The sequence below is a fragment of the Janthinobacterium sp. Bl 1 genome (genome assembly GCF_058215535.1).
Genome location: NZ_CM177086.1, coordinates 2,788,010 through 3,249,382 on the forward strand (window position 1 = coordinate 2,788,010; position 461,373 = coordinate 3,249,382).

Sequence of the window (461,373 nt, forward strand, 5' to 3'; positions counted from 1 at the left end):
GCTGCCGCTGCTCGATGCCTCGCTGTCCCAGCTGGACAGCACCCTGTCCGAAATGGAGTTCTGGTTCCCCAGCGAGCATTTGTCCACGGCCGCGCTTGACCAGCTGTGCACGCGCTTGCTGCTCGACGGCGCACCGCGTCCCGTGCTACCGCGTCGCCAGCTGCACGGCATGCTGAAGGGTTTTGCCGACCTGGTCATCGAACACGATGGCCGCTACTGGGTGCTCGACTACAAGTCGAACGCGCTGGGCGCCAACGACGCGGCCTACCACACGCAGGCGCTGGCGGCCGGCATGGCGCAGCACCGCTACGATATCCAGGGCGCCATCTACATGCTGGCCCTGCACCGGTTGCTGAAAAGCCGGCTCGGTGACGCCTACGATCCGGCCGAGCACCTGGGCGGCGCCATCTTCCTGTTCCTGCGCGGCATCGCGAATGCGGATACGCATGGCTGCTACTGGTTGGCGCCGCAGCTGGAACTGCTGGACGGCCTCGATCAACTGTTAGAAGAAACGGAACACCATGCAGCATAACGCGCAGTTGGATACCCTGCAGATGGATGCCTTGTTCAGCCATATCGATGGCGTTGCCGAGGGGGGGCACCTGCGCCGCCTGAGCGCCGCCTTTGCCCGCTTCATCGGCACGCTGGACGAGGGCGCGCCGAATGCGTCCGCCGTGGCCGTGGCCTGCGTCGTGCTGTCCGAGCTGGAAGGACGGGGGCACAGCTGCCTGATGCTGGCAGACCTGGCCAGCGAACCGTCGCAGTTGCTGGGCTGGAGCGAGGAGCTGTGGCATGCGGTGCTGGCCGTCTCCGGTCCGCTGCCGGACAGTGTCGAGGGCTGGCGCGCGCTGCTGGCCGGCGCGCCGCAAGTGTGGCAGGTGGGCGCGGCCGACGTGCGCCAGCCGCTGGTGCTCGATGGCGACCGTCTGTATTTGCGCCGCTACTGGCGCGACGAAAGCCTGGTGGGCGAAAAAATCGCTGCGCGCGCGCAGGATTTGACCAATCCGCCGCTGGCGCAGGTGCGGCAATGGCTCGACATCCTGTTCGACCAGCCTACGCAGGACGGTGGGCCGGACTGGCAAAAAGTGGCGTGCGCCATCGCGCTGCGCGGCAAGGTGGCCATCATCACGGGCGGCCCGGGGACGGGCAAGACGTACACGGTGGCCAGTTTGCTGACCTTGCTGTTTGCCGTCTCGCCGCAGCCGGAGCAGTTGCGCATCGCGCTGGCCGCGCCGACGGGCAAGGCGGCCGCGCGCCTGAAGCAGTCGATCGACAAGGCTTTGGAGGGGCTGGCGGCCAAGGCGGGCGATGCGTTGCCCCTGCTGGAACTGGCGCGGCGCATGGGCGCGGCGCGTACCCTGCATAGCTTGCTGGGCGCGCGGCCCGATACGCGCGCCTTTGCCCACCACGCGGGCAATCCGCTCGACGTCGACGTGCTGATCGTCGATGAAGCGTCGATGGTGCACCTGGAGATGATGGCGTCCGTGCTCGACGCCTTGCCGCCCACGGCGATATTGATCCTGCTCGGCGACAAGGATCAATTGGCGTCCGTGGAAGCGGGCGCCGTGCTCGGTGACTTGTGCCACGACGCGCAGGCAGGCGGCTACACGCCGGCCACCATCGCGTATGCGCAGGCGGCCAGCGGCGTGGCCATTCCGCCCGACTTTGCGGGGGCGGCCGGCGCGCTGGCGCAGCAGACGGTGATGCTGCGCCACAGCCACCGTTTCAGCGGTCCGATCGGCGAACTGGCCTTGGCCGTGAATGGCGGCAGGCCCGATCTGGCCAAAGCGTGTTTTGCCGGCGACAGCGGCGGCCAGCTGGCGTGGAGCGTGAGCGCGCAGCCGGACGAGGTGCTGCGCCTTGCCTTGCGCGGGCGGGCCGATGCGCCGGGCGGCTACCAGCCTTACCTGGCGCTGGTCAATGCCGGCGAAGCGGCGTACGCGCAGCATGACGACTGGGTGCGCGCCGTGCTGCACGCTTTCGAGTCGTTCCGCATCCTGTGCGCCGTGCGCGAAGGCGAGTGGGGCGTGGCGGGCTTGAACACGGCCATTGAGCTGCGGCTGGAAAAGGAAGGCCTGATACGCCGCAGCGAATGGTATGTGGGCCGCCCCGTGATGGTCACGCGTAATGATTACGGTACGGGCGTGTTCAATGGCGACATCGGGTTGACCTTGCGCGATCCGGCGCGGCCGGGATCATTGCGCGTGTACTTCCTGGAAGGCGAGAACGTGCGCAGCGTGCTGGCCACGCGCTTGCGCCACGTGGAGACGGCGTTCGCCATGACCGTGCATAAATCGCAGGGTTCGGAATTCCGGCACACGGTGCTGGTGCTGCCGCAGGAAGGCGGCGCCATGCTGGCGCGCGAACTGGTCTACACGGGCATCACGCGCGCGCGCAACTTCTTTACCCTCGTCTCGTCCACGCAGGCCGTGCTGTTCGACGCGATCTTGCGCCGCACGCAGCGGGCCAGCGGCTTGAGGGGGCTGATCGGCTGATAGGGTTCGACAGGTTTCTACACGGAAATATATGTGTTGTATTCCGAATATTGATGATAATTGTTCCGATTTTTGTGTGAGAATGCTTTCATAGAGAAAGTAGTGCAGAGCACTGTTTCTCGTCACTAAAATCGAAACGAGGAGTCCATCATGTTGTCTTCCCTTCGCACGCGGCTGGTGCTCATTTGCGTGGCCATCGTCGTACTGTCCATGCTGGCCTTGTCGGTCGCCAATTACGTCACCACGCGCAGCAGCATGCTGGCGTCGTCGGACCAGCAGATGCAGCAGCTGCTGCAAAGCCAGTCGGCCGTGTTGGCGCAATGGGTCGATGGCAAGAAAAAGGTCATGGCGTCCGTCGTCATGTCGGCCGAGACGCCCGATCCGCTGCGCGCTTTCGAGATCGCGGAAAAGGCTGGCGATTTTGCTGAAGTGTTCATCGGTTACGCGGACAAGCGCTCCGTGTTTACCCATCCGGGCCGCCCGGCCGATTTCGACCCCACGGCGCGCGCCTGGTACACGGACACGGTCAAGGCGGGCGTGCCGATGCTCACGCCGCCATACGTGGACGCGGCCAGCCACAAACTCGTGGTGTCGTTCACGGCGCCCGTCGGGCCGAAAGAGGCATTGGTCGGCGTGGCGGGCGCGGACGTGCTGCTCGATACGGTGATTGCCAACGTGGTGGCGATCAAGCCGACGCCGCACAGCTTTGCCTTCCTCGTCGACCAGAGCGGCACCATCATCGCCCACGCAAACAAGGACCTGAGCCTGCAGCCGGTGGCGAAACTCGATGCGTCGCTGTCGGCCGCGCAGGTCAACCGCCTGGAAAGCGCGCGGACCAGCGAGGCCGTGCGCCTGAATGACCGCGACGGCAAGCTGTACGTCACGCGCGTGGCCGGCACCGACTGGCTGCTGGCCGTGGTGCTCGACCAGCAGGAAGCCATGCAAGCCTTGCAGACGATGCTGACGACGGCCACCGTCACGGCCGCGCTGCTGACGGGGCTGGCTGCGCTGCTGCTGTCGCTGCTGGTGTTCAAGATGCTCAAGCGCCTGGAACTGGTGCGCGACGCGCTCGAAGACATCGCTTCGGGCGAGGGCGATCTGACGCGACGCCTCGATGCTTCCGGCGTGGATGAACTGGCGCAGATCGCCGGCGCCTTCAACCGTTTCATCGACAAGATCGCCGCCGTGCTCGTGAAAATCCGCACGGCCAGCGAATCGGTCAAGGTGTCGTCGTCGGAAATCGCCGCCGGCAACCAGGACCTGTCGTCGCGCACGGAACAGCAGGCGAGCTCGCTGGAAGAGACGGCCGCCTCGATGGAGGAGCTGACCAGCACCGTCAAGCAAAATGCCGACAATGCGCGCCAGGCGAATCAGATGGCGCAATCGGCGTCCGGCGTGGCCAGCAAGGGTGGGCAAGTGGTGGCGCAGGTGGTTGATACCATGGCGTCGATCAACGATTCGTCGAAGAAGATCGTCGACATCATCAGCGTCATCGACGGCATCGCCTTCCAGACGAATATCCTTGCGCTCAATGCGGCCGTGGAAGCGGCGCGCGCGGGCGAGCAGGGACGGGGCTTTGCCGTGGTGGCGACCGAAGTGCGCAGTCTGGCCCAGCGTTCCGCGGGCGCGGCGAAGGAAATCAAGCTGCTGATCGACGATTCCGTGAGCAAGGTCGATTCGGGCGCGCGCCTCGTCGACGAGGCTGGCGCGACGATGCAGGAAATCGTCGACAGCGTGCGCCGCGTCACCGACATCATGGGCGAGATCACGGCCGCCAGCGTCGAGCAGAGTTCCGGCATCGAACAGGTGAACCAGGCGATTGCGCAAATGGACCAGGTGACGCAGCAGAACGCGGCCCTGGTGGAAGAGGCGGCCGCCGCGGCGGAAAGCCTGCAGGACCAGGCCAGTACCCTGGCGCAGGTGGTGGGCGTGTTCAAGCTCGATGAAGGGCAGGCGCCGGCGCCTGTCAAACCGGTGGTGCGCACCGCCATCGCGCCACGCCTCGCCAGCAGTCCGGCAAGGACGGCGACCGTCAAGCCGGAACGCAGCGAAGAGTGGGAGACTTTCTAAGTAGCGTTCAAGCGCGCCGGGGCGCCAGGGTCGGCGCCATCTGTTTCGCCACGTCGAAAAAAGCGTTGGTGGCCGGCGTATTCTGGCGCCGGTCGCGCACGGCCAAGCCCACCTTGCGGCTGACGGGCGGATTCAAGGGCAGGGCGACCAGCTCCGGATACTGCTCGCGCAGCCGCTGCGGCAGCGCCAGTTCGGCGACGATGGACAGGCCGTCGCCGCGGCTGACCATGTCGAGGATGGTGATGACCTGGCTGATGCGGTAGGGCACCTGCGGCTGCAGGCCCGCGTTGGCGAACAGCGGCTCGATCAGGCAGGCGCAGCCCGCCTCGGACATGATGAACGGCCCTTCGCACAATTGGGCCAGGGTGATGGCCGTTTCGCTGGACAGCGGGTGGCTGCGCGGCACCAGCGCCATCATCTGGTCTTCCACCAGCGGTGCCGTATCGAAACGTTCGTCGGGCAGCACGACGAAGCCCACGTCGACCCGCCGCTCGCGTATCCACTGCACCACTTCATGGTCGGCGCCTTCGTCGATGCGCAAGTCGATGCCCGGATAGCGCAGGCGGAATTGCGCCGTGATGGCAGGCAGCAGATTCAGGGACGACGTCGGGCCGAATGAACCGATGCGCAGGCTGCCCTGGCGCTGGCCCAGCACGTCGGCCGCTTCCTGGCGCATGGCTTCGGAAAGCCCGAGGATTTCGCGCGCGCGCACGAGCAACTGGCGGCCCACGTCGGTCAGCTCGGCCGAGGCCTGGTGGCGCACGATCAGGTCCACGCCCATTTCCTTTTCCAGCGCTTTTAATGCATGGGAGACGGCCGACTGGCTGATACCCAGCTGCGCGGCGGCGGCGGAAAAGCCGTGCAGTTCGGCCACCAAGGTAAAAATTTCCAGTTGCGTGAAGGTCATGGTGTGGTTTCTTTGTGTTATGAGTATTTACTCATTATTTCATGAGTTGATATTAGTATTAATATATAAGTGTACAGCAACTACACCACCCGCCGCGCAAGCGTCATAACAGGATATCCCATGTCTTCTTCCGCCATACCATCAGCCGCTTTGCCTGCCGTGCAATCGCCGCTCGTCTACCTCAAACTGATTTTCGTCGCCCTGTTCTGGGGCGGTACCTTTATCGCCGGGCGCGTACTGGCGCAGCAGATGCCGCCCATGACGGCCGCCAGCGGACGTTTCGGCGTGGCCGTGCTGCTGCTGCTTGTGCTGGCCTGGAAACTGGAAGGGGGCTTGCCGCGCCTGGACCGCAAGCAATTGATGACGACGGCGGCCCTGGGCCTGACGGGCATCTTCTTGTACAACCTGTGCTTCCTGGCCGCGCTGTCGCGCATGCCGGCGGGGCGCACGGCTTTATTTGTCGCGCTGAACCCCATCGTGACGGCGCTGGCCTCGGCCATGCTGTTCCGCGAACGGCTCGGATCGTTCAAGTGGCTGGGCATCATGCTGGCGTTCTGCGGCACGGCGATCGTCATCACGCGCGGCGATCTGGCCGGCGTGCTGCACGGCACGGGCGGCGGCATCGGCATGGGCGAAGTGTTCATGTTCTGCGGCATTTCCAGCTGGGCAGCCTATACCCTGATCGGCCGGGTCGCGCTGAAGGGCTTGTCGCCGATTGCCGCCACCACGTATGCGTCGATGTGGGGCCTGGCCTTTTTGCTGGTGGGGGCGGCCGTGGAATTCCCGAGCGTGCCATGGCACAGCTTCGGCTGGCAGGTGTGGGCCGCCATCGGCTACCTGGGCGTGTTTGGCACGGTGATCGGCTTTGTCTGGTATTACGAGGGCGTGAAGGCGCTTGGCCCGTCGCGCACGGCCGTGTTCAACAACCTCGTGCCCGTGTTCGGCATCGTGCTGGCGGCGGTGTTGCTGGGCGAGCCGGTGCTTGCCTCAATGTTGGTGGGCGGGGCGGTGACGATTGCCGGCGTCATCATGGCCAACCGGCAATCGGCTTAGACCCTAAGCAAGTACCGTGGGGTCGGACCCGGGCAACTAGCAGTAATCAGCGGGCGCGGCGGCGTTTACTTGGCTTCGCCGGCGCCTTCTTGTGCCGGCTGACCGAGGCGCGCATCACCTTCGGCTCTTCGATGCCGTTCTCGGCCGCCAGCATGCGGCGGATGTTGACGGCGTCCATGGCGCGCACGGAATTGGCGCGCGCGTTGAGCAAGATCATCGTGGCGAACTTGCCGGCCGACTTGATGCGCATGATCAGGCAGCGGCCCGCTTCATTCGTGTAGCCCGTTTTCGACAGGCCGATGTCCCAGCCCTTGGCGCCCACCAGGCGGTTCGTGTTGTGGTATTCCACGTCGCGGCCCTTGATCTGGATCACGTCCTTCGAATCCGTGGTGATGCGGCTGATTTCCGGGTAGCGCGAGGCGGCCACGGCCATCTTGACGAGGTCGGCCGCCGTCGACTGGTTGTTCGGCGACAAGCCCGTGGGCTCTTCGATCACGGTCTGGCGCATGCCCAGGGCCTTGATCTTGGCGTTGACGGCCACGGCAAACGCCGTCGGGCCGCCGGGGAAGGTGCGTGCCAGCGAAGCGGCGGCGCGGTTGTCGGATGACATCAGCGCCAGTTGCAGCACGTCGTGGCGGCTCAGGCTGGCGCCCACGGGCACGCGCGAGGTGCTGTGTTTCAAGGTATCGACGTCCTCGCGGTCGATGCTGATTTCTTCCTCCATGTTCGCCTTGGAGTCGAGCACGACCATGGCTGTCATGAGTTTGGTCAGCGAGGCGATGGGCACCACCACGTTGGAATTTTTTTCAAGCAAGACTTTGCCTGTGCCGTCTTCGACCACCAGTATCGACTGGGAACCGAAGGGCACGGCGATGGCCGCTGTCGAAAGCGTCATCAGCACCGCGGCGAACATTTTTTTGAGCATGGGATTGTATGTGGAAAAGCAGTTTTGGGGCGCCATCGTGGGCGCTGCGCGCAAATCCGGAATGGGGCCGCGTGGCGACGCGGCGTGTATCTCGGAGGCAATATTTGCCAAGCTTAGACAATACCATTAAAGATCAAGCGATGTCTACGGTACAGGCCCGCAACAGGCGGCGTTGCGGCCAATTTGGCAAATAAAAACGGCTATTCTTGCCGTAGTGAAAATTGTTGCGCAATTATTGATTTCATCTTGGAAACTTCGTATGATTTGAGCAATATTGGCGACGGGCCACGGCGGGCGCCGCGCGCTTCGTCGTTGATGCCTGCCGCTTCGTGCTTCGTCGCCCCGCGCTATGCCCCGCAACAGGGGCGCCGTAGACTGCGTTCATGCCTGAATCACAGACCACGGAGAACGCATCGTGTTAAAAAAATATACGGACTGGTACCGCAGCGTCGATGAGGAATCGCTGCTGGTGCTGAAACACCCCGAGATGGCGGAGCAGGTCCAGGGACGGATGCGCCGCTACATCGCCATAAAGCTGGCCAAGCTGACGCCGATCGAGCGCCAGCAGTTGCACGATTTCCTGCTCAAGTACCGCGGCGCCGGTTTTTACATCGCCGCGTGCAAGCTGATGCTGTTGTTCAGCGCCATCGGCGTTGCACTGCACTTGCTGCTGCCGGCCAAGTTCGAATTGCTCAAGGCCCTGGTCTTCAGCAACGGCCTGGGGTTTGCGCTGGTGTGGGGCCTGGTGGGCGTCTGGTTCAATTACCGCAGTTCCGTGCGCAACAAGCTCAAGAAACTCTTGCTGATCGTGTCGACCTGCGTAGCCGGGGTGGCGGTTGGCGTGCTGCTGGCCGGCTTCAGCGATACCGGTTCCATGGACATGGCCTTCGAGCGCTTGTTGCGCGTGGGCGGCACGGCCTTGCTCGTAGCTTGCCTGTTTTACATGGTGCCGCTGGCGATCGTGACCACCTGGCGCAACCGCCAGTACGAAGCGCTGACCCTGCAACTGCAGCAGGATGCCGAGCGCGACCGTCTGGCGCGCGAACTGAGCGAATCGCAGCTGCGCCTGCTGCGCGCGCAGATCGAGCCGCATTTCCTGTTCAATACCTTGGGCGCCGTGCAGCAACTGGCCGAGCAGGGAGTGCAAGGCGCCGGCAAGGCCGCGGCATTGACGGCCGACCTGATCGCCTTCTTGCGCGCCAGCCTGGCGGAAATGCGCAGCGAGCAGGTACCCTTGCAAAGCGAGTTCGACATGGTGGCCGCGTATTTGCGCGTGATGCAGGCACGCATGGGCTCGCGTTTGCGCTATGCGCTGGACTTGCCGGCCGAGTTTGCGCACGCGACGATTCCCAGCATGATCTTGCTGACCCTGGCGGAAAATGCCATCAAGCACGGTATTGAACCATCGTTGCGTGGCGGCGAGATCCGCCTGTCGGCGCTGCGGGTGGACGGCATGCTGCGCCTGCGCGTGCAGGATACTGGCATGGGTTTGCCGGCCAGCGGCACGGGCAGCGCACAGGGCGGTGGCTTGGGCCTGGAAAACGTGCGCAGCCGGCTGTTGCTGTCCGATCCGTCCGCCAGTTTGATCCTGCGCGATGGCGAAGAGGGCGGCGTGATCGCCGAAATATTGCTACCCATTAAAATTGCATCGAGCCAGAAAGAAGCTGCCGTATGAATACCACCATCCTGATCGCTGAAGACGAACCGTTGATGCGCGAGCGCCTGCAAATGCTGCTGGTGCAAGCCTGGCCCGAAGCGCAAGTCGTGCTGGTGGCGGAAAACGGCAACGATGCCTGGGACGGTTTCCTTGAGCATGAGCCAGACGTGGTCTTTCTCGACATCCGCATGCCAGGCCTGTCGGGCCTGGAAGTTGCCGAACGCATCGGCAAGCGCGCCCACGTGGTGTTCGTCACGGCGTACGACCAGTACGCCGTCGATGCGTTCGACGCAGGCGCCGTCGACTACCTGTTGAAACCCGTGCAGCCCGAGCGCTTGCAGCGGGCGCTGGCGCGGCTGCGCGACAAGCTCGGCGCGCAGCCGGCCGACATGGCCAATTTACTGCAGTCGCTGCGCGCGGCCTTGCCGGCGCCGCCGCGCGACAAGTTGAAATGGATCAAGGCCAGCGTGGGCAAGCAGATCCGCCTGATCGACATCGACGACGTGCTGTTCTTCCAGGCCGACACCAAGTACACGCGCGTCGTGCTGGCCGGCTCGGAAGCGCTGGTGCGCACGCCGCTCAAGGATTTATTGGGCGGCCTCGACCCGGAACAGTTCTGGCAAATCCACCGCGGCACCATGGTCAACGTGAAAGCCATCGAGGCGGCCGAACGCATTGACGCCGAGCGCATGCAGGTGCTGGTGCGCGGCAGCACGGAAAAGCTGCCCGTCAGCCGCACGTTTACATATCTGTTCCGCGATTAGCGACTAGCTGGCAAGGCAAACGCCGCGCGCTTACTGGATCTTGGCGATCGACACTTCCGTCGATTTGACCAAGGCGATGACTTCGCTGCCCACCTTCAAGTCCAGGTCCTTGATCGAGCGCGAGGTGATCACCGACGTGACGATGCCGTGCGGCGTTTCCACGTCCACTTCCGAGACCACGGGCCCAAAGATGATTTCCTTGATCTTGCCGCGAAACTGGTTGCGTACATTCACTTCCGAGATAGCCATGATTTTTCCTTTGTGCCCGTAATACGCCATGCGGCGCGACAAGGCCAGAGTACGGCCCGCGCGCGCTTTTGACCACGAATCGATGCGCATATCGATATGCGCAAAGCGTGCGTCTGCGCTGACGCAAGCACATTATTCGCCTATACTTGGTTGCAACATCCTGGAGGTTGGCCATGCGTCCATTGCCCTTGTTGCTGCTCTTGCCCTCATTTGCCGCGCTGGCGGAACCGGCTGCGGCGCTGCAGCCGATGGCTTTCCTGGCCGGCCATTGCTGGAAGGGTGAGTTCCCTGGCGGCAAGCAAACGGATGAGCACTGTTTCCAGTGGCTGTATGGCGGCCGGATGCTGCGCGACGTGCACACGGTGCGCAGCCCCGGCAAGCCTGACTACATGGGCGAAACCACGTATTACCACGATCCCGCCGCAAACAAGGTCGCCTTCCTGTATCTGGAAAACAGCGGCGGCCACAGCCGTGGCACGATGCTGTCGGCGGACGGCGGCCTCGACTTTCCCGCTACCGAGTACGTGGGCGCCAAGGGCAAGACCTTGACTTACCGCGTGCGCTGGACGCCCTCGGACGATGCCTATGAGGCGGCCAGCGAGATGCTGGTGGACGGCCGCTGGGTGCCGCAGTTCAAGCTGCTGCTGAAGAAGCAGTAAGGCTGGTTTCCCTTATTCCAGTTCCGGCTTGGCCTGCGTGGCATCCCTGGGCCCAGGCATGGTGTGGCTGTATGGATGAGCAGTACCCGGGAGCAAATCCGCCGCCAGTACCGACTTGCATTGGTCCATGACTTCCTTGTAGTGCTGCCACATTTCCACATACTTCTTCGGATGATTGATAAAGGTGATGCACATATCGGTCAAGTGCCCCTTGTTCAAGATCATCTTGACGATGTCGGTACTGGCCCTGGCAAGGTGTTCTGCCGTTCCTGCATTGATGGTGCTGGTACCGGGCTGGCTTTGCGCCAGCTTGTCGGCCAGTTCCTCTTCGAGCGCGACACGCTCGGCCTGTGCTTGCGCCAGCCCCGCGTTCGCCTCCACCTGTCCGGCCTTGCCGTCCGTGGCGCTGGCGGAACTTGCACCTTCCTGGGCTGTCTTAAGCATGACGACTTCCTTGCCCGTAGTGGCCAGGGCCGTTGGCTTGACTTGAACGGCGGCATCGGCATCGGCATTGGCTTGCAGGGCTTGTTCTTTTTTGATGGCAAGATCCAGTTTCGCTTGCGTTGCCAAGGCATCCTGGGACGCCTTGAGGCGCCGTTGTGCCTCTGCGGTTATGTCGGTATGGTCTGCCAGCACCGGCTGGCGCGCCACCACGGCGCCAGTCAGTTGCTCGATGGCCAGGATACCCAGGGTCAGGTCTTGCGAACGCTCCATGAGCAGCATGACGTCAGCATCGTTGAGCCATTTGTTTTGCGCGTATTCGCAGATATTGAACAGTTGCTGGCGCATCAGGGTGATGCTTTGGGAGTGCAGGCCCACGCTGGCGGCATTGGCGCGCAGGGCATTCGAGACGGCGGCGCTGTCGGGGCCGGCGCTAAGGGTGCCACCGAAGGAGGAGGCATACGATTGCAGGGCATCAGGTGTCGGCTCGGCACAGGCTTTGCCGTCTTTGGTGACATGAATCACGCGCTGGGCCGCGTCGAGGTGGACGGCCATGCCATCGCCTGGCAAGTCGGTCGTGCGGTGGATGGTGTGCAGGTTGGCGCAGGCCGATAGCGCCAGCAGGAGGGACGCGCTCGCGGCCATGCGCAAGGGCTTGTTGCCTGCATGGATCAACTGGAGAGTGTGGCGACCGGTATCGATTGAAGGCATGATGCTACTCCTTGATGAGGACGAGGTTAGGGAGAACACTGGCGATGGCATGCGCATGGCGGCAGCCGTCGATGCCATGGTGCGTGCCGGCCCGTTGCCACGCATCCTTCAAGTGAAGGATGCGGTACTGGTTTGCCGTTTTTTTTACAGGTAGGGCAATGATGGACAAGGAAGGCGCGGATCCCGTTATCGCCGCCTTTTACCGGGCGGCATTGGAACCGTTGCAGTGGAGCGTGGCCATGCGCGCGTTCGCCCGGCTGGCGGGCGGCGATGTGGCCTGCTGTTTCCTGAAAGCGGAAACGGGCGCGGTACCGTCGCGTGGCTATGTGACCGGGCTGGACCAAAGCGCCTGGGAGGACGGCTACCGGCGCTACTACCATGCGCTTGATCCCGGCTATGCGGTGCTCACGCGCGGGCCGCCCGGGCGCATGCATCTGATGCAGGATTATTTCAGCGAGCAGGCCGTGGCGCGCAGCGAGTATTTCCAGGATTTCTATTTGCGCGCGGGTGTGCGCTATTCGTGCAGCGGCGTCGTGCGCGACAACGGCGCGCTCACCATCCTGTCCGCGCACCGCGCCGCGGGCCAGGGTCCGTATGACCGGAACACGTGCGGCCAGCTGCAGCGCGTGCTTGACCATCTGCCGAATGTTTTTTGCCTGCGCGATACGGCGCAGCAAGCCCAGGCGCATGGCGCGCTGGCCTGGGAGGCGCTCGATGCCTTGCCGCGCGCCATCTTGCTGGCCGATGCCTGCCTGCGGCTGGTTTTCATGAACCTGGCGGCGCAGCGCTTGCTGGCCGCGACGTCGCCGCTCGCCTCCGTGATCACCTTGCATGGCGGTAAGGTGGCTGTGCGCGTGAGCCAGCTGCAACAGCAACTGGCGCAGCGCGTGCGGCAGGCTTGCGTCGGACTGGCGTGCCACCGTCCCGCTCCCTTGTATGCGAGTGACGCAGACGGCCGGCCGGCGCTGGAAATCGGCATCCTGCCGCTGCCCGTGCGTATCGGCCCGGCAGACGGGGAGGGCGCCAGCCTGGCCATGCTGTCCTTGCGGCCACTGTTCAGGAGCGCGCGGCGGCATTGGCCCGGCGCGGCCGAGCGGCCATGCGGCTTGACGGGCGCGGAGTGGTCGCTGGCGCTGGCCCTGGCCGACGGCATGGAGCCAGCCGAGTACGCGCAGCGCCAGGGCGTGTGCATCAGTACCGTACGCAGCCAGATCCAGGCCATCCTGGCCAAGACAGGCACGCACCGCAGCAGCGAGATCGCCAGCCTGTTCAGCGCGCTTGAATGGCACGCTGGCGCGCAGCCATAAAAAAACCGGGACATGTCCCGGTTTTGTGCTGATACGGCAGAGATTACTTCTGATAAATCTTGTCGAACTCGCCGCCATCGTCAAAGTGTTTCTTTTGCGCTTGTTTCCAGCCGCCAAACACGTCATCGATGGTGAACAGGGTGATCGGCTTGAAGCTGGCCGCGTATTTCTTCGCGACTGCTGCCGAACGGGGGCGCAGATAGTGCTTGGCGACCAGTTCCTGGCCTGGTTCGGAGTACAGGTATTGCAGGTAGGCCGTGGCTTCCTTGCGGATGCCGCGGCGGTCGACGACCTTGTCGACGACGGCCACCGGCGACTCGGCCAGGATGGAGATGCTTGGATACACCACTTCGAAGTTGTCGCCGAATTCGGCGCGCACCAGTTGCACTTCATTTTCAAACGTCACCAGCACGTCGCCGATTTCACGCTGTGTGAAGGTGGTCGTGGCGCCGCGGCCGCCGCCGTCCAGCACAGGTACGTTCTTGAACAGCTTGGTAACGAGGTCGCGCGCCTGCGCTTCGCTGCCGCCTTTTTTCACGGCATAGCCCCAGGCCGCCAAGTAAGTATAACGGCCATTGCCCGAGGTTTTCGGGTTCGGCACGATGACCTTGATGCCGGGCTTGGCCAAGTCGTCCCAATCCTTGATGCGTTTCGGGTTGCCTTTGCGCACCAAGTACACCATGGTCGAGTAAAACGGCGCCGCATTGTTCGGGAATTTCTTGGCCCAGTCGGCCACCACGAGGCCGCGGTCGACGAGGATATCGATGTCATTGGCCTGGTTCATGGTCACGACGGACGCTTCCAGGCCATCGGCGACGGAGCGCGCCTGCTTGCTCGAGCCGCCATGCGACTGCTTGATGGTAATGGTTTCGCCCGTTTTGGCTTTCCAGTCAGCAATAAATGCGGGATTCACATCCTTGAACAGTTCGCGCATCACGTCGTACGAGGCGTTCAGCAAGACCACGGGTTCGGCGGCGCTGGCGGCCATCGGCAGGCTCATGGCGGCTGCGGAAGCGGCCAGGGCGCTAGCCAGGAACCAGCGGCGCGAGCGTTGGGTGAGCGTCGCTGCGGTAGTCGATACGGCGTTGGAATGGGGCATGTTGAACTCTTGTTGTGAGAATAGATAGACATAGTCTAAAATTCCGGCCGGAAAAGAAACGAATTTTTCGTAATATGCTTAGATTTGATTCCCGTTTACGCTAAAAAACAGATATCGATTTTTGGAAACATTCGTGGGCAAGGCGCGCATCAGCACTTAGTCTGCAGGCATGGCGCCATAGGCAAAACCGGTCTGTGGCGTGCGGCAAAAAACCCGATTGCGCCGCTTGGTGTATAGTCGAATCGCACGATACAGGGGTGAAACCGTCTGCATCGGCAACTGGAATATTTTGTGAGCGTACATGAGTCTTGAAATTCGTATTGCAACATCGACCGACGCTTTCGAGGCGTGCAACGTATTACGACGCTCCATCGTCGAATGCTGCAGCCTCGATCATCGGGACGATCCGGCCATCCTGGAAGCCTGGCTGGGCAATAAAACACCGCAGATGGTGGCGTGCTGGTTTGCGTCGCCCACCAATTTTTCGCTGGTCGCAGTCGAGGCGGGCGCCGTGGTCGGCGTCGGCTTGCTGACGCGCGCCGGCAAGCTGGCCCTATGCTATCTGCTGCCCGAGGCGCAAGGCCGTGGTGCGGGCAAGGCACTGGTGGAGCAGCTGGAAGCGCAGGCGCGCGAGTGGGGCATCAAGGCCCTGCAGCTGCACAGCACGGCCAGCAGCCAGGCCTTTTTCGTCAAGCGAGGCTATGTCGAGGCGGGCAATGTGCGTTCGCCATATGGCGTGGAAACGATTTTTTGCTGGAAACAGATTGATCCCGCAGGCATTGCCAGTGGCGACCCCAAGCGCAAGCGCTTTTGCAACTGCAATTCGGCCTGACGGCTATCCTGCATTTCAGCCCGCACATCCGGCGGCGGGCCTTTCCTCCCTTTGAATTATTCCCTTCAGTAACTGATCTGGATATACACGCCTTGTGGCACGCTATCGTTTGCTGGCAGCAAGGTGCCGCCGGCAAACAGTTTCAGTTCGCCGGGCGCGAAGGGCAGCCAGTCCTCGTTTTGCGTCAGCGGATGGGTGGCGATGACGGCGATGCGGTCGTCCAAGTGGTTATGCTGGCGAAAGTCGATGCTGCGCTCGCAGTCGATCAGTTGCGCGACGGAAAATGGGTATTCGCGTATCACATAGTGCAAATGCGTGGAGCAGTGGGCAAACAGCAGTTCGCCGTCCGACAGGATGAAATTGAAGCTGCCGTGCGCGGCGATGTCCGTGGCGACCTCGGCGATGGCGGCGCGCAAGTCGGCGCGCGCAGGTTCACCAGCGGGAAACTGCGTGTGCAAGCTGGGTAGCAAGTGGCAAAACGCCTGCTCGCTATCCGTGTCGCCGCTGGCGCGATAGTGCGCATTGGCGGGCGCGCGCCACGTTTTCAAGTCGCCATTGTGGGCGAAGGACCAGGTCTTGCCCCACAGTTCGCGGGCGAACGGGTGGGTGTTTTCCGGCGCGATGCGGCCCTGCGTGGCCTTACGGATGTGCGCGACGATGTTTTTCGCCTTCACGGGATGCTGCTGCACCTGCGCCGCCAGCGGCGAATCGATGGCGGCCAGGTGATCCGTCAGCAGGGTGCAGCCGCTACTGGAATGATAGGCGATACCCCAGCCGTCGCGGTGCTCGTCCGTGCGTCCGCCCCGCTCGGCAAAGCCGGCAAAGGAAAATCCCAGCGCTGCCGGCTTGCTGCTGTTCATTGCGAGTAACTGGCACATGGCGGCCCTTCCTGATGGTATCGGTACATGCCCACAGTAAAGGCGGGTGCCGGGCGCGGGAACGAATGTTTCCGACTATCGTTATGCGCTGGCCGTCGCATCCCTTATGTGCTGGGCGCATATCAAATGGCGAAACCATTCGTTCTCCTTTGCTTTGCGCTGCCTTAGTCTGCACACTTTGGCGCCGTCTTCCCCACGAGGGCAGCCGGCGCAGCCCGATGAAGGAGCACGTATGCCATTTCCCGTCCTGAAAAATTACCTGGCCCGCCTGTCGCACCAAACCCAGGCCGGCACCAGCGTCTGGCTCGACGGGGAGGGCAGGGCGCTGGGGCGCTTTTTCAATTGCACCATGACGAGCGCCTTCCAGCCGCTGCGCGAACTGGGCAGCGGCAAGCTGGTGGCGTTCGAGGGCCTGGCGCGCAGCGTGTCGAAGGCGGACGAGGGCTTGTCGCTGTGGCGCTTGCTTGACCACGCGGCCAGCGACGACGAATCCGTGGAGCTGGACCGGCTGTGCCGCATGCTGCACGCGATCAATTTCTTCCGCCAGGGCGAAGCGGAGCAGTCGGACCTGTACCTGAACGTGCACGACCGCCTACTAAGCGCCGTCAGCAGCAATCACGGCCACGCCTTCCAGCGCATCCTCGACGCGCTGGGCTTGCCCATCGAGCGCATCGTGCTGCAATTGCCGACGGTCACGACTAACCAGGGCTGGCTGCTCAACTATGTGGCTGACAATTACCGGCGCAACGGTTTCCGCCTGGCCATCAACGTGGCCAGCGTGCAGGAAGCAACAGGCATGCTGGAGCGCTTGCACCCGCATGCGTTCAAGCTCGATGCGGGCAACCTCAGCGACGAGCAGGCCGTCGCCAGCTTCGTCACCGTGTGCCATGCGGCGAAAATCCGCGTCATCTTCAAGCGCCTCGACACGCCGCCGGCGCTGGCCGCGCTGCAGCGCATCGCCGCCATCACGGGCTTGCCCATCGTGGCCCAGGGTTATCTGCTCGACAAGCCTTTGACGGCGCTGGCGCAGGCGAAAGGAGGCGTCGCGTCCGTCGCTGCCGCCGCATAGGGCGCCCAATACCTGAAATGAGGGCGACACGATAGGCACGGAGGGTTTTTCTTCGCAGCACAATACGCTATAGTATTCCCATCGTTAAATTGGACTGACTATGGCATCGCGCAGAAATTTTCTACATCACGGTATGGGCCTGGCCGCGCTGGGCCTGGTAGCCACCCCTCTCATCGGCTGCGCCTCGCGCACGGCCGCTCCTGCGTCGGCTTCGGCCAGCGCCAAGCCGCGCGCGCCGCGCACGGCCGTGCCACCGCAGCCGACGCAACTGGCCAGCGTCGACCGCTCGATCACGTCGCAGTCGCGCCAGGCCATCACCGAGATGGAACCGCCTCCCGATATCTTCGACGCGCAGGCGCTGGACCTGGAATTCTGGCTCAAGCCCCGCACCCTGGAAGTGGTGCGCCCGGCCAGCAATGAAAAGGCCAAGCTGCTGTACTGGAAAGATGGCGAAGTCATCGATTCTGCCTACCAGGAACTGTGCCACTTGCTGCGCGACGTGAACGGCAAGAAGACGGCGCCGATCGACCCGAAACTGCTGGAAACCCTGTGGGGCACGCAAGCGTTCGTGGCCCGTTACGGCATCGAGCAGCCGCTGGAGATCCTGTCGGGCTACCGCACGGCCGAGTCGAACAGCCGCCTGCGCGAAGCGGGCGTGCCGGCCGCGCGCCAGTCGCTGCACATCTCGGGCCGCGCCGCCGACATCCGCGTGGCGAATCTGAACGCGGAAGTGCTCGGCTCGCTCGTGCGCAGCTTCAAGCAGGGCGGCGTGGGCTTTTATTACCGCAACGGCCCGCGTGGTGGCTGGATTCATGCGGATACCGGATTGCAGCGCGTCTGGAAAGGTTAAACGAAAGATTAAACACCTGACAAAACCGTCGCGAGCGGTAGTGATTTGTGGCCGAGACGCGCAGCCGTACGAAGGTACGGCGAGCATCGCAGGCCGCAAGGCGCACCGCGCAGTAGGTTTGGTCAGGCGTTTTTAGTCGTAGTGGTAGGGCGGCTCCGGCACGCTGTCGGCGTGGATCAGTTCCAGTTCGCGCAGCTTGGCCGGGCGCTCCCACCAGATGCGCCAGCCGCGGCGCTGGCTTTCCAGTACTTCCGGGTGCGTCTGCAGATAGCCGTCGATAAAGCGGGTAAAGTCCGAGACATAGCCGCTGCGGCGGTAAGGTAGTCGATGGCGCATGCGCGTCCTCCCATGGTTTTTCCTTTTGACCGCCCTTGCGCGCAAAAGTGCCGCACTTTCCACTTTCCCCATGAAACTGTCCAGCCATAACATCGAACTGTTCCTGGCCGTCGTCGACGGCGGCTCGTTCTCGGCCGCCGCGCGCACCTTGCGGCGGGCGCCATCGGCCGTCAGCATGGCGATGGCCAATATCGAGGCGGAACTGGGCATCGCCCTGTTCGACCGGGGCGCGCGCGAAGCAGTGCCTACGCCGGCCGCCACGGCGCTGCTTCCCCATGCGCGCCTGATCGCCGAGCAGTTGAAGCAGTTACACCTGCACGTGCAGGAGTTGTCGCAGGGACTGGAAAGCCGCATTTCGCTGGGCATCGCGGCCGAGCTCGACCATACGCCCTTCCTGGCCGCCGTGCGCGCGCTGTCGCAGCGTCATCCGCTGCTCGACATCGAAGTGCTGACGGCGCCGCAGGACGATGTGCTCGACATGCTGCACCGGGGCCGCATCAGTGCCTGCATGGCTTTCGCTGGCGGACGCATCAATCACGAAGAACAGTTCCAGCTGGTGGGCAGCGATGCCTTGCTGGCGATTATCTCCACCCAGCATCCGCCCGACGTGGCGGGGCGGCCCTTGTATATCGAGGAATTGGTGAATTTGCGCCAGATCATCGTCGCCAGCCGCGAACTCGACCTGGCCGATGCGCGCCCCGTGGTGGGGCTGTCCTATTGGCGCACGGACAGTTTGCCGATGGCGTTATCGATGGTGGAGGCGGGACTAGGCTGGGGCAACTTTGCCGCCTCGGCCATCAAGGATTCGCTGGCGGCGGGGCGGGTGCGCTGCGTGGCGTTCAAGAATACGGGCAATGGCCTCGTCGTGCCCATCCACCTCGTGTGGATGAAGGACCGGCCGCTGGGCATGGCGGCGCGGTCCTTTCTTCAGTTGCTCAGCGAAGCGGCCTGAACATTCGCTGGCTCTTCCTTCGGCTGCTGCGCCGACAGGGGCACGCCGAACAGGCCGTCGAAGAAGTAATTGAAGATGAAGCTGTAGCACGGGATGATCAGCATCAGCGCGAAATCGAGCACGAACGCTTGCCACAGGCTGATGTCGAGCCACCAGGCGATCAACGGGATCAGGTAGATGACCAGGGTGATCTGGAAGCCGATCGCATGCAGGATGCGGCGCCAGACGGTGCGCGTGCGTGATACCTGGCGGATTTCCCAATATTCGAACGCCGTGTTGTAGAGCAGGTTCCAGATCACGGCGATGGTGGTGATCATGATCGCCAGCGGTCCCGTGCTGGTGGGCGATTCGCCCGAAAGCAGGGTCAGCCAGGCCGTGGAAATGGCCATGCCGATGATTTCAAAGGCGGTGACGTAGACGATTTTTCGTTTGATGCCTTGCATGTAAAGCCTGTAAAGAAGAGATGGTGGCCATTTTAAGTCAGGTGTGCTGATGTTTGAAGTCGATAGCTGTCAGTTTTTCTGATCGATTCAGCGTGGGAATACCATGCGCCCCGCGAACGGTGGATAATGGCGGCTGGCGGGCAACCGGTCCCGCCGCATCACCGCAGAAAAGGTCAACGAGCATGCAAGGCGCAGCAGACAGCAACATCCCCGATACCCCCGCCAGCCAGGAAGAACGTCCCCGTTTCCGTCCCCGTCCGTGGGAACACCTGGAAACGCCGTACGACGTGGAAGTGTGGATCGAGGAACATAACCGCAGCATGCAGGACAATATCCGCGCCACGGAAACGGGCGTGGGCATCTGCTTTACCCTGGCCGAAGGGGGCGATATCTATATGCAGACGAGCGCCGATGGCGCCGTCGTATTGGACGTCACGCCGGACGCGGCCTGGGTGTCGCCGCTGATCAGCGCGGCCACTGGCTGCGAGGCGCCGGACTCGTCCTTGTGGGTCTTGCCCGACGATAAGCTGATCCAGCTGATCGTCGGGCTGTCGAGCCTGGTGGCTAGTACTTTGCTGGTGGTCGGCCATGATTTCGGCTTGCGCCGGCGCGGTATGGGGCTGGGCCGCTGAGCGGCCTTGTTGCGGAAACGGCATCCATGGCTCGACACTGTGCGTGGCGCGTGCTAGTCTCGCTACTGCACCCACCTGTTTTCCAGGGCGGCCGTGCAAAGGACAGCCATGGATACACCACCGCAAGCGGTACCTGCTCTGGATTCCTCCCCGCCCGGCCACGACGGCGTGCCGCGGCATGTCGCGCCCCTGCTTGACGATGGCGTCTTCAGTCCGGAACGGATGAAGGCCGAACGCGAACAAGCGTATTTCAACGATTTATACCTGCTGGCGCCCGTCGCCTATTTCGTGCTGGGCCTCGATGGCGTGATCCTGCAGGTCAACCTGGTGGCGGCCGAACTGTTCGGCCTGGCGCGCGGGCGTCCCGGCCACGTGTTGTTCCGTTCTTTTGTGCACGAGGCGTTCCGCCGCGATTACGAACAGTTCGTGGAGCGCGTGCTCAATAGCAGCGAGCCCGAGCGTATCCAGCTGCAGGTGCAACTGCCCCCGCCGCGTCCCGGCGTGCGCGAGGCGGGCTTGCCCGTCAGCCTGCTGGGCAGCGCCGACCCGAACGGCCAGGCGCTGCGCCTGGTGCTCGAGCAAGCCGAGGGCAAGCTGGCCGCGCTCGAACGCAGCGAAGAGCGCTTCCGGCGCATCGTGCACAGCGCCGAGGAAGGCATCTGGGAAATCGATGCGCAGGCGCTGACCAGCTTTGTCAATCCGAAGATGGCGCACATGCTCGATTGCCAGATTGAGGATATGCTGGGCCAACCGCTGGCGGCCTTCATGGATGAGGAGGGGCGCGCCATCCTCGAGCGCAACATCGCGCGGCGCCAGGACGGCATCGTCGAACGCCACGAATTCAAGTTCCTGCGGCGCGACGGCAGCACCTTGTGGGCCACCCTGGCCACCAATCCCATCTTCGACTCCAGCGGCACCTACCTGGGGGCGCTGGCGCTGGTCAGCGACATCACGGCGCAGCGCGCCGCGTCCGAGCGCATCTGGCGGCAAGCCAATTTTGACCAGCTGACGGGCTTGCCGAACCGCCACATGTTTCTCGACCGCTTGCAGCACGAGGCGGCCCATGCCAAACGCGAGGGCGCTTGCCTGGCCCTGCTGTTCATCGACCTCGACCATTTCAAGCAGGTGAATGACAGCCTCGGCCACGAGAAGGGCGACATGCTGCTGCGCCAGGCGGCGCGGCGCATCAGCGAGCGGGTGCGCGCCACCGACACGGTCGCGCGCCTGGGCGGCGACGAGTTCACCGTCATCCTCGCAGGCGTGGGGCAGCTGGGCGGCATCGAGCGCGTGCTGCAGGAATTGACGGCCGCGCTGGCCCTGCCGTTCGTGCTCGACGGCGACACGGCGCAAGTGTCGGCCAGCGTGGGCGTGGCCCTGTATCCGGCCGACGCCGAGTCGCCGGACACCTTGCTGCGGCATGCCGACCAGGCCATGTATGCGGCCAAGAGCGCGGGGCGCAACGGCTACAGTTATTTCACGCCGGCATTGCAGCAGGCGGCCGAATTGCGCCGCAGCACGGTGCGCGAAATGCGCCTGGCGCTGGCGCAGGACCAGTTCGAAGTCCATTACCAGCCCATCATCCGCCTGTGCGATGGCAGCATCGAGCGGGCCGAGGCGCTGTTGCGCTGGCGTCATCCGCTGCGCGGCTTGCTGGCACCCGCCGATTTCATCGGCTTTGCCGAGGCGAACGGCTTGATCATCGATATCGGCGAGTGGGTGTTTCGCCAGGTCGTGCGCCAGGCGCGGCAGTGGCAGGACGAGCATGGCACCGCGTTCCAGATCAGCATCAACAAGTCGGCCGTGGAATTTCGCTGCGACGCCGCGCTGTACCAGGACTGGGGCGGGCATCTGGCGCGCCAGGGCCTGGCGCCGGGCGCCATCGTCATCGAAACAACGGAAGCGGTACTGCTCGACGAAGCGCGCCAGGTGGTCGACCGGCTGCGCCAGTTCCGCGCCATGGGCCTGGCGCTGGCGCTCGACGATTTCGGCAGCGGCCAGGTGTCGCTCGCGTGCATACAGAAGGCCGATATCGACTTTCTCAAGATCGACCGTTCGCTGGTCGGCGAACTGGGAGGCGATGGCGCGGGGCAGGGCCTGTGCGAGGCGATCATTGCCCTGGCGCAGCGCCTGGGCTTGAAAGTCGTGGCCGAAGGCGTGGAGACGGCGTCGCAGCGCGATTTGCTGCGCGCCGCCGGCTGCGACTATGCGCAGGGATATTTCTTTTCCCGCGCGCTGCCGGTGGGGCAGATGGACCGCCTGCTGGCATCTCAGTCGGCGGCCTGAACTGTCTCCTGCGCCGGGCCGGCGCCCTCCATCAGTTGTTCCACGGCGGCCACGGTTTCGGCATCGCTGACGGTGGCCAGGGTCAGACCGGGCGCCAGGATGACGCGGTAATGGCGGCTGGCTGGATAAAACCAGCGGTAGTTGTCGGTGCGGATGTAGTAGCCGACGATTTTCTTGTCATACGCCGAAGCGATGTGGATCACCGACGTGTCGGGAGACAGCACCAGCTCGCAGCGGCGTATCAGGGCCGCCAGCTCCAGGATGTGGCCGGTGGGCGGCGCGCTCATCACGTTGGCATGGCCGGCGCCGCGCACGATCTCGGCGGCGCGCGCCTCGGTGCCCGGCGCGGCGATCACCAGCAGTGCATGGTGCGGATAGCGTGCCGCCAGGGCGGCGCAGCAGCGCTGTGCATCGGCCACGCTGACCGTGCGTTGCGCATTGCTGCCCTGGAAGTTGAGGCAGAACAAGCCTTCATGGGTGCGCAGCAGGCTGTCGCAGGCGGCGTCGACCCGTGCCGCATGCGCATCCACGCCGAACAGTTCATAGCGCATATCGATGTCGCGCAGACCAAACTCCTCGAACGTGGCGAAAAAGCTGTGCAGGATGTGGCGGCTGCGATCGCACTGTACCGTATGGTCGAACATGCCCAGCTTCGCCGTCGAGGTGCCGTACTTGGGAATGGCAAAGCCCGTCAAATAGCGCGCACCGAGCCATTTGATACGCAGCAGCAAGGGAATCGAAAAGCGGTTGTAGGGGTTGAAGATGACGTCGTAGCGGCGCCGGCGCAGGTCGGCGATGGTGGTGCGCAAGTCGCGCAGCAGCGGCTGCTTGTCCCAGATGAGGATCTCGTTCACATGCGGGTTGTCGGCGATGACATCGCGGTTGGCGCTGCTGGCGGCCACGTCGATCTGCCAGTGCGGATAGTTTTTTTTCAGTTCGCGCAGCAGGGCCGACGTGACGATCATGTCGCCGATCTTGTCGTTGCGCAAAATCAGCACCTTGCGCACCTTGGCGATATCGAGGGGCTGCTTGCCGGATTTGCCCAGCAGGGCATAGCTGATCAGCCGGGCGGCGGTTTTTATCAATGGAACTCCGGAGGTGGATGACGGGATGCGCCGGCGTATTGGTGAATCAGCCAGCGACAGCAGCATCTTACGGATAGGCTCTGTCATCGGCAAGAGGGGCATGCCCCTATTATTGCCGCGTGCGCCAGGGCGGCGCACGCGCAGGAAGCGGTTATTCCAGGCCCAGCAGGGCGACGACTCTCTCGCGGCTGATGCCGACCAATGCCGAGCTGATTGCCAGCAGCGATTCATAGCCGGGTTCGCTGGCCTTTTGCGTGAAGTTTTCCGCCAGGGTATCCATGCTGACGTTCACTTGCACCGGTTGCGCGCGGGCAACCCGTCCTGTTGCTTGCGCCAGGGCCAGGCTGACGGAACTGCGCGCCGCCTGCAACTGCGCCAGCGCCTGCACCACTTGTTGCAAGGTGGCGCGCAGGGCTTCCACGTCGCCGGTATTCCATTCTTCCGGGGCGATGGCGGCCGGTTCCGCATCCGTGCGCACGCGGCTCATCTGGCCGGTCGGGTAGCGGATACCGCTGCCGCGCACGGACAGGCTGTCGCGCACGTTGGCCCAGGCCGCTTCCGACGTACTGAACACCAGTTCGCCATTTTCGCCCAGCTTGACGCCGATGCCCGATGGCATCAAAGCGCGGTCAAAGCGCGAGACGATTTCGTTCGTGCTCAGGCCAGGTTCGATATTGACCGAGCGCAAGGCCTGGTTCGCGCCGCCGACGGAAAACGCCAGCACTTCCTGCGGGCCTTCCTGCAGGCTGGCCATGGTCAGGCCGCGAATACTGAAGTTTTGCTGTGCCGCTTGCGGGCTGGTATAGCTGAGCTGTGCGTCGAGCGTGCCGCCCGAGGCGCTGGCGCGCTGGCGCCAGGTATTGCTGAACTGGCGTACTCTTGCCTCGACTTGCCCTTCGCGGCCCTGGCGCGCGGCCAGCTTGGCCGCCAGTTCGCTTTTCAGCGCTTGCAACTGGCTGCTGCTGCGTTCCAGGTAGTCGAGTGTTTGCTGCGCGTTGGAAATCTCCCCCTGCAGTTGGTGATCCCAGTTGCTCAGGCCACGTTGCAGGCTCGCCGTCGACCTCTTCGCCGCTGGCGCATCGCTGCGCGCACTGGCGCTGCCGTTGATGGCGGCGGACGCGTCATCGACGGCGCGGGCTGTGCCGGCGCCTTTGGCATTGACGCCGGAAGAGGAGGAGGTCTGAACGATTTGCATGATGGTCAGAGAAGATCAAACAGGGAAATGGTGCCAACCTTGGCGTATGCCTTGTATGTTGCCTGGAGGGCAGTCTGGTAGCCGGTCAGTTCGATGGCGGCCGCGCCCATGTCGGTTTTTTTCAAATCGGACAAGGCCGATGTATTCGACAGCGCCACATTGGCCAGGTTGCCGGACAAAGTGGACAGAATGTTCTGCGCGCCGCCGAAGATGGCGATCTTGCCCGAGAGCAGATCCATGCCGTCATCCGTGCCGTTCAGGCCTGCGCCCACCACGGCGCGCACGGCCGGGTCGTTCGGACTGACGCCCGGGGTGCCAAGGGTGGTGATGACCTGGTCGATCTTGTTGAGCCATACTTCCAGGTTCTTCACGTCGACGTTGGCCGCCTGCGTCACGCCATTGCCCACCACCACGGTTTGCGTGTCGGTGTTGCCGATGTAGCTGTAGCGCGAACCGGCAGCCGCCGTCGCGTCGTACTTGATCGCCGGTTGGTCGGTAGCGGTGCCGGAAAACATGTAGCGGCCTTCCTGGTCCTTCAGATTGGCCGTGTACAGCACGCTGTCGCGCATGGCGACCAGCGATTGCGTCATTGCATTCAGATCGTCGGGGGCATTGCTGCCGTCGGCCGCCCACACCAGCAGGTCGCGCGCCTGGCCCATGTCGGTAACCATGCTCGACAGGTAGTTTTCGTTTTTCAGCAGGCGCACTTTCACCGTGGCGATATTGTCCTGATATTGCGAGACCATGGCTTGCTCGCGCGTCAGGCGAGAAATGCGCACGTTGCCGATCGGATCGTCCGATGGCAGCTGGATGCGCAAGCCCGAGGCCATCTGCTGGGTCAGGTAATTGATGCGTTCCTGGTTTTGCTGAAGCGAAATATTGATCAGCGATTGGTACTGACTACTGGCGATACGCATGATCTTCTCCTTAACCCATCATTTGCAAAGTGGCATCAAACAAGGTATTCGCCACGGAAATGACTTTCATGTTTGCCTGGTACATATTCTGGAATTCGACCAGGTTCATTGCTTCCTCGTCCTTGTTCACGCCGCTCGTGGATTTCCAGTCGTCGATCGCTTGCGCGCGCACCGTGTTGGCCGTCTTCAGCAAGGACTGGTTCTGCTGGCTGTAGATAGCCAGCTTGCCGACAAGCTGCGTGTCCGCGTCGCTCATCAGGACGGAACCCACCCAGCTCACGGTGATCGGTTGATTCTTGATGTCGATCAATTTCTGCAGGTTGCCGCTGTCGCCAGCCTGGCCCGTCAGCGACAAGGCCAGGTCCTTGGCGTTGAAGCCCGGGGTAATGCTCAGCTTGCCATTCGCGTAGGCCAGCAGTGGGGCACCGGGAGTGCCGGCCATGGTTGTTCCCAGCGCCAGCTGCGCGTTGACCTTGCTGGTCAATTGGGTAGCCATGTCTTGCAGCGACTGTTGCAGCGGTTTCAGGGTATTTTTCTCGAATTCGCCGAGGCCGCCCATCTGGCCGCCGATGGCGACCAGATCGAGCGTGTACGAGGACTTGGCGAAATCGAGGCTCAGGGTTTGGTCGCCCGTGTTCGTCATGCTGCTGGTCAGCGTGCCAGCCAGGCTGCCGATGACGAGCGGCTGGCCCGACTTCAGCGAAACATTGCGCGAGCCATCCGGCTGGTCGAGTACCTCGATGCCCATTTGCGCCGCCAGGCCATCGATCAGCTGGTCGCGCGCATCCATCAGCGACGACACATTCGTGCCAGACGCCGTGGAGGTGCTGATGCGCTGGTTCAACGCGGCGATATTGGCCAGCGCGGTATTAGCTTGCGGCACGATCGCTGCCCGTTGCTGCTGCAGCGACAGCAACTGGTTGCCCATGACGGTGCTGATGCTGTTGAAGCGCTGCGCCATGGCGTCGGCCGAGGTGACGATCTGCTGGCGCAGCGGCGTCGACGTCGGGTCGACGGCGGCCGCGTTCAGGGCCTTGAAGAAACCGTCGATGCCATTGCTGATGCTCGACGCATCGTCGCCCATCACGCGTTCGAGCTGGGTCAGGTAAGGCTGGGTCTGCGAACGGGCGCCCTGGTCGGACGCGGCGCGCCACATTTGCTGGCTTTTATAAGCATCGGCAAAGCGCAGCAGGGCGGACACTTCCACGCCATTGCCGGCCGAGCGCACACCGGCGGTGGCGCCAAGCGATGACAGCAGCACACCCTGACGCGTGTAGCCCGCCGTTTGCAGGTTGGCGATGTTCTGGCTGGCCGCATTGAGTGCGGCCTGGGCGGCGATGCTGCCTGACAATGCATTGCTGATGATGCTCATTGGGCAAGTTTCTTTCGTGAAGAGTGTGGCGCGTGCGGGTGGGCGGGCATTGAGTCCTTGTTACCTTGTACAGGCGACACTTCAGACGGATTTATTAAGCGGCGTTGCAATATTGTCGGTCTTGGCGGCGCTTTTGGCTGCCACGGGGGCGCTGGCCGCCGGCAGCAACTGGCGCAGGATGGCGTCGGCGATGCCGAAGGCGCGCTGGCCGGCCATTTTGTCGGCCACCAGGTTGTCGGCCATTTCCAGCATGTCGCTGTTGACCGGGTCCTTGAAGACGCTGTCTTCGCCCGCCATCTCGCGCGTGCCCGAACGCATCTGGCGCAGCATGTGCGAGATGAAAAAGGCTTCGAACTTGACGGCCGCCTCGGTGGCCTTGGCCGCATAGCGGGGATCGGCCGGCGTGGCGGCTGCGGGAGAGCGGTCGTCGAGCGCCGAGGGCAGGGCGCTGCTGCTGTCGTTGATATTAAGCATCATATAACCACCAGTTCGCCTTCGATGGCCCCGGCTTGGTCCAGGGCTTGCAAAATTGCCATGATGTCATCGGGCGAAGCGCCCAGACTGTTGACGACGTCGATGATGGCCTGCAGCTTGGCGCCGGCCGGCCATTTGAACATATTGCCGTTGCCCTGGTCGACGGACACCTTCGATTGCGGCGTGACGGTGGTCTGGCCGCGGCCGAACGGCGCCGGCTGGCTTACTGCCGAGCTTTCGGAAATGACCACTTTCAGCGAGCCGTGCGTGACGGCGGCCGCCTTCACGCGCAAGCCTTCGGCGATGACCACGGTGCCGGTGCGCGAATTGAACACCACTTTCGGCGTATCGACGCCGACGTCGACGGAGAGCGCTTCCAGCTTGGCCATGAAGGCCACGCGCTGGGTCGGGTTTTCCGGCGCCAGCACTTCCACGCTGGTGGCGTCGCGCGTGGTGGCGACGGCGCCAAAGCGGCGGTTGACGGCTTCGACGATATTGATGGCCGTCTCGAAATGCGGGTGGCGCAAGTTCAGGGTGACCGTCGGCTTGGTCGAGAAATCGCTGAGGATTTCGCGCTCGATGTTGGCGCCGTTGGGAATGCGTCCCGAGGTGGGCGTGTTGACGGTGACGGACGAGCCGCTCTTGCCCGTGGCGTTCAAGCCGCCGACGACGACGTTGCCTTGCGCCAGCGCATACGTTTCATTGTCGGCCGCGCGCAATTGCGTCAGCAGCAAGGTGCCGCCACGCAAGCTTTTCGCATCGCCAAGCGACGAGACGGTGACGTCGATGGCCTGGCCACGGCGGTATCCCGGGGGGAATACGGCGCTGACCATGACGGTGGCGACGTTCTTGCTTTTCGATTCGGCGCCATCCGGCATCTTCACGCCGAACTGCTTGAGCATGTTGACCACGGACTGGCTGGAAAATTTGACCTGGGTGGTGTCGCCGCTGCCGTTCAGGCCCACGACGAGGCCGTAGCCGACCAGCGGGTTGTCGCGCACGCCCTCGATGCTGACCAGGTTGCGCAGCACTTGCGCGGCGCTGGCGGGCAGGGCAAAGCCGGACAAGGCAGCGAGCATGGCTGCCAGGGGCAGGGCGGAACGAAATTTCATGAGCTCACCTTAAAACGGCATCCATGGGCCGACGAAGAAGCGCGTCAGCCAGCCTGGTTTGTTGGCTTCGGCCAGGGTGCCCTGGCCGGAATAGGCGATCTGCGCATTGGCAATGCGCAACGATGACACCTGGTTGTTCGAATCGATGTCGGCCGCGCGCAGGTAGCCGCGCAGGCGCACGAATTCCTCGCCCTGGTTCAGGGTCAGGGTTTTCTCGCCCTGCACGCGCAGCAAGCCGTTCGGCAGCACTTCCTGCACGATCACCGTGATCGCACCGGATAGCGCGTTTTGCTGCGTGCTGGTCGAGTCGCCGGCGAAGTTGCGGTCGGCCGACAGGTCGATGCCCGTCTTGGGGAAGGTCTTGCCGAGGAGATTGGCCGCCTGCACGCCGACGGACGAGCCCTTGTTGAACGAGGTGCCCGCCTTCTTGCTGGCCTGCGTGGTTTCCTGCAGTGCCACCGTGACGACGTCGCCGACGCGGAAGGCGCGGCTGTCGGAAGTCAGGGCCAGGCCCGCGTCGGGATTGAAGACGCCGCCGCCCACGCCGCCTTGCGCAGCGCTGCGCGGTGCCACGGGCAGCGGCGTATCGGAAAAGCTGGGCGCCAGGGGCGCCATCGGCTGGCTGGCGCAACCGGCCATCAACACCAGCAGCATGGCGGCCGTGGCTTTCATGGCGGCTGTCATCAGCGTGCCGCTTGCGCCAGGTATTGCAGCATATTGTCGGCGGCCGACAGCACCTTGGTGTTCATTTCATAGGTGCGCTGGGCAGCGATCATGTCGACCATCTCTTCGACCACCTGCACATTCGAGCCTTCCAGCGCGAACTGCTTCAGCTTGCCCAAGGCGCCTTCGCCGGGACGGCCTTCCGTCGGCGTGCCGCTCGATGCCGTTTCCTGGAACAGGTTTTCGCCGAGTGCCAGCAGGCCCGTCGGGTTGACGAAGCTGGAAAGGTTCAACTGGCCCAGTTCGGTACCGGCGACATTGCCCGGCACGGTGGCCGTGACCATGCCGTTTTCGCCGATGGTGATCGCCGTGGCGTTGTTCGGCACGGTGATCTGCGGCACCAGCGGCAGGCCCTGGGCGTTGACCATCACGCCGTTTTCATTCAGGCTCAACTGGCCGGCGCGCGTGTAAGCCGCTTCGCCGTTCGGGCGCAGCACTTGCAAAAAGCCGTTGCCGGTGATGGCGACGTCGAATTCGCGGCTCGTCGTTTGCAGGCTGCCGGTGGTAAACACCTTTTGCGTGCCCACCATGTGGGTGCCGTTACCCAGCTGTACGCCCGATGGCGAGAGGGTATTGTCGGCGCGCTGCGTACCCGGCTGCTGCTCGACCTGGTAAAACAGGTCTTCGAAGACGACGCGGTCGCGCTTGAAGCCAACGGTATTGACGTTGGCCAGGTTATTCGCGATGGCTTGCAGTTTGGCATCTTGTGCCTGCACGCCGGTCTTGCTGATCCACATTGCTGGATTCATGATGTACTCCTGGTAATTGGTTGGCGTTGGGCTTAGGCGCCCAGCAGGCGGTTGCCGGACTCAGTCATCGCGTCGCTGGCCTTGAAAATTTTCATCTGCATCTCGAAACTGCGGTTCAGGCTCATGGTGGCGACCATTTCCTCGACGGCCGAGACGTTGCTGCCTTCCAGATGGCGGTCGCGCAGGCGTACCGCCGGGTCGGCCTGCAAGTCTTCGCCACTGCGCGCCACGATCAGGCCTGCCTCGTTCTTCGTCAGCTCGCCCGATTCCGCATTGACCAGCTTGAGCTTGTCGACGGTCTGCATTTGCGCGGTGCCCGGCACCTGGATGGAAATCGTGCCATCGCCGCCGATCGACAGGCTGGTGTGCTCGGGAATCGTGATGGGTCCGCCTTCGCCCAGCACGGGCCGGCCGTTGATGGTCAGCGCGCCCGTTTCATCGAGGTCCATGGCGCCGGCGCGCGTGTAGGCTTCGCCGTTTTGCCATTGCACCGCGAGAAAACCGGGACCCGTGACGGCCACGTCGAGTTCGCGTCCCGTTTCCTTGATGGCGCCCGTGCGCGTGCCGATGGCGCTCGACTGCGTCTGCGTCATGTGGCGGTCGTCGTAACCATAGCCGTTTTGCAGCGGCTGGGCAGTGGACACTTCCAGATTGGCGCGAAAGCCGCCCGTCTCGATATTGGCCAGATTGTTGGCGTGTACCTGCTGTGCCCGCAGGGCACGGTCGGCCCCGCTCATGGCGGTATAAATCAGCGCATCCATTGCTCTTTACCTTTGCGTATCGTGGATTACAGCGCTTGCATCAGCGATTGCAGCATGGCGTTCTCGGTCGAGATGACCTTCGAGTTGGCCTGGTAATTACGCTGCGACGTCATCAGGCCCACCAGTTCGGAAGTGATGTCGACGTTCGACTGTTCCAGCGAGCTCGTCACCAGTTTGCCGGCCATGCCGACGCCCGGACGGTCATAGATGGCGGTGCCGGACGAGGTCGAAGCGACCCAGCTGGTATCGTTGACGGCCGTCAGCGCGCCTTCGTCGGGGAAGGTGGCCAGGGCGATCACGCCGATGCTTTGCTTTTGGCCGTTCGTGTATTTCGCCACGACGGAGCCGTCATCGGCCAGTTCCACGCCCGTGTAGGTGCCCGAGGCATAGCCGTCGGCGCGGTCGGTCGAGGTCGTCGCTTCGCCCGCGTACTGGGTGGTGCCCGTGTAGTCGATGGCGACCGTCAGCGCTGCGGCGCCAGCCGGCGTCGGCAGCACTGGCGTGGCGGCCGTGCCGGTCACCAGCTTGCCATTCGTGTCGAAGGTCATGCTCGTCACCGGCGTCACATCGGCGTTGTCGAAGGTGTAGTGCACATCCACGCCCGTTGCCGTCTTGACGAAGTACTGGCCCAGCGAGTGCTTGGCGCCCAGCGAATCGTAGACGATCGAGGACTTGGCGCTGTTGTAGCTCAGTTCGTTGGTCTTGTTGAAGGGCACGGCCTTGATGGTCCATTCGGACGACATGTTGGCGGCATACGCCAGCTTGGTCGACGCCTCTGCGGGAATCTGGCCCGTTGGAATGTTCATGTCGCCCATGGTGCCCAGGGTGGTGCTGCCCTTGACGGCGACGTAACCCTGTACCAGGCGGCCGTTCGAGTCGATCAGCTTGCCTTCATTGCTGGCCGAGAAGATACCGACACGGCTGTAGCTCATGGTGTTTTGCGCATCGCGCGCGACGAAATAGCCGCGGCCATCGATGGCTGCGTCGAGCGCGCGGCCCGTGTTCAGCACGCCGCCATTGAGCGACATGCTTTGCGTGATCGAGCCGATTTCCGTACCCGTGGCGCGCGAACCGGCGTACATGGCCGAAAAGTTGGCGCGGCTGCTCTTGAAACCGTAGGTGCCGGCATTGGCGATATTGTTACTGGTGCTGTTCAACTGTTGGTTGATGGACTGGATACCGGACAGGGCGATGTCGAAACTCATGTTGATTTCCTTTAGTGAAGGACGAGATTAGTGTGCAAGAAACGAAGGGGCGAGCGGATCAGGCCGTCTTGCCGTTAAAGCCGGTGATCGCGCCAGGGTTGACTTCGCCCAGGTTCGACACGCTCAGTATCATGCTGCCGCCGGACGACAGGCGCACGCTGTTGAGTTTGCCTGCGATATCGACCGATGGTTTTTCGGCGCCGCTGGTGGTGACCTTCATGCTGTAGGTACCGGCAGGCAAGCCCAAGGCCACGGGATCGATGGTGAACGGCACCGTGCCGGCCGACTTGGCGCCCAGTTCGATCTTGTATTCCTTGTCGTCCAGCCCTTTCAGGGTCACCGTGGTCTTGGTGGTGCTGGCGGCCAGCGCGATGCTGCCGCTGACCTTACTCTTGTCGAGCTGCACCGTTTCACTGTTGACCATCACTTCGGAACCCACTTGCGCACCCAGCGCCAGTACTTGCATCGATTGCAGCACGCTGGCATTGGCGCTGGTCAGCGCCGACAGGTTTTGCATCGCTTCCGTCTGCGCCTGCTGCGTCAATTGATTGACGAACTGGCTCGGATCGGTCGGTGCCAGGGGATCCTGGTTCTTGATCTGGGCGACCAGCAATTTGGTGAACATATCCTGGGTGGCATTGCTTTGCGACTTGACTGCATTGCTGTTGCTGCCGCTGCCGCTGGTATTGTTTGTAAAGAGATTGGTTTCCATGGATTATGCTTCACCTAATTTGAGGAGCGATTGCTGCATCGACTTGATGCGGCCCAGAACTTCGACATTGGTTTCAAAGGCGCGCGACGCCGACATCATGTCGGTCATCTCGGCTACCTGGTTGACGTTGGGGTAGAACACCATGCCATCGGCATTGGCCATCGGGTGGCCCGGCTCGTACACCTTGCGCAGGGGCTCGTCGCTTTGCACCACGTCGAGCACCTGTACTCTTCCGCCGGCACCGCTGGCGCCAGGACCATCCATCACGGCCGCAAACACGGGTTTGCGCGCGCGATAGGTTTCGCCTTCGGAACCGGCAACGGAATCGGCATTGGCCAGGTTGCTGGCGATGGTATTGAGGCGCACGGTTTGCGCAGCCATCGCCGAACCGGCGATCTTGGAAATATCCTGGAAGCTCATGCTGATCCTTATTGTCCGGAAATGGCCTTGGACAGACCCTTCAGTTTCATGTTGACGAAAGTGAGGCTGGTCTGGAAGTCGGTGGCATTCTGCGAGAATGCCGCCTGCTCGACGCCGATTTCGACGGTATTGCCGTCGCGGCTAGGGTGGTAGGGGACGCGGTACAGGGCGCTCGCATCGTCATCGGTCGACAGCAGGCCGGCCTCGTTGTCCTGCAACTGTTGCAGGGCGCTGCCGAAATCCATGTCCATGGCCTGGAAGCCGGGCGTGTTTTCATTGGCGATGTTGGCCGCCAGCACGCGTGTACGGTCGGCACGCAGCGCGAGTGCATCGGCGTGCACGCCCAGCGCATCCTTGAAATTAATCCCCATGGTCATCCTTTGTGTTGAATTCGATCGTGCTTTTTGCGGTTCGGGCCAGAAAACAGGTGGTGCAGAGGTAAAATCTCAGCCAGGTCATGTTGACGCATGGTAAGGTCATGCCGCTTCAGTATCTTTGATTAAGGTTAGCAATGATTTACTTTGAGAACTATTTCGTGATGTGGAACAAGGCGCAATGTCGTCAAATACTGCTTCCAGGCCTCTTTTTACTGGCCAGCCTATATAGTAGTGCAGGTCGCGCAGAATTGCCAGCCGACAATATATTTTCACGTGTGGAACAGTTGGCGCGTGAGCAATTGGCGCAGCAGGCAGACAAGGCGGGGCTGCTGGAACCCCAGTTTCAGGTGACCGTCGTGAAAAGCACGCGCCCCGTGCCAGCGTGCGCGGCGCCCGTGGCGCTGGAGACGGCGGACAGCCGCTCGGCGCAGCGCATGCGCTTTGTCGCGGTGTGTCCTGGAAGCAACGGTTGGCGTTACGAAATGCTGGCACGCGGCAGCATCACGGCCCAGGTGGCCGTTACCAGCGTGCCCGTCACGGCCAATACACCGTTGCAATCGGGCGACGTAACGTTGGCGCGGCGCGACGTGACGATGGTGCCGGACAGTATTGCTTCCTTGCCCGGCGCGATTGGCCTGTCGAGCCGGCGCAGCTTGCGTGCCGGCGAAGTGCTGCGCCAGGGGCAGCTGGCGTCGCCCGTGCTGATCAAGCGGGGCAGTGCGGTCAGCATCGTGGCGCGCAAGGAACAGGTGGAAGTGAGCATGGCCGGCGAAGCGATGGATCCGGGCGCGCTGGGCGAGGTGATCCGCGTGCGCAACGCCACCAGCGGCACGGTGATACGCGCCAGGGTGGTCGATGCGGGCGTGGTGGAACCGGCCGATATTCCCGGCCGTTAAGGAGATCAGTCTGCGGCGGCCGTGCGCTGCAGACGTGTCGCCAGCTGCGTCAGCTTGGCGGCGTAGTTGGGATCGGTGGCATAGCCGCCGCGCGCCAGACCTTGCGCGAAGGCACCCGCGTCGGCGCCCGTGTTCAGGGCGGCGCGGTAGCGTGGGTTGTCGAGCAGCACTTGCGCATAATCGCGGAAGGCGCTGGCCTGGTCCGGGTAGCTGCGGAAACGCTCGGTTTTCTTCAGCGCCGTGCCGCTGCCCGCTTCGTACTCGGTGGTCATGTTGCTGGCCACGTCGCCCTGCCATTTGCCGCCGGCCTTGATGCCGAACAGATTATTCGTGTCCGCGCCCGTGCCCTGGCGCAGCGGACGCTGGCCCCAGCCCGATTCCAGCGCCGCGTGGGCGGCGACGATTTCCGGCGCCACACCCAGGCGTGCGCCCGTTTCTTCCGTCCACGGCTTGATCGAGGCGAGGAATTGCTGCTGCGTTTCGCCGATCTCGCCACCCTGGTTGATGCTGCCCAGCACATTGACGGGATGGCTTTGCTCCAGATAGGCGCGTCCTTGCGGGCTCAGGCTGGTGGCGTTGCCGCCGCCCTGTTCGATGAAGCGGGCCACTTCGCCCTGCACTTGCCGGAACACGCTGCTGAAGCTGCCGCTGGAGCCGGTGGCGTCGGTGGAGCGCATATTGCTCTGCACAGCGGAGGTGGGCGCCGTCGATGGCGTCGCCGCCGTGGCGCGGGTGGTCAGGAAATCAGCCTGGCGCATACGTATCTTCCTCGCCATGCAGCACGCGCTGCATGATGCTGTACTGCTCTGTTAATAAATCGCTGTTGCGGGCGTTCAGGCGCTTGCATTCGAGCACCATCTGCTCGAGCGCGGCCCAGTCGCGCTGGGCGGTCGTACGCGCGTCTTCTTGCAACATCGCAAACAATTGCGCCATATCGCCTTGCGGGCCCAGCAGGGCAGTGACGAGGCTGACCCGCTGGCGGCGGCGCGCATCGAGCGGTTCGACGGCGGCGACGACCTGGTCGGCCAGCGCCGTCAGCCGGGTGCTCTGGTGGTGCAAGGTAGCCTGGAATTGCTCTTCCAATAAGGTTTGCAGGGCCGCATAGCCGGCGCGGTCCTCCGTCATGCCTTGCAGCACGCGGCGCACGGCTTCCTGGCGCGTGATGCCCTTGCGCGGCGCGGTCACGATTCACCGCCGTGGAAACGCTGGATCAAGCCTGCCAGTTTCGATGGATCGAACGGCAATTCGCCCTTGGCCAGCGCATCGCGCAGCATGGCCACTCTTTCATGGTCGATCTCGGGCATGGCGCGCAGGGCGGCCATGGCCGGTTGCAGCACGGCCGATTGCAGTTCCGCCCCGGCCGACGAGCCGCCCATGGCGCCTGCGGCGCCCGCGTTCTCGGCGATCGCCTCGGCAGGCGCGACGGCGCTGCTGCGCACGGCAGCACCGGTATTGCCGGAGGAGATTTTCATACGTTGTCCCTTGCCCTTAATTTGCATGCTCGTCCCGATCTTTCTTTGCGGGCAGGCCCAGTTTTTCGCGCAGCCGTTGCAGGGTACCGGAGTCCGGTTCACCCACCTGCAATTCGTCGCCTTGCGGCTTTTGTCCGGCCATGCCGAACATGGCGGCGATGCTGTCGGCCTGGCCACGCGTCAATATTAACAGTTCGATGCGGCGGTTGATGCCGGCGCTGGCATTTTTCACGTCCAGCGGCGCGCGGTCGGCCATGCCCACCACTTGCAGCACGCTGTCCGGACTCATGCTGCCGATCAACAATTGCGCGCGCGCCGACATGGCGCGGTTGGCCGACAGGGTCCAGTTCGAAAAGCCTTCATAGCCGGTATTGGCGTATTGCATCGAGTCCGTGTGGCCGACGATCAGCATCTGGTTTTCCATTTGCGCAAACACGGGGCCCATCTGGCGCAGCAGCTTGCGGAAACGGTCGGTCGGCACGGCGCTGCCGCGCACGAACATGCCTTGCTTGTCCGTATCGTGCAGCATGACGCGCAAGCCGTACGGCGTGATCACCGATTGCAGGTTGCTCTTCAGTCCAGCTTCGTCGCTGAGCTTGTCGAGCGCGCGCGACAGCGACAGCAAGTCTTCCGGCGACTGGTAGCTGACCTTGGTCTGGTTTTGCGGCGCGGCGCCGGCCTTGCCGTCCTGCATCTGCTTGCCTTCCGTGCGCGTATCGCCCGAACCCTTGCGGGGCATGGGGAAGCGCTCGATCAGGCTGCCGCGCGTACCGCCGCTCTGTTCCGGCATGACGCCCTGGCCTTCGCCCTGGCGGCTGCTGGCCGACGCATCCATCATGATTTCCTTCATCGCCTGCTGCTCGCGCGCGGCCATCAGCCACAACACGAGGAACAGCGACAGCAGGGCCAGGCAAAAGTCGGCGAACGCTACTTTCCAGGCGCCGCCATGGCCATCGTCGTCGTGCTTGCGTCCCGCACGCTTGATGATGGCCTGTTCATGTTTCTCATGCGGCTTTAGCACGGCGGCCTCCCCGGCCTTGGCCTTGCTCTTGTTCGGCGCCGCCATCTTCCAGCGCATTGATCCAGCTTTCCAGCTGGGCGAAGCTCGGCTTGATGTTCAGCTGCACCAGGCGGCGGCCCGCATCGATGGCCAGCAGCGGCGGTTTGCCCGCCACGTGCGTGACCAGCACGACCTTCACGCACTCCATGGTCGAGCCTTCCTCGCCCACCAGCTGCTTCATCATGTTGCACATCGGATCGAGCACGCCGTAGCAGAAGAAAATACCGATGAAGGTACCGACCATGGCGGCACCCACTTTTTCCGAAATTTCCGCCGCATCGGCGCCGTCGGCCACGGAATTCATGGCCATCACGATACCGAGAACGGCGGCCAGAATACCGAAACCGGGCATCGCTTCGGCGATCTTGTGCAGGGACTTCGACGGTTGCAGCAATTCATCGTGGATGGCTTCCAGTTCCTGCTCCAGCACGCCTTCGAGTTCATGCGCGTTGATCTTGCCCATCGCCATCAAACGGAAGTTGTCGACGATGAAGGCCAGCAGTTTCGGCTCTTCCAGCACCAGCGGGTAGCGCTGGAACAGGGCGCTTTCGCGCGGCGCCTCGACGTGGGCGTCGAGCGCCTTCAGGCCGCCGGCGGCCGTTTGCAGCAGTTCATACATCAGCAGCAGCAACTGGCGCTGGAATTCCGAGCCTTGCTTCTTGTGCGTGACGATCTTGCGCATCTGGTGCAGCATTTCACCGAGTACATGCTTCGGGTTGCCCAGCACCAGGGCGCCGACGGCGGCGCCGATGATGATGATCAGCTCGACCGGTTGCCAGATCGCGTGGACGGTGCCGCCCATCAGGGCGAAGCCTCCGAATACACACCCCATCACGATTAAGATACCGATAATTACCATGTCAACTGCCTTTCTGCGTCATTGTGCTGCGTCAATTTGATGGATAGTGCTGAAACTTATGCGTCTTGCAGCATGGCTTTCATCTTGCCCAGCGCCGTCTTGTTGAGCTGGCAGACGCGGGCGTCGCTCAGGTCCAGTACGGCGGCTATTTCTTTGTAGCTCAGTTCGAATTCGTAATACATCTGGATCACGCGCTGCTCGCGTTCGTCCAGCGCGCGCAGCGCCTGCTCCAGGCTGCGCCGCACCATCAATTGCTCTTCCGGGCTCGGTGCGCTGTCAGCCTGTCCCAGGCTTTCCTGCAGCACTTCGTCGAAACTGGCGATCAGCTCGGCGTTTTCCGCCAATTGATATTCCTGGAAGGCTTCCGGCGTCAGCTTCAGGGCGGCCATGATTTCCGCGTCCAGCGGCTCGCGTCCAAGGCGGCGGGTCAGGGCGCGCACGCTGTCGCGCAGGCGGTGGCTTTCCTGGCGCACGGCGCGCGGACGCCAGTCCTGGCGCCGCAGTTCGTCGAGGATGGCGCCGCGGATGCGCAGGCTGGCATAGCTGCCGAAAGACTGGTCCGGCACGCCGTAGCGGCGCAAGGCTTCGAGCAAGCCCATCAGGCCAATCTGTTCCATGTCGTCGCGGTCGATGGCGCCCGACACCTGCGAATTGAGCTGGCGCACGATGCGTTTCACCAAAGGGGAGTACGCCACCAGATGTTGTTGCTCTTCGGCAACGCTGAGCACGGCCGCGCAAGCGCTGGCGGCGGCATATTCGCCGGCGCCGTACGCTTCCTGGTATTGCTCTACATAGGCCAAGGGATCTCCCACTAGGTCGGCTGGCGTGTTGGCTTATTCAATGATCAGCTTGCCGACCATGACTTCGGTGAACGGTTTTTCCATCTGTTCGCGCTCGTAGCTGACGTTGAAGGCCTTGTTGATCTGCTCGGCATATTGCTCCACGGTCATGGTCTGCGCCTTGTCCAGCGGAAAGCTCGACAGGGTGCTGACGGCGATCGAGCGCATCAGCGGCAAGTGGTCCTTCGTCAGTTTTTCCTTTTCCTCGGTGGTGGCAATCACCAGGTCGGCCGACAGATAATGCGTTTCGCCTTCGCCGGGGCCGCGGCGCAGCATCACGATGACTTTGTCGAGCGTGAGGAACTTGCGCGCCTTCTTGCCCGTAGCCGGCGGTGGCGGGGCTTTCGCTTCGGCGGCATCGGCATGGCCGGCGACCGGCTTGGCCAGATACCACATGGCGCCGCCAGCCGCACCGGCGGCCAGCACGGCCACGCCGACAAAGCCGGCTATCAGTTTCATTTTCATATTCATCAGGCGGTCTCTCGCTCGTGCATGGCGTAAGTGGTGGCGGCAGTGCTGCCGTCGGACAGGGCGCGGCCCGGCTCGGCATCATCATGCTGGCGGCCCGGTTGACGCTGGCCGCGCGCATCGCCTTCGGCAAACGCCTGGGCGGCGGGGCTGCGCGGGGTGGCGCTGATATTGACGGCCACGTCGGTGTACTGGCGCTGCGCCAGGTCGCTGCGCATGTTTTCGCCGATGCCTTGCAACTGGCGCAACACTTCCGAGTTCGACGCCGTGACGTTCACCTGCAGCGCACCGGCCGTGTGGCGGATGGAAATTTCAATGCGTCCCAGCATGGGCGGGTCGAGGCGGATCGTCGCGTGTTCGCTGTTGCGGCCGATCTGCGTCTGCAGGCGTTCGCCCAGCGCTTCGCGCAGCGGTTCCTGCCATTGCTGGGCAGGGCCGTTGAGCTTGATGGTGTCGCCGGCCGGGGCCGCTGTGGCTGTATTGCCGACGGCGCCCGTCAGACCCAGGTTGGGCGTGGCCGGCGCCACGTTCGTGGCGCCACGTTCGCCCTCGCGCGCGGCAACGGCAATGGCAGGGGCCGCGACGGCTGTGGCAGGAGCGCTTTGCTGCAGCAGCGATTCGAACGGCTGTGCCGGCGCGCTGCCTTTGGCGGGCGCCGCCGGATTGGCGGCGGCCAGCGGCTCGCGCGTGTCGCGGCCTGGCGCTGGCGCCGCTGCCGGCGCATTCAAGGTGATCGCCGCCGGATGCAGGCTGATGTTGAGTGCCGGGTTGGCTTGCGCCACATTCGCCTGCACTTGTGTCTGTGCTTGAGTCTGTTCTTGCGCCTGCGCGTAGGCGCGTGCTTCGGCCGCAGCGGCGTCCGCCGGCGGCAGCATGTTTACCGGCAAGCCGATGACGGGGGCGGCCATGGCTGGCAGGCTGCTGTCGGCCGGGCTGTCGGTATCGCCGTCCTTGCCGGGCGCGGGCGTGTCGGCGTCGGGCGTTGCCACGCCGGTCACATCGAGCACCTGCGCAAACAGGGGCAGGGCGGAGGGGGCGGCGCCATTGCCGGCATAGCCTGGCATGCCGGGCAATGCGGCGGCTTGTGACGGCGCTGTCGCCGGTGTTGGTGCGGATGCGGCTGGTGCCGCTGGTGCCGGAGCGGCCGGCGCCGTGTTGAAGTTCATGATCATGCTTGATTCCCGTCCGAGTCGTATTCGCCGAGCGCGGCGTAGGCGACCCAACCTTCCTTATTTGCCTGTAATGCACCCAGGTGTTGACCCAGGCGTTCTTTTTCCTCAGAGCAAATTTTAACCGCTTGCGCGTGAATTTTGCGCAAATGCAACAATTCTGTTTGTTCCTGCGCATTCCATGCGCCCCGTTCGGCCAGCAGCGGGATGTTTTTCGCCAGGCTGGCCGAGAGTTTTTCCATCGCATCCCAGTCCGGCTGAGCGACCGCCGCGCTCAATTGCCGGCTCAGCTGCTGCAGCGCCGCGCGCCTAGGCATTGTTGGCCTGGACGCCCACCCAGCCGCGCTTGATGGTCGTCATCAAGGTCGTCACTTCGTCGATCAGGGTGGGGTCGAGCTTGATGCCGGCCGTGTACAGGCGCGCCACGCAATAGTCGTACAGACGCGCCAGGTTGACCACCACTTCGCCGCCATTGTCGAAATCGAGCGAGCTCGACAAACCGTTGATGATTTGCGTGCACTTGTCCAGGCTGACAGCCTTTTGCTCGTAGCGCTTGCCCACGATGTGCCCGCGCGCGCGCGCCAGTTCTTCCAGCAGTCCGTCCGTCAGCACCAGTACCAGCTCGACCGGTGTGGCGCGGGCGGTCTGGGCATCCAGGTTGACGGCGTGGTAGTTGCCGTAAGCTTCATTGTTTAACATTTTTATCTTCTCACTGTATAAACTTGCGGCGGCGCGGCAGGCACGCTCGCCTTAGGATTTATCGTTGCCGAACATGGCGTCGAACATGTCGGACCGTCTTGTCATTTGCTCCTGCATCACCTGCAGGCGCGTGAACTGGTCCAGGAAACGCTTGTAGGCCGTGTCGTATTGCGTTGTCAGCAGGGCAGTGCTCTTGCCCAGCGATTTCTGCAGCTGGTCGTTCGCATCAAGGCGCTGCACCAGCTGACCCTTGGTAATGTTGCTCCATTGACTCAGGGCTTTGTCCAGGCTGCCGAGCACGCCGGAAGGCGCCGACAGGCTGTTGTTGCCAAACAACTTGTCCAGGTCGCCCGGGTTCGACGCCAGCTTGGCGGTCAATTTGGCCGTATTCAGGCTCAGCGTGCCATCGCGGTTGGCGGTAACGCCGTATGACACCAGCGACACGCCGCCGACGCTTTGGCGCAGCAGGTTATTCATGTTGCTGCGCAGGGCGTTCAAGCCCGAATCGTGGGCAAAGATGCCTGCCGCTACATTCTTGTCCGGGTCGCCCGAGCTGGCCAAACCGTCCAGTACGCTTTTCAGCTTGTTGTAGGCATCGACGAAGGCTTGCACATTGGTTGCCGTGCCGCCGCTGTCGGTGCCGACGGTGACCGTGACCTGGCGCTCGCCCGTGTTCATGGCCTTCGTGAACGTCATCTTCACGCCCGTCACGTTGGTGAAGGTATTCGAGGCTTGCGTGATTTGCGTGCCGGTGTCTTTCGCGCCCAGCCAGACGATGGCGTCCTGCGCCTTGACGATCCTTGACTTGCCGCTCTCCAGCGCTGTCAGCAGTGGCGAATTCGTCACGCTGATGGCATCCAGGGTGACGGCGTTATCCTTGCCCGTCAGGTTGGAGGTCATGACGAGCTGCGACTGGTTGCCGATGGTGACGATGGAGGCCGTCACGCGTGAATTGTTCTTGCTGTCGCCATTGATGGCGGCGGCGATTTCCTGTGGCGTCAGGGTGCCGTCGGCATCCTTGTCGGCGGCGCTCAGGTCGATCTGGAAGCTGTTGTCGGCGGTGGCGGCGGCCAGCGGGTCGCCGATGCGGACGGTCAGGGAACCGCTGCCGGCAGGCCGGGTGCTGGTCAGGCCGGCATACGACGTCTGGCTTGCCGTGGCAAGTTGCTGTACAAAAAAGGAATAGCTGCCCGGCACAGCCTGGATGCCGGCCGAACCGCTGCCATAGGTCGTATTGCTGAAGGTGGCGGACTGGCTCAGCAGCGATTTGCTGGCTGTCATGGTCGACATCGAACTCTGGAAGGCGCTCATGGCCAGTTTCAGGTTGTTCAGCGCCGTGGCCGTGTTGTTTGCCAGTGCGGTCTGCTTTGTCAACTTGTCCTGCTGCGCCGCAACCGCCTTGGTGGCCAGATTCTTTGCGGTGACGATCGGATCGTATTGCGGTGCAGTAATTACGTTTGCCATGCCAGACTCCTGAATAAAGGGATATACCGGTACAAGGCGACCCCTATTCCCGTTTTGTGAAGTTTTCCTGAAAGAAACTTACACACACTCATTTTACCTGCCCGCGGAACCAGAATTGCGTTGCCAGCTCGTCTTGTCGCTTGGCATCGACACGTTGTTGCTCGTTCGCAACATGCTTTTGTTTTTGTGTCAGCACCTGGTCCAGCACCTCGCGCTTGGCCCAGGCAGTATTCAGGGCGCGTTGCGAAACGGCCATGTTGGCTTCGTGCAAATGCAGGTCGGTACGGTGCTGGTCGGCCAACTGCATGACGGCTTGCTTGAAGTTGCCGCAGTTGACGGACAGGGCCAGGGGCAGGGCGCCGCTGGGGCCGCTATCCGTATACAGGCCCGTCAGGCGTTCCAGGTTTTTCTGGTAGCGCTCGCGCACGGCCGTCTGCGCCGCCATTTCGCTTTGCAGGCGTTCCACTTCGGTGCTGCGCAGGCCGACCAGGGTGGTCAGGTTGCGGATGGTATGCGCGTTGCTCACGTATGCTCCTAGCCCATGATCTGTTCAAGTTGTTCGATGCACGGCGCCATCGGCGCTTCTTCCTTGGTGCCCTGGCACAGGAACGCTTCGATGGGCGCGTGCAACTGCACGGCGCGGTCGGTGATCGGGTCGGCGCCGGGCACGTAGGCGCCCAGCGGGATTAGATCGCGCACGCGCGCATGGCGCGCCATCGACGCTTTCAGCGCGCGCGACGCCTGCATGTGGGTGGGCGTGATAACCTGGGCCATGCAGCGGCTGATCGAGGCGGCGATGTCGATGGCGGGGTAGTGGCCCCGCTCGGCCAGTTCGCGCGTGAGCACGATGTGGCCGTCGAGAATCGCGCGCGCCGTGTCGACCACCGGGTCCTGCTGGTCGTCGCCTTCGGCCAGTACCGTGTAGATGGCGCTCATGCTGCCTTCCGGGTGGGCGCCATTGCCGGCGCTTTCCACCAGTTGCGGCAAGTTCGAGAAGACGGACGGCGGATAGCCGCGCGTGGCCGGCGGCTCGCCCAGGGCCAGCGCCACTTCGCGCAAGGCCATCGCATAGCGCGTCAGCGAATCGACCAGCAGCAGCACGTGCTTGCCCTGGTCGCGGTAATGGGCTGCGATCGAATGGCACAGTTCGGTCGCCATGATGCGCATCAGCGGCGATTCATCGGCTGGCGCGATCACGAGCACGGCTTTCTTCAAGCCTTCGGCGCCCAGTGACTTTTCGACGAATTCGCGCACTTCGCGGCCCCGCTCGCCGATCAGGCCGACGACGACGACATCGGCCACCGTCTGGCGCGTGATCAGGCCCAGCAGTACGCTCTTGCCCACGCCGGAACCGGCCATCAGGCCCACGCGCTGGCCCTTGCCCAGGGTCAGCATACTGTTGATGGCGCGTACGCCCACGTCGAGCGGTTCGACTACCGGTTGTTTCTTCAGGGGATTGACCTTCGGCGGCGTCACTTCCAGGATGTGTTCGCCGCCGAGGCGGCCCAGGTCGTCGATCGGTTCGCCGAGGCCATTGACCATGCGGCCCAGCCACGACGGGCCGATCTGCAGGCTGGCCTTGTCGGGCAGGGGCAGGACCCTTGCGCCCGTGGTCAGTCCCGTCGCCTTCTTGAACGGCATCAGGTAGGACAATTTTTCGCGGAAACCGACGACTTGCGCATCGAGCCACTCGCCGCTCACAGTTTCAATTTGACAACGCTGGCCCGTGTGCAGGCGGCAGCCGGCGCTTTCCAGCAGCAGGCCGGAAGCGCCGACCAGGCGGCCGGTCGGTGTCGCGACCGGGATATCGCCGATCTCGAAGCTGCGCAGCGTGTCGGCGATCATGCAGGCGCGCCGTGGTCAGCGTGTTCGGCGGCCAGCGCCAGGTGGCTGCTGACCTGCTCCATGCAGGCCGACAGGCGCTGATGGCAGCCCGCGTCGACTTCATTGTCGCCCGCCTTGATGCGGCATTCGCCTGCGTCGAGGCGTGCGTCGGCGATCAGGTTCCAGCGTTTGGCGCGCTTCGGATCGAGTTCGCTGATGCGTTTCAATTCTTCCGGATTGAGGAAGACGTCGATTTCCTCGCGCGTGGGCGGCATCGAGGCGAGGGTCTCGTCGACCAGGGCCAGCAATTGCACCGGCTGCAGCGCCAGTTCCGCGCGGATCACCTGGCGCGCCACCTTGGCCACCAGGTCGACCACTTCCTTGCGCTGCGCTTCGCGGTAATCGGCGCGCACTTTTTTCAGGTCGCGCAAGATGGCGTCGACGGGGCGGGCCAGGCGGTCCAGCGCCACCAGGGTTTCATTACGGCCTTCTTCGCGGCCCTGCGCCATGCCATCGTTGCGTCCGGTGTCGTAGCCGTCTTGCTGGCCTTGCACCAGGCCCACTTCGTAGCCGTCGCGCTGGCCCTGCTCGAAGCCTTCCGAGACGGACGCTTGCCACTGGCCATCCGTGTCCTCGTTGGAGGCACGCTGGCCGGCGGCGATGAATTGCGACAGCGGCGGGAAACGATACGAGCGGAAGTGTTTCATTCGATCACCGCTTCTGCAAACAGTTGCACTTCGATCTCGCCCGCATCGGCGAGGCCCTTGACGGTGGCCATGATTTCCTGGCGCGTCTGTTCGATGCGCGACAGCGGCACGGGGCCCGAGCGGCGCATCATGTCTTCGAAGCTCTGCGCCTGGCGGCGCGGCATGGTTTTCAGCACGGCGTCGCGGATCGACGGTTCCGCGCCCTTGAGGGCGATCGCCCACTGTTCCATCGGCACGTCTTCCAGGATGCGCGTGAGCGTGACATCGCTCTGCGTGGCCAGGATCAGGAAGTCGTACATGCTCAGTTCGATTTCCGAGACGACGTCCGGGTCGTGCGCGCGCAGCAGTTCGACCAGCGCGGCGCGGTTGCCCGGCATGCGGTTGAGGATCTCGGCCGCCTGGCGGATGCCTTCCACGCTGGTGCTTTGCGTGTCGAGCGTGCCCAGGCAGCGGCCCACCAGTTCGTCGAGCTCGACCAGCAGGTCGCGGTCGATCTCGTCCAGGCGTGCCAGGTTCAGCAAGACCAGGTCGCGGCCTTCGACGGGCAGGGCGTCGAGAATCTGGCCGGCCAGCGCGGGCGGCAAAAAGGCCAGGAACACGGCTTGCATCTGCACGTGCTCGTTGACGATGTATTCGGCCAGCCACTTTGGCGAGGCCCACTGCAGACGCGCCATTTTGGGGCGGATCGCATCGCCATAAATATTGTTCAGGACGCTATTGGCGATATCGCTGCCCAGCGCCATGTCCAGCGAGCGCTTCAGGTAGCTGCGCGAGGCGCCATGCACGCCACTTTGCTGGCGGTAGTCGTCGAAGAAGGTCTGCATGGCCGTTTTCACGGACTCGACCTTGATGCCGCTCATGCGCGACATCACTTGCGTGACTTCCAGCAATTCTTCACGCGACAGGCAGCGCAGCACGTTGGCGGCCTGCTCTTCGCCGATGCTCAGCAGCACGATGGCGGCCTGTTCCACGGGATTCAGACTGGCGCTTTCGTATTCGGCGCCGTCGGAGGGATTACTGTTGTTGAGTTCGGCCATTTTTCTGCATCCATTGTTTGACGACTTCGGCGACACGCTCGGGTTCTTTTTCCGCCAGCACTTTCAGGTGGTCGACCATCACGTCGACCGCCGAGCCTGGTGGCGGCAAGTCATAGTTTTCCAGCAGCGGCACGACCGGCATGCTGCCGGCGGCAGCGGCGCCTTCCAGCGGCAGCGGCAAGCCGTTCACGCCCAGGGCCGGTGCGCCGGCAGCGGCCGCGCCATTGGCGGCCGCGGCGGCGTTGCTGCCGCCCAATGCCAGAGCCGGATCGAGCTGTTTCAGTGGCGGCGGCGCCAGGCGCGAGGTCAGCAGGCGCAGCAGAGGACGCAGGATCAGGAAGTAGCCGAGCACGGCGCCCAGCGCGTACAGCAGCCAGCTGCTGAAATCGACGACGGTGTCGCGCTCTTCCCACCATTGCGCCACAGGCGGCTTGGCAGGGAAGGCCAGTGCCGTCAGGCTCAGGCTGTCACCGCGCTGGGCGTTGATGCCCAGGCCGCTGGTCAGCATTTTTTCGATATTGCCCAGTTCGGCAGGGGTCCAGCCGGTTTTTGGATTCGGTGCGGCAGCGCTGTTGAGGACGACGGCGACGCTGAGTTTTTCCAGGCGGCCGCGGCTGCGCTTGATCTGCGTGATGCTGCGGTCATACGCGTACTGGCGCGTGGTGGCGTTCTTGCGGGCCGTGCCATCGTCGGACGGCTTCGGCGCGCCATCGGCGGGTGCCGCGCCGGCGGCGTCGGCCGGTGCCGGCACGGCTGCCGCTGGCGGACGGTTCGACAGGCTGCCGGGAATGCCGGCCACGGTGCGGTTGCGTTCCTGCTCTTCGCGCATCGCCTCGCTCGTCACTTTCGGGGCTTCGCCGTATTTTTCCAGCGTTTCGTCCACGCGGTCGTTGTTCACGGCGGCCGTCACGCTGAGCTTGAAGTTGTCTTCGCCGATGACGGGACCCAGCAAGCCCGTGACGTTGCGGCGGATATCATCCTGGAAGCGTTTCGCGCCTTCATTGCCGGCGGCCGACGCGTCGAAGCCGTCCGTCAGGTCGACGTGCGAGGACAGCAGGTTGCCGCCCTGGTCGACCAGGCTTACGCGCGTGGGCGCCAGGCTGGCGACGCTGCCGGCCACCATGTTGATGACGGCGGCGATCTGTTCCGGTGCCAGGGTGCGGCCCGGTTTCAGTGCCACGACGATGGAAGCCGACGATTTGTCGCCATCGCTGGCGACGAACGACGTCGACTTGGCAATCGACAGATGGACGCGCGCCGAAGCAATCGCGTCCATCGTCATGATGCTTTGCGCCAGTTCGCCTTCCAGGCCGCGGCGGAAACGCACGTCCTGCACGAATTGCGACACGCCCAGCGGGTCATTCTTGTCCATCAGCTCCAGGCCGGCCGGCAGCTGCGCCGTCACGCCTTTCGACGCGAGCAGCATGCGCACCTTGCCCAGCATGGCGTCGGGCACCAGCACCTGGCCGCTGTCCGGATGCAAACGGTAAGGGATGTGTTCGGCATCCAGGGTGGCCATCATGTCCGTCACGGCCACTTTTTCGCGCGCGCCAAACACCGGCTTGTAGTTGGCCTGGTCGCGCCACGCGTACATGGTCACCATGGCGGTGATGCCGATGGCCAGCACGACGATGGGAACCAGGTTTTTCAGCAGGGCGGGCGGGATGGCGGGCTGGGCGCCAGGGCGCCAGCGCGCAAATGCGGACTTCATGGTGGTAATCACTTGGGGTAACTTTCGCTGGGAGGCTGGGCGTGGATCAGGACGTGAAGATTACAGAGGCAGTTTGATGAGTTCGTCGACGGCGCCCATGACCTTGTTGCGCACTTGCATCAACATGGAGAAGGACAGGCTCGCTTCCTGGCTGGCCAGCATGGCGCCGACCATGTCGTCGCTCTTGCCGCTGTCGACGTCGCTCATTTTTTGCGCGGCCAGGCGGTCGTCGCCGTTGACCTTGCCGATGGCGTCTTTCATGCTTTGCGCAAACGAGAAGCCGGATTGTTCCGGTGTGCCGAACTGGGCGGCGGGCGCGATACTGGCGCCCAGGGCGCGCGCGTCATTACTCAGTGCTGCCAGATCGGCCTTGATCAGACCTGCGAGTTCGTTGCTCATCTTGCCCTCTACTTTCAATATGCGGTGACGTATCAATCAGAAATTACTGGTTTGCCATTCCGGCAGGCATTACATCCAATGCCATCTTGCCCGGCCCGATTTCAATTGGGCTCATCAGTTTTATCAGTTGCCACACCATCCGCTGAGCAGATTCAAACAAACCCGGCAGACTTGCGCCGACATGATTTACATGGCCATGACAACTAATAATTATCTGATAAAAGTTTCTTCTGGTGGCAATAAGAGGGGCTGGGAACTGCCATAAAAACCGGAATCAGGTAAGCGGAATGGCGCACTGCAAATCACTATTTTGTCGCTATAAGCTTACCTCGGGGCAACTATAAAGTAAAGAGAGAATTGCCTCAAGGAATATTGATACATGGCAATATTTGGCTTTTTCATGTATTGTTCAGCACCGTAGTCATCGAGCATGCGATACGATGCGCAATCGTTTGCTTGCAGACCTGTTGGCAAAGCCAAGATGATGCTGTATTTAATTTCGGGCGATCCGTATAATTTGTTCTGCCACCGCAATACCGACATGACCACTACATGACAATCATTACCAAGACAGATCAAACTGTGCGCCATCAAGTCCTCGATTCCTGTCTGCTTGGACGTCCTGTCCATTTGCTGCATGTATTCGGCGCCCAGCTGCGCGACGACCTGGCCGTGGCCCTGCGCCAGCCAATGAACCGTCGCTACTGGGGCAATTTCCAGATCGACGCCGTGACCTTGTCGCGCGTGGACAACGAAGACAGCGTGAACCGCTGGCTGAGTTTTTCCACGCCGGCCGGTCAGCCGGGCTTTGCGCTCGAACGGCAGATACTGTTGAGCGTGCTGAACTATCGCTACGGTAGTGCCGGCGCCAAAGGCGCGCTGCCCGATCCGGCGCAAGTGCGCGTGACGGCAACGGAAGAGCGCCTCGCTGTGGTGCTGGGACAACAGCTGGTCCACAGTTTGTTCACCCGCATCCACAAGAACCTGCAAACCCTGGGCAAGAGCAGCGACATCGACACCAGTGCCGAGGTCGCCGTGCAGTCCGGCGTGCATCCGGCACGCGGCAGCTGGATCGTCACCGTGGCGCTCAGCGACGTCGAGGCGGGGCAGAGCGGCCAGTTCTGGTTCTCGCTGGACAAGCGCCTGATGGCCGACGTGCTGCGCGGCCTGCTGCCCGAGCGCGCGCAAGCGAAGAAAGCCTTGCGAGGCAGCGTACGCCCGCTCGCTTCGCGCCTGCAAGTAACCCTGGAAGGCCGTCTGGTCAGCAAGCAGGTACAGCTGGGCGCCTTGTTCGACCTGCGCGTGGGCGACGTGATTCCCGTCAGCCTGAGCCGTACCGACGTCATGCTTGATGACTCCCGTTTATTTACGGCGGCTGTTTCCGAACACAAGGGCAAGCTGTGTTTAACCTCATTTGAAGATGTCGAATAATATGAATATCACCGATACCAACCAGAGCGAAACCCTGCTGGAAGACCTGGGCGATGACATGATCATCGACCAGGGCGACGTCTCCGACGTGGCCAGCACCCGCGCGCGCCGCGACATTCCGCAGATGATGCGCAAAATTCCCGTCACCCTGACCCTGGAAGTGGGTTCGGCCCGCATTTCACTGGAAGAGTTGATGGCCATCGGCCCGGAAAGCGTGATCGAACTCGACATGCTGGCCGGCGAACCGCTGGTGATCAAGGTCAACGGCACACCGATTGGCCGTGCCGAAGTGGTGGTGGCCGGCGAGAACTATGGCCTGAAAGTCATCGACCTCGACGGCCTCAATCTCGACCTGATGACAGCATGAAGCTGGCGGTACCCGGCTTGAGCCGGCGCCGCGGCGCGCTGGCTGCCGCGCTGGCTGTCCCTGTCCTGATGCTGTGCTGCAGCGCGGCCGGCGCGCAGGACCTGCTCGCTGGCGTGGTGCCGGGCGCGAAGACCGACCTGTCGGTGAAGATGCAGATCCTCGTCGTCATGACCCTGCTCGGGCTGCTGCCCGTGATGGTCATGATGATGACCAGCTTTACCCGCTTCGTCATCGTGCTGTCCCTGCTGCGCCAGGCTCTGGGCCTGCAGCAGGGCTTGCCCAACCGTATCGTCACGGGCATCGCCCTGATTCTCACCTTGCTCGTCATGCGTCCCATCGGCGACCAGGTGTGGAAGGAAGCGTTCGTGCCTTATGACCGCGACCAGATCGGCATGCAGGAAGCCTTGAAAATTGCCGAAGTGCCGATTTCGCGCTTCATGCTGGCGCAGACGAGCAAGGCCGCGCTGGCGCAGATCGCGCACCTGGCCGGCGAACCGTCGAGCACGCGTCCGCAAGACCATAGTTTCACGGTCAAGCTGGCCGCGTTTGTATTGTCCGAACTCAAGACGGCGTTCCAGATTGGCTGCATGCTGTTCATCCCCTTCCTCATCATCGACCTGGTGGTGGCATCCGTGCTGATGGCCATGGGTATGATGATGCTGTCGCCGCTCGTCATCTCGCTGCCGTTCAAGCTGCTGCTGTTCGTGCTCGTCGATGGCTGGACCCTGACCGTCAACACCTTAGTTACCAGCATACAGGGCTATTGACCGATGTTTACCCCTGAAGTCGCCGTCGACCTGATCATCGAAGCATTGCATGTCGTCATGCTGCTGGTGGTGATCCTGGTCGTGCCGGGTTTGCTCATGGGCTTGCTGGTCGCGCTGGTGCAGGCGGCCACCTCGATCAATGAACAGACCATGAGTTTCCTGCCGCGCCTGCTGGTCACCCTGCTGGCCCTGATCTTGGCCGGACGCTGGATGGCCGGTTACCTGATGGATTATTGCGTGTCCATTTTTCAGCGCGCCGCCACCCTGGTCGGATAGCCCCGCGCCATGGATCAGATTTTCAATCAGGTGCTGCCGTTTCTGCTGGCCGTGTGGTGGCCGTTCTGCCGCATCCTGGCCATGCTCAGCGCCTCACCCGTGATCGGCGACGCCATGGTGCCCGTTCCCGTGCGGGTGCTGCTGTCGCTGGTGCTGGCGATCCTGATGCTGCCCGTGATGCAGGCGTCTGGCGTGTCGCAGGAATTGCTGAAGATCGATCCGTTTTCCCTGCACGCCCTCGTCGCCACCCTGGAGCAGGCCATCATCGGCTTCGTCCTGGGCCTGGCTTTCCACTTCGCCATGTCCGTCATGTCGGTGCTCGGTTACCTCGTGTCGAGCCAGGTGGGCTTTTCCATGGCCGTCATGAACGACCCGCTCAACGGCACTTCGTCTGATGTGATCACGGGTTTGCTCACCATCATGTGCATGATCGTGTTTTTCGCCATCGACGGCCACCTTGTGCTGACGGGCGTGATTGGCGCCAGTTTCACGGCCTGGCCCGTGGGGCAGGGCTACGGGCCGATGCTGCTGCAGACGGTGGCGTACAACGTGGCGTGGATCTTCGCCGCCGCCATGCTGCTGGCCTTGCCCATCGTCTTTTCCACCATGGTGGTGCAGCTGGGCTTTGGCTTCCTGAACCGGGTGGCGCCGTCGCTGAACCTGTTTTCGCTGGGTTTTTCCATGATCACCATGTTCGGGCTGCTGATGCTGATACAGATCGTGCGCTTTATCCCGGAGCACTATGTCGCCATGACGAACCGCGTGCTCGACATGATCGCCGAACAGATGCGGGTGGCCCATGGCGGATAGCAGCACTGGCGACAAAACAGAAAAGGCTTCAGCGCAGAAGCTGAAGAAATCGCGCCAGGAAGGGCAGGTGGTGCGTTCGCGCGACCTGTCAACGGCGCTGGGCATCCTGATCAGCATGAAGGTCTTCATTTACCTGCTGCCCGGTTATCTGCTCAGTTTTCGCGAGCTGTTCGCCATGGCCTTCATGCCGCTCGACAGCAAGGGCGCGCTGGAAAATGCCATGTCGATGGCGTTTACCACGTCGGTGGGCTTGCTGATCAAGATGATCGTGCCACTGTTCTGCGTACCGTTGTTCGTCGTGCTCGGTTCCTTGATCCCCGGTGGCTGGGTCATCAGCACGAAGAACTGGGCGCCGAAGATGGAGCGCCTGAGTCCGGCCAAGAATCTGGGCCGCCTCGTGTCGCCCAAGCACGGTTTTGAATTCGGCTTGTCGATCGCCAAGGCCGCCGTGCTGGGCATGGTGCTCGTGCACGTGAGCCGCTCCAGCCTGACGCAGTATGTGGATTTGCAACACCGGCCCTTGCAGCAAGCCATGCTTGATGGTTCGGCGCTGATGCTCGACGGCTTGATGGCGCTCATTTCCGTCTTCGTGCTGTTTGCCATCATCGACGTGCCGGCGCAGGCATTTTTCTTTGCCCGCAACCAGCGCATGAGCAAGCAGGACGTCAAGGAAGAACATAAAAGCAGCGAGGGGCGGCCCGAAGTGCGCCAGCGCATCCGCCAGCTGCAGCAGCAGATCGGCCGGCGCAGCGTGCGCAAGACCGTGCCCGACGCCGACGTGGTGATCGTCAACCCCGAGCATTATGCCGTCGCATTGAAGTATGACCAGGACCGCGCCGAGGCGCCGTTCGTCGTTGCCAAGGGCGTCGATGAGATGGCGCTGTATATCCGGCAAGTGGCGAAGGAACACAATATCGAAACGCTGGAGTTGCCGCCGCTGGCGCGCGCCATCTACAACACCAGCCAAGTGCAGCAGCAGATTCCCGTGCAGCTGTACCAGGCCGTGTCGCAGGTGCTCAACTACATACTGCAGCTGAAAGCATTCCGTACTGGGCAGCGCGCTGCCCAGCCCCCATTTCCCACCGAGGTGGTCGTGCCATCTCATTTGAGCGAGGTAGTACCTTCATGAATTTCCTGAACCGGTTGGTTGCCGAAATGCGCCGCCACAAGTTCGCCACGCCGCTGTTCCTGCTGGTGATCCTGGCGATGATCATCTTGCCGCTGCCGCCCGTGCTGCTCGATATCTTGTTCACTTTCAATATCGTGCTGGCACTGATCGTCATCCTCGTCAGCGTGTCGGCCAAGCGGCCGCTCGATTTCTCCGTCTTCCCGACGGTGATCCTGGCCACCACCATGCTCAGGCTGACCCTGAACGTGGCGTCCACGCGCGTGGTGTTGCTGCACGGCCATACGGGCGCGGATGCGGCCGGTAAGGTGATCGAGGCCTTCGGTAACGTGGTCATTGGCGGTAACTTCGTCGTCGGTATCGTGGTCTTCGTGATCTTGATGATCATCAACTTCGCGGTCGTTACCAAGGGTGCCGAGCGCATCTCGGAAGTGTCGGCGCGCTTTACCCTCGATGCCTTGCCGGGCAAGCAGATGGCGATCGACGCCGACCTGAACGCCGGCCTGATCAACCAGGAAAAAGCCCAGATCCGCCGCAAGGACGTGGCCGCCGAAGCGGATTTCTATGGCGCCATGGACGGCGCGTCGAAGTTCGTGCGCGGCGATGCCGTCGCCAGTATTTTGATTTTGATCATCAACATGGTCGGCGGCGTGGCCATCGGCTCGCTGATGCACGACCTGTCGTTCGGCGACGCCTTCCGCCAGTACGCACTGCTGACCATCGGTGATGGCCTGGTGGCGCAGATCCCGGCGCTGCTGCTGTCGGCCGCGGCCGCCATCCTCGTGACCCGCATCAGCGATTCGGGCGATTTCGAACAGCAAGTGGCAGGCCAGGTGCTGACCTCGCCAACGGTAATCTACAGCGCGGCCGGCATGATGGTGGCGCTGGCTTTGATTCCTGGCATGCCGTGGTTCATGTTCATGACCTTTGCCGGCGTGCTGGCCTTTGTTGCCTGGCGCCTGACCAAGCGCGTGAAGGGGCCCGACGCGGCCGGTTTGGCCGCCATCGAAGCGGCCTTGCGTGACGACAAGCCGGCCGAACTGGAGTGGCAGCAATTGCCGGCCGTGCAGCCGCTGATGGTGATGCTCGGCTACAAGCTGGTCGGCATGGTGGACAAAACCCAGGGCGAACCGTTGAACAAGCGCGTCAAGGGCGTGCGCCAGAGCCTGTCCGAATCGATGGGTTTGCTGCTGCCGAATATCGGCGTGCGCGACGACCTGGCCCTGAAGCCGTCGCAGTACGCGATCGTGCTGTCGGGTACCGTGGTGGCACAGGCGGAAGTGCAGGCCGACCGCCTGATGGCGATCCCGTCGCCGAACGTATATGGCCAGCTCGACGGCATTCCCGGCATCGAGCCGGCCTACGGCATGCCCGTCACGTGGATTGAACCGAGCGAAAAGGCGCATGCGCTGGGCCTCGGCTACCAGGTCATCGAGGCGCCCAGCGTGATCGCCACGCACTTGTCGAAGATGGTGCGCGAATACCTGCCGGAACTGTTCCGCCACGAAGACGTGTCGAACATGATGGAGCGCCTGACGGCCCTGTCGCCGAAACTGGCCGGCGCGCTGGACAAGGCGCTGACGCACACGCAGCTGCTGCGCGTGTTCCGCGTCTTGCTGGCGGAAAATGTGTCACTGAAAGATATCGTACCCATCGCCACCACCTTGCTCGACAGTTCGGAAACGACCAAGGACCCGATCCTGCTGGCCGCTGAAGTGCGCTGCGCGCTGCGGCGCCAGATCGTCAGCGGCCTGTTCGGCCAGAAGATGGAGATGCAGGCGTTTAACCTGGGCGGCGAACTGGAAAACATGCTGCTTGGTTCCTTGAACCAGGCGCGCCAGTCGGGCAAGGTGACCCTCGATAACTATCCGATCGACCCGCATCTGCTGTCGCAGCTGCAGGTGAACATGCCGGTGGCGCGCGAGCAGATGAAGCAGCAGGCCACGCCGCCGCTGCTGCTGGTGCTGCCGCAGATCCGTCCGCTGCTGGCCCGCTATGCGCGCCTGTTCGCGCCGGGCCTGCATGTGCTGTCGTACAACGAAATCCCGGAAAACCGCGAAGTGAGCATCATCGGCACGGTAGGGTAAATTGCTGGAATGAAAAAAAACGGCGCTGCGGGCGCCGTTTTTTTATGCCGCGTCAATCCTGCTCGTCGATGGGCGGCAGCAACTCGTGCTCCTGGCCGTCGGCCAGCAGCAGCACGGTGGCGCCTTGCGCCGACTCTTCCTCGTCGCCATAGTCGTAACCGAACGGCGCCGCCACTTCCTTCGAGACGATGATGGGCTCTTCTTCGGCTTCGGCGGCGGGTGCCGCAGGCGCATCGGGATCGGCCGCCGCTTCCGCTTCCGGCTGCGTCAGCAGCAGGGCTACCTCGGCCATGGCGCGGAACAGGGGCAGCGACAGCGAAGCGGCGCCCGCCTGCATCGGGTAGTTGCCGTGCACGCGCTGCGCATGCAGCTGGCGGTTCAGGCGGCAGCGCACCAGGCGCAGTCCCGCGCGCCGCACGGCGTCGGCGATCTCGGGCAGGGCCAGGCGCAAATGGCGCAGCGCCGCTTCCTCGTCGGCGGCCAGTTCCAGCAGCACGCCGTCGCCGGACGGCTCCATCTGGATCACCACCCGGCCGATGCCGATGATGATCAGTTCGACGCGCAGCGCCACCTTGCCGCGCCGCCTTGGTGTTGTCTCTTCGTCTTCGTCGCTGGCCAGCACGCGCAGCAGCAGGCGCTGGCCGCCCCAGCCATACACGGCAAAGCGCCACGCTTCGCTGTCGACCGTCAACGGTGGACGTGCGCCTTCGCGCAGCAGGGCCGGCTGCTGTTCGGCCATGAACAGATTGCCCGGCACGTGCTGGCCGCGCGCCTGTTCCTGCAGGGCTGCATATTGTTCGCCTTACGTGCGCACCATCACGCGCCACGACGCGGCCAGCTGCGCAGCGTCGGGCGGCTGCCATATGAGCTGGCGCGTGAAGAACAGCTGGTTGACCTGCATGGCGCTGCTGTCGCGCGGCAGGGCGCCGCCCGTACCCTCGGCATTGGGTTTGATGAGGGACGCCAGGCTGTCCTGTCCCTTCTGCTGCAGCTGGGCGGGCAGGGTGCCGGCGTCGGGCGCGGGCGCCATGTAGGGGCCGATCGGCACCAGCGGCTGGACCACGCCCGGCACCATCGGCGTAGCGGGGCTGACGTCGAAGCGCTGGGTAATCAGGGGCACCGGGTTGCCCGATGCAATGCGGTCTATCGCCATGCCATTGCTTCCTGCTGATACATATTCATCCGATCCGCCATCGCGTCCTGCCGGTAATTATTGTAATAAAGAAAGAATCAGCTTGCTCATGCTCTGGCTTTGCTTGAGCATGGCCGTACTCGCTTGCATCAGCATTTGCGCCGACGTCATGTTGGCGCTTTCAGCCGCGTAGTCGACGTCCATGATGCGGCCGATGGCGGCCTTGGTGTTGGTGACCATGTTGGACAGGTTATTGTAGATGTGTCCAAGCCGGTTCGCGGTGGCGCCCAGCGCCGAGCGCACGCTGCCGACCTTGTCGACGGCCGCCGCCAGCATGTCGATCATGCCATTGGCGCTGCTGTTGCTGGCAAATTCGCTGCCGGCGGTGGCGCCTGGCGCGAAATTGACGGAGATCGCCTGTAGTGCCGCGTTGAGCGCGCCCATGTCGCCCGCCACGCTGAACTGCATGGTTTCGCTGCCGGTGGCGCCGATCTGGAACGTCATGGCTTGCGACAAGGTACCCACGCCGGCGCTGCCGTTGCCCAGCAATAAAGTGCCGCCGTAGCGGGTGTTCGTTATGACGTTGTACAGCTCGGCGCCCAGCGCATCGTATTCGCCCTGCATGGCCTCGCGGTCCTTCTGGTTCGACGAGGCGTCAGCTGCCTGGGTGGCCAGGTCCTTCATGCGCACGAGCATGCTGGTCACTTCGCCAAACGCGCCTTCGGCCGTCTGCAGCAGGGAAGTACTGTTTTGCGTGTTGCGCATGGCCACCGCCATGCCGCTGGTCTGGGCGCTCAGCCGGGTAGCGATCTGCAAGCCGGCCGCGTCGTCCATGGCCGAGTTGATGCGAAAGCCCGTGGAGAGGCGCGTCATCGACGTCGACAGCATTTGCTGTGCCCAGCCCATGGCCCGCTGGGCTGACAGTGCGGCAGTATTGGTATGAATGCTCAGCACGCGGCGGCTCCAGTGGACGATTGTTCGGTGTTCTACCTTGTATAGGCGACTATGCCGGCAACATCGTTAAACGTGATGGCAATTTAGTTCAATATGCCGGAAAGACCAAGAACCGCAGACGAAAAAAAAGCCAGACCGGAGTCTGGCTTCGATGAACTGGCCGCAAGCGGCCAAGTCGATATTATTGCAGCAGGGACATGACCATCGAGGACATGCTGTTGCTTTGTTTCAGCATCGCGGTACCAGCTTGCAGCAGCATTTGCGACGACGTCATGTTCGAGCTTTCGGTAGCGAAGTCGGTGTCCATGATGCGGCCGGTAGCGGCTTTGGTGTTGGTGGCGATGTTCGACAAGTTGGTGTTGACGTGGTCCAGACGGTTAGCCGTCGCGCCCAGTGCCGAACGCACGGTGCTGACGCTGTCGATGGCGGTAGCCAGCAGGCCGATGGTGGCGTTGGCGGTGGCGGTCAGTTCCGTTGCGCCCGTCGATGCTGCCGACGAGAAGTTTTTGCTCAGGCCGGTCAGGGCTGCGTTCAGCGCGGTCAGGTTGCCGGAAACGTCAAAGCTCATTTTTTCCGTCGAGCTTGCACCGATCTGGAACGTCATCGACGTCGACAGCGTGCCGGAGGCGGCAGCTGCGCCGTCGCCCAGCAGCTTGGTGCCGCCGAACGTGGTGTTGGTCATCACGTTGTACAGCTCTTGACCCAGTGCATTGTATTCAGCTTGCATGGCGGTCTTGTCGGCGCCGGTCGACGAAGCATCGGAAGCCTGGGTTGCCAAGTCTTTCATGCGCACCAGCATGTTGGTGACTTCAGCGAAAGCGCCTTCAGCCGTTTGCAGCAGCGAGGTGCTGTTTTGCGTGTTGTTCATCGCAACGGTCATGCCGCTGGTTTGTGCTTTCAGGCGGGTGGCGATTTGCAGACCGGCAGCGTCATCCATTGCCGAGTTGATACGGAAGCCGGTGCTCAGGCGCGTCATCGAAGTCGACAGTTTGGATTGGGTATTCGAGATCGAATTTTGTGCCGACAGGGAAGCAGCGTTGGTGTGAAGGCTCAGCATGGTGTCATTCCTAATTGGGTGGTTACGGTGAGGAGCGACGGTTTATCTGCTCCTATCAGTACAAGACGACCGTGCCGCCACCTTAATTAAATGCTTTAAGGAAATTTTTTAAAATAAATGGTATTTGTTGCTTCGCCGGCCTGTTTTGCTGGTGTTGCGACATGCTTGTGCCAGCCGCAGGCGAAAAAAAAGCCAGACCGGAGTCTGGCTTCGATGAGCTGGCCGCAAGCGGCAGGCCGATATTATTGCAGCAGGGACATGACCATCGAGGACATGCTGTTGCTTTGTTTCAGCATCGCGGTGCCAGCTTGCAGCAGCATTTGCGACGACGTCATGTTCGAGCTTTCGGTAGCGAAGTCGGTGTCCATGATGCGGCCGGTAGCGGCTTTGGTGTTGGTGGCGATGTTCGACAAGTTGGTGTTGACGTGGTCCAGACGGTTAGCCGTCGCGCCCAGTGCCGAACGCACGGTGCTGACGCTGTCGATGGCGGTAGCCAGCAGGCCGATGGTGGCGTTGGCGGAAGCGGTCAGTTCCGTCGCGCCGGTCGATGCGCCGCTCGAGAAGTTCGCGCTCAGGCCGCTCAGGGCAGTGTTCAAGGTCGACAGGTTGCCCGATACGTCGAAAGTCATTTTTTCGGTCGAGCTTGCACCGATCTGGAACGTCATCGACGTCGACAGCGTGCCGTCGGCAGCAGCGCTACCTTTGCCCAGCAGCTTGGTGCCGCCGAACGTGGTGTTGGTCATCACGTTGTACAGCTCTTGACCCAATGCATTGTATTCAGCTTGCATGGCGGTCTTGTCGGCTGCGGTCGACGAGGCATCGGAAGCCTGGGTTGCCAGGTCTTTCATGCGCACCAGCATGTTGGTGACTTCAGCGAACGCGCCTTCGGCCGTTTGCAGCAGCGAGGTGCTGTTTTGCGTGTTGTTCATCGCAACGGTCATGCCGCTGGTTTGTGCTTTCAGGCGGGTGGCGATTTGCAGGCCGGCAGCGTCATCCATTGCCGAGTTGATGCGGAAGCCGGTGCTCAGGCGCGTCATCGAAGTCGACAGTTTGGATTGGGTATTCGAGATCGAATTTTGTGCCGACAGGGAAGCAGCGTTGGTGTGAAGACTCAGCATGGTGTCATTCCTAATTGGGTGGTTATGGTGAGGAGCGACGGTTTATCTGCTCCTACCAGTACAAGACGACCATTCCTTCCGCTTTATTAAATGCCGCGTGGAAATATATTTTTTCTTTCCTTAGTGGCAAGTTGCATCAGGTTCAATCGGCCACGCCGCCGTGTTCCGCTTCCCATTGCTGGCGGCTGCTTTTCAGGATGTTAATGACCAGCAATGCCTTCGCTTCGTCTGCGCACAGGTCCTCCAGGAACATGGCGTTGTTGTTGCGTACCCATTCCAGCGGCATTTCCCACCAGGCCAGCTCCAGCAGCGCGGCACGGACTTTTTCCGTGAAGCGGTAGCGGATCAGGCGCGCTGGCGAACCCGCATAAATTCCATAGGGTTCCGAACGGAAATTCGGTGGCAGCAGCGAGCGGGCGCCGATGACGCAGCCGTTTTCGATCACGCTGCCGCCCAGCACCATCACTTCGTCGCCGATCCACACATCGTTCTTGATCACCGTGTCGGCATACTGTGGCGGCGGCGTATTTTTCAATCCGCCGCCAAGGATCGACAGCATGAAGGTCGAGACCGTGCGCATTTCATGCTGGCCATTGAGGATGAAACTCAGGCGCGAGCCACCGGCTACATAGCGTCCGACGCACAGGCTTTGCTGTCCGCTGTCATATTTCACCAGCGAACCGACGCCGAAACAGGAGCCGCGCCCAATATAAAAGTGGCCGTTCTCCGGTTCCTGGTCCAGCCAGTTGCGGAAAAATTGATGGGGCAGGGTGCTGATGGCGCCATCCGCGTAGCCCAGCACCGTGAATTGGCCCGACCAGGCATGGTTCTCCGCTACGCCGGAAAAATTGGTTTCGGTGGAAATTTGCATCAGGCGATGTTCCGTATCACTTCTTGTTGCAGTGCGGGCGCGGCGATCATGGCGATAATGGCGTCCACGGTCGCCATCTCCAGATCCGGATAGATGGGCAGGCAGATCACTTGCGATGAGGCGAGCCGCGCCACGGGCAGGTTCGCGTGCGCGGCGGACGGCATGCCGCGGTACATGGGGAAGTCGCTGATGAGCGGGTAAAAATAGCGGCGCGCATAGATTTCCTGGTCGCGCAGGCGCTGGAACAGGGCGTCGCGCGACAGCGGATAATCGGGGCCGACCAGGATGGGGAAATACGCGTTGTTGGCGGCCTCGGCATCGCCTTGCTGCACGCAGGTGATGCCATCGATGCCAGCCAGTTGCTGGCGGTAATGCGCATCGATCGCCTTGCGTTTCTGGCGCGCGCCGTCGATGCCCTTGAGCTGCAGCAAGCCGAAGGCGGCATTGATTTCGCTCATCTTGCCATTGATGCCGGCGGCAACGACCGTGACCTCATCGACGAAGCCGAAGTTTTTCAGGTGGTCGATCCGTTGCTTGGTCTTGGCGTCGGGGCAGACGATGGCGCCGCCTTCGAAGGTGTTGAAGATCTTGGTGGCATGAAAGCTGATTACGGAAAGGTCGCCGTGATTGAGCACGCTGCCGCCCCGGTGGCGCACGCCAAACGCATGCGCGGCATCGTAGATCACCTTCAGGTTGTAGTTGTCGGCAATTTTCTCGATGGCTTCGATATCGCATGGCCGGCCGTAGCAATGCACGGGCATGATGGCGGTGGTCTGCGGCGTGATGGCCGCCTCGATTTTGCTCGGGTCGAGGTTCAGGCTGTGCGGCTCGATGTCGGCAAAGACGGGCTTGATGTTATTCCACAGCAGCGAATGAGCGGTGGCGACAAACGAATACGGCGTCGTGATGACTTCGCCGTTGATGCGCAGCGCCTGCAAGGCCGTCATCAATGCCAAGGTGCCATTGGCGAACAGGCAGATGTGCTTGACGCCCAGGTAGTCGCACAGCGCCTGTTCCAGTTGCTGGTGGAACGGGCCGCCATTGGTCAGGATCTTGTTGTTCCAGATCGTTTCCAGATACGGCAGGAAATCCTCCAGCGGCGGCAGCAGGGGCTGGGTGACATACACGGGTTTGTTTTTTTGAGCGCTCATCATAATCCGATCGGCGGGTTGGGTACGGCCACGGGTGCTTCGAACGAGATGGGCGGCAAGCCCTCGCACCAGCGTTGCCAGATGATGCGCAAGCCATTTTCCAGGCCTTCCGTAATCAGCTTGGGTTTGCCCAGGACCGAGCGTTCCAGGCGGTGCCGCATGCTGAAGCGGTAGGCGCCCAGCAGCATGGGGTTGGCCGCCATGGCCACGCTCTTGCGCACGAGATCATCTTCGTCGGTGGCAATAAAGTCATCGAGTTCGACCTGGCGCATGATCATGTTGCCGGCGCGGCTAGGCATGGTCGGGCCTGCTGTCGTGAGGGTGGGCACGCCCATCCACAGCGCATGCAGCGTTGTCGTGCTGCCGCAATACGGGAAGGCGTCGAGGCAGATATCGATTCGGTGATGGATGGCCATGAATTGGGCCATGCCCGTGCGTCCTTCGAAGGTCAGGCGTTCCGGCGCAATGCCTTCCTCCGCGAACCAGGCCGCCAGTTGCGGCGGCGCTTCCGATTTCGGCATGGCCGCCACGATCATCTTGGAATCGGGGACGGCGCGCAGCACCCTGGCCCAGCGCGCGATGACCTGGCGATTGATTTTATTGGTACGGTTGAAACTGCCAAACGTGATGTGGCCATTGGTCAATACGGGCGCGGGCTGGACGCTGGGCGCCAGCTTGGACGGCAGGAAGGGCACACAGGCGGGCAGCAGCAGCAGTTTCTCGGAGAATTGGTCGCCCAATTCGTCCGGTGGCGTGAAGTGCTGATCGCCCAGATAGTAATCGATCGATTGCAGTCCCGTCGTGAGCGGGTAGCCGATCCAGCTGGCCTGGACAGGGGCGGGCTTGGCGGCAAACATCAGCAGCCGGTTCTTGCCCGTATGGCCGGACAAATCGATGAGGATGTCGATGCCATCGTCGCGGATCAGCTGGCCCAGGTCCGGATCGGACAGGTGCTCGACCTGGCGCCAGTGGGGAATGACTTCCCGCAGGCGCTCCGTGATGTCGTCATTGCACGGATTGTTGTGGTAGGCATACAGCGACAACTTGGCGTCATTGGCGATATTTTCCAGTATCGGAATGAGGAAGTGCGGCACCGGATGGTTGTGCAGGTCGCCCGACACGAAGCCAACTTTCAGGGTGCGCAGCGGGTCGCGGCTGTTGCTGTGCCCGGCGCTTCCTTTGGCAATGTGCGTTTCAAAGGTGTCGCTGAAGCGCTGATGCTCGGCAAAGAGCGCCTGCGGATCGATCTCGGTGCTATGCGACAACAGGAACAGGTAGTTGCTGAACAGGGTTTCCCACAGCGGGCAGACGGCCAGGCCCTTGCGGCAGGCTTCGATCGCTTCTTCTATCCTGCCGATATTGCTGAACGTTGCGCTGATGTTGACGTAGGCGTCGCGATAGTCGGGATTGATTTCCAGTGTCTTGTGGTAGCACTCGAGCGCGAGCAGCTGCTCGTTCATGAGCACGTAGCAATTGCCGAGTGCGAAGTGGGCGCGCTCGAATGCTGGATCGATAGCGAGTGCTGCCAGATAAGTCTGTTTTGCGTGTTCCAGTTGCTTCTGCGCCTGCTGCGTCGAGCCCAGGTTGCACAGCGCCGAGATGTTTTTCGGTTCCAGTTCGAGCGCGCACTCATAGGCGGCGGTGGCCGCCTCGTATTGCTCCAGCTCTTGCAGGGCGACGCCCAGGTGGTTATGCGTTTCGCTGTCGCTGGCATCGCGTTCCAGGGTGCGGCGGTAGGCCTCCACCGCGAGCGGATAGCGCTTGATGGTGCTGTAGTAATCGGCCAGCTGCCTGTGGTTCGCGGCATTGTCCGGGGCCAGATCGATGGCTTGCTGGAAATACTTGAGGGCATTGTCCCGGTCCTCGGCCGCTCCGTAGGCGATGGCGAGCTGGCCGCAGGCTTGCGCATCGTCCGGCTGCAGGCGCAGCACTCTTGCGCAGTACTCGATGGCCGCCGTGTAATTCTTCTGTTTGCATTGAAGCAATCCCAGATTGCTCAGCGCCTGGGTGAAATCGCTATCGAGCGCGATCGCCTGCTCGTACGCGGCGATCGCTTCCTCCGGCTGCTCCAGCGACTGGAGGGCGCGTCCCAGGTTGTTGTGCAGTTTGGCGTCGTCGGGATGCAGTGCGATGGCGCGGCGGTAGCTGGTCACGGCGCCCGCGTAGTCTTGGGCTCCATGCAGCGCCGCGGCCAGATTGGCATGCGCCGCCGTGGTCTGGGGCGCCAATTGCAGTACGGCCCGGTAGCTGACGATGGCCGCTTGCCATTGCTGCAGGTCTTGCTGGGCGTTGCCCAGATTCAGATAGATGTCGGCGTCGCCCGGTAGCAGGGCCAGCGCGCTTTGATAGCAGGCGATGGCTTCGGCGCTGCGCTGCATCGCTTGCAGTGTATTGCCGAGATTGAAGTGGCCCTTGGCGTAATCGGGACGCAGTGCCAGCGCTTGCCGGTATGCCTGTTCAGCCTGCTCCAGCTTGCCTTGCGCCTGCAGGGCCGCCGCCAGGTTGCCATGCGCTTCGACAAAGTCCGGATTCAGTTCCAGCGCCCTGGTATAGCTGTCGATCGCCTGGTCGTACATGCCTCGTTCCTGCCATGCGGTACCCAGGTTGCCATGCGCTTCGGCATCGTTGGGCGCCAATTGCGCGGTTTTTTGCAAGGCCTCGAACGCATCCTTGCCCTGTAATTGCAGGGCGGTGCCCAGCACGCTCCAGGCAAAATCGGAATCGGGATAGCGCTGCGTCAGGGTGTGACTGGCCGCCTCCAGTTCGGCATGGTGGCCGGCTTGATACAGCGCAATGACGTGCTGCGTTTCCTGCGCTGTCGGCGTGCCGGCGATCGCCGTTTCGATGCGGCTGCGCAAGCCTTGCGACTGCTCGTTGTCGAGACCGCGCGCGATGGCCGACGTGACGATCTCCAGCGCCTGTTCGCGTTCGCCGGCCTTGAGCAAACCATCCGCATACGACAGCCAGAACTGGCCTTCGTCGGGGTTGACCGACAGCGCCTTGTGCAGATACGGCAAGCCGGCCTCGTATTGCCCGACCTGTCCTGCCAATAAGCCCATATTGTGGTTGGCGATGGCGTGATACGGCTGCGCCTGCAAAATCGCCAGGTAAAGCTCTTCCGCCTCCGCAAAACGGCCAGCCTGGTGTTCGGTAATTGCCTGCTGCAATTCGGCGTCGAGGGGCACTGCGGGAAGGGCGTTTGCGTTCATGGGCGGGCGGAAGGTGAAATAGTTAGCAGAGGGAATTGTAACTGGTGAAAGTGCTTCTGAGAAACTTTCCAGGTGGAATTTATCCAGGAATGCTGTCGCAATGCAAACTTGGTGTTGCTGGCTGGTCAAAGCGCGGGGAAAAGTGGCTGTTTTAAAAACCTTGCAGGCGGATGGGCGGCATGCCTTGTGCCGGGCTGCTGGTATGATGCCCGTGAATTGGCGCCTTCCTTGCCGGGCGGTCGCTGTCCGATATCGTTCACTTTTCAGCTGGGATATGCAAAACATTTTAATCATTGGCTCGTCGGGCCATGCGAAGGTCGTCATTGACGTGGTCGAACGCCAGGGGGTCTTTCATATCGCCGGCTTGATCGATGCGTTCCGGACGATCGGTGAGGAAACCTCGGGCTATCGCGTCCTGGGCGCCGAGTCCGATCTACCGGTCCTGGTGGAGCAGCTGGCCGTGGCAGGATTACTGGTGGCCATCGGCGACAACTTCGTGCGGGCAAGCGTGACGGCCCGCGTGGCGGCATTGTGCCCGCAACTGCCATTCGTCAGCGCCGTGCATCCGCAGGCCTGTGTCGCCAGGACCGTGCACATCGGTGCGGGCAGCGTGGTGATGGCAGGGGCGGTGATCAATCCCGGCTGCGACGTCGGGCATGGCTGTATCGTCAACACGCGCGCCTCGCTTGATCACGATTCCGTGATGGAGGCGTTTTCCAGCCTGGCGCCTGCCGCTGCGACAGGCGGCAGTTGCTTCATCGGCACGTGCAGCGCCCTGGGCATGGGCGCCTTGCTGCTGCAGCGCATGCGCATAGGCAGTCACTGCGTGGTCGGCGCCGGTGCCGTGGTGACGCGGCCCGTGGCCGATTTGTGCGTCAGCTATGGCGCGCCGGCAAAAACGATACGCAGCCGCCTGGCTGGCGACAAGTATCTGTAAGCTCGCGGCAGCCGCAGCGCGGTAGCGCTGCCGCTGCATGCCGGGCGACCGGCTTACATGTTGGGATAGTTCGGTCCGCCGCCGCCTTCCGGTGTTACCCACACGATGTTTTGCGTCGGATCCTTGATGTCGCAGGTCTTGCAGTGCACGCAGTTTTGCGCATTGATCTGCAGGCGTTCGGCGCCGTCGTCGTTTTTCACGAACTCGTACACGCCGGCGGGACAGTAACGCGCTTCCGGACCCGCATAGGTGGCCAGGTTGACGTCGACGGGCACGCTGGCGTTCTTCAACGTCAGGTGGATGGGCTGGTCTTCCGCGTGGTTCGTGTTCGAGATGAAGACGGACGACATCTTGTCGAAGGTCAGCTTGCCATCGGGTTTCGGATACACGATCTTTTTCGACTGGGCTGCCGGTTTCAGGCATTCGTGGTCGCCATGCGAGTGGTGCAGGGTCCACGGCGCCTTGCCGCGGAAGATCAGCTGGTCGATGCCCGTCATCAGGCTGCCCAGGTACAAACCTTTCGACAGCCAAGGCTTGACGTTGCGCGCCACGTGCAGCTCTTCATGCAGCCACGATTTTTCAAAGGCGACAGGGTAGCTCGTCAGTTCGTCGTGCTGGCGCTGTTCGCCCAGCGCGCCGAAGGCCGCGTCCGCCGCCAGCATGCCGCTCTTGATGGCCGCGTGGCTGCCCTTGATGCGGCTCATGTTCAAAAAGCCCGCATCGCAGCCGATCAGCGCGCCGCCGGCAAACACCAGTTTCGGCAACGATTGCAGGCCGCCGGCCGCGATCGCCCGCGCGCCGTAGGAAATGCGCTTGCCGCCTTCGAAGAACTTGCGGATTTCCGGATGCGTCTTGTAGCGCTGGAATTCCTCGTACGGCGACAAATACGGGTTTTCGTAGTTCAGGCCCACCACGTAGCCGACCATCACCTGGTTGTTTTCCAGGTGGTACAGGAAGGAGCCGCCATAGGTTTTCGTGTCCAGCGGCCAGCCGCTCGAGTGGATCACCAGGCCCGGCTTGTGCTGGGCCGGGTCGATTTCCCACAATTCCTTGATGCCGATGCCGTACGATTGCGGATCCTTGCCGGCGTTCAAGTCATACTTGGTCATCAATTGCTTGCCCAGGTGGCCGCGCGCGCCTTCGGCGAACAGCGTGTACTTGGCGTGCAATTCCATGCCCAGCTGGAAGTCGGGACCCGGTTCGCCATCGCGCTTGACGCCCATGTTGCCGGTCGCTACGCCTTTGACGGAGCCGTCGTCGTTGTAGAGGATTTCCGCGGCAGGGAAGCCGGGGAAGATTTCCACGCCCAGGTTTTCCGCCTGCTGGCCCATCCAGCGCACCACATTGCCCAGGGAGACGATGTAGTTGCCGTGGTTTTCAAAGCAGGCCGGCACGGCGAAGCCTGGCGTTTTATACGCTTTCGTTTCGGTCAGGAACAGGATGCGGTCTTCCGTCACTTCCGTGTTCAGGGGCGCGCCCAGTTCTTTCCAGTTCGGTATCAGTTCGCTCAAAGCTTTCGGATCCATGATGGCGCCCGACAGGATATGCGCGCCCAGTTCGCCGCCTTTTTCCAGCACGCAGACGGACACTTCCTGGCTCTTTTCAGCGGCCAGCTGCTTCAGGCGGATCGCCGCGGCCAGGCCTGCGGGGCCACCGCCGACGATCACCACGTCATACTCCATGGTTTCGCGCGGTCCGTACTGTTCAACTAAGTTATTAGGCTGTGTCATGGTCTCGATTTATAGTCACTCAATTAGGTAGCAAGGATAGGGAATAAAGCATCATCGGGGAAATTTAAGCACGAGTGTGCTTGTTTTTGACGAGGATTGCAACTTTGGCGCCATTTTGCGTGACATTGCCCCTCGCCGCAATCTAAATCCGGCCATTTTGTGTAATGATGGCGTTTACTTTTGCTCGAGTGCGCTGCGGGGGAATTTGCCCGATTGCCATAGGCACGGCGTAAAGTGTTGTCTAAAATAAAACAGGAGTAGCTCGTGGGCATAGAAGTCAATTTCGAGGGCAAGATTGCCCTGATTACCGGCGCATCGAGCGGCCTCGGCGCGCGCTTTGCGAAAGTGCTGGCCCAGGCTGGCGCACAGGTCGTGCTGGCGTCGCGCCGCACCGAACGCCTGAAGGAATTGCGCGCCGAAATCGAAGCGGACGGCGGCGCCGCGCACGTGGTGTCGCTCGACGTGACCGACTTCGCCAGCATCAAGTCGGCCATCGCGCATGCGGAAACGGAAGCGGGCCCCATCGATATCCTCGTCAACAATTCAGGTGTCTCCACCACGCAACGCCTAGTCGACGTCACGCCCGAAGATTACTCGTTCGTGATGGACACCAATCTGCGCGGTTCGTTCTTCGTCGCCCAGCAAACGGCCAAGCGCATGATCGCGCGCGCCAAGGGCGACCCGAAGAAACAGCACCGCATCATCAATATCGCCTCGATGGCGGGCTTGCAGGTGCTGCCGCAGATCGGCGTGTATTGCATGAGCAAGGCGGGCATGGTGCACATGACGCGCGCCATGGCCGTGGAGTGGGGCAAATACGGCATCAACACGAACGCCATCTGCCCTGGCTACATTTCCACGGAAATCAATGAAGATTACTTTGCCACCGAGCAGGGCAAGAAGCTGATCGAAATGCTGCCCAATAAACGTCCGGGCAAGCCGGAAGACCTTGATGGGCTATTGCTGTTGCTGGCGGGCGAGGATTCGCACTTCATCAATGGCGCCATTATTTCCGCCGATGGCGGCATGAGCACGTTCTAAACCGKCAACTGCAGTCCCACCAGCTTGTGCACGAGCTCGGACGACGTCGATGCGGCGAACTTGCGCATCAGCTTGGCGCGGTGCATTTCCACCGTGCGGGGGCTGAGGTCGATCTGGCGGGCGATGACCTTGCTGGTCTTGCCTTCCACCAGCAGGGCGGCGATTTCGCGCTCGCGCGGGGTCAGCTCCGCCGTCACGGGACGTTTCTCGCTGACATCCTCGAACGTCCAGATGCCCGGCCCCAGCGGTTCCTTCGGCAGCATGGCGTGGCCCGTCACGTGGCACCAGAACAATTCTCCATTACTGCGGCGCATGATGCGCTCGTCCGAATAGCGTCCCCTGGCGTTCATGATGGGAATGATGCGGTCACCGGTGCGCAGGAATTCGTCGTGCGTGGGGTAGAGTACCTCGAACGACTGGTCGTCCAGCTGGGCGCGCGCATAGCCGAACATGGCCGCCAGCGCTTCGTTGCAGCTACGCATGATACGGTTTTCCGACATGCACATGCCCACGGGCGCGTGCAGGAAGATGCTTTCATAATCGATGGCTGACGCGGCGTTCATCTGATACGTATCACTCTCACAGGGGGATTGCCGGCACGGCGCCGGTAGTTCTACGGTATTGTACTTTCCACTCGCGTATTTTATGCTGAGTCGCTGCCTGAGTCATGGACTCAAGACCAAAGCTTAACAAAAGATAGAGGGACACCCATGAATAAAGTTTATCCTGACGCCGCCTCGGCGCTGGCCGGTATCGTCCAAGATGGCCAGACCATCGCCGTCGGCGGCTTCGGCCTGTGCGGCATTCCCGAAGCCCTGATCGGCGCCTTGCGCGATTCGGGCGTGACGGGCCTGACCGCCATTTCGAATAACGCAGGCGTGGACGGCTTCGGCCTGGGCCAGTTGCTCACCACGCGCCAGATCAAGAAAATGATCGCCTCCTACGTGGGCGAAAACAAGGAATTCGCGCGCCAGTACCTGGCCGGCGAACTGGAACTGGAATTCACGCCGCAAGGCACCCTGGCCGAAAAACTGCGCGCCGGCGGCGCCGGCATCCCGGCCTTCTTCACCAAGACGGGCGTGGGCACCATCGTTGCCGACGGCAAGGAGCTCCGCGAATTCGACGGTGAGCAATACGTGATGGAACGCAGCCTCGTGGCCGACGTGTCGCTGGTCAAAGCCTACATGGCCGACCGCGCCGGCAATTTGGTCTACCGCAAAACGGCGCGCAATTTCAACCCGAACGTGGCGATGGCCGGCAAGATCACCATCGTCGAAGTGGAAAAACTGGTGGAAGTGGGCGAGATCGACCCGGACCAGGTCCACACGCCGAGCATCTTCGTGCACCGCATCGTGGTCAACGCGAACCCGGAAAAACGCATCGAGCAGCGCACCGTGCGCAGCGAAGCATAAAACAGAATACGGAGATTACTATGGCTTGGACACGTGACGAAATGGCCGCGCGCGCGGCAAAGGAATTGCAGGATGGCTTTTATGTGAACCTGGGCATCGGCTTGCCGACCCTGGTGGCCAACTATGTGCCGGACAACATCGAGGTATTCCTGCAGTCGGAAAACGGGTTATTGGGCATCGGCCCGTTCCCGACCGACGCGGAAGTCGATGCCGACCTGATCAACGCTGGCAAGCAGACGGTGACGGCCTTGCCAGGCGCCGCCTACTTCAGCTCGGCTGATTCCTTCGGCATGATTCGCGGCGGCAAGATCAACCTGGCCATCCTGGGCGCCATGCAAGTGTCGGAAAAGGGCGACCTGGCGAACTGGATGATTCCAGGCAAGATGGTCAAGGGCATGGGCGGCGCGATGGATCTTGTCGCCGGCGTCAAGCGCGTTGTCGTGCTGATGGAGCACGTGGCCACGGCCAAGGATGGCACGACGTCGCACAAGCTGCTGAAACAGTGCGACTTGCCGCTGACGGGCGTGGGCGTGGTTGACGTCATCATCAGTGACCTGGGCGTCATTGACGTGACGGAAAACGGCTTGAAGCTGGTGGAACTGGCGCCGGGCGTGACCAAGGAGCAGGTGCAGGCGGCCACGGGCGCGGAACTGGACGTCTCCGCCGTGTAAGCCAGGCGTAGCGTCGTATGGAAGCGGGGCGGACAGCGATGTCCGCCCTTTTTTTATGCGCTCGCCTTGCCGCGCAATGCGTCCAGGCTGTAGGCGCCGGCGCCCGCTGCCGCGAAGTACAGGAAAGTGAAGCAATACATCACGGCCATTTCGCCGCCGTTCAGGATCGGCAGGAAACCGGCGGGCGCGTGCGCCATGAAATAGGCGGCCGCCATCTGTCCCGACAGGATGAAGGCGACGGGGCGCGTGAACAGGCCCACCAGCAGCAAGGTGCCGCCGACCAGCTCGATGACGCCGGCCGCGCCCATCACGGAAAACAGTTGCAAGCCGTCGAACATGGCCACGTGCGGCGCGCCGAACAGCTTGGCCGTGCCGTGTTGCAGGAAGAGAAAGCCGAGGATGATGCGCAGCACGCCCAGCAGGCGTGGGCTCCAGGTGGCGTAAAAGGCGGGCGAGAGGGACATGCGTACTCCATTCAGAAGTGAGGATGGTTCGGTGTCAGGCTTGCATTAACGCAATGTCATTATGCGGGAGCTTGACGGCGAACAGGTGACAGTACTGTAATGGTTTTTCATTCATTGATCATCGTGCTAAATATTGATGCATGATTTACTGTGTGTTGATGATGCGAGAATCCCACGCGCAATGAAAAAAACCCCGCAGATCGCTCTGCGGGGCTTTCAATGGTGAGTAGTACGGCTTACTTGACGATATTTACGGCCGGGGCGACATACGCGTCTTCGGTCGGGTGGGTGGGGTGGGCCAGCTCGCTATGCAGCTTGTCCATGTCCAGTTCTTTTTCCCATTTCGACACGACGATGGTGGCCACGCCGTTGCCCACAAAATTCGTCAGCGCGCGGCATTCGCTCATGAAGCGGTCGATGCCCAGGATCAGTGCCATGCCGGCCACGGGGATCGTCGGCACCACGGCCAAGGTCGCGGCCAGGGTGATGAAGCCGGCGCCCGTGATGCCGGACGCGCCTTTCGAGGTCAGCATCGCCACGCCCAGGATGGTCAGTTCCTGCCAGATGGTCAGTTCCGTGTTGGTCGCTTGCGCCACGAACAGGGCGGCCATGGTCATGTAGATGTTGGTACCGTCCAGGTTGAACGAGTAGCCGGTCGGCACGACCAGGCCGACGACTGGCTTGGAGCAGCCCAGGCGCTCGAGTTTTTTCATCAGGGCCGGCAGGGCCGATTCCGACGAGCTGGTACCGAGCACGATCAGCAGTTCTTCCTTGATGTACAGCAGGAAGCGGCCGATCGAGAAGCCCGTGTACTTGGCGATCAGGCCCAGCACGATGAAGACGAACAGGAAGCAGGTCAGGTAGAACGAACCCATCAGCTTGGCCAGCGGAATCAGCGAAGCCAGGCCGTATTTGCCGATGGTAAAGGCCATCGCACCGAACGCGCCGATCGGAGCGACTTTCATGATGATGTTGACCATGCCAAAGATGGCATGCGACAGTTCGTCGATCAGCTTGGTGACCGGACGGCCGCGCTCGCCCAGCAGGGACAGCGAAAAGCCGAACAGGATGGCGATCAGCAGCACTTGCAGGATGTCGCCCTTGGCGAAAGCGTCAACGAAGGTTTTCGGGATGATGTTCATCACGAAGTCGATGGTCGACATGCCTTCGGCATGCGTGTATTGCGCGATCGACTTGGCGTCCAGGTGGGCCGGATCGGCGTTGAAGCCGGCGCCCGGTTTGAGGATGTTAGCAACCAGCAAGCCGATGGCCAGCGCGAAGGTGGAAACCACTTCAAAGTACAGCAGCGCCTTGCCGCCCACTCGGCCGATTTTCTTGACGTCCTGCATGCCTGCGATGCCGGAGACCACGGTGCAGAAGATCACCGGGGCGATGATCATCTTGATCAGTTTGATAAAGCCGTCGCCCAGCGGTTTCATGTCGACGGCGTTGGAAGGGTAGAACACCCCCAGCAGCACGCCGGCCACGATGGCGAACAGCACCTGTACGTACAGGATTTTATAGAATGGTTTTTTCACGAGTGGTCTCCTCTTGCGGGTTGATGCTGCGATCATCCGCGCATTGCCAGGCCGGCTCAATTGTGGATAACCGCAGATATGCATTTTCGCTATATCGGGTATTGCGCCATGGCGGGCGTGCCAGTAGTGTGCTGCGGCGCAGCATTTCAGGCGCGCGCTTGGAGCATTGCCCGCGCTGCGCTACACTGCCGTAGCGTCGCGCGCGAGGCAACCGGCAAATCGCCGGTTTCTTTATTTTTTACTACCAAATAACGACGCCGGACAAAACCGTAGCTCCGGTGTTAAAGGAATCGCATGATCGAAGCGAGCATCAAATCCGTGCAGTGCATCTCCCCCGCAGGCTTGCATACCATGTCGTACAAGGAGTGGGGCGCTGCCGATAATCCGAACGTGCTCGTCTGCGCCCACGGCGTGACGCGCGTGGCGGACGACTTCGATAACCTGGCGCGCGCCATGGCCAGTGATTACCGCGTGATCTGCCCCGACGTGGTGGGACGCGGGCGCTCGGGCTGGCTGGCCAATCCCCAGTTCTACCGCGTGCCGCAATATGTGAGCGACATGGTGACCCTGCTGGCGCGCGTGCTGGCCAACGGTGAACGCCAGACGGTGGACTGGTTCGGCACGTCGATGGGCGGCTTGATCGGCCTGGGCCTGGCATCGTTGCCGCACAGCCCGATCAGCAAGCTGGTCCTGAACGATATCGGCCCGACCCTGGCGCCCGAAGCCTTGCAGCGCATCGGCGATTACATCGGCCAGGACTTGCGTTTCGAGACGTTCGAGCAGGGCGCCAAGTTCGTGCGCGACGTGTCCGCCAGCTTCGGTCCGCACACGGACGCGGAATGGCATAAACTGGCGGTGGATGTGTTGCGGCAAGATAAGGATGGCCACTGGCGCCGCCACTATGATATGGGACTGGCCATGCCGTTCCGCTCGGCTACGCCGGAATCGGCGGCCAGCGACGAAGCCATGCTGTGGGCCGCGTATGATGCCGTGCGCTGCCCGACTCTGCTGGTGCGCGGCTCGGAATCCGATTTGCTGTCGCACGAAACGGCCACGTGCATGCTCGGTCGTGGCCCGAAGGCGGAACTGGTGGAAATCGCCGGCGTGGGTCATGCGCCCACTTTCGTCCACGACGACCAGATCGCCATCGCCCGCAAGTTTTTGCTGGGCAAGTAAGAAGGCAACAAGCAATACCGCTGTACAGATTTTGAAACAACCGAAAGAAGAAGCATGGAAATTACACGACTGCACGTAGGCAAACGCCTCTCCGAAGTAGCGATACACAACAACACCATCTACCTGGCTGGCCAGATCGCGGAAGACACCACGCAAGGCATCGTCGGCCAGACGCGCGAAGTGCTGGGCCACGTCGACCGTTTGCTGATGGAAGCGGGCAGCGACAAGACTTGCATCCTGTCGTGCCAGATCTACATCGCCGACATGAAGGATTTCCCCGGCATGAATGAAGTGTGGGACGACTGGGTCGCCTCCGGCCACACGCCGCCGCGCGCCACGGTGGAAGCGAAACTGGCCAATCCGGCATGCCTGGTTGAAATCGTCGTCATCGCTGCAGAACGTTAAGTTTTCAAGTTGTTCAGTCATCAAGTTTAAAGGTAATACATGGTTTCCATCTCGGCCCCGAATAGCGCCACATCGGAACAACTGGTAGAGGGCTTGAGTGCGCCGGACTGCGCGCGCGTGCTGGACGCGCTCGCGTATGCCACCGAAGCATATGGCGACAAGCAGACCTTTGCCGGCCGCTCCGCGCTGGAGTTCGCCATCGGCGTGGCCACCACCCTGGCTTTCCTGCGCAGCGATGCGGAAACGCGCATCGCCGGCCTGATGTTCGAGCTGACCTTGCTGGAACCGGACACGGCGGCCGACATCGAGCCCCGCTTCGGCAAGCAGGTGTGCGACCTGGCAACAGGCGTGCGCCAGCTGATCCGCTTGCGCGCGCTGACCCAGGCGCAGCACGGCAGCGCTGGCGGGCGCGGCAAGAATGCGGCGCAGCAAGCCGTGGCCCAGGTGGAAACCTTGCGCAAGATGTTGCTGGCGATGGCTTCCGACATGCGTGTCGTGCTGGTGCGCCTGGCCGCCTGCGTGACGACCTTGCGTTACTTTGCCGACTTGAAGCTGTTCAACGAAATGACGTGTGAATACGGCAAGGAAACCCTGGACCTGTACGCGCCGCTGGCCAATCGCCTCGGTATCTGGCAGCTGAAGTGGGAACTGGAAGACTTGTCGTTCCGCTTCATCGAACCGGAAGCGTATAAACGCATCGCCAAGATGCTGGAAGAAAAGCGCATGATGCGCGAGGGCTTCGTGTCCTCGGCGATTTTGCGCCTGCAGACGGAACTGGCCTCGGCCGGTATCCAGGCGGAAGTATTTGGCCGCCCGAAACACATTTACAGCATCTGGAACAAGATGCGCGGCAAGGAGCTCGATTTCACGGCCCTGTACGACGTGCGCGCCTTCCGCGTCATCGTTGCCGACGTGAAAACCTGCTACACGGTCCTGGGCGTGGTTCACAATATCTGGACCCCCATCCCGAAAGAATTCGACGATTACATTTCACGGCCGAAACCGAACGGTTACCAGTCGCTGCACACGGTGGTGACCGCCGAAGATGGCCGTCCGCTGGAAGTGCAAATCCGCACCAATGAAATGCACAGCTTTGCCGAATACGGTGTGGCCGCGCACTGGCGCTACAAGGAAGAGGGCGGCTCGAACTTTGCCGGCCAGAAATACGACGAAAAGATCGCCTGGCTGCGCCAGCTGCTGGCCTGGAAAACGGAGGTGGCCGACGCCGTCGTGGGCCAGGAAGAAATCCAGCGCGAGTGGGTGGAAAAGTTGAAATCCGCCACCCTGGATGACCGCATCTTCGTCATGACGCCGCAAGCGCGCGTGCTGGAATTGCCCGTGGGTGCCACGCCCGTCGATTTTGCCTATCACCTGCACACGGACGTGGGCCACCGCTGCCGCGGCGCCAAGGTCGACGGCATCATGGTGCCCTTGAATACCCAGCTGAAAAACGGCCAGACCTGCGAAATCATCACGGCCAAGGGCGCGCCGGGCACGGCCGGGCCGTCGCGCGACTGGCTCAGCGCCGGCTACGCCGTCAGCACGCGCACGCGCTCGAAAATCCGCGCCTGGTTCCACGCCATCGACATGCAGGAAACCCTGGCCCATGGCCGCGCGCTGGTGGAAAAGTCGCTGCAGCGCGAAGGCAAGACGGCCGTCAATCTGGAAGCGCTGGCGCAAAAGCTGGGCTTTGCGAAAGTCGACGAGCTGTTCCTGTCGGTGGGCAAGGATGAATTCAGCCTGCGCCACGTGGAGCAGGCGCTGCACGACAATGGCGAAGTGGTGGTGCCGGAAGACGCCGTGCTGGTCGGCAAAAGCCGCGCTTCCAGCGTGGAGCAGGGCGCCAAGTCCGGCGTGCTGGTGGTGGGCACGGAAGGCTTGATGACGGTGCTGGCCAAGTGCTGCAAGCCGGCGCCGCCGGACAGCATCGTCGGTTTCGTCACGCGCGGCAAGGGTGTCTCCATCCACCGCGCCACCTGCAAGAATTTCGAGGAAATGCGCGCCAAGTCGCCAGAGCGCGTGATCTTCACGGAGTGGGGCAGCACGGGCGGGCACGACACCGTGTATCCGGTTGACATCTTTATTCTCGCCGGCGACCGCCAGGGCTTGCTGCGCGACATCTCCGAAATCTTTTCGCGTGAAAAGATCAACGTCATCGGCGTCAACACCCAAAGCGCCAAGGGCCAGGCCCGCATGACCTTTACGGCCGAGATCAGTTCGACGGCGCAGTTGTTGAAGGCGCTGAATGTGATCAAGGATGTGAGCGGGGTACTTGAGGCAAGGCGCAGTTAGTCTTGTTGAACCCAAAGGACTGATGCCGGGGTCGTACCCAGCGGTACTGACCCCAGTCCTTGCTAGTGGGTTTTGTCATCAGCATGCAACCCCGCCATCGCCTCCGTCTCCGGCTGCAGAGTGATGTGGTCTATCCCATGCTTGGATAACAGCATCTTCTTGATCGCCCGCAATACCTTCGGCCAATGGTCGAGGTGTTCGATTTCCACGTGGCCGATCAGGGCTGGCTGGCCTGGCGACATGTCCCATACGTGCAGGTCGTGCACGGAAATCACGCCGTCCACCTGCTCCACGTCCGCGCCCACCTGGACGTAGTCGATGTGCATGGGCACGCCTTCCATCAGGAAGTGGTACGACTCTTTCAATACCCCGAACGTGGATTTCAGGATCAGCAGCGACACTAGCACGGACAGCAGCGGGTCGATCTGCATCCAGCCCGTGAAGTAAATCACGGCGCCGGCGACGATGGCGGCGACCGAGCCCAGCAAATCGCCCATCACGTGCACAAGGGCGGCGCGCGTGTTCACGCTTTGCTTGTCTTTCGACAAGACCCACGCCACCACTAGGTTGATCGCCAGGCCGATGAAGGCGACGATGAAGACCATGCCGCCTTGCACGGTTTGCGGGGCGGAAAAGCGCAGCACGGCTTCATAGCAGATCCAGCCCACGACGCACAGCATGGCCAGGCCGTTGACGAAGGCGGCCAGCGCTTCGGCGCGGCCAAAGCCGAACGAGTGGCGCGGCGACGGCGGACGGCGGGCGATCAGCTGCGCCAACAGGGCCAGGCCCAGCGCGGCCGCGTCCGTGACCATGTGGCCCGCGTCGGAAATCAGGGCCAGCGAATTGGACAGGAAACCGGCGATGACCTCGATGCCGGCAAACGACAGGGTCAGCCCCAGCGCCCACGCGAGGATGCTCTGGCTGCGCCCCTCGAACGAGTGGGTGTGCTTGGCGTCGCCTTTCAGGTGGGCGTGCAAATGGGTGGCGTCGTGTTCGGTGTTGTCGTGCGTGGGATGCATGGAATGCTTTGTGGAATGATCTTGCCGTCAGTGTAATTGAAAAGCAACAAAACAGTCAGCGCGTAAAAAAACCTGCAGGCCGCGAGGCACTGCAGGTTTTACCTGGAGCAAATAATTTTACTGTGCCGCCGTCTCGCCAAATTTCCCTTCGCGGAAATCCTCTACGGCCTGGAATACTTCCGCCTGGGTATTCATGACGAACGGGCCGTACTGCGCGATGGGCTCGTTCAAAGGCTGGCCGGCGACGAGGATCACGCGTCCGCCTTCTGGCGCCTCGATGCGCACGCCATCGCTGCCCGGCGTGTTGGCGAAGATGGCCATGCGCAGGGCGGGTACGGCCTTGCCGTCGACCTGCACTTCGCCACGGAACGTATAGATGAAAGCGTTATGGCCTGGCGGCAGCGGCTGCTCGAAGCTGGCGCCGGCCGGCAAGTCGATATCGAGGTACAACGGTTCCGTCAGTTCGCGCTGCACGGCGCCCGTCACGCCATGGCTCTCGCCGGCGATCACTTGCACGGCTACGCCTGCGTCCGTCGTGTAGCGGGGGATCTCGCTGCTCGTGAAATCGCGGTACCACGGCGTGCGCATCTTGTCGCGCGCTGGCAGGTTCAGCCACAGCTGAAAACCTTCCATCACGCCTTCCTCCTGCTCCGGCATTTCCGAGTGGATCACACCGCTGCCGGCGGTCATCCATTGCACGCCGCCCGACGTCAGCAAGCCTTCGTTGCCCGCGCTGTCCTTGTGGCGCATGCGCCCTGTGATCATGTACGAGACCGTTTCAAAGCCGCGGTGCGGATGCTCGGGGAAGCCGGCGATATAGTCGTTCGGCTTGTCGCTGGCGAAATTGTCGAGCATCAAAAACGGGTCGAGACGGCGCTGCAGCTGCTGCGTCAGCACGCGGTTGATCTTCACGCCGGCGCCATCCATGACGGCCTGGCCGGCGATCACGCGCTCGACGGCGCGTGGCTTGTTGACGGTGGTGGTATCGCTCATTGCTTTCTCCTCTATGGCGTCAGACGCGCTAGTGGCCGGCGGCGCTGTGCGCCCCCCTGTTGCAGCTGCTGGAAATTACACCAGGATGGCGTTGATCTCGGCGTCCGCTTGCGCTTGCGCCTTGGCCACGGCTTCCGGACCCATGCCCATGCCTTCCGAATACACGTATTGCACGTCGGTCATGCCCAGGAAACCGAACATGGTGTTCAGGTAAGGCACCTGGCTATCGTTGGCGCTGTCGCGGTGCAAGCCGCCGCGGGACAGGCCCACATAGACTTTCTTGCCGCTCAGCAGGCCAACTGGGCCGTTTTCCGTGTACTTGAAGGTGACGTTGGCGCGGGCAATCGCGTCGAACCAGCTTTTCAGTTGCACGGTGATGCCGAAGTTGTACATCGGCGCGCCGATGACGATCACGTCAGCTGCTTGCACTTGCGCAATCAGCGCGTCGTCCAGGGCGATGCGGGCCGCTTGCTCCGGCGTGCGTTTGTCGGCTGGCGTGAACAGCGCTTGCAGGGTTGGCTCGTCGAGCACGGGGTGCGGTGCGGCAGCGAGGTCGCGTCGGACGAGGGCTGCGCCAGGGTTGGCCGCTTGTACGCGGGCGACGATGGCGTCAGCCAGGCGGGTCGAGGCGGAACCGGTGCTGCGGGCGCTGGAATTGATTTGCAGGATGTTCATCTTGTTTTCTCCGTTGTGAGGTGTCTTGCGATGGATGAACTATATCAATTCCAAAATTGATGCGGAAGCCGTTAAAATGGATAACATTAATCCACCAATGGAACAATTGAGTGTTAAGGTCAACATATGGATATCGATCCCGGAGATTTGCTGCTGTTCGCCAGAGTCGTCGAATGCGGCAGTTTCAGTCGCGCCGCCGTGCGCGTGGACTTGCCCAAGTCGACCCTGTCGCGGCGCATCTCGCTGCTGGAAGCGAAGTTGGGTGAACGGCTGCTGCTGCGCACGACGCGCAAGCTGGCGCTGACGGAGTTTGGCGCCAGCCTGCTCGAGCATGCGCGCAAGGTGGTGGAAGAAACGGAGGCGGCCGGCGCCCTGGCGCAGCACCGCCAGGCCGGGCCCAGCGGCTTGCTGCGCATTTCCATGCCGGCCGATTTCGGCGACACCCTGATGCGCCAGGTGCTGGCCGAGTTCGTGCGCCGCTATCCTGCCATTTCGCTGGAGCTGGACTTGTCGGCGCGCCGGGTGGACTTATTGGAAGAGAACTTCGACCTGGCCATCCGCATGGGTAACTTGCCCGACGACGCCAGCCTGTCCGCGCGCCGCGTGGCCTTCAGCACCCTGGCACTGTATGCCTCGCCGAAATATACGAGCGTGCATGGCTTGCCCGAGCACCCCGACGATCTGTACGGTCATGATTTACTGAGCTTGCCGCGTGCCGTGCATGGCCTCGTGCATTGGACTTTGATCCGCGGCAAGACGACGTGGGAGCGCGATCTGCCCGTGCGCCTGCTGGCCAACTCGCCGGAATTACTGGTGCGCATGGCCTGCACGGGCGTGGGCATCGCGGCCAGCACGGACCGCTTTGCCAAGGCCTATGTGGCGACGGGGGAATTGGTGCGCGTGCTGCCGGAGTGGAGTTTCCCGCTGGTCACGGGCTGGGCCGTGTTTCCCGGCCGGCGTTTGATGCCGGCCAAGACGCGCGCATTTCTGGACTTGATGGAAGAGATGTATCGCACGGACGCACCCGTATAGGCGCGCGTCCGGATGCCTTACTTGGGCAGGTTGCCCATGACTTCGCCCAGCTGCACGGGGCCGGCCGGTTGCCAGCTGGCGTTGAATTGCACGGTGTCTTTCGGAAACAGCATGACGACGGTGGAACCGAGCAGGAAGCGGCCCAGCTCTTCGCCCTGTTTCAGCACGACATTGTCGTTCGCATAGCTCCAGTCGCGCACTTGGCCCGTGCGGGGCGGGTTGACGACGCCGTGCCAGACGGTGGCCATGCTGCCGACGATGGTGGCGCCGACCAGGGTCATGACGAAGGGGCCGTTGGCCGTGTCGAACACGCAGACGACGCGCTCGTTGCGGGCGAACAGGCCGGGAATGCCGCGCGCCGTCGTCGGGTTGACGGAAAACAATTCACCGGGCACATAGATCATGCGCGTCAGACGGCCGTCGCACGGCATGTGGATGCGGTGGTAGTCGCGCGGGCTCAGGTACAGATTGGCGAAGCTGCCGTGTTCGAACTGGGCCGCCAGGGCCGCATCGCCGCCGACCAGGGCCGTGGTGCTGAAGTTGTGGCCCTTGGCCTGGAAGATCTGGTCCTTGTCGATGATGCCGAACTGGCTGATGCGGCCATCGACGGGGCAGATGTAGTCGGCCTGGGCCAGCGGACGGGCACCGGGGCGCAATGCGCGCGTGAAAAAGTCGTTGAAGCTCGTGTAGTGCGTGATGTCCGGGTCCAGCGCCTCATCCATGTTGACGTTGTAGCGGCCGACGAACCAGCGGATCAAACGCGTAGTCATGGCGCCGCCTTTGGCACCGGCGATCCGGCCGGCAAAGTTGGTCAACGCTCCTTTTGGAAGCAGATATTGAGGCAGGACGGCAAGACGGTCAGACACGATGGGAAGCCTTTGACGGGGTGATGGGAACAATGGTGAAAACGCATTATAGCGGCGATGTGGCGCGCAATGATATGCGCCGTATGCAAGGGTGCGTATCGCAGCCCGCCGCCGAATTTAATTTGCCGTAAGAAATATTTTCGGGAAACTGCGCCGCTCGGAAAAAATTGCAGCACAATACAGCGGCCTGTTTTTTAGCTTTTAGCCATTTTTATTCAGCCAACTTTTTTCAGCCAGGTCATGATGCCACGCCGTTGCCTCCGCCTTACCGTTGTTTGTTCCGCCGTTTTACTTGCCTGGAATGCCCAGGCCCAGCAATCCGAAGCGCCAGCCGACACGGCTGCTGTCACCGCCACTGCACCGCTGAAGACTGAAAAGCCCGCCGCACCGGCCATGCAAACCGTCGAAGTCAAGGGCAGCGGCTATGATCCGCGCCGCGACGATACGGCCAGCAAGATGGTCGTCGGCAGCGAGGAAATCCTCAAGTATGGCGACACGAATGTTACCGACGTGCTCAAGCGCTTGCCCGGCATTACCGTTTCCGGCGCGGCCGGGCGCTCGGGCGGCGAAATCCGCATGCGCGGGCTGGGCAGCGGCTACACGCAGATACTGCTCAATGGCGAGCGAGCGCCGGCCGGGTTCTCGCTCGACACCCTGTCGCCGGACGTGATCGAACGCATCGAGATTCTGCATGCGGCCAGCGCCGAATACAGCACGCAATCGATCGCCGGCACCATCAATGTGGTGCTCAAGAAAGCCGTGAAGACGGCGCAGCGCGAGCTCAAGCTGGGCGTGCAGGGCAGCGACGTGAGCTTCTCGCCCAGCGTCAACGTGCAACTGTCCGACCGCGACGGCAATTTTTCGTATTCGATGGCCGGCTCGCTGTTCCGCTACGACTACCATTACGACAATCCCGGACTGGAACTGGGCTACGCGCCCGATGGCCGGCAAAACCTGTTGCGCCGCACGAATGGCACGGGCGACGGCCGTCCGGAAGGCATCAATCTGTCGCCGCGCCTGAACTGGGTGCTGGCCAACGGCGACAATGTGACGGCGCAATTCTTTTTCAATGGCGGGCGCTCGAATCACCGCAATTTCAGCCGCGCCGAAACGGAGCAGGGCGTGCGTCCCGACTACGACACCAATACCGGCAGCTCGAGCAACCACAACGCCTTCGGCCGCAGCGACCTGACATGGATGCACAAGCTGGCTGGCGGCGCCAGACTGGAACTGAAAATAGGCGCCTCGGCTGCCCGCAATACGTCCGACAGCCTGCAGCAAGGCTTTATCGACGGCAGCGGCCTGTCGCTTGAGCGCAAGGTGGGCGTGAAGGCGACGGAAAACGGCGTCAGTTCGACGGGCAAATATTCGTCGCCTTTGCTGCCCGGCCATGCCTTGTCGATGGGCTGGGATGGCGCCTACACGGAGCGCGACGAAACGCGCCGGCAGCGCGAAGCGGCGCTGGCTGCCTTGGGCGCGCGTCCGCCCGTCAACAGCGACGAAGGTTTTGACGCCACCATCAAGCGCCTGGCCCTGTACGTGCAGGATGACTGGGAAATCACGCCGCGCTGGTCCATGTATGCGGGCGTACGCTGGGAAGGCATCGATACGCGCAGCGCGGGCGATACCTATGACGAAGTGAACCAGCGCACCAGCGTGTGGAGCCCGCTGCTGCAAACCCTGTGGAAGCTGCCCGATACCAAGGGCGACCAGCTACGTTTGGCCCTGACGCGCACCTACAAGGCGCAGCCTACGGCAAGCCTGATACCGCGCCGCAATACCTCGACCAACAATAGTCAGACGGACCCTGACCGTGAAGGCAATCCCTACCTGAAACCGGAGCTGGCGCTGGGCATCGACGCCTCGTATGAGCACTACTGGGCGGAAGGCGCCTTGCTCAGCGCGCGCGCCTCGGCCCGCCGTATCGATGGCTATACGCGCCAGGGATTGCTATTCATCAATGACCGCTGGGTATCGACGCCCGTCAACGATGGCCGTGCCAATACTCAGACATTGGAACTGGAAGCGAAGTTCCCGCTGCGCGCCGTGATGGCCGCGCCCGTGCCCGCCATCGACTTGCGCGCCAGCATCAGCCGCAACTGGTCGCAGGTGGACCAGGTGCCGGGACCGAACAACCGGCTCGACCAGCAAACCCCCGTCAGCGGCAACTTCGGCCTCGACTACAAGACGCCGGACGGCGTGCTGACGACGGGCGGCAGCTTCAACTTCCGCAATGGCGGCCCCGTGCGCATCACCGAGAGGCAGAGCGCCTACACCTCGCCGCGGCGCGACGTCGACATTTATGCGCTGTGGAAATTCGATGCAAAGAACCAGCTGCGTCTGGCCGTGTCGAACTTGCTGGCGCAAGACTTCGAGAGCACCACCACGTATGCGGACGCCAGCGGTACGATAGCCCGCAACAGCATTTCGCCGAGTTCGCCGCAGGCGCGCGCGACCCTGGAAATGAAGTTCTGAGCGCGCTGTTTTCATGTTGAAAACCCCGGCCGGCATCCCCGCTGGCCTATAATCTCGGCAATTGCGCGCACGGCCAGTTCGTGCGCGCCACCTTTTACTTTGCCAAGATTGCTTTCCCCATGACGTTTTCCTCCCTCGGCCTGATCGATCCCCTGGTCCGCAAACTTGACGAGCTCGGCTATGCCAAGCCCACGCCCGTGCAGGCGCAAGCGATTCCTGCCGTGCTGGCCGGGCGCGACCTGATGGCCGCCGCCCAAACGGGTACGGGCAAGACGGCCGGTTTCGCCGTGCCGCTGCTGCAGCGCCTGACCTTGGAAGGCGTGGTGGCACCGCAGTGCGTGCGCGTGCTGGTGCTCGTGCCCACGCGCGAACTGGCCGAGCAAGTCTATGCCAGCTTCCGCAGCTATGGCGGCAACTTGCCGCTGCGCAGCTTTGTCGCGTATGGCGGCGTGCCCATCGAGCCGCAGATCAGCAAATTGCGCAAGGGCCTCGACGTACTGGTGGCCACGCCGGGCCGCTTGCTGGACTTGCAGACGCAGGGCGCTGTCAAGTTCGAGCAAGTGCAAACCCTGGTGCTGGACGAGGCCGACCGCATGCTGGACCTGGGCTTCGAGCGCGAGCTCGATATATTGCTGATGACCATGCCCAAGCAGCGCCAGACCCTGCTGTTTTCGGCCACCTTCTCGGATGCGATTCGCGCCATGGCTAAAACCATGCTGAAGGATCCCGTCTCGGTCGAGGTCAGCGCGCGCAACAGCACGGTCAAGGCCGTGAAGCAATCGTTGATCGTGTGCGACAAGAAACGCAAGCCGGAACTGTTTTTGCACTTGCTGAAGAAAAAGCGCTGGGGCCAGGTATTGGTTTTCGTCAAGACGCGCAAGGGTGTCGAGTTGCTGGTGAACACCTTGCTGGAGCAGGGCGTGCGCGCCGATTCGATTCACGGCGACAAGACGCAGCCGAACCGCTTGCGCGCGCTGGCCCGTTTCAAATCCGCCGAAGTGCAGGTGCTGGTGGCTACCGACGTGGCCGCCCGCGGCCTCGATATCGACCAATTGCCCGTCGTCGTCAATTTCGACTTGCCGACCGTGGCGGAAGACTATATCCACCGCATCGGCCGCACGGGCCGCGCGGGCGCCTCGGGCGAAGCGATCTCGCTCGTTTGCGCCGACGAGGTGGAGTTGCTGTCGGCCGTCGAAGCGCTGACGCGGCAAACCCTGAAACGCAACGAGGAGCCCGGGTTCGAGGCCGAACACCGCGTGCCGGGCACGTCCGCCGGCGGCACGATCCAGAAAAAGGCCGTGAAAGTGCTGGCGCCGAAGGCGGCGGAGCGAGCCAAGAAAAGGCGCTTCTACAAATAACCGGCGCAGTTAAGCTGACAAGGCAAAGCGCGCTGCACGGATATGCCATTCATGCCATCATGCGCCATGACCTCGATACCTTTGTTCCCGCTCAATACGGTGCTGTATCCCGACGGCTATCTGCCCCTGCAGATCTTCGAGGTACGCTATCTGGACATGATACGTCAGTGCATCATGGGCGAGCAGCCGTTCGGCGTGGTGCAACTGCTGGACGGCACGGAAGTGCGCAAGCCGGGCCAGCTGGAAACCCTGGCGCCCGTGGGCACCCTGGCGCGCGTCGTCGACTGGGCCGCGCCCCTGTCAGGCCTGCTGCAAATCAAATGCATGGGCACGCAGCGCTTTCACATCGTTTCCAGCGAACAGCTGAAGCATGGCTTGTGGGTGGCGCAAGTCGACACCTTGCCGCCCGATAAAGCCATCCCCATCCCGCAAGAGCAGCAGAACGTGGCCGACGCGCTCGGCGCCCTGATCCGCACCTTGCAGGAGCAAAAGATTCCGCCCGAGCAAATGCCCCTGCAGCCACCGTACCGCCTCGACGAGTGCGGCTGGGTGGCGAACCGCTGGTGCGAGCTGCTGTCCTTGAGCGCCATGCAAAAACAGCTATTGCTGAGCCAAGACAATCCCGTGCTGCGCCTGGAACTGGTGCAAGATATGCTCACGGAAAATGGTCTGCTTGAAGAGTAAAACATCCCAAGCCGCATGTTTGCACAACGTTCTGTTGTGCAATTGCAATCACTATTGAGAAATACTTTACGCTTTGCCGCCGCTGGCATAAGATAATGCCCCTGGGCAAGATTGCCCTGGGCAACATTCAAGAGCACACGACATGGCAAAAGTAAGCGCGGAACAGATCAATGCGGCAATGGAAGCGATGGCGGGCGAAGGCCAGTCCATCACGGTGCGCGCCTTGCGCGAACGGCTGGGCAACGGCGCCTGTCTGGGCACCATCAGCAAGCTATTGCAGCGCCGCAAGGCTGGTGCGCAGCGCCAGATCGCTGCTGCCGCCGAGCTGTCACCCGTGCTGCAGCAAGCCATCCTCGATTATGTAGGACAGGAATTAAGCGCCAGCCACAGCGCGCATGAAGCCGAGATGAACGACAATCAACAGGAATTGATGGACCTGGCCAGCGAGAACGAGCGCCAGCAAGAACTGCTCGACCTGCAGGCGGGCGAGCTGGAAACCTTGCGCGAGGAGCTCGAGCGCGAGCGGCAAGTGGCGAACCAGGCCCGCACGGACCTGGCCAAGGCGCAGCTTCGCCTGGAAGGCTTGCCGCGCCTGGAAGAGGCGGCAGAGCAGGCCCGCATGGACCTGGCCAAGGCGCAGTTCAAGCTCGAAGGCATCCCCCGTCTGGAAGAGGCCGCCGAAGCGGCGCGCGCGGAGCTGATCCAGGCCCAGTTGAAGCTGGAAAGCCTGACGCGCGTGGAAACGGAACTGGCGGCCGCGCGCCTGGAACTGGAAGCGGAACGCGAAGAGCTGGGCGAAACGCGCGCCGAGCTGGACGAGGAGCGCACACTGCGCATCAAGGCGCAGCAGTTCATCGTGGACCCGATCTTCAAAACACCTGTCTGAAGACACCTGACCAAACCTGCTGCACGTCGTTCCTAACCTAACGCTGCGTACAGTGTTAGTCGGCGCACGGAATCGTGTCGCCAGGCGCGGCAAAATAGTTCAGTGATCCGGGCGCGAAAGGGGCAGGCATGGAAACGCTGATCGTCATGGGGGCTTCCGTGGGCGGCGTAAGCGCGCTGTCCACCATCTTCGCCACCTTGCCGGCGGACCTGCCCGCGGCGATACTGGCTGTCATGCACGTGGGGGCGCGCAACAGCGTGCTGCCCGAGATCCTCAGCAAAACCTCCGCCTTGCCCGTGCGCTTTGCCGAAGAGCGCGAACCCGTACGCGCGGGGCGCATCCTGCTGGCGCCGCCGGACCGGCACATGCTCGTTGCCAACCTGGCCGGCCAGGCGATGGTCGAGCTGACCCGGGGGCCGAAGGAAAACCATACGCGTCCCGCCATCGACCCCCTGTTTCGCACCGCGGCCGCCGCTTTTGGGCCGAAGGTGGTGGGCGTGATTCTCAGCGGCTACCTCGACGATGGCACGGCGGGCTTGCAGGCCATCAAGGCCTGCGGCGGCAAGGCGCTGGTGCAGGAGCCGCAGGACGCGGTGGCGCCGTCGATGCCGCAAAGCGCGATCGACCATGCCGGAGTGGACTGGCGCCTGCCGTGCGCCGAGATCGGGCCGGCCCTGCTGGCGCTGGCCAGCGGCGCGCCAGCGCCAGCCGGCGCCGCGCAATCCTCGCCGCCCGTGCCCCAGTGGGTTGCCGTGGAAAACCGTTTTGCCCGGGGAGTGGGAAATATGGAGCAACTGGAAAAAATTGCCACGCCATCGACGTTCACTTGCCCCGAATGCCAGGGCACGCTGTGGGAGCTGCATGGCCAGAAGCCGCAGCGTTTTCGATGCCATACGGGCCACAGTTTCACGGCGCGGACGCTTGGCGAGTTGCAGCATGAAAAGGCGGAAGACGCCATCTGGGCCGCCGTCAGGGCGCTGCAGGAAAAAGAAAAGCTGTACCTGAACCTTGCCGCCAAGGCCCAGGCCTGGCTGCATCCGGGCACGGCCAGCGAGTATGCAGCCAAGGCGCGCCAGGCAGGCGAGCAGGCCGATATGTTGAAACGGGCCTTGCTGGCTTAAAATAGCGCACTGTCGCGCCATGCCGCGCGGCGCCTGATCGCAAAGAAGGTTTATGTCCGCAGAAAAAAAAGAGCCGCTCCCGCTTGCGGCAGCCCCCGTATTGCCGCGTGCACTGCCGCCCAGGCCGCCAGCCGAATTCAGTTCGCCTGAAGCGGCCCTGGCCCGCAAGCAGGCGCGCGAAGACAAGGGTGCGCAGGTGCGCGGCGTTACCTCTATCGACGCCATGCGCGAGGCCATCAAGCTGGCGGCGCGCGACTTGCCTGTCATCACCGAGGTGCCGCGCCTGGCCATGCTGGACGCCGCCGCCTTCCGTGCGCGCGCCGCGCAGGGCTTGCCTTTCCTGATGCGCGGACTGGTGCGGCGCTGGCCCCTGTCGGCATTGGGCCCCGAAGTCTTGCGCGAGCAGTTCAGCCACGTGCCCGTGCGTGCGCGGGTGGGCGACTACATCAACACGGCCTTTGCGGCCGACCGCGCCATGCAGGACATGTCGATGGGGCAATATCTGGATCTGGTGGCAGAGGGCAAGTACGTGCTGCCGCCTTACCTGGGCAATCTGGAATTGCGCGAGCTGAACCGTTTGTGCCACTGGCCCACGTATTTCGACAAGATGGGCCCGCCGCGCTTCTGGGTGGGGCCGGCCGGCACGGTGACGCCCTTGCACTGCGATTACGACGACAATATCTTCGCCCAGGTGTGGGGCCGCAAGCGCATCATTTTGTCGCCGCCGCACCACGACGCTTTTCTTTATCCTAGCGAAGCGAACGCCATCCTGTTCGGTTCGCCATTCGATCCGGAAGCGCCTGATTTCCAGCGTTTTCCCCTGGCACGCCAGGCGACGATGATCGAATGCATCGTCGAGCCGGGCGACATGTTGTACGTGCCCGCCGGCTGGTACCACCAGGTGCGCGCGCTGACGTTTTCGCTGTCCTCGAACCGCTGGGCCAGGGCCGTGCCGCTGGCCTTGCATGGCGGCGCGGCGTTGCGGCGTACCGAATTAATCTGATGGCATGACGGCCTTGCCGTCGGCACGCAAGCGCCTGGGCCTCCACTCGCTGAGGATGCCCGCACAAATAATCAATATCGCGCCGACGATGGCCAGGGCCGGCAGCCGTTCGCCGGCGATGCGCCCGATCACGCCCGCCCAGACAGGCTCGCCCGCATAGATCAGGGTCGCCTTCGTGGCGGAGATGCGCTTTTGCGCCCAGTTCATCACATACTGGATCAGCGCGCTGGCGCAGCCCAGGGCCAGCACGCTGAGGATGAAAGTCTTGCCGAGAACCGGTGGTGCTTCGCCCATGACGGGCATCAGCAGCAGGGCGATCAATGATGCCGTCGCCAGTTGCACGATGGTCACGCGCAAGATGTTCAATTGCGGCGAGACGCGGCTGATGAGGATGATTTCCAACGCGATCGCGATGGCGCCCACGGCCGTGATCAGCTCGCCCGTGCCGAAGGCCATGTTCAAGCCGTCCGTGCCCGTGAGCAGCAGCAAGCCGACGAACGCCAGCACCACGGCCGCCCACACGGCAGGGTGGGGCCGCTGCTTGAAGACCAGCCACTGGACCAGCGGCACGATGGGCACATAAAAGGCCGTGATGAAGGCCGATTTGCTGCTTGTGATATGCATCAAGCCATAGGTTTGCAGCGCGTAGCCGCCAAAGATGCTCACGCCGATGGCCATCCCTGTCAGCAACTCCGCCTTCGCCAAATGCCGCAACTGGCCCCGGCAAATCAGGGCGCCGATGCTGGCGGCCACGGCAAAGCGGGCGGCCACGAAGGCCAGCGGGCCGCTGACCGTCACGGCATGCTGCACGACGAGAAACGTGCCGCCCCAGATGAAGGTGATGGCAATCAGGGCCAGTTCGGGCATGCCGAGGGCGGGCGGGGGACTTGCGTGTGTTTTCATGGGACGCTATGCTATGAGCAAAATATTTCCCATCATCATAGGAGCAATATATTGCGCAGTCAAGCCGAGGCCGGTGGCGTGCTGGCACACCTGGCCACCAATCTACGGCGCTTGCGCCTTGCCGCCGGCCTCAGCCAGGAGGAACTGGCGCGCCAGTCTGGCCTGAGCCGGCGCATGGTCAACGGCGTCGAGGCGGGCAGCACCAATATCAGCCTGGCCAACCTCGACCACGTGGCCGCCGCCTTGAACGTGGCCTTTGTCGACCTCGTCCAGCCGCCGCAGCAGCCGCACGACAGCCTGCGCGTGCTGATGTGGCAAAGCGCATCGCAGGCCAGCCAGGCAGTACTGCTGGGCGCGGCGCCCGCCAGCCGCCAGGTCGAGCTGTGGTCGTGGACCCTGGCGCCAGGCGAGCGCTACGATGCGCGAGCCGATCCGGCCGGCTTCAGCGAAATGCTCTACGTGCTCGAAGGGACGCTGCAGCTCGTGCTGGCGGCGGAAACCAGGCAGTTGGCCACGGGCGAATTTTTTGTCTTCAGTAGCGCGCAAGCGTATGCCTATGTGAATGCGGGCGCGTCCACCTTGCGCTTTACGCGCAATGTGGCCAGCTGACGGCGCAATCAGGGCAGGCTACATCCTCCGGCAACAGTATCGGCTGTTCATTGCGGGGACGCTGTCGAGACCGCCGATGGCGTGGGGTTGAAAAAGCGTCGTTATCTAGATGTTCTATGTCATGCGTCGATACCCTTGGCAGGGTGGCGCTTGGCATGCCCACCCCGTTGCGCCCGGTAAATGCCCGCGTGGCCGGAAAACAGGTAGGCGACGACGCAGGCGATGGCCGCGTACACGCCGATTTCGGCGCCGAACAGTTCCATGGCCATCAGGGTCGAGGCGATCGGCGTGTTGGCCGCGCCCGCAAAGACGGCAACGAAGCCGATGGCGGCCAGCAGGGTGACGGGCTGGTGCAGCACAGGTCCCAGCGCATTGCCCAGGGTCGCGCCGATGTAGAACAGGGGCGTCACTTCGCCGCCCTTGAAACCTGTGCCCAGTGAAACAATGGTAAATGCCATCTTGCCGAGGAAGTCGTATGCGGGCAGCGGTTCCTTCAGCGCGTCGGCGATGGTGGGAATGCCCAGACCGATATACTTGTCCGTGCCGATCAGCCACACGGCGATGGCGACGACGAGGCCGCCGGCCAGCGGACGCAGCGGCGCGTAGCTGATCCAGCGCTTCATCAGGCCGCTCAAACCGTGCGTGGCTTGCGCAAACAGTTTACCGGTCACGCCGAACAGCACGCCGGCGAGCACCATGGCGCACAAGGTCCAGGCGGAGAGGGCGGGGATCAACGGCACGGCGTAATGCGTATGGTGGACTCCCCACAGCAAGCCCACCTGGTCGGCGATGATGGCGGCAGCCAGGCAGGGCAGCATGGCTTCGTAGCGCAGGCGGCCGATGGCCAGCACCTCCAGGCCGAAGATGGCGCCCGCCAGCGGCGTGCCGAAGACGGAGGCAAAGCCGGCGCTGATGCCGGCCATCAGGATGATGCGGCGGTCTTCGTTGTTCAGGCGGAACAAGCGCGTGAGCTGGTCGGCCAGCGCGCCGCCCATCTGCACGGCCGTGCCCTCGCGTCCGACGGAGGCGCCGAACAGATGCGAGATGACGGTGCCGCCCAGCACCAGCGGCGCCATGCGCAGCGGAATGATTTTTTTCGGGTCGTGGATTTCATCGATCAGGAGATTCGCGCCGCCTTCGACGCTGCTGCCGTAGCGCAAATACAGCCAGCCGACGGCAAAGCCCGCCACGGGCAGCAGCCAGATCAGCCAGGCGTGTGCCATCCGCGTGTGCGTGGCCCAGTCGAGGGCGAACAGGAAACCGGCCGAAGCCGTGCCGGCCAGCACGGCCACGACCAAGGCCAGCAGCAGCCATTTCAACAGATGCTTTAGTAGATCGGTGAGGGCGCTAAGACGCTGCATCGTGCATCCAGTCAAGGCTGATGGGTGGGGGATTCCTTACAGGCCCAGTTCCGCCACCAGCGCCTGGCCGATGGCGCGCTGCTCGGCCAAAATGGCGCGCAAGTGGTGGGGGCGTGTCTTGACGTTGGTCATGACCACGCGCAGCACGTTGGTCGGTCCAGGGTAGCGCGTCGATTCCAGTACCGTACGCGACACGAAGCTGTGGCCTTGCGCCTTTTGCCGGTTCTGCAGCTTGGCGTTCAAGGTGTTCAGTTGCTTGTTCAGTTCGGTGGCAGCCTCCACCTGGCCGCTGGTCAGCAAGGCCTCCATGCGCTGGCGCAAGTGCACGGGCACGTAGCGGTAGGTCAGAATGAAGGTATCGGAGCGCGTGACCAGTTCGAAATCCTGCTGGTCGGCCAATAAATCCTGCAACTGGCCGGACAGGGTGGCCGCCTGCTGCAGCAAGGTCGTGTAGCCGGACACGCCGAGCACCTTGAACGAGGTCCACAGTTTCAAGGCATCGAAGCGGCGCGAACCTTCCAGCGAAGTCTGGCCCAGGTCGCCCGAGTTGTCACGCAATATGTAGTTGGCGTTGTGCTTCAGCAAGTTCAGGCTGGCGCTATCCTTGAACAGCACCATGCTTTGCGCCATCGGCACCCATAGCAGCTTATGCCCGTCGATGACGACGGAGTCGGCCAGGGCAATCCCGTCGTACAGCGCGCGGTACTGTTCCCCGATCAAGAGGGCGCCGCCCCAGGCTGCATCCACGTGAAACCAGATGCTTTCGCGCGCGGCAATGGCCGCCATGGCGGCCAGCGGGTCGATGGCGCCCGTTTCCGTCGTGCCGGCGATGCCGATCATGGCGACGACCTTGATCTTGCGCAGTTTTAAATCGGCAATGGTCGCTTCCAGCGCGGCGACGTCGATGCGGTTGTCGCGGTCGACGGCCACCAGCTGCAAGGCGTTTTCGCCGAGGCCCAGAGTTGCCAAGGCCTTTTTCACGGAGTAATGGCTGCGGGCCGAGCCGATCACGGCCAGCCCCACATGGCTAGAATCCTGCATGGCGGCAAACAGGCCCCGTTTGCGCGTGCCGGGCAGCTGCTGCTCGAGCGCCACGGCCAGCGCCGTCAAGTTGCCCATGGTGCCGCCATTGACGACATTGCCCAGCGCGCCGCTGGTGGCGGCCATGGCCTGCGTGTAGACGGCATCGGGCTGCTGGTACACCTGGCGGTGCAGCCAGCCGAGGATCTGCTTTTCGATCAGGGTCGACACATATGCCGTCTCGATCTTGACCTGGTTCTGGTTCAGGGTGGCCGTAAACGCTTCGGCCAGCACGCTGATCCAGGGCAGGGCCTGCGTCATGTGGCCGATGTATTGCGGGTGGTTCAGCTGGGCCGTATTGGCCAGCACGGTGGTGTCGAGTTCTTGCAGGAAATCCGCCACGGGCATGCCGTGTGCGGGCAGGCTGGTGTCGGACAGTTGCGTCAGCAGTTCCGCATATGGCGTGTGCGGATAGGGCGTGTCGCGTTCCGCGGCCAGCCAGCCGCCCAGCATGCCCAGCGCCTGCCGCAGGGGCGCGGGTGCCTGCTGCAGCGCATCGATGGAAAAATGCTGCTGCAGCAGCTGTTCGATAGCGGTATCGGTCATTGCACGTTGTTTTCTTTGCTGATTGCTGAGGCCATGGCGACATAAATGCACTGCGCCCAGGCGGAGACGGGATTCTACCCGACTCCGCCTGAGCGCATCAGTTTGCTGACTGTCTGTGATCAGAAGTAGTTGAGGCCCAGCGCCGATTTGACTTCATCGGCCGTGCGGGCCGCCACTTCGCGTGCCTTGAACGTGCCTTCTTTCAGCATCTGGATGACTTGCCCCTTGTCCTTGGCGAACTCTTCGCGGCGGGCGCGGATCGGCGCCAGCATTTCCTGCAAGACCACGTCCAGGCGTTTCTTGACGATGCTGTCGCCCAGGCCGCCGCGCACGTAATGGGCCTTCATTTCGGCCAGCGCCGCTTTTTCCGGATCGAAGGCGTCCAGATACGTAAAGGCGATATTGCCTTCCAGGTGGCCCGGGTCTTCCACGCGCAAGTGCAGCGGGTCGGTATAGACTTTTTTCACGGCGGCCGTGATTTCGGCCGAGGTCGCGCCCAGGTTGATGGTATTGCCCAGCGACTTGCTCATCTTCGCCTTGCCGTCGATGCCGGGCAGGCGGCCGATGTCCGGTACCAGCGCCTTGCATTCCATCAGCACTTCGCGGTTGTACATGCGGTTGAAGCGGCGCACGATTTCATTCGTTTGCTCGATCATCGGGATCTGGTCTTCGCCCACGGGCACCACGCCCGCCTTGAAGGCCGTGATGTCGGCCGCCTGGCTGGCAGGGTAGGTCAAAAAGCCGGCCGGAATGTCGCGCTCGAAGCCGCGCAGGCGGATTTCTTCCTTGACTGTAGGGTTGCGCTCGAGGCGCGCCACGGTGACGATATTCAGATAGTAAAAGGTCAGCTCGGCCAGTTCCGGGATCTGCGACTGGATGAACACCGTGGTTTTCGTCGGGTCAATGCCGACGGCCAGGTAGTCGAGCGCCACTTCGACGACATTGCGGTGCACCTTGTCGATGTCTTCCATATTGTCCGTCAGCGCCTGCGCATCGGCCAGCATGATGAATTGCTTGTAGCTGTTCTGGTAGCGGACCCTGTCGCGCAGGCTGCCCACGTAGTGACCCAGGTGCAAGGGACCGGTCGGGCGGTCGCCCGTCAGGATCACGGATTGCGAAGCGATGGCGGCGGGCGACAGCGGTGCTGCCGGTGCGTCGTTCTGGTCTTGGGTATCGGGGGTATTAGGCAAGCTCATCAAGTTTCCTTTTGAGCCGCCTGCATCGGGGATGATCCAGGCTGAGCCTGTTACGCCACCGATCGAGGCGGCGTGGATCAGATTCACATCACTATGCAGTGGCCGCGCGAAAGTGAGCAGGACCACCAATTCAAGCAGGCGTGTTGTGAAGGGATAAATTTCATGGCGTTATGGTTGCAGTTCGGGCGCGTTCTGTCAAGTTTGCGCCCCGATTTATCTGCTGCGCTGCGTCAGAGGCCAGCCTACTGCAGGACTTGCTTTCCGGGTACTATTGCTATTCGGCCACTTTTGCGTGGCATGAATCCATTGGAGAACAGTATGCACGTGTCGTCCCCCGTCCGGCTCACCGGCCTGGCCTTGGTTATCAGTTCCCTCTTTGCTGCGCCCGTGCTGGCGCAAACGCCGAAAACGCCGCCCATGACGCCCGATATCGGCGCCAAGCTGGTGATGCCCGACGTCAATGATTACGTCAAGCGCGTGGTGATGATCCCCATGCGAGACGGCGTCAAGCTGTACACGGTGATCGTCGTGCCGAAAGACGCCAAACGGGCGCCCATCATGCTCACGCGCACGCCCTATAACGCTGCCCGCCGGGCCCAACGCGCCACCAGCGCCAGCATGCTGGCCACCTTGCCGCAAGGCGACGACACCCTGGTGGAAAACAGCTACATCCGCGTATTCCAGGACGTGCGCGGCAAGCATGGCTCCGAAGGCGATTACGTGATGACGCGCCCCGTGCGCGGCCCGCTGAACAATACCAAGGTCGACAACGTCACCGATGCGTGGGACACCATCGATTGGCTGTCGAAGAATATTCCGGAAAGCAATGGCAAGGTGGGCATGCTCGGTTCCTCGTATGAAGGGCACACGGTGCTGATGGCGCTGGTCGACCCGCATCCGGCGCTGAAGGTGGCCATTCCCATGAGCGCCATGGTCGATGGCTGGCGCGGCGACGACTGGTTCCATAACGGCGCCTTCCGTATGCCCAGCTTGTCCTATCTGGCGTGGCAGACGAGCGTGCGCGGCAGCGGCGAGGCGCCCGTGCTGGGCGCCTACGACGATTACGATGCCTATCTGCGCATCGGCTCGGCCGGCGACTTTGCAAAGAAATTCGGCATCGACAAGCTGACCTACACGAAAAAGCTGTTCGAGCACCCGGCCTACGACAGCTACTGGCAGGAACAGGCGCTCGACAAGATCCTCGCCAAGCGCCCGCTGATCGTGCCCACCATGCACGTGGTAGGACAGTGGGACCAGGAAGACATCTATGGCCCCTACGCCAGCTACTGGGCGATGGAAGGGCGCGACACGCGCAACAATCTCAATTACCTGGCCATCGGCCCGTGGCGCCACAGCGGCGTCAACTACGAAGGTTCCAGCCTGGGCGCACTGAAGTTTGACGGCGACACGGCGCGCCAGTTCCGTGAAAAAGTCATGCAGCCATTCCTCAATCAATACCTGAAGGATGGCGCGCCGGAAGCGAACACGGCACCCGTCGTGTCGTACCAGAGCGGCACGAACCAGTGGCAGCGCCTGCAGCAGTGGCCGCTGGCCTGCGAGACGTGCGACACCAAGCTGACGCCGATCTATCTGCAGGATGGCTACAAGCTGGGCTTTGCCGCGTCATCGGCCACCGCCGATGCAGCCAGCGGTGCGTTCGATGAATACGTGGCCGATCCGGCGAAACCCGTGCCCTTCGTGGCGCGTCCCGTGCGCCTGAACGATGGCGACGTGTGGAAACCATGGCTGGTCAGCGACCAGCGCGGCTATGCGGACCGCACGGACGTGCTCAGCTATGTCTCCGAGCCGTTGAAGACGGCCGTGCGCATCGCCGGCGCGCCGATGGTCAATCTGTTTGCCGCCACCAGCGGCACGGATGCCGACTGGGTGGTGAAGCTGATTGACGTGTATCCGGACGAAGTGCCGTCGCAGCCGGCCATGGGCGGGTATCAATTGGGCGTGGCGATGGACATCTTCCGCGGCCGCTACCGCGACAGCCTCGAACACCCGACGGCGATTCCTGCCGGCAAGGTCGAGCGCTACCGTTTCGCCTTGCCGAACGCGAATCACGTCTTCCTGCCCGGCCACCGCATTGCCGTGCAAGTGCAGTCGAGCTGGTTCCCCCTGTACGACCGCAACCCGCAAACCTTCGTGCCGAACATCTTCCTGGCCCAGCCAGGCGATTATAAAAAGGCGACGCAGCGCGTGTACCACGCGGCAGGGGCGGCCAGCGCCATCGAGTTGCCGATCGCGCCGCTCGACGCACGCTAGCCGGCGCGCATGAGCACAGCTCCTGCCGCGATCAGGCCGATAGCCAGGTAGCGGCGGGGGCTGATTTTTTCGCGCAGGAACAGGGCCGCAATGGCGATGGCGAACAGGATCGACGTTTCGCGCAAGGCCGCGATGGCGGCCACGGGCGCCTGCGTCATGGCCCACAGGGCCAGGCCGTACGAAGCGAGCGTGCCGAAACCGCCAAAGGCGGCCAGGCGCCATTGCGTTTGCGCATAGGCGAGCAAGTCGGCAGGGCGGCGCAACGCCGTCCACAGCAGCAGGCCCGTTCCGTTCAAGACAAAAATCCACATGGTATAGGCGGCCGGGGCGCCGGACAGGCGCACGCCGATGCCGTCGATCAGGGTATAGCTGGCGATAACGCAGGCGTTGCACAGCGCAAAGGCCGTGGCGCGCCCCGTGTGTTTCACTGCACCAGGCGTGGCGGGTAATCGCGCGGCAACATACAGGCCGAGGATGCCCGCGCAGATGCAGGCGACGGCAGCCATCTGCATGGCGGACAGCCGTTCGCCGATCAGCGGCCAGCTGGCCAGCGCCACGATGAGCGGCGCGCTGCCGCGCATCAAGGGGTAGGCATGGCTCATGTCGCCCGCCTTGTAGGCGGCCGCCAGCAGAGAATAGTAGGCCAGCTGTGCCACGGCCGAGGCGGCCAGCCAGGGCCAGCTGGCTGGCGCGGGACTATTGACGAAGGGCAGCACGGCCAGCGAGATCAGGGCCGCGCCCACGGAGACGAGCACGGTGCTGAGAAAGGTATCCTTGCCCGACTTGACGATGGCGTTCCAGCTGGCATGCAGCAAGGCGGCAAACAGGACGACGGCGACGACCAGACCGGACATGTGGGCCTTAGCGGGGACGTATGCTCAGCGACAGCAATTCCTGGCGGTGGTGGCGCTGGAAGCCTTCCATCAGGGTGCCCGAGCGGCCCGCCTTGTCCAGCAATTCGCGCAAGGTGGCCTGGTCTTCCGCCGTCAGCGACTTGCGCGACAGGTAGACGCCGCTCATGCCCCACGGCAATTCCGGCAGCGCTTCCAGGCGCAGGCGGTCGGCCAGGCCATACACGCGCGCATCGTTTTGTGCCACGCCGGCGAGGATGGTGGGGGCCATGATGGTGGCATCGATGAAGCCGCTTTGCATCAGGCGCGCCACGGAGAGCGCGTCGACTTCGTAGAACAGGCGTCCCTGGCTGCTCAGCTCCTTCGCCAGCGTCTGGTACGGTGCGCCATAGTCATAGCCGCGCACGAGCGCCACGCGCAATTCGCGCCGCTCAATCAGTTCCTGCATGGTGTTGATGGGCGCGCGCGCGCCTTGCAGCGAGATCAGCAGGGGACGGCTGCCCAGCATGGGGATGAACAGGCCATGCTGGTCGCGCCGCGGCGTGCTGCTGGCCGGAATCAGCAAGTCGGCCTTGCCCGCCTCGAACATCGCTTCCAGGCGCGCGCGGGGCACGGCCGTGAAGATGAAATTGCAGCCGAGCTTGGCGCCCATGCTGCGCAGCAAGTCGGGATAGATGCCGCTGATCGTGGCGCCATTGACCACCACGCTGGCACCGACCGCCGAGACGGGCACCTGGATGTCGCGCGAGCATTGCGCGCCCGCCAGCGTCGGCAACGCCAGCGCCAGTATGGCCATGCTTCGGCGCCAGGCGCTGGAATAAAAGTCAGTCATACCCATCCTTGCTTGCCAACGAATGCCGGACGTTGGTAACGCCCCGCTGATTATCCCATTCTCGCCTATTTATTTCTCGAATGCAATATTACGCCGTCGACTACTTTGTGGTGGAAACCGCAAGTCTGGCCAGGCGCTGCGCCTTGAAGTAGCGCCAGGCCACCACGATGCCCAGGGTTTGCATGATGGCGCACAGGTAGAAGGTGCTGCCGATGCGCCAGTCCTGCGGCGGCAAATGGCTCACTTCGCCGAGGATCATGCTGCCGAGCAAAGGCATGAGGATGATGCCCAGGCTGCTGATCGATTGCAGGGAACCCATCAATTCTCCCTGTTCGCCGGCATTCGATGACTTCGAGATGATGCCTTGCAGAGCCGGGCCGGCGGCAAAAGCCAGCAGGTTGCACAGGATCAGCGCATACATCATCCAGCCCTGAGTCGCCAGCCCGTACAGCAAATAGGTGAGGGCGCCCGAGGCCATGCCCAGCAGGGATAAACGCACTTCGCCAAAGCGCTTGATCAGTATGCCCAGCAAGCCCGCCTGCACGACGGCCGCGCACAGGCCTACGCAGAACAGGGCGATGCCGTTCTGGCGCGGCGTCCAGTCGAAGCGGAAGTGGGTGTACAGCACCCACGTGGTGTTGAGCATCATTTGCGCAAACGTCATCAGGCCGAAGGCCAGCACCAGGCCGCGAATTTCCACGCGGCGCACCAGTTTCAGCAGGGCGGCGAACGGGTTGATACGGGCCAGGGTGAACGGTGCGCGCGGACCCGGCTGCAGCGATTCGGGCACGCAGAAATAGCCGTAGATGAAATTGGCCGCCGACAGGCCCGCCGCCACGTAAAACGGCAGGCGCAGATCGATTTCGCCCAGCAGGCCGCCCAGCATAGGCCCGCAAATGAAGCCCAGGCCGAAGGCGGCGCCGATCTTGCCGAAGCTCTTGGCGCGGTTGTCGGGCGTGGAAACGTCGGAGGCGTAGGCGGACGCGACCGACATGCTGGCTGACGAGACGCCGCCGATGACCCTGCCGATGAACAGGCAGGCCAGGTTCGGCGCCCAGCCCGTGGCGAGAAAGTTGATGCCCATGCCGGCCATCGAGTACAGCAGCACGGGACGGCGTCCCACGCGGTCGCTGATGGCGCCCAGCATGGGCATGAAAATGAATTGCAGCAAGCCGAAGAGGGCCGCCATGATGCCGTACCAGAATGCCTGGGCATCCTTGCCGTCGACAAAGTTGCCGATCAGGATGGGCAGGACGGGCACCACCAGGCCGATGCCCAGCATGTCGATGAAGACGCAGACGAGGATGAAATTGAGATTGCCGGCGCGCGCGGGCGCGGCGGGCGAGGACGGGGAATGACTGTCGGGGCTGGTTTTATCGGACATGCATGCTTTCGGCGCGCACCCCTTGCGCCGCCGTGTGGCAGGATGCTGCTGACGCGCGGCGCGATAGCTGAGGCTTGCATTATAGACAGCATGCGCGTTGCTGGCTATCGCCACCAAACTCAGGCGCTCATTCCCCACTCGTCCGCAAAGGCGGCGCGGAAATCCGTCAGCACGGCCAGCCGTTGTTCGGCCAGCGCGCGGCCTGCCGCCGTCTGCATCTTGCCGGGCAGTTTGTCGAGCTTGGTGACGATATGGTCGAGCGCGTAGGCCTTGTCGTCGAGCGGGCGATGCCGGGCCAGCGGATCCGTGCCATGCGCGAGCGCGCTATCCATGCGCGCGGCCGTGTAGAACAGGCGCGCCAGTCCCACGGCGCCCAAGGCGTCGATGCGGTCTGCATCCTGCACGATTTGCGCTTCGATCGTGTGCGGCGGCAGGTTGGCGGAAAAACTGTGCGTCTCGATGGCGTGGGCCACGCCGGCCAATTTTTCTGCCGGGAAATCCAGTTCCGCCAGCTGGCGGCAAGCCAGCGCGGCTGCCTGGCGCGAGGCCAGATGGCGCTCGGGATGGTTTTTCGGCAGATTGACGAGGTCGTGCAGGTAGCACGCTGCCATCACGGTGAGGGCGTCGGCCTGCGCATATTCTTCCAGCAGGACGCTGGCATTGCGCCAGACGCGGTGCAGATGGTTGATGTCGTGGGCGCTGTCATCGCCCAGGCCGGCCGTGGCCAGCGCCAGCAGGCGTGGCTGCCATTGAGAAAGCAAGGAATGCATAGTTCAAAGTCGTTAAAAAGCAGGGGCCGCCAGTGTGGCATAAAACGCCGCCGCGTGGGGCGGGGCGCCCGGCACTTCGGCGTGCCGTATTTGCCACATAAATTGTATTTTTGAAAAGCGCTGGTCAGACGAATGCTCTTTTTTAGTGCATGTAAAATTTACATGGGGTAACATTGCCGCACGGAAATTAGAAGCATAAGCTAATTGCGAGAAAGTATTTGCAAAAACATACAAGTGACAGCCATTCCATCGTGCTTGGCGCGTCACATCCAGGGCTTGCATGCAGCGCGCCCTGGCCTGCGCCCCAGGCGAGTTAACGAAAGGATCATCATGAACACCAATTCCAGCGATACTGGCGCAACCGTTGCCAAGGCTGCCGAATACCTGGCCTTTACCCTGGGCCAGGAAGAATATGGCATCGACATCCAGAAAGTCAGCGAAATCCGCAGCTATGAAACGCCGACCCGCATCGCCAACGCCCCCGAGTTCGTCAAGGGCGTGGTCAACCTGCGCGGCATCATCGTGCCGATCGTCGACATGCGCATCAAGTTCAACCTGGGCACGCCCAGCTATGACCAGTTCACCGTCGTCATCATCCTCAACATCGGCAACCGCGTTGTTGGCATGGTCGTCGATCGCGTCTCCGACGTCACCACCCTGATGCCGGAACAGATCAAGCCGGCGCCGGACATGGGCCGTTCGATCAACACGGAATACGTGATCGGCCTGGGTACCATCGACGAGCGCATGTTGATACTGGTTGATATCGACCAGCTGATGTCCAGCGCCGATATGGGTTTGATCGAAAAACTAGCCGCTTGATTTTCCCCCGGTGGTCATTTTGACTGGGTTTGTCGAAAACAATTGACTCCGAGCATTGCCTGGTTTTTCTGCAGGGCGCACCCTAGCGCCTTTCCTGGCGCACGGTTCAACCGAACCGTGCGCCAGTTTCACTTTGGTTTCACTTTTCATGCCCGCTTTGATACCGCAGCCACTCAGCGCTCCAAAGGATGCCGCCAGCCGTTCGGCGCGTTGCATCAGGGCTTTTTAGGATAGTCACATGAATGTATTACGCAACGTCAGCATCGGTGTCCGCCTCGGACTCGGTTTTGCCGTGATCTTGCTGTTTTCCATGCTCATTACGGGCATCAGCGTCTGGCGCCTGCACGACGTGGCCAGCGCCACGCGCGTCATGATGGAGCAGCCGCTGGCCAAGGAACGCTATATTTCCGACTGGTATGGCCGCATCGACAGCGCCGTGCGCCGCACCATCGCCATTGCCCGCAGCAGCGATACTTCGCTCAGCGGCTATTTCGCCGAAGAATCGAAAGTCTCGTCGTCCAGCTCGGCCGAACTGCAAAAGAAGATCGAGGCACTGATCGACTTGCCAGCCGAAAAAGCCATGTTCGCGGGCTTGCTGGAACAGCGCAAGGTGTACATCAGTTCGCGCGACCAGGTCTACAAGCTGAAGGGCGAAGCGCAGGTCGACGCCGCCAATGAAGTGTTTGAAAAGACCTTCGTGCCGGCCGCCGCCAAGTACCAGAAGATGGTGCTGGACTTGCTGGAACACCAGCGCGCCAGCATCGACAAGACGGCGCGCGAGATCGACGCCGTCGCCACTACCAGCCGTAACCTGCTGCTGGTGCTGGCCGTGCTGGCGCTGGGCTTTGGCGTCGTCTGCGCCTGGTTGTTGACGATGGGCATTGTGCGCCCCCTGCGCACGGCCGTGGACATTGCCCGCAAGGTAGCCGATGGCGATTTGACGGCGCAGATCGATGCCAGCGCCAACGATGAAACCGGGCAATTGCTGCAAGCGCTGAAGGACATGAACACGAGCCTGCTCAACATCGTGGGCGAAGTGCGCAGCGGCACGGACAGCATCGCGACGTCGTCGACGCAGATTGCCGCCGGCAACCAGGATCTGTCTTCCCGCACGGAAGAGCAGGCCGGTTCGCTGGAAGAAACGGCGTCGTCGATGGAAGAGCTGACCAGCACCGTGAAACAGAATGCGGACAATGCGCGCCAGGCGAACCAGTTGGCGGCGTCGGCCGCGCAAGTGGCCGTCAAGGGCGGCGAAGTCGTGGCGCAGGTGGTGGGCACGATGGAATCGATCAATGCTTCGTCGAACAAGATCGTCGACATCATTTCCGTCATCGATGGCATCGCTTTCCAGACGAATATCCTGGCGCTGAACGCGGCCGTGGAAGCGGCCCGTGCCGGCGAGCAGGGCCGTGGTTTTGCCGTCGTGGCATCCGAAGTGCGCAACCTGGCCCAACGTTCAGCCAGTGCCGCGAAAGAAATCAAGACCCTGATCGGCGCCTCCGTGGAGCAAGTCAATGCGGGCAGCATGCTGGTGGCGCAAGCCGGTTCGACCATGAACGATATCGTCGACAGCGTGCAGCGCGTGAGCGACATCATCACGGAAATCACGGCGGCCAGCAGCGAGCAAAGCGTGGGCATCGACGAGATCAACCGGGCCATCGGCCAGATGGATGCCGTCACGCAGCAAAATGCGGCGCTGGTGGAAGAATCGGCCGCCGCCGCCGAATCCATGCAGCACCAGGCACACAACCTGGCGCAAGTGGTGAGCGTCTTTAAACTCAATGGCCAGCAGGCGCTGAAACGCCCGGCAGCGCCACAAACCGCCTTGCGCATCGGCACACGCTGATGTGGCTGCGGCTGTCCCGTGCAGCCGCTTTCTGCTGTTCCCCTTTTATATAGTCTGGTTCCGCTTTTTTAGGATATTCACATGAATTTGTTAAGAAACGTCAGTATTGGTGTGCGCCTCGGCCTGGGTTTTGCCGTGATCTTGCTGTTTTCCATGCTCATCACGGGCATCAGCGTGTGGCGCTTGCATGACGTGGCCACGGCCACGCGTTCCATGATGGAATTGCCGCTGACGAAGGAACGCTATATTTCCGACTGGTACGCGAAAATCGACAGCGGCGTGCGCCGCACCACGGCCATCGCGCGCAGCAGCGACACGAGCTTGGGCGCGTATTTTGCGGAAGAGGCCAAGCAATCGTCGGTGGTCTCGGGCGAATTGCAAAAGAAGATCGAAGCCTTGATTTCCAGCCCGGAAGAAAAGGAGTTGTTTCGCCTGGTGAGCGAACAGCGCAAGGTCTACCTCGATTCGCGTGCGCAAGTGTCGAAGCTGAAGGCGGATGGACAGGAAGCGGAAGCGGAGCAAGCTTTCAGTGGGATCTTCGTGCCCGGTTCGACGAAATACCTGAAAGTGGTCAACGACATGCTGCAGCACCAGCGCGCCAGCATCGATAAAACTGCGCGCGAGATCGACGAGGTCGCCAAGACGAGCCGCAACTTGCTGCTGACCCTGGCCGTGCTGGCGCTGGGATTTGGCGTCGTGTGCGCCTGGTTGTTGACGATGGGCATCGTGCGCCCCCTGCGCACGGCCGTGGAGATTGCCCGCAAGGTGGCCGATGGCGACTTGACGGCGCAGATCGATGCCAGCGCCAAGGATGAAACCGGGCAATTGCTGCAAGCGTTGAAGGACATGAACACGAGCTTGCTCAACATCGTGGGTGAAGTACGCAGCGGCACCGATAGCATCGCGACGTCGTCGACGCAGATTGCTGCCGGTAACCAGGACCTGTCGAGCCGCACGGAAGAGCAGGCCGGTTCCCTAGAAGAGACGGCGTCGTCGATGGAAGAACTGACGCAGACCGTGAAACAGAATGCGGACAATGCGCGCCAGGCGAACCAGTTGGCGGCGTCGGCCGCGCAAGTGGCCGTCAAGGGCGGCGAAGTCGTGGCGCAGGTGGTCGGCACGATGGAATCGATCAATGCTTCGTCGAACAAGATCGTCGACATCATTTCCGTCATCGATGGCATCGCTTTCCAGACGAATATCCTGGCGCTGAACGCGGCCGTGGAAGCGGCACGCGCCGGCGAGCAGGGCCGTGGTTTTGCCGTCGTGGCATCCGAAGTGCGCAACCTGGCCCAACGTTCAGCCAGCGCCGCGAAAGAAATCAAGACCCTGATCGGCGCCTCGGTCGAGCAAGTCAATGCGGGCAGCATGCTGGTGGCGCAAGCCGGTTCGACCATGAACGATATCGTCGACAGCGTGCAGCGCGTGAGCGACATCATCACGGAAATCACGGCGGCCAGCAGCGAGCAAAGCGTGGGCATCGACGAGATCAACCGGGCCATCGGCCAGATGGATGCCGTTACGCAGCAAAATGCGGCGCTGGTGGAAGAGTCGGCGGCGGCCGCCGAATCGATGCAGCATCAGGCGCATAACTTGGCGCAAGTCGTCAGCGTGTTCAAACTGAATGGGCAGCAGGCCAGTGTCAGCGGTTTGAAGGGTGACAAGCGTCCGGTGGCGAAAGAGCAGAAGGATGCGTTGCGCATCGGTCGCGCCGCTTAATTTTCTCGACCCAGCCGGTAATCAGCCACTGCATCGTCGGCTCGCGCCAGCTTAATCTTGTCTGACCCCCGGTAGATCGCCATCTGCGATAGTTTGTCCGCCTCGCCATTCCTGTGGCGTGGCAGCCAGCGCAAGCTGACCTTATTGAATTGTTCCAGCAGGGCCACCACGGTGGCCCTCTGCGTTTCCAGTCCCTTGGCGCCGACCGGCGTCGTTCCCAGCACGTCGTTGATCACCACCTGGCTATCGCCGAACAGCAGCAACTGCACGGGCGGCGGGCGCACCTTGAGTGCCGCTTGCAGCACGGCCGTCAGGGCCGCATATTCCGCGTCGCTGCTGCTGCCATAGCCAGCCGACTCGCTCACTTCGATGCGCTCGCCGTTCGGCCCCAGCAGCAGCGCGCCTATGCCCAGCTTGCCCGGGTTCGGGTGGGCGGAACCATCGAACCAGCCGCGCCAGGCCAGCGGGCCGCCATGGTCCTGGCGGCTGAGCGCCAGTTGGGCGCGGCGCGCCTGCATCTTGGCTTCCTTGCGTGCTTTGCGCTCCTGCGCCTCCGCCGTCATGGCTTGATCAGGAAGGTGTCGACGAGGCTGCCTATCCAGCACGCCACCAGCACACCAACGGCCACCGTCATGGCGGGCCCGTCATTGGCGGACAGCGCATCGACTTTTTCCACGATCAGCTGCACGTCGAGGGGCAGGGCGCCGCTGTCGATCTGTGCCATTACCTGGTCCAAACGTGCCATGATCTGGCGCAATACGAGTACCAGCGCGATCAGGGCCGGCACGAGGAAGAGGCAGCCACGCGCCTTGCGTTGTAATACAAAATGCCCGCTGCCGGGGAAGACGAGGGCCGACAGCAGCAGGGCTTGCGTGCGTTTGGAAAGGGGGGAGCCGCTCATGCGCGCCTTTGTGAGGGGAAAGAGCGGCTCATCATACTATTGCCAGCCGAATTTGCGCAGATACACGCGTTTCATGAACGTCGTCAGCATCGTGTAGCAGACGAGGATGCCCAGCAGCCATGGGAAATATCCCAATGGCAAGGCTTGCAGCTTGAAGTAGGTCGCCAGCGGTCCCATCGGCAGGAACACGCCCACGGCCATGATGGCGGTGGTGGCCACCAGCAGGGGGACGGAAGCGATGCTGTCGATGAAGGGCAGCTTGGGCGTGCGGATCAGGTGCACGATCAGGGTTTGCGTCAGCAGCCCCACGACGAACCAGCCGGACTGGAACAGCGTCTGCTGCTCGGGCGTATTCGCGCCAAAGACATGCCACATCAAAATAAACGTGCTGATGTCGAAGATCGAGCTGATGGGCCCGAAGAACACCATGAAGCGGCCGATGTCGCGCGGGTTCCAGCTCAAAGGCTGCTGGATCAGTTCGGCGTCGACATTGTCGAAGGGGATGGCGATCTGCGACACGTCGTACAGCAGGTTTTGCACCAGCAAGTGCAGCGGCAGCATGGGCAAAAATGGCAAAAAGGCGCTGGCCACCAGCACGGAAAACACATTGCCGAAGTTCGAGCTGGCCGTCATGCGGATGTATTTGAGCATGTTGCTGAAGGTGCGCCGGCCTTCCAGCACGCCTTCTTCCAGCACCATCAGACTCTTTTCCAGCAGGATGATGTCGGCCGCTTCCTTGGCGATATCGACGGCCGAATCGACGGAAATGCCAATGTCGGCCGCGCGCAGGGCGGGCGCGTCGTTGATGCCGTCGCCCATGAAGCCGACGATATGGCCATTGCCGCGCAGCGCGCGCACGAGGCGCTCCTTGTGCAGCGGGCTGAGCTTGGCAAACACGGTATTGTCTTCGGCCGCGCGGGCCAAAGTGGCGTCGTCCATGTCGTCGAGCTGCGGGCCTTGCAGCACGCCATGCACGGCCAGGCCCACTTCGCGGCAAATTTTTGCTGTCACGAGATGGTTATCACCCGTCAAGACTTTCACGGTCACGCCATGTTCGGCCAGCGCGCGCAGGGCGGGCGCCGTCGATTCTTTCGGAGGGTCCAGAAACGCGACATAGCCGATCAGGGTCAGCGCCGTTTCATCGGCCACGCCATACACGGTTTTGTGCGGCGGCACTTCCTTGACGGCCACGGCCACCACGCGCAAGCCCTCCGCATTGAGGCCATGCGTGGTTTCCAGCACCTTGTCCAGCAGGGCCGCATCGAGCGGAATGTTCACCCCACCGAGGCGCAAATGGCTGCAGGCGGCGAGGATTTCCTCGACGGCGCCCTTGCAGATCAGCTCATGATGATCATTCTTTTCGGAAACGACGACGGACATGCGGCGGCGCACGAAATCGAACGGGATTTCATCGACCTTGACGTAATCGCGGGCCAGCTGCATTTCCGTCTGCAATTCCACGTGGTCGAGCACGGCGCGGTCGAGCAGATTCTTCAAGCCCGTCTGGTAGTGGCTGTTCAAATAGGCGAATTGCAGCACCTCATCGGACGGCTGGCCGAACACGTCCGTGTGGCGCTCGAGCACGATCTTGTCTTGCGTCAAGGTGCCCGTCTTGTCCGTGCACAGCACATCCATGGCGCCGAAGTTCTGGATCGCATCGAGGCGCTTCACGACGACTTTCTTTTTCGACAGTTTCACGGCGCCCTTGGCCAAGGTGCTGGTGACGATCATGGGCAGCATTTCCGGCGTCAGGCCCACGGCCACGGACAGCGCGAACAAAAACGCTTCCATCCAGTCGCCCTTGGTCCAGCCATTGATGAGGAACACGAGCGGTGCCATCACGAGGGCGAAGCGGATCAGCAGCCAGCTGACGCTGTTGACGCCCGCTTCAAACGCCGTCGGCGTGCGCTCGGTGGCCGTGACTCGCGTGGCGATGGTGCCGAAGTAGGTGCGGTTGCCGGTCGCCAAGACCAGCGCCGTGGCCGCGCCCGAGATCACGTTCGTGCCCATGAACAGCAAATTGGCCAGCTCCACGGGGTCGCGGCCATGCGTGTCGGCCAGTTCGGCCATCTTTTCCACGGGCAAGGATTCACCGGTCATGGCGGCCTGGCTGACGAACAGGTCTTTCGCGGACAGCAGACGGCAGTCGGCGGGGATCATGTCGCCGGCCGACAGCACGATGATGTCGCCCTGCACCAGCTGGCGGATCGGCAGCTCGATCTGCTGGCCATTGCGCAGCACGGTGGCCGTATTGCTGACCATGGCTTTCAGGCGCTCGGCGGCGCGGTTCGAGCGACCCTCCTGCACGAAGCGCAGCAGGGTCGACAAAATCACCATGGTGCCGATGACGATGGTCGCCTTCGGGTCTTCTGTCAGGTAGGAAACGATGGCCAGCACGGTGAGCAGCAGGTTGAACGGATTCTTGTAGCACAGCCACAGGTGCTGGTACCAGGCCAGCGGTTTTTCATGCTCGACCTCGTTCGGCCCCGTTTGCGCGCCGATGACTTGCGCCTCGGCATCGCGCAAGCCTTCCAGACGCGTGTGCAGGCGGTTCAGGGCGCCAGCCAGGTCTTCATGGGCGGCGGCCAGCAACTGGCGCGCCAGGTGGTCGGGCACGGGGCGGGCCGTGCTGTTTTCCAGCGGCATGGCGCGCCGGCGGAAATGGCCGGCCGTATGGCGCTTGCGCAGGAACGATTCGAATAAGCGGGTGAAGAGATTCATGGCTCTTCCTTTCACGGCGAGGTGTTGACGGGCGGCGCAGCCGCAGGCAAGACTTGCGTGCCGCCAGCGCAACATGGCGAACCATGACGCAGGCGGGCAATCCGGGTCAGTAGCCGGTCGCGATCGGAAAGAGGGAGGAGGCGCGCAGCCGGACTGGCCGCGCGAGACACCGCACCTTGCTCAGCAAGGCACGGAGGAAACAGAGTTCCGCGTTGCTTGCTGCTTAGCTGCCGAGGCAATCACCGATACAAGATCGGCTACTGTCACTAGAACAAGTACCCACGTGGGACTCCGTAAATGAATAATGAGGGCATCTTATGGATGGGCTGCCAGGGTGTCAACTGAAGAAATCTTAGGTTTCCAAAGTGTAATGTTGACGTCAAGGTGCCTGCAATTGCGCGAGCGCCCGCGCCACACCGAGCGATGGGCTCGACAGTACCGGCACGCCCAGTTTCTGCAGTGTTTGCGCTGCCGGCGCCATCGATGCTTGCGCCAGCACGATCACGTCGGCTGCCGGCGTTGCTGTCTTTATGCAGCCGGCGATGGCGTCGATGTACGTCGCGTGATCACCCGCCTGGAAGTGCGTCCACGCGCCTTCGGCCAGCAGCGACTGCAACTGGATAGGCCTGTCCAGCGCGGCAGCCGATTCCTGCAGCAGGCGCGTGGTGGGCGCCAGCGTGCTGGCCAGGGCCGCCACGACCAGGATGCACGAGCCTGCCAGCACGGCGGCATCGGCCATGGCGCGGTCGATGCGCATGGCGGTGTAGCGTCCGCCGGTCGGCGTGCGTTCGGCGGCGGCTCCGATGGTGGAGCACGTGCAGACCACGACGGCCGCCCCGTTGGCAGCGGCAGCCGCCATGGCGGCGTGGATGCGCCGTTCCAGCGCGGCCTCGTCGGCGCCGGCTTGCTGCGCCGCCGCCAGCAAGGCTTCATCTACATGGTGTTCGGCGAGCATGCCTGGCGCTTGCGTGTCGAGAAGGCGTGCGAAGCTGGCCACATGCACGGGAGACGTGTGCAGGAAGGAAATGAATGATGTCATGAGGAAGGCGTAGCCGTTTGCGCCATCGCCAGCGAATCGGACAGGATGTGCCATAAGGCCGCATGCCTCTGCTGCAGCGCGGCGCCGCCCGCGTAGATCAGTTCCACGTGCAGGCTGTCGACGATGCCCAGGTAGGCTTGCGCATACAGCTCGATGCGCTGCGGCGCCAGGGTGGGTGCCATGCGGCCCAGGCTGGTCACGTAATGTTGCTGCAATTGCGCCAGCAAGGCTTCATAACCCGTGCCGACTTCGATGCGCAGGGGCGCGGGCGGTAAATACACCGTACGCAGCAAAAAGCGCAGGTGGGCCGACTCCGCGTAGCGCTGCGCCATGCGGTCGCAGTACAGGGCGCCGGCCAGCTGGCCGCCGGGCTCCGTCAGTGCCGCCTCGTCGGCGAAGCAGGCGTCCATGAACGCTTGCTCTTCGGCCAGTGCGTCGGCAAACACGTCGAGGAACAGGGCATCCTTGCCAGCGAAGTGCGAATACAGCGAAGCCTTGCGCATGCCCGCCTGTTCGGCGATGTCGCTCAGCGACGATGCGTCGTAGCCGTGTTCGGAAAAATGGACGACGGCGACGGCGCAGATGTTATCGGCCGAGGCCGAGCGTTTCTTCATATAAGGCTAGTGGTTGGGTGAAGCGTCAGTGCGCTCCCAGGCTGCCGGCATGGACCGGATGGATGCGCGCAGTGGCCAGGGTCAGCCATGATACCAGCAGGCCGGCCGCGGTCAAGAACAGCAGCCAGGGCAATGGCCCCCATTCGGACAGGCTGGCCGCCAGCGGCGTGGCCAGCGACGACAAGGTCATCTGGATGGCGCCCAGCAGGGCGGCCGTGGAGCCGAGCGCACGCTGTTGCGAACCCATGGCCATAGCCATCAGCGCCGCTTCCGCGATGCCCAGGCCAAACAGGGCCACGAACATGCCGGGCACGACGGCGGCGATGCCCGCTCCCGCCCACGCGCCGAGCAGGGCCAGTGCCGCGCCGCCCAGCATGGCTACGCTGCCCGCCACGCTCAGGCGCGCCACGCCATGCTTTTCCACCATCCTGCCGCTGGCCATGGCGCCGAGCAGCACGGCCACGCCAGTTGCGCCGAACACGAGGCCGAAACTGCTGGCGGACAGGCCGAAGTCGCGCTGGTACACGAGCGACGCGCCGCCGATATACGCAAACAGGAAAAAGAAAGTGGCGGACAGGGCCAGCGCAGGCAGCAGGAAGGCGCGGTCCAGTGCGATGCGCGCGTACGTGTGGTGCATGCCGCGTGGCGAAACGCGGCGCGCAGGCGGCAAGGTTTCCGGCAGGAACAGCACGCTGTTGAGCAGGGTCAAGGTGCCCAGCGCGGCCAGGGCCAGCATCACGGCGCGCCAGCCGTAGTGCGCGTCGAGCAAGCCGCCCACGGCGGGCGCCAGCACGGGCGCCAGGCCGACGATGGTCATCAACAGGGCAAACAGTTGCGCCGCTTTGACCCCGTCGGCCACGTCGCGCACCATACTCATCACCACGACCAGGGTCAGCGCCGCGCCCAGGCCCTGCAGGGTGCGCGCCAGCAGCAGGGTGCTCAATTGATCCGCCTGCGACGCCCACACGGCCGCCACGATGTAGACGGCGATACCGGCCAAGAGCGGACGGCGCCGGCCCAGCATGTCGGTGAGCGGCCCGCACAGCAATTGACCTGCGCCCAGGGCCAGTAGGAAAACGGTCAGGCTCAGCTGCACGTTCGCATACGAGGTGTGCAGCTCGCGCGCCATGGCCGGCATCGAGGCCAGGTACATGTCGATACCCGCCGGACCAAGCACGGCCACGAGAGCCAGGGAAGCCGCCAGCCCGAGACCGGCGGCGGGAACAGTGGTTTGCTGCTGCATTGCGATTCCTTTTATCGTCAAAAAACGGGGCATGGACGCCGCCGTGTTTTTTATTGTACACTTACTGCCTACCGGTAGGTAGCTTGTTCAATCAATGAAAAGGATGAGAACGATGAAAGAAGAAACGATGACGGGAGAGCTGGCATGACGGAAGTGGGAATTTCGCTCAGCGGCGTTGCCGTGGCGCTGCTGTTCGCCGCCTGGAGTTCGCACCGCGCCCGCTGCGAGCGGCGCGATGTCGTGTGTTTGACGATACTGGGCACCGTGCTGGGCTTGCCCGGCGCGGTCTTGCTGGCGTTGCCAATCGCGTAGGTCGGATTAGCGGAGCGTAATCCGACGTCACCATATACGCCAACCATGTTGTCGGATTACGGCCCTTCGGGCCTAATCCGACCTACGATAAAAAAAAGCAGGCCGCGTGGCCTGCCTTTCTGTCGCTGACATGCCCGCCTAAGCGGGCGCGTGGCGCTTATTCCTCCTCGTAAGAGCTGATCGGGGCGCAACCGCAGAACAGATTGCGGTCGCCGTACACGTTGTCGGCGCGGCCGACCGGTGGCCAGTATTTGCGCTGACGCAGGGAGGCAACCGGATAGGCCGCGATTTCACGGCTGTACTTGTGTTCCCAGCTGTCCGACATCAATACTTGCGCCGTGTGCGGTGCGTTTTTCAAAGGGTTGTCGTCGTGGTCGAATTCACCGCTGGCGACCTTGGCGATTTCCGCGCGGATGGCGATCATGGCGTCGATGAAGCGGTCGATTTCCACTTTCGATTCGCTTTCCGTCGGCTCGATCATCAGGGTGCCCGGCACGGGGAAGCTCATGGTCGGCGCATGGAAACCGAAGTCCATCAAGCGCTTGGCCACGTCTTCGTTGCTGATGCCGGTGGCGTCCGTGATCGGGCGCAGGTCCAGGATGCACTCGTGCGCGACCAGGCCGTCGTGGCCCGAGTACAGCACGGGGTAGTGCGGCGCCAGGCGGCGGGCGATATAGTTCGCCGCCAGAATCGCCGTCTCGGTCGCTGCGGTTAATCCCTCTGCGCCCATCATGGCAATATACATCCACGAAATCGGCAGGATGCTGGCCGAGCCGAATGGCGCGGCGCTGACGGCGCCGATGCCTGCAACGTCGCGCTGGTAGCCCGACGAACGCTGGTTCGGCAGGAATTTCGCCAGGTGGGCGCCGACACCGATCGGGCCGACGCCTGGTCCGCCACCGCCGTGCGGGATGCAGAAGGTCTTGTGCAGGTTCAGGTGCGACACGTCGCCGCCAAACGAGCCGGGAGCGGCCACGCCGACCAGTGCGTTCATGTTGGCGCCGTCGATGTAGACCTGGCCGCCGTGCGAGTGGATGATTTCGCACAGTTCCTGGATGCCTTCTTCAAACACGCCGTGGGTCGATGGGTAGGTGACCATCACGCAAGCCAGGTTGGCGCTGTGCTTTTCCGCTTTCGCTTTCAGGTCGGCCAGGTCCACGTTGCCATTGGCGTCGCAGCTGGTGACGACGACCTGCATGCCGACCATGTTGGCCGATGCCGGGTTGGTGCCGTGCGCCGACGATGGAATCAGGCAGATGTTGCGGTGGCCTTCGCCGCGCGATTCGTGATACGCCTTGATCACCAGCAAACCCGCATATTCGCCCTGCGAGCCGGCGTTCGGCTGCAGCGAGACGGCCGCGTAGCCCGTCAGCGCGCACAGCATTTCTTCCAGCTGCGCGATCATTTCACGGTAGCCGACCGTTTGCGCATCGGGCGCGAACGGGTGGATGTTCGAGAACTCGGGCCAGGTGACGGGAATCATTTCCGACGTGGCGTTCAGCTTCATCGTGCACGAACCGAGCGGGATCATGGTACGGTCCAGCGCCAGGTCCTTGTCGGCCAGGCTGCGCAGGTAGCGCAGCATTTCGTGTTCCGAATGGTAGCTGTTGAAGACCGGGTGGGTCAGGTAGGCGCTTTCGCGCGCCAGGTTGGCCGGCAGCGCGCTGGTCACAGTTGCTTCAACGGCGTCCAGGTCCGGGGCGGCAGGCGCGTTGGCCAGGCCGTGCGCGAACACCTTCCACAGCAGCGCGATATCGTCGCGCGTGGTGGTTTCGTCGAGCGACACGCCGACGTGGGTGTTGTCGATCTTGCGCAAGTTGACGCCGTGGTGCATGGCCGTCGCGTGCAGCTGCGCCGCATCGGCGACGTTGATGGTCAGGGTGTCGAAGTAGCTCGCGTTGACGACGCCATAGCCGAGGGTCTTCAGGTTGGCGGCCAGCACGCCCGTAAAGCGGTGCACGCGCTGGGCGATCTGCAGCAGGCCGGCGGGGCCATGGTAGACGGCGTACATCGAGGCCATCACGGCCAGCAGCACCTGCGCCGTGCAGATGTTGGACGTCGCTTTTTCGCGGCGGATATGCTGTTCGCGCGTTTGCAGGGCCAGACGATAGGCCTTGTTGCCTTGGGCATCGACGGTCACGCCCACCAGGCGGCCCGACATATTGCGCTTGAATTCATCGCGCGTGGACAGATAGCCCGCGTGCGGGCCGCCGAAACCGAGCGGCACGCCGAAGCGCTGGCTGTTGCCGACGACGACGTCGGCGCCCCATTCGCCCGGTGGCGTGAGCATGGTCAGGGCCAGCAGGTCGGCCGCGACGATGACCATGGCGCCGTTCGCGTGCAGTTTTTCCACGCCGGCGCGGTAGTCGCGCACGACGCCGTTCACGCCAGGGTATTGCAGCAGCACGCCGAAGCAGGCGTCCAGCGACTCGATTTCCGCCGGGTCGAACGTGCGCACCTCGATGCCGATCGGCTGGGCGCGCGTCTGCACCACTTCCAGGGTTTGCGGCAGCACGTCGTTGGCGACGTACAGCACGTTCGACTTCGACTTGCCCACGCGCTGGATCAGCGTCATCGCTTCGGCGGCGGCCGTGCCTTCGTCCAGCATCGAGGCGTTCGAGATGCCCATGCCGGTCAGGTCCGTGATGACTTGCTGGAAGTTCAAAATCGCTTCCAGGCGGCCTTGCGAAATCTCTGGCTGGTAAGGTGTGTAGGCCGTGTACCAGGCCGGGTTTTCAAAGATGTTGCGCAGCACGACGCCAGGGGTGAACGTGTTGTAGTAGCCCTGGCCGATCAGGGACTTCAGTACCTGGTTCTTGCCGGCGATGGCTTTCAGGCGCGACAGGGCTTCCTGTTCCGGCATCGGCTGCGAGTACGCGCCCAGGGGCAGGGCGCCCTTGTTGCGGATGTTGGCCGGTACCAGGGCGTCGATCAGCGCGGCGCGCGATGGATAGCCGAGGGTCGCCAGCATGGCTTGCTGTTCGGTGGCGGAAGGGCCGATGTGGCGGGCGATGAAGGCATCGCGTGCTTCGAGTTGGGTCAGGCTGGTGCGGGTCATGATATAGAGGCCAAAAAAGACTGAAAAACCGGGATGCGGCGCGCGGGCGCGGCGCCGGGGCATAGCTACAAAATTAAATGCAAACGGGCCGCAAACGCGGCCCGTGAGTCAAACGCGATTACGCGCTGGTGGTGGCGCCATAGGCGGCAGCGTCGAGCAAGCCGTCCAGGGCCGACACGTCGGCTGGCTTGATCTTGAACAGCCAGTTGGCGTAGGCGTCTGCGTTGATCGATTCAGGCGCATTGACCACGTCGTCGTTCACGGCCACGACTTCGCCCGACAGCGGCGCATAGATGTCGCTCGCTGCCTTGACCGATTCCACCACGGCGGCGTCGTCGCCGGCGGTGAAGGTGGCGCCGACGTCAGGCAATTCGACGAAGACGATGTCGCCCAGCGCGTCCTGCGCGTACTCGGTGATGCCGACGGTGATGGTGCCGTCGGCTTCCAGGCGTACCCATTCGTGGGAAGCGGTGTACTTCAGGTCTGCAGGAATGTTCATGTGTGGCTCCAGATGGTAAATGTTCGTTATTGATTATGGTTGTTCGGTCTTGCGGGCGGCTCTATAAATACGCTTACGCAACCAGGATTTTACCGTTACGCACGAAAGGCAGCTTGACTACCGAGGCGGCCAGCTGCTTGCCGCGGATTTCCACGTGCACGGTGTCGCCTACGCTGACGCCGTTGGGCACGCGCGCCAGGGCGATTGCTTCCTGCATCGTCGGGCTGAAGGTACCGCTGGTGATTTCGCCTGTTTGCTCGTTACCGGCGATGATGACTTTTTGATGGGCGCGCAGCACGCCGCCTTTTTCGCGCAGGATCAGACCGACGAATTGCGCGTTCTGGCCTTTGGCCAGCAGGGCGCTCTTGCCGATGAAGTCGCGCTCGCTGACCAGGTCGATCGTCCACGCCAGGCCCGCGTCGAGCGGGTTGACGGTTTCGTCCATGTCCTGGCCGTACAGATTCATGCCCGCTTCCAGGCGCAGGGTGTCGCGCGCACCGAGGCCGGCCGGCTTGACGCCCGCCGCTGCCAGGGCGTTCCACAGCGCTTCCACCTGGGTGGCGGCCACGCCGATTTCAAAACCGTCTTCGCCCGTGTAGCCGGTGCGCGCCAGCATGACTTCGCCAAATGGCGTGTCCTTGACGATGACGACGTTGAACGGTTTGATGGCTTCGGATGCGGCTTGCGTTTGCGGCAGCACTTGCCACACCTTGGCGCGCGCGTTCGGGCCTTGCACGGCCACCAGGGCCATGGCGTCATTGCCGTCGCGGCGCTGCGTGATCGTCAGGCCGCTGTTGGTGCTGGCATTTTGCTGCTGCATCCAGGCCACGTCTTTTTCAGCCGTGCCCGCGTTGACGACGAGGCGGAACCAGTTTTCGTTGAAGAAGTAGACGATCAGGTCATCGATGACGGTGCCTTCGGCATTCAGCATGCACGAGTACAGCGCCTTGCCCGACACTTGCAGCTTGTCGACGTTATTGGCCAGCAAGCCGCGCAGGAAGGCGCGCACGTTCTGGCCCTCGATATCGACCACGCACATATGGGACACGTCGAACATGCCGGCATCGCCGCGCACGGCGTTATGCTCTTCGATTTGCGAGCCGTAGTTGACAGGCATGTCCCAGCCGCCGAAATCGACCATGCGGGCGCCGAGGGCACGGTGGGCGTTATTGAGTGGGGTCGCTTTGAGCGTCATGGATTCCTCGGGACGAAGGTAATAGGGGAGTTAACAAAACATAGAATAGCCAAACACGGCTTTCCAGCGTGATCACTGACCCCCCTGTCCTTTGTACCTGAGAGATTACGGGGGCTTGCCCCGTGCGCCCCTTCGGTGGGCCGCCGGCAATAGCCGCGGCCGCTCTCCAGAGTTGAGCTAAAGATGTCGCCAAAGCAACAAATTCAGTCCGCCTGATCGGTCCTTTTGCCTGAGAGTTTTTGGGTAGTGCCCCTTCGGCGGCAACGCTGGGTTGCCCTCTCCCGATCAAGTGGGAGGAATATATGCCAGCGGGGTGTTTCTGTCAATCTGTAAAGACGTTGCCAAATTGCAGCAAAAGCCGCAGTTTGCGGGGCTGGGAGCGGTGCTGGCCCGTTGCAAAAGGGCGCCCGGCCGCGCGGGAATGCGCTATGATGAAATCCTGGCTTTCTTGCGGGTGCCTGCCATGAACACGACACAAAGCGAGACACAAAACAACACCGAGCAGCACGGTTACTTTACCCTCTCGGGCGACGTCAACAGTGACATGGTGCGGCGCGTCTTCAACGCCGTGGCCGACATCACGGAAGACAAGCTCACCACAGCGCACATTTTGATCCAGTCCAACGGCGGCTATGTCAGCGATGGCATCTGTCTGTACAACTTTCTCAGCAAGTTGCCGCTCGACATCATTACCTATAACGCGGGCGCCGTGGCGTCCATCGCCGTCACCCTGTTCCTGGCGGGACGGCAGCGCCACGCCAGCGACACGGCCCGCTTCATGGTGCACAAGTCGCATGCGACAGCTTCGCCCGGTTCGCGTCCCGATGCGCTCAGCATCATCGTCGAGGGCTTGCGCGCCGACGACATGCGTACCGAGCGCATCCTGCGCGGCCAGGTCAACCTGACGGAAGAGCAGTGGCAGGTGCATGCGTATTCCGACCTGCACCTGACGGCCGACCAGGCGCTGGAGGTGGGCCTGATCGAATCGATCCGTGACTTTGCGCCGCCCAAGGGCAAGCGCCTGACGAATATCTGACGCCCGGGCGGCTGGTCTTGACGAGGAAATTTTGTAATCGAATGTAATTCTTCGCTGCAGCACAGCAAAAGCCGCGCGGAACAGGGCAGAGTCGTGGCATAGTGCAAGCTGATCATGAAATAAGCGCATGCACGATGACTTGGTGGAACGGGATTTCTTTTGCGGCCGACATGTCCGTGATGGGGCCGGCTGGTGTGGCGATTGCCCTGTGGCTGCTGGTGTCGCGCCAGTGGCGTTTGGTGCTCAGCTGGAGCTTGTGGTACGGCTGCGGCCTGGCCCTCGTGGTGCTGTCGAAGCTGGCGTTCATGAGTTGGGGCGTGGGCAGCAGCGCGCTCGATTTTACGGGTTTCAGCGGCCACGCCATGCGCGCCGGCGCCGTGTTTCCCGTGCTGATGTATGTGCTGTTGCAGCGGGCCGAACCGCGATGGCGCCATGCCGGCGTGCTCGTCGGCGTGGCCTTTGCCGTGCTGGTGGCCATTTCCCGCGTGGTCGTGCATGCGCACAGCGTGTCGGAAGCCGTCAGCGGTTGCGTGCTGGGCCTGGCGGTGGCGCTGGGCTTCCTGTGGAATGCCCGCGGCGCCGTCAATTTCGCCGTCAGCCATGCGCTGGCCCTGGCCAGCCTGGCGCTGATGGTGGCGCTGAGCTTCAAGGCCGAACCCATGCCGACCGAGCAATGGCTGCAAAAACTGGCCATCGTGCTGTCCGGTCACGAGCGCGTTTTTTCCCGCGCGGACTGGAAACTGGCGCAGGATGGCCGTCCGGCCCGTTGATGCGCTGCCCGCTGGTGCTTGACGCCGCTGTTTTTTGGCCAGAAAAGCATCAGGAAATGGTATGATGAACCACTTTTTTTGCGGTGCATGGCCAGACAGCCGTCGCGATGCTGCATCTGAACTGAATATGAACCGGGTTCACCCATAATATAACCGCCAGCATAGGCCAGGAACTCTAAAACACGTGCGTCTCTCTTCCATCAAGTTGTCGGGATTTAAGTCTTTCGTCGATCCCACCAATTTCCAGGTGCCAGGCCAGCTCGTGGGCGTGGTTGGGCCGAATGGCTGCGGCAAGTCGAACATCATCGATGCCGTGCGCTGGGTGCTGGGCGAATCGAAAGCGTCGGAATTGCGCGGCGAATCGATGCAGGACGTCATTTTCAATGGCTCCACCCACCGTAAACCAGCCGGGCGCGCTTCCGTGGAACTGGTGTTCGACAACAACGATGGCAAGGCGTCCGGCCAGTGGGGCCAGTACGCCGAGATCGCCGTCAAGCGCACCCTGACGCGCGACGGCACCTCCACCTATTACATCAATGGCCAGCCCGTGCGCCGGCGCGACATCCAGGATATCTTCCTCGGCACGGGCCTCGGTCCGCGCGCCTACGCCATCATCGGCCAAGGCATGATTTCGCGCATCATCGAATCGCGCCCCGAAGAATTGCGCGTTTTCCTCGAAGAAGCGGCTGGCGTGTCGAAATACAAGGAACGCCGCCGCGAGACGGAAAACCGCCTGCAGGACACGCGCGAGAATTTGCTGCGCGTGGAAGACATCTTGCGCGAACTCAACGCCAACCTGGAAAAGCTGGAAGCGCAGGCGGCTGTGGCCACCCGTTTCCACGCCTTGCAGGCGGACCAGGAAGAAAAGCAGAAACTGTTGTGGCTGCTGCGCAAGAACGAGGCGCAAAACGAGCAGACGCGCTATTTCCGCGAAGTGGAACAGGCGCAGACAGACCTGGAAGAGCAGACGGCCAAGCTGCGCAACGTGGAACTGACCCTCGAGCAAATGCGCCAGGCGCACTTTGCCGTGGGCGACCGCCTGCATACGGCGCAAGGCCATCTGTACCAGACGAATGCGGAAATCGGCAGCCTGGAAGCGCAGATCAAGTTCGTCATCGAATCGCGCGCCCGCCTGCAGGCGCAGCTGGCGACCCTGACGGCCCAGCGCGACCAGTGGAAGCAGCAAGGCGGCGAATACCAGGAACAGATCGAAGAGGCGGAATTCCACCTCGAAGAGCTGGCCGCGAAGGTCGAGCAATCGCAAATGATGGCCGAGCAGAAGGGCGAGCAATTGCCCGAACTGGATGCCGCCTGGCGCGCCGCGCAAAACAAGAGCACGGAATCGCGGGCGCGGATTATGCAGGCCCAGCAGCAGCTGGAACTGGAATCGGCGCACCAGCGCAACGCCTCGAACATCCTGACCAGCCTGTTGACGCGACGCGAGCGGCTGCAGCAGGAAAAGAACAGCCTCAGTTTGCCTGACAGCAGCCATCTGGAAAACCTGAAACTGCAGCTGGAAGAAAAGCAGCAAACCCTGGAAGAGCAGGGTTTCTACCTGGAAGAAGCGCTGGAGCAGCAGCCGAAGCTGGAGCAGGAACGGGCCGAAGCCCAGGCGCAGGTGAATGCCGAAACGGCCGCCAACGCCCAGCTGGAAGCGCGTCTTTCCGCCTTGAAACAACTGCAGGAGCGGGTGCAAACCCAGGGCAAGGTCCAGCCATGGCTGAAAAAGCACGAGCTCGACACCTTGCCGCGCCTGTGGCAAAAGCTGCAGATCGAAGCGGGCTGGGAAGCGGCCATGGAATCGATCTTGCGCGAGCGCACGTCGGCTCTGCAACTGTCGAACATCGACTGGGCCAAGGCCTTCTTTGCCGATGCGCCACCAGCCAAGCTGGCCCTGTACGCGCCATCGACCGTGGCGCCGTTGCCCTTGCCGGAAGTGCCGGGCCTGAAGCCTTTCCTGAACTTGCTCAAACTGAACGATCCAGGCTTGCGCGGCTTGCTGCAGGATTGGCTGTACAACGCCTACGCCGTGGAAGACGCGGGCGAAGCGCTGGCCGAACGGAGTAAATTGCCGCCGGGCGGCTATTTCGTCACGCGCGCCGGTCACGTGGTCACGGCCACCAGCGTGCGCTTCTATGCGGCCGATTCGGAGCAGGAAGGCATGCTGGGCCGCCAGCAGGAAATCGAGAATATCGGCAAACAGCTGCGCGCGCAGCAATTGCTGGCCGAAGAGGCGCGCGCCCGTTCCGTGCGGGCCGACGCTGCCGTCGCCACCTTGACGCGCAACCTGTCCGACTTGCGCCTGCGCATACAGCAGCTCACTTCCTCCGTGCACACCTTGCAGCTCGACGTGGTCAAACTGTCGGAAGTGGAAGCGCGCTTCAACCAGCGCAGCACGCAGATCGGCGCCGATCTGGCGGAAATCGCCGCACAGGAAGCGGAGCAGCAGCAGATCAAGGCCGAGTCGGAAGAGAAATTCGAACAGTTGGACATGGAACTGGGCAACTTGCAGGAAGCCCACGAAGACGGCCATACGGACTTCCTGCAAAAGGAACAGCGGCTGGCCGAGGCGCGCGAAGCCTTGCGCGACCTGGAGCGGGCCGCCAAGGATACGGAATACGCGGAAAAAGCCCACCGCGCAAAGATCGAGGAGTTGCGCCGCAACATCGCCACGGCCAGTACGCAGGCCCAGCAAGTGACGGCCAGCCTGCAGGCGGGCGAACTGGAACTGGCCAACCTGGAAAGCGGCGCGGCCGCCGACGGCTTGCAGGATCTGCTCGAGCGCCGCACCACGCAGGAGCGGGCGCTGGCCGATGCGCGCCACGAACTCGATCAAATTACGCAGCAGCTGCGTCTGTCCGAAGATGCGCGCACGCAGTCGGAACGCAGCTTGCAGCCGCAGCGTGACAAGATCATGGAAATGCAACTCAAGGAACAGGCCGCGCGCCTGAACCAGGAGCAATTCGCCCAGCAACTGCTGGAATCGGGCGCCGATGAAGCGGCCCTGACGGAAAAGCTGCATCCGGACATGCGCCCGTCGTATCTGCAGGGCGAAGTGACGCGCCTGACCAATGCCATCACGGCCCTGGGCGCCGTCAACCTGGCCGCGCTGGACGAACTGGCGCAGGCATCGGAGCGCAAGAATTTCCTCGACGCCCAGAATGCCGACCTGACGGAAGCGATCAATACCCTGGAAGACGCGATCCACAAGATCGACAAGGAAACGCGCGACTTGCTGCAAGACACGTTCGACAAGGTCAACCATCACTTTTCAGAGCTGTTCCCGATCCTGTTCGGTGGCGGCCAGGCGAAGCTGACCATGACGGGCGACGAGATTCTCGATTCCGGTGTACAAGTCATGGCGCAGCCTCCCGGCAAGAAAAATGCCACCATCCACCTGTTGTCAGGTGGAGAGAAGGCGCTGACCGCGACCGCATTGGTGTTTTCCATGTTCCGCCTGAATCCGGCGCCGTTCTGCCTGCTCGACGAAGTCGATGCACCGCTGGACGATTCGAACACGGAACGCTTCTGCCGCATGGTCAAGCGCATGTCCGACCAGACCCAATTCCTTTTCATTTCGCATAACAAGATTGCGATGGAAATGGCCCATCAATTGATCGGTGTGACGATGCAGGAGCAGGGCGTATCGCGCATCGTGGCGGTGGACATGGAGTCCGCCGCAAATTTTGCAACCGAGGCACAAGCAGCATGACAGACCTTCAAATTACCTTGTTCGGCGCCGGCGGCGTCTTTATCGTCGGCGTTTTTTCGTACAACAAATGGCAGGAATACAAGGCCAAGAAAAGCGTGGAACGGGCCTTTTCCACCGACCATGACGACGTGCTGATGCGCGAAGGCGATGCGCCCGCAGTGGAGGCCCAGGAACCCGTGCTGCGCCAGGAGCCGCGCTTTGATGCCGCGCCCGTCGCCAAGGCCGAACCGTCGTTCGGCGCACCGCCAGCGGCGCCCGTGCCCGACGCCCCCGTGCATGCGGAACCATCATTGGGTGGTGCGGGCATGGACGCGCCTCCCGCCGTCCCTGCCGCGCCGGTGCAGCAGGAAGTCAGCGCCGCCAGCGAACAGGCAACCAGCCTGGTCGACCCGCTCATCGATTGCCTGCTGCCTTTGTCGCTGGAAGCGCCCGTACGCGGCGACAAGATCCTGCCCGTGCTGCAAACCCTGCGCCTGGTGGGCAACAAGCCCGTGCACTTCATCGGTTTGCACGTGAATGGCGACTGGGAACCGATCACGCATGGCGGTGTCTATACCAAGATGCAGGGCGGCGTGCAACTGGCCAGCCGCAGCACGGCCTTGAATGAATTGGAATACTCGGAACTGGTCACGCGCCTGCGCGGTGTGGCCGACGAGATCGGCGCCGAGCCGGAAGTGCCGGACATGATGGAAGTGATGGCCGAAGCGCGCAATCTGCACCGTTTCGTTGCCGGCCACGATGCCCAGCTGGGCGTGAACCTGCACACGAATGGCGCGCCATGGGCTATCTCCACCTTGCTGTTCGCGCTGGAAAAGCAGGGCTTTGACGTGCGTCCGGACGGCCGCTTCGTCATGCCCGATGGCGAGGGCGGCTATCTGTTCTCGCTGTCGACGAATGTCACCCTGGCCGAGGAAACGACGCCCCGTTTGACCTTGCTGCTGGACGTGCCATGCGTGGCGCCCGCGCGCGACGGTTTCGGCGCCATGGTCGCTTGCGCCAAGGCACTGGTGGGCCGCCTCGACGCCACCATCGTCGACGATTACAACCAGGCCCTGTCCGATGCGGCGCTGGCCGAGATCGCCGGCCAGGTGCAAGAGTTTTACCAGGAAATGGACGCGGCCGACATTCCGGCCGGTTCCACCCGCGCCCTGCGTTTATTTAGCTGAAGAATCCCGCAACAATGACTGATCCGATCAACCAGGACGCCGCCCAGCGCGTCCTGGCACTTACGGCCGAACTCAATCGGCATCTGCACGCCTACCACGTGCTCGACAATCCCACCATCCCCGACGCCGAGTATGACAAGCTGTTTGTCGAACTGCAGGTGCTGGAAGCGGCTCATCCCGACTTGCGCACGCCCGACTCGCCTACCTTGCGCGTGGGCGCGGCGCCCTTGCCGCAATTCGAGCAAGTCACGCACACGGTGCCGATGTTGTCGTTGAATAATGGTTTCTCCGATGACGATATCGTCAATTTTGACCGCCGCGTGCGCGAAGGCCTGGGCCTCGATGGACAGGACGTCGCGTATGCGGCCGAAGTGAAATTCGATGGCCTGGCCATCAACTTGCGCTATGAAAACGGCCTGTTCGTGCAGGCGGCCACGCGCGGCGATGGCGCCACGGGCGAAGACGTGACGGCCAATATCCGCACCATTTCCGGCATCCCTTTGCGCCTGCATGGCGACAAGATTCCGGCCCTGCTCGACGTGCGCGGCGAAGTGATGATGTTCAAGGGCGATTTTGCCCGCCTGAACGAACGCCAGCGCGAAGCGGGGCAGAAGGAATTCGCCAACCCGCGCAATGCGGCGGCCGGCAGCCTGCGCCAGCTCGATTCGCGCATCACGGCCCAGCGCAAGCTGCGTTTCTATGCGTATGGCATCGGCGCCCTCGATGGCGCCGCCATGCCGGCCTCGCATTCGGCCTTGCTGGACTGGTACGAGACCCTGGGCATCCCCGTGTCAAAAGAGCGCAAGGTGGTGCGGGGCGCGCAGGGCTTGCTTGCCTACTACGCCGATATCGGCGCGCGCCGCCCCGCCTTGCCGTATGAAATCGACGGCGTCGTCTACAAGGTGAACGCGACGGAAGACCAGCAGGAGCTGGGTTTTGTCTCGCGTGCACCGCGTTTTGCGCTGGCGCACAAGTTCCCCGCCGAAGAAGCGCTGACGCAAGTGCTGGGCATCGATATCCAGGTGGGCCGCACGGGTGCCATGACGCCCGTGGCGCGCCTGGCGCCCGTCTCCGTGGGCGGCGTGACAGTGACGAACGCCACCTTGCACAATGAAGACGAAGTGCTGCGCAAGGATGTGCGCGTGGGCGACACCGTCGTCGTGCGCCGCGCCGGCGACGTGATTCCCGAAGTGCTGAGCGTGGTGCTGGAAAAACGCCCGGAACCTGCGCCGCTGCCTTTCAAGATGCTCGAAGCGTGCCCCGTGTGCGGCTCGCACGTGGTGCGCGAAGAGGGCGAGGCCATCGCCCGCTGCTCGGGCGGCCTGTTCTGCTCGGCTCAGCGCAAGGAAGCGTTCCGTCATTTCGCGGGCCGCCGCATGATGGATATCGAAGGCCTGGGGGAACGTTATATCGATACCCTGGTCGAACTCGAATACGTGCATGGCTTGGCTGACCTGTACAGCCTGACGCTTGATAAATTGCTGGAAATGAAGCTGCGTGCGGACGAGCGTGACGGTTCGACGCCAGAGACAGTGCAACAAGGCAAGATCCCCACGAAATGGGCGGAAAACCTGCTGGCCGGCATAGAAGCAAGCAAGCGCCCGCCGCTCGAACGTTTCCTGTTCGCGCTGGGCATCCGTCACGTGGGCGAATCGACGGCGAAGACTCTGGCCGAGTGGCTGGGCAGCCTGGCCTATGTGCGTCAAGCGCCAGCGGCCTTGCTGCGCGTGCTGCCCGATATCGGCGGTACGGTGGCGGAATCGATTGCCGATTTCTTTGCCGAAGAAAAGAATCAGCAGGCGTTGCAGGCATTGCTGGACGCTGGTGTCATGCCGCAGGGCGAACATGCGCCCAGCGCCAAGCTGCGCACGCAGCTTGAGGAAACCAAATTGCTGGCGGCCATCGGTATCCCGAAACTGACGGAGCCGCGCAGCAAGCAATTGGTGGAGCGGGGTGTGACCCTGGCCAGCCTGGCCGCGCAAGGTGCCAGCTTCCACGCGGGCTTGCCGGCTGCCGTGGCCGAAGCGCTGGCGCAATGGCTGGCCGATGAGAGCAATGTCAAGCTGCTTGCTCAACTGGACGCCCTGCGAAATGAATTAATGTCACAATTGCCTGAAATGCCAGCCGCTGGCGGCAAGCTGGACGGCAAAACCTTCGTCTTGACGGGCACTTTGCCCAACATGAGCCGCGACGAGGCTGCCGAGCTGATCGAGGCGGCCGGTGGCAAGGTCAGCGGTTCCGTGTCGAAGAAGACAGCTTATGTCGTGGCTGGTTCGGACGCTGGCAGCAAGCTGGTCAAGGCCCAGGAGCTGGGCGTGGCCATACTCGATGAAGCGGGTTTGCTGGCCCTGCTGGCGCAAGACTAATCATTCAAATATTGCAGAGGACCCATGAAAAAAATCAGAAAAGCAGTCTTTCCCGTCGCCGGCCTGGGCAGCCGTTTCTTGCCCGCGACCAAGGCGCAACCGAAGGAAATGTTGCCCATCGTTGACAAGCCGTTGATCCAGTACGCGGTGGAAGAAGCCGTGGCGGCGGGCGTCACGGAAATGATCTTCATCACGGGCCGCAACAAGCGCGCCATCGAAGACCATTTCGATACGGCCTATGAACTCGAGTCGGAACTCGAAGCGGCTGGCAAGCGCCAGTTGCTCGAGATGGTGCAAAACGTCATTCCCAAGCACATCAATTGCATTTACATTCGCCAGTCGGCGCCGCTGGGCCTGGGGCATGCCGTGCTGTGTGCCCGTCCCGTGATCGGCGACGAGCCGTTTGCCGTCTTGCTGGCCGACGATTTCATGGATGTGGAAGAGGGTGTGCGCCCCGTGCTGGCGCAGATGGCCGATGTCTTCCAGTACGAAAATTGCTCGCTGCTGGCGGTGCAGGATGTGCCACGCGCGGAAACCAGGCAATACGGTATTGTCACGGCAACGAATTATCAGCCTGACCTGGAGCTGGTTTCGGGGATCGTGGAAAAGCCCGTGCCGGAAGAGGCGCCGTCGACCCTGGCCGTGGTGGGCCGCTATGTGCTGACCAGCCGCATCTTCGAGCACCTGGAAAACATCGGTACGGGCGCCGGCGGCGAGATCCAGCTGACGGACGGCATCGCCGCCCTGATGCGCGAAGAGCGCGTGCTGGCTTACCGTTACAAGGGGCAGCGTTATGATTGCGGCTCCAAGCTTGGTTATCTGAAGGCAACGACGGCGATGGGCATGAAACATCCGGAAACGGGCGCCGCCTTCCGCGCTTACCTGCAAGAACTGCAATCGGCACTGGAAGCAAAATGACCGTACGTGAAATTCTCAAGATGGGCGATCCGCGCTTGTTGCGGATGGCCGAACCCGTGCGCGAATTCGATACACCCGAATTGCATGCCCTGATCGCCGACATGTTCGACACCATGCATGCGGCCAATGGCGCGGGTCTGGCGGCGCCGCAGATCGGCGTCAACCTGCAACTGGTGATCTACGGCTTCAAGCAAAATCTGCGCTATCCGGACGCGCCGCAAGTGCCGGAAACCGTGCTGATCAACCCGGTGCTGACGCCTTTATCGGAACGCAAGGAAGAGGGCTTCGAAGGTTGCCTGTCCGTGCCCGGCTTGCGCGGCAGCGTGCCGCGCTGGAGCGAGCTGCACTATGAAGGCGTGGACCAGTTCGGCCAGCCCATCAGCCGCGACTGCGACGGCTTCCATGCGCGCGTGGTGCAGCATGAAGTGGACCATTTGCACGGCATTCTGTATCCGATGCGCATCGTCGACTTCACGCAGTTTGGTTATACCGAGGTCATGTTCCCGGACCTCGATCCAAACGACGACGACTGATCGGTGCCTGAGAAAACGCCCATGGCGGCGTTGCATTGCCCTGACGTTCTATTCGAGGTGCCTTCGTCTTTGCGCATTGCCCTGAACATTTTTCAGGTGCCTCGTACTTGTGACTATCACACATAAAAAATGGCCGCGCAGCAATCAGCTGGGCGGCCATTTTTATGTGTGAAGCGAACCTAGCGCACTTTGCGGTTGCTGCCCAGGTTATCGAGCAAGTTCTTCAACTCATCCTGCATGGCATCCGTCAGGTTCAGGAAGCGGCAGCCGATCTGCACCTGCTCGCCCAGCAGGAAGGAGCGGAAGGTGCGCGACAGGCGTATTTCCAGGTCCGCGATCATGACCTTGTTTGGCCCCAGTTCCAGGCGCACGCGCGACAGCTTGCGGCCCACGTACAGACCGACCGTGTCGCGCGGGTGGGCGCGCATGCCGATGCCGCCGGCCGAGAAATCATACAGCTGCAATTCATACGGCCGCCCCTCAAGCACGAAGGCGGCCAGATAGTAAACGCCCAGCGGCGTTTCCAGGCGCGTCGATTCACGCCGTTCCAGTACCAGGCAATGACTGGGGAAGTTTGTCAGGTAGACGTTGGGGCGGTCGGGATACGCTTGCCATTCGCCATTGATGGTAAATTGCAGCTTGGCGCTTTGCACCCACGACACGAACGTGGCGCCACCGGGCGGCAGGGTCGCGCCTTCATTGAGCTCCAGCACGAATTGCGGCAGGTCATCGTCGACGGACAGGATGCGCCCCAGGATGACGTCTTCGCCGCCCGTCGGGTAGATGGAAATGGCGTCGCCGTTGTCAGCCAGGCTGCACAGGGTTTCGCCGATATCCCACGGATCGCTCATATGGTGCGGCTTGGTGCCGGGGGCCATCGGTTCGGCCACGTCAGCCAGACTGGGCGCGCCCTTGCGCAGGGGATTGGGGATGGGATCGTTCACGACAGCGTATCTCTTTTGTTCTGATGGGGAATAGTGTATAGGTTTAAGGCAATATTTACTAAGTAAATCACAATAATTGATTTTATATCACTATATTCCTGTTGCTTATGTGTCCTGGCATGCGAGGCGCGCGCTTAAAATTGCTCGTCCGCACTCAAGTAACGCCATTGGCCCGTCGGCAAGTCACCGAGTTTGACCTTGCCGATGCGTACGCGTTTCAATCCCAGCACTTTCAGCCCCACGGCTTCGCACATGCGGCGGATCTGGCGTTTCTTGCCTTCACGCAGGGTAAAGCTCAGCTGGTCTTCGTTTTGCCAGCGCACTTTGGCCGGCAGCAGCGGTTTGCCATCGAGCCACAGCCCGTGGTTGAGCTTTTTCAGTTCGCTGTCGGGCAGGGTGCCGCCCTTGGTGTAGCTCACGCGCACCAGGTATTCCTTGTCGATATCGGTATCGTGGCCGATCAGCTGCTTGGCCACGCGGCCATCCTGCGTCAAGACCAGCAAGCCGACGGAATCGATGTCCAGGCGGCCGGCGGCCACCAGGCTGCGCAGCTGGGTCGGATGAAACTGTTCCGGACTGCGGTCTTCGGCCCAGCGGTTTTCCGCCTTGATCAGGGCCACGGCGGGCGTGTAGCCGTCTTCGGCCTGGCCGCTGACGTAGCCGACCGGTTTGTTGATCAGCACGGTGACCCGCTTCGATTGCTCGGCCGCCGCCTGGCGTTCCACGGTGACTCTCTGGCTCGGGTAGACCTTGCTGCCCAGCTCGGACACCACCTTGCCATCCACGCGGACCCAGCCGCGGGCGATCCATTCATCGGCTTCGCGGCGCGAGCACAGGCCCAGTTCGGACATGCGTTTGGACAAGCGTAATAATTCTTCGGTCATGTTGTTTCAGTTTCAGTAAGGGTAGGCGCTGCGCGGAAGGCTTACACCTTCAGCGCATCGAGTAAATCGGTTTCCAGCAATATCTGGTTGCGGGCATTGTTGAGCGCGGGGCCGTCGACGAGGAAGACGTCTTCGACCCGCTCGCCCAGGGTCATGATCTTGGCCGTATGCAAGTTGACGCGGTACTTGGTCAGCACGTTGGCGATCGCATACAGCAGGCCCGTGCGGTCGTTGGCCGCCACCGACAGCAAATAGTATTGGCCCTTTTCATCGGGCCGCAAATCCACGGTCGGCTGGAAGGGGAAGGTGCGCGACAGGCGCGACAGCCGTCCCTTGCCCGGCGGCGGCAGCGGCGTTTGCGACTGCAGCAGCTCGCCCAGCTCATGCTCGATCAGGCTGATGATGTCGCGGTAGCTCTTGGCAAAATTCTGCTCGGTGACGAGGAAGGTGTCGAGCGCATAGCCGTTTTTCGTCGTGTGGATCTTCGCGTCGAGGATGCTGAAATTCTTGCGATCGAAATAGCTGCAGATGCGCGCGAACAGGTCGGGCTGGTCGGGAATGTACACGGCCACCTGCAAGCCTTCGCCGATGGGCGCCAGCCGGCATTTTACCACCGGCAACTTGCTGTCGAGCTTGTCATACAGCGAGCGCGTCTGCCAGGCGATGTCGGACGCGTCGTGGCGCAGGAAATACGCCACGTCCAGCTGCTGCCACAGTTTCAAATGGGCATCCGGCGGCAAGCCGTACAGGCGCAGGGTGGCCAGCGCTTCCTGCTGGCGGTTTTTCAGCTCGCGGTCGGCCGTGTGCGGCTCGCCGCCCAGCACGCGCAGGGTGATCTTGTACAGGTCTTCCAGCAGCTTGCCCTTCCAGGCATTCCACACTTTCGGGCTGGTACCGCGGATGTCGGCCACCGTCAGCAGGTACAGGCCCGTCAGGTGGCGCTCGTCCTTGACCACTTTCGCAAAGGCGGCAATGACGTCGGGATCGGACAAGTCCTGCTTTTGCGCCACTTGCGACATAGTCAGGTGATTTTCCACAAGGAATGCCACCAGTTCCGTGTCTTCTTGCGTCAGGCCGTGGTCCTGGCAGAACTGGGTGGCGTCGGCCACACCCAATTTGGAATGGTCGCCGCCGCGGCCCTTGGCGATGTCGTGGAACAGGGCCGCCACGTACAGCAGCCACGACTGCGAGAAGTCGGCCATCAGCTGGCTGCAGAACGGATATTCGTGCGCGTGTTCGCTCATGGTGAAGCGGCGCATATTGCGCACCACCATCAGAATGTGCTGGTCGACCGTGTACACGTGGAACAGGTCGTGCTGCATCTGGCCCACGATGCGGCGGAAATTCGGCAGGTAGCGCCCCAGGATGCTCATCTCGTTCATGCGCCGCAGCGCGTGGATGATGCCCACAGGCGCCTGCATGATGCGCAGGAAGAGGGCGCGGTTGACGGGGTCCTGGCGGAAGGCGGCGTCGATCTTGAAGCGCGCATGCCACAGGGCCCGCGTGGCGCGCGACGTCATGCCCTTCAGGGCCGGGCGCTCCGTCATCAGGACAAAAATTTCCAGCATGGCCGACGGATATTGTTCGAACGTGTCGTCGGCGCTGATGTCTATCAGGCTGTTGACTTCATTGAAGCGCTCGTTGATGGGCACGGCCACGTCGTCTTGCGGAAACAGCCGTGCCTCGATGTTTTGCAGCAAAATCGTGTTGAGCTGGGTCACCGTCTTGGCGGCCCAGTAGTAGCGCTGCATGAGGAATTCGCTGGCGCGGCGCATGTGCGGCCCGCTGCCCGTCGCTTGCAGGCCCAGCGATTCGGCGATCGCCGTCTGCACGTCGAACACGAGGCGGTCTTCGCGCCGTCCCGCGTGCAGGTGCAGGCGTACGCGGATATCCTTGAAGGCGCGTTCCTTTTCCATCAGCTGGCGCGCTTCCGTCAGGGTGATCAGGCCGCTCGTGGCCAGGGTGCGCCACGAGTTCGCCAGGTCGGCCGCCTTGGCCACCCACAGGATGACCTGCAAGTCGCGCAGGCCGCCCGGGCTTTCCTTGCAATTCGGTTCCAGGCTGAAGGCCGTGTCTTCGTACTTGGCGTGGCGCTGGCGCATTTCCGCCGTTTTTGCCTGGAAGAAGGCCTGCGGGTCCATGGCCGCGTCATAGCGCTGCTGCAATTGCGCGAACAGGTCCGCGTTGCCACACACGAGGCGCGCTTCGAGCAAGCTCGTTTGCACGGTGATGTCGGCCTTCGATTCGACCAGGCATTCATCGACCGTGCGGATGCTGTGGCCGATTTCCAGGCCCAGGTCCCACAGCAGTTGCACCAGTTCCTCGAGCTTTTCCTGCGTGGCGGGGTCCGGCGCCTGTTGCAGCAGGATCAGCAGGTCGACGTCGGAATACGGAAACAGTTCGCCCCGGCCATAGCCGCCCACGCCCACCAGGGCCGTGCCGGGTGGCAAACCCGCTTCCTGCCAGGCACGCGCCAGCACGCCATCGACGCTGTGGCGCAGGCTGCGCAGCAGTTTTTCAGGCTTGCCGTCGGCCTGGAAGGCCGCAATGACGACCTGGCGGTCGGCTTTCAGTTGCTGTTTCAGCTGTTCCCGAACTTGCTTTTTCATCTGGGCCCTGGGTGGCGGTGCGTGGTATGGAAGATCAGGCTTTGTTCAGGATCAAGGCGGGCGGTGGCGGCATGCCGGGCGAGACGGTCAGCACTTCATAGCCCGTTTCCGTGACCAGCACCGTGTGTTCCCATTGCGCCGACAGGCTGCGGTCCTTGGTTTTGATGGTCCAGCCATCGTTCATTTCGCGGATTTCGCGGCGGCCCGAGTTGATCATCGGCTCGACGGTGAAAATCATGCCCGCTTCCAGGCGCTCCAGGGTGCCTGGTTTGCCGTAGTGCAAGACCTGCGGTTCTTCATGGAAGACCTTGCCGATGCCGTGGCCGCAGAATTCGCGCACCACGCTGTAGCCGGCTTTCTCGGCATGCTGCTGGATGGCGTGGCCGATATCGCCCAGGTGGGCGCCCGGCTTGATCTGGTCGATCCCCAGCCACATGCACTCATAGGTGATTTCCGACAGGCGCTTGGCCAGGATGGTCGGCGTGCCGACGAGGAACATGCGGCTGTTGTCGCCATGGTAGCCATCCTTGATGACGGTGATGTCGAGGTTGACGGAGTCGCCGCTTTTCAGGACCTTGTCGCCGGGAATGCCATGGCAGATGACGTCGTTGACGGAGGTGCAGATGGCTTTCGGATAGGGCGTATAGCCGGGTGGGCAATAGTTCAGCGGAGCAGGGATGGTACCTTGCACGTTGACCATGTATTCGTGGCACAGGCGGTCCAGTTCGCCCGTCGTGACGCCGACCTTGACGAAAGGAGTGATGTAGTCGAGTACTTCGGCGCCGAGCTTGCCGGCAACGCGCATGCCTTCGATGTCGGCGGCGGTATTGATACGGATGGTGGACATGGTGTAATTCGCAATCTGCAAGAATTCAGGTGAAAAGCACAGACGATTCCTGCTGTACGGGAAAAGTCTGCAAATATGTCGAAATTATAAACGAGGCGCCCTCAATCCGCCGCCTCCTTCCTATGGCCGGAAGGTGATTGTGGGGAGAAAGCGGATGAAAAGACGGTGTTGCCACGCCTTGCACCATTCTGGTGCGGTGGGTGTTTCCGCAGGGCGCGCGATTTGCAGCGCGGACTTGATGCTGCAGGCATTTCAGTGTAGAATCCCGGGTTGCTTGAATTCTCTTTTAAGCAATGCAGTAAAACAGTGTCTTTAATTTATATAAACACGCGAATCCGGTCGACAAGGGTGCCTGTATGGTGACTGATCGGATTCCAGACCCAACCCTGGAGTTAATAATGTCCGTAACAATGCGCGAAATGCTGGAAGCCGGTGTCCACTTTGGTCACCAAACCCGTTTTTGGAATCCAAAAATGGCACCGTTCATCTTCGGCCATCGCAACAAGATCCACATCATCAACCTGGAAAAAACCATGGCGATGTACCAGGACGCAATGAAGCACGTGCGTCAACTGGCTGCAAACCGTGGCACCATCCTGATGGTTGGCACCAAGCGTCAAGCTCGCGAAATCATCGCTGCTGAAGCACAACGCGCTGGCGTGCCTTTCGTTGATCAACGTTGGTTGGGCGGCATGCTGACCAACTTCAAAACGATCAAAACCTCGATCAAGCGTCTGAAAGACATGGAAGTGATGATCGAAGACGGTTCGATCGAGAAGCTGTCGAAAAAAGAAGCGCTGATGTTCTCCCGCGAAATGATCAAGCTGCAAAAATCGATCGGCGGCATCAAGGACATGGGCGGCGTTCCTGACGCAATCTTCGTCGTCGACGTTGGCTACCACAAAGGTGCGATCACCGAAGCAGCTAAACTGGGTATCCCGGTCATCGGCGTTGTCGATACCAACCACTCCCCAGAAGGCGTGAACTTCGTGATCCCAGGTAACGATGACTCCTCGAAAGCCATCATGTTGTACGCTCGCGGTGTTGCTGATGCAATCATCGAAGGCCGTGCAGCTGCCGGTAACGAAGTTGTTGAAATGGTTAAAGCAGCCGCTGGCGACGAATTCGTCGAAGTTAACGAACAGGCTTAATGGCCAGGCTATCGCAAGATAGCCGTTTGTAAGCACAGCAGTAAGGGAAAAGGGGTGGCAGCAGCTCCCCCTTTTTTTTAACAAAAAAACGATAGTGACCGCTGGCGAGGCATGCATGCCCGGCCGCGACTATCGACTCACCGAATCAGGAGAAACACATGGCAGCGATTACAGCAGCGATGGTAGGCGAATTGCGCGGCAAAACCGACGCACCAATGATGGAATGCAAAAAAGCACTGACCGAAGCCGAAGGCGACATGGCTCGTGCGGAAGAGATCCTGCGCGTCAAACTGGGCGGCAAGGCATCGAAAGCATCGGCACGCATCACCGCTGAAGGCGTCGTGGCAACCTACATCGCCAATGGCGTAGGCGCCTTGGTCGAAGTGAACTCGGAAACCGACTTCGTTGCGAAAAACGACGATTTCCTGGCACTGGCCAACAACGCTGCCCGTCTGGTAGCGGAACACAACCCGGCTGACGTAGCTGCCCTGCTGGCCTTGCCACTCGACGGCAAGACCCTGGAAGACGTGCGCGCTGCCCTGATCGGCAAAATCGGCGAAAACATGACCATCCGCCGCTTCCAGCGTTTCGAAACCAGCGCCAAGCTGGCTTCGTACCTGCACGGTTCGCGCATTGGCGTGATCGTCGAATTCGACGGCGCCGATGAGCAAGTAGGCAAAGACGTGGCCATGCACATCGCTGCCATGAAGCCAGTGTCGCTGTCGTCGAACGAAGTGCCAGCGGAACTGATCGAAAAAGAGCGTTCGGTTGCACAACTGAAAGCCGAAGAAGACGCAGCCAAAGCGGCCGCCGAAGGCAAGCCAGCGCAATCGCCGGAAATCCTGGCCAAGCGCCTGGAAGGTTCCGTACAGAAGTTCCTGAAAGAAGTTTCCCTGCTGAACCAAGCTTTCGTGAAAAACGACAAGCTGTCGGTTGAGCAAATGCTGAAGGCGGCTAACACCAGCGTCAAAGGTTTCGCCATGTACGTAGTGGGCGAGGGCATCGAGAAGAAGCAAGACGACTTCGCAGCAGAAGTCGCAGCACAGATGGCTGCCTCCCAGGGAGCGTAAGTAAAGCGGGCCGAGAGGCCCGTTTTTTTGGCCCGCCCGCACCTGTCGTGCCGGGCGGCGGCATGGGCAGCTTCCTCCCGCCTATCCGGCGCTGCAAGGCGCTGCGCCATGTCATACTCGAATAACCTCATTTATGGAGCCCCAGCTCATGTCAAAACCAGCCTACAAGCGCGTCCTCCTCAAGTTGTCCGGCGAAGCCCTGATGGGCGATGATCCCTACGGCATCAACCGCGCCACGATCGAGCGCATGGTGGCCGATGTGGCCGAGGTGGCGAAGTTGGGTGTGGAACTGGCAATCGTGATTGGCGGCGGCAATATCTTCCGCGGCGTCGCGCCTGGCGCGCAAGGCATGGACCGTGCCACCGCCGACTACATGGGCATGCTCGCCACCGTGATGAACGCACTGGCCCTGGCCGATGCCATGCGCCACGTCGGCATTACCGCGCGCGTCATGTCGGCCATCGGCATCGAACAAGTGGTCGAGCCGTACGTCCGCCCGAAAGCCCTGCAATACCTGGAAGAAGGTAAAGTGGTCGTCTTCGCCGCCGGTACCGGCAATCCGTTCTTCACCACCGACACGGCAGCGGCCCTGCGCGGTTCCGAGATCAGCGCCGAGATCGTCCTGAAGGCCACCAAGGTCGACGGCGTCTACACGGCCGATCCGAAGAAGGATCCGAACGCCACCCTGTTCCACACGATTACGTTCGACGACGCCATCGCCAAGCACCTGCAAGTGATGGACGCCACCGCATTCGCCCTGTGCCGCGACCAGAAACTGCCAATCAAGGTGTTTTCGATCACCAAGCCAGGCGCGCTGATGCGCGTAATTCTCGGTGAAGACGAAGGTACCTTGGTTCACGTATAGAAATAAGGAGCACCGAGAAACCGTCCATGGCTGCGTTGCAGCGCCTCGCCGTACTATTCGTACTGCCTTCGGCGCTGCGCCTTGCCCTGAACGGTTTTCGGCACTCTTGACGGGCGCCAGCCGCTCGTTATATGGATGTAATTGCAAGATTAATTTATCATTAATAACGCCTGACAAAACCGTCGCGAGCGGAAGGGGGTTGTGGCTGAGAAGCGCAACCGTACAATTGTACGGTGAGCATCGCAGGCCGCAAATACCGACACGCAGCAGGTTTTGACAGGCGTCACTACAGGAGTACAGTAATGTCCTTAGCTGACGTTAAAAAGAACGCCCAGGAACGTATGACGAAATCGCTGGAAACACTGCGTGCCGACCTGGCCAAAGTGCGTACCGGCCGCGCCCATACGGGTATCCTGGACCACGTGATGGTCGATTACTACGGTTCGCCGACGGCGCTGACCCAGGTCGCCAACGTGACCCTGATCGACGCGCGCACCATCGGTGTGCAGCCGTATGAAAAGAAAATGGCCTCGACCATCGAAAAAGCCATCCGCGACGCCGACCTGGGCTTGAACCCGTCGGCGCAGGGCGACCTGATCCGCGTTCCGACGCCGCCGCTGACGGAAGAGCGCCGCAAGGAAATGGTCAAGCTGGTCAAGAGCGAAGCGGAAGACGCGAAGATTGCCGTGCGTAACATTCGCCGCGATGCGAACGAGTCGCTGAAGAAGCTGGTCAAGGAAAAAGCCTGCTCCGAGGACGATGAGCGCCGCTCGTCGGAAGAAGTGCAGAAGCTGACGGACAAGTTTATTGCCGATATCGACAAGATGGTTGTCGACAAAGAAAAAGAAGTGCTGACCGTCTAGTTTTCAGTCCTTTTGACGCTGCCCGGGAAAGCATGGCTTTTCCGGGCAGTGCTATTTGGAGCATAATAGTTATCTTTTATTTTTGGTATTCGTGTTTTCATGATCTATTCGAGTTCGACAACGGCAGTGCCTGAAGTGGGTACGGTGCCGCGCCATGTGGCAATCATTATGGATGGCAATGGTCGCTGGGCAACCAAGCGCTTCCTGCCGCGCGTGGCGGGCCACGTCAAGGGCGCGGACGCCGTACGCGGCATCGTCGAGACTTGCCTCGAGCGCGGCGTCGAATACCTGACCCTGTTTGCCTTCAGCTCGGAAAACTGGCGCCGCCCGGAAGAAGAGGTGTCGATGCTGATGCGCCTGTTCGTCACCATGCTGGAGCGCGAAGTGGTGAAGATGCATGCGAACGATATCCGCCTGAAAGTGGTGGGCGACTTGTCGCGCTTTAATGAACAGCTGCAAACGCTGATTGCCGATGCCGAACGCAAGACGGCGCGCAATACGCGCCTGACGGTGTCCATCTGCGCCAATTACGGCGGCCGTTGGGACATCATGCAGGCAGTCAACAAAATGACGGCCGAGGCCGCAGCCAATGGCCAGTCTGCCGGGCACGCTTACACGGAAGAGCAACTGGCGCCGCACCTGGCCATGGCGTACGCGCCCGAGCCCGACCTGTTCATCCGCACGGGCGGCGAGCAGCGCATTTCCAATTTCCTCCTGTGGCAACTGGCGTACACTGAGTTGTTTTTCACCGAGACTTTCTGGCCCGACTTCAATGACGAGTGCCTCGACGCGGCAATCGCGTCTTACCAGCAGCGCGAACGGCGCTTTGGCCGTACCAGCGCGCAATTAACTGAAAAGACAAACTGATGCTGAAAACACGGATAATCACCGCCCTGGTCCTCCTGGCGGTCTTGCTGCCCGTTCTGTATCTGAATTATTTCCCCGCCTTCGCCGTGATCGCCACGGCGTTCTTCGGCGCCGCCGTCTGGGAAAGCTTCCGCATCTTTAAAAATCGCCATGCGCTGCTGATCGCCGCCGTCTGGACTGCCGCCTTCGCGTATACGTTCTTTGTCGGTAACGGCATGGCGCAGCTCAATTTCTGGTTCGCCCTGTGCGTGGCCATCTGGCTGATCCGCTTCGTGCCTTCGCTGGCGACGGGCTTGCCACCGACCGAAGGCCTGGGCAATACCTTGCTCAGCCTCGTGTACCCGGTGACCATCGTCGGTTGCTTCGTTGCCATCATCGCCTTGTTCCTGCATAGCCCTTTGTACCTGCTGTCCGTCATGGCCCTCGTATGGATCGCCGATATCGGCGCCTATTTCTCGGGCAAGGCGTTCGGCAAGCGCAAGCTGGCGCCAAGTATTTCCCCAGGTAAATCCTGGGAAGGCGCCATCGGCGGCGGCATCGCCGTGCTGCTCATCGCCGCCATCACGATTATCGCCGCGCCATCGCTGCCGGTCCTGCAAGACACCTTCGCCGTGCAACTGCAATTGCGCCGCGGCTGGCTCGTGGCCTTGCTGGTGCTGCTGCTGGTCGTTGCCGCCAGCATCGTCGGCGACCTGTTCGAATCCCAATTGAAGCGCCGCGCCGGCATCAAGGACAGCAGCAATCTGCTGCCTGGCCATGGCGGCGTACTTGACCGTATCGACGCGTTGATCCCGGTCCTGCCATTTGCCGCCCTCGTGGCCAGCTGGCTTTAAGGAAACACATGCAATACATCACTATCCTTGGCGCGACCGGCTCGATCGGCGTGTCCACCCTGGACGTGCTCGCGCGTCATCCCGAGCAATACAGCGTGTATGCGCTGAGTGCGCACAGCCGCGTGGCCGAACTGGCCGCCCAGTGTTTGCAATTTCGTCCCCAGCGCGCCGTCGTCGGCACGGCGGATGCCGCTCTTGAACTGACGCGCTTGCTGCGCGGGCAGGGCGTGTCTACCGAAGTCGAGTATGGCGTGGAGGCATTGTGCGCCATCGCCAGCGCACCGCAAGTGACGGGCGTGATGGCGGCCATCGTCGGCGCGGCCGGCCTGGCGCCGACCCTGGCGGCGGCGCGTGCTGGCAAGAAGGTATTGCTGGCCAATAAAGAGGCGCTGGTCATGTCCGGCCAGCTGTTCATCGATGCCGTGCATGACAACGGCGCCGTGCTGCTGCCGATCGACAGCGAACACAACGCCATCTTCCAATGCATGCCGCACGCCCATGGCCGCGCACCAGGCGCCGCGGGCGTGGCGAAAATCGTGCTGACGGCGTCGGGCGGTCCCTTCCTCACGCGCGACGTCGAGACGCTCGACACGGTCACGCCGGACCAGGCGTGCAAGCATCCGACCTGGGCCATGGGACGCAAGATTTCCGTCGATTCGGCCACCATGATGAACAAGGGCTTGGAAGTGATCGAGGCGCACTGGCTGTTTGGCGCGCCAGCGGACCAGATCGAAGTGCTGATCCACCCGCAAAGCGTGATCCATTCGATGGTCTCCTACATCGACGGTTCCGTGCTGGCCCAGCTGGGCAATCCGGACATGCGCACGCCGATCGCCCATGCGCTCGCGTATCCGCAGCGCATCGCTTCGGGCGTGGCGCAGCTGGACCTGGCCCAAGTGGCCACACTGCAGTTCGAACGTCCCGATTTCCGCCGTTTCCCTTGCCTGGCGCTGGCCTTTGATGCCTTGCGCGCGGGCGGCACGGCGCCGGCTTTGCTGAATGCAGCCAATGAAGTGGCCGTGCAAGCGTTTCTTGACGAGCAGATCGGCTTCCGCCAGATCGACCGGGTCATCGCGCACGTGATCGAGACGGTGCCGCACGGCGCCGCTTCCAGCATCGAAGCCGTGATGGAGCAGGACCGCCTGGCCAGAGTGGTCGCGCAAGCATACATCGCGCAAAGGCTGGCTGCATGACCTTGATTACGACATTGCTGGCGTTCATTGTTGCGCTGGGTTCACTGATTACCTTGCATGAGCTGGGCCACTACCTGGTGGCGCGCTGGTGCGGCGTGAAGGTGCTGCGTTTCTCGATCGGCATGGGAAAAGTGGTGTATTCGCGCAAGTTTGGCAAGGACCAGACGGAATGGGCGATTTCCGCGCTGCCGCTGGGCGGTTATGTCAGCATGCTCGACAGCCGCGCGCAAGACCTCAGCGACTTGCCGGAAAGCGAATTGCGCCGCGAATTCACGCGCCAGAGCGTGTGGCGCCGCATCGCCATCGTGGCCGCCGGCCCGCTGGCCAATTTCCTCGTCGCCATCGTGCTGTACGCGGGCCTGTTCATGTATGGCATCGAAGAGCCGTCGAGCAAGCTCGGCCCCGTGGCCGAACAGACTGCCGCCTATGCGGCCGGCCTGCGCAGCGGCGATACCGTTGAAACGGTCAACGGCAAGGCCGTGGCCAGCTGGTCCGAGCTGCGCTGGGAACTGATCCAGGCCACGCTCGACAAACAGCCGGCGCGCATCGAAGTGCGCCGTCCAGACCGTGGCCAGCAGGAAGCGACGTTGCCGACGGCCAGCCTGACGGAGACGGACCTGGAAGGCGACGTGCTGGGCAAGCTGGGCCTGACCCTGGCCCGTTCCGCGCCCACACTGATGGAAATCATGCCCGATGGCGCCGCCGCGCGCGCCGGCCTGCAGAAAAACGACCAGATTCTCGCCATCGACGACCAGCCCGTGCACGACGTGGCTGCCGTCATCGCCACCCTGAGCCAGGCGCCGGGCCGGACCTTGCAATTGCAACTCTTGCGCCAGGGGCAGGACCTGACCCTGTCCATTACGCCGGATGCCGTGCCGGGCGCAGGGGCAGAGGGAGCTGTAACAGTTGGTAAGATACAAGCAAAGCTGGGACAGGTGCCGGATATGATCACCGTGGCATCGGGACCGTTCTCTGCCGTGGGCAAGGCGTCCGCCAAGGTCTGGGATACCAGTGTCATGAGCCTGAAAATGCTGGGCAAAATGGTCACCGGCCAGGTGTCGCTGAAGAATGTGACGGGGCCCATTACCATTGCCGATTACGCGGGCCAGACGGCGCGCATCGGCCTGGTAAGCTACCTGAGCTTCATCGCCTTCATCAGTATCAGTCTGGGCGTGATGAATTTGCTACCCATTCCTGTTCTGGATGGCGGGCATTTGCTGTATTATTCGCTGGAAGTTTTGACCGGACGCCCCTTGCCGGAGCGCGTAGGCGAGATTGCCCAGCGCCTGGGGATCGGTTTGTTGCTGACCTTGATGGTGCTTGCCGTCTTTAATGACGTGTTGCGATTGCTGAATTAGGGCGGTGGTTGATGCCATTGCGTGAGTCGCACAAGCAATCTTTTGTGTATGTTGTCCATTGATTTACCCATTGAATAACCCCAATGAAATTACATTCTGCTCGTTTTGCCTTGCCTTCCTTTCGCCGCAGCCTGATCGGCGCCGCCGTCATGGCTTTCTGTTCCGGCCACGCGCTGGCCGTCCAGCCATTTACTGTCAAGGACATCCGGGTCGAAGGGATCCAGCGTACTGAAGCGGGCACCGTGTTTGCCTACCTGCCGGTGCGGGTCGGCGAAACGTTCTCCGACGAGAAGAGCGTTGCCGCAATCAAGGCCCTGTATGCGACGGGCATGTTCAAGGATGTGCGCCTGGAAGCCGACGGCGACGTGCTGGTGGTGCTGGTCGAGGAACGTCCGGCCATCGCGACCGTGGAGTTTACCGGTACCAAGGAATTTGAAAAGGACGTGCTGGTCAAGGCGCTGAAGGAAATCGGCGTCGGTGAAGCCAAGATTTTCGACAAGGCGTCCGTCGACCGCGCGGAACAGGAGCTCAAGCGCCAGTACCTGTCGCATGGCCTGTACGGCGTGAAGATCACCACCACCGTCACGCCGATCGAGCGTAACCGCGTCAACGTGGTGTTCGCCGTCGACGAGGGCGACGTGGCCCGCATCAAGCAGATCAACATCGTCGGCAACAAGGCCTTCACCGACAAGGAACTGCGCGAGCAGCTGGCCCTGAACACGGGCGGCTGGTTCAGCTGGTACACCAAGGCCGATCAATATTCGAAGACCAAGCTGACGGGGGACATCGAGTCGCTCAAGTCCTACTACCTGGACCGCGGCTATATCGAGATGCAGGTCGACTCGACGCAAGTGTCGATCACGCCTGATAAAAAAGATATCTACCTGACGATCAACATCACCGAAGGTGAAAAGTACAAGATCGCCGGCACCAAGTTCGAAGGCGAGATGTTCGGCCGAGAAGAAGAGCTCAAAGCGCTGAACCTGATGCGCGAAGGCGAAATCTACTCGGGCGCCCGCCTGACTGCCACGAACAAGCGTATCCAGGACCGCCTGGCCACGTTCGGCTACGCGTTTGCCAACGTCAACGCCAATCCCGAGATCAACCGCGAAAAGCATGAAGTCGGCTTTACCTTCTTCATCGATCCGGGCAAGCGCGTGTACGTGCGCCACATGAATATCGCCGGCAATACGACCACGCGCGATGAAGTCATCCGCCGTGAATTCCGCCAGTTCGAATCGTCCTGGTACGACAGCAACAAGATCAAGCTGTCGCGCGACCGTGTCGACCGCCTCGGCTACTTCAAGGACGTGACCATCGACACGCCGGAAGCGCAGGGCACGACCGACCAGGTCGACGTCAACGTGACGGTGGTGGAAAAACCAACCGGTAACTTCCTGATCGGCGGCGCCTTCTCGCAATCGGAGAAGTTCACCCTGTCGGCATCGATTTCGCAAGCCAACTTCGCCGGTAGCGGCAACACGGTCGGCATCGAACTCAATACCAGCCATTACAGCCGCACGATCGCGTTTTCGCAGACCAATCCGTACTACACGGACGATGGCATTTCGCGCAGCTTTGAAGTCTACCTGCGTACGACGGAACCGCCGGCGCTGAACATCGGCAGCTACAAGATCAAGCAGACCGGTGGCCGCGTCAGTTTCGGCGTGCCGTTCTCGGAAGTCGACACCGTCTTCTTCGGCATCGGCGCCGAGCGTTCGCGCATCGAAACCGATGTCACCAGCCCGATCCGCTTCAAGCAGTACGTGGTCGACAATGGCGGCCCGTCCGACGGTATCGGTTCGGCCACGACGAACTCCATCCCGCTGACGGCGGCATGGCAGCGCGACAGCCGCGACAGCGCCCTGACGCCATCGATCGGCCGCTACCAGCGCGTCAACCTGGAGGCTGACCTGATCGGCGACCAGAAATACTTCCGTGCCATTTATGAGCACCAGTATTTCCGTCCGCTGTTCAGCAAGGTCACCCTGGCGCTGAAGGGCGAGCTCGATTACGGCCACGGCATCGGCAAGCACGTGTATCCGGTCTTCAAGAACTTCTACGGCGGCGGCATCGGTTCGGTGCGCGGCTACCTGAGTTCCTCGTTGGGCGCGGTCGAACCGAGCACCAACGATGCCTTGGGCGGTGCTTCGCGCCTGATCGGTAACGCGGAACTGCAGATGCCATTCCCTGGTTCGGGCAATGACCGCAGCTTGCGCTGGTTCGGTTTCCTTGACGGCGGCCAGGTCTACCAGGAAGGCGAAAAAATGCGTCTGTCGCAATTGCGCTATTCTGCTGGCCTGGGCATCAGCTGGATTTCACCGGTGGGCCCGCTCAAGCTGAGCTATGCCAAGCCGCTGAACGCCAAGCCGACGGACCGCCTGGAGCGCTTCCAGTTCCAGATGGGCACCGGTTTCTGACCGGGCCATCTGAACCGGGGCGACAGCTTTTACTTTTTGACCATGGAGTATCATGAACACCGCATCCGCTACCCTGCCCAAGACCCTTGCCGTGATCGCATTGTGCTGGAGTTCGCTGTTGCCGGTGCAGGCGCAGGCTCAGGAGTCGAAGATCGCCTGGATCAGCAGCGAACGTATTTATAACGAATCGAGGCTGGCCAAGCTGGCCAGCGCCAAGCTGGCCGAAGAGTTCCGCTCGCGCGAAAAAGCCGTGCAGGAACTGGCGGCCCGCTTCAAGGTGGCCAATGAAGCCCTGGAAAAGGACATGCCGACCCTGAGCGAGGCGGAGCGCGCCAAGCGCCAGCGCGAGTTTTTCGAGCTGGACAAGGAATTGCAGCGCCGCCAGCGCGAGTTCCGCGAAGACCTGAGCCAGCGCACGAACGAAGAGCGCAGCGCCATCGCGGAAAAAGCCAACACCATCATCCAGCAGATGGCGCATATCGAAGGATATGACATCGTTCTGCAGGAAGCCCTGTGGGCCAGCCCGCGCATCGACATCACCGACAAGGTTTTGAAGGCGCTGGACAAGTAATCGAAACGGTTTCAAGCCTGGCAGTGCCGTAGCGAGCGGATGTGAGTTGTGGTTGAGAAGCGGAACTGTGCTGGAGCACAGTGAGCATCGGAGACCGCAAATCGCGCCGCGCAGTAGGCATAGTCAGGCGTTTTTATAAGGGTCTATAGATGGGCACTCGACTAGGTGACTTGGTCGAACGCTTCGGCGGGCAGTTGACGGGCGATCCTAACCTGGAAGTTTCAGGGATCGCACCGCTGGCCGACGCCGGCGCTTCGCACATCAGCTTTCTCAGCAATAGCAAATTCCGCGCACAGGCGGCCCAGAGCGGCGCTTGCGCGCTGATACTAACGCCGGCCGACGACGCGCTGATCGGCGGCGACTACGCCGGCGCGCGCATCGTCACTCCGAACCCCTATGTGTATTTCGCGCGCGCGGCGCAGTACTTCGCCGCCCTGGCCGAGATCAAGGCGCCCGTGGGTATCCATGCCAGCGCCATCGTCGATGCCAGCGCGCAGGTCGACGCCACTGCCTCGGTCGGGCCGCGCGCCGTGATCGAAGCGGGCGCCGTGATCGGTGCCGGCTGCGTGATCGGTGCCGGCTGCGTGGTGGGGCGCGACGCCGTCATCGGCGCCGGTACCCAGCTGTTCGCCAACGTGACTTTCCACGCGCGCTGCGTGATCGGCCAGCGCGGCATCATCCATTCGGGCGCCGTGATCGGCACCGACGGATTCGGCTTCGCCAACGAAGGCGGCGTGTATATCAAGATTCCGCAGACGGGCAGGGTGGTGATCGGTGACGATGTCGATATCGGCGCCAACACCACCATCGACCGCGGCGCACTGGCCGACACCATCATTGAAGATGGCGTCAAGCTCGATAACCAGATCCAGATCGGCCACAACTGCCATATCGGCGCGCACACGGCCATGGCTGGCTGCGTCGGCGTGGCGGGCAGCGCCATCATCGGCAAGTACTGCACCTTTGGCGGCGCCGCCATGGTGCTGGGCCACCTGACCATCGCCGACCGCGTCCACGTGGGCTCGGGCAGCATGGTCTCGCGTTCGATCGCGGAGCCGGGCCAGTACACGGGCTTCTATCCGCTGGCCAAGAACGCCGACTGGGAAAAGAGCGCCGCCATCGTGCGCAACCTGTCAAGCATGCGCGAGAAAATCCGCGCGCTTGAAAAAACAATTAAAACACTGACCACGCAAGACGAAAAATGACTACTGAAAAAAAGACCCTCGACATCCTCGCCATCAAATCGCTGCTGCCGCACCGCTACCCGCTGCTGCTGGTCGACCGCGTGCTGGACTGGGAAGCGGATAAAACCATCACCGCCATCAAGAACGTGACGGTCAACGAAGAGTTCTTCCAGGGGCATTTCCCGCACAAGCCGGTCATGCCTGGCGTGCTGATGATCGAAGCGCTGGCGCAGACGGCGGCCCTGCTGTCGTTCCTGTCGATGGGCGTGAAACCGGACGAAAATTCGGTCGTGTACTTCGTCGGCATCGACAATGCGCGCTTCAAGCGTCCTGTTGAACCGGGCGACCAGCTGAAGATGGATGTGGAAATCCTGCGCGTCTCGCGCGGCATCTGGAAATACAAGGCCGTTGGTACGGTTGACGGCAAGCTGGCGGTGGAAGCGGAACTGATGTGCACCATCCGCAGCGCGCAAGATGCCAGCCAGTCTGCGAGCCAGCCAGCGGGGCAGTAACATGGCGGCCATCCACTCCACGGCAGTCATCGATCCGAAGGCCGAGCTCGACAGCTCGGTCGAGGTGGGTCCGTACACCATCATCGGTCCGCACGTGCGCATCGGCGCTGGCACCAAGGTTGGCCCGCACGTGGTCATCGATGGCCACACGACGATCGGCAGCGACAACCACCTGTTCCAGTTTTCCTCCATCGGCGCGCAGCCGCAGGATAAAAAATGGGCGGGCGAGGCGACGCGCCTGGAAATCGGCGACCGCAACACCATCCGCGAATTCTGCACCTTCAACACGGGCACCGTGCAGGGCGGCGGCGTCACACGCCTGGGCAACGACAACTGGATCTCGGCGTATGTGCACCTGGCGCACGACTGCCTGGTGGGCAACAACACGATTTTTTCGAACAACGCGCAGCTGGCGGGCCACGTGGAAATCGGCGACTGGGTCATCATGAGCGGCTTCGCCAATGTGCACCAGTTCTGCAAGATCGGCGCGCACGCCTTTGTCGGCATGAGCACCAGCCTGACGCAGGACGTGCCACCGTTCGTCCTGTTGAACGGCAACCCGGCGCAGGCCCATGGCGTCAATATCGAAGGCTTGAAACGCCGCGGCTTTACGCGCGAGCAGATCAACGGTATCCGCACCGCGTATAAACTCATCTACCGCTCGGGACTGACCCTGGAAGAATCCAAGGCAGCTCTGTTCGAAGAAGAGACGGCAGCGGCGCCCGAGGTGGCGGAACACATTCGCGCCATGCGCGAATTCCTTGGCGTGGCGTCGCGTGGCATCGTCCGCTGACCATTCCAGCGGCCTGCCGGTCGCCAATGTCGCCATCGTCGCCGGCGAGGTGTCGGGCGACCTGCTGGCCAGCCGGCTGCTGTCAGGCCTCGTGCCGCAGCTGCCCGGCGCGCGCTTCCACGGCATAGGCGGCGAGCACATGGCCAGGCAGGGTTTTGTTTCCGACTGGCCGCTCGACAAGCTGACCGTGCGCGGCCTGTTCGAGATCATTCCCCGCTACCGCGAGATCAAGGGCATCCAGAACGCGCTGCGCGACCAGCTGCTGGCCGAGCGTCCCGCCGTCTTCATCGGCGCGGACTATCCGGGTTTTAACCTGGGACTGGAACAGCAGCTCAAGGAAGGCGGCATCCCCACCGTGCATTACATCGGGCCGCAGATCTGGGCCTGGCGCGGTGGCCGCATCAAAAAAATCATCAAGGCCGTCTCGCACATGTTGGTGATCTTCCCATTCGAGGAGGATATCTATCGCAAGGCGGGCGTGCCCGTCACCTATGTCGGCCATCCGCTGGCCGAGATGATTCCCTTGCAGCCCGATGAAGCGGCCGCGCGGCGCACCCTGGGTTTGCCCGAAGACGCGAATGTCGTGACCCTGATGCCGGGCAGTCGCATGGGCGAACTCAAATACAATACCGTGGCCTTTGTCGGCGCCTGCAAGCTGCTGCTGGCGCGCGACCGCTCCCTGCGTTTCGTTGCGCCCATGGCCGGCGAAAAGCAGCGCCAGTACTTCCTGCAATTGATAGCGGAAGCGGGCTTGCAGGACGTCGAGATTTTGCTCACGGACGGCGGCTCGCACACGGCCATCTGCGCCGCCGATGCCGTGCTGGTGGCCTCCGGCACGGCGTCGCTGGAAGTGGCGCTGTACAAGAAGCCCATGGTCATCGCCTACAAGATGATGCGCGCCTCGTGGGAAATCATGCGCCACATGGGCTACCAGCCATGGATCGGTTTGCCCAACATCCTGGCGCGCGACTACCTGGTGCCCGAGCTGCTGCAAAACGCGGCCAACCCCGAAGCGCTGGCCGAGGCCATGTGGCGACAGCTGAGCGACGTGCCGGGCCGTTTGCGCCTGGTGCAGCGCTTCACGGACATGCATCACAGCCTGCTGCGCGACAGCGCGCAGGAAAGTGCGAATGCCGTCATGCAGGTCATCGCCGCACACCGCAAGTAAGCACCGTTTCAATCGCAGTTCCTACCAAAGATTCAACGTGAAAAATATCTATCCCGGCCTGTTTGACGACTTGCCATTCTCGCTCGATGAAATCATCTGCGGCGTCGACGAGGCAGGCCGCGGTCCGCTGGCCGGCCCCGTGTTCGCCGCCGCCGTGATCCTCGACCCGCACCAGCCCATCGACGGCTTGCGCGATTCGAAAAAACTCAGCGAAGCGAAACGCGACCTGCTGGCACCGCAGATCAAGGCCAAGGCCCTGGCCTGGGCCATCGCCGAAGCGTCGGAAGAAGAGATCGACCGCCTGAACATCTTGCAGGCGTCGATGCTGGCCATGCGCCGCGCCGTCGAGGCCCTGGCGACCGTGCCGACCCTGGCCCTGATCGACGGCAACCGCTGCCCCGTGATGCCGATACGCGGCATGGCCATCGTCGGTGGCGACGACAAGGTCGATTCGATTTCCGCCGCCTCGATCCTGGCCAAGACGGCGCGCGACGCGGCCCTCGTGCACCTGCATGCGGCCTATCCCGAATACTGCTTCGATCAGCACAAGGGTTATGGCACCAAATTGCACCTGGAGCGCCTGCACCTGCACGGCGCCTCGCCCGTACACCGCCGCTCGTTCGCGCCCGTGCGCAACGTGATCGCCCTGTTTGGCGGGCAGGAGGTGGCGGCATGAAGACGATCACTTCGCGCGACAATGCGCAATACAAGGATTTGCTGAAACTGGCGGGCAGTTCGCAGGCGCGCCGCAAGTCGGGCCGGACCCTGCTCGACGGCGTGCACCTGTGCCAGTCGTATCTGCAGCTGCGCGGCATGCCGGAGCAGTGCATCGTCAGCGAAAGTGCCTTGCAGAACCCGGAAGTGGCGGAGATCGTCGGCCAGCTGGAAAGCCAGCGCGCGCATGTACTGGGTTTGCCCGACGCGCTGTACAACGCCGTGAGCCAGGTCGAACATGGCGTGGGCGTGATGTTCCTCATCGAGACGCCGGAACGGGCCGTTACGCAACCGCTGAGCGTGTCGGCCGTGCTGCTCGATAACCTGCAAGACCCGGGCAACGTGGGGTCGATTTTGCGCAGCGCGGCCGCCGCCGGCATCACGCAGGTCTACTGCAGCGCCGGCACGGCCTTCTGCTGGTCGCCGAAGGTGCTGCGCGCGGCCATGGGCGCGCACTTCGTGCTCGACATCTTTGAAAACGTCGATCTGGCCGCGCTGGTTGCGGGCGCCAAGGTGGCGACCCTGGCCACCAGCGGCTACGCCACGAAGCAGCTGTATGACGTCGACCTGCGCCAGCCCGTCGCCTGGCTGTTCGGCCATGAAGGGCAGGGCGTGGCCGACGACCTGCTGTCGATGGCGACGCACCAGGTGGTCATTCCGCACCTGGGCCAGATTGAATCGCTGAACGTGGCCGCCTGCGCCGCCGTCTGCTTCTTCGAGCAGCTGCGCCAGGGCCGGTCCTGAACAGGGTAGCCATGTCTTTTCCTCTGCTTGCCGACGGTGCTGTACGTGATGAGGCCTGGTGGCGCCAGGTGGCCGCGTTTTATCCCGCGCCGCCGGACGCCATCGTCAATCTCGAACATGGCTATTTCGGCGCCATGGCCGCGCCCGTGCAAGCGGCGTTCGAGCAGGCCGTGCGCTACACCAACGAGCAACTGAGTCCTTTCGTGCGCGGCGAGTTCACGCGCACGCATGTGGACATTCTGCGCCAGCGCGTCGCCGCGCTGATCGGCGCGCAGCCGCACGAGATCCTGCTGACCCGTAGCGGCACCGAGTCCATGCAGGTCCTGATCACGCAATACCATGGCCTGGCGCCCGGCGATACGGTTCTATGGAGTAATCTCGATTATCCGGCGATGCGCACGGCCATGCGCTGGCTGGCGCAGCGTCGTGGCGTCACCAGCACGCAAGTCACACTGAGTTTGCCCGTCAGCGATGACGAGATCGTCGCCCGTTACGCGCAAGCCATGCGCCAGGCCGTCAAGCCCAAGTTGCTGCTGCTGTCGCAGGTGGCGCCGGCCAATGGTCAACAACTACCGCTCAAGGACATCATGGCGCTGGCGCGCGAACACGGCATCGACGTGCTGCTCGACAGCGCCCATGCGCTGGGGCAGGTCGACGTGGACGTGCAGGCCATGGGCGTCGATTTCGCCGGTTTCAATCTGCACAAATGGCTGGGGGCGCCGGCGGGACTCGGTGTCGTGTATATCTGCGCATCGCAGCTGCACAAGATCGAGCCGCACTATGGCGACGATGATTATCCGCTGGACGATATCCGTAGCCGCTTGCACATGGGCATGCCGCCGATCGGCGCCATCCTGGCCGCGCCTGCCGCGTTGGATTTCCATGCGTGCCTGGGCGGCACGCCGGCCAAGAACGAACGCCTGGCCTGGCTGCGCGATTACTGGGTCAGTCGCGCCGCGCAACTGCCCGGCGTGCGCATGTTGTCGCCGCTCGATGCGAGGCGCGGCACGGCGCTGGTCGCCTTTGCCGTCGACGGCATGAGCGCGCGCGATCTGCAGCAAGCCTTGCTGCAGCGCTTCGGCGTCTTTACCGTGCAGCGCAATATCGGCGATACCGATGTCGTGCGCGCCACGGTCGCCATCACGACCACCACCAGTGAACTCGATCAGCTGGTCGCCGCGCTGACGGTGCTCTCCAGCGAGGTGACCACCTGACAAAACCGAAGCGCAGTAGGTTTGGTCAGGTGTTTTTCTCAGTATTCGCGGCGGTTCGGTTTGATTTCCTGCAGGATCGTCGTGGAGATTTCCTCGATCGACTTGGTGGTCGACGACAGCCAGCGTATTCCCTCGCGTTTCATCATTTTTTCCGCCTCGTTGACCTCGTAACGGCAATTTTCGATGGCCGCATACTTGCTGCCAGCGCGTCTTTCGTTGCGTATTTCCGACAAACGTTCGGGCGTAATGCTCAATCCGAAAATTTTATTCTTAAATTCCAGCAGGGCCGACGGCAGCTTGTCGCGCTCGAAATCGTCGGGAATCAGCGGATAATTGGCCGCCTTGATCCCGTATTGCATGGCCAGATACAGGCTGGTCGGGGTCTTGCCAGAGCGCGAAACACCCACCAGAATGACATCGGCCGATGACAGGTTCTTATGCGACTGGCCGTCGTCGTGCGCCAGCGAATAGTTGATCGCCTCGATGCGGTTCTTGTATTCCTCGCTGTCGACGATGTTGTGCGAGCGGCCGATGGTATGGGTCGACATGACGCCCAGTTCCTGCTCCAGCGGGGCGACAAAGGTCTGGATCAGGTCCATGTGCATGCCGCTGGATTTGCGGATCACGGCCGACAGGTCGTTCTTCACCAGGGTGGAGAAAATGATCGGACGCTGGCCGTCGCTGGCAAACGCCTCGTTGATCTTGCGCGCCGCCTCATGGGCCTTGTCCATGGTGTCGATGAAGGGCAGGCGGATCTGGCGGAAGCGCAGATCGAACTGCGTCAGCACCGAGTGGCCGAACGTCTCGGCGGTGATGCCGGTGCCGTCGGAAACGAAGAAGACGGTGCGGGCCGCGGAGGGCAGAGGAGGGCGTGGTTCTTGTGTCATGGGTTTTCGGATCAAGATTGTGCGTCGTCAATTTGCGCCGCACAAGGTAAAATGGCTGCAACGGTATGATTGTGCTGCACGACGCCAAGAATAACAAGAAGACTGTCTGTGCGCCGCGCGTAAAGATTTCTATCATCAGTAAGGGTGTCATTATGACCAACGCAGTATCGCAACAGCAGGAAGACAAGGACGCGGTGTATGTTGCCTCGTTCGAGCATTTGCGCATGACGGATGTCGAATCCGTCGGCGGCAAGAACGCCTCCCTGGGCGAAATGATCAGCCAGCTGGCGGAAGCCGGCGTGCGCGTGCCCGGTGGCTTTGCCACCACGGCGCAGGCATTCCGCGATTTCCTGTCGTATAGCGCCAACGGCGGCTTGCCGCTGGCCGAACGCATCGCCCAGCGCCTCGAAGGGCTGAATATCGATGACGTGCGTTCGCTGGCGCAAGCCGGTGCCGAGATCCGTCAATGGATCGTGGAAACGCCATTCCAGCCACGCCTGGCCGCTGAAATCGACCAGTTCTACGCCAAGCTGGTGGCCGACTCCGACACGGAAATGTCGTTTGCCGTGCGCTCCTCCGCCACGGCGGAAGACTTGCCGGACGCGTCTTTTGCTGGTCAGCAAGAAACCTTCCTGAACGTGGTCGGCATCGACAACGTGCTCGAGGCCATGAAACAGGTGTTCGCGTCGCTGTATAACGACCGCGCCATCTCGTATCGCGTACATAAAGGCTTTACGCACGCTGAAGTGGCATTGTCGGCCGGCGTGCAGCGCATGGTGCGTTCCGACCTGGGTGCGGCCGGCGTGATGTTCACCATCGACACGGAATCGGGCTTCAAGGATGTGGTCTTCGTCACCTCCAGCTATGGCCTCGGTGAAACCGTGGTGCAGGGCGCCGTCAATCCCGACGAATTCTATGTGCACAAGCCGATGCTGGAAAAAGGCAAGTCGCCTGTGATCCGCCGCAATATCGGCTCGAAGCTGCTGAAGATGGAATTCACGAACGAAGCGAAAGCTGGCCGTTCCGTGAAAACCGTCGACGTGCCCGTCGAAATGCGCAACCGCTACTCGCTGAACGACAGCGAAGTGGTGGAGCTGGCCAAATACGCCGTCATCATCGAGAACCACTACGGCCGTCCGATGGACATCGAGTGGGGCAAGGATGGCCGCGACGGCAAGCTGTACATCCTGCAAGCGCGTCCTGAAACCGTCAAGTCGCAGCAAAAGGCGACCGACGTGCAGGAGCGCTTCAAGCTGAAAAGCACGGGCACCGTGCTGACGTCCGGCCGCGCCATCGGCCAGAAGATCGGCGCCGGCCCTGTGCGCGTGATTCACGACCCGGCCGACATGGAGCGTGTGCAGCCAGGCGACGTGCTCGTTGCCGACATGACGGACCCGAACTGGGAACCGGTCATGAAGCGCGCATCGGCCATCGTCACCAACCGTGGCGGCCGTACTTGCCACGCTGCAATTATTGCCCGTGAACTCGGCGTGCCGGCCGTCGTCGGCTGCGGCGACGCGACCGACGTGCTGAAAGACGGCACGTTCGTCACCGTCGTGTGCTCCGAAGGCGACGAAGGCAAGATCTACGATGGCTTGCTGGAAACGGAAGTGTCGGAAGTATCGCGCGGCGAATTGCCGAAGCTCGACACCAAGATCATGCTCAACGTGGGCAATCCGCAGCTGGCGTTCGACTTCCAGTCCGTGCCGAATGCGGGCGTGGGCCTGGCGCGCCTGGAATTCATCATCAATAACAATATTGGTGTGCATCCGCGCGCGATCCTCGAGTACCCGAACATCGATGCCGACCTGAAAAAGGCCGTGGAATCGGTGGCGCGCGGCCACGCTTCGCCGAAAGCGTTCTACATCGACAAGCTGGCCGAAGGCATCGCCACCATCGCCGCCGCGTTCTGGCCGAAAAAAGTCATCGTGCGCCTGTCCGACTTCAAGTCGAACGAGTACAAGAAGCTGATCGGCGGTTCGCGTTACGAGCCGGACGAGGAAAACCCGATGCTGGGCTTCCGCGGCGCGGCGCGCTACCTGTCGGCCGACTTCTCCGAAGCGTTCAACATGGAATGCGAAGCGATGAAGCGCGTGCGTAACGACATGGGCCTGACGAACGTGGAAATCATGGTGCCATTCGTACGTACCCTGGGCCAGGCCGAGAAAGTCATCGACCTGCTGGCAAAGAATGGCCTGAAGCGCGGCGAGAACGACTTGCGCGTCATCATGATGTGCGAAGTACCGTCGAACGCCATCCTGGCCGACCAGTTCCTCGACCATTTCGATGGCTTCTCGATCGGTTCGAACGACCTGACCCAGCTGACCCTGGGCCTGGACCGCGATTCCGGCATGGAATTGCTGGCCGCCGACTTCGACGAGCGCGACCCTGCCGTGAAAGCCCTGCTGGCCCTGGCCATCAAGGCTTGCCTGGCACGCGGCAAGTACATCGGCATTTGCGGCCAGGGTCCTTCGGACCACCCTGACTTCGCCGTCTGGCTGATGGAGCAGGGCATCGAATCGATGTCCCTGAATCCCGACTCGGTGATCGATACCTGGCAAAAGCTCGCTGCGCTGAAAGCGTAAGCATCTTTATCGCCGTCTGAAAACCCGCTGCCGCTCACCCGGCAGCGGGTTTTTTTACGCCTGCCATGCGGCGCACGGCAGTATCCGATGGGCTTGCGCCAGATCAGCTAAAATGATTCCACCAATACATTGAAACGGGAGTTCACATGGCAAGCAAGAAACCGAGCAAAGTTGCAAAGATCGACATCGGCATTTCCGAGGCGGACCGCGCGAAGATTGCGGAAGGCCTGTCCGGCCTGCTGGCCGACAGCTACACCTTGTACCTGATGACCCATAATTTTCACTGGAACGTCAAGGGGCCGATGTTCAACACCCTGCACCTGATGTTCATGACGCAATACACGGAGCAGTGGGCCGCGCTGGACCTGATCGCCGAGCGCATCCGCGCCCTCGGCTACCCGGCGCCGGGCACCTACAAGGAATTCGTCAAGCTCGCTTCGATCAAGGAAATCGACGGTGTGCCGCCGGCGCTGGAGATGGTCAGCCATCTGGTGTCGGCACAGGAAGCGACCGCGCGCACGGCGCGCCGCCTGTTCCCGCTGCTGGAAAAAGCCAATGACCAGCCGACGGCCGACCTGATTACGCAGCGCCTCGATTTGCATGAGAAGACGGCGTGGATGCTGCGCAGCCTGCTCGAGGAATAAATCCCCTACTGGCGGCGCTAATTCGCCCCTGGCTATTGACGCCATCCGGAATTGCGTTAGACTGCTTGTATATAGGTGTTTGGCAAGAATAATATCAGGCAGTACAGCGCATTAAACCCCGTCGCTTATATAGGCTGCGGGGTTTTTTATTTTCGGATTCACAAAGATGGAGGCATCATGGCTGAATGGGTGGGCTGGTTTGTAGCGGCTGGCGCGGTATTGATCCTGGAGCTGTTTACAGGCACGTTTTATTTGCTGATGATCGCCATCGGCGTCAGTGCCGGAGGATTGGTGGCGCTGGCGGGCGGAAATGGCAGCTGGCAGGCCCTGACGGCCGCGATTGTCGGCGTGGCGGCCACGCTGTTATTGCGGCGCAGCCGTTTTGGCAAGGCGGCGCGGCGCGATGCGGCGCAGGATCCGAATGTGAATCTCGATATCGGCCAAAGCGTGGCGGTCGCGCATTGGGTCGATGGCGCGGCGCGCGTCATGTATCGCGGCGCCTTGTGGGATGTGGAACTGATACCCGGCAGCGATACGCAGGCCGGTCATTACACCATACGTGCCGTGCGTGGCAGCCGTTTGATAGTTGGATAACCTGGAGAATAGATTATGGAAGTAAGCATCGGAAGCGTATCGCTGATCTTGTTATTGCTGGCGTTGGTATTTGTCTTCAAGACGGTCAATGTCGTGCCGCAGCAGCATGCCTGGGTGGTGGAACGCCTGGGCAAGTTCCACGCGGTATTGGGTCCTGGCCTGAATATTGTCGTGCCTTTTGTTGACCGTATCGCTTACAAGCATGTGCTCAAGGAAATTCCACTCGATGTGCCGCCGCAGGTGTGCATTACGCGCGACAATACGCAATTGCAGGTCGATGGCATTCTGTATTTCCAGATTACCGATGCCATGCGGGCTTCCTATGGTTCGTCGAATTATATTGCCGCCATTACGCAACTGGCGCAAACGACCTTGCGCTCGGTGATCGGTAAAATGGAACTCGACAAGACATTTGAAGAACGCGACCATATCAATACGGCCATCGTGAATGCCATCGATGAATCGGCGGCGAATTGGGGCGTTAAGGTATTGCGCTATGAAATCAAGGATTTGACGCCGCCCAAGGAAATCTTGCATGCGATGCAGGCGCAGATTACGGCCGAGCGCGAAAAGCGCGCGCTGATTGCCGCGTCGGAAGGGCGCAAGCAGGAGCAGATTAATATCGCCAGCGGCGAGCGCGAAGCGGCCATCGCCCGCTCCGAAGGCGAAAAGCAGGCATCGATCAACCGCGCCGAAGGCCAGGCCACGGCCATCGTCGCGCTGGCGCAGGCCAGCGCCGAGGCGCTGCGCCAGGTGGGGGCCGCCATCCGCGAGCCGGGCGGCGAAGATGCCGTCAATCTGAAAGTAGCCGAGCAGTATGTGGGCGCCTTCGCGCAATTGGCGAAAACGAATAACTCGATTATCGTGCCGGCCAATCTCGGTGATATGAGCGGTTTGATCGCCACGGCGATGCAGGTGGTGAAAACGCAGAAGCCGAAAGGCGGCGTGGCTATTCCCTGATTGCCTGCTGACCGGGTCAATGGTAGCAAGTTTGCTGTCAATACTGCCCGCTGTATAGCGGGCAGTTTTCATTTGCGCGCCCTGATTATCTGGCAGCAGCAGGAGTGGAGTATCTGTGGCTGAGTGTGTAACGCTGAAAATATTTTCTTCATGCTATGCTATGCGCACTTTTGGTATTATGTGCTATCGTGCGGCGCTTGAGGTGATGCGTGAAGGCGAATATGTGGCACCTATGTATATTGTGCATGCCGGTGCGGCGCTTGGAGGTGATGCGTGACAGGCGATAGTATTGGCCCTATGTATATTTTGAATTGCTATTTTTAATTACTATAAATTGCAATGAAACAAAAAGTATTGCAAAATAAATGCGGCCGATGACGTTGTATTGAATCGTTGCCGCACAAAGCAGGGCTACTTGTGCAGAGGGCCCATGTGCGATGTCCGCCCCACTTGATTGAAGACTGCATCGCTTGAAAGCCGGGGAAGTGGGGCTTTGAGTAAAAGAATTGTAAAAAACAATCAAATCTTCAGAAAAATCACCTCAGTCGCGTTACAATTGGATAGAATTTAACTGTTCAGTTATATTTTTCAACTCACACAAGGAAATATCATGGATCTGTCCAGCTTATCCCTGTCCGAACTGCGCACCTTGCAGGACGACATCAAGAAGCAAATGAAAAAACGCGAACAGGACGATCTGTCCAAAGCGCGCGAACAAATCCTGGCGATCGCCCAGAGCGTCGGCGTTTCCGTAAAAGATCTGGTGGGCACGGGTATCCGCGCTAAAACCGGCACGGTTGCGGTACGCTATCGCAATCCGGATGATGCGACGCAACAATGGACAGGCCGTGGCCGTCAACCGAAATGGGTCAAAGAGTGGACCGATTCGGGCAAGTCGCGTGATCTGCTGAAGGTGTAATGTAATACGCCATTCATTCGGATGCTTGTCCTGTGGAGTAGTACAGGTGTAGTACAAGGCAGCATGCAAGCATCCGGCACTTTCCTGATTATCGTCTTTGGCCAGACAGGCAAAGCGGATTCGCATCACTTATCTTCCCGGTATTTTCGCCCATACCAGTCTTATTTCCGCCGTATCTCTTCCTTCTCCTGTTTGCATCCCGTCGCGCCATGCTTTTCATCTTGCCGCAGGCAATCGGCAAAATAAAACCCGGCATATAGCCGGGCTTGCTGGTATAGACGCAGCACGCTGTGCGCAGTGCCGGATCAGCGACGGTGCGACTTCATTGCCGCCTGCACTTCGCGCGCGCCATCGCGGTCGCGTTCCGCAGCCCGTTTGTCGTGCTGCTTCTTGCCTTTGGCCAGGCCGATTTCGCATTTCACGCGGCCGCCCTTGTAGTGCAGGTTGAGTGGTACCAGGGTGTAGCCGGAGCGTTCCACCTTGCCGATCAGTTTATCCATTTCCGTGCGGTGCAGCAGCAGCTTGCGCGTGCGTACGGCTTCCGGATGGATATGGGTAGAGGCGGTCGGCAGGGCGCTGATATGCGCGCCGAACAGGAAGAGTTCATCGCCGCGGACGACGACGTAGGCTTCCTTGATTTGTACGCGGGCGTCGCGGATGGCTTTGACTTCCCAGCCTTCCAGCACGATGCCCGCTTCGTAGCGATCCTCGATAAAGTAGTCGTGGAAGGCTTTTCTGTTGTCTGCTATGGTCATGAGATGGTAAATGTGCGCGGGTCGGTTAAACTACTGTCTCGCGCAAGCGCGATAAAATCAAATGTATCCAACATCATAGCAAATGGTTCTTCAATGGCAGTAGTACATAAATCAGTTTTTCTCGGCTATAGCGCCGAACAAATGTTCGCGCTGGTGGCGGCGGTGGAGGATTATCCCAAATTCCTGCCCTGGTGCGGTGCGGTCGAGATTCGCGAGCGGGGCGAGAACACGGTTGTCGCCAGCGTGGGCATACATTACCACGGCGTGCGCCAAAGCTTCACCACGTCCAACGAGAACGTGCCGCCGTCATCCATCAAGATGAAGCTGGTGGACGGTCCTTTCAAGACCCTCGATGGCGTGTGGACCTTCAAGGCCCTGCGCGAAGACGCCTGCAAGATCGAACTGGACCTGCATTACGAGTTTTCCAGCCGCGTACTGGAACAGATCATCGGCCCCGTCTTTGGCATGATCGCCAACAGCATGGTCGACTCCTTCTGCAAGCGCGCGGAGACCGTGTATGGCTGAGGCCAGCATTCACGTGCAAGTCTGCCATGCCTTGCCGGATAGCAGCTTCCTGCGCGCCTTGACGGTGCCTGCAGGCACCACCATCGAACAGGCAGTGGCGCAGAGCGGCTTGCTGCAAGCCATCCCCGGCATCGACCTTGCCGTCAATATGGTCGGCATCTACGGCAAGAAGAAGCCGCTCGATACGGTATTGCGCGAACATGACCGCGTGGAAGTGTACCGCCCCTTGCAGGCGGACCCGAAAGAGGCGCGCCGGCGCAGGGCTGGCGGCAAGCCTGCCAAGGGCTTAGTTGCCAGCGCATCTGCCGCGCAGCTCAAGCCCAGCGCGCGCGATTCCCAGCTATGTTCAAAGGTCTTGCCGAAGTTGCAAGGACAAAAGATGAGAATTTCCGTATAATCTGCTTTTGCGCCAATAGGAAATGCTATGCGTCTACTTCAAAAAGCACTCACATTCGATGACGTGCTGCTCGTCCCAGCCTACTCCAACGTTCTGCCCGCCGATACGTCCCTCAAAACTCGCCTGACCCGCAATATCACCTTGAATATTCCCTTGCTGTCCGCAGCCATGGATACGGTGACGGAAGCTCGTCTGGCGATCGCGATGGCCCAGGAAGGCGGCATCGGCATCATCCACAAGAATTTGAATCCGAAGGACCAGGCACGTGAAGTGGCCCGCGTAAAGCGTTTCGAAGCAGGCGTGCTGCGTGATCCGATCACGATTCCGCCGGAAATGAAAATCCGCGACGTGATTGCGCTGACGGAACAATACGGCATCAGCGGTTTCCCTGTCGTCAAGGGCAAGGAAGTCGTCGGCATCATCACCAACCGCGATTTGCGTTTTGAGCAGGAACTCGACGCGGAAGCTTCCGCCAAGATGACCCCGCGCGAAAAGCTGGTGGTCGTCAAGGAAGACGCCGATACGGCCGAAGCCAAGCGCCTGATGAACAAGCACCGCCTCGAGCGCGTGCTGGTCGTCAACGACGCATTCGAACTGCGCGGCCTGATTACCGTCAAGGATATCCAGAAGTCGACTTCCCACCCGTTCGCGTCGAAAGACAGCCAGGGCAAACTGCTGGTCGGCGCTGCCGTCGGCGTGGGTGCCAAGGATGAAGAGCGCATCGACCTGCTGGTCGCTGCCGGCGTTGACGTGCTGGTGGTCGACACGGCCCACGGCCACTCGCAAGGCATCCTCGACCGCGTACGCTGGATCAAGACCAAGTATCCGCAAGTCGAAGTGATTGGCGGCAACATCGCTACCGCCGCTGCCGCCAAGGCGCTGGTGGAATACGGCGCCGATGCGGTCAAGGTCGGCATCGGTCCTGGCTCGATCTGCACCACGCGTATCGTCGCCGGTGTGGGCGTGCCGCAAATCACGGCCATCTCGAATGTGGCCGAAGCACTGGAAGGCACGGGCGTGCCATGTATCGCCGACGGCGGTATCCGCTTCTCGGGCGATATCTCGAAAGCGCTGGCCGCTGGCGCCTCGACCGTCATGATGGGTTCCATGTTTGCCGGTACGGAAGAAGCGCCAGGCGAAGTGATCCTGTACCAGGGCCGCAGCTACAAATCGTACCGCGGCATGGGTTCGCTGGGCGCGATGTCCGATGGTTCGGCTGACCGTTATTTCCAGGACGCCACCATGAAGGCCGACAAGTTCGTGCCTGAAGGTATCGAAGGCCGCGTCGCCTACAAGGGCAGCGTGCTGGCGATCATCTTCCAGTTGGTGGGCGGCGTGCGTCAATCGATGGGTTACTGCGGTTGCGCCACCATCGACGAACTGCGCGAAAAAGCGGAATTCGTGGAAATCACCTCGGCCGGCATGCGCGAGTCGCATGTCCATGATGTGCAGATCACGAAAGAAGCCCCGAACTACCGTTCCGAGTAAATAGCGACAGACCAGACCGGCGCCTAGTGCGCCGGTTTTGTAATGACCTCAGATAAAGTCCCCATCATGCATTCTAAAATCCTCATTCTCGATTTCGGTTCCCAAGTCACCCAGTTGATCGCCCGCCGCGTGCGCGATTCCGGCGTGTTTTCCGAAGTCTTCCCGTATGACGTCAGCGACGAGTTCGTGCGCAACTATGGCGCCGCCGGCGTGATCCTGTCGGGCAGCCACAATTCCACCCTGGACGGCGACTCGCCGCGTGCGCCGCAAGCCGTGTTCGAGCTGGGCGTGCCCGTGCTGGGCATCTGCTACGGCATGCAAACCATGGCGGCCCAGCTGGGCGGCAAGGTGGAAAACGGCCTGGTACGCGAATTCGGCTACGCCGAAGTGCGCGCCCGCAGCCACACCAAGTTGCTCAACGGTATCGCCGACTTCGTTACCGACGAAGGCCATGGCATGCTGAAAGTGTGGATGAGCCATGGCGACAAGGTGCTGGAGATGCCGCCAGGCTTCAAGCTGATGGGCAACACCCCGAGCTGCCCTATCGCCGCCATGGCCGATGAAGAGCGCCAGTTCTACGGCGTGCAATTCCACCCGGAGGTAACGCACACGGTGCAGGGCAAGGCCATGCTCGGCCGTTTCGTGCATGAAATCTGCGGCTGCAAATCGGACTGGAACATGCCCGACTACATCAGCGAAGCCGTGGAAAAAATCCGCGCGCAAGTGGGTACCGACGACGTCATCCTTGGCCTGTCCGGCGGCGTCGATTCCTCCGTGGCCGCTGCCCTGATCCACCGCGCCATCGGCGACCAGCTGACCTGCGTCTTCGTCGACCACGGCCTGCTGCGCCTGGACGAAGGCAAGATGGTGATGGACATGTTCGCCAAGAACTTGGGCGTGAAAGTCATCCGCGTCGATGCGGAAGACCAGTTCATGGGCCACCTGGCCGGCGTCACCGATCCTGAGCAAAAGCGCAAGATCATCGGCCGCGAATTCGTCGAAGTGTTCCAGGTGGAATCGGGCAAGCTGGTCAACGCCAAATGGCTGGCGCAAGGAACGATCTACCCGGACGTGATCGAATCGGCCGGCAAAGGTAAAAAAGGCCAGACCATCAAGAGCCACCACAACGTGGGCGGCTTGCCGGACACCATGAAGCTGAAATTGCTCGAGCCGCTGCGCGAACTGTTCAAGGACGAGGTGCGCAAGCTGGGCGTGGCTCTGGGCTTGCCGCATGACATGGTCTACCGCCACCCATTCCCTGGCCCGGGCCTCGGTGTGCGCATCCTCGGCGAAGTCAAGAAAGACTACGCCGACCTGCTGCGCCGCGCCGATGCCATCTTCATCGAAGAACTGCGCAACACGCCGTATGAGCCGGTCGTGGTTCCTGGCTTCGACCAGGATAGCGTTCCGACCAACTGGTACGAAGCGACGAGCCAGGCGTTTGCCGTCTTCCTGCCAGTCAAATCGGTGGGCGTGATGGGCGATGGCCGTACCTACGAATACGTGGTGGCCCTGCGCGCCGTGCAAACGCAGGACTTCATGACGGCCCACTGGGCGCACCTGCCGCACAGCCTGCTGGGCAAGGTCTCGAACCGCATCATCAATGAAGTGCGCGGCATCAACCGCGTCGTCTACGATATCTCTGGCAAGCCGCCGGCGACCATCGAGTGGGAATGATTTTCCACAAGGAAACTTTGCATTTCCGACTAATTGAGTGAGCCAAAGCCCTGTTTTTTACAGGGCTTTTTTTATGCCATCGATGCCGGCTCCCATTGCATGCTCTGCTGTCACAAGGCCGCGTGTTTTTTACTAGTGGTAATTGGATAGATGAAAAGTAGTTACCAAAGAGGTAAAGTTCTCAAGAAATAAATAAAGTTGCCCGATAGAAATAATTAATTTATAATTTCCTTACGTAAATAATTATTTAAGGCAACATATGCACCTGCGCTTGACGCCATGGTGCGGTGTATTTTTGTTTAGCGGCACCCTGTGTGCCGCCGTGTCCGCGCAGACCCGTCCCGAAATCGCGCCGCCCCTTCCCACCACGCCTGGCAGCAGCCAGCGCGACGATGCCAGCCAAGAATTGATACGCCAGCAAGAGCGCGAGCGCGTCCTGCGCCAGCAGCAGGAACGCAATCCCGACGTGCGCCTGCTCGAGGCGCCTGCCGCGGTGTCCGCAAACCGCTTGCCGACGGGCGAATCGCCGTGTTTTACGATTGACCATCTTGTGTTGCGGGGCGAGGATGCGGCGCAGTTCAAGTGGGCATTGAACGCCACCAACCGCGACGACCTGGGCGCGCCGGATTCTCCGCTGGGCCGTTGCCTGGGCACGCAGGCCATCAATGTACTGATGGGCCGCATGCAGAACGCCATCATCGCGCGCGGCTACGTCACTACGCGCGTGCTGGCCGAGCCGCAGGACTTGAGCAAGGGTAGTTTGGCCTTGAGCGTGATACCGGGGCGTATCCGCCAGATCGGTTTTGCGCCCGGCACGAATCCCCGGGCCACCTGGTGGAATGCCGTGCCGGCGCGGCCCGGCGACTTGCTCAACGTGCGCGATACGGAGCAGGCGCTGGAGAACTTCAAGCGCGTGCCGACGGCCGAGGCCGATATCCAGATCATGCCGGCCGAGGGCGGCAACGCCAAGCCGGGCGAGAGCGACCTGCAGATCCAGTGGAAGCAGGGCTTGCCGTTTCGGCTGGCGCTGGGCCTCGATGATGGCGGTTCGCGCTCGACAGGCAAGCTGCAGGGCAGCGTGACCCTGTCGTACGACCACTGGCTGACCCTGAACGACCTGTTTTACCTGAGCCTGAACCAGAACGTCGACGGCGACCGCAACGGCCCGCGCGGCACGGGCGGCATGGTGGCCCACTATTCGATTCCCTACGCCTACTGGCTGTTGGCCTTCACGGCCAGCGACAGCCATTACCACCAGTCCGTGGCCGGCATCAGTCAAGACTACAACTACAGCGGCGCCAGCCAGAACAAGGAAGTGAAACTCTCGCGCCTGGTGTACCGCGATGCGTCGCGCAAGACGACGGTGTCCTTGCGTGGCTGGCAACGCGCCGCGCAGAATTTCATCGACGACACGGAAGTGGAAGTGCAGCGCCGCCGCATGGCGGGCTGGGAACTGGGTATCGGTCATCGCGAATTCATGGGACAGGCCACCTTGGACTTGAACCTGCAATACCGGCGCGGCACGGGCGCGATGCATGCGATGGCGGCGCCCGAGGAAGCATTTGGCGAGGGCACGTCGCGTTTCAAACTCGTCCTGGCCGACGCGGCCCTGTCGGCGCCGTTCAAGCTGGCTGGCCAGCCGCTGCGCTACGCGGGCAGCTGGCGCATGCAGCACAACCGCACGCCGCTGGTGCCGCAAGACCGCTTTGCCATCGGCGGGCGCTACACGGTACGTGGCTACGACGGCGAAAGCAGCTTGTCCGCCGAGCGCGGCTGGCTGCTGCGCAATGAGCTCGGCGTGCCGCTGGGCAGCAGCGGCCAGGAAGCGTATGCCGGGCTGGACCACGGCGAAGTGTCGGGGCCATCCGCCGAATGGCTGATTGCGCGGCGCCTGACGGGCGGCTTCGTCGGTTTGCGCGGCCAGTGGCTGGGCGTGCAGTACGACGCCTTTGTCGGCTGGCCCGTGCGCAAACCCGAGCTGTTCCGTACGGCCAGCCATACGGCCGGCTTCAGCCTGAACGCCAGTTACTAAGACGCCGCCATCGATCAGTTGTCATCTCCCTTTATCGCATCATTTAATTGTCATTAGGACATTTCATGAACAAGAACCTGTACCGCATCATCTTCAATAAACGCCGTGGCCAACTGATGGTCGTCGCCGAAAATGCCTCGTCGCAAGGCAAGGCGGCCAAGGGCGAAGGCGGCCTGGATAGCGGCGTATTTGAGGGTGATGGCGGTGGCGGGCTAAGTTTAAGTGTGAATGGCCGCTTGCGGCCGCTGGCCTTGGCGATATTTGGCGCGCTGGGCATGGTGGCCTTTGTCGCCGGTCCGGCCATGGGGCAGATCGTGGCCGACCCGAACGCGCCGGGCCGCCAGCGTCCGACGGTGGTGCAAAGCGCCAATGGCGTGACCCAGGTGAATATCCAGACGCCGAGCGCGGCGGGTGTCTCGCGCAATACCTACAGCCAGTTCGACGTGACGGCGAATGGCGCCATCCTCAACAACAGCCGCGGCAATGTGCAGACGCAGACGGGCGGCTGGGTGCAGGGCAACCCGTGGCTGGCGGGCGGCAGCGCGCGCGTCATCCTCAACGAGGTCAACTCGGCAAATCCGAGCCAGTTGCGCGGCTATGTGGAAGTGGCGGGCCAGCGCGCCGAAGTCGTCATCGCCAATCCGGCTGGCGTGGCCATCGATGGCGGCGGTTTTATCAATGCCAGCCGGGTCGTGCTGACGACGGGTACGCCGATGCTCAACGATGGCAGCCTGGACGGCTACATGGTGCAGCGCGGCGTGGTCACGATCAATGGTCGCGGCCTCGATACGTCGCTGAGCGACTATACGGCCATCCTGGCGCGCGCCGCGCAAATCAATGGCGGTATCTGGGCGCAGGAACTGAAAGTGGTGACAGGAACGAATCAGATCGATGCGGCGCATGGCGTGGCGGGCGCAGCGTCTGGCGTAGGTCCTGCACCAGCCTACGCGCTGGACGTGGCGCAGCTGGGCGGCATGTATGCGGGCAAGATTACCTTGATCGGCACGGAAGCGGGCCTGGGCGTACGCAACGCGGGCGTGCTGGCGGCGACGGCGGGCAACCTGGTGCTGCAATCGAACGGCTGGCTGAGCAACAGCGGCAACATCCAGTCCGCCGGCAGCGGCAGCCAGACCAGCATCGCCGTCACGGGCGACGTGGCCAACAGCGGTACCGTGTATGCGGGCGGCGACAGCCAGGTGCAGGCGCAGGGCAATATTGCGAACAGCGGCGTGATCGGCGCGCAGAACAATGTCGGCGTGCAAGCCACGGGCGCCGGATCGCGCATCGATGCCACGGCTGGCTCGGTGCTGGCGGCCGGCTTGAATCTGGACAATACATTGACCGTCAGCGGCAAGCTGAACGTTTCCGCTGGCGACACCATTGCCGTGCACGGCACGGCCGTGGCGGGCGGCGACAGCAGCCTGGCGGCGCGCCAGCTGGACCTTGCTGGGGCGCAGGTTTCGGGCGCGAACGTCAGCCTGGGCGCCAGCGCCGGCGACCTCGACGCCAGCCGCGCCCAGGTCAGTGCCCGCGAACGCCTGCAGCTGGACGCGGCACGCACCGTGCGCAGCGATGCAGCGCAGCTGACGGGCCAGCAGTTGGGGCTGAATGCGCACGACTTGTCGAACGTGGGCGGCCAGATCACGCAACTGGGCACGGGCGATCTTTCACTTCAATTGCCGGGTAGCCTGGACAACACACGCGGCGTCATCGCCACGAATAGCCAGGCCTTGCGCCTGCAGGCCGCCAGCCTGAGCAACCAGGACGGACAGATCCAGCATGCGGGCACGGGTGCGCTGGAGCTCGGCGCGGGACAAATCAACTTGCAGCGCGGCAGCATCATCAGCAACGGCGCATTGGCGCTGACGGGAGAGCAGATTGACCACCGCGATGCGCGTACGGTGGCGGGGCAGCTCAGTATCAACGCCGGTAGCTTGGACAACCGGGGCGGCAGCCTGGCGCAGAGCGGCCAGGGGGCGACCGGCGTGCAGGTGCGCGGCGTGCTGGACAACCGCGGCGGTGCACTGGAAAGCAATGGCACGATGACGGTACAGGCGGCCGGCGTGCAGAACCAGAAGGGCCGCATCGTGGCCAGCGGCGACCTGGCACTGTCGACAGGCGCGCTGGACAATACGGAGGCGATCCTGGCGGCGGGCGGCAAGCTGCGCCTCGACAGTGGCGACATCGACAATACGCGCGGCCAGATACAGGCGCTGGCGGGCGATGCGGCCTTGACGGTCGCAAAACTGAACAATACGGCCGGCAGCGTGTTTGCTGGTGGCAATCTTGTCACCAAGGCTGGCGAGGTACTGAACAGCGGCAACCTGTATGCGGCCGGCAGCCAGACGCTGCAGGTGAACGGCGCCGTCAGCAACAGCGGCGTGATCGCTGCGCAGGGCGACAACAGCATCGATGCCAGCCGCATCGACAGCGTGGCCGGCAGCTTGCTGGGCGCCGGGGTCCGCGCCGACGGCAACTTGGCCGGCGGCGGCCAGTTGCAGCTGACGGCCACGCAAGCGATCGCGGCCCATGGCCAGAACTTGGCCGCCGGCAAGACCAGCATGCATGCTGCCGCCATCGACCTGAGCGGCAGCCAGACGGGGGGCGCGGCCATTGAGTTGAATTCCAGCGTAGGCAATGTCGTCACCGATACCGCACTGGTGACGACCACCGGTCTGCTGTCCGTGACGGCGGCCGATAGCGGCCAGATCCTGTCGAACGTGCGCGGCACCTTGAGCGCGGGCCAGTTGGATATCCAAACGGGATCGCTCGACAACCGCAGCGGCACCCTGATTCAGACGGGCAATGGCGACACCACCTTGCAAGGCAGCACCCTGGACAACACGGGCGGACGCATCGCCGTCAACAGCGCCAAGCTGGCGCTGCATGCCGACAAGGTGCTTAACCGCGACGGCAGCATCGAACATGCGGGCACGGGCCGCCTGAGTATTGAGGCGGCGCGCTTCGATGACGAACGCGGCAAGGTGACGGGCAATGGTTTAGTTGATATCCAGGCGGAAACGATCGATCACCGCCATGCCATCACTTCCGGGCAGAACGTAACAGTGCAGGCCGGCCAGCTGGACAATAGCGACGGCACCCTGCAGCAGACGGGACCGGGACAGATGCGCGTGGACGCTGCGCAGACCCTGGACAATACGCGTGGCAACATCGCCAGCAATGGCGACCTGCAAGTGCAGGCGGGCGTGCTGGACAACAGCAAGGGCCGCATTACATCCGCTGCCTCGGCGGATATTGCCAGCAAGGGGGCGCTGAACAATACCGATGGCGTGATGGCAGCGACTGCCGACTTGCATGTCGGTGGTGTGCATGTCGACAACACGCGCGGCGTATTGCAGGCGGAGAATGCACGCCTGGATGCGGCAACTTTGCTGAACCAGCAGGGCACGGTCAGCGCCGGCATGGACCTGACGACGAAAGTGAGCGGCGATCTGAACAACGCGGGCCTGCTGTACGCGGGCCGCAACCAGCAATTGACGGTGGGCGGCTTGCTCAACAACACAGGTTCCATCGCGTCCGTCAACAACACCAATATATCCGCTGGCAAGATCACCAGCAGCGGTCTGCTGGGCGCCGGCGTGAAAGCGGACGGCAGCCTGGGCACGGCGGGCGATCTGACCATCAATGCCGATGGCGTATTGCAGGCCAGTGGCCAGAATCTGGCGGCGGGCACAGCCACGCTGACGGGGGCCAATGTGGACCTGTCGGGCAGCCAGACGGGGGCAAGCAACATCGCCATTACCGCGCGCAGCGGCGATGTGCTGACGAATAAAGCCGTCATCTCGGCCAGCAATGTGCTGGCCATCACGGCCAATGTGAATAACGCCCAGTCGTTGGTGAACGGCCAGGGCCAGCTGGTGGCCGGCCAGCTGCAGTTGAACGTAGCCAACCTGAACAACGCCAGCGGCGAGATCGTGCAGACGGGCACGGGCGACACCGTCATCACCACAGGTAAGTTGGACAACACGGCCGGCCGCATCGCCGTCAACAGCAATAATCTTGCCCTGAACGCCACGGTGTTAACGAACATCAATGGCAAGCTGGACCACGCGGGCGCCGGCATCCTGGCTATCAACGCGGGCCAGTTCAACAACCAGTTCGGCAAGATCACGGGCAATGGCAAGCTCGACATTACCGCTGCGACTCTCGATCACCGCAATGCGATGACGGTGGCGAATCAGCTGACCATCAACGCCGGCAGCCTGGACAATCGCGCTGGCAGCCTGGCACAGACGGGTGCCGGATTGATGACGGTGAGCGCTGCCGGCCAGCTGGACAATACGGGCGGCAAGATCGAAGGCAATGGCGATGCGCTGGTCAAAGCTAACTCCTTGCTGAACAACACGGGCCGCATCGTGGCGGCGCAGGATGCAGTATTGAACGTGGGCAGCCTGGACAACACGGAAGGTACGGTGGCGGCGGGCCGTCACCTGAACCTTTCCGGTGGCGATATCGACAATACCAAGGGCCAGCTGCAGGCCGTGGCGGGTAACGCCACCTTGAATGTGGCGGACTTGAACAATGCGGCGGGCAGTGTGTTTGCCGGAGCAAACCTGAACGCGACACTGGCCAGCCTGACCAACACGGGCAGCTTGTATACTGCCGGCAACCAGACCTTGACCGCCAGTGGCGCCATCGTCAACACGGGCGTGATCGCCGCACAGGGCAACAACAGCATCACGGCAAAGATGCTCGACAGCAGCGCGAGCAGCCTGATCGGTGCCGGCATGCAAGCTAATGGCAAGCTGGGCACAATTGGTGACCTGACGATCAGCACAACACAAACGTTGGCCGCGTATGGCCAAAACCTGGCGGCGGGCAGCGCCAATCTGACAGGTGCCAGCATCGATATCGGCGGTAGCCAGACCAGCGCGGCCAACATCGGCTTGACGGCAACCCAGGGTGACGTCGGCACAAACAAGGCGGTGGTGACGACGCCAGGCACATTGAATGTGACGAGCAGCGCCGCGTTGCACAACACGGACGGTACCTTGCAGGCAGGCCAGCTCGACTTGCATGTGGCCAATCTGGACAACGCAAAAGGTACCATCTTGCAGACGGGCACGGGTGACACGAACATTGTCACCGGCAATCTGGACAATACGGCTGGGCGCATCGCCGTCAACAGCAAAGACTTGAACATCGATGCGGCCACGCTGACGAATCGCGATGGCAAGATCGAACATGCGGGTACGGGCATTTTGTCGGTGCAGGCTGGCGTGGTGGACAACAGCAAGGGCCGTATCACCTCGGCGGCAGCTGCTTCTGTCGTCAGCAAAGATGGGCTGAATAATACCGATGGCGTGATCGCCGCGACTACTGGCCTGCAGGTGGGTAGTACTGCGCTGGACAACACGCGTGGCGTGTTGCAGGCGGACATGTTGCGCATTGATGCGGCAACTTTGCTGAACCAGCAGGGCACGCTCAGCGCCGGCACGGACCTGACGGCGCGCATCAGTGATACGTTGAACAATGCTGGCCTGCTGTATGCGGGCCGCAACCAGCAGCTGACGGTGGGCGGCTTGCTCAACAACACAGGTTCCATCGCTTCCGTCAATAACACGACGATTACCGCTGGCAAAGTGACCAGCAGCGGCTTGCTGGGCGCTGGCGTGAAAGCGGACGGCAACTTGGGCACGGCGGGCGATCTGACCATCAATGCCGATGGTGTGTTGCAGGCCAGTGGCCAGAACCTGGCGGCGGGCACAGCCACGTTGACGGGTGCCAGTGTGGACCTGTCAGGCAGCCAGACGGGGGCAAGCAACATCGCTATTACCGCACGCAGCGGCGATGTGCTGACGAATAAAGCCGTCATCTCGGCGAGCAATGTGCTGGCCATCACCGCCAATGCGACTAACGCCCAGTCGTTGGTGAATACCCAGGGGCAACTGGTGGCCGGCCAGTTGCAGTTGAACGTAGCCAAGCTGAACAACGCCAGCGGCGAGATCGTGCAGACGGGTGCCGGGGATACCGTCATCACCACCGGCAAGCTGGACAACACGGCCGGCCGCATCGCCGCCAACAGCGCGAATCTGGCCCTGAACGCGACGGTCTTGACGAACATCAATGGCAAGCTGGAGCACGCAGGCAGCGGCCTGCTGACCATCAACGCGGGCCAGTTCAACAACCAGTACGGCAAGATCACGGGCAATGGCAAGCTCGACATCACTGCTGTGACGCTGGATCATCGCAATGCGACGACGGTGGCCAATCAGCTGGCCATCAACGCCGGCAGCCTGGATAACCGTGCCGGTAGCCTGGCCCAGACGGGTAGCGGACTGATGACGGTGAGCATCACTGGCCAGCTCGACAACACGGGCGGCAAGATCGAAGGCAATGGCGATGCACTGGTCAAAGCCGCAACCTTGCTGAACAACACGGGCCGCATTGTGGCGGCGCAGGATGCCGAGTTGAACGTCGGTAGCTTGGACAACACGGAAGGGACGGTGGCGGCGGGCCGTCACCTGAACCTTTCCGGTGGCGATATCGACAATACCAAGGGCCAGCTGCAAGCTGTGGCGGGCAACGCCACCTTGAATGTGGCGCACCTGAACAATGCGGCAGGCAGCGTGTTTGCCGGTGCGAATCTGAACACCACGCTCGATACCTTGAGCAATACCGGCAGTCTGTATGCGGCTGGCAATCAGACCCTGAACGCCAGCGGCGCCATCGTGAACACGGGCGTGATCGCGGCACAAGGCAACAGCAACATCACGGCGAAGTCCATCGACAGCAGCGCGAGCAGCTTGATCGGCGCCGGCATCCAGGCCGATGGCAAGCTGGGCACCGCTGGCGATCTGACGATCAGCACCGCGCAAGCGCTGAATGCACATGGCCAGGTCCTGGCGGCAGGCAATGCCAATCTGACCGGCGCTACGCTCGATATCAGCGGCAGCCAGACTGGCGCCGCCAACATCGGGCTGACGGCGACACAGGGCGATGTCAACGCTAGCAAGGCGGCAGTCACGACGCCCGGCACATTGAACATCACTAGCAACGCCACCTTGCACAACACGGAAGGCACCTTGCAGGCAGGTCAACTCGACCTGCACGTGGCAAACCTCGACAACGCCAAAGGCGTCGTGTTGCAAACGGGTACGGGCGACACGACTATCGTTACCGGCAATCTGGACAACACCGCCGGCCGCATCGCCGTCAACAGCAAGGACCTGAACATCGATGCCGTCACGGTCACGAACCAGGATGGCAAGATCGAGCATGCGGGCACAGGCATCTTGAATCTGCAAGCAGGCGTGCTGGATAACAGCAAGGGCCGCATCACGTCCGCTGCCTCGGCGGATATTGCCAGCAAAGGCGTGCTGAATAATACGGACGGCGTGATTGCCGCGACTGCCGACTTGCATGTCGGTGGTGTGAATATCGACAACACGCGCGGCGTGTTGCAGGCGGACAATTTACGTCTGGATGCCGCTAAATTGCTGAACCAGCAGGGCACGGTCAGCGCCGGCACGGACCTGACGGCGAAAGTGAGCGGCGATCTGAACAACGCTGGCCTGCTGTACGCGGGGCGCAACCAGCAACTGACGGTGGGCGGCTTGCTGAACAACACAGGTTCCATTGCCTCCGTTGGCAACACCCATATTACCGCTGGCAAAGTGACCAGCAGCGGCTTGCTGGGCGCCGGCGTGAAAGCGGACGGCAGCCTGGGGACGGCGGGCGATCTCACCATCAACGCCGATGGTGTGCTGCAGGCCAGTGGCCAGAATCTGGCAGCAAGTACGGCCACGTTGACGGGTGCCAGTATGGACCTGTCTGGCAGCCAGACGGGCGCGGCAAACATCGCCATCACGGCAAATACTGATGATGTCGTGACGAACAAGGCCGTGATTTCCGCCAGCAATGTGCTGGCCATTACGGCCAATGCGACTAACGCCCAGTCGTTGGTGAACAGCCAGGGCCAGCTGGTGGCAGGACAGCTGCAGCTGAACGCCGCCAACCTGAACAACGCCAGCGGCGAGATCGTGCAGACGGGCACGGGCGATACCGTCATCACTACAGGTGAGTTGGACAACACGGCCGGCCGCATCGCCGTCAACAGCAATAATCTTGCCCTGAACGCCACGGTGTTAACGAACATCAATGGCAAGCTGGAACATGCTGGTGCCGATGTGCTGGCCATCAACGCGGGTCAATTCAACAACCAGTTCGGCAAGATCACGGGCAATGGCAAGCTGGATATGATGGCTGCCACTCTGGATCATCGCAATGCAACGACGGTGGCGAATCAGCTAACTATCAACGCAGGCAGCCTGGACAACCGCAGCGGCAGCCTGGCCCAGACGGGTACGGGCCTCATGACGGTGAGCACTACGGGCCAGCTCGACAACACGGGCGGCAAGATCGAAGGCAACGGCGATGCGCTGATAAAAGCTAACTCCTTGCTGAACAACACGGGACGCATCGTGGCGGCGCAGGATGCCGAGTTGAACGTCGGTACCTTGGACAACACGGAAGGTACGGTAGCGGCGGGCCGTCACCTGAACCTTTCCGGTGGCGATATCGACAATACCAAGGGCCAGCTGCAGGCCGTGGCGGGCAACGCCACCTTGAACGTAGCGAGCCTGAACAATGCGGCAGGCAGCGTGTTTTCTGGCGCCAACCTGAACACCACGCTCGACACCGTGAATAACACGGGCAGCCTGTATGCGGCAGGGAATCAATCCTTGACCGCAACAGGTGCCATCACGAACACGGGCGTCATTGCGGCACAGGGTAACAACAACCTTACGGCAAAGTCTATCGACAGCAGCGCGAGCAGCTTGATCGGCGCCGGTATCCAGGCCGATGGCAAGCTGGGCACGTCGGGTGACTTGACGATCAGCACTGCGCAGAACCTCGCCGCGCATGGCCAGATTCTCGCCGCAGGTAGTGCCAATCTGACCGGCGCCACGCTCGATATCACCGGCAGCCAGGCCAGCGGTGCCAACGTCGGCCTGACGGCCACCCAAGGTGACGTCAGTACGAACAAGGCGGTCGTGACGACCTCGGGTACGTTGAGTGTGGCGACCAAAGCCACCTTGCATAATACGGAAGGGACATTGCAGGCAGGCCAGCTCGACCTGCACGTGGCAAACTTGGACAACGCCAAAGGCGTCGTGTTGCAAACGGGCACGGGTAATACGGTCATCCAGACCGGCAGTCTGGACAATACGGCCGGCCGCATCGCCGTCAACAGCGCAAACTTGAACATCGATGCCGTCAGCGTCACGAACAAGGACGGCAAGATTGAGCATGCGGGCACGGGCATCTTGAATCTGCAAGCAGGTGTGCTGGATAACCGCAAGGGCCGCATCACGTCCGCAGCCTCGGCGGATATTGTCAGCAAAGGCGTGCTGAATAATACGGACGGCGTGATTGCCGCGACTGCCGACTTGCATGTCGGTGGCGTGCATGTCGACAACACGCGCGGCATATTGCAGGCGGACACCTTGCGTCTGGATACGGCCAGCTTGCTGAACCAGCAGGGCACGCTCAGCGCCGGCACGGACCTGACGGCGCGCATCAATGATACGTTGAACAATGCTGGCCTGTTGTATGCGGGCCGCAACCAGCAACTGACGGTGGGCGGCTTGCTCAACAACACAGGTTCTATCGCGTCCGTCAACAACACCAATATATCCGCTGGCAAGATCACCAGCAGCGGTCTGCTGGGCGCCGGCGTGAAAGCGGACGGCAGCCTGGGCACGGCGGGCGATCTGACCATCAATGCCGATGGCGTATTGCAGGCCAGTGGCCAGAATCTGGCGGCGGGCACAGCCACGTTGACGGGTGCCAGTGTGGACCTGTCAGGCAGCCAGACGGGGGCAAGCAACATCGCTATTACCGCACGCAGCGGCGATGTGCTGACGAATAAAGCCGTCATCTCGGCGAGCAATGTGCTGGCCATCACGGCCAATGCAAACAACGGCCAGTCACTGGTGAATACCCAGGGTCAGCTGGTGGCAGGACAGCTGCAGCTGAACGTAGCCAAGCTGAACAACGCCAGCGGCGAGATCGTGCAGACGGGCACGGGCGACACCGTTATCACCACGGGCAAGCTGGATAACACGGCAGGCCGCATCGCCGCCAACAGCAATAATCTTGCCCTGAACGCGACGGTCTTGACGAACATCAATGGCAAGCTGGAACATGCTGGTGCCGGTGTGCTGGCCATCAACGCGGGCCAGTTCAACAACCAGTCCGGCAAGATCACGGGCAATGGCAAGGTCGATATCACGGCAACCACTCTCGATCATCGCAATGCGATGACGGTGGCGAATCAGCTGACCATCAACGCCGGCAGCCTTGACAACCGTGCCGGTAGCCTGGCCCAGACGGGTAGCGGACTGATGACGGTGAGCATCACTGGCCAGCTCGACAACACGGGCGGCAAGATCGAAGGCAATGGCGATGCACTGGTCAAAGCCGCAACCTTGCTGAACAACACGGGCCGCATTGTGGCGGCGCAGGATGCCGAGTTGAACGTCGGTAGCCTGGACAACACGGAAGGGACGGTGGCGGCGGGCCGTCACCTGAACCTTTCCGGTGGCGATATCGACAATACCAAGGGCCAGCTGCAAGCTGTGGCGGGCAACGCCACCTTGAATGTGGCGCACCTGAACAATGCGGCAGGCAGCGTGTTTGCCGGTGCGAATCTGAACACCACGCTCGATACCTTGAGCAATACCGGCAGTCTGTATGCGGCTGGCAATCAGACCCTGAACGCCAGCGGCGCCATCGTGAACACGGGCGTGATCGCGGCACAAGGCAACAGCAACATCACGGCGAAGTCCATCGACAGCAGCGCGAGCAGCTTGATCGGCGCCGGCATCCAGGCCGATGGCAAGCTGGGTACGACTGGGGACCTGACGATCAGCACAACACAAACGTTGGTCGCGCATGGCCAGACTCTGGCGGCAGGCGGCGCCAATTTGACTGGCGCCAGCGTTGATATCAGCGGTAGCCAGACCGGCGCCGCCACCATCGGTCTGACGGCAACACAGGGCGATGTGAGTACCAATAAAGCCGTAGTGAGCACGCCTGGCGCCTTGACGATCCATGCGCAAGACACCTTGCGCAATACGGAAGGACAACTTAGTGCTGGCCATCTTGAGCTGCACGTAGGTAACCTGGACAACACCAAAGGCACCGTGATCCAAACGGGCACGGGCGACACTGTCATCCAAACGGGCAAGCTGGACAACAGCGCCGGGCGTATCGCCGTCAATAGTAATAATTTGACTCTGGACGCGTCCACCCTGACGAATGCAGGCGGCAAGATCGAGCATGCCGGCAGCGGCACCCTGGCCATCACGGCAGCCACCTTGCAGGGCGCCAGCGGCAGCATCATCGGCAATGGCGCCGTCGATCTGAAGGCCGGTCTGTTCGACCACGCCAACGCCACCACCACGGGACGCTCCCTGAGCGTGCAGGCGGACAGCCTGAGCAACCGGGGCGGCCATCTGCTGCAGACGGGCGCGGGAGGCATGACGGTCGCCGTCACGGGTCTGCTGGACAATACGAATGGAGAAATCGCCGGCAATGGCGTGTTGTCGGTACAGACCGGCAGCCTGGACAACAGCAAAGGCAAGATCACCTCGGCCACTTCCGCCGACATCGTCAGCACTGGCGCACTCGTCAATACCGACGGCGTGATCGCGGCGGCAACCGATCTGCACCTGGGCGGCGCCATCAACAATACGCGCGGCTTGCTGCAGGCGGGTACTGGCGTTCTCAGCCTGGATGCGGCCAGTCTGCGCAATGCGCAAGGTACGCTCAGCGCGGGCACCGATATCACGACCAAGGTCAGCGGTGACGTGCTCAACGCAGGCGTGCTGTACGCAGGACGCAACCAGACCTTGGACATCGGTGGCTTGCTGAGCAATACGGGCTCGCTCGCCGCCCTGGGCAATACGGCGATCACGGCGGGTAGCCTGAGCGGTAACGGTTTGCTGGCGGCAGGCATGCGCGCCGATGGCAGCTTTGCCTCGGCTGGTGACCTGGCGGTGACGGCCCGTGGCGTCTTGCAAGCCGGTGGCCAGAACATGGCGGCGGGCCAGTTGCAGCTGACGGGCGCGTCGGTCGATGCGGGCGGCAGCCAGACCAGCGCAGCGAATATCGGCTTGACGGCCTTGACGGGCAATGTGACGACCAGCAAGGCGGTCGTGTCTACCAATGGCCTATTGAGCATCACGGCGAATGCCGCCAATGGCCAGGCACTGGTCAACCAGGGCGGCAGCCTGAGCGCCGGGCAGCTGGCCTTGCGGGTGGCCAACCTGGACAACACCAAGGGGACCTTGATCCAGACGGGCGCTGGCGACACGGTCATCGAGACGGGCAAGCTGGATAACACCGGCGGGCGCATCGCCGTCAACAGTACCAATCTGCGCCTGCAGGCAGGCGACTTGACGAATATCGACGGCAAGATCGAGCATGCAGGCAAGGGTGTGCTGGACGTCCGCGCCACGAATCTGTATGGCCAGCGGGGCCAGCTGACGGGCAATGGTGCATTGGGCGTGGCGGCCAATTACATCGATCACCGCAACGCGAGCCTGCTGGCGCAGCAGGTGAACGTCTCCGCCGGCATCCTCGATAATCGCCAAGGGCAGATCACGCAGCTGGGCACGAACGCGGCAACAGTGCTGGCCAGCACGCGCCTGGACAATAGCGGTGGCAAGATCGAGGCAAATGGCAATGTGCGCGTGGAAACGGGCGAGTTGCTCAACGATCATGGCCGTATTGCTTCCGCGCAAGATGTTAATGTGGCGGCGACGGGCAAGCTGGACAACACCAGCGGCGTGATCATTGCCGGGCGCGACCTGACGCTGGCTGGCGGCAAGGTGGACAATACCCTGGGACAGCTGCAGGCGGCGGGCGGCAATGCGCAATTGACGATGGACGAGCTGCTCAATGCGCAGGGCAGCATCGTTGCCAGCGGCAATCTGACGACGACGGCGGGCAGCGTGCGCAGCAGTGGCAGCCTGTTTGCCGCCGGTGAGCAAGTGCTGAAGGTGAGCGGCGCGCTGGAGAACACGGGCGTGATCCTGGCCCAGGGCAACAACACCATCAGCGCCAATACCGTCAACAGCGGCGCGTCCAGCCTGATTGGCGCGGGCGTGAAAGCCGACGGCAGCTTGCAGACGAGCGGCAACTTGCAGGTCACGACGCAACAGGCGCTGGGTGCCCATGGCCAGGTGCTGGCGGCAGGCAATGCCGTCCTGAGCGGCGGCAGCGTCGACCTTGGCGGCAGCCGCAGCAGTGCCGGCAATATCAATCTAACGGCGACAACAGGCGACGTCAGCACCAGCGGTGCCGTGGTCACCACGCCGGGCGCCTTGACGATCACGGCCGGTGCGAATAGCCAGGCCTGGAACAACCAGCGCGGCGATATCAGCGCTGGCCAGCTGGCCGTTGGCGTGGGCAACCTGAACAACCAGCAAGGCAGCATCGTGCAGACGGGTACCGGCAATACGGTCATCGAGCTGACATCGCCAGCGGGCGTGCTGGACAACACGGGTGGACGCATCGCCGTCAACAGCGCCAACCTGGGCCTGAAAGCAGGCATCCTGACGAATACGGATGGCAAGATCGAGCACGCGGGCAGCGGTACCTTGAACTTACAGGCCACGCAGTTGAACGACCTGCGCGGACAGATCACGGGCAATGGCGCCCTGGTCGTCACAGCCGGCACCATCGACCACCGCAACGCCAGCACCATCGCGCAGCAAGTGAGCGTGACGGGTAGTACCCTGGACAATGCGGGTGGCAACCTGACGCAGCTGGGTAAAGGTGATACCAGCATTCAATTGACGACCAGCCTGGACAATCGTGGTGGCACGATCGCCAGCAATGGCAACACCAATATCGTTGCCCCGAGCCTGAACAACCAGGGCGGCAAGCTGCAGGCGGCCGGCACGGCCAATCTGACGGTGACGGCGAACAACGTGCTGGACAATAGTCATGGCGGCGCCATCGCTGGCGGCGGCAATGTCGTGCTGGGTGCTGGCAGCCTGCTGAACCAGGGCGGCAGCGCCACGGCGGGTGGGCAGCTGACGGCAAATGTGGCGCAGGCCTTGAACAATGCGGGCGGCTTGCTGGCCGCCACGGGCAATATGACCGTGAACGCGGCCAGCGTCGACAACAGCGCGGGCGGCAAGCTGGCCTCGGTGCAAGGCCAGTTGCAGGTTACCTCCACGGGCGCCACCGTCAATAATGGCGGCACCATGCAAGCGGGTGGCGACATCATCCTGAGCAATGGCGGCCTGTGGAACGCGCAGGGCACCATTGCCGGCGCGAACGTCACGCTCGACACGCATGGTCAACTGTTCAACAACAACCAAGGCACCCTGGCGGGCACGGGAACCGTCAACTTGCAGACGGGCATCCTGGACAACGATGGCGGCCTGCTGCAGTCGGGCGGCGCCATGACCATCGATACGCACGGCAATGCCTTGCTCAACACCAATGCGGGCGCGTATGCGGTGCGCCATCCCGGCAGTGCCGGCGGCATCAGCAGCGGCGCAGGATTGACCCTGCAAACGGGCAGCTGGAACAATGCGGGCGGCTACCTGGGCGCCGCTGGCAACATCACGGGCAGCGTGGGCCCGCTGGATAACCGTGGCGGCCAGATCGTCGGCAAGTCGGCGCTGGATTTGACCTTGAGCGGCTTGCATAACCAGGGCGGACAAATCCAGGTGCTGGGCAAGATCGGCCTGAACGCCGGTGGCGGCAGCGTCAACAACCAGCAAGGCTTGATCCGTTCCGGCGCGGCCGTCACGCTGACGGCTGGTGCGATCGACAATGCCAGCACCCTGGGCGCGAACCAGGGCATCGAAGGCATCCATGTGACCCTGAACAGTGCCAACGTCAGCAATGTGCAGGGCGCGGTGCGCGCCGATGGCAACCTGGCGATCAACAGCGCTGGCAGCATCAACAATACCTTGGGCATGTTCAGCGCTGGCGGCGTGCTGGCGTTGCAGGACACAGGCCCCGGCCGTGGACTGGCCGTGACCAATACGGGCGGCACCATCATCGGCGGCCAGCGTACCGACATCCGGGCGGGCAGCCTGAGCGGCGACGGCAAGGTACTGTCGCAGAAAGACATGGCGCTGGACCTGGCCGGCAACTTTACGCTGAACGCGGGCGCCGAAGTCATGGCCAACGGCAATGCGGATATCACCATCGGCGGGCAACTGGTGAACGCGGGCAAGATACAGGCGCTCAGCATGCTGACCCTTGGCGCCGCCAATTTCGATAACACGGCGACGGGCGACATCAACGCGGGCACGACGCGCGTCAATGTCGGTGGCCTGCTGAACAACCACGGCGTGATCGATGGCATCAGCACACAACTGAACGTCGGCACGCTGAACAACATGGGCACGGGGCGCATCTACGGTGATCATCTGAGCATAGCCGGCGGCACCGTCAACAATGACGTGGAGGGCGGGATTGCAGCCACCATCGCGGCGCGCAGCCGCCTTGACATCGGCGTGACGACGCTGAACAACCGCGAACACGGCCTGATCTTCAGCGGCGGCGACATGGCGATTGGAGGTTACCTGGACGGCAATCGCATCGCCACAGGCTGGGCGGGATCGGTGACGAATGCCAGCGCGACGATTGAGGCGCTGGGGAATCTGGAGATGGGGGCGAGTCAGTTCCGAAATTTAAATACGCATTTCAGGATCGAGACGCTCGATAGCGGGACTGAAAGTGTCATAGAGTACGGGAGCCTGCTCCCTGGCGAAAAGGACAAGCGCTTTCGTAGCGAAGGCGGTAATGTTGTTGATGGAAATGGGATAGTACAAAAAGAGTACGTCATCTACCGGCTGACACGTACCTCGCGTACAGAAACCGTGGTGGATACCGATCCGGCGAAACTACTGGCGGGTGGCAATGTGACGATTCGCTCCAGCGATGCGCGCAATGAGCAAAGCCATGTCATTGCGGGTGGGAGGCTCCTCATGGAAGGAACCAAGCTTGTCAATCCGTCAGTTGATCTGCATACCTATTCTAAGGAGACGGGAACATCCGAGAATGTCTTGTATGTGCCTTCGAGCGCCTGGGGCGGCTATGTTCAGAAACCGATGGGAGAGCAGAACCTGACGCCGGTCGAACATAGCTCGGTGGATCCGGTCAATCAGATTTATCAAAAAACGCCAAACGCACCGCCGTCGTCGGCAGGTGTAAGCGGCGTCACTGGCGGCACCAGCGGCGCCGGCGCCACCAGTGCAAATGTGACGCACACGGCAGTGAATGGTACGCCTGGCAGCGTTGCAGGTGTAAATGCTGCTGGAGGGACAGGCGCGGGGACAGCTAGCGGCACGGGGGCATTGACCGGTGCCAGCGGCACGGGCAATGCCGGTCAGGTGGGCAATGTCGGCGCGCTCAGCGGTTCAGCCGCCGCTGGCGCCACAGGTGCGGGCGTACAGATGGCGACGTCGGGTATCGACACTGGCCGTGCCACGGTGGGTGCCGATGGCAAGAGCGCGGACGCGGTGGTAGCGCAAGGTACCCAAGATGGCAGTGGCCGAATTGGTAACGCGGGGAAAACAGCCGGCCATGGCGCGGTGCAGGGCGGTTCCGCCGGTGCGGCCACAGGAAGCGGCGCTGCCAGCACGGTCGATTCTGCCTTGCTGGCGCGTGACGCGCAGGGTGGTCCCGGCGCGGTCGGCGGGGGCAGCGGCTTGCAAGGTAGCGGACGTCTCGGTAGCGCTGGCCAGTCGGCTGGGCACGGGGGCGTACAGGGCGGCTCTGTTGCTACCGTTGGCGGTGCCGCTGGGGTTGGCACGGTCGATCCCGCCTTGCTGGCAGTTGGGACACAAGGCGGACCCGATGCGGTAGGGGGGACCGGCGGCTTGCGAGGTAGCGGGCGCCTTGGCAGCGGGGGCCAGACAGCAGGCCACGGCAGTGTGCAAGATGGCAGCGTTGCCGCCGTCGGCGGAGTGGCTGGTGACGGCAAGGTAGATGCGGGCTTGCTGGCGAAAAATACGCAAGGTGGCCCTGCCTCAGTGAGTGGCGGCAACGGCTTGCAGGGGAGCGAGCGTGCCGGCAATGCTGGCCAAGCGCTCAGCCTGGCGGGCGTCAAGCAGGAACTTGCGGCAGGTGCTACGGGGCCGGGCAAGGCCACACAGTCTGGCATGGCCGCAGTGAATAGCGCCACAGTCTCGAGCTCCAGCGGTGGTGCATCGCATGTTGCCGGGGCCAGTGGCACTTCCGCCGGACGCATGACGGTCATCGGCCAGATTGCATTGGCGAATCCTTCCGGCCGCGCCCAGGTTGTACGTACGACCTCGCCTTCCACGCAAATTCCGAATGCCAGCCTGTTCAGGACGAGTCCCGGACCTGCATCGCGTTTCCTCGTGGAAACGGATCCCCGTTTTGCCAATTACAAGGACTGGACGGGGTCGGACTACCTGACCAGCAAGGTCCAGCTCGATCCGACAGTGACACAAAAGCGCCTGGGCGATGGTTTTTACGAGCAACGCATGGTGCGCGAGCAGATCGCGGAACTGACGGGACAGCGCTTTGCTGGCGACTATTCCAGTGATGACCAGCAGTATCGCGGGCTGATGGATGCCGGTGCAGCCTTTGCCCAGACCTGGGACCTGCGTCCCGGCCTGGCGCTGACGCCGGCACAGATGGCGGCGCTGACCAGCGATATCGTCTGGCTGGTGGAAAAGGACGTGACCCTGGCCGATGGCTCCACGCAAAAGGTACTGGTGCCGCAAGTGTACGTGCGCGTGCGCGAAGATGATCTCGACGGCGCAGGCAGCCTGCTGGCGGGGAAAGAAGTCGATATCCGCTTGTCGGGCGACTTGGTGAATAGCGGAACCATTGCCGGGCGTGACGTCGTGTTGCTGAATGCCGAGAATGTCAGCAATATGGGTGGCCGTGTTGGTGCTGACAATGTCGGCATTGCGGCGCGCAGCGACTTGAATAATATCGGCGGTACCATCTCGGCCAATAATGCATTGCAGGCGAGCGCTGGACGTGACATTAATATCTCCACGGATACACTTGAGGACGGCCGCTACCTGGGCCGCGTGGCGGGCCTGTACGTAAGCGGCGATGCCGCCGCTGGCGCCAGCCTGGTGCTGTCGGCAGGACGGGATATCAGTATTGCCGGCGGTATTGTCGGCAATGCCGCCAAGGGTGGCGTCACGTCAATTTCCGCAGGGCGCGACCTGAGTGTCGATACGGTGGTGGCTACCTCCGGTAGCGGCTTGTCGGCCAAGCGTATCGAGCAACAGGTAGGCGAAGTCCACGGCGATAAAGTGGCACTAATCGCTGGCAATGACATCAATAACCGTGGCGCCAGTATTGTGGCGGAATCCCAGTTGCTGGCCAGTGCTGGCCGCGATATTAACGTGGTAAGCACCACCGTCAGCAATGCAAGTCAGGAACGGCCAGGTAACAACTCGACCAGTACCACCATCGGCTCGACGGCGGGCCTGTATGTAACGGGTACGGAAGCAGGCAACGCCTTGGTCATCCAGGCTGGCCGGGACGTGACAGTGACGGGCGGCGTCATCGCCAATGCGGGCGTGAACGGCCAGACCAGCGTGATTGCCGGCAATAATCTGACGCTCAACACCGTGAGCGTGGCCTCCACCTACAATGACATACGCAATGCCGACAATTACAGCAAGCAGAGCAAGACTAGCGAAGTGGGCAGCCAGATCATGGGCGCAGGCAATGTCAATTTGCAGGCCGGCCATGACCTGACCGCGCGCGCGGCGGACGTGCAGGCGGGCGGTACCTTGGGATTGGTGGCCGGTAACGATATCAGTTTGATCAATGGCTTCCAGAACGAAGTGACGGATGTCGCCAGCAAATCGACGAAGAAGGGCTCCTGGAACAAGACCACAACGACCAAGCATGACGTGGTCGACACGACCACGGCGATCGGCACCTCGCTTGGTGGCAGCAGCGTGACGGTGCAGGCGGGGCGCGATCTGCAAGTCACGGGGTCGAGCATCTTGAGTGACGATGCGACGAAATTATTCGCGGGTAACAACATCACTATTGATGCGGCCACCAATAGCGTGTACGAACTGCATCATTCCAGCACCAAGAAAAGCGGTTTCATGAGCAGCGGCGGCATCGGCTTCAGCTATGGCACCAAGACCACGACGGTGGATCAGGAGCGCGACGCTATCCTGCAAAGCGGCGAGGCGCGCAGTTCGATTGGCGCCACAAATGGTGCGCTGACGATGGTCGCCGGCAATAACGTGACAATTGGCGGCAGCGATATTCTTGCCGCCACCGATCTCGACATCGTCGGCAAGAGCGTTACCATCAAGCCTGGGCAGGACAATGAGAAGGGCAAGTTCGAAGTCAAGACGACGCAGGATGGCTTGACCCTGGCTCTGGGTGGCAGCGTGATCAGCGCCATCCAGACCCTGCAAACCATGAGTTCCGCGGCCAGTACGGCCAAGGATGGCCGCGTCACGGCGATGGCGGCGGCGACCACGGCCATGGCGGCGAACGCCGCGGCCAAGGACATGATGAAGGAAGGTGGACCAAGCATCAGCATCAGCTTGACGGCAGGCCATTCTGAAAGCATACAGACGCAAACGACGGCGAGCACCACGCATAGCGGCAGCGTATTGACAGGCAACAATATTAATATCACGGCCATGGGTGGCGGCAAGGATAGCAACATCAATATCCTGGGCAGCGACCTGAATGCGAAGAACGATATCCGCCTGCATGCCGATAACAATGTCAACTTGCTGGCGGAACAGGATACGGAAAGCCAGCACAGCAAGAGTTCGAGCATAAGCGCGTCGGCTGGTGTGGCGGCCAGCGTCAGCAGCAAGGGTATGTCCTTCGGTTTCACAGCCAGCGTCAGCGGCAGCAAGGGCCATGAGGATGGCGACGGCACAACGCAGCTCAATACGCATGTGAATGCGGGCGACAAGCTGGTTATCACAAGCGGTGGCGACACCAATATCAAGGGCGCCATCGCCAGCGCCAACCAGGTCATTGTCGACATCAAGGGCAACCTGAACGTGGAAAGCCTGCAGGACACGGCCAAGTTCGACAGCAAGAGCCAGAGCATGTCCGCCAGCGGTACCGTGGGCTTTGGCGCCAGCGTCAGCGGTAGTTATAGCCAGAGCAGCATGCACAACGACTATGCCAGCGTGCAGGAGCAAAGCGGCATCAAGGCGGGCAATGGCGGCTTCCAGATCAAGGTGGCTGGCAATACGGATTTGAAGGGCGCCGTCATCAGCGCCACGGAGGCGGGCAAGCTGGATAGCAGCCTGACCACCGCGACCCTGACGCACAGCGATATCGCCAATCATGCGATATCGAAGGGGAGCAGTGTGGGAGTGTCGGGTGGAATGTCGTTTGCTGGCACGGGAACACGAAATGAGAACCTGACGGATGTCGCTGGCAAAAAAGATGCTACGACAGTGGGCCTGCCAGCTATCGTTTCCCTCAGCGAAAATTCCACCAGCACGACCCGCAGCGGCATCAGCGGCGGCACAATCGTCATCACCGACGATGCGGCTCAGCGCGCGGCGACGGGCAAGGGCGTGGATGAAGCTATTGCCGGTGTGAACCGCGATGTGACGACTGGAGTGGATAGTAGCGGCAAAATTGGCAATAATTTTGACAAGGCTGCGTTGCAGGCGACGATGGACGTGACGAAGGAGTTTGTCAAGGCGGCAGCACCGTTGGTTGCCAACTGGGTAGGTGACATCGGCGCACAAAAGCAAGAAGCCGCCAAGCAGGAAATAATTAAAAATAAGAGTTTGGCTGAAGAAGCGAAGAGAAGCGGTAACGAAGAAGAAGTTGCTCGATTCGAGAAATTGGCCACGCAAGCGAAAGAAAACTACGAATCATGGGGGGATAATGGTGCAAATCGTATTGCTTTACACGCTGGAACGCAGGGTCTGATTGGCGCATTGGCTGGCGGAGGGGCTGGCGCACTTGGTAGCGCTTCCGGAGTTGTGGGTGGGAATCTTGGCCAAAAACTAGGCAAAGAATTGGCCGAGAAGGAAGCTGATCGTCTGAAGTTAGACGATGTGGCGCGCCTATCATTGGTCAATTCTTATCAACAAATGTTTGCAAGCCTTGGTGGCGCAGTCGGTGGTTTAGCCGCAGCAGGTGCTAGCGGCCAGACTGGGGTGGGGGCACTGTCGTCAGTAACGCAAGGGAGTGGCAGTGCGACAGCTGTGGATGTCAACAACCGGCAGTTGCATACGGAAGAGATTCATTTGATTGAAAAGCTGGCGAAAGAAAAAGCCAAAGCGGAATGTCGTGACCCCTCGTGCGAGGCACGGTATGCAATCGCCATGGCCGATGCGATGGAGCGTACCGCCAAGGGATTGGTTGACGACAAGGAGTACGCGAAAAACATGGCCTATTTGCAGAAGTTAGTGCAGGCCTCCAGTGATCCTAACAGCGAGGGCGCACGCGGTGAATTACAGTCGTACTTGACGCGACTGCAAACTGCGGAGAGCATGCTGGAACCATACATGGGAACGCTCATCACGGTGCGGGGCGTCGTTATGACAGGGGACGGCGCGCCGCAGGGCTATTTCGGGGCCACGCCGTCGCAACGGAGCGACCCATATCTCAACGACGTTTTAGGTATGCAACCGCCTGGTTCTGTGATGCCCGGCGTGGAGATTCGCGACCAGAACCGGCTCGATTATTTTGCTGCTTTGAATGGTTCCGCTCAGAAGCAATACTGGGCCGAGGAATGGTTGATGGGGATAAAGCTCGGCAACACCTTGTCGGGCACGATCGGGCGGTGGTGGGCGGGAGCGGATGTGGCCTTGGCCGGGAAGGTGAGTTCGTCGGCGAGCGGCAATCTGAGCGCCAGTAAAATCACCGAGGAAAGCATGGCGTTACGATTGCTCCCGTCGGAACAAGCCATCCTTGCGCAAATAGGCAAACTGCCCAACACGACGCTGCAAGGCGACCTGCGCGAGTATGTTACCAATAGCTATTTCATGCGAAATGGATTCAAGTCGTTTGAGGGGAAATGCGGCACCAATTGCTTTGATGGGGTATATGTCAAGGGGGATCTGGTGTATATCAACGAGGTCAAACCGTTGAATGCAAATGGGTCGATAAAACTTACTGGAGCGAATAGCGGAACTAAACTGGACGCACAGATGACGGATGAATGGATATCTGGAGCGATTGAGCGTCTTGCAAAATCAGGTGACGCGACTTTGATGCAGACCGCCGAGTTGTTGACGAAGGCGAGGGATAACGGTCGACTTGTAAAAATGGTTACAGGTGTTGGTGATGATGGGGCAGTAGTCATAAAATTAAATGGAGGTAGAAAGTGATGGCGGAACGTAGTCCGGCAGACAGGTTGAAAAGTCTTGTGTCATTTTGGGAAGGGCGAATTTCCGACTCCGTTGATAGCTATATGTATCGGCGCAAGCAAGTGCGGCTGGGTGCCGTTCTCACAAGCTTGGCTGCGCACGCGCGTGCTAGCGCCATGTACAGTTTCTTCGTAGAAAGAAATCTCGATAAGTTCAAGCAGAACTGTTATCTCGCTAGCCGGTTGGCACTGGCGAGCATTGGGCAGGATGGTGGCGCGAGCTTCTGTGTTGGGGGGGAATTGTTGTATGGTATGCTTTCCGACAACGAGAAAGTGATCGCAGCAATCGCAGTTGCGGAAACCGAAGAGCTTATTCGACAGCGCAACGGCCCCACCCTCACTGCATTTCATGTCCACATGATCCAACTTGCATTGCGCGGTGACGACGGTGCCTTACTGTCCAAAATTGAGAAGGTGGCCAAGAACGGCCGCAAGCCAGATCGTGCCGATAGTGCTGCAGGCCAGGATTTTTTCTCCCTGCTGCTTAAACGTGACCAAGCTGGCTTGGAGCATTTCATACAGACGCGAAGCGCACGCGTCAAAAGCTCGGATGCGGCCGAGGAAGATTTCCTTTCCTATCTGGGTGTGCTGCAGACTAAGTTATGCTGGATCAGGGGCATTCCTGTCCAAATCGATAGCCTTCTGGTACCGATGGCATTGATGCCGGTGCGCCCCTTGGCGCACTATGACGATGTCTATGAATTCCTTGCGCCTGGATGGGCTCCTCCTCCTCAAGGTGCCGTCGCAGACATTCTCCGTTGGCTAAAAAGACGGTTCGAGTAATTCATTGAGCTACTTTAGCCTTATATGCGGTACGCCTGGGGGGGCGGGGTCAGGTCCGACTTTTGTACACGGTCTCAACCTTTGCCGTCTTGATCGACAGCAAGTTGCGCTTTATTAAATGCCAATACGGCCCGACTGACTGTCTTGCTCGACACGTGAAAAGCGGCGGCGATGTGGGACATGGTAAAAGCGGTTGACAGATAAGCGCGTGCCATGGCCTCGTCTCTGTCGCTATAGCGGAGGCCGGGGTCAGGTCCGGTATTCGTACACGATCTCAGCCTTGGTCGTCTCGATCTGCAGCAGTGAAATAGCCCCTTGATTCACCAGACACAGCCTATGCGTTATTCTTACGGATAGGAATAGGACTGTGCATATGACTAGGAACAAGCAAACAATCGAGGTGGTGACGGTGGGCCAGGAGCGCCGCAGGCGCTGGTCTGCCGAGGAAAAAGCGGCGCTGGTGCGCGAGACTTACGAGCCAGGCATGAACGTGTCGCTGGTCGCTCGCAAGCACGGCGTCGGTGCAAGCCAGTTGTTCAACTGGCGTAAGCTCGAACGGGAAGGCGCGCTAACGGCGGTCACTGCTGGCGAATCGGTGGTACCAGCGAGCGAACTGGCCGCTGCACGCGCGCAGATAGCCCAGTTGCAGCGCATGCTCGGCAAGAAGACGATGGAGGCGGAAATCCTGAAGGAGGCCGTCGAGTTTGCTCGCGAAAAAAAGTGGATTGCGCGCTCGCCCTTGTCGGGCAAGGACGACCAGTGAAGCCGGTCTGCTCTGCCCTTGGCGTAGCGCGCTCACACGTAGCCCAGTTGCTGGTTCGTCCCGCGGACTGGATCGACGGGCGTACCACTCAGACGTTCCACCAACCTACCGACGCCATCCTGGTCGACGCCGTGCGCGCCGAGATTACAGCGCTGCCGACCTATGGCTACCGCCGGGCTGGCGCTCTGGTCAACCGCACGCGCGCCTTGATGGGCTTGCCAGCAATCAATCACAAGCGGTTTTATCGCGTGATGAAGGCGAACAGTCTGCTGCTACCCAAGGCGCCGAAACGCCCAGTGAGCAGCCGCGTGCACAATGGCGCGGTGGCGGTGGACGAACCCAATCAGCGCTGGTGCTCGGACGGCTTCGAGATCGCCTGCGACAACGGCGAAGTGGTGACCGGTGTGTTCATGAAGGATTGCTGTGACCGAGAAATCATTGCCTGGCGTGCGTGGGCCGAACGTGGCCTGCCTGGCGAGCCCGTGCGCGACATGCTGGTGGAAGCGGTCGAGACAAGATTCGGCCAGGCCAGCGTCGGCTCGACCCGGCTGGAATTCTTGAGCGACAACGGCGGCGCCTATCGAGCCCATGAAACGCACGCGCTGGTGCGCGCACTTGGGATTGAACCGGTGCATACACCGGTATGCAGCCCGCAGTCGAACGGCATGGCCGAGAGCTTCGTGAACACGTTTAAACGGGACTACGTGAACTTGATGGACCGCAGCAGCGCAGAAATCGTTCTGGCTCAACTGCCAGACGCCTTTATGCACTTCAACGAGGTCCATCCGCATTCGTCGCTGAAATGGAAATCGCCTCGCATGTTCAGGAGGGAGCTGGCGCGCCGGGCTCAGGAAAGCGGCGCTAACTAAACGATTGGCTGTGTCTGGTTATATTGGGGCAAGATCACGTGGCACCCCGTACATTGTGAGCGCAGCAGATCCAAAAAACTGGCAAGAAATTCCTATCCGGCCCATCTTAGGCTATTGCGTTGCTGCAGACGAAGGTGTTTTGCTTTTATATGACTACACGAAAGTTATGGGGCTATGCGCGAATGGAAAAGCTTGGTCGACACGATCGTTTTCGTGGGACGGGCTCAGGTCAGTGCGCGTCGTCAACGGAGCAGTAGAAGGTGAAGGATGGGATGCGCCAACGTCCGCTTATGTGCCATTCCGCGTTGATATAAAGACAGGGGAAAGTACGGGTGGGGCCTCACCACCGCATTGAAATCAAGAGGGCCGGGGTCAGATACCGTCTTCGCATGGGGGGGCGGAGGGGGCGGGATCAGGTCCGCCTTTCGTACTCGGTCTCAACCTTTGCCATCTCGATCTACAGTAAGATGCGCATTATTAAATGCCGATACGGCCCGACTGACCGTCCTGCTCGACATGTGAAAAGCGGCGGCGATGTGGGACATGGTAAAAGCGGTTGACAGATAAGCGCGTGCCATTGTCTCGTCTCTGTCGCTATAGCGTGCGTGAGACTGCGCGCGTGACAGTGTGACAGCGCGGTGCTGCTGCCTTGGCGCATCTTTGAATGATTGGACCGCTGCGATTGCTAATGTGCCGAAATGAAGGCGTCATCGCCCAGAAGCAACTGGTGGCAGGTATGGGCGAGCGGACTAGTTTTCGCTCATCCCGGCCGCGACTAAGCGGCAACCATAGGTAAATCCGGTGAGGGTATTTTTGAGGGTATCGGTAACTGAATAGTTTGGAAAGCACTGAAAAATCAAACGCTTAACCATCTCATTGACCATCGAGTGGGAATGATTTGATGTCTAGCAACTGCTGGCACTGATAGGCAGGAGGCCACACCTAAGCCCTTGATTTCACGGGCTTTTTTGTTATTTTGTCTGGCACTGCCTGGCAACGATTGGCGCGCTTAAGCACTGTTTTTTTCATGGCGTTATTAATGGTATAATCTCACAACGATGCATGATCGGCGGTCGATACCATGCGATGCTTCCGGATTCTGTCATGGTATCAATTTCGTATAAAGTTCATTAAAATCAAGGACTTGTAAGAAATTTTCATCCGCTTTTTGATCATGGTATTTCAGCTCTTCATGACCAGATGCCATGCTGACCGATACCAAACTGCGCAATCTCAAGCGACAGGACAAACTCTACAAGGTGAACGACCGCGATGGCCTGTATGTGGCCGTCACGACTGCCGGCTCAATCTCGTTCCGTTATAACTATGTAATCAACGGCCGCCAGGAGACCGTTACCTTCGGCCGCTATGGCGTCGGCGGCATGACGCTGGCGGAGGCGCGCGAGAAGCTGGGCGAGGCAAAGAAACTGATCACGGCCGGAAAGTCCCCGGCGAAAGAAAAGGCGCGGAATAAGGCCCGCGTCAAGGACGCCGAGACAAGCGGCGGGATCAGCATCCGTGAAATCATGTACCTGAGTCCCGATATGCTCGCCACCAGAGGCAGACCGCGTTGGTCGATGAGCAGATGGGGCTTGCAGCCAAGCTTGCCCCGGTCGGTTGGATTGGGGCCGGTATGCTGTCCGCCGAGGGGTTTCTTTGGACGACGTTTTGTTTAGGCGTTCCAAGGCAGGCTTTTCCTGCCTCTTGCCTTCAATAAGATCAGGTTTAGGACAGCGCGGTTTAGCAAAAAGATGTGCAACAAAGGTTGGAAATGGAAGCTGGAGAGTCGCAGGCAAGACGCAAGCTTTGGACGGTACGGCAGGTAGGTGGATGATCTATTCGAAACGAAGAATAGCAGGCAATTGAGCGGCAAATTACCTGGACTTGCCTTTGTATCAGGGCAAGATTTCAAGTAAGCTGCCGCCCGACTGTACTTTAGCGGTTGAGGATTGCCTCAGTTGTCGCGCCGTTCTTCACTTCGACTGTTCGCACAACCAGGCCGCCTTGTTGATCAAGAAGGCCCAAACGCCGTGAATATTCATTATCCGAAATGGTTTCCCAATTCACATTACTGAGTACATAGTATTGACCTGGTGGAACTTCATTAAACTCAAAACGACCTTCACCATCAGTAGTTTTAGTTTTATCATAGGTCGAGTAGCGTGGATCCTGAGATACTGCTGCTGCCCGGCCTTCCATGAGTACCGCCTGGTACCACTGTTGCCTGTACTTTGTCACCGGTATTAAAAGTACTGCATTCCCGGCACCTTTTTTCACGGTGCCGCCCACTGTTTTCGCAAAGACTTGACCTTTTACAATACCGGTGCCACTTTTAGGAAGTGCATCATATTCAACGGCGTCAAATGGCAGCGGAGTGAAGCTTGGACGTTGAGGTGCCACGCAGCCTCCAAGTAGTGCTGCAAGGGATGCGACCAGTACAATTTTTGTAATTTTCATCAGTTTATTTTCACTAAGATAGGAGAATCAGCGTTGGGTGTTGCAGTTGACAGTACCGCACTTCAAATTGGCATGACGGAACCTCTTGAATTATTGCATAATTTCACTGACGGTTTTAGATCCTATGTTTAAATTTTAGAGATTTAAATCGATCGCGCGATATACCCAGCAATGATTGGTAATCCTCCATTTTTAGAGCGCTTTAGAAGTAGAGGTTAAGCGGCCATGGCAAGCTTCTGTTTTGGCGTGATGCCGTCAGGTGCCATGTCGCGTCAGCCGTGATCGCTATTGCTACTCCAGCACCAGCGCGCAAAGTCCCCCATCTGGCCGAGCGCACGAAGCAGATGACGGGCTATTTTATCGTAGCCAATTATGCCGTTATTGCTCTCAGAAGCAGATGCTCTGTTGCTTACTCGGGATAGGAAGGCCCGGCACGATCTCGTCGTAGGATCAGACAACGATATCAGCACCCACTTGGTGCTTGGCAGAAAGCCAAAGGTCTCAATACGATTTATCTACTTCTTATTTACGCAGAATTATGGTGCGGGAGAGGCCAAACCACTGGTGACAATTCATTCTGTGGTCCTGTTGGCGCCTCCAAGCGCATCTTTTGATTATTGTTTGACCAATATCAAGGATATCATTACCCTGATGAAATTACCTTCTCTTGCATGAATATCGTTGATCTATAAGACTGCATGTATAGGCTGGTAACACCCCATCTATCCCGCCATAGAGAAAGAACGCAGTATGGAGCATTCATTTGGTGGTTCCTGGACCTAGATTAAGTTCGACATGCTGCGCAGGTGTTCGTTTGCTCGCAGAATTGACCCACTCTGTTTGACGCGCCTTCCACTGCCTGGCAAACGCTGCCACGCGGTCGTATGACCCTGCATAGCCCAGCTCTTTCAGGTCCTCATGGATCTGCTTCAAATTGTGCCGCTGCTTACGCGGCTTCGTCATTTCGGCCTTGAGCCACCCGGATAGCTGCACCGAGTATTTGTCTAATCCGCTAACTGATCGCCGCTCCGCATAGGAGGGCTTAGTGGTTTCCGATCACAGATAGCGTCGGACGGTATTGCGTGATATATGCAGTCGCCTGGCGATTTCTCGTCAGGCAGACCGAGACGAGCATGGCAGCCTATCGTCTCACTCCTCTTTTTCAAAGATGCGGATCTTCGCGCCGCCCTGGTAGTCCTGCAGATCCGTTTCGCCATCGATGCGTATGTCGCCCTTCAATATCACCTCCACGCTGATATCGACTCTTTTGATGCGAAACGTTTCAATGTCGGTTGGGTGTATATCGATTTCCATGGAAATCGAGGCGCCTGGCGCGATCGTGGTGAATTTCGTCTTCAGCGCCGGATTGGCCAGGCCACGGCGGGCATAGGTAACGGCGCCGGTATCGGTGTCGATGAATTTGACGATCGGGCCCGACTTGCGCAGGTAGTCGAGCGGAAAACCGATATCGCGGCTGCCATCGTTGCGGATGGTGACCAGCACGTCGATCGGCTTGCGCTCATAGACGCAGCCAGCGTTGCCCAGGCATTGCAGGGAGATGGAGAGGGGCGCATGGGTGCTCGTCATGGTGTTTGCTTTCAATGGTAGTGCCATCAGCATGGCATAGATAAGGAGGCTCAGACAATATCGCATCGTATTTTCCTGCCAATTTTTTTGCTCAACAATTCCTGCGCTTCAATTGCGATATTCCAGCCGTGGCGTTTCAGGATCAGCGCGCCTTCCGCATACGACATGATCGATTGCGTCAGGTCTTGCGGCGAGGTGCCGTTGACGTGGCAAACAATGGGCGCGTCGAGTGTGCCGTCCGGCTTGAAATAGCGTACCGTTTCTTCGAACTCCGTGTACGAGTATTCGTCGGGCATGCCGACGCAATGTCCGAATTCATGCGCATACGTGGTCAGTTCCGTTGCCAGCGACACGTTCATGACGTCGCCGGTCACGTTTTCGCGGTCATAGCGCTTGTGGATCTGCAGCGTGTAGTGCTGATTCTCGTCAACCCAGAGGACGCGGAAAACCACGGGCAACACCTTTTGTCCGCATTGCGGATCATTGATTTCAAGCCGGAACTTGTTGTTCCAGTTGCCTTCGATGCCGGCCGTCGCGTTTTTCTGCGCCAGCGCCACCACGTAGGCGCGCTGCTTGACGCGCAGCGCCGCCGATTCCGTGCCCTTGTCGCTCTCTTCCAGCGCCTGTCCTGCAGCGTCCAGTACCGTGATGGCCTTGAAACGCACTTCCACCACCACCGGACCGTCCGATTTTGCCGGCACGTACAGCTTGAACCAGATCTTGTCCCTGTATTTGTGCGGCGTGCCGTCGTGCTGGTAAGGCTGGGCATAGCGGCCATACGAGGGGCCGGCGATTTCTTTTTCGTAGTCCGCGATCCAGCAGGCCGGCAGCTTGACCAGCACTTCCTTGCGGCGCTTGTTGTCCACCGGCGTGGTGCTGGAGTCGCCTGCCGGCTTGTATTTCGGTTCCGGCGGGGTGCTGGTTCTGGCTGCCGGCTGCCCTGGCGAACCTGGTACCGGCGCCGGCGCTGAAGAGGGGGCAGGGTCGGGTGCCGGTGCCGAACCCTGGCCGCCCATCGTTTTCAGCAGCTCGATCACCAGCGCCTCGGCGGCCGCCGCTGCAATCACATGCGTCAAGCCCTTTTCGTCGGTCATGCCGCTCTCATAGCTGCCATCTTCGCGCTTGATGCGGTAGGGCTGGCGCGGCATCGGTTCGCCCGTGTCGCGGTCGCGCAGCACAAAGCCTTCGTCGAACAGCTTGATGCGCGTGTCGGGCAGCGCCGGCAGCACGCCGGCCGCGCTGGCGGCGCCGTTGAGCACGTGCTGGCCGCCCTTGACCGTGAAGTTGCCGGGACAGGTAAACGTGATATTGCCGCCTTCAAGCGTGATCGACGATTGCCCGGCCTGCAGCGTGATCTTTTGATTGGCCTTGATGTCGATGCAGTCGTTGACCGAGAGTACGGTAATGGCCTTGTCGGCCAGGATTTCCAGTTGTCCCGTATGCGCCTGCAGCGATACGGGGCCGTTGGCGGCAATCGCCTGGATGCCGCCGGTGTGGCTAAACAAGCCATGCGCACTGGCCGACACGGACGAATAAGTGTGGCCGGCCGTCATGTGCAAGTCCGACTGCGTCGTCCAGTGCAGTTGCTGGGCGGCAAACAACACGGTCGAGCCTGGCGTGGCCCAGTTGATGCTGGCGGGCGCTTCCATCACGACCAGCGGCTGGCCGAATTTTTCCACCGGCTGGTCGGCAGCCAGCTTGCGCTCGCCCGCGCTGGCCTTCAGTGCCTCCTGTCCGCCCACGCTGGCCTGGTATTTGCCATCTTGCTGGGGATCGATCTGCTTGATCAGGTCCAGCTGGGCCTGTTTCGCGTCCTGGCTGAACAGGGCGGTTTGTTGTTGCGCGGCCTCGGCCAACGACTTGTTCAGTTCGGCCGCGCCTTTCAGCTGGGCCAACGCTTCCGTGGTGTCGAGCTGGGTAGATGCAATGCCCGCGCCAGTCTGTGCGCGGGCTGTGGTCGAGATGAGCACGCCTTCGCCGCCGCGCAGTACGGTCCAGGCGTCGGTGCGCAGTTCGAAGCCGCTGCCCCGGTAACTGCCGCGCTGCGCCGTGTTGGGTCCTTGCTGTACCAGGTAACCGAGGTTCAGCTGCGTGGCCGCGCTGCTCGTCGCCAGGCGGGTACGCAACTGGCCAGGCGTGTCGTCGATGACCCACTGGTTATAGCCGCCGCCATCGAAATTGTGGCTGTGAATGCCGGAAATGACGCCGGCGTGATTGACGTCCGAATCGACGCCGGCCGCATAGGGCGGCGTGTCGCTGCCGGTATAGAGCTGGGCCACTACCAGCGGACGGTCCATGTCGCCTTCGATGAAGTCGACCAGCACTTCGGTGCCGATGCGCGGCGTAAATTGTGAACCCCAGTTCGGGCCAGCCAAGGCTTCGGCAACGCGCACCCAGGTGCCTGACGCTTCGTTGCCGGGCGCGTTGCCCTGCTGATCCGTGTTGTGCGCCATGCCGCCGGGATTGGCGGCGGCGCCCCGTTGCCAGGCAAACTGGATGCGTATCTGATGGTCGCGCCCGGTGGTCGCCACGCTGTCGGGCAGGCCGACCACCAGCGCCGTTTGCGGCCCCAGCGCGCTGCTGGCCTGGCGCGCGGCGGTAGCGAGCGGCACGATGGCCACGCTGGTACGCGCGCAAGCGAAGGTATTGCGGTAGGTGCCCGCCTCGAGCTGGCCGGCGATCAGGCTGGCGACGTCGCCCAGGCTGGCCACTGTCGATAATTTCGACAGGAGCGTCGTCAGCGCGCCGCCGGCCGGCCCCAGGTTGTTGCGTGCCTCGTGCTCGACCCAGAGCACGGTGAACTGGTTGGCGCCACCGGCATACTGTTCGTGCTGCAGCAGCTCAAAGGCGTGGCCGGCCGCCATGCGCCGCACCGCGCCAGCGCCCGTGAACTGCTTGTTCTCCAGTTCCAGTGCCTGCAGCATGCGCAAGCCGTGCGGATCGGCGGCAGCACTGTCGGCATGGCGCCGTTCGCCGGACCCGTCGTACAGGGGCAGGGGTGGCAGCTCGCCCGCCTGCAGGCTCGAGCTGTGTTCGGCGGCCGGTGCCACCAGTTGCTGCGGGTCCCAGCTGCTGATGCCGACCGCATTGGCCCGCACCTGGCGCCGCGCGCTGAAGCTGTCGATGGCGTCATCGGTATCGCTGGCGCGCACGCCGTGAAAGCGCAGGCCAGCCACGCCCGGCGTCGGCGGCGCGGCTGCCTTGCTGTCGAAAATCACCAGCTTGTGCTTGGCCTGCTGTGCGTTCTGTTGTTCGCCTTGTTGCGCCGCGCCATCGTCCTGCTCGTGCTCGAAGCGCCAGCTCAGGCCTTCGAAAGCGAGCACGCGGGTCAGGAAGTCCAGGTCGCTTTCGCGGTATTGGGTCCAGACGGGGCGCGGTGCCAGTTCCTGGCTGACATCGAATTCGAAGCGCACCTGCGGATAGTCGGCGAGCAGCTCCGTGATGAGGTCGCGCGCATTCTTGTCCTGGAAGATATAGCTGTCGCGGCGCAAGCCCAGCAAGGCCAAGGCAGGCTCGAGGCGCAGCCGGTAGCGCGCCACGCCGCCGTCGGCGCCGGCAAAGCCGCAGTCGGTGCACAGTCCGTGCCAGGCGCGCCAGCTGCCGTCGGGCTGCAGCAGCTTGAGCGTGATTTCCTCACCGAGAAAGCTGGCAAGGTCCAGGCCCGCCGCCGTGCTCAAGGCATCGACCTCGAAGCGGAACAGCTCGTTGACCGCTTCGCGGCCCCTCATGCGCTCGGCCATCAGCGATTCGGGCAGGTTCGATGCCTGCGCCGTGGCCAGCGTGATCAGCCGCGCATGCTGCGACAGGCCGGTGCCGAACACGCCCTGAGGAGCTTCTGTCGTTGCCGGGCCGCTCATTACGGCAACGTGATGGTCAGGTTGGCCGTGCGCGGCGCCAGCTTGACGATATCGCTGTAGGCGTTCATCTGCTGTTCGGTGTTTTTGGCCAGCATGGTGCGCAGGCCCAGGTAGCCCAGTGCGCAGATCAGCGCGAATACCGAGCACAGCACCCAAAGCGGCACGTCGTTGCGCAACTTGTGCGCGATCTGGTCGGGGCGTTCCGCATGTGGCGCAAAGCCCGCCTTCTTGCCCTTCATCTGGGCGATCTCGTCACCCAGGCGGGCCGTCAGGTAGGCCAGTTTTTCCGAGCCTTCGAGGATGTAGCGACCCTGGAAACCCAGCAGCAGGCACATGTGGAACACTTCCAGCGCCTGCAGGTGCGCGCTGCCGCGCGCGCGCAGCGCTTCAAGCCGGATGAAGAAGTTCTCGCCGGCCAGCTGGTCGCCGAACAGCACCAGTTGCAGCGGGCGGCGCGCCCACTCGTCGCGGATGGCATAGGGCGAGCGCAGGATGATTTCATCGACAGCCGCGCAAAATGCATACTTGGCCGCATCGATATCATCAGCCGAGGCAGCATGTTTTTTCGCCGCGTGCCCGAACTCGTCGAGAAATTGCGTCATTTTTCTGATGAAGTCGGCATTGTCTTGCGGGCCGCTGCCGTTTTTCAGCATGAACAGCGCGTAGAAACCGTCGTACATCAGGTCCGTCAGCGTGTGTTCGGTACCCGGGCCGGCCGGTACGCTCGATGCGTAAGCGGCGGAGCCGCCGGACATCAGGGAGGGGGCGTTTGCATTCATCGTTTATCTTCAGGAAGTGATGGCGACAAGTTCAAGTTTCAGATCCCGCATGCCGGACGGAACGTAGATGGAAATCGACTGGGCCTGCAGCATGCGGTCGTACATCTGGCCCTTCGCCTCGATGGTGAAGTAATAGGTATCGGGCCGCACCGGCACGGCGGCCGGCACCTGCGGCGTGTGCTGCAGGCGCACGCCGGGCAGGGCCGACAGCACGAATTTTTCCACATCGTCGGGTGCGCCGATCTTGAAGCGCAGCGGCACCACGTCCACCAGTTCCACACCCGGCAAATCGGCCGAGACGCCCAGGTAAAACGCCGTCTTGTCGTCGATCTTGCCCGAATCGAGCTTGCCGTGATGGTAAGACGGCTTGACCTCGGTCAATGCAATGGCGAAATATTTTGAAGAGATCACCGTATCGAGCAGTTCGCGGATGATCGCGTGCAGGCGCGCGAACGACGGCCCGGGATCGGCATGCTGATAGGCCGGCAGGTCGGCCAGCGCATGGGTTTTCGAGAACGTCATCAGCGCGCCGGCCAGCGCCAGCAGTGCTTCGTACAGGCGTTCCGGGTGCAGCGCCGGATGATGGAAATAATGACTGAGCGAGGCGAACGCCGAACTGGCCGTGTGCAGCAGCCAGAACGAGGACATGTCGCCGGAGCGAAATTCGATCACATTCTTGCTCGGTTCGCGGTGGTGGCCGTACAGGGCGTTGACCTTTGCCTGCAGCGCATCGATCAGGCGGCGCAGTTGCAGGAACAGCAGCGGGGCGCTGCGGATCGACAGGCTAGGCGGTACGAACGACGGGTCCGGCTCGAAGCCGCCGGTCGACAGGCGACGCAGGCGCAGCAATGGAAAATTCACATACGAATCGCGCGGTTCCGATTCGGCCACCAGGCGCAGCGATTTTTGCAGGTAGGCCAGTTCGGCCTGCGCCGCATGGGTGTACAGGTCGGGCGTTTCCAGGTTGGCCTGACCGTAGCGCGCCGCACCGTTGGGCTGGTCGGGCGCGGCAAAGTTGCCGCCGAAATGCTTGAAGGCGGGCAGGGCGGCATAGAACGTGACGGTTTGCTGCGATTGCAGCAGCTTGCTCAGGTCCAGGGCCTCGGGCAACTCGTCGGCGCCGGGAGCGTTGTAGATTTCGCCGTCCTGGAACACCAGCGACAGTTCCAGCAGCCGCAGCGTGTTATTGCTCAGCGCATCGCGGTCGATCTGCACGTGGTTGACACCCCAGGCGTAGGGATGCAGCGCCTTGATGCTTTCGTGCAGGCGATGTTCATGGTACTGGTCTTGCTGCTGGAAGTGCTGGGGGCGCAGAAACAGACCTTCACCCCATAACAATTTGCTTGTAATGCTCATCGATTGCCCTTTTTTCCGAAGAAGTAAAAGCGCGGAGAACGCTGCCGCTCCCGGGTTATTTTGAAGCGCGATCGGCGCGTTGCCGGAGCGTCCGATCATTCAATCTTTGCAATAGGAAATTATGTGCTTTTTTCGCAACTGCAACAACATTAACATTATCTTGAAGAAAGGTGCGTACGGTACGTTTCCCGCATGGTGCCTGCCTTTGCGGCCGGTTGAAATGTGAGTTTTCGCGTATTTTCTATTGAACGGAGTCAATATTAAATCCATGTTAGTCTCGGCAAAAATACGAATTTAGCAACTATAAATTGCAAGTTTTTTAATGACCGCGCCATCTTTTTTTTGAGGGAAATCAGACCATGTCTCGCCAATTCACATTGCATTTTTTTGCCGCTGTTGCCTGCGCATTGACGCTCAGCGCCTGCAGCACCGCACCTGCGGTCAAGACGGCGGCGCCGCCGCCCTCGCTCGACGAACTGATGGCCAAGGCGACCCAGGCCGCCAGTTCGGGCAACAACGAAGCGGCCATGGGTTTGTGGAAACAAGCCGCCGTCGAATTTCCAGCCGATAAGCATCCATGGGTTCGCATGGCGCAGACCCGCTATGAGGCGGGCCAGTACGGCGACGCCATCATCAATGCCCAGGAAGTGCTGGTGCGCGACCCGGCTGACAAGCTGGCCAACAGCGTCATTGCGATCAGCGGACTGCGCCTGTCGACGCGTGCATTGGCCGACTTGAGCCGCCAGAACAATCTGTCCGGCCCGTTGCGCACCGAATCGCAGGACCTGGCCAAGCTGTTGCGCGAAAGCCTGGGCGAAACCGTGCTGGTACCGGCCCCGGCCGCAGCGCAGGTACGCGACAAGCCGCCGGTGCGTTCGCAGCGCAAGGGACAGAGCAAGACTGCTGACAGCAGTGCCAATCCCTTCGATGGTTTGAAGTGAAGCTGAAGCAGTAAGGCGATCTACCAGGGGCATCGCGGATGCCGCCCATTACTCGTGAAGGGATGTGTCATGTCAAAAAAAGAAAGTGTTCAAAAACGCCTGCAAAAGGTCCGGCCGCCACGCGTGCAGATGACGTATGACGTGGAAATCGGCGATGCGATTGAAAACAAGGAGCTGCCCTTCGTGATGGGCGTCGTGGGCGACTTCGGCGGCAATTCCGAAGTCGAGCAAAAACGGCTGAAGGACCGCAAGTTCATCGGCATCGACCGCGACAATTTCGACGAAGTGCTCAAGGGTGTCGAGCCGCGCGCCGCGTTTGGCGTAGCCAACGAGCTCAGCGATGAGGGCGGCCAGCTGCGCGTCGACCTGCGCTTCAAGTCGCTCAACGACTTCCGTCCCGAGGCGGTGGTGGAGCAGGTGGCACCGTTGCGCCGCCTGCTCGAGGCGCGTACCAAGCTGGCCGACCTGCGCAACAAGCTGGCCGGCAACGACAAACTGGAAGATATCCTGAACGACGTGCTCAACAGCACGGAGAAGCTGGCCCAGCTGGAACAACAATCCACCGCCAAGAAAGACTGATCCCATGTCCGCTCAACTGACCCCCGCGTCCGGCGCCGCCGCGACCACCGATATCGGCTTGCTCGACCAGATCGTCGAACAAAGCAAGGTTGCCAAATCCAGCGTCGAGCATGCGCGCGCCAAGGACCTGATTTCAGAACTGGTCAGCCAGGTGATGGAGGGCACCGTGGTGGTGTCGAACAACCTGGCGGCCACCATCGATGCGCGCGTTGCCGAGCTGGACAGACTGATTTCACGCCAGCTCAGCGTCATCATGCATGCGCCCGAATTCCAGAAGCTGGAAAGCAGCTGGACGGGCCTGCATCACCTGGTCGACAACACGCCCACCGGCACCAACCTGAAGATCAAGCTGCTCAACGCCACCAAGCGCGAGCTGGTGCGCGATTTCCAGAGCGCGCTGGAATTCGACCAGTCGACCATGTTCAAGAAAGTGTATGAGGAAGAGTTCGGCACTTTCGGCGGCGCTCCGTTCGGCGCGCTGCTGGGCGACTTCGAGTTTACGCGCCAGCCCGAGGACATGTATTTCCTCGAACAGATGTCGCATGTGGCCGCTGCGGCCCACGCACCCTTCATTTCGGCCGCATCGCCCGAACTGTTCGGTCTTGAAAGCTATGCCGACCTCGGCAAACCACGCGACCTGGCCAAGGTGTTCGACACGGTCGAATACGCGAAGTGGAAGTCGTTCCGCGAATCGGAAGATGCGCGCTACGTCGGCCTCACGCTGCCGCGCTACCTGGGGCGGCTGCCGTTCAACCCGGCCGATGGCGCCACCGTCGACGGTTTCAATTTCGTCGAGGACGTCGATGGCACCAACCACCAGAAATACCTGTGGTGCAATGCCGCCTATGCCTTCGGCGCCAAGCTGACGGCGGCTTTCGACGACTACGGCTGGTGCGCGGCGATCCGCGGCGTGGAAGGCGGCGGCCTGGTCGAAGACTTGCCGACGCATACCTTCAAGACCGACGAAGGCGAAGTGGCGCTGAAATGCCCGACCGAGATCGCGATTACCGACCGGCGCGAAAAAGAGTTGAGCGACCTGGGTTTCATTTCGCTGGTGCATTGCAAAAACACCGATTACGCGGCGTTCTTCGGCGCCCAGTCGGCGCAGAAGGCCAAGAAATACAACACCGATTCCGCCAATGCGAATGCGGTGCTGTCGTCGCAGCTGCAATACATCTTTGCCGTCTCGCGCATCGCCCATTACATGAAGGCGATGATGCGCGACAAGATCGGCAGCTTTGCCGCCGCGTCCAACGTCGAAGATTTCCTCAACCGCTGGCTGATGCAATACGTGCTGCTCGACGATAACGCCAGCCAGGAACAGAAGGCCCAGTTCCCGCTGCGCGAAGCGTCGGTGCAGGTGTCGGAAGTGCCGGGCCGTCCCGGCGTCTACCGCGCCATTTCCTTCCTGCGTCCCCATTTCCAGCTCGATGAGCTGTCCGTTTCACTCCGTTTGGTCGCGGAGCTGCCGCAATCGACCAAATCCTGATTTTTTCATCAACAACCGAAAGGAATGACATGGCAATCGACGTTTACTTGCAAATTGATGGTATCAAAGGCGAATCCACCGACACCTCCCATAAAGATTGGATCGAATGCAAGTCGGTCCAGTGGGAAGTGCTGCAGCCGAAGTCCGCCACCGCCTCGACCGGCGGCGGCCATACCGCCGAACGTACCGAGCACAAGGATATCGTGGTCGCCAAGCTGGCCGACCTCGCCACGCCTCTGCTGCTGCAAAATTGCTCATCCGGTAAAACGATCCCGAAAGCCAAGTTCGAATTCCTGCGTGCCGACGGCCAGGGCGAGCGCATCAAGTATTTCGAGATCGAGCTGGAAAACGTGCTGATCAGCAGCGTGGCGCCGTCCGTCGCCGCTGGCGACATCCTCGGCGAGAACGTGTCGATCAAGTATTCCAAGGTCAAGTGGAAATACACGCAGCAAAAAGTCGGTGGTGGCTCGGGCGGCAATACCTCTGGCGGTTGGGATCTGTCGGCCAACAAGACGATTTGATCGACAACGGCCCTTGCCGGATGACGCCGTTCCGGCTAGCCGCCGACGGTGACTCCGGCTTGTGCCCGCGTGACTGATGCTTCTGAATCAAAGGGCCGCCGCAGGCCGCCCTTTTGTTCCTTCCCACCGCCAACGACAGGATACCGATGAAGGGTTTTACGCCGGGGTTGTTCGACCGCCTGATGGACACGCCCGTCCAGGGCGCTTCCAGTAGCACCGTCTCGCGCCTGTCGCTGGAGGATTTGAAAGATACCGTGGCACGCGACCTGGAGGCGCTGCTCAACACGCGCACCGTGATACCGGAAGCGCTGCTGAAAAAATTTCCCGAATGCGGCCGTTCGATCGTCACCTACGGCCTCAATGATTTCGCAGGCCTGAGCTTGTCGAGTTCCGACGACCGCGCGTATATCTGCCAGTGCCTGGAAAAAGCCATCGCGCGCCATGAACCGCGCCTGCGCAGCGTGCGCGCTTCGCTGGAAATCCAGGAAGGCTCGATCAACCGCCTCAATTTCGCCATTACCGCGCTACTGGTGGTGCACTCGGCCCAGGAACCTGTCAACTTCGACGCCATCCTGCAGCCGTCCAGCCTGCATTACACGATCAGCAAGGCGCGCCGTACGGCGCAAGGAGCCTGAACTTGGAAGAATTATTGCCGTACTACGAACGTGAACTGGGTTTCCTGCGCCGCTATTCGCGCGAGTTTTCCGAGCGCTACCCGAAGATCGCGGGACGGCTGCTGATCGGCGGCGAAGTCTGCGAAGACCCGCATATCGAGCGCATGATCCAGTCCTTCGCGCTGCTCAATTCGCGCATCTCGAAACGCCTCGATGACGACTACCCGGAATTTACCGAGGCGCTGTTCGAGGTACTGTATCCGCATTACCTGCGGCCATTTCCTTCGTGCTCGATCGCGCGCCTCGACTACAGCGGCGCGGCGGCGCAGCTGACGGCCGCCACCGAGATCGCGCGCGGCACCGAGCTGGCGACACGCCCCGTCAAGGGCGTCGCATGCACCTTCCGCACCGCGTATCCGGTCACCGTGGCGCCGCTGGCGCTGACGCATGCGGCGTTTGCCGCCATCATCGACGCGCCCGAGCAGGTGCAACTGCCGCCAAACGCCACTTCCAGCGTCAGCATCGTCCTCGAAACGACCGCCGATCAGATCAGCCTGGCGCAACTGGGCGTCAAAAAGCTGCGCGTGTTCATCGACGGCGAGCCGTCGTTTTGCGCGGCGCTGCGCGACGCGCTGTTCATGCGCACGGTCAAGGCCTATGTGGAAGCGGACGACGGCGGCCGCTGGAACGCGCTGGCGCAGCTTCCCGTCAGCACCGCCGGCTATGCCGAGGACGATGCGCTGATCCCGTTTTCGGCCCGTTCGCATCCGGCCTACCGGCTGCTGACCGAATATTTCTGCTTTCCCGAAAAATTCAATTTTTTCGACATCGACCTGGCCGCGCTGTGCGCGCCGCTGCCGTCCGGCTGCCGGCGCATCACCTTGCACCTGGCCCTGGCCGGCCTGCGCACCGATTCGAATACGGCGCGCATGCTGGGCACCATGACGACCAATAACCTGCTGCTGGGCTGCACGCCGGTGGTCAACCTGTTCCGCCAGCGCGGCGAGCCGATCCGGCTGACGCACACGGCCGCCAGCTATCCGGTGCTGGCCGATGCGCGCCGCGCCTATGCCTTCGAGGTGCAGGCCATCGAATCGGTCAAGCTGGTGCGCCAGACGCCGCAAGGGGAGTCGATCACCGAATTTCGCCCGTTCTATTCGCTGCGCCACGGCCAGATGCCGGCCAAGGACGGGCATTACTGGGTGATGCGGCGCGATGACACCGTCAGCGAAAAAAGCCCCGGCTACGAGACCGAGATTTCCATCGTCGACATCGATTTCGACCCGGCCTCGATCGAAACCGATACCCTGAGCCTCGAGTTGAGCTGCACCAACCGCGACTTGCCGGCGCAACTCACCTATGGCCTGCGCGGCGGCGACCTGTTCCTGGAAGGCGGATCGAGCGTGCGCAGCATCCACTTCCTGCGCAAACCGACCGAATCGCACCGCTTCGAGCGGGGCCGCGGCGCGCACTGGCGCCTGATCTCGCACCTGTCGCTGAACCATCTGTCGCTGTCGGGCAGCGGCCTGGAAGCGTTCCAGGAGATGCTGACCCTGTATGACTTGCCCCGCTCGGCGGCCTCGCAACGGCAGATCAGCGGCATTGCCGCGATCGACCACAAGGCGGCCAACGCCTGGCTTCCCGGCAATCCCTTCGCCTGTCTGGTGCGCGGCCTGGAAGTGCGGCTGACGCTCGACGAGGAAGCTTTCGTGGGCAGCGGCATCCATGCGTTTGCACATATCGTCGAGTGTTTTCTCGGCCTGTACGTGCATGCCAACAGTTTCACGCAACTGGTGGTGCTGTCGAAAAAATCGGGAGAGGAGTTGTTGCGATGCAAACCACGCAGCGGCGATTTGAGCCTAGTGTAATCGAGCGCCTGTTCGCCGAGCCCTACCGCTTCCAGTACTTCCAGGCGGTGCGCATGCTCGAAATCTGGCTGGTTCGCAACGGCATGGCGCGCGAGGGCGCGGTGGCCAACTACCTGCGCTTTCAAAATTCGGTGTCGCTCAATTTCGCGCCCAGCCAGCTTGAAGCCGTGCAGGCCGAACCGCGCGAGCTGGGCGCCCTGGCGGCCGACATGCGCGCGCTGGGTGAGGCCGTGCGGGGCGGCGGACTGAAATACGTGCGCATCACGCCGGCCTTCATGGGCTTTCTCGGCGTGGCCGGCGCGCTGCCCGCCCATTACACGGAACGCATCGCCGCGCACCAGCTGTATGAAAAGGACGAAGGACCGCGTGCTTTTCTCGACACTTTTTCCAGCCGCGCGCTGGCGCTGTTCTACGAAGCGTGGCGCAAGTACCGCCTGGAACTCAAATACCAGCTCGATGGCAGGGACAAATTCCTGCCGCTGCTGCTGTCGCTGGCAGGCCTGGGCCATGCGTCGCTATGCCAGCGCCTGTACGACGATGGCGATGGCGTCCTCGACGAGTCGGTGGGATTTTTTGTCGCGGCCATGCGGCACCGGCCGCCATCGGCGGTGGCGATCGGCCAGGTATTGTCCGCGTATTTCGGCCAGAGCATCAAGGTGACCCAGTTTGTCGGCTGCTGGTACGACGTGCCGCGCGACCAGCAAAGCAGCCTCGGTGGCATGAACGCGATGCTGGGTTCGACGGCGCTGGTCGGCGCGCGCGTCTGGCAGCGCGATTTGCGCATGCGCCTGGTGGTCGGGCCGCTGGCGCGCGCCCATTTTGACGCCTTTTTGCCGGGCGGGGCGGCCGCGCGCGCGCTGGAAAAAATGCTCACCATGTTTACCGGCCTGTGCCTCGAATACGAAGTGCAGCTGGTGCTGCGCGCCGAGGATGTGCATGGCGTCACCCTGGAGCAGCCGCGCAGCGGCGGGCGGCTGGGCTGGGACAGTTTCCTGATCACCGCCGGCGCCGCGCAGGACCGTGGCGACGTGCGCTACGAATTGCATACGCTGGCATGAACCATCTTTCTTTTTTATCCGTTTCCACACAAGGACCTTTGCCCCATGAGCATCAACCTCAAGACGCTGATCAGCAAGCTCAATGACACCAGCCGTACCGCCGCCACCCGCGCCGCCGGCATTTGCGTCGGCCTCGGACAATACGAGGTCGACCTGGAACACCTGTTCCTGGCCCTGCTGGAACAGCCGGCCAGCGACTTTGCGCTGATCGCCCGCCACAGCGGCATCAGCGTCAGCATGCTCGAAGCGGACTTGCAGGCCGAAGTGGCGCGCCTGCAGACCGGCAATGCGCGCACCCCCGTGTTTTCGCCCCGGCTGCCGAAGCTGTTTGAAAACGCCTGGCTGATCGCGTCGCTCGACGTGCAGGCGGGCCGCCAGGCCAGCATCCGCAGTGCGCATCTGCTGCAGGCGCTGCTGACCGACCCTGAATTGGCGCAGCTGGCTTACCGGGGCTCGAAACTGTTCAACAAATTCAAGCTCGACGACTTGAAGCATAACCTCGACAAGATCACGCAAGGCTCGCAGGAGGCGGCAGGCGCTTCGGCTGCCGATGGCGAGGGCGGCGAGGGAGGAGGAGACCCCGTCGGCGAACTGGCAGGGCGCGCGGCCGCGTCGAAAACTCCGGCGCTGGACCAGTTCACCACCAACCTGACGGCGCGCGCGCGCGACGGCAAGGTCGATCCGGTGATCGGCCGCGATGCGGAGATCCGCCAGGCCATCGATATCCTGATGCGGCGGCGCCAGAACAACCCGATCCTGACGGGCGAGGCGGGCGTGGGCAAGACGGCCGTGGTCGAAGGGCTGGCCCTGCGCATCGCGCTGGACGACGTGCCCGATGTATTGAAGGGCGTCGAGATCCATACGCTGGACATGGGCCTGCTGCAGGCCGGCGCCAGCGTCAAGGGCGAGTTCGAGAACCGTCTGAAAAACGTCATCGACGAAGTCAAGAAAAGCCCGCACGCCATCATCCTGTTCATCGACGAAGCGCACACCATGATCGGCGCAGGCGGCACGGCCGGCCAGAACGACGCGGCCAACCTGCTCAAGCCGGCATTGGCGCGCGGCGAGCTGCGCACGATTGCCGCCACCACCTGGGGTGAATACAAGAAGTATTTTGAAAAGGACGCCGCGCTGGCGCGCCGCTTCCAGGTCGTCAAGATCGAGGAGCCGAGCGAGGAACTGGCCTGCGCCATGTTGCGCGGCATGGCGCCGCTGATGGAAAAGCATTTCAATGTGCGCATCTATGACGAAGCCATCACCGAAGCGGTAAGGCTGTCGCACCGCTACATCATGGGACGCCAGCTGCCCGACAAGGCCATCAGCGTGCTCGATACGGCCTGCGCCAAGGTGGCGCTGGGCCAGAACGCGACGCCGGCCCTGCTGGAAAACCTGGTCAAAAAACTCGACCGCATCGACGCCGAAGTCGCCACGCTCGAACGCGAGGAAAAGAGCGGCGGCAACCACCCGGTGCGTCTGAAAGACTTGCGTGAGCAGCGCAGCGCCGCCGCCGGCGAGCATGCGGCGCTGGCCGCGCGCTGGGAAAACGAAAAGACGCTGACCGGAAAGGTCAGGGCGGCGCGCCAGGACCTGGAAAGCGCCGGCGTCAAACCGGACGCCAGCCAGGCCGGCGATCTGCAGGCCCTGCTCAAGGACTTGCGCGCGCTGCAGGGCGAAACACCGATGGTGCCGGTGCAGGTCGACGGCCACGTGGTGGCGGAAATCGTCGCCGGCTGGACCGGCATCCCGCTGGGAAAAATGGTCAAGGATGAAATCCGCACGGTGCTCAAACTGAAGGACATGCTGGAAGAGCGCGTGCTGGGCCAGTCGCATGCGCTCGAAGCGGTGGCGCAGCGCGTGCGCACCTCGCGCGCCAACCTGGACGATCCGAACAAGCCGAAGGGCGTGTTCCTGTTCGTCGGCCCGTCCGGCGTGGGCAAGACGGAAACGGCGCTGGCGCTGGCCGATGTGCTGTATGGCGGCGAACGCAAGCTGATCACCATCAACATGAGCGAATATCAGGAAGCGCACAGCGTGTCAGGCCTGAAAGGCTCGCCGCCCGGCTATGTCGGCTATGGCGAAGGCGGCGTGCTGACCGAGGCCGTGCGGCGCAATCCGTACAGCGTGGTGCTGCTCGACGAAGTGGAAAAAGCCCACCCGGACGTGCTCGAACTGTTCTTCCAGGTCTTCGACAAGGGCGTGATGGAGGATGCCGAAGGGCGCGAGATCGACTTTAAAAACACCATCATCATTCTCACCTCGAACGTCGGCTCGAGCATCCTGATGCAGGCCTGCCTGAATGTGGCGGCGCCAGACCTGCCGGCGCCGGAGCAGCTGGAGGAAAAGCTTCGCTCGCAACTGATGAAAACCTTCAAGCCGGCCTTTTTGGGGCGCTTGAAAGTGATCCCGTTCTATCCGATCTCGGACGATGTGCTGGTCAATATCATCGGCCTGAAACTGGGCAAGATCGCCCAGCGCATCGCGGCCAATCACAAGGCCGAATTCAGCCACGACGAGGCGCTGGTCGAGGCCGTGCTGGCGCGCTGCACCGAAGTCGATTCGGGCGCGCGCAATGTCGACAATATCCTCAACGGCACGGTGCTGCCCGAGATCGCCGAGTCGGTGCTGGCCAAGATGGCCGAAGGCGCAGCGATTACGAAAATCAAGGTCAGCGCCAGCAAGCAGGGGCAGTTCAAGTACACCATCAAGTAGGCACTGCCGCCATGGTGCGTGGAGAGGAGGGGCGCAATCTGTTCACCCGGTTTCAATCGCGCTCCGGTGATATAAATTCCTCGCTACAATAATTGTTAAATATGCAAAATTTGGTAAACGACTGACGGGAAGCGCATGTCATCCACCTCGACCGACAAGATTGCTGACGCGCTGGCTGCTTTCACGAGCGCCACGCGGCTGTACGAGTTGACCTACGGCGAGGACGCGGACAGCGGCTTGCTGGTCGAAGCCTTTGCCGCCGACGAGCGGCTGCAGGAGGTCGGCGCGCGCGACATCATCGCCTTGTCCACCAGCGCCCATGTGGCGCTGGCGTCCCTGCTGGGCCAGCCGGCCAGTCTGCACGTCAGCCTGGCGGACGGCACGCGCACCCCATTTTCCGGCTATATCAGCGCCGCCGCCACGCTGGGCAGCAATGGCGGCCTGGCGCGCTACCGGCTGCGCATCACCCCATGGCTGTGGTTGCTGACCCAGGCGCGCAACAGCCGCGTCTGGCAAGACCGCAGCGTGACGGCCATCGTCGACGAGGTCTTGCAGGCGTATGCGCCATACGCGCTGTGGCGCTGGAGCGACGAGGTGGCGTCATTCATGCAGGAAGCGGGCGAGCGCAGCTATTGCTGCCAGTACCGCGAATCGGACTACGATTTCGTGCGGCGCCTGCTGACGGAAGAAGGGCTGGCCTGGCGGTTTGACGGTCAGGCCATGATCGTCTTTGCCGACAGCAGCCAGGTGTGCGCCACGCCCGAGGACGCTAGCAGTGCGCAAGGCGGCGGCTTGCGCTTTCATGGCGCCCGCGTCGGCGAGCCGGGCGACAGCGTGCAGGCCTTGAGCGCGCGGCGCAGCCTGCAGGTGGGCCTGAGCAGCGTACTCAGCTATGACTACAAGGCGAAAAAGGCCGTGGCCGCCAGCGTGCCGACCAACACGGCGCTCGGCGGCAAGAATGCGCCTATGCTGGAAAGCTACGATACGCCGGGTCAGTACTGGTACGCCAGCGCCGCCCAGGCGCAGCGCTACGCGCAGTTGCAGATGCAGGCGCATGAAGCGCGCGCCCAGCTGTGGCAAGCGAGCTCGACCGTGCGCACCCTGCGCGCCGGCACGCGCTTTACCCTGACGCAGGGGCCATTGCCGCCCGCCGATGGCGCCGCGTCCGAATATGTCGTGCTGCGCGTGGCCAGCATCGGCGTCAACAACCTGCCGGCGCCGGCACTGGAGGGATTGGCGGAACTGTTCGGCCCGATACCGGAATTGCTGGAGGAAACCGTGGCGCAGTGGGGCGACGGTTTTCCCGATGTCGCCGCCGCGATCGCGCAGGCACAAGCCAGCGGTTACGCCAACTGCATCGAGATGATCAGCGCAAGCACGCCGTGGCGTCCGCTGCAGGATGGCAACGATGCGCGCCAGCACGCCACGCCGACGGCCCTGGGCAGTCAGAGCGCCATCGTCGTGGGAGCCGATGGCCAGGACGCGGCCAGCGGCGCCGATGAAATCTATTGCGACAAGCTGGGCCGGGTGCGCATCCGCTTTCACTGGCAACAGGAAACGGCTGCGACCTGCTGGGTGCGCGTGGCGCAGCGCGCGGCCGGCGGCGGCATGGGCAGCCAGTTCCTGCCGCGCATCGGCCAGGAAGTGCTGGTGCAATTTTTGGAAAACGATATCGACCGGCCCGTCATCGTCGGCGCGCTGTACAACGGCCAGGGCGAGGGCGGAAGCAAACCGACCCCGGGCGGTGTTGGCGGCGAGCCTGGCGACGCCGGCGTGTTCCAGCCCGCACACGATCACGCTGTGGCGGGCCAGGGCAATCTGGCGGGCGGCAACAGTCCCTTGTGGCATGGCGCCGCCGGAGCCAGTGCGGCGCACCGCAATGCCGGCGCGCAATGGGGCATCCGCAGCAAGGAGTTCGGCAAGGCGGGAGGAGCGGCGGGCTACAACCAGCTGTTGTTCGACGACACGGACAGCCAGGGCCGGGTACAGCTGAAAAGCAGCCATGCGGCCAGCGAACTCACTCTTGGCCACTTGATCCACGGCGCCGACAATTACCGGGGCAGCCTGCGCGGCGCGGGCGCCGAATTGCGCACCGATGCGTATGGCGCGGTGCGGGCCAAGGCGGGCTTGCTGGTGAGCAGCTATGTGCTCAGGCACGAGGCCGCGCAACGCGAGCCGGCCGGCGACAATGCCGGTGGCATGGCATTGTTGAAGCAGGCTGTACTGCTGGGCGACACCTTCAGCCAGGCCGCACAAACGCATCAAACGGTGGCCTACGCCAGCCATGTCGGCGCCAGCGCCGCCAATGCCAGCGAACTTGACGAGCAGGCGGCGCCCCTGAAAGCCATGCAGGCCAGCGTGGCGGGCATGCACGAACAACTGCCGCACACCAAGGACTCGCTGATCGCGATTGCCGCCCGGGCCGATCTGGGGCTGATCGCCGGCCAAGACCTGCAGCTGGCCAATGGTGAAAGCGTCATCCTGATGAGCGGACAGGACACGCAATGGAGCAGCGGTGGCCAGTGGCGATTGCACACGGGCCAGGCCATCGGCATGCTGGGCGGCGCGATGAAGGCCGGGGAGGGTGATGCCGGGGTGCAGCTGATCGCCGCCCAGGGCACCATCGACGTGCAGGCGCAAGGCGACACCTTGCGGCTCCAGGCGCGCGACGAGGTCAACGTCATCAGCGCCAACGCGCATGTCGACTGGGCAGCGCTGAAAAGCATCCGTTTGTCGACGGCGGGCGGTGCCAACATCACGATCGAAGGCGGCAACATCACGATCCAGTGTCCGGGCAAGATCACCGTATTTGCAGGCAAGAAGAGTTTTATCGGCCCCACGCGCGCGCCGTATGTGATGCCGCCGCTGCCATCGAGCACGTGTAAAAGCTGCATTTTGAGCGCCATGCAACAGGGTGCAGCGGGAGTACTGCGGTGACGCCCGGCAGCGTTTCGGCATTGCACGGCTGGGTCCGGGCCAGTCTTGGGCGGCAACGCCTGCCTTATTTGCTGCTCGACAGTGCGCAGGCCGAAAACAGTCACCTGACGCTGCAGCGCTGGAAAGTGCCGTATGCCTCGCTGTTCGAGGAAACCCATGAAGCGAGCCTGCCCGAGATCGCGCCGCTGCTGATATCGCTGTCCGGCCTTGCGCCCGCCATGCTGGAGAAAGTCTGCGACTGGGCCGAAAAGCTCGGTTACGGCGCGCCTTGCCTGAGCTGGATGGAAAGTCCGTGGCCCTTGCCCGAACTGGCGCGCCATTTGCGCCAGTTTCACGCCGTCGGCCTGAGCGACGAGCAGCAGATGATGCTGCGCTGGTACGACACGCGCATCCTGCCCGTCTGGCTGGCCTGCCTGGAGCCGCTACAGCGCGAGCAGTTTGTAGCTGGGTTGTTGAGCTTGCAGTACATCAACCGTTTTGGTGACGTTGCCGTCCTGCTCGATGTCGACACCGCCGGTGCTGCGCCGGACGTTGCGCTGATGGGCTCGCCGCTCATCCACCTGGACGATGCGCAATACGGCATGCTGGTCGATGCCGGTGACGCCGATACGCTGATCAGTCATTTACGGCGGGTGATCACGGACGAAACCAACGATACCCCGCCCCGGCTGCTGTACGAATTCGTTGCCCGCTACCAGCAGCGCGCCCTGGCCGCCGGCATCGACGACCTGGACCGCCAGACGCAATACCTGCTGCTGGCCCTGTACACCTCCGGCGCCGGCATCGAACACCCCGATTTCATCGCCCTCATGCAAGACCCACCCACCTCTATCGAAAGTTTCTATGAAGCCATGCAAGCCTTGTCCGACGACGTATGGGAAGCCGGTCCGCCCTTGTGGGGCATTCAACTTGAAGCTTGACCGGCTCCCGGCGCTGGCACTGTGCCTGAGTTTGGCCTTGGTGATTGCCAGCGGCAACGTCGCAGCGCAGACAGCGGTAAAAGCCGCGCCGCAGGCGTCAAGCGCCGTCAAGCACGCCAAGCTGAAACCGGCCGACACCGCCAACTTGGTCAGCCATTTGCGGCGCGTGATCACCGATGAAACCAATGACACGCCGCCGCGCGTCCTGAACGCCTTTGTCGCGAAATACCAGCAGCGCGCGCTCGATGCCGGGATCGATGACCTCGACCGGCAAACGCAATATGTCTTGCTGGCGCTGTATACCTCTGGCAAGGCAATGGAACAGCCCTTGTTTGTTGAATTCATGAAAAACCCACCCGCATCGCTGGACGCCTTTTACGACGCGCTGCAAGCCTTGCCGAAAACCGTTTGGGAAGCGGGGCCGCCGCTGTGGGAGGCGTATGAACCCAAGGGATAAGTTACATCTAAGGTTGATGTAATTTTCATTTCAATCTCGGGATGTATTTGGTCAATGAATTTCAGGAACTCAGATGATAAAAAGGCTATTTCCAAGAAATTTAATCAATGTATTTTTATGTATTTTTATGGCATTTTCAAATACGGCATGTGGCAAGGAAAAAATGGACTTGACAGTCAATTTGAGCGCCTACAATCATACCGAGAATGGAATCGGTGGATATGTCGTGACGCTATCAAATGGGTCAAGGGTGGAAGCCGGATTCCTTGCTCCTGGAAAAGGTGGAGGAGGGATGACTTGCTGCCTTTCCCTGCCGACAATATGGCGTCCGGGAATGACTGCAAATATCATCATGAGTTCAATAGAAAATGGCAAAGAAATTCATGTGGAAGAAAGTGTTCCGGTGCCAAAGTACACTGCTGGCGATGCTGGGATGTTCATTGTACATTTTCTGCACAATGGAAGTTATAAGGTATTTGTGACCAGATACCTGCTGGGACATCGAAAATATCCTCTTTATGGAAAAGAAGCTGAATTGCAGCAAGGCGAGCCGCTTGAGATAATTTGGGAATAATTTTTCTGATATGAATGTTATTTGCGATGAATTATTTTTATTCTTGAGAGGTTATGATGAATTTATTGGGAAAACGATTTTATTGTGTCCTTTTATGTGGGTTTCTTTTGTTTTCAAATATGGCTTGTGGCAAGGGAAAGATGATGTTACCAGTCAATGTAAGTGGATATAATCATACCGAACATGGGATTGGGGGTTACTTAGTGACCTTGTCGACAGGGTCGGAAGTGGAGGTCGGTTATCTCGATGCGGGTTCCGGTGGCGGCGGATACACTTGTTGTCTTGCAATTCCAGCAGTATGGCAGCCGGGAATGACGGCAACAATCCGCATGAGTACCATAAAAAATGGAAAAGAAATTAGTGTGGAAAAAACCGTCCCAGTGCCTAAGTATGTCTCAAGCGATGCTGGAAGATTTATAGTACATTTTCTGCACAATGGAAATTATAAGGTATTTGTAACTAAATATGCATTAGGGCACAGAAAGTATCCACTCTCAGGCAAGGAGGCAGAGCTTGAGCCAGGTGTGCCATTGGAGATTATATGGGAGTAATTCCAAAAAAATTGTTCATGGAGCTTATATAATGTCTATTATTTATACTGGACGTAAAGCCCCCTTGGATGGGCGTCGCAGGCTCACGGCAAAAGAATCGTCACAACGTGCAAAAGCCATGGCATGTGTTAGATCACCTCACAAAACTGAATGCCAAGGGCAAGTTTATATCGGGCTGTTTTATGATGGGAGCGGAAATAATGCTGCATGGAGGCAGGTTGATCCCGTTGTCAATCCGAAAAATCTTACACAGCGGCAACGGAACAAGCACAGCAACGTTGCCAAGTTGTGGGATGCGCATCTTGAGCAAGAGAGAAATGGATATTTTAGTGTCTATATGCCAGGTGTAGGAACTCCGTTTGCTGCTATTGGTGACACTATTTCAGCCCTTACCGATAATGCTGGCGGTGGATTTGGCTATATGGGCGCCGATAGAATAAACTGGGGCATTACCTCGCTGTTCAATGCAGTGCATTCATACTTGACCGGCTTCAACTTAATTGAGTCCGACACACAGCGGGTGCTGGTTAACTTGATGAGTTCTCAGATGCTGCTGGGTAAAGAGGGCGTGCGGCGCTGGGCAATGTTGACCGCTCTGGAAGAGCGTCTTGCAAAGGTCGTAAAAACCCATCAGCGCAAGGTAAAGCAAATTAATGTTTCCATTTTCGGTTTTTCCCGTGGCGCGGCCGAAGCGCGTGCCAGTGCACATTGGCTGCATCAGATATTTGAACGGGAAAATGGCGCATTTGAGCTTGCCGGCGTACCCATTCGGATAGGTTTCCTGGGAATTTTTGATACCGTTGCGGCAGTAGGTGTGGGTGATGTGACACCAGTCACCTTTGGTCATATGGCTTGGGGAGATGGAACGCAGAGTATCCATCCAGTAGTCGAAGAATGTGCCCACTTTATTGCTCTGCATGAACAGCGCGCGAGTTTTCCGTTGGAATCGGCAACTGGACGGGGTAATGTAGGATATCCCGGCATGCATTCCGATGTGGGCGGCGGTTATTACCCGGGAGAGCAGGGCCGATCCATGCCGGCCTGGGGGCCCTCACCTCACTTGTCGCAGATACCGTTGATCGACATGCATTTCGCCGCCCTCAAAGCGGGAGTGCCGTTATTGACGATCAAAGAAATGAACGAAAAACAGCGTGTTGCTGTTCGAAAGTCTTTTTCCACCGACCCAAGACTGATCGCCTCCTACAACAACTGGCTGACGCATAACGGCATCAAGGGCGCAGACGTGAAGACCTTTACCGAGGCGCATACAAAACAATATCTGCGCTGGCGCGGCATGTTGCACGCGCAGGGAACAGCGAAATTGAAGACCAAGCGCTTTTTCAAGGAGTCGGATAAGCCGGGCCAGAAAGACTTGCTGGAGGCCGATAGCGATCTGGGGGTATATCTGCGCTCCTGGCGCGAACGAAAGAATGCCAACGCGACCTTGTCGGGATGGCTCAATGAACGCGCCAAGACGGTCTTGCATCGCGTCAGCCCGGCTGGCATGCTGTTTGTCGAAGAAGGAAAAGACCCGTTAAGCGACTGGGAAGAGCGGTTTTTGAAAATCATGACGGAAGGCGCGCAGCCGCCGGCTGGCTGCGTCACGCTGTTTGAAGATTATGTACACGATTCCCGCGCCGGCTTTCGCATCTTGGGCAAGCACGAGCCGGTATGGCTGACCGGCGGCTATGGCCGCTTCCGCCACGTTTTCGTGCAAAGCGATGATTATTCGAACATGTCGAATATCGCCAATGAATCGCTGAAGGCTGTCAAGGCAGCGGGCGATGCGGCCGTGACCTACTTCCAGAAACTGTATGGCTACACCGTCAGCACCTACCGGGTGGCGCGCAGAAAGATCGCCGCCACCGCGCGGGCGGTGTCCGAGGCCGAAAAGCGGCTGGAACGGCAGGCGGTGGAAACGTACAGGGAAACGAGCCGGATGATCGTCGATGGCGCCACCCGCACCGGTCACGACGTGCACGATGCCGGGGTGGAGGCGGAAAAGAAATTGAAGCACGCAGTCAAAACCGCGAAAAATGCCATGCAGCAAGCCAGCCAGGAAGCCCGGCTTTATTATGAGGCAGAAAAAAAAGTCATTTTGAAGTACGCGAATGCAGAGGCCGAGTTGCTGGAGCAGCTGAAAAAGCGCTGGATCGAGCAAGACCGGGAAAAAACGAAATAAGACGGAGTCAGGTACAGCCGCCTCTGGCGGCGGCAAAGGCACCGCCAGAGGCATGGATATTAGCCATTGCCGGGCGGTTGCACACCCAGCAGCTCTTCAATATGCGCCAGCGAACCGGCATCCTTGACCACCGAACGCAGCCAGCTGTGCAAATCCTGGTCGGCCGCATTGGCGGCCTTGTCGGCAAAATAGGAGACGGGGCTGTGCGGTTCGCTGCGGCGGAAGAATTGCGCCACGGCGCGTAGTTGCTCGATCGCCTGTGCACGCGTGGTGATGGTGCCTGGCGGTCCGGCTGGGATCGCTGGCACGGCCGGCGCCATCGCGCTTTCAGCCATGGCCACACCGCCATCCGCCGCAGCGGCGGGCGCGGCGGGCGCCACGCTGGCACTGGAGGGCATTACGCGCAGCATCGCTTCGACGGCTTCGCGTGCCGTGGAAAAGGCTGGGCTGTCGTTGCCCAGGCGGGCGTCGACGACTCTTTCAAGCTTGCGCAGCGCTTCCAGGCAATCTTGCGCGTCGACGGCGAAACTGGCGCAAAAGGCGGCCGAGTTGTTGCGCCGTGCCGCTTCCATGTCGGACAACTTGACGCCCTCATGCTGCCTGGCGGAATCCCCCGGGGCGGCCTGGCGTCGCGCAGTCTCGAAATCGATGGTGGAAAAAGCGCCGCCTGGGCCGCCCGTGATGGGCACTTCGCGCAGCAGCGCGGGGATGCGCGAGAGTATCCAGCTCAGGTTGCCGATGCGCTGCTCCTGGTCGCCGTCCTCGGCTTCGGGGAACAGACCCCGGTCCCAGAATTTTTCGCACAGCCCCGCCAGCACCAGCAAGCCTTCGGCCATGCCGCGCAGGTGGTGGCGCTTGGTGCCCGCTTCCGTCAGCCAGACGGCCAGGCGCAGATCCTTGCTGCTGCCGGCAAGCAGGCCGGCGCAGCTGCGCACGACGAAGTCCCAGTCGGCCTCCTTCAGGTCGGCAACCCATTCGCCCTGGTCGAGCGTGGGGTCGTCGAACTTGCGCGCCAACGTGATCGCGTCGAGTTCGGGCGAAAACGCCAGGTCCACGCCTGCCGGTTGTTCATTGCTGATCGGAAGTAATAACTGTTCGGCTGAAAACATGTGGTCCTCTGATGGATGGTTATTGCGCCATGCGAAATTCGATGCGGCGGTTGCGCGCGCGGCCGTCGGCGCTGTCATTGCTGGCGATGGGACGGTCCGGGCCCTGCCCGGAAGCGCTGAGCAGGTCGCCGTCGATGCCCTTCCATGCCAGGTAGGTCTTGACCGCCTCGGCACGCGCCTGGCTCAGGTTCTGGTTGCTGGCGCGCAGTCCCAGGTTGTCGGTGTGGCCGATGATGTCGACCTTGCGGCCCGCCAGCTTGTGCAGCGCCGCCGCCATTTCGTCGAGGATGGCGCGGCCCGACGGCGTCAGCGTCGTCTTGCCGCTTTCGAATTCGATGGTGCGGTTGGCCAGCGCACCGTCGAGGATGTTCTGCTCGGAGGCGGACACGCGCAAGCCGTTGTTGACGGTGTACGTGGGATTGAGGCTGGTGGCGAAGTCGCTGGCGATCTTTTGCCGCTGCGCCTCGTTGGCCACTTCGCCGCGCACGCTGACTACGCTGCCTTCGATCTTCAACTGGCCGCGGCGGATCTGCTTGAGGTCCGCCGTCAGCAGCTTTTGCACATAGGCGTTCCAGTTTGCCGGCTGCGCGACCTGGCCGACGGCGATCTGGTCGACTACCTTGTCGGCGCCATACAGTTCGCGCAGGCGCACCAGCACCGCCGCCTTGGCCGCTTCGTCCGGCACCGTGCCGCTGGCGAGTACCTGGCCCGGTTGCGGCGTGGCGGCGGCCGGTACCGCAGCGGCCGCCGGCGCGGCGGCGGCCATGGCGGCCAGCGCCATGCCGAGGCCGAGAAGGAGGCGGGATAGTCGCATGATCAGCTCCCGATGAAGGCTGCACGGAACGTGTCGTGCGCCGATTTGAGTGACAGGTTGGCCTGCGCCAGATAGGTCGAGGCTTTCTTGATGGCGTAGTCGCTGTCGGCCTGTTCCTCGACCCAGGCCAGGTCGTCGAAGGCGATATGGTGCTCCAGCGCCGCCTGCGGTTCCATGATGGCGTGCAGGGTTTGCGCCGAGGCGCCGCAAAAACCCAGCACCAGCGCATGGCGGCCGCGGATGCGGGTGATGAACAGCGCCAGTTCGAAGTCGGCGCGCGCCAGGAACGGGGCGATCAGGTGCATCCAGAAGGCCGCCACCAGGTTGCGGTACAGCGGATCGGCCGGCAGCGGCAGTTCCAGGCTTTTTTCCAGCCGGCTGGAGCTGCTGGCCATGACGGGCTGCAGCAGCATGCCCAGGGCCAGCAGCACCTGGCGCACGGAACCGCCAAAACCCGTGGGCGCCAGCAGGGCGTCGAGCGCGCCCACCGTCTGCAGGCCGAGGAAGTCGTCGAAGGCGGCCTCGTAGGCGCTACCGCGCAAGTCCAGTTCGATGCTGGCGCCGCTGGCAGCGGGCAGCGCGGCGCCGGCCGCCGCGCCGCACATCTCGGCGCTCATGGCATCGAGGCGGTTCCACAGGCGCGACAGTACCAGCGGACTGGTGGCGACGAAGCCGGCCGGCTGCGCCACTTCCATGGCGCCCATCATCAGGAAGGGAAAGCGGCGCGACGAGGCATCGCTGCTGGCGGCGATATGCCCGGCGATGGCGCGGCCGCGGCGCGGGCCGATGAAGGCGAAATGCAGTGGCGGCAGCGCATCGTAGGTGAGCTTCCAGCGCGCATCGGCCGTCATCAGCTCCATGGCGTTGGCCAGCCAGTCGTCGAGCATCTTCAGCAGGGCCGGGTTGTCGCCGTGCTTGATGAAGTCGCCGCGGCTGGGAATCTTGCCGAAATAGCCGATCTGGGTAGCGGTAGGGCGGCTCATGGCGTGTTCCCGGCGATGGCGGTGGCCGTTTCGGGCGGCGCCGGAGTGGCGGCCGTCGGGACGCGCCGGGCTACGATTTCCGGCAGTTTCAGGCCACGGAAACCCTGGTTGCCCGAGGCGGAGGCCGGTGCCGCAACCGGTGCGGCAGCGGCCACGATCTTCAGGTTGGCCGTCACGGTGACGCCGCTGTTTTCCCAGCTCAGTTCAAATACGCCGCCCTCCTTGCGCGTGCGCCTGGCCGAATCGATCATCTTCTTCAGGCCGAAATGCCCGGGTTCGTTCAGCAGCACCACGGTGCGTCCTTCCGGCGTGATGGCGCTGATGCGCGAGCCTGGCACGCCCTGCGGGTTGGGCCAGACCATGTGCACCCAGGGCTGCGGCTGGCCGCGCCAGCGCAGCGCCTGGCCATCGATTTCGATCGTGTATTCGGTGGCGCCGGGCGCGCTCAGCGCCTGCAGGTCGAAGCGCGTCTGCGCTTCGGCGGCGCCGGCCGCCGTGGCAACGCCGTTGGCGCTGAGCGGCGCGACCCAGCCGGGCAGGCTGGCCACCACCGGCGGCGCCAGGGTGATGCCCATCGCGGCCCAGGTCCTGGCACTGAGCGAATCGCCGCGCCGCACCACCAGCGGGCCGATGGTGGTGTTGAAGAACTTGGCGATGGCGCCTTCCGGGCCGAATACCTGGCCGATGTCCGCATTGCTCGCCTCGATGCGCGAGTCGGGCGCGAACGGATATTTCGGCGCCAGGGTTTTCTGGAACGGTTCGAGTACCTGGGCCAGCCATACCTTGTTGATCTCCGTCTCGGTGGGTTTGATGATGACGGCGAAGGTCTGCATCAACGGGCGCACCAGCAGCGGGCGGATGGCCTGCTTTTGCTGGTCACTCATGCCGGTCAGCATCTGCTCGTCCACGTATTTCAGCGCGTCGGCCAGTTCCGAACCGCTGCCGTCGAGCGTCTGCTGCATCAGCTGCTTGGCGCCGGGGCCCGTGTCGCCCTGGTTCTTGATCTGGTTGAAGCGCACGCGCAGCTTCGACAGGGCCGCCAGGTAGCCGCGCATGGGCGACGCTTCCTTGTCGCGCGCCACCACCAGGCGCGCCACGCCGGAAAATTCGCGGCCGACAGGGCCCATCGGCATGGCGCCGCCGGCCTGCGCGCCGCCACCGATGTTGACGTTGATGCCGGACGGTTTCTGGCGCAGCACCGTTTCGCGGAACCAGTCCATTGCCCCGCGCTGTGCCCGCTGCAAGCCCTGGCCCAGCAGCGAAGGGTTGTCCCACGAGGTTTCCTGGTACACCGTCTCGATCAGCTTGTTGAGGGGCGAGGCTTGCGGATCGCCGAGGCGGTTCATCGCCTGCGCCGCATTGTCGAAACCGTTCAATTCGCGGATGCTGACGCCCTGGATGAATTTCTGCCACTCCTTGGCGTAATCGGTCTTGTACAGTTCCACCAGCGCCTTCTGGATCTGTTCCGGGCTGCCTTCCAGGGTCAGGTCATCCTTCGACGCCGTCTTGAGCACCCAGTCGGCGCTTTGCAGTTCGCGGTTGGCCGCTTCCTGGAATGCCTGCTGGATGTATTTTTCCCAGGCGTCGCGCGTGAAGGTGCCGGGGATGGCGTAGCTGCCCAGCACCAGTTCCTTGTCCTGCTCGCCGACGATGCGCGCAACCGTCATCGACGGAAAGCGCGTGGCGGCGCGCGCCTTCACGTCCGCATACACGCGGTCGCGCGCCGGCATGCCGCGCACCACGCGGCGCAGGCTGTCGCGCGACTGGTCGGCCAGGGCCCGCTGGTTCTCGATCTGCGGCCAGGACGGGTCGTCGATCTGCGTCAGGTAGAACGAGATCAGGCGCTCGGCGCTGCGGATCATCTGTTCGCGCGGCATGTTGCCCCGGTTGGCGTCGAGCCAGCCGCGCCAGTAGCGGGTCAGCTGGTCGTTCAGGTGACCGGCTTCGGCGCGCGACTTGTCGCCCAGCATCAAGTAGGTTTTCAGGGCATTGTAGGCATCTTCCACGTTCGTCGGCGCGGCATCCTTGAACTGCTGTGCGCCGAGGTTGACGGCGGCCGCCGTGGCTGGCGGTGCGGCGGCAGGGGCGCTTGCCAGGGCTGGCGTCGGCGTGGCGGCCGCCGGTGCGGCCAGGGTGCCGGCTGGCGCGGGCAGGGTAGCGGCCGCGCCGGCCGACACCGCGCCCGACTGCGGCGTGCTGGCCATCGGCTGCAAGCGGCTGGCGCCGGCATTGACCTCGGCCAGGAAGGCTTCCAGCGATTGCGCGACCGGGGTCAGCATCACTTCACGCACACCCGAGAAATACTCTTCGCGCAGTTTGCGTTCCAGCAGTTCCCCCTGATACAGGCCCAGGCCCAGCGAGATGGGCCGGCTGTTGCGGTAGGCATCGAGCTGTTCGATCCGGTCCTGCATGATTTCCAGCGCTTCGAAACGCGATTGCAGGTCGAGCCGCTTGTCCTGCACCTTGATCGCCTGGTCCAGGTCGGCCTGCACGTTGGCCACCAACTGGCGGTTGGCCATGTAGGACCAGCTCCAGCCGGCCAGCGCCAGGCCCACCAGCGCGGTGGCGGCAAAGAAAGTGGCGTAGCGCAGGCGGGTCTTGGCTGGACTGGCGTACTGGGCGACCAGCTCCCTGTCGGCGAAGATCACCTTGCGAAACAGATTGAGCAGGAAATAGCCGTGCTGGTCCTGCACCGCGTTCTGTTGCTGCGGCTGCAATTTCAAATCGAAGCGCTGCGCCACGCGTTCCGACGAGGCCGATACCGACATGCCTTCCTGCAACGCGCTGGTGAAATAGAAGCCGCGCATGACGGGCTTGAACTGGAACGGGTTTTCCTCGAACAGGGTGGCGATGAAGGCGCGCAGCGAACCCTTGATCGCGCTGAACTCGAGCGGGAAGGTGAACACGCCCGGCGGCATGCGTTCCTGCTGCTGCAGCGCCATGCTGGCCAGGCTCAGCTCTTTCAGGCCGTCATACAGTTCGTCGAAACGCTGGTCGAACTGCTCCAGTACGTCCTGTTTGGAACTGGTCTGGCTGTAGGGCAGGGTGGCGCCCCATACCCGGTCGCGTTCGCCCCGTTCGGTGTCCTGGAAGAATTCGTTGAAACCGGTAATCAGGTCGGCCTTGGTGAACACCACGTAGACGGGCGCGTGCACTTCCAGCTTTTCCGTCAGTTCTTGCACCCGCTGGCGCAGGTTCTTGGCCAGATTGATGGCGAACTCGGGCCGGCTGCCAGTCAGTTCGGCAATGCTGACGGCGATGATGATGCCGTTGATCGGCGCGCGCTTGCGGTGTTTTTTCAGCAGCGCCAGGAAGCCGAACCATTCGGCGCGGTCTTCGTCGTTGACGGAATAGCGGCCCGCCGTGTCGAGCAGGATTCCATCGGTGGTGAAGAACCAGTCGCAATTGCGGGTGCCGCCGATGCCTTGCACGATCTTGCTGTCGGCAAAAGGAAACTGCAGGCCGGAATTGGCGATCGCCGTGCTCTTGCCGGCCGCCGGGTTGCCGATGACCATATACCAGGGCAGCTCATACAGGGCCGCGTCACCTGACAGCTGGCCCAGCTTGGACGTCTTGATGGTACCGATCGCTTCGAGCATGCGCTTGCGGATGGTTTCGGTTTCCTCGCGCTGGGTAGGGCCCGCCTTGGGCGCCGCGCCAGCCGTCTGCTGTTCCAGCATGCCGCCGAACCGTGCGGCATCGCGCTGGCGGCGCCTGCGCTGCAGCCACCATACCGCGCTGGCGATCAGCAGGACCAGCGCCAGCGGCGGCACGATCCATACCAGCGGCCATTCGAAGATGATGGCGCAACTGGCCAGCAGTGCGGCCAGCGCCACGAAGCCGATGGCGAACAGGCTGAAACGGGTAGTAATGGAATGCCAGAATCGTTGCATCATAGTATGAGGGGCGAGAGGTTGATAGGCATGGTGGAGGGAGGGGTCATGTCGCTGCGAGGGCTTCAGGGGCAAGGGTAGGCGCCCCCACCACCACGGCGGCCCGGCGGAAAGCGTCGAGGTTGCTCAGGCATAGCACCTGGCTGGCATTGTCGGCCGCCTCGTGCCGCGCCAGCACCAGCGCCGCCAAGGTGGCCACCTGGCCACTTTGGCCGCAGGCCGCCGCCACGCTCAGTACGTCGTTGCTGAGATCGATATCGGGCAGCAGCGTGCCGGCATTGTTCATCAGTTCGATCATGCGGCTCGAGCGCTGGTCGGCATCGGCGTATAGCCGCGTAATCGCGGCCGGGGCGACAGACGCCGCCGACATCGCCTTGCCGCCCAGCTCGGTCAGCAAGGTGGCATCGCCGTGGCCGCGGCTGTCCGCCGACTGGCCACGTACGGCCATGCTGGTATGGTGCAGCAGTACCGGCGTGTCCACCTGCAGCGCCGCCGCCTGGGCCGCGTCGGCCAGCAAGAGGCCGGCCGCGCCTTCGCCGGGAATTTGCCCGCCCGGCTGGCCCGCATTGAACAGCAGGCCGCGCGAGGTCCAGTCATGCACGGTCAGCTCGCCGATATGCGAACCGCAGGCCAGCACGATGGCCAGGCAAGGCAACTCTTGCAAGGCAGCCTGCGCGGCCAGCTGTTCGATCAGCGCCAGCGGCCCGCTGTCGCCGGCCAAGTGCACGCCGAGCTTGTCGGCAGGCCAGCCTTGCTGTTCCGCCTGTGCTTGCAGCCAGGCGGCGCCTGTGTCGCGCTGCGGCTGCTCCCAATCGGGTGGTAACAGCAGATGCAGTTGCAGGGTCGGCAGCGCCAGCGCGGCGCGCGATCGCGGTTGCGCCGCCTTGTAGTCGTCGAGTTCCGTGTGCATCGCCGCTTCCTGCATCAGTTCGGTCAATACGCCGGCGCCCAGCGCCAGTGCGCGCAAGTGTTCGGCATCGAAATGCGCTGTTGCACCCTGCGCCGTATCGGCTGGACGGGTCCGCAGCCAGTCGTCCAGCAGTGCCTTCTGCTCATGTTCATCGACGTCGGCCACGCGGGCGCTCATCACCGGGTAGCCTTGCGCGTCGGTCAGTTCCGGGTCGAGTTCGGGGCGCTGCTGCTTGTCTTGCAGCGCGGCCGCCAGTTCCGGCGCCGAGGCGCCGCCCGGCATGCGCAGCGCGGCGGCGGTCAGGTGCAGCGGCGCGCGCGGCGCAGGTTCATTGCCGGGCGCCCCGGCGTCGGCCCCGGCGGCGTCAGCCAGCGCGGGAGATGCCGCCGCCGGCGCCGTCAGCCTGGCCAGCAGTTTCTTGCCCAGCCACCAACTGATAAGCAGCGCCAGCGGCAACGCCAGCATGCTACCGGCCAGGTCGCCCGTCGACGGCATGCGCGTGCTGGTGCGCCAGTACCAGATCGCGCCGCCCCAGCACAAGGCGAACACGGCCAATATCAGCAGGCTGCGCCGCAGCCACGCGCGCATCAGCGCGCTCCCTTGCAGTGGCGGCCGGACGTCATAGCTGATCCGTGGTGGCTTGCTGGCTGGCGATCAGCACCGCGCCACAGCTGGTCTTGTCGCCCTGGCGGGCCACCGGCTTGCCATCGACGATCCAGCTGGCGTCGCCGCTGACGATGGGGCAGGTGCCATGGCCTGGCCGTGGACACGAGACCTTGTCGCCCACGCGCGCGATGCCGATGCCGCCGCTGTCCGTCACCGCCGAGGCCTCCAGCACGCTGCCGCCATGCGATGTCTTGTCACCCAATCTGATTACAGGACCAGCCATATGTGCTCCTTAAGTCATCGTTGTTTTTTCATCACACCAGGCACGCGCAGTTCCGTGTGGCCGAAATCCATCATTTTCCAGCGGCCGCCCCAGGTCATGCCGACCGATTCGGCCACTTCGCCATACAGCTGATAGCCGCGCATGGCCCATGGATCTTTTTCCGAGATCACCAGCTTGCCGTCGCGCAAAAAGGCGCAATCGGCCGCCAGGCCATACTGATGCCAGCTCTGGAACGCGGCCGCATTGGTGACATTGCTGCCCATGCCGGCCAGCATGTTTTGCCGTTCCGGACTGCGGTAACCTTCCAGGATGGCCATGTCGTAGCCATGTTTTTCCTTCATGATCTTGAACACCAGCAGCAGCCTTTGTGCGTACTCGGCATTGAGCAGCGTCCAGTTGCGGCTGGCCGATACCAGCATCGGCCGCACTTGCTGTACTTCCTCGGTGGCGAACACCAGCGGCGGCAGATCCACCGGCGGTACCAGCTGTTCGCCTTGCAGCAGGGCAGATACTTGCGTATTCATTTCGCGCGTCGACACTTCGTAGCCGCCCAATACACTCTTGCTGCCTGCCAGCAAGGCGATCGCCGGTGGCAGACACATCACCGCCGCACCGCCCAGGAACAGCAGGTAATGGCGGCGCACGAACGCCGCGCTGCCGAGCAAGGTGCTGGCGCCACCACGGCGCAGCGTGTCCAGGCCGGCGTTCCTGCGCCGGGCAAGCCGATCGAGCCGTGCCCCGATGCCTTGTTCGGCCGTCGCCAGCGCCCGCAGCAGCAGTTCGCGGCCCGATGGAAACAGCACGAGCCAGCTGATCAGGCATGCCAGTAAAAAATAGAGTGCCACCGCCAGTAGAAACACGTCCACCCCGCTTGAAAAAGGCGCCATGCATGGGCAGTGGAATGCGGCTGCGCCAGCGTTTGCGCTAATATTGCCTGTGAGTATATCTTACTAACTTGCTAATTACGGGCGCTTAGTTTCAATTGTGCGCCGGGTGCGCACTGTTGATTTCCTAACATGCGTCACGCTTTTTTTTATTGTCGTAAGGTATTGCAAATATTGACAGGAGTTAAGATTTTGCAAAGCAATGACGACAGCCCACGGCCATCGACACGGCCCAGCTTATTGACGCCAGCGCAACAGGCCGAGGCCGACCGCAGCCGTATCCTCAACCATCTCGAAGGTGGCAGGCGGCCTGCGCCCGTGCCGCATGAAGGCAGGCGCGCCAGCCGGTGGCCCATCTGGGGCGGCATGCTGGCCGGCGCTTTGTTGCTGCTGGCCACCGGCGCCTGGCTGGGGCAACACGAGGCGGCGGCGGTGGCCGAACCCGCGTTGAGCAGTACGGCACCAGCGCCGGAAACACCGGCCGTGGCCGCCGCGCCCGTCACCGCCGCTGCCAGCATCCGGGAGGAGGAACAGCAGGCGCTGCCACGGCAGAGCTTGAGCGAAATGCTGGGCGCCGACTTGCCAGTCCCAGCGCCGGCGTCCGTGCCCGGCCCCAGGGATGTGCTGAGCAAGGCGCTGGAAAGCCCGCAGAAGAGCGCGTCCAAGCCGGCGCGCGCGCCGCAGAAAAAACCGCCAGCCAAACCGCTCAAGCCCGCTGCTCCGGCCAAGCCCGCCGTCACGCCGGAACAGGAAAACGACCTGGCGCTTCTGGCCGCGCTCGTATCGCATGCCCAGGCTGGCACGCCGCCCAAAAAAGCGCCGTCCAGCCTGCAAGTCCAGTTACAGCAATGCAGCAAATTGAAACCGGCGGCCGCCGATAGCTGCCGGCAGAGGACCTGCGCCGGCCGCACCGACAAGCCGTTATGCAAGGCGGCCAGGGCTGCGGCGAAAGGCGCGCGATGAGCGCAGCGCAGCTGGAGCAGGTGGATGCCGCGTTGGGCGCGTTCTCCAGCATCATGCGCTTGTACGAGATCACGCTGGAAGGCGACGGCGCGCAGGATGCGGGCCCCTTGCTGGTGGAAGCGTTCGCCGGTGACGAACAATTGCAGACACAAGGCGCGCGCGATGTCATCGTGCTGTCGACCAGCGCCCAGCTGGCGCTGGCGCCTATGCTGGGCAAGCTGGCCACGCTGCAAGTGAGCCTGTTTGATGGCAGCCGCGCCAGCTTCAGCGGCCATGTCAGCGAGGCGGCCATGCTGGGCAGCTTCGGCGGCCTGGCGCGCTACAGGCTGCGCCTGACACCGTGGCTGTGGCGGTTGGGCCAGGTGCGTAACAGCAGAGTCTGGCAAGACAAGAGCGTGATCGAGATCGTCGAGTCCGTATTCCAGTCCTATGCTCCCGCGGCGAGGTGGCGCTGGAGCGATGACACGCGTCCGTTCATGGATGGCGCCTCGGTGCGCAGCTATTGCTGCCAGTACCGCGAATCGGACCTCGATTTCGTCGGCCGCCTGCTGACCGAAGAAGGACTGGCATGGCGCTTCGAGGAGCAGGAAGGCGGCCATTGCCTGGTGCTGTTTGCCGACAGCAGCGCCGACAGCGCGGTGCCGGAAGATGCTTCCAGCGCGGCCGGCGGCGGCATCCGCTTTCATGGCGCGCGCGCCGGCGAGCAGGGCGATACGCTGCAGGCGTTCAGCACGGCGCGTTCGCTGAACACGGCGCTGGCGACCGTGCTCAGTTATGACTACAAGGCCAAGCAGGCGGTCGCGGCCGGCGTGCCGACCCGGACGGCGGTGGGCGGCCAGCATGCGCCATTGCTGGAAAGCTACGATACGCCTGGCCAGTATTACTATGCCGACGCTGCCCAGGCCAGCCGCTACGCGCTGTTGCGGATGCAGGCGCTCGAAGCGCGCAGCGAACGTTGCGTTGCGCGCTCGACGGTGCGCACCTTGCGCGCCGGTACGCGGTTCAGGCTGACACAGGGGCCGCTGCAGGGGGCGGGCGGCGATGCGCCGGCCCCGGCTTATACGGTGCTGCGCGTCTGCAGCGTGGGCGTCAACAACTTGCCGGCACCGGCCAGGCAAGGTTTGGCTGAATTGTTCGGCCCGATTCCGGAACTGCTGCAGGAAAGCCTGGGCACGCTGAACCTCGGACCGCGCCACATCGAACACTTCGAGCAGGTGATCGCCCAAGCGGTGGCCAGCGGCTATGCCAATCATCTGGAAGCGATTCCCGCCGCCACGCCGTGGCGCCCGGTGCTCGGTGAAAACGGATTGCGCCAGCATCCGAAACCGACCGCCTGCGGCAGCCAGAGCGCCATCGTCGTGGGCGCCGATGGCCAGGACGCGGCCAGCGGCGCCGATGAGATTTATTGCGACAGGCTGGGCCGGGTGCGCATCCGCTTTCACTGGCAACAGGAAACAGGCGCGACCTGCTGGGTGCGGGTGGCGCAGCGCGCGGCTGGCGGCGGCATGGGCAGCCAGTTCCTGCCGCGCATCGGCCAGGAAGTGCTGGTGCAATTCCTGGAAAACGATATCGACCGTCCCGTCATCGTCGGCGCGCTGTACAACGGCCAGGGCGAGGGCGGTACCAAGCCGACCCCGGGCGGTGTTGGCGGCGAGTCGGGCGACGCCGGCGTGTTCCAGCCGGCACACGATCACGCGGTAGCGGGCCAGGGCAATGTGGCGGGCGGCAACAGTCCCCTGTGGCATGGCGCCGCCGGAGCCAGTGCGGCGCACCGCAATGCCAGCGCGCAATGGGGCATCCGCAGCAAGGAATTCGGCAAGGCGGGCGGCCTGGCCGGCTACAACCAGCTGCTGTTCGACGACACCGACAGCCAGGGCCGGGTACAGCTGAAAAGCAGCCATGCGGCCAGCGAACTCACTCTTGGCCACCTGATCCACGCGGCCGACAATTACCGGGGCAGCCTGCGCGGCGCCGGCGCCGAGCTGCGCACCGATGCGTATGGCGCGGTGCGGGCGGGCGCCGGGCTCCTGATTTCCAGCTACCTCGTCAACCACGTCGCGCGGGCGCGCGACCCGGCCGGCGACAATGCGCCCGGCATGGCGCTGCTCAAGCAGGCGGCCAAGCTGGGCGAGACTTTCAGCGAGGCGGCCGTCACGCATCAGGGGGTGGCCTATGCGGCGCACTTGGGGGCGACGGCGCCCGGCAGCAGTGCGCTCGATGCCAAGGCCGCGCCGTTGCCGGCATTCTTGACCAGTGCCTCGGGCATGCTGAGCCGCGACAGCGTGGACGCCGCCAGGAGCGACGCGGCCGGCAAGCCCACGGCGCCAGCCGACGACAAGCTGCCGCACAGCAGCGACGCCATCATCGCGGTGGCGGCCAAGGCTGGCCTGGGCGTGGTGGCCGGCCAGGATATGCAATTGTCGAATGGCGAAACGGCAACACTGATGAGCGGGCTCGATACGCAGTTCGCCAGCGGCGGTCAATGGCGACTGCACACGGGCCAGGCGATCGGCATGCTGGGCGGTGTCGTCAAACCGGGCGAGGGCGAGCTGGGCGTCCAGCTGGTGGCGGCCAGCCAGCCCATCGAGGTGCAGGCCCAGTCCGACGAGATCAAGGTCCAGGCGCGCGAAGAGGTCAATGTCGCCAGCGCCAACGCGCACGTCGACTGGGCGGCGGCGAAAAGCATCCGCCTGTCGACGGCGGGCGGCGCCAACATCACGATCGAGGGCGGCAACATCACGATCCAGTGCCCGGGCAAGATCACCGTGTTTGCGGGCAAGAAGAGTTTTCTGGGGCCGGCAGGACTCGGCTATCCGCTGCAGCGCCTGCCGCGCTCCGAGCTGGCGCTGCGGCCCTTGAAATTCTTGCTGCGCCTGGCCGATACGCCGGGGCTGAAAGGCCATGCACTGGCGCACACGCCGTGGAAGATCGCCCATGGCGCGCAACCCGACGGCATGGATTTCATCGACGACGACAAGCTGGTGGCGCAGGGCAAGACCGATGCATCGGGGAATATCAAGCTCAGCGATGCAGAGGAAGAAAAACTTGCCGCCGTCTATGCGAGCAATCCGGACCATACATGGATCGTGTATCCGGGCCACAGCGTGCGGCTCAACGTGGAAACCGAATCGCCCGACTGGAGCGACAAGGAAAAGCTGTTCCATGCGATGCAGGCGGCGGACTTCAGCGCCGGACGCTACGGCACCATCTTCGAGGCGGCGGCGGCACCGCAGGCGCGCTATGCGAAAGAAGCGCTGGCTTCGCTGACCCTGAAAAATATCCTGCCGAAGGTGAAAGTCTGATGGTGACGCTTTCTTTCCCGCTACGCCACGTCGGCAACAGACCGCGACATGTGTCATGACAAATAAAAATATCTCCCAACTGACGGCCGAGGACGGTACGCCGAGCGCGCCGGCCACGTCGGCGCCCGGCTGTTTCGTGCACGATGGCGAGGAACTGCCGAATTTCCCCAAGCATAAGTGGGGCAGCATCTTTTCCGAACAGCAAAAGGGCAACCGCGTCGAGTTCTATGTCACCGGCGAAGAGTATTTCACGGCCGTGGCCAAGGCCATCGAAGGGGCAAAAAAATCGATTTTCATCACCGGTTGGCAAGTCAATTTCGATGTCGAACTGACGACGACCAAGACCTTGTTCGAATGCCTGGAAACGGCCATCGCCAGCCCCGCCGCGCCGAAAGTGTACGTGATGCCGTGGCTTTCGCCCAAGGTCGGCGTCGACACGGGCGACTTCGAAACCGTGCTGGCGATCTTCCAGCTCAATGCCGGCGTCGACGGCCCCGCCAAGGCGTTCGCCTTGCCGGCGATCGCCCAGAGCGACATGGAAGGCATGCTGGGCATCGGCTTTTCCCATCACCAGAAACTGGTGGTGATCGACGATGAGCGCGCGTTTGTCGGCGGCATCGACCTTGCCTATGGCCGCCGCGACAACGGCAAGTTTGCCCTCAGCCATGGCACGCGCAAGGGCAACGAGGTGTATAACACCTGCATCCCGGCCATCGAGTCCATGAATAATGAAGCGCAAACGGCCTACCTGACGCGCGCCGAACTGCTGGCCGGCTGCATCGGCGGAAAAGTCGGTGGCGTGGCCACGTTCGCCACCTCGGCCATGGCCACGCCGGTCGCCGTCGTGCTTGACGTGGTACAGGATGCCAAGGATGGCATCGTGCGGATATCGAAGAATATGTCCGCCAAATGGCAGGCGATTGACCTGATGCCCGACTTTATCGGCAAGCTGCAGGACATACCGATTGATGTCGCGCAGGATATATCGCGCTGGGCTTACGGCCAGCTCGACAAAGGTTTGCGCGACAAGGTCGATGGCGTGCGCACCACGGGCAGCGCGCATGTGATCGACGGCGGCACGGCGCTGATGTCGTGGTTGAACGCCGGCTCGCTGAACAAGCTGCCGCCTGAATTGCGCAGCGGCACGGTCAAGCTGCTCGAGACCTTCGTGATCGGCGTCCTCACTTATCTGTCGACCTTGGCCGACGCGCGTCCCACGCGCTATGAAAACCTGAAAAAACTGCGCAAGATCATGCCGACCGGGGCCAAGACCTTCGCCGCCACGCAGCCGCGCATGCCATGGCACGACGTGCATGCGGCCATCGTCGGGCCGTCGGTGAGCGACTTGAGCCGCAACTTCATCGAGCGCTGGAATGGCATTGCCCAGCGCTATGAAAAATCGTACCAGGCCAGCATGCCGCCTGCGCTGATCAAGATGTTCCAGGCACTGGGCATGTCCGGCACGCCCAGATTGATCTTGCAGCGCATCGCCGCCGCGCCGCCGCCGAATACGCATGCGCAGCCGGGCGACGCCTGGGTGCAAGTGTTGCGTAGCGCGCCGATGAAGCTGCTTAATGACGAGCGGGCGGCGCATGCGCGCGGTAGGAAACCTGAGGCCAGGCCGGAGTGGCCTCAGAACAATTGCCTCAAGGCGATGTTGACGGCGATTAATGGGGCGCAGAAATTCATCTATATCGAGGGCCAGTTTTTCCAGTCGGAATATGGCGACGATGCGAGCAAGACCAGGCCGCTGTCCGGTCCCATGGCGGCGCTGCTCGATATCAGCAAGTCGCCGGCCTATGAAAAGTACGCGCGGCAGCTCGGCGTGTACGGCGTGCCGCCGGCGGAGATGATCGACAAGCTGATCTGGTCGCAGATCGACGATGTCAGGGCCGACATTACCGGTGGCGGCAGCGATTTCATGGCCGATCTGTTCAATGTGATGAGCAACTATGCCGATATCACCTCGACGCGCATGATGGGCAAGGAAGAGTCGGGCATCCTCAATCCGATCGGCTTGGCATTGTCGCAGCGCATCGAGCGCGCCATCAACGATGGCTTGCCCTTCCATGTCTACATGGTGCTGCCGGTACACCCTGAAGGCACGCTCGACACCCTCAATATCATGACGCAGCTGCATTTGACGATGCAGTCGCTGGTGTTTGGAAAGGATAGCCTGGTCAACCGGATCCGGCGTGCCATCCTCGTGCGGGATTTGCGCAAGAGCAAAAAACTCGGAGCGGAAGAGGCCAGGAAAACCGTTGCCGGCTACGCGCCGGACCGGCTGGCCGAACTGGCCGGTGACAAGTGGACCAGCTACCTGACCTTGCTCAACCTGCGTTCCTGGGAAACCCTGGACAAGCGTCACGTGACGGAGCAGATTTATGTGCACTCCAAATTGCTGATCGCCGACGACCGGGTGGCAATCCTGGGCAGCGCCAATATCAACGACCGCAGCCAGCTTGGCGGGCGCGATTCGGAACTGGCGGTCGTCGTCAGGGATGACAACCAGACCGATGTCGAGCTTGATGGTGTCGATAGCGACAAGGTCAGCGTCAACGTGCATGACTTGCGGGTGCGCCTGTGGAAAAAACTGTTCGGCCTGACCGATGGCGCCACCCCGGCCAAGGACCTGATCAAGCACCTGTTGCGTCCGGCGGCCCCGGACACTTGGGAGGCGATTCAAAAAGTGGCGCTTGCCAATGCGGAAGCGTATGCCAAGGCCTTCGCTTTCCTGGCGCGGCCAAGCGGCAAGCCCAGCTCGATCTGGCCCACCTGGAATGCCAGGACGCGCAGTCTGGAGCACCACATGCCGTTCCACGAGCGCTTTTGGCGCGATGCCGATATCTTGCGCGACAAATCGCATTCCTGGGAGGCGCAAACGCGCGCGCCCGAATCGGCGCCCGTTGGCGTGCAGGGTTTTATCGTGGCCTTGCCGGTTACCTGGACGGCAGGCGAAAACAATATATCTGGCATGAATCTGACCCTGCTGGCCCATCAGGAGAAGAAACGGCTGCACGATGTCGACCATCCATTGCCGCAAGAAACCTACGCCCACGTTGAATCAGGCAAACGCCCGCCAACCGGCCAGAGCGAAAGCGCGGCCTGAAGAATAGTGTATTTTTTGATTGCTACCCATGATGATAGTTCGTTTTCCGCGTAGTGCCGTACGCCATCTCGCCGCTCTCCTGCTGTTTGCAGGCGCGCATGGCGACGGCATGGGCGCTGAGCAGGCCGATCCGGCGGCGCCGTCGCGCAAGCCGACGGCGCAGGAACTGATGCAAGCGACCGCATCCGGTTACGTGACGCCGGCCGGCACGGCGCGCGAATGCCTGGGGCGGCTGGTGTTCGACGTGCATGCGCCGGTGCAATGGCCGACCCGCTACAAGGACGCTTCCGACACGGGTATCTTTTACCGCTCTTTCAGCGAGGAAGTATTTCACCAAGGTGATGAGATACAGGTTGGAAATGTCCGCATCGGCGTGCTGGGGCCGCTAGGCAAGGAAGACCTGGCCGCCTTGCGGGAAGCCATGCCGCAAGCGAGGATCGACAGGCTGCAGGCGCTGCTCAAGGACGATGAGGCGGAACTGGCCCAATTGAAAGGCCAGCCCGCCAACGCCAGGACCCGTCAGGCGAGCTATCTGGCGCAAAAGTCGGTTACCGGCAGGCAGGCGCAGATCAAGGAACTGCAAAGTAACTATCAGGCATTTGATTCCGGCCTGCCCGGCAGTGAAGGCTACCGCAACAGCGAAGGGTCGGGAACGGTCAACCCCATGCGCTACTCCATCTATCGCAGCCACCTGAAGCGCGGCGATTATGTCTACGTGTTTGAATCCACGCAAGAAATACGCGACAAGGATAGCGAGGCAGCGCATGGCCAGCAGTTCATCCGCTTCCTGAAAAGCTTCCGCCCGCGCGCCGCCAACGAAGTGCCGAAAGACTTGGGCCTGTGCATTCCGCATGGCTTTATCGCTGACGATGGCAAGACGGTCAGCGCCATCAAGCAGTCCTTGCGCTGGCCCGACGCGCCCGGCGTGTTGTACACGATCAGCACCGGCAATGTCGATCCGCGCGCCTTGAAAGTGCCGCTGGCCCAGGCGGCCGCCACCGGCGGCATCGGCAAGTTCGGCAGCCGTGGCGAGCAGGAAGCCCAGCCTTTCATTGTCGAACGCATCGCGCCCCGTAGCGCCCGCATCGGCGCGCTGACGGCGCAGCAGGGCGGCGTGGCGCTGAAAGTGAGCCGGCCCGGCAGCATGCCGTTTGAAACCTATACGGTATTTACCGGTTACGCGGGATGGCTGGGTACGGCAGTGCTGCCCTACATCCTGATCGAACTTAACAGCCGCAGCATGGAGCAGGCGCCGGAACTGAAGCAGAATCCGCCGCCGTTCAAGACCAGCTACACGCGCCTGGAAACCTTGTTGAAGAGTACACATTTGCGGCCCACGGAACCGGCCATGCCGGAGCTGCGCGGTCTTAACGGCTCGCAATGATTGCCGCAGTCCGGATTTCAATCGAAACACTCTTGCTATAACGAAATTTCTAGGGTGTAATGGCTTTGATAAAAGTGCTTATTTACTAATTTTATGCGGTAAGCCGCGTGATGGAGTTCCGGATGTCCATGTCCTTGCCCGCCAGTTTCACGCAAGCCAGCAGATTGTTACAGCTGACCACGCCCCTCGGCGCTGACCGCCTGCTGGCCGAATGCGTGCGCGGCGAGGAGGGCTTGAGCACGGGCTTCGTGTTCCAGATCGCGGCCCTGTCGACGGACGCCGCCATTTCCTTGCGTACCCTGATCGGCCAGCCGGCCCTGCTGCAATTGCTGACCGCGACCAGCGCCGACGCGCTGCGCCCGTTCCACGGCCACATCACCGCCGTTGAGCTGGTTGGCGCGAATGGCGGCATGGCGCGCTATCAGTTGACACTGGAACCGTGGAGCACGTTTCTTGCCCACGGCCGCGACAGCCGCGTGTTCCAGGACATGACGGTATTCGACATCCTCGACGCGCTGTTTGCCGCTTATCAGGCGCAAGGCAAGCTGGCGCCGGCCTGGCGTTTCGATATTCTCGACCGAGCGGCATACCCGAAACGCAGCCTGAGCACCCAATACCAGGAAAGCGACTGGGCCTACGCGCAGCGCCTGATGCACGAGGAAGGCCTGTTTTATTACTATGAGCATAGCGGCGATCCGGGCAGCCCCAGCCTGGGCAGCCACTGCCTGGTGATCGCGGACCATAACGGCGCGTTCAAGCCGAATGCCCAGAGCAGCATCGATTTCACGCAGCCGGGTGCCGTGATGAAGGTCGACAGCATCGACCGCTGGCGCACCGAATTGCGCCAGCAGACCAATGCCATCGCCATCGGCAGCTGGGATTACCGCTCGCTCGACCAGCGTGTCGCCAGCGCGACGGGTGAGGCGCAGCAGGTGGAGCTGCTCAGCCGCGACGCGCCCGGGGCCTATGCCTACGCCTCGCGTGAGCAGGGCCAGCGTATCGCGCGCAACCAGTTGCAGGCGCTTGAAGCGGGCAAGGAAGTCCATGTGGCGGCCGGTACCGTGCGTACCTTGTCGCCGGGCACCACGTTCAGCTTGCAGGGACAGCCGGTGTTCGACCAGGGTAGCGACGACGCACGCAACTTCCTGGTCGTGCGCACGGTGCACCTGATGCACAACAACCTGAGCGCGGATCTGCAATCGTCTGTTGTGCAAACGCTCAAGACGGGCTTGCTCGATGCGGCCATCCGCAAGGAGCAAGCGGGCAGCCTGCACCGCATGCCCGCGCTGCTGGGCGCCATTGCCGAGCGGCCCCTGTACCGCAACCGCATCGATGCCATCCGCAGCAACATTCCTTATCGCGCCAGCGGCAAGGACCAGCATGGCCGGCTGCTGCATCCGCGCCCGACCGTGCATGGCCAGCAGACGGCCGTCGTGGTGGGCCCGGCCGGCGCCGCGATTTACACCGACCGCGACCACCGCATCAAGGTGCAATTTCACTGGCAGCGCGGCGTCACGAGCCACAGCCGCCTCGACCATCCGCAAGGCGGCAAGCATACTGGTGCGCCTGGCGATGACAGTGCCGGCACCTGGGTGCGCGTGGCCTCCACCATAGCGCCGGTGGCGGGCGCCAACTGGGGTGGCCATGCCTTGCCGCGCATCGGCCAGGAAGTATTGATTGATTTCCTGGAAGGCAATATCGACCGGCCGCTCGTGATCGGTGCCGTCTACAACGGCCAGGGCACGGCCGATGCCCAGAATAATCGCGTGTCCCATGGCGCCGGGCCCGCCACCGGCAATGCACCGGCCTGGTTTCCCGGTGAGGCGGGCGCGCATGCTCACCCGGCCGCGTTGTCCGGCATCAAGAGCCAGGCCATGCAGGCCAGCCAGCAGGGCGGCGCGGCGTACAGCCAGCTCGTGTTCGACGACAGTCCGGGTCAGCCGCGCGTGGCCCTGCAGCGCCATGCCGGCGCGCACCAGGGTACTGCCGAGCTGAACCTCGGGCACTTGCGCCATCAGACCGACAACCAGCGGCTGGCCGCCGCCGGCTTCGGCGCCGAACTGAAAACCGAGCACAGCGCCGCGCTGCGTGCGGGGCAGGGGCTGCTGCTGTCGACCGACGGGCGTACCAACGCCAGCGGCACACAGATGGATACGAAGGAAGCCACGGCCCAGATCGAACAGAGCCTGGCCTTGCTGACTTCGCTTGCCGAGACGGCGCAAAAGCACAAGGCTGTGTTAGGCGGTGGGCAAGGCCAGGCCGAAACGGCGCCCGATACCTTGCCTGCACTGAAACAATTGGCGAACAGCATCGACATGCTCAAGGGCACGACGGGCACAGGCGACGGCCAGGCAACGGCCTACGGGGCGCCCCAGTTGCAATTGTCCAGTCCGGCCGGCATCGCCGCCACCACGCCGCTCAATGCGCTTTTCGCCGCCGGCAATACGAGCAGCATCGCGGCAGGGCAGGACATCAATTTCGGCGCGCAAGGCAACCATTTTCATGCGATCAGTTCCGGCATCAGCCTGTTCACCTATGGCAAGGCCAGCAAAGCCGATAAACCCAACCAGGAAACCGGCATCCGCCTGCACGCCGCCAGCGGCAAGGTCAGCAGCCAGAGCCAGTCCGATGAAACAAAATTAACCGCAGACAAGGCCGTGACCGTGGCCAGTGTCAGCAAAAGCGTCAATATCAGCGGCAAGCAGCATGTGCTGATGACAGTGCAGGGCGCCTATATCAAGCTCGAGGGTGGCAATATCGAAATCCATGGACCCGGCAAGATGGAATTCAAGGCCGGCATGAAGGAGTTCACGGGGCCGGCCAGTGCCAGCCCTGTACCCCTGGCCTTGCCAATGGGACAATTGAAAGGCTGTGCGCTGAAACTTCTCGATGCCACGATGGCGGGAGCGGCCAGTGTCAAACGATAATTCACCGTCGCCAACCGTATCGGCGGTGCGCGCCGATGAAGTGCTGTACAACGTGGCCCGCGACTATGACAGGACCGTCGTCCTGATCGACCAGTTCATCGACAATCCCCTGCGCGAGGCGATCGAAGCCCTGTCGCCGCCCGCGGCCAGCGTGCTGCTCGATGACCCGATCTTCGAGGATGACTTGCAACGCGCGCCGATGCTGCTCGAACTGTCAAACCGCCGGCCCGAGCACTACGCGCTGGTCGAACAGAGCCTGAAGCTGGCGCTGGAGCAGCAAGCCGAAGCCGGCGCGGTACCCCGGATCTGTGCCTGGCTGTTTGGCCAGGCGACCCTGGAGCGCTTGCGCAGCGCCATGCTGGCGCGCCTGAATGTGCGCTATCCGTCCGGCGACGCCGTCTACCTGCGCTATTTTGACCCGCGCGTCATGCCGCATCTGGCAAGAGTGTTGCCCCCGTCTAGCGTGGCAGGCCCAGGGGGGGGCAGCAGTTTTTCCGATCTGCTCGGTCCTGTTGAAAAATGGTGCCAGCTCGACCGCGATGGGCAGCTGATCCAGCATGGCCATGCGCAGCCGGAGTCGGCGCTACAAGACATTCCCCTGCGTATCGATGAGCCGACCATGCAGGCGATGGAGCGCATCGAGCAGATCAACCTGGTGGTGCGCATCCTGCGCGCAAGGCAAACGGCAATCGGGCCTGGCATCGATGCGCAAATCGACCACCATCTTGTCCACAGCGCAAGTGCGGGCCTGGAGCAGGCTGACGATCAGATCGCCTATGCCTGGCGCGCCGTTGAATACGGCCAGGCCTTCACCTTGCACCCCGCCCTCGGGGAACTGATGCGGATGGCAGCGACGCAAGGCTTGCCGCTGGACATAGTATTGAAAGCCCGTCTGCATTCCCTGGACTGATGCCCAGCAGGATGGCCGCGTGCCGCACACCTAACAGGAAGAGCGATGAAAGACTGTAAATTCTGCGATAAAAACGGCTTGTTCATCTTGCCCTTGCGCTATGCGGCAGTGGTGGGCGAGGGGGCGGCCGGCAGCGTGCCCGCGCTGCCAGGCAAGCTGGGCGACAAGGTCAAGCACATCAAACTGGAAAACGCCAGCTATGCGCCGCGCCTGCTGCGCTCCGGCTTCCTGTACGTGCTGATCAAGCGGTCGGGATTGCTGTATTGGGAGGGCTATTTTGCCGACGACGACGCCTTTCTGTCGAAGTTCCCCGTCGATACACCGCCCTCGGCGGCCGTGACTTTCTCCTGCGACCGCACCACCTGCGGCATCAATGCCAGCCTGATCGCGATCGACAAGATCGAGTTTGTCGAAAAAATTTATCTGCTGTTTACGCCGACTGCCATGACGACAGATCGGCTGGACGCCTATGCGGCCAATGCCGACGCCAGGGTTGGAACTGGACAGATGCAGGTATTCCTGCCGAAGGAATGGGCGGCAGGCAGTACCGAACAGCCGCACAGCCTGAAGCCAGAAGAGCTGGGCAAATACGTGCCGGAATCGATACTGGCCAGGCAGTACCAAAATGCCAGCAAAAGCCAGCTGGGCAAGAATATCATGGGGCAATTGTACCGGGGGACTGCCGATGCGTTTCGCGGCATGTCCAACATGCCCTCGGCGACGCCGGGCGGGCGAATTGGAAAATTGGAAGAAAAGATGGTGGCTGGCAAAGCCGCCGCTTTTGTCGTGTTCGATCCCATTGGCATTACGCAGGAATTGAATGATTATCGCAATGCTGCCATGCAACCGCTGGAAGATTTCCTGAAGCGTGAAGACAAGGACAAGATCAGCAATCAGCGCAAATTGGAGGTCATGGTTGCGATCGAGGACGTCAAGGATGCCGCCATCAAATACGGGGTAGAAATCCGCAAGAAAAACCTTGCCGACCTCGATGCGATCCGCTTGCCGAATCTCGATCAGGATAATGCGCAGATGCTGCGGAAACTGAACCGCGTCAAGGAAGCGGAAATTATCGAGGAGCGCATCAGGAAAAATGAAGAAGCGCGTGAGAATCGGCGCGAGCATATTTTGGCGACCAGCGAGCAAAACGAGCGAGAGAAATTCACCGGCAAATATGAATCATTGATATCGGTCGATGAGATCGATTTGCTCAAGAAAACGCTGGAGAACTTGTCCAACAAAGCTGATGTGGAAACGAAAAAGAGAAATGCGAACCATCTCAAGTGGGTCACCTCTGCGGAACTGGTCGATGCTTTCGACTCCTACGACGAGCAGAACCTGGGCAGTGGTTTTTGCTTCACCCTCGAACATTCCTTGTGCACGTTCGGCATGTTTGCCCATAAAGACAATTTGCCCATTCTGAAAAGTTGGATGGATGTGAAAGCGGTGGAGCGTAAAAACTTGTACATGCGCGCAAATTTCTACAATTTCAAATCGCTGTACGACGAAGCAAAAAAAGCTTTTCAGGAAGCAAAAGACCAGGTCGAGGCGGCTGGTGATATTTCAAAGGTGCAAGGTGCACCTTGGTTGAAAGCTTGCAAGGGACTGGTCGATTCCTTCAAGAAGATCGATTCCGCCTGGGATGAGTGGTTGCGAGATAAAAACATCATCGATATCCATACCGGCAAAACCAAGCCGGACCCGGCCAATAGAATACACAGCCTTTCCAAATATCATCGTAGCGTGGAGGGCATGGTCTACGCACGGATATCGGAATGGACCCAGGCCATGTCCAGCAAGAGCAGCCGGCTGGACAAGGCAATTTCCAGCGTCGTCGGTGCATTGCTTTACTCCAAACTCGCTGATCTGGCCGAGAAAATTGGCTTCGAAGAGTTGATGAATCCGCTGAAGGACAAGATCGCCGGGGAACTGAAGGAAAAGGCGAAAAAGTATGCCGATACCCTGAGGACAGAAAGCGAGAAAAACAAGCTGGAGCAGGGCATCGACAGGAAAGCAGCACGCATGGCGCGCGCGGAAGCGACCAAAATTGCCCAGGCTGATGCGGCAAAGGTGGAAGGGAGCATCGAAAAGCTGATCGAGGATGAACAGCTAAAAGTCAAAAACAAGATCAAGCTGGCGCTGGACGATATCGACAAGGGAAAACGGCCCGAAACCAACAATTTTCGTCATGCCCGGATCGGTGTTGTTTTGATGTCGATCGAAGGTATTTCCTTGACGACCAAACTCCCGCATTTTGCGGATTCCCCACGCATCAAGGCGGAAATTACGGCGTCTATCCTCTCGCTGAGCAGCATGTCATTCGATCTCGTCTATGCGGTGGCAAAATCAATCAGGGAAATTAGCCCTTACAAAAATATTGTAGGTATTAAAGATGCTGCGGATGTGATCCGCGGTGGGCTGAAAATGACGGCAGGAACACTCGGAGCCAGTGCTGGTGCGATTGCATCTTGCCTTGACATGCTTTCTGCTTTTGATGAATACAACAAAGAGCGTGTGAACTGGATTCTGTTTGGGATTTACACGGGACGTGCGATTATGGGCCTGTTCAATACTGGCCTGGGCCTGATCGCTGCATTCTCTTACGCGGCACCACTGCTTTGGCGAATGGCCGGTTCCACTCTCATGAGTAATTCGGTGCTGGCGCTGAGAATGACGCATTTCTTTGCTGAATCGGCAACCCTGGCAGCCAGACTGGGGCTGGAACGTACCCTGTGGTTGATCAGACTTGCACGTTTTAATCTCATCGGCGTAGCCGTTACGGTGGTCGAGGTTGGATATCGTGTGTGGATCATGGATGACGCTTTGGAGAATTGGTTTCAAGCCTGCACCTTCAGAAAGAGCAGGGGGTGGTTCAGTGAAAAACCTTATGACACGGTCGAGAAGGAACTGCTGGAACTGCAAAAGGCGTTCAAGGCAATTCAATCCTAAATAGCTGGAGTTGATTAATGAGTAACAACAGATTTTCTGACGAAGTTTTGTTCAGTGTAGACGGTGTATTGACGGAGCTGCATATATCGGCAACGACCGTTAATTTATTGAAAGAAATTGAGACCAAGCTGGCGGGGAAAAACCTTGCAGGCGGGCTTGCCGCCGCCGCCAATGGCATGTATGGCGCCTTGGCCAACTCCGCCATGTTGAGCTTGTACGATGGCGAAGACATGTTTAATTTTGCCGCCCTGGTCAACGGTAAGGTGGTGTGTGGCGTCTTCGACAAGGCCAACAAACTCAAGAATGGTGATGTCGTGAAACTCGTGGTGTCGGAACGAGGAGAGGTGCTGCACGTGCACAGCTTGCTGCGCATCGAGGACAGCCTGTTGTTGATGCCCTTGAACGTCTACTGTGGAGAACGGGCTTTTTTCAAAGGCTGCATGAGAGTGGCATGGCGGTTTACCTTGTTCGCCTGGCTGGTCATGTTTGCCGGCTTTTTTTACAGCGTCGACATTTCAATGGATGATCTGGTAAAGCCGTTGATAGCAAGTAGCATCATGCTCCTGCTGCCTGTGTTGATCCTGTTTCCATTTGAATACTGGACCTACAAGTCCATGCGCTATTACTCCCTATATGCATCAGCCATATTCACCGCCTATGGTTTCCCCCTGCCGGACGATCTGGATATTCGCAGTGGCATGATTTTATATAAGGACGCAGCTTATGGTTTTGGCGCGATCAATTGTGAAATTGCCCTTCAAAAGCATCGAGATAAATACAAGTTGAATCATGCCTGACTTCCCATTGACGAAAAATTAGATAAATTTAATGGGTGATAAAAATTGCTTCGAAGAGATTTCAAGTGAGTGGTATTTTATTCTGGAAGGGGAAATCACAGAGTTTCAGACTGCTGCAGCAACTATAAACTTACTCAGGAAAATAGAAAAAAATATTGAGGAGAAAAACCTTGCAGGTGGCGTCGCAGCGGCCATCAATGGCATGCCTGGAACATTGGCAACGTCAGCCATGCTAAGTTTTTACGATGGCGAAGATATGCATACTTTTGCCGGGCTGGTCAATGGCGAAGTAGTCTGTGGTGTTTTTGATGATGCGGACAAGATCAGGGATGGCGATGTCGTCAAATTGGTCGTGGCAAGAAGGGGTGATGTCCTGCACGTACACAGCCTTCTTCGTATAGAGGATAGCCTCTTACTGATGCCTCTGAATGCTTATTGCGGACAACGCGCTTTTTTATGGAATTGCATGAGATTTGCAAGAAACATGACGTTATTTGTTTGGGTTGTTTTATTTTCTGGATTTTTTTTATTGATCGATGTATCAATGGAAAAGAAAGAAAATTTAATTACAGCATTTGGCGCAATATTTTTGATACCTCCGTTGTTTTGTTTTCCTTTCGAATACTGGACATATAAGAGTATGCGTGGTTATTCAGTTTGCGCTGAGAAAATTTTCCTCGCTTATGGTTTCCCAAAGCCAGATGTATTTGATGCTCGCAGAGGGATTACTTTTTTCGAAAATAATGGAAATGGATTTTTTGCGACGAATTGTGAGCTGGCTCTGAAAAAACACAGGTTGAAGCATAAGATTCCACCTGCTTGATAAATATGCAACTTTATGAAAAGAAGAGGGGGCTAGCGAATAGTTGTTTGATTCTGGTGAAAAAATCGATGGAGTTACATAAAGCATTAAAGGTGGCTCAAGCATAACTGTTAGGAAGCGCATCATGGCCGAAGAGAATATTGAAAAAACATCTTCCGAAGGGGATTTTTTTACAGTGGAAGGAAAGCTCACGGAATTCCATATGGCTGCAACAAATGTGAATTTACTTGACGAAATCGAAAGCAGCCTTGCGGAAAAAAATTTGGCAGGTGGCGTTGCCGCCCTCATCAACGGCATACCAGGGGCATTGGCAAATGCCGCCATGCTGAGTTTTTACGATGGCGAAGATATGTACAATTTTGCCGGAATGGTCAACGGAAAAGTAGTGTGTGGTGTTTTTAGAGACGCTGATAAAATCAAGGATGGCGATATCGTCAAATTGGTGGTGACACAGAGAAATGACGTGCTGTACGTGCACAGTTTGCTCCGTATTGACGATAGTTTGTTGCTGATGCCATTGAATACCTATTGCGGAAAGCGAGCTTTTTTCTGGAGTTGCATGAAGTTTGCGCGGAATATGATACTGTTTATGTGGGTTATGGCTTTTGCTGCCTTTTTTTCATATGTTGATATATCAGTTGAAAAAAAAGAATATTTAATTGTGGCATGTGGAATTATATTCCTGGCTCCTTTGGTTTTTTGGTTTCCTTTCGAATATTGGAGCTTCAGAACCATGCGTGATTATTCGATATGTGCGACAGAAATTTTCGCTGCCCATGGTTTTCCAAGGCCTAGTGACTTTGATATGCGAATGGGTGCTACTTTATTTAAAAATCAAAGCCATGGCTTTATTGGATATAGTTGTGAGTTGGCTTTGAAGAAACACCGGTTGAAATATAATATTCAATCTTCCTGATAATTTTTTTTAATTTTGAAGTTCGATCTCAGTTACTCTCTGCACGGAATTGATGGGTTATTGGAAATATATTATTGGTATCAATGGAAAAAAAGAAAATTTAATTACAGCATTTGGCGCGATATTGTTGATGCCTCCGTTGTTTTGTTTTCCTTTCGAATACTGGACATATAAGAGCATACGTGATTATTCTGTATGCGCTGAGAAAATTTTCCTCGCTTATGGTTTCCCAAAGTCAGATGTATTTGATGCTCGCAAAGGGATTACTTTTTTCGAAAATAATGGAAATGTATTTTTTGCAACGAATTGTGAGCTGGCTCTGAAAAAACACAGGTTGAAGCACAAGATTCCATCTGCCTGATAAATATGCGACTTGAGGAAAAGAAGTGGGAGCTAGCGAATAGCTGTTTGATTCTGGTGAAAAAATTGATGGAGCTGCATAAGGCATTAAAGGCGGTTCAAGCATAATTGTTAGGAAGCGAATCATGGCCGAAGAGAATATTGAAAATACATCTTCCGAAGGGGATTTTTTTACAGTGGAGGGAAAGCTCACGGAATTCCATATGGCTGCAACAAATGTGAATTTACTTGATGAAATCGAAAGCAGCTTTGTGGAAAAAAATCTGGCTGGTGGCGTTGCAGCCGTGATCAACGGCATGCCAGGAGCCTTGACAAATGCCGCCATGCTGAGTTTTTACGATGGCGAAGATATGTACAATTTTGCCGGAATGGTCAACGGAAAAGTAGTGTGTGGCGTTTTTAGAGACGCTGACAAGATCAAGGATGGCGATATCGTCAAATTAGTGGTGACACAGAAAGAGGATGTGCTGTACGTACACAGTTTGCTGCGCATCGACGATAGCTTTTTTATGATGCCATTGAATGCTTATTGCGGAGAGCGTGCTTTTTTCTGGAGTTGCATGAAATTTGCAAGGAACATGACATTCGCTGTTTGGATAATTCTTTCACTTATGCTTCTTTTTTCTATCGATGTATCGTTAGAAAAAAAAGAGCATTTAATTACGATGTTTGGCATCATATTTCTGATTCCGCTAATTTTTTGTTTTCCTTTTGAGTATTGGAGCTTTAGAACCATGCGTGACTATGCGGTCTATGCGACAGAAATTTTCGCTGTCCATGGTTTTCCAAGGCCAAATGACTTTGATATGCGCGAAGGCGTTACTTTATTCAAGGATCACAGCTATGGTTTTATTGGGTATAGTTGTGAATTGGCATTGAAGAAGCATAGGTCGAAATACAAAATTCAGTCTGCTTGATAATTTCAAAAATAAATTTCCCGTTCAGAAAATATCTAGCTTGGCAGTGATCGTCCAGGCTGCTGCAGGCACGCTAGGTGCTGTTCCAGCGTACAGGCAGCGACAAGTGACGGAGATCTTGTCGCAGGCTTCAGCATGATCTTGGGTGCTCAAGACGATATCTTTGATTACTAGTGGTAATTGGATAGATGAAAAGTAGTTACCAAAGAGGTAAAGTTCTCAAGAAATAAATAAAGTTGCCCGGTAGAAATAATTAATTTATAATTTCCTTACGTAAATAATTATTTAAGGCAACATATGCACCTGCGCTTGACGCCATGGTGCGGTGTATTTTTGTTTAGCGGCACCCTGTGTGCCGCCGTGTCCGCGCAGACCCGTCCCGAAATCGCGCCGCCCCTTCCCACCACGCCTGGCAGCAGCCAGCGCGACGATGCCAGCCAAGAATTGATACGCCAGCAAGAGCGCGAGCGCGTCCTGCGCCAGCAGCAGGAACGCAATCCCGACGTGCGCCTGCTCGATGCGCCTGCCGCGGTGTCAGCAAACCGCTTGCCGACGGGCGAATCGCCGTGTTTTACGATTGACCATCTTGTGTTGCGCGGCGAGGATGCGGCGCAGTTTCAGTTGGCATTGAACGCCACCAACCGCGACGACCTGGGCGCGCTGGATTCTCCGCTGGGCCGTTGCCTGGGCACGCAGGCCATCAATGTACTGATGGGCCGCATGCAGAACGCCATCATCGCGCGCGGCTACGTCACCACGCGCGTGCTGGCCGAGCCGCAGGACTTGAGCAAGGGTAGTTTGGCCTTGAGCGTGATACCGGGGCGTATCCGCCAGATCGGTTTTGCGCCCGGCACGAATCCCCGGGCCACTTGGTGGAATGCCGTGCCGGCGCGGCCCGGCGACTTGCTCAACGTGCGCGATACGGAGCAGGCGCTGGAGAACTTCAAGCGCGTGCCGACGGCCGAGGCCGATATCCAGATCATGCCGGCCGAGGGCGGCAACGCCAAGCCGGGCGAGAGCGACCTGCAGATCCAGTGGAAGCAGGGCTTGCCGTTTCGGCTGGCGCTGGGCCTCGATGATGGCGGTTCGCGCTCGACAGGCAAGCTGCAGGGCAGCGTGACCCTGTCGTACGACCACTGGTTGACCCTGAACGACCTGTTTTACCTGAGCCTGAACCAGAACGTCGACGGTGACCGCAACGGTCCGCGCGGCACGGGCGGCATGGTGGCCCACTATTCGATTCCCTACGCTTACTGGCTGTTGGCCTTCACGGCCAGCGACAGCCATTACCACCAGTCCGTGGCCGGCATCAATCAAGACTACAACTACAGCGGCGCCAGCCAGAACAAGGAAGTGAAACTCTCGCGCATGGTGTACCGCGATGCGTCGCGCAAGACGACGGTGTCCTTGCGTGGCTGGCAACGCGCCGCGCAGAATTTCATCGACGACACGGAAGTGGAAGTGCAGCGCCGCCGCATGGCGGGCTGGGAACTGGGTATCGGTCATCGCGAATTCATGGGACAGGCCACCTTGGACTTGAACCTGCAATACCGGCGCGGCACGGGCGCGATGCATGCGATGGCGGCGCCCGAGGAAGCATTTGGCGAGGGCACGTCGCGTTTCAAACTCATCCTGGCCGACGCGGCCCTGTCCGCGCCGTTCAAGCTGGCTGGCCAGCCGCTGCGCTACGCGGGCAGCTGGCGCATGCAGCACAACCGCACGCCGCTGGTGCCGCAAGACCGCTTTGCCATCGGCGGGCGCTACACGGTACGTGGCTACGACGGCGAAAGCAGCTTGTCCGCCGAGCGCGGCTGGCTGCTGCGCAATGAGCTCGGCGTGCCGCTGGGCAGCAGCGGCCAGGAAGCGTATGCCGGGCTGGACCACGGCGAAGTGTCGGGGCCATCCGCCGAATGGCTGATTGCGCGGCGCCTGACGGGCTGCTTCGTCGGTTTGCGCGGCCAGTGGCTGGGCGTGCAGTACGACGCCTTTGTCGGCTGGCCCGTGCGCAAACCCGAGCTGTTCCGTACGGCCAGCCATACGGCCGGCTTCAGCCTGAACGCCAGTTACTAAGACGCCGCCATCGATCAGTTGTCATCTCCCTTTATCGCATCATTTAATTGTCATTAGGACATTTCATGAACAAGAACCTGTACCGCATCATCTTCAATAAACGCCGTGGCCAACTGATGGTCGTCGCCGAAAATGCTTCGTCGCAAGGCAAGGCGGCCAAGGGAGAAGGCGGCCTGGATAGCGGCGTATTTGAGGGTGATGGCGGTGGCGGGCTAAGTTTAAGTGTGAACGGACGCCTGCGGCCGCTGGCCTTGGCGATATTTGGCGCACTGGGCATGGTGGCCTTTGTGGCCGGACCGGCCATGGGGCAGATCGTGGCCGACCCGAATGCGCCGGGCCGCCAGCGTCCGACGGTGGTGCAAAGCGCCAATGGCGTGACCCAGGTGAATATCCAGACGCCGAGCGCGGCGGGTGTCTCGCGCAATACCTACAGCCAGTTCGACGTGACGGCGAATGGCGCCATCCTCAACAACAGCCGCGGCAATGTGCAGACGCAGACGGGCGGCTGGGTGCAGGGCAATCCATGGCTGGCGGGCGGCAGTGCGCGCGTCATCCTCAACGAGGTCAACTCGGCAAATCCGAGCCAGTTGCGCGGCTATGTGGAAGTGGCGGGCCAGCGGGCAGAGGTTGTGATCGCCAACCCGGCCGGCGTGGCCATCGATGGCGGCGGTTTTATTAATGCCAGCCGGGTCGTGCTGACGACGGGTACGCCGATGCTCAACGATGGCAGCCTGGACGGCTACATGGTGCAGCGCGGCGTGGTCACGATCAATGGTCGCGGCCTCGATACGTCGCTGAGCGACTATACGGCCATCCTGGCGCGCGCCGCGCAAATCAATGGCGGTATCTGGGCGCAGGAACTGAAAGTGGTGACAGGAACGAATCAGATCGATGCGGCGCATGGCGTGGCGGGCGCAGCATCTGGCGTAGGCCCGGCACCAGCCTACGCGCTGGACGTGGCGCAGCTGGGCGGCATGTATGCGGGCAAGATTACCCTGATCGGCACGGAAGCGGGCCTGGGCGTGCGCAACGCGGGCGTCCTGGCGGCCACGGCGGGCAACCTGGTGCTGCAATCGAACGGCTGGCTGAGCAACAGCGGCAACATCCAGTCCGCCGGCAGCGGCAGCCAGACCAGCATCGCCGTCACGGGCGACATGGCCAACAGCGGCACCGTGTATGCGGGCGGCGACAGCCAGGTGCAGGCGCAGGGCAATATTGCGAACAGCGGCGTGATCGGCGCGCAGAACAATGTCGGCGTGCAAGCCACGGGCGCCGGATCGCGCATCGATGCCACGGCTGGCTCGGTGCTGGCGGCCGGCTTGAATCTGGACAATACATTGACCGTCAGCGGCAAGCTGAACGTTTCCGCTGGCGACACCATTGCCGTGCACGGCACGGCCGTGGCGGGCGGCGACAGCAGCCTGGCGGCGCGCCAGCTGGACCTTGCTGGGGCGCAGGTTTCGGGCGCGAACGTCAGCCTGGGCGCCAGCGCCGGCGACCTCGACGCCAGCCGCGCCCAGGTCAGTGCCCGCGAACGCCTGCAGCTGGACGCTGCGCGCACCGTGCGCAGCGATGCAGCGCAGCTGACGGGCCAGCAGTTGGGGCTGAATGCGCACGACTTGTCGAACGTGGGCGGCCAGATCACGCAACTGGGCACGGGCGATCTGTCAATGCAATTGCCGGGGAGCCTGGACAACACGCGCGGCGTCATCGCCACGAATAGCCAGGCCTTGCGCCTGCAGGCCGCCAGCCTGAGCAACCAGGATGGACAGATCCAGCATGCGGGCACGGGTGCGCTGGAGATCGGCGCGGGACAAATCAACTTGCAGCGCGGCAGCATCATCAGCAACGGCGCGATGGCGCTGACGGGAGAACAGGTCGACCACCGCGACGCGCGCACGGTGGCGGGGCAGCTCAGTATCAATGCCGGTAGCTTGGACAACCGGGGCGGCAGCCTGGCGCAGAGCGGCCAGGGCGCGACCGGCGTGCAGGTGCGTGGCGGGCTGGACAACCGCGGCGGTGCACTGGAAAGCAATGGCACGATGACGGTACAGGCGGCCGGCGTGCAGAACCAGAAGGGCCGCATCGTGGCCAGCGGCGACCTGGCACTGTCGACAGGCGCGCTGGACAATACGGAGGCGATCCTGGCGGCGGGCGGCAAGCTGCGCCTCGACAGTGGCGACATCGACAATACGCGCGGCCAGATACAGGCGCTGGCGGGCGATGCGGCCTTGACGGTCGCAAAACTGAACAATACGGCCGGCAGCGTGTTTGCTGGTGGCAATCTTGTCACCAAGGCTGGCGAGGTACTGAACAGCGGCAACCTGTATGCGGCCGGCAGCCAGACGCTGCAGGTGAACGGCGCCGTCAGCAACAGCGGCGTGATCGCTGCGCAGGGCGACAACAGCATCGATGCCAGCCGCATCGACAGCGTGGCCGGCAGCTTGCTGGGCGCCGGGGTCCGCGCCGACGGCAACTTGGCCGGCGGCGGCCAGTTGCAGCTGACGGCCACGCAAGCGATCGCGGCCCATGGCCAGAACTTGGCCGCCGGCAAAACCAGCATGCATGCTGCCGCCATCGACCTGAGCGGCAGCCAGACGGGGGGCGCGGCCATTGAGTTGAATTCCAGCGTAGGCAATGTCGTCACCGATACCGCACTGGTGACGACCACCGGTCTGCTGTCCGTGACGGCGGCCGATAGCGGCCAGATCCTGTCGAACGTGCGCGGCACCTTGAGCGCGGGCCAGTTAGATATCCAAACGGGATCGCTCGACAACCGCAGCGGCACCCTGATTCAGACGGGCAATGGCGACACCACCTTGCAAGGCAGCACCCTAGACAACACGGGCGGACGCATCGCCGTCAACAGCGCCAAGCTGGCGCTGCATGCCGACAAGGTGCTTAACCGCGACGGCAGCATCGAACATGCGGGCACGGGCCGCCTGAGTATTGAGGCGGCGCGCTTCGATGACGAACGCGGCAAGGTGACGGGCAATGGTTTAGTTGATATCCAGGCGGAAACGATCGATCACCGCCATGCCATCACTTCCGGGCAGAACGTAACAGTGCAGGCCGGCCAGCTGGACAATAGCGACGGCACCCTGCAGCAGACGGGACCGGGACAGATGCGCGTGGACGTGGCGCAGACCCTGGACAATACGCGTGGCAACATCGCCAGCAATGGCGGCCTGCAAGTGCAGGCCGGCGTGCTGGACAACAGCAAGGGCCGCATTACATCCGCTGCCTCGGCGGATATTGCCAGCAAGGGGGCGCTGAACAATACCGATGGCGTGATGGCAGCGACTGCCGACTTGCATGTCGGTGGTGTGCATGTCGACAACACGCGCGGCGTATTGCAGGCGGAGAATGCACGCCTGGATGCGGCAACTTTGCTGAACCAGCAGGGCACGGTCAGCGCCGGCATGGACCTGACGACGAAAGTGAGCGGCGATCTGAACAACGCGGGCCTGCTGTACGCGGGCCGCAACCAGCAATTGACGGTGGGCGGCTTGCTCAACAACACAGGTTCCATCGCGTCCGTCAACAACACCAATATATCCGCTGGCAAGATCACCAGCAGCGGTCTGCTGGGCGCCGGCGTGAAAGCGGACGGCAGCCTGGGCACGGCGGGCGATCTGACCATCAATGCCGATGGCGTATTGCAGGCCAGTGGCCAGAATCTGGCGGCGGGCACAGCCACGCTGACGGGGGCCAATGTGGACCTGTCGGGCAGCCAGACGGGGGCAAGCAACATCGCCATTACCGCGCGCAGCGGCGATGTGCTGACGAATAAAGCCGTCATCTCGGCCAGCAATGTGCTGGCCATCACGGCCAATGTGAATAACGCCCAGTCGTTGGTGAACGGCCAGGGCCAGCTGGTGGCCGGCCAGCTGCAGTTGAACGTAGCCAACCTGAACAACGCCAGCGGCGAGATCGTGCAGACGGGCACGGGCGACACCGTCATCACCACAGGTAAGTTGGACAACACGGCGGGCCGCATCGCCGTCAACAGCAATAATCTTTCCCTAAACGCGACGGTCTTGGCGAACATCAATGGCAAGCTGGAACAGGCAGGTGCCGGTGTGCTGGCCATCAACGCGGGTCAATTCAACAACCAGTTCGGCAAGATCACGGGCAATGGCAAGCTCGACATCACGGCAACCACTCTGGATCATCGCAATGCGATGACGGTGGCGAATCAGCTGACCATCAACGCAGGCAGCTTGGACAACCGCAGCGGCAGTCTGGCGCAGACGGGCACGGGCCTCATGACGGTGAGCGCCACAGGCCAGCTGGACAACACGGGCGGCAAGATCGAAGGCAATGGTGATGCGCTGGTGAAAGCGGCTACCTTGCTGAACAACACGGGCCGCATCGTGGCGGCGCAGGATGCCGTATTGAACGTGGGCAGCCTGGACAATACGGAAGGTACGGTGGCGGCGGGCCGTCACCTGAATCTTTCCGGTGGCGACATCGACAATACCAAGGGCCAGCTGCAGGCCGTGGTGGGCAACGCCACCTTGAATGTGGCGAACTTGAACAATGCGGCGGGTAGTATGTTTGCTGGCGCAAGCCTGAACACCACGCTCGACACCCTGAACAACACCGGCAGTCTGTATGCGGCCGGGAACCAATCGCTTACCGCGAAAGGTGCTGTTACGAATACTGGCGTGATTGCAGCGCAGGGCAATAACAGCGTCACGGCCAATAGCCTTGACGGCAGCGCAAGCAGTTTGATCGGTGCGGGCATCCAGGCCGATGGCAAGCTGGGCACGGCAGGCGACTTGACGATTAATACCGCGCAAGCGCTGGCCGCGCATGGCCAGATTCTGGCGGCAGGCAATGCCAATCTGACCGGCGCTACGCTCGATATCAGCGGCAGCCAGGCCAGCGGTGCCAACATCGGCCTGACGGCCACCCAAGGTGACGTCAGTACGAACAAGGCGGTTGTGACGACCTCGGGTACGTTGAGTGTGGCGACCAACGCCACCTTGCATAATACGGAAGGGACATTGCAGGCAGGCCAGCTCGACCTGCACGTGGCAAACTTGGACAACGCCAAAGGCGTCGTGTTGCAAACGGGCACGGGTAATACGGTCATCCAGACCGGCAGTCTGGACAATACGGCCGGCCGCATCGCCGTCAACAGCGCAAACTTGAACATCGATGCCGTCAGCGTCACGAACAAGGACGGCAAGATTGAGCATGCGGGTACGAGCATCTTGAATCTGCAAGCGGGCGTACTGGACAACAGCAAGGGCCGTATCACGTCCGCTGCCTCGGCGGATATTGCCAGCAAGGGGGCGCTGAACAATACAGACGGCGTGATTGCCGCGACTGCCGACTTGCATGTCGGTGGCGTGCATGTCGACAATACGCGCGGCGTATTGCAGGCGGACACCTTGCGTCTGGATACGGCCAGCTTGCTGAACCAGCAGGGCACGGTTAGCGCCGGCACGGACCTGACGGCGAAAGTGAGCGGCGACCTGAACAACGCGGGCCTGCTGTACGCGGGCCGCAACCAGCAACTGACGGTCGGCGGCTTACTGAACAACACAGGTTCCATCGCCTCCGTTGGCAACACCCATATTACCGCGGGCAAAGTGACCAGCAGCGGCCTGCTGGGCGCCGGCGTGAAAGCGGATGGCAGTCTGGGGACGGCTGGCGATCTGATCATCAATGCCGATGGTGTGTTGCAGGCCAGTGGCCAGAATCTGGCAGCAGGTACGGCCACGTTGACGGGTGCCAGTATGGACCTGTCTGGCAGCCAGACGGGGGCGGCGAATATCGCCATCACGGCAAATACTGGTGATGTCGTGACGAACAAGGCCGTCATCTCGGCCAGCAATGTGCTGGCCATCACCGCCAATGCGACTAACGCCCAGTCGTTGGTGAATACCCAGGGGCAACTGGTGGCCGGCCAGTTGCAGTTGAACGTAGCCAGCCTGAACAACGCCAGCGGCGACATCGTGCAGACGGGTGCCGGCGATACCGTCATTACCACAGGCAAGCTCGACAACACGGCCGGCCGCATCGCCGCCAACAGCGCTAATTTGGCCCTGAACGCGACGATATTGACGAACGTTAATGGCAAGCTGGAGCACGCTGGTGCCGGTGTGCTGGCCATCAACGCGGGCCAGTTTAACAACCAGTTCGGCAAGATCACGGGCAATGGCAAGCTGGATATGATGGCTGCCACCCTGGATCACCGCAATGCGACGACGGTGGCCAATCAGCTGGCCATCAACGCCAGCAGCCTGGACAACCGCGCCGGCAGCCTGGCACAGACGGGCGCCGGACTGATGACGGTGAGCGCCACCGGCCAGCTGGACAACACGGGTGGCAAGATCGAGGGCAATGGTGATGCGCTGGTGAAGGCAGCCACCTTGCTGAACAGCACCGGCCGCATCGTGGCGGCGCAGGATGCCACGTTGAATGTAAATCGCCTGGACAACACGGAAGGCACGGTGGCGGCAGGACGTCATCTGCAACTGTCCGGTGGCGACATCGACAATACCAAAGGCCAATTGCAAGCTGTGATCGGCAATGCCACCTTGAATGTGGCGAACCTGAACAACACCGCAGGCAACGTGTTTGCCGGCGGTAACCTGAACACCGCACTCGATACCTTGAGCAACACGGGCAGTCTGTATGCGGCCGGCAACCAGACCTTGACCGCCAGCGGCGCCATTGTGAACACGGGTGTCATCGCGGCGCAGGGCAACACCAGCATCACGGCAAAGACGCTCGACAGCAGCGCAAGTAGCTTGCTCGGTGCTGGCATGCAGGCTGATGGCAAGCTGGGCACGGCTGGCGACCTGACGATCAGCACTACACAAACGCTGGCTGCGCATGGCCAAAACCTGGCGGCAGGCAATGCCAAACTGATTGGCGGCACGCTCGATATCGGCGGCAGCCAGACCAGCGCGGCGAACATCGGTCTGACGGCAACAACGGGTGACGTCAGCACGAACAAGGCGGTGGTCACGACGCCAGGCGCGCTCAACATCACGACGAACTCCACCTTGCACAACACGGAAGGCACGGTGCAGGCGGGCCAGCTGGATCTACATTTAGGCAATCTCGACAACGCCAAGGGTACGGTATTGCAGACGGGCACGGGCGACACGAGCATCGTCACCGGCAATCTGGACAATACAGCGGGCCGCATTGCCGTCAACAGCGCAAACTTGAACATCGATGCCGTCACCATCACGAACCAGGATGGCAAGATCGAGCATGCGGGCACGGGCATCTTGAATCTGCAAGCGGGCCTACTGGACAACCGCAAGGGCCGCATCACCTCGGCTGCGGCGGCCGATATCGTCAGCAAAGGTGTATTGAATAACACCGATGGCGTGATGGCAGCGACTGCCGACTTGCATGTCGGTGGCGTGAATGTCGACAACACGCGCGGCGTGTTGCAGGCGGACACCTTGCATCTGGATGCATCCAGCTTGCTGAACCAGCAGGGCACGGTTAGCGCCGGCACGGACCTGACGGCGAAAGTGAGCGGCGACCTGAACAACGCGGGCCTGCTGTACGCGGGCCGCAACCAGCAACTGACGGTGGGCGGCTTGCTCAACAACACAGGTTCTATCGCTTCCGTCAATAACACGATGATTACCGCTGGCAAAGTGATCAGCAGCGGTCTGCTGGGCGCCGGCGTGAAAGCGGATGGCAGCCTGGGGACGGCTGGCGATCTGATCATCAATGCCGATGGTGTGTTGCAGGCCAGTGGCCAGAATCTGGCAGCAGGTACAGCCACGTTGACGGGTGCCGGTGTCGACCTGTCGGGCAGCCAGACGGGGGCAGACAACATCGCCATCACCGCGCGCAGCGGCGATGTGCTGACGAACAAAGCCGTCGTCTCGGCCAGCAACGTGCTGGCCATCACGGCCAATGCAAATAACGCCCAGTCGCTGGTGAATACCCAGGGTCAGTTGGTGGCGGGACAACTGCAGCTGAACGTCGCCAACCTGAACAACGCCAGCGGCGAGATCGTGCAGACGGGTGCCGGCGACACCGCCATCACGACAGGTAAGCTGGACAACACGGCGGGCCGCATCGCCGCCAACAGCGCTAACTTGGCCCTGAACGCGACGGTCTTGACGAACATCAATGGCAAGCTGGAGCACGCAGGCAGCGGCCTGCTGGCCATCAATGCGGGCCAGTTCAACAACCAGTACGGCAAGATCACGGGCAATGGCAAGCTCGACATCACGGCAAACACTCTGGATCATCGCAATGCGACGACGGTGGCGAATCAGCTGACCATCAACGCCGGCAGCCTGGACAACCGCAGCGGCAGCCTGGCCCAGACGGGTACGGGCCTCATGACGGTCGCTGCCACGGGTCAGCTGGACAACACGGGCGGCAAGATCGAAGGCAACGGCGATGCACTGGTAAAAGCCGCAATCTTGCTGAACAACACCGGCCGCATCGTGGCGGCGCAGGATGCCGTATTGAACGTGGGCAGCCTGGACAATACGGAAGGGACAGTGGCGGCAGGGCGTCATCTGCAACTGTCCGGTGGCGATATCGATAATACCAAGGGCCAATTGCAGGCCGTGGCCGGTAATGCCACCCTAAATGTGGCGAACTTGAACAACACCGCAGGCAACGTGTTTGCCGGTGCCAACCTGAACGCGACACTGTCCAGTCTGGACAATACGGGCAGCCTGTATGCGGCAGGGAATCAATCCTTGACCGCAACAGGTGCCATCACGAACACGGGCGTCATCGCGGCGCAGGGCAATATCAGCATCACGGCAAAGACCCTCGACAGCAGCGCAAGCAGCTTGATCGGCGCGGGTGTTCAGGCCGATGGCAAGCTAGGCACGGCTGGTGACTTGACGATCACTACCGCGCAAACGCTGGTCGCACATGGCCAGACTCTGGCGGCAGGCGGCGCCAATTTGACTGGCGCCAACGTTGATATCAGCGGTAGCCAGACCGGCGCCGCCAACATCGGCCTGACGGCAACACAGGGCGATGTGAGTACCAATAAAGCCGTAGTGAGCACGCCTGGCGCCTTGACGATCCATGCGCAAGACACCTTGCGCAATACGGAAGGACAACTTAGTGCTGGCCATCTTGAGCTGCACGTAGGTAACCTGGACAACACCAAAGGCACCGTGATCCAAACGGGCACGGGCGACACTGTCATCCAAACGGGCAAGCTGGACAACAGCGCCGGGCGTATCGCCGTCAATAGTAATAATTTGACTCTGGACGCGTCCACCCTGACGAATGCAGGCGGCAAGATCGAGCATGCCGGCAGCGGCACCCTGGCCATCACGGCAGCCACCTTGCAGGGCGCCAGCGGCAGCATCATCGGCAATGGCGCCGTCGATCTGAAGGCCGGTCTGTTCGACCACGCCAACGCCACCACCACGGGACGCTCCCTGAGCGTGCAGGCGGACAGCCTGAGCAACCGGGGCGGCCATCTGCTGCAGACGGGCGCGGGAGGCATGACGGTCGCCGTCACGGGTCTGCTGGACAATACGAATGGAGAAATCGCCGGCAATGGCGTGTTGTCGGTACAGACCGGCAGCCTGGACAACAGCAAAGGCAAGATTACCTCGGCCATGTCCGCCAACATCGTCAGCACTGGCGCACTCGTCAATACCGACGGCGTGATCGCGTCGGCAACCGATTTGCACCTGGGCGGCGCCATCGACAATACGCGCGGCTTGCTGCAGGCGGGTACTGGCGCTCTCAGCCTGGATGCGGCCAGTCTGCGCAATGCGCAAGGTACGCTCAGCGCGGGCATGGATATCACGGCCAAGGTCAGCGGTGACGTGCTCAACGCAGGCGTGCTGTACGCAGGACGCAACCAGACCTTGGACATCGGTGGCTTGCTGAGCAATACAGGCTCGCTTGCCGCCCTGGGCAATACGGCGATCACGGCGGGTAGCCTGAGCGGTAACGGTTTGCTGGCGGCAGGCATGCGCGCCGATGGCAGCTTTGCCTCGGCTGGTGACCTGGCGGTGACGGCCCGTGGCGTCTTGCAAGCCGGTGGCCAGAACATGGCGGCCGGCCAGTTGCAGCTGACGGGCGCGTCGGTCGATGCGGGCGGCAGCCAGAGCAGCGCGGCCAATATCGGCTTGACGGCCTTGACGGGCAATGTGACGACCAGCAAGGCGGTCGTGTCTACCAATGGCCTATTGAGCATCACGGCGAATGCCGCCAATGGCCAGGCACTGGTCAACCAGGGCGGCAGCCTGAGCGCCGGGCAGCTGGCCTTGCGGGTGGCCAACCTGGACAACACCAAGGGGACCTTGATCCAGACGGGCGCTGGCGACACGGTCATCGAGACGGGCAAGCTGGACAATACGGGCGGGCGCATCGCCGTCAACAGCGCCAATCTGCGTCTGCAGGCGGGCGACCTGACGAATGTGGATGGCAAGATCGAACACGCGGGCAAGGGTGTGCTGGACATTCGCGCCACGAATCTGTACGGCCAACGGGGCCAGCTCACGGGCAATGGTGCATTGGGTGTGGCGGCCAATTACATCGATCACCGCAACGCCAGCCTGTTGGCGCAGCAAGTGGGCGTCACCGCCGGCATCCTCGACAACCGCCAGGGACAGATCACGCAGCTGGGCACGAGTGCGGCAACAGTACTGGCCAGCACGCGCCTGGACAATAGCGGGGGCAAGATCGAGGCGAATGGCAATGTGCGCGTGGAAACGGGCGAGTTGCTCAACGATCACGGCCGTATTGCGTCCGCGCAGGACGTCAATGTGGCGGCGACGGGCAAGCTTGACAACACCAGCGGCGTGATCATTACAGGGCGCGACCTGACGCTGGCTGGCGGCAAGGTGGACAATACCCTGGGACAATTGCAGGCAGCGGGCGGCAATGCGCAATTGAGCATGGACGAGCTGCTCAATGCGCAGGGCAGCATCGTTGCTAGCGGCAATCTGACGACCACGGCGGGCAGCGTGCGCAACAGCGGCAGTCTGTTTGCCGGCGGCGAGCAAGTGCTGAAGGTGAGCGGCGCGCTGGAGAACACCGGCGTGATCCTGGCCCAGGGCAACAACACCATCAACGCCAACAGCGTCAACAGCGGCGCGTCCAGCCTGATCGGCGCGGGCGTGAAAGCCGACGGCAGCTTGCAGACGAGCGGCAACTTGCAGGTCACGGCGCAGCAGGCGCTGGGTGCCCATGGGCAGGTGCTAGCGGCAGGCAATGCCGTCCTGGGCGGTGGCAGCGTCGACCTTGGCGGCAGCCGCAGCAGTGCCGGCAATATCAATCTAACGGCGACAACAGGCGACGTCAGCACCAGCGGTGCCGTGGTCACCACGCCGGGCGCCTTGACGATCACGGCCGGTGCGAATAGCCAGGCCTGGAACAACCAGCGCGGCGATATCAGCGCTGGCCAGCTGGCCGTTGGCGTGGGCAACCTGAACAACCAGCAAGGCAGCATCGTGCAGACGGGTACCGGCAATACGGTCATCGAGCTGACATCGCCAGCGGGCGTGCTGGACAACACGGGTGGACGCATCGCCGTCAACAGCGCCAACCTGGGCCTGAAAGCAGGCATCCTGACGAATACGGATGGCAAGATCGAGCACGCGGGCAGCGGTACCTTGAACTTACAGGCCACGCAGTTGAACGACCTGCGCGGACAGATCACGGGCAATGGCGCCCTGGTTGTCACAGCCGGCACCATCGACCACCGCAACGCCAGCACCATCGCGCAGCAAGTGAGCGTGACGGGTAGTACCCTGGACAATGCGGGTGGCAACCTGACGCAGCTGGGTAAAGGTGATACCAGCATTCAATTGACGACCAGCCTGGATAACAGTGGCGGCACGATCGCCAGCAATGGCAACACCAATATCGTTGCCCCGAGCCTGAACAACCAGGGCGGCAAGCTGCAGGCGGCCGGCACGGCCAATCTGACGGTGACGGCGAACAACGTGCTGGACAATAGTCATGGCGGCGCCATCGCCGGCGGCGGCAATGTCGTGCTGGGTGCTGGCAGCCTGCTGAACCAGGGCGGCAGCGCCACGGCGGGCGGGCAGCTGACGGCAAATGTGGCGCAGGCCTTGAACAATGCGGGCGGCTTGCTGGCCGCCACGGGCAATATGACCGTGAACGCAGCCAGCGTCGACAACAGCGCCGGCGGCAAGCTGGCCTCGGTGCAAGGCCAGTTGCAGGTTACCTCCACGGGCGCCACCGTCAATAATGGCGGCACCATGCAAGCGGGTGGCGACATCATCCTGAGCAATGGCGGCCTGTGGAACGCGCAGGGCACCATTGCCGGCGCGAACGTCACGCTCGACACGCATGGTCAACTGTTCAACAACAACCAAGGCACCCTGGCGGGCACGGGAACCGTCAACTTGCAGACGGGCATCCTGGACAACGATGGCGGCCTGCTGCAGTCGGGCGGCGCCATGACCATCGATACGCACGGCAATGCCTTGCTCAACACCAATGCGGGCGCGTATGCGGTGCGCCATCCCGGCAGTGCCGGCGGCATCAGCAGCGGCGCAGGATTGACCCTGCAAACGGGCAGCTGGAACAATGCGGGCGGCTACCTGGGCGCCGCTGGCAACATCACGGGCAGCGTGGGCCCGCTGGATAACCGTGGCGGCCAGATCGTCGGCAAGTCGGCGCTGGATTTGACCTTGAGCGGCTTGCATAACCAGGGCGGACAAATCCAGGTGCTGGGCAAGATCGGCCTGAACGCCGGTGGCGGCAGCGTCAACAACCAGCAAGGCTTGATCCGTTCCGGCGCGGCGGTAACATTAACAGGCGGCGCAATTGACAATGCCAGCACCCTGGGCGCGAACCAGGGCATCGAAGGCATCCATGTGACCCTGAACAGTGCCAACGTCAGCAATGTGCAGGGCGCGGTGCGCGCCGATGGCAACCTGGCGATCAACAGCGCTGGCAGCATCAACAATACCTTGGGCATGTTCAGCGCCGGTGGCGCGCTGGCGTTGCAGGACACCGGCCCCGGCCGTGGACTGGCCGTGACCAATACGGGCGGCACCATCATCGGCGGCCAGCGTACCGACATCCGGGCGGGCAGCCTGAGCGGCGACGGCAAGGTGCTGTCGCAGAAAGACATGGCGCTGGACCTGGCCGGCAACTTTACCTTGAGCGCAGGGGCCGAAGTCATGGCCAACGGCAATGCGGATATCACCATCGGCGGGCAACTGGTGAACGCGGGCAAGATACAGGCGCTCAGCATGCTGACCCTTGGCGCCGCCAATTTCGATAACACGGCGACGGGCGACATCAACGCGGGCACGACGCGCGTCAATGTCGGTGGCCTGCTGAACAACCACGGCGTGATCGATGGCATCAGCACACAACTGAACGTCGGCACGCTGAACAACATGGGCACGGGGCGCATCTACGGTGATCATCTGAGCATAGCCGGCGGCACCGTCAACAATGACGTGGAGGGCGGGATTGCAGCCACCATCGCGGCGCGCAGCCGCCTTGACATCGGCGTGACGACGCTGAACAACCGCGAACACGGCCTGATCTTCAGCGGCGGCGACATGGCGATTGGAGGTTACCTGGACGGCAATCGCATCGCCACAGGCTGGGCGGGATCGGTGACGAATGCCAGCGCGACGATTGAGGCGCTGGGGAATCTGGACATGGCGGCTGGCCAGTTCAGGAATCTGAATGCCCATTTCAGGGTCGAGACGTTAGATAATGGTACGGAAGACATCATTGAGTATGAATACAATGGCCAGCGTTATCGAGCGGGCACACCGGGCGTTAGCGAGGAAACACGCGGGTCTTCCTCAGCAAATTATGGGATGGCGCTCAACTACCCGGGCGGTAGCACAACCAATTATAAACGGTATGTGATCAGGCGTACGTCGCGTTCGGATGTAATTGTTGAGTCTGATCCTGGAAAAATACTAGCAGGCGGGAACTTGACCATCAGCTCCAACGATGCCTTGAATCAGCAAAGTCATGTCATAGCGGGAGGTAAGTTGACCATGACGGGGGCGGTGCTGAGGAATCCGGACGTGATGCTCACGACTTTCATCCGAGAGTCGGGGACTGTTACGACGATGATGTATGGAGCAGGAGGAGGCGCGGGTGGCAGTTCTTCTGGAGGCGGGCAACGTACCGAGGCGTATAACCCGGCCGATTATATTTCGACGGCGCCGGCCCACGAAACAGTGCAAAGAAGCAATTACACATCGCCATCAGGAAAAGCCGCGGACGGTGTTGACACTGGTGCTGGCGGCGCCACTGCTGCCAGTGCCAGTATAGCTTTCGCAACTGTTGACAGTACTGCTGTGGGCGTCGCAGGCGTTGGCGCGGCAAATGGCAAGAGTGCAGGTAAGGCGGCGGGGAGCACGATCCCGAATGGCGCAGGAGACACAGGCAATGCAGGCCAGACGGGACCTGTCGGCGGCGCGAGCGGCGCCCTTGTCGGCAAGGTCAGCGGCGTGAACAGTTCTGCCACAGCGTCATCCATGCAACTTGGCGCCGCCGTTACCGATACCGTTGGCCAGGGCGTTGGCGCTGTGGCTGACCATGAGGGCCTTCACGGCAGTACTCGCATCGGAGATGCAGGGAAAACTGAATCATATGGCAAGGTGACCGGCGTTCAAACCGGTGCCGCGAGTGGCGTGAGCGGCGCCGATACGGTCGATGCCTCTGTGCTGGCCAGTACTTGGCATGGTGGCGCACACGCTGTCGATGGTGCCGCTGGCGTGAGTGCAAGTGAGCGTACGGGCAACGCAGGCAGGGCTGGGGGACTGAGTAATGTGCATGGCAGTCATGTCGATACGGCCCGTGGAGGTGGCGGAAGCGCCAACCTCGATCCTGGTTTGCTTGTTTCCACAAAGCAGAGTGGCCCGTCAACCGTTTTGGGGGCTACGACGGCCGATGGCAGCGAGCGTATTGGTAAGTCGGGACAATATCTGACGCTCGCCTCCGTGGCACAAGCGCGTGCAGTAGACGCTGCAGGCACTAGCGGGTCAATGGAGGTAAACATTGCCGTGGCAGACGGCACGACGATTCAATCAAGCACTGGAAATGCGGTGCGGGTTTCTGCCGCCAATGGCGTATCGCGGGGGCAGATCAATAGCATTGAGCAGGTCGCGTTGGCCAACTCGTCTGGCCGTGCACAATTGGTGCGTACGGTTTCTCCATCGATGCAGTTGCCGAATGCTAGCCTGTTCAAGACCAATGGAGGTCAGACCGCACGGTATCTGGTGGAAACTGATCCGCGGTTTACCAACTATCGAGACTGGACCGGCTCTGATTACATGTCGGCACAGGTGCAAATGGATCCTTCCGTGACGCAAAAGCGCCTCGGAGATGGATTTTATGAGCAGCGCCTCGTCCGCGAGCAGGTTGCGGAATTGACGGGCCAGCGTTTTGTAGGCGATTACACGAGTGATGAACAGCAGTATCGAGCCCTGATGGACGCGGGTGTTTTGTTTGCCAGAGCGCATGACTTAAAACCTGGCGTCATGCTCACGCCGGCGCAAATGGCTGTTCTCACCAGCGACATTGTCTGGCTGGTGGAGCAGGACGTCACCTTGGCGGACGGTTCCATCGAGAAGGCGCTGGTGCCGCAAGTGTTTGTGCGTTTGCGCGAGGGTGACCTGGATGGTTCCGGAAGCTTGCTGGCCGGTAAGGATGTCGAGATCAGTATGTCTGGTGATCTGGTGAACGGTGGCTCGATTGCCGGACGCAATGTGGTCAAGTTGAACGCGGAGAATGTGGACAACCTGAATGGGCGTATCCATAGTGACGCCGTCGCGATCGCGGTACTAAATGATTTGAACAATGTAGGGGGCACAATCTCTGCCAATAGCGAGATGGTCTTGTCGGCAGGGCGCGATATCAACGTGACGAGCTCGGCCTATAGCTCTTCCCGCAATGTCGCCGAGAGCAGTTCCAGCCGTACGGCGGCCGACCGTATCGCGGGTCTGTATGTGACTGGTGATGGCACCACTGGCAGTGGATTATTGCTCGCTTCGGCGGGGCGGGACGTGAATCTGCTGGCGGGCGTCATTGGAAATGCTGGCGAGGCAGGCAATACGCTGCTCAATGCTAGCCGGGATATCAACTTCGCGACGCTGGCGACGGCCAGCGCTGAAAGCAGAACTTACGATGCGAAGAATTACAACAAGGAAAACAATACAGGTGAAATTGGCAGCGAGATACAGGGATTAGGCAATGTTATATTAAGCGCAGGAAATGATGTGAATGCCAGGGCTGCCACCATGCAAGCTGGCGATCTATTGGCCGTGAGTGCTGGACATGACATTCATATTGTCGCGGGTAACGCGAGTAACAAGGTCGAGTCTGCCAGCCAGCAAACGGAGAGTGGATTTCTTTCAAAGAAAGTGACGACCCGGCACGATATTGTCGATACCAACACGGCCATCGGCAGCTCTTTTGGCGGCAATACAGTGGTATTTTTCGCGGGGAATGACATTAAAGTCATTGGCTCCGATATTCTCAGCGATGCGGCAACAAGCCTAGTGGCGAAAAATAATATCAGCATTGAGGCCGGAACCAATACCGTCTATGAGTTGCATCATAGCGAAGTTAAGGAAAGCGGATTGTTGAGCGGCGGCAGTGGTCTGGGTATCAGCTATGGCAAACGTATGACCACCATGGACCAGCAACGCGACGGCACCATGGAAAGTGGGCAGGCGCGCAGTTTGATAGGTTCGGTGAATGGTAATCTGACCATCAGCGCCAGCAACGCACTTAATATCAAGGGAAGTGATGTCGGTGCCGGGGGCGACCTTGGCCTTTCCGGCAAGAGTGTGACGATTGCTGCTGGGCAGGATACAGAGAAAGGTAAAATTGTCACCAAGACAGTGCAAGACGGCTTCAGCCTAGCTTTGGGTGGCACCGTGGTCAGCGCCATTCAGACCGTGCAAGGCATGGGCGAGGCCATGGGCAAGACCAGCAATGGTCGGGTGCAGGCCATGGCCGCGGCTACAGCCGCCTTGGCCGCTAACAACGCCAAATCGGCTAATGCCCAGCAAGGCCCGAGCGTGAGTATCAGTCTGACCTATGGCCACTCGGAAAGCGAACAGACGCAAATGACCGCTAGCACGACGCACAGCGGCAGCATACTGAGCGGTAAAAACATCAACATCACGGCAACGGGCGGCGGCAAGGATAGCAATATCAATATCCTCGGCAGCGAGCTCAATGCCAGCAATATTATCCGTCTGAGTGCCGATAATCAGGTCAATTTACTGGCAGTTCAGGATACGGAAAGTCAGCACACTACAAGTTCGAGCCTGAGTGCCTCCGCAGGCGTCTCGGCCAACATCAGCAAGAGCGGGGCGGCGTTTGGTTTGACCGGCAGCGTCAGCGCTAGTCAGGGCAAGCAGGATGGCGAGGGCAGTACTCAGCTCAATACCCACATCAATGCGGGCAAGTTGCTGGTTATTCATAGTGGTGGCGACACCACGATCAAGGGGGCGGTGGCGAATGCCGGTCAGGTGATCGCCAATATCGGGGGCAATCTGAATCTGGAAAGCTTGCAGGATACGGCCAAGTTCGACAGCAAGAACCAGAGTGTCAGCGTGAGCGGAACCTATGGCGCCGGCGCCAGTGTGAATGCCAGTTTCAGCCAGAGCAAGATGCATAGCGATTATGCCAACGTGCAGGAGCAAAGCGGCATCCAGGCCGGCGCGGGCGGTTTCCAGATTACGGTTGGCGGCAATACTGACTTGAAGGGCGCCATAATCAGCAGCAGCGCCGCGCCCGGCGCCAACAGCCTGAATACGGGCACGCTCACGCAGAGCGATATCAAGAACCATTCGGTGGCACAAGCCAGCACCATGGGACTGAGCGGCGGCTTTAGCTTTGCCGATCCGGACGCCAAGAAAGACAAGGAGCCGGCCACCAAGGACGGGACTGACAAGGTGGCTGACAACAAGGATGTCGGCAAGGGCAAGGGACCGGGTGGCACAGATTTGATCAACGCAGGCCGCAGGCCGAATGCCACCGACAATCTGTACGAGGGCAGCAAGCTGGTGGCGAAAAACTTGCTCAATAACAGTTCCGATTCCGCTTCCTCGAACGGGCTCACGCGCAGTACCGTCAGCAATGGCGTACTGACGATACGCGACAATGCGCAGCAGCAGGCATTGACGGGGAAAGATGGCGCGGCGGCCATCGCGGCGCTGAACCGTGATACGGGCGTGGCGCATACGGCGGCGGAAAAACAGAATGTCCAGGAACTGGCGAAAAATGCCGAGATCGTGCAAGGCTTCAAGAATGCCATGTATGGCGAGGCCACCTACTACACGGATCAGACCTTTATTGCGGCAAATACACCCAGCAAGTTCTACAAGCTGAGCTGTCCAGGCGACCGCAATGCCTGCATCAAGGAACCTGGTTTGCTTGTCAAGGAAGAGATCACCAAGGAGGAGGCCATCGCCATGAAAGGAGTGCTGGCCGTGAATGGCATTCGCAATGGCATGGACCGCGCTGCGGAACTGGCCTACCAGAACGTGCTTCTTGATGCCGAGAATAAAAAGCCGGAAGTCATTGTCCTGATGCATATCGAGCAGACGCAAGCTGGTTTCGCGGATGTGCTGCTGGCTGGATATGAGAAATTGCTGGCGCCGGTATTGGGTTATTCTGCTGGCGACAAGGAGCTGGCGCAGGTGCTGATGGGGCGCCAGGACACGGAAAACCTGCTGTTGGCGCATAGCCGCGGCGCAATTGTCGCCAGGAATGGACTGGACATCGCGGCAAGCAACGGCTTTGTCAACCCGAACCTGACGCTGCAGGCATTCGGTCCCGGCATTTCGAATACGGACCTGTATTCCTCGTTTGGCAAGGTGAACACACAAACGTCGTCGGACAAGGAACTGTACCGCTATACGTACATGAAAAATGATCCGATTCCTGTCCTGACGACCATGAATCCTGGCAACGTCATCGCTTCCATGTTCGAGTTTATCAATGTGTACAACACTTCATACAGCGCGCATAGCTGCTATGGCACCGGCGCTGCAGGATGCGCCACGGTGAGCAACCCGATAGCTGGCGACACGTTTGCCACAAAACAGGACCCGGGCAATATCATTACCTTTATTAATGGGAAATTGGTGAAAAAGGAGGAAAAGAAAACGCAATAGCGGGTGCTTCCTTGGTTCTGCGGACTCTGGTTGCGCTTATGTGCAGCAAGGTGCAGTTTTCAAAGGCAGATACGGTTAGATTGCATATTTCCGCTCGCTCAAGTACGCGGGTGGGATCATGCGTGGTGCGGGAGCGGGAAGCGGTTGAGGTGGCCCAAAGGTATTCCAGGGTTCATGGCTATCCAGGCGAAACGCTGGCAAGATTAACCTCAGTTTCAGAATAATATTTCCTTAATAAAATTTATCTTGCTGCTTTAAATTTAAATTTACTGAATAAAAATGGAATCAAAAGATATTGAACTAACTAATGAGATTGGACAATGTTTGTATAAGATTGCTCCAGCGGATGCAAAAATAATTTTGATGATTGCTGCCCTTTCTCCGGAAGGCGATGTCAGTCAGTTTGAATTTTATTCGAACAACGGAGTTAATGAGAGCGAGTTCTCCATCGGTGATTCGGATACGATGAAGCTCCATTACTTGGCTACCGCACATCAGAAATTCATGGTTGCTAATAATCAGCCTGCATGGACACGTTGCGAATTTACAGTAAATGTTGATGCCAATAAATTCTCTATGGAGCTGGGTTATGAGGAGGATGCATTTAGAGATGGTTCGTTGCGATAATTTATAGGTGACTTAGCATTGGCATGGCGAGGTTGTGTCGAAATGGCAAGCCCTTGTTTTCGCCGTGAAATTCTTATTGATGCTCGGGGCAGCAACACCGGGGCAGATCAGACCGCCGCATTCACGCAGTCTGCCCCAAACTGACCAGGCGGCCCAGCGTCTCCTGCGCATTCATGCTCTTGGCCAGTGAAACGGCGGTCATGCCGCGGCTGTCCACGGCATCGATGCGGGCGCCGGGTCGGCCGGGGTCAGGTCCGGTATTCGTACACGATCTCAGCCTTGGTCGTCTCGATCTGCAGCAGGTTGCGTTTTACTAAATGCCGATACGGCTCGACTGACTGTCCTGCTTGAGACGTGAAAAGCGGCGGCGATGTGGGACATGGTAAAAGCGGTTGAGAGATAGGCGCGTGCCATTGCCTCGTCTCTGTTTCTATAGAGGGCTTTGTATTGCGCTAGTGATAGCGCGACAGCGCGGCGCTGCTGCCTTGGCGTATCTTTGTATGGATCGGAGCGCTGCGATTGCTGATGTGCCGAAACGAAGGCGACATCGCCCAGAAGCATCTGGTGGCAGGTATGGATGAGCGGACTAGTTTCGCCCATCCCGGCAGCGACAAATCGAGAATAGTTGGCGACCGCCTCGTCACGCGTAGCGCCAAACTGGCTCAAGAGCCAGTCACGCGTCAACCAGCATGGAGGCATTGCATCGTCCAAAACGTAGTGATGGCTGCTCCAGTACCAGTCGTCGGGTGATGCCACCATGTGCGCCCGGACTGGATTCAAGACGATGTAGCGGGCTAATTCCAATAGATAATTTTCTTTCTGCACCAAGATGGCTTTGTAGCGGCCTTGTAATACGTGCCCGACAAGCTTGTGGCGTCGATTGAAATGCTGGGTATAAACGCCATTGAGTTGGCGCATGCCTTGTGACAGATTTGCCTCGACCGTTTCAACGAGAAGATGATAATGATTGCTCATCTGGCAGAAACTGTGCACGATAAAATGGTGCCGTTCACACACATGTTCTAATACTTCTTGCCAAGCAAGGCGATCAGTATCGTCACGATAAATTGCGCAACGCCGGTCGCCGCGCGAAGTAACGTGGTAGAGAGCACCGGTAAACTCAAGTCGTAGTGGTCGCGTCATACGGTACAGGATATCTGAGCCTTATGCATTGGCACTGAAATTGCGCAGAGGTTTTAGGTTGGGTATGGCTGGGGCCGTGTCGGAATGGCGGACCTGACCCCGCCTCTTTGAGTGATGAGGCGTACGTTTTTGCAGAAAGAAAAGCAAGAACTAGCCAGCAGTTTGTAGATGCGACAGCTACCGCAACAACTGGGAGAGCCCAGGTTGAAATTCCATTGCGCGATATTTTTGGTGATAATTTCAGGAATTACGTTAATGGCGTTACGCGATATGGCCCAAAGAATGCGCCGCTCGGTTCGGGAAATACAGTCTTTGGCAATGATTCCTATATGATCACTCGTTATAAACAGGATGCCAACGGAAACTGGAATTTCAACACTATGTTCCCACAGCCAAAATAGCTATAAAAGGATTAATTATGAACGACTTGCCTGAGCCAATTAAATCAATCTTGCGCGACTACTGTCACGTTGAATGGTTCGAAATCAATGAACTTGCTGATGACGTCCGAAGTGGAAATAGAAAATTTGATGTGGTGGCACTTAAGGAGCAATTTGAATCAATGATTTCGGAAGAAAATGATATAACGCAACTCGTGAATTCGCTTACGTTCAATGAGTTTGTTTCAATGGATGAGGTGCGTTCTTGGTTGCGTGAAATATATTCCGTAGTGTTTCCGAAGTAACGGAAAACGGAGAGGCCGGGGTCAGGTCCGGCATTCGTACACGATCTCAGCCTTAGTCGTCTCGATCTGCAGCAGGTTGCACGCGGGCGGGGTCAGGTCCGACTTTTGTACACGGTCTCAACCTTTGCCGTCTTGATCGACAGCAAGTTGCGCTTTATTAAATGCCAATACGGCCCGACTGACTGTCTTGCTCGACACGTGAAAAGCGGCGGCGATGTGGGACATGGTAAAAGCGGTTGACAGATAAGCGCGTGCCATGGCCTCGTCTCTGTCGCTATAGCGTGCGTGATACTGCGCGCGTGACAGTGTGACAGCGCGGTGCTGCTGCCTTGGCGCATCTTTGAATGATTGGACCACTGCGATTGCTGATGTGCTGAAATGAAGGCGGCGTCGCCCAGAAGAATCTGATGGCTGCTGTGAGTGAGTGGACTTTCCTCTCCTCTCGCGCCCGCGACAAACTGGCAATGACGGGTTTTGCTGGTGAGGGTATTGTTGAGGGTATCGGCAACTGAATGGTTTGGAAATCACTGAAAAATCAAGCGCTTAGCCACCTCGTTGACCATCGAGTGGGAATAATCTCCCGTCCAGAACCTTAGGCTAATGCCGGGTCAATGAAACAGCTAAGCTCTGGCTATTAGGTTTTTTTGCCTAGTGGCCGTCGCAAACTACTGGCGATATCTGCATCGGCTATGCCATCTGCCCCAAGCTGATCAGCCGGGCCGAAGTCTCCTGCGCATTCATGCTCTTGGCCAGTTGAACGGCAGTCATGCCGCGGCTATCCACGGCATCGATGCGGGCGCCGTGTTGCAGTAGCAGGTCGAGGATAGTGAGGCGGTTGAACATGGCGGCCATCATCAACGGTGTCTTGCCGTCCGGGCTGGCGCCTTCCACATTCGCGCCGTGCTTGAGCAGCAGCTCGGCGATGTCCAGGTAGCCTTTGTAGGCCACGCCGGCCAGCGGTGTCTGGCCCTGGTCGTTGGGGACGTTGGCGTCGGCGCCCGCTTCGAGCAGCAGGCGCGACGTTTCCAGGTGGCCATGGTAGCTGGCCAGCATGATCAGGCTGTCGCCTTTTTCGTTGCGGAAGTTGACCGGCACGCCTTGGGCAAGCATGGCGCCCAGTTGTTGCGTGTCGCCTTCGCGCACCAGGGCAAACAGGCCTTGGATGAATTCCAGGGTTTCGGAATCTATCGTTGGGGGGAGTTTTCGTGCATCGGTGTTCATCGTGTTCTTTCTGCGAAGGTTAAATGGATATTGAAGTAGTGGCCGGGAAGTGTCAATTGTACGAGTCCGGCTTCTCACTTGAGGCAAATGCAACAAGGTGCTCCGCTTGTAAATTTCCATTATTAAACTATATTGGAAAATGATGTGATTTTTATATCATGTCAGTTATTCCGATTCGGAAATTGAATACTTCCAGAAATTCCAAAAGGGGGGACGAGTCATGAGTGCAATGTTAGAAAAGAAATCCATGGATACGCCGGACGAAGTGCGTCCATTCAAGGACGGGGCAGGTCGGATGGCTGTCTTTACGCTAGGCGAACAGACCATGGGGCGCGGCGAATTTGAGCCTGGCTGGCGTTGGAGCCTGCATGTCAAACCGATTGCGGGAACGGATTCGTGCCAGGCAGCGCATACCGGCATGGTTCTCGAGGGGCGGATGGTGGTACGGATGAATGATGGCGCCGAAATGGAATATGGACCGGGTGACGTCTTCTATATGCCACCGGGACATGATGCCTGGGTCATTGGAGATCAGCGTTGTGTCCTGTTCGATGTCACCGGTGTCGCAAGGTATGCCAAACCGCAATAAGGGCGGCAGCTGAAGACAGCCGCTCACGCGCCCGCCGCCAGCGCCTTTTGCCGCGATGCCAATGCGGCGCCGATGAAGAGGGCGATGGCCGAGGCGATCAAGCCCCGCTCCAGTCCGGCGGGGCCGTCGGCGATCCAGCCGACGACGATGGGGCCGACGATCTGGCCCAGCGCGAATACCGTCGTGTAGGCGCTGATGCCGGCCGTCCAGGATTGCGGTGGCAAGTTATGCCGCACGAGGGCCGTGGTTGACGCCACCACCGACAGAAACACTGCGCCGAAGACGAGGCCCGAAATGAACACGACGGGCGCAAAGCTCGTCAGTGCGGGCAGGATCGTAACTGCGCCCAGCACGCCGTTCAATATCGCCAGCGATTCGCCGCCCTTGTAGCGGTCGAGCATGCGCGCCCAGATGCGCGACGACGCTACCACCGCCAGCCCCAGCAAGGTGTAGAACACGGTGATCAGGGTGGCGCTCATGCCTTGCTGCTTGAGCAGGGCGATGACGAAGGTCATGTAGCCGATGTAGCCGACGCCAAACATGAAGTAGCCGGCCAGACTGGGGGCAAAGTCGCGCCAGGCGAAGCGCCGCGGCGTGTCGAGGGCGCGCGGCGCTTCGCCGATCGCCTTCGCCGGCACGGCCATGATGGCGGTGGCGGCCAGGCAGGCTAGCCCCAAGGCCAGCCACGGCCATTGCCAGGCATGCGCGGCGCCGTGGTCTTGCGCAGCGGCCAATGCGGCTGGCACCAGCAGGGCCGACAGTGCAATACCAAAACCCGTGCCGCCGTAATACAGGCCGATGTAGAAGCCGGCGCGCTGGCTGTGCATGGAACCGAGCCGTGCCGCCAGCACGCCGCCGGCGATGAAAATGAAGGCGCTGGCCACGCCCGCGCACACGCGCTGCAGGAACAGGGTGGTCGTGTCGCTGACGAGGCCCGACATCAGCATGAAGATGCTGGCCAGCACGGAACCAATGATGAGCAAGCGCCACACGCCCAGGCGGCGCATCAGCGCCGGCGTGGCCAGGGCGCCGAGAAAATAGCCGAGCGCATTAAACGTGTTCATGGCCCCGGCCAGCAGGTAGGACCAGCCCAGGTCGTCACGCATGGGCGGCAGCAGCAAGCCATAGGAAAAGCGCGACAGGCCCAGGGCGACGGCGGCGCCCAGCGACAGCGCCAGCGCGGTGAACAGCGGATGGGACGGGGAATGATCGTGTGTCGGCATGTCCAGGATACCCGTCTATATGAAAAGCGTGGAGTTGGCGCCGGGGCAGGCCGGCGGGCAAGGTCTGTGCGGGACAGTGGCATAGGGCGCTGACGACACGCTTTTTTACTGCCAAGTTAGCGAATCGTGCCTGGGAAGTCAAGCAGGGACGTGCCTGGACATGGCGGGAGGCAATGCGATTTTTCTATCATTGCTTGTGGAGATTCGCCTTTCGCGCCAGCTAGAGCGCCGGGACGCGCCGGCTCCAGAACGGCGCCATCGGCCAGCGCGTTTCCTGGCCATAGCAATATGCCAGGTGCCGTTCGTACGCCCCGCCGATGGCCGCCAGTTCCCCATTGTAGTCTTGGCAGGCTTGCAGTTCGCCCTGCAGCGTGCGGTCGGCTGCCTCGGCGGCGGCCAGGCCCGTATACAGGGCGTTGAAGATGCCTTGCGACGACAGCGGATCGAAGCTCAGGGCGGCGTCGCCGACGGCGAACCAGCCTGGGCCGGCGCCGGCGTCCAGGCTGGCCGTATGCGCGGGCGTCGCCATGGCGAGCGTATCGGCCGCATAGCCTTGCTGCTCCAGCAATTCCCCCGTAGCGGGCTGCCGGCGCGCCGCCGCTTCCAGCCAGCCGGCGTCGCGCAAGGCGCTGCTGGCAAGCAAGTCCGCATCCGTATGCAGGGCCAGCACGCGGCGCTGGCCGGGCAGGGGGGCGCTGTACCACCAGCCGTATTCGCAAGCCTCGATGTGGGCAAAGCCCCGTGCCGATGGCGTGCGGTCGTGTCCGTATTGCCATACTGAAACCAGCCGGTCGCCGCGCTGGCGCCGCGCCCCGACTTTGCGGGCCAGCCGGGCGCTGCGTCCCGTGGCATCGATGACGATGCGCGCGGCCGCGTCGCAAGGGCCATGCTGCGTTTGCAGCCGTACTCTCCAGCCGCCATTTTCCGGCGTGATGCCCGCGAGTGTGGCCGAGGCCAGCAGGGCGGCGCCGCGCCGGCGCGCTTCGTCGCGCAGCCACAGGTCGAAGGTGCCGCGCGCCAGGTGCCAGCCGTGGCCATCGGGATCGCTGAGGAAATGGTGTTCCGTCCATGCGCCGTTCCACCAGGCGCGGTTGCCGTGGTAGGGCGCATGGCCCTGCCGCAGGAAGGCGTCAAGCAAGCCCATGTCCTGCAGCAGGCGCGCGGTGGCCGGCGGCAACGATTCGCCGATGCGCGCCAGCGGCGCGGCCAGCCGGTCGACCAGCAACACCCGGTGCCGCCCCGCCAGGTTCAGGGCGGCCGTGGCGCCGGCCGGACCGGCGCCGACGATGAGCACGTCGGCCTGCAGCAAGGTCACAAGCGGTGCCGCTGCAGATGGCGCGCTTTTTCCGTGCCTTCCAGTTCGACGTCGACGAACTCGTCCGGTATGGCTGTCGCCGCGCGCAGCTGGTGCTTGCCGGCTATCGGCTGCGGCAGGTTTTCCACCTGCAGGAAGGCGGGGAAGCCGGTCACGTCCGCAGGGCCGGGGCGCACCTCGACCACGCCCACTTGCGCCAGGTCGGCGATCATGTTGTTGATCTGCTCTTCATAGCTGATGTTGCCCAGCGGACGTATCCACGCGGCGCGCCGGGCGAAGGCGGCCAGGCGGTCGTCGACGGGTACTTCGCGGTTCATCACCGTGTCGTAGGCCAGCTTGCTCATCACCTGGTTCGGCACGCGCGCGGGCCAGAACGTGGGCACATAGGGATCGTAATCGGACTGGTAGCCGGAGCGGCAGCTGGCCGTGTCCGTCTGCCATGGCACGGCCATCCAGCGCGTCACGCCGCCCGCGATTTGCGCCGAGCAGGGGCTGCCGATATTGTCCGGCGTCAGGACGGCGCCGTAATCGGGCTCGACCCAGCCCGGCGGCCGGTGCGCCAGGCGGAACGGCGCGCTGTACATGCTGGCCTGGCGCATGGGCCAGGTCATTTCGCAGCCCGGGTGGAAGGCGTCGGCCAGGCAGAATTCCATGGCCGCGCGCAGCAGGGTGTCCGGTTGCTGCGCCACGTCCACGTCGGCCAGGCTTTGCGGCGGCGTCTTGCCGGGCGCGTAATCGGCCGTGAATTCGCCGGCCGCCCATTGCTTCAGGAAGCGCAATTGCAGATTGCTCAGCGCGCAGTTCTGGCGCGGCGTGTCTGCCGGCGGGATGGCCATCGCATCGCCATACAGCCACGGCCACGGCGATGGCGCCCAGGCGTCGCGCTCGAACTGGCGGAACTGGTTATAGATGACGTTGCGCCACTCCCTGCGGTTTTCGGACGGGCTGGCCAGGCGCGCCATCCACTCGTCGCGGCTGAACGGCGTGCTGCCATCCCAGCCGAAGGCGGCCGCGAAGCCCGCGTTGACCCATTGCAGGTTGGACAGGCGCTCGAAAATGGGGCGGATATCGTCCTGGAACGAGGGAACGGCAGGTGCGGCAATTTTGCCTTCGGAAACAAACAAGTCGCGCATCAAGTCCCACATGGTGCGCACGGACTTTTGCTGCGGCGCGTAATCGGGCGGGGCGACGACCACCCAGGCCATGTCGACGGGCAAGGCCTGGCCCTGGTAGTGGACGGTGGCGCAGACGGGGCCGTCAGCCGTGTCGTCATGCCAGCCTTCGTTGTTGGCGAAGGTGATGGCGCGCGCGCCATTCCACGAGGCCGACTTGCCATGGCCGCCCAGCACGATCAGCCGCCCCATGGCGTCCGTGCGCAATTCGCCCAGGTAGACGGGCGTGCCCAGGAAGCTGCCGCTGTCGAAGGCCACGGCCGGCTGTTCGCTGCCGCTGATCTTGCGCTCGCCCGGCGTGATGGAAATTGCTGCGCGGTCGGTGACGGCCATATTGCGCAGGAAAGAGGGCTGAGTGACATGCGCCTCGGGAATGTCGAGCGCGATCTGGAACTGGTACCACGCCGCTTTCGTGTTGGCCAGGGTGACGGACCATTCGATGTCGGCATTGCCGGCGTTCAATTCGGCCACCGCCACGCCGGCGGCATTCAGGCCGTAGATGCGAAAGAGCGCCGCCTGGCGCTTGATGGCCCCGGACGCATCGCGGTAGTAGCCGGCCGGGCGCGCCGCCGGTTCCGGCACTTCCGGTCCCAGAAAGTATTCGCCGGGGCTGTTGCCCACGCGGGCAATGCCGATGGGCGGATAAATCGCCGCCTTGACGATGACGGTATCTTGGGTGGAACTGGACATGGCGTGCCTTTCCAGATTCGTGGAGGGAAGGAAAATATACCGCATAAAAAACGCGTCAAATGCGCACATAGTCACCGCATCGTGAATTCGTGCGAGGGGCGCCGGACACATGCAGATGCGGCTGCCAGGCCCGCTTTTTCCAGCCACGTTAAGATAGCGGTATTTTCAAGACTGCGAGAGGCCCAGGTGCGCGTGTTGCTGGTGGAAGACGATCCGATGATCGGGGAAAGCCTGGTCGAGGGCTTGCGCGGCGAGTGCTATGCCGTGGACTGGGTGCGCGACGGCCACGATGCGGAGCTGGCGCTGGCCGGTTTCGCCTACGATTTGATGCTGCTGGACCTGGGCTTGCCCGGCAAGCAGGGCATGGACGTGCTGCGCGCCATGCGTGCGCGGGGCGCCGAGTTGCCCGTGCTGATCATCACGGCGCGCGACGGCACGCCGGCCCGCGTCGACGGGCTCGACAGTGGCGCCGACGATTACCTGGTCAAGCCCTTCGACCTCGACGAGCTGCTGGCGCGCATCCGCGCCTTGCTGCGGCGCCGGGTCAGCCGTTCGCGCTCCGTCATCGAGCATGGCGCGCTGATCCTCGACCTGGCCAGCCACGACGTGACGTTCGAGGGGGAACTGATCAAATTGCCGCCGCGCGAGTTTTCCGTGCTGCGCGCCTTGCTCGACCATCCGGGCAAGGTGGTGTCGAAGCGCCAGCTGAGCGAAAAATTGTACGGATGGGATTGCGAAGTGGAAAGCAATACCGTCGACGTGTACGTGTACCAGCTGCGCAAGAAATTCGGCGCGGACTGCATCCAGACCGTGCGCGGGGTGGGCTACAAGATGCGGGTGGCGGCATGCTGACCATCCGCCGCCAGTTGCTGCTCGGTTTGCTGGCCGCCACCTTGCTGTGCGTGCTCGGCGCCGGCATTTCGCTGTTCCGCTCGCTGTTGGAGGAAACCAATGAACTGGCCGATTTGCAATTGCGCCAGCTGGCCGTGGCCTTGCCCGACGAGTTCGAGCCGCAGGCGGGCCTGGTCGCCGTGCAAGACCCGGAAGAAGCGTTCGTGCTGCAGGCGTGGGACGAGGACGGCCAGCCTTTGCCCGTCCTGCAGGGCCAGCCGGCATTGCCGCGCTATGCGCTGGCCGGTTTTGCCGATGTCGTGCTGCACGGCGAGGACTGGCGCCTGTACGGCGAAACGCGGCGGGGCCGCTACGTGCAGGTGGCGCAGGCACAGGCCGTGCGCGACCAGCTGGCCTGGCAGATGACCATGCGGGCTGGCGCACCGCTGCTGGTGTTCGCGCTGATCCTGGCGCTGCTGATCGTCGTCGTCGTGGGGCGTGCGCTGGCGCCGCTGCACCGGCTGGCCGAATCCGTGGCGGGACGTTCGCCGGATACGTTGACGCCGCTGGCGGCCGACGACATGCCGCCCGAACTGCGCCCCGTGGCGCTGGCGCTCAATAGTTTGATGGGCCAGTTCGAGGCGGCGCTGACGGCGCAGCGCACCTTTGTTGCCGATGCCGCGCACGAATTGCGCTCGCCGCTGACGGCGCTGAAACTGCAGCTGCAGGTGGCCGAGCGGGCTGGCAGCGAGGAAGAACGCCGCGTGGCGCTGGCGCGGCTGCACGAACGGCTGGACCGCAGCACGCATCTTGTGCGGCAACTGCTCAGCCTGGCGCGTCATGAAACGGCGCTCACGGCCAGCCAGCTGCACACGGTGGACCTGGGACAATTGCTGGAAGCGGCCGTGGCCGACCACAGCGCGCTGGCCGACAGCCGTGACATCGACCTGGGCGTGGTGGACGCGCCGCCGGCCAGAGTGCTGGTGCAAGCCGATCCCGACGGTTTGCAAGTGTTGCTGAATAACCTGATCGACAACGCCTTGCGCTACACGCAGCAGGGTGGCAGGGTCGACTTGCAGGCGGCGCTGGAAGAGGGGCGGCCCCTGCTGCGCGTGTCCGACAACGGCCCCGGCGTGCCGCAACAGCACCATGCGCGCCTGTTCGACCGCTTCTTCCGTCCCGACGGCAATGACGCCTGGGGCTGCGGCCTGGGCCTGTCCATCGTGCGCCACATCGCCGAGCACCACCAGGCTGATATCGCGCTGGCCGAAGGGGAGGCGGGGCGGGGACTGCAGGTGACGGTGCGTTTTCCGCAGGCGGCCTGAATGAAAAAAGCGGATGCCGGTGAAGGCATCCGCTTTTCAATTACGGGCGAAGCGCTTAGGCCAGCTCGGTGATGAATTGCTCGCGTGCAGGGCGCACTTTTTTCAGGTCCACCAGCCAGTCGCCTTCGTCGGCGCGGTAGCCGAGCGGCAGCATGACGACGGAACGCAGGCCTTTTTCGCGCAAGCCCAGGATCTCGTCGACCTTGGCCGGATCAAAACCTTCCATCGGCGTCGAATCGACTTTTTCCTGCGCCGCGGCGATCAGGGCCGTGCCCACGCCGATGTAGGCCTGGCGCGCCGCGTGCTGGTAGTTGGTTTCCGCATCGCGCTGAGGATACGTGGCCAGGATTTGCTGGCGGTACGCTTCCCAGCCTTCATTCTTGAAGCCGCGCACGGTGTTGACCAGGTCAAACATCTTGTTGATGCGTTCGACCGTGTAATTATCCCAGGCGGCAAACACCAGAAGATGCGAGGCGTCCGTCACTTGCGACTGGTTCCACGCATGCGGCTTGATCTGCTCGCGCAGGGCGGGATTCGTCACGACGAAGACTTCGTAAGGATGCAGTCCGCTGGAGCTGGCCGTCAGGCGCACGGCTTCCAGAATGCGCTCGACCTTGTCTTGCGGCACCGTTTTCGTCGGGTCCATTTTCTTGGTGGCGTAGCGCCATTGCAGTGTTTCGAGCAAATCGGACATGTAAATCCCTTTCATAATGAATAGTTCAGATTGGAAATGATAGCGGATTCGGGCATTTCAAGTGCAAAGGGGCAAAGAATTGCTTACCGTACTCAAGTTAGCGCACTCCAGCATGGTTGTCTACAGGCCAACCATGGCAAGCTCCACGTCCGGGTAGCGCGCACCCAGCACGCTGGCGGGCGCGATGGCGGCGCCGATGGCGGCCAGCTCGGTGTCGCTCAGTTTGATTTGCCCGGCGGCCACATTCTCTTCCAGGTGCGCCAGGCTGCGGGCGCCCGGTATCGGCACGATGTCGGTACCTTGCGCCAGCAGCCAGGCCAGCGCCAGTTGCGCCGCCGTGGCGCCGCGTGCGGCCGCCAGACGCTGCAGTTCGGCAACGAGGTGGGCATTGGCCGCCATCGCGGGAGGCTGGAAGCGGGGCAGGCTGTGGCGGTAGTCGTCTGGCGCCAGCGCGGCGCTGGAGTTCAGCTGGCCCGTCAGGAAGCCCCGGCCCAGCGGGCTGTAGGGCACGAAGCCGATGCCCATTTCCCGGCAGGCGGGCAGCACCTCGGCTTCCACGTCGCGGCTCCACAGCGAGTATTCGGACTGCACGGCCGCAATCGCATGCACGGCGTGGGCGCGGCGCAAGGTGGCGGCCGACACTTCCGACAGGCCCAGGTGGCGTACCTTGCCCGCCCGCACCAGTCCTGCCATGGCGCCCACCACGTCTTCGATGGGCACGGCGGGGTCCACGCGGTGCTGGTACAGCAAGTCGATGCACTCGATGCCGAGCCTCGACAGCGACGCTTCCACGGCCTGGACGATGTGCTCGGGGCGGCTGTCGACACCCGCCATGCGTTCCACGCCCTGGCCGTGGGGCAAGATCTTGAAGCCGAACTTGGTGGCGATGCTGACCTTGCCGCGCAGTTCCTTCAGGGCACGGCCCACCAGTTCCTCGTTGGCGTAGGGGCCGTAGACTTCCGCCGTGTCGATCAGGGTCACGCCCAGTTCCACTGCGCGGTGCAGCACGCGCAGCGAGGTGGCCTCGTCCGCGCCGCCGTAGGCAAAGCTCATGCCCATGCAGCCCAGGCCGATGGGGGCGACGCGCAAGCCGGAGTTGCCCAGTGTTCTGTGTTCCATTGTCATTCCTTTTCAAAAAAAGGATGCTAGAGTATGGGCGAAGGAACTGCATGCGATAAGATAGCTTATCCTGCATGTATTGCTGAATGAAACTCATGAATAATGGCTGACCTCAATGAATTGACGGCTTTTGCCGCCGTCGCCCGCCTGCGCAGTTTTCGCAAGGCGGCCCTGGAGCGTGGCGTGTCCGCCTCCGCCCTCAGCCATGCGCTGCGCGCGCTGGAAGAGCGGCTGGGCGTGCGCCTGCTGAACCGCACTACGCGCAGCGTCACGCCGACGGAGGCGGGACAGCTGCTGCTGGCGCGGCTGGCGCCGGCCATGCGCGAAATCGACGATGCCTTGCTGGACCTGAGCACCTTGCAGGATGTGCCTGCAGGCAAGCTGCGCCTGAACGTGCCCCGTCCCGCCGCCCGGCTGCTGCTCGCGCCCATGCTGGCCAGTTTTGTCGCCCGTTATCCGCGCGTGCAGGTGGAAGTGGTGACCGACGACGGCATGATCGATATCGTGCGCGATGGTTTTGACGCGGGCATCCGCTTCGGCGAGCAGGTGGCGGCCGACATGATCGCCGTGCCTGTCGGCGCGCCGCAGCCGTTCGTGGTGGTGGCATCGCCCGCCTACCTGGCCGCGCATGGCGCACCAAGCACGCCGCGCGCGCTGCTGACCCACGCCTGCATAGGCCGGCGTTTTCCCAGCGGGCGCCAGTATGCGTGGGAGTTCGAGCAGGCAGGCGAGGGCTTCAGCATCGCCGTCGGCGGCCCGCTGGTGTTCGACGATGATGAATTGATGCTGCGCGCGGCCCGCGATGGCGCGGGGCTGGCGTATGTGTACGAGGCCGATGCGCACGCCGATATCGCGGCGGGGCGCCTGGCGTGCGTGCTGGAGCATTGCCTGCCGCCGCCGCCCCGTTACTTCCTGTACTACCCGAGCCGGCGGCAGATGCCAGCCGTCCTGCGCGCTTTTGTCGACATGCTGCGCGCGCCGGCGTAGTTAGCCGGCGGGCGGCGGTGCCGCATGCTCGACCGGCCACTTGATGGTGAACAGACTCCCGCCAGCCTTGCCACGCGTGCAGACGGCGCTGCCGCCGTGGGCGCGCGCGATGGCTTCGACCACGGCCAGCCCCAGGCCGCTGCCCGCGTTCAGGTCGACCCTGGCGCTGTCGCCGCGGCGGAATGCTTCGAACACGTGCGGCGCCAATTCCTCGGCAATGCCGGGGCCCGCATCTTCGACGCTCAGATAGTACTGGCCGGCCAGCACGCGGGTGCGCACGCGCAGCAGGCCCGGATGCGCATAGCGGCGCGCGTTATCGAGCAGGGCCAGCACGATTTGCCGGATGCGCGCCGCGTCGCAGCAGACGGGATGGTCGGACAGGTGCAGCTGCAAGGTAAAACCGGCCGCTTCCATTTCCTGCGCCAGCAACCGGCCCACTTCCTCGATTTCCAGGGTCAGGTCCGTCCACGCCATGCGCAGTTGCATGTGGCCGCTGTCGGCCAGGCTCAGGGTGCGCAAGTCCTCGATCAGGCGGCCCAGGTCTTCCACTTGCGCCAGCAGGCTGGAAAACGGCACTTCCTCGGGCTTGAAGACGCCATCGACGACGCCTTGCAAGGTGCCGCGCAGGATGGTTACGGGCGTGCGCAGTTCGTGCGCGATGGCCGCATTCCACGTTTCGCTTTCCTGCGCACCCCGCTGCAGGCGCTCGGCCATGCTGTTGAAATCGTCGACCAGCATGGCCGTCTCGCCCAGGCTGCGGTCGCCGGCAAACGCGCGCGCGGACAGGTCGCCATGGGCCACGCGGCGCACGCTGTCCATCACGGAATTGATCGGTTTCAGGATGCGCGAAGCCAGCTTGATGGCGAAAAACGCGGCCAGGCACAGGCCGAAGATGGTGATGGCAAAGATCCACAGCCACTCGACCGTGCTGGGTGACCAGTCGTCTGGCTCGGACAGCATGCCGGGATCGATCTTGAAGGCGATGGCGAAGAAGGTCCAGGAGCCGATCCAGATGATCAGGATGCTGCACACCATCAGCACGGACATCGACAGGATGATCTGCCGGTTCAAGCCTGTGAAACGCATCAGAGCTCGCTTTCGAGACGGTAGCCCACGCCGCGCAGGCTGGCCGGCATGTTCATCACGCCCGCTTCTTCCAGCTTCTTGCGCAGCTTGCTGACGTGGCTGTCCACCGTGCGTTCCATCGAATTGCTCTCGGGCATGCACGACTCGAGCAATTCCAGGCGGCTGCAGACGCGACGCGGTGTGCGTGCCAGGTGCGCCAGCAGGCGGAACTCCGTCAACGTCAGGCTGAGCATGAGAGGCTGGGCCATGCCATCGTGCAGCACGCTGGCCACATACGTTTCCTGGTCGATTTCGATGGGGCCGCAGCGCAGGCGCTGGCCGCCCACCGGATGGTGGCGCACGCGCGAGCGGCGCAGCACGGCGGCCACGCGGGCAACCACTTCGGCCGGATTGAAGGGCTTGATGATGTAGTCGTCGGCGCCCACGCGCAAGGCGGCCAACTTGTCCGCATCCTGGTCGCGCGCCGTCAGCATGATGACGGGCGTTTCGCCGCGCCGGCGTACTTCCGCCAGCACGCCCCAGCCATCGACACGGGGCATTTGCACGTCGAGCAGCAGCAGGTCCGGCGCCAATGCCAGGTGCTGGTTCAGCGCTTCCTGGCCATCGTGCGCGAAGGCCGTGCGGTAGCCGTCGCGCTCGAGGTAACCGGCGAGGATGCGGGCGATTTGCGGTTCATCTTCGGCGATCAGGACGAGGGCGGAAGGCGGCGTGGTGGCAAGGAAGGAGGGCTGGCTGGCGCTGTGATGATAGTTCATGCAATTAGTCTAGCATTCTTCGCTGTCTCCATCGAATCTCCACATTTCTTTGACGGAACATCCACGCAAGGCTTTTATGCTGCGGCTATCTGTCGACCGGACCGCCGGTTGGGATCTGCCATAGAGAAAGACCATGCATCCGAGCCACCTCACCAAGAAAAACATGTTGATCGCCGCGGCACTGCTCAGCCTTGCCGCCTGTTCCAAACCCGCGCCGGAAGAAGGCGCCGCGCCGCCCGCCGCCGTCACCGTGCTCAAGCTGCAGGCGGCGCCCGTCGTCCTCAGCGATGAATTGCCGGGCAGGGTGGCCGCCTTCCGCACGGCCGATATCCGCCCGCAGGTGGGCGGCATCGTGCTGCGCCGCCAGTTCGAGCAGGGCGCCGAAGTGAAAGCGGGGCAGAAGCTGTTCCAGCTGAACCCGGCGCCATTCCAGGCGGACGTCGATTCGGCCGCCGCCTCCTTGCAGCATGCGGTGGCCACGGCGAAGCGCGCCAGCAGCCAGGCCGACAGGTTAAAACCGCTGGTCGAGGCGGACGCCATCAGCCGCCAGGCGTATGACGACGCCGTGGCCCAGCGAGAGCAAGCCGTGGCCACCGTGGCGCAGGCGCGTGCCGCCCTGGCGCGCCGCCGCCTGGACCTGGCTTTTGCCAGCATCGAGGCGCCGATTGCCGGGCGCATCGGCTCCGAACTGGTGACGGAAGGCGCGCTCGTGGGCCTGGCCGATGCGACGCCGATGGCGCGCATTCAGCAGATCGACAAGGTGTACGTCGACGTGCGCCAGCCGGCCGCCGCGCTGGCAGCCTTGCAAGCCTCGGGCAACGGGGGAGCGGACAAGCTGCCCGTGACCATTTTAGGCGCCGATGGCCAGCCGCATCCCGTCACGGGCCGCATCCTGTTCTCGGGCATCAGCGTCGATGCGGGCACGGGCGACGCCGTCATCCGCGTGCTGGTCGACAATCCGCAGCGCCAGCTCTTGCCAGGCATGTTCGTGCGTGCGCGCATCGCCCGCGCCGTGCAGGCAAATGGCGTGCTGCTGCCGCAGCAAGCCGTCTTGCACAGCAGCGGCGGCCAGGCGCAGGCCTGGGTGCTCGATGGCACGAACAAAGCGAGCCTGAAAACGATCGCCGTGGGCGACGTGATCGACCACCAGTACGTGGTCAACGGCGGCCTGAAAGCGGGAGAAACCGTCGTCATCGAAGGCCAGGAGCGCCTGCAGCCGGGCGCCACTGCCGCGCCGCAACCGTGGAAGCCGGCCGCCGTTGCCACCGCCACCGTCGTCAGTGCGCATTGATGCGCTACTCGAATACAATGAAAGTTTAACGACATGCCTCAATTTTTCATCAACCGCCCCGTCTTTGCGTGGGTGGTGGCGGTCTTCATCGTCCTGTTCGGACTGATCGCCATACCGCAATTGCCGATTGCGCGCTTCCCTTCGGTGGCGCCACCCAGCGTCAGCATCAGCGCCAACTACCCCGGCGCCACGCCGCAAACCATGAACGATTCCGTGGTGGGCCTGATCGAACGCGAACTGTCGGGCGTCAAGCACCTGCTGTATTTCGAGTCGTCCACCGATACGTCGGGCTCGGCCTCGATCACCGTCACCTTCCAGCCGGGAACGAACCCGGAAATGGCACAGGTGGACGTGCAAAACCGCCTGAAAGCCATCGAGCCGCGCCTGCCGCAAGCCGTGCGGCAAAATGGCTTGACGGTGGAGTCGGCGTCGTCCGGCTTCCTGATGATCGTCAGCCTGATTTCCGACAATGGCCAGCATGACGAAGTAGCGCTGGGCGACTACCTGGCGCGCAACGTGACGGAAGAACTGCGCCGCATTCCCGGCGTGGGCAAGGTGCAGCTGTTCGGCTCCGAGCGGGCCATGCGCATCTGGGTCGATCCGGCCAAGCTGGTGTCGTACAACATCGCCATGGGCGAACTGACGGCGGCCATCGCGCAGCAAAATGCGCAGATCGCCCCGGGCCGCCTGGGCGACTCACCCGCCGTACACGGCCAGCGCGTGACCATCCCGCTGACGGTGCAGGGCCAGCTGCAAACGCCGGCCGAATTTGCCGCCATCGTCCTGCGCGCGAATGCGGACGGCTCGAAAGTGACGATCGGCGACGTGGCGAAAGTGGCGCTGGGCGCGCAAAGCTTCAACTTCAGCATCCGCGAAAACGGGCAAGCCGCGTCGGGCGCCGCCATCATGCTGTCGCCCGGTGCCAACGCCGTGCAGACGGCCAGTGCCGTGCGTGCGCGCATGGCCGAACTGGCGCACACCATGCCGGCCGGGATCAAATATTCGGTACCGTTCGATACGGCGCCGTTCGTGAAAATCTCGATCGAGAAGGTCGTCATCACCTTGCTGGAAGCGATGGTGCTGGTCTTCCTCGTCATGTATCTGTTCCTGCAAAAGATACGCTATACGCTGATTCCCGCCATCGTCGCGCCGATCGCCCTGATGGGCACTTTCACGGTCATGCTGATGGCCGGCTATTCCGTCAACGTGCTGACCATGTTCGGCATGGTGCTGGCCATCGGCATCATCGTCGATGACGCCATCGTCGTGGTGGAAGCCGTCGAGCGCCTGATGGCGACAGAAGGCTTGTCGCCGAAGGAAGCGACGTCGAAAGCGATGCGCGAAATCACCGGGGCGGTAGTGGGCATCACCCTGGTGCTGACGGCCGTGTTCATTCCGATGGCGCTGGCCAGCGGCTCCGTCGGTGCGATCTACCGCCAGTTCACGCTGGCCATGGCCGTGTCCATCCTGTTCTCGGCGTTCCTGGCCTTGACCCTGACGCCGGCCCTGTGCGCCACCATGCTCAAACCGATAGGCCCGCACGACCATGACAAGAAGGGCTTCTTCCTGTGGTTCGACCGCGGTTTTGAGCGCATGACGGCGCGCTATGAAAAGGGCGTGGTGGCGATGGTGAAACGCGCGGGCCGCTCGATGGTGCTGTATGGCGCCATCGTTGCAGCGCTGGGCGTCGCTTTCATGCAGCTGCCGTCGGCCTTTTTACCGGAAGAAGACCAGGGATACTTCATCACCTCGATCCAGCTGCCGTCCGACGCGACGATGGAGCGCACGCTCGACGTCGTCAAGCTGTACGAGCAGCACGTGGCCACGCGGCCCGGCATCGAAGTGAACCAGTCTATTCTCGGCTTCAGCTTTTCCGGCGCGGGCCCGAATGCGGGCCTGGCGTTCACCATGCTGAAGGACTGGAAACAGCGCAACGGCGCCACGGCGCAGGAAGAAGTGGCGCTGGCGCAGGCGGCCATGTCGCAGGCCAAGGAGGGCATGATCATGAGCCTGATGCCGCCCGCCATCGATGAACTGGGCAACTCGTCCGGCTTTTCCATGCGCCTGCAAGACCGCGCCAACCAAGGTGTCGCGGCCATGCAGGCGGCGCAGAACCAGTTGCTGGGACTGGCCGCGCAAAGCAGCAAGGTGGCGGGCGTGTATCCGGACGGCTTGCCGCCCGGCGCCAGCGTGCGCCTCGACATCGACCGCACCAAGGCCGAAGCGCTGGGCGTGTCGTTTACGGCGATTGCCGACATGCTGACGGCGGCCATGGGCTCGACCTATGTCAACGATTTCCCCAACGCCGGCCGCATGCAGCAGGTGATCATCCAGGCCGATGCGCCGTCGCGCATGCAGTTGAACGACGTGCTGGCCCTGCGCATCCGCAATAATGCGGGCGGCATGGTGGCGCTGGGTGAACTGGTGCGCCCCGTATGGAGCGAATCGCCGCTGCAGCTGGTGCGCTACCAGGGTTATCCTGCGGCCCGCATTTCGGGCAGCGCGGCGCCGGGCGTATCGAGCGGCGACGCCATGCTGGAAATGGAACGGCTCGTGAAACAGCTGCCACCGGGCTTCGCGCTGGCGTGGACGGGCCAGTCGCTGCAAGAGAAGGAATCGGCCTCGCAGGCACCGATGCTGATGGCGCTGTCGATGCTGGTGGTCTTCCTCGTGCTGGCGGCCCTGTATGAAAGCTGGTCGATTCCCGTCTCCGTTATGCTGGTCGTGCCGCTGGGATTGCTGGGCGCCGTGCTGGCCGTCATGTTGCGCGGCATGCCGAACGACGTGTTCTTCAAGGTGGGCATGATCACGATCATCGGCCTGTCGGCGAAGAATGCCATTTTGATCGTCGAATATGCGCGCCAGCTGCAGGCGCAAGGCAAGGGATTGGTCGAAGCGACGGTGGAGGCGGCCCGCTTGCGCTTGCGCCCGATTTTGATGACGTCGCTGGCGTTTGCGCTGGGCGTGGTGCCGCTGATGCTGGCCACGGGCGCCAGCGCCGAGACGCAGCACGCGATCGGCACGGGCGTGTTTGGCGGCATGATCACCGCCACCGTGCTGGCCGTGTTTTTCGTGCCCGTGTTTTTTGTCGTGGTGCTGGGCGCCGTCGACAAGATGAGCAGCTATTTCAACAAACGCAGTAACCGCATCGCCGTCAAGGCGGTGGAAGGAGAGTTGTAATGCGTTTATTCTTTATCACGCCCCTGGCCGCGCTGGCCTTGTCGGCGTGTTCATTGACGCCGCCGCTGGTCAAGCCGGCGGCGCCGATCCCTGCAGCGTATGCCGAGGTTTCCGCACCGGGCAGTGTGGACACTGCGGCGGACCTGGGCTGGCGCCAGATGCTGCTCGATGCGCGCCTGCAGCGCCTGGTCGGCATTGCGCTGGAAAACAACCGCGATTTGCGCGTGGCGGCCCTCAACGTGGAAGCCGTGCGGGCCCAGTACCAGATCCAGGATGCGGGCCGCTATCCGGCCATCGGCGCGAATGCGGGCGGCGTGCGCCAGCGCGGCGCCGATGCGGTCACGCAAAACCAGTTCACGGCCGGCATTGCCATGAGCGCGTTCGAGATCGACCTGTTCGGCCGCCTGCGCTCCCTGTCGGACGCCGCGTTTGCCCGCTACCTGGCCACGCAGCAGGGCCAGCGCGCCGCGCACATGGCCCTGATCGGCGCCGTAGCCGATGCGTATCTGGAACAGCGGCTGGCGGAAGAGCAGCTGGCGCTGGCGCGGCAAACCCTGCTCGACTGGCGCCAGGCGCTGGTGCTGACGCAGCGCCTGCACGGCGCGCAGCAGGGCAGCGGCCTGGACGTGGCGCAGGCGGAAGGGCAGGCCGCGACGGCGGAAGCGGACGTGCAGGCGCGCGAACGGGCCAGTGCCCTGGCGCGCAACAACCTGGAATTGCTGCTGGGCGCGCCGCTGCCCGCCGATTTGCCGGCTGGCCGCGCACTTGATGGCCAGCCCGTGCTGACGCAGCTGCCGCCCGGCCTGCCGTCGGACTTGCTGGCGCGCCGCCCAGACATCCTGCAGGCGGAATATGCGCTGGTGGCGGCGAATGCGGAAATCGGCGCCGCGCGCGCCGCCTTCTTCCCGCGCCTGTCCCTGACGGCGTCGCTGGGTTTTGCCAGCCCGGAGCTTGGTGACCTGTTCCGCGGCAGCGCGCGCAGCTGGTCGTTCGCGCCGCAAGTGACGCAGCCACTGTTCCAGGGCGGCCAGCTGCGCGCGGAATTGCAGCTGTCGCGCTTGCGCAAGGACGTGGCCGTGCTGCAGTACGAGCAGGCGATCCAGGCGGCGTTTCGTGAGGTGCGCGACGGCCTGGCCGGCAGCGCCACGTATGCGCAGCAGATCGATGCCCAGCAGCGCGTGGTGGTGGCGGCGCAGCAGCGCCAGCGCCTGTCGCAGCTGCGCTACGACGCGGGCCAGGACAGCCGCCTGGAATTGCTCGACGCGCAGCGCCAGTCGTATGCGGCCCAGCAAGCCTTGCTCGACGCACGGCGCGACCAGTTCAAGTCGGCCGTGGCCTTGTACAAGGCGCTGGGGGGAGGGCTGGAGGAGTAGGCGCCTTGCTTAGCCCGTGAAGGCGCCGATGGGCCGGTTGCGCGCCAGGCTCCAGCCCGTCGTGTGTTGTGGGCCGGGCTTGCCGTCGACCTGCTGCACGCTGTGGCTCCAGAGGATTTCCGTGAAATTCAGCTTGAACTGCTCGGTCGGCATGTCATCGGGATGGGTTTGCAGCTGGATTTCGCTGATGATGGCGTCGCGCAGCCAAATGGTCATGATGTTGGCAGTCTTGTCGCCCGAGTTGCGGGCGATGTACAGTTTGGTTGGCTGGTCCGTGCCGGTGCCCAGCGGCTTGGCGCGCAGGCACAGGTCGTACAAGTTGACCGAGATCCGGTCGACATATTTGACGCAGGTAAATTCCGTGATCACGGGCCGTCCCGACGTGCGCGCCGAATTGCTGACGTCCGTCGTTATTTGCTGCTTCATGCCCTGGTGCAGCGAGACCAGCTCGATGCATGGTCCCATGCCCTGCAGCGCAGCGGCGTCGCGCCAGATGGCGTCGATGCCGGCATTGCCACCGTCCGGCGTCTTGCCGAACACGAGTTCAGGGTTGCCGGGTTCCAACAAGATCAAATCCATGACGAGCTCCTCCGCTTGATGTCAGCTGCCGCCGTGCGACAGGCAGCCCTTGAGCCGATGTGGCCGGGTCCAACCCGCTTCGCTGGCGTGGTCGACAAAACTGATGGTCAGCTGCGCGAAGCCTTGCGAGGTGAAATACACGCTGGCCGTTGCATCCTGGCGCTCTCGGGTGATGAACCACTGTGCGTCGCCATGCGCCAGGCCCCAGCTGGCCACGCGGTGCACCAGCAAGTCGGCATTGCCACGCTGCGCGATGGCCACCCGCACGTCGGCTTCGCCCATGTTGTTGGTCTGATAGATGCGCGCCACTTTCCTGCCCCCAGTGTCAATCGTGCCTGCGACTATACACCGATTAAGTTGCCTAAACACAAGCATAAATTGCACCGAAATAAATTTTTTTGCATCACTGCATCCAAACGCGGGCACGGCGAGTAGTACAGGGGTGCGCTCGCCGCAACGGCGGCATGAGCGGCACCTCCACTCACTCTATCGGGACCACGACCATGTCACCACTGCCAACCTTGCCATACGCCAAGCTGCTGCTTGTTTCCGCCGTCGCCATGACCTTGTCCGCTTGCGGCGGCGGCAGCGACCACGACGATGTTGTCGTCACGCCACCGCCGCCCGTGGTGGTGGCTGGCGACGTCTTCGTGCTCACCGCCAGCAACAAGCTGCTGTCATTCGACCGCGCCACGCCGGCCGCCATCCGCACGACGGCCACCGTCACGGGCCTGCAGGCCGGCGAAAACCTGCTGGGCATCGATTTCCGTCCCGCCGATGGCCAGCTGTATGGCGTCGGCAGCACGGGACGCATCTACACCCTGAATGGCGTGACGGGCGCCGCCACCGTGAAAGCCACCCTGGCCGCCGATGCGGCCGATGCGACGGCCCCGTACACGGCGCTGGCCGGTACGGAGTTCGGCGTCGATTTCAACCCCGTCGCCGACCGCCTGCGCATCGTCAGCAACACGGGGCAGAGCCTGCGCATCAACGTCGATACGGGCGCGACCACGACAGATGGCAATATCAACGGCGGTGCAGCGAATACGGCCATCACGGCGGCCGCCTATACCAACAGCTTTGCCGGCACGGCCAGCACCACTTTATTTGTCATCGATGCGGCCAACGCCACCCTGTACACGCAAAATCCGCCCAACAACGGCACCCTGGCCAGCGCCGTGCCGCTGGGCGTGGCGGCCACCGGCGTGGCCGGCTTTGACATCGATGCGCGCACGAATACGGGCTACGCCGTCATGACGGTGGCCGGCGCGCGCAACCTGTACACCTTGAACCTGGCCGCGGCCACGGCGCCGGCGACCCTGGTGGCGGCCATCGGCGTGACGGAAGAATTGCGCGGCATCGCCCTGAAAGCGCCGGCAGCGCCCGTCGCCTACGGCTTGACGGACGACGCCCGCATCGTCACCTTCAAGACGGCCACGCCGAACACCCTCGATGCCAACGTGGCCGTGACGGGCCTGGCGGCAGGCGAGCGCCTGCTGGGCTTTGACATCCGTCCCAAGGATGGCTTGCTGTACGGGATATCGTCGACGGGGCGCATCGTCACCATCGACCCGGCAACGGGGGCCGCCACCGTCAAGGCGACGCTGGCCGCCGATGCGGCGGACGTCAGCGCGCCGTACACGGCCATCGCGGGCACGGCCTTTGGCGTCGATTTCAATCCCGTCGCCGACCGCCTGCGCGTGATCGGCAACGCGGGGCAAAGCCTGCGCATCAATGTCGACACGGGCGCCACCACCACCGACGGTACCGTCAACCGCGCGGGCGCGGCGCCTAGCGTGACGGCCGCCGCCTATACCAACAGCTTTGCCGGCACGACGGCGACCATGCTGTTCGATATCGACACGGCCAGCGCGGCGCTCGCCCTGCAAAGTCCGCCGAATGACGGCACCCTGGTCAACATCGGCGCGCTTGGCGTGGTGGCGGCGGGCGACGTGGGCTTCGATATCGCGGGCGGCGCCAATGGCCTGGCCCTGGCGGCCTTGCGCACATCGGCCACGGGACCGAGCTCGCTGTACCGCATCGACCTGGCGACGGGTGTCGCCGTGCTGAGCGGCGGTGCGGCTACGCCAGCCGCTTCCGCCATCGGCAACGGGGCGGTGGGGCTGGTCGATATCGCCATCGCGCTGAAGTAAGGCAGTACGCCGCAGCTTTGCTTTGATTCAATAATTCCAGTATTATAGAATTATTGATGATATTCAATGGCTGCGGCGCATGGTGCCCGCGATGCCGCATGAACGGAATCTCGCCCCATGCTCACCGCTTTCCTCATCTTTCTCGCCACCTTAATCCTCGTCATCTGGCAGCCGCGCGGCCTGGGCATCGGCTGGAGCGCCGTCATCGGCGCCTGTGTCGCCTTGCTGGCCGGCGTGATCCACTGGGGCGACATTCCCGTCGTCTGGCATATCGTGTGGAACGCCACGGGCACCTTCGTGGCCGTGATCATCATCAGTCTGCTGCTGGATGCGGCCGGCTTCTTCGAGTGGGCCGCGCTGCACGTGGCGCGCTGGGGCGGGGGCAGCGGCAGAAAACTGTTCGTGCTGCTGGTCCTGCTGGGCGCGCTCGTCTCGGCCGTGTTCGCCAATGACGGCGCCGCGCTGATCTTGACGCCCATCGTCATCGCCATGCTGCGGGCGCTGAAATTTTCCGCCAGGGCCACCCTGGCCTACGTGATGGCGGCCGGTTTTATCGCCGACACGGCCAGCTTGCCGCTCGTGGTGTCAAACCTGGTCAATATTGTTTCGGCCGATTTCTTCAAGATCGGCTTTGCCGAGTACGCTGCCGTGATGGTGCCCGTCAACGTCGTCGCCGTGCTGGCCACCCTGGCCGCCTTGCTGCTCTTTTTCCGCAAGGATATCCCCCGCGACTACGAAGTCGCGCAGCTGAAACGCCCGGACGCCGCCATCCGCGACCTGGGTACCTTCCGCGCCGGTTGGCTGGTGCTGGCGCTGCTGCTGGTGGGGTTTTTCTCGCAAGAACGCCTGGGCGTGCCCATCAGCCTGATCGCGGCCGTGGGCGCTGCGCTGCTGCTGGTGGTGGCCGGCAGGGGCCACGTGATTTCCACGCGCCATGTGCTGCGTCATGCTCCGTGGCAGATCGTCGTCTTTTCGCTGGGCATGTATCTGGTCGTGTACGGTTTGCGCAATGCGGGCTTGACGGCTTACCTGACGGGCATGCTGAACCACTTTGCGCAGTACGGCGTGTGGGGAGCGGCCATGGGTACGGGCGTGCTGACGGCCTTGTTGTCGTCCGTGATGAACAACCTGCCGACGGTGCTCGTGGGCGCGCTGGCCATCGACCCGACGACGGCGCAGGGAGCCGTGCGCGAAGCGATGATCTACGCGAACGTCATCGGCAGCGACCTGGGCCCGAAGATCACGCCTATCGGCAGCCTGGCTACCTTGCTGTGGCTGCACGTGCTCGACAGCAAGAATATCCACATTTCCTGGGGATACTATTTCCGCGTTGGCATCGTGCTGACCGTGCCCGTGCTGCTCGTGACCCTGGCCGCGCTGGCGCTGCGCCTCGGGTGATGGCGGAGCAGGGGATAGTTTACTAGACGACCGGTCAGATTTTTTGCTATACTGGCCGCATGAGCAAAAAATCCTCCGCTGACATGCGCCAGCACCTGATCGACATCGCCAAGGCCCTGATGGCCGAGAAGGGCTATACAGCCGTGGGCCTGGCCGAACTGGTGGCGGCGGCCGGCGTGCCGAAAGGCTCGTTCTACTATTACTTCAAGTCGAAGGAAGAGTTTGGCCAAGCCTTGCTCGACGATTACTTCACCACCTATCTGCAGACGGTCGACGCCTTGCTGGACGGCCCGGGCACCGCCCGCGAGCGCCTGCTCGCCTATTTTGACTACTGGAGCGCGACCCAGGCCGGCAGTGCGTCGGAAGGCAAATGCCTGGTGGTCAAGCTGGGCGCCGAAGTGTGCGACCTGTCCGTGGACATGGGCGCCGTGCTGCAGCAGGGCACAGGCGCCGTCCTCGACCGCCTGACGCAGTGCATCGAAGCGGGCCACCTCGACGGTTCGGTGGCGGCGGCAACGCCGGCGCGCGTGCTGGCCGAATCGCTGTACCAGCTGTGGCTGGGCGCTTCCCTGATGGTCAAGGTGGACAGAAGCGGCGGGCCGTTCGACGCGGCCATGTCAACCACGCAACGGCTGCTGGCGTAGCCGTTTTTTTTAACTATTTAATAGACGACCGGTCAGTTATTTTCTGACCTCTCGCACAATATGAAAGCAATACGATGACCGAGCAGCATGAAAACGATTTATTTTCTCCAGTCGAGCTGGGCGCGCTGGCGCTGGCCAACCGCATCGTCATGGCGCCGCTCACGCGCAGCCGCATGGGCGACGATGGCGTGCCGAACGCCATGCACGCCGAGTACTACGCCCAGCGGGCCAGCGCCGGCCTGATTATCAGCGAGGCGACGAATATTTCGCCGCAGGCGCGCGGCTATGCCCTGACACCGGGCATCTGGTCGGACGAGCAGGTGGCTGGCTGGAAGCTGGTCACCGATGCCGTGCATGCGGCCGGCGGCAAGATCGTTTGCCAGCTGTGGCATGTGGGACGCTTTTCGCACACCAGCTTGCAGCCCGGCGCCGCCGCGCCCGTCGCGCCGTCCGCCATCCGCGCCGAGGGCAGCACCTACACGGCCAGTGGCATGCAGCCCGTGTCGATGCCGCGCGCGCTGGAAACTGGGGAAATCGCCGGCATCGTTGCCCAGTATGCGCATGCGGCCGCATGCGCGCTGCGCGCCGGTTTCGACGGCGTCGAGGTGCATTCGGCCAATAGCTACCTGCTCGACCAGTTCCTGCGCGATTCGACCAACCGGCGCACGGACGCTTACGGCGGCAGCATCGACAACCGCGCGCGGCTGACCCTGGAAGTGACGCAAGCCGTGGTGGACATCTGGGGCGCATCGAGGGTAGGCATCCGTTTGTCGCCCGTCACGCCCGACGCGGGCAACACGCCCGTCGACAGCGACGTGATGGCCACCTATGGCTATTTGATCGGACAGTTGAACCGCCACGGGCTGGCCTATCTGCACTTCGTCGAGGGGGCCACGGCCACCTCGCGCGACGTGCCCGATGGCGTCGACCTCGATGCGTTGCGGGCGCTGTTCGATGGCCCCTACATCGGCAACAACCATTACGACCTGCCGCTGGCGCTGGCGCGCCGCGCCGCCGGCAAGGTCGATGCGGTGGCGTTTGGCCGTCCCTTCATCGCCAACCCGGACCTCGTGGCGCGCCTGCGCCATGGCGTGGCGCTGGCCGTGGCGCCGCGCGCGGCGTATTACGGCGGCGGCGCCGTCGGCTACACCGACTGGCCCGCCAGCCAGTCCTGATTTTTCTTTTCACCCACCCAAGGAGCGCAACATGAACAACACCACTTATGTGCAGGATTACCAGGCCATCGTCGCCGTGCTGAATCAATACAATGCGGGCGGGGCGCAGGCCGACAGCAGTATCATGCGCCCCGCCTTCAGCAGCGAGGCCACCATTTTCGGCGTCGACGGCGAAGACAAGCTGACGGGCGGTCCCATCGAAGGCCTGTTCGAAATCATCGACAGCGCCTTCCGGCCATCGCCGCAGGCAAAGGCGGCCATCGCGCGTATCGATATCGTGGGCACGGCGGCCAGCGCGCGCGTCGACACGGACGAACTCTCGGGCTTCCGCTTCACCGACTTTTTCAATCTGCTCAAAGTGCAGGGCGAGTGGACCATCGTGAGCAAGATCTATCACACGCACGCGGGCGCCTGATGCACTGCCTGGGCGCCCGATGCTGTATCGTGTGGCGTCCAGCATGCGGGGAGAATGAATGAAACTGATACTGATAGGCGCCACGGGCCTGGTGGGCCGCGAAGTGCTGCGCCTGGCGCTGATGGATGCGTGCGTCACGCCGATTGTCGCGCCCGTGCGCAAGCCCTTGCCGGCGCATCCCAAATTGGACGCGCCCCTCGTCGACTTCGACCGCTTGCCGGCCGATGCCCCTTGGTGGCAGGCGGATGCCGTCATCTGCACCCTGGGCACGACGATGAAGGTGGCGGGCACGCGGCAGGCGTTCCGCAGAGTCGACCATGACTATCCGCTGGCCGCGGCGCGCCTGGCGCTGGCGGCCGGCACGCGCACGTATGCGCTCAATTCCGCCGCCGGCGCCAACGCGGCCTCGCGCTTTTTCTACAACCGCGTCAAGGGAGAGTTGGAACGCGACCTCGAAGCGCTGGGCTTTGCATCGCTGACCCACGTGCGGCCGGGACTGATCGGCGGCGAACGCGAGGAGGCGCGGGCGGGCGAGGGCGCTGCCCTGCACGTCCTGCGCGTGCTCGGTCCCGTGCTGCCGCGCCGCTGGCGTATCAATCCCGCGCCGCGCATCGCCAGCGCCTTGCTGGAAGCGGCGCTGGCCGGCACGCCGGGCGTGCACGTCGTCGGCCCGGAACAGCTGGCTTGAGCGCGCGCCCCTTATAATTGCCATTCATGTTTTTTTAAGTACAAAAAATGCAAACAGTGCGTCCTTACCAGGCCGGCGACCGCGATGCCTGCCTGGCTCTTTTCGACGGCAATACGCCGCGCTTTTTCGACCCGTCCGAGCGCGCGGACTTTGCCGCCTGGCTGGAAAATTCGACACATCCGTATCTGGTCATCGAACGCGACGGACGCATCGTCGCCTGCGGCGGCCATGCGCTGGACGGGGGCGGCACGGTGGCCAGCCTGTGCTGGGGCATGGTGGCGCAGGATTTGCACGGCCAGGGCCTGGGCCGCGCGCTGACGCAGGCGCGCCTGGACGCCATCCGCGCCGTGCCGGGCGTGGCCAAGGTGAGCATGAACACCAGCCAGCACACGCAGGCTTTTTATGCGCGTTTCGGCTTTGAGCCAGTCAAGGTGACGCCGGACGGCTTCGGGCCCGGCATCGACCGGTGGGACATGCTGCTGTCGCTGAATGAACGGGACCATATCGCCGCCGTGCCGCTGGAAAAAGCCTATCGCCTGCTCAATCACGGTCCGTCCATCCTCGTCTCGGCCCGCCATGGCGGCATCGATAACGTGATGGCCGCCGCCTGGGCCTGCGCCCTCGATTTCGCGCCGCCGAAACTGACCGTGGTGCTGGACAAGGCAACGCGCACGCGCGCCCTGGTCGAAGGCAGCGGCACGTTCGTCATCCAGGTGCCGACGGCGGCGCAGCTGCAACTGACCCACGCCGTCGGCACGCACAGCCTCGATGCGCAGCCCGACAAACTGGCGCGCGCCGGCGTGCGGCTGTTGCACATGGACGGCTTTGATTTGCCGTTCGTGGCCGGATGTTCGGCCTGGCTGGCTTGCCGTTTGATCCCCGAGCCGCACAACCAGACCGCATACGACCTGTTCATCGGCGAAGTGGTGGGTGCCTGGGCCGACACGCGCGTGTTCCGCGACGGGCACTGGCATTTCGAAGACGCCGATCCATCCTGGCGCAGCCTGCACTACATCGCCGGCGGGCGCTTCTATGCGATCGGCGAGGCGCTCGATGCTGCCCCAAGCTGACGCGCTGGCGGGCCAGGCCGCCGCCACGCCGCTCGTCATCGTCGCCAGCAGAGGCACGGGCGGCGACATCCAACCGTTTATCGCGCTGGCGCAGGGCTTGCAGCAACGGGGCCGGCGCGTGCTGCTGCTGGTGCCGGGCTGGCAGGAAGCGGCCGCGCAGGCGTCCAGGCTGCCATATCACACCTTTGGCAGCGCGGCAGAGGGCCAGGCCATGCTGGGCGACCCGGGCCTGTGGGATGAACGCAAGGGCTGGGGCTTGGTGTGGCGCGGCCTCGTGCCGCACCTGGGCGCCGTGCGCGACGTTGTGCAAGGCTTGCCGGACGGTGAAGATTGCGTGGTGCTGTGCCACCCCTTCCTCGTGCCGATGGCCGCCCTGGCACGCTCGGTACGCCCGGACTTGCGCATCGTCGCGGCGTATCTGGCGCCATCGAATTTGTGCAGCAGCCATGATTTCCTGGCGGCTGGCTCGCTGCGCGTTCCCGCCTGGGTGCCGCTGGCCTGGCGCCAGGCCCTGTGGCGGCTGATCAACCGCAGCATGGTCGACCCGGTGCTGCTGCCTGGCCTGAACGGGGCGCGCGCGCAGCACGGCTTGCCGCCCGAAGCGCATTTTTTTGCGCACATGCTGACCGCGCCGGATGCCTCGCTGGGACTGTTTCCGGCCTGGTTCGCCGCCCCGCAGGCGGACTGGCCGCCGCACTTCGTGCAAACCGGTTTCATGGGCGCCGCCACGCACGGCGCTGCGGTCCTGCCGCCGGAGCTGGAACGCTTTCTGGGCGAGGGTGAGCCGCCCATCGTGTTCACACCGGGTACCGGCCACCAGCACGCGCAGCGCTATTTCAGCGTCGCCCTGGAAGTTTTGCGTCGGCTGGGGCGGCGCGGCCTGTTCCTCACGCCACATGCGGCGCAAGTGCCGCAGGATTTGCCGGCCAGCGTCATGTGGCAGGCGCACGTGCCGTTTGCGGCCCTGCTGCCGCGCGTGGCGGCCGTGGTGCACCATGGCGGCATCGGCACCAGCGCGGACGCCTTCCGCGCGGGCATTCCGCAACTGATCGTGCAGTTCGCGTACGACCAGTTCGATAATGGCTGGAGGGTCAAACGGCTCGGCGTGGGGGATGTCTTGCTGGCCAGGCGTCTGTCGGCGGGACGCATGCAGCGGCAACTGGCGCGCCTGCTCGCCGCGCCCGGGGTCCAGCTGGCGTGTGGCGAGATGGCTCGCAGGATGGGGCAGGGGCTGGAACCATCGCGCCTGCTTGACCAGGTCGAAGCGGCACTGGCCGCTGCTTAGGGACTGTCGTCAGGGACTGTCGTGCGGCGTATCGTCGAGGGCGATGACCCTGTCGTTTGCGCCTGGAATACAGCCGTCGGCGATCACATCCCAGCCCCGGTGCACCACCACCTGCTTGCCGTCGTGGCAGATTTCCACGCGTTCGCTGGCGGGCAGGCGCTGGCGCGCGAATGCTTCCAGGCTGGCTGGCAAGCTCACTGCCAGCTGCATCGTGCCGATGGCTTCCGGCGGGTGGTCGTCCATGTGCACGAGGGGCACGAAGATGGAACCGAGCATCAGCCAGCGCGCACCCACGTCGACGGGGGCGGGCGCATACGGCGCGGCGCGCAGCCAGTCCTGGGCACGGGCGCGCAAGTCGCTGCCCGCGGCCAGTTCGCCCCAGGCGGTGGCCAGCATTTCCACCACCCACTGATTGCAATTCTGGTATTTCAGGCTGTAGGCATACGCGTTGGCGCTGTAGCGGCCCGCCAGCAACTGCTGCACGCGCACGGGATCGAGCAGGGCGCGGCGCAGGGGCGGCACGGTTTCCGCCGGCAGTTTCACGAGCGAGATATAGCCGAGCGCAGGGTTTTCCGTGCCCATGGCGAAACCGGCCGTGCCCTGGTCGAAGATGCGCGGGCGGCCTTCGTCGCAGGCGTAGTACAGCTGGCGCGCGGACCAGCCGCTGTCGTTGTCGTGGCGCCAGGCCAGCGCGGCGTGCGAATAGCGGATGCCGAAACGGGCCAGGTCCAGGCCGGAGCGGCTGATGAGGGCCACGCTGCTTTCGCTGGCGGCCAGTTCCTCGCGCACGACGGCGGCAAAGCGCAACAGGCGATCCTGTTCCGTGGCCGTGAGTTCCTGCGCGCGGTCGCAAAAGCGTGATGTGGCGAGCGAAGTGCCCGCCTGCGCGGCGCCGGCGCTGAAGATGGCGCAAACGCCCAGCAGCAGTGCCGGGCGGCGCGGGAGAAAACGAATCAAAGGCTGACGGGACGCGTGGCCATTTCGCCGTACCAGTCGTCGGCCAGCACGAGGAAGAAGGCGGCGCGCGTGTCGTTGCGCGAGAATTCGATGCCGTAGGCGCGGTTTTGCGCATGCACCACGTCGCCCTGCGCCAGTTGCTGCTTGTCGAGCGCCGCTTGCGGCAAGTCCAGCACCAGCGGCGTTGCCGTGGCGTCGGCCTGCATGGTCAGGCGCGTCATGCCGTTGCGTCCCGGCAAGGCTGCCACGTCGATGATGCGGTAGGGGCCATTGGCCACCTTGTTGTCGCGCGAGGAGCTGTTGCTCGAGCCGTTGAGCGAATCGGAAATGCTGCCGCTCGACTGCGAGCCGGCGCTGGATGCCGAGGAAACGAAGCTGTCGGCGTTGGCGTTGCACGCCATGGTCAGAGCTGCGGCCAGGCCGAGCATGCGTAAGGAGGTAGTCAAGGCAGTTTTCCAGTGGACATCAATGAAAGCGGACCGGGTCCATCCCGGCCTGTGCCATCATAGCAGATCGGCCATCAACTGAGCAGCACCTCAATCAGGGCCTTCGTTTCGGCCGACGGCTGCGTGCGCAGCGCCTGCAGCACGGGATCATTTTCCAGGTAGGCTTGCAGCGGCGCGCTGACGGTGATGCCGGCCTGCGGCAGCGGCGAAGGCACGGGCGCCAGCGCCTTGGCCAGCAGCAGGGTGTCGCGCAAGCCTTCGGGCGGCAGCATGATGGTCGAGCCGGGCAAGGTATTGACGGCGTCGGCCACCGCCTGCGGCACGCCCAGCTGGCGCATCAGCGCACGGCCGATCACTTCCAGGGCGGACGCCATCTGCGTTTCCAGGTGGGCGTACAGGCCAGGGGTCTTGTCGGCCTGGGCCAGCAGATAAAAGCCCGCCACTTCATGCACGATGCCGGCGAACAGCGCCGTATCGGCATCCGTCTGCGTGACGGCGCCCGCCAATCCATGCGCCAGCGCCGCCACATGCACGGTGTGCGCCCACAGCTGGGTGGCGCGGGCGCGCAAGGCTTCGTCGCGGATGCCCGCGTTCAGCTGGCGGATGACGGCCGCCGTCGCCAGCGCATACAGGTTGCGGTGGCCCAGCCGCTCGACGGCGCCGCGCACGCTGGTGATGGCGGGCGCCTGGCCGGGCGCAAACAGGGCCGAATTGGCCAGCGCCACGGCGCGCGCCGACAAGGTCGGTTCGCACAGCAGCAGCCGGCTGATGTCGGCCGAGTGGCAATCGGGGTTGGCCAGTTCCTTTTGCAGGAGCAGGGCCGTATTGATGCTGGTGGGAAAGGCCAGGGTTTCCGTTTCGGCGCTGGCCAAAAGTTGGGCAAGGCTGCTGAGCGTGTTGACGTGCATGGATAGGGGAGCGAAAAGTAGCAATGCCTCATAGTATCAGGCAATCCGGGCAGCATGGCGTCCGCCAGCCTTTTCAGTCATGCGGCTGCCAGGGGAGGGCAAGTTGTCGCGCGGCGAAGCCGCGGTTGGCAATGTCAGGGCAGCAGCAGTGAATGCTGGCTGGCCGTGTGGAAATCGCGCCAGACCCGGTTGATGGTGCTGTCTTCGCGGGCCGCGTACAGGCCGCAGTATGGATACAGGCCATCGACGGCGGCGCGGCATACGGCGACCAGCTCCAGCGAACGTTCCTGCACGGCTTGCATGCCTTCCGCGTCGAGCGCCGCGCCGTCCGCCACCTGGGCCCAGCTGTCGTCCAGCACGGCGTAAAAGCGGGCGCGGGCGGTCGTGCTAGCATCTTTCTTGGCTTGCAGCATGGCGGCCACTTCCGGTACGTCCAGCAGGGGCAAGCCGGCGCGCGCATGGCGGCGGTGGCGCATGCATTCTTCGGCCAACTGCATGAAATGCGCGGCCATGCCGGTCACGTTGGCGGCCAGGGTCACGTAGGCCAGCGAGTAGAACGGATAGCGGTACAGGGGGCCGCCGGCCGTCGCGGTGTCGGGACTGATCGTGAAGCCATGATCCTTGCCGAGCCACTGGCCGTCGATCCGGTAGCTGTGCGAGGCGCTGGCGCGCATGCCGATGCTGTTCCACGAAGGCACCAGCTGCACCAGCGCGGCGGGCACGAGGAAGGCGCGGATGCGCGGCTTGCCATCCGCATCGAGCAGGGGCTGGCCATCGCGCCGCAGCAGGGCGTTCAGGGTAAAGTGGGTCGCCATGGGTGCGCCGCTGGCGTAGTCCCAGCTGCCCGTGATGCGGTAGCCGTCGCCTTCTTCCTCCGCGTAGCCGGTGGCCGCGCCGCTGCCGCCCAGGCAGACGCGCGGCGTGCCGATGATGGACTGCGCCATGCCGGGCGCCAGAAAGCCCGCAAACCAGCCCGCGCCTGCGCACAGGGTCAGTACCCAGCCCATGCTGCCATCGACGGCGGCCACGGCTTCTTCCAGGCGCACCACTTGCGGCAAGGGCAATTCGGCGCCGCCCGCGCTGCGCGGCGCCAGCATCGTCAGCCAGCCGCGCCGGTGCAGCAAGGCTTGCTGCACCGGATGCAAAAAGCGGCCCGCATCGGCCGCCTGGGCGTGGCGGGCGATGCGGTGCGCGTCGCGTTCGGAAAGGGTAGCAATGGCAATGTCCGGCAATGGCAATGTCCGGCAATGGTGAAGGCGGGCATTTTCGCACAGCGCGGCGGCGCCGTTGCCGTCAGCTGTGCGGCAAGGCGATTTTTTCCATCACGGCGCGCAGCAGCATGGCATCCGGTATTGCCGCCGGGGCCGAGCGCCAGGCGATGATGCCGTCCGGCCGGACGATCACGGCGCCGTCATCGCCTGTGCCGAAAGTGTCGACGAAGGCCTGGTCGGCGGGGAAAACCACGTCGGCGCCGGCCAGCAAGGTCTTCAACGATAGGTGCGCGGCGGCGGCGGACCAGCGCGGATCGGCTGTCAGCAGCACGAAATCCTCGGTCAACAGGTCGATGCTGGACATGCTGTTGCCGCGATGCCGTACCCAGACGTGGGGGGCGCGCGTGCCTGGCTGGCCGGCCCAGTCGCGCGGGTGGGCGGCCGGCGGCAGCGCCGCGTCCGCACCGAGGATGGCGCCAGAGCGCGTCAACTGGCCCAGCTCCATCGCCAGGTTGCCATACAAGGGTTCGTTCTGGTAGCCGTCGCCGACCCATTTCGCGTAGTCCGGCCGGGCGAAGGTTTGCTGGTGCCGCAGCCAGGCGATGGGCCGGCGCTCATCCGTGTAAGTGTCGAGCAGGGCGGGGCGCGATTGCTGCCGCACGACCCTTTGCAGCTTCCATGCCAGGTTGTAGACGTCGTCGATGCCCGTGTTGGCGCCGTAGCCGCCCCGCGTGGGGGGCAATTGGTGGGCCGCATCGCCGGCCAGGAAAATGCGTCCTTCGCTGAACCTGTCCGCGATCAGCCCGGCCAGCTCCCAGCGCCCGGTGGTGATCAGCTCGAAGGCCATGTCCTTGCCCAGGGCCTGGCGGACCAGCACCCGCAATTGCGCGTCGGTGCTGTCGCTTTGTTCTTCAAACATGAGGAACCAGCGCCCGTCCGAATACGTGCCCAGGAAACCCTTGAAGCCTGGCTGGTCGATGTCGAACTGGCGGATGCCCCGTTCCAGAAAAGCATCCGCCTCCGCGCAGCGGAACAGCACGCTGCGCAGCACGCGCAGGGGACCGGCGCCCTGGCGCGCGATGCCCAGCTGTTCTCGGATGGGGCTGGCCGCGCCATCGGCGGCGATCAGGTAATCGGCCGTGACGGCATAGCTTGCGCCCGTGTCGCGCTGGCGCAGCTGCACCGTGACGCGCTGCGCATCCTGCTGCAGGGACAACAGTTCCACGCCGGTGCGCAGGTCGGCGCCGCGTGCGCGCGCGGCCTCGCGCAGTATCGGTTCCAGCAGGTCTTGGGCGATGGCGGCGCCGGCCATGGGCGTAGCCTTGCCGTCGCGCTCTTCCGGCTGGCCTGGCGTCCACGGCAATTCCTCGTAGTGCTGACCCGCCAGACTTTCCACGCGGGCGCGGCGCACGGTGGCGCCGGGCGGTACCTGGGGAATGCGTTCGGCGATGCCGGCGGCGCGGAAAAATTCCAGCGTGTGTTCCGTAAAGCCCGTGGCGCGCGGATGCGCGGCACTGCCGTGGTGTTTTTCAACGAGGATATGCGGCACGCCCCGCCATGCGAGGAAGAGCGATGCTGAAAGTCCGACGAGACTGCCGCCGATGATGAGTACAGGGGTGTGGATTGAAGCTGGGTTCATGATGTCGTCCTGGGTGTTGTGCAGAGCACACTCGGTCAAGGACGTGGTGAATTTTCGCGGCAGGCGCAACGACGTTCAGGCAGCAGGGTGACGGAACGCACGCCGACGAAAAAACGGCGCACGTCCGCTTTTCGTCGTGGTCCGCTGCCCCCAGGGCTGGAATATAACCGTCCACAGGCGGACGGCTGACCGGGGCTCACCACGCCGGTCCACCTTTTTCGACAGCACGATCTTAGCACGGGACTGTCGCGCTCCGCCAGCCCAGGGAACCTCCGTGCAAAGGGCTTCAGGCGGCCTTGGCCAAACCTTCCGCTTCCAGTGCAGCCTTGACGCTGTCGCGCTGGGCGACTCTTGCCAGGAAGGCTTGCACATTCGCCAGCTGCGACAAATCCACGCCCAGCCTCGGCGCCCAGCCCGTGATGACGAACAGATAGGCGTCGGCGACCGTGAACGTGTCGCCAGTCAGGTAGGCCTGGCCTTCCAGGCGGCTGTCGACCCACTTGTATTTCTTGCCCAGTTGCTCAATGAACAAGGCCTTGGTGGCGGCGTCGATGCGGGAATCGAACAGGGGGCTGAACGATTTATGCAGTTCGGACGTGATGTAGTTCTGCCATTCCAGCACCTTGTAGCGGGCCAGGCTGCCCACGGGCGGCAGCAGGTCTTGCTTGCCGCTCTGTTCGGCGATGTACTGGGCGATGACGGGGCCTTCGCTCAAGGTCCTGCCATCGTCGAGCGCCAGCAGCGGTACCTGGCCTTTCGGGTTGAGCTCATAGTAACTGCCGCCTTCCGGCGTCTTGTGCTGGCCCAGGTCGACCTTGACGAGTGTGAACGGCGTGCCCGTTTCGCGCAGGATGATGTGCGGTGCCAGCGAACAGGCGCCCGGCGAGTAAAAGAGTTTCATGGCGGTCCTGTCCTTGAAAAGGTGGGGAAGATGCCACTATAGACCTGCCCCGCCGGCGGGTAAATGCTTGTTCGCGTCATTTTCAGCACGCCTCGGGTCAACGATTGCGCTGGCTCAAATCATCTAGCACTCGCACCAGCCTGCCATTGGGCACATAGGGCAGCACGACGTCTTCGGCCATGCAAGCCACGCCCAGGCCATCGAGCGCCGAATGGAGCTGCATGGCCATGTTGTTGTAGATCATTTGCCCTTCCATGCGTACTTTCAGTTCCTGCCCATCTTTGACAAATTCCCAGGCAAACAGGCCGCCCAGGGTAGGCCGGCAGCAGTCTGGCGATGGCCGGCTGCAGGACGGTGAGCGCCGCATGCTCTCCCGCGCTGATGCGGATGTTGTCTACCGGCTTGTCGCGACGCTCACTGAGCAGGACCAGTTCCGCCTCGATCTCGTCGAAGCGGGGCGCCACCGTGCGCAGCAGCTGTTTGCCCGCTTCCGTGGGCGAGATGCTGCGCGTGGTGCGCACCAGCAGGCGCAAGGCGAGCCGTTCTTCCAGCGCGCGCACGGTCTGGCTCAAGGCCGACTGCGACACGCCCAGCTTGGCCGCCGCCCGGGTAAAACTGCCTTCGCGGGCCACGGCCACGAAGGCAAGGATGTCGTTGAAGTTGGTCTGTTCCATGCGCATTTTTTATTCATTAGTACTGCTAATAAGTTCATGGCGACTTTAACATTTATCCGCGACATCCTATCGTGCTCGGACAATTGAGTTAGTGAGACATAATGATTAATTGATAAAATTTCTCATAAAAGAAAACTTGGCATGCCAGAGATAATTCGATTAGGTGATCCCACTAGCCACGGCGGCAAAGTGCTTGAAGGTTCGGTAACTGATCTTTGCCATGGCAAACCGATTGCATATATGGGGCACAAGGTCATGTGTCCCCGGTGCAAGGGGAGTTACCCGATTATCGAGGGAGTCAATACAACGACGTTGTATGGCCGAGGGGTGGCCGTTGCCGGCATGAAGACCGCGTGCGGTGCGACACTGATCGCAACCCAGTTTACGGATACGGTTGACTGGAGTAGCGGGGCATCCGGTGCACCGAACGCAGCAGAGAATGCAGTTGCAACCATGGCAGCGGGTATTCTCATCAATCAAGCTGTGAGTGGGGTAAAGGAGCTATACGATGAGCAACCTGTGTTCGCCGAACGCCTGGCCCATGGTGTGCCTTACCTGATTGTATTGCCGGACGGCCAGCGCCTTTCTGGTCAGGTCGATGTGGATGGCAAGATGCAGCGGGTAGTTACGGATGGAATTGCCGAGTATGAGGTTTTTTGGGGTGATGAGGCACTGGCCCGTATCGAAGGGGGACCCGCGTGACAAAAGCCGTCAAGCAGCAAGCCAGCGTAAAGACGAATGCGATCAAGGATTCGGTTTGCAAGATCAATGCATCAATCATCAAATTCAGTGCCCTCTGGTCCGCCTACGAAAAAGGAAGCCCTTGCAACGCCAAGGATGCCAAGGGAGATATTTTGTTTGCGAATCAGTGCGCCATTCGAGTAAGCCACGCGTTAAAGAAAGTCGGGGTCACGTTCAAGTCCTATCCTTCCAAGCGCAAGTGCTGGGTTCATCCGGCTGAAGATCACTGCCTGGCGGCTGCGGAACTTGCCACCTGGCTTGAAAAGCAGCCTTTCCTTGGCTGTGGCAAAGTTGAGGATATTACCGGCAAGGACTGGCGTGACAAGGTGGTTGACCGGACGGGTATTATTTGCTTTGAGGACTATTACACGCCCTCCGGTGGCTCCGGTGGCGATCATATCGACCTTTGGAACGGGAGCCGCATGACGGATCTGACTTCAGGCCTGCGCACGAGCTTCGGTATTGTCATTCCTACCATTTGGTCGGATCTCCGCGAAGCCGGGAAGATTCGCTTTTTCTCAATCAAATGATGAGAACCTTTCTTTATTCCATCCTTGCTTTTGTTATCGCCAGCATCATTGCCTGGGGCGGTCTATTCATATGGAGCGCCATGTTGCTCAAGCTAAAACAAGGCGACAGCTATTGGGACCGCACGCCGTATGCAGCCGATATTTTCTTTCTATGCTGGCTATGTTTTGCGTTCGGGGCGGCGATAGTGGCAGCCTTGCTGAGCCGACGACATGATCAAAGGCTAGCCGGCACGCAGGGGCGTGAACGGCGGTGAGTGGCCTGTATCATGTGTTGCCTTGTACTCATTAGCTTTGCTAATAAGTTCATGCTGATTCTGGTAGCTATTCAATGCGTACGCCTTGCAGTAGCGGCATGAAAAATCTTCCCGATTCCACTCTCCCCGCCGCGCCGCACAAGGCGGCCGTTCTCGTTAGCTAGGTGATGATCGTGCTCGGCACGTCCATCGTGCTGACGGGCTTGCCTAAAATCCATCAGGAACTGGGCTCTACGGAGACGGGTCAGCACCTACACCCTGACATTCGGCGGCGTGTTGATGCCAGCCTTGCTGCTAGTGCTGAGCTGTCAGGCGCGTCCGCCCAGACTGCCTCCGCCATCGACCGCCAGCACCTGGCCTGTCACGTAACTGGCTTGCTCCGATAGCAGGAAGCCGACGGCGGCGGCAATTTCATCGGGCTGCCCGAGCCGCCGCATCGGTATCGTTGCAAGTACCTGGCGTTCCATCTCGCTGCCGGCGGGGCGGGTCTTGCGGAACAGTTCCGTTTCCACGGGGCCTGGCGCGACCGCATTGGCCGTCACCCCGTGCTCGGCCAATTCCAGGGCCCAGGTTCTCGTGCAGCCGACCAGGGCGCTTTTGGCGGCGGAATAGGCGGTGCGGTTCGCGTTGCCGTAGATGGCCCGGCTGCAGATATTCACGATGCGGCCATAGCGGCGCTGCTTCATCGCCGCCACGAACTGCTGCGTCACCTGGATGGCGGCGCGCACGTTCAGATCGAAGACGTTCTGCAAGGTGGCAAAGTCGATCTGACCCAGTGGCTGGGGCGAGGCAATGCCTGCATTGTTCACGATGCCGTCGATATCGAACTTTTTTTCAAGCGCCTCGAGAACCTGCGCCGTCTGCGCCAGGTCGCCAAGATCGCAGCCAACCAAGGTGCCTGGAAAGTCCACGCCTTCAGTATGCCGGGCGATGCCGACGACCCGGTGGCCCTGCCGATGCAGCAGGGTGCTGATGGCATAACCGATACCGCGTGTCGCGCCAGTGACGAGAAAAGTACGGGATGTCATGGAGAGGATTTCCTTTGGCCTGAAAATGAACACCTGCGAAGGCTACACTTTTTTGCCATTGCATGCTTCGCTGCCGGTGTCGCTTGGCTTGCTTGTTAATAATTTTTTGCAATGTATCCGCTTTTCGGAGTGCTCCTATATGGCAGGTGCCGTTGGGGCCATACACTTCATCCCGCAACAATACAGAAGCGATTTCGCGCATCGATGCTTTCGATCTGAACGTCGGACATTCCTGGTTCGGGGCTGCCACGGAGCAATTGCTACGCCGCTGGGCGCCGCCGCCAGCGCCATGATTACGTCATGAATCATCAGTAAGTTGCACCAATCAACATATAAAAGGTCGCGTTATGAATATTGGCTCTTTGCTCAAATCGGGTCTGGCCGTCGCGCTACTGTGGGCGGTAGCCGATTCGGCTTTCGCGGTCAACTGCACTTACTCGAATGGGATCCAGCCGGCAATAGGCTACATGCCTTTGCAAGTGTCGGCGATCACCGTCGGGCGCGACGTGCCGGTGGGCACCGAGGTGTATCGCCAGACATTCAAAATGGCCTCCGGCCAGGCAGTGACACCGGACTGCTTGTATGCCCCGTTTCAAATGTTTACCGAGCTGACGGTAGACGCCAGCTTCGGCCTGGCCGCCTGGCCCAGCGGGACGTATGCCAATAAAGTCTACAAGACCAGTATTCCGGGGTTGGGGGTAGTCATGAATAGTCGGGGCGGTGTACTGCCAAGACGGACCTCCACGCAGCCGAGCACCTGCACGCCGGGCCATCGCTGCCTGATTCCTTTTGAGGGGCCGTCCAATTTTGAATTGATATTGATCAAGCTGGGAGACGTGACTCCCGGGGTGTTGACAAACAGCTCATTGCCGACCGTCAGCCTGTACGGCAATTTCGGCGATGCCAGAGTGCTGGGCTTCCAGATAGGCATCACCGGCAGTCTCCAGATCGTCTCGCGGACCTGCAGCACGCCGGATGTCTCGGTGCCCATGGGCACGTATGCACCCAAAGATTTTAGCGGGATCAACAGCGCCACCGGCTGGAAGGATTTTTCCATACGCTTGAATGATTGCCCGGCGTTTCATGGAACGGTTAACAAGACCGCTGCAAGCTGGGAGTCGCAAAGCGGCAGCTCTCCGGGCGGCACGGGGACACCCGGAACGCGTGAAGTGAACAGCCTGCGCTATCGCATCGATCCCGTTCGCATGGCCATCAACGCAGGCAACGGCGTGCTGAGCCTCGACTCCGGTGCCGCCGGGCGTCCTCCCGCCGCCACCGGCATAGGCCTGCAGATAGCCACCCAGGCCAGTAACACGGTGCCGCTGGCAAGCTTGCAGAGCAGCGGCCTGACCCTGAGCTCCACCGAACGCAGTTATGTCATCGCGCTGCGCGCGCGCTACCTGCAGACGGGCAGCAAGGTGACGCCAGGTCCGGCAAACGCATCGGCGACGTTCACGATGAGTTATGACTGACTTGTAGCCGTCCGGCGACGATTTATCGGACTGCCGCCTCCATCAGCAGCAATACCTGGCTTGTTACGTCATTGGCGATGTGCTTTGGCCTGAAAATGTCGCCTGCAAAGGTACACTGGCGGCGGCTGACCATTCGCGTAGCAATTGTCCGAACGCTTCAGCCGCCGCCGTGGTGCTGGTGGCGCGCCAGACGAGCTGGAACTGGGCGGCGGGCAGGGCAGGCAAGCCATGCTGGCCATCGATGATCACCATGCCCGGCTCCAGGTCGCCTTGCGGCAGGGCCGTGATGGCCAATCCCGCCAGCACGGCGGCGCGCAAGCCCTGCTGGCTGGGCGAGGTGAACGCCACGCGCCAGTCCAGACCGGCGGCATCGAGGGCGTCGACGCCGACTTGCCGGTGCATGCACGGCGCGGGCGAAAACGCCAGCGGCAGGGGCAGCGCGCCATCGTGCCTGAAATCGTGCGCCGCCGCCCAGACGAAGCGCGTGCGGCGCAGCACGGCTGCCTCATCCTGGCCGCCGGCCAGGGCCATGACGACGGCCAGGTCCAGCGCATCGGCCGCTACTAGTTTCTGCAAGTCAATATAGGTGCCCACCGTCACATCCAGTCGCACGGCGGGAAACAAGTGCGCGAACTGCGCCAGCAGGGCGGGCAGGCGAGCGCCCATGAAATTTTCCGGCACGCCAAAGCGCACGGCACCCGCAATCGAGGAGCGCTGGAAGCGCCGCGACAGCGCATCCTGCGCGGCCAGGATCTGCCGCGCGTGGCGCAGGAAATCTTCGCCATCTTCCGTCAGGCGCAGGCTGCGCGTCGTGCGCAACAGCAGCGCGCTGCCCGCTTGCTCTTCCAGGCGGCGGATTTGGTGGCTGATGGCGGACTGGCTCAGGTGCAGCCGTTCGGCGGCGCGCGTAAAGCCGCCCGTGTCCGCTACGGCGACAAAGGCGCGCAGCAGGGCGGTATCGAAGTCCATGGGTGACGCTCCTGCGATTCATGATGAGAATGAATGAATTGTATAAAATTTTATCATTTCCCTCATGAGTCGAGCTTTTCTAGAATGGCCGCTTGCAGTGCCCCGGCACCACGCATCCCTCCATGACTACCGAAAGCAAGGCTTCGATGCTACTGACTACTTCGCAACAAAACGCACTCACCCTGGCCGCCGTCTGTCTGGCCTCGCTGATGTTCGGCCTGGAAATTTCCAGCGTGCCCGCCATCCTGCCCATCCTGGAAACCGTGCTGCATGGCGACTTCAATGACTTGCAGTGGATCATGAACGCCTACACCCTGGCCTGCACCACCGTGCTGATGGCCACGGGCACACTGGCCGACCGCTATGGCCGCAAGCGCCTGCTGCTCGCCAGCCTGGCCCTGTTCGGCGCCAGTTCCCTGGTGTGCGGCTGGGCCGCCAGCACGGGCGTGCTGATCGCGGCGCGGGCGCTGCAGGGCGCGGCCGGCGGCGCCATGCTGATTTGCCAGGTGGCCGTACTGTCGCAGCAGTTCGCGGCAGGCGCCCTGCGGGGCCGGGCGTTCGGCGCCTGGGGCATCGTGTTTGGCTTGGGCCTGGGTTTCGGACCCATCATCGGCGCCGCCATCGTCGCGCTGTCAAGCTGGCAGTGGGTATTTCTCGTGCACGGGCCGCTGGCGCTGGCGGCCCTGCTGCTGGTGGCGCTGGGCGTAAGCGAGTCCCGCGATCCGCAGCGGCGCAAGCTGGACGTGGCTGGCATCGTCACTCTGTCGCTGGCCGTGTTCAGCCTTGCCTGGTGCCTGACGCAGGGGCCGGCGCTGGGGTTCAATGATCCGCGCAGCGTGGCCAGCCTGGCCGTGGCGCTGATCAGTCTGATGCTGTTTGTCATGATCGAACGGCGCCAGGCCGAACCGATGGTCGATTTTGCCGTCTTTCGCATCCGTCGCTTCTCGGGCGCCTTGCTTGGTTCGGCGGGCATGAACTGCAGTTTCTGGCCGCTCATGATTTATCTGCCCCTGTACGTGCAACATGGCCTCGGCTACGGCAGCCTGGACACGGGCCTGACCTTGCTGGCCTATACCTTGCCTACCTTGCTCGTGCCGCCGCTGGCCGAGCGGCTGGCGCTGCGCTACCGGGCCGATGCGGTGATCCCTGCCGGCTTGCTGGCCATCGGCGCGGGCTTTCTGCTGATGCTGTGGGGCAGCCAGGCGGAAGCCGCCAGCTGGCTGACGATCCTGCCCGGCTGCCTGCTGGCGGGCACGGGACTCGGTCTGACGAATACGCCCGTGACCAACACGACCACGGGCGCCGTGCCAGGCAAACGGGCCGGCATGGCGTCCAGCATCGACATCAGTGCCCGCATGGTCAGCCTGTCCATCAATATCGCGCTGATGGGTTTTATCCTAGTTGAAACCATCCAGTCCGCCTTGCGGCCGCATCTGCCCGGCGGACTGGACGCGGTCACCTTGCGCGCCATGGCAGAAGGCCTGTCGGCAGGCAAGGGTGCCGGTGCGCTGCCGGCCGGCGTGGCGAAGCTTGCATTGGCACAAGGATTTGGCGCCGTGATGCTGTACGGCGGCGTGGCCGCCTGCCTGTTTTCCGTGGCCAGCTGGCTGGTGTTTGGCGCCGGACGGACGCGGCAGGCAGCCGGGCTGCCGGTAAGGGAATAGCCAGAAGGCTATAATCTGGGCACGTTGACAAGTCTTGCTCAACGTCATTACGAGGCCGTCCATGCATAAACTGATTTCCGAACTCACCCGCCTGTACCTGTTCGAGGAACAGCAGCAATACATTGATACGGAGGGCGGCGCGCAGCCGCTGACGCCGGCCGTGCTCGCGCGCCATCTGTCGGGCGAGCAGACGGTGGCCGTGCAACTCGTATCCGGAAGCGGCCTGACGCGCGCGCTGGTGCTGGAGTTTGGCGGCAAGGGCGGCGGCGAAGCGCACTGGAGCGCGCTGTGCACGATCGCCAACGCCGTGCAGCACGAGCTGGACTTGCCGGCGCCCGCCGTCAGCATCTCGGGTACGGCGTTCCAGCTGTGGCTGTCGCTGGCCACGCCCGTGCCCGTCGCCCAGGCGCGCCAGTTCGTGCAGCTGCTGCGTTCCACCTTTTTACCTGCCTCGACCGACATCCTCGCCACCGCGCCGCCCGCCGACGTGGAGCAGGCGGCGCTGCCGCCATGTCTGCAGCCATCGGGCAAGTGGGCCGCCTTCATCCACCCCAGCATGGGCGCCGCCTTCGTCGACGAACCGGGCCTGGACATGCCGCCGCCCCCGGTCGCACAGCTGGGCTTTCTGGAAAGCTTGCGCAGCATCAACCCGGGACAATTCGCGCAGGCGCTGGCCAAGTTGCAGGGACATGCGGGGGTGGCAGATGCCGTGCCGGCTCCCGTCGCCGTCACATTGCCAGTGGTGACAGTCGCCGACGCGCCGGGCTTGCTGCTGCAGGACGCCACCCTGGAAGACATCGTGCGCTGGCTGCATGCGCGCAACATCGAGCCGACGTTCCGGCACCGGTTGCCGTAACGGGGCGCTCCTTCTCCCTGATTGAAGGATACGTTAGATACCCAGGAGGCAACATGACAGTCAAGCGCATGGACAACGTCGGCATCGTGGTAGCAGACATCGATGCCGCCATTGCGTTCTTCACCGAACTTGGTCTCGTACTCGAAGGACGCGCCCCAATTGAAGGAGACTGGGCAGATGGCGTCACCGGTCTGCACGGCATGCGCGTGGAGATTGCCATGATGCGTACGCCGGACGGTCACAGCCGTCTCGAGCTATCCCGCTTCCTCGCGCCGCCCGTGGTCGCCGATCACCGCAACGCCCCAGTGAACGCTCTCGGTTACCTGCGTGTCATGTTTACCGTCGAGGATATCGACGATACGCTCGTCCGGATCGTCAAACGTGGCGCGAAGCTGGTCGGCGAAGTAGTCCAGTACGAAAACATGTATCGGCTCTGCTATATTCGTGGTCCGGAAGGAATCCTCATCGGGATTGCCGAACAGCTCGTGCAGAAAACGTCCTGAGGCAATCCCACCGGATCGGTGTCCAGTCCGTTAGTGAAACGACGGCAACTGCCCAGCAGCAGTCGTTGAATATCCAATCAATCTTGCGCAAAAAACAGGGAGAACCACATTGGGAGTAATTGCAGACTTCTTTATCGCTGATCCAGCCGAGGCCATCCGATATGCAAATCGGATTGAAGAGCCTGACGAGGGCGAGGAAATTGCGCTTTTGTTGAATCCGGTCCAATTCAATGGCATCACAGACCTGGAAATCGGTACTCTTTGGGCCATTTTGGAGCGCAGCGAGTGGGATATCGAAAAACACATGCCTGAAGACATCTACGTTGAGGAGGATGGCGAGTCCTGGCTTCACCGTTTTCCGGACGGGCTGACGAGCCTTCTCGCAAATTCAAATGCGGACGGGTTGGAGAGCGCATCGGAGCAATGGGCAAAAACTGAAGAGATCGACTGTAATGCAGCAGATTTGCGGCCGCTCTTGAAGGATTTGCAATCGCTCGCACGGCAAGCCATCGCCACGGGGCAGTCCATTTATCTTTGGGGCTGTCTCTAAGGCTACTTCGTGGCAAGCGTACCATCGCTGAAAGGTCCGCAATGGGGCGGGATCGGCCACTTTGATGCCGTTTGTGAATTTTGCCAAGCCTGCAACCTACTAAGGGGTTGCTTGTCCTGGCTGCACGCGTGTCAGCGGCAGCCTGAAATCAGCGCGCCATTTCCCTGGCCAAGGTCAACACCAGTTCCTCCGCCCCCATTTCCCGCGCCAGCGGCGCCCCTTGGCCAGCCCACTGTGCGGCGAATTCGCTGTTGCCGTGCTGGCTGGCCAGCGCGTTTAATTGTTTGGCGCCATCGTAGGCGACCGGGTAGTCGGCTGGCGGTGGGCTGCCTGGCGCTTCGCCGTATTCAATTAGACGGTTCACCATGCCGCGCGCCAGGCGGCCCGAGAGCACGCTGGTCAGGCGCGTGCTTGCGGCACGTTCGCTTTTCAGGTTGGCGCGGTAGCCGGCGTTGGCTGATGATTCCGGGCACAGCAGGAACGCCGTGCCCAGCTGGGCGGCTGCTGCGCCCAGGTCCAGTGCGGCGCGGATGCCTTGTCCATCCATGATGCCGCCGGCGGCGATCAGGGGCAGGGCGGTGCTGCCCGCGAGCAGGCGCAGCAGCACGCTGGTGCTGTGGCGTTCGTCCGGCGCTTGCGGGTCGAAGACGCCGCGGTGGCCGCCCGCTTCCACGCCTTGCGCCACGATGGCGTCGACTCCCGCCTGTTCGATCAGCGCCGCCTCGTGCAGATTGGTGGCCGTCGCCATCGTGTAGATGCCGGCCTGGCGTAGGGCCGGCAATTGCTGCGGCGTTGGCAAGCCGAAATGGAAGCTGACGACGGCGGGGCGCAGTTCCAGCAACAGCTCGAATGCCGCGTCATTGCCGATGAACGTTTCGTAGATTTCGTCGAGCGCCACGGGTGCGCCTGCGCCCAGCTCCGCAAACAGGGGCGCCAGGTGGGCCAGCCAGGCCGCTTCGCGCCGCGCATCCCTGACCGCCGGCGCATGGCAAAACACATTCACATTGAAGGGACGGTCTGTCAGCGCGCGCGTGTCGACGATCATCTGGCGCGCCTGCGCCACGGTGCCAGAGCCGATGGCCAGCGAACCGAGGCCGCCCGCGTTCGAGACGGCGGCGGCCATGCGCGGCGTGGAGATACCGGCCATCGGCGCCTGGATGATGGGCAACTGCAAGCCGAGGCGGTCGAGGAAGGGCTGGAACGAGCTCATGATGTTTCCTTCACAAAGTTGAGGACATTGTGTTCAATTCGCATTTGAAGAATATAATAGCACAATCATTTTGAAATAGAGAATGCGATGGACATGGAATCCCTGACGATTTTTTGCGCCGTGGCCAGTGAGCTGAGCGTCACCCAGGCTGCTGCCAGGCTGGGGCGCGCGCCGTCCAGCGTCACCACGCGCATCCAGCAGCTGGAGGCCGATATCGGCGCGGAACTGTTCGTGCGCACGAATAAACGCATGGCCCTGACGGCGGCGGGTGAGCGCTTTCTCGAGTATGCGCAGCGTTTGCTGGCGCTGGCGGAGGAAGCGCGGCACGTCGTCACAGGCGGGCGCGAGGGCGGCACCTTGCGCGTCGGCAGCATGGAAAGCACGGCGGCCAGCCGCTTGCCGGCGCTGCTGGCCGCGTATCACGCCCGCTATCCGGCGACGCGCCTGGCGCTGAGCACGGGGCCGTCGCGCCCCCTGATCGAGCAAGTGCGCACGGGTTTGCTCGACTGCGCCTTCGTCGCCTTGCCGCCCTCGTTCGGCGGCGCCGCCGCATTGGAAGAGCTGGGCCTGGCATCGATGGCCGTGTGGCGCGAGGAACTGTGTCTGCTGCTGCCAGCCAGCGAAGGGCAGGCGCGCAGCGCCATGGACGTGCGCACGCGTTCGCTTGCGGCCTTCCCGCAGGGCTGCACCTACCGCGGCATCGCGGAAGAGGTGCTGGGCGTGGCCGGCAGCACGCAGTGGCAGGTGCAGGAAATGAATTCGTATCACACCATGATCGCCTGCGTGGCGGCCGGCGCCTGCGTGACCTTGCTGCCGGCCAGCGTGCTGGCGCTGTCGGACGCGCCTGCTACCTTGACAACCCTGCCCGCAGGGGAGATTGACACCGTGCTGGTGTGGCGCGCGGGATTCGACGTGCCCGCCTTCCAGCATTTGCTGGCGCAAGTGGGCGAGGCGCCGTGAGCGCGCCGGCCAGGCTGCGCGCCGCCATCGCGGCGGCGGTCATCCTCGCCATCGGCATGGGCTTTGGCCGCTTTGCCTTCACGGCCATCTATCCGCACATGGTCAGGGAAGGCGTCTTGAGCTTGCACGACGGAAGCCTGGCCGCCTCGGCCAACTATGCCGGCTACTTGCTGGGCGCTATCCTGGCCATGCGCGCGCGGGCCCACAGCGCGCACCGGCTGTGCCTGTGGTCGGTGGCCGGCACGGCGCTGTGCCTGGGCGTGCTGGCCTTGACTATGCCCGTCTGGCTCATCGTGACGGTGCGCGGCGTGGCGGGCGTCTTCAGCGCCCTGGCCATGGTGGCCGCCTCGCTGTGGCTGCTGGTGCAGCGCGGACATGGTCGCGGTGCGCCGCTGTTGTATGCGGGCGTGGGCGCCGGCATCGCCGTCTCGGCCGAATTGCTGGTGCTGGCCTCGCGCCTGGGCTGGCACAGCGCCGGCATGTGGCTGCTGCTGGCCGGCGTCACCGCGCTGGCGGGGCTGGCGGCCGCACCCGCCATTGCCGCCAGTGGCCAGGCAACGCCGGATGCGCCGGATGCACCGGCGCAAGCCGTCGCATCATCGCTGGCGCCCGTCGCGCCGTGGCCGCTCGTGCTGATCTACGGGCTGGCGGGATTTGGTTATATCGTCACGGCCACGTATTTGCCCGTGCTGGTCGGCGCTGCATTGCCCGGGCTGAACTCTGCCCATGTGTGGGCCGTGTTCGGCCTCGGGGCGGCGCCGTCGTGCTTCCTGTGGCACCGGCTGCACGAGCGACTTGGCACGTGCCAGGCGCTGAGGCTCAATTTGCTGCTGCAGGCGCTGGGCGTGGCGCTTCCCGTGCTGGCGCCCACGGCCGCCGGCTACCTGCTCAGCGCCATCCTCGTCGGCGGCACGTTTGTCGGCACGGTGACCATCGCCATGCCGGCCGCGCAGCGGGCCGCCGTCAAGACGGGCAAGTCTGGAGCCAACATGATGGCCATCATGACGGTGGTGTATGGCATCGGCCAGATCATCGGCCCCGTGCTGGCCGGCAGCCTGTATGCGCAGTCGCACAGCTTCAACAGCGCACTTGTGGCCGCCGCTGGCGCGCTGTTGCTGGCGATTCTCGTCAGCCTGCGGCTGTAGGACGTCGTTTTAAATTCTCATTGGGAATTTTAGGACTGTTCTGATTTCGGTCAAGAAAGTCTGTCGCTACACTTCAAGTCATCACCGGTTCGCGCCAGCTGCCATGCGCATGTCGTGGCCGGTTCCTGATCTTCCTTATTGAAAGTAGCGGCTATGACAAAGCAAATACAGCAGCATTCCCCACGCGTGACGGGATTACGCAACCGGCTTCCACAGAATGCTGCAAGCGGTTTTCGCAACGCCGATCTGCTCGATGTGCTCATCGATTTTCTGGGCTTGAAGAACGATGCGGCCCTGGGGCGCGAATTGCAGGTATCGGCTCCCATCCTTTCCAAAATCAGACATGGCTCGCTGCCGGTCAGCGCCGCCATCCTCATACGCATGCACGAGGTAAGCCGGCTGAGTATTCATGAGCTGCGGGCATGCATGGGCGATCATCGCACGCGTTTCGGCATGCCCGATGACGAGGACAGCAATTAAGAGGTTTGCCGCCCGTCATTTTCTGGCGTCTTCCACTCTTTGTTCACCCATGCGTCTTAACCCAAGGAAAACTTCCGTGAAAACCATCAGCTCCCCTGTGCGTAGCGAATTTCATTGCCTGCGCGTGCTGACCTTGACGCCTGATACGGACAAGAGTGGTGCCCGATGGCTGGGCACGATGCTGAGTGCCATCAATGTTGCAGACGTAAAAAGCATCAATTCCTTGAGCTTGATTCCTTCGCTCTTGCGCGAAGGGAAGGTTGACGTGATCGTCGCGGATGTCGAACATGGTGGCTTGATGGTGCCGACTTTGCTCAAGACGCTCGATGCGGCCAATCCGCTGGCGCGTTTTCCGCATGTGCTGTGGGTGGGCCAGCCGACGCTGCTCAATTTGCTGCATGGGCAGGCCGCGGCGATGCTCGAAAAACCGGCGGTTGCCCGCATCGGCGGCTTGTCCGTGACGGCATTATTGGCGCATGCCCGGCTGGCGCATCGCGCCGGCATCAATGTAGGCATGGTCTACGGCGGCGGCAACGCCGCGTTTGCCGAGGCCTTGCGCGCCTTGCTGCTGGTCCCGTCGATCAAGCGGCAGGCAGGCTGTTTTGCGCCGCCCGACGGTCCGACGGAAGCCGATGTGATCGAAGCGTTGACGACAGGCAAGAATCTGCGCGTGATGCTGCAGCCGCAGTACGATTTGCGTACCAGGCGCATCATCGGCGCCGAGGCGCTGCTGCGCTGGAACCATCCCGGCGTTGGCGAAGTGCCGCCATCGGTGCTGATCCCCATGGTCAACCGCCTGGGCCTGCACTTGCTGTTGTTCAGCTTTATCGAGACGCGCGTGATCGACGTCCTGCTGGTGCTCAAGAGCCGCCAGGTGACCTTGCCCATCGCCCTGAATGCTTCTGCCGAAACCGTGTGTACGCCAGGTCTCGCGCAGCGGCTGGCTGAAAAGATGCAGCGGGCAGGCGTGCCGCCGCAATTGCTGAAAATTGAATTGACTGGCGATCTGCCGGTCGACGATGAACTGCTGCTGTCCGCCTCGCTCAATACGCTGCGGGCGAAAGGGTTTCCCGTTTCGCTTGATGATTTTGGGCAGGGTTCATCGACCCTGAATCTGCTGGCCAGGATGACCTTTGACGAGGTCAAGATCGATGGCGCGTTTGTGCGCGACATGAAAACCAGTGCTTCCGCGCAGGCCGTCATTACCGCGACGGTCAATCTGGCACGGCTGATGAATCTGAAAGTGGTGGCGGAAGGTATCGAAGACGCATCGTGCATCGAGGCGCTGTGCCAGCTTGGCTGCCCCACGGGGCAAGGCTATGCATTGGCGCGCCCCCTGGAGTTGCGCGACTTTTTCGCCAGCGTCAGCAATAAATAATGCGTGCCTTCGCTAATGCAATAAAAGTAACTTTATTGTGATGTGAGTCTGAAGGCGGGTAAATCGAAGCATTTTTGTTGCACAGGAGCACCTATGTTAATAAACTGCATCTCGTATGGCGGTCGTGGCACAAATAGGAGTAATCTCATCAAAAGAAACTTTTTTCATACAGCGTCCGGTTCTTGCCCATGCCTATGAAACGCTTACGTATTGCCTTGCTCGATGATCACGCCGTGGTGCGGCATGGCCTTGTGGCCCGCCTCGGCGCGGAACCGGATATCGACGTGGTGGGCGCCTACAGTACCAGCCGGGAGCTGATCGCGGGCTTGCTCGCGGCCCCGGCCGACGTCATTTTGCTCGACTATGCGCTGGGTCCGGACGAACTCGATGGCGTGTCGCTGATCCGCGCATTGCGGGCCAAATTCCCCGATTGTCCCATCCTGGTGTTGTCCACGCATCATGAGCCGGCCACGGTGGCGCTGGCCTTGCGCGTCGGCGCCCGTGGTTTTGCCGGCAAGGGCGAGGAAATGGCGGAGCTGGTCAAGGCGCTGCGCAAGGTGGTGTCGGGCGCCGTGTACCTGAGCGCCGAGATGTCCTATCGGGTGGCCGAAGCGAGCACCACCTTTGATGCGCGAGAGGGTGAGGACGGCGCGGATGCGCTGCTGCTGGGGGCGGCGCTGTCGGCGCGCGAGCGCGAGGTGATCCGCTGTTATCTGGCGGGGATGACCGTGACGGAAATCGCCGAAAAATTCAAACGCAGCATCAAGACCATCAGCTCGCAAAAGACCACCGCCTTCCGCAAGCTCGGCGTCACATCGAATAATGAACTATTCAAGATCAGGCATACCATAGGCGAAGCATGAGGCGCTGGCGCGCCGGCATCGCCGCTTTCCTGCTGGCCGTCTGCTGCATGGCGGCGCAGGGAGAGGAAAGGGCGCACGCGCTCAACGCCGCGGAGCAAGCCTGGGTGCGCGCGCATCCCGTGTTGAAGCTGGGCCTGCTGCAAAACCGGCCACCGTTTGAAATCGTCCAGCGCGGCGCGACCGGGGTTGGCATCGCCGCCGATTACATCAAAGTCATTCAACGGCATAGCGGCCTGGACTTTGACATCGTGACCTTGGCCGACACCGACAACGGCCTGGCTGCGCTGCGTGAAGGCAGGGTCGATTGCCTGCCCGCGGTGCGCAGCATCGGCACGCCGGAGCAGGTGCCCGGCATCAGTTACAGCTTGCCCTACCTGTCGACCACGGCTATTGCCGCCACGCGTGAACAGGGTGAACCTGGTGCCGATGGCATCGCATTCGATGGCAAGACCGTGGCGCTGCCGGCCGCGGAAGCTGGCCTGTTCGGTCCCTTCCTGCGTGAACGCCACGACGGCATGCGCATCGTTGTCAGTCCCACCATGCGCCAGGCGCTGGCGCTGCTGTCACAGGGCGGCGCCGACGTCGCCATCGGCAGCAAGGCGCAGCTATTGCCAAATTTAATGCGCGATGAAGGCGCAAAGCTTTATTTTTCGGAATTGCCCGTGGCGATGACGTCCGATGTGCGCATGGCGCTGCGCGATAGCGATCCCTTGCTGGTATCGATCGTGAACAAGTCGCTGGCCGCGATGACCCCGGCCCAGATCCGGCTGGTACGCCAGGATTGGCTGGGAGCGCCGGGCGATGATCACTCGGGCATGCTGTTCTCGGCGGATCACTTTGGCGAACATGTGGGCCTGGCTGTGGCCTTGCTGCTGATCCTGGCGGGCCTGGCGTACCAGGCCTACGGTGCGCACCGGCGCGCCTTGCGCAACGAGCGCCGGGCGGCCATGTTCCTGGCCGTGATGAGCCATGAAATCCGCTCGCCCATGAATGCCGTGCTGGCCGCCGTGGAATTGCTGCGCTCCACGCCCATGAATGCGGAGCAGCGTCACTTTGTCGACCTGGCCAGCAACGGCGGAAATATCCTGCTGCGTTTGCTCGACGACGTGCTCGATGTCTCCAGGCTGGAGGCGGGGCAACTGACGCTCAGCCTTGATGCCGTCGATGTCGCGGCCCTGGCCAACGACGTGGCGGCCCTGCAGCAACTGCGGGCGCGGGAGAAGGGCATTACGCTCGATGTGCCGGTGCACGCGGCGGTACCGCTGCTGATGCTGGACGAGGCCAGGCTGCTGCAGGTGCTGCACAACCTGGTCTCGAACGCCATCAAATTTACGGCAAGCGGCGGCGTCGAGATACAGATTGCCATGCTGGACGATGGGCATGGCCAGGCGCGGCTGGAAATTGCCGTTGCCGATACGGGCATCGGCATAGCCGCCGCCATGCAAGCGATCCTGTTTCGCCCGTATGTGCAGGTGGAGGGCACCTACAAACGTTCGGGCGGCACCGGGCTGGGCCTCGTCATTTGCCGTGAATTGGTGACATTGATGCAGGGCACGATCACCATCGACAGCGAGATGGGCAGGGGCACGCGCATGCTGATTTCCTTGCCTGCAGACCTGGCGCCCGGCTCCGCTGCTGCGGCCGACGTGGTCGTTGCCCGGCCCGCTCCGGTGGGGGGCGCGGCCGCGCAGCGCCTGTCCATCCTGGTCATCGAGGATGTGCCGGCCAACCAGGCCGTGTTGCGGGCCCAGCTCGCCAGCCTGGGCTGCGATGCCGACATTGCCGAGAATGGCGCCAGGGCCCTGGCCTGTTTCGGCCTGCGCGAATATGACCTGGTACTGATGGATTGCGACTTGCCCGACATCGACGGCTACAGCCTGACGGTCGAATGGCGCAGGCGCGAAGCGGACCTGGAACAGGCGCGCTGTCCGGTCATCGCGATTTCCGCCTCGACGGGCGAGGATCATGCGGAACGCTGCTTTGAAGCCGGCATGGATGGCATATTGAGCAAGCCGATCCGGTTGGCGAAACTGCAGGATATCGTCGAACTGTGGTGCGACGCGACCTTGGTACTGCATGCGCCGCCGATGGAAACCCTGGCCGTATTCGATATGCCGCAAGTGCGCGCGGCGTTCGCCAACGATATGGGCGAATTGCTGCAGGCCATGGCCATGCACGAACGGGATGGTGCGGTGCGTGCCGCGCATCGCCTGCATGGCGCCGCCCTGGCCATGCAATGGACGGAGATGGCGCAGCCGGCAGGGCAGCTCGAGAGCCTGTTGCGCGGTGCGGAAGCGCTGACCGATGCGCGCTGCGGCCAGCTCCTGCGGGAACTGGTGGCAGCTTGGCGTAGCCGCGGTCAGCATTGATTTCAATTGAAAGGAGCATCATGTTGCGCAGGATGAACAAGAATAAAAAAGAGGCCATGGGGATGCTGGCGTTGATGTTGCCGACCACCTTGCTGTTCCTGGTGTTGTCCGGCATGGATCCGGCAAAGTTGCCGCTGGCATCCCGGCCCCTGCCATTCGGCCTGCCCGCGACGCTGGGCAGTTTCCCGATAGCCGCAGTGATCTTTTACGTCAGCATGGGGTTGACGGGACTGGTGCTGGCACTGCTGCCGGCAACGCTGTCGCGCAAGAAAACCTTGCTGGCAGGCTTCCTGCTGCTGGCGGTAGCCGCGATTATGGGCCTGTATTCCCGCACGCTATTTGAACTGTGCTGCTGGAGCTTGCTGGGCGGCATAGGATGCACGATGAATATCTGTGCCTGGATCAGTATCGGGGTCACGTATTTTCCGCGCCATTGTGCGCTGGTGGTGGGACTCATGAACTGCCTGGCCGTGGCCAGTAACATCGTTGCCAGCCAATTCAGCGCCATCAACCATGCCATCAATGAAGAGGGGAAGCCGCCCCTGTTGCCCGCCCTGGCTGGCATGCTGATCCTGATCCTGCTGTATATCCTGATCTGGCATTTTTTTCAGCATATCAATACGACCGGCGAGCGGCGCTTCATCCGCCCTGAAGCGAAAAAAACGGTGGGGTCGGTCTGGTCCCCAGGCCCGTTGCTGCTGTTTCTGGCTGCCCTATGCCTGCCATTGAGCGCTGGTAACTTCGACTATCTGTATAGCGCCTACCTGCGCGAGATACTGGGCGTTCCCATCAAGACGGTACAGATGGCGATCGGCATTGTCGTGATTGGAAACTTGCTGGCACCGCTCGGTGGCTGGCTGGGGGACCGCTATGGCACCCTGAAATTGCTGTTGATTGCTCTTCCCCTCACAGCTGCTATCGGCGGTCTGATATTTTGGGGATGGCAGATTCCCCTGGGTATTCTCATGTTGCCGGTATTCCTGGTGGGCTTTGGCTTCACTGCGGTGTTCTACGTCAATATCATGGCGGCCCTGATACAAGCGGTGGAACCTCTGCAGAACATGCGGGCCGTGGGCTTGTTCTATGTCGCGTTCAACCTGGGCATTCCGCTCGCCGATCTCCTTTGCATCACTCTGAAAGAGAGGGTTGGCTGGACAACGCTGGTTTTATTGCTGCTTGTCTGCCCTTTGCTGCTGGCGACGGCTCTGGTCTGGCTGGCGCAGGCAATCTTGAAACCTGACGATCAGGCGGTGCTGCCCGGCTGACCAGCCAGCAGCCTTCATCTCGCCTGCAAGCGCCGTCTTGCAGGCGCTCCCCACAGCTTTCATCCCCGCACTGCCTCTCCATTCTCTCCAGCCACGCCGCAACGCCAGCTTGCCAGGCAGCTTGCATCCTGCGCGTGTTGTTGCCGATGTGTGCATCTATTTGCACATGTCTCATCCGGCGGCGCGGATTTTTAAGACCATTCTCATATCGACAACTACCGCGGCTCTGTAAAGTACGAATCTGCATCAACAGCCGCGTTCCTACATTAACTGGTGCGCATTTACCTTTATCTTTCAGGAGTAGTCTCAATGAAATCCCAAGTCCGTATCCTCGCCGTTCTGCTGGCCGCCGCTGTAAGCCAATCCGCTTTCGCTTCCGATGGCACGATCAATTTTGAAGGCCAACTGCTCGATTCGACTTGTACCGTGAATGTTAACGGCACGGTTGGCCCTGCTGCTGCGACCGTGACATTGCCGAAAGTCTCGGCTGCCCAGCTGAAAACGGCTGGCACCATTGCAGGTCAGACAGGTTTTAACATTACGCTGAGTGCTTGTAGCGGTACGACCACCAAGGCCGCCGCATTTTTCGAAGCGGGTGCCAACGTTGATCCACTGACCCATAATCTGAGAAATAACGACAAGAGCGTAGGTGGTGCCCAGAATGTTCAGCTGCAGCTGGTCGATGCCAATAACGGTCAGGTGATCAAGGCTGGTGATTTCTCGCAAGTTGCGAATACCAGCAAGGTCACGAAAGATGCTAGCGGCGGCGCGGTTCTGCCGTATGCCGTGCAATATATTTCCACCGGCGTTGCCGCCGCCGGTCTGGTGAAGGGTGCCGTTACCTACTCCATCACTTACGAGTAATCCACTCGCCAGGGAAGCACGTCCTCGCCGCATAGGCGGGACGCGCTTCCGGTCTACATTCTGAGGTCTTCCATGCTCCCCTATCATTCATTGCAAAGTTCGTTGTTGCTCAGTCTCGCCTTGTTGTTTTGTTCTTCCTCAATGGCCAGCGTAGTGATCACGGGCACGCGGCAGATTTATCCGGCGAAGCAAAAAGAAATCACGGTCAAGCTCAATAACGATGGCGCAGTGCCGGCGCTGGTGCAGGCGTGGGTCGATGCTGGCGATGTCGCATCGACGCCGGCGGCGGCCAAAGTGCCTTTTGTGCTGACGCCGCCGCTGGCCCGCATCGATCCGGGCAAGGGCCAGAGCCTGCGCCTGATATTTGTCGGTCCGGCCCTGCCGGCAACGAAAGAATCGGTGTTCTGGCTGAATATGCTGGAGATCCCACCCAAGTCGCAAGACGCCGATGTGAACAGCCTGCAGATGGCGTTCCGCTCACGCATCAAGATTTTTTATCGCCCCGAGGGGCTCGCTGGCAATCCTGTCGACGCGATCGAACAAGTGCAATGGCGTGCCGTTTCTGCCAGCAGTGGCAAGGGCTTTGCCCTGGAAGCATATAACCCGTCCGCCTTTCACGTGTCGGTGGCGTCGCTGTCGCTGGTGGCCGGCGCCCAGCGCAGCGAGAGTGATGGCGGCATGGTGGCGCCAGGCGAGACGAAACAATTTGCGCTGCCCTCCCTGAAGGACTTGCCTGCCGCAGGCGCACAGGTGGAGTTTAGCGCCATCAATGATTACGGTGTCCCGATGCCGGCACGGCGTAGCCTTTCTGCGCCGGCCGCGCGGCCCGCTCCTTAAGGTTTGAATCATGAATAATCATCGCCAAGTCTTCTATTATCCTCAAGCAAGGCCAAGTCCAGGCGTCAATGAGCTTGTTGGCAGTATGCTCAAGGCGGTGGCGTTCAGTTCATGTGCTTTGACCATACCAGCTGCGCATGCGGACCAGGTCGAGTTTAATAGTGTTTTCTTGCCGGAAGGCTCGCGCAGCCTGGATCTCGCTATTTACCAAAAAGGCAATCCTGTCTTGCCGGGCACGTACCGCGCCGATATCGCCCTCAACGGCGAGCTGAGAAATCGCCAGGATATCCGCATCAATGCCAACGATGACGGCAGTAATCCCGTGGTGTGCATATCGCGCAAACTGCTTGAATTGCTGGGCGTGAATATATCACTGCTGTCGCCGGAAGCCATGACCTTGCTGGCAGAAGGGCAGTGTGTCGAATTGGGCAAATTGATAGCGAATGCCACGGCCGTGTTTTTGCCGGAGATTCAGCAGGTCAATATCAGCATTCCCCAGGCGTCGCTGCGGCGCAATGCGCGCGGTTATGTCAGCCCGGAACTGTGGGATAGCGGTGTCACTTCGGGCATGTTGGGTTACAACTTTAACAGCTATCACAACAAGAGTGGCGGTACGTCATTCGACTCCGCTTATCTGGGCCTCAACGGCGGCTTCAATATGGGCGGCTGGCGTTTTCGCCATAATGGCGCACTCAGCTGGCAGCAGCAGGGAGGCAGTCGTTACCAGGTGCTTGATACCTATGCGCGGCGCGACATGACGGCGCTGAAAAGCCAGCTGACACTGGGCGATGCGAATACCAGCGGGGAGATTTTCGATACCTTATCCTTCCGGGGAGCGCAACTGGCCAGCGATGACCGCATGTTGCCCAATTCCTTGCGCGGCTATGCGCCCGTGGTGCGCGGCATTGCCCGCACCAACGCGCGCGTGAGCATACGCCAGGCGGGCAATCTCCTGCTTGAAACGACGGTGGCGCCAGGCGCCTTCGTCATCGACGACATGTATGCCACGGGTTACGGTGGCGACTTGAACGTGACAGTGTCCGAAGCGGACGGTAGCGAACAGCGCTTTGTCGTGCCGTATGCGGCCGTCAGCCAGTTGCTGCGTCCGGGTTCGCTGCGCTTCGGCGCGGCGGCTGGCGTAACGCGCAATAATTTCTTGAGCAAGCAGGCGCGCGTCCTGCAGGGCACTTTGCAGTATGGTTTGAATAATAGCCTGACCGGTTACGGTGGCTTGCAGGCCAGTGAGGACTATTTGTCCCTGCTCGGCGGCGTGGCCTTTGCATTACCGATAGGCGCCGTATCCATCGATCTAAGTCACGCGCAGACGAAACTTGCCGCAGACACGGCCAAGGGCCAAAGTCTGCGCTTGTCATACAGCAAGAATGTCTTGAGCACCGGCAGTAATTTCTCGATGGCTGCTTACCGTTTTTCCACCAGCGGCTATCTGGATTTTGCCAATGCGACGCAAGTGCTCGACGCCGAACGCAATGGTTACGATTCCAATATGCAGTATAGGCCCCGCAACCGCGTGTCCTTGACCGCCGACCAGCGCCTGGGTGCGTGGGGGCAGGTCAGCATCAGCGGTTATGCACAGAATTACTGGAACCGGCCGGGCCAGGACTTGCAATATCAGCTCAGCTACAACAAGCAGGTGGGGCGCGTGAGCTACGGCATCAATGCCAATCGCAGCAAGGTATCTTATGGCGGTATGGAAAGCAGGATACAACTGACCTTGAGCATGCCGCTGGGTGGCAATGACAGTCTGTACAGGCCGCAAATGTCGGCGCAGGTATCGCGCGACACGGATGGCCGCTATGACCAGCTGGCAACGCTGAGCGGCAGCGCCGGAGAAGAACGGCAATTTAGCTATGGCGCATCAGTGAGCCGCAATGGCAGCAGCAACAGCAGCACCCTCAACGGCCAGTATACCGGGGCGCAGGCGATGGTTGGCGCCAGCGTGGGGCGCGGCACCGGCTATAGCAGTGCCTCGGTCAGCATGAGCGGCAGCGTGGTGGCCCATCCGGGCGGTGTGACCCTGACGCCGCTGCGTGGCGAAACCATCGCCGTCGTGCATGCGCCTGGTGCCGCCGGCGCCAAGGTGGCCGGCTATCCTGGCCTCAGGCTCGACGCCAGCGGCAATGCGGTCCTGCCCTATTTGCGTCCGTATGAATTGAATGAAGTGGCGATTGATCCGCAGGGCACGTCGATGGATGTCGAGCTGAGCGAAACAAGCCAGCAGGTGGCACCGCGTGATGGCGCTGTCGTATTTTTGAAGTATGGCACCAGCACGGGCCGCGCGATACTATTCAACGTGAGCTTGGCGAACGGCGAGGTGCTGGCCTTTGGTGCCACAGTGAAAGATGAGCAAGGCTTGCCGGTGGGCGTGGTGGGACAGGGCGGCCAGCTGTATGCGCGCCTGCAGGAAACTACCCGGCAGTTATCGATTTCCTGGGGCGGCAGGGCGCATGAACGTTGTACTTTGGCCATTCCCGCATCTGTCATGCAAGGCGAGGGCGGCAAGCTGCAGCAAGCCGATGCCGTGTGCGTGCCTGAGCTCATCAATGCCAAGGCGGCACCCGCCGATGAACGCAGCGCCGAACTGCTGGGCGGCACGCATACGGTTGACATATTCGTCAATGGCCAGCGCATGGAACGGCGCGACGTGGCCTTCCTGCCGGTGGCTGGAGAAAGCCGTCCCTCGCCGTGCATGAGTACAGTGGATTTGCAGGAGTATGGCGTGCAGCTGTCCAAAGAGCAGTTGCTGCTGCCGTGCCAGCAAGTGCTGGCGTCGATTCCCGGCGCCAGCTGGAGTCATGAGGCTGCTGTCCAGCGCCTCGATCTGCAAGTGCCGGCCGCATTCCTCATGGCGCGCTCGCCACGCCAGGGCCCGCAGCTGGCCGCCGCAGGCATCACGCAAAAGAGAAAGCCATAAAGCTGTGCAATGGCTGGAGCATGCCGCCATGCGGGGATGCTCCAATACAAAAAAACGGCGCGCCAGTGATGGCGCGCCGTTTTTGCTTGGGGAGCGGCCATGCCGCTCGGTGGGGATCAGTGCCGGGGATCCGTGAGTGCCCGCAGTTCGCCGATGGACAGGCCCGATGCTTCGTGCATGCGTATCAGCATGTCCGTATCGAGCGCGGCGTTTCCTCTTCTCAGCTTGCTGATCGCGAACGGCGGCACGCCCAGTTCGCGTGCCAGGCAGGCATCATTGCGCAGTCCCATGTAGGCGAGCAGGCGTTCGACGAGTGCCGCAGCATCGTGCGTGTGGACGGCTGTCCCGGCAGCGATGGCATCGGTGGTCAAGATCAGCGGTAATTGCTTCATGTCGCTCATGTCACATCGCCTTCAGTGTCATTGCCATTGCCATTGCCATTGCCATTGCCATTGCCACGGGCTTGGTCAGTTGACGCTGGATAAACTCTTCGCGCTCCATCGGGCGTGCCAACGCATAGCCCTGGCCGATATGGCAGCCGATGCCCAGCAAGGCCGCCAGCACCGATTCGCTCTCGATACCTTCGGCCACCAGTTTGAGGTTGAGCCTTTGTGCCAGTGAAATGAGGGTGGCGACGATGGCATGCGAATGGGTATTGGTTTCCATGTCGCGAATAAAGGCGCCGTCGATCTTGACTTCATCGAAAGGCATCTTGAACAGGACGTTGAAGGTGGCGGAACCGGCGCCGAAATCGTCGAGTGACAGGGGAAACCCCTTTGCCCGCAAGGTGTTGAGGCAAGCCGACAGGCACAGTTCGTCGAGGACCGGCAAGTCTTCGGTGACTTCGACTTTCAGCAGCCGCGTCGGCAGGCAGGCATCCCACATTTTTGTGGCAAGCAGATCGGCCATGCCGGGCGTGCACACGGTATCGATCGAGGCGTTGACGGCAACGGGCACGTCACCACCTTGACGGCGCAGGTGCTGCAACATGGCGATGACTTCCTTGACGACCAGGTCGAACAGCGGCAGATGCAGGCCGAGCCGGTTCACCATGGGAATGAGTACCGACGGCGGCACGCTGCCATGCTGTGGATGGTCCCAGCGTAGCAGCGCTTCCGCGCTGACAACGCGCCGGCTGTGCAAGTCATACTGGGGCTGGTAGACGACACGCAGCCCATCACCCGAATGGATGGCATGGATGACGTCCGCGTCGCTGGGCACGGTGAAGGGGCGCGCCGGCAGGCGCTGCCTCATCGTGGTGGATGAAAGGGCATACACGGCTGCGCTCATGGCGATTTTCCCGACAGGTTAAGATGGACGAAGTATAGAAACTTCGGCATCCACGGAAAATCGGACTGTTCTGAAAAGCGGCGCGGCTTCAGAGAGCGAATGCGCCGCGCATGAAGTCGCGCCGGATGTCGTTGATCCTGGTGAAATCGCGCGTGTAATACAGCTTGTTCGTCAGCAGCACCGCATAGCGGCCGCGCCGGGGGCTGAGCCACATGGCCGTGCCCGTGAAGCCCAGGTGGCACCAGACATCGTCTTGCTGCCCGGTGCCTGCCGCCGGATGCCAGAACAGGCCGCGCGAGGGCTTCAGCTCGCCCGTCTGTACCCTCAGCGATTCCCTCACCCAGGCGGCGTCAAACACATCCCCATGCGGAGTCAGCATCGCCCGCAGGAAGCGCTGCAGGTCGGGCACGTTGGAAAACAGGCCGGCAATGCCGCACACGCCGCCCAGCAGCCGGGTTGAAAAGTCATGCGCCGTGCCGGCAAGGTGGGTGCCTGCCTCGTCGCAGTACTCGGTCGGTGCGACCAGCTGGCCGTGCCGTGGCGCCACAGGACCATATCCCGTGGCGGCCATGCCCAGCGGCTGCAGCACCCGCTCGGCAAGGGCCACATCCAGCGGCATGCCCAGCAGCCGTTCGATGACCAGGCCGAGGATCAGGGCCGCGCGGTCCGTGTATTCGACGGCCTGGCCCGGCGTGCCCTCCAGCGGCTCGCGCAGCACGCCGCGCACGATATCGTCGTACACGTCGCCATAGCTGGCGCGCAGGCGGGCGCGCAGCGGCAAGCCGGCCGTGTGCGTGAGCAGCTGGAAAATCGTGATGGGCCCCAGCGCATAGCCTGCCGTGCCGGGCAGACGATCGGCGAGCCGGCTGTCCAGGCGCAGGCGATTCTGCTTCACCAGCTGGCCGACCAGCGACCAGACGCTGATGATCTTGGTCAACGAAGCGATGTCGAACAAGGTGTCGACCTGCATCGCGGCGCTGGACGTTTCGGGCGTGAGCCGCCCGGCCGCGCCCATTGCGTGGTGGTCGACGGTGCCCACGGCCCAGGCCGCGCCTGGAAAAACGTGTTCACGGACGCCGGCTTCTACCAGCGCTGTCAGTTGGTCTGTGTGGTTTGCTATTGGCATGATGATTGTGCTGTGTTTATCTTGTTATTGCCTGTCGCTACCACGCCCAGCCACCTCGCCACCGATTGCGCCACCCATTGCCCCTCGTCGAGCGGCAAGTCGTGGCCCGCATCGCCGTGGATCAGGCAATCGGCCTGCCACGCGCGGGCCAGGCGCTGCGAGCAGCGGTGGTCCACCAGTCGGTCTTGCGCGCCGGCCATCACCAGCACGGGCATGGGCGGGCGCCTTGCCGGGGCGCGGTAGCGGGCTGCCGACAGCAGCTGGCGCAGCGCGTTGCGGCGGCTGACCGGGTATTGCTGCTGGTAACTAAGCCAGTCGGCCAGCAGCGCGGGGTTGCCATGGGCATGCCTGCGGCTGGTCAGGCGCAGGATCAGCGCTTCCTGGCTGCCTGCGTCGCCCAGCAGCAGCTGGCGCAGCAGGGCGCCATAGTTTTGCCAGCGCAGGCGTTGATGGAAGGGACTGAACGGCCGCATGCTGGTGTTGATCAGTACGCAGCAGGCGATTTCCTGCGGGTAGCGGTTCGCCCATTCGACGGCCACCATGCCGCCCAGCGACAGGGCCAGCAAGTGGTAGGGTGCGGGGATGCCGCGCGCCAGCAGTTCCTGGCGGCAGTCTTCCACCATGGCGGCCACGCGGATGGCGCTGTCCTGCGCGTGGCGCGTGCCGTTGCCGGGCAAGTCGGGCGTGACGATGTGGGCGCCGGGCAGGGCGCGCGCCAGGGTGGCGGGGAAGCTGCCCCAGTGGCGCTGTTCGCGCATCAGGCCGCGCAGCAGGACCCAGGTGTGTGCGCGGCTCATGATTCGTACCATTGCGCCAGCGCGCGCCGGCGCTGCGCCTTGCGCAGCAAGCCTTCGGGCATCCAGCGGCCGTGGCTGCTGGCGGCGCGCATGAGGAAATCGAACCATACCAGGTGCCGGCGCAGCACGCGCTGCAGGCGGTGCGCGGCCGTGGGGTTGAAAATGCTGACCCGGTTGAACAGCTGGCGCGGGTTTTTCTTGACCCAGCGCCACGAGCCCATTTCCAGGGTCAGCGGCAGGAACACGCGCCCGCTGTAGCTGGTGCCGTTCAGGTACAGATAGTCCCACAGGTCGCCATGCGTGCGGTATTGCCGGCTTTGCGGCTCGAACACATAGTTGTGGTTCGGGTAGCTCTGGCTGAACAGTTCTTCCAGCGCGCCGATTTCGGCCAGGTGGGCTATGGGCACCTTGGTATGCGCATGGGGAAACCAGATGCGGTCGCGCAAGCCGAAACCGGAATGGCAATCGAGGGCGATGCTGAACTGGCGCGACAGCAGTTCGCGCTCGACAAGGTCGCACACGGCCTGGCTTTCCACCTCCATCGGTCCCTCCGCCGCACCGCGGTACCAGGGCAGGCGGGCACTGTAGCGCTGTCCACCGAGCATGAACGGCACCTTTTCGCGCGCGCTCAAGGGTGCGTTGCGCATCAGGTCCACGCCGCGCGGATTGCTGCGCGTGGCTTGCCACATGCCGCCCGGATTGACCAGCGGCATGAACACGAGGCGCATGGTTTCCAGCTGCTGGTGCAGGGTGGCGTCCCAGCGCAGGCGCGCGATCAGGCTTTCCAAAAAGGACAGCAGTACTTGCGTGCCGATGCGTTCGAGACCATGGATGCCGCCGAAAAAGCCCAGCACGGGCACGTCGGGGCCGGGATTGCCCATGGCGATCGAGTACACGGGAAACTCGCGCCCATCCATGGCGATGCTGCAGGGCGCGGCCACTTCCAGGTGGCTGCCGCCCTCGTCGATGAGGCGTTTCAGCATGACCAGCTCGGGCAGATTCTTTTCGATCATCAGGCGTCTGAAAGGGAGAGTAGCAGCCAGTGTAGCCGAAATAAGCGCCGCGCCCGACGTCCCGCATGGCGAAATTTATTGATGGCAAGCATGTCACGAAGCCGTCATTTTTTGTGTGTAGGCTATTGCAGTTGATGCAAGAATTGTTACTTGGCAATGCCTTGTTGCCACGCAGTTTTCCCCTCACACGATAGCGACTCGATAGCGATATGACAGGCAGCCCGGCATCCGTCCATGTGCTTGCGCTGGCGGGATACCTGGTACTGCTGGGTTTCCTGGCCACGGTGGGGCCCGTGCGGGCCCAGTCGGCCGATGGCGCCGTCTTGCAGTTCGATATCGCCGCGCAAAACCTGGGCGACGCGCTGGACCTGTACAGCCGCCGCACGGGCGTCGCCGTGCTGATGGACCAGCGCTACGCGCAGCGCCAGTCGGCCGCCGTGCACGGCCCGTATGCGGCGGGTGCGGCCCTGCAAGCCTTGCTGGAAGGCACGGGCCTGCTATCGCGCCTGTCCGACGCGCAAGCCGTCATTGTGTATGCCCCGGCCGGCGCTTCAGCAACGGCAGCGGACTTGCCGCAGGCCGCCGTCGTGGCCGCCGCCGACATCCCGGGCGCCACGCAGGGCGGCGGCGACCATGCGGCCTATGTCAGCCGCTTGCAGCATGTGCTGCTGGGACTGCTGTGCCGCGCGGCGCAGACGCGTCCCGGCGGCTACCGCCTGGCGCTGCAACTGTATCTGAACCGCGCCGGCGTGGTGGACCGCGTGCACCTGCTCGACAGCACGGGTTTGCGCGCGCGCGACACGGCCATTGCACGCGTCGTGCTGGGCATGCGCGTGGGCGCCGCGCCGCTGCCCTCGATGCCGCAGCCCGTTTCCATCCTGCTGCTGCCGCAAGGGCCGGGCAGCGAAGTCGATTGCGCCCCCAGGACCATGTCCGCGCCATGAGCATGCCCGACCTGCGCACCAAACTCAAACGCCACCTCAGTTCGCGCTACGCCGTGCTGCGCTGGCGTCTTGAGCGCGTCGTCGGCTGCAAGCACCATGCGGCCGATGCGCTGCAGGAAACCTGGCTGCGCCTCGAAGCGATGGTGGCGCCGGGCCCCGCCGCCGCGCCCGTCCACAATCCCGACGCCTATCTGCTGCGCATGGCGGCCAATATCGCCACCGATGCCTACCGGCGCGACCGCATCATCGTCACCGAGCGCGAACGCGAAGAGTTGATGCACATGGCCGACGAACCCGGCGACGACATCAGCGACCCGGCCCGCATCGTCTCGGCGCGGCTCGACGTGCAGGCGCTCGACGTGGCCTTGGCGGGCCTGTCGCCGCGCCGCCGCGCCATCCTGACGGCGGCGCGCATCGATGGCATGCTCAATGCGGACATCGCCGAACGCTTCGGCATTTCCGTGGCGATGGTGAAGAAAGAATTGCAGGCCGCCATGCAACACTGTAAAACGTGCATGGCCGACGCCGATGCCGCCCAGCGCAGCGATGTGTCGGGCCGCCGTAAATATTGATGAATCCCATGACTGCTCCTGACCGCGATCCACGCGCCCCTTTAGATCATGCCGACACGGCCATTGGCCGGGAAGCCGCCGCTTGGTGGGCGCGCTTGCGTGCCGACGATTTTACGCAAGCCGACGCCGACGCCCTGCGCGCCTGGTGCGCGCTTAGTCCCGACCATGCGCGCGCCTGGCGCGAGCTCAAGCAAGTGTGGCAGGCGCTCGACCCCGCCTTGACCCGCGCCGCCGCACCGCAGCAGGCGGCCGTGCTGGCGTTCCCGGCGCGTCCCGGGCGCCGTGCTTTTATCGGTGGCGCGCTGGCGGCCGGCGTGGCCGTGCTGGCCTTGCGTCCGCCCTTGGGCGCCTGGCCGTCGCTGCAGGAGCTGAGCGCCGACTACCGCACGGGCACGGGCGAGCAGCGGAAAGTGGCCCTGTCGCAGCAGATGACGGTGCAGATGAATACGCAGACGCGCATCAATGTGCGGGCGCCGGAAGCGATCGAACTGCTGGGTGGCGAAGCGGAAATCGTTGCCAGCGGCGCGCGCCAGCCCGTATCGGTGGTGGCGGGCGCGGGGCGTTTATTGGCGCAGTCGGCCCGCTTCAATGTGCGCCACACGGACGACGCCGTGTGCGTCACCTGCCTGGCCGGCGCCGTGGACGTGGTCTGGCAGCAGCGTCGCCAGACTCTCGATGCGGGGCAGCAACTGGTCTACGACGAGCGGGGCGTGCAGGCGGCCACGGCCGCGCCGGCAGAGGAAGCCAGCGCGTGGCGCACGGGCGCGCTGTCGTTTGCCGGCCAGCCGCTGTCCCGCGTGGTCGATGAAATCAACCGCTACCGGCCCGGCAGGGTCGTGCTGCGCAATGCCGAACTGGGCCGGCGCCTCGTGCGCATGCGCTTTTCCATCGGGCAAACCGATGGCGCGCTGGCGATGATACGCGACTTGACGGGGGCGCAAATGACGAGCCTGCCAGGCGGCATCGTGCTGCTCAGCTGAGTGCGGCGGTGCCAGGGGCGCCGCAATCAAAATATTTTACAAAAAGTATTATCCCTTCCGCCGCCCAGCTACGTCATGGAGGCATGGACGCTTGCGCTAACGCCAGGCTCCGTTCCCTTCTCTCTAGCCAGGAAACCATTGCCATGACCAAGCTTCACACTGCCCAGCGCCCAGTCCCCACGTCCACGCTGGGCAGCCGCTTGCGGCTCACGCCGCTCGCTTACGCATTGACCACCATGCTGATGGCGGGCGCCTTTACCACGCCGGCCCGCGCGCAGCAGGCGTTCAGCGGCGGCTGGTTCGCGGCCAAGGGCGCGGCGCAAAATACGGCGGCCAGCTCGGGCCGCCTGCCGAATGGCCAGCCGCTGCCGCTGGGCAGCCGCCCCGAAGGCCAGCAACACCAGGCGAACCAGCAGTTGCAGCGCTCGCTCAACAACCTGAACCTGGCCGCGCGTGCCATCGCCGCGCAGCAAGCGGCCCAGGCGCAGGCGCGCCAGGCAGCTGGTGGCGCACGTGTCACGCTCTGCGCGCCCAACGGCCTGGCGCAGGGCGGCTTGCAGGTCGACACCAACAGCCTGACGGCCGGCTGGCTCAACGCCCAGGCGCCCGTGCAGACGGTGGCGGCGGGCAAGACGGCCGTGCTGGTGCAGCAGACGGCGGACAAGGCCATCCTGAACTGGGAAACGTTTAATGTGGGCAAGGACACGACCCTGACTTTCCAGCAGCAGAAGGACTGGGCCGTGCTGAACCGGGTCAACGATCCGCAGGCGCGGCCCAGCCAGATCCAGGGCCAGATCAAGGCCGACGGCACGGTGCTGCTCGTCAACCGCAATGGCATCGTGTTTACCGGCACTAGCCAGGTCGACACGCGCAGCCTGGTGGCGGCCGCGGCCCGCATCAGCGATACGCAATTCCAGAAGAATGGCATCTACAGCCCCGGCACGGCCGGCGCCGCGACGTTCACGGAGGCGGACGGCAAGGTGCAGGTGCAGGCTGGCGCGCGCCTGGCCAGCAATGCGCCCAAGGGCAGCACGGAAGGCGGCGGCTACGTGATGCTGCTGGGCAAAGAGGTGCACAACGGGGGCGAGATCAGCACGCCGAAAGGCCAGGCCCTGCTGGCCGCCGGCGACGGTTTTGCCATCAAAAAGGGCGTGGGCACGGACGGCAATCCGCTGTCGACCACGCGCGGCAGCGAAGTCACGCCGCAGTTCGCCGCCGCCAGCACGGCGGGCAAGGTCGTCAACACGGGCCTGATCCAGGCGCGCGAAGGCGACATCACTCTTGCCGGGCGCGACGTGCGGCAGGACGGCGTGCTGCTGTCGTCCACCACGGCGGCCATGCGCGGCACCGTCCACCTCAACGCCTTGGGCGGCGACGCTGCCGTGACTCTGGGACGCGGCGCCACCACGGCCATCGTCGTCGAGGACGACGGCAAGACGATGGCGCTCGACAGCCAGCGTGACGCCATGCGCGGGCCGGCCGTGACGTCCACGGAAAATATCCTTGCCGTCAACGACCGCCGCGACCAGTCGCGCATCGAGATCGGCAGCGCCGGCACGGTGGAATTCCTCGGCGACTCGCTGACCCTGGCCACGGGCGGACAGCTCGCCGTCAACGCCGGCAGCCGCAGCCTCGTGCGCGATGGCGCCCAGCTCGACGTTTCCGGCGCTGTGGGCGTCAAGGTGGCGATGTCTGCGAACAATGTCGAGATCAACGTGCAGGGCAACGAGCAGCGCGACGCGCCCGTCAACCGCGATGGCAAGGCCCTGATCAACAGCAGCATCTGGGTGGACCGCCGCAAGCTCGTGTTCGTACCGAAAGGCACGAACGGCTATGACAGCGACCGCTGGTACACGGCCGGCGGCTTGCTGGAAGTAGCTGGCTACCTGGGCACGCAAGGCCATTCCGTCAGCGAATGGATGGCGCAGGGCGGCACGGTGAGCTTCGACGGCAAGGATGTCGTCACGCAGCTTGGCTCCAGCATCAACCTGTCCGGCGGCACTTTGGATGTGCAGACGGGGGCCGTGCGCCAGACCTGGCTCAAAGGCGCGGACGGCAAGCTGCACGAGGCGGGCAGCGCGCCCGGCGACTTGCAGTATCTGGGCGTCTACAAGGGTTACGAGGAAGAACACGCGCGCTGGGGCAAGGATGCCAGCGCCTTCTACGCCAATCCCCTGATCGCCGCGCAACTGCGCCTGGAAAACGGCTACACGTCGGGGCGCGACGCGGGCAAGCTGGTGGTCGCCACGGGGTCGGCCGTGCTGGAAGGGGGCATTGCGGGCGACGTTTTCCAGGGCGAGCGCCAGGTGCAGGCGCCGCAAGCGCTGCTCGACGGCTACCAGCAGTCGCAGTTCGCCGCCGCGCAGCGGGGACAATTGATCGTCGGCCAGTATCAGCCCATGTTCGACAAGCGCACGGGCGTGCTGCAGCATGCCTTGTCGGCCGTCATGGACGAGGTGCGCCTGACGCGCGTGCAGGATGGGATTGCCGCCGGCCTCGACGTGACAGGCATGCTGGACGCTGAGCGCCAGGGCAAGTTGCTGCTCGACACCACCTTGCTGAACAGCCAGCAGCTGGGCGCCATCCGCATCGCGGCCAAGGGCGCGGTCACCGTCGACAGTGCGCTGCAGGTGGCCGATGGCGGCAACATCACCCTGTACGGCAATGACGTGGCCATCAACGCCAGCCTGCGCAGCCATGGCGGCAGCATCGCGGCCGGCAATGTGCTGAACCAGATCGGCGCGCTGGGCATGGTCGACACCGTCGTCATCCCGGGCGGGTCCGTGGGCAAGCTGGTGCTGGCCGATGGCGTCAGCCTCGACACCAGCGGCTTGCTCAGCAATGTGCTGCGCGACCCGCTGGCCGCCGCCGGCTTGCCCTACATGAATGGCGGCAATGTCTCGTTGCGGGCGAGCGGCGACGTGCGCATCGGCAATGGCAGCCTGATTGACGTGAGCTCGGGCGCGGCCATCCTGTCGCAGGCGAAGCAGCAGGGCGGCAAGGGCGGCAACGTGAGCCTGGCCAGCTATGGGCCGAAGGCCGACCTGGTGCTGGGCGAGGGCGCGCAAGTGCGCGGCCATGGCGTGGCCGGCGGCGGCAAGCTGGAATTGCAGGCGAACAAGATCGTGATCGGTCAGGCCGAGACGGAACAGAAAGGCGCCCTGCAACTGGACGGCGATTTCTTCGACCAGGGGTTTTCCAGCTACAGCCTGGTCGGCAAGCAGGGCGTGACGGTGCTGGACGGCACGCAGGTCGACGTGCGCATGCCCGTGCTGCGCGTGGTGGACAACGAGAAACTGGCCGTATGGACGCCGGAGCAGGTCACGGAAAACGCGCTCAAGGGCACCTTGACGCAGCGCAAGGGCGCCAGCCTGGCCTTGCAGGTGGGCGATATCGAGTCCGATGCGGCCGGCATGGCCAGCGCCGAATTGCTCATTGGCAAGGGCGCCGTGGTGAGCGTCGATGCGGGCCAGTCCATCAAGCTGTCCAGCGTGGGCCAGCTGACGGTGGACGGCCGCTTGAACGCCTGGGGCGGCAAGATCAGCCTCGGCGGCGTGGGTGTGGCCGTCAACGTGTCCGAAGCCGTGGAAGCGGCCGGCCATGGCCGTTCCCTGTGGATAGGCGAGAATGCCGTGCTCGACGTCGCATCGCGCGCCGTCACAGCTGTGGATGCGCAGGGCCGGCGCTACGGCAAGGTGGTCGATGGCGGCAGCATCGTCGTCGGCGGCGAGATCGACCATGCGCAGGGCAGTACCTCGGCGGCCAGCATGTTCGTCGTCGTGCGCGACGGTGCCGTGCTCGACGCTTCCGGCGCGCATGCCATACTCGACGTGAACGGCGCGGCCGTCGACGTGGCCAGCGCGGGCGGCAGCATCGCGCTGGCGTCGAACAACGGCTTGTACCTGGACGGCCAGTTGCTGGCCCGGGCGGGCGGCGCGGGCGCGGCGGGCGGCACCCTGGCCGTGGCCACGGGTTCGCCCGAATACCTGAAAGTGCTGGCGACGGACAAGGTGCTGCAGGGGCGCCAGCTGGCGCTGACGCAACGTCAGGGCGCCAGCGACCTGGCCGAAAACGTGAGCGCACGGGACGCGGCGGCAACGCTGCAGTACGGCCACGGCCGTTTTTCCGTGGAGCAGGTTGAAGCGGGCGGTTTCGGCAGCCTGGCCCTGCTGGGTGCCGCCTCCTTCGATGGCGACGTGTCGCTGCATCTGCAGCAAAGCTTCCAGCTGTACGGTGCGCCCGTTCTGACATCGGGCAGCAAGCCCGGCGCGAAGGTCGGCATCGCGGCGCCGTACGTGCGCCTGGCCAGCATCAAGCCGGTCGGACGCGATTTCTATGTCACGCCAGGCACGGCGGGGGAGTCGCCGGTCGCCAGCCAGGTCAGCATGACGGGCGACCTGATCGACGTGCGCGGCCTGGTCAATATCGTTGCCGACGATGTGCGCCTGACCAGCCGCGGCGATTTGCGCTTCCTGCTGTCCCCGCTGGGCTGGGGCGGCGCGGAGGCGACGACGGTGCTGTCCTCGCCGGGCGACATGACCCTCAGCGCGGCACAGCTGTACCCGGACACGGGCGCCGGCGCCGCCGTACGCGTCGGTTATGGCCGCACGGATGGAAAGTTCGGCTACGACCCGGCGCGCAGCCTGCGCATCGCTCGCACGACCGATGGCGTGCCGGCCATGCCGTATTCCGCCTTTGGCTCGCTGGAACTGGAGGCTGCGCATATCGAGCAGGGCGGTGTGGTGCGCGCGCCGCTGGGCCGCCTGGCGATCGGCGCGGCCCGCTATGACAATGACAAGAGCCTGAGCGTCAATCTGCTGGCTAACAGCATCAGCTCCGTCAGCGGCGCCGGCCTGGTCATGCCGTATGGCGGCACGGTTGATGGCCAGAGCTGGAACGTGGACGGCAAACTGGCCGCCTTCATGGGCGTGGGCGGCTTCAATGCGCAGGGAGGCCTGCGCGTCGGCATGGAAATGGCCGGCGTGGCCGTGAACGTGCAGCCGGGCGCGCTGCTCGACCTGTCCGGCGGCGGCGAACTGACGGGCGCCGGCTTCATCGCGGGCCGCGGCGGTTCCACCGATGCGCGCACTCACCCGCTGGTGCAGGTGGGGGCGAACGGCGGTTTTGTCTTGCCGGGCCTGGCGACGAATCCCGTGTACGCCATCGTGCCCGGTGTGCAGGCGCCGCAAGCGCCTTCGGGCGCCGCCGATGCGGTCATTGGCCGGCAGGTGACGATAGGCAGCGGCGTGCCGGGCCTGGCGGCCGGCACCTATACCCTGATGCCGTCGACGTACGCCTTGCTGCCGGGCGCCTTCCGCGTGGAGCTGAACGGCCTGGCAGGCCAGGGCGGCGCCGGCTCGCTGGCGCAGCCGCTGCGCAACGGTTCCTGGGCCGCGCCCGGCACCCTGTCGATCGCCGGCACGGACATCCGCGCGCCGCTGGCCAGCCAGCTGATACTCACGCCGGCCAAGGTCTTGCGCACGTATTCCCAGTACAACGAAATGGGCTATGCCGCGTTTGCCCTGGCCGATGCGCAAACGCGCGGCATTCCCCGCGCGATGCTGCCGTCCGATGCAAAAACGCTCAAGCTGACCATGGCGCCCGGCGGCGGCCTGGAGACGTTCCAGTTCCAGGGCGCCGGCAAGTTCGCGGCGGCCGAGGGCGGCTATGGCGGCACCGTGGTGCTGATGTCGAACGATAGCTCGACTGGCGAAATTGAAATCCTCGCCGACGGCGCGCCGGCCAGCGGCAGCGCAAAACAGGTCAGCATACGCGCTTCAAGCCTGAACAATATCGGCGCGGCCCGCATCGTGGTGGGCAATTCGCCCACGGTGGAATATGGCCAGGGCGGCAATTACGTGAACTTCGGCGTCCAGTCGGCGCGCGCCATCTACCTGCGCGCCGGCGCCGTCCTGTCGGCGCCCGAAGTGTTCCTGGTCGCCCAGGATCCGAGCAACGTGCAATTGGGTAATGGCGTGATCGATATCGCGGCCGGCGCAGGCATCAACACCCTGGGCCGCGGCAAGGCCGCGTACGACGCCAATGATGGCTTTATCTACAAGAGCCGTCCGGACGTGCACGTGCTGGCCGCGTCGAACGGCTTGCTCAATGTGGCGCCCGTCAGCGGCGCGACGCGCGGCGGCATCCGCATCGGCATGTGCGCTGCCGCTTGCGCCGGCACAGGCACGGCCAGCCTGTACTCGGAAGGCACCTTGCTGCTGGCGACCAGCGGCAGCTTCCAGCTGGACGACACGGCCCGCTACGGCACGCGCAACCTGAGCCTGGCCGTGGGCGCCATCAATATCGGCTCGAACGAGGCGCTGGCGGCGGCACAGTCCGGCGGCACGCGTCCCGCCGGACTGACCCTGAACCAGGGCCTGCTGGACCGATTGCTGCGAGGCGACACCAGCACGGGCGCGCCAGCGCTGCAGGCGCTGATGTTGAACGCGGCCGACAGCGTCAATTTCTATGGCGACGTGGTGCTCGATACCTACGACAAAGACAGCGGAAAATCGAACCTGGAGCGCCTGGTGCTGACCACGCCGGCCATGTACGGCCAGGGCGATGCCGGCACGGTGGCCACCATCCACACGGCCAATCTGATCTGGGGCGGCGCCCTGTCGCCGGCCGGCAATGTGATTGCGCGCGGCGCCGGCATGGGCAGCGGCACCCTGAACCTGGAAGCGGAGCGCATCGATTTCGGCTTCGGCCCGTTCACGCAGCCGGCCGGCGTCGCCACCTTCGACCGCATGGCGCTGGGTTTTGGCACCGTCAACCTGAAAGCGTCGGGCCAGGTCACGGCCAACCACAAGGGCAGCCTGTCCGTCCACCAGGCGCAGGGCGCGTATGAGACGGGCAAGGGTTACCAGTACAGCGGCGGCAATCTGAACATCGTCACGCCGCTGCTGACGGGCGACGCCGGTTCCGCGCACAGCTACACGGCCGGCGGCGCGCTGACCGTGACGGCGCCTGCCGGCGCGGCGGCAGCCATTCCCGCCAAGACTAACGCTGCGCTGGGCGCCCAGCTGGCCTTGCACGGCGACAGCGTGAACGTGGCCACGGCCGTGGTGCTGCCGAGCGGCAAGCTCACGATCAGCGCGCGGCACGACATCACTGTGGCCGACGGCGCGCGCATCGACATGGCGGGCCGCAAGAGCACTTTCTTCGACGTGGACAAATACAGCTGGGGCGGCGACGTGACCTTGGACAGCCGCGCCGGCGACATCCGCGCAGCGAACGGCAGCGTGATCGACCTGTCGGCCGAGAACAACCGTGCCGGCAGCCTGAAAGCCGTGGCCGTCGATGCCGCGGCCGGCATGGTGGAGCTGCAAGGCAAGATATTGGGCGGCGCCAGTGGCAGCTATGACGCGGGCGGCACTGTGGTGCCATACAAGAACGGCAGCGTGGACGTGCGCGCGCACACCCTGGGCGCGGGCGGCACCGTGGGCGGCCAGTTCGCCGCGCTCAACACGCGCCTGAACGAGGGCAGCGTGACGGGCGCGCGCAGCTTCCAGCTGAAACAGGGCGACTTGACCATCGGTAATGAACTGAAGGCGGGCGACGTGCAGGTGGCCGTCGACAATGGCCGCCTGACGGTGGCCGGCGTGATCGATGCCAGCGGCGAGCGCGTGGGCAGCATCCGCCTGGCCGGCAAGCATGGCGTCACCCTGGCCAACAACGCCGTGCTCGACGCGCATGGCACCGTTCTGCGCGTCGACAGCTATGGCAAGATCATCGACAGCCCGAACCGGGCCATGGTGGAACTGAACGGGGGCGAAGGCGTGCTGGACCTGGCCGGCGGCGCGCAGATCGACGTGCGCCACGGCACGGCGGCCGTGCTTGGGAAGGGCAAGGGCGAAAACGACGGCGTTGCGCGCGGCACGGTGGAATTGAGCGCGCCACGCCTGGGCAGCGGCGGCGCGCGCACGGACGCTGACGCGGCCACCTTTGGCGACATCGCCTTACGTGCTGGCGGCGGTCTCACCATCCGCGGCGCGAAATCGATCGCCGTCAACGCCATGCAGCGCTATGACGATGCGGCTTATGCCGTGGACCTGTCGGCCACCGGCCGCCCATATCAGGTGGTCAACCAGGCATACCTCGACAGCAAGCATGCGGACAGCACGGCCTTTATCGATGCGGCGCTGGCCAACACGAACTTGCGCAATGGCAAACTGGCGGGCTTGAACACGGCCGCGTATGCCGAGGCGCTGCACTTGCGTCCCGGCGTCGATATCGTCAGCAAGACGGCGGACGGCGACCTGGTGGTGCAGGGCGACCTGGATTTGTCAGGCATGCGCTACGCCAGCCTCAATCCCCGCTTCCAGCAGACGAATGTGCGCGGCTCGGGTGAAGTGGGCAGCCTGCTGCTGCGCGCTGGCGGCGATTTGAATATCTATGGCAGCATCAATGACGGCTTCGCGCCGCCGCCGTCCACGCAGGACGACAAGGGCTGGTTGTTGCTGCCGGGGCGAGACATCAACGGCAGCGACGTCATCGTGCCGGGCAAGGGCGTGACCCTGGCCGACGGCACCATCTTCCCGGGCGGCGTCACGCTCAATTACGACGTGCCCGTCAAGGCCCTGAGCTTCCGCGCCAACACGCGCCTGCCCGTGGATGTGGTACTGAACCAGAAGCTCACCGTGCCGGCCGGCACGGTGCTGGCCGCCGCCGTGCGCGACAGCGCCGGCAATATCGTCCACGCGGCGGGTACCTTGCTGGCCACGGAACAGACCTTTACTGCCGGCATGCGGCTCGACGCGGGCAACGTGGTCGGGCAAATGGTCAAGGTGCGCGCCATGACCTGGCCGAAAGGCGTTGCCTTGCCGGGCTTGCTGGGTGAGCTCAACGTGGTCACGCTCAGTGGCAAGGTGGCGCTGCCCGTCGGCGCGCTGATCCCGAACGGCACCGACGTCAAGCTGTTGCCCGGCGTGGCTGCCATCGAGCTGCGCCCGGAAGTGGCGGGCAGCCAGGGCAAGTTGTGGGCCATCGCGCACATGCTGGCCGAAGGTTCGCAATCATGGGGCATGCGCCTGGTGGCCGGCGCCGACCTGGACGCGGCCGACACGCGCAGCGTGCAGGCGCATCCGTCGCACGGCACCTTGCGCCTGGCGGACAGCCATTACGGCATGTATGGCGTCATGATCCCGCCGAAGGGCGTGCAGCACTGGACGCAGGCGGCGCAGGAGCTGGGCGAGCGCGAGGGCATCGTCGGCATCGTGGCGGGCGAACCGATCACCGAGGAATTCATCAGCCAGTTCGGCCAGACCGTGGCGGAGTTTTGCGCTGGCGACGCCAGCATGTGCGTGCTGAAGGTAGCCTATGTGTGGACCAAGGCCGGCGCCGAAGAATTCGCCGACCCCAGCGTGAAGGCGGGCGACGTGGTCGACCTGGCCGGCCTGAACTGGCCCACCATGTGCGAGGAAAATCTCACCTGGTGCACCACGTCCAGCCCCACGTATGACTACAAGGCGTCGAGCCTGCGCCACAGCGTGCTGCGCACGGGCACGGGCGACCTGGACCTCGTCAGCGGCGGCGACTTGCGCGTGGACAGCCTGTACGGCGTGTACACGGCCGGCATGTCGTCCATGGCGACGGCGGCCGGCGACCCGTACAACCTGGCGCGCGCGCGCAATCTGGACGGCAAGGTACTTGCCAACCCCGATGGTGCGCATGAACGCCTGGTCGATGGTGGCGCCGACAGCATTTACCGGGCATGGTATCCGGACCAGGGCGGCAATCTGCTGCTGCGGGTGGCGGGTGACCTGAGCGGCTCGCTGGTCGGCGCGTCCGCCGCCACCAATGGGCGCCCCGTCAACACGGATGGCATGGGCGATTCGGTAGCGGTGGGCAACTGGCTGTGGCGCCAGGGCAGCGGTGGCGTGGCTACGGGCGGTCCGGCCCAGCCGACGGCGTGGTGGATCAATTTCGGCAGCTACGTGGGCCGCGATACCCTGGCCGATACCGTGCTGGGCTTTACGGGCTTCGGCACCCTGGGCGGCGGCAACGTGCGCGCCGACGTGGCGGGCGATGCGGGCGTGCTGGCGCCCAAGGTTGCCACCGTGTATGACATCAACATCAATCCGCGCTCGCAGGGCTTGCTGCTGGCCGTGGGCAGCACGGGCCGCGTGCTGGCAGACGGCAGCCTGCAACTGACGGGCGGCGGCGACCTGGATCTGCGCGTGGGCGGCGCCCTCAATCCCGCCAGCCAGTCAGGCGGCGGCCACTTGAATGGCGCGCTGGTCGACTTGCGCGGCCACGTGGACGTGGCCGCAACCCAACTGGGCAATGTCGCGCTGCAGTACGGCACGCGCTCGACCGACCACGTGCCGCTGGAAACGCGTGCCTTCGACGCCTTCCATGCCACGCGCGCCACGCCGCAGGGCGGCATGACCCTGGTGCCCGGCGACGCCACCGTCAGCGTGGCAACCCTGGGCGACCAGGTGCTGCAGGACGTGGCCGACCCCGGCCGCGTGCCGATGTTCAACGCCGCGTCGTTTGTCAGCGCGTCGGGCGAGCCGGGCGCCGGCTACAGCTGGTTCAGCCTGTGGACGCCGCGCACGGCGCTCGACCTGTTCTCCGCCGGCGGCAACATGACGCCGCTGACGGCGCCGATCGGCACGGCCACCGACCTGGCCGTCGTCTACCCGTCCATCGTGCGGGCCGCGGCCGCGAATGGCAGCTTGTACTATGGCAAGACCATCTCGGACTGGGGTGGTGCGACCGCGTATGCCGATCCTTTGCTGCTGGCGCCGTCGGGCTACGCCCAGCTGGAGTGGCTGGCCGGCGATTCCATCTATGCGGGCGGCTATGCCGTCAGCCAGTCCGGCGCGGCCGCCGACAGCATGGCTACGCCGTTCAAACCGGCCTTCGAAGCCTGGAATCTCAGGCCTGGCAGCCTGACGTCGGCGGGCGGCAATGTTTCGGGCTCGGGCGTGCCGTCGTCGCAGTGGAACTTTCCGCTGTTCGCCTTCGGGCCCGATTCCGCCGCCGGTCCGGCCAACAACGGCACGCAAGTCGCGCGTATCTATGCCGTGAAGGGCGATCTGATCGGCGTCAATAGCGGCCGCATGGTCGCGTTCTACGACGCCAAGCACGCGGGCATCACCTGGTACGAGGGGGCGCAACCGGTCTGGATGAAGGCGGGCCGCGATATCGTCGGCAGCGGCACGGCGCTGCTGGAAGCCATCGACGGCAGGGGCGGTAGCGACATGATGTTCCGCAATTACAGCAATCTGTTCGTGCACAACAACGCGTTCGACGTGTCGGTGGTGTCGGCCGGACGCGATATCCTCGGCAGTTCCTTCAACGTGGCCGGCCCCGGCACGCTCGACATCAGCGCCGGGCGCAATATATTGATGCAGGACAAGGGCAGCGTCGTCAGCCTCGGTCCCGTCGTCGCGGGTGACAAGCGCCCGGGCGCCGGCATCGCCATGCAGGCCGGTGTGGGCGCGGCCGGCCTCGACTACCTGCGCTTCGTCAAGCCCTATCTTGACCCGGCGAACGTGGCGAAGACGGGCGTGCCGCTGGCCGACCAGGCCGGCAAGGTGGTGAAAGCGTACGACGGCGAACTGGCGAGCTGGCTCGGTGAACGCTACGGCTTCAAGGGCACGGCCGCCGAAGCGTTGGCCTTTTATCTGGCCTTGCCCGAGCCGCAGCAGCGCGTGTTTGCCCGTAACGTGTATTTCGCGGAACTGAAGGCGGGCGGGCGCGAGTTCAACGATGCGGACAGCGCGCGCTACGGCAGCTTCCTGCGCAGCCGTAACGCCATCGCGGGCCTGGCGCCGGCCACGGACGCGAATGGCAAGACGATTGCCTATGCGGGCGACATCATCATGTACCGCGGCCTGTACGCCAAGCGCAACGACGGCGAGCAGCGCTGGGATTACTTCCCCCGCAGCGGCTACGTGCATACGAACTTCGGCGGCGACATCCAGATGCTGACGCCGGGCGGCAAGCAGGTGCTGGGCATCGAAGGCGAGGCGCCGCCGTCGACGTCGGGCGTGATCACCAAGGGCGGCGGCAATATCGGCCTGTTCTCGCACGGCAGCATCCTGCTGGGCCAGAGCCGCATCATGACGACGTTCGGCGGCGATATCCTCGGCTGGTCGTCGACGGGCGACATCAACGCGGGCCGCGGCTCGAAGTCGACCATCGTCTACACGCCGCCCAAGCGCGTGTATGACAGCTGGGGCAACGTGACCCTGTCGTCCGACGTGCCAAGCACCGGCGCCGGCATCGCCACCCTGGCGCCGATCGCCGAAGTGCCGGCCGGCGACGTGGACTTGCTGGCCCCGCTGGGCACCATCGACGCGGGCGAAGCGGGCATACGCGTGTCGGGCAACGTCAACCTGGCCGCGCTGACCGTGATGAACGCGGCGAACATCCAGGTCAAGGGCGAAGCCAAGGGCATGCCGGCGGTGGCGTCTGTCAACGTGGCCGCCATGACGAACGCCAGCGCGGCCGCCACGCAGGCCACGGCCGCCGCCCAGGACGTGGTGCAGCGCGAGCGCGCCGCCACCCGTTCGGCGCAGCCATCGGTGTTTACGGTGCGCGTGCTGGGCTTTGGCAATGACGCGCCACCGGACAGCGCGCAAGCGGCGCCGCAGGATGGCGCGCGCATCGAGGCGGCCGACTACAACCCGCGCAGCGCCGTGCGCGTGCTGGGCCTGGGCCCGCTGCCGGAATCGGCCACGCGCCAGCTGACGGCGCAAGAGCGCAGCAGGTTGTCGCCATGATGGCCGGCATGGTGAATATGACGGCTGCCTTGCCCTTGCGCATGACGGGCATGGCTTGGTACCGCCCGGCCATCCGCCCCCGGCAGCAGGCGGCCAACGACGTGGCGCCAGGGCAGGGCGCCCGCCTGCAGGCTGTGCTGGAGGGCAATTACGCGGCCCTGCACCGGCGCCTGGCGCGCCACCTGGGTTGCGCCGAGCTGGCCAGCGACAGCCTGCACGACGCCTGGCTGCGCCTGGGCGCGCTTGCGGCCGGGGACGCGGACGGAGCTGCGCTGGCGCATAGCCCCGTCGCCTATGTGTTCCGCGTGGCGTGCAATGCGGCCATGGACAGCCTGCGCCGCAACCGCGCCTGGCTGTATGCGGACGACGATGATGGGGGCGGCGCCGGCCTCGTCGATTTCCTCGCCGATACGGCGGCGGGGCCGGAACGCCTGGCCGAGCTGCAGGCGGACGTGCGCCGGCTGGCGCAGGCCGTCGACTTGCTGCCGCGGCGCCACCGGCAAGTGCTCGAAGCGCTGCGCGTGGACGAGCTGACCCGCCAGGAAGTGGCCGAGCGGCACGGCATGTCGCTGCGTAACGTCGATACGGCCTTGCGCCAGGCACTCGACCACTGCGCTCGCCACACGGGCTACGCGGCGCAGGGCGGCGTCGGCACGTCCCGGCGCAGCCTCAGGCTGAACGTTCGTTTGCGTACAGACGCGTAGGAATCGGGCCGTCAGACTGCTGCTTCGGGCCTGCATGCGCCCACCCAGCCAGTCCACAGCCAGGAGGAAGCGCGAGATGACAGACTGTAATGAAATTAATGCCGGCAGGCGCGGCTTGCTGATCGCCGGCGCGCTGTCGGCCACGGCCGCCGCCGTGCCCGGTGTGGCAGGCGCGGCGGGGGCTGTCGGCACGCCCGGCCGGGCGCCACCCGTGCTGATGAAAGTCAGCCTCGACGTCAACGGCCGGCGCCACAGCCTGGAACTCGACACGCGCACCACCTTGCTCGACGCCTTGCGCGAACACCTGCAGCTGACGGGCACCAAGAAGGGCTGCGACCACGGCCAGTGCGGCGCCTGCACCGTCATGCTCGACGGCCAGCGCATCAATGCCTGCTTGACTCTTGCCGTGATGCATGACGGCGCCAAGGTCACCACCATCGAGGGGCTGGGTACGCCGGAGAAATTGCATCCGATGCAGGCCGCCTTCATCGCGCACGACGGCTACCAGTGCGGCTATTGCACGCCGGGGCAGATATGCTCGGCCGTCGCCGCGCTGGGCGAGATCCGCCAGGGCATTCCCAGCCATGTCAGCGCGGACTTGAACGCGGCCCCGCAGGCGACGCCGGAAGAACTGCGCGAGCGCATGAGCGGCAACATCTGCCGCTGCGGCGCCTACTCCAACATCATCGAGGCCATCACCGAGGTGGCGGGGAGGCCGGCATGAGGGTATTCAGCTACCAGAAGGCCACTTCACCGGCCGAAGCGGCGGCGGCCGCCGTGAACACGCCGGGCGCCAGATTCATCGCGGGCGGGACGAATCTGCTCGACCTGATGAAGCTGGAAATCGAGACGCCGGCACACTTGATCGACGTCAATGGCCTCGCGCTGGATACGGTGGAAGCAACAAAGGATGGCGGCTTGCGCATCGGCGCCCTTGTGCGCAACACGGCGCTGGCCGCGCACGCCACCGTGCGGCGCGATTATGGCGTGCTGTCGCGCGCCTTGCTGGCCGGCGCTTCGGCGCAATTGCGCAACAAGGCGACGACGGCCGGCAACCTCTTGCAGCGCACGCGCTGCCCGTATTTCTATGACACGAACCAGGCTTGCAACAAGCGCGTGCCGGGCAGCGGCTGCTCGGCCATAGTCGGCTTCAGCCGACCGCTGGCCATCCTGGGCGGCAGCGATGCCTGCATCGCCACGCACCCGAGCGACATGGCCGTGGCCATGCGCGTGCTCGACGCCGGCATCGACACGGTGCGGGCCGATGGCAGCACGCGCAGCATCCCCATCGCCGATTTTTACCGCTTGCCGGGCAACACGCCGCACGTGGAAACCGTGCTGCAGCCCGGTGAACTGATCACCAGCGTCACCTTGCCCCCGTCCGTTGGCGGCACGCAGGTCTACCGCAAGGTGCGCGACCGCGCTTCATACGCGTTCGCGCTCGTATCCGTGGCGGCCATCATCTTGCCCAATGGCACGGGCAGGCTGGCCCTGGGCGGCGTCGCGCCGCAGCCGTGGCGCGTGTCCGCCGCCGAGCAGGCCATGCCCGAGGGGGCCGCCGCCGTGAGTGAACGCCTGCTGGCCGGCGCCCATCCCACTGACGACAATGGCTTCAAGGTGACCCTGGCGCAGCGCACGATTGCCTCGGTGCTGGCGCAAGCACAAGCGAAGAAAGGCTAGGGCCATGAAATTTTCGACACCTGCGACCACCAATCCCATCGACCAGCTGAAAATCGTGGGCCGCCCCACGGACCGTATCGACGGCCCCCTGAAAACCACGGGCACGGCGCCGTATGCATATGAACAGAACAAGGCCGCGCCGCATGCGGCCTATGGTCATGTCGTCGGCGCGGCCATCGCCAAGGGGCGCATTGCCTCGATCGACACGAGCGCCGCGCGGCGCGCACCGGGCGTGCTGGCCGTGATGACGGCCGAGTCGGCCGGCAAGCTGGGGAAAGGCAAGATGAACACGGCAAAGCTGCTGGGTGGACCGGACATTGAACATTACCACCAGGCCATCGCGCTGGTGGTGGCGCAAACCTTCGAGCAAGCCCGCTCGGCCGCACAGTTGCTTGACGTCAAGTATGTCGAGCAACAGGGCGTGTTCGACCTGGCCAAGGCCAAGGGCGGCGCTACCAAGCCGAAAGATGGCAAGCCCGACAGCAAGACGGGCAATTTCGCCGGCGCCTATGCCCATGCTCCCGTGCGCCTGGACGCCACGTACACGACGCCCGACCAGTCGCACGCCATGATGGAGCCGCACGCCTCGATTGCCGCCTGGGAAGGCGACAAGGTGACGGTGTGGACGGCGAACCAGATGGTCGACTGGGGCCGCGGCGACCTGGCCCGCACCTTGGGGCTGTCGAAAGACAAGGTGCGTATCGTTTCGCCGTATATCGGCGGCGGCTTCGGCGGCAAGCTGTTCGTGCGCGCGGAAGCCTTGCTGGCAGCCCTGGGCGCGCGCGCGGCCCGGCGTCCCGTCAAGGTCGCCCTGGCGCGGCCCCTGATGATCAACAACACGACGCACCGGCCCGCCACCATCCAGCGCCTGCGCATCGGCGCCACGCGCGACGGCAAGATCACGGCCATCGGCCATGAATCGTGGTCCGGCGACTTGAAAGGGGGGCAGCCGGAAACGGCCGTGATGCAGACGCGGCTGCTGTATGCGGGACCGAACCGCATGACGGCCATGCGCCTGGCCGTGCTCGACTTGCCGGAAGGCAACGCCATGCGCGCGCCGGGCGAGGCGCCGGGCATGATGGCGCTGGAAATCGCGATGGACGAGATGGCGGACAAGCTGAAAATGGACCCCATCGTCTTTCGCATCCTGAACGATACGAAAGTGGACCCGGAAAAACCGAGCCGTCCATTCTCCCAGCGCCGTTTGATCGATTGCCTGCGCACGGGCGCCGTGGAATTCGGCTGGAAGGAGAGAGCGGCGCAGCCGGGCACGCGGCGCGACGGCCGCTGGCTGGTGGGCATGGGCGTGGCAGCCGCCTTCCGCAACAACCTCGTCATGAAGTCCGCCGCCCGTGTGCGTCTTGACGGCAACGGTATCGTGACCGTGGAAACGGACATGACGGACATCGGCACGGGCAGTTACACCATCATCGCGCAGACGGCGGCGGAAATGCTGGGCGTGACCTTGAACAAGGTCGTCGTGCGCCTCGGCGATTCGGATTTTCCCGTCTCGGCCGGTTCGGGCGGGCAATGGGGCGGCAACAGTTCCACGGCCGGCGTGTACGCGGCCTGCGTGCGCCTGCGCCAGGCCATCGCCGGCAAGCTGGGCTTCGATGAGAAAGAGGCGCGCTTTTCCGATGGGCAAGTGAGCCAGGGCGAGCGCAGCGTGCCGCTCGCTGCCGCCGCCTACCATGGCGACGTCGTCGCGGAAGACCATATGGAATACGGCGACCTCGATAAAAAATTCCAGCAATCGACGTTCGGCGCCCATTTCGTCGAAGTGGGCGTGGACGGCGACACGGGCGAAGTGCGCGTGCGCCGCATGCTGGCCGTGTGCGCGGCCGGGCGCATTTTGAACCCGAAAGCGGCGCGCAGCCAGGTGATCGGCGCCATGACCATGGGCGTGGGTGCGGCCCTGATGGAAGAACTGGTGGTCGACCAGCGCCGCGGCTTCTTCGTCAACCACGACCTGGCCAGCTACGAAGTACCCGTGCACGCCGACATTCCGCACCAGGACGTCATCTTCCTCGATGAAACGGACCCCACGTCTTCGCCCATGAAAGCCAAGGGCGTGGGTGAGCTGGGCATCTGCGGCGTGGCGGCGGCCATCGCCAATGCCGTCTACAACGCGACGGGGGTGCGCGTGCGCGACTATCCGCTGACGCTCGACAAGCTGCTGCGGGGGCTGCCCGTGACGGGCTGACATCTGCCTGGCGTCCTGGCGTGCGTGACAATGCGTGTATTTTTGGTAATTTTCAAGTGCTATGCTCGGAACGCATGTTGCGGGGAAAATTTCCGGTCCGCAATGCCATGCCGCCAGGAGAATGCATGAACAGCTCATCAATGCCGCCGCGGTTACTGATCGTCGATGACGAGCTGGCGCATGTGCGCGCGCTGTGCGACACCTTGCGCGGCCAGGCATACGACACGACGGGGCTCGCTTCGGGCGAGGCGGCGCTGTCGCTGCTGGCCGCCGAATCGTTCGACCTGCTGCTGGTCGACCTGATGATGCCGGGCATGAACGGCATCGCCGTGGTGGAAGCGGCGCGCAAGATCGATCCCGACCTGGCCTGCATCATCATGACGGGCGAAGGCACGATCGCCTCGGCCGTGCAGGCCATGAAGGCGGGCGCGCTCGATTACGTCGTCAAGCCGTTCAAGGTGTCGGGCATCCTGCTGATACTGGCGCGGGCCCTGGAAACGCGCCAGCTGCGCATCGCCAATGCGCGCCTGGAACTGCTGCTGCGCCAGCACACGGCCGAACTCGACGCCATGAACAAGGATTTGCAGCTGGCCCGCGAAGTGGCCGAGCGGGCAAACCAGGAAAAGACCAATTTTTTGTCCAGCATGAGCCACGAGCTGCGCACGCCGCTCAACGCCATCATGGGCTTTTCGCAGATGCTGATGTCCGATTCCATCCCCTCGACGGGGCAGGAAAAGAAAACCTTTGCCTCGCACATCTTCGGCGCCGGCCGGCATTTGCTGACCCTGATCAACGACATTCTCGACATCGCCAAGATCGAGTCGGGCAATATGTCGCTGTCGATGGAACCCGTGAGCCTGGCCGACATCTACCACGAATGCTGGCAGATGATGGAACCGCTGGCGCACAAGCGCGGCATCACCCTGACGTTCGTCGAAGCGGGCGGCGTGCATGTGCTGGCCGACCGCACGCGCCTCAAGCAGGTGCTGATCAACCTGCTGTCGAACGCCGTCAAGTACAACCGGGAACAAGGCGAGATCCACGTCGATTGCCAGCCCGTCGACGCGCGCCAGCTGCGCCTGTCCGTGCGCGACACGGGCGGCGGCATGAGCGCCACACAGCTGGAGGCGCTGTTCCAGCCCTTCAACCGCCTGGGACGCGATGCGCGCGACGAGGAGGGCACGGGTCTGGGGTTGGTGGTCAGCAAGCGCCTGGCCGAAGCCATGCAGGCCAGGCTGGGCGTGGCCAGCACGCCCGGGCGCGGCAGCACCTTCTGGCTCGATATCGCCAGTTGCCCGGCGCGCCAGCCGCCGCAGGACAGTGCGCGCCTGCCCATCATTTCCCGTCCCGCCGAAATGCTACGGCTGCCGGACCGCAAGACGCTGCTGTATGTGGAAGACAATCCCCTGAATGTGACCCTGGTGGCGGGTTTGATCCATTTCCGTCCCGATCTCGACCTGCTGTCGGCCGGCGACGGGCAGACGGGCCTGGACATGGCGCGCCGCCACGTGCCGCAGCTGATACTGATGGATAGCGACCTGCCCGACATCAGCGGCACGCAAGTCATGCAGCTGCTGCGTGCCGATGCCCGCACCGCGCATATTCCCGTCATCGCCCTGACGGCCTTGGCCGGGCCCGGCGATATCCGCCAGGGGCTGGCGGCGGGCTTTTACCGCTATCTCACCAAGCCGATCGACGTAACGGCGTTTTCCGAAGCCGTCAACAGCGCGCTGGAGTCGGCCACGGCGCAGTGCAGCGCATGAGCGGCCTTGCACCGGGGCGGTGGATGGCCAGGCTGGCGGTCATCGCGTTGTTGCTGGCGCTGGTTGCCGTGGCCATCTGGCAGCTCAATGCCCGTCCCGCCGCGCCGCCCGGCCCCGTGGAAGTGCTGCGCCTGGCCGTGAATGCGGATTACGTGGGCAGCTGCCCCGTCCTGGCCGCGCACGGACAGGGGCATTTCGCGCGCGAAGGCATCGACGCGCGGCTGCAGCCGTACTCGTCGGGCAAGGCGTCGATGGAAGCCGTGTTGCAGGGCAAGGCCGACCTGGGCACGGTTTCCGATATTCCCGTCGTGCTGGCCAGCCTGAAGAAGCAGTCCGTCGTCATCATCGCCAGCATCTTCGAGGCCGAGCGCGACCACGGCATCGTGGGGCGCCTGGACCGCGGCGTGTCCACGCCCGCCAGCCTGAAGGGCAAGCGCATCGGCGTGACCCTGGGCACGTCCGGCCAATTCACGCTGGACGCCTTTTTGAACCGCCAGAAGCTGCTGCCCGCCGAAGTCACCTTGCGCAACTACGCGCCCGAGCAGCTGGCCGGAGCGCTGGCGCGGGGCGAGATCGATGCGGCGGCCGGCTGGGAACCGTTCCTGACGGGCATGACGCATGCCATCGCGGGCAAGGCGGCCATCTTCTATGGCGAGGATGTCTATGCGGGCCTGTTCAACGTGGCCGGCACGGACGGCTATGTGCGCAGCCACCCGGCCACGGTGCGCAAGGTGCTGCGGGCGCTGATTGCCGGCGCCCGTTTTTGCCAGGACGAGCCTGCCGCCGCGCGCGCCCTGTTTGCCAAGGCATCGGCCAGCGAGACGGCGCGCCTGCAGGCAGCCTGGCACGGTTACCGCTTCGGCGTCGTGCTCGACCAGGGCTTGCTGCTGGCGCTGGAAGACGAGGCGCGCTGGGCCATCAGGAACCGGATGGCCGAGCGCGGCGACATGCCGAACTTCCTCGACGCCGTCTACCTGGACGGCCTGGAAGCCGTGGCGCCATCGGCCGTGACGGTCATTCATTGAGAAGGCCACCGTGAAAATCGTAACGCGTTTCAAGCTGGCCGAACTGTTTTGCGTGGTGCTCGTGGCCATCATCGTCGCCATGCTGTTTTCCACCACCATGGCGATGCAGCGCGAACTGGCGAAGAACAAGGCGGCGGCCGATATCCTGCAAGCCGTCACGTCGCTGCGCTACCTGTCGATCGAATATGCGCTGCACCATGGCGAGCGCACGCGGGCCCAATGGCAGCTGCGCAGCGAATCGCTGTCGTCGGGCCTGCTGGCCACGCCCGCCTTCAGCACGGGCGAGGAGCGCGCGCTGCTGCTGAAATTGCAGGGCGACCTGGCCGGCGTGGGCGGCCTGTTCCACCTGTTTGTCGCGAACCACCGCGAGCTGGGGCAGGACCCGCAGCGGCGCGAAGTGTTGGACGAGCTGGAGTCGCGCCTGTCCGGCCAGATCATGGGCAAGGTGCAGGGCATGATTTCGGAGGCGATGCGGCTGTCCGAGTTGAGCCGGCAAGGGGTGCTGGAGGCGCAGCAGCGGGCCAACGTGGCCGTGGTGCTGTTTGGCGGCATGATCATCGCGCTGGTGGCCGGCCTGATTTACTTCACCATGACCAGCGTCACGGGACCGCTGGAAAAGCTGCGCCAAGGCACCCTGATCGTCGGCGCCGGCAAGCTGGACTTTTCGCTCGGCGTGCACACCAAAAATGAAATCGGCGACCTGGCGCGCGCCTTCGACGGCATGACGGAAAAGCTGCGCCGCACCACCGTCTCGCGCGACGAGCTGGCGCACACGAATGCCGCCCTGGAAACGCAGATCGCCGAACGCCAGCTGGCTGAGCGCAAGGTGCATGAACAGCTCGAGCGCCTGAACCTGCTGCAGCAGATCACGCGTTCGATCGGCGAGCGGCAGGACTTGCGCAGCATTTTTCAGGTGGTGGTGCGCAGCCTGGAAGAGCAGCTGCCCATCGATTTCAGCTGCATCTGCCTGTACGAACCGTCGCAGCACGCGCTGCAGGTGACGTGCGTGGGCGTGCGCAGCGAGGCGCTGGCGCAGTCGTTCATGATGAGCGAACACGCGCACATTCCCATCGACGAGAATGGCCTGTCGAGCTGCGTGCGCGGCAAGCTCGTGTATGAAGCCGACATCGCCGGGGTGGCGTTTCCGTTTCCGCAGCGCCTGGCGCAAGGGGGACTGCGCGCCCTCGTCATGGCGCCGCTGCTGGCCGAAAACACGGTCTTCGGCATTCTGATCGTGGCACGCCGCGCCGCAAACAGCTTTACCAGCGGCGAGTGCGAATTCCTCAGCCAGCTGAGCGAACACGTGGCGCTGGCGGCCAACCAGGCGCAGCTCTACGGGGCGCTGCAGCGCGCGTATGACGATTTACGCCAGACGCAGCAGTCGGTGATGCAGCAGGAACGCCTGCGCGCGCTGGGGCAGATGGCCAGCGGCATCGCGCACGACATCAATAACGCCATTTCTCCCGTGGCCCTGTACACGGAATCGCTGCTGGAGACGGAAACCAGTCTCAGTCCGCAGGGCCGGCATTGCCTGGAAGTGATCGAACGCGCCATCGACGACGTGGCCGCCACCGTGGCGCGCATGCGCGAATTCTATCGCCAGCGCGAACCGCAACTGGCGCTCTCGCCCATCGACGCCAACCTGGTGGTGCAGCAGGTGCTGGACCTGACGCGCGCGCGCTGGAGCGACATGCCGCAGCAGCGCGGCATCGTCATCGTCCTGCGCACGGAGCTGGCCGACGGGCTGCCCATGCTGCCCGGCAGCGTGGGCGAATTGCGCGAAGCGCTGACGAACCTCGTCTTCAATGCCGTCGACGCCATGCCCGATGGCGGCACCCTGACCGTGCGCACGGCCAGCGTGGGCGCGCCCGGCCAGGTGCTGATCGAAGTGGGCGACACGGGCGTCGGCATGGACGAGAACACGCGCCGGCGCTGCCTGGAACCGTTTTTCACCACCAAGGGCGAGCGGGGCACGGGCCTGGGCCTGGCCATGGTGTACGGCATGATGGAGCGCCATGGCGCCAGCATCGACATCGTCACGGCGCCGGGGCAGGGCACGGCGGTGCGCCTGGCTTTTCCCGCTTGCGCGGCGGATGCTGGCGAGCCGGCGCCCGACGCGGCCCACGCCGTGCCGCCGCGCCTGCGCATCCTCGTCGTCGACGACGACCCGATGGTGCTCAAGTCCCTGCGCGACATACTGGAAATCGATGGCCACGACGTGGTGTCCGCCGATGGGGGCCAGGCCGGCATCGACAGCTTCCTGGCCGCGCGCGACCGGCACGAAGATTTCGAGGTAGTCATCACGGACCTGGGCATGCCCCACGTGGACGGGCGCAAGGTGGCCAGCGCCGTGCGCCAGTGTTCGCCGGCCACGCCCATCATCATGCTCACGGGCTGGGGCCAGCGCCTGGCGGCCGACAGCGACTATCCCGAACACGTCAACTGCGTGCTGGGCAAGCCGCCCAGGCTGAAGGAGTTGCGGCGCGCCCTGAATGCGGTCATCTCGACGGCATAGCGTGCTGCGGCATCCCTCGTCCTTCAAGACTGCTGCTGCGTTGTCGGCGCCTGACAGCACTTGCAACCGTGCGGGGCAGCCTCCAGTCCCTGCAATATAATGAGAATCATTATCATTAAAGACGCCGGATCCGCTCTTGTCTGCCTTGCCTTTCCCTTCGAATGACGCCACGCTGGCCGCCAGCCTGTTTACGGGCCACCAGGGGTGGCTGTTGCAGCGCTTGCTGTTACGCCTGCGTAACCGGGCGGAGGCGGAAGATGTCACTTCGGAAACCTTTGTGCGCGTGCTGCATGCGGGGCGGCTGGCCGCCATCCGCGAGCCGCGCGCCTATCTCACGACGGTAGCGAAAAGCATCTTGCTGCAGCAGTGGCGGCGGCGCGATATCGAGCAGGCCTATCTCGACACCCTGGCGCTGCTGCCGGACGCCGTCCAGCCATCGCCCGAGGAACGCGCCGTACTGCTCGAAGCGCTGGAGCGGCTGTCGCGCGCGCTCGATACCTTGTCCGTCAAGGCGCGCAGCGCCTTTCTCATGAGCCAGCTCGACGGCCTCACGTATGCGCAGATCGCGGCGCAGTTGGGCGTATCGGCCAGCATGGTGCGCCAGTACATGGCGCAAGGCTTGCGCTGCTGCCTGGCCGCCGCGGAGCCGGCATGAGCATGTCCGCTGCGGTACAGGACGCCGCCATCGGCTGGCTGGTCGAACTGAGTTCGGGCGAGGCGGACGCGGCCCAGCATCAGGCCTTCGCCCGCTGGCTGGCCGCCGATGCGCGCCATGCGGCCGCGTGGCACACCCTGGGGCAGGCCGTCGAGCACAGCGTCGGCCCGCTGCAGGCGGCGGGCGGGGCGGGGACCGTCGGGCAAACCCTGGCGCGCGCCGCCCGGCACGATGAGCAGCGGCGCCAGTGGCTGCAGGGCGCCCTGTGCCTGGCGGGCGCGGCCTTCGGCGGCGCCTGGCTGCTGCGCGGCAGCCCGTTCTTGCCGGACTGGAGCGCCGACCTGCATACGGCTACGGCCAAGCGGGGCCGCTACACGCTGGCCGACGGCAGCGTGCTGACTTTGGATGCCCGTTCCTCGGCCGATACGGACGTCACGCATGAACATCGCCACGTCACCTTGCGCCAGGGCCAGCTGCTGGCCAGGGTGGCGCACGCGGCAAATGTCCCATTTCTGCTGCGCAGCGCGCACGGCACGGTGACGGCGCCGGGCGGCGAACTGATGCTGCGGCGCGAAGCGCAGGCCACCGTGGCGCTGGCCCTGCGGGGCGATCTCGACGTGCGTCCGGCCGGCAAGGGACTGGCGCGCGTGCTGCGCCAGGGCCAGGCGGCGCGCTTCGACGCGGACCGGCTGACCATGCTGCCTGGCCTGGCGCCAGGCCAGGCGACGGCGTGGGAGCAGGGCATGCTGGTGGCCGTCGACCAGCCGCTGGGCGAAGTGGTGGCCGCCTTGCGGCCGTACCGCCACGGCTACATCGACATCACGGCGCAGGCGGCGGCGCTGCGCGTGTCCGGCAATTACTCGCTCGACGACAGCGGAGCCACCTTGCTGGCGCTGGCCGAAACCCTGCCCGTCACCTTGCGCCAGGGACCCGGCGGCTGGTGGACTGGCCTAGATGTGAAGGCGGGCTGACATTATTTTTGCGCCGGCACTGTCACTTTTGGCGCGCCGCGACTCATACCTGGTGTAGCCCCACTTTTCCTTCACCACCAAGATAGAGTCCCAGCATGCCACCATTGTTGATGCGCCAGATTCCCCTGGCTGTAATGTTACTTTCCTGCGCCGTGCCCACCGTCCTGGCGCAAACGCCAGCGGCGCAAATGGCGCCAGCCACCGTGCGCTATGACGTGCCGGCCCAGCCCCTGAACGCCAGCCTGATCGCGATTGCCAGCCGTGGCGGCGTGCGCATTTCCATCGATGCGGACCTGGCGCGCGGCGCCAGCGGCGTGGCCGTGCACGGCGATTTCACGGCGGAGCAGGCCTTGCGCCGCGCCTTGCAGGGCACGCAGCTGGCCCTGCTCAAGACCGATAGCGGCGTCTATACCGTGCAAGCGGCGGCGCCACAGGCCGCCGCCCATCCCGAGGCAACGATGCCGGAAGTGGTCATCACCACCAATTACCTGGGCCAGGTGACGGAAGACACGGGTTCGTACACGACGGGCGCCGTCAGCACGGCGAACCGCCTGGTGCTGTCGCCGCGGGAGACGCCGCACGCGGTCAGCGTCGTCACGCGCCAGCAGATGGACGATTTCGGCCTGGTGCAGCTGAGCGAAGTGCTGAACCACACGCCGGGCGTGTACGTGCAGCACATCGACAGCGAACGCACGATTTACTATGCGCGCGGTTTTTCGCTCGACAATTTCAGCTACGACGGCTTGCCGTGGACGCGCGACGCCTCGCTGAACCTGGGTGAGTCCCTGGCCAATATGGACCTGTACGACCGGGTCGAGGTGCTGAAGGGCGCGAATGCGCTGATGAGCGGCGCCGGCACGCCGGGCGCCACGGTCAACCTGATCCGCAAAAAACCCACGCGCGAACTGCGCGCGCTGGCCGACCTGTCGGCTGGATCGTGGAGCAATTACCGCGGCATGGCGGATGTGGGCGGACCCCTGAACGACAGCGGCAGCGTGCGCGCGCGCGCCGTGGCCTCGTACCAGGACAAGCACTCGTTCGTCGACCGCTACCAGCGCCGCTCCGAACTGGCTTATGGCACGCTGGAGGCGGACCTGTCGCCGCGCACCTTGCTGACCGTGGGCGCCGACTACCAGCATACGGTGCCGCGCAATAGCGACTGGGGCGGCGCGCCCCTGTTCGACGCGGACGGCAACCGTTTCACCATGCCCCGCTCGTTCAACGGCGCGCCCACCTGGAGCACGCAGCAGACGCAAGCCAAATCCGTCTTCGCCTCGATCGAGCACACGTTCGACAATGGCTGGCTGGCCAATCTGCGCCTGATCCACCAGGCCAACGCCCTGTACGCGCCCGTCGCCTACCTGGACGGTTTCCCGAGGGCGGACGGCAGCGGCACGTCCGTCACGGCGCGCCAGTACAACAGCGACGCCACCAGCAATGGCCTCGACGTGTACGCCAAGGGGCCGTTCACCTTGCTGGGCCGCACGCATGAACTGGTGGTGGGCGCGAACGCCTACCGCAAGCAGTCGGACGACGTTTTCAGCCCGTATTCCTTCATCAAGGTCGATAATATCTATACTTACCGGGGCATGGTCGCTGAGCCGAAGTGGGAACTGGACACGGCCCGTGAAGTCATCCGCCAGAAGGCCGTGTATGCGACGGGCCGCTTTTCGCTGCCGCAGGGCGTGCACGTGATCATGGGCGGGCGCCTGTCGTCCTACGTCAACCCAACGGCCGAGATCGATGAAGCGTCGATCTTCACGCCGTATGCGGGCCTGACCTGGGACTTCGCGCCAAACCTGACGGCGTTTGCCAGCTACAGCGACATCTTCAGTCCGCAAAACAGCCGTGACGTCGACAACAAGACACTGGACCCCGTGCTGGGCAAGAATATCGAGGCGGGCGTGAAGGGCGTATTCCTCAACGGCCGCCTGAACGCCAGCGCGGCCGCGTTCGAGGTGCGCCAGGATAATTTCGCCGAGTCTGTCGACGCCGTGAACAAGGTGACGGGCATGGACGCCTACCGCGCCATCGACGGCGTGCGCTCGCGCGGCGTGGAGCTGGAAGTGTCGGGCCAGCTGATGCCGGGCTGGCAGCTGCAGGCCGGCTACACGCACAAGATCGCGCGCGACGCTGCCGGCAAGGTCAACACGCTGGCGCCCGAGGACCAGCTCAGCCTGTATAGCACCTGGCAGCCGATGCCGCGCCTGACGCTGGGCGGCGGCGCCCGCTGGCAATCGCACACCTGGCAGCAAACCCGGGCCGTGCGCGGCGGCACCACCACCGTGCACCAGGGCTCGTACGCCGTGTTCGACGCCATGGCGCGCTACCAGGTCTCCGATCGCATGGCCCTGTCGTTGAACCTCAATAACCTGGGCGACCGCAGCTACTACGGCATCAGCACGGGCCGCAGGGTCAGTTACGGCGACCCGCGCAATGCGATGCTGAGCCTGAACTACCGCTATTGAGACGTGATGAGACGCGACGCGCAGGCAAACCGCACATTATAAAGTTGCCATATGGAAATATTTAATATATTATCTTTTATGGCAATATTGGTTATGTTGAATTAACTAATGTTTCGATGAAACCTACTTTGAATCTGGATTTCTTGTGCGTAAAGATAGTGTGCGTGGTGTATTGAGTGTCTTGCTGGCTGCGGCCAGCGTGAGTGCCTGGGCGGCCCAGGCGGGTGACGAAGTCGTGGCGAAGCCGGCGGTGGAAACGCCGGTGGCGCAGCCTGTTGCCGCGGAAGCGGCCGCCGTGCCCGCGGTTGCGAAACTGAGCCTGGTATCCTCGGGCGAGCAGATGGTGGTGGACTACGGCACCAGTGGCAGCAAGGAGGAGTGCAAGGACTTCACGCCGGCGGGCAAGGTGTACGACGCCACGACCTTGCGCGAGAAATTGTTGCCGTTTATCTCGAAGATGGTCGAGCGTTCGCGGCGCATGACGGGCGTGTTGCCGGAAGTGCAGAAGACGCTGACGGCGGGCGTACCGGTCTGGGTGCAGGCTTACGCCGATTGGCCGGCCGAACACGGCTTGCGCGCCGGTTCCTGCGGCCCGCTGACCTTGCAGCTGACGCCGGAAGCGGGCAAGACATATCAGGTGGAATTCCGCTTCCTTGGTGAAAACAAGTGCAAGCAGGTGCTGCTCGATGTGACGGATCCGGCGGCCAGGCAGGAAATCGAGGCGCCCGTCACCGCCGCCTGCGCGGCGCCGAAAAAATCGCTGTTCGGCCTGTTCTAAGCTTCGTTGCGGGCGACGGTGGCCAACTTAACAGAGTGACAGTGTCATTCCGCTATACTGACGGCCCGACATCGTAGCCCGAAAATCACATGGACTTGAGTACCCACGCCGCCGTCGTCAATTGCGAAGCGTATCGCGACGGCAGGAAGATCGCCCACTTCGACATCGACAAGGTGGGCGACTTTCTCGGCGACCCCGATTGCTTCGTCTGGATCGGCATGGCCGGCCCCGACGCCACGGCCATGCAGGCGCTGCAATCGGCCTTCGGCTTGCACGAACTGGCCGTCGAGGATGCGCAGGGCGCGCACGAGCGGCCCAAGCTGGAAGAGTACGGCGACACCCTGTTCATGGTGATGCATACGGCCACTCTGGACGGCGAGGCCATCGTTTACGGCGAAACCCACGTCTTTCTCGGTCCACGCTTCATCATCACGGTGCGCCATGGCCCCTCGGCCGGCTATGCGAAGCTGCGCGAGCGCAAGGAAAGCGTGCCCGATAAACTGGCCAGCGGCCCCGGCTACGTGCTGTATTCCATCATCGATTTCATCGTCGACCAGTACCAGCCCTGCATCGACCATTTGCAGGCCCGCTTCCAGCACTATGAACTGCAGCTGTTCAAGCCCAGCCTCTCCGAAGACAAGCTGCAGGATTTCTACCAGCTCAAGACGGAGTTGCTCAAGCTCGACGCGGCCGTCAACCCCCTGCACGACATCTGCACCCAGCTCATCCGTTTCCACGGCGACATCGTGCCCAAGGAAAACCGCATCTATTACCGCGACATTCTCGACCACGTCAAACGGGTCACGCATACGGCGGGGCAGATGCGAGAGCTGGTCAATTCGGCCATGCAGGTGGCGCTGGGGCAAATCTCGATCCGCCAGAACGAGGTCGTCAAGCGCCTGGCCGCCTGGGCCGCCATCCTGGCCGTGCCCACCATGGTCTTCAGCCTGTACGGCATGAACTTCGAATTCATGCCGGAACTGAAGTGGCGCGGCAGCTATCCGGCCGTGATCGCCATCATCATCGGCGGCTGTGTCTGGCTGCACCGGCGGTTGAAGCGCGAAGGGTGGCTGTAGCGCAGCCCGCTTAGCCGCCCGCCACCGCGCCTGCCGCCTCGAGGATCAGCGCCGCCACTTCCACAGGGCGCGAAGCCAGCGAGGCGTGGCTGGCGTTCAGCGTGATGACTTTCCGCGCATTCAGCCGCGCGGCCATGCGCTCCTGGTTGACGGGGGAAATCATGCGGTCGGCGCTGGAAATCTGGTACCAGCTGGGTTTGTGCTTCCAGGCTGGCTCGCTGACGGTGTCGCCGAAGGTGCTGGCCAGCGGCGCTTTCTGCACCACGCCCAGCACGGCGCCTTCTTCCGCATCGAGATCCTGGCAAAAGCTGTCATGGTACTGCTCGGGCTTGACCCACAGATAGCCGTCGCTGTCGCCCTCGAGGCTGGCCGCGCCGATGGGCGGGTGTTCCTGCGTGATGCTGCCCGGGCTTTCGCCCGCGTCGGGCGCGAAGGCGGCGATGTAGACGAGGCCCGCAACATTCGGCGCGTTGCCGGCCACGCTGATGACGGCGCCGCCGTAGGAGTGTCCTACCAGCAATACCGGGCCATCGACTTGCGCCACCATCTTGCGCGTGCGCTCGGCGTCGTCGGCCAGCGACGTCAACGGCAGTTCGACGGCACGGATGGCCGTGTGGCCGTGGCGCCGCAATTCGACAATGACGCGGCTCCAGTGGGCGGCGCCGCCCCAGAAACCGTGGACGAGGACGATGGTGGCTTGCTTGCTCATGCGAATACTCCTTGTGGCGGTAGCGCCGACGGGGTGCGACACAGGCCGCGCGGCCCGTCAGCAGGCAGCCACGCAGTGTCCAGCCTGGTTATTGTAGGCCGTTCCCCGGCTGCACGCATCGCTTATCGAATGAGCAATTCCGGTTAAAATATGATCTGGAGCATCGAGTGTCGCAGCGACCCATGCGGGTTTGCCCTGAGCCAGCTCCGATTGATATCAATAACAAACTACATGACAATGAAATTAGTATTCACCGCTACGCTGGGCCTTTTATCGCTGCTTCACACATCGACCTCCTTCGCGGAGAACGTGAATGGAAAAAATCTCTACATGCAGCGATGCGCGGTGTGCCACGGAGCGGAGATCAAGGGAACAGGGCCGTTGGCAAATAAAAGCAATCCCCGTACCCCCGATCTGACCACCGCCGCTTTCAAGAAACGGCTCAATGAGTATCCGGGCGTGATCGTCTCGTCGGTCATCCTTCGCCCGAATGGCGACCTGATTCCGAAAACCCTGAAAGAAAATGGCGTCAAGATTGCGCCGCACGCCTGGAGCGTGAAGGATTTTCGCGATCTGAATCAATACATGAGCGGCGTGATTTTACAAAAACGATGACGCCGCACGGCATGCCGACATGACCGAACGGCCGCGCTAGTGCGACACCAGCACCGGTAAGGTCATCTCCTGCAGCACCGTGCGCGTGACGCCGCCCAGCAGCGCTTCGCGCAGGCGCATGTGGCCGTAGCAGCCCATCACGAGCAGGTCGCAGTGCCGCTGGGACGCCATGGCCAGCAAGGCCGTGCCCACGTCCTGGCCCGGCGGCGTGTCGTGCTGCACCACCTCGACGTTGACGCCGTGGCGCGCCAGGTACAGGGCCAGGTCGGCGCCCGGCTGCTCGCCATGCGCGGCCAGCTGGGCGTGCGAATTGACGACGGCCAGGGTCACCTGCCGCGCCCCTTGCAGCAGCGGCAGCGCATCGGTGATGGCGCGCAGCGCTTCGGCGCTGCCGTTCCAGGCCAGCAGCGGATGCTGCGCGGCGCCCGCTGGCGCGGCGGACGGCGCGTGCGGCACCATCAGCACGGGCCGGCCGCAATGGAGCATCAGGTATTCGGGCGTGCCGGCGATGACGCGCGACGGCGTATCCTGCGCATCCGTCTGGCCCAGGATCAGCAAGTCGCAATATCGGGCCTGCAGCAGCAGCGCGCCTTGCGCGTCGTCGTCGACGAAGCGCGTTTCGTAGGTTCCCAGGCCTTCTTCGCGGGCGATGCGCTCGAAGTCGTGCAAGGCCTCGCTGGCCTGGGAGCGCAGCGCCTGCATCTGCGCCGGCGCAAATTGCAGCGCGTTGACGCCGCCGCCATACGCGTAGCGCGAGATGCCGCTCATGGCCGAGCCGATCAGGTGAGCGCCTTCGGCAACGGCCAGGCGCACGGCCAGGCGGATGCGCTGGGCGCAGTGGCGGGAATTGTCTACGTGGACCAGCAGGGTGGTGTAGGGCATGGCGTTTTCCTCGGTTGTCGCTTGGTTGTCTGTGTCAGGATTGCAGCACGTAGCGGCCCGGCGCATCGCCCAAGGCAGCCACCATGGGCGGTGGCGCCACTTGCGCGTCGGAGTGCTGCGCCAGCCACGCCTGCCAGGCGGGCCACCACGAACCGTCGTGGTGTGGCACGTCGCGCTGCCAGCTGTCCGCGTCGATGTAGGGCGCGTCGTGGCGGTGCGTGGCCAGCTGGTAGCTGCGGCGCGGCTGGCCCGGCGGCGAGACGACGCCCGCATTGTGGCCGCCCGAGGTGAGCAAAAAGGTGACGTCCGTGTCGGTCAGCAGCTGCAGCTTGTACACGGAGCGCCATGGCGCCACGTGGTCGGTCAGGGTGCCGACGGCAAAGATGGGCGCATCGATGTCGGGCAGGGCGATGTGACGGCCCGCCGTGCGGTAGCGGCCTTCGGCCAGGTCGTTGTGCAGGAACAGACGGCGCAGGTATTCCGAGTGCATGCGGCAGGGCATGCGCGTGGCGTCCGCATTCCAGGCCATCAGGTCGCTGTCCTGCTCGTCTTGTCCCAGCAGATAATGGCGCAGCTGGCGCGACCAGATCAGGTCGTTCGAGCGCAACAGCTGGAAAGCGCCCGCCATCTGCTTCGTATCGAGGTAGCCCTGCTTCCACATGGCCGCTTCCAGGAAGCTGACCTGGCTCTCGTCGATGAACAGCGACAGTTCGCCCGGCTCCTTGAAGTCCACCTGCGACGCCAGCATGGTGAGGCTGGCCAGGCGCGCATCGCCGTCGCGCGCCATCGTGGCGGCGGCGATCGCCAGCAGGGTGCCGCCCAGGCAGTAGCCGGCCGCGTGCACCTGCGGTGCGCCCGTGATGCGGAGAACGGCGTCGAGCGCCTCCATCACGCCCAGCTGGCGGTAGTCTTCCAGCGACAGCTCGCGGTCTTCTTGCGTGGGGTTTTTCCAGGAAATCATGAACACCGTGTGGCCCTGGCCCACCAGATAGCGCACCAGCGAATTGTGCGGCGACAGGTCGAGAATATAGAACTTCATGATCCACGCGGGCACGAACAGCAGGGGCGTCGCGTGCACCGTGGCGGTCGTGGGCGCGTACTGTATCAATTCGATCAAGTCGTTGCGGTAGACCACCTTGCCCGGTGTGACGGCCACGTTCCCGCCTACCTTGTAGCGGCGCGTGTCGGGGGCATACGGTCCCATGGCGGCGCGCTGCCAGTCTTCGGCCAGGTGCTGCGCGCCGCGCGCCAGGCTGGCGCCGCCGCTCTCGAGGGCCGCTTGCTGCACCACGGGATTGGTCAGCATGAAGTTTGACGGCGCCAGCATGTCGAGCCACTGGCGCACGGTGAACGTGACGACATCCTCGTGGTGCGGCGCGACGCCGCGCACACCCGTGGTGGCGCGGTGCCACCATTGCTGCTGCAGCAAGAAGCCCTGGTAGACGAGGTTGTATGGCCAGCGCCGCCAGGCCGGATCGTCGAAGCGCCGGTCCTGCGGCAGCGGCGCGATGCATGGCGGCTCCGAGGTGCCGCCGGCCATGGCCGATTGCAAGGCATATTGCTGCCAGCGGCCGATCTTCTTCCACGCTTCTTCCAGCAGGGTTTGCTGCTTCGACGGCGCCAGCGCCAGGTGGCCGAGCCAGTCGGCATAGGCGTTGCCCAGCGCGGCCGGCGAAATGCCGCCCGTAAACTTGCCCAGCCAGGCGTTCAGCAGCAAGTCCAGGGTGGCGCCTTCCGGCGCGCTTTCCGGATAGTCGGGCGCCGGCCCGCCTTGCCAGGCGCTGCCCAGGCGCTCATGTTCAACGTCGTGTTCCGCATGGCTCGGCTGCGTCTTGCTCATCCAGGGCTCCTGTCATTTTTTTACAGGATAGCAAGAGCTTGTTCAAAAAATTATGATCTACATCAAGTTTGGCCGGATGCGTGCAGCATGTGGCTTGCCGCCTGGATGGCCGTGTCCGTTTCCTGCACAAACAGCCGCAGCTGCTCGTCCAGCGCATCGAGCCGCGCCAGCAACGCACCCTGCGGCGCCTTTGCCGCTTCGCGCTCGATGGCGGCGGCAATGGCGACGGCCGGTGCGGCGCGGAAGTTGGCCAGCAAGCCGGCCAGGGTGTGCGCCTGCCGGCTGACGGTGGCCCGGTCGCCCGCCCGAAGGGCCGCGCGCAGGGCCTCCAGCTGCGCCGGCAAGCCGGTCAGGAACGATGCGCCGATGATGCCGATCACGTCGGCGTCGGCCTGGGCCAGCGCGGCGCCGTAGCCGAAGCGCGGCGTCTGTTTGTTTATCTGCAGCACATGCTGCTCGATCAGGCGGTGGAAGGCGGCCGTGCGGAACGGCTTGGACAGGTAGTCGTCCATGCCGCCGGCGATGCAGCGTTCGCGGTCGCCTTCGAGAGCGCTGGCCGTCATGGCGATGATGACGCTCCGCGGCATGCCTTGCGCTTCGCGTGCGCGGATCTGCGCGGTGGCTTCGAAACCGCCCATCTCCGGCATTTGCAAGTCCATCAGTATCATGTCGAAATGGCCGGCGGCCTGGCAATCGAGGGCGATGCGGCCGTTTGCCGCATGCGTGACGCGGTGGCCCGCATTCGACAGCAGCACGGTGGCCAGTTCGCGGTTCATGGCGTTGTCCTCGACGAGCAGGATGTCCAGGCCGGGCATGCTTTCGCGTACGGCCTGGCGCGTCGCCACGGGCGCGGCGCTGGGCATGCCGCGGCGGGTGCCCAGCACGCTCATGGCGACGGTCAGCAATTCCTCGGGGCTGGCAGGTTTGAGCAGGTAGCCGCCGATGCCCAGTTCGCGGCAGCGCGCCGCGTCGCCCAGGCTGCCGCAGGACGACAGCATGACGATGGGAGCTTGGCTCCAGTGGGGCAGGGCGGCCAGCGCCGATGCCGTGTCGAAGCCGTTCATGCCGGGCATGGCGAAGTCCATGATGATGCAGTCCGCCGGCAAGGCGCCGCGGCAGTGCGCCAGCGCCGCCTCGCCCGACTCGCAGGCGGTGACCGTGGCGCCGCTGTGCTCGAAGATCCGGCGCAGGATGGTCAGGCTGCTGGGATTGTCGTCCACCAGCAGGATGTTGCGTGCGGCCAGCGAGGCGCCGGGCGGCGGCGCCAGGGGCTGCTGCTCGCCGATGGGCAGGGCCAGGTCCACGGTGAAGCAGCTGCCCTTGCCCAGTTCGCTCGTCAGGCCGATGCCGCCATCCATCATCGTCACCAGGCGGCGCGTGATCGACAGGCCCAGTCCCGTGCCGCCGAAGCGCCGCGTGGTCGACCCGTCTTCCTGCTGGAAGGCGTCGAAGACAGCCTCCTGCATGTCGGCGGCGATGCCGATGCCCGTGTCGCGCACGCTCAGGCGCAGGCTGGCCACGCCATCGCCGCTGGCGCGCAGCCGGGCGCTGACAACCACCTCGCCCTGCGGCGTGAACTTGATGGCGTTGCCCGCCAGGTTGGTCAGCACCTGGCGCAGCCGGCCCGGGTCGCCGAGCAGGGTGTGCGGCAGCGCGGGATCGACGTCGAGCACCAGTTCCAGGCCGCTGGCCTGCGCCCGCATGGCGTGGGCGCGCATGGTTTCCTGCAGCAGCTGGCGCAGGTCGAAGGGGATGCTTTCCAGGGTCAGCATGCCCGCCTCGATCTTCGAGAAATCGAGGATGTCGTTGATGATGCACAGCAGGGCGTCGGCCGAGGCCTTGACGATTTCCAGGTATTTGCGCTGGTGGGCATCGAGCTCGGAATCGAGCACCAGGTCCGTCATGCCGAGGATGCCGTTCATCGGCGTGCGGATCTCGTGGCTCATGTTGGCCAGGAATTCGCTCTTCGAGCGGCTGGCCGATTCGGCCACTTCCTTGGCCAGCAGCAGCGCGCGCTCGGCCGCCTTTTGGCTGGAAATGTCGACGATGGTGCCCACCAGGCCGTGCAGGCTGCCGTCGGACTTCAGCAGGGCCGCCTTGCTGCACAGGACATCGACCTGCCGCGTGCCGACGGTCAGCCGGTCTTCATACGACTGGTTGCCCCGGTCCTGCAGCAGTGCCAGGTCGTGCTGCAGCGCTTGCTGCGCCTGCTGCTGCGGCAGGATGTCGGCCACCGTCAGACCCGGGATGCGCGCCTGGTCGAGCTGGAAGAAGGCGCAGAAGGCGCGGTTGGCGCGCAGGTAGCGGCCCTGCACGTCCTTCAGGTACAAGGGGATAGGGATGGTTTCGATCAGCGCATCGACGAAGTTGAGGTTGTGGCGCAGCTCGCGCGCCGCCTGGCGCCGCTCCGTGATGTCCGTCAGGCTGCCCGTGATGCCGGCCAGCTGGCCCTGGCCATCGCGTTCGGCGCGCGCGCACACGTCGATCCAGCGCACGTCGCCGTCGCGGGTCACGTAGCGCGCTTCATGGCGCATGCTGTCGACCTGGCCGCCCAGCAGCTGGGACAGGCCGGCCGCGGCGCGCTCGCGGTCGCGCGGGTCGACGAATTGCAGCACGCTCTGGCCCAGGCTGTCGGCGGCGCCGAAGCCCGTGATGGTGTGCCAGGCGGGATTGAGGAAGGTCCAGGCGCCGTGCAGGTCCGTGCGGAAGACCACTTCGTTGAGGCTGTTGACGACGTTGCGGTATTCGCGCTCGCTTTTCGCGATGGTCTCGGCCATGCGCTTGCTGTCGCTGATTTCCGTGCGGATGGCGATGTACTGATAGGGTTTTCCGGCCGCGTCGAGGAAGGGCACGATGGTGGCGTCGACCCAGTATTGCCCGCCATCCTTGGCATGGTTGCAGATTTCGCCGTGCCACACGTGGCCGGCCGTAATGGTTTGCCACATCTGCGCAAAGAAGGCGTCCGGATGCGCGCGCGAATTGATCAGGCGGTGCGTCTTGCCGACCAGCTCTTCGCGCGCGAAGCCGCTGATGGCGCAGAACTTGTCGTTGACATAGATGATGACGCCGGCCGTGTCCGTGATGCTGACGATGGCATGCTGGTCCATCGCGAAGCGCTGGTTCTGCAATTCGATGCGGCGCAGTTCCTGCTGCGACACCAGCTCGGCCAGCAGCACCGACAGGCCTTCGATATCGTCCTCCTGCGGCAGGCGCAGGCCGGAATCGTTGTTGTCGAGCAGGCGCACGGCCGCCACGCGCAGCGACTGGATCACGCGGTTGCGGCTGGCCAGTTCCGTGCGCAGCAGGTCATTCGTCATGCTCAGTTCATTCGAACTCAGTTCCAGGCTGCGCGAGCGCAGGTCCAGGTCGCGTTCGGACTGTTCGTAGGCGCCGTCGATGCGCTGCAGCAGGGCTGGCAAGCCGGCCAGGAAACCGGCCAGTTCGGGCGGCGTGTCCGCCTGTCCGCACAGTGTTTGCGCCTGTTCCAGCAGGGCGGCGCAGGCCGCGTCCGAGTCGATATCGCAGACGCGGTTCAATTGGCGTGCCAGGGTGCGGTTCATGCTTCGCTCAACACAGTCACGGTCATCGTCTGGTTGTGCAGCTGGCAGGCGCCATGCGGCTGGGCGATGCCGATTTCGCCGTTCGAGTAAAAGCCGGCGATGCAGGGCGCGCCGCCCAGCAGGTCGGCCACGGCTTCGACCTCTTCCTCGGCCCGGTCGCCCATCACCAGCTTGCGCCCCACGCAGCTGACCAGCAGGGCCAGCTGGTCGCCCTGCGCATCGGCGTGGGGGGCGACGCCGCGCGCGGCCGTCTCGGCCCCGTCGATCAGCCGGTTGGTACTGGAATGCATCAGCCTCAGGTAGCCGTCGGCGAGGATGTCGCCGGCCAGGGTCAGCGAACCTTGTTCTTCATCGATGGCGAGGATGGTGCGAAAGACATTGCTTTTTTCATGCGCGGCCGTGAGCATTTCAAACGGGAACAGCAGGCCTGAAGCGGGCAGATCGCGCGCGTGGTCGCCCAGGTACAGCTTGTAGATGTCGAGCGCCCGCGCGCCATCGAGGCCATACAGCACGTTGTCGACGCAGCGCGTCACCTTGCGCGCGGGGCCGAACGCTTCCCAGCCCGCATGGCTGCCGTAGCCGAGGCGGATGCGTTCGCCGTACAGGCCGACGGCGACGATGGTATTGTCGGCCGCGCCGCGCGGGCCCAGGGTCCACGTCTGGCGGAAGGCGCCGCCGTCCGCCGCCAGCCCGCCCGACACCGTCACGCCAGGCGGCAGGTTCGACTGCAGGCCCGCGATCAGGGCGCTGCCGTTGATGGCCACGCCCGTGCCCAGCATGAAGACGGCCGTCAGGCCACCGTGCGGCAGGGCCTGCGCCAGGCGCTCGCCCGTGTCGTGCGAATCGGCCATGTCGCAGATGATGGCGTCGGCAATCGCCACCGTGGTGTGGACAAAGCGGATGGCCGTGATGACGCAGCTGTCGTCGTAGACGCGCTTGCCGGCGATCTCGCCTGCCGTGGAGCAGCCGGTGATGATGGTGTCGGGCAGCTGGCGGCGCAGCGCCGCCGTGAGGTCGGGCGTGGCAAAGTAGGGGCAGGCGCCGAAGACCAGCACCAGGTCGGGGCTCATGGCGGCCAGCGGCGCCAGGGCCGCATCGATGTCGGCACGGTTTTTCAGGATCAGTTGTTGCACGCGCATGGCAGGCTCCTCGCTTACAGTGGGTGGGCGTGTTGCTGGACGGGGTCGGGCAGGCTGTCGCGGATGGCGAGCACCTCGTCCCAGGCGCCCAGGAAGGCGTCGAGGCACAGCGGGCAGAAATGGCTGCCCCGGTTTTCATCGAGGTACTGGCGCGCCTGCGCCAGAGGCCAGGCCGGCTTGTACGGGCGCTCCGAGCTGAGCGCGTCGAAGACGTCGGCCACGGCGACGATGCGCGCCGACAGCGGTATCTGCTCGCCCGCCAGGCCGTCCGGGTAGCCGCTGCCGTCATATTTTTCGTGGTGGCCGCAGGCGATTTCCTCGGCCAGGCGGATCAGCGGCGAATCGCTGCCGGCCAGGATATGGCCGCCGATTTTCGCATGCAGGCGCATGATGGCCATTTCATCGGGATCGAGCCGCCCCGGCTTGAGCAGGATATGGTCGGGCGTGGCCAGCTTGCCCACGTCGTGCATGGGCGCTGCCTTGAGCAGCAGGTCCTGCCATTGCGCATCCATGCCCAGGTTCCTGGCGATCAGCGCCGAGTAGCGCGCCATGCGCATGATGTGGGCGCCCGTTTCCGGGTCGCGGAATTCGGCCGCCCGCGCCAGGCGCGTGACCAGTTCCATCTCCCTGGCCGTGACGTTGGCGATGGCCTGGGCCACTTCGTGTTCGAGCAGCTTGGCGCGGTCGGCCAGCATGGTTTGCGCCGTGCGCAGGGCCAGCAGGTTGCGCACGCGCAGGCTGAATTCGATGGTGTCGACGGGCTTGGTGAGAAACTCGGTGACGCCCAGGGAAAAGGCCTGCTTGCGCACGGCGCGGTCGTTTTCCGTGGTCACCATGATGATGGGGATGTCGGCCATGCCGCCCATCTTGCGGAAAATGCTGAGGAACTCGTTGCCCGACAGGCTGGGCATGCGGTAGTCGAGCAAGACCAGGTCCGGCACGTGCGATTCGCACCAGTACAGCGCATCGACGGGATCGCTCATGCAGACCGTCTCGATGCTGCTGGCCTTGCACGCCAGGGTCGATAGCAGGCTCAGGTTGGTGTCGTTGTCATCGACGATCAGGATGCTCATGGTGTCTCCGGCGGATGGCGGTCAGGTGGCGGACGGACGGCGGTGGCTGGTTCAGGCCGCCAGCTCGCCCGTGGCGTGCATGCCCAGGCCCGCCAGCAGGCTGTCCATGTCGAGCACGATCAGCATGCGCTCGTCGAGGGCGCCGATGGCCGTCACGTGGCCGGCCATGGCCGAGCCGTGCAGCTGCGGCGGCGGCTTGATCTGTGCCGGCGCCAGCGGCACCACGTCGGCCACGCGGTCGACCACGATGCCGGTGGCGCCATGCGCGAAGACGAGGATGATCACCACCGTCGAGGCATCGTACGCGGGCTCGGCCTGGTCCAGCGCGATGCGCAGGTCGACCAGCGGCACGATGCTGCCGCGCAGGTGGATGAAGCCCTTGAGGAAGGCGGGCGCGTTGGCGATGCGGGTGACGGCGCCGTAGCCGCGGATTTCCTGCACCAGGCCGATGTCGATCGCGTATTCCTCCTTGCCCAGTCCAAAGACCAGCAATTCCCGTGCGCCCGCTTGCGCCGGTTGACCCGCTGCCGCGGCATGTGTCGTCGTCGTTTCCATGTGCTTGCTCCTGTCAGGTGCTGCGTACTGCATGAGACTGCGAGGATCGCCGGGCGGGGTTCAAGCCTGCTCGACGCGGTTGCGGCCATTCTTCTTGGCCTGGTACAGGGCGGCGTCGGCCTGCGTGAAGCCCGCTTTCCAGTCGCCGTCCGCCGGCAGCGGCGCCAGGCCGATGCTGATCGTCGCGGCGATGGGCGCGTGCTCGACATCGACCTGCGCCGCGGCCACGGCAAGGCGGATGCGCTCGGCCACCTGGCGCGCCCTGGCCAGGTCCGTATGGGGGAACAGCAAGCCGAATTCCTCGCCTCCCACGCGGGCGACGACGTCGGCGGCCCGTGCCTGGGCCAGGATGATGGCCGCGATGGCTTGCAGCACGGCGTCGCCGGCCGCATGGCCATGCTGGTCATTGACATGCTTGAAGAAATCGATGTCGGCGATGCCGATGGTCATCGGGTGGCCCGAGCGCCTGGAGCGCGCCGCCGTGCGCACGGCGTCGATCTCGAAGGCGCGGCGGTTGGGCAGCTGGGTCAGGGGATCGCTGAGGGCGATGCGCTGCAACTGCTGCCAGCGGGCCGCGTTCTGCTGTTCGATGGCCAGTTCGCGGCGCTGGTCGATGAAAAAGGCGCCCATGAAGTTTTCATCGTCGAGGGTGCCCAGGTCCATGGCTTTGAGCACGATGGGCAGCATCGTGCCATCGCGGTGGCGAATGGCGAAATGGCGCTTGTGGCCCAGCACCCTGGACTTCGTGTAGCCGGCCAGATATGCGCCGATCTGCGCGCCATGCTGCTCGCGCACGGCGTCGGGCAGCAGCGCCTCGATCGGCTGGCCTGGCAAGCTGCCCGCGGCATAGCCGCTCAGCGCATACATGGCGTCGTTCGCATAGCGGATGCGCGAGCCCGCATCGATGATGACGGCGGCGTCATCGGCGGCGTCGAGCAGGCGCAAGGCCAGGATTCTGTTCATCTGCTTGTCCCCTACAAAGAAGGTGGAGATGCCGTGCGGTCGAGGCAAAGAGGTCTGCCGAACCGCCCTGGGCGCTCCTTTATACTCATCATACATCAAATAAAAATGATTTCAACGAATATTGTGATTTTCATGATTTTATTTGGATTTTCGACACAGGCAAATCCGGAGCCGGGTGGCGTAAAAGCAGGCGGCGTGTCATTTCCCTCTATGGGGAGCAGAATTTTCGCCTTCGTCCTGCTTGCCGCCGGAAAGAAAAAACGATTTTTTCGTGAATTTATTTATTGTATTCGGTAAATTTATGTAGCAAAATGCAGTGAAGCAACACCATTTAATGTGGAGAGAGGAGACGGACATGCATACGAAGATGTCGGCAAGAGGCAGCGTAGAGGCGGGCAAGGGCTATCCACACGGGGCGCAGGTGCGCCATGCATCCATGCAGCGCCTGAAGGCGATCGCTTACCTGGCCCTGTTGCTGGCCGTGGTGCCGGCCGCGGCCTGCATCGCCACGGGACGCGCCGGCATGCCGGCGCCGTTCAGCGCCATGTGCGGCGTGGTGTCGTGCGCGGCAGGCGAGCATGGACTCTAGCTCGCGGCCTGCGCCTCCTCGCGGATCCATGCCATGAATGCCTGGACGGCAGGGCGCGTGGCCGCGTCGGGCCGCGTCACCAGGTAGTAGGCAAAGCGCGCGGGCCAGGGCAAGTCCAGCACTTGCACCAGGCGTCCAGCGGCGATTTCCTCCTGCGCGTACAGCTGCGGCACCAGGGCCAGTCCCTGTCCCGCCTCGGCCGCGCGTATCAACAGAAAATCATCTTCGAAGGCCGAGCCGCGCAGCGCCCGCGCCGCATCGGCGCTGCCGTCCGGGGCGCCATGCGCGGCCAGCCACAAGGGCCAGTCGGCGCGGTCCGTATCGTGCAGCAGCGGGTAGCGCAGGCAATCGCCGGGCGTGGCAATGGGCGGCTGGCCTGCCATCAGGGCGGGGCTGGCGACGGGCACCAGCACGGGTGCCATTAACCGCGTCACCTGCAAGCCCGGATACTCTCCCAGGCCGTGGCGCAAGGCCACGTCGACCCTGTCGCGGCGCAGGTCGACCAGCGCCGATGTGGCTTCCACGCGCACCTCGATTTGCGGGTGGCGCTGGTTGAAGCGGCCCAGGCGCGGCACCAGCCACGCGGCGGCAAAGGTGGCGACCGTGCTGACGGTGAGCGTCTGGCGCCCAGCCATGTCTTCCAGCGCCTGGCTGGCACCGGCGATCTGCGCGAAGGCACCCAGCAGGGTGGGGTGGACCATGGCGCCCGCTTCGGTCAGGCGCAAGCCCTGGCGTTCGCGCGTAAACAGGGGCATGCCGACCCGTTCTTCCAGCAGGCGGATTTGCTGGCTGACGGCGCCCGACGTCACGTGCAGCGCTTCGGCGGCGGCCTTGATGCTGCCGCGCTGGCCCACTTCGACAAAGGCGCGCAGTGCCTGGAGCGGTAAAGGATGTTTCATTGATATAGTTTTTCTATAGTAAGACAGCAAAAATCATCGTTTCCATTCGCTGAAAATAAGAGCGAGGATGGCGGTGTTTGCAACGCTTATTTTACTTCAGTAAAACTATATCGACAGGATACTCCATGCACAGCATCACATCCCCGGCGGGTTCGCTTGAACTCTACACCGACAGCTCGCCCAACGGTTTCAAGGCCACCATCGCACTGGCCGAACTGGGCTTGCCGTATCAATTGCGCCATGTGCGCATCGACCAGGGCGAACACCGGCTGCCCGCTTTCATGGCCCTCAATCCGCACGGGCGCATTCCCGTGCTGGTCGACCACGAGACGGGCGTCACCGTGTTCGAGTCGGCCGCCATCCTGCTGTACCTGGCCGAAAAGACGGGGAGGCTGCTGCCCAAGGCACCCGCGCAGCGCTGGGCCGCCATCACCTGGCTGCAATTTCATGCGGCCAGCATGGGGCCGATGCTGGGCCAGCGCGTCCATTTCGAGGTCGAGGAGAGAGGCGCGAATGCGGCCGCCACGGCACACTTTCGCCAGCTTTGCGGCGCGGCGCTGGCCACCATGGATGGCCGCCTGGCGGCCAACGCCTACCTGGCCGGCGACGACTATTCCATTGCCGACATCGCCAGCTTCGGCTGGCTGCACATCGCCCGTATCGTCGGCTTCGATTTATCCGCCTGGCCGCACGTCAGCAGCTGGTACGCCCGCGTGGCGGCGCGTCCGGCCGTGCAGCTGGGCGTCACTATCCCCGCGCCCGCCACGGGCGCCTGATTTTTATCGAGGAACAGCATGAGCAATGACATCACGGAAGGCGCCTCGTCGCAGGCCTTCACGCAGCACCGCGGCTACCGGCGCATGTTCGCGCCCGGCGCGCTTACCCTCGGCATTTACCTGCCGCTGCGTTTTTACCAGGGCGACATGCAGGCGCTGGCCGGCCAGGCCGACCTGGTCGCCGCCATGGACAGGCAAGGCTTCGCCGCCGCCTGGGTGCGCGACATTCCCTTGTTTGACCCGCGATTCGGCGATGCGGGCCAGCTGTTCGACCCGTGGGCCTATCTCGCCTACCTGGCGGCGCGCACGGACTCGCTGGCCCTGGCCACGGGCAGCGCCATTTTTACCCTGCGCCATCCCATCGACCTGGCCAAGGCGGCCGCCAGCATCGACCAGTTGTCGGGCGGGCGCCTGGTGCTGGGCACGGCCTCGGGCGACCGCGCCAGCGAATTTCCCGCGTATGGCGTGCCGTACGATACGCGCGGCGAACGCTATGCGCAGGCCGTGCACCTGTTCCGCCAGTTGCTGCGCCCTGGCCCCGCGCATGTCAGCAGCCCGCTGGGCAGGATCGAGGGCCTCGAACTGCTGCCCAAGCCCGTGGCGGGCGCCATTCCCCTGATCGTCACCAGTTCCTCGGGCCAGCCGCTTGAGTGGATAGGGCACCACGCCGATGGCTGGCTGACGTACCCGGAAGCGACCGGTACGCCGGACGGGCCGCGCCGGCTGGCGGAAAAGATCCGCGCCTGGCGCCAGTGTATCCCGGATGGCGGCTTCCGACCGCACATGTGCAATGAGTGGCTGGATCTGGTGGACGACCCCGACTATCCGCGCACGCCCGTGCGCAGCGGCTATGTGCTGCGCACGGGGCGCAAGGGCTTGATCGATCTGCTGGGGGAATGGCAGGAAGCGGGCGTCAACCATGCGGCACTGGGCATCCAGCATGGCCGGCGTCCGGCCGCCGAGGTGCTGCAGGAACTGGCGCAGGAAGTGCTGCCGCATTTTCCGTCGCATGCGGCGCCGGCCAGCGCCGTGCCGCGCTGGTAAGTATGGCTAGAACGCCTGGCTGGCTGCGTAAATGAGCAAGCCGGCCAGGCCGCCCACGACGGTGCCGTTGATGCGGATGAATTGCAGGTCGCGCCCGATGGCCAGTTCGATGCGTTCGCTCATTTCTTCCTTGCTCCATAAGTCGAGGCGGGCGGCGATGAAGGCGCCCACTTCGCCCCGGTAACGGCGCACCAGCGAGCCGCTGCCGGCGACGATGGCGCCGTTCAGCCATGCCCGCGCATGGTCGTCCGTGCCCAGCACCCGGCCCGTGTTGCGCGCCAGGCTGGCGATCGCTTGCGCCAGCACGGGCTGGTCCGCGTGCAGGTCGGCCAGCACGCGCGTGCTGATGTGCTTCCACACGTCACCGAGCATGGCTTGCACCGTGTCGCTGGCGATCAGCTGCAGCTGGTAGCGGCGCACGGTCTCCTGCCACTGCGGATCGGCCTTCAGGTGCAGCGCGCTGTCGGCGATCCAGCCGGCGATGCGCTGGCGCAGCGGGTGCCCGGGATCGAGGCGCACGGCGAGTGCGAATTTTTGCAGCGAGGCGATCATGCGCGGCTCGTACGCCTTCACGGCTTTTTTGATCAGCGCGTTCTCGATCTGGAAGGCGCCCAGCACGAAGTCGCCGATGGCCGCGTGGTGCGCCTCGTCGTCGAGGTAGGCGGCGCCGCGGTCGAGCAGGAAGTCCAGCAACTGCTGCGGCTTGCCGTCGGCGATCAGTGCATCGATGCAGTCGGCCGCCACGTCCGACAGGTTCAATTGGCCCAGGTAGCCGCTGGCCTGCTCGCGCAGCAGCTGTCCCAGCTTGTCGTGGTCGGCCATCGCCAGCAGCTGTTTCGCGACACCGGCGCTGGCCATGCCCAGCTGCCGCGCGTGGGCCTCGTCGGCCAGCCAGGCGCCCAGGCGCGCGGCGGGATCGGCTTGCGCGATGCGCTCGGCGATGCCTTGCTCGGTAATGAAATGGTTTTCCACGAAGGCGCCCAGGCTGCGGCCGATGTCCGCCTTGCTGTTCGGGATGATGGCCGTATGCCACAGGGGGATGCCCAGCGGGTGGCGGAACAGGGCGACGACGGCGAACCAGTCGGCGATCGCGCCCACCATGGACGCTTCGGCGAACGCTTCCACATAGCCCCAGGCCGGGTGGGCGCCGCGCTGCGAGCGGGCTATGGCGAATACCAGCGCGGCCAGCAGCAGCAAGCCGGCGGCCAGCCACTGCATGCTGCGCAGGCGGGCGCGCTTGAGCTGGTCCGTGCTGTGGTCCAGCTGTTTGATAAGGTCGGGGGAGCGTTGCATCGATGGCGGTCTGCGGGGTTGCGAGACCGCCATCTTACTGCGATGGCGCAGTGGAGGGATTACTGTTGCGGATGCAGCAGCGAACGGCGGCGCGCGTAGCCGAAGTAGATGGCCAGGCCGATCACGAGCCAGATGGAAAACGCCATCCAGGTGACCCAGCTGAGGAAGCTCATCAGGCCTACGCACAGGATCACGGCCAGCGCCGGCACGTACGGCACGCCGGGGCAGCGGAAGGCGCGCGGCAAGTCCGGGCGCTTCTTGCGCAGCACCACGACGGCAACGGAGACCATCGTGAAGGCGGCTAAAGTACCAATGTTGATCAGTTCAGCGAGGATGTTGAGCGGGATCACGGCGGCGATCAGGCCGAACACGATGCCGACCAGCCAGGTGGCGAAGAACGGCGTGTGGAAGCGCGGGTGCACGGTCGACAGGCGCTTGGGCAGCAAGCCGTCGCGCGACATGGCGAAGATGATGCGCGTCTGGCCGAAGGCCATCACGAGGATCACGGTGGTCATGCCGAGGATGGCGCCCAGGTCGACGAAGCCGGCGATCCAGTTTTCGCCCGCATACTGCAGGGCCAGCGAGACGGGATGGTCGACGCCGAGGAATTTTTGATACGGCACGATGCCCGTCATGATGGCCGACACCACCACGTACAGCACGGCGCACACGGCCAGCGAGCCGATGATGCCGATCGGCAGGTCGCGCGACGGTTTCTTGACTTCCTCGGCGGCCGAAGTGACGGCGTCGAAGCCGATGAAGGCGAAGAAGACGAGGGCGGCGGCGCTCAGCATGCCGTGATAGCCGAAGGGCATGTAAGGCTGCCAGTTGGCCGGCTGCACGTGGCGCGCGCCGAAGATGATGAACAGCAGCACCACGCCCACCTTGATGGCCACCATGATGTTGTTCAGGCGCGCCGATTCACGCACGCCCCAGCCCAGCATGGCCGTCAGCAGAAGCATGATGACGAGGGCGGGCAGGTTGATGAAGGTGGTCACGCCAGGCAGGGCACCGGGCGCGGCCGTCAGGGCCACGGGCAGCGCGATGCCAAAGCCCGACAGCAGCGACTGGAAGTAGCCGGACCAGCCGACGGAGACGGCGGCCGCGGCCAGGCCGTACTCGAGCAGCAAGTCCCAGCCTATCATCCAGGCAGCCAGCTCGCCCAAAGTGGCATAGCTGTAGGTATAGATGGAGCCGGCCACGGGCACGGTGGAAGCGAATTCCGCGTAGCACAGGGCGGCGAAGCAGCAGGCGACGGCCGCCACGACGAACGACAGCGACAGGGCGGGACCGGCCGTCAGCGCGCCCGTGCCGGTCAGCACGAAAATGCCCGTGCCGACGATGGCGCCTATGCCCATGAGGACAAGGTCGAAGGGTCCCAGCACTTTCGCCAGACCTCCCGGTTTCTTGCTGTGGGCGATCATGTCATCCAAATTCTTGGTTCTAAATAAGCTCACTGTGTCTCCTGGTGGTTTTTGTCATGGCGCCATTGCCGCCTCGTGAGTAGCACGACGCAGCCAGATTCTAGCCCACGCGCCCTTGATTCCAGAAGGAAAACCGTACGGTGCCGTGCGCGCCAGCCCCGCAAACTTGTCCGGCAGGCAAAAAAACAGCCCCGGATGGTGGTCCGGGGCTGGAAAGGAGACTGCTACAGTTGGTTACTCTGGCTTACTTGGCAAAGTGCGCTTCGATCTCTTCGAGTGTCTTGCCCTTGGTTTCTGGCAGCAGGAAGGCGGCCGCCAGGAAGTACAGCACCGTGCAGCCGGCGCCAAAGAAGAACAGGGTCGAATAGCCGTGCAAGCCCACGGTGGGCAGGAAGATGGCGGCGATCACGGTCGAGACGAACTGGTTGACCAGCAGGGCGATGCTCATGCCGTTCGAGCGGATGCGCGTCGGCATCAGTTCGGACAGGGCCAGCCACACGCACACGCCCGGTCCCACGGCAAAGCTGGACACGAACACGCAGATGGCGATCGCCACCAGCCAGCCGTGCGTCGACGAGGGCACGGGGCCCAGGCTGGCCTTCTCGATGCGCAGCGGCGCTTCGCGCCCGGCGGCCGGATCGGCGAACGGGTTCAGGTGCAGCTTGCGGAAGAACACGCCGATCACGCTGTCGGGCTGCACGGCGTCGTCGCGGGCGATCGTCACCTGGCGCAGCACGGGATCGTCGCTGCGCAGGCTTTTTACGTTCGTGAACGGGCCGTAGGCGTAGGCGATGGTCAGCTGCTGCGGCGTGCCGTCGGCCGCTGCGCCCAGGGCCGTCAAGGTGGCCGCATCGAGGCTCAAGGCCAGGCCATCGGCCCGCACTTGCGCGGCGATGGCGGGGCGCACGTCGGCCAGGTGGGCTTCGGCGCCGCGGAACAGCAAGCCGGCCGCCAGCAGCGAGACGACGATGCCGCCCGTGCCCAGCATCAGCAGGAACTTGCGGCCCTTGCGGTCGACCAGCAGCACTGCCACCACCGTCATCACGGCATTGAGTACTTTCAGCAGGACGTCCGCCATATTGGCCGAGGCGCCCGACAGGCCTGCCTGGTTCAGGATATTGACGACGTAGGCGAGGATGGAATTGATGCCCGTCGCCTGCGTGCAGGCGAGGATCAAACAAGCGAGCAGGAAGGGCAGCACGTAACGGCGGCTCAGCAGCGGGTCTTTCGCCTTGCCGCTGGCCTTGGCCGTATTCTCGGGCGTATCTTGCATCTCGCGCAGCTCGATGTCGGCGGCGGCGGGCAGGCGCGTGCGCAGCAGCGACTGGCGCGCCTGCTCGATGCGGCCCCGTTGCGCCAGCCAGCGCGGCGACTCGGCCAGCAGCAGGGCGCCGACGGTAAACACGAGGCCCGGTGTCAGACAGACCCAGAAGATGCTGCGCCAGGCCTGGTCCTTGGCCGTGAAGATGGCGGCGACGCGGCCCGCTTCCGGCAACGCTTGCGCGGCCTGCGTGGCCGTTTCCACCGTCTGCGCCTGCATCAGGCCGATCAGGGCGGCCGCCACCAGGCCGATGGTCAGCAGCAGCTGAAACAGGGCGGCACCCCGTCCACGCTGCTGCGCGGGCAGGCATTCGGCCAGGTACAGGGGCACGACGACGCCTATCAAGCCGCCGCTGATGCCTTGCAGCAGACGGCCCAGCAGCAGCGGCGTGTAGCCGTCGGCCAGCGCGATCAGCGGGATGCTGGCGCTGAACAGGGCGCCGGCCAGGAACATCACCCAGCGCCGGCCCAGCAGGTCGGCCAGGGCGCCGGCGAACAGCGACGACAGCACGGAACCCAGCAGCACGGCGGCGACGATAAAGCTCAGTTGCTGGGCCGTCAGTTTCCAGGCCACGGAGGCCGTCGATTCCAGGTAGGGCAGGGCGCCGGCGATGATGCCGATGTCTATGCCGTACAGCAATCCCCCCATGCCGGCAATAAATAGCAGGTAGCGCATGGCCCACACGGGGGCCTTGTGTGACGTGTCGTGCATGGTAACTCCGGGACGGGGTTGAGGTTGTGGATGGTCTAGCGGGTGGAAAGATCGATGGCCGTGCCTTCGACGAAGACGGACACTGGCTGTAATTGGGAATCGAGGACGACGATATCGGCCCAGGCGCCCGGCGCCAATCGGCCCCGTTCGGACTCGCCCAGGTAGTCGGCCGGGTACAGCGAGAGGCGGTTCGAGGCGTCGGCCAGGTCCAGGCCCAGGTCGACGAAATTGCGCAGTGCCTGGTCCATGGTCAGCACGCTGCCGGCCAGCGAGCCCGTGGCCAGGCGCACGCAGCCCAGGCATTTGTAGACGCGCTGCGTGCCCAGGCCGTACTCGCCGTCCGGCATGCCGGTGGCCGAGGTGGCGTCCGTCACGCCGTACAGGCGCGGGATGGCGCGCAGGGCCGCGCGCAGGGCGCCCTTGGCCACGTGCTGCAGGTCGGGGATGATTTCCGCGTATTCGGCATGCGCCAGCGCCGCGCCGACCATGCCCGGGTCGTAATGCGTCATGCCCGTCATGCCGTTGTACAGGTGCGTGAAGCCGGACACGCCGGCGTTCAGCGCCGCCACGCCTTCGTCATACGTGCCGGCGCTGTGGCCGATTTGCACGCGGATGCCCATGGCCGCCAGTTGCGGGATCAGCTCCAGGTGGCCGGGGATTTCTGGCGCCATGGTCAAGACCTTGATGGGGGCGATGGCGTGGAAGCGCTGCACCAGCGCGAGGCTCGCCTGCACGACGTCGGGCGGTTGCGCGCCCAGGCGGTGCAAATTCAAAAACGGGCCTTCCAGGTGCACGCCCAGCATGCGCGCGCCGTTGGCGGGGCGTTCGGCGATGACGCCGGCCAGGCCTTGCAGGGCGCGCAGGATCGACGGTTCCTTGGCTGTCAGGGTCGTGCCCAGCAGGGCCGTGGTGCCATGGCGCGCATGCACCTGTGCCACGGTGGCGCCCGCGTTCCCGCCTTCCATGATGTCGACGCCGGCCGCGCCATGCACGTGCAGGTCGATGAAGCCGGGCAGGATGGTCAGCGCGCTGTCGGCGGCAGGGTCTTCTTGTATCTGGACGATGCGCTGGTCAAAGGTGATGGTGCCCGTGATCCAGCCAGATGGGGTAAGGATTCTGCCGCTCAGCATGTGTTATTCCGCTATAAAAAGTTCGATGCCCAGCTTTTGCAGCCCTTCGCGGTACTCCTGGCTGATGCTGGCATCGGTGATGACGGTATCGACCCGGTCCAGCTGCACGATGCGGTGCAGGCTGACGCGGCCGAACTTCGAGGCGTCCGTGAGGACGATGATTTTCTTGGCCCGTTCCACCATCTTGTGGTTCAGGCTTGCTTCCGCTTCGTGGTGGGTGGTCACGCCAAACTGCAGGTCGAAGCCGTCGACGCCCAGGAACAGCTTGTCGAAGCTGTAGGCCTGCAAACAGGTTTCCGCCTGGCTGCCCTGGATCGACAGCGACTGCTTGCGCAGCAGGCCGCCCGTGAGGATCAGGTCCACGCCGGGCGCGTCGGCCAGTTCCCACGCGATGTTCAGGCCATTCGTGGCCACCGTTACGCCGGTCGCCTCGCGCAGATGGCGCGCCAGCGAGATGGTCGTGGTGCCCGAGTCGATGATGATGTTGTCGCCCGGTTCCACCAGCCGCGCCGCATACGCGCCGATGCGCTCCTTCTGCTCGTGGTTGATGGCGTCTTTCTGGCGTATCGTGTGTTCAAGCGGGGGCGTGCGCGTCAGGGTCGCGCCGCCGTGGCTGCGCGTGGCCATGCCTTGCGCTTCCAGCGCATTCAAGTCGCTGCGGATGGTGACCGCGGACACGCCGAGCTTTTCCACCAAGTCGGTCACTTGCACCGAGCCCTGCTGGGCAAGCATTTGGAGGATGGATTCACGGCGTTGGCTGGTATTTCGCATGGTGGCGGGCTCGGTAAAAAGTGAAAATACCGAGCTTAACAGATTGCCGCTTCGGCAATGACGGGGACTGCCGCATTGCGGTTGCAGGCGCGCGCATATTGCGCCAGCAAGCTGCCGATCTTGTGCTCGATCAGGGCCGGCGCCTGTGCCGGCAAACTGCCCTGCACCACGGCCAGATACTGTTCCGGCAAATGCTGGCTCAACAGCGGCAGCGGAATGGCCACCGTATCCAGGTTGGCCAGCAGCTTGCCGACGGCGGCCGCCACTTCCGGCTCGCCCCAGTAATAGCGGCAACGGTCGCTCAAGCCGTAGCGGCGCATCAGGCGCTGCTCGTCCGGCGTGCCCAGGTAATGCTTGATCCAGTTCTTCGGATTGGCCACCATCACGTCGTCGAGCACCTGCATCAGCTGCGAGGTGGCGTGCGCCGGCAGCAGTTCCTCCTCGATCTGGCAAAGGGCGAACAGCGCTTCGCGCAGCGCGAAGGTAGCGGCCGGGCCCACTTTCAGGATGGCGAAATGGTCGCGCACCATGGCGTGCAGCGCCGTTTCGCGCTGGTAGTCGGTGGAATGGGCTTCGAACACGAGGCCGGGCTGCTCGGCGACAAAGGCCGACAGTTCTGTGGCGGCATCGGCGTCGTAATGCTGGATGCTGCTCTGGTCGAAATCGACACCAGGCTGCACCACCATGGCGATGACGCGGCGCCAGGCGCCATGCAATTCCTTGTCGAGGAAGGCGCGGCGGTGCACGTCGAGCGTGCGGCGCGCCGCTTGCGGGCTGGTGACGGCGCCGGCCTGCGCCAGCGACGCTTCGCCGCCGGGAACCGGCACTTCCGTGCCGATCACATAGACGGGCGGCGCGAAGCCGGCGGCGGCCGCTGCCTCTTCGGCGACGATGCACAGGCGCGCCGAACGAGCGGCCACGGTTTCATCGTCGAGCTGCAAGGGATCGTCCGCACAGCGCATGCTGCAATCGAGGTGGATCTTGTGGAAGCCGGCCGACGCATATGCGGCGATCAGGGTTTCGGCGTGGTTCATCGCGGTGGCCGCATCGAGGTGCTGCCAGGCGTTCGGGCCCAGATGGTCGCCGCCCAGCACGAGGCGGCTGGCGGGAAAACCCTGTTCGCGGGCCAGTGCCAGCATGGTGTCGCGGAAAACGGCCGGCGTCATGCCCGTGTAGCCGCCGAACTGGTCGACCTGGTTCGACGTCGCCTCGACCAGCAGCACGGTGTCGTACTCGCTGGCCACGCGCATGGCGGCGCGCAGCACGCTAGGATGGCTGCAGCAGACGGCGTACAGTCCCACGCGCTCGCCGCGGCGGTGCGCCTTGATCACTTGCTGGATCGGGGACAGGGTAAAAGTCGGGTTTTCCGCTTGCTTCATCATGTTTACGCCTTTGTATGTTGTCGTATCAAAAGGGCCGCGCCACGCGCGCCGCCGGCGTCGCCAAAGCGGGGCGGCAAAATCGGCGGCACGTGCACGCCGGGGAACAGATGGCGTTTCACGGCGGCCGGCAGCTTGTCGTACAGGTGCGGCAGCTTGGACAGGCCGCCGCCAAGCACGATGACGTGCGGGTCGTAGGTCAGCACGAGGCCGGCCAGCGCGTGGCCCAGCACGTCGAGGTGCACGGCCACCGTGCGCTGGGCCAAGGCGTCGCCCATGTTGGCGCGGGCCACGATGGCCAGAGGCTCGGCGCCGTCGCCGCCGAAGTGCGCATGGAGTTTGCGCATGGCGGGGCCGGAGACATAGCGTTCCAGGCAGCCCGCCTTGCCGCACGGGCAGTCGTAACCGGCCAGGCCATGTTGCGCCATCAAGGTGGCGGGCAGGCTCCAGTGGCCCCATTCGCCGGCCACGCCGTTAAAGCCGCGCAGCAGCTGGCCGCCCACGCAATAGCCGCCGCCGGCGCCCGTGCCGAGGATGGCGCCGAACATGCTGGCGGCGTTGTCGGCCGCGCCGCCTTGTGCTTCCGACAGCGCGAAGCACTGGCAATCGTTGCCGATGGCGACAGGGCGCTGCAAGGCTTGCTGCAGGGTTTGCGCCACGAGGCGGCCGTTCAGGGCCGGCACGTTGGAGCTGAGCTGGCGTCCGCTTGCGCTGTCGATCACGCCGGGCAAACCGATGCCGACGGGCGCCGTCGTGCCCAGTGCAGCGTCGCCGCGTTCCACCAGGCCGGTGATGGCTTGCACGAAGGCGTTGAAATCGTCGCCCGGCGTGGCGACCCGTTCGCGGAACATTTCCGTCAGCGCGCCGTCGCGGTCGGCAAACGCCACCAACTCTATCTTGCTGCCGCCGATGTCGATGCCGTGGTAGCCGGCTGTAGGATTAGAATTGGTCATGGCCATAGATGGTGACGCCTTGCACGACACGGTTGACGATGCCGCCGGCGAATGGATTGTCGGGGCGCAGTTGCAGCAGTGCGGACTGGTGCAGCGCATATTGCTGCGCCATCAGCAGCCACAGCGGGGCCAGCCAGGCGTCGGGCCAGACCGGCGCATCGGCCGACAAGGTGGCAGATAAGTCACCGCCGATACCCACCGTCAGGCAGCGCAGCGCCACGCTGTCGCGCTGCAGTTCTTTCAATAGGTCGTCTTCGTACTGGCGCGCCAGCGGCTTGCTGCTGCGCAGCAGGATCACCAGGGACTCTGTGGTGACGGCCGATTTCGGGCCGTGGCGGAAACCCAGCGGCGTATTGGCCATCGCCATCACGCGCCCGCCCGTCAATTCCAGGATTTTCAATGCGGCTTCCTTGGCCAGCGCTTCCAGCGGGCCGCTGCCCAGGTAGACGACGCGCTGCACCGGTGTCGAACCCAGGTCCGCCACGGGCGCCGACCAGTCGCGCAAGGCCTGTTCGCCCAGCTGCGCCAGGGTGTCCAGGCGGGTCAGATCCGTGTCCTTGCCCAGTACCGACAGGGCCGCCAGCAGCATGCTGCTGAAACTGCTGGTCATGGCGAAGCCGCGGTCGCAGCTGCCTTCCGGCATCAGCAGGTTATAGGTATTGCTGTCGTTCGCGCCCTGGCGCGCCAGCTTGCCGTCCGCATTGCAGGTGATGTTCAAAAAGCGCGCGCCGGGCACGACCTGGCGCAGCAGTTCCACGGCCGCCAGGCTTTCCGGGCTGTCGCCGCTGCGGGCAAACGAGACGAGCAGGGTGGGCGCATCCGCTTCCAGGTACAGCTCGTGGTGCGTGAGCAAAGTCGTGGTGGCGATGGCGCGGATTTGCGCGGGCCAGGCCGCATTCAGGGTATCGACGACGATTTCGCCCACATAGGCGGAGCTGCCGGCGCCCGTGAGGATGACGCGTTGTTGTGGGTTCGACAGCGCGTCGCCGAGGAAGGCGGCCAGTGTCGCTTGCTCCTTGCGCAAGATGTCGGCCAGCGCACGCCAGATGGCTGGCTGGTGGGCGATTTCCTCGGCCGTGTGCAGGCCGCCGATGTCGCGCCAGGTTTGAATGTCACGCTGAAGAAGGGTAGTCATGAGAGGTCAGTAAAGTGTTTGTTGGAGAAAGCATAAATACTAAATTTCGAAAAGTCAAATACGAAAGTAAAACGAAAGTAAATAGTTGGGCGGCTTGCGAAATAATGTCGTTTTAATGGCTCTGAAGCATGCTGCGGTGCAGCGAAAAAGCCAGTGGCGGCGCGGCCTGTCGCTGAAATGCCACGATAACGAAAGTATGTTTTGTAACATTTTGGTGAAACGTAAGAAAAATGCGCCAATTCTGGGCATTTTATTAATAAATTGCCGCTTTAACTTTCTTTTGATTGACGATATTTATTTTTCTTCTTAAAGTATTTCCATCACTTCGATTTTCTGAAAGCCGCCTGATGAAACCTCTCCCGCTTCCCCGCCGCGCCCTTGCCGCCTGTGTCCTCGCTGCCCTTGCCACCCTGGCCGCACCGGGCCTGCAGGCCGCGCCTATCGGTAACCTGGCCAGCTTGAGTGCCGTGCATGCGGCCGACGTGGCCAAGGGCGAGGCGCTGGGCTGGGACGTGCGCAGCGATACGGGCGTGCAGCTGCGTATCAGCCTGCCGCAGGTGGACGTGCTGCGTATCCAGGCGGGAGGCAAGGCCGGCTTGACGGGCCCCGGCGACAAGGCCGCGCCCATCGTCGTGGGCCAGCCTGCCGCGCAGGTGGCGTACCAGATCAAGGAACAGCCCGACCATATCCTGATCAGTACGGATGCCCTGAGCCTGCGCATCGACCGCAAACCGCTGCGCTTTACTCTTTTCCGCAACGGTGATGCGGTGCCGCTGTGGCGCGAGGTGCAGCCGCTGTCGCTCGACGACAAGCAGGGCGTGCAGGTGCTTTCGAGCCTGCCGGGCGAGCGTTATTTCGGCGGCGGCCAGCAAAATGGCCGCTTCGAATTCAAGGGCAAGCAGGTGCCCGTATCGTATTCGGGCGGCTGGGAAGAGGGCGACCGGCCGAATCCCGCGCCATTTCTCATGAGTTCACGCGGCTGGGGCATGCTGCGCAATACCTGGTCCGACGGGAATTACGACTTGCGCGACAAGGAGCAGATCTCGCTGCAGCACGCGGAAGGCCGCTTCGATGCGTATTTCTTCGTCGGCAAGGACCTGCGCGACGTCGTCGCCCGCTACACGGACTTGACGGGCCGCGCGCGCATGCTGCCCCGCTGGGCGCTGGAATACGGCGACGCCGATTGCTACAACGATGGCGACAACGTGAAAAAACCCGGTTCCGTGCCAAAGAACTGGACGGACGGCCCCACGGGCAAGACGCCGGACGTGGTGGAAACGGTGGCGCGCCAGTACCGCGAACACGACATGCCGGGCGGCTGGATACTGCCCAACGACGGCTATGGTTGCGGCTACACGAACTTGCCGGAAACGGTGAAGGGCCTGGCCGGCTATGGCTTCCGCACGGGCCTGTGGACGGAAAACGGCGTCGACAAGATCGCCTGGGAAGTGGGCCAGGCGGGCAGCCGCGTGCAAAAGCTCGACGTGGCGTGGACGGGCAAGGGCTATCAGTTCGCCATGGACGCGAACAAGTCCGCCTACGACGGCATCCTGAACAATTCCGACAGCCGGCCGTTCCTGTGGACGGTGATGGGCTGGGCTGGCATCCAGCGCTACGCCGTGGCGTGGACGGGCGACCAGAGCGCCAGCTGGGACTACATCCGCTGGCACATTCCCACCCTGATCGGCTCGGGCCTGTCCGGCCAGGCCTATGCATCGGGTGACGTGGACGCCATCTTCGGCGGCAGCCCGGAAACCTATCTGCGCGACCTGCAGTGGAAAAGCTTTACGCCCGTCCTGATGGGCATGTCCGGCTGGGCCGCGGCCGAACGCAAGCACCCGTGGTGGTTCGATGAGCCGTACCGCGACATCAACCGCCGCTACCTGAAACTCAAGATGCGTTTGACGCCGTATATGTATACGCTCGTGCGTGAAGCGGAGCAATCGGGCGCGCCGCTGGTGCGCGGCCTGATGTGGGATTACCCGCAAGACCCGGCCGCCTACACGGAAGCCTATAAATACCAGTTCTTCCTGGGCCGCGACGTGCTGGTGGCGCCCGTCTACCGCAGCCAGGCCGTCAGCGGCGGCTGGCGCAAGGGCATTCACCTGCCGCAGGGCACGTGGTACGACTACTGGGATGGCCGCCAGGCCACGGCCGGCGCGAAAGGGCGCGACCTCGACCTGCAGGTGACGCTCGATAAGCTGCCCGTGTTCGTGCGTGCCGGCGCCATCCTGCCCATGTATCCGGAAATGCTGTACGACGGCCAGAAGCCGAAGGACCAGCTCACGCTCGATATCTACCCGCACGGCGATTCGCAGTACACCCTGTATGAAGACGATGGCAACACGCGCCAGTACCAGGGCGGCGCCTTCAGCCAGCAAGTCATCCGCATGCGCCAGACGGGCGCCGACGTGCAGGTCGACATCGGCGCCGTCGATGGCCAGTACCAGGGCCAGGAAGCGCGCCGCGCTTATGCGCTGCGCATGCTGGCGGGCCAGGCACCGGTCGCCGTGCGGGCCGGCGAACGCCTGATCGCGCCATCCGCCGGCCGCGCCGCCTATGACAAGGCGGCAGAGGGCTGGTATTTTGATGCGGCGGACAGGCAAGGCACCCTGCACGTGAAAGTGGCGGCGCAGGACATCCGCCAGCCTTTGATTTTGCAGGTCGCCGGCGCGCTGGCCGTGGCAGAGTCGGATGCGGCCTTCCCGGCCGCTCCCGTGCCGGGCCGCGCCTTGCCGGCCGACGCCATGCAGGTGGTGGCGCGTCCTGCCGAGGAAAGCGGCTATCCGCTGGAAAACGCCTTCGATGGCAAGCCGGAGACGTGGTTCCGCACCGTGCGCAGCCCGTCCGTGAAAAGCGGCCCGCATGAATGGGTGATCGGCTTTACGGAACGGCGCCTGGTGGACGGCATCGAACTGGCGCCGCGCAACGACCAGCACTGGAAGCATGGCCAGGTGCGCGACTATGAAATCTACATCGGCGACAACAACGGCGAGTGGGGCGCGCCACTGCAGCGGGGCACCTTGAAGCTGCAGGAAGGCACGCAGACGATCAATTTCCCCGCCACGGCCGGGCGCTTGCTGCGCTTCCGCGTCATGAGTACGCAAAATCCGGAAGGCGATGGCGCCGCGTCCCTGGACCCGATGGTGATGGCGGCGCAGGCCGGGCCGGTGGCGCGCGCGTTCGACGCGGCGCTGGCGACCGACGTGGCACCCGTCACCTTGTCCGCATTCCGCGTGCTTGAGCACAGAGTGGCCGAAGGCGAGGAGGTGCAGCGTTATCTGTCGGACCTGGCGCTGCCGAAGACTATCGCGAAAGACCGGCCGGCCGGCAAGGCGGCCGAGATGCGCATGAACGGGCTGTGGTTCCGCAAGGGCCTCGGCGTGGGACCTGCCAGCCGCATCGACTTGCAGCTGGCGGGCAACTGGAATCTGCTGCGCGCCGACCTGGGCGTGGACGATAGCTGCCGCAGCGCGGGCGGCTTGCAGTTCCAGGTATGGAGCGGCGAGCGGCTGCTGTACGACAGCGGCCTGGTCACGGCTCCCGGGGTGGTCAAACCCGAAATCGACGTGCGCGGCCTGAGCCAGCTCAGTTTGCGCACCCTGGGCGCGCGCGGCGCCCACCCGGCCCAGGTCTGCGGCAACTGGGCCAACGCCGTACTCACCGGCACGGAAGGCGCGACAGTCAAGCCGCGCTAACTACTTCAATCATTTCACTAAAAAGAGCCCCTCTTCGGACCGGGGAGGGGCTCTTGCAACCTGACGAAAACAAATCACTTATAAAAAGGGAGTTGAGAATGCACTTGAAAAAACTGATGGCCGCGATGGTGGCGGTGGGGTTGGCGTCGACAGCGCTGGCGGCGGAGGAGGAGAAACTGCAGCGTGTCGAAGTGACGGGTTCGAGCCTGAAGCGCATCAACGCGGAAACGGCGTCGCCCGTGCAGGTGATCAATGCCAAGCAGATCGAGAACATGGGCGCGCTCACCTTGCTGCAAGTGCTCGACAACCTGCCCGCCGCCCGTCCGGCGCAGCAGGATTTCCGCTCGATGTTTACGGGTTCCGATGGCGGCTCGCAAGCGAACTTGCGGGGAATGGGTGCGCAGGGCACCCTGGTGCTTTTGAATGGCCGCCGCCTGTCGTTCTATGGCGCGCCGGCCGGCTTCCAGACCATGTTCGTCAATATCGACGCCATTCCCGCCGCCGCCATCGAGCGCATGGAAATTTTGACGGACGGCGCGTCGGCCGTGTATGGTTCCGACGCCGTGGCCGGCGTGATCAACGTGATCACCAAGAAGTCGTACCAGGGCCTGGAAGCGCGCGCCAACGGCGAGTTTTCACCGAGCGTGAAATCGTATGGCGAGCGCCAGGCCAGCGTGCTGTATGGCCTGGGCGACCTGGCCAGCGATGGCTACAACATCTATGGTTCCGTGAACGTCTACCAGCGCGACCGCATCGCGCTGGCCGACACCTGGCGCAAGCGCCCATCGTATTTTTATGTAAACAATCCCAATTTCATCCCGAACATGCGCGTGGGTGTCGGCAGCGAACCGGGCGTGATGAATCCAGGAACCTTCTTTGTCTTCGACAAGGCGAAGAACAATGCGCGCACCCAGCGCGCCGTCAATGGCTGCAACACCAGCATCACCGAGGCCTCGGGCACGCGCTGCGTGTGGAATGCGCTGCCGAACCAGCTCGACACGGGCCCCACCTCGGAGCGCGCCACGGCCTACGTGAGCGGCCGGCTGAAGCTCGGTGGCGACATGGAGGCGTTCGCGGAAGGCGCTTTCACCCACATCAAGATGCGCGGCGAGAACGGCCCGTCCAGCTTCAATAGCGGCAGCACGAACAACTGGTTCGCGCGCAATACGGGCAATACCCTGAACACGTTTGCCACGCCTTTCCTGAGCCCCAACAACGTCTACCTGAAAGGCAAGCTCGATGCCGACATGGTGGCCAAGATGGGCGGCGCGGCCGGCTTGAATTACCTGCTGCAGGATGCACAAGGCCACTTCGGCCAGAAGAACGTCGATGAAAACTACCGCGCGCTCGTCGGACTGCGCGGCAGCATCGGCGGCGGCTGGGATTTTGAAACGGCGCTCAGCGTGGCGGGCAGCCATTCGACCCTGTTCCAGACGGCGAACATCAACATCAAGGGCTTCGAGCAGGCATTCGGGCCGTTCACGAAAGACCCCGTCAGCGGCCGCACGTATATCTCCGACAATCCCGCCTACAAGTTCGGCGAAATCAGCGAGGCGAATGCGGCGCTGGTGCGCGCCGCCTATCCGACGTTTGCCATCGAATCGTGGACCAAGCTGATGACGTGGGATGCGAAGGTGGAAGGCACCCTGTTCAAGCTGGGCGAGCGTGAAGTGCGCGCCGCCGTGGGCACCAACATCATGCGCGAGAGTTTTCTCACGCCCGGCAACGCGGATGCGGCCAATGGCCTGATCACGCAGCAGGGCGGTTCCTGGTTCGATGGCCGGCGCACCATCGCGGCCGTGTTTGGCGAAGTGGTGGTGCCGCTCAGCGACACCCTGGAAGTCAACGCGGCTGCGCGCCTGGACAAATATCCGCATTTCTCGGCCAACCTGGCGCCCAAGCTGGGCGTGATCTGGCGCGCGCGTCCCGATCTGATGCTGCGCGGGACGTATTCGGAAGGCTTCCGCGCGCCCAACCTGGCTGAATCGGGCACGGGCGGCGTCTTTGCGCAGGTGGGCGGCATCCGCGACACGGTGCGCTGCGATGAAACGAACGCCATGGCGCGCGCGTTGATGAAGTCCAAGGTGGCGACGGATGCGGACCTGGGCAAGAGTTTGCTCAATTCGAACTGCTCGACGACGGTGGGCGGCCTGACGCCGCCGAACCAGAACTTGCGCCCGGAAAAGGCGAAGATTTCCACGGTGGGCCTGGTGCTGCAGCCGGCCAAGGACGTGAGCATCTCCATCGATTACTGGTTCATCAACCGCCGCGACGAAATCGTGCGCCAGGACTTCAACGAGCTGTTTACGGAACTGGTGGACAAGTACGGCCCGACCCTGGCCGGCACGCCCAACGCCATTCGCAACGACTTGACGGATACGGACCGGGGCAACGTGGCGGCGGTGGCGGCCATGTGCGCCAATCCCGCCAACGCGGGCGTGTGCGCGGGCGGCGTGCCCGGCTACTCGGTGGGCAACCTGGGCGGCTTGATCAACTCGTATTCGAACCGGGGCCGCACCCTGATGGATGGCGTGGACATCGATGCGCGCACGCGCTTTGGGCTCGGCGACTGGGGCAAGCTGAGCACGGGCATCGCGGCCACCATCCGCAAGCGCGACACCCACGACAGCGAGGATGGCAGCGACATCAAGGGCAATACCGTCGGCTACTACGATTCGCCGCGCTACCGCGCCACGGTCAACGCCGACTGGAGCTACCGCAACTTCGTTAGCAGCGTCTTCATCAACTACTCGGGCAAGACGCGCTGGGCGTATGGCCCGTGGGACAAGGACAACACGCCGGAAAACTGCACGGCCGCCTCGGTGGCGCTGCCGGCCGGCCAGTGCAAGGGCGCGCCGTCGTACACGACGGTCAACCTCGCCTTCAGCTGGAAGCCGGTGAAGAACCTGGACGTGGGCCTGAACGTGAAAAACGCGTTCAACAAGAAGCCGTACTACGACCCGAACGGCTGGGAAGGCTACAACCATAGCCAGGACCTGTTCGGCCGCCAGTTTGCCCTGTCGGCCAGCTACAAGTTCTTTTAAAGCGTGACGCTGCCCCGGCCCGTCTATGCGGGCTGGGGGATTGCCATGGAAAAGAAAAGATCATATTCCGAAATACGCAATACGAAAGATAAACGTAAGCGAAAGCAGAGGGTCCTGGCTGCTTTCGCGTTTTTCTCGCCATTTTTTTGGGCCGGTTCGCCGTTTCTGATCACGTCCATGCATAGGTGTGTATCCGTCGCGCCACGATAACGAAAGTTATGCGACTAGTCACAGATTCAATCGAAAGATAAATTGAGGTTATTTTCCCAATTTCTCGATTAATTGCCGTTATAACTTTCTTTTTGTTGACGATACTTATTTTTCTTTTTAAAGTAATCCCAAGAAAACGAAAATCAGCCGATACGGACTGATTTCCCGGAAGGTGCAACTGCCTGGAGCTACCTTCCGACGACCACCATAAAAATTGCGTCCCCCCGGCTTCGCCCTGGAGCGGGGAGGGCGCGCATAACCCTCGATATAGACGGAGACACACCATGCATACCACCCGACTCAAATTGCGCGACATCAGCCGCGCCGCCGCGATCGTGATCGCCCTGGCGGCCGGCGTGCCAGGCCAGGCCTGGGCACAGTCGAACGCCACCAGCACCATTTTTGGCGAAGTGAGCGCACCGGCCGGCGCCACCGTGGTGCTGGAAAACCTGGCTACGGGCGTACAGCGCACCTTGACGCCCGATACGTCGGGCCGCTACGTGGCCAATTCCATGCCGCCAGGGCGCTATGCGGTACGTGTGCTGCGTGCCGGTTCGGTGGAAGCATCGCAGGAAGTCGAAGCGCTTATCGGCGCGGGCGCGGAAGCGAACTTCGGCCCGGCCAGCGCGGCCGGCACCGTGGGTCAGGAGCAGACCGTCGTGGTGAAGGCGTCGCGCAATCCGATCGACGTGTCGAACACGAACAATGGCGTGATCTTCACGGCCAAGGAATTGAAGGCGCTGCCGGTCGGCAATGATGTGGCGTCCATCGTGCAGCTGACGCCGGGCGTCTCGCGCGGCACCAACAGCGTGTACGGCAATGCGCCATCGATCGGCGGCTCGGGCCAGTCGGAAAACGCGTTCTACGTCAACGGCTTCCCCATCACGAACATCCTGACGCAAGTGGGCGCGTCGGAGCTGCCGTTTGGCGCGATCTCCAACCTGCAGGTGCTGTCGGGCGGCTATGGTTCGGAATTCGGCCGCTCCACGGGCGGCGTGATCAACATCACCACCAAAAGCGGCGGCAACAAGGTCGAATTCGGCGGCAAGGTCTCGATCATTCCCCGTTCGCTGAAGGGCGAGCCGGAAAACACCTATTACCCGAACACGGGCGCCAATCCCAAGACGGACGGCAATCTGCTGTACTGGAACCGCGACAATGGCAGCACCAGCAAGGTGGTGGGCCTGTACGGCAGCGGCCCGCTGATCAAGAATAAGCTGTTCGCCTTCGTGGCGCTGGAACAGACGCGCACGGACAGCCAGTCCGTTGCCGCCGCCGCCGACTCGGGCACGGCCCTGGCGCGCGGCTGGAGCACGAGCCAGAGCAAGGTGGACCGCATGATGGCCAAGCTCGATTACAACCTGACGGACGACCATCACTTCGAATACACCAAGCTGTATGACCGCACGAAGACGGACAGCCAGGCGTACGGCTACAGCTACGCCACGCATGCGAGCAATGGCATACAGGCAGGCAAGGGCGAGAAGACGGTCAACTGCTGCGGCTCATCGGCCGCGCCGGGCGCCAACATCGACATCTTCAAGTACACGGGCTACCTGACGGACAACCTGACCGTGACGGCCATGATGGGCGAGTCGCGCACCTCGCACACCCGCACGCCGAACGGCTACAACCCGCTGCTGGCGCAAACGTCGTCGAATACCTCGACCCAGGTGCCCGGCCTGACGTACGCCAATCCGCAAACGGTGACGGGCACCCTGGTCGACCCATCGTCGGAAGACCGCCAGAAAGCCAAGCGCCTCGATCTCGAATACAAGCTGGGCAAGCACTCGCTGCGCGGCGGCATCGACCGCATCGACGTGGAGTCGAAAGTGGGCCTGAGCCTGGCCGGCGGCCACCGCTGGAGCTACCAGCGCGCGACGGATCCGAACCGGGCCATCAACGGCGCCTTTGAAACGCCGGCCCAGGGCGGCGGCTACGGCGCGCAGGGCTATTACGTCAGCAAGGACTTGAACGCCAACCTGGCGCGCCCGACCAGCGTGCAATCGGCGCAATACATCCAGGATCACTACCAGGTCACGGAACGGGTGCTGCTGGACCTGGGCCTGCGCCGCGAACAGTTCACCAACTACAGCACCGATGGCGTGGCCTTCATTTCGCAGCGCAACATGATCGCCCCGCGCGTGGGCGCCACCTGGGACTACCTGGGTGACGGCACCCTGAAATTCTTCGCCAACGGCGGCCGCTACCACCTGCCCGTGCCGTCGAATTTGTCGAGCAACATGGCCAGCCCCTTCCTGGCCACCAGCGAGATGTACACGTACACGGGCATCGATCCCGTCACGGGCGCGCCGACGGGCCTGCACGCGATCAGCAAGCCGTATTCGGCCAACAACGCCTATGGCCAGAGCCGCGATGCGCGCGAGGTGACGGCCGTCGGCCTGAAGCCGCTGTCGCAGGATGAGTTCTCGCTGGGCTTCGAACGTGCCCTGAGCAAGAAACTGGTGGTGGGCGCCAGCGTCCTGTACCGCAAGCTGAACGACACCAACGACGACACCTGCGACGCGCGTCCGCTGCAAGCCTGGGCCACGCGCAACAGTGTCGACACGAGCAACTGGGGCGGCTTCCAGTGCGCCATCATCAACCCGGGCCGCGACAACAGCCTGATGGTCGACTTCGACGATGGCAAGGGCTTGCGCCGCGTGGATATTTCGGCGGCGGAGTGGGGCAATCCGAAACCGGCACGCACCTACCGCGCCTTGAACATGTTCATCGAGCACCCGTACACGAATGGCTGGTACGGCAAGCTGACCTACACCTTGTCCGGCTTGAAGGGCAATATGGAAGGCCAGACGGACAGCATCGGCGGCGGCGACGTGGGCCTGACGGTCAGCGACGACCACAAGGAACTGATGTACAACGCGTATGGCTATCTGCCGGGCGACCACCGCCACGCCTTCAAGGCCTACGGCTTCATGCAGGTCATCCCGGACGTGACGGTCGGCGCCAACCTGTCGCTGACGTCGGGCGCGCCGCGCAACTGCATCGGCGCGCTGCCCGACAACCTGAAATTCGAGAACGACTACGGCGATTCCTACTTCTATTGCGATGGCAAAGCGGCGCCGCGCGGCAGCCAGGGCCGCCTGCCATGGCAAGCCCAGCTGGACATGAATCTGGCCTATACTCCCGGCGCCGTCAAGGGCCTGAGCCTGAAAGTGGACGTGTTCAATGTGTTCAACAGCCAGACCGTGACCCGCTACAACGAGACGCGCGAAGACCATGGCGCCATCGCCCGCAGCTATCTGCAGGTGGCCGGCCGCACGGCGCCGCGTTCCGTGCGCTTCACGGCGGAATACACCTATTAAACTGCAGCCGGCCTGCCGCGCGGCGGGCCGGCGACGATCATTACCAATGGAAGCGAGAAGAGACCAATGACGACACAATTCAATCGACGCAATTTCCTGTCCGCCAGCGCCGCGCTGGCCGGTGGCGCCATGGCCGGCAGCACTTTGCTGCCTGGCGAGGCCAACGCCGCACCCGCCGCCGGCCGCGACAAGGTCCGCCTGGGCCTGATCGGCACGGGCATGCGCGGCCAGGTGCTGCTGGCCGAACTGGTGCGCCGCGACGACGTGGAAGTGGTTGCGCTGTGCGATATCGAACCGATCATGCTGAAACATGCGCTGGGCCAGGTGGCCAAGGCCGGCAAGCCGCGTCCGCGCACGTATGGCGAAGACCGCGACCAGAAAGCGTACAAGCGCATGCTGGACGCGGGCGGCCTCGATGGCGTGATCATCGCCACGCCGTGGGAATTCCACGCGCCGATGGCGATTGCCGCCATGCAGGCGAAGATCGCCGTCGGCTGCGAAGTGGTGGCCGGCATCACCCTGCAAGACCACTGGGATGTCCTGAACACCCAGCTGAAGACGGGCACGCCGTACATGTTGCTGGAAAACGTGTGCTACCGCCGCGACGTGATGGCCGCGCTGCAGATGGTGCGCGCGGGCCTGTTCGGCGAACTGCTGCACCTGCAGGGCGGCTACCAGCACGATTTGCGCGCCGTGAAATTCAACAGCGGCAATCCGGCCAAGCCGTATGGCGGCGGCGTGGAATTCGGCGAGAAGGGCTGGTCGGAAGCCCATTGGCGCACGCAGCACTCGGTCGAGCGCAATGGCGAGCTGTATCCGAGCCACGGCATCGGCCCGTGCGCCATGTACACGAACATCAACCGCGGCAACCGTTTTACGCGCATCAACGCCTTCGCCACCAAGGCGCGCGGCTTGCATGACTACATCGTCAAGCAGCCGGGCGGCGCCCAGCATGCGAACGCCAAGGTGAAATTCAAGCTGGGCGACGTCGTCACCACGACCCTGGCGTGCGAGAACGGCGAAACCATCATCCTGCAGCACGATACGAGCTTGCCGCGCCCGTACTCGCTGGGCTTCCGCGTGCAAGGCACGGACGGCTTGTGGATGGACTTGAACAATTCGATCCACATCGAAGGCGTCAGCAAACCGCACCAGTGGGACGACTTCAAGGCTTACCAGGACAAGTATGAGCATCCGGTGTGGCGCAAGTACGCGACGCAAGCGGAAGGCGCGGGCCACGGCGGCATGGACTTCTTCGTCATCCACGCCTTTGTCGAAGCGCTCAAGGCCAACGCGCCGATGCCGATCGATATCTACGATGCAGTGACATGGAGCGCCATCACGCCGCTGTCCGAGCAATCGATCGCGGCCAATTTCCAGACCCTGAACTTCCCGGACTTCACGGGCGGGCAGTGGAAATCGCGCAAGCCGATCTTCGCCCTCGACGGCAAATACTAAGCCCCATTCGCCCGCTACCGCACCAGTTGCCGTAGCGGGTTTTTTCTGTCCATCCAGTTTTTCAACCGCGGCGCAGGTGCGCAGGCCCGTGTTCGCCCGCCGCAAAGCCTCACCACCAGGAGACGTCGATGAAACACAGAAATGCAGTACTCTACGCAGTTCTTTCCACCATGCCCTTGTTGCTGGCCGCCTGCGGCGGTGGCGGGGGCAGTGCCGGCGCCACCGCGTCCATGCTCGCGAGCAGCCTGGCCGTGACGGGCACGCCGGCCACCGTGGCCCTGGCCGGCAATGCCTTCATCACCAGCGCCGACGCAGGCGCAGTCATCAATGACAATGGCTTGGCTAACTGGAGCCAGCCCGAACACGGTGCCAGCGCGTATTTCCGCGTCGGCGCGGCCGGTCCCGTGACGGTGGCGCTCGACGCCAGGCTGGCCGATGGCAGCACCAGCACGGTGCGCGTGACGGTCAACGGCCAGCCCTTCGACGTGGCCCTGGCGGGAACGGCCAGCAAGACCTATGCGGTGGGCACGGTCAACGTGGCCGCGCCAGGCTACGTGAAGGTGGACTTGCGCGGCGTGAAGCGCGTGAGCGGCTATTTTGGCGACGTTTCGGCGCTGAAGGTGACGTCGAACGCCACGCTCAATTACGCGAATGACCCCGCCAATTACTACTGGTCGCGGCGCGGCCCGTCCGTGCACATGGGTTATACGGTGCCGGCCAATACCGAGTATTTCTATAACGAGATGACGATTCCCCAGGGCCAGGACGCCATCGGTTCCTATTTCATGGCCAACGGCTTTGGCCAGGGCTACATGGGCATCCAGGTGAAATCACCGAGCGAGCGCTGGATATTGTTCTCCGTGTGGGACGCCGACAATGGCGCCAGGACCACACTGGTCAGCAAGGGCGCCGGCGTGGTCGACAATGCGTTTGGCGGCGAGGGCACGGGCGGCCAGACCTATCTGTCGTATAACTGGGCGGCCGGCACGACGTACCGCTTCATCACGCGCGCGCGGCCCGACGGCAATGGCGGCAGCGATTACTCGGCCTGGTTCTTTGCGCCCGAGACGGGCAAGTGGCGCTACATCGCCACGTGGAAGCGGCCGGCGATATCCACGTATCTGACGGGCGTGCATTCCTTCCTCGAGAACTTCATCGATACGAAGGGCTACACGGAGCGCCGCGTCCAGTTTGGCAACCAGTGGGCCAGGAACGTTTCCGGGACATGGACCGAAGTGACGGCGGGAAGGTTCACGGGCGACGCCACGGCCACGAATGCGCAGCGCATGGATTATGCGGGCGGGCTGGAAAACGGCAAGTTCTACCTGCATAACGGCGGCTTCTTCGCCGACTATGTGAAAACCAGCCAGAACTTTACGCGGCCCGCGACGGGCCAGGCGCCGGCCGTCGATGTCAGCGCCTTGCCGATGCAGTAAGTCTTACCCTGGCCGCTTGCCTACCATCGCATCGATGCCGCGATAGTAGGTGAGCGGCCGGCCTATCGTCACGCCCATCAATGCCGCCGCCTGGATGATGTCGTCCGTGTCGCGCCGGTAGACGATCAGCGCATCCATTTCGTCGGAGCCGTTGCCGTCGATCTGGATCAGGTCATAGCCGCCTTCTTCCACGGCGCGCTGCGCCAGTTCCGTATCCAGCCACTCGAAATAGGGCAGCACGCTGCCGCCGCTTTCCTTGAGCAGTGCGTACGGGAAGTCGGGGAATTCGTCGAACATGTCCTGTATCTGTTCGTGCAATTCATCGATCTTGTCGCTCGACGCCATATGGCCGCCCAGCTGCGAGAGGAGTTCCAGCGCGTAGGCTTGCGCATCGCTGTCGACCCATTCCTCGCGCGGCGCGGAGGGAGCTTCGGTGATGGCGGCGACGGCGTCGTCGAGTTCCTCGCCTTCCAGATCACCGCAGGTCAGCTTGGTCAATAGTTCGGATAAGAGCATGGTTGCCTTTCAGGGGAGCAGCACGGCCACGGTGGCTGCCTTGTCGATGAAGTTGCCAATACTATCATTGCCGTGCAGCTTGCCGCGTTCCGCAGAAGTCGTATGGCGTCCTTTGACTACTTGTCAACTAGACATTTTCGTGCCAGGCGGATACACTGAAAATATTTCCAATTAGCAATATTTATCTGGACTCATGCAGGCACAGGCGCGCTTGCCGTCCTTTGCCCTTTGCCCATCACTTGTGACCCATTTCTTCATTTTATTCAGGATCATCCATGTTTGTCCGAACCACCATGCTGCGCGCGCTGGCGTGCGCCGTCTTGCTGCCTGCGCTGTTGTCGGCCTGTGTCACCGGCCGCAATAGCGCGCCTGCGTTTACCTACACGACACCCGACCTTGCCAAGGGCGTTGTCGTCGGCACCGTGTTCGAGAGCTCCGTCTTCGAGGCGCATGGCGCCAGGTTCGGCATCGTCAGCAGCGACCCTGCCGCCCTCGAGGGCAAAAGTCTGTGGTTATCCAGCCATGCTCCCGCCGGCCAGGTCGCCTTGCAGAATGTCTTGCCAAAAGTACCTACGGGCAAAGGCAGCACCTTTGCGCTGCAGCTGACGCCGGGACGCTACAGCGTCATCATCTGGCTGCTTGACTATGGATTCAGGTCCAGGTACTCCGAATCGTCGCCGAAGCCGATCGAGTTTGACGTCGTTGCTGGCAAGGTCATCTACCTGGGACGTCTGGATGCCAACCGTTTCCTGCAAGTGGCTTCGATACACGACAATTTCGAGGAAGATATCGCATACCTGAAGAAAAATCCCTTGCTGGCCAATGCCAGCATCGAGAACAAGGCGCTCGAGGTGCGTGAATGGTGGCTAGAGGACGCCCTTGGCAAGGAAATTCAGGAAAGAAACCGCGCCAAATAAGCACCTGCAGGTCGCGCCGCGCACGCGTCACTCTGTACTGCAGGCGCGACCCTGCGCTACATTTTTTGCTGCATCACAGCGGCCAAGCCTGCTTGGTCACGGCCACGGCAACGATGTAGGCAAATACCAGCACGGCACCCGCGAAGGCTGCGCCGCGCACGGCTGGTGTCTTGCCCCGTTTCAGGGCGATGGTGCCCAGCACGATGTAGGCCACCAGCGCGCACAGCTTGGCGCCCAGCCAGGGCTGGCTGCCCGGCGACTGGCCGCTCCACACGGCCAGGGTAATGGCGCTGGCCAGCAAGGCCGTGTCGACCAGGTGCGGCAGGATTTTTACCCAGCGCTGCTGCAAGGCGGGCGAGGCGCGCAGCATCCACGCGCCGCGCAAGAGCAAAAAGAGGCCGCTGGCGGCGGCGCAAGCCATGTGGAAATGCTTGAGGCTCAGGTAGTCCATATGTCCCTGCGGTCGTTATTCAAAGTAGCGCCAGCATAGCCGTCTTTGGCGCGCCGCGCCATACGCCGTCGGAGGGACGCGCAATCAGCGGCACCATTTCATGTACACGAGCTCCGGGTCTCCCTCGTCGAGATGGTCGATCTGTCCGCTGCGCACGAAACCCGCGCTGGCGAACAGCTGTTGCGCGGCCAGATTGGATTGGTTCGTCGACGTGAATAGCTTCGCCGTCGTGCACGCGGCTTCGGCGGCGGCCAGCAGGCGCACACCCACGCCGCGCCGCTGGTGGGCGGGCGAGACCACCACCAGCGAGACAAAGCCGTAATCAAAGAAATCGTCGCGCGTGAGGACATAGCCTGCCACCTGGCCAGCCCGGATGGCTACCTGGCAGTGCCCCTGGCCGACGGCGGCGCGCACGGCCTCGCCCCGGCTGGCGTGCGCCTGCGCATAGGCATCGCAGGCCAGCATGGCGTCCACATCGCCCGGCAGCGCCGCGCGCGTGATGATCCCGTCTGTTTCGTGAATGTCCTGCATGGCTTTCTTTTTATCCAGGCGCCGAGTGTGCCAAAAATGCGTCCGTTTGTAAAACACCCGCCATCCAGGCTAGGTCCATACCCCGCCATCTAGTCACTTTTGCCGATACGGCTATCCAGATTGCCTTTCCAGAATCACCCTGTGGCCGATAGTGCCTTTCGACTCTGCCACGTAAGCTGGTCGGGACGGCTGGCCAGACGGCCAGTGCATTCATGGAGAAACATCGTGGCTACCCTAGATGGCACTAAGAACAACAGTAGTAACAAGGCAGTCGAACCCGGCATGCGGCGCAAGCAGGCGTCCGTGCTGATCAGCAGCACCTTCGCATTTACCATCTGCTTTGCAGTCTGGATGATGTTTGCCGTACTGGGCATCCCCATCAAGACCAGCCTGGGCTTGACTGAAACACAATTCGGCCTGCTGGCCGCCATGCCCGTGCTGACGGGCTCCCTCGTGCGCGTGCCCTTGGGCATCTGGACGGACAAATACGGCGGACGCCGCGTCTTCTTCTGGCTGATGCTGGCCAGCGTGGTGCCGATCTACCTGATCTCCTACGCTACCGCCTACTGGCACTTCCTCGTACTGGGCATGTTCGTGGGCCTGGCGGGCGGCTCGTTTTCCGTCGGTACGCCCTACGTGGCGCGCTGGTATGAAAAGGAGCGCCGCGGCCTGGCGATGGGCATCTTCGGCGCCGGCAACTCCGGTTCCGCGCTGACCAAGTTCGTCGCGCCCGGTATCGTCGCCGCCTTCGGCTGGCAGATGCTGCCCAAGGTGTATGCGGTAGCCATGCTGGCCACGGCCATCATCTTCTGGCTGTTCTCGTATACGGACAAATCGCATCTGGCGCCATCGGGCGAAAGCTTTCAGGCACAGATGAAGGTGCTGAAGGATCCGCGCGTGTGGCGCTACTGCCAGTACTACTCGGTGGTGTTCGGCGGCTACGTGGCGCTGGCGCTGTGGATGACGAAGTACTACGTGGCCGAATACGGCTTCGACCTGAAACACGCGGCGCTGCTGGCCGCCTGTTTCTCGCTGCCGGGCGGCGTGCTGCGCGCCGTGGGCGGCTGGATCTCCGACAAATACGGCGCCGCGAAAGTCACCTGGGCCGTGATGTGGGTGTGCTGGGTGTGCTTCTTCCTGCTGTCGTATCCGCAAACGCAGATGGTCGTGGAAACCGTCACCGGTCCGCTGGCCTTCCATATCGGCCTGTCGCCGCTGTGGTTCACCGTGCTGCTGTTCATCGTCGGTATCGCCATGGCCGTGGGCAAGGCGTCCGTCTTCAAGTTCATCGGTGATGATTTTTCCGACAACATCGGCGCCGTTTCGGGCGTGGTCGGCCTGGCCGGCGGCTTGGGCGGCTTCATCCTGCCCGTGATGTTCGGCGCCCTGGTGGACTTCACGGGCGTGCGTTCGAGCTCCTTCATGCTCCTCTACGGCACCGTTTGCGTCTCCCTCATCTGGATGCATTTCTCGTTCAAGCCGCTGCGCGCGGCACCTACCAACCAACTCGCAGGAGCTAAAGCATGAGCCGCTACATGATCAATACGTGGGAGCCGGAAACCCCGAGCTTCTGGCAAAACACGGGCAAGGCCACCGCCGCGCGCAATCTGTGGATCTCGATTCCCGCGCTGCTGCTGGCATTCGCCGTGTGGATGGTGTGGAGCGTGGTGGTAGTCAACCTGCCCAACATCGGCTTCACCTACAGTAACAACCAGCTGTTCTGGCTGACGGCCTTGCCTGGCCTGTCCGGCGCCACCTTGCGCATCTTCTATTCGTTCATGGTGCCGATCTTCGGCGGGCGCCGCTGGACGGCCATTTCCACGGGTTCCTTGCTGATTCCCGCCATCGGCATCGGCCTGGCCGTGCAGGATGTGAACACCGGTTATCCGACCATGCTGATCCTGGCCCTGCTGTGCGGCTTCGGTGGTGGCAATTTCGCTTCGTCGATGGCCAACATCAGCTTTTTCTATCCTAAGGCGAGCAAGGGCTTCGCGCTGGGCATGAATGCGGGCCTGGGCAACCTGGGCGTGTCGGTGGTGCAGTTCGTCGTGCCGCTGGTGATCACGTTTGCCGTCTTCGGCGCCTGGGGCGGCGACTCGCTCACCTGGGTCAAGAATGGCGTGAGCAAGGACATGTGGCTGCAAAACGCGGGTTTCATCTGGGTGCCGTTCATCGCGCTGTCGACCTTGCTGGCCTGGTTCGGCATGAATGACCTGGCGTCGGCGAAAGCATCGTTTTCCGAGCAGGCCGTGATCTTCAAGCGCAAGCATAACTGGCTCATGTGCTGGCTGTACACGGGCACCTTCGGCTCCTTCATCGGTTATTCGGCCGCGTTTCCGCTGCTGATCAAGATCCAGTTCCCCGACGTGAACCCGCTCGATTACGCCTTCCTCGGCCCCCTCGTCGGTGCCCTGGCGCGCGTGGCCGGCGGCGTGATTTCCGACAAACTGGGCGGCGCCAGAGTCACCCTGTGGTCCTTCCTCTTGATGATCGGCGCCGTGCTGGGCGTGCTGTACTTCATGCCGCAAGGCGGAGTGGGTGGCAGTTTCAACGGCTTCTTCTGGATGTTCATGCTGCTGTTCGCCGGCACGGGCATCGGCAATGCGTCGACCTTCCGCATGATTCCCGTGATCTTCCTGACGGAACACCAGCGCGCGGCGGCCGGCAAGGGCAAGGCGGTACAGGAGCAAGCCATCGTCGACGCCAACAAGGAAGGCGCGGCCGTCCTGGGCTTCACCTCGGCCGTGGCGGCGTATGGTGCCTTCTTCATCCCGAAAAGCTACGGCACCTCGATCGCGCTCACGGGCAGCCCCGACGCGGCCCTGTGGTGCTTCATCGGCTTTTATGTCAGCTGCATCGCGATCACCTGGTGGTGCTATGCGCGCAAGAACGCGCCGATGCCTTGCTAGTCAGCGTCAGAACGCCGGGCGAGTCCTGCTTGCCTGGCGTTGAACACAGTAAGAGGTAGTCATGGAAGAACTGGAAAAATTCGTCAACGGCTTCAGCCTGTTTCAGCAGCAGTATTTCAGCGAGCCGCAAACCCTGTACGACAGCCTGCGCGACGGGCAGCGGCCCTCGACCCTGCTGATCGGCTGCTGCGATTCGAGGGTCGACCCCATGCTGCTGACGGGCAGCGACCCGGGCGACATGTTTGTCGTGCGCAATATCGCCAACCTGGTGCCGCCGTGCACCCCGGACGCGCCGCCCGGCGTCAGTTCGGCCATCGAGTTCGCCGTCTGCAAGCTCGAAGTGGCCAGGGTCATCGTGCTCGGTCATGCGCGCTGCGGCGGCATCCGCGCGCTGCTGGAACCGCAGCCGCGCGCGGAAGGGCAGGAAACGGACTTCGTGGGCCAGTGGATGCGCATCGCCGAACCGGTGGCGCAGCGCGTGCGGCGCGAACTGGCGCACCGTTCGTCGGCGGAACAGCACCACGCGTGCGAGCTGGCCAGCATATTGCAGTCGCTGGACAACCTGCTCACCTACCCTTGGCTCAAGCGCAGGGTGGAGCAGGGCGTGTTGAAATTACATGGATGGTATTTCGACATCGATAGCGGGGCGCTGATGGCGTATTCGGCGCGCCAGCAGCAGTTTTTACCTCTGGTCTGTCCAATAGAAAGGGCGCGCCATTTGCATGAGCGCCCTTGGCCGGATGCGGGCAGGTAATCTGAAACGTGCGGCCAACAAGGTGTCGGATTACGCTACGCTAATCCGACCTACCTTGCTCTACAGTTGCCTAATCACGTAGGTCGGATTAGGCCGCAGGCCGTAATCCGACAAGTTCCGTCAACTAAAACGTAACAAATCCCCGCTGCGGTCAAACGCCAGCAGGCTGTCGATGCGGCCTTGCTCGATGGCCGTCACCATGGCGCGCAGGGGCGCCTCGCATTCCTGCGCGGCGGGCGGCTGGCCTTCGCGACCCGCCAGTCCCGCCACGAAGACCACGTCCCAGTGCGTCTGCATCTGTTTCGACTCCTCCTTCAACGTCTCGAAGCTGTCCAGTTCCTCGGGCAGCTTGTCGGCGCACATCACGGGCGTGAGGGACTTGCCCTGGCCGCCAGGCTGGGCCTGCGCCTGGGTAAAGGTGAACAGCAGGCGTTGCGGCTGCTCCTGGTTGCGGGCGCTGCTCAGCAGGCTGGCGTAATCGGTAATCGGCATGATGCTCTTTCTCTGTGTTGAACGATGACGACAGGTATACCGCAGCTCCGCCGCGCCGCCCATAGGCAATAGTGACTATCCGCCTATGCATTCCTGGTGCCGGAAACCGACTTCTTGCCAATACCGCCGGGCACGGCGCATCGATAGACTGTTTGTATCGACGCTTGAGCTATCGTGCTTGCAGCGTTTTTTAAGACCTGGCGCCGCTGTCGGCGGCGCAATGTGGAGGTAGCATGAGTCACTTTCTGGACCGCCTGAAATTTTTTAGCAAGCCCGCCGAGCCGTTTTCAAACGGCCACGGCACCGTGGTCGATGAAGACCGTACCTGGGAAAACGCCTACCGCCAGCGCTGGCAGCACGACAAGATCGTGCGCTCCACGCATGGCGTGAACTGTACCGGCTCGTGCAGCTGGAAGGTGTATGTCAAGAATGGCCTGATCACCTGGGAAACCCAGCAAACCGATTACCCGCGCACGCGGCCCGACCTGCCCAACCACGAACCGCGCGGCTGCCCGCGCGGCGCCAGCTATTCCTGGTACGTGTATTCGGCGCAGCGCGTGAAATACCCGATGGTGCGCGGCCGCCTGATGGAAATGTGGCGCGAAGCGCGCAAGACCATGGATCCCGTCACGGCCTGGGACTGGATCAGCCAGGACCCCGTGCGCTCGCAGCAGTACAAATCCATCCGCGGCCTGGGCGGCTTCGTGCGCGCCACGTGGGAAGAATCGAATGAAATCATCGCCGCCGCGAATGCGCTGACGATCAAGAAATACGGCCCGGACCGCATCGTCGGCTTCTCGCCGATTCCCGCCATGTCCATGGTCAGCTATGCTTCCGGCACGCGCTACCTGTCCCTGATCGGCGGCGTGGCTCTGAGCTTCTATGACTGGTACTGCGACTTGCCGCCAGCCAGCCCGCAAGTGTGGGGCGAGCAGACGGACGTGCCGGAATCGGCCGACTGGTACAACTCGACCTATCTGATGGTGTGGGGCTCGAACGTGCCGATGACGCGCACGCCGGACGCCCACTTCTACACGGAAGTGCGCTACAAGGGCACGAAAACCGTCGCCATCTCGCCCGACTACGGCGAAATGGTGAAGTTCGGCGACATCTGGCTGGCGCCGAAGCAGGGCACGGACGCCGCGCTGGCGCTGGCCATGGGCCACGTCATCCTCAAGGAATTCCACTCGGAAGGGCAGAGCGCCTACTTCCGCGACTATGCACGCCAGTACACGGACTTCCCCATGCTGGTCCTGCTCAAGGAACATAACGGCACCCTCGTGCCCGACTACTTCCTGCGCGCTTCGCACCTGGACAACAACCTCGACGAAACCAATAACCCCGAATGGAAAACCCTCGTCATCGACGAGACCACGGGTGCGATCACCGCGCCGGCCGGCTCCATCGGCTTCCGCTGGGGCGAGTCGGGCAAGTGGAACCTGGAACAGAAGGCAGGCGGCAGCGGCGCGCCTATCGTGCCGATGCTCTCCATGATCAACGACAGCGACGCCGTCACGGAAGTGGGTTTTGCCTACTTCGGCGGCAAGGACGCGTCCGACATGTTGCTGCGCAAGGTGCCGGTGAAAACCATCCGCCTGGCCGACGGCACGACGGGCCTGGTGACCACCGTGTTCGACCTGACCCTGGCCAACTACGGCATCGACCGCGGCCTCGGTGGCGAAAACGTGGCGGAAAGCTATGACGACGACGTGCCGTACACCCCTGCGTGGCAGGAAAAGCACACGGGCGTCAAGCGCGCCGACGTCATCACCGTGGCGCGCCAGTTCGCGGAAAACGCGGACCAGACGCGCGGCAAGAGCATGGTCATCGTGGGCGCCGGCCTGAATCACTGGTACCACATGGACATGACCTACCGCGGCATCATCAACATGCTGATGATGTGCGGCTGTATCGGCCAGTCGGGCGGCGGCTGGGCCCATTACGTGGGCCAGGAAAAACTGCGTCCGCAAACGGGCTGGACGCCATTGGCCTTCGCCCAGGACTGGGTGCGTCCGATGCGCCAGATGAACGGCACCTCGTTCTTCTATGCCCACACGAGCCAGTGGCGCCATGAAAAGCTGGAAACGGGCGACATCGCTTCGCCATCGGCGGCCGGCGGCACGGGCGACTTGACCCTGCTCGACTACAACGCCAAGGCCGAGCGCATGGGCTGGCTGCCATCGGCGCCGCAGCTGCAAACGAATCCGCTGGAAGTGGCCAAGGCCGCTGCCGCCGCAGGCCAGAAGCCGGCCGCGTATGCGCTCGACCAGATCAAGGCGGGCCAGCTGCAGTTCTCGTGCGACGACCCGGACAATCCGGCCAACTTCCCGCGCAATATGTTCGTGTGGCGCTCGAATATCCTCGGCAGCTCGGGCAAGGGCCACGAGTACTTCCTGAAATACCTGCTCGGCACGCAAAACGGCTTGCTCAGCGATGAAGACGACTGCCTCACGCCGAAACAGGTGAAAGTGCGCCCGGCCGCCGAAGGCAAGCTCGATCTGCTGGTGGTGCTGGACTTCCGCATGTCGACCACCTGCCTGTATGGCGACGTGGTGCTGCCGACGGCCACCTGGTATGAAAAGGATGACTTGAATACGTCGGACATGCATCCGTTCATCCACCCGCTGTCCGAAGCCGTGCAGCCGCTGTGGCAATCGAAGTCGGACTGGGAAATCTACAAGGGCCTGGCCGAGAAATTCTCGGAAATCGGCGGCGAACTGCTGGGCACCCAGCAAGACATCATCCTCACGCCGCTGATGCACGACACGCCGGGCGAACTGGGCCAGCCTTTCGATCCCAAGGATTGGCGCGCGGGCGAATGCGAAGCGATTCCCGGCAAAACGATGCCGAACATGACGGTGGTCGAACGCAATTACCGCGACGTGTACAAGAAGTTCACCTCGATCGGTCCGCTGCTGGAAACCATCGGCAACGGCGGCAAGGGCATTTCCTGGAAAACGGGCCATGAAGTCGACGTCCTGCGTGGCATCAACCGCACGGTATTGGACGAAGGCGTGTCGCAGGGCCAGCCGCGCCTCGATACGGCCATCGATGCGGCCGAGATGATTTTGTCGCTGGCGCCGGAAACGAATGGCCACGTGGCCGTGAAAGCCTGGGCCGCGCTGTCCTCCATCACGGGACGCGACCACACGCATCTGGCATTGCCGCGCGAGCATGACAGCATCCGCTTCCGCGACGTGCAGGCGCAGCCGCGCAAGATCATTTCCTCGCCCACCTGGTCGGGCCTGGAAAGCGAAGAAGTCAGCTACACGGCCGGTTATACCAACGTGCATGAACTGATCCCTTGGCGCACCCTGACGGGCCGCCAGCAGTTCTACCAGGATCACCTGTGGATGCGCGATTTCGGCGAGGGACTGTGCGTCTACAAACCGGCCATCAACACGAAGACGACGGAAGCGCTGCTGGGCACCAAGCCGAACGGCAACAAGGAACTGGCGCTGAACTTTTTGACGCCGCACCAGAAGTGGGGCATCCACTCCACGTATTCGGACAACCTGCGCATGCTGACATTGTCGCGCGGCGGACCGCACGTGTGGCTGTCGGAGACGGACGCGCAAGCTGCCGGCATCGTCGACAACGACTGGATCGAAGTCTTCAACGTCAATGGCAGCCTGACGGCGCGCGCCATCGTCAGCCAGCGCATCCCGGCCGGCATGACGATGATGTACCACGCCCAGGAAAAGATCATCAACGTGCCTGGCGCGGAGATGACGGGCAAGCGGGGCGGCATCCATAACTCGGTGACGCGCGCCGTGCCCAAGCCGACGCACATGATCGGCGGCTACGCCCAGCTGGCGTACGGCTTCAATTACTACGGCACGGTGGGCTCCAACCGCGATGAATTCGTATTGGTGCGCAAGATGAACAAGGTCGACTGGCTCGAAGGCCCGTTGCAGGAACAAGGAGCATAGTATGAAAATTAGAGCGCAAATCGGCATGGTGCTGAACCTGGACAAGTGCATCGGCTGCCACACCTGTTCCGTCACCTGCAAGAACGTATGGACCAGTCGCGACGGCGTCGAGTACGCATGGTTCAACAACGTGGAAACCAAGCCCGGCATCGGCTATCCGAAGCAGTGGGAAAACCAGGACAAGTGGAACGGCGGCTGGCGCCGCACGGATGCGGGCAAGATCGAGCCGCGCCAGGGCAGCCGTTTGAAGATCCTGGCGAATATCTTTGCCAACCCGAACCTGCCCGCCATCGACGAGTACTACGAGCCGTTCACCTACGACTACGAGCACCTGCAAAGCGCGCCGTTGTCGCAGACGCCGCCGACGGCCCGTCCGATCTCCGTGCTGACGGGGAAAAAGATGGAAAAAATCGAGTGGGGTCCGAACTGGGAAGATGACCTGGGCGGCGAGTTTGCCCAGCGCAGCAAGGATAAACTGTTCGACAACATGCAGAAAGAGATGTACGGCACGTTCGAAAACACCTTCATGATGTACTTGCCGCGCCTGTGCGAGCATTGCCTCAATCCGACTTGCGTGGCGTCTTGCCCGTCCGGCTCCGTGTACAAGCGCGAAGACGACGGCATCGTGCTGATCGACCAGGACAAGTGCCGCGGCTGGCGCATGTGCATCTCCGGTTGCCCGTACAAGAAGATTTACTACAATTGGTCGTCCGGCAAGGCGGAGAAGTGCACGTTCTGCTTCCCCCGCATCGAAGCTGGCCAGCCTACCGTGTGCTCGGAAACGTGCGTGGGCCGCATCCGCTACCTGGGCGTGCTGCTGTATGACGCCGACAAGATCGAGGCTGCCGCCTCCGTGCCGCAGGAGCAGGATCTGTACCAGGCGCAGCTCGACCTGTTCCTCGATCCGCACGACCCGGCCATCATCGCCGAGGCGCGCCGCCAGGGCATCCCTGACCTCTGGCTGGAAGCGGCCGTCAAGTCGCCCGTCTACAAGATGGCCGTCGAGTGGAAAGTGGCGTTCCCGCTGCATCCCGAATACCGCACCTTGCCGATGGTGTGGTACGTGCCGCCGCTGTCGCCGATCCAGGCGGCTGCCGAATCGGGCAAGCTGGGCGTGAACGGCATGCTGCCGGACACCCAAAGCCTGCGCATTCCCGTGCAGTACCTAGCCAATCTGCTGACGGCCGGCGACCAGCCGCCCATCGTCACGGCGCTGGACCGCATGCTGGCCATGCGTGCCTACATGCGCAGCAAGACGGTGGAAAAGGTGGAAAACCTCACGGTCCTGAAACAGGTGGGCTTGAGCAAGGCGCAGGTGGAGGACATGTACCACATCATGGCCATCGCCAATTACGAAGACCGCTTCGTCATCCCCAGCAGCCACAAGGAAATGGCCGAGGACAGCTTCAACGAGAAGGGTTCGTGCGGCTTCAGCTTCGGCAACGGCTGCTCGGACGGCACCAGCGAACCGACCTTGTTCGGCAAGAAAAAACACGGTTCGGCCATCTTCATGCAGATGCCGAAGTCGCGCAAAACGGCGCCTGGCGCTTAAGGAGCTGATATGGAACACGCTATGCATCACTACCAAGTCCTTTCGCGCCTGCTGCTGTATCCGGAGCCCGAGCTGATCGCCCACCTGCCGCAGCTGGACGCCGCGCTGGCGTCCGTGCCGGAACAGCAAGCGCTGTTGCGGCCCTTGCTGGCGCACCTGGAAAGCAGCAGCCTGATCGACCTGCAGCAGCAGTACGTGGCCACGTTCGACCGCAACCCGTCGCACTCGCTGCATCTGTTCGAGCATATCCACGGCGAATCGCGCGACCGGGGCCAGGCCATGGTCGACCTGATGGAGGAGTACAAGCGCCACGGCCTGCAAATGGTGGGCGACGACTTGCCCGACTTCGTGCCGCTGTTCCTGGAATTCCTCGCGCAGCTCGACGAGGAAGCTTCGGCGCCGCTGCTGGGCGACGCCGTCCACGTGCTGGCGCACATCGGCCGCAAGCTGACGGCCAACGGCAGCCCGTATGCGCCCGTCTTCACCTTGCTCGAACGTTTGAGCCCCGTGGCGGCGGAAATGCTGGCCGAACCGCCGGTGCGCGACATGGATGAAGCGCTGGAAACCTTCGGTCCCGGTGCGGACGGCGTCGAGCCGCTGCTGCGCCAAGGTCCGGGCCAAGTTCCGGGCGGCGTCCATCCCGTGCATTTTCACCCGCAGCCGCGGCGCGCCGCTTGAAGCGCGTCCGCATGAGGAGAGTACATCATGAGTAATTATCTGCATCAATTTGTGTATGGCATTTATCCATACATCGCGCTGGCCATCTTTTTCCTCGGTAGCCTGATCCGTTTCGACCGCGAGCAATACACGTGGAAGTCCGATTCCAGCCAGCTGCTGCACCGCGGCAGCCTGCGCCTGGGCAATATCCTGTTCCACATCGGCATCATCGGCCTGCTGTTCGGCCATGCGGCCGGCTTGCTCACCCCTGTCTGGGTGTGGGATACCCTGGGCGTGTCGCACAGCCTGAAGCAGGGCGTGGCCATGGCGGCAGGCGGCGTGATGGGCGGCCTGTGCCTGGTCGGCATCCTGATCCTGCTGGTGCGCCGCTTCAGTAACGACCGGCTGCGCGCCGTCACCACGGCCGGCGACAAGCTGGTGATGGTGTGGATCCTGCTGACCTTGCTGCTGGGCCTGTCCTCGATCTTCGTCTCGGCTTCGCACATGGATGGCCACATGATGGTCTTGCTGATGAACTGGGCGCAGCACATCGTGACCTTCCGCGGTGACGCCGCCAGCTTCATCGTCGATGCGCCGCTGGTGTTCAAGCTGCACCTGTTCATGGGCATGTCGCTGTTCGTCATCTTCCCGTTCACCCGTCTGGTGCACGTGTGGAGCGGCTTCGGCGCCATCGGATATCTGGGCCGCGCTTACCAACTGGTTCGCCGCCGTTAAGAAAGGAGTCACATCATGGGAATCTCCGTCAATGGCATCGATATCGACGATGCCGACATCGCGCAGGAACTGCCGCATCACGACGGCGCCGGCAACCCTTTGAAGCAGGCCGTGCATGAACTGGTGCTGCGCCGGCTACTGCTGGAAGAAGCCGAACGCCTCGGCGTGCAGGGCGGCAGTATTGACGACCGCATCGAAGCGCTGTTTGCGCAGGAAGTGCGCGTGCCGCCCGCCGACGATGCGGCTTGCCGCACCTTTTATGCGCAGCGCCCGCAGCTGTTTAGCAGCGGCGCGCTGGTTGAGGCGCGCCACATCCTGTTCCAGGTGACGCCCGAAGCGCCCCTGGAGCTGCTGCGCACGACGGCGCAAGCCGTGCTCGACGCCTTGAAACTGGCGCCCGAACGCTTCGGCGAACTGGCGGCGCAGTATTCGAACTGCCCGTCGGGCGCCCTGGGCGGCAACCTGGGCCAGCTGTCGCCGGGCCAGAGCGTGCCGGAGTTCGACGCGCTACTGTTCCGCCTGGAAGCGGGCGCGCTGGCCGGCCATTTGCTGGAAACGCGCTTCGGCTACCACATCGTGCAAGTGCTGCGCCGGGTCGAAGGCCAGCCCATCGCCTACGAGGCCGTGCAGGCGCAGATCGCCGACCGCCTGTCGCGCGCCGCGTGGCAGCGGGCCGTGCACCAGTATCTGCACTTGCTGGTGGGGCGCGCCGAGATCGCCGGCATCGAGCTCGAAGGCACGGCCAGCCCGCTGGTTCAGTAGGTAGAAATGCGTAGGCCGAAAGGCGTAGGCCGCTAGGCCTTCTGGGGCACAGCCAGATCGTGCCCCAGCCTTTACAATCAAGTAAGAAACAGGAGTAGCGTCATGGGTAGCGTCAAGTTGCAGGACCGTTTTGGCCGTTCGATCGATTATGTGCGGCTGTCCGTCACCGACCGCTGCGACTTGCGCTGCAGTTACTGCATGCCCAAGGGCTTTCGCGGCTTCGAGGAGCCGAAGGACTGGCTGACGTTCGACGAGATCGAGCGCCTGCTGGGCATCTTCGTTCACCTCGGCACGCGCCGCGTGCGTCTGACGGGCGGCGAACCGCTGTTGCGGCGCAATCTGCCGGAACTGGCGCAGCGGCTGACGGCATTGCCTGGTTTGCAGGACTTGTCGCTGTCGACCAACGCCACCCAGTTGGGCAAGCACGCCGTGGCTTTGCGCGCGGCGGGCGTGGACCGCATCAACGTCAGCCTCGATTCGCTCGACCGCGCCTGCATGCAGCAGATCACGGGGCGCGACAGCCTGCAGCCGATTTTGGATGGGCTGATGGCGGGCAAGGCGGCCGGTTTCGACCCGATCAAGATCAATATGGTGGCCATGCGCGGCATCAATGACGGCCAGATCGAGGCCATGGCGGCGTTTTGCATCGAGCAGCAGTTCATCCTGCGCCTGATCGAAGCCATGCCCATGGGCAGCACGGGCCGCAATGCCAGCTATATGCCGCTCGGTCCCGTGCGCGAGCGCCTGGCGGCCCGTTTTGGCCTGGTGCCGCAGGCAACAGAGTTGGGCGGCGGGCCGGCGCGCTACATGTCGACAGCCGATGGGCGCTCGAGCATCGGCTTCATTACGCCCATGTCGCAGCATTTTTGCGCCACCTGCAACCGCGTGCGCCTGTCCGTCGATGGTACCCTGTACCTGTGCCTGGGCCAGGAAGAGAAATTCGCCCTCGGCCCCATGCTGCGCGGCGGGGCCACGGATGCGGAGATCGAAGCGGCGATCCGCGCCGCCATCGAACTGAAGCCGCAGCAGCATGATTTCAATACGCAGCCCGATAAAATTATCAGGTTCATGGCACAGACGGGCGGCTGAGGCAGTTTTGTATTTACACTCAAGGGCGGTATGAAATTCAAGGCGATGTTTTCCTCCTGGCAGAAGCTGTCGACCAAGATCGTCGGCGCGCTGCTGCTCATGCTGGTGCTGGCCTTGAGTGCCATCGGCTGCACCCTGTTTTTGTCGTGGCAGCTCGAAGGCAGTTCGGCCGCCATCAACGAGACGGGCCGGCTGCGCATGCAGACCTACCGTCTGACCCTGCTGCTTGCCAGCGACGCGCGCGAACAGGCGCGCCAGCAAGTGCTGCTGATCGACGAAACCCTGGCCAAGATCGGCCACGGCGACCCGCAGCGCCCCCTGTTCCTGCCCCCCAGCACGGCCATCAAGTCCGAATTCGAACGCATCGGCACGGCCTGGCGTGGCGCCTTGCGCCCGGCGGCCCTGGCCGCCGACTCCACCGCGCGCGCGCGCCAGTTCGAGCATGACGCCGACACCTTCGTGGGTCAGGTCGATCAACTGGTGCGCCTGATCGAGCATGATAGCGAACAGCGCACCTTCTGGCTGCGCGCCTCGCAGCTGATCCTCGTCGGCATGGCCGTCATCGGCACGGTCAGCATGATTTACCTGATGTTCATGCTCATCATCGAACCGGTCACGCGGCTGCGCCTGGGCATGCAGCGCATGAAGGAACGCGATTTCAGCGTGCGCCTGGCCGTGGAAAGCAATGACGAATTCGGCCAGCTGGCCAGTGGCTTCAACCAGATGGCCGACCGCCTGCAGGCGTTGTACGGCAACCTGGAAGAGGGCGTGCGCAGCAAGACGGCCACCCTCGAATACCGCAACCGCGAACTGGCGCTGCTGTACGAAAGCGCCGCTTTCCTGCAGCGCCCGCAGCCTCTGGAAGACATCTGCGGCGGCTTCATGCAGCGCATCGTCGATTATTTCGAGGCGGACGGCTCCACCGTGCGCGTGCTCGACGCCGAGCGGGGCAACCTTCACATGGTCGTGCATACGGGCCTGTCCGAGGAACTGGTGGCGTCCGAGCATTGCCTGAAGGTGGGCGACTGCCTGTGCGGCACGGCCGTCGAGATGAAGGTGGCGAAGGTGCACGACATGCGCCGCATCGACAAGGCGCACGAGCTGCGCTGCCACCGCGAAGGCTTTGCCACCGTCTCCGTCTTCCATATCCACGCGCACGAACAGCACCTGGGCTTCTTCAACCTGCATTTCCGCCATGCGCGCGTGTTTTCCGCGCGCGAGCTGGCCTTGCTGGAAACCCTGGGCCAGCTGCTGGGCATCGCGCTGGAAAACCTGCGCCTGGCCGCGCGCGAACGCGAAATGGCCATTTCCGAAGAGCGCAACCTGGTGGCGCAGGGGCTGCACGACAGCATCGCGCAAAGCCTCAATTTCCTCAACCTGCAGGTGCAGATGCTCGACGACTCCGTGCGCAACGCGCGTTTCGACGAGGTGGCGGGCATTGTGCCGGCCCTGCATGCGGGCGTGAAGGAGAGCTATGAAGACGTGCGCGAATTGCTGGCCAACTTCCGCAGCCGCCTGATGGAGGACGATCTGATCGGCTCCCTGCGCGCGGCCGTGGACAAATTCCGCCGCCAGACGGGCATCGATGCCGAACTGCTGGCCGATGTGGACGGCGCGCCGTTCCCCCGCGAGCAGCAATTGCAGTTATTATTCATCGTGCAGGAAGCGCTGTCGAACATCCGCAAGCACGCCCAGGCCAGCCACGTCGAAGTGCGCCTCGCCGATCACCAGGACTTTACCCTGACGATCAGCGATAATGGCGTCGGCTTCGACGCTGCCGCCGTGCTGGAAAAGGGCGACAGCCATGTCGGCATCCATATCATGCGCGAGCGCGCGCAGCGCATCGACGCCACGTTCGACGTGCATGCCTGCCAGGGCGGCGGCACCACGGTCGAACTGCATCTGTCGCGCGAGCAGCGCCGCGCCGCCTGAGTAACTACCTGAAAGTATAAAAAATGGAGACACCCGATAAACCGATCACCGTCATGCTGGTCGACGACCACGCGCTGTTCCGCAGCGGCATACGCTCGCTGCTGCAGCGGCATACGGATTTTGCCGTCGTGGGCGAGGCGGCCGATGGCGTGGAAGGCATCAAGCGCGCCATCCAGCTGCAGCCCGACGTGGTGCTGCTGGACCTGAACATGGCCGGCATGTCCGGCGTGGAAGCGCTGCAGCTGATGCAGCACGATTGCCCCGATACGGCCATCGTCATGCTCACCGTGTCCGAAGACGCGGAAGACCTGGCCACGGCCCTGCGGGCGGGCGCCTGCGGCTATCTGATCAAGAACATCGACGCCGACTACCTGGTGCGCGCCATCCGCCGTGCTGCCGCCGGCGAAGTCGTCATCGCCGAAGCCATGACGGGCAAGCTGGTGGCGCAGCTGCAGGCGGGCACGCGGCGCGAGGAACCCGTGTCGGAACTCGACAAGCTCACGCCCCGTGAAAAGGAAATCATCGATTGCCTGTCGCGCGGCGAGAGCAACAAGGGCATCGCGCGTACCCTCGACCTGGCCGAAAGCACGGTCAAGATCCACGTGCAGAACGTGCTGAAAAAACTCAACCTCACCAGCCGCGTGCAGGCGGCCGTGTACGCGGTCGAGCACCGGCAGGGCAAGTAGCCGCATAGTTGGGGTCAGGCCCGCCGGGCCGGCCCCATGGCCGCTTCCATCCATTCTTCTAGTCCTTTTTGCCGATGGCCGCCATCGCGCTTTTAAAGTAGTATATTGAATATATCTTTAAAAGAGAGCCCATCATGGCCATCACCCCGATCAGCGAACCATCTTCTCCTCCCGCCGCCGCCAGCGCCGCGCCCTGGCATGCCGGCCACGCCGTCTGGCAACTGGGCTTCCGCCCGTTCTACCTGCTGGCGGCCGTGTTTGCGGCCATCGGCATTCCCCTGTGGCTGGCCAGTTATGCGGGCTGGCTGACGGGCGGCCTGCAGGTGGGGCTGGGCTGGCACATGCATGAAATGGTGTTCGGTTTCGCACTGGCCGTCGTCGTCGGTTTCCTCTATACGGCGGGGCGCAACTGGACGGGCTTGCCTACACCGCACGGCGCCCAGCTGATGGCGCTGGTGGGGCTGTGGCTGGCGGGACGCGTGGCCATGCTGTGCGGCCCCGGATTCCTGGCGGCGCTGGTCGACTGGCTGTTCCTGCCGCTGGCCGCCTGGCCTTTGTACCTGGTGCTGCGCCGCTCGGGCAATACGCGCAACCTGTTCCTCGTCGGCTTGCTGGCCCTGCTGGCGCTGGCCAATGGCCTGTTCCACGCGGCCGTGCTGGGCTGGCTGCCGCTGTCGCTGTTTGTGCCCGTGCAGGCGGCCATCTTCATCATCGTGCTGATCGAATCGGTGATCGGCGCGCGCGTGATCCCCATGTTTACGCGCAACGGCGCACCGGGCAGCACGCCCGTGGCCAGTCCGAAACGGGCGCTGGCGGCCGTGGCTTGCATGGCGGCCGCCGCGATCGCGTGGCTGGCCGGCGCGCCAGCCTGGCTGACGGCGCCGCTGGCCTTCTGCGCCGCCAGCGTGTCGCTGGCCAACCTGCTGGCCTGGCAGCCGCAACGTACGGTGCGCGTGCCGCTGCTGTGGATATTGCACCTGTCGTACGCGTGGATAGGCATCGGCTTTGCACTGCTGGCGGCCGCCAGCCTGGGCCTGCTGCCGGCCAGCGCCGCCTTGCACGCGCTGACGGTGGGCTCGATGGCGGGCCTGATCATCGGCATGATGACGCGCACCACCCTGGGCCACACGGGTCGGCCGCTCAAGGGCGGGAAGGCGGAAGCGGCGATGTACTGGCTGATCCAGCTGGGCGCGCTGGCGCGCCTGCTGGCCGCCGTCGGTCCCGCCGCGCTGTCCATGCCGCTGCTGCTGGCGGCGGGTGCCTGCTGGTCGCTGGCCTTTGGCCTGTATGCATGCGTGTATGCGCCGTACCTGTGGCGCGCCAGGGTGGATGGCCGCGAAGGCTAGGCTGGCAAGTTTGTCATTGGCACGGTCGCCTGGCCGGGCGGCGTCCGTGCCGTGAATGCGGCGGCGGCCTCGATGGCCTGCGCCAGCGCCTGTTCCAGTGCATCGAGGGCGGCCGACGCATCGTCGCCCGCGTGCAGCAGCTGTTCGGCTTGCTGGGCCGCGTGCACGGTGGCGGGCAGGGCCAGGCTGCCGGCCACGCCGGCCAGCTTGTGCGCGAGCGCGGCGGCGTCGGCGCGTGCATCGGCCGCCAGCAGCGCGCGCATGGCGCCCACCGTGTTGCGGTAGGTGCTGCCGAAGTGCGACAGGTGCTGGCGGTAGGGGGCTTCATCGAGCCACTGCTCCATGCCTTGCGCCAGGTCGATCACGGGCGCCGCGCCGCCTGTCCGCACGGGCATCGCCGCTTCGGCCACGACGGGCGGCAGGGCCGGCAGCCCTTGCGCATGGCGCCGGTGCGCGTGCGCGATCAGGGCGATGGTCTGCGGCACGTCGAACGGTTTGCTGATGAAATGGTTCACGCCCGCTTCCAGCGCCGCCGCGCGCTGCGTCTGGAAGGCCCCGGCCGTCAGCGCCACCACGGGCAAGTCCTGGAACTGCGGCAACTGGCGCAGCGCGCGCGTCGCCTGCAAGCCATCCATGACGGGCATCTGCACATCCATCAGCACGATGTCGACGTCGGCCGGGTGGGCCAGCAGCCAGTCCAGCGCCTGCTGGCCGTCACAGGCGAACGAGGGCAGGGCGCCCTGGTCGCACAGGATATGGTTGACCACGTCGCGGTTGATGTCGCTGTCGTCGACCACCAGCACGCGCACGCCGGCCAGCACGCGCTCGCCCAGCGCCGCATGGCCAACGTCCTGGCCGACGTCCAGGCCGGCCGCTTCGGCGCGCCGCTGGCGCGCTTCCATCGTCGCGTTGTACAGGCTGGACGCCGTCACCGGTTCATTGAGGATGGCATCGGCCGGATTGGCCGGGTCCGTACGGCGGCGCGTGGGCGCTGTCGCCGGCGTGCCGCTGGCCGCCAGGATGACGATGGGGCAATCCTGCGGCGGCAGGTGCTCGCGCAGGGCGCGCGCCGTGGTTTCGCCGTCCATGTCGGGCATGCGCGCGGCCAGCACGATGACGCCTGGCCGCGCATCTTCGGCACAGGCCAGCGCATGCTCGAGCGCCGCCTGGCCGCCGGAGACGGCATGCACGCTCCAGCCCAGGCCCCGCGCCACGGCGGCCACGGCGCCACGCGTGTCGGCCTTGCCATCGGCCAGCAACACACGCAAGCCCTGCATGTCGGGCGAGGACGGGACGCTGGCGGCCATCAGCTGCAGCGGCACCGTGAAGCTGAAGGTGCTGCCCTGGCCCGTGACGCTGGTCAGACGCATGGAGCCGCCCATCAGGCGCACCAGCTGGCGGCAGATGGTCAGGCCCAGGCCCGTGCCGCCGAAGCGGCGCGTGGTGGACGTGTCGGCCTGGGCGAAGGCGGAAAAGATCGCTTCCTGCACTTCGGGCGCGATGCCGATGCCCGTGTCGCGCACGCTGAAACACAGCACCGCGGCGTCGCCGTCGCGGCTTTCCAGGGCGCTCGTCAGCTCGACCGTGCCCTGCGTCGTGAACTTGATGGCATTGCTGGTCAGGTTGACCAGCACCTGTTCCAGCCGCAGCGCGTCGCCCATCACCTGGTCGACGCCCTCGGGCAGCGGCCCGATGCGCACCTCGATCGGCTTGTCATGCGCGGCAACGCTCATGCTGGCGGCGATCTTGTCGATCACGTCGGCCAAGCGGAAAGGCGCCTGTTCGATGGTCATGTGGCCCGCCTCGATTTTCGACACGTCGAGCACGTCGTTGATGATGCCCAGCAGGGACTGGCCCGCGGCGCGGATCTTGCGCGCCATCTGCAGCGCTTCGCCATCGAGGCCGTCGCGTTCCAGCAGCCAGGCCATGCCGAGGATGGCGTTGAGCGGCGAACGGATTTCATGGCTCATGTTGGCGAGGAATTCCGCCTTGCTGCGGTTGGCCGCTTCGGCCGCGTCGCGCGCCAGCAGCATGGCCTCTTCGGCCTGTTTTTGCGCGCAGATATCCTGGGCAAAGATCAGGGTCGCCGGTCCATCCTTGAGCAGCACGCGCGTGGTGGTCTTGAACATGGGCACGGGCAGGCCCTGCTTGCCCAGCCCGACGGCCTCGAATACCTGTTCACTGGGCGAATCGGCCTCGATCAGCGCTTCGTTGGCGGCCAGCGCCGCCAACGATGGCGGGGAAATCATGGCGGACCAGGGCAGGCCGTTCAGATTGTCTTCCATCGTGTAGCCGTGCAGCCTGCGGTAGCGGGGATTCGAATAGATGAAGCGGCCGTGGCGCAGGATGGCGATGGCCACGGGCGCATCTTCGATCAGGGTGCGAAAGCGCGTTTCGCTGTCGGACACGGCTTGCATGGCCTGGCGCTCGCTTTCCTGTTCCGCATGCCAGGCGGCCTGCTGCCGGCGGCGCCGCTGGCTCCAGAACAGCAGGCTGGCCGCGGCCAGCGCCAGCACGGCAAAGGAGAGGACGTAGCCGAGCGCTTGGCGCCGCAGCGGGGCGGCGATGGCCGCTTCTTCGCGGCTCAGGCCGATGATCAGGGCGCGGTCCATGCGCAGGGCGGTGGGGGCGATGGTCGCCATGGCCATGATGCGGGGGGCGGTGTGGGCGCCGGCGCCGGCAATTTCGACGCCGCTCAGGACGCCGGCCTGGTAGCCGCTGTCGCGAAAGCGCCGCAGGAAGCTGCCGGGGACGTCCATATTGCCGCCATTGGCAGTCCTGGCCGGGTAGTTGAGAAATTGCTGGCCGTCGCCATGCAGCACCACGGCCCACACGTCGGGGGCGTACATGGCGGTGCGGAACTTGGCCGTGAAGTATTCGGAGGCAAAGGTGGCCACCACCACGCCGGCAAAGCGTCCCTGTTTGTCCTGCACCATGCGCGACGCCGTGATGACCAGGTCGCCCTTGAAGGAATGGAAGGGCGCCGAGATGTACAGCATGCGCGCATCGGGGGCGTCGCGCGCCGTCTGGAAGTAGCCGCGGCGCGAAAAATCCTGGTTCGCCAGTTCCGCGATGTTGGTGGCGACCGCCTTGCCTTGCGCATCGATGACGAGCATGGTGCGCACGCCCGGCATGGCGTCGACCAGTGCGGCCAGGCGCCGCGGCAGCGCCTGCCCGGCGTCGGGTGCGGGGCCGGCGGCCAGATAGTCGCGGATCACGCCGCCGAGCACCAGGTTGGTCGCCGCCAGGTCGACTTCGATGTTTTTTGCCAGCAGCGCCGTCAGCACGCTCAGGCGCTCGCGTTCGGCCTCGTCATGCCGGGTCGCTTCGGCCAGGTGCGCGTAGGCGAGGGCGGCAGCGACGATCAGCAGCCCGAGAAGCAGGAACAGCCACTCGATCCATCGTCTGCGCAACGCCGCCGCCTCTGTGTGATAGCTCATGTGGCGATGCTATACCCGATAGGGATGGAGAACAACTTTTGCGCACAACTGGCGCAACTATGCATGTGATAGTGTGGTCAATTTGCCGCCCAGCGGCAGCCGCAGGCGGAAGACGGCGCCCTGGCCCGGCGCGGACGCGACGCCGATGCTGCCGCCCATCAGCGCGACGAGCTGGCGCGCGATGGCCAGGCCCATGCCGGCGCCGTCATGGGCGCGGCTCGGCGAGTCGTCGGCCTGCGAGAATTTGTCGAAGATCACGCCCTGCTGCGCCTGTGCGATGCCGATGCCCGTATCGCGCACCTCGATCTGCAGGTCCGCGCCGCTGTGCGTGACGTGCACGTCGACCCGCCCCGCAGCCGTGTAGCGGATGGCGTTATCGAGCAGGATGTCGAGCACGCGCACGAGGCGGGTGCGGTCGCAATCGATGCTGGACGGCGTGGCGGGCGCCACTTGCGCGGCCAGCTGCAAGCCCTTGTGCGCCGCGCGCGGCCTGTGCGGCGCCAAGGCCAGTTCCAGCAACTGGTCCAATGGCGCGGCGGCGGACTCCAGCCGGACCTGATCGTGCTCGAGCGCGCTCAATTCCATCGCCGCTTCGACCATGGACAGCAACTGGCGGCCGCTGTCCTGTATCGTTTGCGCGTAGGCGGCCTGTTCCGGCTCGCGCAGCTGCTCTTGCAGCAGCTCGGAGAAACCGAGGATGCCGTTGAGGGGCGTGCGCAATTCATGCGACATGTTCGACAGGAAGCGCGACTTGGCTTCGCTGGCGGCGATGGCCCTGGCGCGGCTGTCGACCAGGCGGCCGATCAGCAGCACCAGCGCGGCCCACGACAGCACGATCAGCAAGCTCGTGACGGCCGCCATCAGCAAGGCCTGGTTGCGGCGCGAGACGTAGTCGGCCAATACCGTGTCGCGGTCCAGCCCGACCAGCATGTACAGCGGGTAGCCGGCCAGTTTTTCAAATGCGTAAAAGCGCACGATGCCGTCGACGGGGCTGCGTTCGGTGAAGCCGCCCCGCGTTTTACCTTGCATCAAGGAAAATACCTTGCTGGCGCCGATATCCTGGCCGATGGTGTCGGCGGCGCCGACCCGGCGCGCGCGCACCACGCCGTCGCTGCCGACAAGCTCGGTGGAGCTGTTGTCGCCGAGGTCGACTTCGTCGTACAGGCGGGTAAAGTAATACGGGTCCATCGAGACCACCACCACGCCCTTGAACCGGCCATCGGCATGGTTGATGCGGCGCGTCATCTGGATCGACCATTTTTGCGATACGCGGCCCAGCACCGGCTTGCTGATATACAGTTCGCCGCTATCGCGCTGCATGTGTACGCGGATGTGCTCGCGGTCGGCCAGCCTGGTCGGCTGGAAGGGGCGGCTCGACAGCACCATGTCGCCCTGTTCGTCGACGATGGTAAACAGGTTGTACAGGGGGCCGGGCCTGAGGCCTTGCTGCAGGTCCGTTACGATGTCGAGGCCGCTGCCCAGCGCCTGGTAGCGGCTGCGCAAATACGTGGCCGCCTGGTCCGCCGCCTCGATCGTGCGGATCGCGTGTTCGTCGAAGACGCGCGCCATGCTGCGCGCATCGCGCCCGGCGCCGGCGATGGCAGTGTCGTAGGCGTGCCGCAGTTGCAGCACGGTGATGCTCCACAGCCCCGTCAGCAGGATGGCCATGAAGAGCGACAGCAGGGTGCGCGTATCCCAGCGTTCCCAACGCTGCCAGGCCATGGCATTCCAGTATCCGTGCTGTTGCATGCTGCCTCCGCAAGGGTTGTCATTCTGCGTGCGATTTATCAATTATAGCGAATATAATTGAATTTATCGAATAAAATGATTTGTATGCGGGAAGTGTTGTATTGAACGCCGGCTCTGGCGGCTAACGTGTCGCCGCCTGGCGCGTCAGCCAGCGCTCGACCATGTCGCGCAGCTGGCTGGCCGTAAACGGCTTGGACAGGTAATCGTCCATGCCGGCCGCCACGCAGCGCTGCCGGTCGTCCTCGGTGACGCCGGCCGTCAGGGCGATGACGGGCAGGCGCGGCGCGCCGCTGGCCGCTTCGCGGGCGCGCAGGGCCTCGCACGCCTGGTAGCCGTCCATGACGGGCATCATGCAATCCATCAGCACCAGGTCGTACTGCCGTTCGGCCAGCGCCTGCAGGCCCAGCGCGCCGTTCTCCGCCGTGTCGATGCTGTAGCCGCGGGATCCCAGCTGCAGGCACACGAGCTGGCGGTTCAGCGCCGTGTCCTCGACCAGCAGGATGCGCGCGCCCGGTTCCGGGGCGGGTGCAGGCGCGGGTGTGGATTCGGATGCGCGCGCGTCTCGGGCTCCGGATGGCGCTGCTGTCTCCGGCTCCGGCGATGTGGCGGCCGGCGTCTGCGGCGCCAGCGCCAGGGCCGCCTCGTGCTCCTGGCGCCGCAGCAGGGACATGATCAGCGCGATGGCCCCGGCCAGCACGAGCAGGCTGACCACGGCCGCGCCGCCCATGGTGCGCAGCATGCGCCGCCAGCCCGCCAGGTAGACCTCGTCCGTCACGGTGACGTTGACGGCCAGCGGATAGTCGCGCACCAGCCGTACGCCGGCCAGGCGCTTGACCGGGCGGCCCTGCTCGGCTGCGCGCGGCGTGTCCACCTGCAGCACGCCATCGGTCTTGCCCTGTTCCAGCAGGCGGTAGGTGCTGCCCGTCAGGTTGCGCTTGCCCATCATGGCGGGCACGGCCGGCCAGCGGGCCAGCAGCGTGTAGTCACTGCGGTACAGGGAAAAGGCCGTGTGTTCGCCGATGCTGGTGCTCTGGAAGAATTTGCTGAAGAAATCGCACGACAGGCCGACCAGCACCACGCCCAGGAAACGGCCGTCCGGGCCGCTGATGCGCCGGCTGATATAGAAGGTCCAGGCGCCATTGCCCTTGTTTTGCACGGGCGCGCTCACATGCATGCCGCCGTGCGGGTGGCGCCGGTGGTAGTCGAAGTAGTCGCGCTCGCCGAGGTGGATGGACGGCGCGGGAAAGGCGCGGCTGAAGGCCAGCACGCCGGCATCGCTGCCGACGATCGATACCACGTCCACTTGCGGCACGCCGCCGATCTTGTGCCGCAGCATCTGGTGCATGGCCGGGGTGCCGACGGCGGCGGCCAGCGCCTGCGCGTCCGCGGGGGCTGCGGTTTCGATCTCGCTGCTGACGCTGTCGAGCACCAGGCTGGCCGCCGTCATGCTCTGCGCCGTGTTTTCCGCCAGCAGCAGCGACAGATTGGACAGGTCCTGTTTCCAGTCATCGACGGCTTCGCGGTGCAGCACCACGCCGGAGACGACGATGCGCAGCGCCAGCAGGCCCACCAGCACCAGGCCGACGATGGCCGCCGTGGTGCGCGGCCGGTAGTGGTGCACCAGGCGCAGGACGGCCTGGCGCGCGTTCATGCCTGCGCGCCCGTGTATTCGAGCATGCTGCGGCGTACTTCCTGCTCCACTGCGCCGATCAGCGCCGCCGTTTCGGCCAGCCATTCCGGTGCCGCCACGCCCTGATGGCGCACCAGTTGCTCGAGTGCCGCCAGGCGCGCCACGAGGGCGCCGGCGCCCAGCAGGGCCACGGTGCCGCGGAAGGTATGGCAGCTATGCACGATGGCTTGCGCCGCACCGCCGCGCACGGCCTGCTCGACGCGCGCAAACATGGCCGGCGACGTGTCGAGGTAGGTCTGCGACAGGGCGCGGAACATCTCCAGGTCGTGGCCGGTGGCATGGAACAGCACGGCAGGATCGATGTGGCGATAGGCTGGCATGGCGGCTCCGTGGCGAGGGGAAAGCGGTGGCGGGTCAGGCGGCCAGGCTGTTGCGCCGCGCATGGCCGGCGCAGCAGGCGCGCAGATAGCCGCGCAGTTCGTCGTAATTGACGGGCTTGGCAAAGAACACCACGCCTGGCGGCACACCGCCCCGTTCTTGCAGCTCTTCTTGCGTCAGGCTCGACAGCATGGCGATGTGCATGTCCGCCAGCAGCGGGTCGGCCAGGATGGTGCGGATCACTTCGTAGCCGTCGATGCCTTCCATGACGATGTCGGCCAGCAGGATGTCGGGCTGGTCGCGGGCGATTTCCATCAGCGCCTGGTAGCCGTTCTCGCAAAAGCGCAAGTCCGCCTGCAAGCCCCATGAACCGATCTGTTTTTCATACAGCGCGCGCTCGATCGGATTGTCCTCGATCACGAGGATGGACGGCGGGCGGCCCGATGGGGCGGGGCGGCTGGCGCGTGACGCGCGCTGGTCCTGGCCCGGCTGGCCGGGATTGCCCTTGTAGGCTTCGACGGCCGCGAGGGGAATGCGGCGGTGGCCGCCCTTGGTCTTCCACGCTTCGATCACGCCGGCCTCGACCAGTTGCTGCACTGAAGTGACCGAGATGCCGAGGATTTCGGCGGCCTTTTGGGTGGTGCAGACGTCTGCAGTGTGCATGATGGGCTTTATTGTCGCGATGAAGTTGAAGGGAATGATACGCAATCGGGCTCAAAAAATCAATTTCAACGAATTAGATGAATTCACTAAAAACCTGGCGTGCGGCTGGCCGGACTCGCGTGCGCGTACGGCAGGGGGCGAGATGGCTGTGCGGTTCCAGGATATCGCGCCATTCGCTCCACTCCGCATTGCTGTGGCGTAGCAGGGTTTCCATGTAGCCTGCGTCCAGGCCCAGTACCCGCGCCGTGGCCAGGGCTGGCTCGCGCGGCCCCGCGCCGTTGCGCAGTATCAGGTCGGCGAAGCTGCTGGCCAGCCTCAGCAGCTTCGCCAGGTCCGTCATGCGCCCGGCCCGTCCGAAGCCGGGCGGGGCGGCATGGCAGAGCACGGCGTCGCACAGGATGTCCGCCATGCCCCAGTCCCGCATGAGGATGGCCGACAGGGCCAGCTGGTGGTGGCCGAAGCGCTGTGATTCTTCGCCCAGCAGCCGGGCCGTGACGCCATTGCCGTACTGGCCCAGCAGTTCTCCATATTCCTGCGGATGCACGCTGGCCAGGGCCAGCTGGCCGCAGTTGGCCAGCAAGCCGCAACTGTACAGCTCATCGGCCGGCGCCAGCTGCAGCGCGTCGCCTGCCACGCGGGCGGCGCACGCCATGGCCAGCGAGTGTGACCAGTAGCGCTGCGCGTCGAAGTGCGCGCACGTGGGCGCTGGCGGGGCCGGGATGGTGCACGCCTGGCGCAGGGCGGGCAGGCCGATGGCCGCCAGCATCGCGGCGCTGACGGCCGCATGCCTGCGCCCGCCCGGCGGCACGCCCGCATTCGCCAGGCCGATGAGCTTGCCGGTCATGGCCGGATCGCAGCCCAGCTGTTCCGCCAGTTCATCGAGCGCCACCTGCTGCTGGCACAAGGTGGCCAGCCAGTGGCGCCGCCAGGCGGGCGAAGGCAGGATGGCGCCGCCGGGCAGGCGCGCCAGGTCGATGTGCGCGCTCATGGCCGGCTCCCTACGCCGTTGCAGTCATCGGCCTGCGCCGTGCCCGCCGTCTGCAGGGCCGTGACGGCTTGCGACAGCGCATCGAGCGCCATCAGCAGTTCCGCATGCAGGCGGTGCAGGGCGCCGATATCGTTGGAAAAGCCCGCATGCACGGCCTGGCGCGACAGCGCCTGCAATGGGAGCAGGCCCATGGACTGGCTGCCGTCGAGAATTTCCTGTGCCAGCACTCTTGCCGGGGCGGCCCGCTCGCAGCGCAGCGCATGGGCGATGCCGGCCAGGCGGTCGCGCGTCTCGGCCACGAACAGGGCCAGGATCTCGCCCTGCAGGCGCCGGTCGTGGCCGAACATGGCGTCCAGGCGGGCCGCGTCGAATGGCGGCGTGTCCGGTGTCTTGGGCGCTGTCGACGGTGGTGCGCTGTCAGCCGCCTTGGCCGGCGGGACCGCTTTGCGCATTTGCAGCAGCGCATGCAGATCGGCCGGCGCCGCGCTGGCGGCCTGCGTGCGGTCGGCCTGCTGCCAGCGGGTGCGGCGCCAGAGCAGGGCGGCCAGCAGCAACAGCAGGCCTGCCAGCGCCAGCGCCGGGCGCATCAGCGAGAGATCTTCGCAGCGAAGGAAGGGGTGAATGGCGAGAAAGGAGTTCATGGCAGTGCTCCAGTGCGTTCTATGCGAGTGATCCTGCGTGATGGCGGACCTAAAATACGTCCCAGTCGCCCGAATCGGCGGCGGCCGGCGCCGCTTTCCTGGCTTGCCCTGCCGGGCGCGTGGCGACCAGCTTGAGCGTCGCCCTGTGCTGTGCGGGCCGCGGGGCGGCAGGCGCGCGCGGCGCCGCGCCGGCCTGTCCCTGCGCCAGCTTGAAGGCGCCCACCACGCCGGCCAGCCTGGCTGCCTGCTCCTGCAGCGATTGCGATGCCGCCGCCGCTTCTTCGACCAGGGCCGCGTTCTGCTGCGTGACTTCATCCATCTGCGTGATGGCGCGGTTGATTTCCTCGATGCCCGTGCTTTGCTCCACGCTGGCGGCCGAGATTTCGCTGACGATGTCGGTAACGCTGCGTACCGTGTCGACCACTTCCGTCATGGCCGCGCCGGCCTGCTGGACCAGCTTGCCGCCTTGGCCCACCTGTTCCACGGAGTCGCTGATGAGTACCTTGATTTCCTTGGCGGCCGCGGCCGAACGGTGCGCCAGGTTGCGCACTTCGGTGGCCACGACGGCAAAGCCGCGCCCCTGTTCCCCGGCGCGCGCCGCTTCCACGGCCGCGTTCAGGGCCAGGATATTGGTCTGGAAGGCGATGCCGTCGATGACGCCGATGATGTCGGCGATCTTGTTCGACGCGCTGTCGATCGCTTCCATCGTGCGTATCACGTCGCCCATCACTTGTCCGCCCCGCTGCGCCTTGTCCGAGGCGCTGATGGCCATTTGCTGGGCCTGGCGGGCATTGTCCGCGTTTTGCCGCACGGTGGCAGTCAGTTCTTCCATGGCCGAGGCGGTTTCTTCCAGCGAGCCCGCTTGCTGTTCCGTGCGCGCCGACAGGTCCAGGTTGCCGGACGCGATTTCGCCCGAGGCCGTGCTGATGCTGTCCGTGCCGGAGCGCACTTCGGCCACGATGCGTACCAGGCTCGCGCTCATGTCCGCCATGGCCTGCATCAGCTGGCCCACCTCGTCGTTCGAGGTGGCGCGGACCTGCACGCTGAGGTCGCCGTCCGCGATGGTGCGGGCCACGCCGATGGCGTCGGCCAGCGAGGCGGCGATGCGCCGCGCCAGCAGCAGGCCCATGCTGGCTACGAGCGCCGTCACGGCCAGGGACAGGGCGATGGCAATCCAGCGCGCGCTGGCAGCGGCGGCGGCGCCATCGGCCGCACCTTTGGCCGCCAGGTTTGCGTTGTAGCGGTGGTGGGCGGCGAGGGCGTCGACCAGTTCCTTGATGATGGGCTGGTTTTGCACCAGCAAGTCGCGCGCCGCGTCCAGTTCACCGGCCTTCGACAGCGCCAGTACCTTGTCGCGCACTTCATCGTAGCGCAGCAGCACGGCGCGGTCGGCGGCCAGCAGCGCGCGGTCCTGTTCATCGGTGATATCTTCTTTTTCATATTGGTCGAGCGCCTTGCCGACCGCCGCGCGCGCTTCTCTGATACCCGCTTCCAGCTTGGCGCGTCCGGCCGCATCCTTGCTGGCCATGTGCTGCCAGACGGCCGTGCGCATCTGCGCGAACGGCACGAAAGCGTCGTTCAAGGTGAGCAGACTGGGTACCGTGTTGACAGTGGCATAGCTGGCCGCCGTGTACACGCGGTCCATCTGGTAGATGCCAAAGCCCGCCAGGGCGGCCAGCCCGAGGACGACGGAGAGGATCAAGGCGTACAGCCGTTTAGCGATGGTCATGATGGGCGCCGCTCCAATGAAGTGAAATTCAAGAAAAATGTTTGGCTTGGGTGGTTTTTTTCCATTTTACGATAAAAATTCGTTTTATTCGAGAAATTTGTTGTTGAATTATTTTATTCAATGATTTTCATTGAAAACATATGCTTATAGCGGGCTGGACGCTAAGACCGTGTATAAAACGCCACACGGCGTATGGCCGGCGTTGTGGCGTGTGGCACGCTTTGGCGATTAGTGAAAAAATGGAATTCCTTGATCGCCATCAAATACGGTGCGCAGGCGCGTGCCGCCGACTGACTCTTGTAAAGGAGCATCATGACTGCCTCTGCCCGGCCTGGACCCTTGCTTGTCATCACCGCAGTCATCTTCATCTTGCTGGGCCTGGCGCTTGCCGGCGGCGGCGCCTGGCTCGTCAGCCTGGGCGGTTCCTGGTATTACGTCGTGGCCGGTATCGGCATGCTCGTCGCGGGCGCGCTCGTGTGGAAGGGGCGGCGCAGCGCCCAGCTGTTTCTCGCGCTGCTGCTGTTCGCCACCCTGATCTGGTCCGTGATCGAAGTGAAGTTCGACTGGTGGCAATTGCTGCCGCGCCTCGATATCTGGTTCGCCGCCGCCGTCTGGCTGCTGCTGCCCTTCGTCGACCGCCGCCTCGATCCGCCATTGACGGCCGGAGCGAAACCGCGCGATGCGGGCAAGAGCGCGCTGGCCGCCGCCGTGGTACTCACGGCTGCCGTGGGCGTGTTCTCGTTGTTTCAGGACTATTACACCTTGCATGGCGAAGTGCCGGCCGAGAACATGGCCGCCGCGCCGCAAGGCGATTTCGCGCCCGGCGTGGCGCCCAACGACTGGGCCGCGTATGGCCGTTCCGGCTATGGCGACCGCTATGCGCCGGCCGCGCAGATCACGCCGGCCAACGCGTCGCAGCTGAAACAGGCATGGGTGTACAACACGGGCGACTTCAAGGGCCCGAACGATCCGGGCGAGATCGCCAACGAAGTCACGCCGCTGAAAGTGAACGGCATGCTGTACCTGTGCACGCCGCATAACATCGTCATCGCGCTGGACCCGGACACGGGCAAGGAGATCTGGCGCCACGATCCGAAGATCAACCGGGACGCATCGACCTACCAGCACATGATCTGCCGCGGCGTCGCCTACTGGGACGTCAACGCGGGCCGCGCCAAGGGCGACCCGGCACCCGAGGCGGCCGGCATGGAATGCCCGCGCCGCATCCTCGCGCCCACCATGGATGCCACCCTGATCGCCGTCAACGCGGATACGGGGGTAGCCTGCAAAAGCTTTGGCGAAAATGGCGTGATCGGCCTGTACCACGGCATGGGCATGAAGAAGCGGGGCTTTTTGATGCCGACGTCGCCGCCGGCCGTGGCGCAAAACGTGGTGGTGATGGCCGCCAGCGTCACCGACAACTTTTCCACGGAAGAGCCGTCCGGCGTGATCCGTGGCTACGATCCTGTCACGGGCAAGCTGCTGTGGAACTGGGATGCGTCGAACCCCGACGACACGGCGCCGATTGCCGATGGCAAGACCTACACGAACAATTCGCCCAATTCCTGGGGCGTATCCAGCGTCGATGAAAAGCTGGGCATGGTGTACATCCCGATGGGCAATGAAACACCGGACACGTGGGGCGGCAACCGCAATCCCCATGGCGAGAAATACAATAGCGCCATCGTCGCGCTGGACCTGGCGACGGGCAAGGTGCGCTGGGTCTACCAGACCGTGCACCACGATATCTGGGACATGGATATCGGCGGCCAGCCCACCCTGGTCGACATCGACACGCCGAAAGGCAAAGTGCCGTCCGTCGTGGCCACGACGAAACGGGGCGACATCTACGTGATCGACCGGCGCGATGGCAGCCTGGTCGTGCCGGCGCCGGAAAAACCGGTGCCGACGAACAACCCGGCTCCCGGCGACCGCCTGTCGCCCACGCAGCCGTTTTCGGCCCTCACTTTCCTGCCCGAGAAAAACATCAGCGAAACAGATATGTGGGGCACGACGCCATTCGACCAGCTGGCGTGCCGCATCATCTTCCGCCAGCACCGCTACGAAGGGCCGTTCACGCCGCAAACGGTGGCCGAAGGCAAGATCAAGGGCGCCATCATCTCGCCGGGCCCGCTCGGTATCTTCGAGTGGGGCGGGGCGGCTGTCGACCCGGGCCGGCAATTGCTGCTGGTGAACCCCGACTACATGGGCTTTCTGGAGCGTCTGGTGCCGCGTGCGCAAGCCAATGCGAAGGGCGGCACGGGCTCGGAAATGGGCTTGCAGCCGCAGACGGGCGTGCCGTTTGCAGTGGAAATCAAGCCTTTTCTTTCGCCGCTGGGCTTCCCATGCCAGGCGCCGCCGTGGGGGTATATCGCCGCCGTCGACTTGCGCACCATGAAAAAAGTGTGGATGCACAAGAACGGCACCACGCGCGACAGCGCCCCCGTGCCCATCGCCTTGCCGCTGGGCGTGCCCAGCCTGGGCGGCATCAGCACCACGGGCGGCGGCGTGGCCTTCCTCAGCAGCACGCTCGACTACTACATCCGCGGCTACGACGTGCGCAATGGCAAGACCGTATGGAAAGCCCGCCTGCCTGCCGGCGGCCAGGCCACGCCGATGAGCTATGTCTCGGACAAGACGGGCAAGCAATATGTCGTCGTCATGGCCGGCGGCCATGGTTCGCTCGGCACGAAGATGGGCGATAGCCTGGTGGCGTTTGCTTTGCCGGATGAGGCGGTGGAGAAGAAAAAGTAAAGGGCTTAATGCGCATGCTGCGGGATGCTTGGAGCCCACAGCAAAGAGCCGGGGTCAGACCCGACGGGTCTGACCCCAGATTTTATTGCGCCGCCAATCCCAGTTTCAGTCCCACCAGCTTGCCCGGCGCGGCCTCCGTTTTTTCCGGCGCACCGGCGCTGACCCTGGCCGCCGGCGTGCCATCCTGCTGCAGGGCGGCCAGAATCGCCGCGCTGCGCTGGGTGCCCAGTTTGCTCAAGGCGTCGGCAGGCAGGGGCTGCTTGGCTTCCAGCTGCTCGCGCAAGCCCTTGTAGAAGGTGCCCGTGTCGGCCACTTGCGGCTCGCCTTCGATCAGCTTGCCCAGGCGTTGGAATACGGGGATTTTTGCCGGAGCCGCTGGAGCTGCTGAAGCCGTCTCTGCTGCAGCTGAGGCTGGGACGGCCGACTCCGCCGCTTTCTTCTGCTTGTCCAGCTCGGCCTTGCCGAAGCGTTCCGCGTACAGGTCGCGCAGGGCACCCCGTATCTTGCGTTCGCCCAGGTTCAACGGTCCCGGCTCTTCGCCCGCTTCCAGCTTGATGCCGGCCTTGGCGGCGACGGCGCGGCGCACGGCCTGGGCGCGCAGGGCGGCCGCGTCCGTATCGCTGTACTGGCCAGGCACGGCCAGCTTCAGCTGTTCGCGCTTGGCGAGGATCTGCGCCACCTGCTTGAGCTTTTCCCGCTCTGGCGGCAGCAGCACGGCGCTGCCCGCGTCGAAGTCGATCGATTCGAGCTTGTCGGCGCTGATGCCGAGCAAGTTGCCCAGCGCGCGGAACGGCGCCGTGACGATTTTCGTCAGCACATTACCCACGGCTTTCCAGATCAGGGCGCCATAGCTGAATTGCGGGTCGTTCATGTCGCCCGACACGGGCAAGCCCAGGTCGATGCGTCCGTCCGAGTCCTTGAGGATGGCCAGCGCCAGTTCCAGCGGCAGCTTCAAGGCGTCCGGGCTGTCGATGCGCTCGCCCAGGGTCAGCTTATCGAGCACGATCTGGTTGGTGCCGTCGAGCTGGCGGTTGCGCACCTTGTATTGCAAGTCCAGCGAAATCTTGCCTTCTGCCACTTTGTAGCCGGCGAACTTCATCGTGTACGGCGAGGCGGACACCATGTCGACATTCTTGAAGACCACGTTCAAGTCCGTGTTGTCGGTCGGGGCGAACGGGTTCAACTGGCCACGCACGCGGGCCAGGCCGAATTCGTCGATGCGGCCATCGAGTTCGATCTGGCTGCGCGCATCGCGTTTCGTCGACAGGCCCGTGACGACGCCATTGAGTTCATAGATCTTGGCGGCGAACTGGGGCCGCAAGCTGAGGTCGGCAAAGTCCAGCTTGGCGTTTTGCAGGCGCACGCGGCGCACGCGCACGGGGAAGGCGGCGTCGGCTGCCGGCGTGGCGGAGGCCGCAGGAGGGGTGGCCGTTGCCGTGGCAGGCTCGGGCGCCTTGACCAGCAAACGCTGCGCATTGAGGCTGCGGTCGTTTTCGATGATCAGCTGGGCGTTCGGTTCGACCACGCGCAGTTCGGGGATGTCGACGAAGTCCGGGCCCACGCTGGCTGTCAGCTTGTCGGCGCGCACGCTTTTCCATGAGGCAAAGCGCTTGCCATCCGTTTCATTGAGCACGAGGCCGGCAATATCGACACCGCCCACATAGCGGACCTTCGGCGCTTTCGGCGCGCCGCCGCCCGTCGTCAGGCGGCCGCTGCCGGAGAGCGACCCGCTTGCCAGTTTCAGTTTGATATGCTGCGCCAGCAACGGTTGCACGGGCGCCAGGGTCAGCTGTTTCAAATTCAGCTGCGCATCGACGGCGCCCGTGCCCGGCACGAACTTGCCATTGGCCGTCAATAGTCCGCCTTCGCGCAGGCCCACGCCCAGCTCGAACGGCAGCGCCTGTTTCATGTCGTTGCTGACGTCTTGCAGCGACAAATGGGCATCTTGCACATTGACCTTGATGCCCGTGCCCGCGTCATCGAAACGGGCGCCGAACTTGCTCAGTTCTACCTTGTCTATCTTGGTGGACCAGGGCGTGGATGGCGCGTCCTTGGCAGTGTCGGCTCTGCCGGAAGCAAATACGGGCAGCTTTTGCGCAATCGCGAATTCTCCCTGGCGGTTGCGCGCCAGGTCGATCTGCGCGCCGCTGGCCGTCACGGCGCCCAGGTGCACAGTGTGCGCGGCCAGGTCGATCTTGCCGTCGGTAAAGCCCAGTTGGGCCAGCTTGAACGGCGTTTGCGCGCCCCGTTGCATGGTGAGGTCGGCCAGGCCGAACTGTGCGCCATCGATGACGGTGGCCATGCCCGATGGCCCTTGCTGCAAGCCCAGTTGCAAATTCAGATGCAGCTGTCTGGCGCTCAGCTGCAAGGCTGGCGAGACGGTTTCATCGATGGCGGACACGTCCACGTTGGCCAGCGCCAGCTGTTTCAAGTCCACCTTCCACTTGCCGGGCGTGGCTGGTGCGGCGGGCGTGGCGGTGGCCGATGCTGCTGGTGCGGGATTACCTGGCAGCATCAGGTTCGCCACGTCGATCTCGCCCTTGCTGTCGCGGCGCACGGCGACCTTGCCGCCGACCAGGTTGACCTTGTCGACCGTGACGCTCTGGCGCGCCAGGTCCACGTTCACGCCGGCGATGCCCAAGGTGTTCAGCGACGTAAAGGCGTCGCTCTTGCCACTTTGTACCAGCGCCAAGTCGCGCAAGGCGAGGCCCGCGCCTTTGACGGTCGCTTCCAGCTTGCCCTCCGCATAGGAAAAGGCGTAGGGCAGGCGCGCCGACAGCTTGCCGCTGGCGACAGTCGCGCGCGTATAGGCTTTCAAATACGCGGCCAGGCCGGGCAGGGAGGCGTCGTTCAGTATCAGTTCGCCTTCGCCACGGATGGGGCTCAGCGAGGCCGTGCCGCGCCAGTGCAGCTTGCCGCCGCGCGCCGCATCGGCACTGAGGCTGTAGCTGCCGTTGGCGTCGGGCAGGGTGGAGATATTATCGAGCGTAAAGTTGATCGGCGTGAAGTTGTCCGCATAGCCGGCCTTCTGGTCTTGCCAGTCGACTTTGCCTTGCTCCAGCGCAAAGTGGGCGATGACGAGGCGCGGCATGCCGCCTTCGCTCTTTTCCGGATGGTTGCGTTGCCAGGTGGCCAGCACTTCGGCCAGGTTGAACTTGCCGTCCGGCGTAATCGTCAGCTGCGCTTGCGGCGCCGTGATGCGGATTTCCGCCAGGCTCCAGGCGCGGCGGACGATGGATTTCCATTCCAGCTGCACGGCCAGGGCGCCGATGGACAGCAGCGGAGCATTGTTTGCGCTGGCCGCTTCCTTGAAAGCGATCTTGTCCGCTTCCAGGCGCAGGGTGAACGGGTTGAAGCGCACGTCGCCTATGCTGGCCTGTCGCGCGAGTTCTTTTTCTGCAAATTTGGGTAGCTGGTTTTTGATGACGTAGGGCACCAGCCAGAAGCCGACCGCACTGTAGGCGGCCAGGGCGCAGCCCGTGCCCAGGGCCCAGCGTTGCCAGCGTTTCCAGCGAAATGTTTTCGTCTGCACGCTTTTGTTGTCGATTGTGTTCACGAACTTACCTTTTAGTATCTTGTTAGGCGGCACGTCTTGCGCGCCGTGACTGTCAGTATGCCTCTTTGCGGCCTCGTCTGCAAAATCCAAACGTGTTCAAGTGATAACAGGCGCCAGAGGGAGCTAGTTTCTTCTGTAAAACTCACACAAACTCACCTTTTCTTGATAATGATTCTCATTATCGGTATCATGTTCGCTAACCGTAAGTTTCCGCTTGCTCCCCATTTTCCAATTGAAAGCCTGACGCCATGCCTGTTGCCACTCCCCGCACCCGTTTACTTCCAGTGGCGGCAGCCCTGTCGCTGGCCTTCGCTTCCCACGCCGCGCTGGCGGCCAATGCGGCCAGCGGCCAGGACGAGCCGACGGCTGGCGATGAGAAAGTCATGCAAGCCGTGCAGGTGACGGGCGCCCGCGCGCAAGGACTGGTGCCGCTGACCACGGAGGCGGGCAGCTTTCGGGGCGCCAGCATCATGGACGTGCCGTCGACCGTCAACGTGATCACGCGCGAATTGCTGGAGCAGCAAGCCGTGTCCGGCCTGTACGACGCCGTGCGCAATACGGCCGGCGTGACGCGCCAGCAAAACGGGGGCGAGACGTGGGATCAGCTGGTGATACGCGGCATCGCGGTGGAAAACCGCACGAATTATCGCCTCAACGGCTCCATGCCCATCATGAACTTCTCGCAAGTGCCCATGGAAAACAAGGAGCGGGTGGAAGTGCTGAAGGGCGCTTCGGCCCTGTATTACGGCTTTACGTCGCCGGCCGGCGTCGTCAATTTCGTTACCAAGCGTGCCGGCAGCCAGCCCGTCACCAGCATGGGCTTGAGCCTTGATGACCGTGGCAGTGCCGTGGCGAATGTCGACGTGGCGCGCCGCTTTGGCGCGCAGCAGGAATTCGGCGTGCGCATCAATGCGGCTGGCGGCACCCTGGGTTCCTACCTGGATAATGTCGGCAATGGCAACCGCCGCTTCCTTTCCACGGCGCTCGACTGGAGAGTCACGAACAAATTCCTGCTCAAGGCCGACCTTGAGTACGAGCGCCGCAGGGTGACAGAGCAGGCGGGCATCGCATTGCCCACGGCCGTGAAAGGCGTGATCAGCTTGCCGCGTGCCGTCGATCCGCGCAAGCTGATCGGCCCGGACTGGTCGAATTTCGAAGCGCAAACGAAAAACGCGCAATTGCGCGCCGACTACGCCATCGCCGATGGCTGGGCTTTGACGGTGGAGGCGGGCCACGCGGAAACGGCGCGCGACCGCCGCCTGGCCATCTTCCGCCTGAATAATGCGGCCGCGCTGGCCACGGGCGCGGGCCGCATCACGGGCAATATCCAGCACAGCGTGATGACGTCGGACTTGCTGCGCGCGGAACTGGCCGGCAATTTCAACACGGGTTTCATCGCCCACGAACTGACCCTGGGCGCGTCGCGCACGGATAAATCGCAAGATCCGATTTACCAGAGCAATTACACGATCGCCTCGCAAAACCTGTACAACCCAGTGCCCGTGACGACTGTCGTGTTCGGTCCCAAGCCAACGGCGCCGACGACGGCCGGGCTCGACACGCGCGACACGGGCTTGTATGCGCTCGACCGCATGGTTTTCAGCCCGCAATGGCAAAGCGTCATCGGCGTGCGCCGCAGCAGCTATCAAAGCGACCAGGGCGCCAGCCACTACGATGTCAGCAAGACGACGCCGATGGCCTCATTGATCTACAAGGCCACGCCCGAGCTGTCGTTCTACGCCTCCACGGCGCGGGGGCTGGAAGAGGGCGAAACGGGCCCGACGGGCACCGTCAACCAGGGCGTCAAGATGGCGCCTGGCGTGAGTAAACAAAAGGAACTGGGCGCGCGCTGGCTGACCCCTGGCGGCACCTTGCTGTCTGCCGCGCTGTTCGACATCACGCGCCCCGGCTATTACACGAATACCAGCAATGTATTCACGTCGGACGGCGAACAGCGCTACCGCGGCCTTGAACTGTCGACCCAGGGCAAGCTGACGCGCCAGTTGTCGTGGCAGACGTCGGCCCAGTTCCTCGATCCAAGCTTTGCGCACATCAACGCCGACTACAACGGCAAGGCGCCGGAGAACGCGTCGAAACGCACGGCCAGCGCCTTCCTCGCTTACGCGTTTGACGCCGTGCCGGGCCTGTCCGTCAACGGCGGCGCATATTACTACAGCGCCCGTCCCGTCAACGACCTGAACCAGGCCTTCCTCGGCGGCGTGAGCCTGTTCAGCGCGGGCGCCCGCTATGCGAGCCGCGTGATGGATAAGGCCGTCGTGTGGCAGTTGAACGTGGAAAATGCGGCAGACAAGCGCTACTGGGCCGGCGCCGGCACGCGCCTGGCGTCCGGTGCGCCGCGCGCTATCAAGCTGTCGATGAAGGTTGATCTATAAGGCTTGACTTGCGCGCTGTCCACGGGTGACCTGCGCTGATACAATGTTGCCATGTTCATCAGCAAAGGCAAGGCCAGCATCGTCCTGTGGATCGCGTGTATCGCCATCTTCCTGGCCACGCTCGCCCCTACGGTGTCGCGCGCGTTGACGGTCGCCAGCGGCCTGGCCGTGCCCAGCCTGGAAATTTGTTCGGTGGCAGGCGGCATGAATATGCTGCCTGCAACATTCTCCACGGACGCGCCCGATACCAAGAGCGGCATGCGCATGGGCGATTGCCCGTGCTGCAGCATGCATGCGGCCACCCTGGATATGCCCCCAACGACTCTCGTGCTCGCTTCCGGCGAGCTCATCACGGGCTTGCTGCCCCTGCTGTTCTACCAGTCCGCCACACCGCTGTTTGCCTGGACACCCGTCCAGCCCCGCGGGCCGCCTGCCGCTTTCTGATCTGTCCCTTTTCCTGAACTGCCTCGCGCCGCGCGTGTCGTGCGCTTGCGTCTGTTCGTTTTACCCATACAGAATCTGAAAGCAGCACCATGAAACATTTCCCCTTATTGATTTCCCTCGCCATCGCCATGCCCGCCGTGGCGCAAACGCGCACTGAACAGGTCTTGCCCGAGATGAAAGTCGTCGTCACGGCCATAGGCGACGGCTACCGTCCCGCTGCCGACACGGCGTTGATGCTCAGCAGTACACCCGGCTACAGCGTGGCGGCCGGCGGTGGCGTGTCTGGCTTGCCGGTGGTCAATGGCTTTGCCGATGACCGGCTGAAAATACGCATCGACGGCATGGAATTGACGTCGGCCTGCGCCAACCACATGAATGCGCCGCTGTCGTATATCGATCCGCAGCAGGTGCAGCGCATCCGCCTGATTGCGGGTGTGACTCCCGTCAGCGCGGGCGGTGACAGCATAGGCGGTACCATCGAAGTGCAGTCGAACGCGCCCGTGTTCGCCCAGCCCGGCGCGGGCCTGCTCACGCAAGGCAGCTTTGCCGTGTCGGGACGCAGTGTCAACAACAGCGTGGCGACCAGCGTGAACGCGTCGGCCGCCAGCGACAGCTTGAGCGTCGGCTACAGCGGCGCCTATACGCGCGGCCACAGCTATGAAGATGGCCACGGCAACAAAGTGCTGGCCAGCATGTTTGAAAGCATCAACCAGTCCATCGTGCTGGCGGCGAAGCGCGATGGCCAGCAGCTGACCCTGCGTGCCGGCGTGCAGCACATCCCGTACCAGGGTTTTCCCAACCAGTACATGGACATGACGGACAACTATGGCCAGTTCGCCAACCTCGCTTACCAGGGCACATTTGCCTGGGGCGTGCTTGACGCGCGCGCCTACTGGCAGCAGACGGACCATGAAATGGGTTTCTTTACCCCCGAGCGCAAAGGTTCGATGCCGATGATCACGCACGGGCGCAACACGGGCTATGCGCTGATGGCCAGCTTGCCGACCGCTGCAGGCGAGTTGCGCCTGGGCCAGGAGTGGCACGGCTTCCGCCTTGACGATTACTGGCCGGCCGTGCCCGGTTCCATGATGATGGGACCGCGCACCTATCTGAACATCAACGACGGCAAGCGCGACCGCACCGTGCTGTTTGGCGAACTGGAAACGCGCCACGATACGCGCTGGACGAGCGTGCTGGGCTTGCGCGGCGAATCCGTGCGCATGGACACGGGTGACGTGCAATCGTACGGCACCAACATGATGAACATGCCGGACGTGATGGCCGCCAGGGCCTTCAATGCGCGCAGCCGCAGCCAGCGCGACACGAATATCGATGCCTCCGCGCAAGCCACCTTCACGCCAGACGCGGCCAGCAGCTATGAATTCGCGCTGGCGCGCAAGGTGCGTTCGCCCAATCTGTACGAGCGCTACTCGTGGGGGCGCGGCTCGATGGCCATGACCATGACCAACTGGTTTGGCGATGGCAACGGCTATGTGGGCGATATCGACCTCAAGCCCGAGACCGCTTACACGGCGGCCTTCACGGCCGACTGGCATGGCGGCGGCGAGGAGGGCTGGTTCGTGCGCCTCAACCCGTATTACAGCAAGGTCGACAATTACATCGACGTCGACGTGCTGTCATCTTTCCACCCATACATGAAAATGGGTGCGAACGGCAATTTGCTGCGCTTTGCCAACCACGACGCCAAGCTGTACGGCGCCAATCTGGCGTGGCAGCTGCCGCTGGCCAGTAGCGCCCGCTGGGGCAGTTTCATGGCCACGGGTAACGCCGCATACACGCGGGGCAAGCGCAGCGATGGCGGCGACCTTTACCGCATGATGCCGTTCAACGCCTTGCTGGCCGTCGAGCACAAGCTGGGCGCCTGGAGCAACCGCATCGAAACGAAGATCGTGACCCGCAAGGACAAGGTCGACGCGCGCCGTGTCGAACCGGAAACAGGCGGCTACGCGCTCGTCAACCTGCGCAGCAGCGTAGCGCTGAGCAAGATGGCCAGCCTCAGCGCCGGCGTGAGCAACCTGTTCAACCGCGCGTATGCGGATCCGCTGGGCGGCGTGTATTTATCGGGCTTGAAGGCGAACGGCGGCGCCTTGCAAGCATTGCCGGCCGAGGGCAGGTCGATTGATCTGGGGCTGCAGCTGAAGTTCTAAGGCGGGCAATCAGCGGCGCCTTCCTGCGCAGATGCGGAAGGAAGGTGCCTGCTGGCATTGCCGCATCGGCGAGCGCTTGGGGTTTGTGACAATGTGCGCATGTATCTTTTTCAGTGATATTCGCAGTGTATCCAGCACAGCGCCATCAATTTCCAGCACCGCTCTTTTTCCGTCGTGATCCCGTGAGGACGCGCAGCGCGGTGGCGATCGGCACCTTGTTCTTCGCGAGGTAGGCGGCGGCCGTGGCCGTATCGAGCATTTCCTGGAAAATAATGCCGACTTCGACCTTTTGGGCCGTCAAGTCGTCCTGCCTTGCGCAGTCGAGGATATCCATATTCGTAGTGGTGACCTTGTCGTTCTTGGAGCGCATTTTTGCCTCGGTAGAAAAGAGAAAAAATGTCTCCTTTTATTTGCCTTTAAGATAACTTATTTTTGTGACTTTGTGGAAATTTTTCTTTAATCGATAGTGCATTGAGGAATTAAATTTATCTATCGTTCAAGTTCAGGACCCGGTCATGCGCGGCGTCGGCATGCGATATCGTCCACGCGTTCTGGCGTTCCGTGCGGACGATAAATATGGCATAGATGACTTCCCGTCACCCATTGCCTGATCAACCATCGTTTGCCAGCGGCGCCCGCATGCGGTCTAATCATGGTTTGTTCCTTCACGAGGTTGACATGCTGCCCACTTCCGCCATCGTCGCGCTGCGCGAAAAATTTCCCCTGATTACAGAACTGATGGCCTTGCAGCCCTTGAGCTGGTTCAATCCCGGCATTGCGCCGGCGGCCGAGGGCCTGAAAGACGTCGGCTTGACGGCCGATGACGTGGCGCAGGCCAGCGCGCGCCTGGCGCGCTTTGCGCCGTACCTGGTCAAGGCTTTCCCGGAAACGCAGGCCAGCGGCGGCATCATTGAGTCGCCCGTCGTGCCGTTGCCCGCCATGCAGGCGGTACCAGGTTTGGCGTTAGACATGACAAGCGGTCAGCTGTGGCTCAAGCAGGATAGCCATTTGCCCATTTCCGGCTCGATCAAGGCGCGCGGCGGCATCTATGAAGTGCTGAAACACGCGGAAACGCTGGCGCTGGACGCAGGCTTGCTGAAAGAGGGCGATGATTACAGCCTGTTGGCCAGCGACGCCGTACGGGCGTTTTTCGGCCAGTATGCGATCGCCGTCGGCTCGACGGGCAACCTGGGTTTGTCGATCGGCATCATGAGCGCGCGCCTGGGCTTTCGCGCCACCGTGCACATGTCGGCCGACGCGCGGCGGTGGAAGAAGGACAAATTGCGCAGCCACGGCGTCACCGTCGTCGAGTACGCGACCGACTACAGCGTGGCCGTGGAAGCGGCGCGCAAACAGGCGGAGAACGATCCCACCTGCCACTTCGTCGACGATGAAAACTCGCATGACCTGTTTCTCGGTTATGCGGTGGCGGGCCAGCGCCTGAAAGCCCAGTTCGCCGCAAAGAACGTCACGGTCGATGCGCAGCACCCCTTGTTCGTGTATCTGCCGTGCGGCGTCGGTGGCGGCCCCGGCGGCGTGGCCTTTGGCTTGAAGCTGGCCTTTGGCGATGCCGTTCACTGCATCTTCGTCGAGCCGACCCACTCGCCATGCATGCTGCTGGGCGTGTACACGGGCTTGCATGATGGCATCAGCGTGCAGGAGATCGGCATCGACAACCTCACGGCCGCCGATGGCCTGGCCGTGGGTCGCCCGTCGGGCTTCGTCGGACGCGCCATGCAAAGGCTGATCGACGGCTACGCCACCGTCACGGATGAAGAACTGTACCGCTTGCTGGCGACGCTGGAGCAGACGCGAGCTCTGCGCCTGGAACCGTCGGCCGTGGCCGGTTTCGCGGGCATTCCTGCCGTGCTGGCCGCGTCGCAATACCAGCGGCACCTGGGAACGGCCACGCACCTGGTGTGGGGCACGGGCGGCAGCATGGTGCCGGAGCAAGAAATGGCCGCTTACGTGGCGCGCGGCCGCGCCTTGCTGGCGGCTGGCGCCGTTTGATGCGGGCCAGCGCGCCGCGCGTGGCGACGCTGACGGCCAGCCAGTTCGCCAACCTGCACACGTTTCTCGTGGCGGCGCGCCATGCCAGTTTTGCGCTGGCCGCGCAGGAACTGGCGCTCACGCCCAGCGCCGTCAGCCACCGCATTGCGCGGCTGGAAGCGGGCCTGGGTCTGCGCTTGTTCGAGCGCCTGACGCGGCAGGTCAAGCTGACGCAGGATGGCGAACGCATCTTCGCCGCGCTGCAAATCGGCTGGGATGGCTTGCATGCGGCGCTGGCCGGCGGCGATGCGCTCACGGGCAGCATCACCGTGCATGCGCGCCCCTCCATCGCCCAATGCTGGCTCGTGCCGCGCCTGGCAGGCTTTACGGCGCAGTATCCGGACGTGTCGATCGATTTGCGTGTGGGGAACGACGCCGTCGACTTTCGCGCGGGACAGGTTGATCTGGCCTTGCATTACGGCGACGGCAGCTTTCCCGGCCTGGCATCGCGCAAGCTGATGGACGAATGGCTGGCGCCCGTCTGCAGCCCGGACTATGCGCGCGACCACGGCTTGCAGGGTGCGCCGCATCAGCTTCAAGGGGCGACGGTGCTGCACGACACCCTGGCCTGGCCCGCCTGCGCGCCCGATGCCGAGTGGCGGCTGTGGCTGAACGCGCAGGCGCCGGAGGTGAGCTTGCCCGCGCGCAGCCTGCGTTTCGACCGCGCCGACCTGTGCGCGCAGGCGGCCATCCACCACGCGGGCGTAGCCATGGGCCGGCGCCAGCTGGTGCAGCCGTGGCTAGATAGCGGCCAGATGATCCTGCCGTTTGGCGGCTTTGCCTTGGCCAGCCCGCAGGCGTATTACCTCGTGCACAGCGGACGCGCCGCGCTGCCGGCAAGAGTGCAGGCCTTGTTCGACTGGCTGCTGGGGCAGGTTTCAGTTAGTTGCTGAAACGCATTAAATGGTTTTCAACCTTTTACTAATACTCGTGAACTTAAGCTAGCCCCAGCACCCACTATTTTCTCAACTGATTGACTTGTGCCGATGTAAGGGGCATTGCCCTAAGATAATGGTATCATTTGAGCAATATAAACCATACAGAGTCAGCCCTAAATGATAGACTTCGTCGATCTGGAACGCCACTTCGCACCAATATACAAAGACAAGGATGCGGAACTTAACTGGAGTTTACATTTAGGACGAAAGTATGGAAATTGGCTTAATTGGGAAGAACTTCTCAAGCGTCGCCGTGTGGTCCTACTTGCGGAAGCGTTGTGCGGGAAAACCAAGGAACTTGAGCAAAGAGCCCTAATGCTAAGGGGGCAGGCGCACCCCGCGTTTTATGTTCGTATTGAGGATCTGATAGACCATGGCTTCATAGCCGCTCTGCGAAGGGAGGATGCTCAGTTGTTTGACGCATGGAAGCAGAGCGAGACGGGCGATGCCTGGTTTTTTCTTGATTCGGTTGATGAGGCCAGAATCAACAACAAGTCGTTTCCAAGTGCTCTCCGTACTCTCAGCAATGAACTGGGTAATGATAGCCTGAATCGAGCGTTTATTATTGTCAGTTGCCGAGTCAGTGACTGGAAAGGCAAGTCAGATCGCGAAGCAATTGAAACTGAATTACCTTTTGTTAATAATTTAGCCTGCCATGATCGTGACGAAATCTTATTAGGGCCTATTTTTGACAAGCATACAATAAAGACCCACACAACAATTTTGGATGAGGTGCCCAGGCCTAGTGATTTACTTGTTGTTCAGTTAGTTCCTTTGACCGACGACCAGAAGCTGAAAATGGCAGACGCTGCCAAAATTGACGGACGAGCGCTGCTTCGAGCTATTAATCAATCTGGTTTAGATGCGATGGCAGAGCGTCCTGGTGACTTTATAGACTTGATTGGTTATTGGGCTGAACATTCGCGCCTTGATTCGTTGATCGAAATGACGGCAGCAGGTGTACGTCGTAAGCTTCGCGAGGAGAACCAACACCGGGCCGGGTTGCTAAGTCCGGAGCGTGCAATGGATGGTGCGAGGCGACTGGCCGCTGCCTTAGTATTCGCCAAGACGTTTGCGCTGAAAGCGCCTGGGCAAGAGCCAGACCTGACCTTGTCGAAAGGTGCAATTAATCCTTCCGATATACTACATGACTGGCAACCCCATGAGGTCAACGCCTTATTACGTACCGGTGTATTTGCGCCAAGCACATACGGACGCATCAAGTTTCACCATCGGACTACACAGGAGTTCCTTGCTGCCTGTTGGTTGCGTACCTTGCTTGAGCATAATTGCCCCATATCTGAAATAAAAAGATTGCTCTTCGCGGATCCGTATGGCGCAAAGACTGCTGTTCCTTCATTACTTGCCGTAACCGCGTGGCTGTCCCAGTGGGTGCCTGAAGTCTGTCAGGAATTGATTGAGCGCGAACCTATTGCGCTAATTGTGCATGGTGATCCTAAATCTCTTTCCCTGCAGACTAGGGGGGCTTTGCTGAACTCCTACGCTCACCTAGATGCTGCCGGCAGGCTTGATTATGAATATATCGATAATCGAGCAGCATGGATGTTTTCGAATTCTGCGCTGGCAAAGGCAATCAATCTCGCTTGGCAAGCTAACTCCAAAGCGGGATTTAGACTGCATCTCTTACATTTCATCGAAGAAGGCCGGGTTGAAGCATGTGTGCACTTGGCGCGGCAGGCCGCTTGCGACGAATCTCAGGACGATATGCGTATAGCTGCTACCAGAGCCATGGTCGTATGCAACGATCATTCTGGGTTGAAAAAAATTGCAAGACAGTTGATTGCGGAACCGGAGCGATTGAATGCTCGTCTTGCACCCCGGTTGGCTGAGTTGCTTTACCCGAACTACCTGAATATCGCAGACCTTCTTATGCTGATCGAGCGCTCTGAGCAGGCAAGAAAATTCTCATCCGATGGCTTTGCTAGTTACCTTGCCACATTCCACAAGCAAACGCCATCTAGACTAGACAAGAAGAGATTGGTTGCTGGTATCGCGGATCTGGTTCTCGGTTCGGATCGTCTGAATGCCTCAAACGAAACTGCTACACGGTATACGGAACTTTGCAAGGGAATTGCAGATCTGGCGAATGCCGAATTTTCAGTATCCGGACGAGGTGAGATTGAGGATGGAATGTTGCACTTGTTGATGGCGGTCGAACGCGTCTTGGACTATTACCATGAGGACGCGGCTTTGCCTGCGCTTAAAGACAGGGTGCGTGCGGACAAACATTTGAATCGCCAACTGATGTGGGCCGATGCTGCTGCTTGGCGCAGTAGGCCAACAACGGATCATCCAATCGTCCATTTCTGTCAGATAGGCCCGTTCTATGGCCGTACTCTTTGGGGGACCGATGCAAGCGACCTAGACTGGCTTCTGAACGATGCACGGAGAATGTGTAGTGAAGATGATCGGCGTATTGCTTTCAGCGCGCTATGGCATGCGTTGAAAGATGATGAGGTATCGCCTTTACGTTTGCGTTTAGATCTATTGGCATTCGAAGATTTGGTATTGGGCAGGGATCTTGCTGAGTTCGTAAAACCAAGGGAACCAGATGCTTATGTACAGCAACAACTGGAGGCGAAGCTTGAGCATGAGAAAGAAGCTGCGAGAGCGAAACAATCCTGGCTTGATTTTCGTGAGGAGTTAAGCAAGAATCCGTCAATCCTCGACCATGCCGATACATTGATCTCTTGGCGAGGAGGCCAGCACAGGCTTTACACTTTGACGACATGGTTAAAAATGCGTGCCGCCAAAGACGGTAAGGACAATGTTATATCTTATTCACTTCTTAATGGCGTATTTAGCCATGAAGTTATCGAGCACTATGCTGCAGGTATGCGCCAAGTATGGCGACTGCGTAAACCCGTTCGGCCGAATGTTTCAGGCATTAACCGGACATTCACTCTCTTAAGCCGTCTGGCACTCGATGCATTGACTTTAGACAGCCAGAGCAGTGGTTGGGCCACGAATTTGAGTGAGATGGAAGTTAGGACTGCCATTCGTCACGCAACGATGGCAGGAACGATTAGATGTTCATGGGTTCATAAACTCGTCCTGGCTCGAACCGAGATAGCTTTACCGGAAATTGTTGCAGCATTGCAATATGAATTCGGCGCTAAGAACCAGTTCAACGATATCCTTTCAAATGCCGCCTATCATGACGTGCCGGGACAACAGATAGTTACCGAGAAAGTCTTTCTACATTTAAAGCGGAAGGAGCCGGCTGACAAGCAAACGTTGGATTACTGTAGTCGTATTGTCGCGCGTCACGTGGATTTCCTGACTAGAAAGGATGTGATTGCGCTGGCTCAAAAACGCTTACTTGTGCACATGGCTTCGTGGGACGATGAGCGGATTTCTGTTTATCTTCGGATTTTGGCATCAGTCGATGGCGATGGCTTAGCCAGACTCGTGTTCACGCAGCTCGTGCGCACATCAGCAGAGTCGGAGCCCGAGTTTGAATTAAGGGTACAACATTGGCTTGGTGCACTGTTTGACCGCCACACTAGCGATGGAGTCGCTTTGCCTGCGCTTCACAGTATGGGATTAGAGCTACTTGCCAAGTTTCTGAAATTGGCTTATCGCTATGTTCGCCCTCAGGACGATAGAACATCGGAAAGCGGCTCTACTGTTTCTCGAAGGGATCGCGCAGAGGGCGCGCGCAACTCTCTTCTGAATGAGGTGATGGTTAGACGCGAAACTGCTGCTTACGACGTATTGATGCAGATGGCAGGTAATCCGGAGTACGCACCCCATTCCATGCGGTTTTCGGAGTTGGCACATCGGAAGGCGCATGTGGATTCAGACATCGACGCTTGGACTGCTGCAGAGATTAATGACTTTGGCCATTTGCATGTCGCCCCTACAAAGAATGGAGGGCAACTGCTTCGACTTGTCATAGCGGTATTGTCCAACATAACCGATTCATTCCACAATGCCGATGCCTCCAGCCGTTCTCTTTTTGCCTTGGCTGATGATGAGGAAAAGGTACAGCAATGGTTGACCGAACGGTTGAATGATTTAAGCAAAGCGCGTTACCACGCTCATCGCGAACCGAAGGTCGCAGAGAGCAAGGAGCCAGATATCATAGTTTCATCAACATCTTGTTCAGCGCAGATCGCTATTGAAATCAAAAACGCGAACAAGAAGTGGACGGTCAAACAATACGAGACTGCTGTAAGGAAACAGCTGGCGAACTTCTATTTGCGCCCCCAAAATCGTCGTCATGGTCTGTTGGTTATTAGCTTGCATGCCCCCAGAAAGTGGCGTTTTGACGGAAAGAACATGAATTTCGATCAACTGATGTTGCATCTCATGCGCTATGCCGCACAAGTTACTGCAAATCAGATGGGGGCGATAGAAGTCCAGGTCATCGGCATAAACGCCTGCCGGCCGGCGAGGAGTGCAAATTGATCAGCATTGGGGAACGTCGACCCCTTCACCCTTTTGATGCTTTCCACTCATGACTAGACGAGAAATTGGAGTATGGGTAAGTTGCTTCTGATTTTGATACACTGCGCGCCTTGTTCAAGAGCGCACCAGAAGGAAGCACCATGCCGATATCCCCACTGACCTCCACCATAGCCGCAATGCCACAGGAATTGCGCACGACTGCGCTCGCCTGCCTGCTCGAACCGGACCCGGCAACGAAGGTGGCGATGGTGGCGGCCATGGCCGAAGCCCAGCTTTCTATCGATGCGCAAGCGCCTTTGGCGCCGACCGGCCCCGTGCCGGGCCGTCCCGAACGGCCGGAACTGGTGCCGCCGCGTCTGGTGGGGCGGCGGTCGATGATCACGCCGGAAGGGCGCGCCATGCTCGTGCATGCGCTCGCGCACATTGAGTTCAATGCCATGAATCTGGCGCTCGACGCGCTGTGGCGCTTCCCGGATTTGCCCTTTGACTACTACACGGACTGGCTGCGCGTGGCAAAGGAGGAAGCCACGCACTTTGCCATGCTGCAAGCGCACCTGCAGGTGCTGGGCCACACGTATGGCGATTTCCCCGGCCACGACAGCCTGTGGGAAATGGTCGACAAGACGCGCGGCGACGTGCTGGCGCGCATGGCGCTCGTGCCGCGCACCCTGGAAGCGCGGGGGCTCGATGCGATTCCGCCGCTGCGCGCCAAGCTGGCGCAGGCGGGCGACATGGCCGCCGCCGCCATCCTTGACATCATCCTGCGCGATGAAGTGGGGCACGTGGAAATCGGCAACCGCTGGTATGGCTACCTGTGCGATCAAAGGGGCCTGGAATTGCGCGCCACCTATGCCGAGCTGGCGCTGCGCTACGAAGCCCCGGCCCTGCGTGGTCCGTTCAACCTGGAGGCGCGGCGGCGGGCGGGGTTTTCGGAGCTGGAACTGTCCGATCTGCCCGCCTGACCATGCTTACGGATGGGCCGTGATGCTGATGTGCCAGTGGCTCAGGTGTCCCGTTTCGATGTGTATTTTTGCCGGCTTGGTCCAGGCGCCAGCGCCGGGGATATGGTCGGTAGTGGCGGCGGAAAAACGCCCGTCGACGAGGGCCCGCTTGACGAAGCTGGGGCCGATGTAGATGACGCGCGTGCCGGCCTGCGCCGCTTCCTGGGCCAGCATGGCGCGGTTCGCCGCGATCCACGCCAGCAGGGCTGCCAGTTTCGGCTTTTGCGCGGCATTGGCCACCACTTCCGCCTTGGCGGCATTGATCAGATTTTGAATGGCTGCGCCATCGTTCTGGCCGCCCAGCGCGTCCGTGTAGCCGCCCGCGCCGTCCGCGTAGCGCAAGTCGATCTGCTGGCCGTCGCTGTGGCCGCTGTGGCCGAGGATGGAGCGGCCCGTTGCCGTCTGCGTCACGTGCTGGCCGCTGATGTCGTCGAAACGGTAAGCCTTGCCCGCCAGCCAAGCGATGGCCAAGCGCGTGGCCCACGAATCGCCGCCAGCATCGCGCGTGCCGTAGCGCCGCCCCGCCAGCGCCGTCTCGTTGTTGGCCAGGTACAAGGGAATGTAGGCCGTGTCGCCCTTGAACTCCACTTGCCCGCCTTCGGCCGGGTCGGAGCTGGCATCGACGTTATCGACGCTGCCCTTCAGGCGCACCGTGACGACGGCCTTCTTGTCGAGTTTGGCGCCGGCAAAGGCGGGCAGCACCAGGCCGGGAAATTTTACGGTGCCGGCGGTCTTGGTATTCGTCTGGGACAATAAATTCTCCGTGCTGAAGGCGGGAGTGCCGCCGCCCGACGATATGCCGATGTTGATTTCCGTAATCTTTGCCGCCGCCGGCGTGTAGTGCAATTCCATCGGCAAGGTGTGCGTGGCCGTGGCCGTTCCCTGCGAGACGGAAACATACGGCCCCGCCAGATTGCCCGTCAGCTTGATCGGCTGCAGCACGGGGTGGGCGGCCTGGTTCGGCGAGCTGAACTTCGCCAGCGTCACCTTCAAACCCTTGCACGCGAGACTCAGTTCCACCGTCGTCACGGTGGCCAGGGCGCTGTCGCCGATATTCGTGGCGCTGACGTTGCCGCCCAGGTTCAGCGCGCCATTGTTGGTCTGCTTGCTGACGTCGACGCACTCCGTCCTGACGATGGTGCCTTGCGTGAAGTGCGACTGGTTGACGGCGCCTGTGGCGGCCAGGCTGACGCCGGGCAAGCCGGTCACGGCGTATGACCAGGTATCGTTGTACTGGCTTTGCGCCGTCGTGTAGGTGGGATACTCGGCCGTGCTGACGGTGATTTTCACGCCCACGTTTTTCGTGTCCTTGGGTACGGTGAAGGCGATGGGTGACGTAATGGTCTGGTTTTGCGCGGCTGCAATGGCCGTGAAGGTCTTGCTGCCCTCGTCAGCCTGCGGCGTGGCGCCGCCCGCGGCGCGGGGGCTGGCGGGCAGGTCGCGCGCAGGCGGGCCGGCGCCATCCTGCGTGACGCTGCCGGCCGCATAGGTCTGCGCCCCGCCGCGCAGAGCCAGGCTAGTCCCATACGGATAGACGATGTCGACATTGACGTTGCTGCTGTTCTCAAAAACGACGGCACTGACGCTGACCACGTTCGGGTGGACCAGGTCGTTCAAGGTCAGCTGGTAGGTATCGGGCAGTACGCCGTCGAAATGGAAGGCGCCCGTGGCGTCAACCACGGCCACCTGGCGCTGGTGGTTGTTGTAGCCGGCCAATAGCATTTTCTTGCCGGCCAGTCCTGTGGCATTGCCGCCCGCCGGCGTGCGCAGTTGTCCTTGCAGCACGATGCCGGATTTGATGACGATCAAGGCATAGCTGGCAGTGAATTCCCCATCCTGCGAAACGAAATTGAGGTTCAAGTCGTAGCTGCCGTTGGGCAAGGATGCCAGCAGTTGCTGCATGGCCGTGGCGCCGATGCTGAAGGTGCCGCTGGCCGCATCGAACGTCCAGTAGCTCTTGAGGCTGATGGCCACGTCATTCGGGCCGGACAGCAGGCCGTCGCTGTCATCCTGCAAGGCCATGGGGGCCGCATCCACGAGGCGGAACGCGAGGCCGCCCGGCTGCAGGCGGTTGTTCGGCCCCAGTCCCGTGATGGCCAGCACGGGCGCCGTGGTCGGTACGCTGCCGTCGTCGCGTGGTTCCACATAGGTTTCCACGGCCGTGGGCAGTGCCGTCTGGATCAGCAGGTCCAGTGTCGTGACCTTGCCGCCCTTGCTGAGGGAAAATTGCGCGTGCTGGTCGACACCCGTGTCGCCGGGTGTGGAAAAGCGCAGGCTGCCGTCCTGCAGCAGCACGTCCGTGACGGCGCCGCTGGCCTTGACGCTGTCGGCGCCGTCGGGAAAGCCCAGCTCGGCCAGCGGCAGCACGACCACTTGCGCTGGCCGCACGGGCTCGAGGACGATGCCGTCGCCGGTGCTGAAGGTCCACGTCAGGCCCGTGCTCTGGAAGGCGATGCTGCGCTCGATGCGCACGGTGATGGTGTCGGCCGGCGTGACGGTGGCGCCCGCGCCGATGCTGCCGGCCAGTACGTCGCCATCGATGATGGTGCTGCCTGCGGGCGCGCTGGCCAGCACGGCTTGCACGTTGACGGCCGCTTCGCTGCCATTGTTACGGATGTGCACGCGGTAGGTGTAGTCCCAGGCCGTGCGGTTGACGCGCTGCTCGGCCACTTTTTCCAGCAAGGTCACTTCCAGGTCGCCGGCGGCCTGGGCGGTGGTCGCGCCGGCCAGCATGACCTTCGGCGCGGCCGGCTGCGTGGGATCGTTCGGCCCGCCGCAGGCGCACAGGCTCAGTGTCAGCCCCGTGGCCAGCGCGGCGCCCGCCAGCTGCCGGCGCCGCAGGCAGGCCATGGCCAGTATACCCGCCAGCAACAGCCATGGCGTGGATGGCAGGGCGACGGCGGCCGGCTGCGTGATGCCCGCCTCAAGCTCGATGAAGGAGACAGGGTCGAGGATGGAAAACGGCTGGGCGCCGGGGCTGCCCGCGCCCAGGTAATCGAAGGTGACGGAAAAGCCCGTGAGCGTGGCGCCGGGGACGATGCCGCCGGCCAGCGCCAGCGCGTCGAGGTAGCCGCTGGCGGGAATGGCGGGATCAGGCTGCACCACCAGCACGTCCCAGCCTGGTAGCGTGAAGCCGCTCTGCAGGTTGGCGTACTGGCCCACGCTGAAGAACAAGGTGAATTCCTCGATGGGCACGGCCAGGGTGGTGTTGCTGACCGTATAGTCGTAGCGCCACTGCGTGCCGCCCAGCGATGTTGCCGTGTAGCCGATGCTGGCGGCGTGCGCGGCGGACATTGCGCACAGCAGCAGCGCCAGCAGCGCCTGTTTGATAAAGCTCATGATCGTTCCCCCCATAGACTGGCGCCAAGCGTGCCCAGGCAGGAGGTCAAGCAGGAAGCGTTCCTGTATTAATTGTGCTGCAAAAACAAGGGCTTGGCGGGAACGGGACGGAGCAGGTGTCAAATTTTCCGACACGGCACCTTATGGCTGAGCCTGTCAGCGCTGTCCTACCCGTCTTGTCGAAACTGTCTGATTGTATGCCTTGCAGAAACACGCGATGATCGTGTTCATGCTGCAACAGCCAACCAGTCCGACGGAGTATGCGATGCAAAAGCCAGACCAGTCCATCCACGTGAACAAGCCATTCCTGCTGATCTGCCTGTTTACGTTCTCGACCCTGGCCGCCACCTTGATGAATACGGGCGAGGCGCAGCCGGACGATGGCGTGCCGGCCCCCGTGGCGCGCGATGCCGGTCACGGCGCCTTGCCGGTCTGCAGCAGCGACGCCCTTACGCTGTCGGCCCAGTGCCAGCCGGCGCGCCAGGCTTGACCGTTGCGGCGCCCTGCAGCCGCTGTTGCAGCAAGGCCAGCACGGCCGCTTCTTCCGGCGCCAGCGCCTGCAAATCGTCCTGCATCTGCTGCCGCGCCCGCGCCTGCATGCCTTCCAATAAACTGCCATCGAGATACGATTCCAGCACGGCCGGGTGCACATAGCACTTGCGGCAGATCGTCGGCGTGTTGCCCAGCTTTTTCGCCACGGACTCGATCGCCTGCACGATGTTTTTCTTCGCTTGCGCATCGGAATCGACCTGTTCGAACGCCTGCAGGGCCAGCGCGGCCAGCAGGGTGCCGGACCAGGTGCGGAAATCCTTGGCCGTGTAGTCTTCGCCCGTTACCTCGCGCAGATAATCGTTAACGTCGCCTGAACCGATGCCGTGGCGCACGCCATCCTCATCGACATATTGAAACAGTTCCTGTCCCGGTAGTTCGCGCATGCGCTGCAGCACCCTGGCCAGGCGCCGGTCGCTCAGGCGGATATCGTGGCGCACGCCGCTCTTGCCCTTGAAGTGGAAGGCCACGGCGCTGCCGTCGACCTGTACGTGGCGCGTGCGCAGGGTGGTCAGGCCGAACGATTTGTTCGTGCGCGCATATTCCTCGTTGCCGATGCGCATCATCGTCAATTCCAGCAGGTGCACGATGGTGGCCAGCACTTTTTCACGGGGCAAGCCTGGCAGCTGCATGCCGCGCGCGACCGCGGCGCGGATGGCGGGCAGGGCGCGGCCAAAGCTGAGCATGCGCTCGTATTTCACTTCGTCGCGCACCTGGCGCCAGCGCGCATGGTAGCGGTATTGCTTGCGGCCCCGCGCATCGCGCCCCGTCGCCTGCAAATGGCCATTCGCGTGCGGGCAGATCCACACGTCCGTCCAGGCCGGCGGGATGGCCAGCGTCTTGATGCGCGCCAGGGTGGCGGCATCGCGCACGATCTGGCCATCTGCATCGCGGTAACGGAACTTGCCTGGCTTGCCCAATCGGGCGATGCCGCTCTGATGGTCGCCCGTGTAGCGCAGGCCGGCGGCGCGGGCCGTGGTGGTGGCGGATATTTCCATGGATATAGCGTACCTTGTACGCCGCGCACCCGCCGCGCCGTTATGCTAAGGTGCGCATTCGTAACGCCGTGCGCGGCAGACAGGAGCAGCAGATGTTTGGCAGAAAAAAGAATCTGGAAGAAGACCACGCCCCCCAGGCCGACAAGCAGTATGAAAAGAAATACACGGATGACAGCTTCTGGGACAAGGTCGTCAAGTTCGCCAAGACGGCGGGACGCGAAGTCATCGAGAAAGCCCTGTGGCTGTACTACGCGGCGCAGCAGCCGAACACCCCGTTGTGGGCCAAGACGGCCATCTATGGCGCGCTCGGCTATTTCATTTCGCCCATCGATGCAATTCCCGACATCACGCCCGTGGTCGGCTATGCGGATGACCTGGCCGTGCTGGCGGCGGCCGTCGCCACGGTGGCCACCTACATCACGGCCGAGGTCAAGGAACGGGCCGCCGAGAAACTGCGCGGCTGGTTCGGCGCCTAGCCTGCCGGAGCGGGCTGGCCCGGTTGGCCTTTGATGGCGTTGCGGTACTTGGCCCTGGCCTCGGCCTTCTTGACCGCCTCGTTGGCGATGTTCTGCGCCTTGATGCGGGCTTTTTCACTCTTGCTGCGCTGTTGCGCCACGTCCTTGTTGCCGATGCGGTTAGTCATGCCGGTCTCCTTGTTGAGTGTCAAATCTGACCAGCACAGCATACGTTCTTGCCCGGGCGCCACCGTGCGCCCGCTCACACAAGCGGCATGCCTACCGCGCTTGCGCGCCGCCGCCATGGGCCAGCAGGCGCAGCACGACTTCTTTCTGGAATGAACGAAACTCCTTGTCGGCGCTGACGTTGGCGAAGGCCAGTACGGCCGTCTTGCTGGCCCGGTCGACGCAGACGACGGACGCGGCGCCCGGGTCGCCGCCGCTGTGCGTGGCCAGCGGCCTGCCGTTGACGTCGCGCAGCAGCCACACCAAAGCCTGGCGCACGGATGAATCGGCAGGCACGACGGGGGCCGCTTGCGGGGCAAAAAACATTTGCAGGGTGGAATCTTGCAGGTAGCGGTGGCCATCGACCCGGCCGCCATTGCTGAAGATGGCCAGGAAGCGGGCAAAGTCATGCGCCGAGCTGCGCAGCAGGCCGGCAGGCCAGTCCGGATAGCCGACGGGCGGCAGCGCTTGCAGGCCCGGTTCCTTGTGCGCATACGGCTGGGCAACGACGGTGCGCCGCGGCAAACCGGCCAGATTCCACGCCGTGCTGTCCATGCCCAGCGGTTCGAACAGGTGCTCGTGCGTAAAGGCGTCGAGGCCATCGGGGTTCAAACGGCCCACCAGATAGCCGAGCAGGGCGATGCCGACATTGCTGTAGCGCCATTCCGTGCCGGGCCGGGCCGCAAACGACACGTCCGCGTCGTACCAGGCGCCGCCGCGCGACAGGTAACCCTTGACGAAGTCGCGCAGCGGTAACCGCGGGTCGCCCTGGACGGCAAACGTCGTCGTCTTTTCGTACACGGCGTCGGAAATGCCCGAGGTGTGGCTGAGCAAATGGCGAAAGGTGATCGGCACGTCGGGAAACTTCGGATGCATGAGCGGGAAGTCCAGGTAGGCCGCCACCTTGTCGTCGAGCTGGAAGGCGCCTTGCTCCAGCAGCATCATGACGGCCGTGGCCGTGACGAGCTTGCTGACGGAGGCGACATGGAACACCGTGCTGGCATCGACCTTCTTGCCGGCCTGGATGTCGGCCCAGCCATAGCCGCGCGAGAAAATCGTTTGCTCGCCGCGCACCACGGCCACGCTCATGCCCGGCGTTTCCGTGCGGGCCAGGCCATCGCGCATGAAGCCGTCAAATGCCGTTTCCCACGCCAGCCTGGCCGGATCGGTGGCGCAGCCCGTTTGCAGCAGGGCCATCGAGACGCCCAGTCCCAGCACGCTTCTTCGTTTCATTGCTTCTCTCTTTTGCCATTTTTAATTATCTTAACAATATTTCCGCCCGCCATAGGGGCAATTGATAAAACATTGCTGCGGAGCAATGACAAACAGGCGCAGATGGCGCTTATTTGCGCCAGTAACGTTCCAGCAGCGGTTTGACCGTCAGGCCGTGGGCGACGATGGACAGGATGACGACGACCAGGGTGATGTCGGCCAGTTCGCGCGCCAGGCCGTCCGCCAAGCCATGCGCGATGGCATAGCTGAGGTAATACAGCGAGCCGATGCCGCGCACGCCGAACCAGGCGGCCAGCCCGCGCAGGCGCATGCTGGTGCCCGAGGCCAGCAGACCGAGCATCACGCTGGCCGGGCGTGCCACCAGCAGCAGGAACAGCGCCACGCTCCACGCCTGCCAGCTCCAGGCGGCGGCCGTGACGGCGCCGCCCAGCAGCAGCACCAGGGTCAGTTCGGACAGGCGTTCCAGATGTTCCTTGAAGACGAGGGATTCGCCGCTGACGGTCAGCGTCACGTCGCTGTCGTGCGGCCTGGTGGCGGACACGGCATGCGTTTCCTCGGCCTGCAGCAAGCCGTGCCGGTCTTTCGGCGCGCCGGCCAGCCGCAGTTCCGTCTGGCGCAAGGCCACGCCGGCGAAGAACACGGCCAGAAAGCCCCACGCGTGCAGCCACGTGGACACGCCATACACGAGGGCGATCAAGCCCAGGGCCGCCAGGTCGTCCAGCATCGCGTGTTTCGGCTCCTTCGCGCGCACCTGCCAGCCCAGCCAGGCCAGCAGCGCGCCGCCCGCCGCGCCCAAGGCGATGGCGCCCGCGCTGGCCCAGACCAGATCGCGCCACATCCAGGTAACTCCGTGCGGCCCCAGCTCATGCAGGCCTAGCAAGCCCAAGCCCAGCATGACGAAGGGAAAGCCGCTGCCATCGTTCATGCCCGCTTCGCTGGTCAGCATGAAGCGCAATTGCTCGCGGTCGCCCGCATGGCGCAGCTGCACGTCCGTGGCCAGCACGGGGTCGGTGGGGGCGAGGATGGCACCCAGCAGTATGCCCGCGCCCAGGGGCAGGCCCAGCACCAGGCACGCAAAGGCCGCCACCAGGGCCACGGAGATGGCCATCGACAGCCACGCCAGGCGCAGCGGCGCCAGCCAGCGCGCCAGGCTGAAGGGCACGGGCATCTTGACGCCGGCGGAGAACAGGGAGATGAGGACGGCAATTTCCGTCAGGGTTTCCAGCAGGGGCGCTTGCTGCACCAGGTCGAACGAAAACAGGCCGAGGAACATGGGCCCCAGCAGCAGGCCCACGCCCAGGTAAGCCATGGCCGAGGTCAAGGGCAGGCGCGCGATGCCGTCGGCGCCCAGGCCACGCGCCAGCATCAGGCAACCGATCAGGATGAACCAGGCGGTGGTGCTCATGTGAACCATTGTAGCGGCGCGCGGGCAATGGCAGCGCGCCGCACGGTTTTTTTATGCTTTGTGCAGCGACACGCTGTCGTTCTGCGCCTGCATGCCATGCAGCTCGATGGGGTCATGCGTCGAGCGCAAGCGGGGCAGGCCGTGCGGATAGTGCGTGGTGATAAAGGCCAGCATCTGCTCGCGTACCATGCAGCGCAATTCGAACGCCTTGCCTGAATCGACAGCACTGATGAGGAAACGCACGCGCACGGCCCGCTCGTTCGAATCCGTCGCCTGCACCGTGCAGACGCGGCCATCCCATTGGGTGCCGCCGTCGCAGATGCGCGTCAGTTCAGTACGCAGGGGCTCGATCGGGATGCTGAAATCGAGCCACAGGAACACCGTGCCCAGGATCTCGGAGGAGGTATGCGTCCAGTTCTCGAACGGATTTTCAATGAACCACTGCAGCGGCACGATCAGGCGGCGCTCGTCCCACACGCGCACGACCACGTAGGTGCCCTTGATTTCCTCGACCGTGCCCCATTCTCCGTTGACGATCAGCACGTCGTCGATGCGGATCGGTTGCGAGAACGCAATTTGCAGGCCTGCGATGAAATTGCCGAGCACGGGACGGGCGGCAATACCGGCCACCAGGCCCGCCACGCCGGCCGAGGCCAGCAGGCTGGCGCCGATCTGCCGCGCGCCGGGCAAGGTCAGCAGCACGAAGGACAGGCCCAGGAGGACCACGATGGCGTGCGCGCTGCGCGTGAGCACGCGGGCCTGGGTGATCCGGCGCCGCGCGCGCAGGTTGTCGGCCGCGTCGACGGGATTGATCTGGGAAATCGTGATGCTGAGCGACTCGATGCATTGCATGGCCAGCCAGGTCAGCGCGATGATCAGCGCCACGCTGGCCAGGTGCGACATGGCGACCAGGCCCGGCGTGTCGTCGGGTGCGCTGGCCAGCACCATGCGCAAGCCGAAGACGATCAGGCTCAGCTGGCTGGCGCGGAAGGCCACGCGCGCGACGTTGCTGGCAAGCGGGTGGCCATTGGCCAGTCTTTTCAGCAGGCCGATGCCGGCCCGATGCACGCCGATGGCAACCAGGGTGACGAGCAGGGCGGAAACGAGCACGGTCAGCGCCGAGCGCAGCGGGCCTCCCATCAGCGAGTGGAACGTGCTGAGATCCATAGGCGAAAACTCCTTGTTATTAGGTGAAATGGATGTCGGAAGCGGGTATTTTACGGGCAGATGGCGTTACGGGGAGGTGCGTTGCCGAACGGATAAGACCTGCGTCAACGTGGATACTGGAACCAATTGCTGCGCTGCGCCATGTCACGTTGACGTTTCAATACGGAAAGCAAACGGGCGTCGCCGCAGTGGAAACATAGTCATACTTGCCATGCTTTTTGTTTTTGCAAAGGAAAACGATGATAGTACGATCACTCCGAATGTCCTTGCGCTTCATCCTGCCACTGGCCCTGGTGCTGGGACTGTTTGCCTATATTGTGGTACCCCTGCTCGACAACATCACCCTGCGCTGGTATGTGCGTGATCTCGACAGCCGGGCAGAATTACTCGCCGGAACCCTCCGGCCTTCGCTCACCGAATACCTGCCCGCGCAAGACGCCACGCGCATCAGCGAACTGTTCCAGGGCGCCACACGCGATGAGCGCCTGATCGCCATCGGCTTTTGCGACAATGCGGGCCATTTGCTGTACCAGTCCGCGCAATACCCCGCTTCGATCGGCTGCTGGAGCACGCCTTCCACGGGCGGCTTGTACAAATCCCTGGCGCAATTGCCGCAAGGGCAAGTCCACATCAGCGAAACGCCCGTGATGCAGGATGCGTCCCAGCTGGGACGTCTGGTGCTGGTGCAGGACATGAGCTTTGTCGAGCGCCGCAATACCGATACCAAACGTTTTATCTTTGCCTTCCTGGCTGTGCTGGCCGTGCTGATTTCCCTGATGACCGTGTTCGTGGCCCACCTGAGCTGGCGCGGCTGGCTGGCGGCCGTTAAGGACATTTTGCGCGGCGAATTGCTGTCGAAGAATAATCCCGCCGTTGCCGCCGCCGCACCGGCCGCCGCGCCCGCGCCGCCGCCGGAAATGCAGCCGCTGATCGGCGACTTGCGTGAATTGCTGCAGGAATACCATCTGGAACGCCAGGGAGATAACGGCTGGTCGTCCGACTGGACGCCGGACAAGCTGCGCGCCTTGCTGGAAGCGGACTTGTCCGGCGACCAGGTGCTCGTGGTATCGAACCGCGAGCCGTATATCCACACCAAAACAGAGACCGGTGTTGCGGTGCAGCGTCCCGCCAGCGGCCTGGTGACGGCCGTGGAAGCCGTGATGCGCGCCTGTTCCGGCACGTGGATCGCGCATGGCGCCGGTTCCGCCGACCGCGAGACGGTGGATAAACTCGACCACGTGCCCGTGCCGCCCGACAATCCCAGCTATACCTTGCGCCGCGTGTGGCTGACGCAAGAGGAAGAGCAGGGCTATTATTATGGCTTCGCCAATGAAGGCATGTGGCCGCTGTGCCATATCGCCCATGTGCGCCCCGTGTTCCGCTCGTCCGACTGGGAACAGTATGTGAAGGTCAACCGCCGCTTTGCCGACGCCGTGATCGCGGAAGCGAAGACGGACAACCCCGTCGTGCTGGTGCAGGATTACCACTTTGCATTGCTGCCGCGCATGGTGCGCGAAGCCTTGCCGAAGGCGACGATTATCACTTTCTGGCATATCCCGTGGCCGAACTCGGAATCGTTCGGCATTTGCCCATGGCGCGAGGAAATCCTCGACGGTTTGCTGGGCAGCACGATCCTCGGCTTCCACACGCCATTCCACCGCAAGAATTTCCTCGAAACGGTGGACCGCTACCTGGAAACGCGCATCGAGCCGGAAGCATCGACCATTTCCTATGGCGGCGAGATGACGCAAGTCGAGGATTATCCGATTTCCATCGCCTGGCCGGAAGATAACCCGGACCAGCCCGACGTGGCCACCTGCCGCGCGCAAATCCGCAGCGAACTGGGCGTGACGCCCAACCACTTGCTGGGCATCGGCGTGGACCGCCTCGATTACACGAAAGGCATCGTCGAGCGCTTTCAGGCCGTCGAGCGCATGCTGGAACAGCAGCCCGGTATGGTTGGCAATTTTACTTTTGTGCAAATCGCCGCTCCCAGCCGCGCTTCGCTCGATGAGTATCAAAGTTTTGACGCCCGGGTGCGCAAGATGGTCGAGCGCATCAACCGCCGCTTCGGCAGCGGCAACTACGTGCCCATCCTGCTGAAAGCGGAACACCATGGCCAGGACGACTTGCAGCGCTATTTCCGCGCTTCCGAAGTGTGCATGGTGACGAGCTTGCATGACGGCATGAATCTGGTGGCCAAGGAATTCATCGCCGCGCGCGACGACGAACTGGGCGTGCTCGTGCTGTCGCAATTCACGGGCGCCGCGCGCGAGCTGCACGAAGCGCTGATCATCAACCCCTACCATATCGAGCAGGGCGCCGAAGCCCTGTACCGCGCGCTCGTGATGCCGCCCGTGGAACAGCGCGAGCGCATGAAGAGCATGCGGGCCCGTGTGAAACATTTCAATGTCTACCGCTGGGCCGGACGCATGCTGCTCGATGCGGCCCGTTTGCGCCAGCGCGACAAGGTCATGACCAAGATCGATGCCCACAGCCGCATCAAGCGGCGCAAGGGGATCTGATGGCGGAGATTCCCGACGATAGCGCAGCCTTGCTGCAACTGCTGAGTACGCCCGGCAGCGCCGTCTTCTTCGACTTCGACGGCACCCTGGTCGACCTGGCGCCCACGCCCGACGGTGTGCGCCTGGAAACGGGCGTGGTCGATGCGCTGATGCTGCTGGCGCGCTGGCATGGCGGCGCGCTGGCCCTCGTTTCCGGCCGCCCCGTGGCGCAGATCGATGCCATGCTGGCGCCCCTGATCTTGCCCGTGGCCGGCGTGCATGGCGTGGAACGGCGCGGCGCCGATGGCACGCGGCATGTGGCGGCCACGCCCGACGTATCGCTCGTGCTGGCGCATGCCCGCGCGCTGGCGGCGATGTACCCCGGCTTGCTGGTGGAACACAAGCGCGGCGCCGTGGCCCTGCATTACCGGTTGGCGCCGGAACTGGAGCAGCTGTGCTTGCAGGAAATGACGCTGGCCGTG

The 461,373-nt window shown here is 62.9% G+C and carries 347 protein-coding genes, 5 pseudogenes and 2 riboswitches (2 of these 354 only partly in view); of the genes and pseudogenes, 196 read left to right on the forward strand and 156 right to left on the reverse strand.

Annotation, left to right across the window (positions count from 1 at the left end; genetic code table 11):
- The 3 genes from recB to AC4BCN_RS12690 form a co-directional block, all read left to right on the forward strand.
- Positions 1-532 carry the final stretch of an exodeoxyribonuclease V subunit beta gene (gene recB, locus AC4BCN_RS12680; RefSeq protein WP_490493452.1) on the forward strand. Its footprint begins 3,128 nt before the window's first position, so 532 of the gene's 3,660 nt are visible here — the last part of the coding sequence; its start codon lies beyond the left edge, outside the window; it ends in the stop codon at positions 530-532.
- Entirely contained in the window at positions 522-2,495 is a 1,974-nt protein-coding gene (gene recD, locus AC4BCN_RS12685) for an exodeoxyribonuclease V subunit alpha (protein ID WP_490493453.1), read from the forward strand. The genes recB and recD overlap by 11 nt, the downstream gene beginning before the upstream one ends.
- Before the next feature lie 150 nt (positions 2,496-2,645).
- Positions 2,646-4,565, forward strand: a complete 1,920-nt coding sequence (locus AC4BCN_RS12690) for a methyl-accepting chemotaxis protein (RefSeq protein ID WP_490493454.1) — start codon at positions 2,646-2,648, stop codon at positions 4,563-4,565.
- Positions 4,566-4,572: 7 nt separating this feature from the next.
- On the opposite strand, the gene AC4BCN_RS12695 is transcribed toward AC4BCN_RS12690, so the two are convergent.
- A complete protein-coding gene (locus tag AC4BCN_RS12695; RefSeq protein ID WP_139092679.1) occupies positions 4,573-5,472 on the reverse strand; it encodes a LysR family transcriptional regulator in 900 nt (299 codons plus the stop codon).
- Positions 5,473-5,592: 120 nt separating this feature from the next.
- On the opposite strand from AC4BCN_RS12695, the gene AC4BCN_RS12700 reads away from it, so the two are divergent.
- On the forward strand, positions 5,593-6,525 hold the full coding sequence (locus AC4BCN_RS12700) for a DMT family transporter (protein ID WP_490493455.1): 933 nt from the start codon (positions 5,593-5,595) through the stop codon (positions 6,523-6,525).
- Positions 6,526-6,571: 46 nt separating this feature from the next.
- Here AC4BCN_RS12700 and AC4BCN_RS12705 read toward each other — a convergent pair whose 3' ends face one another.
- Entirely contained in the window at positions 6,572-7,450 is an 879-nt protein-coding gene (locus tag AC4BCN_RS12705; protein ID WP_139092677.1) for a serine hydrolase, read from the reverse strand.
- A gap of 415 nt (positions 7,451-7,865) precedes the next feature.
- Between AC4BCN_RS12705 and AC4BCN_RS12710 the strand changes: the two genes are divergently transcribed.
- Both AC4BCN_RS12710 and AC4BCN_RS12715 read left to right on the forward strand, forming a co-directional pair.
- On the forward strand, positions 7,866-9,125 hold the full coding sequence (locus AC4BCN_RS12710; RefSeq protein WP_490493456.1) for a sensor histidine kinase: 1,260 nt from the start codon (positions 7,866-7,868) through the stop codon (positions 9,123-9,125).
- A complete protein-coding gene (locus tag AC4BCN_RS12715) occupies positions 9,122-9,871 on the forward strand; it encodes a LytR/AlgR family response regulator transcription factor (RefSeq protein WP_490493457.1) in 750 nt (249 codons plus the stop codon). Before AC4BCN_RS12710 ends, AC4BCN_RS12715 begins: the two co-directional genes overlap by 4 nt.
- A 30-nt stretch (positions 9,872-9,901) precedes the next feature.
- Here the strand turns inward: AC4BCN_RS12715 and AC4BCN_RS12720 are convergent, their stop codons facing one another.
- Positions 9,902-10,120, reverse strand: a complete 219-nt coding sequence (locus tag AC4BCN_RS12720) for a TOBE domain-containing protein (protein WP_034757699.1) — start codon at positions 10,118-10,120, stop codon at positions 9,902-9,904.
- Between the two features lie 173 nt (positions 10,121-10,293).
- Between AC4BCN_RS12720 and AC4BCN_RS12725 the strand changes: the two genes are divergently transcribed.
- The gene (locus tag AC4BCN_RS12725) at positions 10,294-10,779 is read left to right on the forward strand and encodes a hypothetical protein (protein WP_490493458.1); all 486 of its coding nucleotides are present in this window, start codon (positions 10,294-10,296) and stop codon (positions 10,777-10,779) included.
- Between the two features lie 12 nt (positions 10,780-10,791).
- On the opposite strand, the gene AC4BCN_RS12730 is transcribed toward AC4BCN_RS12725, so the two are convergent.
- Positions 10,792-11,931, reverse strand: coding sequence for a hypothetical protein (locus AC4BCN_RS12730; RefSeq protein WP_338681988.1), 1,140 nt, complete (start codon positions 11,929-11,931; stop codon positions 10,792-10,794).
- Positions 11,932-12,089: 158 nt separating this feature from the next.
- Between AC4BCN_RS12730 and AC4BCN_RS12735 the strand changes: the two genes are divergently transcribed.
- On the forward strand, positions 12,090-13,238 hold the full coding sequence (locus AC4BCN_RS12735) for a helix-turn-helix transcriptional regulator (protein ID WP_338681989.1): 1,149 nt from the start codon (positions 12,090-12,092) through the stop codon (positions 13,236-13,238).
- Between the two features lie 43 nt (positions 13,239-13,281).
- Here AC4BCN_RS12735 and AC4BCN_RS12740 read toward each other — a convergent pair whose 3' ends face one another.
- A complete protein-coding gene (locus AC4BCN_RS12740) occupies positions 13,282-14,337 on the reverse strand; it encodes a sulfate ABC transporter substrate-binding protein (RefSeq protein WP_490493459.1) in 1,056 nt (351 codons plus the stop codon).
- Positions 14,338-14,638: 301 nt separating this feature from the next.
- On the opposite strand from AC4BCN_RS12740, the gene AC4BCN_RS12745 reads away from it, so the two are divergent.
- The gene (locus AC4BCN_RS12745; protein WP_034757728.1) at positions 14,639-15,169 is read left to right on the forward strand and encodes a GNAT family N-acetyltransferase; all 531 of its coding nucleotides are present in this window, start codon (positions 14,639-14,641) and stop codon (positions 15,167-15,169) included.
- 65 nt (positions 15,170-15,234) lie between these two features.
- Here the strand turns inward: AC4BCN_RS12745 and AC4BCN_RS12750 are convergent, their stop codons facing one another.
- Positions 15,235-16,047, reverse strand: a complete 813-nt coding sequence (locus tag AC4BCN_RS12750) for a class II glutamine amidotransferase (RefSeq protein WP_490493460.1) — start codon at positions 16,045-16,047, stop codon at positions 15,235-15,237.
- A gap of 232 nt (positions 16,048-16,279) precedes the next feature.
- Between AC4BCN_RS12750 and AC4BCN_RS12755 the strand changes: the two genes are divergently transcribed.
- Entirely contained in the window at positions 16,280-17,116 is an 837-nt protein-coding gene (locus AC4BCN_RS12755; RefSeq protein WP_490493461.1) for an EAL domain-containing protein, read from the forward strand.
- A 100-nt stretch (positions 17,117-17,216) separates the two neighbouring features.
- Positions 17,217-17,966, forward strand: coding sequence for a YcbK family protein (locus tag AC4BCN_RS12760; protein ID WP_374106846.1), 750 nt, complete (start codon positions 17,217-17,219; stop codon positions 17,964-17,966).
- A gap of 132 nt (positions 17,967-18,098) precedes the next feature.
- On the opposite strand, the gene AC4BCN_RS12765 is transcribed toward AC4BCN_RS12760, so the two are convergent.
- Positions 18,099-18,302, reverse strand: a complete 204-nt coding sequence (locus AC4BCN_RS12765) for a DUF3460 family protein (RefSeq protein WP_034757739.1) — start codon at positions 18,300-18,302, stop codon at positions 18,099-18,101.
- A gap of 70 nt (positions 18,303-18,372) precedes the next feature.
- On the opposite strand from AC4BCN_RS12765, the gene AC4BCN_RS12770 reads away from it, so the two are divergent.
- Complete coding sequence (locus AC4BCN_RS12770; protein ID WP_490493462.1) at positions 18,373-19,254, forward strand: LysR family transcriptional regulator; 882 nt, start codon at positions 18,373-18,375, stop codon at positions 19,252-19,254.
- On the opposite strand, the gene AC4BCN_RS12775 is transcribed toward AC4BCN_RS12770, so the two are convergent.
- Positions 19,230-19,697: a PACE efflux transporter gene (locus AC4BCN_RS12775; protein ID WP_034757742.1), complete on the reverse strand. Its 468-nt coding sequence runs from the start codon at positions 19,695-19,697 to the stop codon at positions 19,230-19,232. The genes AC4BCN_RS12770 and AC4BCN_RS12775 overlap by 25 nt on opposite strands.
- 182 nt (positions 19,698-19,879) lie before the next feature.
- Here AC4BCN_RS12775 and AC4BCN_RS12780 point away from each other — a divergent pair, with 182 nt between their 5' ends.
- Together AC4BCN_RS12780 and AC4BCN_RS12785 are read left to right on the forward strand one after the other, a co-directional pair.
- The gene (locus AC4BCN_RS12780; protein ID WP_490493463.1) at positions 19,880-20,329 is read left to right on the forward strand and encodes a hypothetical protein; all 450 of its coding nucleotides are present in this window, start codon (positions 19,880-19,882) and stop codon (positions 20,327-20,329) included.
- Between the two features lie 108 nt (positions 20,330-20,437).
- Positions 20,438-22,612 (forward strand): putative bifunctional diguanylate cyclase/phosphodiesterase, encoded by a 2,175-nt coding sequence (locus AC4BCN_RS12785; protein ID WP_490493464.1) that lies wholly within the window; start codon positions 20,438-20,440, stop codon positions 22,610-22,612.
- Here the strand turns inward: AC4BCN_RS12785 and AC4BCN_RS12790 are convergent.
- From AC4BCN_RS12790 to flgB, 13 genes are all read right to left on the reverse strand, one after another.
- A complete protein-coding gene (locus tag AC4BCN_RS12790) occupies positions 22,597-23,697 on the reverse strand; it encodes a glycosyltransferase family 9 protein (protein ID WP_490493465.1) in 1,101 nt (366 codons plus the stop codon). The two genes, AC4BCN_RS12785 and AC4BCN_RS12790, sit on opposite strands and share 16 nt — an antisense overlap.
- A 151-nt stretch (positions 23,698-23,848) precedes the next feature.
- Positions 23,849-24,892, reverse strand: a complete 1,044-nt coding sequence (locus tag AC4BCN_RS12795) for a hypothetical protein (protein ID WP_139092669.1) — start codon at positions 24,890-24,892, stop codon at positions 23,849-23,851.
- A 5-nt stretch (positions 24,893-24,897) separates the two neighbouring features.
- Positions 24,898-25,809 carry a flagellar hook-associated protein FlgL gene (gene flgL / locus AC4BCN_RS12800; RefSeq protein WP_490493466.1) on the reverse strand — a complete coding sequence of 304 codons (912 nt, stop codon included), beginning with the start codon at positions 25,807-25,809 and terminating at the stop codon, positions 24,898-24,900.
- A 10-nt stretch (positions 25,810-25,819) separates the two neighbouring features.
- Positions 25,820-27,181, reverse strand: coding sequence for a flagellar hook-associated protein FlgK (gene flgK / locus AC4BCN_RS12805; protein ID WP_139092667.1), 1,362 nt, complete (start codon positions 27,179-27,181; stop codon positions 25,820-25,822).
- Positions 27,182-27,262: 81 nt separating this feature from the next.
- On the reverse strand, positions 27,263-27,658 hold the full coding sequence (locus tag AC4BCN_RS12810) for a rod-binding protein (RefSeq protein ID WP_490493467.1): 396 nt from the start codon (positions 27,656-27,658) through the stop codon (positions 27,263-27,265).
- Positions 27,655-28,767 (reverse strand): flagellar basal body P-ring protein FlgI, encoded by a 1,113-nt coding sequence (locus AC4BCN_RS12815; RefSeq protein WP_034757769.1) that lies wholly within the window; start codon positions 28,765-28,767, stop codon positions 27,655-27,657. Before AC4BCN_RS12815 ends, AC4BCN_RS12810 begins: the two co-directional genes overlap by 4 nt.
- A 9-nt stretch (positions 28,768-28,776) precedes the next feature.
- A complete protein-coding gene (gene flgH, locus AC4BCN_RS12820; RefSeq protein WP_230518686.1) occupies positions 28,777-29,439 on the reverse strand; it encodes a flagellar basal body L-ring protein FlgH in 663 nt (220 codons plus the stop codon).
- 11 nt (positions 29,440-29,450) lie between these two features.
- A complete protein-coding gene (gene flgG / locus AC4BCN_RS12825; protein WP_170846442.1) occupies positions 29,451-30,239 on the reverse strand; it encodes a flagellar basal-body rod protein FlgG in 789 nt (262 codons plus the stop codon).
- A gap of 32 nt (positions 30,240-30,271) precedes the next feature.
- Entirely contained in the window at positions 30,272-31,000 is a 729-nt protein-coding gene (locus AC4BCN_RS12830) for a flagellar basal body rod protein FlgF (RefSeq protein ID WP_230518685.1), read from the reverse strand.
- 26 nt (positions 31,001-31,026) lie between these two features.
- Complete coding sequence (locus tag AC4BCN_RS12835) at positions 31,027-32,205, reverse strand: flagellar hook protein FlgE (RefSeq protein WP_490493468.1); 1,179 nt, start codon at positions 32,203-32,205, stop codon at positions 31,027-31,029.
- Positions 32,206-32,263: 58 nt separating this feature from the next.
- A complete protein-coding gene (locus AC4BCN_RS12840) occupies positions 32,264-32,917 on the reverse strand; it encodes a flagellar hook capping FlgD N-terminal domain-containing protein (RefSeq protein WP_230518683.1) in 654 nt (217 codons plus the stop codon).
- Positions 32,918-32,920: 3 nt separating this feature from the next.
- Positions 32,921-33,337, reverse strand: coding sequence for a flagellar basal body rod protein FlgC (flgC, locus tag AC4BCN_RS12845; RefSeq protein ID WP_034757795.1), 417 nt, complete (start codon positions 33,335-33,337; stop codon positions 32,921-32,923).
- An 8-nt stretch (positions 33,338-33,345) separates the two neighbouring features.
- Positions 33,346-33,708, reverse strand: a complete 363-nt coding sequence (flgB, locus tag AC4BCN_RS12850) for a flagellar basal body rod protein FlgB (RefSeq protein ID WP_034758109.1) — start codon at positions 33,706-33,708, stop codon at positions 33,346-33,348.
- A 281-nt stretch (positions 33,709-33,989) separates the two neighbouring features.
- Here flgB and flgA point away from each other — a divergent pair, with 281 nt between their 5' ends.
- Positions 33,990-34,610: a flagellar basal body P-ring formation chaperone FlgA gene (gene flgA / locus AC4BCN_RS12855; protein ID WP_252866966.1), complete on the forward strand. Its 621-nt coding sequence runs from the start codon at positions 33,990-33,992 to the stop codon at positions 34,608-34,610.
- A gap of 5 nt (positions 34,611-34,615) precedes the next feature.
- Here the strand turns inward: flgA and AC4BCN_RS12860 are convergent, their stop codons facing one another.
- The 17 genes from AC4BCN_RS12860 to fliE form a co-directional block, all read right to left on the reverse strand.
- Entirely contained in the window at positions 34,616-35,368 is a 753-nt protein-coding gene (locus AC4BCN_RS12860) for a glycoside hydrolase family 73 protein (protein WP_490493469.1), read from the reverse strand.
- Entirely contained in the window at positions 35,355-35,795 is a 441-nt protein-coding gene (gene flgN, locus AC4BCN_RS12865; RefSeq protein WP_139092662.1) for a flagellar export chaperone FlgN, read from the reverse strand. Before flgN ends, AC4BCN_RS12860 begins: the two co-directional genes overlap by 14 nt.
- On the reverse strand, positions 35,792-36,082 hold the full coding sequence (gene flgM, locus AC4BCN_RS12870; protein WP_034757812.1) for a flagellar biosynthesis anti-sigma factor FlgM: 291 nt from the start codon (positions 36,080-36,082) through the stop codon (positions 35,792-35,794). The genes flgN and flgM overlap by 4 nt, the downstream gene beginning before the upstream one ends.
- A gap of 16 nt (positions 36,083-36,098) precedes the next feature.
- Positions 36,099-37,160, reverse strand: a complete 1,062-nt coding sequence (locus AC4BCN_RS12875; RefSeq protein ID WP_128139624.1) for a flagellar motor protein MotB — start codon at positions 37,158-37,160, stop codon at positions 36,099-36,101.
- Complete coding sequence (motA, locus tag AC4BCN_RS12880; RefSeq protein WP_034757817.1) at positions 37,087-38,001, reverse strand: flagellar motor stator protein MotA; 915 nt, start codon at positions 37,999-38,001, stop codon at positions 37,087-37,089. Before motA ends, AC4BCN_RS12875 begins: the two co-directional genes overlap by 74 nt.
- A 56-nt stretch (positions 38,002-38,057) precedes the next feature.
- A complete protein-coding gene (locus AC4BCN_RS12885) occupies positions 38,058-38,801 on the reverse strand; it encodes a FliA/WhiG family RNA polymerase sigma factor (protein WP_046684903.1) in 744 nt (247 codons plus the stop codon).
- 33 nt (positions 38,802-38,834) lie between these two features.
- The gene (locus tag AC4BCN_RS12890; RefSeq protein WP_317617251.1) at positions 38,835-39,299 is read right to left on the reverse strand and encodes a flagellar basal body-associated FliL family protein; all 465 of its coding nucleotides are present in this window, start codon (positions 39,297-39,299) and stop codon (positions 38,835-38,837) included.
- A gap of 11 nt (positions 39,300-39,310) precedes the next feature.
- A complete protein-coding gene (locus tag AC4BCN_RS12895; protein WP_490493470.1) occupies positions 39,311-40,480 on the reverse strand; it encodes a flagellar hook-length control protein FliK in 1,170 nt (389 codons plus the stop codon).
- Positions 40,477-40,794 carry a hypothetical protein gene (locus AC4BCN_RS12900; protein ID WP_139092660.1) on the reverse strand — a complete coding sequence of 106 codons (318 nt, stop codon included), beginning with the start codon at positions 40,792-40,794 and terminating at the stop codon, positions 40,477-40,479. The genes AC4BCN_RS12895 and AC4BCN_RS12900 overlap by 4 nt, the downstream gene beginning before the upstream one ends.
- Complete coding sequence (fliS, locus tag AC4BCN_RS12905) at positions 40,787-41,176, reverse strand: flagellar export chaperone FliS (protein ID WP_035818009.1); 390 nt, start codon at positions 41,174-41,176, stop codon at positions 40,787-40,789. The genes AC4BCN_RS12900 and fliS overlap by 8 nt, the downstream gene beginning before the upstream one ends.
- Positions 41,177-41,227: 51 nt before the next feature.
- Positions 41,228-42,640, reverse strand: coding sequence for a flagellar filament capping protein FliD (fliD, locus tag AC4BCN_RS12910; RefSeq protein ID WP_490493471.1), 1,413 nt, complete (start codon positions 42,638-42,640; stop codon positions 41,228-41,230).
- A gap of 88 nt (positions 42,641-42,728) precedes the next feature.
- Entirely contained in the window at positions 42,729-43,166 is a 438-nt protein-coding gene (locus AC4BCN_RS12915; RefSeq protein ID WP_490493472.1) for a flagellar export protein FliJ, read from the reverse strand.
- 8 nt (positions 43,167-43,174) lie between these two features.
- Entirely contained in the window at positions 43,175-44,485 is a 1,311-nt protein-coding gene (fliI, locus tag AC4BCN_RS12920; RefSeq protein WP_034757837.1) for a flagellar protein export ATPase FliI, read from the reverse strand.
- Positions 44,482-45,171, reverse strand: a complete 690-nt coding sequence (gene fliH, locus AC4BCN_RS12925; protein WP_034757841.1) for a flagellar assembly protein FliH — start codon at positions 45,169-45,171, stop codon at positions 44,482-44,484. The genes fliI and fliH overlap by 4 nt, the downstream gene beginning before the upstream one ends.
- Positions 45,168-46,208, reverse strand: coding sequence for a flagellar motor switch protein FliG (locus AC4BCN_RS12930; protein ID WP_128139617.1), 1,041 nt, complete (start codon positions 46,206-46,208; stop codon positions 45,168-45,170). Before AC4BCN_RS12930 ends, fliH begins: the two co-directional genes overlap by 4 nt.
- Positions 46,186-47,919, reverse strand: a complete 1,734-nt coding sequence (fliF, locus tag AC4BCN_RS12935) for a flagellar basal-body MS-ring/collar protein FliF (RefSeq protein ID WP_490493473.1) — start codon at positions 47,917-47,919, stop codon at positions 46,186-46,188. The genes AC4BCN_RS12930 and fliF overlap by 23 nt, the downstream gene beginning before the upstream one ends.
- A gap of 60 nt (positions 47,920-47,979) precedes the next feature.
- Positions 47,980-48,318: a flagellar hook-basal body complex protein FliE gene (gene fliE / locus AC4BCN_RS12940; RefSeq protein WP_139092657.1), complete on the reverse strand. Its 339-nt coding sequence runs from the start codon at positions 48,316-48,318 to the stop codon at positions 47,980-47,982.
- A gap of 552 nt (positions 48,319-48,870) precedes the next feature.
- On the opposite strand from fliE, the gene AC4BCN_RS12945 reads away from it, so the two are divergent.
- From AC4BCN_RS12945 to AC4BCN_RS12975, 7 genes are read left to right on the forward strand one after another with little or no spacing between them, the layout of a single operon-like run.
- The gene (locus AC4BCN_RS12945; RefSeq protein WP_181877844.1) at positions 48,871-49,749 is read left to right on the forward strand and encodes a FliM/FliN family flagellar motor switch protein; all 879 of its coding nucleotides are present in this window, start codon (positions 48,871-48,873) and stop codon (positions 49,747-49,749) included.
- Between the two features lies 1 nt (position 49,750).
- Positions 49,751-50,116, forward strand: a complete 366-nt coding sequence (locus AC4BCN_RS12950) for a FliM/FliN family flagellar motor switch protein (RefSeq protein ID WP_034757866.1) — start codon at positions 49,751-49,753, stop codon at positions 50,114-50,116.
- The gene (gene fliP, locus AC4BCN_RS12955; protein ID WP_490493474.1) at positions 50,113-50,883 is read left to right on the forward strand and encodes a flagellar type III secretion system pore protein FliP; all 771 of its coding nucleotides are present in this window, start codon (positions 50,113-50,115) and stop codon (positions 50,881-50,883) included. The genes AC4BCN_RS12950 and fliP overlap by 4 nt, the downstream gene beginning before the upstream one ends.
- Before the next feature lie 3 nt (positions 50,884-50,886).
- Positions 50,887-51,159: a flagellar biosynthetic protein FliQ gene (locus AC4BCN_RS12960; RefSeq protein WP_034757874.1), complete on the forward strand. Its 273-nt coding sequence runs from the start codon at positions 50,887-50,889 to the stop codon at positions 51,157-51,159.
- 9 nt (positions 51,160-51,168) lie between these two features.
- Positions 51,169-51,969, forward strand: a complete 801-nt coding sequence (locus AC4BCN_RS12965) for a flagellar biosynthetic protein FliR (RefSeq protein ID WP_128139614.1) — start codon at positions 51,169-51,171, stop codon at positions 51,967-51,969.
- Complete coding sequence (locus AC4BCN_RS12970; RefSeq protein WP_128139613.1) at positions 51,959-53,098, forward strand: EscU/YscU/HrcU family type III secretion system export apparatus switch protein; 1,140 nt, start codon at positions 51,959-51,961, stop codon at positions 53,096-53,098. The genes AC4BCN_RS12965 and AC4BCN_RS12970 overlap by 11 nt, the downstream gene beginning before the upstream one ends.
- Positions 53,095-55,182, forward strand: coding sequence for a flagellar biosynthesis protein FlhA (locus AC4BCN_RS12975; RefSeq protein ID WP_230518670.1), 2,088 nt, complete (start codon positions 53,095-53,097; stop codon positions 55,180-55,182). The genes AC4BCN_RS12970 and AC4BCN_RS12975 overlap by 4 nt, the downstream gene beginning before the upstream one ends.
- 52 nt (positions 55,183-55,234) lie before the next feature.
- On the opposite strand, the gene AC4BCN_RS12980 is transcribed toward AC4BCN_RS12975, so the two are convergent.
- The 8 genes from AC4BCN_RS12980 to AC4BCN_RS13015 all read right to left on the reverse strand — a co-directional run bounded on the left by AC4BCN_RS12980 (position 55,235) and on the right by AC4BCN_RS13015 (position 64,674).
- Positions 55,235-55,939 carry a hypothetical protein gene (locus tag AC4BCN_RS12980; RefSeq protein ID WP_490493475.1) on the reverse strand — a complete coding sequence of 235 codons (705 nt, stop codon included), beginning with the start codon at positions 55,937-55,939 and terminating at the stop codon, positions 55,235-55,237.
- A gap of 45 nt (positions 55,940-55,984) precedes the next feature.
- Complete coding sequence (locus AC4BCN_RS12985) at positions 55,985-56,335, reverse strand: hypothetical protein (RefSeq protein WP_490493476.1); 351 nt, start codon at positions 56,333-56,335, stop codon at positions 55,985-55,987.
- Between the two features lie 57 nt (positions 56,336-56,392).
- On the reverse strand, positions 56,393-57,268 hold the full coding sequence (locus AC4BCN_RS12990) for a flagellin N-terminal helical domain-containing protein (protein WP_072454558.1): 876 nt from the start codon (positions 57,266-57,268) through the stop codon (positions 56,393-56,395).
- Positions 57,269-57,449: 181 nt separating this feature from the next.
- Positions 57,450-58,325, reverse strand: coding sequence for a flagellin N-terminal helical domain-containing protein (locus tag AC4BCN_RS12995; RefSeq protein WP_070303092.1), 876 nt, complete (start codon positions 58,323-58,325; stop codon positions 57,450-57,452).
- Between the two features lie 242 nt (positions 58,326-58,567).
- A complete protein-coding gene (locus tag AC4BCN_RS13000) occupies positions 58,568-59,443 on the reverse strand; it encodes a flagellin N-terminal helical domain-containing protein (protein WP_070303093.1) in 876 nt (291 codons plus the stop codon).
- Positions 59,444-59,585: 142 nt separating this feature from the next.
- Positions 59,586-60,314 carry an LbetaH domain-containing protein gene (locus tag AC4BCN_RS13005; protein WP_072454557.1) on the reverse strand — a complete coding sequence of 243 codons (729 nt, stop codon included), beginning with the start codon at positions 60,312-60,314 and terminating at the stop codon, positions 59,586-59,588.
- The gene (locus tag AC4BCN_RS13010; RefSeq protein WP_175444536.1) at positions 60,314-61,465 is read right to left on the reverse strand and encodes a DegT/DnrJ/EryC1/StrS family aminotransferase; all 1,152 of its coding nucleotides are present in this window, start codon (positions 61,463-61,465) and stop codon (positions 60,314-60,316) included. The genes AC4BCN_RS13005 and AC4BCN_RS13010 overlap by 1 nt, the downstream gene beginning before the upstream one ends.
- Complete coding sequence (locus AC4BCN_RS13015; RefSeq protein WP_175560505.1) at positions 61,465-64,674, reverse strand: tetratricopeptide repeat protein; 3,210 nt, start codon at positions 64,672-64,674, stop codon at positions 61,465-61,467. Before AC4BCN_RS13015 ends, AC4BCN_RS13010 begins: the two co-directional genes overlap by 1 nt.
- A gap of 274 nt (positions 64,675-64,948) precedes the next feature.
- On the opposite strand from AC4BCN_RS13015, the gene AC4BCN_RS13020 reads away from it, so the two are divergent.
- Entirely contained in the window at positions 64,949-65,611 is a 663-nt protein-coding gene (locus AC4BCN_RS13020; protein ID WP_070303097.1) for an acetyltransferase, read from the forward strand.
- Between the two features lie 53 nt (positions 65,612-65,664).
- Here AC4BCN_RS13020 and AC4BCN_RS13025 read toward each other — a convergent pair whose 3' ends face one another.
- Positions 65,665-67,341, reverse strand: a complete 1,677-nt coding sequence (locus AC4BCN_RS13025) for an electron transfer flavoprotein-ubiquinone oxidoreductase (RefSeq protein ID WP_490493477.1) — start codon at positions 67,339-67,341, stop codon at positions 65,665-65,667.
- A 264-nt stretch (positions 67,342-67,605) separates the two neighbouring features.
- Here AC4BCN_RS13025 and AC4BCN_RS13030 point away from each other — a divergent pair, with 264 nt between their 5' ends.
- Positions 67,606-68,382, forward strand: a complete 777-nt coding sequence (locus AC4BCN_RS13030; RefSeq protein ID WP_034752351.1) for an SDR family oxidoreductase — start codon at positions 67,606-67,608, stop codon at positions 68,380-68,382.
- Here the strand turns inward: AC4BCN_RS13030 and AC4BCN_RS13035 are convergent.
- Entirely contained in the window at positions 68,379-68,945 is a 567-nt protein-coding gene (locus tag AC4BCN_RS13035) for a LuxR C-terminal-related transcriptional regulator (protein ID WP_490493478.1), read from the reverse strand. The genes AC4BCN_RS13030 and AC4BCN_RS13035 overlap by 4 nt on opposite strands.
- A gap of 147 nt (positions 68,946-69,092) precedes the next feature.
- On the opposite strand from AC4BCN_RS13035, the gene AC4BCN_RS13040 reads away from it, so the two are divergent.
- Together AC4BCN_RS13040 and AC4BCN_RS13045 are read left to right on the forward strand one after the other, a co-directional pair.
- Positions 69,093-69,794 carry a CoA transferase subunit A gene (locus AC4BCN_RS13040; RefSeq protein WP_141168808.1) on the forward strand — a complete coding sequence of 234 codons (702 nt, stop codon included), beginning with the start codon at positions 69,093-69,095 and terminating at the stop codon, positions 69,792-69,794.
- Between the two features lie 20 nt (positions 69,795-69,814).
- Positions 69,815-70,465 carry a CoA transferase subunit B gene (locus AC4BCN_RS13045; RefSeq protein WP_072454554.1) on the forward strand — a complete coding sequence of 217 codons (651 nt, stop codon included), beginning with the start codon at positions 69,815-69,817 and terminating at the stop codon, positions 70,463-70,465.
- 53 nt (positions 70,466-70,518) lie between these two features.
- Here AC4BCN_RS13045 and AC4BCN_RS13050 read toward each other — a convergent pair whose 3' ends face one another.
- A complete protein-coding gene (locus tag AC4BCN_RS13050; RefSeq protein ID WP_070303099.1) occupies positions 70,519-70,929 on the reverse strand; it encodes a DoxX family protein in 411 nt (136 codons plus the stop codon).
- A 236-nt stretch (positions 70,930-71,165) separates the two neighbouring features.
- Complete coding sequence (locus AC4BCN_RS13055; protein WP_223279167.1) at positions 71,166-72,503, reverse strand: dicarboxylate/amino acid:cation symporter; 1,338 nt, start codon at positions 72,501-72,503, stop codon at positions 71,166-71,168.
- A gap of 258 nt (positions 72,504-72,761) precedes the next feature.
- Here AC4BCN_RS13055 and AC4BCN_RS13060 point away from each other — a divergent pair, with 258 nt between their 5' ends.
- From AC4BCN_RS13060 to AC4BCN_RS13070, 3 genes are read left to right on the forward strand one after another with little or no spacing between them, the layout of a single operon-like run.
- A complete protein-coding gene (locus tag AC4BCN_RS13060) occupies positions 72,762-73,643 on the forward strand; it encodes an alpha/beta fold hydrolase (protein ID WP_490493479.1) in 882 nt (293 codons plus the stop codon).
- Positions 73,644-73,697: 54 nt separating this feature from the next.
- Positions 73,698-74,048, forward strand: coding sequence for a RidA family protein (locus AC4BCN_RS13065; protein WP_034752339.1), 351 nt, complete (start codon positions 73,698-73,700; stop codon positions 74,046-74,048).
- A gap of 39 nt (positions 74,049-74,087) precedes the next feature.
- Positions 74,088-76,340: a RelA/SpoT family protein gene (locus AC4BCN_RS13070; protein WP_034752338.1), complete on the forward strand. Its 2,253-nt coding sequence runs from the start codon at positions 74,088-74,090 to the stop codon at positions 76,338-76,340.
- A 62-nt stretch (positions 76,341-76,402) separates the two neighbouring features.
- Here the strand turns inward: AC4BCN_RS13070 and AC4BCN_RS13075 are convergent, their stop codons facing one another.
- The 3 genes from AC4BCN_RS13075 to AC4BCN_RS13085 form a co-directional block, all read right to left on the reverse strand.
- Positions 76,403-77,359 (reverse strand): cation diffusion facilitator family transporter, encoded by a 957-nt coding sequence (locus AC4BCN_RS13075; RefSeq protein WP_490493480.1) that lies wholly within the window; start codon positions 77,357-77,359, stop codon positions 76,403-76,405.
- Between the two features lie 117 nt (positions 77,360-77,476).
- Positions 77,477-78,352 carry a pirin family protein gene (locus AC4BCN_RS13080; protein WP_219328398.1) on the reverse strand — a complete coding sequence of 292 codons (876 nt, stop codon included), beginning with the start codon at positions 78,350-78,352 and terminating at the stop codon, positions 77,477-77,479.
- Between the two features lie 75 nt (positions 78,353-78,427).
- Complete coding sequence (locus AC4BCN_RS13085; RefSeq protein ID WP_102294713.1) at positions 78,428-79,027, reverse strand: FMN-dependent NADH-azoreductase; 600 nt, start codon at positions 79,025-79,027, stop codon at positions 78,428-78,430.
- 126 nt (positions 79,028-79,153) lie between these two features.
- On the opposite strand from AC4BCN_RS13085, the gene AC4BCN_RS13090 reads away from it, so the two are divergent.
- Positions 79,154-80,059, forward strand: a complete 906-nt coding sequence (locus AC4BCN_RS13090) for a LysR family transcriptional regulator (protein WP_072454020.1) — start codon at positions 79,154-79,156, stop codon at positions 80,057-80,059.
- 17 nt (positions 80,060-80,076) lie between these two features.
- Here the strand turns inward: AC4BCN_RS13090 and asd are convergent, their stop codons facing one another.
- Complete coding sequence (asd, locus tag AC4BCN_RS13095; RefSeq protein WP_128139596.1) at positions 80,077-80,925, reverse strand: archaetidylserine decarboxylase; 849 nt, start codon at positions 80,923-80,925, stop codon at positions 80,077-80,079.
- A 393-nt stretch (positions 80,926-81,318) separates the two neighbouring features.
- Here asd and AC4BCN_RS13100 point away from each other — a divergent pair, with 393 nt between their 5' ends.
- From AC4BCN_RS13100 to AC4BCN_RS13125, 6 genes are all read left to right on the forward strand, one after another.
- Complete coding sequence (locus AC4BCN_RS13100) at positions 81,319-83,400, forward strand: TonB-dependent receptor plug domain-containing protein (RefSeq protein ID WP_252866963.1); 2,082 nt, start codon at positions 81,319-81,321, stop codon at positions 83,398-83,400.
- Positions 83,401-83,519: 119 nt separating this feature from the next.
- A complete protein-coding gene (locus AC4BCN_RS13105) occupies positions 83,520-84,758 on the forward strand; it encodes a DEAD/DEAH box helicase (protein WP_128140812.1) in 1,239 nt (412 codons plus the stop codon).
- A gap of 66 nt (positions 84,759-84,824) precedes the next feature.
- Positions 84,825-85,442 (forward strand): LON peptidase substrate-binding domain-containing protein, encoded by a 618-nt coding sequence (locus AC4BCN_RS13110; protein ID WP_128139595.1) that lies wholly within the window; start codon positions 84,825-84,827, stop codon positions 85,440-85,442.
- A gap of 142 nt (positions 85,443-85,584) precedes the next feature.
- Entirely contained in the window at positions 85,585-86,328 is a 744-nt protein-coding gene (locus AC4BCN_RS13115; protein ID WP_034752328.1) for a DNA-binding protein, read from the forward strand.
- A gap of 128 nt (positions 86,329-86,456) precedes the next feature.
- Entirely contained in the window at positions 86,457-87,449 is a 993-nt protein-coding gene (locus tag AC4BCN_RS13120; RefSeq protein WP_490493481.1) for a chemotaxis protein CheB, read from the forward strand.
- A 52-nt stretch (positions 87,450-87,501) separates the two neighbouring features.
- A complete protein-coding gene (locus AC4BCN_RS13125) occupies positions 87,502-88,452 on the forward strand; it encodes a cupin-like domain-containing protein (protein WP_490493482.1) in 951 nt (316 codons plus the stop codon).
- Here AC4BCN_RS13125 and AC4BCN_RS13130 read toward each other — a convergent pair.
- Positions 88,444-89,355, reverse strand: a complete 912-nt coding sequence (locus tag AC4BCN_RS13130) for a DMT family transporter (RefSeq protein WP_490493483.1) — start codon at positions 89,353-89,355, stop codon at positions 88,444-88,446. The two genes, AC4BCN_RS13125 and AC4BCN_RS13130, sit on opposite strands and share 9 nt — an antisense overlap.
- Before the next feature lie 51 nt (positions 89,356-89,406).
- Here AC4BCN_RS13130 and AC4BCN_RS13135 point away from each other — a divergent pair, with 51 nt between their 5' ends.
- Positions 89,407-89,964 carry a helix-turn-helix domain-containing protein gene (locus AC4BCN_RS13135; RefSeq protein WP_490493484.1) on the forward strand — a complete coding sequence of 186 codons (558 nt, stop codon included), beginning with the start codon at positions 89,407-89,409 and terminating at the stop codon, positions 89,962-89,964.
- 119 nt (positions 89,965-90,083) lie between these two features.
- Here AC4BCN_RS13135 and AC4BCN_RS13140 read toward each other — a convergent pair whose 3' ends face one another.
- The 3 genes from AC4BCN_RS13140 to trpS all read right to left on the reverse strand — a co-directional run bounded on the left by AC4BCN_RS13140 (position 90,084) and on the right by trpS (position 94,147).
- Complete coding sequence (locus tag AC4BCN_RS13140) at positions 90,084-91,325, reverse strand: voltage-gated chloride channel family protein (protein WP_490493485.1); 1,242 nt, start codon at positions 91,323-91,325, stop codon at positions 90,084-90,086.
- A gap of 36 nt (positions 91,326-91,361) precedes the next feature.
- Entirely contained in the window at positions 91,362-92,951 is a 1,590-nt protein-coding gene (locus tag AC4BCN_RS13145; RefSeq protein ID WP_139092791.1) for a pyridoxal-dependent decarboxylase, read from the reverse strand.
- A 119-nt stretch (positions 92,952-93,070) separates the two neighbouring features.
- Positions 93,071-94,147: a tryptophan--tRNA ligase gene (trpS, locus tag AC4BCN_RS13150; protein ID WP_223279169.1), complete on the reverse strand. Its 1,077-nt coding sequence runs from the start codon at positions 94,145-94,147 to the stop codon at positions 93,071-93,073.
- Between the two features lie 318 nt (positions 94,148-94,465).
- Between trpS and AC4BCN_RS13155 the strand changes: the two genes are divergently transcribed.
- Complete coding sequence (locus AC4BCN_RS13155; RefSeq protein WP_490493486.1) at positions 94,466-96,418, forward strand: CocE/NonD family hydrolase; 1,953 nt, start codon at positions 94,466-94,468, stop codon at positions 96,416-96,418.
- Here the strand turns inward: AC4BCN_RS13155 and AC4BCN_RS13160 are convergent.
- From AC4BCN_RS13160 to AC4BCN_RS13180, 5 genes are all read right to left on the reverse strand, one after another.
- The gene (locus AC4BCN_RS13160) at positions 96,415-97,272 is read right to left on the reverse strand and encodes a DMT family transporter (protein ID WP_128139587.1); all 858 of its coding nucleotides are present in this window, start codon (positions 97,270-97,272) and stop codon (positions 96,415-96,417) included. The two genes, AC4BCN_RS13155 and AC4BCN_RS13160, sit on opposite strands and share 4 nt — an antisense overlap.
- Positions 97,273-97,279: 7 nt before the next feature.
- Positions 97,280-98,065: a substrate-binding periplasmic protein gene (locus tag AC4BCN_RS13165; RefSeq protein WP_490493487.1), complete on the reverse strand. Its 786-nt coding sequence runs from the start codon at positions 98,063-98,065 to the stop codon at positions 97,280-97,282.
- 136 nt (positions 98,066-98,201) lie between these two features.
- Positions 98,202-99,485 carry a TCR/Tet family MFS transporter gene (locus AC4BCN_RS13170; protein ID WP_490493488.1) on the reverse strand — a complete coding sequence of 428 codons (1,284 nt, stop codon included), beginning with the start codon at positions 99,483-99,485 and terminating at the stop codon, positions 98,202-98,204.
- A gap of 119 nt (positions 99,486-99,604) precedes the next feature.
- The gene (locus AC4BCN_RS13175; RefSeq protein ID WP_490493489.1) at positions 99,605-100,255 is read right to left on the reverse strand and encodes an HD domain-containing protein; all 651 of its coding nucleotides are present in this window, start codon (positions 100,253-100,255) and stop codon (positions 99,605-99,607) included.
- 12 nt (positions 100,256-100,267) lie between these two features.
- Positions 100,268-100,537: a hypothetical protein gene (locus AC4BCN_RS13180; RefSeq protein ID WP_490493490.1), complete on the reverse strand. Its 270-nt coding sequence runs from the start codon at positions 100,535-100,537 to the stop codon at positions 100,268-100,270.
- A 48-nt stretch (positions 100,538-100,585) separates the two neighbouring features.
- Here AC4BCN_RS13180 and AC4BCN_RS13185 point away from each other — a divergent pair, with 48 nt between their 5' ends.
- From AC4BCN_RS13185 to AC4BCN_RS13195, 3 genes are all read left to right on the forward strand, one after another.
- Positions 100,586-101,077 (forward strand): chemotaxis protein CheW, encoded by a 492-nt coding sequence (locus AC4BCN_RS13185; protein ID WP_034752308.1) that lies wholly within the window; start codon positions 100,586-100,588, stop codon positions 101,075-101,077.
- A gap of 238 nt (positions 101,078-101,315) precedes the next feature.
- Positions 101,316-102,923, forward strand: coding sequence for a methyl-accepting chemotaxis protein (locus AC4BCN_RS13190; protein ID WP_490493491.1), 1,608 nt, complete (start codon positions 101,316-101,318; stop codon positions 102,921-102,923).
- Positions 102,924-103,004: 81 nt separating this feature from the next.
- On the forward strand, positions 103,005-104,642 hold the full coding sequence (locus AC4BCN_RS13195; RefSeq protein WP_490493492.1) for a methyl-accepting chemotaxis protein: 1,638 nt from the start codon (positions 103,005-103,007) through the stop codon (positions 104,640-104,642).
- Here the strand turns inward: AC4BCN_RS13195 and AC4BCN_RS13200 are convergent.
- From AC4BCN_RS13200 to AC4BCN_RS13225, 6 genes are all read right to left on the reverse strand, one after another.
- Positions 104,639-105,205 carry a ribonuclease HI family protein gene (locus tag AC4BCN_RS13200; protein ID WP_490493493.1) on the reverse strand — a complete coding sequence of 189 codons (567 nt, stop codon included), beginning with the start codon at positions 105,203-105,205 and terminating at the stop codon, positions 104,639-104,641. The two genes, AC4BCN_RS13195 and AC4BCN_RS13200, sit on opposite strands and share 4 nt — an antisense overlap.
- A complete protein-coding gene (locus AC4BCN_RS13205) occupies positions 105,202-105,543 on the reverse strand; it encodes a hypothetical protein (RefSeq protein ID WP_490493494.1) in 342 nt (113 codons plus the stop codon). The genes AC4BCN_RS13200 and AC4BCN_RS13205 overlap by 4 nt, the downstream gene beginning before the upstream one ends.
- A 36-nt stretch (positions 105,544-105,579) precedes the next feature.
- Positions 105,580-108,264 (reverse strand): magnesium-translocating P-type ATPase, encoded by a 2,685-nt coding sequence (gene mgtA, locus AC4BCN_RS13210; protein ID WP_490493495.1) that lies wholly within the window; start codon positions 108,262-108,264, stop codon positions 105,580-105,582.
- Between the two features lie 379 nt (positions 108,265-108,643).
- Positions 108,644-109,303 (reverse strand): Asp/Glu/hydantoin racemase, encoded by a 660-nt coding sequence (locus AC4BCN_RS13215; protein ID WP_490493496.1) that lies wholly within the window; start codon positions 109,301-109,303, stop codon positions 108,644-108,646.
- Positions 109,300-109,917 carry a TetR/AcrR family transcriptional regulator gene (locus tag AC4BCN_RS13220; RefSeq protein ID WP_490493497.1) on the reverse strand — a complete coding sequence of 206 codons (618 nt, stop codon included), beginning with the start codon at positions 109,915-109,917 and terminating at the stop codon, positions 109,300-109,302. Before AC4BCN_RS13220 ends, AC4BCN_RS13215 begins: the two co-directional genes overlap by 4 nt.
- Before the next feature lie 25 nt (positions 109,918-109,942).
- Positions 109,943-111,160 carry a Bcr/CflA family efflux MFS transporter gene (locus AC4BCN_RS13225; RefSeq protein ID WP_490493498.1) on the reverse strand — a complete coding sequence of 406 codons (1,218 nt, stop codon included), beginning with the start codon at positions 111,158-111,160 and terminating at the stop codon, positions 109,943-109,945.
- A gap of 144 nt (positions 111,161-111,304) precedes the next feature.
- On the opposite strand from AC4BCN_RS13225, the gene AC4BCN_RS13230 reads away from it, so the two are divergent.
- Positions 111,305-111,472 carry a hypothetical protein gene (locus tag AC4BCN_RS13230; protein ID WP_189396736.1) on the forward strand — a complete coding sequence of 56 codons (168 nt, stop codon included), beginning with the start codon at positions 111,305-111,307 and terminating at the stop codon, positions 111,470-111,472.
- Positions 111,473-111,629: 157 nt separating this feature from the next.
- On the opposite strand, the gene gcvP is transcribed toward AC4BCN_RS13230, so the two are convergent.
- The 3 genes from gcvP to gcvT all read right to left on the reverse strand — a co-directional run bounded on the left by gcvP (position 111,630) and on the right by gcvT (position 116,224).
- Entirely contained in the window at positions 111,630-114,530 is a 2,901-nt protein-coding gene (gene gcvP, locus AC4BCN_RS13235; protein WP_490493499.1) for an aminomethyl-transferring glycine dehydrogenase, read from the reverse strand.
- Positions 114,531-114,648: 118 nt separating this feature from the next.
- The gene (gene gcvH, locus AC4BCN_RS13240) at positions 114,649-115,029 is read right to left on the reverse strand and encodes a glycine cleavage system protein GcvH (RefSeq protein WP_034752282.1); all 381 of its coding nucleotides are present in this window, start codon (positions 115,027-115,029) and stop codon (positions 114,649-114,651) included.
- A gap of 73 nt (positions 115,030-115,102) precedes the next feature.
- Positions 115,103-116,224 carry a glycine cleavage system aminomethyltransferase GcvT gene (gene gcvT, locus AC4BCN_RS13245; protein WP_490493500.1) on the reverse strand — a complete coding sequence of 374 codons (1,122 nt, stop codon included), beginning with the start codon at positions 116,222-116,224 and terminating at the stop codon, positions 115,103-115,105.
- Between the two features lie 74 nt (positions 116,225-116,298).
- Positions 116,299-116,404: riboswitch (glycine riboswitch) on the reverse strand.
- A gap of 27 nt (positions 116,405-116,431) precedes the next feature.
- A riboswitch (glycine riboswitch) is annotated at positions 116,432-116,518 on the reverse strand.
- 169 nt (positions 116,519-116,687) lie between these two features.
- Here gcvT and AC4BCN_RS13250 point away from each other — a divergent pair.
- The 7 genes from AC4BCN_RS13250 (at position 116,688) to def (ending at position 126,725) form a co-directional block, all read left to right on the forward strand.
- The gene (locus AC4BCN_RS13250; protein WP_223279162.1) at positions 116,688-117,260 is read left to right on the forward strand and encodes an ATP-dependent Clp protease proteolytic subunit; all 573 of its coding nucleotides are present in this window, start codon (positions 116,688-116,690) and stop codon (positions 117,258-117,260) included.
- A gap of 134 nt (positions 117,261-117,394) precedes the next feature.
- On the forward strand, positions 117,395-118,030 hold the full coding sequence (locus AC4BCN_RS13255; RefSeq protein ID WP_485879807.1) for a phosphatase PAP2 family protein: 636 nt from the start codon (positions 117,395-117,397) through the stop codon (positions 118,028-118,030).
- A gap of 184 nt (positions 118,031-118,214) precedes the next feature.
- Entirely contained in the window at positions 118,215-121,742 is a 3,528-nt protein-coding gene (smc, locus tag AC4BCN_RS13260; RefSeq protein ID WP_490493501.1) for a chromosome segregation protein SMC, read from the forward strand.
- Positions 121,739-122,908 carry a cell division protein ZipA C-terminal FtsZ-binding domain-containing protein gene (locus AC4BCN_RS13265; protein WP_490493502.1) on the forward strand — a complete coding sequence of 390 codons (1,170 nt, stop codon included), beginning with the start codon at positions 121,739-121,741 and terminating at the stop codon, positions 122,906-122,908. Before smc ends, AC4BCN_RS13265 begins: the two co-directional genes overlap by 4 nt.
- Before the next feature lie 14 nt (positions 122,909-122,922).
- Positions 122,923-125,274, forward strand: a complete 2,352-nt coding sequence (gene ligA / locus AC4BCN_RS13270) for an NAD-dependent DNA ligase LigA (protein ID WP_490493503.1) — start codon at positions 122,923-122,925, stop codon at positions 125,272-125,274.
- Positions 125,275-125,298: 24 nt separating this feature from the next.
- Complete coding sequence (galU, locus tag AC4BCN_RS13275; RefSeq protein WP_490493504.1) at positions 125,299-126,192, forward strand: UTP--glucose-1-phosphate uridylyltransferase GalU; 894 nt, start codon at positions 125,299-125,301, stop codon at positions 126,190-126,192.
- Positions 126,189-126,725 (forward strand): peptide deformylase, encoded by a 537-nt coding sequence (gene def, locus AC4BCN_RS13280; protein ID WP_034752265.1) that lies wholly within the window; start codon positions 126,189-126,191, stop codon positions 126,723-126,725. Before galU ends, def begins: the two co-directional genes overlap by 4 nt.
- Positions 126,726-126,904: 179 nt before the next feature.
- Here def and AC4BCN_RS13285 read toward each other — a convergent pair whose 3' ends face one another.
- The 4 genes from AC4BCN_RS13285 to map form a co-directional block, all read right to left on the reverse strand.
- Positions 126,905-127,669, reverse strand: coding sequence for a flagellar brake protein (locus AC4BCN_RS13285; protein ID WP_139092745.1), 765 nt, complete (start codon positions 127,667-127,669; stop codon positions 126,905-126,907).
- A 134-nt stretch (positions 127,670-127,803) separates the two neighbouring features.
- Positions 127,804-128,553, reverse strand: a complete 750-nt coding sequence (locus AC4BCN_RS13290) for a pseudouridine synthase (protein WP_034752263.1) — start codon at positions 128,551-128,553, stop codon at positions 127,804-127,806.
- A 41-nt stretch (positions 128,554-128,594) separates the two neighbouring features.
- On the reverse strand, positions 128,595-131,162 hold the full coding sequence (locus AC4BCN_RS13295) for a [protein-PII] uridylyltransferase (protein ID WP_490493505.1): 2,568 nt from the start codon (positions 131,160-131,162) through the stop codon (positions 128,595-128,597).
- Between the two features lie 34 nt (positions 131,163-131,196).
- Positions 131,197-132,009 carry a type I methionyl aminopeptidase gene (gene map, locus AC4BCN_RS13300; protein ID WP_035826955.1) on the reverse strand — a complete coding sequence of 271 codons (813 nt, stop codon included), beginning with the start codon at positions 132,007-132,009 and terminating at the stop codon, positions 131,197-131,199.
- 398 nt (positions 132,010-132,407) lie between these two features.
- Here map and rpsB point away from each other — a divergent pair, with 398 nt between their 5' ends.
- From rpsB to AC4BCN_RS13385, 17 genes are all read left to right on the forward strand, one after another.
- Complete coding sequence (rpsB, locus tag AC4BCN_RS13305) at positions 132,408-133,160, forward strand: 30S ribosomal protein S2 (RefSeq protein ID WP_086137733.1); 753 nt, start codon at positions 132,408-132,410, stop codon at positions 133,158-133,160.
- A 158-nt stretch (positions 133,161-133,318) separates the two neighbouring features.
- Positions 133,319-134,230 (forward strand): translation elongation factor Ts, encoded by a 912-nt coding sequence (gene tsf / locus AC4BCN_RS13310; RefSeq protein WP_034752260.1) that lies wholly within the window; start codon positions 133,319-133,321, stop codon positions 134,228-134,230.
- Positions 134,231-134,378: 148 nt separating this feature from the next.
- Positions 134,379-135,095 (forward strand): UMP kinase, encoded by a 717-nt coding sequence (gene pyrH, locus AC4BCN_RS13315; protein WP_076569768.1) that lies wholly within the window; start codon positions 134,379-134,381, stop codon positions 135,093-135,095.
- 302 nt (positions 135,096-135,397) lie between these two features.
- Positions 135,398-135,958 (forward strand): ribosome recycling factor, encoded by a 561-nt coding sequence (gene frr, locus AC4BCN_RS13320; protein WP_034752256.1) that lies wholly within the window; start codon positions 135,398-135,400, stop codon positions 135,956-135,958.
- 99 nt (positions 135,959-136,057) lie between these two features.
- A complete protein-coding gene (uppS, locus tag AC4BCN_RS13325; protein WP_456149450.1) occupies positions 136,058-136,825 on the forward strand; it encodes a polyprenyl diphosphate synthase in 768 nt (255 codons plus the stop codon).
- Entirely contained in the window at positions 136,825-137,658 is an 834-nt protein-coding gene (locus tag AC4BCN_RS13330; RefSeq protein WP_490493506.1) for a phosphatidate cytidylyltransferase, read from the forward strand. Before uppS ends, AC4BCN_RS13330 begins: the two co-directional genes overlap by 1 nt.
- Positions 137,659-137,666: 8 nt before the next feature.
- Positions 137,667-138,851, forward strand: a complete 1,185-nt coding sequence (gene ispC / locus AC4BCN_RS13335; RefSeq protein ID WP_490493507.1) for a 1-deoxy-D-xylulose-5-phosphate reductoisomerase — start codon at positions 137,667-137,669, stop codon at positions 138,849-138,851.
- Positions 138,848-140,209, forward strand: a complete 1,362-nt coding sequence (gene rseP, locus AC4BCN_RS13340; protein ID WP_490493508.1) for an RIP metalloprotease RseP — start codon at positions 138,848-138,850, stop codon at positions 140,207-140,209. The genes ispC and rseP overlap by 4 nt, the downstream gene beginning before the upstream one ends.
- A gap of 83 nt (positions 140,210-140,292) precedes the next feature.
- Positions 140,293-142,629 (forward strand): outer membrane protein assembly factor BamA, encoded by a 2,337-nt coding sequence (gene bamA / locus AC4BCN_RS13345; RefSeq protein ID WP_139092751.1) that lies wholly within the window; start codon positions 140,293-140,295, stop codon positions 142,627-142,629.
- Between the two features lie 52 nt (positions 142,630-142,681).
- Positions 142,682-143,200, forward strand: coding sequence for an OmpH/Skp family outer membrane protein (locus tag AC4BCN_RS13350; protein WP_046684967.1), 519 nt, complete (start codon positions 142,682-142,684; stop codon positions 143,198-143,200).
- Between the two features lie 149 nt (positions 143,201-143,349).
- Positions 143,350-144,405 carry a UDP-3-O-(3-hydroxymyristoyl)glucosamine N-acyltransferase gene (lpxD, locus tag AC4BCN_RS13355; RefSeq protein WP_490493509.1) on the forward strand — a complete coding sequence of 352 codons (1,056 nt, stop codon included), beginning with the start codon at positions 143,350-143,352 and terminating at the stop codon, positions 144,403-144,405.
- Positions 144,402-144,896 carry a 3-hydroxyacyl-ACP dehydratase FabZ gene (fabZ, locus tag AC4BCN_RS13360; protein ID WP_034752234.1) on the forward strand — a complete coding sequence of 165 codons (495 nt, stop codon included), beginning with the start codon at positions 144,402-144,404 and terminating at the stop codon, positions 144,894-144,896. Before lpxD ends, fabZ begins: the two co-directional genes overlap by 4 nt.
- 1 nt (position 144,897) lies before the next feature.
- Positions 144,898-145,689 (forward strand): acyl-ACP--UDP-N-acetylglucosamine O-acyltransferase, encoded by a 792-nt coding sequence (lpxA, locus tag AC4BCN_RS13365; protein ID WP_485879831.1) that lies wholly within the window; start codon positions 144,898-144,900, stop codon positions 145,687-145,689.
- Positions 145,673-146,857, forward strand: a complete 1,185-nt coding sequence (gene lpxB / locus AC4BCN_RS13370; RefSeq protein WP_490493510.1) for a lipid-A-disaccharide synthase — start codon at positions 145,673-145,675, stop codon at positions 146,855-146,857. Before lpxA ends, lpxB begins: the two co-directional genes overlap by 17 nt.
- Before the next feature lie 37 nt (positions 146,858-146,894).
- The gene (gene rnhB / locus AC4BCN_RS13375; RefSeq protein ID WP_139092755.1) at positions 146,895-147,533 is read left to right on the forward strand and encodes a ribonuclease HII; all 639 of its coding nucleotides are present in this window, start codon (positions 146,895-146,897) and stop codon (positions 147,531-147,533) included.
- Positions 147,530-148,315 (forward strand): TrmH family RNA methyltransferase, encoded by a 786-nt coding sequence (locus AC4BCN_RS13380; protein WP_139092756.1) that lies wholly within the window; start codon positions 147,530-147,532, stop codon positions 148,313-148,315. The genes rnhB and AC4BCN_RS13380 overlap by 4 nt, the downstream gene beginning before the upstream one ends.
- Positions 148,316-148,326: 11 nt before the next feature.
- Positions 148,327-149,529 (forward strand): aminotransferase class V-fold PLP-dependent enzyme, encoded by a 1,203-nt coding sequence (locus tag AC4BCN_RS13385; protein ID WP_490493511.1) that lies wholly within the window; start codon positions 148,327-148,329, stop codon positions 149,527-149,529.
- A gap of 38 nt (positions 149,530-149,567) precedes the next feature.
- Here the strand turns inward: AC4BCN_RS13385 and ppsR are convergent, their stop codons facing one another.
- Positions 149,568-150,416 (reverse strand): posphoenolpyruvate synthetase regulatory kinase/phosphorylase PpsR, encoded by an 849-nt coding sequence (gene ppsR / locus AC4BCN_RS13390; RefSeq protein ID WP_034752226.1) that lies wholly within the window; start codon positions 150,414-150,416, stop codon positions 149,568-149,570.
- Positions 150,417-150,568: 152 nt separating this feature from the next.
- Here ppsR and ppsA point away from each other — a divergent pair, with 152 nt between their 5' ends.
- From ppsA to AC4BCN_RS13415, 5 genes are all read left to right on the forward strand, one after another.
- On the forward strand, positions 150,569-153,001 hold the full coding sequence (ppsA, locus tag AC4BCN_RS13395; RefSeq protein WP_034752367.1) for a phosphoenolpyruvate synthase: 2,433 nt from the start codon (positions 150,569-150,571) through the stop codon (positions 152,999-153,001).
- Between the two features lie 146 nt (positions 153,002-153,147).
- On the forward strand, positions 153,148-153,645 hold the full coding sequence (locus AC4BCN_RS13400; protein WP_046684974.1) for a Dps family protein: 498 nt from the start codon (positions 153,148-153,150) through the stop codon (positions 153,643-153,645).
- A 177-nt stretch (positions 153,646-153,822) separates the two neighbouring features.
- Positions 153,823-154,239 carry an NfeD family protein gene (locus AC4BCN_RS13405; RefSeq protein ID WP_034752222.1) on the forward strand — a complete coding sequence of 139 codons (417 nt, stop codon included), beginning with the start codon at positions 153,823-153,825 and terminating at the stop codon, positions 154,237-154,239.
- A 15-nt stretch (positions 154,240-154,254) separates the two neighbouring features.
- Complete coding sequence (locus AC4BCN_RS13410; protein ID WP_034752220.1) at positions 154,255-155,199, forward strand: SPFH domain-containing protein; 945 nt, start codon at positions 154,255-154,257, stop codon at positions 155,197-155,199.
- Positions 155,200-155,809: 610 nt separating this feature from the next.
- A complete protein-coding gene (locus tag AC4BCN_RS13415) occupies positions 155,810-156,118 on the forward strand; it encodes an H-NS histone family protein (RefSeq protein WP_010397665.1) in 309 nt (102 codons plus the stop codon).
- A 305-nt stretch (positions 156,119-156,423) separates the two neighbouring features.
- Here AC4BCN_RS13415 and smpB read toward each other — a convergent pair whose 3' ends face one another.
- On the reverse strand, positions 156,424-156,873 hold the full coding sequence (smpB, locus tag AC4BCN_RS13420; protein ID WP_034752217.1) for an SsrA-binding protein SmpB: 450 nt from the start codon (positions 156,871-156,873) through the stop codon (positions 156,424-156,426).
- Between the two features lie 93 nt (positions 156,874-156,966).
- On the opposite strand from smpB, the gene AC4BCN_RS13425 reads away from it, so the two are divergent.
- The 9 genes and pseudogenes from AC4BCN_RS13425 to AC4BCN_RS13465 all read left to right on the forward strand — a co-directional run.
- The gene (locus AC4BCN_RS13425; protein ID WP_034752216.1) at positions 156,967-157,398 is read left to right on the forward strand and encodes a type II toxin-antitoxin system RatA family toxin; all 432 of its coding nucleotides are present in this window, start codon (positions 156,967-156,969) and stop codon (positions 157,396-157,398) included.
- Positions 157,391-157,681: pseudogene (locus AC4BCN_RS13430) on the forward strand (RnfH family protein); the annotation flags it as partial. The gene AC4BCN_RS13425 and the pseudogene AC4BCN_RS13430, both read left to right, overlap by 8 nt.
- A 141-nt stretch (positions 157,682-157,822) precedes the next feature.
- Positions 157,823-159,283 carry an IMP dehydrogenase gene (guaB, locus tag AC4BCN_RS13435; RefSeq protein ID WP_034752206.1) on the forward strand — a complete coding sequence of 487 codons (1,461 nt, stop codon included), beginning with the start codon at positions 157,823-157,825 and terminating at the stop codon, positions 159,281-159,283.
- Positions 159,284-159,349: 66 nt separating this feature from the next.
- Positions 159,350-160,960 (forward strand): glutamine-hydrolyzing GMP synthase, encoded by a 1,611-nt coding sequence (gene guaA / locus AC4BCN_RS13440; protein WP_034752205.1) that lies wholly within the window; start codon positions 159,350-159,352, stop codon positions 160,958-160,960.
- A 259-nt stretch (positions 160,961-161,219) separates the two neighbouring features.
- Positions 161,220-162,992 carry a ShlB/FhaC/HecB family hemolysin secretion/activation protein gene (locus AC4BCN_RS13445; RefSeq protein WP_338682085.1) on the forward strand — a complete coding sequence of 591 codons (1,773 nt, stop codon included), beginning with the start codon at positions 161,220-161,222 and terminating at the stop codon, positions 162,990-162,992.
- Positions 162,993-163,057: 65 nt separating this feature from the next.
- Entirely contained in the window at positions 163,058-185,329 is a 22,272-nt protein-coding gene (locus AC4BCN_RS13450) for a two-partner secretion domain-containing protein (RefSeq protein WP_338682086.1), read from the forward strand.
- Positions 185,326-186,150 carry an immunity 49 family protein gene (locus AC4BCN_RS13455; RefSeq protein WP_490493512.1) on the forward strand — a complete coding sequence of 275 codons (825 nt, stop codon included), beginning with the start codon at positions 185,326-185,328 and terminating at the stop codon, positions 186,148-186,150. Before AC4BCN_RS13450 ends, AC4BCN_RS13455 begins: the two co-directional genes overlap by 4 nt.
- A gap of 373 nt (positions 186,151-186,523) precedes the next feature.
- Positions 186,524-187,782 (forward strand): IS3 family transposase gene (locus AC4BCN_RS13460; protein ID WP_338679941.1). Its coding sequence is split into 2 segments (ribosomal slippage): positions 186,524-186,863 and positions 186,863-187,782, totalling 1,260 coding nucleotides; the frame shifts between segments, so codons are not numbered across the junction.
- 1,205 nt (positions 187,783-188,987) lie between these two features.
- Positions 188,988-189,287: pseudogene (locus tag AC4BCN_RS13465) on the forward strand (Arm DNA-binding domain-containing protein); the annotation flags it as partial.
- 32 nt (positions 189,288-189,319) lie between these two features.
- Here AC4BCN_RS13465 and AC4BCN_RS13470 read toward each other — a convergent pair.
- The 7 genes and pseudogenes from AC4BCN_RS13470 to tssK form a co-directional block, all read right to left on the reverse strand.
- Positions 189,320-189,445: pseudogene (locus tag AC4BCN_RS13470) on the reverse strand (IS5/IS1182 family transposase); the annotation flags it as partial.
- 272 nt (positions 189,446-189,717) lie between these two features.
- Positions 189,718-190,239: a hypothetical protein gene (locus AC4BCN_RS13475; protein WP_139143435.1), complete on the reverse strand. Its 522-nt coding sequence runs from the start codon at positions 190,237-190,239 to the stop codon at positions 189,718-189,720.
- 759 nt (positions 190,240-190,998) lie between these two features.
- Positions 190,999-191,232, reverse strand: a complete 234-nt coding sequence (locus tag AC4BCN_RS13480) for a hypothetical protein (RefSeq protein WP_490493513.1) — start codon at positions 191,230-191,232, stop codon at positions 190,999-191,001.
- Positions 191,233-191,388: 156 nt separating this feature from the next.
- Positions 191,389-191,826 carry a hypothetical protein gene (locus tag AC4BCN_RS13485; protein WP_319993063.1) on the reverse strand — a complete coding sequence of 146 codons (438 nt, stop codon included), beginning with the start codon at positions 191,824-191,826 and terminating at the stop codon, positions 191,389-191,391.
- A gap of 50 nt (positions 191,827-191,876) precedes the next feature.
- Positions 191,877-195,683: a type VI secretion system tip protein TssI/VgrG gene (locus AC4BCN_RS13490; protein WP_338682088.1), complete on the reverse strand. Its 3,807-nt coding sequence runs from the start codon at positions 195,681-195,683 to the stop codon at positions 191,877-191,879.
- Positions 195,683-196,462: a type IVB secretion system protein IcmH/DotU gene (icmH, locus tag AC4BCN_RS13495; protein WP_070304023.1), complete on the reverse strand. Its 780-nt coding sequence runs from the start codon at positions 196,460-196,462 to the stop codon at positions 195,683-195,685. Before icmH ends, AC4BCN_RS13490 begins: the two co-directional genes overlap by 1 nt.
- Positions 196,463-196,471: 9 nt before the next feature.
- Complete coding sequence (tssK, locus tag AC4BCN_RS13500; protein WP_034752199.1) at positions 196,472-197,818, reverse strand: type VI secretion system baseplate subunit TssK; 1,347 nt, start codon at positions 197,816-197,818, stop codon at positions 196,472-196,474.
- 359 nt (positions 197,819-198,177) lie between these two features.
- On the opposite strand from tssK, the gene AC4BCN_RS13505 reads away from it, so the two are divergent.
- The 14 genes from AC4BCN_RS13505 to AC4BCN_RS13570 all read left to right on the forward strand — a co-directional run bounded on the left by AC4BCN_RS13505 (position 198,178) and on the right by AC4BCN_RS13570 (position 215,218).
- The gene (locus tag AC4BCN_RS13505) at positions 198,178-198,759 is read left to right on the forward strand and encodes a tetratricopeptide repeat protein (RefSeq protein WP_338682089.1); all 582 of its coding nucleotides are present in this window, start codon (positions 198,178-198,180) and stop codon (positions 198,757-198,759) included.
- Positions 198,760-198,828: 69 nt separating this feature from the next.
- Positions 198,829-199,338 (forward strand): type VI secretion system contractile sheath small subunit, encoded by a 510-nt coding sequence (gene tssB / locus AC4BCN_RS13510; protein ID WP_034752195.1) that lies wholly within the window; start codon positions 198,829-198,831, stop codon positions 199,336-199,338.
- 4 nt (positions 199,339-199,342) lie between these two features.
- Positions 199,343-200,827, forward strand: a complete 1,485-nt coding sequence (gene tssC / locus AC4BCN_RS13515; RefSeq protein ID WP_034752193.1) for a type VI secretion system contractile sheath large subunit — start codon at positions 199,343-199,345, stop codon at positions 200,825-200,827.
- 29 nt (positions 200,828-200,856) lie between these two features.
- Entirely contained in the window at positions 200,857-201,348 is a 492-nt protein-coding gene (locus AC4BCN_RS13520; protein WP_034752191.1) for an Hcp family type VI secretion system effector, read from the forward strand.
- A gap of 146 nt (positions 201,349-201,494) precedes the next feature.
- Positions 201,495-201,983, forward strand: a complete 489-nt coding sequence (gene tssE / locus AC4BCN_RS13525; RefSeq protein WP_034752188.1) for a type VI secretion system baseplate subunit TssE — start codon at positions 201,495-201,497, stop codon at positions 201,981-201,983.
- A 2-nt stretch (positions 201,984-201,985) separates the two neighbouring features.
- Positions 201,986-203,830 (forward strand): type VI secretion system baseplate subunit TssF, encoded by a 1,845-nt coding sequence (gene tssF / locus AC4BCN_RS13530; protein WP_338682090.1) that lies wholly within the window; start codon positions 201,986-201,988, stop codon positions 203,828-203,830.
- Positions 203,794-204,888: a type VI secretion system baseplate subunit TssG gene (tssG, locus tag AC4BCN_RS13535; protein WP_072453894.1), complete on the forward strand. Its 1,095-nt coding sequence runs from the start codon at positions 203,794-203,796 to the stop codon at positions 204,886-204,888. The genes tssF and tssG overlap by 37 nt, the downstream gene beginning before the upstream one ends.
- A gap of 45 nt (positions 204,889-204,933) precedes the next feature.
- A complete protein-coding gene (gene tssH / locus AC4BCN_RS13540) occupies positions 204,934-207,597 on the forward strand; it encodes a type VI secretion system ATPase TssH (protein ID WP_338682093.1) in 2,664 nt (887 codons plus the stop codon).
- A gap of 135 nt (positions 207,598-207,732) precedes the next feature.
- Positions 207,733-210,534 carry a type VI secretion system Vgr family protein gene (locus AC4BCN_RS13545; RefSeq protein WP_338682095.1) on the forward strand — a complete coding sequence of 934 codons (2,802 nt, stop codon included), beginning with the start codon at positions 207,733-207,735 and terminating at the stop codon, positions 210,532-210,534.
- Complete coding sequence (locus AC4BCN_RS13550; protein WP_219330390.1) at positions 210,531-211,454, forward strand: DUF4123 domain-containing protein; 924 nt, start codon at positions 210,531-210,533, stop codon at positions 211,452-211,454. The genes AC4BCN_RS13545 and AC4BCN_RS13550 overlap by 4 nt, the downstream gene beginning before the upstream one ends.
- Positions 211,455-211,491: 37 nt before the next feature.
- Entirely contained in the window at positions 211,492-211,911 is a 420-nt protein-coding gene (locus AC4BCN_RS13555; RefSeq protein ID WP_331778742.1) for a hypothetical protein, read from the forward strand.
- Between the two features lie 73 nt (positions 211,912-211,984).
- Positions 211,985-212,485 carry a DUF3304 domain-containing protein gene (locus AC4BCN_RS13560; RefSeq protein ID WP_319993071.1) on the forward strand — a complete coding sequence of 167 codons (501 nt, stop codon included), beginning with the start codon at positions 211,985-211,987 and terminating at the stop codon, positions 212,483-212,485.
- Between the two features lie 53 nt (positions 212,486-212,538).
- Positions 212,539-213,036, forward strand: coding sequence for a DUF3304 domain-containing protein (locus AC4BCN_RS13565; protein ID WP_139143539.1), 498 nt, complete (start codon positions 212,539-212,541; stop codon positions 213,034-213,036).
- A gap of 31 nt (positions 213,037-213,067) precedes the next feature.
- Positions 213,068-215,218, forward strand: coding sequence for a phospholipase effector Tle1 domain-containing protein (locus AC4BCN_RS13570; RefSeq protein ID WP_338682101.1), 2,151 nt, complete (start codon positions 213,068-213,070; stop codon positions 215,216-215,218).
- Between the two features lie 59 nt (positions 215,219-215,277).
- On the opposite strand, the gene tssA is transcribed toward AC4BCN_RS13570, so the two are convergent.
- Genes tssA through AC4BCN_RS13605 form a run of 7 tightly spaced genes read right to left on the reverse strand, consistent with a single transcriptional unit; the run spans position 215,278 to position 224,676 of the window.
- Positions 215,278-216,327 carry a type VI secretion system protein TssA gene (gene tssA / locus AC4BCN_RS13575; RefSeq protein ID WP_338682103.1) on the reverse strand — a complete coding sequence of 350 codons (1,050 nt, stop codon included), beginning with the start codon at positions 216,325-216,327 and terminating at the stop codon, positions 215,278-215,280.
- Between the two features lie 19 nt (positions 216,328-216,346).
- On the reverse strand, positions 216,347-217,108 hold the full coding sequence (locus AC4BCN_RS13580) for an OmpA family protein (protein ID WP_490493599.1): 762 nt from the start codon (positions 217,106-217,108) through the stop codon (positions 216,347-216,349).
- A gap of 35 nt (positions 217,109-217,143) precedes the next feature.
- Entirely contained in the window at positions 217,144-218,124 is a 981-nt protein-coding gene (tagF, locus tag AC4BCN_RS13585) for a type VI secretion system-associated protein TagF (protein WP_490493514.1), read from the reverse strand.
- Complete coding sequence (gene tssM / locus AC4BCN_RS13590; protein WP_490493600.1) at positions 218,121-222,017, reverse strand: type VI secretion system membrane subunit TssM; 3,897 nt, start codon at positions 222,015-222,017, stop codon at positions 218,121-218,123. Before tssM ends, tagF begins: the two co-directional genes overlap by 4 nt.
- 46 nt (positions 222,018-222,063) lie before the next feature.
- Entirely contained in the window at positions 222,064-223,515 is a 1,452-nt protein-coding gene (locus AC4BCN_RS13595) for a hypothetical protein (RefSeq protein ID WP_338682109.1), read from the reverse strand.
- Positions 223,516-223,546: 31 nt separating this feature from the next.
- Positions 223,547-223,816, reverse strand: coding sequence for a PAAR domain-containing protein (locus tag AC4BCN_RS13600; protein WP_034754859.1), 270 nt, complete (start codon positions 223,814-223,816; stop codon positions 223,547-223,549).
- Between the two features lie 14 nt (positions 223,817-223,830).
- Positions 223,831-224,676: a M15 family metallopeptidase gene (locus AC4BCN_RS13605; protein ID WP_072454193.1), complete on the reverse strand. Its 846-nt coding sequence runs from the start codon at positions 224,674-224,676 to the stop codon at positions 223,831-223,833.
- A 216-nt stretch (positions 224,677-224,892) separates the two neighbouring features.
- Between AC4BCN_RS13605 and AC4BCN_RS13610 the strand changes: the two genes are divergently transcribed.
- From AC4BCN_RS13610 to AC4BCN_RS13680, 15 genes are all read left to right on the forward strand, one after another.
- Positions 224,893-225,663, forward strand: a complete 771-nt coding sequence (locus tag AC4BCN_RS13610; RefSeq protein WP_338682113.1) for a hypothetical protein — start codon at positions 224,893-224,895, stop codon at positions 225,661-225,663.
- On the forward strand, positions 225,660-228,965 hold the full coding sequence (locus AC4BCN_RS13615) for a type VI secretion system Vgr family protein (protein WP_338682115.1): 3,306 nt from the start codon (positions 225,660-225,662) through the stop codon (positions 228,963-228,965). Before AC4BCN_RS13610 ends, AC4BCN_RS13615 begins: the two co-directional genes overlap by 4 nt.
- Before the next feature lie 55 nt (positions 228,966-229,020).
- The gene (locus tag AC4BCN_RS13620; protein WP_338682116.1) at positions 229,021-232,074 is read left to right on the forward strand and encodes a phospholipase; all 3,054 of its coding nucleotides are present in this window, start codon (positions 229,021-229,023) and stop codon (positions 232,072-232,074) included.
- 28 nt (positions 232,075-232,102) lie between these two features.
- Positions 232,103-233,458 carry a T6SS immunity protein Tli4 family protein gene (locus AC4BCN_RS13625; protein WP_338682117.1) on the forward strand — a complete coding sequence of 452 codons (1,356 nt, stop codon included), beginning with the start codon at positions 232,103-232,105 and terminating at the stop codon, positions 233,456-233,458.
- A 122-nt stretch (positions 233,459-233,580) separates the two neighbouring features.
- Positions 233,581-236,385 (forward strand): type VI secretion system Vgr family protein, encoded by a 2,805-nt coding sequence (locus AC4BCN_RS13630; RefSeq protein WP_338682119.1) that lies wholly within the window; start codon positions 233,581-233,583, stop codon positions 236,383-236,385.
- On the forward strand, positions 236,372-237,295 hold the full coding sequence (locus AC4BCN_RS13635; protein ID WP_338682120.1) for a DUF4123 domain-containing protein: 924 nt from the start codon (positions 236,372-236,374) through the stop codon (positions 237,293-237,295). The genes AC4BCN_RS13630 and AC4BCN_RS13635 overlap by 14 nt, the downstream gene beginning before the upstream one ends.
- Before the next feature lie 45 nt (positions 237,296-237,340).
- Positions 237,341-240,244: a T6SS effector BTH_I2691 family protein gene (locus tag AC4BCN_RS13640; protein WP_072453878.1), complete on the forward strand. Its 2,904-nt coding sequence runs from the start codon at positions 237,341-237,343 to the stop codon at positions 240,242-240,244.
- Between the two features lie 17 nt (positions 240,245-240,261).
- A complete protein-coding gene (locus AC4BCN_RS13645) occupies positions 240,262-241,041 on the forward strand; it encodes a hypothetical protein (RefSeq protein WP_338682123.1) in 780 nt (259 codons plus the stop codon).
- 31 nt (positions 241,042-241,072) lie between these two features.
- Positions 241,073-241,864 (forward strand): hypothetical protein, encoded by a 792-nt coding sequence (locus tag AC4BCN_RS13650; protein ID WP_338682125.1) that lies wholly within the window; start codon positions 241,073-241,075, stop codon positions 241,862-241,864.
- A 124-nt stretch (positions 241,865-241,988) separates the two neighbouring features.
- Positions 241,989-242,780: a hypothetical protein gene (locus tag AC4BCN_RS13655; protein WP_338682126.1), complete on the forward strand. Its 792-nt coding sequence runs from the start codon at positions 241,989-241,991 to the stop codon at positions 242,778-242,780.
- Positions 242,781-242,832: 52 nt separating this feature from the next.
- A complete protein-coding gene (locus tag AC4BCN_RS13660; RefSeq protein WP_338682127.1) occupies positions 242,833-243,141 on the forward strand; it encodes a hypothetical protein in 309 nt (102 codons plus the stop codon).
- A 124-nt stretch (positions 243,142-243,265) separates the two neighbouring features.
- Positions 243,266-244,057, forward strand: coding sequence for a hypothetical protein (locus tag AC4BCN_RS13665; RefSeq protein WP_338682129.1), 792 nt, complete (start codon positions 243,266-243,268; stop codon positions 244,055-244,057).
- 297 nt (positions 244,058-244,354) lie between these two features.
- Complete coding sequence (locus tag AC4BCN_RS13670) at positions 244,355-246,127, forward strand: ShlB/FhaC/HecB family hemolysin secretion/activation protein (RefSeq protein ID WP_338682131.1); 1,773 nt, start codon at positions 244,355-244,357, stop codon at positions 246,125-246,127.
- 65 nt (positions 246,128-246,192) lie between these two features.
- Positions 246,193-265,251, forward strand: a complete 19,059-nt coding sequence (locus AC4BCN_RS13675) for a two-partner secretion domain-containing protein (protein WP_338682132.1) — start codon at positions 246,193-246,195, stop codon at positions 265,249-265,251.
- 279 nt (positions 265,252-265,530) lie between these two features.
- A complete protein-coding gene (locus AC4BCN_RS13680) occupies positions 265,531-265,878 on the forward strand; it encodes a hypothetical protein (protein ID WP_139248293.1) in 348 nt (115 codons plus the stop codon).
- 273 nt (positions 265,879-266,151) lie between these two features.
- On the opposite strand, the gene AC4BCN_RS13685 is transcribed toward AC4BCN_RS13680, so the two are convergent.
- Entirely contained in the window at positions 266,152-267,021 is an 870-nt protein-coding gene (locus AC4BCN_RS13685; RefSeq protein WP_072453873.1) for a transposase, read from the reverse strand.
- Between the two features lie 418 nt (positions 267,022-267,439).
- Between AC4BCN_RS13685 and AC4BCN_RS13690 the strand changes: the two genes are divergently transcribed.
- A complete protein-coding gene (locus AC4BCN_RS13690; protein WP_072453872.1) occupies positions 267,440-267,706 on the forward strand; it encodes a hypothetical protein in 267 nt (88 codons plus the stop codon).
- Between the two features lie 687 nt (positions 267,707-268,393).
- On the opposite strand, the gene AC4BCN_RS13695 is transcribed toward AC4BCN_RS13690, so the two are convergent.
- Positions 268,394-268,927 carry an ankyrin repeat domain-containing protein gene (locus AC4BCN_RS13695; RefSeq protein WP_490493515.1) on the reverse strand — a complete coding sequence of 178 codons (534 nt, stop codon included), beginning with the start codon at positions 268,925-268,927 and terminating at the stop codon, positions 268,394-268,396.
- A gap of 229 nt (positions 268,928-269,156) precedes the next feature.
- Between AC4BCN_RS13695 and AC4BCN_RS13700 the strand changes: the two genes are divergently transcribed.
- Positions 269,157-269,516, forward strand: a complete 360-nt coding sequence (locus AC4BCN_RS13700) for a cupin domain-containing protein (protein WP_490493516.1) — start codon at positions 269,157-269,159, stop codon at positions 269,514-269,516.
- Positions 269,517-269,539: 23 nt separating this feature from the next.
- Here the strand turns inward: AC4BCN_RS13700 and AC4BCN_RS13705 are convergent, their stop codons facing one another.
- From AC4BCN_RS13705 to AC4BCN_RS13715, 3 genes are all read right to left on the reverse strand, one after another.
- Entirely contained in the window at positions 269,540-270,739 is a 1,200-nt protein-coding gene (locus AC4BCN_RS13705) for a YbfB/YjiJ family MFS transporter (RefSeq protein ID WP_456149470.1), read from the reverse strand.
- Positions 270,740-270,959: 220 nt separating this feature from the next.
- A complete protein-coding gene (locus tag AC4BCN_RS13710; RefSeq protein ID WP_490493517.1) occupies positions 270,960-272,054 on the reverse strand; it encodes a tryptophan 7-halogenase in 1,095 nt (364 codons plus the stop codon).
- Complete coding sequence (locus AC4BCN_RS13715) at positions 272,051-273,916, reverse strand: LodA/GoxA family CTQ-dependent oxidase (protein ID WP_490493518.1); 1,866 nt, start codon at positions 273,914-273,916, stop codon at positions 272,051-272,053. Before AC4BCN_RS13715 ends, AC4BCN_RS13710 begins: the two co-directional genes overlap by 4 nt.
- 186 nt (positions 273,917-274,102) lie before the next feature.
- On the opposite strand from AC4BCN_RS13715, the gene AC4BCN_RS13720 reads away from it, so the two are divergent.
- Both AC4BCN_RS13720 and AC4BCN_RS13725 read left to right on the forward strand, forming a co-directional pair.
- Positions 274,103-274,768, forward strand: coding sequence for a response regulator transcription factor (locus AC4BCN_RS13720; protein ID WP_436481008.1), 666 nt, complete (start codon positions 274,103-274,105; stop codon positions 274,766-274,768).
- On the forward strand, positions 274,762-276,072 hold the full coding sequence (locus tag AC4BCN_RS13725) for an ATP-binding protein (protein ID WP_490493519.1): 1,311 nt from the start codon (positions 274,762-274,764) through the stop codon (positions 276,070-276,072). Before AC4BCN_RS13720 ends, AC4BCN_RS13725 begins: the two co-directional genes overlap by 7 nt.
- Positions 276,073-276,127: 55 nt before the next feature.
- Here the strand turns inward: AC4BCN_RS13725 and AC4BCN_RS13730 are convergent, their stop codons facing one another.
- Together AC4BCN_RS13730 and AC4BCN_RS13735 are read right to left on the reverse strand one after the other, a co-directional pair.
- Positions 276,128-276,766: an NAD(P)H-dependent oxidoreductase gene (locus tag AC4BCN_RS13730; protein ID WP_070306009.1), complete on the reverse strand. Its 639-nt coding sequence runs from the start codon at positions 276,764-276,766 to the stop codon at positions 276,128-276,130.
- 120 nt (positions 276,767-276,886) lie between these two features.
- Positions 276,887-277,885, reverse strand: a complete 999-nt coding sequence (locus AC4BCN_RS13735; RefSeq protein WP_490493520.1) for an aldo/keto reductase — start codon at positions 277,883-277,885, stop codon at positions 276,887-276,889.
- 102 nt (positions 277,886-277,987) lie between these two features.
- On the opposite strand from AC4BCN_RS13735, the gene AC4BCN_RS13740 reads away from it, so the two are divergent.
- Positions 277,988-278,872, forward strand: coding sequence for a LysR family transcriptional regulator (locus tag AC4BCN_RS13740; protein WP_490493521.1), 885 nt, complete (start codon positions 277,988-277,990; stop codon positions 278,870-278,872).
- Here the strand turns inward: AC4BCN_RS13740 and AC4BCN_RS13745 are convergent, their stop codons facing one another.
- Together AC4BCN_RS13745 and AC4BCN_RS13750 are read right to left on the reverse strand one after the other, a co-directional pair.
- Complete coding sequence (locus tag AC4BCN_RS13745; protein ID WP_034754789.1) at positions 278,873-279,958, reverse strand: ATP-binding protein; 1,086 nt, start codon at positions 279,956-279,958, stop codon at positions 278,873-278,875. It abuts the gene before it with no gap.
- On the reverse strand, positions 279,958-280,713 hold the full coding sequence (locus AC4BCN_RS13750; protein ID WP_070306005.1) for a response regulator: 756 nt from the start codon (positions 280,711-280,713) through the stop codon (positions 279,958-279,960). The genes AC4BCN_RS13745 and AC4BCN_RS13750 overlap by 1 nt, the downstream gene beginning before the upstream one ends.
- Positions 280,714-280,846: 133 nt before the next feature.
- Here AC4BCN_RS13750 and AC4BCN_RS13755 point away from each other — a divergent pair, with 133 nt between their 5' ends.
- From AC4BCN_RS13755 to AC4BCN_RS13765, 3 genes are read left to right on the forward strand one after another with little or no spacing between them, the layout of a single operon-like run.
- Positions 280,847-282,004, forward strand: coding sequence for an efflux RND transporter periplasmic adaptor subunit (locus AC4BCN_RS13755; RefSeq protein ID WP_490493522.1), 1,158 nt, complete (start codon positions 280,847-280,849; stop codon positions 282,002-282,004).
- 33 nt (positions 282,005-282,037) lie between these two features.
- Positions 282,038-285,184, forward strand: coding sequence for a multidrug efflux RND transporter permease subunit (locus AC4BCN_RS13760; RefSeq protein WP_490493523.1), 3,147 nt, complete (start codon positions 282,038-282,040; stop codon positions 285,182-285,184).
- Positions 285,184-286,557, forward strand: coding sequence for an efflux transporter outer membrane subunit (locus tag AC4BCN_RS13765; RefSeq protein WP_490493524.1), 1,374 nt, complete (start codon positions 285,184-285,186; stop codon positions 286,555-286,557). Before AC4BCN_RS13760 ends, AC4BCN_RS13765 begins: the two co-directional genes overlap by 1 nt.
- Before the next feature lie 9 nt (positions 286,558-286,566).
- Here AC4BCN_RS13765 and AC4BCN_RS13770 read toward each other — a convergent pair whose 3' ends face one another.
- Entirely contained in the window at positions 286,567-287,136 is a 570-nt protein-coding gene (locus tag AC4BCN_RS13770) for an Hcp family type VI secretion system effector (RefSeq protein ID WP_490493525.1), read from the reverse strand.
- A 21-nt stretch (positions 287,137-287,157) separates the two neighbouring features.
- Positions 287,158-287,445, reverse strand: a complete 288-nt coding sequence (locus AC4BCN_RS13775) for a 7(1) septoil knot domain-containing protein (RefSeq protein ID WP_034754781.1) — start codon at positions 287,443-287,445, stop codon at positions 287,158-287,160.
- Between the two features lie 194 nt (positions 287,446-287,639).
- Here AC4BCN_RS13775 and AC4BCN_RS13780 point away from each other — a divergent pair, with 194 nt between their 5' ends.
- The 9 genes and pseudogenes from AC4BCN_RS13780 (at position 287,640) to AC4BCN_RS13820 (ending at position 295,964) form a co-directional block, all read left to right on the forward strand.
- Positions 287,640-289,289 (forward strand): DUF4394 domain-containing protein, encoded by a 1,650-nt coding sequence (locus tag AC4BCN_RS13780; RefSeq protein WP_490493526.1) that lies wholly within the window; start codon positions 287,640-287,642, stop codon positions 289,287-289,289.
- A gap of 117 nt (positions 289,290-289,406) precedes the next feature.
- Complete coding sequence (locus AC4BCN_RS13785) at positions 289,407-290,687, forward strand: arsenic transporter (protein WP_490493527.1); 1,281 nt, start codon at positions 289,407-289,409, stop codon at positions 290,685-290,687.
- Positions 290,688-290,746: 59 nt separating this feature from the next.
- Entirely contained in the window at positions 290,747-291,331 is a 585-nt protein-coding gene (locus tag AC4BCN_RS13790) for a TetR/AcrR family transcriptional regulator (protein WP_490493528.1), read from the forward strand.
- A gap of 74 nt (positions 291,332-291,405) precedes the next feature.
- Complete coding sequence (locus tag AC4BCN_RS13795; RefSeq protein WP_490493529.1) at positions 291,406-292,506, forward strand: alkene reductase; 1,101 nt, start codon at positions 291,406-291,408, stop codon at positions 292,504-292,506.
- Positions 292,507-292,537: 31 nt separating this feature from the next.
- Positions 292,538-292,921 carry a nuclear transport factor 2 family protein gene (locus AC4BCN_RS13800; protein ID WP_128139507.1) on the forward strand — a complete coding sequence of 128 codons (384 nt, stop codon included), beginning with the start codon at positions 292,538-292,540 and terminating at the stop codon, positions 292,919-292,921.
- A 58-nt stretch (positions 292,922-292,979) separates the two neighbouring features.
- The gene (locus AC4BCN_RS13805) at positions 292,980-293,609 is read left to right on the forward strand and encodes a Rossmann-fold NAD(P)-binding domain-containing protein (RefSeq protein ID WP_490493530.1); all 630 of its coding nucleotides are present in this window, start codon (positions 292,980-292,982) and stop codon (positions 293,607-293,609) included.
- Positions 293,610-293,656: 47 nt separating this feature from the next.
- Positions 293,657-294,076: pseudogene (locus AC4BCN_RS13810) on the forward strand (GNAT family N-acetyltransferase); the annotation flags it as partial.
- A gap of 6 nt (positions 294,077-294,082) precedes the next feature.
- Positions 294,083-294,679: a flavin reductase family protein gene (locus AC4BCN_RS13815; RefSeq protein WP_490493601.1), complete on the forward strand. Its 597-nt coding sequence runs from the start codon at positions 294,083-294,085 to the stop codon at positions 294,677-294,679.
- Positions 294,663-295,964: a glycosyltransferase gene (locus AC4BCN_RS13820; protein ID WP_490493531.1), complete on the forward strand. Its 1,302-nt coding sequence runs from the start codon at positions 294,663-294,665 to the stop codon at positions 295,962-295,964. The genes AC4BCN_RS13815 and AC4BCN_RS13820 overlap by 17 nt, the downstream gene beginning before the upstream one ends.
- Before the next feature lie 9 nt (positions 295,965-295,973).
- Here the strand turns inward: AC4BCN_RS13820 and AC4BCN_RS13825 are convergent, their stop codons facing one another.
- From AC4BCN_RS13825 to AC4BCN_RS13860, 8 genes and pseudogenes are all read right to left on the reverse strand, one after another.
- Positions 295,974-296,921 (reverse strand): DUF2145 domain-containing protein, encoded by a 948-nt coding sequence (locus AC4BCN_RS13825; RefSeq protein ID WP_490493532.1) that lies wholly within the window; start codon positions 296,919-296,921, stop codon positions 295,974-295,976.
- Complete coding sequence (locus AC4BCN_RS13830; protein ID WP_034754765.1) at positions 296,918-297,349, reverse strand: hypothetical protein; 432 nt, start codon at positions 297,347-297,349, stop codon at positions 296,918-296,920. The genes AC4BCN_RS13825 and AC4BCN_RS13830 overlap by 4 nt, the downstream gene beginning before the upstream one ends.
- A gap of 92 nt (positions 297,350-297,441) precedes the next feature.
- Positions 297,442-298,239 (reverse strand): HDOD domain-containing protein, encoded by a 798-nt coding sequence (locus tag AC4BCN_RS13835; protein WP_490493533.1) that lies wholly within the window; start codon positions 298,237-298,239, stop codon positions 297,442-297,444.
- Between the two features lie 170 nt (positions 298,240-298,409).
- On the reverse strand, positions 298,410-299,507 hold the full coding sequence (locus tag AC4BCN_RS13840) for an acyl-CoA dehydrogenase family protein (protein WP_490493534.1): 1,098 nt from the start codon (positions 299,505-299,507) through the stop codon (positions 298,410-298,412).
- A 61-nt stretch (positions 299,508-299,568) separates the two neighbouring features.
- Positions 299,569-301,125: an FAD-dependent monooxygenase gene (locus AC4BCN_RS13845; RefSeq protein WP_490493535.1), complete on the reverse strand. Its 1,557-nt coding sequence runs from the start codon at positions 301,123-301,125 to the stop codon at positions 299,569-299,571.
- 286 nt (positions 301,126-301,411) lie between these two features.
- Positions 301,412-302,026, reverse strand: a complete 615-nt coding sequence (gstA, locus tag AC4BCN_RS13850) for a glutathione transferase GstA (RefSeq protein WP_490493536.1) — start codon at positions 302,024-302,026, stop codon at positions 301,412-301,414.
- A gap of 97 nt (positions 302,027-302,123) precedes the next feature.
- Complete coding sequence (locus AC4BCN_RS13855; protein WP_338682160.1) at positions 302,124-302,393, reverse strand: LysR substrate-binding domain-containing protein; 270 nt, start codon at positions 302,391-302,393, stop codon at positions 302,124-302,126.
- A 172-nt stretch (positions 302,394-302,565) separates the two neighbouring features.
- Positions 302,566-302,706 (reverse strand): annotated as a pseudogene (locus AC4BCN_RS13860) (LysR family transcriptional regulator); the annotation flags it as partial.
- Between the two features lie 135 nt (positions 302,707-302,841).
- Here AC4BCN_RS13860 and AC4BCN_RS13865 point away from each other — a divergent pair.
- The 3 genes from AC4BCN_RS13865 to AC4BCN_RS13875 are packed head-to-tail and all read left to right on the forward strand — an operon-like array spanning position 302,842 to position 304,225.
- On the forward strand, positions 302,842-303,402 hold the full coding sequence (locus AC4BCN_RS13865) for a PAAR domain-containing protein (RefSeq protein WP_338682162.1): 561 nt from the start codon (positions 302,842-302,844) through the stop codon (positions 303,400-303,402).
- Positions 303,399-303,971 carry a type VI secretion system amidase effector protein Tae4 gene (locus AC4BCN_RS13870; protein ID WP_338682164.1) on the forward strand — a complete coding sequence of 191 codons (573 nt, stop codon included), beginning with the start codon at positions 303,399-303,401 and terminating at the stop codon, positions 303,969-303,971. Before AC4BCN_RS13865 ends, AC4BCN_RS13870 begins: the two co-directional genes overlap by 4 nt.
- Entirely contained in the window at positions 303,968-304,225 is a 258-nt protein-coding gene (locus tag AC4BCN_RS13875) for a hypothetical protein (RefSeq protein ID WP_338682166.1), read from the forward strand. The genes AC4BCN_RS13870 and AC4BCN_RS13875 overlap by 4 nt, the downstream gene beginning before the upstream one ends.
- 308 nt (positions 304,226-304,533) lie before the next feature.
- Here AC4BCN_RS13875 and AC4BCN_RS13880 read toward each other — a convergent pair whose 3' ends face one another.
- Complete coding sequence (locus AC4BCN_RS13880) at positions 304,534-305,253, reverse strand: SDR family oxidoreductase (protein WP_338682168.1); 720 nt, start codon at positions 305,251-305,253, stop codon at positions 304,534-304,536.
- On the opposite strand from AC4BCN_RS13880, the gene AC4BCN_RS13885 reads away from it, so the two are divergent.
- Both AC4BCN_RS13885 and AC4BCN_RS13890 read left to right on the forward strand, forming a co-directional pair.
- Positions 305,252-305,557, forward strand: a complete 306-nt coding sequence (locus tag AC4BCN_RS13885) for a hypothetical protein (RefSeq protein ID WP_338682170.1) — start codon at positions 305,252-305,254, stop codon at positions 305,555-305,557. The two genes, AC4BCN_RS13880 and AC4BCN_RS13885, sit on opposite strands and share 2 nt — an antisense overlap.
- A 43-nt stretch (positions 305,558-305,600) precedes the next feature.
- On the forward strand, positions 305,601-306,725 hold the full coding sequence (locus AC4BCN_RS13890; RefSeq protein WP_319993113.1) for a fimbrial protein: 1,125 nt from the start codon (positions 305,601-305,603) through the stop codon (positions 306,723-306,725).
- A 63-nt stretch (positions 306,726-306,788) separates the two neighbouring features.
- Here the strand turns inward: AC4BCN_RS13890 and AC4BCN_RS13895 are convergent, their stop codons facing one another.
- A complete protein-coding gene (locus AC4BCN_RS13895; protein ID WP_490493537.1) occupies positions 306,789-307,694 on the reverse strand; it encodes a LysR substrate-binding domain-containing protein in 906 nt (301 codons plus the stop codon).
- Between the two features lie 146 nt (positions 307,695-307,840).
- Here AC4BCN_RS13895 and AC4BCN_RS13900 point away from each other — a divergent pair, with 146 nt between their 5' ends.
- The 4 genes from AC4BCN_RS13900 to AC4BCN_RS13915 all read left to right on the forward strand — a co-directional run bounded on the left by AC4BCN_RS13900 (position 307,841) and on the right by AC4BCN_RS13915 (position 311,267).
- Positions 307,841-309,358 carry an MFS transporter gene (locus tag AC4BCN_RS13900; RefSeq protein WP_490493538.1) on the forward strand — a complete coding sequence of 506 codons (1,518 nt, stop codon included), beginning with the start codon at positions 307,841-307,843 and terminating at the stop codon, positions 309,356-309,358.
- A gap of 61 nt (positions 309,359-309,419) precedes the next feature.
- Positions 309,420-310,214 (forward strand): TOTE conflict system archaeo-eukaryotic primase domain-containing protein, encoded by a 795-nt coding sequence (locus AC4BCN_RS13905; RefSeq protein ID WP_490493539.1) that lies wholly within the window; start codon positions 309,420-309,422, stop codon positions 310,212-310,214.
- 53 nt (positions 310,215-310,267) lie between these two features.
- Positions 310,268-310,717 (forward strand): VOC family protein, encoded by a 450-nt coding sequence (locus tag AC4BCN_RS13910; protein ID WP_490493540.1) that lies wholly within the window; start codon positions 310,268-310,270, stop codon positions 310,715-310,717.
- A gap of 109 nt (positions 310,718-310,826) precedes the next feature.
- Positions 310,827-311,267, forward strand: coding sequence for a hypothetical protein (locus tag AC4BCN_RS13915; RefSeq protein WP_128139497.1), 441 nt, complete (start codon positions 310,827-310,829; stop codon positions 311,265-311,267).
- A 148-nt stretch (positions 311,268-311,415) separates the two neighbouring features.
- Here the strand turns inward: AC4BCN_RS13915 and AC4BCN_RS13920 are convergent, their stop codons facing one another.
- Positions 311,416-312,477 carry an NAD(P)H-dependent flavin oxidoreductase gene (locus tag AC4BCN_RS13920; RefSeq protein ID WP_490493541.1) on the reverse strand — a complete coding sequence of 354 codons (1,062 nt, stop codon included), beginning with the start codon at positions 312,475-312,477 and terminating at the stop codon, positions 311,416-311,418.
- A gap of 87 nt (positions 312,478-312,564) precedes the next feature.
- Here AC4BCN_RS13920 and AC4BCN_RS13925 point away from each other — a divergent pair, with 87 nt between their 5' ends.
- The 10 genes from AC4BCN_RS13925 to AC4BCN_RS13970 all read left to right on the forward strand — a co-directional run bounded on the left by AC4BCN_RS13925 (position 312,565) and on the right by AC4BCN_RS13970 (position 325,570).
- On the forward strand, positions 312,565-313,437 hold the full coding sequence (locus AC4BCN_RS13925) for a LysR family transcriptional regulator (RefSeq protein WP_490493542.1): 873 nt from the start codon (positions 312,565-312,567) through the stop codon (positions 313,435-313,437).
- Positions 313,434-314,582 carry a YbfB/YjiJ family MFS transporter gene (locus AC4BCN_RS13930; protein WP_490493543.1) on the forward strand — a complete coding sequence of 383 codons (1,149 nt, stop codon included), beginning with the start codon at positions 313,434-313,436 and terminating at the stop codon, positions 314,580-314,582. Before AC4BCN_RS13925 ends, AC4BCN_RS13930 begins: the two co-directional genes overlap by 4 nt.
- A 153-nt stretch (positions 314,583-314,735) precedes the next feature.
- The gene (locus tag AC4BCN_RS13935) at positions 314,736-315,062 is read left to right on the forward strand and encodes a hypothetical protein (protein ID WP_319993120.1); all 327 of its coding nucleotides are present in this window, start codon (positions 314,736-314,738) and stop codon (positions 315,060-315,062) included.
- 76 nt (positions 315,063-315,138) lie between these two features.
- Positions 315,139-316,440 carry an EAL domain-containing protein gene (locus tag AC4BCN_RS13940; protein ID WP_319993121.1) on the forward strand — a complete coding sequence of 434 codons (1,302 nt, stop codon included), beginning with the start codon at positions 315,139-315,141 and terminating at the stop codon, positions 316,438-316,440.
- A gap of 194 nt (positions 316,441-316,634) precedes the next feature.
- Positions 316,635-317,303, forward strand: a complete 669-nt coding sequence (locus tag AC4BCN_RS13945) for a response regulator transcription factor (RefSeq protein ID WP_099403428.1) — start codon at positions 316,635-316,637, stop codon at positions 317,301-317,303.
- The gene (locus AC4BCN_RS13950; protein ID WP_319993122.1) at positions 317,300-319,672 is read left to right on the forward strand and encodes an ATP-binding protein; all 2,373 of its coding nucleotides are present in this window, start codon (positions 317,300-317,302) and stop codon (positions 319,670-319,672) included. Before AC4BCN_RS13945 ends, AC4BCN_RS13950 begins: the two co-directional genes overlap by 4 nt.
- Positions 319,673-319,692: 20 nt before the next feature.
- Positions 319,693-320,937, forward strand: coding sequence for an MFS transporter (locus AC4BCN_RS13955; RefSeq protein WP_319993123.1), 1,245 nt, complete (start codon positions 319,693-319,695; stop codon positions 320,935-320,937).
- Positions 320,938-321,246: 309 nt separating this feature from the next.
- The gene (locus AC4BCN_RS13960) at positions 321,247-321,801 is read left to right on the forward strand and encodes a fimbrial protein (protein WP_278318765.1); all 555 of its coding nucleotides are present in this window, start codon (positions 321,247-321,249) and stop codon (positions 321,799-321,801) included.
- A gap of 141 nt (positions 321,802-321,942) precedes the next feature.
- The gene (locus AC4BCN_RS13965) at positions 321,943-322,638 is read left to right on the forward strand and encodes a fimbrial biogenesis chaperone (protein WP_338682190.1); all 696 of its coding nucleotides are present in this window, start codon (positions 321,943-321,945) and stop codon (positions 322,636-322,638) included.
- A 118-nt stretch (positions 322,639-322,756) separates the two neighbouring features.
- Positions 322,757-325,570 carry a fimbria/pilus outer membrane usher protein gene (locus AC4BCN_RS13970; protein ID WP_338682192.1) on the forward strand — a complete coding sequence of 938 codons (2,814 nt, stop codon included), beginning with the start codon at positions 322,757-322,759 and terminating at the stop codon, positions 325,568-325,570.
- 116 nt (positions 325,571-325,686) lie between these two features.
- Here AC4BCN_RS13970 and AC4BCN_RS13975 read toward each other — a convergent pair whose 3' ends face one another.
- The 5 genes from AC4BCN_RS13975 to AC4BCN_RS13995 all read right to left on the reverse strand — a co-directional run bounded on the left by AC4BCN_RS13975 (position 325,687) and on the right by AC4BCN_RS13995 (position 329,796).
- Entirely contained in the window at positions 325,687-325,971 is a 285-nt protein-coding gene (locus AC4BCN_RS13975) for a transcriptional regulator (RefSeq protein ID WP_338682194.1), read from the reverse strand.
- Between the two features lies 1 nt (position 325,972).
- Positions 325,973-326,860, reverse strand: a complete 888-nt coding sequence (locus tag AC4BCN_RS13980; protein WP_338682196.1) for an EAL domain-containing protein — start codon at positions 326,858-326,860, stop codon at positions 325,973-325,975.
- Positions 326,861-326,948: 88 nt separating this feature from the next.
- On the reverse strand, positions 326,949-327,986 hold the full coding sequence (locus AC4BCN_RS13985; RefSeq protein ID WP_490493544.1) for a serine hydrolase domain-containing protein: 1,038 nt from the start codon (positions 327,984-327,986) through the stop codon (positions 326,949-326,951).
- Positions 327,977-328,783 (reverse strand): alpha/beta fold hydrolase, encoded by an 807-nt coding sequence (locus AC4BCN_RS13990; RefSeq protein ID WP_490493545.1) that lies wholly within the window; start codon positions 328,781-328,783, stop codon positions 327,977-327,979. The genes AC4BCN_RS13985 and AC4BCN_RS13990 overlap by 10 nt, the downstream gene beginning before the upstream one ends.
- Positions 328,780-329,796 carry a M14 family zinc carboxypeptidase gene (locus AC4BCN_RS13995; protein ID WP_490493546.1) on the reverse strand — a complete coding sequence of 339 codons (1,017 nt, stop codon included), beginning with the start codon at positions 329,794-329,796 and terminating at the stop codon, positions 328,780-328,782. Before AC4BCN_RS13995 ends, AC4BCN_RS13990 begins: the two co-directional genes overlap by 4 nt.
- Positions 329,797-330,005: 209 nt before the next feature.
- Between AC4BCN_RS13995 and AC4BCN_RS14000 the strand changes: the two genes are divergently transcribed.
- From AC4BCN_RS14000 to AC4BCN_RS14075, 16 genes are all read left to right on the forward strand, one after another.
- Complete coding sequence (locus AC4BCN_RS14000) at positions 330,006-330,740, forward strand: TonB-dependent outer membrane receptor (RefSeq protein WP_490493547.1); 735 nt, start codon at positions 330,006-330,008, stop codon at positions 330,738-330,740.
- Positions 330,737-331,312 carry an RNA polymerase sigma factor gene (locus AC4BCN_RS14005; RefSeq protein WP_490493548.1) on the forward strand — a complete coding sequence of 192 codons (576 nt, stop codon included), beginning with the start codon at positions 330,737-330,739 and terminating at the stop codon, positions 331,310-331,312. Before AC4BCN_RS14000 ends, AC4BCN_RS14005 begins: the two co-directional genes overlap by 4 nt.
- An 8-nt stretch (positions 331,313-331,320) precedes the next feature.
- On the forward strand, positions 331,321-332,292 hold the full coding sequence (locus AC4BCN_RS14010) for a FecR family protein (RefSeq protein WP_490493549.1): 972 nt from the start codon (positions 331,321-331,323) through the stop codon (positions 332,290-332,292).
- 143 nt (positions 332,293-332,435) lie between these two features.
- Complete coding sequence (locus tag AC4BCN_RS14015; protein ID WP_490493550.1) at positions 332,436-345,029, forward strand: filamentous hemagglutinin family protein; 12,594 nt, start codon at positions 332,436-332,438, stop codon at positions 345,027-345,029.
- Positions 345,026-345,733 carry an RNA polymerase sigma factor gene (locus tag AC4BCN_RS14020; protein ID WP_490493551.1) on the forward strand — a complete coding sequence of 236 codons (708 nt, stop codon included), beginning with the start codon at positions 345,026-345,028 and terminating at the stop codon, positions 345,731-345,733. The genes AC4BCN_RS14015 and AC4BCN_RS14020 overlap by 4 nt, the downstream gene beginning before the upstream one ends.
- A 76-nt stretch (positions 345,734-345,809) precedes the next feature.
- On the forward strand, positions 345,810-346,457 hold the full coding sequence (gene paoA, locus AC4BCN_RS14025) for an aldehyde dehydrogenase iron-sulfur subunit PaoA (RefSeq protein WP_490493552.1): 648 nt from the start codon (positions 345,810-345,812) through the stop codon (positions 346,455-346,457).
- The gene (locus tag AC4BCN_RS14030; RefSeq protein ID WP_490493553.1) at positions 346,454-347,413 is read left to right on the forward strand and encodes an FAD binding domain-containing protein; all 960 of its coding nucleotides are present in this window, start codon (positions 346,454-346,456) and stop codon (positions 347,411-347,413) included. Before paoA ends, AC4BCN_RS14030 begins: the two co-directional genes overlap by 4 nt.
- A 4-nt stretch (positions 347,414-347,417) precedes the next feature.
- Positions 347,418-349,616 carry an aldehyde oxidoreductase molybdenum-binding subunit PaoC gene (gene paoC, locus AC4BCN_RS14035; RefSeq protein ID WP_490493554.1) on the forward strand — a complete coding sequence of 733 codons (2,199 nt, stop codon included), beginning with the start codon at positions 347,418-347,420 and terminating at the stop codon, positions 349,614-349,616.
- Positions 349,617-349,741: 125 nt separating this feature from the next.
- Positions 349,742-351,379: a response regulator gene (locus AC4BCN_RS14040; protein ID WP_490493555.1), complete on the forward strand. Its 1,638-nt coding sequence runs from the start codon at positions 349,742-349,744 to the stop codon at positions 351,377-351,379.
- The gene (locus tag AC4BCN_RS14045) at positions 351,376-352,404 is read left to right on the forward strand and encodes an ABC transporter substrate-binding protein (protein ID WP_490493556.1); all 1,029 of its coding nucleotides are present in this window, start codon (positions 351,376-351,378) and stop codon (positions 352,402-352,404) included. Before AC4BCN_RS14040 ends, AC4BCN_RS14045 begins: the two co-directional genes overlap by 4 nt.
- Before the next feature lie 10 nt (positions 352,405-352,414).
- A complete protein-coding gene (locus AC4BCN_RS14050) occupies positions 352,415-354,919 on the forward strand; it encodes an ATP-binding protein (protein ID WP_490493557.1) in 2,505 nt (834 codons plus the stop codon).
- 136 nt (positions 354,920-355,055) lie between these two features.
- Positions 355,056-355,574: a sigma-70 family RNA polymerase sigma factor gene (locus AC4BCN_RS14055; protein WP_490493558.1), complete on the forward strand. Its 519-nt coding sequence runs from the start codon at positions 355,056-355,058 to the stop codon at positions 355,572-355,574.
- A complete protein-coding gene (locus AC4BCN_RS14060) occupies positions 355,571-356,545 on the forward strand; it encodes a FecR family protein (RefSeq protein WP_490493559.1) in 975 nt (324 codons plus the stop codon). The genes AC4BCN_RS14055 and AC4BCN_RS14060 overlap by 4 nt, the downstream gene beginning before the upstream one ends.
- Positions 356,546-356,640: 95 nt before the next feature.
- Entirely contained in the window at positions 356,641-359,013 is a 2,373-nt protein-coding gene (locus tag AC4BCN_RS14065; RefSeq protein ID WP_490493560.1) for a TonB-dependent siderophore receptor, read from the forward strand.
- A gap of 145 nt (positions 359,014-359,158) precedes the next feature.
- Positions 359,159-359,791 carry a hypothetical protein gene (locus tag AC4BCN_RS14070; RefSeq protein ID WP_139248287.1) on the forward strand — a complete coding sequence of 211 codons (633 nt, stop codon included), beginning with the start codon at positions 359,159-359,161 and terminating at the stop codon, positions 359,789-359,791.
- An 89-nt stretch (positions 359,792-359,880) separates the two neighbouring features.
- Complete coding sequence (locus AC4BCN_RS14075; RefSeq protein ID WP_139091886.1) at positions 359,881-360,867, forward strand: magnesium and cobalt transport protein CorA; 987 nt, start codon at positions 359,881-359,883, stop codon at positions 360,865-360,867.
- Positions 360,868-360,877: 10 nt separating this feature from the next.
- On the opposite strand, the gene AC4BCN_RS14080 is transcribed toward AC4BCN_RS14075, so the two are convergent.
- Positions 360,878-361,576 carry an alpha/beta hydrolase gene (locus AC4BCN_RS14080; protein ID WP_139091885.1) on the reverse strand — a complete coding sequence of 233 codons (699 nt, stop codon included), beginning with the start codon at positions 361,574-361,576 and terminating at the stop codon, positions 360,878-360,880.
- A gap of 237 nt (positions 361,577-361,813) precedes the next feature.
- Between AC4BCN_RS14080 and AC4BCN_RS14085 the strand changes: the two genes are divergently transcribed.
- Positions 361,814-362,191, forward strand: coding sequence for a c-type cytochrome (locus AC4BCN_RS14085; protein WP_456150969.1), 378 nt, complete (start codon positions 361,814-361,816; stop codon positions 362,189-362,191).
- Between the two features lie 36 nt (positions 362,192-362,227).
- On the opposite strand, the gene AC4BCN_RS14090 is transcribed toward AC4BCN_RS14085, so the two are convergent.
- From AC4BCN_RS14090 to AC4BCN_RS14120, 7 genes are all read right to left on the reverse strand, one after another.
- Positions 362,228-363,073: a universal stress protein gene (locus AC4BCN_RS14090; protein WP_490493561.1), complete on the reverse strand. Its 846-nt coding sequence runs from the start codon at positions 363,071-363,073 to the stop codon at positions 362,228-362,230.
- Between the two features lie 34 nt (positions 363,074-363,107).
- Positions 363,108-364,913, reverse strand: a complete 1,806-nt coding sequence (locus AC4BCN_RS14095) for a PHA/PHB synthase family protein (protein ID WP_490493562.1) — start codon at positions 364,911-364,913, stop codon at positions 363,108-363,110.
- 62 nt (positions 364,914-364,975) lie between these two features.
- On the reverse strand, positions 364,976-368,473 hold the full coding sequence (locus AC4BCN_RS14100) for a PAS domain S-box protein (protein ID WP_490493563.1): 3,498 nt from the start codon (positions 368,471-368,473) through the stop codon (positions 364,976-364,978).
- On the reverse strand, positions 368,470-369,612 hold the full coding sequence (locus AC4BCN_RS14105; protein WP_139091879.1) for an FIST signal transduction protein: 1,143 nt from the start codon (positions 369,610-369,612) through the stop codon (positions 368,470-368,472). The genes AC4BCN_RS14100 and AC4BCN_RS14105 overlap by 4 nt, the downstream gene beginning before the upstream one ends.
- Positions 369,613-369,626: 14 nt before the next feature.
- Positions 369,627-370,685 (reverse strand): HD domain-containing phosphohydrolase, encoded by a 1,059-nt coding sequence (locus AC4BCN_RS14110; RefSeq protein WP_139091878.1) that lies wholly within the window; start codon positions 370,683-370,685, stop codon positions 369,627-369,629.
- Positions 370,686-370,736: 51 nt separating this feature from the next.
- The gene (locus AC4BCN_RS14115) at positions 370,737-371,240 is read right to left on the reverse strand and encodes a chemotaxis protein CheW (RefSeq protein ID WP_139091877.1); all 504 of its coding nucleotides are present in this window, start codon (positions 371,238-371,240) and stop codon (positions 370,737-370,739) included.
- 60 nt (positions 371,241-371,300) lie between these two features.
- Positions 371,301-372,203 (reverse strand): GGDEF domain-containing protein, encoded by a 903-nt coding sequence (locus AC4BCN_RS14120; protein ID WP_490490968.1) that lies wholly within the window; start codon positions 372,201-372,203, stop codon positions 371,301-371,303.
- Between the two features lie 105 nt (positions 372,204-372,308).
- Here AC4BCN_RS14120 and AC4BCN_RS14125 point away from each other — a divergent pair, with 105 nt between their 5' ends.
- On the forward strand, positions 372,309-372,500 hold the full coding sequence (locus AC4BCN_RS14125) for a hypothetical protein (RefSeq protein ID WP_490490969.1): 192 nt from the start codon (positions 372,309-372,311) through the stop codon (positions 372,498-372,500).
- 58 nt (positions 372,501-372,558) lie between these two features.
- Complete coding sequence (locus AC4BCN_RS14130) at positions 372,559-372,792, forward strand: hypothetical protein (RefSeq protein WP_034751303.1); 234 nt, start codon at positions 372,559-372,561, stop codon at positions 372,790-372,792.
- Here AC4BCN_RS14130 and AC4BCN_RS14135 read toward each other — a convergent pair.
- Positions 372,789-373,691, reverse strand: a complete 903-nt coding sequence (locus AC4BCN_RS14135; protein WP_490490970.1) for a LysR substrate-binding domain-containing protein — start codon at positions 373,689-373,691, stop codon at positions 372,789-372,791. The genes AC4BCN_RS14130 and AC4BCN_RS14135 overlap by 4 nt on opposite strands.
- Positions 373,692-373,816: 125 nt before the next feature.
- On the opposite strand from AC4BCN_RS14135, the gene AC4BCN_RS14140 reads away from it, so the two are divergent.
- Entirely contained in the window at positions 373,817-374,467 is a 651-nt protein-coding gene (locus AC4BCN_RS14140; protein ID WP_490490971.1) for a glutathione S-transferase family protein, read from the forward strand.
- Between the two features lie 18 nt (positions 374,468-374,485).
- Positions 374,486-375,511: an LLM class oxidoreductase gene (locus AC4BCN_RS14145; protein ID WP_490490972.1), complete on the forward strand. Its 1,026-nt coding sequence runs from the start codon at positions 374,486-374,488 to the stop codon at positions 375,509-375,511.
- Between the two features lie 6 nt (positions 375,512-375,517).
- Here AC4BCN_RS14145 and AC4BCN_RS14150 read toward each other — a convergent pair whose 3' ends face one another.
- The 8 genes from AC4BCN_RS14150 to AC4BCN_RS14185 form a co-directional block, all read right to left on the reverse strand.
- Positions 375,518-376,804 carry a DUF445 domain-containing protein gene (locus tag AC4BCN_RS14150; RefSeq protein WP_490490973.1) on the reverse strand — a complete coding sequence of 429 codons (1,287 nt, stop codon included), beginning with the start codon at positions 376,802-376,804 and terminating at the stop codon, positions 375,518-375,520.
- Between the two features lie 59 nt (positions 376,805-376,863).
- Positions 376,864-378,261, reverse strand: coding sequence for a branched-chain amino acid transporter BcaP (gene bcaP / locus AC4BCN_RS14155; RefSeq protein ID WP_139091872.1), 1,398 nt, complete (start codon positions 378,259-378,261; stop codon positions 376,864-376,866).
- A gap of 211 nt (positions 378,262-378,472) precedes the next feature.
- On the reverse strand, positions 378,473-380,260 hold the full coding sequence (locus tag AC4BCN_RS14160; RefSeq protein WP_490490974.1) for an MFS transporter: 1,788 nt from the start codon (positions 380,258-380,260) through the stop codon (positions 378,473-378,475).
- Between the two features lie 35 nt (positions 380,261-380,295).
- The gene (locus tag AC4BCN_RS14165; protein WP_338678535.1) at positions 380,296-381,390 is read right to left on the reverse strand and encodes an N-acetylglucosamine-6-phosphate deacetylase; all 1,095 of its coding nucleotides are present in this window, start codon (positions 381,388-381,390) and stop codon (positions 380,296-380,298) included.
- Between the two features lie 3 nt (positions 381,391-381,393).
- On the reverse strand, positions 381,394-382,161 hold the full coding sequence (locus AC4BCN_RS14170; protein WP_490490975.1) for a DeoR family transcriptional regulator: 768 nt from the start codon (positions 382,159-382,161) through the stop codon (positions 381,394-381,396).
- A 35-nt stretch (positions 382,162-382,196) separates the two neighbouring features.
- On the reverse strand, positions 382,197-383,540 hold the full coding sequence (locus tag AC4BCN_RS14175; RefSeq protein ID WP_490493602.1) for a D-tagatose-bisphosphate aldolase, class II, non-catalytic subunit: 1,344 nt from the start codon (positions 383,538-383,540) through the stop codon (positions 382,197-382,199).
- Between the two features lie 5 nt (positions 383,541-383,545).
- Entirely contained in the window at positions 383,546-384,493 is a 948-nt protein-coding gene (locus tag AC4BCN_RS14180; protein WP_490490976.1) for an ROK family protein, read from the reverse strand.
- Complete coding sequence (locus AC4BCN_RS14185; RefSeq protein ID WP_490490977.1) at positions 384,480-385,628, reverse strand: AgaS family sugar isomerase; 1,149 nt, start codon at positions 385,626-385,628, stop codon at positions 384,480-384,482. Before AC4BCN_RS14185 ends, AC4BCN_RS14180 begins: the two co-directional genes overlap by 14 nt.
- Before the next feature lie 347 nt (positions 385,629-385,975).
- Here AC4BCN_RS14185 and AC4BCN_RS14190 point away from each other — a divergent pair, with 347 nt between their 5' ends.
- From AC4BCN_RS14190 to AC4BCN_RS14210, 5 genes are all read left to right on the forward strand, one after another.
- Positions 385,976-389,326, forward strand: a complete 3,351-nt coding sequence (locus tag AC4BCN_RS14190) for a TIM-barrel domain-containing protein (protein WP_490490978.1) — start codon at positions 385,976-385,978, stop codon at positions 389,324-389,326.
- Between the two features lie 98 nt (positions 389,327-389,424).
- A complete protein-coding gene (locus AC4BCN_RS14195) occupies positions 389,425-392,370 on the forward strand; it encodes a TonB-dependent receptor plug domain-containing protein (protein WP_490490979.1) in 2,946 nt (981 codons plus the stop codon).
- A gap of 494 nt (positions 392,371-392,864) precedes the next feature.
- Positions 392,865-395,906, forward strand: coding sequence for a TonB-dependent receptor (locus AC4BCN_RS14200; RefSeq protein WP_490490980.1), 3,042 nt, complete (start codon positions 392,865-392,867; stop codon positions 395,904-395,906).
- A 66-nt stretch (positions 395,907-395,972) separates the two neighbouring features.
- A complete protein-coding gene (locus tag AC4BCN_RS14205; RefSeq protein ID WP_490490981.1) occupies positions 395,973-397,364 on the forward strand; it encodes a Gfo/Idh/MocA family protein in 1,392 nt (463 codons plus the stop codon).
- 128 nt (positions 397,365-397,492) lie between these two features.
- Positions 397,493-398,800 (forward strand): DUF3472 domain-containing protein, encoded by a 1,308-nt coding sequence (locus AC4BCN_RS14210; RefSeq protein WP_490490982.1) that lies wholly within the window; start codon positions 397,493-397,495, stop codon positions 398,798-398,800.
- A 3-nt stretch (positions 398,801-398,803) separates the two neighbouring features.
- Here AC4BCN_RS14210 and AC4BCN_RS14215 read toward each other — a convergent pair whose 3' ends face one another.
- Positions 398,804-399,316, reverse strand: a complete 513-nt coding sequence (locus AC4BCN_RS14215) for a hypothetical protein (RefSeq protein ID WP_139143520.1) — start codon at positions 399,314-399,316, stop codon at positions 398,804-398,806.
- A 275-nt stretch (positions 399,317-399,591) separates the two neighbouring features.
- On the opposite strand from AC4BCN_RS14215, the gene AC4BCN_RS14220 reads away from it, so the two are divergent.
- Positions 399,592-400,233, forward strand: a complete 642-nt coding sequence (locus AC4BCN_RS14220; RefSeq protein WP_139143519.1) for a hypothetical protein — start codon at positions 399,592-399,594, stop codon at positions 400,231-400,233.
- Positions 400,234-400,306: 73 nt separating this feature from the next.
- Here the strand turns inward: AC4BCN_RS14220 and AC4BCN_RS14225 are convergent, their stop codons facing one another.
- The gene (locus AC4BCN_RS14225) at positions 400,307-400,684 is read right to left on the reverse strand and encodes a SirB2 family protein (protein WP_490490983.1); all 378 of its coding nucleotides are present in this window, start codon (positions 400,682-400,684) and stop codon (positions 400,307-400,309) included.
- A gap of 84 nt (positions 400,685-400,768) precedes the next feature.
- On the reverse strand, positions 400,769-401,215 hold the full coding sequence (locus AC4BCN_RS14230) for a GNAT family N-acetyltransferase (protein ID WP_490490984.1): 447 nt from the start codon (positions 401,213-401,215) through the stop codon (positions 400,769-400,771).
- 282 nt (positions 401,216-401,497) lie between these two features.
- On the opposite strand from AC4BCN_RS14230, the gene AC4BCN_RS14235 reads away from it, so the two are divergent.
- The 3 genes from AC4BCN_RS14235 to AC4BCN_RS14245 all read left to right on the forward strand — a co-directional run bounded on the left by AC4BCN_RS14235 (position 401,498) and on the right by AC4BCN_RS14245 (position 404,878).
- On the forward strand, positions 401,498-402,742 hold the full coding sequence (locus AC4BCN_RS14235; protein ID WP_490493603.1) for an MFS transporter: 1,245 nt from the start codon (positions 401,498-401,500) through the stop codon (positions 402,740-402,742).
- Positions 402,739-404,124, forward strand: coding sequence for a NarK family nitrate/nitrite MFS transporter (locus tag AC4BCN_RS14240; RefSeq protein WP_139091861.1), 1,386 nt, complete (start codon positions 402,739-402,741; stop codon positions 404,122-404,124). The genes AC4BCN_RS14235 and AC4BCN_RS14240 overlap by 4 nt, the downstream gene beginning before the upstream one ends.
- 61 nt (positions 404,125-404,185) lie before the next feature.
- Entirely contained in the window at positions 404,186-404,878 is a 693-nt protein-coding gene (locus tag AC4BCN_RS14245) for a carbonic anhydrase (protein ID WP_034751250.1), read from the forward strand.
- A gap of 120 nt (positions 404,879-404,998) precedes the next feature.
- Here the strand turns inward: AC4BCN_RS14245 and AC4BCN_RS14250 are convergent, their stop codons facing one another.
- A complete protein-coding gene (locus AC4BCN_RS14250) occupies positions 404,999-405,370 on the reverse strand; it encodes a hypothetical protein (protein WP_034751248.1) in 372 nt (123 codons plus the stop codon).
- A 233-nt stretch (positions 405,371-405,603) separates the two neighbouring features.
- On the opposite strand from AC4BCN_RS14250, the gene AC4BCN_RS14255 reads away from it, so the two are divergent.
- The 9 genes from AC4BCN_RS14255 (at position 405,604) to AC4BCN_RS14295 (ending at position 418,061) form a co-directional block, all read left to right on the forward strand.
- Positions 405,604-409,302: a nitrate reductase subunit alpha gene (locus AC4BCN_RS14255; RefSeq protein WP_490490985.1), complete on the forward strand. Its 3,699-nt coding sequence runs from the start codon at positions 405,604-405,606 to the stop codon at positions 409,300-409,302.
- Position 409,303: 1 nt separating this feature from the next.
- Complete coding sequence (gene narH / locus AC4BCN_RS14260; RefSeq protein ID WP_034751243.1) at positions 409,304-410,854, forward strand: nitrate reductase subunit beta; 1,551 nt, start codon at positions 409,304-409,306, stop codon at positions 410,852-410,854.
- 9 nt (positions 410,855-410,863) lie between these two features.
- Entirely contained in the window at positions 410,864-411,532 is a 669-nt protein-coding gene (narJ, locus tag AC4BCN_RS14265) for a nitrate reductase molybdenum cofactor assembly chaperone (RefSeq protein ID WP_490490986.1), read from the forward strand.
- Positions 411,533-411,559: 27 nt separating this feature from the next.
- Positions 411,560-412,246, forward strand: a complete 687-nt coding sequence (narI, locus tag AC4BCN_RS14270) for a respiratory nitrate reductase subunit gamma (protein ID WP_070305903.1) — start codon at positions 411,560-411,562, stop codon at positions 412,244-412,246.
- 15 nt (positions 412,247-412,261) lie between these two features.
- Entirely contained in the window at positions 412,262-413,008 is a 747-nt protein-coding gene (locus AC4BCN_RS14275; protein WP_128139445.1) for a peptidylprolyl isomerase, read from the forward strand.
- Between the two features lie 102 nt (positions 413,009-413,110).
- Positions 413,111-414,097 (forward strand): GTP 3',8-cyclase MoaA, encoded by a 987-nt coding sequence (gene moaA / locus AC4BCN_RS14280; protein ID WP_490490987.1) that lies wholly within the window; start codon positions 413,111-413,113, stop codon positions 414,095-414,097.
- 45 nt (positions 414,098-414,142) lie between these two features.
- Positions 414,143-416,029: a type IV pili methyl-accepting chemotaxis transducer N-terminal domain-containing protein gene (locus tag AC4BCN_RS14285; protein WP_235194215.1), complete on the forward strand. Its 1,887-nt coding sequence runs from the start codon at positions 414,143-414,145 to the stop codon at positions 416,027-416,029.
- Between the two features lie 23 nt (positions 416,030-416,052).
- A complete protein-coding gene (locus tag AC4BCN_RS14290; protein WP_034751227.1) occupies positions 416,053-416,715 on the forward strand; it encodes a response regulator in 663 nt (220 codons plus the stop codon).
- Between the two features lie 134 nt (positions 416,716-416,849).
- Complete coding sequence (locus AC4BCN_RS14295; RefSeq protein WP_490490988.1) at positions 416,850-418,061, forward strand: NnrS family protein; 1,212 nt, start codon at positions 416,850-416,852, stop codon at positions 418,059-418,061.
- Here AC4BCN_RS14295 and AC4BCN_RS14300 read toward each other — a convergent pair.
- The 8 genes from AC4BCN_RS14300 to AC4BCN_RS14335 all read right to left on the reverse strand — a co-directional run bounded on the left by AC4BCN_RS14300 (position 418,058) and on the right by AC4BCN_RS14335 (position 429,279).
- Positions 418,058-421,501 (reverse strand): response regulator, encoded by a 3,444-nt coding sequence (locus AC4BCN_RS14300; protein WP_490490989.1) that lies wholly within the window; start codon positions 421,499-421,501, stop codon positions 418,058-418,060. The genes AC4BCN_RS14295 and AC4BCN_RS14300 overlap by 4 nt on opposite strands.
- Before the next feature lie 57 nt (positions 421,502-421,558).
- The gene (locus AC4BCN_RS14305; protein ID WP_485883235.1) at positions 421,559-423,250 is read right to left on the reverse strand and encodes a sensor histidine kinase; all 1,692 of its coding nucleotides are present in this window, start codon (positions 423,248-423,250) and stop codon (positions 421,559-421,561) included.
- A gap of 121 nt (positions 423,251-423,371) precedes the next feature.
- Positions 423,372-424,901, reverse strand: coding sequence for a response regulator (locus tag AC4BCN_RS14310; protein ID WP_490490990.1), 1,530 nt, complete (start codon positions 424,899-424,901; stop codon positions 423,372-423,374).
- A complete protein-coding gene (locus AC4BCN_RS14315) occupies positions 424,898-425,260 on the reverse strand; it encodes an Hpt domain-containing protein (RefSeq protein WP_485883231.1) in 363 nt (120 codons plus the stop codon). Before AC4BCN_RS14315 ends, AC4BCN_RS14310 begins: the two co-directional genes overlap by 4 nt.
- Positions 425,261-425,294: 34 nt before the next feature.
- Positions 425,295-425,921 carry a response regulator gene (locus AC4BCN_RS14320; protein ID WP_485883229.1) on the reverse strand — a complete coding sequence of 209 codons (627 nt, stop codon included), beginning with the start codon at positions 425,919-425,921 and terminating at the stop codon, positions 425,295-425,297.
- A gap of 73 nt (positions 425,922-425,994) precedes the next feature.
- Positions 425,995-426,909: an HDOD domain-containing protein gene (locus AC4BCN_RS14325; RefSeq protein WP_485883227.1), complete on the reverse strand. Its 915-nt coding sequence runs from the start codon at positions 426,907-426,909 to the stop codon at positions 425,995-425,997.
- Positions 426,906-427,550 (reverse strand): hypothetical protein, encoded by a 645-nt coding sequence (locus tag AC4BCN_RS14330; protein ID WP_490490991.1) that lies wholly within the window; start codon positions 427,548-427,550, stop codon positions 426,906-426,908. Before AC4BCN_RS14330 ends, AC4BCN_RS14325 begins: the two co-directional genes overlap by 4 nt.
- A 49-nt stretch (positions 427,551-427,599) precedes the next feature.
- Positions 427,600-429,279 (reverse strand): methyl-accepting chemotaxis protein, encoded by a 1,680-nt coding sequence (locus tag AC4BCN_RS14335; RefSeq protein ID WP_490490992.1) that lies wholly within the window; start codon positions 429,277-429,279, stop codon positions 427,600-427,602.
- Between the two features lie 312 nt (positions 429,280-429,591).
- On the opposite strand from AC4BCN_RS14335, the gene AC4BCN_RS14340 reads away from it, so the two are divergent.
- A complete protein-coding gene (locus AC4BCN_RS14340) occupies positions 429,592-432,033 on the forward strand; it encodes a membrane-bound PQQ-dependent dehydrogenase, glucose/quinate/shikimate family (RefSeq protein WP_490490993.1) in 2,442 nt (813 codons plus the stop codon).
- An 82-nt stretch (positions 432,034-432,115) separates the two neighbouring features.
- Here the strand turns inward: AC4BCN_RS14340 and AC4BCN_RS14345 are convergent, their stop codons facing one another.
- Complete coding sequence (locus AC4BCN_RS14345; RefSeq protein ID WP_490490994.1) at positions 432,116-435,589, reverse strand: DUF748 domain-containing protein; 3,474 nt, start codon at positions 435,587-435,589, stop codon at positions 432,116-432,118.
- A 248-nt stretch (positions 435,590-435,837) separates the two neighbouring features.
- Here AC4BCN_RS14345 and AC4BCN_RS14350 point away from each other — a divergent pair, with 248 nt between their 5' ends.
- The 3 genes from AC4BCN_RS14350 (at position 435,838) to AC4BCN_RS14360 (ending at position 440,594) form a co-directional block, all read left to right on the forward strand.
- On the forward strand, positions 435,838-437,982 hold the full coding sequence (locus AC4BCN_RS14350) for a TonB-dependent siderophore receptor (protein WP_490490995.1): 2,145 nt from the start codon (positions 435,838-435,840) through the stop codon (positions 437,980-437,982).
- Between the two features lie 51 nt (positions 437,983-438,033).
- The gene (locus tag AC4BCN_RS14355) at positions 438,034-438,426 is read left to right on the forward strand and encodes a DUF2946 domain-containing protein (protein ID WP_490490996.1); all 393 of its coding nucleotides are present in this window, start codon (positions 438,034-438,036) and stop codon (positions 438,424-438,426) included.
- Positions 438,427-438,515: 89 nt separating this feature from the next.
- Positions 438,516-440,594 (forward strand): TonB-dependent receptor, encoded by a 2,079-nt coding sequence (locus tag AC4BCN_RS14360; RefSeq protein ID WP_490490997.1) that lies wholly within the window; start codon positions 438,516-438,518, stop codon positions 440,592-440,594.
- A 145-nt stretch (positions 440,595-440,739) separates the two neighbouring features.
- Here AC4BCN_RS14360 and AC4BCN_RS14365 read toward each other — a convergent pair whose 3' ends face one another.
- A complete protein-coding gene (locus tag AC4BCN_RS14365; protein WP_128139428.1) occupies positions 440,740-440,964 on the reverse strand; it encodes a hypothetical protein in 225 nt (74 codons plus the stop codon).
- A gap of 308 nt (positions 440,965-441,272) precedes the next feature.
- On the opposite strand from AC4BCN_RS14365, the gene dsdA reads away from it, so the two are divergent.
- The 4 genes from dsdA (at position 441,273) to AC4BCN_RS14385 (ending at position 448,977) form a co-directional block, all read left to right on the forward strand.
- Complete coding sequence (dsdA, locus tag AC4BCN_RS14370; RefSeq protein ID WP_490490998.1) at positions 441,273-442,604, forward strand: D-serine ammonia-lyase; 1,332 nt, start codon at positions 441,273-441,275, stop codon at positions 442,602-442,604.
- Complete coding sequence (gene dsdC / locus AC4BCN_RS14375) at positions 442,604-443,536, forward strand: DNA-binding transcriptional regulator DsdC (protein WP_490490999.1); 933 nt, start codon at positions 442,604-442,606, stop codon at positions 443,534-443,536. Before dsdA ends, dsdC begins: the two co-directional genes overlap by 1 nt.
- A 162-nt stretch (positions 443,537-443,698) precedes the next feature.
- Positions 443,699-448,015 carry an NACHT domain-containing protein gene (locus tag AC4BCN_RS14380; protein WP_338678558.1) on the forward strand — a complete coding sequence of 1,439 codons (4,317 nt, stop codon included), beginning with the start codon at positions 443,699-443,701 and terminating at the stop codon, positions 448,013-448,015.
- Positions 448,016-448,155: 140 nt separating this feature from the next.
- Entirely contained in the window at positions 448,156-448,977 is an 822-nt protein-coding gene (locus AC4BCN_RS14385) for a ferritin-like domain-containing protein (RefSeq protein ID WP_490491000.1), read from the forward strand.
- A 6-nt stretch (positions 448,978-448,983) separates the two neighbouring features.
- Here the strand turns inward: AC4BCN_RS14385 and AC4BCN_RS14390 are convergent, their stop codons facing one another.
- Positions 448,984-452,355, reverse strand: coding sequence for a hypothetical protein (locus AC4BCN_RS14390; RefSeq protein ID WP_490491001.1), 3,372 nt, complete (start codon positions 452,353-452,355; stop codon positions 448,984-448,986).
- A 265-nt stretch (positions 452,356-452,620) separates the two neighbouring features.
- Here AC4BCN_RS14390 and AC4BCN_RS14395 point away from each other — a divergent pair, with 265 nt between their 5' ends.
- Positions 452,621-452,845: a hypothetical protein gene (locus AC4BCN_RS14395; protein ID WP_490491002.1), complete on the forward strand. Its 225-nt coding sequence runs from the start codon at positions 452,621-452,623 to the stop codon at positions 452,843-452,845.
- Here AC4BCN_RS14395 and AC4BCN_RS14400 read toward each other — a convergent pair.
- A complete protein-coding gene (locus AC4BCN_RS14400) occupies positions 452,805-453,902 on the reverse strand; it encodes a DNA topoisomerase IB (protein ID WP_490491003.1) in 1,098 nt (365 codons plus the stop codon). The two genes, AC4BCN_RS14395 and AC4BCN_RS14400, sit on opposite strands and share 41 nt — an antisense overlap.
- Positions 453,903-453,994: 92 nt before the next feature.
- On the opposite strand from AC4BCN_RS14400, the gene AC4BCN_RS14405 reads away from it, so the two are divergent.
- Positions 453,995-454,378, forward strand: a complete 384-nt coding sequence (locus AC4BCN_RS14405) for a YkvA family protein (RefSeq protein WP_046685558.1) — start codon at positions 453,995-453,997, stop codon at positions 454,376-454,378.
- Here AC4BCN_RS14405 and AC4BCN_RS14410 read toward each other — a convergent pair.
- From AC4BCN_RS14410 to AC4BCN_RS14425, 4 genes are all read right to left on the reverse strand, one after another.
- Complete coding sequence (locus AC4BCN_RS14410) at positions 454,375-454,545, reverse strand: hypothetical protein (protein ID WP_200873014.1); 171 nt, start codon at positions 454,543-454,545, stop codon at positions 454,375-454,377. The genes AC4BCN_RS14405 and AC4BCN_RS14410 overlap by 4 nt on opposite strands.
- Positions 454,546-454,636: 91 nt before the next feature.
- Positions 454,637-455,815 carry a serine hydrolase domain-containing protein gene (locus tag AC4BCN_RS14415; protein WP_490491004.1) on the reverse strand — a complete coding sequence of 393 codons (1,179 nt, stop codon included), beginning with the start codon at positions 455,813-455,815 and terminating at the stop codon, positions 454,637-454,639.
- Between the two features lie 109 nt (positions 455,816-455,924).
- The gene (locus AC4BCN_RS14420; protein ID WP_490491005.1) at positions 455,925-457,220 is read right to left on the reverse strand and encodes a cation:proton antiporter; all 1,296 of its coding nucleotides are present in this window, start codon (positions 457,218-457,220) and stop codon (positions 455,925-455,927) included.
- A 51-nt stretch (positions 457,221-457,271) separates the two neighbouring features.
- Positions 457,272-458,387 (reverse strand): mechanosensitive ion channel family protein, encoded by a 1,116-nt coding sequence (locus AC4BCN_RS14425; RefSeq protein WP_490491006.1) that lies wholly within the window; start codon positions 458,385-458,387, stop codon positions 457,272-457,274.
- Positions 458,388-458,647: 260 nt separating this feature from the next.
- Here AC4BCN_RS14425 and AC4BCN_RS14430 point away from each other — a divergent pair, with 260 nt between their 5' ends.
- The gene (locus tag AC4BCN_RS14430; RefSeq protein WP_128139417.1) at positions 458,648-460,912 is read left to right on the forward strand and encodes an alpha,alpha-trehalose-phosphate synthase (UDP-forming); all 2,265 of its coding nucleotides are present in this window, start codon (positions 458,648-458,650) and stop codon (positions 460,910-460,912) included.
- Positions 460,912-461,373: the 5' portion of a trehalose-phosphatase gene (gene otsB / locus AC4BCN_RS14435; protein ID WP_139091834.1), read on the forward strand. The gene runs 300 nt beyond the window's last position; only the first 462 of its 762 coding nucleotides appear in the window; the start codon lies at positions 460,912-460,914; its stop codon lies beyond the right edge, outside the window. Before AC4BCN_RS14430 ends, otsB begins: the two co-directional genes overlap by 1 nt.

Excerpts from the sequence above, each read along its gene's own strand:
- ppsA (WP_034752367.1), top strand. The coding sequence starts at position 150,569 with ATGACCAACGCAGTATCGCAACAGCAGGAAGACAAGGACGCGGTGTAT.
- AC4BCN_RS13380 (WP_139092756.1), top strand. The coding sequence starts at position 147,530 with ATGAAGACGATCACTTCGCGCGACAATGCGCAATACAAGGATTTGCTG.
- AC4BCN_RS12975 (WP_230518670.1), top strand. The coding sequence starts at position 53,095 with ATGAATTTCCTGAACCGGTTGGTTGCCGAAATGCGCCGCCACAAGTTC.
- AC4BCN_RS14090 (WP_490493561.1), bottom strand. The coding sequence starts at position 363,073 with ATGCCCTACACCACCCTGCTGGTCCACGTAGACAATTCCCGCCACTGC.
- AC4BCN_RS13505 (WP_338682089.1), top strand. The coding sequence starts at position 198,178 with ATGTCTCGCCAATTCACATTGCATTTTTTTGCCGCTGTTGCCTGCGCA.
- mgtA (WP_490493495.1), bottom strand. The coding sequence starts at position 108,264 with ATGAATCTCTTCACCCGCTTATTCGAATCGTTCCTGCGCAAGCGCCAT.
- AC4BCN_RS13900 (WP_490493538.1), top strand. The coding sequence starts at position 307,841 with ATGCTACTGACTACTTCGCAACAAAACGCACTCACCCTGGCCGCCGTC.
- AC4BCN_RS14185 (WP_490490977.1), bottom strand. The coding sequence starts at position 385,628 with ATGACTACCCTTCTTCAGCGTGACATTCAAACCTGGCGCGACATCGGC.
- AC4BCN_RS14290 (WP_034751227.1), top strand. The coding sequence starts at position 416,053 with ATGGAGACACCCGATAAACCGATCACCGTCATGCTGGTCGACGACCAC.
- AC4BCN_RS13120 (WP_490493481.1), top strand. The coding sequence starts at position 86,457 with ATGGAAACGCTGATCGTCATGGGGGCTTCCGTGGGCGGCGTAAGCGCG.
- tsf (WP_034752260.1), top strand. The coding sequence starts at position 133,319 with ATGGCAGCGATTACAGCAGCGATGGTAGGCGAATTGCGCGGCAAAACC.
- AC4BCN_RS14340 (WP_490490993.1), top strand. The coding sequence starts at position 429,592 with ATGACTGCCTCTGCCCGGCCTGGACCCTTGCTTGTCATCACCGCAGTC.
- AC4BCN_RS13625 (WP_338682117.1), top strand. The coding sequence starts at position 232,103 with ATGATGATAGTTCGTTTTCCGCGTAGTGCCGTACGCCATCTCGCCGCT.
- rpsB (WP_086137733.1), top strand. The coding sequence starts at position 132,408 with ATGTCCGTAACAATGCGCGAAATGCTGGAAGCCGGTGTCCACTTTGGT.
- AC4BCN_RS12730 (WP_338681988.1), bottom strand. The coding sequence starts at position 11,931 with ATGCCTTCAATCGATACCGGTCGCCACACTCTCCAGTTGATCCATGCA.
- AC4BCN_RS13125 (WP_490493482.1), top strand. The coding sequence starts at position 87,502 with ATGTCCGCAGAAAAAAAAGAGCCGCTCCCGCTTGCGGCAGCCCCCGTA.
- AC4BCN_RS13545 (WP_338682095.1), top strand. The coding sequence starts at position 207,733 with ATGTCATCCACCTCGACCGACAAGATTGCTGACGCGCTGGCTGCTTTC.
- AC4BCN_RS13620 (WP_338682116.1), top strand. The coding sequence starts at position 229,021 with ATGACAAATAAAAATATCTCCCAACTGACGGCCGAGGACGGTACGCCG.
- AC4BCN_RS14100 (WP_490493563.1), bottom strand. The coding sequence starts at position 368,473 with ATGAACCGCACCCTGGCACGCCAATTGAACCGCGTCTGCGATATCGAC.
- AC4BCN_RS12840 (WP_230518683.1), bottom strand. The coding sequence starts at position 32,917 with ATGGAAACCAATCTCTTTACAAACAATACCAGCGGCAGCGGCAGCAAC.
- AC4BCN_RS12895 (WP_490493470.1), bottom strand. The coding sequence starts at position 40,480 with ATGATCATGAACTTCAACACGGCGCCGGCCGCTCCGGCACCAGCGGCA.
- AC4BCN_RS12775 (WP_034757742.1), bottom strand. The coding sequence starts at position 19,697 with ATGCAAGGCATCAAACGAAAAATCGTCTACGTCACCGCCTTTGAAATC.
- AC4BCN_RS13410 (WP_034752220.1), top strand. The coding sequence starts at position 154,255 with ATGGAAGTAAGCATCGGAAGCGTATCGCTGATCTTGTTATTGCTGGCG.
- AC4BCN_RS13725 (WP_490493519.1), top strand. The coding sequence starts at position 274,762 with ATGCTGACCATCCGCCGCCAGTTGCTGCTCGGTTTGCTGGCCGCCACC.
- guaB (WP_034752206.1), top strand. The coding sequence starts at position 157,823 with ATGCGTCTACTTCAAAAAGCACTCACATTCGATGACGTGCTGCTCGTC.
- AC4BCN_RS14150 (WP_490490973.1), bottom strand. The coding sequence starts at position 376,804 with ATGCAACGCTCCCCCGACCTTATCAAACAGCTGGACCACAGCACGGAC.
- tssC (WP_034752193.1), top strand. The coding sequence starts at position 199,343 with ATGTCCGCTCAACTGACCCCCGCGTCCGGCGCCGCCGCGACCACCGAT.
- AC4BCN_RS14240 (WP_139091861.1), top strand. The coding sequence starts at position 402,739 with ATGAGCCGCTACATGATCAATACGTGGGAGCCGGAAACCCCGAGCTTC.
- AC4BCN_RS13685 (WP_072453873.1), bottom strand. The coding sequence starts at position 267,021 with ATGACGCGACCACTACGACTTGAGTTTACCGGTGCTCTCTACCACGTT.
- AC4BCN_RS13385 (WP_490493511.1), top strand. The coding sequence starts at position 148,327 with ATGTCTTTTCCTCTGCTTGCCGACGGTGCTGTACGTGATGAGGCCTGG.
- AC4BCN_RS13755 (WP_490493522.1), top strand. The coding sequence starts at position 280,847 with ATGCATCCGAGCCACCTCACCAAGAAAAACATGTTGATCGCCGCGGCA.
- AC4BCN_RS13600 (WP_034754859.1), bottom strand. The coding sequence starts at position 223,816 with ATGGCTGGTCCTGTAATCAGATTGGGTGACAAGACATCGCATGGCGGC.
- dsdA (WP_490490998.1), top strand. The coding sequence starts at position 441,273 with ATGCTGCCCACTTCCGCCATCGTCGCGCTGCGCGAAAAATTTCCCCTG.
- AC4BCN_RS12770 (WP_490493462.1), top strand. The coding sequence starts at position 18,373 with ATGAAACTGTCCAGCCATAACATCGAACTGTTCCTGGCCGTCGTCGAC.
- AC4BCN_RS14075 (WP_139091886.1), top strand. The coding sequence starts at position 359,881 with ATGGACTTGAGTACCCACGCCGCCGTCGTCAATTGCGAAGCGTATCGC.
- AC4BCN_RS12735 (WP_338681989.1), top strand. The coding sequence starts at position 12,090 with ATGATGGACAAGGAAGGCGCGGATCCCGTTATCGCCGCCTTTTACCGG.
- AC4BCN_RS13705 (WP_456149470.1), bottom strand. The coding sequence starts at position 270,739 with ATGCCGACACACGATCATTCCCCGTCCCATCCGCTGTTCACCGCGCTG.
- AC4BCN_RS14045 (WP_490493556.1), top strand. The coding sequence starts at position 351,376 with ATGAGCGGCCTTGCACCGGGGCGGTGGATGGCCAGGCTGGCGGTCATC.
- tssM (WP_490493600.1), bottom strand. The coding sequence starts at position 222,017 with ATGCAACGATTCTGGCATTCCATTACTACCCGTTTCAGCCTGTTCGCC.
- AC4BCN_RS13180 (WP_490493490.1), bottom strand. The coding sequence starts at position 100,537 with ATGCAAGCCCTGGATGTGACGCGCCAAGCACGATGGAATGGCTGTCAC.
- AC4BCN_RS14160 (WP_490490974.1), bottom strand. The coding sequence starts at position 380,260 with ATGCACGACACGTCACACAAGGCCCCCGTGTGGGCCATGCGCTACCTG.
- AC4BCN_RS14225 (WP_490490983.1), bottom strand. The coding sequence starts at position 400,684 with ATGGACTACCTGAGCCTCAAGCATTTCCACATGGCTTGCGCCGCCGCC.
- AC4BCN_RS14425 (WP_490491006.1), bottom strand. The coding sequence starts at position 458,387 with ATGGATCTCAGCACGTTCCACTCGCTGATGGGAGGCCCGCTGCGCTCG.
- AC4BCN_RS13630 (WP_338682119.1), top strand. The coding sequence starts at position 233,581 with ATGTCCATGTCCTTGCCCGCCAGTTTCACGCAAGCCAGCAGATTGTTA.
- AC4BCN_RS13770 (WP_490493525.1), bottom strand. The coding sequence starts at position 287,136 with ATGGATTTGATCTTGTTGGAACCCGGCAACCCTGAACTCGTGTTCGGC.
- AC4BCN_RS13485 (WP_319993063.1), bottom strand. The coding sequence starts at position 191,826 with ATGACGAGCACCCATGCGCCCCTCTCCATCTCCCTGCAATGCCTGGGC.
- AC4BCN_RS12830 (WP_230518685.1), bottom strand. The coding sequence starts at position 31,000 with ATGGATGCGCTGATTTATACCGCCATGAGCGGGGCCGACCGTGCCCTG.
- AC4BCN_RS14005 (WP_490493548.1), top strand. The coding sequence starts at position 330,737 with ATGAGCATGCCCGACCTGCGCACCAAACTCAAACGCCACCTCAGTTCG.
- AC4BCN_RS12970 (WP_128139613.1), top strand. The coding sequence starts at position 51,959 with ATGGCGGATAGCAGCACTGGCGACAAAACAGAAAAGGCTTCAGCGCAG.
- AC4BCN_RS13875 (WP_338682166.1), top strand. The coding sequence starts at position 303,968 with ATGATGAGAACCTTTCTTTATTCCATCCTTGCTTTTGTTATCGCCAGC.
- AC4BCN_RS13745 (WP_034754789.1), bottom strand. The coding sequence starts at position 279,958 with ATGCGTTTCACAGGCTTGAACCGGCAGATCATCCTGTCGATGTCCGTG.
- AC4BCN_RS12780 (WP_490493463.1), top strand. The coding sequence starts at position 19,880 with ATGCAAGGCGCAGCAGACAGCAACATCCCCGATACCCCCGCCAGCCAG.
- AC4BCN_RS13935 (WP_319993120.1), top strand. The coding sequence starts at position 314,736 with ATGACAAAGCAAATACAGCAGCATTCCCCACGCGTGACGGGATTACGC.
- AC4BCN_RS14380 (WP_338678558.1), top strand. The coding sequence starts at position 443,699 with ATGATAGACTTCGTCGATCTGGAACGCCACTTCGCACCAATATACAAA.
- AC4BCN_RS13820 (WP_490493531.1), top strand. The coding sequence starts at position 294,663 with ATGCTGCCCCAAGCTGACGCGCTGGCGGGCCAGGCCGCCGCCACGCCG.
- AC4BCN_RS13780 (WP_490493526.1), top strand. The coding sequence starts at position 287,640 with ATGTCACCACTGCCAACCTTGCCATACGCCAAGCTGCTGCTTGTTTCC.
- AC4BCN_RS13010 (WP_175444536.1), bottom strand. The coding sequence starts at position 61,465 with ATGAGCGCTCAAAAAAACAAACCCGTGTATGTCACCCAGCCCCTGCTG.
- paoA (WP_490493552.1), top strand. The coding sequence starts at position 345,810 with ATGACAGACTGTAATGAAATTAATGCCGGCAGGCGCGGCTTGCTGATC.
- AC4BCN_RS14385 (WP_490491000.1), top strand. The coding sequence starts at position 448,156 with ATGCCGATATCCCCACTGACCTCCACCATAGCCGCAATGCCACAGGAA.
- AC4BCN_RS12795 (WP_139092669.1), bottom strand. The coding sequence starts at position 24,892 with ATGCAAATCGTTCAGACCTCCTCCTCTTCCGGCGTCAATGCCAAAGGC.
- ligA (WP_490493503.1), top strand. The coding sequence starts at position 122,923 with ATGACTGATCCGATCAACCAGGACGCCGCCCAGCGCGTCCTGGCACTT.
- AC4BCN_RS14420 (WP_490491005.1), bottom strand. The coding sequence starts at position 457,220 with ATGAGCACCACCGCCTGGTTCATCCTGATCGGTTGCCTGATGCTGGCG.
- AC4BCN_RS14020 (WP_490493551.1), top strand. The coding sequence starts at position 345,026 with ATGATGGCCGGCATGGTGAATATGACGGCTGCCTTGCCCTTGCGCATG.
- AC4BCN_RS14235 (WP_490493603.1), top strand. The coding sequence starts at position 401,498 with ATGCGGCGCAAGCAGGCGTCCGTGCTGATCAGCAGCACCTTCGCATTT.
- AC4BCN_RS14245 (WP_034751250.1), top strand. The coding sequence starts at position 404,186 with ATGGAAGAACTGGAAAAATTCGTCAACGGCTTCAGCCTGTTTCAGCAG.
- AC4BCN_RS14210 (WP_490490982.1), top strand. The coding sequence starts at position 397,493 with ATGAAACACAGAAATGCAGTACTCTACGCAGTTCTTTCCACCATGCCC.
- AC4BCN_RS14360 (WP_490490997.1), top strand. The coding sequence starts at position 438,516 with ATGAAACATTTCCCCTTATTGATTTCCCTCGCCATCGCCATGCCCGCC.
- fliP (WP_490493474.1), top strand. The coding sequence starts at position 50,113 with ATGAAGCTGGCGGTACCCGGCTTGAGCCGGCGCCGCGGCGCGCTGGCT.
- gstA (WP_490493536.1), bottom strand. The coding sequence starts at position 302,026 with ATGAAACTCTTTTACTCGCCGGGCGCCTGTTCGCTGGCACCGCACATC.
- AC4BCN_RS12720 (WP_034757699.1), bottom strand. The coding sequence starts at position 10,120 with ATGGCTATCTCGGAAGTGAATGTACGCAACCAGTTTCGCGGCAAGATC.
- AC4BCN_RS13995 (WP_490493546.1), bottom strand. The coding sequence starts at position 329,796 with ATGATCGAAAAGAATCTGCCCGAGCTGGTCATGCTGAAACGCCTCATC.
- gcvT (WP_490493500.1), bottom strand. The coding sequence starts at position 116,224 with ATGACGCTCAAAGCGACCCCACTCAATAACGCCCACCGTGCCCTCGGC.
- AC4BCN_RS14430 (WP_128139417.1), top strand. The coding sequence starts at position 458,648 with ATGTCCTTGCGCTTCATCCTGCCACTGGCCCTGGTGCTGGGACTGTTT.
- tssB (WP_034752195.1), top strand. The coding sequence starts at position 198,829 with ATGTCAAAAAAAGAAAGTGTTCAAAAACGCCTGCAAAAGGTCCGGCCG.
- galU (WP_490493504.1), top strand. The coding sequence starts at position 125,299 with ATGAAAAAAATCAGAAAAGCAGTCTTTCCCGTCGCCGGCCTGGGCAGC.
- AC4BCN_RS14330 (WP_490490991.1), bottom strand. The coding sequence starts at position 427,550 with ATGAACTCCTTTCTCGCCATTCACCCCTTCCTTCGCTGCGAAGATCTC.
- AC4BCN_RS13450 (WP_338682086.1), top strand. The coding sequence starts at position 163,058 with ATGAACAAGAACCTGTACCGCATCATCTTCAATAAACGCCGTGGCCAA.
- AC4BCN_RS14080 (WP_139091885.1), bottom strand. The coding sequence starts at position 361,576 with ATGAGCAAGCAAGCCACCATCGTCCTCGTCCACGGTTTCTGGGGCGGC.
- AC4BCN_RS14215 (WP_139143520.1), bottom strand. The coding sequence starts at position 399,316 with ATGCTCTTATCCGAACTATTGACCAAGCTGACCTGCGGTGATCTGGAA.
- fliF (WP_490493473.1), bottom strand. The coding sequence starts at position 47,919 with ATGAAGTCCGCATTTGCGCGCTGGCGCCCTGGCGCCCAGCCCGCCATC.
- dsdC (WP_490490999.1), top strand. The coding sequence starts at position 442,604 with ATGCGGGCCAGCGCGCCGCGCGTGGCGACGCTGACGGCCAGCCAGTTC.
- AC4BCN_RS13215 (WP_490493496.1), bottom strand. The coding sequence starts at position 109,303 with ATGACATCATTCATTTCCTTCCTGCACACGTCTCCCGTGCATGTGGCC.
- AC4BCN_RS14115 (WP_139091877.1), bottom strand. The coding sequence starts at position 371,240 with ATGGAAACGACGACGACACATGCCGCGGCAGCGGGTCAACCGGCGCAA.
- AC4BCN_RS13990 (WP_490493545.1), bottom strand. The coding sequence starts at position 328,783 with ATGAGCCGCGCACACACCTGGGTCCTGCTGCGCGGCCTGATGCGCGAA.
- AC4BCN_RS13255 (WP_485879807.1), top strand. The coding sequence starts at position 117,395 with ATGACTTGGTGGAACGGGATTTCTTTTGCGGCCGACATGTCCGTGATG.
- tssH (WP_338682093.1), top strand. The coding sequence starts at position 204,934 with ATGAGCATCAACCTCAAGACGCTGATCAGCAAGCTCAATGACACCAGC.
- AC4BCN_RS13090 (WP_072454020.1), top strand. The coding sequence starts at position 79,154 with ATGGATATCGATCCCGGAGATTTGCTGCTGTTCGCCAGAGTCGTCGAA.
- AC4BCN_RS13160 (WP_128139587.1), bottom strand. The coding sequence starts at position 97,272 with ATGTCCGGTCTGGTCGTCGCCGTCGTCCTGTTTGCCGCCTTGCTGCAT.
- AC4BCN_RS13640 (WP_072453878.1), top strand. The coding sequence starts at position 237,341 with ATGAAAGACTGTAAATTCTGCGATAAAAACGGCTTGTTCATCTTGCCC.
- AC4BCN_RS13175 (WP_490493489.1), bottom strand. The coding sequence starts at position 100,255 with ATGCATTCCTTGCTTTCTCAATGGCAGCCACGCCTGCTGGCGCTGGCC.
- AC4BCN_RS13185 (WP_034752308.1), top strand. The coding sequence starts at position 100,586 with ATGAACACCAATTCCAGCGATACTGGCGCAACCGTTGCCAAGGCTGCC.
- AC4BCN_RS13795 (WP_490493529.1), top strand. The coding sequence starts at position 291,406 with ATGACCGAGCAGCATGAAAACGATTTATTTTCTCCAGTCGAGCTGGGC.
- AC4BCN_RS13565 (WP_139143539.1), top strand. The coding sequence starts at position 212,539 with ATGATGAATTTATTGGGAAAACGATTTTATTGTGTCCTTTTATGTGGG.
- AC4BCN_RS14390 (WP_490491001.1), bottom strand. The coding sequence starts at position 452,355 with ATGAGCTTTATCAAACAGGCGCTGCTGGCGCTGCTGCTGTGCGCAATG.
- AC4BCN_RS14355 (WP_490490996.1), top strand. The coding sequence starts at position 438,034 with ATGTTCATCAGCAAAGGCAAGGCCAGCATCGTCCTGTGGATCGCGTGT.
- AC4BCN_RS14350 (WP_490490995.1), top strand. The coding sequence starts at position 435,838 with ATGCCTGTTGCCACTCCCCGCACCCGTTTACTTCCAGTGGCGGCAGCC.
- AC4BCN_RS14365 (WP_128139428.1), bottom strand. The coding sequence starts at position 440,964 with ATGCGCTCCAAGAACGACAAGGTCACCACTACGAATATGGATATCCTC.
- AC4BCN_RS13615 (WP_338682115.1), top strand. The coding sequence starts at position 225,660 with ATGAGCGCAGCGCAGCTGGAGCAGGTGGATGCCGCGTTGGGCGCGTTC.
- flgH (WP_230518686.1), bottom strand. The coding sequence starts at position 29,439 with ATGAAAGCCACGGCCGCCATGCTGCTGGTGTTGATGGCCGGTTGCGCC.
- AC4BCN_RS13230 (WP_189396736.1), top strand. The coding sequence starts at position 111,305 with ATGACGGAAGTGGGAATTTCGCTCAGCGGCGTTGCCGTGGCGCTGCTG.
- lpxA (WP_485879831.1), top strand. The coding sequence starts at position 144,898 with ATGGCGGCCATCCACTCCACGGCAGTCATCGATCCGAAGGCCGAGCTC.
- tssA (WP_338682103.1), bottom strand. The coding sequence starts at position 216,327 with ATGTTTTCAGCCGAACAGTTATTACTTCCGATCAGCAATGAACAACCG.
- AC4BCN_RS13580 (WP_490493599.1), bottom strand. The coding sequence starts at position 217,108 with ATGGCGCTGGCCGCCATGGCCGCCGCCGCGCCGGCGGCCGCTGCGGTA.
- AC4BCN_RS13100 (WP_252866963.1), top strand. The coding sequence starts at position 81,319 with ATGCAAACCGTCGAAGTCAAGGGCAGCGGCTATGATCCGCGCCGCGAC.
- map (WP_035826955.1), bottom strand. The coding sequence starts at position 132,009 with ATGTCCACCATCCGTATCAATACCGCCGCCGACATCGAAGGCATGCGC.
- AC4BCN_RS14165 (WP_338678535.1), bottom strand. The coding sequence starts at position 381,390 with ATGCTGAGCGGCAGAATCCTTACCCCATCTGGCTGGATCACGGGCACC.
- AC4BCN_RS13055 (WP_223279167.1), bottom strand. The coding sequence starts at position 72,503 with ATGATCGCAGCATCAACCCGCAAGAGGAGACCACTCGTGAAAAAACCA.
- AC4BCN_RS13985 (WP_490493544.1), bottom strand. The coding sequence starts at position 327,986 with ATGCCAATAGCAAACCACACAGACCAACTGACAGCGCTGGTAGAAGCC.
- AC4BCN_RS13855 (WP_338682160.1), bottom strand. The coding sequence starts at position 302,393 with ATGCGGCGCTCACCGTCCTGCAGCCGGCCATCGCCAGACTGCTGCCGG.
- AC4BCN_RS12725 (WP_490493458.1), top strand. The coding sequence starts at position 10,294 with ATGCGTCCATTGCCCTTGTTGCTGCTCTTGCCCTCATTTGCCGCGCTG.
- trpS (WP_223279169.1), bottom strand. The coding sequence starts at position 94,147 with ATGAGCTTGCCTAATACCCCCGATACCCAAGACCAGAACGACGCACCG.
- AC4BCN_RS14065 (WP_490493560.1), top strand. The coding sequence starts at position 356,641 with ATGCCACCATTGTTGATGCGCCAGATTCCCCTGGCTGTAATGTTACTT.
- AC4BCN_RS13290 (WP_034752263.1), bottom strand. The coding sequence starts at position 128,553 with ATGACCGAAGAATTATTACGCTTGTCCAAACGCATGTCCGAACTGGGC.
- AC4BCN_RS14190 (WP_490490978.1), top strand. The coding sequence starts at position 385,976 with ATGAAACCTCTCCCGCTTCCCCGCCGCGCCCTTGCCGCCTGTGTCCTC.
- ispC (WP_490493507.1), top strand. The coding sequence starts at position 137,667 with ATGCAATACATCACTATCCTTGGCGCGACCGGCTCGATCGGCGTGTCC.
- AC4BCN_RS14125 (WP_490490969.1), top strand. The coding sequence starts at position 372,309 with ATGATTTCAACGAATATTGTGATTTTCATGATTTTATTTGGATTTTCG.
- AC4BCN_RS14145 (WP_490490972.1), top strand. The coding sequence starts at position 374,486 with ATGAGCAATGACATCACGGAAGGCGCCTCGTCGCAGGCCTTCACGCAG.
- AC4BCN_RS14180 (WP_490490976.1), bottom strand. The coding sequence starts at position 384,493 with ATGACCAATTCTAATCCTACAGCCGGCTACCACGGCATCGACATCGGC.
- AC4BCN_RS13400 (WP_046684974.1), top strand. The coding sequence starts at position 153,148 with ATGGCAAGCAAGAAACCGAGCAAAGTTGCAAAGATCGACATCGGCATT.
- AC4BCN_RS13330 (WP_490493506.1), top strand. The coding sequence starts at position 136,825 with ATGCTGAAAACACGGATAATCACCGCCCTGGTCCTCCTGGCGGTCTTG.
- AC4BCN_RS13950 (WP_319993122.1), top strand. The coding sequence starts at position 317,300 with ATGAGGCGCTGGCGCGCCGGCATCGCCGCTTTCCTGCTGGCCGTCTGC.
- AC4BCN_RS12750 (WP_490493460.1), bottom strand. The coding sequence starts at position 16,047 with ATGTGCCAGTTACTCGCAATGAACAGCAGCAAGCCGGCAGCGCTGGGA.
- AC4BCN_RS14230 (WP_490490984.1), bottom strand. The coding sequence starts at position 401,215 with ATGCAGGACATTCACGAAACAGACGGGATCATCACGCGCGCGGCGCTG.
- AC4BCN_RS13715 (WP_490493518.1), bottom strand. The coding sequence starts at position 273,916 with ATGTCCAGTTCCACCCAAGATACCGTCATCGTCAAGGCGGCGATTTAT.
- AC4BCN_RS14170 (WP_490490975.1), bottom strand. The coding sequence starts at position 382,161 with ATGCGAAATACCAGCCAACGCCGTGAATCCATCCTCCAAATGCTTGCC.
- AC4BCN_RS14395 (WP_490491002.1), top strand. The coding sequence starts at position 452,621 with ATGCAAAAGCCAGACCAGTCCATCCACGTGAACAAGCCATTCCTGCTG.
- AC4BCN_RS13735 (WP_490493520.1), bottom strand. The coding sequence starts at position 277,885 with ATGGAACACAGAACACTGGGCAACTCCGGCTTGCGCGTCGCCCCCATC.
- AC4BCN_RS13425 (WP_034752216.1), top strand. The coding sequence starts at position 156,967 with ATGGCAGTAGTACATAAATCAGTTTTTCTCGGCTATAGCGCCGAACAA.
- AC4BCN_RS13075 (WP_490493480.1), bottom strand. The coding sequence starts at position 77,359 with ATGCATCCCACGCACGACAACACCGAACACGACGCCACCCATTTGCAC.
- AC4BCN_RS13925 (WP_490493542.1), top strand. The coding sequence starts at position 312,565 with ATGGACATGGAATCCCTGACGATTTTTTGCGCCGTGGCCAGTGAGCTG.
- AC4BCN_RS12745 (WP_034757728.1), top strand. The coding sequence starts at position 14,639 with ATGAGTCTTGAAATTCGTATTGCAACATCGACCGACGCTTTCGAGGCG.
- AC4BCN_RS14110 (WP_139091878.1), bottom strand. The coding sequence starts at position 370,685 with ATGAGCATCCTGATCGTCGATGACAACGACACCAACCTGAGCCTGCTA.
- bamA (WP_139092751.1), top strand. The coding sequence starts at position 140,293 with ATGAAATTACATTCTGCTCGTTTTGCCTTGCCTTCCTTTCGCCGCAGC.
- flgC (WP_034757795.1), bottom strand. The coding sequence starts at position 33,337 with ATGAGCTTCCAGGATATTTCCAAGATCGCCGGTTCGGCGATGGCTGCG.
- AC4BCN_RS13665 (WP_338682129.1), top strand. The coding sequence starts at position 243,266 with ATGGCCGAAGAGAATATTGAAAATACATCTTCCGAAGGGGATTTTTTT.
- AC4BCN_RS13295 (WP_490493505.1), bottom strand. The coding sequence starts at position 131,162 with ATGAAAAAGCAAGTTCGGGAACAGCTGAAACAGCAACTGAAAGCCGAC.
- fliH (WP_034757841.1), bottom strand. The coding sequence starts at position 45,171 with ATGAAACACTTCCGCTCGTATCGTTTCCCGCCGCTGTCGCAATTCATC.
- AC4BCN_RS13165 (WP_490493487.1), bottom strand. The coding sequence starts at position 98,065 with ATGGCCATACTGGCGCTGGCGTTGCCGACGCTGGCGGGCGCGCAATGC.
- flgB (WP_034758109.1), bottom strand. The coding sequence starts at position 33,708 with ATGGGGATTAATTTCAAGGATGCGCTGGGCGTGCACGCCGATGCACTC.
- AC4BCN_RS13475 (WP_139143435.1), bottom strand. The coding sequence starts at position 190,239 with ATGAAAATTACAAAAATTGTACTGGTCGCATCCCTTGCAGCACTACTT.
- AC4BCN_RS14195 (WP_490490979.1), top strand. The coding sequence starts at position 389,425 with ATGCACTTGAAAAAACTGATGGCCGCGATGGTGGCGGTGGGGTTGGCG.
- AC4BCN_RS13670 (WP_338682131.1), top strand. The coding sequence starts at position 244,355 with ATGCACCTGCGCTTGACGCCATGGTGCGGTGTATTTTTGTTTAGCGGC.
- AC4BCN_RS13040 (WP_141168808.1), top strand. The coding sequence starts at position 69,093 with ATGAATAAAGTTTATCCTGACGCCGCCTCGGCGCTGGCCGGTATCGTC.
- flgG (WP_170846442.1), bottom strand. The coding sequence starts at position 30,239 with ATGAATCCAGCAATGTGGATCAGCAAGACCGGCGTGCAGGCACAAGAT.
- AC4BCN_RS12900 (WP_139092660.1), bottom strand. The coding sequence starts at position 40,794 with ATGCCTAGGCGCGCGGCGCTGCAGCAGCTGAGCCGGCAATTGAGCGCG.
- AC4BCN_RS13250 (WP_223279162.1), top strand. The coding sequence starts at position 116,688 with ATGAACACGACACAAAGCGAGACACAAAACAACACCGAGCAGCACGGT.
- uppS (WP_456149450.1), top strand. The coding sequence starts at position 136,058 with ATGATCTATTCGAGTTCGACAACGGCAGTGCCTGAAGTGGGTACGGTG.
- AC4BCN_RS14405 (WP_046685558.1), top strand. The coding sequence starts at position 453,995 with ATGTTTGGCAGAAAAAAGAATCTGGAAGAAGACCACGCCCCCCAGGCC.
- AC4BCN_RS13920 (WP_490493541.1), bottom strand. The coding sequence starts at position 312,477 with ATGAGCTCGTTCCAGCCCTTCCTCGACCGCCTCGGCTTGCAGTTGCCC.
- narI (WP_070305903.1), top strand. The coding sequence starts at position 411,560 with ATGAGTAATTATCTGCATCAATTTGTGTATGGCATTTATCCATACATC.
- AC4BCN_RS13200 (WP_490493493.1), bottom strand. The coding sequence starts at position 105,205 with ATGACGGCGGAGGCGCAGGAGCGCAAAGCACGCAAGGAAGCCAAGATG.
- AC4BCN_RS14285 (WP_235194215.1), top strand. The coding sequence starts at position 414,143 with ATGTTTTCCTCCTGGCAGAAGCTGTCGACCAAGATCGTCGGCGCGCTG.
- AC4BCN_RS12835 (WP_490493468.1), bottom strand. The coding sequence starts at position 32,205 with ATGAGTTTCGACATCGCCCTGTCCGGTATCCAGTCCATCAACCAACAG.
- AC4BCN_RS12785 (WP_490493464.1), top strand. The coding sequence starts at position 20,438 with ATGGATACACCACCGCAAGCGGTACCTGCTCTGGATTCCTCCCCGCCC.
- AC4BCN_RS14255 (WP_490490985.1), top strand. The coding sequence starts at position 405,604 with ATGAGTCACTTTCTGGACCGCCTGAAATTTTTTAGCAAGCCCGCCGAG.
- AC4BCN_RS14105 (WP_139091879.1), bottom strand. The coding sequence starts at position 369,612 with ATGCGCGTGCAACAACTGATCCTGAAAAACCGTGCCGACATCGATGCG.
- narH (WP_034751243.1), top strand. The coding sequence starts at position 409,304 with ATGAAAATTAGAGCGCAAATCGGCATGGTGCTGAACCTGGACAAGTGC.
- AC4BCN_RS13740 (WP_490493521.1), top strand. The coding sequence starts at position 277,988 with ATGGCTGACCTCAATGAATTGACGGCTTTTGCCGCCGTCGCCCGCCTG.
- AC4BCN_RS12705 (WP_139092677.1), bottom strand. The coding sequence starts at position 7,450 with ATGCTCAAAAAAATGTTCGCCGCGGTGCTGATGACGCTTTCGACAGCG.
- AC4BCN_RS13405 (WP_034752222.1), top strand. The coding sequence starts at position 153,823 with ATGGCTGAATGGGTGGGCTGGTTTGTAGCGGCTGGCGCGGTATTGATC.
- AC4BCN_RS13790 (WP_490493528.1), top strand. The coding sequence starts at position 290,747 with ATGAGCAAAAAATCCTCCGCTGACATGCGCCAGCACCTGATCGACATC.
- lpxD (WP_490493509.1), top strand. The coding sequence starts at position 143,350 with ATGGGCACTCGACTAGGTGACTTGGTCGAACGCTTCGGCGGGCAGTTG.
- rseP (WP_490493508.1), top strand. The coding sequence starts at position 138,848 with ATGACCTTGATTACGACATTGCTGGCGTTCATTGTTGCGCTGGGTTCA.
- AC4BCN_RS13760 (WP_490493523.1), top strand. The coding sequence starts at position 282,038 with ATGCCTCAATTTTTCATCAACCGCCCCGTCTTTGCGTGGGTGGTGGCG.
- AC4BCN_RS12810 (WP_490493467.1), bottom strand. The coding sequence starts at position 27,658 with ATGATGCTTAATATCAACGACAGCAGCAGCGCCCTGCCCTCGGCGCTC.
- AC4BCN_RS14335 (WP_490490992.1), bottom strand. The coding sequence starts at position 429,279 with ATGACCATCGCTAAACGGCTGTACGCCTTGATCCTCTCCGTCGTCCTC.
- gcvH (WP_034752282.1), bottom strand. The coding sequence starts at position 115,029 with ATGAACATTCCTGCAGACCTGAAGTACACCGCTTCCCACGAATGGGTA.
- fliE (WP_139092657.1), bottom strand. The coding sequence starts at position 48,318 with ATGAGCAACGAACTCGCAGGTCTGATCAAGGCCGATCTGGCAGCACTG.
- AC4BCN_RS12890 (WP_317617251.1), bottom strand. The coding sequence starts at position 39,299 with ATGAAACTGATAGCCGGCTTTGTCGGCGTGGCCGTGCTGGCCGCCGGT.
- AC4BCN_RS12875 (WP_128139624.1), bottom strand. The coding sequence starts at position 37,160 with ATGCGCTGGAAGATGGCGGCGCCGAACAAGAGCAAGGCCAAGGCCGGG.
- AC4BCN_RS14205 (WP_490490981.1), top strand. The coding sequence starts at position 395,973 with ATGACGACACAATTCAATCGACGCAATTTCCTGTCCGCCAGCGCCGCG.
- AC4BCN_RS13905 (WP_490493539.1), top strand. The coding sequence starts at position 309,420 with ATGCATAAACTGATTTCCGAACTCACCCGCCTGTACCTGTTCGAGGAA.
- AC4BCN_RS13655 (WP_338682126.1), top strand. The coding sequence starts at position 241,989 with ATGGCCGAAGAGAATATTGAAAAAACATCTTCCGAAGGGGATTTTTTT.
- AC4BCN_RS13265 (WP_490493502.1), top strand. The coding sequence starts at position 121,739 with ATGACAGACCTTCAAATTACCTTGTTCGGCGCCGGCGGCGTCTTTATC.
- AC4BCN_RS13965 (WP_338682190.1), top strand. The coding sequence starts at position 321,943 with ATGGCCAGCGTAGTGATCACGGGCACGCGGCAGATTTATCCGGCGAAG.
- AC4BCN_RS13105 (WP_128140812.1), top strand. The coding sequence starts at position 83,520 with ATGACGTTTTCCTCCCTCGGCCTGATCGATCCCCTGGTCCGCAAACTT.
- AC4BCN_RS13595 (WP_338682109.1), bottom strand. The coding sequence starts at position 223,515 with ATGCGCGCGTGGCTGCGGCGCAGCCTGCTGATATTGGCCGTGTTCGCC.
- AC4BCN_RS12985 (WP_490493476.1), bottom strand. The coding sequence starts at position 56,335 with ATGGCGATAGACCGCATTGCATCGGGCAACCCGGTGCCCCTGATTACC.
- ppsR (WP_034752226.1), bottom strand. The coding sequence starts at position 150,416 with ATGACACAAGAACCACGCCCTCCTCTGCCCTCCGCGGCCCGCACCGTC.
- AC4BCN_RS14095 (WP_490493562.1), bottom strand. The coding sequence starts at position 364,913 with ATGAGCAAGACGCAGCCGAGCCATGCGGAACACGACGTTGAACATGAG.
- icmH (WP_070304023.1), bottom strand. The coding sequence starts at position 196,462 with ATGAATGCAAACGCCCCCTCCCTGATGTCCGGCGGCTCCGCCGCTTAC.
- tssK (WP_034752199.1), bottom strand. The coding sequence starts at position 197,818 with ATGAGCATTACAAGCAAATTGTTATGGGGTGAAGGTCTGTTTCTGCGC.
- AC4BCN_RS12960 (WP_034757874.1), top strand. The coding sequence starts at position 50,887 with ATGTTTACCCCTGAAGTCGCCGTCGACCTGATCATCGAAGCATTGCAT.
- AC4BCN_RS14310 (WP_490490990.1), bottom strand. The coding sequence starts at position 424,901 with ATGAACGCGCGCCAGGCCGTCCTGCGCCTGGTGCACCACTACCGGCCG.
- AC4BCN_RS13800 (WP_128139507.1), top strand. The coding sequence starts at position 292,538 with ATGAACAACACCACTTATGTGCAGGATTACCAGGCCATCGTCGCCGTG.
- AC4BCN_RS13350 (WP_046684967.1), top strand. The coding sequence starts at position 142,682 with ATGAACACCGCATCCGCTACCCTGCCCAAGACCCTTGCCGTGATCGCA.
- AC4BCN_RS14040 (WP_490493555.1), top strand. The coding sequence starts at position 349,742 with ATGAACAGCTCATCAATGCCGCCGCGGTTACTGATCGTCGATGACGAG.
- AC4BCN_RS13570 (WP_338682101.1), top strand. The coding sequence starts at position 213,068 with ATGTCTATTATTTATACTGGACGTAAAGCCCCCTTGGATGGGCGTCGC.
- AC4BCN_RS14295 (WP_490490988.1), top strand. The coding sequence starts at position 416,850 with ATGGCCATCACCCCGATCAGCGAACCATCTTCTCCTCCCGCCGCCGCC.
- AC4BCN_RS14200 (WP_490490980.1), top strand. The coding sequence starts at position 392,865 with ATGCATACCACCCGACTCAAATTGCGCGACATCAGCCGCGCCGCCGCG.
- fliI (WP_034757837.1), bottom strand. The coding sequence starts at position 44,485 with ATGATCGCCGACACGCTGCGCAGCTTCGAGATCGGCGATATCCCGGTC.
- AC4BCN_RS14250 (WP_034751248.1), bottom strand. The coding sequence starts at position 405,370 with ATGCCGATTACCGATTACGCCAGCCTGCTGAGCAGCGCCCGCAACCAG.
- AC4BCN_RS13865 (WP_338682162.1), top strand. The coding sequence starts at position 302,842 with ATGCCAGAGATAATTCGATTAGGTGATCCCACTAGCCACGGCGGCAAA.
- AC4BCN_RS12760 (WP_374106846.1), top strand. The coding sequence starts at position 17,217 with ATGGCATCGCGCAGAAATTTTCTACATCACGGTATGGGCCTGGCCGCG.
- AC4BCN_RS13730 (WP_070306009.1), bottom strand. The coding sequence starts at position 276,766 with ATGTCCGATTTGCTCGAAACACTGCAATGGCGCTACGCCACCAAGAAA.
- AC4BCN_RS13115 (WP_034752328.1), top strand. The coding sequence starts at position 85,585 with ATGGCAAAAGTAAGCGCGGAACAGATCAATGCGGCAATGGAAGCGATG.
- fliS (WP_035818009.1), bottom strand. The coding sequence starts at position 41,176 with ATGTTAAACAATGAAGCTTACGGCAACTACCACGCCGTCAACCTGGAT.
- AC4BCN_RS13220 (WP_490493497.1), bottom strand. The coding sequence starts at position 109,917 with ATGAAGAAACGCTCGGCCTCGGCCGATAACATCTGCGCCGTCGCCGTC.
- AC4BCN_RS13785 (WP_490493527.1), top strand. The coding sequence starts at position 289,407 with ATGCTCACCGCTTTCCTCATCTTTCTCGCCACCTTAATCCTCGTCATC.
- recD (WP_490493453.1), top strand. The coding sequence starts at position 522 with ATGCAGCATAACGCGCAGTTGGATACCCTGCAGATGGATGCCTTGTTC.
- AC4BCN_RS12860 (WP_490493469.1), bottom strand. The coding sequence starts at position 35,368 with ATGCGCCAGGCTGATTTCCTGACCACCCGCGCCACGGCGGCGACGCCA.
- moaA (WP_490490987.1), top strand. The coding sequence starts at position 413,111 with ATGGGTAGCGTCAAGTTGCAGGACCGTTTTGGCCGTTCGATCGATTAT.
- AC4BCN_RS13895 (WP_490493537.1), bottom strand. The coding sequence starts at position 307,694 with ATGGACTTCGATACCGCCCTGCTGCGCGCCTTTGTCGCCGTAGCGGAC.
- def (WP_034752265.1), top strand. The coding sequence starts at position 126,189 with ATGACCGTACGTGAAATTCTCAAGATGGGCGATCCGCGCTTGTTGCGG.
- fabZ (WP_034752234.1), top strand. The coding sequence starts at position 144,402 with ATGACTACTGAAAAAAAGACCCTCGACATCCTCGCCATCAAATCGCTG.
- AC4BCN_RS13015 (WP_175560505.1), bottom strand. The coding sequence starts at position 64,674 with ATGAACGCAAACGCCCTTCCCGCAGTGCCCCTCGACGCCGAATTGCAG.
- tssG (WP_072453894.1), top strand. The coding sequence starts at position 203,794 with ATGCAAACCACGCAGCGGCGATTTGAGCCTAGTGTAATCGAGCGCCTG.
- AC4BCN_RS13765 (WP_490493524.1), top strand. The coding sequence starts at position 285,184 with ATGCGTTTATTCTTTATCACGCCCCTGGCCGCGCTGGCCTTGTCGGCG.
- AC4BCN_RS13170 (WP_490493488.1), bottom strand. The coding sequence starts at position 99,485 with ATGTCCGATAAAACCAGCCCCGACAGTCATTCCCCGTCCTCGCCCGCC.
- flgK (WP_139092667.1), bottom strand. The coding sequence starts at position 27,181 with ATGAGCATCATCAGCAATGCATTGTCAGGCAGCATCGCCGCCCAGGCC.
- AC4BCN_RS13205 (WP_490493494.1), bottom strand. The coding sequence starts at position 105,543 with ATGAGCGGCTCCCCCCTTTCCAAACGCACGCAAGCCCTGCTGCTGTCG.
- AC4BCN_RS13700 (WP_490493516.1), top strand. The coding sequence starts at position 269,157 with ATGTTAGAAAAGAAATCCATGGATACGCCGGACGAAGTGCGTCCATTC.
- AC4BCN_RS13065 (WP_034752339.1), top strand. The coding sequence starts at position 73,698 with ATGGAAATTACACGACTGCACGTAGGCAAACGCCTCTCCGAAGTAGCG.
- AC4BCN_RS13650 (WP_338682125.1), top strand. The coding sequence starts at position 241,073 with ATGGGTGATAAAAATTGCTTCGAAGAGATTTCAAGTGAGTGGTATTTT.
- AC4BCN_RS13960 (WP_278318765.1), top strand. The coding sequence starts at position 321,247 with ATGAAATCCCAAGTCCGTATCCTCGCCGTTCTGCTGGCCGCCGCTGTA.
- AC4BCN_RS13045 (WP_072454554.1), top strand. The coding sequence starts at position 69,815 with ATGGCTTGGACACGTGACGAAATGGCCGCGCGCGCGGCAAAGGAATTG.
- AC4BCN_RS13980 (WP_338682196.1), bottom strand. The coding sequence starts at position 326,860 with ATGAGCGCAGCCGTGTATGCCCTTTCATCCACCACGATGAGGCAGCGC.
- tagF (WP_490493514.1), bottom strand. The coding sequence starts at position 218,124 with ATGAGCCGCCCTACCGCTACCCAGATCGGCTATTTCGGCAAGATTCCC.
- AC4BCN_RS13025 (WP_490493477.1), bottom strand. The coding sequence starts at position 67,341 with ATGACACAGCCTAATAACTTAGTTGAACAGTACGGACCGCGCGAAACC.
- flgM (WP_034757812.1), bottom strand. The coding sequence starts at position 36,082 with ATGAAAATCTCCTCCGGCAATACCGGTGCTGCCGTGCGCAGCAGCGCC.
- AC4BCN_RS14415 (WP_490491004.1), bottom strand. The coding sequence starts at position 455,815 with ATGAAACGAAGAAGCGTGCTGGGACTGGGCGTCTCGATGGCCCTGCTG.
- AC4BCN_RS12945 (WP_181877844.1), top strand. The coding sequence starts at position 48,871 with ATGACAATCATTACCAAGACAGATCAAACTGTGCGCCATCAAGTCCTC.
- AC4BCN_RS14305 (WP_485883235.1), bottom strand. The coding sequence starts at position 423,250 with ATGCAACAGCACGGATACTGGAATGCCATGGCCTGGCAGCGTTGGGAA.
- AC4BCN_RS12930 (WP_128139617.1), bottom strand. The coding sequence starts at position 46,208 with ATGGCCGAACTCAACAACAGTAATCCCTCCGACGGCGCCGAATACGAA.
- AC4BCN_RS13490 (WP_338682088.1), bottom strand. The coding sequence starts at position 195,683 with ATGAGCGGCCCGGCAACGACAGAAGCTCCTCAGGGCGTGTTCGGCACC.
- AC4BCN_RS14130 (WP_034751303.1), top strand. The coding sequence starts at position 372,559 with ATGCATACGAAGATGTCGGCAAGAGGCAGCGTAGAGGCGGGCAAGGGC.
- AC4BCN_RS13140 (WP_490493485.1), bottom strand. The coding sequence starts at position 91,325 with ATGCAGCGTCTTAGCGCCCTCACCGATCTACTAAAGCATCTGTTGAAA.
- AC4BCN_RS14410 (WP_200873014.1), bottom strand. The coding sequence starts at position 454,545 with ATGACTAACCGCATCGGCAACAAGGACGTGGCGCAACAGCGCAGCAAG.
- AC4BCN_RS12950 (WP_034757866.1), top strand. The coding sequence starts at position 49,751 with ATGAATATCACCGATACCAACCAGAGCGAAACCCTGCTGGAAGACCTG.
- AC4BCN_RS14300 (WP_490490989.1), bottom strand. The coding sequence starts at position 421,501 with ATGAGCTATCACACAGAGGCGGCGGCGTTGCGCAGACGATGGATCGAG.
- AC4BCN_RS13805 (WP_490493530.1), top strand. The coding sequence starts at position 292,980 with ATGAAACTGATACTGATAGGCGCCACGGGCCTGGTGGGCCGCGAAGTG.
- AC4BCN_RS13445 (WP_338682085.1), top strand. The coding sequence starts at position 161,220 with ATGCACCTGCGCTTGACGCCATGGTGCGGTGTATTTTTGTTTAGCGGC.
- AC4BCN_RS13750 (WP_070306005.1), bottom strand. The coding sequence starts at position 280,713 with ATGAACTATCATCACAGCGCCAGCCAGCCCTCCTTCCTTGCCACCACG.
- AC4BCN_RS12995 (WP_070303092.1), bottom strand. The coding sequence starts at position 58,325 with ATGCTGAGCCTTCACACCAACGCTGCTTCCCTGTCGGCACAAAATTCG.
- fliD (WP_490493471.1), bottom strand. The coding sequence starts at position 42,640 with ATGGCAAACGTAATTACTGCACCGCAATACGATCCGATCGTCACCGCA.
- gcvP (WP_490493499.1), bottom strand. The coding sequence starts at position 114,530 with ATGACCCGCACCAGCCTGACCCAACTCGAAGCACGCGATGCCTTCATC.
- AC4BCN_RS13085 (WP_102294713.1), bottom strand. The coding sequence starts at position 79,027 with ATGAACATCCTGCAAATCAATTCCAGCGCCCGCAGCACCGGTTCCGCC.
- AC4BCN_RS12965 (WP_128139614.1), top strand. The coding sequence starts at position 51,169 with ATGGATCAGATTTTCAATCAGGTGCTGCCGTTTCTGCTGGCCGTGTGG.
- AC4BCN_RS13815 (WP_490493601.1), top strand. The coding sequence starts at position 294,083 with ATGCTGCTGTCGCTGAATGAACGGGACCATATCGCCGCCGTGCCGCTG.
- AC4BCN_RS14120 (WP_490490968.1), bottom strand. The coding sequence starts at position 372,203 with ATGAACAGAATCCTGGCCTTGCGCCTGCTCGACGCCGCCGATGACGCC.
- AC4BCN_RS13195 (WP_490493492.1), top strand. The coding sequence starts at position 103,005 with ATGAATTTGTTAAGAAACGTCAGTATTGGTGTGCGCCTCGGCCTGGGT.
- AC4BCN_RS14175 (WP_490493602.1), bottom strand. The coding sequence starts at position 383,540 with ATGAAGCAAGCGGAAAACCCGACTTTTACCCTGTCCCCGATCCAGCAA.
- AC4BCN_RS13110 (WP_128139595.1), top strand. The coding sequence starts at position 84,825 with ATGACCTCGATACCTTTGTTCCCGCTCAATACGGTGCTGTATCCCGAC.
- AC4BCN_RS13880 (WP_338682168.1), bottom strand. The coding sequence starts at position 305,253 with ATGACATCCCGTACTTTTCTCGTCACTGGCGCGACACGCGGTATCGGT.
- AC4BCN_RS13890 (WP_319993113.1), top strand. The coding sequence starts at position 305,601 with ATGAATATTGGCTCTTTGCTCAAATCGGGTCTGGCCGTCGCGCTACTG.
- narJ (WP_490490986.1), top strand. The coding sequence starts at position 410,864 with ATGGAACACGCTATGCATCACTACCAAGTCCTTTCGCGCCTGCTGCTG.
- AC4BCN_RS14135 (WP_490490970.1), bottom strand. The coding sequence starts at position 373,691 with ATGAAACATCCTTTACCGCTCCAGGCACTGCGCGCCTTTGTCGAAGTG.
- paoC (WP_490493554.1), top strand. The coding sequence starts at position 347,418 with ATGAAATTTTCGACACCTGCGACCACCAATCCCATCGACCAGCTGAAA.
- flgL (WP_490493466.1), bottom strand. The coding sequence starts at position 25,809 with ATGCGTATCGCCAGTAGTCAGTACCAATCGCTGATCAATATTTCGCTT.
- AC4BCN_RS14140 (WP_490490971.1), top strand. The coding sequence starts at position 373,817 with ATGCACAGCATCACATCCCCGGCGGGTTCGCTTGAACTCTACACCGAC.
- AC4BCN_RS14060 (WP_490493559.1), top strand. The coding sequence starts at position 355,571 with ATGAGCATGTCCGCTGCGGTACAGGACGCCGCCATCGGCTGGCTGGTC.
- AC4BCN_RS13955 (WP_319993123.1), top strand. The coding sequence starts at position 319,693 with ATGTTGCGCAGGATGAACAAGAATAAAAAAGAGGCCATGGGGATGCTG.
- pyrH (WP_076569768.1), top strand. The coding sequence starts at position 134,379 with ATGTCAAAACCAGCCTACAAGCGCGTCCTCCTCAAGTTGTCCGGCGAA.
- AC4BCN_RS13910 (WP_490493540.1), top strand. The coding sequence starts at position 310,268 with ATGACAGTCAAGCGCATGGACAACGTCGGCATCGTGGTAGCAGACATC.
- smpB (WP_034752217.1), bottom strand. The coding sequence starts at position 156,873 with ATGACCATAGCAGACAACAGAAAAGCCTTCCACGACTACTTTATCGAG.
- AC4BCN_RS13885 (WP_338682170.1), top strand. The coding sequence starts at position 305,252 with ATGGAGAGGATTTCCTTTGGCCTGAAAATGAACACCTGCGAAGGCTAC.
- AC4BCN_RS14085 (WP_456150969.1), top strand. The coding sequence starts at position 361,814 with ATGAAATTAGTATTCACCGCTACGCTGGGCCTTTTATCGCTGCTTCAC.
- AC4BCN_RS13520 (WP_034752191.1), top strand. The coding sequence starts at position 200,857 with ATGGCAATCGACGTTTACTTGCAAATTGATGGTATCAAAGGCGAATCC.
- AC4BCN_RS13145 (WP_139092791.1), bottom strand. The coding sequence starts at position 92,951 with ATGACCGATACCGCTATCGAACAGCTGCTGCAGCAGCATTTTTCCATC.
- AC4BCN_RS14325 (WP_485883227.1), bottom strand. The coding sequence starts at position 426,909 with ATGAGCGCGCACATCGACCTGGCGCGCCTGCCCGGCGGCGCCATCCTG.
- AC4BCN_RS14015 (WP_490493550.1), top strand. The coding sequence starts at position 332,436 with ATGACCAAGCTTCACACTGCCCAGCGCCCAGTCCCCACGTCCACGCTG.
- AC4BCN_RS12740 (WP_490493459.1), bottom strand. The coding sequence starts at position 14,337 with ATGCCCCATTCCAACGCCGTATCGACTACCGCAGCGACGCTCACCCAA.
- AC4BCN_RS13155 (WP_490493486.1), top strand. The coding sequence starts at position 94,466 with ATGCACGTGTCGTCCCCCGTCCGGCTCACCGGCCTGGCCTTGGTTATC.
- AC4BCN_RS13130 (WP_490493483.1), bottom strand. The coding sequence starts at position 89,355 with ATGAAAACACACGCAAGTCCCCCGCCCGCCCTCGGCATGCCCGAACTG.
- AC4BCN_RS13645 (WP_338682123.1), top strand. The coding sequence starts at position 240,262 with ATGAGTAACAACAGATTTTCTGACGAAGTTTTGTTCAGTGTAGACGGT.
- AC4BCN_RS12815 (WP_034757769.1), bottom strand. The coding sequence starts at position 28,767 with ATGAAATTTCGTTCCGCCCTGCCCCTGGCAGCCATGCTCGCTGCCTTG.
- AC4BCN_RS13060 (WP_490493479.1), top strand. The coding sequence starts at position 72,762 with ATGATCGAAGCGAGCATCAAATCCGTGCAGTGCATCTCCCCCGCAGGC.
- AC4BCN_RS14400 (WP_490491003.1), bottom strand. The coding sequence starts at position 453,902 with ATGGAAATATCCGCCACCACCACGGCCCGCGCCGCCGGCCTGCGCTAC.
- AC4BCN_RS12715 (WP_490493457.1), top strand. The coding sequence starts at position 9,122 with ATGAATACCACCATCCTGATCGCTGAAGACGAACCGTTGATGCGCGAG.
- AC4BCN_RS14000 (WP_490493547.1), top strand. The coding sequence starts at position 330,006 with ATGACAGGCAGCCCGGCATCCGTCCATGTGCTTGCGCTGGCGGGATAC.
- AC4BCN_RS14030 (WP_490493553.1), top strand. The coding sequence starts at position 346,454 with ATGAGGGTATTCAGCTACCAGAAGGCCACTTCACCGGCCGAAGCGGCG.
- AC4BCN_RS12765 (WP_034757739.1), bottom strand. The coding sequence starts at position 18,302 with ATGCGCCATCGACTACCTTACCGCCGCAGCGGCTATGTCTCGGACTTT.
- motA (WP_034757817.1), bottom strand. The coding sequence starts at position 38,001 with ATGGTAATTATCGGTATCTTAATCGTGATGGGGTGTGTATTCGGAGGC.
- AC4BCN_RS13080 (WP_219328398.1), bottom strand. The coding sequence starts at position 78,352 with ATGAGCGATACCACCACCGTCAACAAGCCACGCGCCGTCGAGCGCGTG.
- frr (WP_034752256.1), top strand. The coding sequence starts at position 135,398 with ATGTCCTTAGCTGACGTTAAAAAGAACGCCCAGGAACGTATGACGAAA.
- AC4BCN_RS13225 (WP_490493498.1), bottom strand. The coding sequence starts at position 111,160 with ATGCAGCAGCAAACCACTGTTCCCGCCGCCGGTCTCGGGCTGGCGGCT.
- AC4BCN_RS13415 (WP_010397665.1), top strand. The coding sequence starts at position 155,810 with ATGGATCTGTCCAGCTTATCCCTGTCCGAACTGCGCACCTTGCAGGAC.
- AC4BCN_RS12695 (WP_139092679.1), bottom strand. The coding sequence starts at position 5,472 with ATGACCTTCACGCAACTGGAAATTTTTACCTTGGTGGCCGAACTGCAC.
- AC4BCN_RS12690 (WP_490493454.1), top strand. The coding sequence starts at position 2,646 with ATGTTGTCTTCCCTTCGCACGCGGCTGGTGCTCATTTGCGTGGCCATC.
- AC4BCN_RS13830 (WP_034754765.1), bottom strand. The coding sequence starts at position 297,349 with ATGCTCGGCCTGGCCGCAGCTCTGACCATGGCGTGCAACGCCAACGCC.
- AC4BCN_RS13070 (WP_034752338.1), top strand. The coding sequence starts at position 74,088 with ATGGTTTCCATCTCGGCCCCGAATAGCGCCACATCGGAACAACTGGTA.
- AC4BCN_RS14010 (WP_490493549.1), top strand. The coding sequence starts at position 331,321 with ATGACTGCTCCTGACCGCGATCCACGCGCCCCTTTAGATCATGCCGAC.
- AC4BCN_RS13005 (WP_072454557.1), bottom strand. The coding sequence starts at position 60,314 with ATGCAAATTTCCACCGAAACCAATTTTTCCGGCGTAGCGGAGAACCAT.
- AC4BCN_RS13050 (WP_070303099.1), bottom strand. The coding sequence starts at position 70,929 with ATGTCCCTCTCGCCCGCCTTTTACGCCACCTGGAGCCCACGCCTGCTG.
- AC4BCN_RS13000 (WP_070303093.1), bottom strand. The coding sequence starts at position 59,443 with ATGCTGAGTCTTCACACCAACGCTGCTTCCCTGTCGGCACAAAATTCG.
- AC4BCN_RS13690 (WP_072453872.1), top strand. The coding sequence starts at position 267,440 with ATGAACGACTTGCCTGAGCCAATTAAATCAATCTTGCGCGACTACTGT.
- AC4BCN_RS13660 (WP_338682127.1), top strand. The coding sequence starts at position 242,833 with ATGGGTTATTGGAAATATATTATTGGTATCAATGGAAAAAAAGAAAAT.
- AC4BCN_RS13945 (WP_099403428.1), top strand. The coding sequence starts at position 316,635 with ATGAAACGCTTACGTATTGCCTTGCTCGATGATCACGCCGTGGTGCGG.
- AC4BCN_RS13845 (WP_490493535.1), bottom strand. The coding sequence starts at position 301,125 with ATGAACCCAGCTTCAATCCACACCCCTGTACTCATCATCGGCGGCAGT.
- AC4BCN_RS12755 (WP_490493461.1), top strand. The coding sequence starts at position 16,280 with ATGCCATTTCCCGTCCTGAAAAATTACCTGGCCCGCCTGTCGCACCAA.
- AC4BCN_RS13695 (WP_490493515.1), bottom strand. The coding sequence starts at position 268,927 with ATGAACACCGATGCACGAAAACTCCCCCCAACGATAGATTCCGAAACC.
- AC4BCN_RS14220 (WP_139143519.1), top strand. The coding sequence starts at position 399,592 with ATGTTTGTCCGAACCACCATGCTGCGCGCGCTGGCGTGCGCCGTCTTG.
- tssE (WP_034752188.1), top strand. The coding sequence starts at position 201,495 with ATGAAGGGTTTTACGCCGGGGTTGTTCGACCGCCTGATGGACACGCCC.
- AC4BCN_RS13975 (WP_338682194.1), bottom strand. The coding sequence starts at position 325,971 with ATGAGCGACATGAAGCAATTACCGCTGATCTTGACCACCGATGCCATC.
- AC4BCN_RS14275 (WP_128139445.1), top strand. The coding sequence starts at position 412,262 with ATGGGAATCTCCGTCAATGGCATCGATATCGACGATGCCGACATCGCG.
- AC4BCN_RS13020 (WP_070303097.1), top strand. The coding sequence starts at position 64,949 with ATGCAAAACATTTTAATCATTGGCTCGTCGGGCCATGCGAAGGTCGTC.
- AC4BCN_RS13190 (WP_490493491.1), top strand. The coding sequence starts at position 101,316 with ATGAATGTATTACGCAACGTCAGCATCGGTGTCCGCCTCGGACTCGGT.
- AC4BCN_RS14315 (WP_485883231.1), bottom strand. The coding sequence starts at position 425,260 with ATGCCAGCCTATCGCCACATCGATCCTGCCGTGCTGTTCCATGCCACC.
- AC4BCN_RS13680 (WP_139248293.1), top strand. The coding sequence starts at position 265,531 with ATGGAATCAAAAGATATTGAACTAACTAATGAGATTGGACAATGTTTG.
- guaA (WP_034752205.1), top strand. The coding sequence starts at position 159,350 with ATGCATTCTAAAATCCTCATTCTCGATTTCGGTTCCCAAGTCACCCAG.
- AC4BCN_RS14320 (WP_485883229.1), bottom strand. The coding sequence starts at position 425,921 with ATGCACACTGCAGACGTCTGCACCACCCAAAAGGCCGCCGAAATCCTC.
- AC4BCN_RS13675 (WP_338682132.1), top strand. The coding sequence starts at position 246,193 with ATGAACAAGAACCTGTACCGCATCATCTTCAATAAACGCCGTGGCCAA.
- AC4BCN_RS13560 (WP_319993071.1), top strand. The coding sequence starts at position 211,985 with ATGATAAAAAGGCTATTTCCAAGAAATTTAATCAATGTATTTTTATGT.
- AC4BCN_RS12700 (WP_490493455.1), top strand. The coding sequence starts at position 5,593 with ATGTCTTCTTCCGCCATACCATCAGCCGCTTTGCCTGCCGTGCAATCG.